At 63.1% G+C, this 461373-nt stretch carries 368 protein-coding genes and 7 pseudogenes (2 of these 375 running past the window's edge); 178 read left to right on the top strand and 197 right to left on the bottom strand.

The window, feature by feature from the left end; translation table 11 throughout:
* From HWQ56_RS10430 to HWQ56_RS10465, 8 genes are all read right to left on the bottom strand, one after another.
* Positions 1-550, bottom strand: the 5' end (the start) of a protein-coding gene (locus HWQ56_RS10430; RefSeq protein ID WP_176570393.1) for a TIGR03752 family integrating conjugative element protein. Its footprint begins 959 nt before the window's first position; 550 of the gene's 1509 nt are visible here — the first part of the coding sequence; the start codon lies at positions 548-550; the stop codon falls past the left edge of the window.
* The gene (locus HWQ56_RS10435) at positions 540-1355 is read right to left on the bottom strand and encodes a TIGR03749 family integrating conjugative element protein (protein ID WP_176570394.1); all 816 of its coding nucleotides are present in this window, start codon (positions 1353-1355) and stop codon (positions 540-542) included. Before HWQ56_RS10435 ends, HWQ56_RS10430 begins: the two co-directional genes overlap by 11 nt.
* Positions 1352-1993, bottom strand: coding sequence for a PFL_4703 family integrating conjugative element protein (locus tag HWQ56_RS10440; protein ID WP_176570395.1), 642 nt, complete (start codon positions 1991-1993; stop codon positions 1352-1354). The genes HWQ56_RS10435 and HWQ56_RS10440 overlap by 4 nt, the downstream gene beginning before the upstream one ends.
* The gene (locus tag HWQ56_RS10445; protein WP_176570396.1) at positions 1990-2391 is read right to left on the bottom strand and encodes a TIGR03750 family conjugal transfer protein; all 402 of its coding nucleotides are present in this window, start codon (positions 2389-2391) and stop codon (positions 1990-1992) included. The genes HWQ56_RS10440 and HWQ56_RS10445 overlap by 4 nt, the downstream gene beginning before the upstream one ends.
* Before the next feature lie 7 nt (positions 2392-2398).
* The gene (locus tag HWQ56_RS10450) at positions 2399-2776 is read right to left on the bottom strand and encodes a TIGR03745 family integrating conjugative element membrane protein (protein WP_176570397.1); all 378 of its coding nucleotides are present in this window, start codon (positions 2774-2776) and stop codon (positions 2399-2401) included.
* Positions 2777-2794: 18 nt separating this feature from the next.
* On the bottom strand, positions 2795-3034 hold the full coding sequence (locus HWQ56_RS10455) for a TIGR03758 family integrating conjugative element protein (RefSeq protein ID WP_176570398.1): 240 nt from the start codon (positions 3032-3034) through the stop codon (positions 2795-2797).
* Complete coding sequence (locus HWQ56_RS29405) at positions 3021-3362, bottom strand: integrative conjugative element protein, RAQPRD family (RefSeq protein ID WP_176570399.1); 342 nt, start codon at positions 3360-3362, stop codon at positions 3021-3023. The genes HWQ56_RS10455 and HWQ56_RS29405 overlap by 14 nt, the downstream gene beginning before the upstream one ends.
* Before the next feature lie 485 nt (positions 3363-3847).
* Positions 3848-5278 (bottom strand): IS1182 family transposase, encoded by a 1431-nt coding sequence (locus HWQ56_RS10465; RefSeq protein ID WP_176570400.1) that lies wholly within the window; start codon positions 5276-5278, stop codon positions 3848-3850.
* A 40-nt stretch (positions 5279-5318) separates the two neighbouring features.
* Between HWQ56_RS10465 and HWQ56_RS10470 the strand changes: the two genes are divergently transcribed.
* Complete coding sequence (locus HWQ56_RS10470) at positions 5319-5618, top strand: hypothetical protein (protein ID WP_245217829.1); 300 nt, start codon at positions 5319-5321, stop codon at positions 5616-5618.
* 187 nt (positions 5619-5805) lie between these two features.
* On the opposite strand, the gene HWQ56_RS10475 is transcribed toward HWQ56_RS10470, so the two are convergent.
* Together HWQ56_RS10475 and HWQ56_RS10480 are read right to left on the bottom strand one after the other, a co-directional pair.
* On the bottom strand, positions 5806-6066 hold the full coding sequence (locus HWQ56_RS10475) for a hypothetical protein (RefSeq protein ID WP_176570401.1): 261 nt from the start codon (positions 6064-6066) through the stop codon (positions 5806-5808).
* Positions 6063-6920 (bottom strand): SDR family oxidoreductase, encoded by an 858-nt coding sequence (locus HWQ56_RS10480; RefSeq protein WP_176570402.1) that lies wholly within the window; start codon positions 6918-6920, stop codon positions 6063-6065. The genes HWQ56_RS10475 and HWQ56_RS10480 overlap by 4 nt, the downstream gene beginning before the upstream one ends.
* A 203-nt stretch (positions 6921-7123) precedes the next feature.
* Here HWQ56_RS10480 and HWQ56_RS10485 point away from each other — a divergent pair, with 203 nt between their 5' ends.
* The 5 genes from HWQ56_RS10485 to HWQ56_RS29225 all read left to right on the top strand — a co-directional run bounded on the left by HWQ56_RS10485 (position 7124) and on the right by HWQ56_RS29225 (position 10057).
* On the top strand, positions 7124-7306 hold the full coding sequence (locus HWQ56_RS10485; protein WP_176570403.1) for a hypothetical protein: 183 nt from the start codon (positions 7124-7126) through the stop codon (positions 7304-7306).
* Between the two features lie 24 nt (positions 7307-7330).
* The gene (locus tag HWQ56_RS10490; protein ID WP_176570404.1) at positions 7331-8323 is read left to right on the top strand and encodes an SDR family oxidoreductase; all 993 of its coding nucleotides are present in this window, start codon (positions 7331-7333) and stop codon (positions 8321-8323) included.
* A gap of 70 nt (positions 8324-8393) precedes the next feature.
* The gene (locus HWQ56_RS10495) at positions 8394-9452 is read left to right on the top strand and encodes a zinc-binding metallopeptidase family protein (protein WP_245217830.1); all 1059 of its coding nucleotides are present in this window, start codon (positions 8394-8396) and stop codon (positions 9450-9452) included.
* Positions 9449-9907, top strand: a complete 459-nt coding sequence (locus tag HWQ56_RS10500; RefSeq protein WP_176570406.1) for an HhH-GDP family DNA glycosylase — start codon at positions 9449-9451, stop codon at positions 9905-9907. The genes HWQ56_RS10495 and HWQ56_RS10500 overlap by 4 nt, the downstream gene beginning before the upstream one ends.
* Before the next feature lie 15 nt (positions 9908-9922).
* Positions 9923-10057 (top strand): hypothetical protein, encoded by a 135-nt coding sequence (locus tag HWQ56_RS29225; protein WP_280634421.1) that lies wholly within the window; start codon positions 9923-9925, stop codon positions 10055-10057.
* A 352-nt stretch (positions 10058-10409) separates the two neighbouring features.
* Here HWQ56_RS29225 and HWQ56_RS10505 read toward each other — a convergent pair whose 3' ends face one another.
* Entirely contained in the window at positions 10410-10808 is a 399-nt protein-coding gene (locus HWQ56_RS10505) for a response regulator (protein ID WP_176570407.1), read from the bottom strand.
* Between the two features lie 160 nt (positions 10809-10968).
* The gene (locus tag HWQ56_RS10510; protein ID WP_176570408.1) at positions 10969-11766 is read right to left on the bottom strand and encodes an SDR family NAD(P)-dependent oxidoreductase; all 798 of its coding nucleotides are present in this window, start codon (positions 11764-11766) and stop codon (positions 10969-10971) included.
* Between the two features lie 557 nt (positions 11767-12323).
* Between HWQ56_RS10510 and HWQ56_RS10515 the strand changes: the two genes are divergently transcribed.
* Positions 12324-13463, top strand: coding sequence for a glutathione-independent formaldehyde dehydrogenase (locus HWQ56_RS10515; RefSeq protein WP_176570409.1), 1140 nt, complete (start codon positions 12324-12326; stop codon positions 13461-13463).
* Positions 13464-13590: 127 nt separating this feature from the next.
* On the opposite strand, the gene HWQ56_RS10520 is transcribed toward HWQ56_RS10515, so the two are convergent.
* The 13 genes from HWQ56_RS10520 to HWQ56_RS10580 all read right to left on the bottom strand — a co-directional run bounded on the left by HWQ56_RS10520 (position 13591) and on the right by HWQ56_RS10580 (position 24894).
* Positions 13591-14319 (bottom strand): TIGR03747 family integrating conjugative element membrane protein, encoded by a 729-nt coding sequence (locus tag HWQ56_RS10520; RefSeq protein WP_176570410.1) that lies wholly within the window; start codon positions 14317-14319, stop codon positions 13591-13593.
* A gap of 36 nt (positions 14320-14355) precedes the next feature.
* On the bottom strand, positions 14356-16482 hold the full coding sequence (gene traD / locus HWQ56_RS10525) for a type IV conjugative transfer system coupling protein TraD (protein ID WP_176570411.1): 2127 nt from the start codon (positions 16480-16482) through the stop codon (positions 14356-14358).
* 9 nt (positions 16483-16491) lie between these two features.
* Complete coding sequence (locus HWQ56_RS10530) at positions 16492-16923, bottom strand: integrating conjugative element protein (protein ID WP_342366180.1); 432 nt, start codon at positions 16921-16923, stop codon at positions 16492-16494.
* Positions 16920-17474 carry a lysozyme family protein gene (locus HWQ56_RS10535; protein WP_176570413.1) on the bottom strand — a complete coding sequence of 185 codons (555 nt, stop codon included), beginning with the start codon at positions 17472-17474 and terminating at the stop codon, positions 16920-16922. The genes HWQ56_RS10530 and HWQ56_RS10535 overlap by 4 nt, the downstream gene beginning before the upstream one ends.
* On the bottom strand, positions 17456-18172 hold the full coding sequence (locus tag HWQ56_RS10540; RefSeq protein ID WP_176570414.1) for a TIGR03759 family integrating conjugative element protein: 717 nt from the start codon (positions 18170-18172) through the stop codon (positions 17456-17458). The genes HWQ56_RS10535 and HWQ56_RS10540 overlap by 19 nt, the downstream gene beginning before the upstream one ends.
* A 10-nt stretch (positions 18173-18182) precedes the next feature.
* Complete coding sequence (locus HWQ56_RS10545; RefSeq protein ID WP_176570415.1) at positions 18183-18866, bottom strand: hypothetical protein; 684 nt, start codon at positions 18864-18866, stop codon at positions 18183-18185.
* Complete coding sequence (pilL2, locus tag HWQ56_RS10550) at positions 18863-19384, bottom strand: PFGI-1 class ICE element type IV pilus protein PilL2 (protein ID WP_176570416.1); 522 nt, start codon at positions 19382-19384, stop codon at positions 18863-18865. Before pilL2 ends, HWQ56_RS10545 begins: the two co-directional genes overlap by 4 nt.
* Positions 19385-19508: 124 nt before the next feature.
* A complete protein-coding gene (locus HWQ56_RS10555; RefSeq protein WP_176570417.1) occupies positions 19509-20225 on the bottom strand; it encodes a DUF5983 family protein in 717 nt (238 codons plus the stop codon).
* A gap of 60 nt (positions 20226-20285) precedes the next feature.
* Positions 20286-20780: a JAB domain-containing protein gene (locus HWQ56_RS10560; protein ID WP_176570418.1), complete on the bottom strand. Its 495-nt coding sequence runs from the start codon at positions 20778-20780 to the stop codon at positions 20286-20288.
* A 66-nt stretch (positions 20781-20846) separates the two neighbouring features.
* Positions 20847-21104 (bottom strand): hypothetical protein, encoded by a 258-nt coding sequence (locus HWQ56_RS10565; RefSeq protein WP_176570419.1) that lies wholly within the window; start codon positions 21102-21104, stop codon positions 20847-20849.
* 64 nt (positions 21105-21168) lie between these two features.
* Entirely contained in the window at positions 21169-21732 is a 564-nt protein-coding gene (locus tag HWQ56_RS10570) for an STY4534 family ICE replication protein (RefSeq protein ID WP_176570420.1), read from the bottom strand.
* Between the two features lie 760 nt (positions 21733-22492).
* Positions 22493-24472 carry a DNA topoisomerase III gene (locus HWQ56_RS10575; RefSeq protein WP_176570421.1) on the bottom strand — a complete coding sequence of 660 codons (1980 nt, stop codon included), beginning with the start codon at positions 24470-24472 and terminating at the stop codon, positions 22493-22495.
* Positions 24473-24552: 80 nt separating this feature from the next.
* Positions 24553-24894 carry a helix-turn-helix domain-containing protein gene (locus tag HWQ56_RS10580; protein WP_176570422.1) on the bottom strand — a complete coding sequence of 114 codons (342 nt, stop codon included), beginning with the start codon at positions 24892-24894 and terminating at the stop codon, positions 24553-24555.
* 136 nt (positions 24895-25030) lie between these two features.
* Between HWQ56_RS10580 and HWQ56_RS10585 the strand changes: the two genes are divergently transcribed.
* Entirely contained in the window at positions 25031-25258 is a 228-nt protein-coding gene (locus HWQ56_RS10585; RefSeq protein ID WP_176570423.1) for a hypothetical protein, read from the top strand.
* A 98-nt stretch (positions 25259-25356) separates the two neighbouring features.
* On the opposite strand, the gene HWQ56_RS10590 is transcribed toward HWQ56_RS10585, so the two are convergent.
* The 9 genes from HWQ56_RS10590 to HWQ56_RS10630 form a co-directional block, all read right to left on the bottom strand.
* Positions 25357-25794: a single-stranded DNA-binding protein gene (locus HWQ56_RS10590; RefSeq protein ID WP_176570424.1), complete on the bottom strand. Its 438-nt coding sequence runs from the start codon at positions 25792-25794 to the stop codon at positions 25357-25359.
* Positions 25791-26300: a DUF3158 family protein gene (locus HWQ56_RS10595; RefSeq protein ID WP_176570425.1), complete on the bottom strand. Its 510-nt coding sequence runs from the start codon at positions 26298-26300 to the stop codon at positions 25791-25793. Before HWQ56_RS10595 ends, HWQ56_RS10590 begins: the two co-directional genes overlap by 4 nt.
* Complete coding sequence (locus tag HWQ56_RS10600) at positions 26297-27058, bottom strand: PFL_4669 family integrating conjugative element protein (protein WP_176572378.1); 762 nt, start codon at positions 27056-27058, stop codon at positions 26297-26299. The genes HWQ56_RS10595 and HWQ56_RS10600 overlap by 4 nt, the downstream gene beginning before the upstream one ends.
* 461 nt (positions 27059-27519) lie before the next feature.
* Entirely contained in the window at positions 27520-28725 is a 1206-nt protein-coding gene (locus tag HWQ56_RS10605) for an STY4528 family pathogenicity island replication protein (protein WP_176570426.1), read from the bottom strand.
* Entirely contained in the window at positions 28719-29270 is a 552-nt protein-coding gene (locus HWQ56_RS10610; RefSeq protein WP_176570427.1) for a DUF2857 domain-containing protein, read from the bottom strand. The genes HWQ56_RS10605 and HWQ56_RS10610 overlap by 7 nt, the downstream gene beginning before the upstream one ends.
* Before the next feature lie 16 nt (positions 29271-29286).
* On the bottom strand, positions 29287-30828 hold the full coding sequence (locus tag HWQ56_RS10615; RefSeq protein ID WP_176570428.1) for a ParB family protein: 1542 nt from the start codon (positions 30826-30828) through the stop codon (positions 29287-29289).
* 60 nt (positions 30829-30888) lie between these two features.
* On the bottom strand, positions 30889-31743 hold the full coding sequence (locus HWQ56_RS10620) for a ParA family protein (RefSeq protein WP_176570429.1): 855 nt from the start codon (positions 31741-31743) through the stop codon (positions 30889-30891).
* Between the two features lie 4 nt (positions 31744-31747).
* Positions 31748-31963 (bottom strand): AlpA family transcriptional regulator, encoded by a 216-nt coding sequence (locus HWQ56_RS10625; protein WP_176570430.1) that lies wholly within the window; start codon positions 31961-31963, stop codon positions 31748-31750.
* Positions 31964-32082: 119 nt separating this feature from the next.
* A complete protein-coding gene (locus HWQ56_RS10630; RefSeq protein ID WP_176570431.1) occupies positions 32083-32814 on the bottom strand; it encodes a hypothetical protein in 732 nt (243 codons plus the stop codon).
* Between the two features lie 1074 nt (positions 32815-33888).
* Between HWQ56_RS10630 and HWQ56_RS10635 the strand changes: the two genes are divergently transcribed.
* From HWQ56_RS10635 to HWQ56_RS10645, 3 genes are all read left to right on the top strand, one after another.
* A complete protein-coding gene (locus tag HWQ56_RS10635; RefSeq protein ID WP_176570432.1) occupies positions 33889-34656 on the top strand; it encodes an SDR family NAD(P)-dependent oxidoreductase in 768 nt (255 codons plus the stop codon).
* Positions 34657-34684: 28 nt separating this feature from the next.
* Positions 34685-35956 carry a D-arabinono-1,4-lactone oxidase gene (locus HWQ56_RS10640; RefSeq protein WP_176570433.1) on the top strand — a complete coding sequence of 424 codons (1272 nt, stop codon included), beginning with the start codon at positions 34685-34687 and terminating at the stop codon, positions 35954-35956.
* Positions 35957-36106: 150 nt separating this feature from the next.
* Positions 36107-37147, top strand: coding sequence for a GlxA family transcriptional regulator (locus HWQ56_RS10645; protein WP_176570434.1), 1041 nt, complete (start codon positions 36107-36109; stop codon positions 37145-37147).
* 44 nt (positions 37148-37191) lie between these two features.
* Here the strand turns inward: HWQ56_RS10645 and HWQ56_RS10650 are convergent, their stop codons facing one another.
* The 6 genes from HWQ56_RS10650 to HWQ56_RS10675 form a co-directional block, all read right to left on the bottom strand.
* A complete protein-coding gene (locus tag HWQ56_RS10650; RefSeq protein WP_176570435.1) occupies positions 37192-37995 on the bottom strand; it encodes a response regulator transcription factor in 804 nt (267 codons plus the stop codon).
* Positions 37996-38177: 182 nt separating this feature from the next.
* Entirely contained in the window at positions 38178-39443 is a 1266-nt protein-coding gene (eutH, locus tag HWQ56_RS10655; protein ID WP_176572379.1) for an ethanolamine utilization protein EutH, read from the bottom strand.
* A gap of 934 nt (positions 39444-40377) precedes the next feature.
* Positions 40378-40611, bottom strand: coding sequence for a hypothetical protein (locus HWQ56_RS10660; RefSeq protein WP_176570436.1), 234 nt, complete (start codon positions 40609-40611; stop codon positions 40378-40380).
* Positions 40612-40712: 101 nt separating this feature from the next.
* Positions 40713-42017, bottom strand: coding sequence for a c-type cytochrome (locus tag HWQ56_RS10665; RefSeq protein WP_176570437.1), 1305 nt, complete (start codon positions 42015-42017; stop codon positions 40713-40715).
* Positions 42018-42029: 12 nt separating this feature from the next.
* Positions 42030-43805, bottom strand: a complete 1776-nt coding sequence (locus HWQ56_RS10670) for a GMC family oxidoreductase (protein WP_176570438.1) — start codon at positions 43803-43805, stop codon at positions 42030-42032.
* 82 nt (positions 43806-43887) lie between these two features.
* Positions 43888-44601, bottom strand: coding sequence for a gluconate 2-dehydrogenase subunit 3 family protein (locus tag HWQ56_RS10675; RefSeq protein ID WP_176570439.1), 714 nt, complete (start codon positions 44599-44601; stop codon positions 43888-43890).
* Positions 44602-44835: 234 nt separating this feature from the next.
* On the opposite strand from HWQ56_RS10675, the gene HWQ56_RS10680 reads away from it, so the two are divergent.
* The 7 genes from HWQ56_RS10680 (at position 44836) to HWQ56_RS10710 (ending at position 51363) form a co-directional block, all read left to right on the top strand.
* Complete coding sequence (locus HWQ56_RS10680) at positions 44836-45885, top strand: LacI family DNA-binding transcriptional regulator (RefSeq protein WP_176570440.1); 1050 nt, start codon at positions 44836-44838, stop codon at positions 45883-45885.
* Between the two features lie 133 nt (positions 45886-46018).
* Positions 46019-47221, top strand: coding sequence for a mandelate racemase/muconate lactonizing enzyme family protein (locus HWQ56_RS10685; protein ID WP_176570441.1), 1203 nt, complete (start codon positions 46019-46021; stop codon positions 47219-47221).
* A 27-nt stretch (positions 47222-47248) separates the two neighbouring features.
* Entirely contained in the window at positions 47249-48625 is a 1377-nt protein-coding gene (locus tag HWQ56_RS10690) for an MFS transporter (protein ID WP_176570442.1), read from the top strand.
* 34 nt (positions 48626-48659) lie between these two features.
* Complete coding sequence (locus HWQ56_RS10695) at positions 48660-49838, top strand: L-dopachrome tautomerase-related protein (RefSeq protein WP_176570443.1); 1179 nt, start codon at positions 48660-48662, stop codon at positions 49836-49838.
* Between the two features lie 108 nt (positions 49839-49946).
* On the top strand, positions 49947-50426 hold the full coding sequence (locus tag HWQ56_RS10700) for a GlcG/HbpS family heme-binding protein (RefSeq protein ID WP_176570444.1): 480 nt from the start codon (positions 49947-49949) through the stop codon (positions 50424-50426).
* Positions 50427-50488: 62 nt separating this feature from the next.
* Positions 50489-51193 carry a hypothetical protein gene (locus tag HWQ56_RS10705; protein ID WP_176570445.1) on the top strand — a complete coding sequence of 235 codons (705 nt, stop codon included), beginning with the start codon at positions 50489-50491 and terminating at the stop codon, positions 51191-51193.
* Positions 51193-51363 carry a hypothetical protein gene (locus tag HWQ56_RS10710; protein WP_176570446.1) on the top strand — a complete coding sequence of 57 codons (171 nt, stop codon included), beginning with the start codon at positions 51193-51195 and terminating at the stop codon, positions 51361-51363. Before HWQ56_RS10705 ends, HWQ56_RS10710 begins: the two co-directional genes overlap by 1 nt.
* Before the next feature lie 730 nt (positions 51364-52093).
* Here HWQ56_RS10710 and HWQ56_RS10715 read toward each other — a convergent pair.
* From HWQ56_RS10715 to HWQ56_RS10750, 9 genes are all read right to left on the bottom strand, one after another.
* Positions 52094-53506, bottom strand: coding sequence for a purine-cytosine permease family protein (locus HWQ56_RS10715; RefSeq protein WP_176570447.1), 1413 nt, complete (start codon positions 53504-53506; stop codon positions 52094-52096).
* 717 nt (positions 53507-54223) lie between these two features.
* Complete coding sequence (locus tag HWQ56_RS10720; protein WP_176570448.1) at positions 54224-55552, bottom strand: carbohydrate porin; 1329 nt, start codon at positions 55550-55552, stop codon at positions 54224-54226.
* A 57-nt stretch (positions 55553-55609) separates the two neighbouring features.
* Positions 55610-56935: a c-type cytochrome gene (locus tag HWQ56_RS10725; RefSeq protein ID WP_176570449.1), complete on the bottom strand. Its 1326-nt coding sequence runs from the start codon at positions 56933-56935 to the stop codon at positions 55610-55612.
* Positions 56932-58710, bottom strand: coding sequence for a GMC family oxidoreductase (locus tag HWQ56_RS10730; protein ID WP_176570450.1), 1779 nt, complete (start codon positions 58708-58710; stop codon positions 56932-56934). The genes HWQ56_RS10725 and HWQ56_RS10730 overlap by 4 nt, the downstream gene beginning before the upstream one ends.
* 84 nt (positions 58711-58794) lie before the next feature.
* Positions 58795-59520, bottom strand: a complete 726-nt coding sequence (locus HWQ56_RS10735) for a gluconate 2-dehydrogenase subunit 3 family protein (RefSeq protein ID WP_176570451.1) — start codon at positions 59518-59520, stop codon at positions 58795-58797.
* 230 nt (positions 59521-59750) lie between these two features.
* Positions 59751-60770, bottom strand: coding sequence for a LacI family DNA-binding transcriptional regulator (locus HWQ56_RS10740; RefSeq protein WP_176570452.1), 1020 nt, complete (start codon positions 60768-60770; stop codon positions 59751-59753).
* 1 nt (position 60771) lies between these two features.
* On the bottom strand, positions 60772-61278 hold the full coding sequence (locus HWQ56_RS29560) for an aldo/keto reductase (protein ID WP_483414419.1): 507 nt from the start codon (positions 61276-61278) through the stop codon (positions 60772-60774).
* Positions 61279-61324: 46 nt separating this feature from the next.
* Entirely contained in the window at positions 61325-62299 is a 975-nt protein-coding gene (locus HWQ56_RS10745; protein ID WP_176570453.1) for a quinone oxidoreductase family protein, read from the bottom strand.
* A gap of 38 nt (positions 62300-62337) precedes the next feature.
* Positions 62338-63459 carry an alkene reductase gene (locus tag HWQ56_RS10750; protein WP_176570454.1) on the bottom strand — a complete coding sequence of 374 codons (1122 nt, stop codon included), beginning with the start codon at positions 63457-63459 and terminating at the stop codon, positions 62338-62340.
* A gap of 298 nt (positions 63460-63757) precedes the next feature.
* Between HWQ56_RS10750 and HWQ56_RS10755 the strand changes: the two genes are divergently transcribed.
* Positions 63758-64633, top strand: coding sequence for an arginase family protein (locus tag HWQ56_RS10755; RefSeq protein WP_245217831.1), 876 nt, complete (start codon positions 63758-63760; stop codon positions 64631-64633).
* A gap of 43 nt (positions 64634-64676) precedes the next feature.
* Here the strand turns inward: HWQ56_RS10755 and HWQ56_RS10760 are convergent, their stop codons facing one another.
* The 7 genes from HWQ56_RS10760 to HWQ56_RS10790 all read right to left on the bottom strand — a co-directional run bounded on the left by HWQ56_RS10760 (position 64677) and on the right by HWQ56_RS10790 (position 71577).
* Complete coding sequence (locus HWQ56_RS10760) at positions 64677-65438, bottom strand: DUF1883 domain-containing protein (RefSeq protein ID WP_176570456.1); 762 nt, start codon at positions 65436-65438, stop codon at positions 64677-64679.
* A gap of 139 nt (positions 65439-65577) precedes the next feature.
* Positions 65578-66483, bottom strand: coding sequence for a DMT family transporter (locus HWQ56_RS10765; protein WP_176570457.1), 906 nt, complete (start codon positions 66481-66483; stop codon positions 65578-65580).
* Positions 66484-66659: 176 nt separating this feature from the next.
* The gene (locus HWQ56_RS10770; protein ID WP_209008708.1) at positions 66660-67565 is read right to left on the bottom strand and encodes a helix-turn-helix domain-containing protein; all 906 of its coding nucleotides are present in this window, start codon (positions 67563-67565) and stop codon (positions 66660-66662) included.
* Between the two features lie 140 nt (positions 67566-67705).
* Positions 67706-68089, bottom strand: coding sequence for a carbohydrate porin (locus HWQ56_RS10775; protein ID WP_176570459.1), 384 nt, complete (start codon positions 68087-68089; stop codon positions 67706-67708).
* A 317-nt stretch (positions 68090-68406) separates the two neighbouring features.
* The gene (locus HWQ56_RS10780) at positions 68407-69708 is read right to left on the bottom strand and encodes an MFS transporter (protein WP_176570460.1); all 1302 of its coding nucleotides are present in this window, start codon (positions 69706-69708) and stop codon (positions 68407-68409) included.
* A 29-nt stretch (positions 69709-69737) separates the two neighbouring features.
* Positions 69738-70391 carry a cyclase family protein gene (locus tag HWQ56_RS10785; protein WP_176570461.1) on the bottom strand — a complete coding sequence of 218 codons (654 nt, stop codon included), beginning with the start codon at positions 70389-70391 and terminating at the stop codon, positions 69738-69740.
* Positions 70392-70692: 301 nt separating this feature from the next.
* Positions 70693-71577, bottom strand: a complete 885-nt coding sequence (locus HWQ56_RS10790) for a LysR family transcriptional regulator (RefSeq protein ID WP_176570462.1) — start codon at positions 71575-71577, stop codon at positions 70693-70695.
* Positions 71578-72008: 431 nt separating this feature from the next.
* Between HWQ56_RS10790 and HWQ56_RS10795 the strand changes: the two genes are divergently transcribed.
* On the top strand, positions 72009-73115 hold the full coding sequence (locus HWQ56_RS10795; protein WP_245217877.1) for an MFS transporter: 1107 nt from the start codon (positions 72009-72011) through the stop codon (positions 73113-73115).
* A gap of 653 nt (positions 73116-73768) precedes the next feature.
* The gene (locus HWQ56_RS10800) at positions 73769-74965 is read left to right on the top strand and encodes an IS256 family transposase (RefSeq protein ID WP_176570464.1); all 1197 of its coding nucleotides are present in this window, start codon (positions 73769-73771) and stop codon (positions 74963-74965) included.
* A 437-nt stretch (positions 74966-75402) separates the two neighbouring features.
* On the opposite strand, the gene HWQ56_RS10805 is transcribed toward HWQ56_RS10800, so the two are convergent.
* Positions 75403-75627 carry a hypothetical protein gene (locus HWQ56_RS10805; RefSeq protein WP_342366181.1) on the bottom strand — a complete coding sequence of 75 codons (225 nt, stop codon included), beginning with the start codon at positions 75625-75627 and terminating at the stop codon, positions 75403-75405.
* Positions 75628-75931: 304 nt separating this feature from the next.
* On the opposite strand from HWQ56_RS10805, the gene HWQ56_RS10810 reads away from it, so the two are divergent.
* The 3 genes from HWQ56_RS10810 (at position 75932) to HWQ56_RS10820 (ending at position 80483) form a co-directional block, all read left to right on the top strand.
* Positions 75932-76366: a LexA family protein gene (locus tag HWQ56_RS10810; protein WP_176570465.1), complete on the top strand. Its 435-nt coding sequence runs from the start codon at positions 75932-75934 to the stop codon at positions 76364-76366.
* Entirely contained in the window at positions 76353-77633 is a 1281-nt protein-coding gene (umuC, locus tag HWQ56_RS10815) for a translesion error-prone DNA polymerase V subunit UmuC (protein ID WP_280634431.1), read from the top strand. Before HWQ56_RS10810 ends, umuC begins: the two co-directional genes overlap by 14 nt.
* A gap of 405 nt (positions 77634-78038) precedes the next feature.
* Entirely contained in the window at positions 78039-80483 is a 2445-nt protein-coding gene (locus tag HWQ56_RS10820) for a P-loop NTPase fold protein (protein WP_245217832.1), read from the top strand.
* Between the two features lie 745 nt (positions 80484-81228).
* On the opposite strand, the pseudogene HWQ56_RS10825 reads toward HWQ56_RS10820, so the two are convergent.
* The 3 genes and pseudogenes from HWQ56_RS10825 to HWQ56_RS10835 all read right to left on the bottom strand — a co-directional run.
* Positions 81229-81858: pseudogene (locus HWQ56_RS10825) on the bottom strand (MFS transporter); the annotation flags it as partial.
* Between the two features lie 108 nt (positions 81859-81966).
* Complete coding sequence (locus HWQ56_RS10830) at positions 81967-83178, bottom strand: MFS transporter (RefSeq protein WP_176570467.1); 1212 nt, start codon at positions 83176-83178, stop codon at positions 81967-81969.
* Positions 83179-83481: 303 nt separating this feature from the next.
* Positions 83482-83916, bottom strand: coding sequence for an NUDIX hydrolase (locus HWQ56_RS10835; protein WP_158157949.1), 435 nt, complete (start codon positions 83914-83916; stop codon positions 83482-83484).
* 99 nt (positions 83917-84015) lie between these two features.
* Here HWQ56_RS10835 and HWQ56_RS10840 point away from each other — a divergent pair, with 99 nt between their 5' ends.
* From HWQ56_RS10840 to HWQ56_RS10860, 5 genes are all read left to right on the top strand, one after another.
* On the top strand, positions 84016-84927 hold the full coding sequence (locus tag HWQ56_RS10840) for a LysR family transcriptional regulator (RefSeq protein ID WP_158157948.1): 912 nt from the start codon (positions 84016-84018) through the stop codon (positions 84925-84927).
* 109 nt (positions 84928-85036) lie between these two features.
* Positions 85037-86029 (top strand): hydroxyacid dehydrogenase, encoded by a 993-nt coding sequence (locus HWQ56_RS10845; protein WP_176570468.1) that lies wholly within the window; start codon positions 85037-85039, stop codon positions 86027-86029.
* Entirely contained in the window at positions 86026-86715 is a 690-nt protein-coding gene (locus HWQ56_RS10850; RefSeq protein ID WP_158157946.1) for an RraA family protein, read from the top strand. Before HWQ56_RS10845 ends, HWQ56_RS10850 begins: the two co-directional genes overlap by 4 nt.
* A gap of 74 nt (positions 86716-86789) precedes the next feature.
* On the top strand, positions 86790-88079 hold the full coding sequence (locus tag HWQ56_RS10855; protein WP_158157945.1) for a CitMHS family transporter: 1290 nt from the start codon (positions 86790-86792) through the stop codon (positions 88077-88079).
* Between the two features lie 3 nt (positions 88080-88082).
* Positions 88083-88775: a TerC family protein gene (locus HWQ56_RS10860; protein ID WP_158157944.1), complete on the top strand. Its 693-nt coding sequence runs from the start codon at positions 88083-88085 to the stop codon at positions 88773-88775.
* Positions 88776-88840: 65 nt separating this feature from the next.
* Here the strand turns inward: HWQ56_RS10860 and HWQ56_RS10865 are convergent, their stop codons facing one another.
* Both HWQ56_RS10865 and HWQ56_RS10870 read right to left on the bottom strand, forming a co-directional pair.
* Positions 88841-90259, bottom strand: coding sequence for a YncE family protein (locus HWQ56_RS10865; RefSeq protein ID WP_176570469.1), 1419 nt, complete (start codon positions 90257-90259; stop codon positions 88841-88843).
* Between the two features lie 115 nt (positions 90260-90374).
* Complete coding sequence (locus HWQ56_RS10870; protein ID WP_425331958.1) at positions 90375-92591, bottom strand: TonB-dependent siderophore receptor; 2217 nt, start codon at positions 92589-92591, stop codon at positions 90375-90377.
* A gap of 301 nt (positions 92592-92892) precedes the next feature.
* Between HWQ56_RS10870 and HWQ56_RS10875 the strand changes: the two genes are divergently transcribed.
* Together HWQ56_RS10875 and HWQ56_RS10880 are read left to right on the top strand one after the other, a co-directional pair.
* Positions 92893-93600, top strand: a complete 708-nt coding sequence (locus tag HWQ56_RS10875) for a response regulator transcription factor (RefSeq protein WP_176572382.1) — start codon at positions 92893-92895, stop codon at positions 93598-93600.
* Positions 93597-94940 carry a sensor histidine kinase gene (locus HWQ56_RS10880; RefSeq protein WP_176570471.1) on the top strand — a complete coding sequence of 448 codons (1344 nt, stop codon included), beginning with the start codon at positions 93597-93599 and terminating at the stop codon, positions 94938-94940. The genes HWQ56_RS10875 and HWQ56_RS10880 overlap by 4 nt, the downstream gene beginning before the upstream one ends.
* Positions 94941-95853: 913 nt before the next feature.
* Here the strand turns inward: HWQ56_RS10880 and HWQ56_RS10885 are convergent.
* From HWQ56_RS10885 to HWQ56_RS10915, 7 genes are all read right to left on the bottom strand, one after another.
* Positions 95854-97029 (bottom strand): fumarylacetoacetate hydrolase family protein, encoded by a 1176-nt coding sequence (locus HWQ56_RS10885; RefSeq protein WP_176570472.1) that lies wholly within the window; start codon positions 97027-97029, stop codon positions 95854-95856.
* 9 nt (positions 97030-97038) lie between these two features.
* Positions 97039-98823: an IlvD/Edd family dehydratase gene (locus HWQ56_RS10890; protein WP_176570473.1), complete on the bottom strand. Its 1785-nt coding sequence runs from the start codon at positions 98821-98823 to the stop codon at positions 97039-97041.
* 16 nt (positions 98824-98839) lie between these two features.
* A complete protein-coding gene (locus HWQ56_RS10895; RefSeq protein ID WP_176570474.1) occupies positions 98840-99724 on the bottom strand; it encodes an NAD(P)-dependent oxidoreductase in 885 nt (294 codons plus the stop codon).
* Positions 99721-101067, bottom strand: a complete 1347-nt coding sequence (locus HWQ56_RS10900; RefSeq protein WP_158158199.1) for an MFS transporter — start codon at positions 101065-101067, stop codon at positions 99721-99723. The genes HWQ56_RS10895 and HWQ56_RS10900 overlap by 4 nt, the downstream gene beginning before the upstream one ends.
* 54 nt (positions 101068-101121) lie before the next feature.
* Complete coding sequence (gene denD / locus HWQ56_RS10905; protein ID WP_176570475.1) at positions 101122-102096, bottom strand: D-erythronate dehydrogenase; 975 nt, start codon at positions 102094-102096, stop codon at positions 101122-101124.
* Between the two features lie 184 nt (positions 102097-102280).
* A complete protein-coding gene (locus HWQ56_RS10910) occupies positions 102281-103129 on the bottom strand; it encodes an ureidoglycolate lyase (RefSeq protein WP_176570476.1) in 849 nt (282 codons plus the stop codon).
* A 36-nt stretch (positions 103130-103165) separates the two neighbouring features.
* A complete protein-coding gene (locus HWQ56_RS10915; protein ID WP_158158202.1) occupies positions 103166-103906 on the bottom strand; it encodes an SDR family oxidoreductase in 741 nt (246 codons plus the stop codon).
* 179 nt (positions 103907-104085) lie between these two features.
* On the opposite strand from HWQ56_RS10915, the gene HWQ56_RS10920 reads away from it, so the two are divergent.
* Positions 104086-105018: a LysR family transcriptional regulator gene (locus HWQ56_RS10920; protein ID WP_176570477.1), complete on the top strand. Its 933-nt coding sequence runs from the start codon at positions 104086-104088 to the stop codon at positions 105016-105018.
* Positions 105019-105028: 10 nt separating this feature from the next.
* On the opposite strand, the gene HWQ56_RS10925 is transcribed toward HWQ56_RS10920, so the two are convergent.
* From HWQ56_RS10925 to HWQ56_RS10935, 3 genes are all read right to left on the bottom strand, one after another.
* Positions 105029-105805: a phosphate/phosphite/phosphonate ABC transporter substrate-binding protein gene (locus tag HWQ56_RS10925; RefSeq protein WP_245217834.1), complete on the bottom strand. Its 777-nt coding sequence runs from the start codon at positions 105803-105805 to the stop codon at positions 105029-105031.
* A 10-nt stretch (positions 105806-105815) separates the two neighbouring features.
* On the bottom strand, positions 105816-106754 hold the full coding sequence (locus HWQ56_RS10930; RefSeq protein ID WP_176570478.1) for a fatty acid desaturase: 939 nt from the start codon (positions 106752-106754) through the stop codon (positions 105816-105818).
* Between the two features lie 159 nt (positions 106755-106913).
* Positions 106914-107819: an EamA family transporter gene (locus tag HWQ56_RS10935; RefSeq protein WP_158158205.1), complete on the bottom strand. Its 906-nt coding sequence runs from the start codon at positions 107817-107819 to the stop codon at positions 106914-106916.
* A gap of 103 nt (positions 107820-107922) precedes the next feature.
* On the opposite strand from HWQ56_RS10935, the gene HWQ56_RS10940 reads away from it, so the two are divergent.
* The 9 genes from HWQ56_RS10940 (at position 107923) to HWQ56_RS10980 (ending at position 118254) form a co-directional block, all read left to right on the top strand.
* A complete protein-coding gene (locus HWQ56_RS10940; protein ID WP_176570479.1) occupies positions 107923-109398 on the top strand; it encodes an aminotransferase-like domain-containing protein in 1476 nt (491 codons plus the stop codon).
* Positions 109399-109454: 56 nt separating this feature from the next.
* Positions 109455-110726, top strand: coding sequence for an MFS transporter (locus tag HWQ56_RS10945; protein ID WP_158158207.1), 1272 nt, complete (start codon positions 109455-109457; stop codon positions 110724-110726).
* Between the two features lie 359 nt (positions 110727-111085).
* Complete coding sequence (locus HWQ56_RS10950) at positions 111086-111784, top strand: energy transducer TonB (protein WP_176570480.1); 699 nt, start codon at positions 111086-111088, stop codon at positions 111782-111784.
* 94 nt (positions 111785-111878) lie between these two features.
* Positions 111879-112607, top strand: a complete 729-nt coding sequence (locus tag HWQ56_RS10955) for a MotA/TolQ/ExbB proton channel family protein (RefSeq protein ID WP_176570481.1) — start codon at positions 111879-111881, stop codon at positions 112605-112607.
* Complete coding sequence (locus HWQ56_RS10960; protein ID WP_176570482.1) at positions 112607-113026, top strand: ExbD/TolR family protein; 420 nt, start codon at positions 112607-112609, stop codon at positions 113024-113026. Before HWQ56_RS10955 ends, HWQ56_RS10960 begins: the two co-directional genes overlap by 1 nt.
* Positions 113027-113094: 68 nt before the next feature.
* Positions 113095-115224: a TonB-dependent receptor gene (locus HWQ56_RS10965; protein ID WP_176570483.1), complete on the top strand. Its 2130-nt coding sequence runs from the start codon at positions 113095-113097 to the stop codon at positions 115222-115224.
* Entirely contained in the window at positions 115214-116494 is a 1281-nt protein-coding gene (locus HWQ56_RS10970) for a histidine-type phosphatase (protein WP_245217835.1), read from the top strand. Before HWQ56_RS10965 ends, HWQ56_RS10970 begins: the two co-directional genes overlap by 11 nt.
* Positions 116495-116518: 24 nt before the next feature.
* The gene (locus HWQ56_RS10975; protein WP_176570485.1) at positions 116519-117601 is read left to right on the top strand and encodes a DUF1615 domain-containing protein; all 1083 of its coding nucleotides are present in this window, start codon (positions 116519-116521) and stop codon (positions 117599-117601) included.
* Positions 117602-117711: 110 nt separating this feature from the next.
* On the top strand, positions 117712-118254 hold the full coding sequence (locus HWQ56_RS10980) for a glutathione peroxidase (RefSeq protein WP_176570486.1): 543 nt from the start codon (positions 117712-117714) through the stop codon (positions 118252-118254).
* A gap of 51 nt (positions 118255-118305) precedes the next feature.
* Here the strand turns inward: HWQ56_RS10980 and HWQ56_RS10985 are convergent, their stop codons facing one another.
* From HWQ56_RS10985 to HWQ56_RS11015, 7 genes are all read right to left on the bottom strand, one after another.
* The gene (locus HWQ56_RS10985) at positions 118306-120171 is read right to left on the bottom strand and encodes an acetyl-CoA carboxylase biotin carboxylase subunit (protein WP_176570487.1); all 1866 of its coding nucleotides are present in this window, start codon (positions 120169-120171) and stop codon (positions 118306-118308) included.
* Complete coding sequence (locus tag HWQ56_RS10990; protein WP_176570488.1) at positions 120168-120974, bottom strand: gamma-carboxygeranoyl-CoA hydratase; 807 nt, start codon at positions 120972-120974, stop codon at positions 120168-120170. The genes HWQ56_RS10985 and HWQ56_RS10990 overlap by 4 nt, the downstream gene beginning before the upstream one ends.
* A gap of 2 nt (positions 120975-120976) precedes the next feature.
* Positions 120977-122584, bottom strand: a complete 1608-nt coding sequence (locus HWQ56_RS10995) for a carboxyl transferase domain-containing protein (RefSeq protein WP_176570489.1) — start codon at positions 122582-122584, stop codon at positions 120977-120979.
* A gap of 38 nt (positions 122585-122622) precedes the next feature.
* On the bottom strand, positions 122623-123786 hold the full coding sequence (locus tag HWQ56_RS11000) for an isovaleryl-CoA dehydrogenase (protein ID WP_158158601.1): 1164 nt from the start codon (positions 123784-123786) through the stop codon (positions 122623-122625).
* A 1143-nt stretch (positions 123787-124929) separates the two neighbouring features.
* On the bottom strand, positions 124930-125829 hold the full coding sequence (locus tag HWQ56_RS11005) for a hydroxymethylglutaryl-CoA lyase (RefSeq protein WP_176570490.1): 900 nt from the start codon (positions 125827-125829) through the stop codon (positions 124930-124932).
* Between the two features lie 3 nt (positions 125830-125832).
* Positions 125833-126225, bottom strand: coding sequence for a MerR family transcriptional regulator (locus HWQ56_RS11010; RefSeq protein ID WP_158158475.1), 393 nt, complete (start codon positions 126223-126225; stop codon positions 125833-125835).
* Positions 126226-126291: 66 nt separating this feature from the next.
* Entirely contained in the window at positions 126292-127221 is a 930-nt protein-coding gene (locus HWQ56_RS11015) for a LysR family transcriptional regulator (protein WP_158158476.1), read from the bottom strand.
* 156 nt (positions 127222-127377) lie between these two features.
* On the opposite strand from HWQ56_RS11015, the gene HWQ56_RS11020 reads away from it, so the two are divergent.
* Positions 127378-128616 carry an acyl-CoA dehydrogenase gene (locus tag HWQ56_RS11020; RefSeq protein WP_176570491.1) on the top strand — a complete coding sequence of 413 codons (1239 nt, stop codon included), beginning with the start codon at positions 127378-127380 and terminating at the stop codon, positions 128614-128616.
* Between the two features lie 42 nt (positions 128617-128658).
* Here HWQ56_RS11020 and HWQ56_RS11025 read toward each other — a convergent pair whose 3' ends face one another.
* From HWQ56_RS11025 to xthA, 3 genes are all read right to left on the bottom strand, one after another.
* Positions 128659-129981, bottom strand: a complete 1323-nt coding sequence (locus HWQ56_RS11025) for a substrate-binding domain-containing protein (RefSeq protein WP_158158478.1) — start codon at positions 129979-129981, stop codon at positions 128659-128661.
* 77 nt (positions 129982-130058) lie between these two features.
* Entirely contained in the window at positions 130059-131591 is a 1533-nt protein-coding gene (locus HWQ56_RS11030; protein WP_176570492.1) for a Fic family protein, read from the bottom strand.
* 183 nt (positions 131592-131774) lie between these two features.
* Entirely contained in the window at positions 131775-132587 is an 813-nt protein-coding gene (gene xthA, locus HWQ56_RS11035; protein ID WP_176570493.1) for an exodeoxyribonuclease III, read from the bottom strand.
* A 220-nt stretch (positions 132588-132807) separates the two neighbouring features.
* Between xthA and HWQ56_RS29565 the strand changes: the two genes are divergently transcribed.
* The 6 genes and pseudogenes from HWQ56_RS29565 (at position 132808) to HWQ56_RS11060 (ending at position 144569) form a co-directional block, all read left to right on the top strand.
* Positions 132808-137133, top strand: coding sequence for an RHS repeat-associated core domain-containing protein (locus HWQ56_RS29565; protein WP_176570494.1), 4326 nt, complete (start codon positions 132808-132810; stop codon positions 137131-137133).
* The gene (locus HWQ56_RS11045) at positions 137130-137582 is read left to right on the top strand and encodes a type IV secretion protein Rhs (protein ID WP_158157881.1); all 453 of its coding nucleotides are present in this window, start codon (positions 137130-137132) and stop codon (positions 137580-137582) included. Before HWQ56_RS29565 ends, HWQ56_RS11045 begins: the two co-directional genes overlap by 4 nt.
* Before the next feature lie 483 nt (positions 137583-138065).
* Positions 138066-138224, top strand: a pseudogene (locus HWQ56_RS29570) (RHS repeat-associated core domain-containing protein); the annotation flags it as partial.
* Positions 138225-138442: 218 nt separating this feature from the next.
* Positions 138443-139093, top strand: coding sequence for a GNAT family N-acetyltransferase (locus tag HWQ56_RS11050; RefSeq protein WP_176570495.1), 651 nt, complete (start codon positions 138443-138445; stop codon positions 139091-139093).
* A 65-nt stretch (positions 139094-139158) separates the two neighbouring features.
* Positions 139159-140886: an autotransporter assembly complex protein TamA gene (locus HWQ56_RS11055; protein WP_176570496.1), complete on the top strand. Its 1728-nt coding sequence runs from the start codon at positions 139159-139161 to the stop codon at positions 140884-140886.
* A gap of 8 nt (positions 140887-140894) precedes the next feature.
* A complete protein-coding gene (locus tag HWQ56_RS11060) occupies positions 140895-144569 on the top strand; it encodes a translocation/assembly module TamB domain-containing protein (protein WP_176570497.1) in 3675 nt (1224 codons plus the stop codon).
* A gap of 42 nt (positions 144570-144611) precedes the next feature.
* On the opposite strand, the gene HWQ56_RS11065 is transcribed toward HWQ56_RS11060, so the two are convergent.
* Together HWQ56_RS11065 and HWQ56_RS11070 are read right to left on the bottom strand one after the other, a co-directional pair.
* Complete coding sequence (locus HWQ56_RS11065) at positions 144612-144998, bottom strand: Mor transcription activator family protein (protein ID WP_158157876.1); 387 nt, start codon at positions 144996-144998, stop codon at positions 144612-144614.
* 352 nt (positions 144999-145350) lie between these two features.
* A complete protein-coding gene (locus tag HWQ56_RS11070; RefSeq protein WP_176570498.1) occupies positions 145351-145521 on the bottom strand; it encodes a hypothetical protein in 171 nt (56 codons plus the stop codon).
* A gap of 153 nt (positions 145522-145674) precedes the next feature.
* Here HWQ56_RS11070 and HWQ56_RS11075 point away from each other — a divergent pair, with 153 nt between their 5' ends.
* Positions 145675-145863, top strand: a complete 189-nt coding sequence (locus HWQ56_RS11075; protein ID WP_158157875.1) for a hypothetical protein — start codon at positions 145675-145677, stop codon at positions 145861-145863.
* 33 nt (positions 145864-145896) lie between these two features.
* Here the strand turns inward: HWQ56_RS11075 and HWQ56_RS11080 are convergent, their stop codons facing one another.
* Positions 145897-146259, bottom strand: coding sequence for a fe2+ zn2+ uptake regulation protein (locus HWQ56_RS11080; RefSeq protein WP_158157874.1), 363 nt, complete (start codon positions 146257-146259; stop codon positions 145897-145899).
* 163 nt (positions 146260-146422) lie between these two features.
* Complete coding sequence (locus tag HWQ56_RS11085; protein WP_176570499.1) at positions 146423-151498, bottom strand: dermonecrotic toxin domain-containing protein; 5076 nt, start codon at positions 151496-151498, stop codon at positions 146423-146425.
* A gap of 161 nt (positions 151499-151659) precedes the next feature.
* Between HWQ56_RS11085 and HWQ56_RS11090 the strand changes: the two genes are divergently transcribed.
* Positions 151660-152688 (top strand): Ldh family oxidoreductase, encoded by a 1029-nt coding sequence (locus HWQ56_RS11090; RefSeq protein ID WP_176572384.1) that lies wholly within the window; start codon positions 151660-151662, stop codon positions 152686-152688.
* A gap of 64 nt (positions 152689-152752) precedes the next feature.
* Here HWQ56_RS11090 and HWQ56_RS11095 read toward each other — a convergent pair whose 3' ends face one another.
* On the bottom strand, positions 152753-153070 hold the full coding sequence (locus HWQ56_RS11095; RefSeq protein WP_176570500.1) for an ElaB/YgaM/YqjD family protein: 318 nt from the start codon (positions 153068-153070) through the stop codon (positions 152753-152755).
* 144 nt (positions 153071-153214) lie between these two features.
* Between HWQ56_RS11095 and HWQ56_RS11100 the strand changes: the two genes are divergently transcribed.
* Positions 153215-153469 carry a hypothetical protein gene (locus tag HWQ56_RS11100; RefSeq protein WP_158157871.1) on the top strand — a complete coding sequence of 85 codons (255 nt, stop codon included), beginning with the start codon at positions 153215-153217 and terminating at the stop codon, positions 153467-153469.
* Here the strand turns inward: HWQ56_RS11100 and HWQ56_RS11105 are convergent.
* Positions 153449-154381 carry a LysR family transcriptional regulator gene (locus HWQ56_RS11105; RefSeq protein WP_176570501.1) on the bottom strand — a complete coding sequence of 311 codons (933 nt, stop codon included), beginning with the start codon at positions 154379-154381 and terminating at the stop codon, positions 153449-153451. The two genes, HWQ56_RS11100 and HWQ56_RS11105, sit on opposite strands and share 21 nt — an antisense overlap.
* A gap of 311 nt (positions 154382-154692) precedes the next feature.
* Here HWQ56_RS11105 and pstS point away from each other — a divergent pair, with 311 nt between their 5' ends.
* The 4 genes from pstS to pstB all read left to right on the top strand — a co-directional run bounded on the left by pstS (position 154693) and on the right by pstB (position 158422).
* Positions 154693-155712, top strand: a complete 1020-nt coding sequence (pstS, locus tag HWQ56_RS11110; protein ID WP_176570502.1) for a phosphate ABC transporter substrate-binding protein PstS — start codon at positions 154693-154695, stop codon at positions 155710-155712.
* A gap of 75 nt (positions 155713-155787) precedes the next feature.
* Entirely contained in the window at positions 155788-156780 is a 993-nt protein-coding gene (pstC, locus tag HWQ56_RS11115) for a phosphate ABC transporter permease subunit PstC (RefSeq protein ID WP_158157868.1), read from the top strand.
* Positions 156777-157649, top strand: coding sequence for a phosphate ABC transporter permease PstA (gene pstA / locus HWQ56_RS11120; RefSeq protein ID WP_176570503.1), 873 nt, complete (start codon positions 156777-156779; stop codon positions 157647-157649). The genes pstC and pstA overlap by 4 nt, the downstream gene beginning before the upstream one ends.
* Entirely contained in the window at positions 157649-158422 is a 774-nt protein-coding gene (gene pstB / locus HWQ56_RS11125; RefSeq protein WP_158157866.1) for a phosphate ABC transporter ATP-binding protein PstB, read from the top strand. Before pstA ends, pstB begins: the two co-directional genes overlap by 1 nt.
* Before the next feature lie 43 nt (positions 158423-158465).
* Here pstB and HWQ56_RS11130 read toward each other — a convergent pair whose 3' ends face one another.
* The 5 genes from HWQ56_RS11130 to HWQ56_RS11150 form a co-directional block, all read right to left on the bottom strand.
* A complete protein-coding gene (locus HWQ56_RS11130; protein ID WP_176570504.1) occupies positions 158466-159050 on the bottom strand; it encodes a class I SAM-dependent methyltransferase in 585 nt (194 codons plus the stop codon).
* 77 nt (positions 159051-159127) lie between these two features.
* Positions 159128-159472, bottom strand: coding sequence for a YkgJ family cysteine cluster protein (locus HWQ56_RS11135; RefSeq protein ID WP_176570505.1), 345 nt, complete (start codon positions 159470-159472; stop codon positions 159128-159130).
* Between the two features lie 208 nt (positions 159473-159680).
* Positions 159681-160397 carry a CbtA family protein gene (locus tag HWQ56_RS11140; RefSeq protein WP_176570506.1) on the bottom strand — a complete coding sequence of 239 codons (717 nt, stop codon included), beginning with the start codon at positions 160395-160397 and terminating at the stop codon, positions 159681-159683.
* Positions 160398-160715: 318 nt separating this feature from the next.
* Positions 160716-161033: a hypothetical protein gene (locus tag HWQ56_RS11145; RefSeq protein WP_176570507.1), complete on the bottom strand. Its 318-nt coding sequence runs from the start codon at positions 161031-161033 to the stop codon at positions 160716-160718.
* Positions 161034-161121: 88 nt separating this feature from the next.
* On the bottom strand, positions 161122-162513 hold the full coding sequence (locus HWQ56_RS11150; RefSeq protein ID WP_176570508.1) for an aldehyde dehydrogenase family protein: 1392 nt from the start codon (positions 162511-162513) through the stop codon (positions 161122-161124).
* A 101-nt stretch (positions 162514-162614) separates the two neighbouring features.
* On the opposite strand from HWQ56_RS11150, the gene ptrR reads away from it, so the two are divergent.
* Positions 162615-163493: a putrescine utilization regulator PtrR gene (ptrR, locus tag HWQ56_RS11155; protein ID WP_158157862.1), complete on the top strand. Its 879-nt coding sequence runs from the start codon at positions 162615-162617 to the stop codon at positions 163491-163493.
* A gap of 120 nt (positions 163494-163613) precedes the next feature.
* On the top strand, positions 163614-164573 hold the full coding sequence (locus HWQ56_RS11160; RefSeq protein ID WP_158157861.1) for an Ig-like domain-containing protein: 960 nt from the start codon (positions 163614-163616) through the stop codon (positions 164571-164573).
* Positions 164574-164852: 279 nt separating this feature from the next.
* On the opposite strand, the gene HWQ56_RS11165 is transcribed toward HWQ56_RS11160, so the two are convergent.
* The 11 genes from HWQ56_RS11165 to HWQ56_RS11215 form a co-directional block, all read right to left on the bottom strand.
* On the bottom strand, positions 164853-165746 hold the full coding sequence (locus HWQ56_RS11165) for an ATP-binding protein (protein WP_176570509.1): 894 nt from the start codon (positions 165744-165746) through the stop codon (positions 164853-164855).
* Between the two features lie 173 nt (positions 165747-165919).
* Positions 165920-166498, bottom strand: coding sequence for a TetR/AcrR family transcriptional regulator (locus HWQ56_RS11170; protein ID WP_158157859.1), 579 nt, complete (start codon positions 166496-166498; stop codon positions 165920-165922).
* Between the two features lie 50 nt (positions 166499-166548).
* Positions 166549-167487, bottom strand: a complete 939-nt coding sequence (locus HWQ56_RS11175) for a ketopantoate reductase family protein (RefSeq protein WP_176570510.1) — start codon at positions 167485-167487, stop codon at positions 166549-166551.
* A gap of 121 nt (positions 167488-167608) precedes the next feature.
* Complete coding sequence (locus HWQ56_RS11180) at positions 167609-167833, bottom strand: DUF6555 family protein (RefSeq protein WP_158157857.1); 225 nt, start codon at positions 167831-167833, stop codon at positions 167609-167611.
* An 80-nt stretch (positions 167834-167913) separates the two neighbouring features.
* Positions 167914-168471, bottom strand: a complete 558-nt coding sequence (locus tag HWQ56_RS11185; protein WP_176570511.1) for an ATP-dependent Clp protease proteolytic subunit — start codon at positions 168469-168471, stop codon at positions 167914-167916.
* Positions 168472-168531: 60 nt separating this feature from the next.
* Positions 168532-168723: a con-10 family general stress protein gene (locus HWQ56_RS11190; RefSeq protein ID WP_158157855.1), complete on the bottom strand. Its 192-nt coding sequence runs from the start codon at positions 168721-168723 to the stop codon at positions 168532-168534.
* A 252-nt stretch (positions 168724-168975) separates the two neighbouring features.
* Entirely contained in the window at positions 168976-171117 is a 2142-nt protein-coding gene (gene egtB / locus HWQ56_RS11195; protein ID WP_176570512.1) for an ergothioneine biosynthesis protein EgtB, read from the bottom strand.
* A 57-nt stretch (positions 171118-171174) separates the two neighbouring features.
* Positions 171175-171600 (bottom strand): DUF1810 domain-containing protein, encoded by a 426-nt coding sequence (locus tag HWQ56_RS11200; protein WP_209008719.1) that lies wholly within the window; start codon positions 171598-171600, stop codon positions 171175-171177.
* A gap of 83 nt (positions 171601-171683) precedes the next feature.
* The gene (locus HWQ56_RS11205) at positions 171684-172322 is read right to left on the bottom strand and encodes a histidine kinase dimerization/phospho-acceptor domain-containing protein (protein WP_176570514.1); all 639 of its coding nucleotides are present in this window, start codon (positions 172320-172322) and stop codon (positions 171684-171686) included.
* Between the two features lie 83 nt (positions 172323-172405).
* Positions 172406-173248, bottom strand: coding sequence for an SDR family oxidoreductase (locus HWQ56_RS11210; RefSeq protein WP_176570515.1), 843 nt, complete (start codon positions 173246-173248; stop codon positions 172406-172408).
* 27 nt (positions 173249-173275) lie between these two features.
* Positions 173276-173704 carry a (R)-mandelonitrile lyase gene (locus tag HWQ56_RS11215; RefSeq protein ID WP_158153763.1) on the bottom strand — a complete coding sequence of 143 codons (429 nt, stop codon included), beginning with the start codon at positions 173702-173704 and terminating at the stop codon, positions 173276-173278.
* 264 nt (positions 173705-173968) lie between these two features.
* Between HWQ56_RS11215 and HWQ56_RS11220 the strand changes: the two genes are divergently transcribed.
* The 9 genes from HWQ56_RS11220 to HWQ56_RS11260 all read left to right on the top strand — a co-directional run bounded on the left by HWQ56_RS11220 (position 173969) and on the right by HWQ56_RS11260 (position 184390).
* The gene (locus HWQ56_RS11220; protein WP_158153764.1) at positions 173969-174886 is read left to right on the top strand and encodes a LysR family transcriptional regulator; all 918 of its coding nucleotides are present in this window, start codon (positions 173969-173971) and stop codon (positions 174884-174886) included.
* 138 nt (positions 174887-175024) lie between these two features.
* The gene (locus HWQ56_RS11225) at positions 175025-176272 is read left to right on the top strand and encodes a multidrug effflux MFS transporter (protein ID WP_176570516.1); all 1248 of its coding nucleotides are present in this window, start codon (positions 175025-175027) and stop codon (positions 176270-176272) included.
* Between the two features lie 25 nt (positions 176273-176297).
* Positions 176298-177062: an SDR family NAD(P)-dependent oxidoreductase gene (locus HWQ56_RS11230; RefSeq protein WP_176570517.1), complete on the top strand. Its 765-nt coding sequence runs from the start codon at positions 176298-176300 to the stop codon at positions 177060-177062.
* Between the two features lie 30 nt (positions 177063-177092).
* The gene (locus HWQ56_RS11235) at positions 177093-179468 is read left to right on the top strand and encodes a membrane-bound PQQ-dependent dehydrogenase, glucose/quinate/shikimate family (RefSeq protein WP_176570518.1); all 2376 of its coding nucleotides are present in this window, start codon (positions 177093-177095) and stop codon (positions 179466-179468) included.
* 142 nt (positions 179469-179610) lie between these two features.
* Positions 179611-180633, top strand: coding sequence for an alpha/beta hydrolase (locus HWQ56_RS11240; protein ID WP_176570519.1), 1023 nt, complete (start codon positions 179611-179613; stop codon positions 180631-180633).
* A 38-nt stretch (positions 180634-180671) separates the two neighbouring features.
* On the top strand, positions 180672-181385 hold the full coding sequence (locus tag HWQ56_RS11245) for a carboxymuconolactone decarboxylase family protein (protein ID WP_176570520.1): 714 nt from the start codon (positions 180672-180674) through the stop codon (positions 181383-181385).
* Positions 181386-181576: 191 nt separating this feature from the next.
* On the top strand, positions 181577-182026 hold the full coding sequence (locus tag HWQ56_RS11250) for a (R)-mandelonitrile lyase (protein WP_425331959.1): 450 nt from the start codon (positions 181577-181579) through the stop codon (positions 182024-182026).
* Positions 182023-182826: a carboxymuconolactone decarboxylase family protein gene (locus tag HWQ56_RS11255; RefSeq protein WP_176570522.1), complete on the top strand. Its 804-nt coding sequence runs from the start codon at positions 182023-182025 to the stop codon at positions 182824-182826. The genes HWQ56_RS11250 and HWQ56_RS11255 overlap by 4 nt, the downstream gene beginning before the upstream one ends.
* Before the next feature lie 289 nt (positions 182827-183115).
* On the top strand, positions 183116-184390 hold the full coding sequence (locus tag HWQ56_RS11260) for a serine/threonine transporter (RefSeq protein ID WP_158153771.1): 1275 nt from the start codon (positions 183116-183118) through the stop codon (positions 184388-184390).
* A 15-nt stretch (positions 184391-184405) separates the two neighbouring features.
* Here the strand turns inward: HWQ56_RS11260 and HWQ56_RS11265 are convergent, their stop codons facing one another.
* Positions 184406-185482, bottom strand: coding sequence for a GlxA family transcriptional regulator (locus HWQ56_RS11265; protein WP_176570523.1), 1077 nt, complete (start codon positions 185480-185482; stop codon positions 184406-184408).
* A 215-nt stretch (positions 185483-185697) separates the two neighbouring features.
* Between HWQ56_RS11265 and HWQ56_RS11270 the strand changes: the two genes are divergently transcribed.
* From HWQ56_RS11270 to HWQ56_RS11320, 11 genes are all read left to right on the top strand, one after another.
* Complete coding sequence (locus HWQ56_RS11270; protein WP_158158063.1) at positions 185698-186414, top strand: XRE family transcriptional regulator; 717 nt, start codon at positions 185698-185700, stop codon at positions 186412-186414.
* Positions 186415-186560: 146 nt separating this feature from the next.
* Complete coding sequence (locus HWQ56_RS11275; RefSeq protein ID WP_158158064.1) at positions 186561-187067, top strand: Csu type fimbrial protein; 507 nt, start codon at positions 186561-186563, stop codon at positions 187065-187067.
* Between the two features lie 142 nt (positions 187068-187209).
* On the top strand, positions 187210-187935 hold the full coding sequence (locus HWQ56_RS11280; RefSeq protein ID WP_176570524.1) for a fimbrial biogenesis chaperone: 726 nt from the start codon (positions 187210-187212) through the stop codon (positions 187933-187935).
* Positions 187932-190220 carry a fimbria/pilus outer membrane usher protein gene (locus tag HWQ56_RS11285; RefSeq protein ID WP_176570525.1) on the top strand — a complete coding sequence of 763 codons (2289 nt, stop codon included), beginning with the start codon at positions 187932-187934 and terminating at the stop codon, positions 190218-190220. Before HWQ56_RS11280 ends, HWQ56_RS11285 begins: the two co-directional genes overlap by 4 nt.
* Positions 190221-190231: 11 nt before the next feature.
* Positions 190232-190672, top strand: a complete 441-nt coding sequence (locus HWQ56_RS11290; RefSeq protein WP_176570526.1) for a spore coat protein U domain-containing protein — start codon at positions 190232-190234, stop codon at positions 190670-190672.
* 17 nt (positions 190673-190689) lie between these two features.
* Positions 190690-191193 (top strand): nucleoside 2-deoxyribosyltransferase, encoded by a 504-nt coding sequence (locus HWQ56_RS11295; protein WP_158158069.1) that lies wholly within the window; start codon positions 190690-190692, stop codon positions 191191-191193.
* Positions 191194-191206: 13 nt separating this feature from the next.
* Entirely contained in the window at positions 191207-191704 is a 498-nt protein-coding gene (locus HWQ56_RS11300; RefSeq protein WP_158158070.1) for a hypothetical protein, read from the top strand.
* 7 nt (positions 191705-191711) lie between these two features.
* On the top strand, positions 191712-192452 hold the full coding sequence (locus HWQ56_RS11305; protein WP_176570527.1) for an AraC family transcriptional regulator: 741 nt from the start codon (positions 191712-191714) through the stop codon (positions 192450-192452).
* A 182-nt stretch (positions 192453-192634) separates the two neighbouring features.
* Positions 192635-194041 (top strand): efflux transporter outer membrane subunit, encoded by a 1407-nt coding sequence (locus HWQ56_RS11310; RefSeq protein ID WP_245217836.1) that lies wholly within the window; start codon positions 192635-192637, stop codon positions 194039-194041.
* On the top strand, positions 194038-195168 hold the full coding sequence (locus tag HWQ56_RS11315) for an HlyD family secretion protein (RefSeq protein WP_158158073.1): 1131 nt from the start codon (positions 194038-194040) through the stop codon (positions 195166-195168). The genes HWQ56_RS11310 and HWQ56_RS11315 overlap by 4 nt, the downstream gene beginning before the upstream one ends.
* Complete coding sequence (locus tag HWQ56_RS11320; RefSeq protein ID WP_176570529.1) at positions 195158-196660, top strand: DHA2 family efflux MFS transporter permease subunit; 1503 nt, start codon at positions 195158-195160, stop codon at positions 196658-196660. The genes HWQ56_RS11315 and HWQ56_RS11320 overlap by 11 nt, the downstream gene beginning before the upstream one ends.
* Before the next feature lie 28 nt (positions 196661-196688).
* On the opposite strand, the gene HWQ56_RS11325 is transcribed toward HWQ56_RS11320, so the two are convergent.
* Together HWQ56_RS11325 and HWQ56_RS11330 are read right to left on the bottom strand one after the other, a co-directional pair.
* Positions 196689-197564 carry a LysR substrate-binding domain-containing protein gene (locus HWQ56_RS11325; protein ID WP_176570530.1) on the bottom strand — a complete coding sequence of 292 codons (876 nt, stop codon included), beginning with the start codon at positions 197562-197564 and terminating at the stop codon, positions 196689-196691.
* An 87-nt stretch (positions 197565-197651) separates the two neighbouring features.
* Positions 197652-199091, bottom strand: a complete 1440-nt coding sequence (locus HWQ56_RS11330) for a flavin-containing monooxygenase (protein WP_176570531.1) — start codon at positions 199089-199091, stop codon at positions 197652-197654.
* Positions 199092-199294: 203 nt separating this feature from the next.
* On the opposite strand from HWQ56_RS11330, the gene HWQ56_RS11335 reads away from it, so the two are divergent.
* Positions 199295-200920: an ArnT family glycosyltransferase gene (locus HWQ56_RS11335; protein WP_176570532.1), complete on the top strand. Its 1626-nt coding sequence runs from the start codon at positions 199295-199297 to the stop codon at positions 200918-200920.
* A 134-nt stretch (positions 200921-201054) separates the two neighbouring features.
* Here the strand turns inward: HWQ56_RS11335 and pmrG (HWQ56_RS11340) are convergent, their stop codons facing one another.
* On the bottom strand, positions 201055-201711 hold the full coding sequence (gene pmrG / locus HWQ56_RS11340; RefSeq protein WP_176570533.1) for a lipopolysaccharide core heptose(II)-phosphate phosphatase PmrG: 657 nt from the start codon (positions 201709-201711) through the stop codon (positions 201055-201057).
* Positions 201712-201965: 254 nt separating this feature from the next.
* Here pmrG (HWQ56_RS11340) and HWQ56_RS11345 point away from each other — a divergent pair, with 254 nt between their 5' ends.
* The gene (locus HWQ56_RS11345; RefSeq protein WP_158158328.1) at positions 201966-202652 is read left to right on the top strand and encodes a response regulator transcription factor; all 687 of its coding nucleotides are present in this window, start codon (positions 201966-201968) and stop codon (positions 202650-202652) included.
* A gap of 55 nt (positions 202653-202707) precedes the next feature.
* On the opposite strand, the gene HWQ56_RS11350 is transcribed toward HWQ56_RS11345, so the two are convergent.
* From HWQ56_RS11350 to arnB, 8 genes are read right to left on the bottom strand one after another with little or no spacing between them, the layout of a single operon-like run.
* Positions 202708-204072 (bottom strand): UDP-glucose dehydrogenase family protein, encoded by a 1365-nt coding sequence (locus HWQ56_RS11350; RefSeq protein ID WP_176570534.1) that lies wholly within the window; start codon positions 204070-204072, stop codon positions 202708-202710.
* 10 nt (positions 204073-204082) lie between these two features.
* A complete protein-coding gene (gene arnF / locus HWQ56_RS11355) occupies positions 204083-204484 on the bottom strand; it encodes a 4-amino-4-deoxy-L-arabinose-phosphoundecaprenol flippase subunit ArnF (protein WP_176570535.1) in 402 nt (133 codons plus the stop codon).
* Positions 204481-204825, bottom strand: coding sequence for a 4-amino-4-deoxy-L-arabinose-phosphoundecaprenol flippase subunit ArnE (gene arnE / locus HWQ56_RS11360; protein WP_176570536.1), 345 nt, complete (start codon positions 204823-204825; stop codon positions 204481-204483). The genes arnF and arnE overlap by 4 nt, the downstream gene beginning before the upstream one ends.
* Positions 204822-206471, bottom strand: coding sequence for a lipid IV(A) 4-amino-4-deoxy-L-arabinosyltransferase (gene arnT / locus HWQ56_RS11365; protein ID WP_176570537.1), 1650 nt, complete (start codon positions 206469-206471; stop codon positions 204822-204824). Before arnT ends, arnE begins: the two co-directional genes overlap by 4 nt.
* On the bottom strand, positions 206468-207352 hold the full coding sequence (gene arnD, locus HWQ56_RS11370) for a 4-deoxy-4-formamido-L-arabinose-phosphoundecaprenol deformylase (RefSeq protein ID WP_176570538.1): 885 nt from the start codon (positions 207350-207352) through the stop codon (positions 206468-206470). The genes arnT and arnD overlap by 4 nt, the downstream gene beginning before the upstream one ends.
* Positions 207352-209343 carry a bifunctional UDP-4-amino-4-deoxy-L-arabinose formyltransferase/UDP-glucuronic acid oxidase ArnA gene (arnA, locus tag HWQ56_RS11375; RefSeq protein WP_176570539.1) on the bottom strand — a complete coding sequence of 664 codons (1992 nt, stop codon included), beginning with the start codon at positions 209341-209343 and terminating at the stop codon, positions 207352-207354. The genes arnD and arnA overlap by 1 nt, the downstream gene beginning before the upstream one ends.
* The gene (gene arnC, locus HWQ56_RS11380; RefSeq protein ID WP_176570540.1) at positions 209340-210362 is read right to left on the bottom strand and encodes an undecaprenyl-phosphate 4-deoxy-4-formamido-L-arabinose transferase; all 1023 of its coding nucleotides are present in this window, start codon (positions 210360-210362) and stop codon (positions 209340-209342) included. The genes arnA and arnC overlap by 4 nt, the downstream gene beginning before the upstream one ends.
* Positions 210359-211507: a UDP-4-amino-4-deoxy-L-arabinose aminotransferase gene (gene arnB, locus HWQ56_RS11385; protein WP_176570541.1), complete on the bottom strand. Its 1149-nt coding sequence runs from the start codon at positions 211505-211507 to the stop codon at positions 210359-210361. Before arnB ends, arnC begins: the two co-directional genes overlap by 4 nt.
* Positions 211508-211959: 452 nt before the next feature.
* Between arnB and HWQ56_RS11390 the strand changes: the two genes are divergently transcribed.
* A complete protein-coding gene (locus tag HWQ56_RS11390; RefSeq protein ID WP_176570542.1) occupies positions 211960-213261 on the top strand; it encodes a sensor histidine kinase in 1302 nt (433 codons plus the stop codon).
* On the opposite strand, the gene pmrG (HWQ56_RS11395) is transcribed toward HWQ56_RS11390, so the two are convergent.
* Positions 213258-213929 carry a lipopolysaccharide core heptose(II)-phosphate phosphatase PmrG gene (pmrG, locus tag HWQ56_RS11395; protein WP_176570543.1) on the bottom strand — a complete coding sequence of 224 codons (672 nt, stop codon included), beginning with the start codon at positions 213927-213929 and terminating at the stop codon, positions 213258-213260. The genes HWQ56_RS11390 and pmrG (HWQ56_RS11395) overlap by 4 nt on opposite strands.
* A 299-nt stretch (positions 213930-214228) precedes the next feature.
* On the opposite strand from pmrG (HWQ56_RS11395), the gene HWQ56_RS11400 reads away from it, so the two are divergent.
* The 9 genes from HWQ56_RS11400 to HWQ56_RS11440 all read left to right on the top strand — a co-directional run bounded on the left by HWQ56_RS11400 (position 214229) and on the right by HWQ56_RS11440 (position 229080).
* Positions 214229-214495 (top strand): DUF1652 domain-containing protein, encoded by a 267-nt coding sequence (locus tag HWQ56_RS11400; protein ID WP_158158161.1) that lies wholly within the window; start codon positions 214229-214231, stop codon positions 214493-214495.
* 173 nt (positions 214496-214668) lie between these two features.
* A complete protein-coding gene (locus HWQ56_RS11405; RefSeq protein WP_176570544.1) occupies positions 214669-215991 on the top strand; it encodes an OprD family outer membrane porin in 1323 nt (440 codons plus the stop codon).
* Between the two features lie 136 nt (positions 215992-216127).
* Complete coding sequence (tpx, locus tag HWQ56_RS11410) at positions 216128-216628, top strand: thiol peroxidase (protein ID WP_158158163.1); 501 nt, start codon at positions 216128-216130, stop codon at positions 216626-216628.
* 219 nt (positions 216629-216847) lie between these two features.
* Positions 216848-218152, top strand: coding sequence for an MdtA/MuxA family multidrug efflux RND transporter periplasmic adaptor subunit (locus tag HWQ56_RS11415; protein WP_176570545.1), 1305 nt, complete (start codon positions 216848-216850; stop codon positions 218150-218152).
* Positions 218149-221316, top strand: a complete 3168-nt coding sequence (locus HWQ56_RS11420; protein ID WP_176570546.1) for an MdtB/MuxB family multidrug efflux RND transporter permease subunit — start codon at positions 218149-218151, stop codon at positions 221314-221316. Before HWQ56_RS11415 ends, HWQ56_RS11420 begins: the two co-directional genes overlap by 4 nt.
* Positions 221313-224420, top strand: coding sequence for an efflux RND transporter permease subunit (locus tag HWQ56_RS11425; RefSeq protein ID WP_176570547.1), 3108 nt, complete (start codon positions 221313-221315; stop codon positions 224418-224420). Before HWQ56_RS11420 ends, HWQ56_RS11425 begins: the two co-directional genes overlap by 4 nt.
* On the top strand, positions 224417-225925 hold the full coding sequence (locus tag HWQ56_RS11430; RefSeq protein WP_280634424.1) for an efflux transporter outer membrane subunit: 1509 nt from the start codon (positions 224417-224419) through the stop codon (positions 225923-225925). Before HWQ56_RS11425 ends, HWQ56_RS11430 begins: the two co-directional genes overlap by 4 nt.
* Positions 225926-226139: 214 nt before the next feature.
* Positions 226140-228230: a putative bifunctional diguanylate cyclase/phosphodiesterase gene (locus tag HWQ56_RS11435; protein WP_176570548.1), complete on the top strand. Its 2091-nt coding sequence runs from the start codon at positions 226140-226142 to the stop codon at positions 228228-228230.
* A gap of 103 nt (positions 228231-228333) precedes the next feature.
* Positions 228334-229080: an SDR family oxidoreductase gene (locus HWQ56_RS11440; protein WP_158158168.1), complete on the top strand. Its 747-nt coding sequence runs from the start codon at positions 228334-228336 to the stop codon at positions 229078-229080.
* A 106-nt stretch (positions 229081-229186) separates the two neighbouring features.
* Here HWQ56_RS11440 and HWQ56_RS11445 read toward each other — a convergent pair whose 3' ends face one another.
* A complete protein-coding gene (locus HWQ56_RS11445; protein ID WP_176570549.1) occupies positions 229187-230566 on the bottom strand; it encodes an MFS transporter in 1380 nt (459 codons plus the stop codon).
* 360 nt (positions 230567-230926) lie between these two features.
* On the opposite strand from HWQ56_RS11445, the gene HWQ56_RS11450 reads away from it, so the two are divergent.
* Complete coding sequence (locus tag HWQ56_RS11450; protein WP_425331960.1) at positions 230927-233779, top strand: bifunctional diguanylate cyclase/phosphodiesterase; 2853 nt, start codon at positions 230927-230929, stop codon at positions 233777-233779.
* Between the two features lie 88 nt (positions 233780-233867).
* Here HWQ56_RS11450 and HWQ56_RS11455 read toward each other — a convergent pair whose 3' ends face one another.
* The 6 genes from HWQ56_RS11455 to HWQ56_RS11480 all read right to left on the bottom strand — a co-directional run bounded on the left by HWQ56_RS11455 (position 233868) and on the right by HWQ56_RS11480 (position 235845).
* Complete coding sequence (locus HWQ56_RS11455) at positions 233868-234329, bottom strand: MarR family winged helix-turn-helix transcriptional regulator (protein WP_158157011.1); 462 nt, start codon at positions 234327-234329, stop codon at positions 233868-233870.
* Between the two features lie 110 nt (positions 234330-234439).
* Positions 234440-234688 (bottom strand): hypothetical protein, encoded by a 249-nt coding sequence (locus HWQ56_RS11460; protein ID WP_158157013.1) that lies wholly within the window; start codon positions 234686-234688, stop codon positions 234440-234442.
* Positions 234689-234878: 190 nt separating this feature from the next.
* Positions 234879-235136 carry a hypothetical protein gene (locus HWQ56_RS11465; protein ID WP_176570551.1) on the bottom strand — a complete coding sequence of 86 codons (258 nt, stop codon included), beginning with the start codon at positions 235134-235136 and terminating at the stop codon, positions 234879-234881.
* 35 nt (positions 235137-235171) lie between these two features.
* A complete protein-coding gene (locus HWQ56_RS11470) occupies positions 235172-235336 on the bottom strand; it encodes a hypothetical protein (protein ID WP_158157017.1) in 165 nt (54 codons plus the stop codon).
* A gap of 59 nt (positions 235337-235395) precedes the next feature.
* A complete protein-coding gene (locus tag HWQ56_RS11475) occupies positions 235396-235569 on the bottom strand; it encodes a DUF2986 domain-containing protein (protein WP_176570552.1) in 174 nt (57 codons plus the stop codon).
* A gap of 24 nt (positions 235570-235593) precedes the next feature.
* Positions 235594-235845: a hypothetical protein gene (locus HWQ56_RS11480; protein ID WP_158157021.1), complete on the bottom strand. Its 252-nt coding sequence runs from the start codon at positions 235843-235845 to the stop codon at positions 235594-235596.
* Between the two features lie 194 nt (positions 235846-236039).
* Here HWQ56_RS11480 and HWQ56_RS11485 point away from each other — a divergent pair, with 194 nt between their 5' ends.
* Positions 236040-236189, top strand: coding sequence for a hypothetical protein (locus tag HWQ56_RS11485; RefSeq protein WP_158157023.1), 150 nt, complete (start codon positions 236040-236042; stop codon positions 236187-236189).
* On the top strand, positions 236186-236935 hold the full coding sequence (locus HWQ56_RS11490; RefSeq protein ID WP_158157025.1) for a DUF72 domain-containing protein: 750 nt from the start codon (positions 236186-236188) through the stop codon (positions 236933-236935). The genes HWQ56_RS11485 and HWQ56_RS11490 overlap by 4 nt, the downstream gene beginning before the upstream one ends.
* Here the strand turns inward: HWQ56_RS11490 and HWQ56_RS11495 are convergent.
* A complete protein-coding gene (locus tag HWQ56_RS11495) occupies positions 236925-238337 on the bottom strand; it encodes an MFS transporter (protein ID WP_176570553.1) in 1413 nt (470 codons plus the stop codon). The genes HWQ56_RS11490 and HWQ56_RS11495 overlap by 11 nt on opposite strands.
* Positions 238338-238431: 94 nt before the next feature.
* Between HWQ56_RS11495 and HWQ56_RS11500 the strand changes: the two genes are divergently transcribed.
* On the top strand, positions 238432-239292 hold the full coding sequence (locus HWQ56_RS11500; protein WP_176570554.1) for a LysR family transcriptional regulator: 861 nt from the start codon (positions 238432-238434) through the stop codon (positions 239290-239292).
* Positions 239293-239616: 324 nt separating this feature from the next.
* Positions 239617-240833 (top strand): annotated as a pseudogene (locus HWQ56_RS11505) (GGDEF domain-containing protein).
* Positions 240834-240863: 30 nt separating this feature from the next.
* Here HWQ56_RS11505 and HWQ56_RS11510 read toward each other — a convergent pair.
* The 6 genes from HWQ56_RS11510 to poxB form a co-directional block, all read right to left on the bottom strand.
* Entirely contained in the window at positions 240864-241925 is a 1062-nt protein-coding gene (locus tag HWQ56_RS11510) for an MBL fold metallo-hydrolase (protein ID WP_209008709.1), read from the bottom strand.
* Between the two features lie 240 nt (positions 241926-242165).
* On the bottom strand, positions 242166-243203 hold the full coding sequence (locus HWQ56_RS11515) for an HlyD family secretion protein (RefSeq protein WP_176570556.1): 1038 nt from the start codon (positions 243201-243203) through the stop codon (positions 242166-242168).
* On the bottom strand, positions 243200-245278 hold the full coding sequence (locus HWQ56_RS11520) for a hypothetical protein (RefSeq protein WP_176570557.1): 2079 nt from the start codon (positions 245276-245278) through the stop codon (positions 243200-243202). The genes HWQ56_RS11515 and HWQ56_RS11520 overlap by 4 nt, the downstream gene beginning before the upstream one ends.
* Before the next feature lie 15 nt (positions 245279-245293).
* The gene (locus tag HWQ56_RS11525) at positions 245294-246622 is read right to left on the bottom strand and encodes a glycosyltransferase family 2 protein (protein ID WP_176570558.1); all 1329 of its coding nucleotides are present in this window, start codon (positions 246620-246622) and stop codon (positions 245294-245296) included.
* The gene (locus HWQ56_RS11530; protein WP_176570559.1) at positions 246622-247989 is read right to left on the bottom strand and encodes a TackOD1 domain-containing metal-binding protein; all 1368 of its coding nucleotides are present in this window, start codon (positions 247987-247989) and stop codon (positions 246622-246624) included. Before HWQ56_RS11530 ends, HWQ56_RS11525 begins: the two co-directional genes overlap by 1 nt.
* 179 nt (positions 247990-248168) lie before the next feature.
* A complete protein-coding gene (poxB, locus tag HWQ56_RS11535; RefSeq protein WP_176570560.1) occupies positions 248169-249887 on the bottom strand; it encodes a ubiquinone-dependent pyruvate dehydrogenase in 1719 nt (572 codons plus the stop codon).
* Positions 249888-250101: 214 nt separating this feature from the next.
* On the opposite strand from poxB, the gene HWQ56_RS11540 reads away from it, so the two are divergent.
* The 7 genes from HWQ56_RS11540 to HWQ56_RS11570 all read left to right on the top strand — a co-directional run bounded on the left by HWQ56_RS11540 (position 250102) and on the right by HWQ56_RS11570 (position 268251).
* On the top strand, positions 250102-250851 hold the full coding sequence (locus HWQ56_RS11540; RefSeq protein ID WP_158158644.1) for a 5-oxoprolinase subunit PxpA: 750 nt from the start codon (positions 250102-250104) through the stop codon (positions 250849-250851).
* The gene (locus tag HWQ56_RS11545; RefSeq protein ID WP_176570561.1) at positions 250848-251552 is read left to right on the top strand and encodes a 5-oxoprolinase subunit B family protein; all 705 of its coding nucleotides are present in this window, start codon (positions 250848-250850) and stop codon (positions 251550-251552) included. Before HWQ56_RS11540 ends, HWQ56_RS11545 begins: the two co-directional genes overlap by 4 nt.
* Positions 251549-252469 (top strand): 5-oxoprolinase subunit C family protein, encoded by a 921-nt coding sequence (locus HWQ56_RS11550; protein ID WP_176570562.1) that lies wholly within the window; start codon positions 251549-251551, stop codon positions 252467-252469. The genes HWQ56_RS11545 and HWQ56_RS11550 overlap by 4 nt, the downstream gene beginning before the upstream one ends.
* A 350-nt stretch (positions 252470-252819) precedes the next feature.
* Entirely contained in the window at positions 252820-265695 is a 12876-nt protein-coding gene (locus HWQ56_RS11555; protein WP_176570563.1) for a non-ribosomal peptide synthase/polyketide synthase, read from the top strand.
* Between the two features lie 85 nt (positions 265696-265780).
* Entirely contained in the window at positions 265781-267172 is a 1392-nt protein-coding gene (locus HWQ56_RS11560; RefSeq protein ID WP_176570564.1) for an aspartate aminotransferase family protein, read from the top strand.
* Positions 267173-267275: 103 nt separating this feature from the next.
* The gene (locus tag HWQ56_RS11565; RefSeq protein ID WP_158158254.1) at positions 267276-267506 is read left to right on the top strand and encodes an MbtH family protein; all 231 of its coding nucleotides are present in this window, start codon (positions 267276-267278) and stop codon (positions 267504-267506) included.
* Positions 267507-267516: 10 nt separating this feature from the next.
* Positions 267517-268251: a thioesterase II family protein gene (locus HWQ56_RS11570; RefSeq protein WP_176570565.1), complete on the top strand. Its 735-nt coding sequence runs from the start codon at positions 267517-267519 to the stop codon at positions 268249-268251.
* A 110-nt stretch (positions 268252-268361) separates the two neighbouring features.
* On the opposite strand, the gene HWQ56_RS11575 is transcribed toward HWQ56_RS11570, so the two are convergent.
* Positions 268362-269318: a siderophore-interacting protein gene (locus HWQ56_RS11575; RefSeq protein WP_158158256.1), complete on the bottom strand. Its 957-nt coding sequence runs from the start codon at positions 269316-269318 to the stop codon at positions 268362-268364.
* A 166-nt stretch (positions 269319-269484) separates the two neighbouring features.
* Between HWQ56_RS11575 and HWQ56_RS11580 the strand changes: the two genes are divergently transcribed.
* The 5 genes from HWQ56_RS11580 to HWQ56_RS11600 are packed head-to-tail and all read left to right on the top strand — an operon-like array spanning position 269485 to position 310745.
* Positions 269485-275910, top strand: a complete 6426-nt coding sequence (locus HWQ56_RS11580; RefSeq protein ID WP_176570566.1) for a non-ribosomal peptide synthetase — start codon at positions 269485-269487, stop codon at positions 275908-275910.
* 1 nt (position 275911) lies between these two features.
* Entirely contained in the window at positions 275912-288277 is a 12366-nt protein-coding gene (locus tag HWQ56_RS11585; RefSeq protein WP_180229345.1) for a non-ribosomal peptide synthase/polyketide synthase, read from the top strand.
* An 11-nt stretch (positions 288278-288288) separates the two neighbouring features.
* On the top strand, positions 288289-300660 hold the full coding sequence (locus HWQ56_RS11590) for a non-ribosomal peptide synthase/polyketide synthase (protein ID WP_245217839.1): 12372 nt from the start codon (positions 288289-288291) through the stop codon (positions 300658-300660).
* Positions 300657-309752: a non-ribosomal peptide synthetase gene (locus tag HWQ56_RS11595; RefSeq protein WP_176570567.1), complete on the top strand. Its 9096-nt coding sequence runs from the start codon at positions 300657-300659 to the stop codon at positions 309750-309752. Before HWQ56_RS11590 ends, HWQ56_RS11595 begins: the two co-directional genes overlap by 4 nt.
* Before the next feature lie 30 nt (positions 309753-309782).
* On the top strand, positions 309783-310745 hold the full coding sequence (locus HWQ56_RS11600; protein ID WP_233270911.1) for an alpha/beta hydrolase: 963 nt from the start codon (positions 309783-309785) through the stop codon (positions 310743-310745).
* 93 nt (positions 310746-310838) lie between these two features.
* Here the strand turns inward: HWQ56_RS11600 and HWQ56_RS11605 are convergent, their stop codons facing one another.
* The 8 genes and pseudogenes from HWQ56_RS11605 to HWQ56_RS11640 all read right to left on the bottom strand — a co-directional run bounded on the left by HWQ56_RS11605 (position 310839) and on the right by HWQ56_RS11640 (position 321593).
* Positions 310839-313259 (bottom strand): TonB-dependent siderophore receptor, encoded by a 2421-nt coding sequence (locus tag HWQ56_RS11605; RefSeq protein ID WP_158157539.1) that lies wholly within the window; start codon positions 313257-313259, stop codon positions 310839-310841.
* Between the two features lie 105 nt (positions 313260-313364).
* Positions 313365-315017: a cyclic peptide export ABC transporter gene (locus HWQ56_RS11610; RefSeq protein ID WP_158157540.1), complete on the bottom strand. Its 1653-nt coding sequence runs from the start codon at positions 315015-315017 to the stop codon at positions 313365-313367.
* A 17-nt stretch (positions 315018-315034) separates the two neighbouring features.
* Positions 315035-316359, bottom strand: a pseudogene (locus tag HWQ56_RS11615) (lysine N(6)-hydroxylase/L-ornithine N(5)-oxygenase family protein).
* Positions 316356-317249 (bottom strand): GNAT family N-acetyltransferase, encoded by an 894-nt coding sequence (locus HWQ56_RS11620; RefSeq protein ID WP_245217840.1) that lies wholly within the window; start codon positions 317247-317249, stop codon positions 316356-316358. Before HWQ56_RS11620 ends, HWQ56_RS11615 begins: the two are co-directional and overlap by 4 nt.
* Positions 317250-317345: 96 nt before the next feature.
* On the bottom strand, positions 317346-318188 hold the full coding sequence (locus tag HWQ56_RS11625; RefSeq protein ID WP_176570569.1) for a formyltransferase family protein: 843 nt from the start codon (positions 318186-318188) through the stop codon (positions 317346-317348).
* A gap of 27 nt (positions 318189-318215) precedes the next feature.
* Entirely contained in the window at positions 318216-319322 is a 1107-nt protein-coding gene (ptaA, locus tag HWQ56_RS11630; RefSeq protein ID WP_176570570.1) for a pyoverdine biosynthesis transaminase PtaA, read from the bottom strand.
* Positions 319323-319341: 19 nt separating this feature from the next.
* Entirely contained in the window at positions 319342-320220 is an 879-nt protein-coding gene (gene pvdO / locus HWQ56_RS11635; protein ID WP_176570571.1) for a dihydropyoverdine dehydrogenase, read from the bottom strand.
* Positions 320217-321593: a dipeptidase gene (locus tag HWQ56_RS11640; protein WP_176572388.1), complete on the bottom strand. Its 1377-nt coding sequence runs from the start codon at positions 321591-321593 to the stop codon at positions 320217-320219. Before HWQ56_RS11640 ends, pvdO begins: the two co-directional genes overlap by 4 nt.
* 147 nt (positions 321594-321740) lie before the next feature.
* Here HWQ56_RS11640 and pvdP point away from each other — a divergent pair, with 147 nt between their 5' ends.
* Positions 321741-323348 carry a pyoverdine maturation tyrosinase PvdP gene (gene pvdP, locus HWQ56_RS11645; RefSeq protein ID WP_176570572.1) on the top strand — a complete coding sequence of 536 codons (1608 nt, stop codon included), beginning with the start codon at positions 321741-321743 and terminating at the stop codon, positions 323346-323348.
* Positions 323349-323486: 138 nt separating this feature from the next.
* Here the strand turns inward: pvdP and HWQ56_RS11650 are convergent, their stop codons facing one another.
* From HWQ56_RS11650 to HWQ56_RS11670, 5 genes are all read right to left on the bottom strand, one after another.
* A complete protein-coding gene (locus tag HWQ56_RS11650; RefSeq protein WP_158155485.1) occupies positions 323487-324890 on the bottom strand; it encodes an efflux transporter outer membrane subunit in 1404 nt (467 codons plus the stop codon).
* Positions 324887-326851, bottom strand: coding sequence for a MacB family efflux pump subunit (locus HWQ56_RS11655; RefSeq protein WP_176570573.1), 1965 nt, complete (start codon positions 326849-326851; stop codon positions 324887-324889). Before HWQ56_RS11655 ends, HWQ56_RS11650 begins: the two co-directional genes overlap by 4 nt.
* Positions 326852-326853: 2 nt before the next feature.
* Positions 326854-328047, bottom strand: coding sequence for an efflux RND transporter periplasmic adaptor subunit (locus HWQ56_RS11660; protein WP_176570574.1), 1194 nt, complete (start codon positions 328045-328047; stop codon positions 326854-326856).
* A gap of 206 nt (positions 328048-328253) precedes the next feature.
* A complete protein-coding gene (locus HWQ56_RS11665) occupies positions 328254-329240 on the bottom strand; it encodes a FecR family protein (RefSeq protein ID WP_158155491.1) in 987 nt (328 codons plus the stop codon).
* 220 nt (positions 329241-329460) lie between these two features.
* Positions 329461-330006: an RNA polymerase factor sigma-70 gene (locus HWQ56_RS11670; RefSeq protein WP_158155493.1), complete on the bottom strand. Its 546-nt coding sequence runs from the start codon at positions 330004-330006 to the stop codon at positions 329461-329463.
* A 282-nt stretch (positions 330007-330288) separates the two neighbouring features.
* Between HWQ56_RS11670 and pvdQ the strand changes: the two genes are divergently transcribed.
* Positions 330289-332571, top strand: coding sequence for a bifunctional acylase PvdQ (gene pvdQ / locus HWQ56_RS11675; RefSeq protein ID WP_176570575.1), 2283 nt, complete (start codon positions 330289-330291; stop codon positions 332569-332571).
* Positions 332572-332625: 54 nt separating this feature from the next.
* Here pvdQ and azu read toward each other — a convergent pair whose 3' ends face one another.
* A complete protein-coding gene (gene azu, locus HWQ56_RS11680) occupies positions 332626-333075 on the bottom strand; it encodes an azurin (RefSeq protein WP_158155495.1) in 450 nt (149 codons plus the stop codon).
* Between the two features lie 230 nt (positions 333076-333305).
* Here azu and HWQ56_RS11685 point away from each other — a divergent pair, with 230 nt between their 5' ends.
* From HWQ56_RS11685 to hpxO, 3 genes are all read left to right on the top strand, one after another.
* Positions 333306-334640, top strand: coding sequence for an LLM class flavin-dependent oxidoreductase (locus tag HWQ56_RS11685; protein ID WP_199267104.1), 1335 nt, complete (start codon positions 333306-333308; stop codon positions 334638-334640).
* A 195-nt stretch (positions 334641-334835) separates the two neighbouring features.
* On the top strand, positions 334836-336176 hold the full coding sequence (locus HWQ56_RS11690; protein WP_425331940.1) for a chloride channel protein: 1341 nt from the start codon (positions 334836-334838) through the stop codon (positions 336174-336176).
* Positions 336177-336376: 200 nt separating this feature from the next.
* Entirely contained in the window at positions 336377-337567 is a 1191-nt protein-coding gene (gene hpxO / locus HWQ56_RS11695; RefSeq protein WP_176570576.1) for an FAD-dependent urate hydroxylase HpxO, read from the top strand.
* 21 nt (positions 337568-337588) lie between these two features.
* Here hpxO and HWQ56_RS11700 read toward each other — a convergent pair whose 3' ends face one another.
* Entirely contained in the window at positions 337589-338164 is a 576-nt protein-coding gene (locus HWQ56_RS11700; RefSeq protein WP_158155401.1) for a helix-turn-helix domain-containing protein, read from the bottom strand.
* 107 nt (positions 338165-338271) lie between these two features.
* On the opposite strand from HWQ56_RS11700, the gene HWQ56_RS11705 reads away from it, so the two are divergent.
* From HWQ56_RS11705 to HWQ56_RS11715, 3 genes are all read left to right on the top strand, one after another.
* Positions 338272-339177 carry a DMT family transporter gene (locus HWQ56_RS11705; RefSeq protein ID WP_176570577.1) on the top strand — a complete coding sequence of 302 codons (906 nt, stop codon included), beginning with the start codon at positions 338272-338274 and terminating at the stop codon, positions 339175-339177.
* A gap of 86 nt (positions 339178-339263) precedes the next feature.
* Positions 339264-340688: a putrescine-ornithine antiporter gene (gene potE, locus HWQ56_RS11710; RefSeq protein WP_176570578.1), complete on the top strand. Its 1425-nt coding sequence runs from the start codon at positions 339264-339266 to the stop codon at positions 340686-340688.
* Entirely contained in the window at positions 340685-342970 is a 2286-nt protein-coding gene (locus HWQ56_RS11715) for an Orn/Lys/Arg family decarboxylase (protein ID WP_176570579.1), read from the top strand. Before potE ends, HWQ56_RS11715 begins: the two co-directional genes overlap by 4 nt.
* 44 nt (positions 342971-343014) lie before the next feature.
* On the opposite strand, the gene HWQ56_RS11720 is transcribed toward HWQ56_RS11715, so the two are convergent.
* Complete coding sequence (locus HWQ56_RS11720; RefSeq protein ID WP_176570580.1) at positions 343015-343521, bottom strand: P-loop nucleotide/nucleoside kinase family protein; 507 nt, start codon at positions 343519-343521, stop codon at positions 343015-343017.
* Between the two features lie 162 nt (positions 343522-343683).
* Here HWQ56_RS11720 and HWQ56_RS11725 point away from each other — a divergent pair, with 162 nt between their 5' ends.
* Positions 343684-344343, top strand: a complete 660-nt coding sequence (locus HWQ56_RS11725; protein WP_176570581.1) for a M24 family metallopeptidase — start codon at positions 343684-343686, stop codon at positions 344341-344343.
* On the opposite strand, the gene HWQ56_RS11730 is transcribed toward HWQ56_RS11725, so the two are convergent.
* Complete coding sequence (locus HWQ56_RS11730; RefSeq protein WP_245217841.1) at positions 344340-345191, bottom strand: helix-turn-helix domain-containing protein; 852 nt, start codon at positions 345189-345191, stop codon at positions 344340-344342. The genes HWQ56_RS11725 and HWQ56_RS11730 overlap by 4 nt on opposite strands.
* Positions 345192-345428: 237 nt before the next feature.
* On the opposite strand from HWQ56_RS11730, the gene HWQ56_RS11735 reads away from it, so the two are divergent.
* The 3 genes from HWQ56_RS11735 (at position 345429) to HWQ56_RS11745 (ending at position 349194) form a co-directional block, all read left to right on the top strand.
* Complete coding sequence (locus tag HWQ56_RS11735) at positions 345429-346904, top strand: MFS transporter (protein ID WP_245217842.1); 1476 nt, start codon at positions 345429-345431, stop codon at positions 346902-346904.
* A 428-nt stretch (positions 346905-347332) separates the two neighbouring features.
* A complete protein-coding gene (locus HWQ56_RS11740) occupies positions 347333-348079 on the top strand; it encodes a fimbrial biogenesis chaperone (RefSeq protein WP_176570583.1) in 747 nt (248 codons plus the stop codon).
* A gap of 14 nt (positions 348080-348093) precedes the next feature.
* Positions 348094-349194 carry a fimbrial protein gene (locus HWQ56_RS11745; RefSeq protein ID WP_176570584.1) on the top strand — a complete coding sequence of 367 codons (1101 nt, stop codon included), beginning with the start codon at positions 348094-348096 and terminating at the stop codon, positions 349192-349194.
* Positions 349195-349209: 15 nt separating this feature from the next.
* Here the strand turns inward: HWQ56_RS11745 and HWQ56_RS11750 are convergent, their stop codons facing one another.
* The 3 genes from HWQ56_RS11750 to HWQ56_RS11760 all read right to left on the bottom strand — a co-directional run bounded on the left by HWQ56_RS11750 (position 349210) and on the right by HWQ56_RS11760 (position 352100).
* Complete coding sequence (locus HWQ56_RS11750) at positions 349210-350484, bottom strand: NADH:flavin oxidoreductase/NADH oxidase family protein (protein WP_176572390.1); 1275 nt, start codon at positions 350482-350484, stop codon at positions 349210-349212.
* Between the two features lie 124 nt (positions 350485-350608).
* Positions 350609-351079: a MerR family transcriptional regulator gene (locus HWQ56_RS11755; RefSeq protein WP_176570585.1), complete on the bottom strand. Its 471-nt coding sequence runs from the start codon at positions 351077-351079 to the stop codon at positions 350609-350611.
* Positions 351080-351545: 466 nt separating this feature from the next.
* Positions 351546-352100: a GNAT family N-acetyltransferase gene (locus tag HWQ56_RS11760; RefSeq protein WP_176570586.1), complete on the bottom strand. Its 555-nt coding sequence runs from the start codon at positions 352098-352100 to the stop codon at positions 351546-351548.
* 203 nt (positions 352101-352303) lie between these two features.
* On the opposite strand from HWQ56_RS11760, the gene HWQ56_RS11765 reads away from it, so the two are divergent.
* Complete coding sequence (locus tag HWQ56_RS11765; protein WP_176570587.1) at positions 352304-352534, top strand: DUF6429 family protein; 231 nt, start codon at positions 352304-352306, stop codon at positions 352532-352534.
* A 40-nt stretch (positions 352535-352574) separates the two neighbouring features.
* On the opposite strand, the gene yfcF is transcribed toward HWQ56_RS11765, so the two are convergent.
* Positions 352575-353201 (bottom strand): glutathione transferase, encoded by a 627-nt coding sequence (gene yfcF / locus HWQ56_RS11770; protein WP_176572391.1) that lies wholly within the window; start codon positions 353199-353201, stop codon positions 352575-352577.
* A 404-nt stretch (positions 353202-353605) separates the two neighbouring features.
* On the opposite strand from yfcF, the gene tnpA reads away from it, so the two are divergent.
* The 3 genes from tnpA to tnpC are packed head-to-tail and all read left to right on the top strand — an operon-like array spanning position 353606 to position 355831.
* A complete protein-coding gene (tnpA, locus tag HWQ56_RS11775) occupies positions 353606-353923 on the top strand; it encodes an IS66-like element accessory protein TnpA (protein WP_176570588.1) in 318 nt (105 codons plus the stop codon).
* Positions 353920-354255: an IS66 family insertion sequence element accessory protein TnpB gene (gene tnpB, locus HWQ56_RS29055; RefSeq protein ID WP_176570589.1), complete on the top strand. Its 336-nt coding sequence runs from the start codon at positions 353920-353922 to the stop codon at positions 354253-354255. The genes tnpA and tnpB overlap by 4 nt, the downstream gene beginning before the upstream one ends.
* 49 nt (positions 354256-354304) lie before the next feature.
* Positions 354305-355831, top strand: coding sequence for an IS66 family transposase (gene tnpC, locus HWQ56_RS11785; RefSeq protein ID WP_176570590.1), 1527 nt, complete (start codon positions 354305-354307; stop codon positions 355829-355831).
* A gap of 262 nt (positions 355832-356093) precedes the next feature.
* Here the strand turns inward: tnpC and HWQ56_RS11790 are convergent, their stop codons facing one another.
* Positions 356094-357290 (bottom strand): IS256 family transposase, encoded by a 1197-nt coding sequence (locus HWQ56_RS11790; protein ID WP_176570464.1) that lies wholly within the window; start codon positions 357288-357290, stop codon positions 356094-356096.
* 384 nt (positions 357291-357674) lie between these two features.
* On the opposite strand from HWQ56_RS11790, the gene HWQ56_RS11795 reads away from it, so the two are divergent.
* Positions 357675-358076, top strand: coding sequence for a hypothetical protein (locus HWQ56_RS11795; RefSeq protein ID WP_176570591.1), 402 nt, complete (start codon positions 357675-357677; stop codon positions 358074-358076).
* Positions 358077-358134: 58 nt separating this feature from the next.
* Here the strand turns inward: HWQ56_RS11795 and gstA are convergent, their stop codons facing one another.
* The 3 genes and pseudogenes from gstA to HWQ56_RS11810 form a co-directional block, all read right to left on the bottom strand.
* Positions 358135-358746, bottom strand: a complete 612-nt coding sequence (gstA, locus tag HWQ56_RS11800; RefSeq protein WP_176570592.1) for a glutathione transferase GstA — start codon at positions 358744-358746, stop codon at positions 358135-358137.
* 152 nt (positions 358747-358898) lie between these two features.
* Positions 358899-359824: pseudogene (locus HWQ56_RS11805) on the bottom strand (LysR family transcriptional regulator).
* A gap of 160 nt (positions 359825-359984) precedes the next feature.
* Positions 359985-360479 carry a GNAT family N-acetyltransferase gene (locus HWQ56_RS11810; RefSeq protein ID WP_176570593.1) on the bottom strand — a complete coding sequence of 165 codons (495 nt, stop codon included), beginning with the start codon at positions 360477-360479 and terminating at the stop codon, positions 359985-359987.
* Between the two features lie 235 nt (positions 360480-360714).
* Between HWQ56_RS11810 and HWQ56_RS11815 the strand changes: the two genes are divergently transcribed.
* Positions 360715-361275: a DUF924 family protein gene (locus HWQ56_RS11815; protein ID WP_176570594.1), complete on the top strand. Its 561-nt coding sequence runs from the start codon at positions 360715-360717 to the stop codon at positions 361273-361275.
* Between the two features lie 152 nt (positions 361276-361427).
* On the opposite strand, the gene HWQ56_RS11820 is transcribed toward HWQ56_RS11815, so the two are convergent.
* From HWQ56_RS11820 to HWQ56_RS11840, 5 genes are all read right to left on the bottom strand, one after another.
* On the bottom strand, positions 361428-361817 hold the full coding sequence (locus HWQ56_RS11820; protein WP_158155354.1) for a Rid family hydrolase: 390 nt from the start codon (positions 361815-361817) through the stop codon (positions 361428-361430).
* Between the two features lie 8 nt (positions 361818-361825).
* Positions 361826-363100 (bottom strand): MFS transporter, encoded by a 1275-nt coding sequence (locus tag HWQ56_RS11825; RefSeq protein ID WP_245217843.1) that lies wholly within the window; start codon positions 363098-363100, stop codon positions 361826-361828.
* A gap of 166 nt (positions 363101-363266) precedes the next feature.
* Entirely contained in the window at positions 363267-363980 is a 714-nt protein-coding gene (locus HWQ56_RS11830) for an SDR family NAD(P)-dependent oxidoreductase (protein WP_158155350.1), read from the bottom strand.
* A 14-nt stretch (positions 363981-363994) separates the two neighbouring features.
* Positions 363995-365284, bottom strand: coding sequence for a flavin-containing monooxygenase (locus HWQ56_RS11835; protein ID WP_176570596.1), 1290 nt, complete (start codon positions 365282-365284; stop codon positions 363995-363997).
* Positions 365285-365409: 125 nt separating this feature from the next.
* Complete coding sequence (locus tag HWQ56_RS11840; protein WP_176570597.1) at positions 365410-366336, bottom strand: LysR family transcriptional regulator; 927 nt, start codon at positions 366334-366336, stop codon at positions 365410-365412.
* Positions 366337-366474: 138 nt separating this feature from the next.
* Here HWQ56_RS11840 and HWQ56_RS11845 point away from each other — a divergent pair.
* Positions 366475-368070 (top strand): annotated as a pseudogene (locus HWQ56_RS11845) (Hsp70 family protein); the annotation flags it as partial.
* Between the two features lie 6 nt (positions 368071-368076).
* A complete protein-coding gene (locus HWQ56_RS11850; protein ID WP_176570598.1) occupies positions 368077-369474 on the top strand; it encodes a J domain-containing protein in 1398 nt (465 codons plus the stop codon).
* A 140-nt stretch (positions 369475-369614) separates the two neighbouring features.
* Here HWQ56_RS11850 and HWQ56_RS11855 read toward each other — a convergent pair whose 3' ends face one another.
* Genes HWQ56_RS11855 through HWQ56_RS11865 form a run of 3 tightly spaced genes read right to left on the bottom strand, consistent with a single transcriptional unit; the run spans position 369615 to position 372165 of the window.
* Positions 369615-370199 (bottom strand): isochorismatase family protein, encoded by a 585-nt coding sequence (locus HWQ56_RS11855; protein WP_176570599.1) that lies wholly within the window; start codon positions 370197-370199, stop codon positions 369615-369617.
* A 51-nt stretch (positions 370200-370250) separates the two neighbouring features.
* Positions 370251-371090, bottom strand: coding sequence for a pirin family protein (locus HWQ56_RS11860; RefSeq protein ID WP_176570600.1), 840 nt, complete (start codon positions 371088-371090; stop codon positions 370251-370253).
* Positions 371091-371100: 10 nt separating this feature from the next.
* The gene (locus tag HWQ56_RS11865) at positions 371101-372165 is read right to left on the bottom strand and encodes an alkene reductase (RefSeq protein WP_176570601.1); all 1065 of its coding nucleotides are present in this window, start codon (positions 372163-372165) and stop codon (positions 371101-371103) included.
* A gap of 101 nt (positions 372166-372266) precedes the next feature.
* Here HWQ56_RS11865 and HWQ56_RS11870 point away from each other — a divergent pair, with 101 nt between their 5' ends.
* The 5 genes from HWQ56_RS11870 to HWQ56_RS11890 all read left to right on the top strand — a co-directional run bounded on the left by HWQ56_RS11870 (position 372267) and on the right by HWQ56_RS11890 (position 377974).
* The gene (locus tag HWQ56_RS11870; RefSeq protein WP_158155405.1) at positions 372267-373148 is read left to right on the top strand and encodes a LysR family transcriptional regulator; all 882 of its coding nucleotides are present in this window, start codon (positions 372267-372269) and stop codon (positions 373146-373148) included.
* A 124-nt stretch (positions 373149-373272) separates the two neighbouring features.
* Positions 373273-374169 (top strand): LysR substrate-binding domain-containing protein, encoded by an 897-nt coding sequence (locus HWQ56_RS11875; RefSeq protein WP_176570602.1) that lies wholly within the window; start codon positions 373273-373275, stop codon positions 374167-374169.
* A gap of 3 nt (positions 374170-374172) precedes the next feature.
* Positions 374173-375063 (top strand): LysR substrate-binding domain-containing protein, encoded by an 891-nt coding sequence (locus HWQ56_RS11880; RefSeq protein ID WP_176570603.1) that lies wholly within the window; start codon positions 374173-374175, stop codon positions 375061-375063.
* A gap of 202 nt (positions 375064-375265) precedes the next feature.
* Entirely contained in the window at positions 375266-375892 is a 627-nt protein-coding gene (locus tag HWQ56_RS11885; protein ID WP_176570604.1) for a glutathione S-transferase family protein, read from the top strand.
* 33 nt (positions 375893-375925) lie between these two features.
* Positions 375926-377974, top strand: a complete 2049-nt coding sequence (locus HWQ56_RS11890; RefSeq protein WP_176570605.1) for a 2Fe-2S iron-sulfur cluster-binding protein — start codon at positions 375926-375928, stop codon at positions 377972-377974.
* Positions 377975-378034: 60 nt separating this feature from the next.
* Here HWQ56_RS11890 and HWQ56_RS11895 read toward each other — a convergent pair whose 3' ends face one another.
* Both HWQ56_RS11895 and HWQ56_RS11900 read right to left on the bottom strand, forming a co-directional pair.
* Positions 378035-380224, bottom strand: coding sequence for a TonB-dependent receptor (locus HWQ56_RS11895; protein WP_176570606.1), 2190 nt, complete (start codon positions 380222-380224; stop codon positions 378035-378037).
* A 233-nt stretch (positions 380225-380457) separates the two neighbouring features.
* Positions 380458-381210: an SDR family NAD(P)-dependent oxidoreductase gene (locus tag HWQ56_RS11900; protein WP_158154233.1), complete on the bottom strand. Its 753-nt coding sequence runs from the start codon at positions 381208-381210 to the stop codon at positions 380458-380460.
* A 123-nt stretch (positions 381211-381333) separates the two neighbouring features.
* Here HWQ56_RS11900 and HWQ56_RS11905 point away from each other — a divergent pair, with 123 nt between their 5' ends.
* Together HWQ56_RS11905 and HWQ56_RS11910 are read left to right on the top strand one after the other, a co-directional pair.
* The gene (locus HWQ56_RS11905; RefSeq protein WP_158154232.1) at positions 381334-382248 is read left to right on the top strand and encodes a LysR family transcriptional regulator; all 915 of its coding nucleotides are present in this window, start codon (positions 381334-381336) and stop codon (positions 382246-382248) included.
* A 137-nt stretch (positions 382249-382385) separates the two neighbouring features.
* A complete protein-coding gene (locus HWQ56_RS11910) occupies positions 382386-382652 on the top strand; it encodes a hypothetical protein (RefSeq protein ID WP_176570607.1) in 267 nt (88 codons plus the stop codon).
* 405 nt (positions 382653-383057) lie between these two features.
* On the opposite strand, the gene HWQ56_RS11915 is transcribed toward HWQ56_RS11910, so the two are convergent.
* A complete protein-coding gene (locus HWQ56_RS11915; protein ID WP_176570608.1) occupies positions 383058-383822 on the bottom strand; it encodes an alpha/beta fold hydrolase in 765 nt (254 codons plus the stop codon).
* 204 nt (positions 383823-384026) lie between these two features.
* Between HWQ56_RS11915 and HWQ56_RS11920 the strand changes: the two genes are divergently transcribed.
* A complete protein-coding gene (locus HWQ56_RS11920; protein WP_176570609.1) occupies positions 384027-385241 on the top strand; it encodes an aldose 1-epimerase family protein in 1215 nt (404 codons plus the stop codon).
* A 19-nt stretch (positions 385242-385260) separates the two neighbouring features.
* On the opposite strand, the gene HWQ56_RS11925 is transcribed toward HWQ56_RS11920, so the two are convergent.
* Positions 385261-385725: an SRPBCC family protein gene (locus HWQ56_RS11925; protein WP_158154228.1), complete on the bottom strand. Its 465-nt coding sequence runs from the start codon at positions 385723-385725 to the stop codon at positions 385261-385263.
* Between the two features lie 103 nt (positions 385726-385828).
* Complete coding sequence (locus HWQ56_RS11930; RefSeq protein ID WP_176570610.1) at positions 385829-387055, bottom strand: MFS transporter; 1227 nt, start codon at positions 387053-387055, stop codon at positions 385829-385831.
* Positions 387056-387298: 243 nt separating this feature from the next.
* Here HWQ56_RS11930 and yjdN point away from each other — a divergent pair, with 243 nt between their 5' ends.
* Complete coding sequence (gene yjdN / locus HWQ56_RS11935; protein ID WP_176570611.1) at positions 387299-387727, top strand: VOC family metalloprotein YjdN; 429 nt, start codon at positions 387299-387301, stop codon at positions 387725-387727.
* Positions 387728-387780: 53 nt separating this feature from the next.
* On the opposite strand, the gene HWQ56_RS11940 is transcribed toward yjdN, so the two are convergent.
* Positions 387781-388023 (bottom strand): hypothetical protein, encoded by a 243-nt coding sequence (locus tag HWQ56_RS11940; RefSeq protein ID WP_158154225.1) that lies wholly within the window; start codon positions 388021-388023, stop codon positions 387781-387783.
* Positions 388024-388025: 2 nt separating this feature from the next.
* Positions 388026-389609, bottom strand: coding sequence for a phytoene desaturase family protein (locus tag HWQ56_RS11945; RefSeq protein ID WP_233270839.1), 1584 nt, complete (start codon positions 389607-389609; stop codon positions 388026-388028).
* A gap of 152 nt (positions 389610-389761) precedes the next feature.
* Between HWQ56_RS11945 and HWQ56_RS11950 the strand changes: the two genes are divergently transcribed.
* Complete coding sequence (locus HWQ56_RS11950) at positions 389762-390178, top strand: winged helix-turn-helix transcriptional regulator (RefSeq protein WP_176570612.1); 417 nt, start codon at positions 389762-389764, stop codon at positions 390176-390178.
* 307 nt (positions 390179-390485) lie between these two features.
* Here the strand turns inward: HWQ56_RS11950 and msrA are convergent, their stop codons facing one another.
* Positions 390486-390992, bottom strand: a complete 507-nt coding sequence (msrA, locus tag HWQ56_RS11955; RefSeq protein WP_158154219.1) for a peptide-methionine (S)-S-oxide reductase MsrA — start codon at positions 390990-390992, stop codon at positions 390486-390488.
* A gap of 70 nt (positions 390993-391062) precedes the next feature.
* Positions 391063-391968: a LysR family transcriptional regulator gene (locus tag HWQ56_RS11960; protein WP_158154218.1), complete on the bottom strand. Its 906-nt coding sequence runs from the start codon at positions 391966-391968 to the stop codon at positions 391063-391065.
* Positions 391969-392136: 168 nt separating this feature from the next.
* Between HWQ56_RS11960 and HWQ56_RS11965 the strand changes: the two genes are divergently transcribed.
* The 13 genes from HWQ56_RS11965 to HWQ56_RS12025 all read left to right on the top strand — a co-directional run bounded on the left by HWQ56_RS11965 (position 392137) and on the right by HWQ56_RS12025 (position 405785).
* Complete coding sequence (locus HWQ56_RS11965; RefSeq protein ID WP_176570613.1) at positions 392137-392904, top strand: SDR family NAD(P)-dependent oxidoreductase; 768 nt, start codon at positions 392137-392139, stop codon at positions 392902-392904.
* Positions 392905-393193: 289 nt separating this feature from the next.
* Positions 393194-394324: an FAD-dependent oxidoreductase gene (locus HWQ56_RS11970; protein ID WP_158154877.1), complete on the top strand. Its 1131-nt coding sequence runs from the start codon at positions 393194-393196 to the stop codon at positions 394322-394324.
* A 16-nt stretch (positions 394325-394340) separates the two neighbouring features.
* Positions 394341-395357 (top strand): SMP-30/gluconolactonase/LRE family protein, encoded by a 1017-nt coding sequence (locus tag HWQ56_RS11975; RefSeq protein WP_158154876.1) that lies wholly within the window; start codon positions 394341-394343, stop codon positions 395355-395357.
* A 28-nt stretch (positions 395358-395385) separates the two neighbouring features.
* Positions 395386-396669, top strand: a complete 1284-nt coding sequence (gene hisD, locus HWQ56_RS11980; RefSeq protein WP_176570614.1) for a histidinol dehydrogenase — start codon at positions 395386-395388, stop codon at positions 396667-396669.
* Positions 396669-397415, top strand: a complete 747-nt coding sequence (locus tag HWQ56_RS11985) for an SDR family NAD(P)-dependent oxidoreductase (protein ID WP_176570615.1) — start codon at positions 396669-396671, stop codon at positions 397413-397415. Before hisD ends, HWQ56_RS11985 begins: the two co-directional genes overlap by 1 nt.
* 11 nt (positions 397416-397426) lie before the next feature.
* A complete protein-coding gene (locus HWQ56_RS11990; RefSeq protein ID WP_176570616.1) occupies positions 397427-397858 on the top strand; it encodes a VOC family protein in 432 nt (143 codons plus the stop codon).
* The gene (locus HWQ56_RS11995) at positions 397855-398838 is read left to right on the top strand and encodes a fumarylacetoacetate hydrolase family protein (RefSeq protein ID WP_158154872.1); all 984 of its coding nucleotides are present in this window, start codon (positions 397855-397857) and stop codon (positions 398836-398838) included. Before HWQ56_RS11990 ends, HWQ56_RS11995 begins: the two co-directional genes overlap by 4 nt.
* Positions 398839-398840: 2 nt before the next feature.
* Complete coding sequence (locus HWQ56_RS12000; RefSeq protein WP_176570617.1) at positions 398841-399776, top strand: NAD-dependent epimerase/dehydratase family protein; 936 nt, start codon at positions 398841-398843, stop codon at positions 399774-399776.
* A gap of 49 nt (positions 399777-399825) precedes the next feature.
* Entirely contained in the window at positions 399826-401061 is a 1236-nt protein-coding gene (locus tag HWQ56_RS12005) for an MFS transporter (RefSeq protein ID WP_158154870.1), read from the top strand.
* Between the two features lie 85 nt (positions 401062-401146).
* Positions 401147-402601: a carbohydrate porin gene (locus tag HWQ56_RS12010; protein WP_176570618.1), complete on the top strand. Its 1455-nt coding sequence runs from the start codon at positions 401147-401149 to the stop codon at positions 402599-402601.
* A 14-nt stretch (positions 402602-402615) separates the two neighbouring features.
* Positions 402616-403359 (top strand): SDR family NAD(P)-dependent oxidoreductase, encoded by a 744-nt coding sequence (locus HWQ56_RS12015; protein WP_176570619.1) that lies wholly within the window; start codon positions 402616-402618, stop codon positions 403357-403359.
* 243 nt (positions 403360-403602) lie between these two features.
* Entirely contained in the window at positions 403603-404577 is a 975-nt protein-coding gene (locus HWQ56_RS12020) for a VOC family protein (protein ID WP_158154867.1), read from the top strand.
* Positions 404578-404597: 20 nt separating this feature from the next.
* The gene (locus tag HWQ56_RS12025; protein WP_158154879.1) at positions 404598-405785 is read left to right on the top strand and encodes an alpha/beta hydrolase family protein; all 1188 of its coding nucleotides are present in this window, start codon (positions 404598-404600) and stop codon (positions 405783-405785) included.
* Positions 405786-405844: 59 nt separating this feature from the next.
* Here HWQ56_RS12025 and HWQ56_RS12030 read toward each other — a convergent pair whose 3' ends face one another.
* Positions 405845-406516: a class I SAM-dependent methyltransferase gene (locus HWQ56_RS12030; protein ID WP_176570620.1), complete on the bottom strand. Its 672-nt coding sequence runs from the start codon at positions 406514-406516 to the stop codon at positions 405845-405847.
* A gap of 22 nt (positions 406517-406538) precedes the next feature.
* A complete protein-coding gene (locus tag HWQ56_RS12035) occupies positions 406539-407375 on the bottom strand; it encodes an aldo/keto reductase (RefSeq protein ID WP_158154865.1) in 837 nt (278 codons plus the stop codon).
* 182 nt (positions 407376-407557) lie between these two features.
* Between HWQ56_RS12035 and HWQ56_RS12040 the strand changes: the two genes are divergently transcribed.
* Positions 407558-408322, top strand: coding sequence for a hypothetical protein (locus tag HWQ56_RS12040; RefSeq protein ID WP_176570621.1), 765 nt, complete (start codon positions 407558-407560; stop codon positions 408320-408322).
* 33 nt (positions 408323-408355) lie between these two features.
* Here HWQ56_RS12040 and HWQ56_RS12045 read toward each other — a convergent pair whose 3' ends face one another.
* The 7 genes from HWQ56_RS12045 to HWQ56_RS12075 form a co-directional block, all read right to left on the bottom strand.
* Positions 408356-408826 carry a winged helix-turn-helix domain-containing protein gene (locus tag HWQ56_RS12045; protein WP_158154863.1) on the bottom strand — a complete coding sequence of 157 codons (471 nt, stop codon included), beginning with the start codon at positions 408824-408826 and terminating at the stop codon, positions 408356-408358.
* A gap of 102 nt (positions 408827-408928) precedes the next feature.
* A complete protein-coding gene (locus HWQ56_RS12050) occupies positions 408929-409768 on the bottom strand; it encodes an AraC family transcriptional regulator (RefSeq protein WP_176570622.1) in 840 nt (279 codons plus the stop codon).
* Between the two features lie 128 nt (positions 409769-409896).
* Positions 409897-410154, bottom strand: coding sequence for a type B 50S ribosomal protein L31 (locus tag HWQ56_RS12055; RefSeq protein WP_158154861.1), 258 nt, complete (start codon positions 410152-410154; stop codon positions 409897-409899).
* A gap of 165 nt (positions 410155-410319) precedes the next feature.
* Positions 410320-411810 (bottom strand): aldehyde dehydrogenase, encoded by a 1491-nt coding sequence (locus tag HWQ56_RS12060; RefSeq protein ID WP_158154860.1) that lies wholly within the window; start codon positions 411808-411810, stop codon positions 410320-410322.
* Positions 411807-412712 (bottom strand): dihydrodipicolinate synthase family protein, encoded by a 906-nt coding sequence (locus HWQ56_RS12065; RefSeq protein WP_158154859.1) that lies wholly within the window; start codon positions 412710-412712, stop codon positions 411807-411809. The genes HWQ56_RS12060 and HWQ56_RS12065 overlap by 4 nt, the downstream gene beginning before the upstream one ends.
* 29 nt (positions 412713-412741) lie before the next feature.
* A complete protein-coding gene (locus tag HWQ56_RS12070) occupies positions 412742-414073 on the bottom strand; it encodes an MFS transporter (RefSeq protein ID WP_158154858.1) in 1332 nt (443 codons plus the stop codon).
* A gap of 183 nt (positions 414074-414256) precedes the next feature.
* Entirely contained in the window at positions 414257-415576 is a 1320-nt protein-coding gene (locus HWQ56_RS12075) for an NAD(P)/FAD-dependent oxidoreductase (RefSeq protein ID WP_176570623.1), read from the bottom strand.
* 523 nt (positions 415577-416099) lie between these two features.
* Here HWQ56_RS12075 and HWQ56_RS12080 point away from each other — a divergent pair.
* From HWQ56_RS12080 to HWQ56_RS12110, 7 genes are all read left to right on the top strand, one after another.
* Positions 416100-416813: a GntR family transcriptional regulator gene (locus HWQ56_RS12080; protein WP_158154856.1), complete on the top strand. Its 714-nt coding sequence runs from the start codon at positions 416100-416102 to the stop codon at positions 416811-416813.
* Positions 416814-417064: 251 nt separating this feature from the next.
* Positions 417065-417916, top strand: coding sequence for a glycine betaine ABC transporter substrate-binding protein (locus HWQ56_RS12085; protein ID WP_158154855.1), 852 nt, complete (start codon positions 417065-417067; stop codon positions 417914-417916).
* Between the two features lie 77 nt (positions 417917-417993).
* Positions 417994-419106 (top strand): quaternary amine ABC transporter ATP-binding protein, encoded by a 1113-nt coding sequence (locus HWQ56_RS12090; protein ID WP_158154854.1) that lies wholly within the window; start codon positions 417994-417996, stop codon positions 419104-419106.
* Positions 419103-419951 (top strand): ABC transporter permease, encoded by an 849-nt coding sequence (locus HWQ56_RS12095; protein WP_158154853.1) that lies wholly within the window; start codon positions 419103-419105, stop codon positions 419949-419951. Before HWQ56_RS12090 ends, HWQ56_RS12095 begins: the two co-directional genes overlap by 4 nt.
* Positions 419948-420799 (top strand): ABC transporter permease, encoded by an 852-nt coding sequence (locus tag HWQ56_RS12100; protein ID WP_176570624.1) that lies wholly within the window; start codon positions 419948-419950, stop codon positions 420797-420799. The genes HWQ56_RS12095 and HWQ56_RS12100 overlap by 4 nt, the downstream gene beginning before the upstream one ends.
* A 9-nt stretch (positions 420800-420808) precedes the next feature.
* On the top strand, positions 420809-421807 hold the full coding sequence (locus tag HWQ56_RS12105; RefSeq protein WP_158154851.1) for a 4-hydroxyproline epimerase: 999 nt from the start codon (positions 420809-420811) through the stop codon (positions 421805-421807).
* Positions 421788-422780 (top strand): GlxA family transcriptional regulator, encoded by a 993-nt coding sequence (locus HWQ56_RS12110; RefSeq protein WP_425331941.1) that lies wholly within the window; start codon positions 421788-421790, stop codon positions 422778-422780. The genes HWQ56_RS12105 and HWQ56_RS12110 overlap by 20 nt, the downstream gene beginning before the upstream one ends.
* A gap of 152 nt (positions 422781-422932) precedes the next feature.
* Here the strand turns inward: HWQ56_RS12110 and HWQ56_RS12115 are convergent, their stop codons facing one another.
* Positions 422933-423892 (bottom strand): sugar phosphate isomerase/epimerase family protein, encoded by a 960-nt coding sequence (locus HWQ56_RS12115; protein ID WP_158154849.1) that lies wholly within the window; start codon positions 423890-423892, stop codon positions 422933-422935.
* Positions 423892-424917, bottom strand: a complete 1026-nt coding sequence (locus HWQ56_RS12120) for a Gfo/Idh/MocA family oxidoreductase (protein ID WP_158154848.1) — start codon at positions 424915-424917, stop codon at positions 423892-423894. The genes HWQ56_RS12115 and HWQ56_RS12120 overlap by 1 nt, the downstream gene beginning before the upstream one ends.
* A gap of 316 nt (positions 424918-425233) precedes the next feature.
* On the opposite strand from HWQ56_RS12120, the gene HWQ56_RS12125 reads away from it, so the two are divergent.
* Positions 425234-426259: a LacI family DNA-binding transcriptional regulator gene (locus tag HWQ56_RS12125; protein WP_176570626.1), complete on the top strand. Its 1026-nt coding sequence runs from the start codon at positions 425234-425236 to the stop codon at positions 426257-426259.
* A 606-nt stretch (positions 426260-426865) separates the two neighbouring features.
* Here the strand turns inward: HWQ56_RS12125 and HWQ56_RS12130 are convergent.
* From HWQ56_RS12130 to HWQ56_RS12140, 3 genes are read right to left on the bottom strand one after another with little or no spacing between them, the layout of a single operon-like run.
* The gene (locus HWQ56_RS12130; RefSeq protein WP_176570627.1) at positions 426866-428275 is read right to left on the bottom strand and encodes an efflux transporter outer membrane subunit; all 1410 of its coding nucleotides are present in this window, start codon (positions 428273-428275) and stop codon (positions 426866-426868) included.
* A gap of 2 nt (positions 428276-428277) precedes the next feature.
* Positions 428278-429309, bottom strand: a complete 1032-nt coding sequence (locus HWQ56_RS12135; RefSeq protein WP_176570628.1) for an HlyD family secretion protein — start codon at positions 429307-429309, stop codon at positions 428278-428280.
* Complete coding sequence (locus HWQ56_RS12140) at positions 429306-430835, bottom strand: MFS transporter (RefSeq protein WP_176570629.1); 1530 nt, start codon at positions 430833-430835, stop codon at positions 429306-429308. Before HWQ56_RS12140 ends, HWQ56_RS12135 begins: the two co-directional genes overlap by 4 nt.
* An 80-nt stretch (positions 430836-430915) precedes the next feature.
* On the opposite strand from HWQ56_RS12140, the gene HWQ56_RS12145 reads away from it, so the two are divergent.
* Positions 430916-431671 carry an IclR family transcriptional regulator gene (locus tag HWQ56_RS12145; protein ID WP_176570630.1) on the top strand — a complete coding sequence of 252 codons (756 nt, stop codon included), beginning with the start codon at positions 430916-430918 and terminating at the stop codon, positions 431669-431671.
* Positions 431672-431711: 40 nt separating this feature from the next.
* Here HWQ56_RS12145 and uraH read toward each other — a convergent pair whose 3' ends face one another.
* A complete protein-coding gene (uraH, locus tag HWQ56_RS12150) occupies positions 431712-432110 on the bottom strand; it encodes a hydroxyisourate hydrolase (RefSeq protein ID WP_176572393.1) in 399 nt (132 codons plus the stop codon).
* 18 nt (positions 432111-432128) lie between these two features.
* Positions 432129-432596 carry a GlcG/HbpS family heme-binding protein gene (locus HWQ56_RS12155; protein WP_176570631.1) on the bottom strand — a complete coding sequence of 156 codons (468 nt, stop codon included), beginning with the start codon at positions 432594-432596 and terminating at the stop codon, positions 432129-432131.
* Positions 432597-432732: 136 nt separating this feature from the next.
* On the opposite strand from HWQ56_RS12155, the gene HWQ56_RS12160 reads away from it, so the two are divergent.
* The gene (locus HWQ56_RS12160) at positions 432733-433407 is read left to right on the top strand and encodes a heavy metal response regulator transcription factor (protein WP_158154841.1); all 675 of its coding nucleotides are present in this window, start codon (positions 432733-432735) and stop codon (positions 433405-433407) included.
* Positions 433400-434785: a heavy metal sensor histidine kinase gene (locus tag HWQ56_RS12165; protein WP_176570632.1), complete on the top strand. Its 1386-nt coding sequence runs from the start codon at positions 433400-433402 to the stop codon at positions 434783-434785. The genes HWQ56_RS12160 and HWQ56_RS12165 overlap by 8 nt, the downstream gene beginning before the upstream one ends.
* Before the next feature lie 54 nt (positions 434786-434839).
* Here HWQ56_RS12165 and HWQ56_RS12170 read toward each other — a convergent pair whose 3' ends face one another.
* The 3 genes from HWQ56_RS12170 to HWQ56_RS12180 all read right to left on the bottom strand — a co-directional run bounded on the left by HWQ56_RS12170 (position 434840) and on the right by HWQ56_RS12180 (position 438104).
* Positions 434840-436066, bottom strand: a complete 1227-nt coding sequence (locus HWQ56_RS12170) for an MFS transporter (RefSeq protein WP_176570633.1) — start codon at positions 436064-436066, stop codon at positions 434840-434842.
* Positions 436067-436336: 270 nt separating this feature from the next.
* On the bottom strand, positions 436337-436699 hold the full coding sequence (locus HWQ56_RS12175) for a hypothetical protein (RefSeq protein WP_176570634.1): 363 nt from the start codon (positions 436697-436699) through the stop codon (positions 436337-436339).
* A 127-nt stretch (positions 436700-436826) separates the two neighbouring features.
* A complete protein-coding gene (locus tag HWQ56_RS12180) occupies positions 436827-438104 on the bottom strand; it encodes an MFS transporter (protein WP_176570635.1) in 1278 nt (425 codons plus the stop codon).
* Between the two features lie 205 nt (positions 438105-438309).
* Between HWQ56_RS12180 and HWQ56_RS12185 the strand changes: the two genes are divergently transcribed.
* The 3 genes from HWQ56_RS12185 to HWQ56_RS12195 all read left to right on the top strand — a co-directional run bounded on the left by HWQ56_RS12185 (position 438310) and on the right by HWQ56_RS12195 (position 441044).
* Complete coding sequence (locus HWQ56_RS12185) at positions 438310-438855, top strand: cytochrome b (protein ID WP_176570636.1); 546 nt, start codon at positions 438310-438312, stop codon at positions 438853-438855.
* A gap of 67 nt (positions 438856-438922) precedes the next feature.
* Positions 438923-440020: a glycosyltransferase family 4 protein gene (locus tag HWQ56_RS12190; RefSeq protein ID WP_233270950.1), complete on the top strand. Its 1098-nt coding sequence runs from the start codon at positions 438923-438925 to the stop codon at positions 440018-440020.
* Positions 440013-441044 carry a hypothetical protein gene (locus tag HWQ56_RS12195; protein WP_176570637.1) on the top strand — a complete coding sequence of 344 codons (1032 nt, stop codon included), beginning with the start codon at positions 440013-440015 and terminating at the stop codon, positions 441042-441044. The genes HWQ56_RS12190 and HWQ56_RS12195 overlap by 8 nt, the downstream gene beginning before the upstream one ends.
* Before the next feature lie 18 nt (positions 441045-441062).
* On the opposite strand, the gene HWQ56_RS12200 is transcribed toward HWQ56_RS12195, so the two are convergent.
* On the bottom strand, positions 441063-441896 hold the full coding sequence (locus HWQ56_RS12200; protein WP_176570638.1) for a glycosyltransferase family 2 protein: 834 nt from the start codon (positions 441894-441896) through the stop codon (positions 441063-441065).
* Positions 441897-442251: 355 nt separating this feature from the next.
* Between HWQ56_RS12200 and HWQ56_RS12205 the strand changes: the two genes are divergently transcribed.
* Positions 442252-443535, top strand: coding sequence for an MFS transporter (locus HWQ56_RS12205; protein ID WP_176570639.1), 1284 nt, complete (start codon positions 442252-442254; stop codon positions 443533-443535).
* A 107-nt stretch (positions 443536-443642) separates the two neighbouring features.
* Here HWQ56_RS12205 and HWQ56_RS12210 read toward each other — a convergent pair whose 3' ends face one another.
* Together HWQ56_RS12210 and HWQ56_RS12215 are read right to left on the bottom strand one after the other, a co-directional pair.
* A complete protein-coding gene (locus HWQ56_RS12210) occupies positions 443643-444818 on the bottom strand; it encodes a PAS domain-containing sensor histidine kinase (protein ID WP_176570640.1) in 1176 nt (391 codons plus the stop codon).
* Entirely contained in the window at positions 444808-445623 is an 816-nt protein-coding gene (locus tag HWQ56_RS12215) for an alpha/beta fold hydrolase (RefSeq protein ID WP_158158275.1), read from the bottom strand. The genes HWQ56_RS12210 and HWQ56_RS12215 overlap by 11 nt, the downstream gene beginning before the upstream one ends.
* Positions 445624-446030: 407 nt before the next feature.
* Here HWQ56_RS12215 and HWQ56_RS12220 point away from each other — a divergent pair, with 407 nt between their 5' ends.
* Positions 446031-447500: a sensor domain-containing diguanylate cyclase gene (locus HWQ56_RS12220; RefSeq protein ID WP_245217880.1), complete on the top strand. Its 1470-nt coding sequence runs from the start codon at positions 446031-446033 to the stop codon at positions 447498-447500.
* Positions 447501-447782: 282 nt separating this feature from the next.
* A pseudogene (locus HWQ56_RS12225) lies at positions 447783-448148 on the top strand (APC family amino acid permease); the annotation flags it as partial.
* 253 nt (positions 448149-448401) lie between these two features.
* On the opposite strand, the gene HWQ56_RS12230 reads toward HWQ56_RS12225, so the two are convergent.
* On the bottom strand, positions 448402-448959 hold the full coding sequence (locus HWQ56_RS12230; RefSeq protein WP_176570642.1) for an XRE family transcriptional regulator: 558 nt from the start codon (positions 448957-448959) through the stop codon (positions 448402-448404).
* A gap of 333 nt (positions 448960-449292) precedes the next feature.
* Here HWQ56_RS12230 and HWQ56_RS12235 point away from each other — a divergent pair, with 333 nt between their 5' ends.
* From HWQ56_RS12235 to rarD, 11 genes are all read left to right on the top strand, one after another.
* The gene (locus tag HWQ56_RS12235) at positions 449293-449973 is read left to right on the top strand and encodes an iron-containing redox enzyme family protein (RefSeq protein ID WP_245217846.1); all 681 of its coding nucleotides are present in this window, start codon (positions 449293-449295) and stop codon (positions 449971-449973) included.
* 30 nt (positions 449974-450003) lie between these two features.
* Positions 450004-451125, top strand: a complete 1122-nt coding sequence (locus HWQ56_RS12240; protein ID WP_176570644.1) for a pyridoxal phosphate-dependent aminotransferase — start codon at positions 450004-450006, stop codon at positions 451123-451125.
* Between the two features lies 1 nt (position 451126).
* Positions 451127-452293: an NAD(P)/FAD-dependent oxidoreductase gene (locus tag HWQ56_RS12245; protein ID WP_176570645.1), complete on the top strand. Its 1167-nt coding sequence runs from the start codon at positions 451127-451129 to the stop codon at positions 452291-452293.
* On the top strand, positions 452284-453141 hold the full coding sequence (locus HWQ56_RS12250; RefSeq protein WP_176570646.1) for a TauD/TfdA dioxygenase family protein: 858 nt from the start codon (positions 452284-452286) through the stop codon (positions 453139-453141). The genes HWQ56_RS12245 and HWQ56_RS12250 overlap by 10 nt, the downstream gene beginning before the upstream one ends.
* Before the next feature lie 9 nt (positions 453142-453150).
* Positions 453151-454434 carry an ATP-grasp domain-containing protein gene (locus HWQ56_RS12255; protein WP_176570647.1) on the top strand — a complete coding sequence of 428 codons (1284 nt, stop codon included), beginning with the start codon at positions 453151-453153 and terminating at the stop codon, positions 454432-454434.
* Between the two features lie 51 nt (positions 454435-454485).
* On the top strand, positions 454486-455433 hold the full coding sequence (locus HWQ56_RS12260; RefSeq protein ID WP_176570648.1) for a DMT family transporter: 948 nt from the start codon (positions 454486-454488) through the stop codon (positions 455431-455433).
* Positions 455434-455456: 23 nt separating this feature from the next.
* The gene (gene argE, locus HWQ56_RS12265) at positions 455457-456692 is read left to right on the top strand and encodes an acetylornithine deacetylase (protein WP_176570649.1); all 1236 of its coding nucleotides are present in this window, start codon (positions 455457-455459) and stop codon (positions 456690-456692) included.
* Entirely contained in the window at positions 456689-457987 is a 1299-nt protein-coding gene (locus tag HWQ56_RS12270; RefSeq protein ID WP_176570650.1) for an MFS transporter, read from the top strand. Before argE ends, HWQ56_RS12270 begins: the two co-directional genes overlap by 4 nt.
* Before the next feature lie 554 nt (positions 457988-458541).
* Positions 458542-459516: a quinone oxidoreductase family protein gene (locus tag HWQ56_RS12275; protein ID WP_176570651.1), complete on the top strand. Its 975-nt coding sequence runs from the start codon at positions 458542-458544 to the stop codon at positions 459514-459516.
* Entirely contained in the window at positions 459513-460448 is a 936-nt protein-coding gene (locus HWQ56_RS12280) for a LysR family transcriptional regulator (protein WP_176570652.1), read from the top strand. Before HWQ56_RS12275 ends, HWQ56_RS12280 begins: the two co-directional genes overlap by 4 nt.
* Before the next feature lie 32 nt (positions 460449-460480).
* Positions 460481-461373, top strand: partial view of an EamA family transporter RarD gene (gene rarD / locus HWQ56_RS12285; protein WP_176570653.1) — the 5' portion only. 31 nt of this gene lie beyond the right edge of the window; only the first 893 of its 924 coding nucleotides appear in the window; the start codon lies at positions 460481-460483; its stop codon lies off the right edge, out of view.

Genomic DNA, 461373 nt, shown 5'->3' on the forward strand with positions numbered 1-461373 from the left:
TCCATTGCAGCGCATCCGCCGTTGGCTGCACACCCTTGATGGCCAGCTCGTCACCGGGCTCCAGGCCGAAACCCACGGGTAAGTCGGACTTGGGTCCTGACATCCCGGCAATCTGATCTTTGAGCTTCGACAGCAGCCCTTGGGTTTCCCGGTGCTGTTGTTCGGCGTTCTGCCGAGTATCATTGGCTTGCTGGCGCTGTTCGTTCACTTGCTGGGTGATGCTGCCCAGGGTGCTCTGAATGCGGCTGTCGATGCTGCCCTCGCGAGTACGCAGCCGATTGTTCTCGGTCTGCAGCGAGTCATTGCTTTTCTTCAACGTCAGCATGTCGCTGCGCATGGCTTTGACCTGGCCGACCAGGGTGGCCACGGTGTCGCGCGGGGTATCGCCGGCAATGCCCAGAGACTTGGCCTGCTCGGCAGTGAGGGTGGCGTTGTCCTGAGGTTGAGGGTGCTTTTCACCTTGCGGTGTAACCCAGGACCTGAAGATGATCAGCACCACGGCAACCAGCAGGCCGGGCACCAGCCACTTCAGCAGCACGTTAGCTTTCATGGTCGGCACCCTCCGGCTTGGGTGGGGGCAGCAGCAGTGCCTGTCTCAGGTCGCCGCCCCGTGTGACCAGGTAGGCCACCGTAGTGTCTTCAGGCGTTCCGGAGCGTCCCAGCGAGTTGTGCTGGAAGGTGGCCGTAAACAGGGTCGCCTGCAGATGACGCGGGTCTAGCAATACCTCGCCTGGCCCCTGGTTGACCAGCTTTACTGCGGTGACCCAATAGTCGCCCAGACGCCAGGCGGCGAGGGCTTTGACGGTAACGTGTTCGGTGGGCAGCAGGGTACTGAGTGCAGCGGACTTACCAACCGGCACGCGGCGGACACCAGGCAGCGGCGCGACTGTACGCAATGGCGCATAGAGGTTTTGCGCGGCATAGCGGGTGAGCACCACCGGGATTGGCGTAGCCGGTACCGCAGGCGCAGCGACTTGGGCATCCTCCGCTTCAGGCGTCTTGGCGTCCGCAACAATCTTGATCGGTTCCAGCGCGGCAGTGCCGGCCACCGCTTCAACGTCGATCAGCACCATATCGCCGGACTTCACCGACTGCAGTTGCAGGCGTGTGGGTGGAATTGTGTCGGACGCCAGCAAATACAGGGTGCTGTCCACCGATTGCACGCGCAGCTTTGCGCTGATTGAATTGGGCACGCCGACACGAACGTCCTCGTCGAGCATCAGGATGCGTTCCTGGCCAACCACCAGTGGCACGGCCAGGGGCAGACGATCCCAATGCTTGATCTCAACGGCGTTCGCGGTTGCGCACCAAGTAGCTGACCCTACGAAGGCCAGGATCAATAAGTGTCTGTTCATGACGCATCTCCCGGTAGCGACAGCTTCTGCGGCGTGCCTTCGTAGCAGTCCAGGGCCAGGCCCCACTTGTTGTGCTCGGGGTCGACATCGAAGCGCACCACGCGCAGCGGGTAACGCACGACCACGCGCTTGACCGGTTCGGCGGCGTAGTACTCATCGGCGTTGAGATCGAGCTGCACCAGCCAGCTGTGCGTATCCAGCTGCTTCACCCGCAGGCCGGGGTCATCGCTGTACCCGCGGCCGAGTACTTCATAGACGCCCCGTACGCGACCGCGCAGCTCCCCAGCGCCCTTGCGGTACTCGAAGTCACCGTCGAGGAAGGTCTTGCAGGCCGGCGTGAGGTACGGCTGGAGGGCATAGATCGCCCGGGGGTAATCGGCCTCGCCATCCGTAGGCCAGCGATTGAGCTGGCCAAAGATGTACAGGGCGAAGGAATAGATGTTTTCCGGCGGCACATCCCACCATTTGCGCGTGCTCCCCGAGCGCAGGTCTGGCGGTACATGAATGGTCAGCTGGCTAGGGGAGGTCTGCCAGCCATACCAGAGCCCCGCACAGAGCAGCGCCAGTGTCCCGACGGCCAGGCGCAGGCTGAAAATATGCGCCTGTTGCGCATCGACCTTGTTGCGGAAGCGGCTCATGGGTTGCCCTCCCGATGACGACGGGTGCGCCTGACCGTCCAGGGGCCTGAGTGCAGGATCAGGTGCTGGGCGCCGACGCCCCAGTGCAGGGCCAGATCCCATTGCAACCTGCGGTACAACCAGGTCTCGGGCCGGGCGCGTTTGGCGCGGCGCAGCAACTTGCCGCCGGCAAACAGTACCAGTGCCATGCTGGCGATCATGCAGGTGGGCAGCATGGCGATGGAGCTGGTGGCCAGCGCCAGGGGCGCACCGATAATGAGGCCAATGCTGGCGCCAATGGCGAGGGCGACCCACATCTCATCGTTGGTCAGGCCGCGCAGCACGGCAGGGTCACGATTGAGCCGTTCGGGCAGGAAGGTTAGGGTGCCGTCGGGCAGGGTCGCGATGGGATCGGGCATGGCGACCTCACAGGATGGCAGCGGCTTTGGTCAGGAACCAGATGATGACCACCACCAGCAGCGCACCGACACCGACGACCGCGCCCAGATCCTTCCAGGTCTTACGCTGGTTCTGTACGTCGGCATAGACCGTCAGTGAGTGCCAAGCCACACCGAGAAAGGCGAGGAGGGCGATCAACAGGCCCAGCAAAATGCCGCCGTCGTAGGCGTAGTTCTTAATGGTCTCGATCAGCCCAGTCCCTTCGCCGCGTGAGGGCGCCTCCATGGTTGGGAGATCGGCGAAGGCCAGGCTCGACATCAAAATCAGCAGGCTGCCCAGCAAGTCTTGCTGCAGGCGCTGGCGTAGGTGGATGAAGCGGACGGGACGAAATAGGCTAAGGGGCATGGCTAGGGTCTCCTGCGGTCAGGACAGCATGAAAAACATCAAGACGATCAGGGCAAGCGCGAGACGGGCCGTGCTCCCGCCGAGGGCACCGAAGCTGAGGTTACCGGCCGCCCAACCCCGGTAGCCCGTCCACAGCGCCCAGGCGCACCACAGCAATGCCAGCACTAAGACTGTCGAACGCCAGAGCACCGAACTGAGTTGTGGCGCAAAGCCGGCAGCCGCAGTGAATGCGTTGATCTGGGTGTCAGTCATGCTCATGGCTTGTGCCCGCCGCTGGCTCGTTGGCGCGGTAAGAACCAGATAACTGGGTGAGTTCGTTGGGTTGTGCGCGTGAGGGCGTCAGGTAGTCGTTAACGCCCTGGCGTATTCGCTGAAGGTCTTGGGCGAGTTGCCCGTAGTCGAAGCGATAGCGTGATTCACCAGCGGCAGACGCAGTAAGCTTTGATCGGTCAGCCAGTCCAGCGATGGCGTCTAGCTGGTTGACGATCAACCCCAGGTCGCGTGCCTCTACCCCCTCTTGCGCCAAGGTGGGAAGCGGGAGCAGGACAGCGAGAAAACAGAGGCTCGGTATCAAAGGAAATATCATCACAAGTAATCCAAGACATGTCTGGCATCACCGTGACTGACTTGTGAATTTTTCGCTTGAAGGATATTGATCCGAACCTGGTCGCTTTTGATGTCCCAATGCAGTGTCGAAACCGGAGAAATGCGGGCTCCGTGCAGTTAAGTCGAATCGCCAGCAGCAGGCTGGTAGGCCGCTATTACCTTAAGCGGTAGTGGCTCAGATCAATGAGGTTGTAGTGCCAACGCTCCCCTTTTCTACTGACTGTGCATAATCGCAACGGCTGCAGTTGGCCGAAATGGGCCTGTGGTGACCGGCCGGTTCCGACCCAAAGCTGTCATTCGCTGAGGTCAGCTATTGGCCCAGAGTGTGTAAAAACGCTCATGGGCCTCATCGTCCTGGAGCATCGACGTTCGTTCGCACGGTAAATGACGCGGGTCGCATCGGTAGCGACCTGGAGCACGTCAACCCTGTTTTACAGCCTCTCGGATGGGCCGGAATAGCCTTTCTTACGCCGACAGCGCTTTCATCAAACCGTTAGTGCCGATGATTTTCATGACCCTTTTCAAATTGTAGGCGAGCACATTCAAGCTCATCTCCGCGCTCACTCCGGCCAGCTTTCGAGTCAGAAAGTGCGTCGCACCCATCCATTGTTTGAGCGTCCCGAAGGGATGCTCAACCGTCCGCTTTCGGACTCGCATCATCTCCGGTGATTTGCTCAGCCGGTTCTGCATTTCCTCCAATACAGCTTCATGTTCCCAGCGTCGAATTCGTCGTTCTGTGCTCGGTGTGCACTGCGATTTCAAGGCACAGCCTTGGCATTTCGAACTCCAGTACCGGTGTAACTTCAGGCCTTTTTCAATGCTGGAAAAACGCCAAATCAATGCCTCTCCAGCGGGACAAATGTATTCATTTTTTGAAGCCTCGTAGATGAAGGCGCCATTGTTGAAACGCCCGTCAGCCTTGGCTCCAGAGGTCATCGGCTTGGGCACATAGGCGGTGATACCTGCATCGTGACAGGCCAGGATTTCTTCGCTTTTGAAGTAACCTCGGTCAGCCACTACCGACAGCATTTCTGATGCCATCGCCTCGCGGGCCTGCTTGGCCATTGAGCTGAGTTGATCGCGGTCGGAGCCGGTATTGGTGACCTCGTGCGCAACGATCAAATGGTGCTGGGTATCGACCGCTGTTTGCACGTTGTAGCCCACGATTCCAGTGCCACGCGTCATCATGGAGCGGGCGTCCGGATCGGTCAGTGAGACCTGTTTGTCCGGCGAGTCGTTGAGCCGAACTTCGATCGCCTGAAGTTCTTTCATCTGAGCCTTAAGCTTGGCGATTTTTTCTCCCAGTCGCGCAGCCTTGGGCTGCGCGGCCGCGGGTTCTTGCCGATCGGCTTGGTCGAGCGCAGTCAGATACCGGTTGATGCTCGATTCAATTTCTTCCATTCGCCGTTGCAACTTGGCGCTGGTGAAGTTGCGGTCGCGATTGTTGACGGCCTTGAACTTGCTACCGTCGATGGCAACCAGGTTTTCTTCGAACAGTCCCAGCTGCTGGCACAGCACGACGAACTGCCGGCAGACACCGCGGATGGATTTGCTGTTGTCTTTTCGGAAGTTGGCAATGGTCTTGAAATCGGGCATCAAGCGGCCGGTCAGCCACATCAGCTCAACGTTGCGCTGGGCCTCTCGCTCCAGACGCCGGCTTGACTGAATGCGGTTGAGATAGCCGTAGATGTAGATCTTCAGCATGATTGCGGGATGATAAGCAGGCCGGCCAGTATCGGCCGGTATGGCGCCTTCAAAACCCAGCTTGACCAGGTCGAGTTCGTCGACAAAGACGTCGACTACGCGCACCGGATTGGTATCGCTGACGTAGTCATCGAGGCTTTGGGGAAGTAAGGTTCCTTGACCTCTATGCTCCCCTTGAACAAAGCGCTTCACGAGACGATCCTCTTGTGGAACTCGAATATTGGATGCTGCTGTGAAGATAGTGAAATCTACCCGTTTTGACGATGTCGACCACGATTTAGGGTATGAGTATCGTGGCTACAATTACAGCGTGCAGAACGATGGGGATATGTTCCTGGTCAGAACTTACGACGACGAGCCAGGGCGTGCGACTGTCGTAAGTCCGACCACGGCGCAGGCCAACGGCAACCTTGGACAGCTCGTCACTTTCCTGCGGGCGGAGCTTGGGGTCTCTAGGATCAGGCTCTACAAGGGTGATTTGGGGAGCTACGGTGAGATCGACCTTGAAACGTTGGCATTCCTTACCATTTAAATTCGGTAGCGATAGCGCGGTTGATGTTTTTACACACTCTGGGCCGATAGCGGCCACTAGTGACGGGCGTTAGAAGGTCCAAAGATGACGTCCGCAGGCTTGGGAAAAGGGAATGTTGGCAATCCCGTGCCCAAACGGGCCCTCCGACTCTGCCAGCGTCAAATACACCGTTGCTTCAACGGTATATTCATCGTCGGCTTGCCTCTTTAACCCCATCTTGGCGCATGCCCAGATTTTTCTTGAACCCTCGTAAGTTCATTGCGCCCAGCGCCACCTCCAGCGCGATCAGCGCGTAGGCATGATCATGCCAGCCCCAAATCACCCAGAGTGCATTGCTGAGTATGAAACACCAAAAACCGATGATGCGCCGCCTGGCCTGAGTGGAGCCGGTGAACCAGGCGGCAAAAATAGTGACCGCCATCGCCGGCCATTGCACCCAATCGATCATAGGATGGGCTTGCCACCAGTAACGCCGTAGCGGGTGCCGGAGATGTAGCTACCTTCGTCCGAGGCCAGCAGCACATAAATCGGCGCGGCTTCCACGGGTTGGCCAGGGCGCCCCAACGGTGTCTGGGAACCGAACTGAGTCACCTCTTCATCAGGCATGGTGGCCACGATCAGTGGCGTCCAGATGGGGCCCGGTGCAACGCTGTTGACCCGTATGCCTCGTTCTCCAAGTAACTGCGCCAAGCCGGCGCTGAAGTTGGCGATGGCGCCTTTCGTTGTCGCATAGGCAAGCAGCGTCGGCTTGGGGGTGTCGGAATTAACCGAGCTGGTGTTGATGATTGAGGCGCCCGCCGACATGAAGGGCACGGCGGCCTGGCAGATACGAAACATGGCGGTAATGTTGATATCGAAAGTCTTTACCCATTCCTCATCCGTGATGTCCTCGAAGCGTTCGTGGGTCATCTGAAAGGCAGCGTTGTTGACCAGCACATCAATGCGCCCAAAGCGGGCCACCGTATCGTCGACCAGTTGCTGGCAAACCTGTTTCTTCGCTACATCGCCTTGCAACAGCAAGCACTGGCGGCCAGCGGCTTCCACCCAACGCGCAGTCTCTCGGGCATCTTCGTGCTCGTCCAGGTAGGCGACGGCAACGTCTGCGCCCTCACGGGCAAAAGCGATCGCCACGGCACGGCCAATGCCGCTGTCGGCGCCGGTGATGAGTGCAATCTTGCCTGCCAACTTGCCGCTGCCTTGGTAGCTTTGCTCACCGCAGTCGGGCACCGGGTCCATTCTGCGTTGCGATCCCGGCACTGCTTGAGGCTGGCTGGGGAACGGTGGTTTTGGATAGTTGCGCATGCTTTGGGTCTCCTGGAACTTGCAGCGGGTATGTGCTTGAGAACCCTGAGGCGAAGCAAAAGTTGAGTCGGATTTCGGTCTACCTCGACCAGCGGGGCGTTGGGCGCGCAGGGCTCAGGGCCAACCACGCACTGTAATTGAGCTGAACTTTCAAGCCCGTGCGGCTCTCCCTTTTGGTAACGGCTTACCAAGGAGACCCCATCATGAAAACCACTCAACTGATCGGCCTGGCCTGCTGCGTTTTCATGCTGCACGGTTGCTTCAATGAGACTGATCACCCTGCCCAGGGCGCTGACCGCAGCAAGGCTTCCGTGCAAATGCAAAAACCGGATGCGCCCACTGGCGAGGCCACCCCGGCCGGCGAACCAGACAAAGCCAACCAGTAACTTTTAAATGTCAGGAGCACTTTCATGGAAGACTTCAAACCCTCGCGCCGTTACCTGCTTCAAGGTGCTGCCATAACCGCCGCCGTCGGTTTCGCCGCACCTTCGATGGCGCAAGCGGCGACAGCGACTGCCACTGCGCCGTTGCGTAACCCGCAGAGCGGTTTCCCCAAGCCGCCGTTTACCGAACAGTCACAACCTTGGCCGGGACTGGCAGGAAGCATGAGCCCGCGCCCAGATCACGGCGAGCATAGCTATCAAGGCAGCGGCCAGCTGGTCGGTCGCAAGGCGTTGATCACCGGCGGTGATTCCGGCATTGGCCGTGCGGTGGCGATTGCCTTCGCTCGGGAAGGCGCCGATGTCGCCATTAACTACTTGCCTGCCGAAGAGACGGACGCCAGGGAAGTGGTGAGGTTGATCCAGGACGCCGGCCGCAAGGCAGTGGCGTTGCCCGGTGATCTGCGTGACCCGGAATTTTGTCGAAGCCTGGTGCAGCAGGCCCATCAGGCCTTGGGTGGGCTGGATGTTCTGATCAGCAACGCCGGCCGCCAGCACAGCTTCGATTCGATCCTGGATATCCCAGACGATCAATTCGACTGGACGGTCAAGACCAACCTCTACGCCATGTTCTGGGTCACCAAGGCCGCAGTTGCGCTGATGCCGGAGGGAGCCGCCATCGTCTACACCGCGTCGGTCAATGCCTACGACCCGTCGAAGAATCTGCTCGACTACTCCATGACCAAGGCTGGCATCGCCAACTTCAGCAAGTGCTTGGCCAAGCAATTGGCGGATCGAGGTATTCGCGTCAACGCAGTTGCGCCTGGACCGTTTTGGACCCCGTTGCAGGTCAGTGGTGGTCAAACCATGGAAAAACTGAAAGCGTTTGGCAGTGACACGCCGCTCAAACGTCCAGGCCAGCCAGCGGAAATTGCCTCGCTGTACGTGCAACTGGCGTCGGCTACGTCCACGTATGTGACCGGTCAGGTGTTCGGTGCCTCAGGGGGAGCCGGGCAGCCCTGAGTATCCAATTGCTGGTGGCGGGCTCACTTTCCGGAAGGTAAAGGCAACTCAAGGAGCCATGATGCATCCTATGCAACTACTTGAAGAACTGCTGTATGCCAGAGGCCCTGGAGGCAAAGAGGAAGAGGTGCGGGTGATTTGCGAGCGCGAACTGCGCGAGCATTGCGATGAAACCTGGATCGATGATGCAGGCAACCTGATCGGGCTGATTCGCGCGCCCAACGCTCCCACCGACCATGCCCAGACCGCGGCATCCGGCATGCTGATCATGGCGCATCTGGACGAAATCGCCATGGCAGTCCGCACCATCAACGACGATGGTTCATTGCAGGTCACCGCATTGGGCGGCGCCAACCCGGTCAACTTCGGCATGTGCCCGGTCGATATTCTGGGCGATGCTGCCGTGCTGCCTGGCGTGCTTTCGTTTGGCAGCATGCATGTGACTCGGCAATCGCCGCAGGGAGCCGACGTTCAGGATGGCAATGTGCACTGGCGGGACGTGCACGTGGTCACCCGGCAAAGCCGCAGGCAATTGGAGGAGCAAGGCATTCGAGCTGGCACCCGAGTGGTGCTCAGCCAGCACTGGCGCAAGCCGTTTTACCTTCAGGATGCTATTGGCGCGCACTTCATGGATGACCGCGCACCTGTGGTAGCAGTCCTGCAAGCGGCTGCCATGGTTGCCCTAACGCCAAGCCGCTTAGCCCAGGACACTTACTTCGCCTTCACCACCATGGAGGAGGAAACCAACGCAGGGGCACTGTTCGCAGCACACCATTTGCCATGTCGTACCGCCGTTGCGGTGGAAGTCGGCCCGATTGCAACGGAGTATGGCACCGAGCTATCGGCAAACCCCATCGTCGTCGTTGGCGACGAAAAAGGCCATTACACCCGTTCGGTCACCGATGCATTGATTGCCGCTACGCAACGGGCTGGCTACACGCCGCAACCGGCGTTGCTGGTGGATTTTGCCTCTGACGCCAGTGCGATATTGGCCGTAGGGGCCCTTGGCCGGGCGGGTTGTATCGCCATCCCCACCGAGAACACCCATGGCTTCGAGGTAGTATTGCCGGCAGGTATAGAAGCCTGTGCAAAGAGCTTGACCCGCTTTCTCATGCAAGGGCAAACATGATCGCCGTCACCGCTGCGGACTTGGGTATTGATATCAACGAGCCCGGTGGCAACGGCCTGTTTAAATGGCTGCTGGCCAGTTTTCTGATCGGCAAGCGGATTCGCACCTCTGTGGCGGTTAAGGCTTTTCATCGGCTGGTCGACCAGGAGGAGGTGGGCACGCCGGAACAATTAGCCAGGTGCAGTCATGCCCAGGTCGTCAGGTGGTTGGGCGAGGCCGGCTATGCGCGATATGACGAATCCACAGCGAGGCGTTTGCGGGTATTGGGTAAACGCGTTAGCGAGGAACTGCAACCACAACTGCGTGCGTTGTGCACTGGGGTTCATCGGGTCGCCGACTTCGAGCGCTGGCTACTAAGCTTTGAAGGAGTGGGGCCCAAAACCGTGGAGATATTCATGCGTGAAGCAGCGGGAACGCTAAACGATGCTTCGGCTGATCTCCTCATGCGGTCTTGATCAGGAGCAACAACTATGCAGCCACAAACAGAAGGTTTGGAAGAACAAGGTCCCGATCGCGTCCCTTTCGTCAACGATCCCGCCAAGAGTCGGAAAGAACGCGCTGAGCCTTCCGACGACGAGGCGGATGATGAGCCCGAGGACGAGTGAGGGGCTGGATAGGTATGCGACAACCGCCTGAATTCAAAACAAATTTAGCTCTAGAAATACCGGCTTGATAGGAAAGTCTTCGCGAGAGAACTCCCTGACCCTCTCGGAAGCAACGCCCGGTGGCGGGCAGCGAACCGCCTCTAACGCTTGCACAACAAGATCATTTCCAGGTGGGAAGTACGCGGACATGTCGTTCCGCTCAATATCAAGAAGGACAATGAACCCACGGTCGGGCGTCACCTGGCGGTCGAGTTGGTACCGAACCTCGCGAAGGTTGCGCAAAGATGCGTATACCTGAACGCCACTGCCAAGATATTTTCGGTGCCACTGATCCATAATCGTCTCTTGACACTCAACCATCCGTGACCGGTGCTGCAAACGATCCCAGTGCCTTGATCAGACTCTCGGCAGACCATGGCTTGGCCAGGCAGACGATCCCGGGTTTCACCGGGATGTCCTCCAGAGCAAAGCCACTCATCAGAACGGTGGGCGTCCCCGGCCATTTATCCGCGACCATGCCGAGAAATTCCGCGCCGTGGAGCTGCCCCGGAACATCGTGATCAGCCACCACAGCAGCGCAACCCCCCGATTGCAAAAGATAAACCAGCGCATCGTCACAGTTCTGGAAGCTATGACAAGTGTCGCCGAGATCGGCAAGAATGTCCCCCATGAGCCTTCTGAGCAATGGATCGTCCTCGACCACGACGATATCGCCCTCCAGGCGAAATGAATTCAGGCTGCTGTTCATCATGGGCCTTGATTGCCGGAGTTCAGTAGTCCTAAGGCTGCGGCCACGATCTGCCAAATAGCTGGACACCCATTGGACCGTTTCGGCAGCGCGACGTTCCCAATTCAGCGATAGCAAAATGCCGGCCCATTTGCAGTTTTTTGTCCTGCTATCAAGAAAATGGCTATTGCTGCACCGCTTGTACCGACCCGCCGTCCACGCGAACATTGCTGCCGTTTATGAAAGACCCACGGTGTGAGACCAGCAGCGCGATCACCGCCGCCACTTCCTCCGGCTGTCCTCGCCGCTGTTGCACGATGCCGGGCCGCTCTTCCTTGAGAAAGCTCTCCACCGCTTGCTCAAAAGAGACACCGAGCTGCTCGGCTCGCTTGCGCATCATGTCATTGGTCATTCCAGTTTCGATGAACGCGGGAGCCACGGTGTTGCACAACACACCATGCTCGGCTTCCTTATAGGAGAGGTTCTTTACCCACGCAGCGAGGGCAGCCTTGGCAACGTTGTACACGGCCTCATCGTAGTAGGGCTGGGCGGCATTTTCCGAGGTGATACATACAAACCGCCCCCACCCGCGTGGACGCATGCGTGGAATGGTGGCGCGTGCTACGCGCACCGAGGAGAAGAAGTCAGTTTGCCAAGCCTCTTCGTAGTCAGCATCAGAGAGTTCGAGAGGATCGCCTTTGGCACCGGTAACCCCGGCAGTGTGCACGACGATGTCGATTTTACCGAAATGTGATTCGCCATCAGCCACCACCTGGTTTACGGCTTGCTGGTTTGTGACATCTGCCGCCACCAACAGCCGTTCGCCGGGCAGGTTGGCAAACGCAGTTTGCAAGGCGCCTTCATCACGATCAGTCAGTACCAGCAGGACACCTTCTTGGCTCAACAGTCGCGCTGTTGCTTGGCCTATCCCGCCGCTGGCACCCGTTATCAGCGCGACACGCCCTGTTATTCCAAGATCCATATGAACCTCCTCATCGAAACAATTAAGCCGGTGGCATATCTCCGGCAGTGATGGTTCGACCAACGCAGAGCTACAGTGGCTCCAAAAAAATACTAGAAGGGCGCCTGACTAAAGGTCCGAGATTGTGTGCCACAAAACAGTTTGAATTCCACAAGGCACGCCCCCCTCCAAGACAATAACTACCTCGGGTATTTCAGGAGTAGCCATGAACACCCATTCAAAGGATCAAAATGGTCCAGCCCTAGACAATCCGGACTCATTGCCCCACAGCCCGCTGGCTAGTGGTACTGGCCCAGCTAAGGTCGATGAGCCTTTGCCTCCAAGTCCGCTTGCGCCCAAGTCTGGACGGTCTGACAACCCGGTCTTGCCTAGTCCACTGGCAGCCAGGTCAAAGAATGCTGACAACCCAATCCTGCCTAGCCCTTTAAGTCCCTCGACAAAAAAGACTTGAAGGCCTTTCGTCAGGCTGTTGCTCGCTCTGTTGAAACGATGTCTGCGTGGGTGGGCCTGATACTCGTAAGCGAGCAAATTGTTCGGCCACACCAACGGAGAACGACATGAAAGCCATTGTCTACAACGGGCCCCGAAATGTGAGTGTGCAGAGTGTGCCAGACGCGCGTATCGAGAAGCCCACTGACGCGCTCGTGCGGGTCACCACCACGAATATCTGCGGATCTGACCTTCACATGTATGAAGGGCGAACTTCATTCGAGACCGGTCGAGTATTCGGTCATGAGAATCTGGGAGAGGTAATCGAGGTAGGCAAGGGCGTGGATCGCGTTAAGGTCGGCGATAGGGTTTGCCTGCCGTTCAATATTGGTTGCGGCTTCTGTGAAAACTGCGAGAAAGGCCTGACCGGCTTCTGTCTCACGGCTAACCCCGGCAGTGCAGGTGCCGCATATGGCTTCGCCGAAATGGGTCCTTACCAAGGCGGCCAAGCCGAATTGCTCCGGGTTCCCTATGCCGATTTCAACTGCCTGGTGTTGCCGGAAGACGCGCAGGAGCGCGAAGACGACTACGTTATGCTCTCAGACATTTTCCCCACGGGGTGGCATGCTACCGAGCTGGCAGGGTTGTTGCCTGGAGAGAGCATTGCTATCTACGGGGCTGGTCCGGTGGGCCTAATGGCAGCTCACTCGGCGATGATTAAAGGTGCGTCACAGGTGTTCGTGGTCGACAACCACCCTGATCGGTTAAAGCTTGCTGCGCAAATGGGGGCTACGCCGATCAATTCCCTGGAAAAAGAAGCAGTCGATCAGATTCTCAACCTTACCCATGGCAAAGGTACCGACCGTGGCTGTGAGTGCGTGGGCTACCAGTGCTGTGATCGTCACGGCCATGAGGCCAACCATCTGACAATGAACAACCTGGTCGCCTCCACCAAGGCCACGGGTGGCATCGGGGTGGTAGGGGTGTTTGTACCGCAGGACCCAGGAGCCAAGAATGACCTAGCGAAGGAAGGCAAGATGGCCTTTGACTTCGGCTCATTCTGGTTTAAAGGGCAGCAAATCCGCACGGGGCAAGCCAATGTGAAGGTTTACAATCGCCGGTTGGCGGAGCTGATCCATCATGGCCGCGCGTCACCTTCGCAAATTATCTCGCACCGTCTGACGTTGGACGAGGGGCCGGCGGCTTACGGGCACTTTGATGCCCGGGACGAGGGCTGGACCAAGGTAGTGCTCAAGCCAGCCGCTTGACGTTCATGATCTGGAATGGCGGAGGTGCGCCACAGAAATGTTCCCGGGGTGGAGCAGGTTCACTTAGCGTACCTCCGCTTTACTTTTGAACTACAAACGGCTGATAGCGGACATGGAGCCACCGCAGTCAGAGGTATTTCTTGAACGTCGACCCAGTGATCGCCACCATCCAGCCCAACACCCAGGCGCAGGGCACCAACACCCACGTTGGGTTGATAGACCAGGGCAAGGACAAGTAGATGATCCAAGGCGTGACTAGCAGGGGGATGAGCAGTCGTTTGGCACGATGATAGACAAAACTGCTTTCACGGCCGGCACCGAATTTTCGCAGGTCACGTCGCATCAACCCATCTACCCCTCCAGTGACCGCCGCCAAGAGGAACAGGGGCATAGACAGCACCAGCACTGCGACGCGGACTACAAACGTGAGGACGGTGAAAAGGGCCGCTACCAGGTAGTCTTGCAACCCAACGTACATTAGAGCCGCTGCTCCTGGAATGCTGTCCTCCTGGCTTAGCTTCGTCATATGCATCTGGAGTTCGCCCCAGCCGATGCTGACGAACAACCACTCATTGATCGCTCCGAGGACTCGGCCAACGGCCTCGGCAGGTTGCGCAACGATCAAGGACTGTTTGAAGTTCGCACTCAGCCACCCCATCTCGCTCTGCCAAATGGCCTGACTGTGATGCCAGCCCTGATCGGGCCAAAACCACACCATGCCGGCAAACTCCAGCACGATGGAAAACAGCATCGAGCCCAACAACACGCCCAGCAGCCTCAGGCACAGTTCGACGGTGGCGAGGATAAGCCCGGGTTTTCGCGGTGCAGGTGCTTGGTTGACCGGCGTGGTCGCCATGGGTACCTCGGCGCACGTGGCATTTCATCCGGTGATTCAGTATTGGCGCTTGCGCGTTGGCGGTGGCGTTTCGGGGTTGAAATCAACCGTGGGTGCGCCGCCAGCGCTGGTCCACCAATTGCCCGCGTTGGCGTTGTACGACTCGCGCATGTGGTTGGCCAGCTCCTGCAGGTCCTTGGGCATGGCGTCATCATTGGAGGATTGCGGCAGCGGCATGCGTACCTTCCACAACTGGCCGCCTTCCTGGAAGGAAAACATCTGTCCCTTGGGCAGGCTGACGATATGCGCGGGCTCAATCAGCGGCACGGCAGTGCTGCTGACGCGATCCTGGGAGGAGGAGGTGAAGTCGGTATGGGCGTCCGGGTCTGCCGTGTCGGTGGCCCCGGACACCAGTGTGCGCGTCTGCACGTTGACCTTGGGCAACTGGTTGGTCAGCAGTTCGGCCGTCGCGGTCTCCCGCACCCGCAGCATCTGCAGGGTGTTGAAGTTGCCGATCACCTGGCCTGCCTTGGCGCGGTTGCCGATGCGCGCCTCGATATCACTGAGCGTCTGCGTGTAGGCGGTCACCTGGATGCCCGCGCCGCCGCCCTTGTTGATCAGCGGGATGAATTCGTCGCCCATCAACTCATTGAACTCGTCGGCATGCAGGTTGATCGGCAGCTTCTCCGCTGAGCTGTAGACCCCTGGTAGGCCATGGTCCACCCCATGTTTGTAGATATGCCCGGCCACTGATACCAGGTCGGCGAACATCGAATTGCCCACGGCCGCAGCTACCTCGGCATCGGTGAGGGCGTCGAGACCGACGTAGACGATGCCGCGTTTGCGGATCACCTGCAGCCAGTCGAAAATCGGCCGCGGGTCGTCCAGGTCGGTGTAGTTGGGGGCCAGCAACTGCGCCGTCTTGCCGCTGGTGAGCTTTTCCAGCAGCGGCAGCAGCGAGGCGACGATCTTGTCGAAGTAGGTGCGGTCGTAGCGCACCGCTGAGCGCAGGCCGTCCATTACTGGATCGAAGATGCGCTTGGCGGCCAGGTACTGCTCAATGGCGATCACGCGCTTTTCTCGGCCGATCATGTGCCGGGGGATGTTCTTCTCATTGAGCCGTCCCTCGATCTGTACGATGGCCTCCCACGCCTGGGGATCGTGATGGGCGAAAAACTGCTGCGCGTACTCGATGAACAGGGCGTCGATGTTGACCACATGGCGCTGGATCTGCAGATAGTCCGGGCGCCGGCCCAACTCGATCAGCGCGCGGGCAATGATGTTGACGAAGCGCCAGGCGAATTCGCGGAACGCTGCGGAGTTGCCTTCGCCACTCAACTGCCCGGCGATACGTGTGGCGACTTCGGAGATACGGCCGAAGCGGCCGATGGCGTTGTAGCGGGCGGAAATTTCCGGCCAGCCGAGGTGGAACACGTAGAACTCTTTTTCGCGCCCGGCCCGACGCGCTTCGACGTACATGCGCTTGAGCAGGTCGGCATCGCCCTTGGGGTCGAAGACCACCACCACTTCCGGTTTCTGCCGATGGATGTCTTGGGTGATGTACACCTCGGCCAGGCGGGTCTTGCCGACTCGCGTGGTGCCCAGCACCAGGGTATGGCCGACGCGCTCACCCAGCGGCAGGCTGGCCTCGCCTTCATGGGGCTCGACGCCGTGCAGCAGTGGGGAGCCGCCTACCGGGGGCAATGGCCGTACTGGGTTGAAGGGACTGTCCCAGGCGGTGAACTGGGCCAGGCGTGAAAGGGCAAAGGGGGCTTTCTCCAACGCCCGCTCCAGGCGTCGAGCGCACTGGTAGGCGGCGGACTGATTCACATAGCGAGCAAGGGCAGGGTCCTGGGCTTCCACCAGGCGCTGGGTGTGCAGGCGCGTCCAGAGGAAACCGCGACCCATGAACAGCCGCTTGTTGCTGACCGGGATCTGCCGGCTGGTGAGTGAGTAGCGCGGCAGGCGGCGGATGTTGCGCCGATAGCGCAGCACGACGCGGGCTTCATTCAGGCGCTTGAGGCCAAAGGCGGTGTAGGCCACTGCCATGCCGGCCCCAATCTCGGGCGAGAGTGCCACTGCCCAGGGCGAGTGCAGGCACAGCGCCGCCGCGCCCGCGCACACGCCCACGGTGTACAGCTCTACGGCAGGGCGCAGCAGGGACTCCATCGCGTGATCGGTCATGGTGTGCCCTCACTGTTCCAGCGCGGTTGGCGTAATCAGCACGGGGTAATGCTCCAGTTGCAGGCGCGCGGCGATGTCATCACCGCTGACCGGCCAGATCGGTAGCTCCGGCGCTGTTGCCTGGATGCGCTGCAGCGCGTCGCTGTCCGCGACGTCCACGGCCAGACCGCTGGCGCCAAGCGCCTGTAGGGCCTGGGCATGTTCAGACAGCCATTGCAGGGAAAGTGGGTCCTGCCCGACCAGAAACAACGGTGTCATTCCCGGCATCTCCAGCTCTCGGGGCGCAACCGGGCCTGGGCTCAACCGAGCGCTGTGGATGGGCAGGACCCAGCTTAATCGGCGTGGGTCGGGTCGCGAGGGCGTTGGCTCCAAGGTCCCGGCGGCCACGCCCTGCCACAACAAACACGAAATCATCAGGGCAAGTATCCGCAACGGTGTCATGGCTGGCTCTCCAAGGGTAGGTCAGCCGATGCATCGACCCGCTGCCAATGGCGGATGAACTGCGCGCGGTAGCGGGCGGCCGGCTCGCCTCCTGCTGGCCGGTGATAACGGCCGGCGGCTTGCGCCCAGTCGCCGGCCGCCTCGAAGTGTTCCTTGAGCAGGGCGGCAGTGACCGCGAGGTTGGTCCGCGGGTCAAGGGCTTCACAGGCGGTGGCATAGCGCTCGGGGTGGTAGCCAAGGTTGGTTTGGCCCAGGCCAACGTCGATGCGCCGAGGGTCCTGGCGGGTGAGTTCGAGCATGAGGGCGGCGCACGCCTGCTGACGATTGGCGAAGCGTTGCGGATTGCCGGCGACATTCAACGTCCAGGGCCAGGGGATGGTCTGGCCGCGCAGGCGGGTACCGCTTTCCTGCAAGGCAATGGCGAACAGCACCGAGGAGGGAATGCCGGCTTGTGCGGCAATCACCTGGTAGGCCAGCGGGGGTATTACCTGTGCGCTGGCCTGAGTAACAAAGCCCAGCGCCAGGGCGCAGATCAGTCGACGCGCTGCCATTGTCCGTCCACCTGTTGATAGCGTGCCGGCAGGGGGCGGCTGGCGCCCAAACCGAACCAGCGCCCGCGGTCATGGTTGAGGGTGATCTGCCCGCTGCTGACCTGCGCCGCGGCGATGCCTGCTTGGCGCGCCCAGTGCCGGATCACGTCATCCTTGCCCTGACTACCGACCAGGTATATATCCAGCTGCACGCCCTGTTTCACCAGTTGCAAGGCTCGGGCTTGGCAGGCTGGGCACTGCTCTTCGACGAAGAGCGCGTAGCGGGTGCTGGTTGACGTATTTTCCACGCTGCTCATGCCCTGTACGGGCTGCAGACCGGGGAGCAGCCGCGCCCACGCTGCGGTGTAGGCCTGCTGGTAAGCTAACTCGCGCTCGGCCCGCTTGGCTTCCAGACGCACCTGCAGCTCGGCATAGCGCTGCCGCTCCTGATCGGACTCCGCCTCCACACCCAGGGTGGTCAGCGGGTCCAGCTGCGGCGACCAGTAGTGCCGGGGGCCGCTTTGCAGGTGTTCAAACTTGGCCCATTCATCGTCGGTCAGCCCCCATGCCTGTGCGGCAACGGTCTGGTGCTGCTGCAGTGGCGTGATGTTGTTGTTCCGTGGGGTGGATTCGGAGACTTCCTGCTCCGCCGCGGCAACAACGGCAGCGTGCAGGCAGATGGGCAGCAGGAGCACGTTGAGAAGAGCGAAACGGCGCATGGCAGCGTCCTCAGGGCAGGGGCAAGCTGCGGTCGGCATGCCCCGCGACCTGGAACACGGCCTGGTCGCGCTGGATCTCACGCAACTGCCAGCCATCCAGGCTCTCGCCCGGCTGCAGCAATTGCACGGCGGACAGCGAGCGCGCTCCGGTCGGCAGCACTGACACGAACCGGGCGCCGCCACGCGTCTCGATGCCCAGCACCGACAGCGGCGGCTCGGCAGGGGGCGACGCTTTCACCCTGGGCTTTGGCATCGGGGCGGGCTCAGCGCGGGGCCGGGGTTGAGCTTTTGCCGCGAGTTGGGCCTGCACGTGGGCAAGCTCACCCTCGGCTTTGTCGAGTCGTTGCTGCCAAGCCGCAAATACCTCGCTGCTGGGGGCATTGGCTGTTGATCTCGACTGCTCGGCAACTGCAGCGCGGAGCCGATCAAACTGCTGTTGGGTCGCTGCCTGGCTGGCTGCGACTGCCTGCTGCTGGCTGGTCATGTCGTGCATCTGTGCCTGCAGCTTTGCCTGACCTTCGCGAAGCAGATCGAGGTCCCGCCGCAGGGCCGGAGCAGGATCGGGCTGGGCCTGTGCGGCTATCGCGACCATGGCCGCGAGTTGCTGATGATGGTTGTAGGTCACCGCTGCCAGCAAGGTCGCGGCGATGCACAGGCCGCCGATCAACAGGTCATGGAAGGTCTGTACTTTCATGGGGCGAGCCCCAGCGTACCGACCGGTGCTGCCGGCGATGGCGACCGTAGCGCATAGCAGACCGAGCGATTGAGTGGGTCGACGCTGAGCTCCCAGGCCGGTCCACCGAGGATGGTCAGCGCATCGATCAGGGCCATCGGGCCGATCTGATAGTGCACCGCCGGCAGCGGCCGGCTGAACAGCAGCGCCTGCGGCGGGACATCCGGACACAGCGAATAGCCCGAACGCTGCAGCACATGGCGCAATGCCTCGCCGACATCACTGTGCAGCGCCGGCGGGATACTGACTTCGACCATCTGCAGCAGCGGTTGGCGTTGTTCCAGCGTCGGCGTCGTGCTGACCAGGGTATAGCGACCTTGCCGCACCCAGTCAGGTGCCTGGAGTGTTTCTGGCACCCGCGGCTTGGCGGGTGTCGCTGGCTTGTTGGGGGCCGGTGTTGGGCGGGGCGGCGGCGCAGCATGGCTGCAGCCCGCCAGCAGGGCGGCAATGACCAGCGTGAGCATGAGTGGGCGATGCATGGCGATGTCTCAGGAAAGGTTGCCGCTACCATGGCGAAAAGGGCGGCTGTCGCCCCACCGATAAAGCGATTCCCGCCCACGGCTATTCGCGCCCAATAAAAAAGGCGCCCGTAGGCGCCTTGCATCAATCATCGGGAAAAACAGGTAGCTCGGGCATCCGTCGGGCGTCCGGATCAAACACCAGGAAACGCACGTCGGCTTGCCCGGCCAGCAGCAACAGTTCGGTCAGCACCGGTGGTACCTGCTCGTCACGCAGGCGCGCCAGGACCTCTGCGCGGCTGGCGACACACTCGGAGGCGTTGCCGCCATCCTGCCACGGCGTCGAATACAGCTTGCAGCCGATGGCATGGCTGTCGAACAGCTCGAAACACTCGAAGAAACCGGACGCGATGCCGCGCCAGGTGCGCTCCTCCAGCAGTTTGAACTCCGCAGGGGGCAGGTGCGCCGAGCTGATCTCCCAGCTGCGGCTGTAGTGCCCCGTGGCAAAGGTCAACTGCGTGATCACTGCTTGCGCGGCCTCTTCGCTGGGATAGTCACCCAAATGGGCAGACTGGCCAAGCTGGTCGGCGATGACCGTGTAGACCACCGCCACCACCGTGCCGTCGTCAGTGCATTGCCCGACGGCTTCCCTGACCAGGGTTTGCCCTCGGGTGATCAGCACGAAGTCATCGTTGAATATGCAAGGCTGGCGGTTGATGTCATGGTCCAGCAGATGCGCCTGCGAGTCATGCAGGGGCCGGTAGCAGGGCTCACAGTAGTCCTCGTAAATGATCTGGACGAGGCGTTCACAGCGAAAGGATTGGTAGCCGCGAACGAAGGGAGTGGGCGTAAGAAGATGCATGGCTGCTCTCCAGTGAAGGTTGAGGCCACCCCATGCAGGCGGTGGCGTCGGGATGACGGTTCAGATCCAGCCGAATTCGGCCAGGGACAACGGACGGCCTTCGCCAATGATGATGTGGTCCAGGACGCGGACCTCAACCAGGGCCAGGGCCTCGGTCAGGCGCTGGGTCAGCACGCGGTCGGCATTGCTCGGTTCCGGGCAGCCGGAAGGGTGGTTGTGGCTGAAGATCACGCTGGCGGCGTTATGCTCCAAGGCCTTGATGACCACCTGCCGCGGGTAGACGCTGGCGCCATCGATGCTGCCGAAGAACAGCTGGTCGAAGCCGAGCACGCGGTTGCGCGAGTCCAGACAGAGCAGGGCGAAGACTTCCTGCCGGTAGGGGGCCAAGCGCAGCTTGAGGTAGGCAGCGGCATCGGCAGGCTGGATCAGCAGCTCGCCACGCTGGAAATAGCGGCGGTCGAGCAACTGCAGGGCCTGCTCGATTAGCGCATCCTCGTTGACGCGCTGGATCACGGCGGGATCGACGGAGTCGACCAGGTTCAGGGTGGTGTTCATGGGACATTCCTCGTTAAGCAGGAGCGCCCCCAGGGGGAGAGCCCCCGTTGGGTAGGTATCAGCAGTTCAAAGCCGTGTGAAGCGATGCCGCGTACCGTGAAAGCAACTGCAGCAGGCCTCGCAGGGTTGGGTTGAAAAGTCCTCGATGCCGATGCCGGTCTCAGGATCGAAGTCGGCACTCAAGGGCAGTAGGGCTTGCAGGGCGACGCGCATCTGGGCGATGCGCTGGTCGACCTCAGCCTCGCTGTAATACAGCGACAGCGCGCTGAAGTCGTCATAGGCCACCGCCTGCAGGCAATCCTGGCAGAGCCAGTAGCTCTCCATGGCAACCTCCGACACCGGTGAAAAAAGGCGCTCGTGCGAGCGCCTGGTGGGTGGGTCGATCGCCTTAGGCAGACTGACGTGCCGGGGTGGAGGTGCGACGGCTGTTGGCAGCCGGGGCTTGACGGCGGCCGGTGCTGGCGCGGGAGGTGTCGGCTGGCGCTCCCTGTTCAGCATCGGCCTCATCAGCCTGCTGCTCCGGTTCGACTGGAGCAGGGGCTTCAGCACGGGGTGCTGCCTTGTAGGTCAGTTGGCCATCGACCTTGATCCACTCGATGAAGATCAGCCGACCCTTGAGGCTGGCGCCCGGCAGGCCTTTGCGTTCACCTTTTTCATAGGTGAAGGCGTCGACCCACAGATCGCCAATGCGAAAGGCCAGCAGCACCTTGCGATCGGCCTTGACGTCTTCTAGGTGCTCGCGGATCAGACGTTCCGCTTCACCGCCGGCGACCTTGCAGTCGAAGCGGGTGTATTCGACGTCATCCGAGGCACCATGCAGTGCGGCAATATCGCAGGCCATGAACGGTTGCCCGCGACGTACCGGGACTTCGCGAATACGGTTCAGGTAGCCAATGCCTTGGGTGTGCAGGTTGAAGTAGCTGGTGGGTGCAGCGTTGTTTGCAGTCGCCATGGTGAATCTCCTGTTTGCAAGAAACGCGGATATCCACCAGCCCTGGCGGGAGGTGAGTTCCGCAGGGGGAGGCAAGGGTGGTCACAGGACCGGTCGAGGAGCGCTCATCACCGAGGGATCGGTGACCGTGCGAGCTGCCGAGCGCTGATCGCACTGGGGGAGAACCACCCGCAACGGGCGTAGCCTTCAAGGTTCTGGCTACCAGGGTGCTGTCGTCGACAGCGAGGTGCAGTTCATCTATAGATCGAGGTGAGCCCCGCGTCAACAGGGGCTTGGGCAGGTGTTCGGCGCCCGGAAGCCGATGGTCTTCAGTGGAAAACAGCCGGCGAAAAAATAGCCCGACGGTCATCAGGCTAGGATGAGGAGGACCACCTTTGACCCGGTACCGTGACCGCGAAGTCCATCGCAAAACTGTCGTCGGTCATTCACCTGGTTCAACCGACCCTTGTCGTGGCCTGGATCGGAAACTGCTGGCACGCATCCGCGCACAAAAGGCGCCCAGTCTATCGCCGGCGGGCACCGGTGCTGAGCATCATCGCCGAGGCGGATGACCCCTGGGGCCTGCTGCAAGCCGCACGGGTCATCCGCCTGGAGGATCTATGACGCCGAAAAGCAATCACGGGGAAGGGGTGTGGCATGGCTCCGAACGCGACGGTTCGACCGAGCTGCCCGGAGCGTATCGGTCTTGGTTCGCCTGGTGGCGATGGGGCGCCTTCACTACAACAGCCTCGGCGAGGAGCGTCAAGGTGCCGCGCGCTGCTCAGGAGGAGCGCGGCTTGCTGGTGCGCTTGGAGGTGGCCACCGGCTTGGTGCCCTTGCAGTCCGGATAACGCGAGCACGACCAGAAGGTACCGGTGCGGCCCTTGCGCTGGCGCATGGCGCTGCGGCACACCGGACACGCGGGGCCTTTGGCGGCTGGCACGCGTAGGGTCAGCGAAGCGTGGCTGTGCACCAGTTGCGTGAGCCAGGCGGCCTGCTTGGCCAGGAAGGTCTCGACGTCCAGCTGCCCCGATTCGATGCGGTCCAGCGCCTGCTCCCAGAGAGCAGTCAACACCGGATCGGCGACCTCCGGCGGTACCGCCTCAATCAGCGTGTGCGCGGCCGCGGAGGCCGCGAGGCTGCGTTTCTTCTTCGCCAGGTAGCCGTGATCGATCAGTCCCTGGATGATCGCCGCGCGGGTGGCCTCGGTGCCGATGCCGATGCTGTCCTTGAGCTTCTGCTTCAGGCGCGGGTCGGCAACCTGGTTGGCAATGGTCTTCATCGCCTTGACCAGGGTACCTTCCGTGTAGGCTTTGGGTGGCTGGGTGCGATGCGCGTTGACCACGGCGTCGAGCACGGGCAGCGACGTACCCTCGCGCAGCGTCGGCAGTCGCTGGCTCGGTTCGCCCGGTTCGCTGCCGTCGGCCTCATCGATCACCGCCTTCCAGCCGCGCACCTGGATCTGCTTGCCGCGAGCGTGCAACTGGTCCTCGTCGCTCTGCAGCAACACCAACGTTTTCAGGTACTCATGGTCGGGCATGAACTGCGCCAAGTAACGGGCACGAATCAACCCGTAGACCGCCCGCTCGCGCTCGGACAGTTGATCCAGGTCGAGGGCCACCGCCGTGGGAATGATGCCGTGGTGGGCGGTGATCTTGCTGCTGTTCCACGCGCGTGAGCGTCGGCTCGGGTCGACCTCCTTCAGCCATTGCCCCAGCGACGGCGCGCTGGCTGTCAGGGCATGCAGGACACGCGGTACCTCATCGAGCATGCTCTCGGGCAGGAAACCACAGTCGCTGCGCGGGTAGGTCGTGGCCTTGTGGGTCTCGTACAGCGCCTGCGCCGTGTTCAAGGTGTCCTGGGCGCCGAGGCCAAGCTTGGCCGAGCAGATCTCCTGCAAGGTTCCCAGGTCGAAGGGCAGCGGCGGTCCTTCACACACTCGCTCCACGTCGACGCTCGACACCCGCGCCTGGGCGCGTTGCATCAGCCGCCGCGCCGCCCGTTGCCCGACGGCCTCATCGATGCAGCGCCCGCTGTCGTCGCAACTGCCGGCAGGCGGCTGCCAGCGTGCCAAAAACACCATGCCCTCGGCCTGCAGCTGCGCATCGACCGTCCAGAACGGGCGGGGCACGAAGCTGGCGATCACCCGATCACGTTCTACCACCAGGCGCAAGGTCGGCGTCTGCACGCGGCCCACCGGCAGCAGGCCATCGAAGCCGGCACGCCGGCCGAGCAGGGTGAACAGCCGGCTGAGGTTGATGCCCACCAGCCAATCGGCGCGGGAGCGCGCCAGCGCACAGTGATACAGCGACAGCGTCTGCTCGCCCGGGCGCAGGGCGGCCAGTGCCTTGCGGATCGACGCCTCGTCCAGAGCCGAGAGCCACAGGCGCAAAACCGGCCCCTGGTAGCGGCAGCGCTCAAGGATCTCGCGGGCGATCATCTCGCCTTCACGATCGGCGTCGGTGGCCACCACCACCTCGTTGCAGGTGCGCAGCAGTTGTTCGATGACCTTCAACTGCGCCGCGACCTTGGGCTTGGCAACTACCTGCCAACGGCTTGGAATGATCGGCAGGTCCTCCAAGGTCCAGTGCTTGTACTGCGCACCGTAGGTCTCCGGTGCTGCGGTCTCCAATAGATGGCCCACGCACCAGGTCACGGTCACTGCATTGCCCTGCAGGCAGCCATCACCGCGGCGGTTGGCCTGCAGCACGCGGGCGATATCGCGGGCCTGGGACGGTTTCTCGCAGATGTATAGGCGCATGGCTAGGCTCCCCTGATCAGATAGCGACAGGGTGCGGGGCGGGTGGGAAAGATCCAGCGGAAAGCTGAAACGGTGTGCCCTTATTTGCGCGCCAGGTGCGCGGCCAGGCGCTCGACGGAATCGAGGGCAAATTGCCGGTCCTCGGCGCTGAGCTTGTCGAGCAACGTCGCGAACGTCTGGGCCTGATCCTGCGCGCGGGGGCTGATGGCCACCAACAGCTCGGCGGCCGAGCACTGGAAGATGTCGGCGAGCTGCAGCAGCTTGGTCACCGACAGGTCGACCAGGCCGCGCTCCAGGCGCGAGACCGCTTCGGCGCCAATCTCCAGGCGCTCGCCGAGGTCTTCCTGGGTCAGTTGGCGGGCGTGGCGCAGCTGGGCCAACTGGCGACCGATGTAACGTAGGCTAGGCTGTTTGGCGGGCAACGGGACGATCTCCAATTCGACCCATATGGTTGATCATCAACTCGAGCATATGAACGCCCTGATAGGTTGACTAACAACCTGTTGGGGCGTATTTAGCTGAGAAAGTGCGGTATACCTGTCAGCACGAGGAGGCAACATGGACCGTGCCGATGACGCCGACATGACGGCGCTGGAGATCAAGGCCTACGAGCTGTTCCTGGCCACTCATGTGGAGCCGAACAACCTGCAGGCGAGGGAGGCGTTGGCCAGTTGGGTCAAGCAGAGCCCGGCGCATTGGCGGGCGTTCCGTGCTTTGGACCAGCACCTGTACGAGGCGGCCCTGCTGCTGGCACATGCCCAGCACGATCTCGCCCGCCAGCAGTAATCAAGGTGTGGAGGAGCCGCAGTGGCTACACGCCAAGCAGGTGGCCGGCCCAGCGTGGGCCTCGCGATGAGCCGGCGCGATTCCACTGACGTCCACCTTCAATCGGTTTTGCGCGCGCCTTTCTTGCCGCCAGTCTTGCGCGCCGAGCCGTCGCCCTTGGCCGGCTCGCTGGCTTTCTCGCGCATAGTCACCGACGCCAGGCGGTGTGGCAGGATGCCGATGCGCCGCGCTTCCACCTTGAACGTCACCCGCGCGTTGTCCTCGCTGTCCTCCCACTCGTCCTTGACCGTGCGGCCCTCGACCAGGATGCGCATGCCCTTCTGGAACAGCGTGCTCCAATGCTCGGCATCCCGGTGCCAGAGCTCCACCGGCGCCCAGTAGCCGCCGCGATCCTCGTAGCCGCCTTCGCGCGGCACCGGATTGTCGAAATACACGTTCAGCCGCAGCAGGCGCCGTGGCTCATCCGGGTTGGTGCTGAATTCCTGGAATTCGGGGACACTGCCGATGTTGCCTTCGCCGACAAACAGAGTGCTCATGGTTGCTGCTCCACGGTGGGGGTAGGGGAGTGATCGAAGAGGGTTTCGGCGGCCTGCAGCTTGATCGCGCTGGCCGTGGCGTGCCGGTGCAGCGAATGCAGGCTGCTCATCTGCAGGTTCAGGGTGATGCGGTTGACCTCCAGCTGCAGCAGCGCCTCGCGCACCGCTTGCGCCAGCTGTGGCTGTGCCATCGCCCGCTCCCACACCAGTGCACCCATGCGATTGAAATCACGGCTGCGCCAGCGCAGGAAGTTCGTGCCGGCCGCGCTGCGCTGGACCACCAGACGCAGGTCCAGCAGCGAGAAGGGCGGCTGCGCCACGATGGCCAGCAGCACGCTCATCAGCTCGGCCACCTGGGTTTCCAGGCGCAGCGCGGTATCGGCCAGTTGCTGCAGCTCCCCCTTACCCTTAAAAGGCTTTAAAAGGCCTTTTAGGGAGGCACCCTGTTCGAATTGCCGATAGGCATCCGTTGACAGACGCCGGGCGATCGCCTCGGCCAGGGTCATGCCGCACCGCCTTCGGGCTGAACGGCTGGTTCAGGTGCCACTTGCTCGTCTGGCGCCTCGTCATCGAGCACTGCCTCATGGATCACGGCGGGATGGCGTACCGTCGGCGGGGCGAACTGCGAACGCCGCAGGCCTTCGAGGATGTCCTGCGGCGGCAGGCCAAATTTATCCACGGCCTCGCGGGCGCGGGCATTGTTCGCCGCCATGTCATCGCGGCTGACGCCGGCCAGACGGTAGCGTTGCGCCAGGCCAAACAGGCTACGCAGCAGGTGCGCACCGCGGTCGATCCAGATTTCCATGTCGCTGCGGCCGATCAGCGCCGTGTGGTGGGCCAGCAGCACCCGCCGCACCAGCGTGTCGTAGTCGGTGAGTAGGTAGACCGCAAGAAACCCCAGCTGGCTGCCGATAAACAGCGGCAGGGTCACCGGGTGGATGTTGAGGTTGTCGCCGATGTCGACCTGGCTCGGCAGGTCGCGCTCCAGGCGCCCCACCTGTTCGGACAGGGCGAGCATTTCGGTCTTGGCCAGCAGCAGCTTTTCTTCCAGCTGCAGCATGAACCAGTCGGCGAAGGGGTCATCCTGGCTGCTGGCCTGCTTGAGCAGGTTGGTGACGCTGATGTAGCCGGCCATGCCCATGATCGCATGCACGCCCTCGCGGGCCAGGCGTCCCTGCCACAGGCGCGCGGCGTGATGGGTGTGCAGCGTAAGGGTGATGCTGCTGCGCAATGAACCCAGGTTGAGTTGGTAGTGGTCGACCATCGCCGGTTCCTCGCCGTGGAGATGGCGCTCACCTTGGGCGGTCTTGCGGCGCTCTACAGCGATCAATGCGAAGGCGATCGCTTCGGATTGCTCGGCATCGCTGGACGTCGCTGGAGTGATGCCATCAGCATCAGTTCCACCGGGAGCCATCGAGGATGCCGCTTCGTGGCAGTGGTTTAGGGTGGCACGCTACTGCCTCATGCCATGTCGGCAGGCGAGCACGGCGACTTGGTCGCGCCGATCAGTGCCCCGGCAGTTCCGAGATGGCTTCACCGTGGCAGGCGTGGTTGATCGACCCCATCGTTGGTCCAGATCGTCTTCATCGGTTTCCTTGCCATTCGAGCACCTGTGACGACGGCGGCAGGGCTAGCTTTGCTCGGCGATCAATGTGAGGACAAGCGTTCCGGATCGCCCGCTATCAGTGGACCTCGCTGGACGTGATGTCGTTGGCATCAGATCCGTCAGCTGGCGCTGACCACGCGGCATCGTTGCTTTAGCTCGGTGAGGCACGCCAGCGCCAGTGGCGAAGCCTCGCGGGGTGGCCTCGGCGTGTTCTTCGGCTCGTGCGATGTCGAGGGGCGAGGGCGAGCGGCCTCCGGTTCGCCGGTGAGCGCCCGGGCTGCCCAGAGGGTGAACTCGCCGTTGCAGGCGCGCTTGATCAGCCCCATCAGGTAGGCCGCAGGTTTTCGGACCGTGCCGCGGATGCAGCGGGCGACCGCCTCATTGATCACTGCTTGGCGTTGGTCCGGTTCCAACCGATGCAGCGCCTGCTGCGCCATCTTGCGTTCACCCAGGCTCAGTTGCAGCGTCTCCGGCCACTGCGCCGCAGCGTCCGCCAGCCCCGCGCGCGGTACTGTTTTTTTATTGCTTTGGCTTTTAAGTACTGTACAGGTCGCGTTCGGATTCCGAACATCAGCCAAAACCGGAGGCTTGCTGTCATCGGCGCTCCCTGCCGAGCTGGCTTGAGAATTCCGAACGTTGTCCGCTGCCGTCCGTTCGGAACCCTCAAGCTTGGAAGGCTGCGCGAACGGCAATGGTTGTTGCACCGCGCGCTCCGCAGCCTGATCGATGCCCATGAGGATATCGGCGGGCACCTGTGCATCATCCCGCAGCTCCTGCAGCACGTGTCGCGCCAGGTCGCGCACGCCCTTGGTGGCATGGCTGAGGTTCTGCTGGAGCAAAGCCAAGTAGCCGCTGTCGACATCGAGCGCCTGATGCGGTAACAACGGTTCGTCGTAGAGCACGTAGATGCTGCCACGCAGGCAGCCTTGCTCATCGCGTGCACGGTCGGCCAAGCTCAACCAGCGGGTGCTGCGCAGTACGTTCAACGCCCGGGCGATGGTCTCGCGTGAGGCTTGCGCGCCACAGGGGCTGGTGGCCAGGTACGGTTGCAGGTCCTGGTAGCGTGGAGCCTCGACGTGGCGCTCGGTGATCAGCCAGCGTAATACCTGCCAGGTGTTGCGCTCCAGCGGCGTCAGCCGCGTGTCGAGCAGCAATGCCTGGGGCATTGGATTGTCCTTGCCTGCGTAGACAAAACGTGGAGACGCTGCTTCGAGCGCGGCCGGGCATAGAGCCCCTTGCTTGACCAGGTACTGGTTATACCGTTTCAGGGCTGGAAGGCTCTGCCGAACGACGTCGGCCCAATCGATGTCGTAAAAACTCAGCATGGTGCACCTCCGTAGAGATCGATCTGCTGCCACACCAGGGTCAGGCTGATGTGCTGCTCCTCGGCGAGCATCATCATCGCGTCCAAGGGGTCGAAGTGCTGATCGTCGTCGCGTAGTTGGCACCAGCGTTGCCACACCGCATGCTCCTGGGCTTCGCTCAGCTGTACCGGACGTCCACGGTGAGTCTCGATCTTCAGCACGCGTCGGCGCAGCGCGGTTTCCGAATGATCCAGCCCGAAACAGCGGTACATGATGCTGGAGCTGGCACCCAGCTTGAGGGCGCGATTGATCAGCCGCTCGTTTTGCTCGTCACGCTCGGCCTGGCTGATCAGCCGGCGCAGAACGGTGATGTCGACCTTGACCTCCACCCAGGAAATATTTGAGTGCGCCAGGTGGGAGAGGGTGGTGGGCGGCAATGACTGCAGTACCTCGATATCCTCGTCGCCCAAACCGAGGGCCCTGCAACGCTGCACGCGGCCATGACGCAGCTCATGCAGCACCTGGTTGAGCATGGCATGATTCAACAGATTGAATGTCGTGCCCATGGGGCACCTCCGAGTGTTAGCGAGTGGACGATAGCGAGAGGTCGATCAACTGGCGGGACAAGCGGACAAGGCAGAAGAGTTGTAGCAACTGCTCATCGGGCAGGCGTTCGAGCTTCATCGGCAGCGGTTGGTGGTCCTCCAGCGGCTGGTCGTAGACCCCGGTCAGCAACTGGCCGAATAGCGCGGCGGGCAGTTGCTGTTGATGCTCCCAGAGCACCTCATCGTGAAGCCGCAGCAGGCTGCCCAGCAGCAGTTGAATGCCGAGGCTGCGGGGTTCGGAGGGAGGTTCGATGGCAGGTGTCAGGGAGAAACCCAGATGCGTGTTCATCGGGACGACCCCGTCGCCGAGATCGCCGTATTCGGCCAATTGCAAGGCCAACTGTGCGCAAGCCTGCCGTAGCCGGCCGGCACTGACATGCTTGAGGCTCAACAGCCACAGTTGGTCGAGTGAAGTTGGCAGGGAAATCGCCGCTGCATCTGCTGGCGAGGCGACAGCGGGTTGAACCTCCTCCTCTTCATGCTCTGCCTGGAGCGTCTTAGGCAGTGCATTGGACCGTGAGGTGTCCTCACTCATCTGCGGCACTGGATTGCGCTCGAGCATAGCGTCCTGGCTGGAGGATGACTCCAAGAACATTCCAAGGCTTGGGCCTGATTCTCCATGCTCGTCCCCATGAACCACCGGAGGAGGCACGGTCACGGCGCTAGCTACCTGGGCCAGGTCCAACGCTAGCGTGCGAGGCGACTGGCGCAGGATATCCGCCATCCGCGCCAAGAGTTCATCCTCCACCTGGGATAGATCGAAATCCGCAGCGTCACCGTCAAACTGTGCCAGGCTCTCCAACCACAGGGGCTCAAAGTCTCCGACGTCGAACGCATAGCGGTTCCAGACTGCTTCGCTCCTGCGCCGCAGACTGATGGTGCGCTCGATGAGTTGTTTGCCAAGTCCGGTGTATAACACTTGAGGCATGGCGGGCAGGAGGTGCTCCAGCGTATCGAACATGCGGCTGATATGGGGTTGCGAGATGGGGTACCCCCCCTCACCCAAGCGCTTTGCCAGCTCACGTTGGCTTAACGGGGCGCTGTCGGCTTGCAGCATGTCCCTGAGCTTGGCCACTGCCAAAGCGCGTTCGATGAAGGTCAGTTGACCATGCAGGTCGCTTTCGGCCAGGTGCCCCAGCAGCGCGTGTGTCTCGGTTGACCAAGGTCGGAATAGGCAGGCAATGCGGAAGAACTGCTGGTCGCGGGTTTCCTGCCAGAGCTCATTGAGGATAGCCAGGCGCGTATTGCCGCCGTTGCGGATAATGAAATGAGCCTCGCCGGGACGACGGGTGATGGCCGGTGGCTGGTCCAGGCCGCGCTCTCGGATCGATTCCTTGATGTCGGCGTACAGCGGATTGCGGATGAACCGCGGGTTGTGATCATAAGGGCGCAGCTGCTCAAGGGTAACGAGCATCGGCGTATCGCAGGCAGGATCTGCCGGTTGGCCCAGACTTGGCGTGTTGGGAAAGTGGGAGTGCTGCAGCTTGCGGGTGATTTCCTCGCAGGTGGGTGTCTTCATGAGGTCGGCCCGGGTTAAGCCACGCCCGGGATGGGGCACGGCGGGGTGGTTGGAGATTACTCAGGAAGCAGTCCTGCGCCTGTCCGAGCCGGGTGCAGTCTTGATTAGCTGCCGGCGCCATTGCGGAAACAGTTCCAGGGCCAGGTTGAGCATCACCAGAGCGGCTGGACATCCGCGGCCGCCCCGCACGGGGTGCGCCTCGACACGGTGTACCGGCATCCCGAGGGTGGCGGCATTCAGATAAGCGACACGGTCGGGAATCACTGTGTCGCAGAGGCTGACGTGCACATCGTCCCCGAAGGTCGTCTGTAGACTCTGCATGATCAGACGCGTGTCCCGGCGATTGAAATTGACCTGGTTGAGCAGCAGTTTCACTGGCGGCAGCGACACCCCAAGGTGCCGGTAGGGCTCCAATTCCTCGAACAGCCCCAGGGTGCCGCGGCGCAGCTCTCGCGCCGCGAGCATCTCCGGCGGTAAGGGACACAACGCGCAGCTCGAGGCGAGGATGGCCATTTCGACGACGACGCTACGCGCGCCTTGGGTGTCCACCACCAGCACGTCGTAGTCATCGGCGAAAGCTGGCAGCAGGTTGCGCAGGCGCAGGCGCCCATCGGGTGCATGTAGCAGCAGGGTATTGAGATGGCCAGCACGATCATTGGAGGCAATCAGATCAAGGCCAGGGATCGCCGTGGCGCTGACGATCTGGTCGGCCGCGGTGAGGTTCTGCGCGATCAACTCGTAGCTGCCGGCGGCGCGGGGCTGGGGCAGGGCATAGTAGCTGGACAGCGTTGGCTGGCTGTCCAGGTCCAACAGCAGAACGCGCAAACCGGCGTCGGCCAGCAAGCCACCGAGGTTGGCGGCGACGGTCGTCTTGCCGGCGCCACCCTTGGTTGAGATCAACGAGAGAACGTCCATGGCCTCAGTCCCGGATCGACAGGCGATCTTGCACCCACTGCTCGATTTCCAGCGAGTCCCAACCTACCGCGCGGGTGCCGATGCGCCGGCATTGCGGAAACATCCCAGCTTTCATCAGGTTGTAGATGTGCGAGCGCTTGAAGCCGGTTTTCTGTTCGACCTCGTCACGACGCATGATGTGACGTTCGGCGGAGGCGGTGATGGTGGCGGTAGATTGCATGATGTCACTCCTTAGCGTCGTTTGGCGCGTGGTGGGATGTGACATTCAGTCAATAACCAGAATGGGCGATTGTCATTGCCAGGCAATTGCACCAATTGCCTGGCAATCGCTGGTAAGGCTTACTCCGCTTGCTTCAGGCAGCGCCGAGCCTGCGCAAATTTCCGATCAAGGGAGCGTTTGCTCAATCCTCGAATATTGGCAAAGCGGCGCAGAATTTCAGCCACGATGGTGCTCTGGTCCTTGTAGATGGACTGCACCTGCCCCTCGGGAGATTTGCCTGCGCTGATGGCCAGCAGAGCGCCGATGATGAGGTAGTGCATGAGGCTGGAATCGTTGCTCGGCTCCTCCAACAGATCCATGCGATCTATCACCGCCTGCAGGTCGATGATCTGCGACTCCAGCTCTGCAGTTCGAATGGCGAGTGTCTGCCGAACGTTCTGCAGTTCCCGAGCAGTGGCCTCCAGCTCTGATTTTTGCGCCAAATGCGCGCCTAAGCTGACGCATTGAACATGCAACGCGTCGCACTCAAACAGAAACGCTGGGAGGTCGTCGGGATAGTCGCGCGCCACCCAGCCCCTCAGATCGGGGCGGCGAACCGTAAGGTAGGCGCGGTTGAAATCACTATCTGGGCGGAACTGGCGTCCGAGATACCATGCGGGTAATTCACCGCAGAGAATTGCGTCGTAAATCCGCTCGGTGTAGGCATGGAGCGAGGGCCACTGAGGAAATAGCCTGAGGAGCTTGTCTGGATTGTAGAAAGCCACCGCGAGAATTTCGGTGGCATGGTTAGCCAAGTTGCACCAGTGCAAGGCAACCTCTATGGGGTGGTAATCGGTTTTAAGTGAGACCATTTGAACATCCTCCCTTGATTGATCTGTCCATGTACAGGGCTTCCCTTTTGACTACAGAGGGTGAATTCCCTGCAGCCGGGGTTCGGATCTGTCAGTGGGTTACAGATATGTGCCGTCCCGGATCCTTTCGTGACTCGTACGATGTCCAGAGGTTCATGCGGGGCAAGTAACGTGTTTGTTACAATTGGCCTTGCGATGTGAGGTGGGTATACAGAACTGGCCGGCTCTATAGAGTTGTTTTTAGTTTTCATGCAATTGCAGCTTAGACATCTCCAAATGCCAAAAAATAAATATTCGGACGTGAAACTTTTTGTTACAAAGTCATTGATGCTCCCTTCTGAGCGCGCTGGGCGGGCGGGTAGATTGTGTAGTCCGCCGAGGTGGTGGCCCACCTGAGAATGGATTGTAGTTGTGGATGGCTAGTTGCCGCGGGTTGGTTTCAGTGATTGTGGAGTTCAAGGTTGCAGCCAGAGTTCTGCTTAGCTTGTAGGCTAGCGATCGATACGTGCGATTCGGATTCTCTTCCTTGAGAGTTGTGTCGTTGTTTTTGTTCTCTAGCAGTTGGTGTGTAAGGGGGTGAGTTTGTATGTGTGTTTTGATTAATGGTTGTTTTTTGTGCTGAGGTTTTTGCATTGATGCGGATGCTAATCCTCGAATTGGTATGGGGTTGTGCTGGAGCTCGTGCGACAAATTAGACAGTGGGGCAGATATGTCAGTATAAGGCCGTGCAATCATAGAATTACCAGTTTTGCATGGGTGCTTTCTGAGACTATTGGTTTGGTAGACAATTTCTATGAAGTTTTAAGGATGGTGTGCAAGACAGGGCCATGGTGCCGGGGAACAGCGCTACGGCATGCTAACTCAAATAAATTTTGGAGTCTGAGGTGGCGGTGAGTTTTCCAGGTCGGGTCGTCCCAGCCTTCAGGGCACAAGCAAGCCTAGGCAGTGGCAGTCATATACCCTTCGGCATATGGATCAACTTTCGTCCCTAGTTCATCCTGCAACGACGGGCACAGCACCGTGTCATAAAAAACCAACAGATCCGAGGGCAAACCTTGCGATCCGGAGAGCAAAATGAGCGAACGTCTTAAGGGTAAGGTCGCCCTCATCACTGGAGGCGCTGGGGGCTGCGGGTTAGCAGCATCTGAACTCTTCGCTGCCGAGGGGGCCTCGGTTGGCATCGTTGATCTTCCAAGCAGTCAGGGTGAGTCAGTCGCTGCGCGACTCCGTGACGCTGGGCACTCTGTAATTTTCGCACCTGCTGACGTTTCTAGCTCTGATCAGGTGTCACACGCGGTTCGATCTGTCGAGGAGGCGTTTGGTCCGATCACAGTTCTCATGAACCATGCTGGCATTCTTTCGGCTGCTCCTTTCTTGGAAACAACTGAAACGGAGTGGGACCGGATCATGGCTGTGAATGTGAAAAGCATGTTCCTCGTCACGAAAGCCGTGCTCCCTGGCATGCTCGCTGCTGGCGGCGGCAGCATTGTTTGCACTTCGTCCATTTCTGCAGTGGTGGGCACCCCCATGGAAGTGCTCTATTGCACCAGCAAAGGCGCCACTCACATGTTCGCGCGTGCCATCGCTGTCGAATTCCGGGATCGAGGCATTCGTTCCAATGCTATTTGTCCTGGGTTCATTGCAACTGCTCATGGACTGCGCGAAATCGACACTCTTAGCAAATACGGTGTCGATGTGACTGAAAGCGCCATTGCTGCGGCTCAAGGTAGGCTGTGCAAACCTGAGGAGGTGGCTAGCGCTGCTCTTTTCCTTGCAAGCGATGATGCAAGCTTCGTGAATGGAGCACATCTGTTTGCCGACAACGGCTACACCGCAATCTAATCAGAAGAAAAAATTGCAGGAGATTATCGTGAGCACGTCATCCAACAACATGCATATCAACGAGTTCGGCCTCGATCACGCTCACTGGCGCAACTGGGCAGGCAATCAGTCCTGTGTCCGCGCAGCTCGAGGTGCTCCGACCAATGAAGAAGAGCTCTGTTCGATGGTGAGTGATGCAACCTCAAAAGGCATGAACGTTCGTGTCGCAGGTTCAGGACATTCTTTCACTCCAGTTGCATTGACCAACGGATTGCACCTGACTTTGGGAAATATCAGGGGTGTTCGCAGCATCGACTATGAGCGTAAACGTGTGACCGCTTCAGCCGGTACCACCATGAACGAGTTCGGGCGCGCCTTGAAGGCTGCCGGGTTGTCTATGATCAACCAAGGCGATATTGACAGCCAGTCAATCGCCGGCGCACTGACAACTGGTACCCACGGCACAGGTATGCAATTAGGTAACCTGGCATCATCCATTGTCGGTATGAAGTTGATTCAACCCAACGGTAGCATGATTAAAGTCGACGAGGGCACCCCAGATCTGCTCAATGCCGGGCGTGTATCTCTAGGGGTGCTGGGCATCGTCTCCGAGATCACTCTTCAGGTTACAGATGCTTTCAATCTCCATGAGCGGATCTGGCGCGAAGATTTCGAAAGTGTGATGGAGAAACATGACGAATTGGCCAAGAAACACCGCCATTTCAGCTTCTTCTGGTGCCCATACGAGCAGAGCCGGCATTTCTACTGTTTGCCTGATACGGCCGCGACTTCGAAGTCGGGCCGCACTACTGATGTCTGTGAAGTAAAAGTGATGGATATCACCGACAGACCGCCGTTCGAGAGCCAGTTCGAGAAGGTGGCTTATAGTTCTGACGTCTACCCGATCGAGTACCTGCCCAATTTCCACGAGCTTGAATATGCCGTGCCGATTGCTTATGCCAAAGAAGCTCTCATGGCCGTGCGTAAAACCATGCTCGAAGATTTTCCGGAAGCCGTGTACCCGCTGGAGTATCGCTTCACGGCTGGTGATGGGGCTTGGATGAGCCCCTTCTTCGAGCAGGACAGTGCGACCATTTCTGTCTCCGGCGAGCCGGGCAAAGATTATTGGGGTTTTTTACGTGCAGTAGACGCGATCCTGCGTATGTACGGGGCCCGTCCTCATTGGGGAAAACTGCACTTCCTCACTGGTGAGGACGTGAAAGCGATCTACCCTCGTGCTAAGGATTTTCTGGCTCTGCGCCGCGAACTCGATCCAGAAGGTTTCTTCTTGAGCGAACACCTCGGATTGCTTTTCAAATAATGCAAAGCTACCACGTACGTCCACCAGTCAGATGATTTCACCTCCTACTCCTCAGTAAGCCTGGGGGGTAGCTTTAGGCCTGTATCAGGCCTTTTTTTCTCGGTGTATTATTATTTATTTGTAGTTCTTTTATTGTCTGGAGGGTTTGATATGATAAAAAGAAGACCGTTCAGTGGAATTCGTTCCGGTTTAAATATGCAGTTTGGCAGCGCTTTGGATGTTCAGCATGTCTCCCATGCTCGTGTTGGGTTCATTCTATTGGAAAACTTTTCACTGCTTTCATTTACACAGGCAATGGACGCTTTAGTAACAGCTAATCTCATTTGTAAAAATGCTTTTAGCACCAAGATATTTACTTTGGGTGGGGATTCTGTAATGAGTGATTTGGAATTGCCCATTCATCCCACAGAAAAGCTCAGTAGTGTCCATCTTTGTAATTTGAATCTCTTGCTAATCTGTGGGGGGTTCAGGACTCAGCTCGTCAGCAACCACCAGCTTCGTGATGTACTGGCAATGGTGTCGCAGCATGATATTGCGCTAGGTGGTTTGTGGAACGGCATGTGGTTTATTGGCGAGGCTGGGTTGCTAAATGGTTATAAGTGCGCTGTTCATCCAGAACACAAAGCAGCCCTCACAGAAACTGCCAAATATAGCCTCGTGACAAGTGAGAGTTACGTCGTGGACCGCGGCCGCCTCTCCGCTGCCAGCCCGGTAGGGGCATATTATCTTATGCTGGAGTGGATTGGGACCTTGCACGGGCGCACGCTCGTCGATCGGGTAGGCGAAATTCTCGCGTTTGAGGAATCTCGATTTCGCCGTCTCAGCCCCAGTGCGCACCAAAAAGTGAGCGAGCCATTACGAGAAATTATCAGCCTGATGGACGCTAACATTGAGGAGCCTCTGGAGCTGGATCAGATCGCCGCGTATGTGGGAATATCAAGGCGCCATATTGAACGGCTATTCAAGTGTCAGTTATGTACCAGCCCAACCCGATATTACATCGAGCTACGGATCATCGAGAGCAGACGGCTACTGCAGCATTCGGATTTGCCCATCGTAGAGGTCGCTGTAGCCTGCGGGTTTGTTTCGCCAAGTCATTTCAGCCGATGCTTCACTGCTTACTTCGGATATTCTCCCTCAAAGGAAACCCGTCATGGTCTCGTGAGGTCGGTCAAGAAAAAAGCAAGCTGAACTGCAGCCCTGAGCCTAGAGCCCAGGGCTGAGAACATACCTTGTCAGGCAGTCTTAGCCAAATAGTTTATGAACAGACGAAATAGCTCGGCGTTCGAAGAAATTTCCAAGCGCTGATAAATATTGTGCTTGTGCACTTTCACCGTACCTTCCGATATACCAAGGTTGGCCGCAATTGAAGAGCTGCTGTGTCCTTGCAAAATTAATTTGGATACATATCGTTGCGAGTCTGTCAATTGACCTTGAAGGATGTCCATGAAGGCGTCCTCTAGCACAGTGCCTGAGTTGACGGCCTCCGAGTGCACTTGTGGGAAGCTGATTTTACAATGCGCTTCGAAGGCTGACGCAATCACTGACTTGATATTGGAGAGATACTCCATTTCCTCATCGCTAAACTCTCCATTGTGCCGGTAGCGCATAACCGAATAGACCGCAGAAACTTGCGGGCGTAAAGGGATAATTATCCCTATTTCCTCCACGTTGGTGCCGTGCTCTGACGAAACGCAGGGATGCAAGTCCTTAGAAATAGAGAACCCTGACGAGAAAAAACTATCTGGGGCTAGCTCTGACATTCGCCACAGGCCCGCAGGATGATCGTTCACACATGCCACATAAAACGGATCAAGCAAATATCCACCTCTGATGTAGGCGCTCAAGGTCGATTCAGGGACCGTCCTGTTGTAGCCGTTGTGAACCAATACGGCGTTGCAGTTGAAACGAAAGATAAACCCACAACTCATGTCGAACTTCACTCTCGGCCTCAGTAGAGAGTCGATAGCGTCTCCAAAGCGAGTAGTACCCAACGAGGTTATGAGGTTTGATATTACCTCTGCGTCTGCATTTAGCATTTCCCACCACTCTTTTCTTTATCTTGGTGCACCCACCCCTGCGCCAATGGTGCCTTTGTCAGTGACCATAGCCTTCAGCATAGAGCCTGGCTGCAAGACTGTGCAGCCTAAGAACATAACGCTCTGGGTGGTGAATTGCCAGCCTCATGGGAGGCTGGGGAGCGCGGAAGCCGAGCGATGCATTATGCTTGCCGGGCGGTGCCACCGGTGACGAGCGAGGATCGCTGAGGCGGAACATGAAGGTCTTCGCCAATGCCTCCCTTGCGACCCAGTTCCAGAGCCTTAGGAACCGCAAGCCAGTACGCGAGCGCCATGCCAATCAACCCACCGCTGAGCTTCCCAATGACCAATGGCAGGATGATATTGGGCTGGAAGTTAGCGGAAAAGGCCATGTGATCACCGAAGGTAAATGCTGCGCATACAGAGAAAGCAATCACAAGCACCTTATCCTTGGGGGGCATGTCTTCAACCAGGCGAAACATGGCTAGGATATTGCAGGATGCCGCTAGTATTCCCGCCGCTCCAACTGGTGAGAGTCCAAGGCGAGATGCCGCTGCCTCAATCGGCCTCGACAGAAAACGCTTAATCAGATGGACCATCGGGAACGCCCCACACAGCATGATACCAATGTACCCTGCGATCTCTAAAGCGTGGAACTGCCCTTGGCCGTCAGCGATGAGAGGAGCAAACCCCCACGTTCCGAAAATCGTGCTGAAAAACTGAGTAAAATATTCGACTATGGAAGCCACCAAAATCAGAGTCAGAGACGCATAAAGTAGTTTTCCAGTTATCAGGAAAAGTTTGACCATTATGTTTGTGAAGAGGCGCAGTGCACACGCTAGACCAATACAAAAAATGAAAAGTGGTAGTAGGTTTCTAACTATAATGGCGAAAGTAAAATGTAAGGCTTGTGTTGAGGCGCCGGTCGTAGCGACGTCCGGGCGAACGCTGATACCTAGGGCCTCTGTCATCAATGCTATTATCATGATGCTGACTGGGATGGTGAGCAGTCCAGCCATGATGCCCAACGCCATGTATTTGTGGTCAGCCTTGCGGAGCATTGCTAGGCCTACAGGGATAATAAAAATCACCGCGGCACCAGACTGGAATCCGGTAAAAAGCCCTAATATCCAAGTTTCTGGGCTCTGAGCTAGAGAGTGGGCCAGCTGATAGCCGCCCATGTCAGAAGCAATCAAAATAGGGGCTGCAATCCCTGGGTCCGCACCTAGATGTTGGAAGAAAGGCCCGATGAGTTTATTGGTGAATTGCGATATATAAGGGATGGATGCCATGATCCCTGCGACAGGGATAAATATCGGTCCAATACTGTGAATTCCAGCGGTGAATTCTTTGCCTAGCTCTGAATTCGAGCTGCACACTGAAGCAATGGCGCCAAGCACGGCACAGACCATAATTGCGTAAATTATGTAGGTTCCAATATTTTCCACTGCAGCTGCCTCTCTTTTGTAAGTTTGTTTTTGGCAGGTTAAGTTTATTGTGTTGTGGTTATTGTTTGTGTGCGGCCGCTTACTTTTTTGGTCGGCGATAATGCCCGAGCGCAATGCCCTCCAGTATTCGTCACCCACATGGATGATCATCTCGATAAAGCATGGAGAAGGTAGACTCTACTCTATTCTCATGTCCATATGCCGATCGGTATAGATCCGCCCCCTATATCAGGGTTTCACTGGCAGCTCCACTGTGTTGCGGACGTCCGAGTCCCCCCGTTTTAGAGCGCCTGGAAGCTGTTCGATAGCTAACGATACATCGATATTTTCGAAGATGAAATCTTGTCTTGTGGGCGTCGTAGAAGCTTTGAGGCTTCGATATATCTCCGAGCCCATTGAGCTTTTTTGTGTGGGAAAGGCTCTCGGTAAGGGGCAGATCGAAATCACAGTGTCTTGAGAATGGCCGCCATCTGGACAAAATGATGTGGTGTCTACAGAGGAATGCAATTTTCTGTCGCGTTTAATCGACCCTCCTGGGCTCCGTTGAAGAACAACGGCTACCATGTTTTGTCGCTAAATAACTATGCATTTTTTACTTTATTAGCGTGGCCGCTCAAGGGCTTAGGATGCATCGTTCATCGGTCTGGTTTGTATACTTTTTCAAAGTGATCGGCAGGCTCGATTGGAAAGATTTTTCCAGAGCTTATGAAGTGTTACTTAAGTAACTCCGCTGGCTCGGAAGTTTGGTGTAGGGTTAGGGGGTGACCAGTATTGCGGGTCGGAAATTGAGGCTTGGAAGGTTTGTGTATTTGGTCATTTGGATAGTGTGTTGCGAAGCTGAGTGTTTGGTTGCGTTAATTGATTGCGAGTCTTTTGTTATAGGCTGGATGTGATAAAAATTCGGAACTATTTTGAATAAGGTTCATCAGGGGGGCTAAGGCATATTGGTTTTTAGGATGGTAGGAAGTTTTAGTGCGCCTTGACGACGATGGGAGGGCGCTGCGAGGGTGACACCCGTCTGTAGTTGATCGGCGAAGCCGCGCAATTGAAAAGCCGTACGGGTTATTTCGCCGGCCAGGCGCGGGGCGCCCAGGTGGGTTTCCTCGTCGGCCAGGGGCACCAGAGTCTGCTGATGGGTTTCCAGTGCATCGGCCAGCGCCTGCAGCAAGCCAGCGCGCACTTGCGCCGAAGTGCTGCGCCTTGGCCAAACGCCGTCAAGCGCCTGTCCCGCGCAGGTCCCAGCGGGTGGGACTGCGCAGCAGGTGACGCCTACGGTTTCTGGCTCAGCAGGGGCTGTGCGCCGATCGCCGACCTTGCCCGTGCCACATCCTGGGTAGCAATGGCAGGCGCCGCATTGCCCCAGCTATTGCGGACGTACGTCAGCACCGCAGCGATGTCGCTGTCCCCAAGCTTCCAGTCAAACGATGGCATGCTCGCGCCTGTGGGGTTACCCACGGTCTCCACGGCCCGGCCTCCCTTGAGCACCGCGCTGATCAGGTTCGATCCCGTGGGCGTGCGGATCTGCGGATTGTCGGCGAAGGCGGTGACCATACCGGCGATGCCTTCGCCCTGGACCCCGTGGCACGCCATGCAGTTGGCTTCGTACACCTGTGCGCCACGGCCCATGGGCGCAACGCCGGCCTGCAACGCTGCTGGCGCCACCGCGCCGGATCCGGGCAGGGACTTGAGGTAGAGGGCGATGGCGTCCAGGTCCTCGCCGCGCAAGTACTGGGTAGAGTGTTCTACCACCTCGCCCATGGCGCCCGAAGCTACAGCCTGGTGGTTGCTGCCCAGCTTCAAATAGTCACGCACCTGTTCCTGGCTCCAGCTGCCCAGGCCCAGGTAGGCGTTGTTGGTGATCTCCGGCGCGTGCCCGCCCAACAGTTCTGCACCTTGCAGGTAGGCGCCGGTATCGCCGCCCAGCCCATTCTTGGGGGTGTGGCAGGCGGCGCAGTGCCCAGCGCCGTCCACCAGGTAGCGGCCGCGGTTCCAGGCCGCTGGCTGGTTGGGGGCGGGCAGATAAGGGCGGTTATCGAAGAACAGCAGGTTCCAGCCCACCATGGCCAGGCGGATGTTGTACGGAAAACCCAGGGTGTTAGCCGGTGCGGTCTGCTGCACCGGGGCAAGGGAGCGAACGTAGGCCCAAAGATCATACAGGTCGGCGTCGTTCATTTTCACGTAGGCGTTGTAGGGCATGGCCGGGTAAAGCTGTTGTCCGTCCGGGCGCTTGCCGTGACGCACGGCGCGGAAGAAGTCGCGTTCGGTCCAGTTGCCGATGCCGCTGGCGCGGTCGGGGGTGATGTTGGTGGAGTGGATCACGCCGAAAGGTGTCTGCAGGCCATAGCCACCGGCATAGGCGCGGCCGCCCGGTGCGGTGTGGCAGGCAGCGCAGTCCCCCTGGATGGCCACGTAGGCGCCACGCTGGATCGCCTGGGCGTCGGCCGCCGGGGCACTGGCTGCCTGCACGCTATCATCGGCCACGTCATCGGCGTGGGTGCTTCCGTTGAGGTACAACGCACCGCCCAAGGCCGCCAGCAAGGCCACTGCCAGGCCACTCAAAAGCTGTTTTTTCATGCTCCGTGCTCCTTATGCCTGCACCAGTGGGCGGGGGTTGGCCAGGTACTGTTCCTTGATGGCCTTGGCGGTCCATAGGGCCAGGGCGCCGATGGTGACCGTGGGGTTGAAGCCACCATTGTTGGGGAACGAAGAGGCGCCCAGCACGAACACGTTGTGCACGTCCCAGCTCTGCTGGTAGCGGTTCAGCGCGCTTGTTTTCGGGTCGGTACCCATGACCACGCCGCCGATGGTGTGGGACGAGTCGTTGGCGCGGAACGGCGTGTAAGGGTCGGCGGCAAAGTTGTAGGACTCGATGCGCGTGCCGCCCACTTCCTTGGCGATGGCTTCGCACTTCTGGCGCACGAACTCGCCCGAGCGTTTGTCGTTGAGGTTGTAGTCGTAGGTCATGCGCAGCAGCGGGCGCCCGTAGTTGTCCTTGTACACCGGGTCCAGGTCGAACCAGGCGTCCTCATGGGCGTAGCTGGTGCCCTGGCCCTGGATCATGGCCCAGTTCTGGTAGCTGTGCCGGAAGGCCTTTTTCCAGCCTTTGCCCCAGGCAGGCGCGCCCTTGGGCAGCACGCCGGCCATGCCGATGGGCAGGCCGCTGTTGGACAGCGACTGGATGCCCGCACCGCCGATGAAACCCAGGCCGGTGTGGTCGAAGTTGTCGGCGTTGAAGTCATCGATCTGGATGGCCAGGCAGCCGGTGTTGATGAACGGGTTGAGGTGCTCGTTCTCGAACCACAGGTAGGCATACGAAAGTGTCTGGAAACTGTAGTTGCGGCCGATCACGCCTTGCCTGGTGCGTGGGTCGTAGGGTTGGCCGATCCCGGACAGCAGCATCAGGCGCACGTTGTCCAATTGGTACGCGGCGACGATGACGATGTCGGCCGGCTGCTCGCCCGCCACGCCATCTTTGCCGATGAAGCTCACGCCCGTGGCCGTCTTGCCGTCGGCGGCCTTGTTGATGTGCAGCACTTCGGTATCGGTCAGCACTTCGAAGGTGGGCTGGCGCATCAGCGCGGGCACCACGCAGGCGTTGGGGCTGCTCTTGGACCAGTTGCCGCAGCCGAACAGCTGGCAGTAGCCGCAGTAGGTGCAGGGGCCCATGCGCACGCCCAGGGCATTGACGTAGGCGCGCGAAATGGTGCCCGCCGGGACCGGGAAGGGGTGGTAACCCATCTCGGTGGTTTTACGGGTAAAGATGTCGTTCCAGTGGCTGGGTACCAGGGGCGGGGTGGGGAAGTCGCGGCTGCGCGAGCCTTCGAAGGGGTTGCCACCGGGGATGACCGTGCCGTTGATCACGCCGGCCTGGCCGCTGGTGCCGGCAATGCGCTCGAAGCGATCGTAGAAGGGTTCCAGCTCATCGTAGGTGATGCCCCAGTCCTGCACTTGCAGGCCGGGCACCAGCTGCTGCTTGCCGTAGCGCTCCACGGTCTTGCTGTAGGGCTGGAAGTCGAACGGGTTGAAGCGCCAGGACGCCGCCGCCCAGTGAGTGCCGGCGCCGCCGACGTTGTAGCCCAGGGTCAGGTTGCTCCACTCGCGTACCGGCAGTGCCTGTTGGTTGGCGTTGTTGCGCACGGTGTAGGTTTCCAGCCTGGGCGGCTGCAGGATTTCCTTGCGCGTGGCCCAGCGCAGTTCATCGGTGTCCACCGAAGGCGGGAAGTCGGTGGCGGTGTCGCGCCAGACGCCGCGCTCGATGGCTACCACCTTGAGGCCCGCCCGGGCCAGTTCTTCGGCAATCACGGAACCGGACCAGCCCAGGCCGATCACTACCACGTCCGCTTTGGGTCTTGCGTTTGCCATCGGTCAATCCTTTGTGCGCGCAGCCGGGCGCCGTGCCGGGCTGACAAAAAGAGGGGGGTATCAAGAGCAGGGTTGACCTGTATCAGGCGCGGTCGAGCAGGCTCACCGGCTCCAGGTTCAAGGCCATGCCTTTCTTCTGCAGGTAGGGGCGGTAGTCATAGCGGGCGCCGGGGAAGCCGATCAGCTTCCAGCCCACCATGCCACGGTTGCCGCCGTACAGCGGGTCGGCCAGATAGCCCTCGCGCACGTTCTGCAGCAACAGGGCGAAGAAGTCGGCGGGTGCGGTGTTGGCCAGGGCCAAGGCGCCGCTTTCCATGGCGTGCAGCAGTTCGTCCTGGGTGTCGCCGTCCAGGGCGCTGAAGGGTTTGCCGTAGCGTGCCTGGGTGTAGCTGCCCAGGTCCTTCAGCCCGCTGCGGTAGCGTTGCGCGGGTGTTTGTGCAAACTGCGGGCCTTGCTCGGGCGTGCCCGCCACCACGGGGCCCAGGCGGTAGACGCTGGCCGCCTGGCCGAAGTCGCCGGCCAGTTCGCGGTCGATGAACTCGACACAGCCGGCCTGGCTGGCGCCCATGCCCAGTTCATCCTCGGGAATCAGACGGTCGAAAACAGCGGCGACCTCACGGGCCTCTTCTGTCGTCAGATACAGCAGCCCGCCGCTGCGTGGGGGCCGGGGCAGGGCGTCAGGGCGGGTGCCCACGGGCATCGGGGTGTGGGCGTTGATGACACTGGCCCCCGCAGTGCTGGCCACACCCAGTGCAGTCAATTGCACAATCGAGATCAAGGCATCTCGTCGATTCATGGTGTTGCTCCTCAGGTATCACGAAAGGCAGTACGCTGCTGCCTGACCGTCCGCAAGGCTCTGGGACAGGCACGGTGGGCGAGTCTAGGGGTGCGGCATATCACCGCGCTACTCACTCTTTGACGTGTTTCCTTCAAGCCCGATTGAGGCGGGCGCTCGCCAGGAAGCAGCCATTGCCCTACAAATGATAGGATTCACGGCTTTCGCCTTTCCTGTTCCGGACACGTTCACGCCATGGTCGACCTGCCTGCTGAAACCCCCGACTTGCGTCGCGCCACGGTCACGCTCAGTGATGTCGCGCGGCTGGCGGGCGTGGCGCCCATGACCGTGTCGCGCTACCTGAACCAGCCCGCCACCGTCAGCAGCGCTACCCGCCTCAAGGTGCAGCGCGCCATCGAACAGACCGGTTATGTGCACAACCGCCTGGCAGGGTCGCTGCGTTCCAACCGCACGCGGCTGGTGGCGGTGGTGCTGCCCATGGTCACCAACCCTCTGTTCTCCGACACCTTCCAGGCCATCAACGAACGCCTGGCGCAGGCCGGCTACCAGGTGCTGCTGGGCGTGTCGGGCTATGAGCGCGAGCAGGAGCAGGAGTTGCTGGAGGTCATTCTCAGCCGCCGGCCCGACGGCATCATCCTCACCGGCACCCTGCACACCCCGGCCAGCCGCAACCGCCTGCGCGCCGCTGGCGTGCCTGTGGTGGAAACCTGGGACCTGAGCGCCGAGCCCATCGACATGCTGGTGGGCTTCTCCCACGAGCAGGCGGGGCGCGAGGTGGCGCGCCACCTGCTGGGCCTGGGCTATCGCCGGTTTGCGCTGCTGGGCGTGGACGACCCCCGTGGCCAACGGCGGGCGGCCAGCTTTGTCCAGGCCTTGGCAGAGCAGGGGATCGACGCCGTCGCCCAGCGCGTCTTTGCCGGCGCACCGTCCCTGGCCCAGGGCCGCGAAGGATTGAGTGCATGGCTCACGCCAGCGCCGGGCCCCGGCGAACAGCCATTGATGGTGGTGTGCACCTCCGACACCATCGCCCAGGGCGTGCTGACCGAGGCCGCAGCGCGAGGTATTGCCGTGCCGGAGCAGGTGGCGGTGATGGGCTTTGGTGACATGGCGTTCGCAGCACACACCTTCCCGGCCCTGTCGACGGTGCGCATCGACGGCGCGCTGATGGGGCACACGGCGGCGCAGCGCTTGCTGGACCGGCTACAGGGGCTGCCCTGCGAGGCCGTGGTCGAGGACATTGGCTTCAGCCTGGTACAGCGGCAGAGCACGGCCACCCTTCGGTGATATCGCTATCATTTTGACGTGTTTCCCTCAAATCTGCGTTTAGTGCTTGCCATGAAAACCGCCTGAGCCTACTTTTTTGCCCATGAATGGTAACGATACCATCGTGTGTTGAAGTCGCCTCAGGATAAAAACAATGTCAACCATCACCTGTATTCGCACGCTGCGCCTGCCCCAACGCCCCAAGCTGATCTGGCTGGAAATCGAGACCGACGAGGGCCTTACCGGCCTGGGGGAAACCTTTCGCGGCGCCGCCACCGTGGAGGCGGCCATCCATGAGCTGATCGCCCCCGGACTGATCGGTCGGGACTCGCGCCAGATCGAAGCGATTTCGCTGGAACTCACCACCCCTTATGTCGGCTATCACAGCGCCAGCGCCGAGATTCGGGCCGCCAGTGCCGTGGACATCGCCCTGTGGGACCTCAAGGGCCAGCGCCACGGCATCCCGATCCACGAAGCACTGGGCGGCGCCTGTCGCGACCGTATCCGGGTCTACAACACCTGCGCCGGCTACGAATTCAACACCCAACAGGGCGCTCGCCGCGAGATCACCGACGCGGACCGGGCCCAAGGCCCTTATGACGATCAACTGGCGTTCAGCCGCGACGCCGGCGCCCTGGCGATCAGCCTGGTGGAAGAGGGCTACACCGCGATGAAGATCTGGCCCTTCGATCAATTTGCCCGCCAGGCCGGCGCCAACAGCATCAGCCTGGCGGACGTGCGCAAGGGCTGCGAGGCGTTCCGCCAGATCCGCGAGGCGGTGGGTGATCGCATCGAGATCATGTGCGAGCTGCACAGCCTGTGGGACAGCGCGGCCGCCTTGCGCATCTGCCAGGCGCTGGAGGCGTTCGACGTCTATTGGGTCGAAGACCCACTGTGCAAGATGGACGACGCCCAGGCCCTGGCCGACCTGCGCCGTCGAACGCGGGTGCCGATCTGCGCCAGCGAAACCCTGGGCGGCAGCGTGGCCTACCGCGACCTGCTCAACGCGGGCAGCCTGGATTACCTGATGCTGGACCTGGTGTGGTGCGGCGGCTTCACCGAGGCGCGCAAGATCGCCGCCCTGGCCCAGGCCTACAACAAGCCGTTGGCACCCCACGATTGCACCGGGCCGGTGGCGCTGTATGCCGGTTTGCACCTGGCCCTGCATGCGCCCACGGCGGTGCTGCAGGAGGTGGTGCGGGCCTCGCTGTCGACTTGGTACGGCGAGTTGGTCACGCACCTGCCGCAGATCGTCGATGGCGTTGCCCTGGCGCCCACGCGGCCTGGCCTGGGCACGGCGCTGCGCCCTGAAACCCGGCGGCTTGCGGGGGCGATCATTCGTGAGACACGCAACTGACGTCCACCTTCCGGGAACGAGAAGACAATGAAAAAAACAGATTCTCTGCGCCGTTTCATCTCCCAGCACCGCCGCTACGAAGTCATCGCGTTGCTGTTCATCATGATGATCATCAATCAGGGTGACCGCGCCACCCTGTCGGTGGCCGGGGCCAGCGTGTCCGCCGAGCTGGGCCTGAGCCATGGCGAAATGGGCTGGCTGTTCTCGGCGTTTGCCTGGGCCTACATGCTGCTGCAACTGCCCGGTGGCCTGGCCATCGACCGCTTCGGCAGCATCAAGGTGCTGGGCGTGGCAATCATCGTCTGGTCGCTGTTCACTGCCGCCATCGGCAGCGTTGCGCTGATGCCGGTAGGGGTGGCGTTCGTCGCGGTGTTCGCCTTGCGTTTCATGGTGGGCGTGGCCGAGGCGCCGTGCTTTCCGGCCAACAGCAAGATCGTCTCGCTGTGGTTCCCTACCGCCGAGCGTGGCACGGCCACGGCCATCTTCAACGCCTCGCAGTATTTCGCCGCAGTGGTGTTCACGCCCTTGCTGGCGTGGATTTCCACGCGCTGGGGCTGGCCGTGGATTTTCTACGTGATGGGCGTGGCCGGGGTGCTGATGGGCCTGGTGTTCATCTGGCGCATCAAGACGCCGGTCGATCACCGCGCGCTGAGCCCCGAAGAGCTCGAGGTGATGCGCCAGGGCGGGGCTGGCCTGCAGGAGCAGCCAGCCAGCCAGGGCAAACAAGCGTGGCGCGCAACCTGGGCCAGTGCCAGGCAGCTGTTAGGGCAGCGCATGTTCCTGGGCATTTACCTGGCGCAGTTCTGCATCAGCACGCTGACGTTCTTCTTCCTCACCTGGTTTCCGGTGTACCTGGTGCAACAGCGCGGGCTGTCGATCCTCAACGCCGGCCTGCTGGCCGCGGTGCCGGCCATCTTCGGCTTCATTGGCGGTATCAGCGGTGGCCTGGTGTCGGACTGGATGCTGCGCAAGGGACTGTCGCTGACCCTGGCGCGCAAGTTGCCGATCTTCATCGGCATGGCGCTGTCGATGAGCATGATCCTGTGCAACTACGTGCAGACCGATGTGCTGGTGGTGCTGTGCATGGCCCTGGCGTTTTTCGGCAAGGGCATGGGCGCCCTGGGCTGGGCGATCATCGCCGACGTCTCGCCCAAGCGCAGCGCCGGCATGAACGGCGCAATCTTCAACACCTTCGGCAGCGTGGCGGGCATCGTCACGCCGGTGGTGATCGGCTACATGGTGCAGTCCATGGGCTCGTTCAACGGCGCGGTGGTGTACGTGGCGCTCAACGCGGCGGGCGCGTTCGTCAGTTACCTGTTTATCGTGGGTCCATTGCAGCGGCCCGATGAGCCAGCGCCCACCGCGCCGCCCGAGGAGGGGCTGCTGCCTGCGCCGGCCCGCTGATTTCACGTTTCATCCCACAAGGAAAATAAAAAAGATGCTGAATCGACGACATTTCTGCCGTAACGCTGTGCTGGCAGGGGGCGCCTTTGCCCTGGCTGGCAGCCCCCTGGCCCAGGCCGCCACCAAGCTGCACGCCGGCCAGCCGCTGACCGAGGTGGCCAGCCTGGACTGGCTGTGCAACGCGGTGGCACTGACCTCTGACGGGCGCCTGTTCGTGGGGTTGCCGCGCTGGCCAGGCTTCGAGCAAACCCCCTCGATTGCCGAAGTGCTTGCGGATGGCACGCTCAAGCCATTCCCGGGTGGGGACTGGAACGCCTGGGCACCGGGCAAGCCGGGGAAACAGGCGCTGGTGAAGATCAACACCATTCATATCTTCGACGACGACACCCTGTGGGCCATCGACCAGGGGGAGGATGCCGGCCCGAAGGGCATCAACCTGGCGCAGAAGATACTGCAGTTCGACACCAGGACCGGCAAGCTGCTGCGCAGCATCAGCCTGCCGGCCAGCGTGCTGCCTGCCGGTGGCAACCTCAATGACCTGCGCCTGGACGCCGGGCACGCCTACATCACCGATTCGGGCCTGGGTGCGATCATTGTCGTCAACCTGCGCACCGGTGCCTCGGCACGGCGCCTGGCGAAGCATCCTTCCACCAAGATGCTGCCCGAGCGCCGGCCCATCGGCGAGGATGGCCAGGTATTGCTGATGCCCGATGGCAGCGACCATCAGGTGCATTCCGACCCCATCGAGATCAGCCCCGACGGCAAGTGGTTGTACTACCAGGCCCTAAGCGGCCCGTTGTGGCGCGTGCCGACCGCTGGGCTGCGTGACACCCAGTTGTCGGAACAGGCGCTGGGCGAGCAGGTGGAGTTCGTCTACGACACCGGCCCGCTCACCGGCACCGGCATCGACAGCGCCGGCAACCTGTACTTCTCCGAGTACGACAAGCCGCGCATCACCGTGTTGTCGCCCGATGGCGCGCTCAGGGTGGTGGCTGAAGATCCGCGCCTGTGGAACCCCGATGCCCTGTTCATCTCGCACCGCCGCGAGCTGTACATCCCGGTACCGCAGAGTGCACGCATGGCCGCCAACCGTGGGCCGGGCGGCGTCGACGCGCTGCAACGGCCCTTCAAGATCTTCAAGGTGCAACTGCCGACGACCCTGGGCAGCCGCGAGGCCGTGCCGGCGTTGACGGGCGCTGCGCTGCCAGGCTGAACCCCGGCGTGGCTGGGCCACGCCTTTCTTCTACGAACTGCCGCCCGTGCCCCTTGGCACGAGGCGGCGTGCTGCGCCCGTTTTCCATCCAACCAGAGAACAATACCCATGAAAATCACTCTGCCTTTCGCTGCCTTGACCTTTGCCGCCCTGCTGCCAGCCCTAGCCAGCGCGCAGACCGCCGCCGTGGTCAACCAACCCAACGTGACCACTGCCGCTGCCCTGCAACTGGCCGACCGGGCCACGCACATGGCGGCTGCGCAGCACATGAACATCTGCATCGCCGTGACCGACGCCGATGGCCACCTGCTGGCCTTCACTCGCATGCAGGGCGCCTACGCCGGTTGCGTCGAGGCCTCGATCGCCAAGGCCACCTCGGCGGCACGGTTTGCGATCAACACCATCACCTTCTATGACCTGGCACGCAAAGAGAACCTGGCCATCGGCACCATCCCCGGGATCCTGCCGGCGGTGGCCGGGGTGGTGCTCAAGCATGACGGCGCCGTGGTGGGGGCCGTGGGTGTCAGCGGTGCCACCGACCTGACCGAACAGAAACTGGCCGAAGACGTGGCTGCCACGTTCAACTGATGGGATGAATGGCCGTCGGGGCAGGGCGTGAACCGGCCCCGACGGACGTGAGGTAGACCCTTATGACCTATTTGATCCAACCCACGCGCCTGCCCCCTGGCGTGGTCGTGGCGGGGCTGGCCGCGACTTGGCTGGCGGCGCTGTACGCGGGCTTCGTCCAACACAGCCTCGCGGACTTTGCGGCCTGGAGTGCCAGCGGCTGGGCGCTGCTGGCCTTGGGTTCGGCGCTGTGGCTCACGCCGCAGCAGTTTGTGCCGGGCTACCTGGTGTCGTTGTTGGCCTTCCTGATCGCCTGGCGGGTGGCGGCCATGAACGACGCCTGGCTGCTGATGGGCGTCGCCAGTGTGACGGCGGTTCTGTTGCTGCTGCAGTTCATCGACTGCGTGGCCGCGGACTGGAGGAGCCTGCGCGGCCAGTCCCAGGCGTGGCTGGGCACCCTGGCCTGGCAGGCCACGGTGGTGCGCTTGGGCTTCGGGCTGAACGAAATCGGCCACTCGACCGAGAAAATCTTTGCCGGCATGGGCTCGTTCCACACCTTGGTGCACGGCTTCCAGGGGCTGGGGTTGGGCGCGTATGCCGGGGTGTTCGTGGTGATGGGCGGTCTGATCGAGTTGGCCTCGGCGATCAGCGTCGGCCTGGGCCTGTTCGCCCGCCTGGGGCGGCAGTCAGCCTGGTGTATTTCCTGGTGGCCACTGTCGGTTTCGGCGGTGAATGGACGCGCGGCTATGCCTGGGCATCACCGGGTGGCGGCGGCTGGGAATACGTGATGATGTTGCTGGTGGTGTTCACCGGTGTGCTGATGACCGGCGCGGGGCGGTTTTCCATCGATGCCTGGCTGTTGCGCCAGAGCTGGCTGCCTGGTTGGGCGCAGGGGCTATGCACTAACGCTTACGGTAAACAAGTGGCGGACTACCTAACCACATCACGACACCGCTGAGGACGGCAATCACTCGACGCGCCCAGCCACCCCTACCCCCGGCAATTGCTGGCTGCCGCCTTTGCGTCCGGCACGCCGGCACCGGTCGCGCTGGCCGATGTTCGAAAGTCCAGACTCTGAAGCATCTGAACCCACCTACGTAAGGGAGTCTCGTGATGGCATAGTTTTAAGCAATCTCGGGTGAAGCCTTGTATGTGATCATCGAGGCCCTCATCTAAACACAAGGTAAGGGGCACCCACGGTTAACTGACTGGCTGATGGTCGACGTAGTGTAAGTACTATACACGTGGGGCGCGGGGCAGGATTTGGTCAGTGGTCAACGGTTTATAAAAGGTTTCGAGTCTGGCATAGTCGGGGCTACTTTCATCAGGCGTCTAAGCGCATAACATTTCTTATTTGTAGTTTGGATGCGCATGCGCTCCTTGAGGTGCTCAGGACTTCCTATGGATGTTGTAGGGTTTCTGCTGAGAGCACTCCCTCTCAAGAAATAATTTCGCTCTGCCGAAATGTCAATGCATGGGTTATGCGAATGGTTAGTTATAAATCAAGCTAAATTTTTATTTCTTATACAAGAAGGTTGATGTGGGGGCTATGGATGGGGTGGCGGCTTTAGGAAAGGCTGGTTTTTTATGGTTGGATTGTCAATGGTTGCTCATATGTCGAGCACCGTTTTTTTTTTGATAGGTCGCCAAGTACTTGAGGAGCCTGGCGACCGCTCATCTTCAGGCTTTTAAATTCCTGTGTTTTTAAGGTTCGCCATGCTGGTGGTGGGTAAGTGGGTTCCGTCAAAAGGTGTCAGATGCAATCTCTTGCTGCGGTTCATGAAGTAATATAGTGCGCCGGGGATTATCAGTGCGGGCAGCCAGGAAATGTCGGTGCCAATGATTTTATCAATCGGCCCCTTGTAGAAGGATAGCTCCATGAACGGAATTTGCACGATTACAGTTATTGCGTAAATAAACAACGTGTTCCAGTTTATTTTTCCGTAAATTCCTTCGCTGTCGTACATCGCGGGTACGCTATAACGACCTTTGCGAATTAGGTAGTAGTCTACTAGGTTGATTGCGCTCCAAGGTACTAGTACATAAACCTGTGCGATGAGTATGTCGCTGAAATAGGCGTTGAAATTGTATTGGGCCGCAATTGCAATTACGGTTACAATGATTGCGACGACAGCCATAATTGAGAATTTGGTCAGTAGGCTGATCCGTGATGTGCCATTGAAACCGGTAAAAATAGTTACGGTGGACATGTAGGAGCTATATAGATTCATTACGTTCCATTCTAGAACTCCGATGATAATCACATAATAGGCCAAGCTTTCATAGCCTGGGAAGAGTTTGGCGATTGCGCTGCCGGGATCGGTTGTCACATCTATTGCAGAGGCAGCCATTACAGCTCCCAAGAGCATAAGTATTGTGGAGCCTACGACAATTCCGAGATAGCTGTACCAAAAAGTAGAACGCGTAGATATAGAAGATGGCAGGTATCGGGAGTAGTCTGCCACATATGGACCGAACCCTAACGTCCAGGATGCGGCTTGCGTTACTACTAGACAGAATGTAGCAAATTTGAAGGTGCTTCCTGACAGCAGCCAAACCCCTTCAGGCAACCCATGTTTCAGAATGGCATATGCCGCCAGCGTGAAAATAATGCTCGATATGGCACTCATCCACGCGCCAATTCGATGTATCAATTCATAGCCAACGAAGCCGACTATTAGCGTTAACGCACCAAACAGGATGATCGCATTGTTGTCCGATACGGGTACCACCGCCTTGATGGAATCCCGCATCACCACACCATTAGCAGCTGTGAAAAGAATGTAGGCGATTACTACAATTGCCAATGGCACGCCGGCACCGATAACTCCGAACTGCGCACGACTTTGGATCATTTGAGGGATCCCGAGATGTGGGCCTTGAGCGGAGTGCGCTGCCATAAAAATAGATCCAATCAAATTACCTATGATTAGGCCAATGAATGTCCAGCCAAGATTTAAGCCTGCAACAATACCTAGTGCCCCGATTACCATGGTGGTTACTTGCATGTTAGCACTGCACCAGACGGTGAACAGTCTCTTGACCGAGCCATAGCGTTCATTCTCTGGAATGAACTCGACGCTTCTATTTTCGATTTCCATCTGCTTATGCACCTCGCCAAGGATATTGTGGGTTTTAGATTTTTGGCAGTGTCAAATTGATAAGGCATTGCTAGCTATAAACGGACTAGTCTTTTTCGTTCATGGGGGTGAGCCCCGAGACGTGTTTTGGCAGTGCGCTAGGCGAAGCGATCATGCCTGGCCCCTGCGTATTCATGGTTGAACACCTAGGCGCCCCATTTCGGCACCTATCAATACCACCGGTGGTCTGGTCAACCTGCCGGTCACTCATCCTATGAATTTTCGCGATTATTTTGTCGAAAACTGGTAAGCAAAAACTAAGGTAAGTCGCGGTAGACGTCTATATACCTGGGGATATAGGCCGGAGCAATCTGCTCGCCCAGGAATAGGTGGAGCGCGTCTCAATTGAGGAAGAAAGAGAGGGCAGTGGGCTATGATGGCGAGGCGTTGCAGATTTTCGGAGGAGGGCGTGGCGGTGACGTCGATCTGTTCATCCTAATCCACGGCAGGTGGCAGCCCCGCGTCGGCGACCGCCTAATGCTCTATGGAGTGACCTGGGCCTTTGTTCGGGTACCGCATGGTGAAGCACTACGGAATTGGTTCTCGTTGAGGTACGACTGTTCAAGAGCTCTGCTCGATTGCTGGACGTTAATCACCTGTAGTTACTCAGGACAATGTGGAAAGGACCAGGCGCTCAAGTGCTCCAAACTGGAACGCCTAGCCTCATTCATCCTGGCTTCAGAATTGCGATTGAACCTGCAGGCCCACCACCACGGCATTGTCCACTTCACGCACGCCATCAGGATTTTTGATGTACTGCAAGCTCGGCATCACGTTCAACCACCGGGTGGCCTGGACGCCGTAGTTCAGCTCGGCCACATATTCGGAATGCTGCTCAGGCACGTACCCGGCATCGTCGTAGCTCAGGCCGCTTTGCGCGTTGGCTGTCCTGGCGTTGCGCAGGAACAGCGAACTGGCATGCACACGGGCGACCCCCAGGCCCAGGGTGTCGGTAGGTCGGGCATCGAACGGGCCTTTGTAGACCAGCGCAAGCTTCTGGTAGCTGTCTACCGCCGTGGTGGCGCGGTCCTGGAAGGTGGCGCTGGCGTACAGGGTCAGGCCGCGGTTGGCATCGCCGTTGACCGAGGTCAGTTGTTGCTTGCCCACCAGCCACATGCCATGGCGGCTGTCGACGCTGCGGTAGTCGTTGCCCGTGAGCGCCGCCGGTTGGTTGTCGGCGTCCTTGTAGACGTGCGGCGCATTCACGTTGCTATGGTAGTAGCCCAGGCGGTATTCGCCGGGCAGTTGGTTGACGCTAGGCGTCCACACCAACTCCACCGGTACGAAAGTGCCCTGAGTGCCGGCCCCGTTCAGCTTGAAGCCGTTGTCGTTCTCAAGGGTGGAGGGATTGACGTTGAAGGCGCCGATCTGGGTATAGACCGAGTCGCTCAAACGGTAGCGCACGCGAGCCGCCCATTGGCTGATGGGGCCGTTGTAGATGCTGTTGACGTAGTTGCCCGGCTGCGAGCCGCAGAACGCCAGGTTCTGGAACAGGCAGTCTTCCACGGCAAAGTCGTCGCTGACCGCGAAGCGGCCGGCCTTGAGGTTGATACGGTCATCGAACCAGCCCTTGCTCAGCCACAGCTCGCTCAGGCGGCTGACGCTGCCGCGACCCTGGATTTCCTGGGTCGAACCCAGGCCCGTGGCCCGCGGATCACTGATTTTTTCGTTGAGGTTGTCGCCGTTGCGGTTGGTGATCGACACGCTGAAGGCGGCGTCCTCCCAGCCCAGCAGTTTCTGCAGGTCGATGTCGGCGCCCAGGTTGAACTGGTCGGCGTAGCGGGTCACGTGGTTGTGCTTCTGATAACCGCCGCGCAGGTTGGACGCTGATTCGCCGGTGTAGCCCATCTTGAGGTCGATGCCGCGCTTGAGCCAGTCAGTGCGCAGGCCGCCCCAGTCGCCGGTCATCCACGGCGAGTCGACGGCGAAGGCATCAGCGGCCTGGGCGCCGCTGGCGCACAGGGCCAGGGCGAGCAGCGCGGCGGGGCGCAAGGGGAGTGGGTGCATAGTCAGTCATTCCTTTTGGGGGCGCGGCCGGGTCAGTCCCGGCCGCTGTTGTTATTGTCAGGGTGCGGCCTGGCCCAGTTGGCCGGGCAGCTTGAGGTCCTTGCGGGTGTCGGCGACCTGCGCGGCGGTGACCGCCGGCGCGGCGTTGCCCCAGCTGTTGCGGATGTAGGTCAGCGCGGCGGCCACCTGCTCGTCCGAGAGCTTCCAGGCAAAGCTGGGCATGGCGCCGCTGGTGGGGTTGTCGAGGGTGACGGCGCTGCGGCCGCCTTCCAGCACCGTGGTCATCAGGCTCTGGGCGTTCTCGGCCTGGATGCCGGGGTTGTTGCCTAGGCCTGCGGCCAGCTGGTTGATGCCCTTGCCGTCGCTGTTGTGGCAGGCGGCGCAGTTGGCCGAGTAGACGTTGGCGCCACGTTGCATGACCGGCTCGGTGGCGGCCAGCGGCTGCGGCTTGCTGCGCTCGGAGCCCGGCAGGCTTTGCAGGTAGGCGGCGATGGCCAGCAGGTCTTCGTCGCTCATGTGCTGGGTGGAGTTGGTCACAGCTTCCGCCATGGGTCCGGAGGCCACGGCGATGTCGTTGCTGCCGGTCTTGAGGTACTGAACCACCTGCGCCGGCGTCCAGACGCCGATGCCCACGTGGCGGTTGCCGGTGATCTCCGGCGCGTGCCAGCCCTCCAGTTCACCGCCTTGCAGGAAGGCGCCGCCCTTGTCGCCGCCCAGGAAGTTCTTGGCGGTGTGGCAGGCTGCGCAGTGGCCCAGGCCCTGCACCAGGTAGGCGCCGCGATTGATCTGCGCGCTGGCATCAGCCACCGGCACGAACGGCGTCTTGTCGAAGAACAGCAGGTTCCAGCCCATCATCATCAGGCGGATGTTGAAGGGGAAGGGCAGCTGGTTGGAGACCACTTTGTTGTCCACGGCCGGCACGGTCTGCATATAGGCCCACAGGTCGTGCATGTCCTGGTCATTGACCTTCACGTAGGCGTTGTAGGGCATTGCCGGGTACAGGTTCTCGCCGTGCTTGCCCTTGCCTTCACGCACCGCGCGGGTGAACTCAGCCTCGGTCCAGCTGCCGATGCCGGTGGCCTTGTCCGACGTGATGTTGCTGGCCAGCAGTTTGCCGAACGGCGTCTGCAGGGCATAGCCGCCGGCGAACGGTTTGCCGCCGTGCGGGTCGGTGTGGCAGGCCGCGCAGTCACCGGCGATGGCCACGTAGCGGCCACGCGTCACGGCTGGGTCTTCCACGGTGAGGGGGGCCTTGACGCCTTGGGCGCTGTCGGTCTGCTGGCCCGGCGCGACCAGGGTCTGCGCCGCAAACACCAGGCCGACCACGCCGCCCAGTGCCAGGCCGCCGAGGGCCATGCTGGCCAATTTATGACGCCGACTCATGCTGGCACCTCCACCAGGGGGCCGCGTTTGGCCAGGTATTGATCGATGATGGCCTTGGCCGTCCACAGGCTCAGGGCGCCGATGGTGGACGTGGGGTTGTAGCCGGCGTTGTTGGGGAACGAGGAGGCACCCAGCACGAACACGTTATGCACGTCCCAGCTTTGCTGGTAGCGGTTGAGCACGCTGGTTTTCGGGTCCTTGCCCATCACCGCGCCGCCGATGGTGTGGTCGCTGGAGGGCAGGTAGGGGCCGTAGTTGACCGCTGCCGAGTCAAAGCCGTTGACGATCTTCGCGCCCATGGCCTTGCCGATTTCCACCGCCTTGTCTTCGGTGAACTTGGCCATGCGCCGGTCGTTTTCGTTGTAGTCGAAGGTCACCCGGATCAGCGGGTCGCCGTGGGCATCCTTGTACTCGGGGTCCAGGTCCAGGTAGCACTCGTCATGGGAGAAGCTGGTGCCCTGGTTGAAGATGAAGGTGCCGTTCTGGAAGGCGTGGGTGTAGGCCTTCTTCCAGTCACTGCCCCAGCGCGGGGTGCCCGGTGGCACGGCATCGGCATTGCCGATCGGACGTGCGCCACGCGCCACCACCAGGATGCCGGCGCCGCCAATGAAGCCCAGGCCCTTGTGGTCGAAGTTATCGCCGTTGTAGTCATCGACCTGGGCCGAGAGCGCGCCGGCACCGATGTATTGGTTCAGTTGCTCGTCTTCGAAGAACAGGTTGGCGCCCGACACGGTCTGGAAGCTGTAGGCACGGCCGACCACGCCGTCGCGAGTTTCCGGGTTGTAGGGCTTGCCGATTTTCGACAGCAGCAGCAAGCGCACGTTTTGCATCTGGAAGGCTGAGAAGATGACGATGTCGGCCGGCTGTTCCCATTCCTGCTTGTTGCGGTCCAGGTAGCTCACGCCGGTGGCGGTCTTGCCGTCTTCGGCCAGGTTGGCGCGCAGCACCGCCGACTCGGTCAGCACGGTGAAGTTGCTGCGCTGCATCAGTGCCGGGATCACGCAGGCGTTGGGGCTGGACTTGGAGAAGTTGCCGCAGCCGTAATACAGGCAGTAGCCGCAGTAGGTGCACGGCCCCATGCGCACGCCCAACGGGTTGGTGTAGGCCTGGGACGCTTGGCCGGCGGGCACCATGAACGGGTGCAGGCCCAGCTTCTTGCTGCCCTCGGTGAACAGGTCGGTCAGGCGTGTAGTGGCCAGCGGCGGCAGGGGGAATTCGCTTTTGCGGTTGCCCTCGAAGATGTTGGCGCCGTCGATTTTCTCGCCGTTGAGCACGCCGGCCTTGCCGGACACACCGGCGATTTTCTCGAAACGCTCGTAGAAGGGCTCCAGGTCGTCGTAGCTCACCCCCCAGTCCTGGACGATCAGGCCTTCGGTCAACTGCTGCTGACCGTAGCGCTTCATCGTGAAGCTGTAGGGTTCGAAATCGAACGGCAGGAAGCGCCAGGCCATGCCGGCCCAGTGGGTACCGGAACCGCCGACGTTGTAGCCCAGCTCGTTCATGCTCCAGTCGCGGGTGGGCAGGGCGGTCTGCGAGCGGTTGTTGCGGAATGTGGTGGTCTCGATGGCCGGCGGCAGCAGCATGCTGCGGCGGGTGTCCCAGCGCAGTTCGTCGGTATCGACCGAGGGCGGGAAGTCAGTGGCGGTCTCGAACCAGGGGCCACGCTCGATGGCGACCACGTTGAGCCCGGCGCGGGTCAGTTCTTCGGCTATCAGCGAGCCGCACCAACCGAGGCCGACGATCACTGCGTCGGCTTTGGGGCGTACATTGGCCATTAATTGCTACCTCATTGAAACGGCTGGATCACGGGTGTGCAGGCGAGTGTCGGCGCAGGCCGCATCGCTCACGGAATAGGGGTGTCAGAGGGTGTTGTCGATCAGGCTGGTGGGGATGATCGTAAGCTTCTGGCCTTTCTTGGCGATCACGTCGCGGAAGTCATAACGAGCACCGGGGAAACCGAGCATCTTCCAGCTGGCCATGCCCTTGTTGCCGCCGTAGATCGGGTCGGCCAGGAAACCTTCGCGCACGTTGGCCAGGATCTGCTCGAACAGCTCCTTGACCTCCAGGTCCGGGCCCAGCACCAGCTCAAGCTGACCGCTTTCCATGCGCCGCAGCAGGTCGTCCTGTTGGCCGCCGTCCAACTCGGCGAAGGCTTTGGAGAAGGATGTGCGGCACAGGGTATCCAGCGCGGCCAGGCCCTGGCGCCAGCGGTCGGCCGGGGTCAGCGGCGACTGGGTGCCTTGCTCCGGGGTGCCCTTGACGAAGCGGCCCAGGCGATAGAGGGTGGCGCCGTTGCCGTAGTCGCCGGCCAGCTGGCGATCAATGAAGGTGGCGCAACCGGCTTCCTTGCCGCCGATGCTCAATTCATCGGCAGGGATCAAGCGATCGGCCAATGCTGCCGCCGCCTCGAATTCGGCGGGGGTGAAGAACGCCAGGCCACCCTGGCGTACGGTGGGCAGCGTCGGCAGGCTGGCCGTGCCGGGCTGCCAGGGCTGGCCGCCGCTGATGACCTCGGCACGCGCCGCCGGCAAGGTGGAGGCAGCGGCCAGGGCCAGGGCCGATGAGAGAAAACTTCTGCGCTGCATGGTGGTTCCCGTGTGGTGAAAAGGACAGGGACCGGCGGGGCGTCGTCCACACGCACTCGTCCGCGCGGGCAAGGTGGGGGCCTTGTCCGATCAGTGGCTGGATGAACGCCGAAGGGGAGGAGTGCGTGCTGGAGCAGGTGGCAAAGCGCCTGTCGGTCACGGGCGCAGAGTCTAGGGTGCGACAAGTGGCCACGCCATTAAAAAATTGACGTGTTTACGTCAAAAGCCATTCAAACGGCGAGAGTTTCCTCGATCACAATACGCAGTTGAGGGGCTGTCTGCGGCGGCTCCTCTAAATCTCCGTTCGCATATAGCAGATGTTGGATAGCTGCTTTAGCTTGACCCTCAGGATCTTGATCTAATACTAGTGACAGCAGCCCTTCGCGCAGCAGGGCGGCGTGCTCTGGGGTGGCCTCATGGCCAATCCACACGGGGCGTATATCGAGCTCCAGTAAAGCGGCGCGAATCCCTGAAGAACCGCTACCACTGTCGTAGATGGCGGCGATAGTGTCGTGCAGCATGACTGCATCGCGCACGGCATGAGCTGAACGGGTGGGGTCGTCATAGCATTCAATGGGACCCACCACGTTCAGTTGAGGGGCTCGCTGATGCAGTACCTGCAGGAATCCGGCGACACGTTGTTGGTGCGCGTGGTAGAGCAATGAGTTGGTGATGAGGAGCACGCTGCCGGCATCTAGATTTGCCCAGTGGCTTAACAGGCGTGCTGCACTTCGGCCAGCAACGTTGTTGTCTATGCCAATGTATGTAGCGCCTGGCAGATCAGAGAGGCTGGTCGTTAGTAGAACCACAGGTATGCCTTGCGCTATCTGACTTTGCAACGCATGCCGAATCTGTGGCGTATCCTGCGCGACCACTAGGAGTCCTTGCCGGGTCGTATGGGGAGTATTAATCAGTTCCAGAAGCTGCTCGGGATAGCGCTCGTCCCACCTGTGCTGCTGCAGAACCAAACGTGAGCGAAGCAGTTGGGCTTCCTGATTAAAGCCAGCCGCGAGGCGGCGGAAATGGTCTGTGGCGCTGTCGACCATCAGAAGATCGAAGCGGAGCAGGCCGTGGGTGGCAGATGGCAGTAGCCGGCGGAGTCCGAGGGTTCTGGCGGCCTGCAATACTTTACGGCGCTTATTATCAGAAACGCTGCCGCGCTCGTTGAGTACCCTGTCCACCGTGCTTAAGCTCACACCTGCCAACTTGGCAACCTGTTGAAGCCCGGCCTTTCGATCAGCATTTTCCACTCTATGGCTCTCGTCCCAATACGCTAGCACGTGCCAGTTTGCGGGAATATTTACCGTGAGTTCTGGCAGACGTTCGATGCGGCCGCATCTTAACTGCGTAGTTGAGGTCACGAAAGCCCTTTAGAAGGTTTGCCCCGCCGCAGGGGTGAACCAGATACTCAGGTCGTCCGAGGGGAACATACTGATCGGGCGCTGGACGTGTGACACCGGCTTTTGTGGTGATCGACATGCGTGCAGGGTAGGGATGGAGTACCGCGTCAACGAGTTGCTCGGCGACATCTGGCCCGTAGCAGTCGGAGCAATCAACCAGGTCGACTCCGAGCTCCGGAAGACGACGCAGAAGATTCAAGACGTTGCTTCGGTTATCAAGTTCACCCCAACCATTGGCTCCCGTAATGCGTAGGGTACCAAACCCCAGGCGAGTGATCGCCTTTTCACCATTTAATTTGAAGAATTGCTCGCCTAAATGCTCCGAGAGGATCATTGGCTGTCCTTGTTCCGTCGGCATCGTTCGTGGAACGATGCGCCAGGCGCATCGCTGTTCATGGCAGGGGTTACAGTGTGAGGATGATTGCTCCTGCCGCCTGACGTGATGTAAGTCGCTCGTAACCTATGAGGTAGTCATCAAGGGTAACGCGGCTATCAATCCTAGGTTTCACAGCACCCTCTGCGGCCATACGCAGAATCTCCTTGATTGCATCATGCAGCTCTTCGTCCTTTTCTGCGTGGAGGCTGTAACCCACTACACGCTTTTCTCCGACGATGATGTCCACGACGTCCAGCAGTGGTTGCTTGCCTCCGGTGAAACCAACCGACACTAAAGTCCCGTTGGGTCGCAGGCTGCGAACCAGATCCGTGAAGCCTTCGCCGCCCACTGGATCGATGGCAAAATTTGCTCCTGCGCCGCCAGTGAGCGCGCGTACTGCAGCGGGAACATCGTTCTCAACCGACAGATTGATGGTGGCGATGGCTCCAGCTTCACTCGCGATGGATGCTCGCTGCGCTGAAGAGCTGAGACCAATGGGTCGAGCGCCCAGTGCTTTTGCTGCCTGAACAGTGGCGTAACCGACGTTTCCTGCTGCGCCGGACACTAGAACGTAGTCTCCTGGTTTCACCGTGACAGCTTTGGTCAGGGCCCGGTAGGCGGTCAGATAGTTCACGCTCAGGGCTGCACCTTCCTCATATGACAACGATTTGGGAAGTGCGAGTAATCGGTGGTTCTCAACCCAAAGCCACTCCTGAAACAAGCCATCTTGGGAGACTCCAAGCTTGTTGCCGCCGTAGACCACGACGCTGGCCCCTTTTTCAAAAACTTCGCTTTGTACAACGACTCCAGCGCCTTCATTTCCGAGAACGAGCGGCAGCGGTACGTTTGGGAACAGGCCGGTGCGGATGAAGTTAGACAGTTGATTGATGGTGGCCGTCTTAACACGAACGAGAGTGTGGCCAGGCTGCTCGGACGATTCAGGTCGGTTCAGCACCGACATTTGAGGCTGTTCGCCAGTCCCATTTAATACCAGTGCTTTCACAGGCTGTAACCTCTTGCAAAGGAGTGGCGCATGCAGACTTACTGACCTTGATAGGGTGGGTAGTCGATGTAGCCCTCTGCGCCGCCACCGTAGAAAGTGCTCTGGTCAGGGACGGCGAGCGGCCAACCTCGGGCAAGACGATCAACCAGGTCCGGGTTTGAGATATAGGCGCGGCCGAACGCCGTGATATCGGCGGTACCCTCATTCACGAGTTGTGACGCCCGTTCTAGGGTCATGCCACCTGCAAGAACGATGGGGGTTTCAGGCAGCAGCAAGCGCAGCTTCTTCAAGAGCGCATCGAACCGCTCACGAGTGCTGTCAGCCTGAGGGCCCATCAGCGCAGACCTGGGGTGATCCATGAAGTGGACGTAGGCAAGTTTTCGCTGGCCCAAGGTTTCGACGAGGGCGATGAAGGTCTGGTCGATGTCTTCATACAGGGGCATGTCGAAAACTTCGCAGTAAGGCGAGAGTCGGATGGCGACCTTGTTGCTCCCTACTGCAGCAATCGCCGCGTCGACGAGTTCGATAGCAAATCGAATTCGATTCTCTATGGTCTCACCGGAGTAGCTGTCGGTTCGGTTATTGATTTTTGGGTTGATGAACTGGTCAACCAAATAGCCGTTGGCACCATGGATTTCCACCCCATCGAATCCGGCTTCGATCGCATTTACGGCCGCGTGGGAAAAATCCCCAATGACGCGCTTGATCTCTTCATGATCCAGGGCTCGGGGAGGGCTCGCCTGGATCATGCCTGCGGTACCATCTTCCTGATAACCGAACGCCATGGCTCCAATGGCCTGCTTTGAGGATGAGCTCACGGGCTGAATACCATGAATGCTCTCGTGCGAAACCCTGCCGACATGCCATAGCTGGGCGAAAATGGTACCGCCGACGGCATGAACCGAGCTTGTGGTCGTCCGCCATCCTTCGACTTGCTCAGAAGTGAAGATGCCTGGGTTGAACAGATAGCCCTGTCCCTCCTTGGAGATAGGTGTCCCCTCACTGACGATCAAACCGGCGGTGCTGCGCTGGGTGTAGTAAAGAGCTGTGCGCTCATCCGCTATGTCTTGCTTGGTTCGGGCGCGAGTCAGGGGTGCCATGGCGATACGGTTGTTGATCAACCGCGTACCGACCTGAATGGGTGAAAATAGAGAACTCATCGAAACCTCATATCGTGTAAGCCTGCGCGTCGCGCGCAAGAGCCTGATACGACATTTTGTATTTTTCAGCCTTTGCTTCAAAAGTGCGGGTTCGCGAAAACACTTTCCATGTGGGTGGATAATGATCGTCAGCCGTCCTCGCCAAGTGAATGGCGGCCCTCGGGGGTTGGGCGGGGAAGTTGGCGTAGAGGTATCAGCAAATTGGCGTATACAGACTAATTTTCTGTGCGGGGGGAGGACAATAATAAGTCGAAAATCCATTACGGCTGGCATAGCCGAACTACCCGTGGAGAATGATGTGAGTAAGCCAAGCAATACGCTCCGGTTGGTCTTCCCGCAATGGCAAGGTGGCGGTCGCCCTCCTTATCACTTTGGCGCTCAGCTTCTTGAATGGCTGGCCCCACCCGCGTCAGGCCCTGTTGAGCACGTTCCTGTGCCTAAGCCCGCAGACGTTGCGATTGAAGTTGAAAATGGGATCGTGGCCCGAGCGCAACTGCTCAAACAGCAAGACGATGCCGCTAAATTGATCCAGAAACATTCCCCTGACAGCATTGTGGTGATCGGCGGTGATTGCCTCGTCGACCTGGCTCCATTCGCATATCTGAGCGAACGCTATGGAGATGATTTTGCAATCCTCTGGGTCGACGCACATCCGGACATCATGACCCCCAAGCAATGGTCGTATGCTCACGCGATGGTACTGGGGAACCTGATGGGGTTCGGTGACGAGGACTTCAGTAGTCGGGTCAAGCGCCCGGTCAAACCATCTCACGTGTTCTACGCGGGGCTTGAAGATCCGAGCGAGTACGAGGCTGGCTTCTTGGCCGAGCACGATCTGAAAAGTGCATCGGGCGCAGCCTTGGCTGACACGAGTCAGCCTGTGCTGGATTGGATCAAATCGATTGGCGTCAAGCACATTGCTGTGCACTTCGACCTAGACGTACTTGACCTGAATACCTTCAAGGCACAGTTGTTCGCCAATCCGAACGTCCCTGAAGGGACATACGACGGCATCGCCCGGGGCAAGATGACGCTTGCCCAGGTTACCCGCTTGCTCAAGGACGTTAACCATCACGCAGATATCGTAGGGCTTGGATTTGCCGAGCACTTGCCATGGGACGCGATCGGTCTGAAGACGATGTTTGAAGAATTGCCGTTAATCGGCGAACCCTAAAAGCCTTTGGGCCAGTTCCTGAAACTGGCCCTTCGAGCCCCCCTCACTGGTCACGCAGCAGTTCAGCAATCTCGGAAGCGATCTCCTCTACCGTGTGAGTAGCGGTGTTACGCGCGACCTTGTCGGAAAGAGAAGGGCTAAAGTCGATAACTTCCTGTTTGGTTATGTCATGCCAAATCGGAAGCAAGATTTGTTCGCCTGAGACCGTCCTGCTCACGATTCCATCAAGCTCATAGTTCGTCCAGCCTTTTGCTATGAAGGCTCGCGAAAGCACCACTAGGCCAACCCTGCTCTTGGCCAGGCCCCTGTCGATCTTCTGCCGCAAGCTGTCCCCGATCCGAAGCGTCAGCTCGTCATACCAAACGTTCAGACCTTCGTTGATGAGTGCCGAGGCCAGTGCACGAACGACGGTATCCTTATCCTCGGATGCGTGGGATATGAATACATCGAAGGAGTCGCTGCTTTGCGCGGAGGGCGGCGGCTGATCCCTGACCAAGGAGGGGATGGAGGTGAGAGGGACTTCCCTATATTCAGGAAGCGCGTCCGGCAGTTTGCGGACGCTGGCCTTTGTGCTGCCACTCAAACCTTGCATGTCCACGACGATGTACCAATGGCCAGAGCGCGGTACTCCCAGCACCGCAGGGGAGCGTTTCATGAGTCCCCCGACATAGCTGTAACGGCGCCTGTTTTGATAGTTCGAGAAATCCGAGCTGCTCAATAACATGACATTTGCTGCGCGGGTGAGCGTTACCTCGAAGCGATCCCCTTTGCTGCATGACCCCAAATCGTACTTCAGGAAAGACATTCTGATCCCTCAAATTATCTTGCTACAGTTTTGGTATTTCGGATTCAGGATGTTGCTGCCTCACAACAAAGGCGCAAAAAACAACGCTGCGCTTATAGGTTAGTACAAGCGCAGCGCGGTGTTACAACGGGAGAGCGTTCTACGCAGCGGTAGCGACGCCGGCATGACGCTTGCCGTTTGACTCGACCAGGAAGATGGACGCGACGACCATCACGAGCGCCGTGCAGCTATAAACGGATAGGGACTCTCCGAGGAAAACAGTCGAGAAGAACGTCGCTGTCAAAGGTGTTACGGCGAATGCCATTCCTGTTGCACTGGCTGGAATTCGCGTTACTCCAGCGAAGAACAACCAGCTCGCAATGGCCCAGGAGAAAAGCGCATAGACGAGAACAGTTGTGGCATTGCCGACAGTCATGATGGCTGCGAAGTCGATGGTACGGCTCTCAGCGATCGCCATAGGGAAGGTAAAGATCGTGCCGGTGGCACACACGCCGAAGGCGGTCGTGGCCGGCGGCATGGAGACGTTGAGCTTTTTCGCCGCAATGACGTAGAAGCCCGAGGAAAGACTGGAGAGAAGCAGTAGCAATACGCCGATCCCGGTGTTTGCCCCAGAGGCGTCGGAAGTGGGCATGGTGAGAAGCATGACTCCTGCGATTGCCATAGCGATGGCGGCAAGCTTGCGCAAGCTGAGCGCTTCGCCCAGGAAGACTGCCGAGAGAATGACCACGAATACGGGAGTGATGCTGGTGAAGATCGAAGCCATTACGGCGGTCGAGGAGGTCATCCCATACAGCAGAAAGATGGTGTAGAGAACAGAACCTAGCAAGGATTGGATGCAGATCGTTACCCAGTCTCTGAAAGAGAGGTTGGCCAGAACGCCTCGGTCAAATTTTAGCGAGAAGGGCAGGAGAAGCAATGCACCGATTCCCATCGTAGCGCAAGTGAAAAACCAGGTGGGAATTTGATCCATCACGTTCTTGGCGATGGGGTAGCTGACCCCAATCAACGCGTAGCAAATCAGCACGTAAACGTAGCCCTTATTCATGGAATCCTCGATATTTGTGGGAGGGCAGTTTGAAAAGGGCCGAGCGGATTAGCAGCGTGTAAAGGCTGGCCGTCTTTATTATTTTTGTAGGGACGTCGAATCTGGGGGTAAGTGTACGGCCGGGCTGCTGCTGCAGTTTGACCCGGCACGCCTGAAAATTGGATGGAGGCGCCAGATCAGGTGTGGCGAACGTCTTTGGGTGAGACCCCGTAATAGGCTTTGAATGCTCGACTCAGGTGTGATGCGCTTTTGAACCCTAGATCCAGCGCCAAATCACCGATCGGTCGTGTGGGGAAGCTTTGGATAGACTGCTTGCAGGCGATAACACGCTGCTCCCACAGCCACCTAACCGCCGTCGTATCTTCGCTGGCAAAGAGTCGGTTCAGCGTACGGCTGGAGACATGGTTCTGTTTGGCGACGTTCTCGATGCCCAGCGTTGGGTCAGCAAGATTGTCTCGGATGTATTTTTTTATGCGGTCAAGTTGACGTGATTGTCGAGCGTCAAGGTGCGCATTTTGGCTCTCATACGCAGCGTCGTAACTAGTGGCCATAATGTCAAGCAGCGAACAACCTAGTCGGTTTTCGATCCCGTGGTCAACACCTGAAGCGGCCCACGCTTCCCTCAACATGAGCTGACAGATTCGGCCCGTAGGTGTGGATCCGTCCAAGGTCAGATTGGATAACGCCATGGCGTTGGGAACGTGCTCAAGCATCAGTTTCCTCGGTACCGTGAACACGATCTGGTCGTCTCCTTGGGGGAGGTGGCAGATGTAAGGGCGAGCACTGTCGAAGAACACGATATCGCCCTGATGCTGGATAGACTCTCTGCCAGCTTGCACAACATGAGCGCGCTCACACAAGGAAAGCACGATGTAGTAATCGTCACAGCCGTCGGTGGGGGATTGGCGTTCGTAGGTAATAGGTTGTGATGTGATGTGGCTGACGGCGAACGAGCCAAATCGCTTGTACTCAAGCCGGCCATCGAAGCTGGATTGGCTTAGCGTCTTGCTTTGAGTCCTGTCATAAGTCTCACACGTCAGGGCTTGCCAGGCCTCGAAATTTGAGCACTCAACACTACGCATGTGCGATTCACTATCCACTGCTCACCTCCAAATCTGATACTTGCGCCATCAGGGCGGTTTATAATCAGGCGCTCCATACCATTGTGTTGCTGAATCTGACAGGGCTAGACCTTGATGACAAGTGCAACTGGTCTACGAGTTCACCGCTGTGTTAGGATGCGAAGTCTTCCTCGACAGTAAACCGGCCGGCCTTCACGTTGAACTTCCCGTCGTAAACCCCCTTTGCGAACCAAAGCATCGCTGATGCGCGGTACGTTTCCTCGGCCATTTACTTTCTGAAATTCAGTAAAAAACGAAGCCCGAGGGTCGTCCATTACGTCTTGGTCGAGACCTCTACCATTTCGGTCTATCAGCTGTTCCTGGGTCGTGGCGTCATTCCTGCCGAGAAATTTTTCTAGATCAAGGCTCAATCCAGCTACCCATTGATCCTTGTAGCGGCCAGTATTGTGCCCTGCATACCCGCCTGAAAGGCCGCCTGCAGATAAAACGAAATGGTTGAGTTGGATGTCGACGCCTTTATCCATAGCGAACTCCGGCTGCCATTCAAGTCCCCAGCGCCCAAGGTGAGCCCGCCTCAAATATGTCGGCGGTAAGTGAGTGGTTGCTCTGAGAAACCGCGCCCGCGAAAGCGATCAGAGTGGCGGTTTTTTATATTTTTATAGAAAGTGCGGACTGTATATCCTCGGCGAATGATAACCATCTGTTTGAAGTCTGCTTAAGCGCAGCGTCAGAAAGAAAAAATCGAAGTGGAAGTGAGGGTTATGGATTGTGTGGAGTTGGAGGTCAGCCTTCTTGGTGGAAGGCTGGCGAGCAATATTGCGAATTGGATTTGGTTGTTAGGTCAATGGGCAGCAGCCTGTGAAGCCAACTCTGCGTGCGACACGTTATGATCCTTTTTTTCCATAGGTGGTACTTTTATGAATTTCAGCAGCGACATGCTCACGATGTACAGTAAGGCATATACCCAAACCACCCCCTGCACCCCAAACAATGGTAAGAGCGCCGAAGCAATACCTGGGCCGACGAACGCAGCCAAGCCCACTGCAAGATTGTGCAGTGAAAGTGCTGCTCCTTTTTCTTCAGGCGCTAGAGCTGGGAATACAGCAGATAGAGGTACGAAACCTGTCACTGTGATTCCATGAATAAGTGCTATGCCCATGGCGATCGCGATGTTGTGACCAAAGAGGCTAGGAATGTAATAAAACAGAAGGCAGCTTGTTGCCACCCCTACGCACCCTTGCCAACGAATCAACCTCGTCCAGCCGATACGATCTGCCAGCATCCCGGTAACCGAATTCATTACCATATTGGTAATCATGAAGACACTCCAGACTCTCAGCCATTCGGAGTATGAGAACCCAAGCGTGTCTATGAACAGGAAAGGCATGACCACGGCGAAACCGAATATGGACATGGGTGCAAGCATCATGATTGCACCGGCAGCCAAAAGAGGTTTGCGCTCCCAGCCGAGGGTTACCGCGCGGGTCAACGATTTGAGTTTATTGTTCGTTGCAAAACCTAAGTGAGGCTCGGAAATGGGTTTCAAACTCAACGCCATCGATCCAATGCAAGCCCCCACGAAGACGAAGCCTAACGCAAGCCATAGCGTATTCATCTCCCCGATCGACGGTATTGTAAGGCTTGGGATGTAGCTTCCGCTAGTGCCGAGGCCAAACATGAACACCAGCCAAAACCACCCCATGGCTGCCGCCAGATTCTGGGTGGGTACGGTTCTTGTAACCCAAACCACCAGCGAGTACACGAAAAGGGGGTAGCCGATCGCTCTTATGCAGTAGTACACCACCATCAAGGAGAAAGACTTTTGAGCTAGCCCAAACTTCAAGAAAAGGGCATGGAATACTAACCAGATAGCAGTTCCGGCCAGCATGATCTTACGAGGGCCAAAGGCCTCGGAAAGCACGCCTGCCGCGCAAGCCGAGAGGCCAGCCACCAGACCATACGCGGCGAAAAGTAGCGATGCGTTGGATTGGCTGAAACCAAGTGATACGACGTAATGGGACAGAAAAGCCTGCTCAAATCCGTCGCCGGTCATGAACACCCCTATCGCTAGATAAGCCGCGATAAGATAAAGCGGCGGTAACCGCCTTCTCGTAGGAATTATCTCATTGGCATTATTGATCACTATCTATTTTCCTTTTTGCTGAAGGCTTATCATTGTTCCAGTAGTGTTGCGAAGATGCGTGTTGGAAAACTTCCGGTTTCGGCGCGAGGCGGAACTGCGGTTAGATAAGCGTCTTGATCAACCAAGGCACTTAGATTTGTCATGTTTTCAGCAATAGCAATGCCATTGCGCAGTAGGGTTGTATGGACGGGAATGGTGGAGCCATCGTTAACGTCGTCGACTAAAATGGAGTCGATGCCGACGAGAACGGCTTTTTTTTCAACGAGCCATTCAGCTACTTCAACAGAAATGTAGGGAGGATTCTGATCGTAGCCAGGCTTTCCAAAAAAATTGTCAAAGCTCGTGTGGAACAATACAGCCTTGCCGTCTACATCTAATATTTCAATATCCTCGATGGTGAACATTCTTCGATGATCAGGTTTAGTTACGAGCACGACCGGAAGATTGACCAAGCGCTCTAGTGGATACTCTGAGATTTTCTTTCCGTTGGGGTCAACGTGAAAGGGGGCGTCGATATATGTCGAGGTGATGCTAAGGAACTTAACGGAGTCGATTAGGGCGCCATTGGGGTAACGTGGGCAAAACTCTGTAATCTCTAGATCGCTGGTTCCTGGATAGGTGACCATTCCGGAGCTCAGAACGTGGTTAAGATCAACATAAGCTTTTATTTTTTGGCTGGACATTTCACTGCACCTGAATAAACGATGCTGAGATTAAGCATGAGCTTTGCCAGGTTCTAAGCGTCCTGCGATATTGGCGCGCGCGATCAAGCGTCGTCGGGTTCAGTCAAATTCAGAACGAAGATCGGGCGAATTTTCCGAATACCGGACGCTTGTGATTTGAATAGACGTGAAGGTGGGGTAGGAGGGCCGGAAGTCGATCAGCGTTACGATGCACCAATCGGGCACAAAGCCGCACTGTTGCGGTGCGTTCGGACGAGGAGGGTGGCTGACAAGCCAAGCTCTGACTTAGAGCCACCAGCAATTAAAAAGTAGAAATGAGCCAGTCAACGAATACTTTGAGGCGGGCGCTCTTATGCCTGTTGGGTGGGTAAACAGCGTGAAACGGTATCGATGGCCTTGTCCACTCATTCAGTACTTCGACCAAGGCGCCTGATTCGATATAGGGTTGGAGGCAGGGGCGCAGGTGTTGTCCAATGCCTAACCCAGCTAGCAGAAGCTGTGTGAGACCGTTGCCCTCATTTGTTGAGTAGCGTGCGGCGTCGATAGTGTATTTCTCACCTTGTTTTTCAAATACTAACGGTTCAGGCTTTCCTGTGGCAGCAAAAAAGTACCCGGCATGATCATGATGCTGTTCCACATCTTTCGGGGAGTTCGGCTTACCTTTACGGCTCAGGTAGGCTGGGGACGCGCAGGTGACAAAGGGGATCTCCGTGATTTTCCTCCCAATCAGCGTTTGATCCTGAACCTCGCCCGCGCGGATCCCGCAATCTACCCCTTCGCCCAGGATGTTAATCGTGCGGTCACTGATGCCCACTGCAATCGTAAGGTCCGGGTACTCATGCTGAAATTCAGGGAGCTTGGGTATAAGTAAGCTGACGGCGAAAGCCGCAGGAGCGTCAATTCTCAAATGCCCAGTAGGTTTGCAGCCCTTTCCGCTCATGGCGTTATCGAGTTCGTCCAATTCGCTGATGATACGCAGAGATTGGGCGTAGTACTCCATCCCCTCAGCAGTAAGCGCTACGGCACGGGTCGTCCTGTGAACCAGCTTGATGCCTAGGTATTTTTCTAGGTCATTGACCTGTTTGCTGACGGACGAACGTGGAACCCCCAGATGGCTGGCGGCTTGGCTGAACGACCCGGTCTGCGCAATGCGTAAAAAAATTCGCATGGCTAGCAGTTGATTCATCTGAAGACACCTTCGTCGCAATATCGATTAGCTAGCGGAGTCAGCTTCAATCCACCTTAGATTCGAGAGGAGCGCTGGTGATCTGCTGCGTGCAGATTATCCATCTGTGTGCACAGTGATGGCAAGATTGCTCTCTTCTGTTCGGTTATCTGGACTATTAAAGTGCGTGAAAAAAGGTAAGCGGCGATTTTTGCCTGTCGCAGCCATCTCTTTGAGCCATCTAGCGCGACCTTCTTATCAGAGCTCTTGAGCTTCAGGTCGATACGGTCGCGTCGTCCCTGAAAAGGCTCAAGAGTCCTTGAACTTGAATTTAGCGATGTGTTGGAGGAGTTATTTTGTCCCAGTCTCATCAGTGCCACGCCGTAGAGCAATCTAATCCCAAGAACTCGTGGTTGGCCGTCTTTTCGCTTGCCCTTGGGTCTTTCGCCTCAGTGACCGCTGAGTTTCTGCCGGTAGGGGTACTCCCAGATATCGCCAGAACCTATGGAATCACCGAGGGTAGTGCTGGGTTGATGATGACCCTACCAGGCGCCTTGGCTGCCCTTGCTGCACCTGGCGCGTTGATTCTCGCTGGCAAGAGTGACCGCCGCCAGACAGTACTGTGGCTTTCAGCAACTCTTCTGATTGCGTGTCTACTTTCGGCTTGGGCACCTAACTATCCTGTCATGCTTATCGGCCGAGGATTGGTGGGCGTCAGCCTGGGTGCATTCTGGGCCACGGCTCTGGCTGTGGCAGTGCGCCTTGTGTCACAGGACCGATCGCACCAGGCGACCGCATGCGTCTTCGGGGGGGTTACCGCTGCGATGATCCTCGGGGTGCCACTTGGAACTTTAGTTTCGGATCATTTTGGATGGAGAGGCGCTTTCTTGGCCGCCTCGGCGATCGCCGCAGCGGCACTCATTTTTCAAGCCATGGTGCTGCAGTCGGTACCTGTAGAAACTTCTCTGCGCTTTCAGGCGCTCAAGGAATACGTGAGCCGGGCCGAGTCTCGCAGCAGCATGGTCATGACTGCCCTTGTCTTTGCAGCGCACTTCGGAACCTACACATTTCTCGCTCCCCTCCTTGCTCAGGAAGGTGCAGGTTCATTTAATGTTTCCATTGTATTGCTGGGTTACGGGTTAGCAGGTTTTGTTTCAAATTTTGTTGCCAGCCAAATGGTGAGTAAAAGCTTGCGAGGTACTCTGTTGCTGGCCAAACTACTATTGTTGCTATCTATTGCCCTGGCTCCGGTTTTCGTCGGATTTCATATCGTTGAGGTTGGACTGATTTTGCTGTGGGGCATTGCATGGGGGGCTCTGCCATTGTGCCTAAACATATGGAATCAAACGCAGCATGTCGGAAATAGCGAAGCCTCTTCCGTGATGTTTACGTTTACTGCTCAGGTTGCTATTGCACTTGGGGCGGGGGGCAGCGGTGTAATCGTTGACGAACTGGGGGTGAGCGCCGCGTTCTGGGTTGGTGCGGCAATTGTAGTATTGAGCTTCTCGCTTCTCGCCGTCTCCCAAAGTTCTCCAAGGATACAGGCTGCATCCTCTTAAATCGAGCAGTTCAAAATTGGCTGCTTTCGACCGCGGCTTTTCGCTCACCAAAACCATAGGCCATGTGATTTCTTCAGCGGTTAGAAATTGAAGTTGCATCGGCAACCATACGACTGAGATGGCCGTTGATCGCACAGAGGGTAGGTTTTGAACCTGCGGGAGAGCAAAGTGGTACAAAATTGGTACGAGTGGGGCAGGCTTATTATTATTTTTGATTTTGAATAAATGCGTTATTTAGATATTGGTCCCATCCATCAACGGTGCAGTGCAAAAACGGTGCATTGAATAGCCCGTTTTATCGTTTTTTACGGGTGACATCTGAGTCCTGAGCCTGTAGCTAAATATGGTAATATTCTAGCATCAAGGCCCGTAGTGCAGCCACGGTACGCGATCAATGCTGGTGGCGAGAGCTCGAAAGTGAATGAGCTAAAATCGGTTTCCTCGATGTGTTCGCTGCCCCTCGGCGTTCCTTGTCGAGGGGCTAGCCGCTGCCGCAGGCTGCGCTGGCCTTCAACCACACTGGAAAGATCGTGTCCCAGGAAGTGGTGTAACTAAACCAATCGAAGGCGCCCTGCGGGCGAAAGAGGTTGGTCATCGTGGTTTTTGGCTAACGTTGAGTTTGCGAAGACCTAACACTCACCAGGGAAACCACGATGACCAAACCTACTATCGCATTGACCGAGTTGGTTGAGAAAGGGGCAGATGCTGATCTGCTCAAGCAAATGATCCAGTTCGTTGCCCAGCGCATGATGGAATTCGACGTCGAGAGCCTGTGCGGTGCCGGGTTCGATGTCAAAAGTCCTGACAGGCTAAACAGCCGCAACGGCTACCGTGATCGCCTCTGGCAAACCCGCGCCGGCGATGTTGATCTGAAGATCCCCAAGCTGCGCCAAGGCAGCTACTTTCCAGGCTTTCTGGAACCACGGCGTACTGCCGAAAAAGCCATGGCAGCGGTGATCCAGGAGGCGTACATCCAGGGCGTCTCGACGCGCTCAGTGGACGAGCTGGTCAAGGCGATGGGGATGTCCGGCATCTCAAAAAGCCAAGTGTCACGGCTGGCCGGCGAGATCGATGAGCGCGTACACGCCTTCCTTGATCGCCCGCTTGAGGGCGACTGGCCTTACCTATGGATCGACGCCACCTACGTCAAGGTCAGGGAGGCCGGCCGTATCGTGTCGGTCGCCGTCATAATCGCCGTGGCTGTGAACACCAACGGCGGCCGTGAAGTACTGGGCATGAGGGTTGGGCCTTCGGAAGCCGAGCCGTTCTGGACAGACTTCCTGCGAAGCCTGATGCGGCGTGGGCTCCGAGGCGTGAAGCTGGTCATCTCTGATGCTCACGAAGGGCTCAAGGCCGCAGTTTCCAAGGTATTCCATGCGACTTGGCAGCGCTGCCGCGTGCATTTCATGCGCAATGCCATGGCCCACGTCGGCAAGGGTCAGCGGACGATGGTGGCGGCGCTACTTCGCACGGTGTTTGCCCAGGACAGCCGTCAGGAATGCCACCAGCAATGGCGCCTGGTAGCTGACCAGTTACGTGAGAAATACCCAAAGATCGCGACGCTTATGGATGGCTGCGAGGATGAAGTGCTGGCGCACATGGCCTTCCCCAAGGCGCACCGGCAGCAGCTGCACAGTACTAATCCGTTGGAACGGTTAAATGCTGAAATCAAGCGCCGCACCGAGGTCGTGGGTATCTTCCCGAACGATCCAGCCATCACTCGCCTAGTCGGGGCGATGCTGCTGGAACAGAACGACGAGTGGTGCCTGCAAAGGCGCTACATGCAGTTGGAGGCCTTCGAGGCGGTCAGCGATAATCCACAGGCCAAGCTGTCGGCCGTGATCAACTAAACGGCAAACTCAGTGGCTCAAGCCTTGATGAGTTACACCACTTCCTGGGACACGATCCACTGGAAATCTCCAGTGTACCCAGAGGCCAGCGCAGCCTGGCGGCAGCGGCTACAGCGCGTGGCTGAGCCTTGGCCGTTCGGGTGCAGGGCAGCTCCTGGCCGAAAGCGGTCGATTACCAGATCAGCAATCCTTTCAAAGCTGGCAAGAGCCAAGGATAGCCAGCTCAACCGTTTTGCATCCATTGCACTGACCTTCAGCATCGTGGGCTGTAATCCCGTAAACGCCTCGCAAATTGAGGTGTGGGTGAGCGTTTATACGTGCTGGCTGCATGCGGTGGCGGTGGGTGAGTCGAAGAACTGCTGAAAATCATGAAGGAGTACAGGTGTGCTCCTTGCCATCAATTGGGTGAAGGGACTACGCGCGGAATCGCTCTGTTTTTAGGGCTGATTGATGTTTTCTTTGCCAAGTATTTCCAAGCAGGCCCCAATCAGAGCCGATGACTCGTCCAGGCCGTTCAGGGCGCTCCGCACATTAACCGCGGCCTCACTGCCTCCGTTGTTTTCGGCCCACAACGCTAGTTCCTCCACCGCCGCGCCGAGGGCGTGATGGGCCTGCACTTGCGCCACCATCAATTTCTGCAACATTTGAATAGCCGTCATCATCGTTTCCTCCAGGTTAGTCCTGAGGTTAGCAGCGGGATCTGCGGAGGTGTTTTTACTGTAAGGGACGGCGTGTAAGGCGATTTTCAGTGACCTACATACGGTGGCCGTTGCTTCCTCGCCTTACCCTATCCGTTAGGCTAATCGATGTCGGGCTCCGCTCGGTCAGGGTGACGCGCGGCTCTTCATTCCGGTCGCCGGCCAGCGAGAGCGCCCCCACCTGTCGAAATTGCTCGCCCCCAAGATTGACCCGGAGAACGAATTTACGTTTACTGTATGTATATACAGATTTCGCAAGGCGTTCGTTATGAGCATCACATTCCTGGGACCGTTGGGTGAGGGCGGGGCCATGCTTCCGTTGTATTCGTTCAAGGTCCCTGCCGGCTTTCCTTCACCCGCCGCCGATCATATTGAGAAGCACATCTCACTGGATGAGCTGCTGGAGATCCGCGCGCCCCATATCTACCTGGTGCGGATCTCGGGCAGCAGCATGGAGGGGGCAGGGATCTTCGACGGCGATCTGGTCGTGGTCGATCGCTCGATCACTGCCGAGCACGGCCATATCGTGATTGCCGCAGTGAATTGCGAACCGGTGTGCAAACGCCTGTGCAAGCGAGGAGACAGCATCATCCTGATGTCCGAAAATACCGGCTACCCCCCGCGCTACATCCTCGAGGGCGATGAGCTGGTTGTCTGGGGCGTCGTGACCTTTAGCGTGCGCGCCCATGATCCCAAAGCCTGATCCTGTCTTCGCCCTCATCGACTGCAACAGCTTTTACGCAAGCTGTGAGCGGGTGTTCAGACCTGACCTGCGCAGTACGCCCATCGTGGTGCTTAGCAACAACGATGGCTGCGTCATCGCCCGTAGCGCCGACGCCAAGCCGTTCGTGAAAATGGGCGAGCCGTACTTTCAGATCAAGCAAAAGCTCAAGCAGCACGGCATAGTCGCCTTCTCCTCGAACTACGCGCTGTACGGCGACATGAGTGAACGGGTCATGACGGTAATCGAGTCGCTGGTGCCCCAAGTCGAGATCTACAGCATCGACGAAGCGTTCGCCGATTTGTCTGGCGTACCCGGCGATCTCGAGCAGCTAGGCCGCCAGATTCGCGCACAGGTCTACCGGAGCACCGGCATACCCGTCGGTGTAGGGATCGCCGGTACCAAGACTTTGAGCAAGCTGGCCAATCACGCGGCAAAAAAGTGGCAGGCGCAAAGCGGTGGAGTGGTGGATTTGCGCGACCAGGTCAAACGCGACTGGGTGCTGAAGAAATGCCCGGCCTCGGATGTCTGGGGCGTCGGCCGCAGGATGACTGCCCACTTGGAGGGGCTAGGCATCAAGAGTGCCTGGGAGCTTTCCAAAGCAGATCCCTGGATATTGCGTAAGCGCTTTAGTGTCGTGATCGAGAAGACCGCACGCGAGTTGGCCGGCACACCCTGCCTTGAGTTGGACGAGCCGGATCCCCCCAAGCAGGAGATCTGTTGCAGCCGGATGTTTGGCAAGCGCCTGACGGATGTGGTGCCCATCAAGGAGGCGGTGGCGACCTATATGGCGCGCGCCACCGAAAAGTTGCGGGCGCAGCAGTCGCTGTGCAAGAAGATCCGGGTGAGCATTCGTACCGGGTTCTTCAACCCCGATGAGGCCAAGTACGCTAACGGTGTCATCGTCGAATTGCCCTATCCCACGGACGATACCCGGCTGATGACCAGGCTTGCCGTTGAGGCTGTTGATCGTATCTACCGAACTGGTTTCAAGTACAGCAAGGCCGAAGTTCTCTTGCTGAGCCTCTGCCAGAAAGGCGAGTACACCGAGGACCTGTTCTCGATTTCCCAGCCAGCAGCCACTGAGAAAGTCATGGGCCTGATGGACGCCATCAACGGTCGGTGGGGCCGGGGCACCATGCGCTTGGCGAGCGTGCCGACAAAACCTGATTGGGGTATGCGGCGGGAGATGATGAGCCAGAGCTTTACCACCCGCTTGGATCAGCTTTGGACCGTTAGCTCCAGATAATGATTGGAGATCGTTAACACTGGATCTTGTTGGAGAGAATAGATTTGGAAAATGGCTTCTCGTTCCGTATGAATGGGCAATCCCCTGGTGGTCTAGCTGAGCATTGCAAAACCTGTCACTACTAAGGTGAGGGGCGGCTTTCGACCCAAAGCAGTCATTTCTTTGTCTTGAAAACTAGAGGCGACCCAACACGTTTGCTCATTCTGACCAATAGATCGCAAGCGTCATTCCTTGACAGCTTGGGAACCACATCGACAATGCAGACATTCGCCGCCTTTACCGTAAAGCACGTGAGGGCTAGGATGGCTCGTTGTTGGTGGGATGGCGATGCTCTCGCAAGACCAGTGATAAGGCTGCTCAGCCGTTGACGGATCTGCAGTAAAGGAGAGTGGGATGGTGGACGGGATGGAAAGCATTGCCAGCGGATTGTTAACCACACATGCAAAGTTGGTATTGCACAACGCCAATGAAGCGGAAACCCGTAAAAAGCTGATCGACAGAATCGTAGAAGACGTGTTGGAGTGGGACGACACTGACATTTCTTACGAGGAGCGGGTCTCCGAAGACGGAGGTACAACGTACGCCGACTACATCATTCGAACCGCAGATGTGGCGTTGCTCATAGAAGCAAAGCGCATCGGGCGCAGCTTCGACGTGGTACCCACTCAGAAGCGAGTCAAGCTCACGGGTCGCATTATGGAAGGCGATACCGGCGCAGCAATCATCCAAGCTAGGGACTACTGTAGGAAAAAGTCGATTCCTTTCGCCGTTGTCACCAATGGTGCGCAATGGATAATTTTCCCGGCAGTCCGTACAGATGCCGTTTCTTTCTCAGATTCTTATGCAATCGTGTTCGACTCGCTAAGTCGAATCCTCGGGGAAGAACTGGAGCATTTCGTCGATCTGCTATCACGAACGGCGGTGGTTGAAGGAAATCTCGCCATCGAGCTTATAGGTCGGACTACTGACCAGTTTGAGGAACGGCGCCTCAACAAATTCTTCAAAGGCTCAACTGTAAAACGACATAACCCCATCTATCCGCTGATTGAAAACGAGGTCATTAGCGCATTCTCAGACTCAATCGTCGGTGCTGAGAGCTCACTCCTCGAAAAGTGCTATGTGAAAAATGCCGACCGGCAAAAATTTGATAGCCGCATCAAGATGCACTTGCAGCGCAGAGAGCCCCTCTTCTCGACGCAGCCCAAAAAACCGATGCGAAAGAAGGAATCCTCCTCCCTTGCAGACTCGATAAGCTCCGCCTCTGCGTCGCGGCGGCCGTTGGCGATTTTGATTTTGGGTACAGTGGGCACAGGCAAAACAACCTTTCTCCAATACACGCGCAAGGTTGCTTCCGCAGCATACTTTGAAAAAAATCAGGCGGCGTCCTACCCGCATTGGATTGATATCGATTTCCGAAATTTTTCGCGCAGCGAGAATCCGCTGGAATTCATTTACGCGCATCTGTTCAACTATCTGAGCAATGACCCATATTTCAGGGATTTTCAGCGGGCCATTAAACCTGCCTATCGCGAAGAAATTGACGCGCTTCAATCAGGGCCTATGTTTCTCATCGCTCAAAACCAGACCGAGTTCGATAAAAAAATAACGGAGCTGATTCTCAACGACTACAACGCCAAACGTCCCTACGTGGACAAGATGATTACCCATGGCTCGAAGCATGCTCCAATCTTCCTGGTGATCGACAACGTTGACCAGTTCGAAGATGACAGTACGCAGTCAAGAATTTTTTCCGATGCCATGGCCATCGCAGGACGATTGTCCCTCAACCTTATTATCTCCATGCGCGAATCTACCTACGTGGCACATAGGGGGTCTTCGACCTTTGATGCCTTTGACTTTGACCCCTTGCACATCGAGCCGCCTGAAATACCCGCAGTATTGAGCCGTCGCTTTTTTATGACCGGCCAAATGCTAGCTGGAAAAAGCGGGAGCTTTACGACCCAGGGAGGCGTAAATTTCAAAGTCGAAGACTTATCGGTATTTATTGATATCGTCAAGGCTTCGGTACTTGGAACAGAAATTGGCGAACGTATTGACGTTCTTGCCAACCACGATGTGCGTCTAGCCCTTCGGATGACCAGGGAATTCCTAGCAAAAGGATATACGGATCCAGCAAAGGCTCTTCAGAGTCATAAAAATAAAAATACCTACGTGCTCCCGAAACAGGAAGCGTTCCGCTCTATCTTACTAGGCAACCAATCTGTATACAGCGAAGAGTTCTCCGTAATTGGCAATCCCTTTGATTCACGGCTAGGGAAATCCAATGGCGGATTGCTCAGGATGTTTCTCCTCTCGGCACTGGTTAAGCAGAGCAACGCTGAAGGAGGCCACATTGACGGCCCCGAGATTCGTGACAACATTCGATCTATCGGATTCTCGGAAGACGATACTTTGAAGGTCCTGACCGACCTGACCGAGCTAAGATTCATACACACTAAGTCGCATGGCAAAGCTGATCTCAACAGCGGTTATTATGCGAGTCGGCTGGGTGGCCATGTCGTGCGAGCATTAATCGCCGACCTGACCTTCGTCGAAAATATTTTGATGGATACTTTTATTTCTGACAAAGACGTATGGGATAGGCTCCGAGATCTGACTCAAAAGATTAGGGACGAACGCGAAGTTGTTGCCCGGATGGAAATCAGGGTCGAACGTGCAAAGCTTTTTTACCACCTGATGACCGAGCAGTATTCGCCCCTGTTGGATGAAGCAAGAAAAAGGGGCTTGAATCCAGTCTGGTTGGGAAATCCTCTGGACGAGATGCGGGCAGCTTTCGACGCGGACACTTCTAAAGCGCTTCATTCAGCCCACCGGAATTATGGGAAGTAAACGTCCATGGTCAGGGCCGGGCTTGCGCATGCCGCACACTGCTCGCCCTGACCTTGGTGATGTTTCTGATTGCGACAGACCGCTTCTGGCCGATAGCAGTCCTCCGCAGATGGGCTGCTTTCGACCATACGGCTGGGATTGCCGTTGCCCGCGTAGAGGGCAGAGGGCAGAGGGCAGATTTTGAAGCTGCGAAAGCGCAAAGTGGTACAAAATTGGTAAGTATGGGAAAGGCTTGTTGGTTTTTCGAATGTAAATCAATGCGTTGTAGAGTTGCTGGTCCCATCCATCATGGGTGCAACCGAAAACCTCCTGACTACCGGATCTGCTGGGGGTGCGAGGTTTTCGCCTGGTTTCATCTGCATTTACACAAATCTCATTTCCTACCGTTTTCCATCGTTGTTGCATACTCCGAAGTGGCGTTGCCGCAAGGTAGCAACTCAAACCAATCGTGTAGCAAAACCATGGGATCTTTCCCTGTTCGCAAACGCAAGGGTGGCTCTGCGGCGTACACCGCACAGATCCGCATGATGCAAAGGGGCGAACAGTTTATCAGGAAAGTCAGACGTTCGACGGCACGACGATGGCTCCTGCTGGGCTGGAAAACGCGAGGCCAATGGACAGCGCCGGGGCAATCGGGAAGGTCGATCACAATGGCGTACCCGCAGGCGCTGGTCACGACATGAAAAGCTCTGGCCAGAGGTATGGCGATGGCGTCACGACAGCCACGCAACCTAGACCTGGCGTATTAGTCGCGCCTCAATTTCCAAGGTTTGAAACTAAGCCATAGCAACATGCCCGGTATTTGCAGCGCGATCATGCAGCCCAGCGTCCACTGATAAGCGATTGCCGAGTGTCCCGGACCAGTGCTCGGCCATGCGTTCAGGATTTCACCCATCAGCCACTGCAGCGCAAAGGCGAGGACAAACACCACCAGATTGAAGGAGGAACTGACGCGACCCGCCAACTCGGGAGGCACGGATTGAGCAACAATGGCGTAGTTCATGGTGGTAGAGGTGCCGAAGAAGCTGAAGCCCATGGCAATCAGCAGGGGGGCAACCGGCAGCCCGCTGATCATCAGGATCTGAAAACCGATGAAGATCGCCACGCCCGTCCCACAGACCATGATCGGCTGTACCCCAAACCGCCGGAGGTAGTCCGTGATCGAACCGAACGCCAGGGAGCCCGCCACCATGGCCACGGTTCCCCACAGCAGGGTGCTCGCCATGCCGGCTTCACCCACCGGCCCCACATCCTTGAGCCAGGGGCTCATCCACAAGGAAAGCACCGACATATAGATGGCATGGGCGAACACGGAGTACAAGGCCAGTCGCCAGAACACCCAGGAGGAGTAGAGCGCTCCGACGGCCGCTGACATCTCGGCCAGCGGAAATTCAGCGCAGAATGCCCCGCGGTCAACAGTAACGTGCCGTGATACAGGTAGTTGCGCGGCGACCGCTACGTCACCGTTGTTCTCATCAGCTGGTCACGCTACGACGCCCACTGCCGCACGCCGCCATATCAGGCGGGCAAGGGTGATTGACCAATTGGCCAAGGCCACGAACAAGATGGTCGACAGCAACGCCTGCATTCCATCGCTGACAATGATTTTGCCTGCGAGCAATGGAAAGCCGAAAACGCCGATGAAATAGGAAAGGCTAAAGAGCAGCAGTGATTGGGCAGTTTTTCCGGCAGGCGCTTCATTGGCCGCCAGGCCGTTGATCACTGAATAGGTCAGGCCATACCCCACGCCTAATAGGACGGCTGCCAGCAAATAGGTAGCAGGCGAATTGATCGAGTACATGGACATCAATACCGAAATGACCATCAACGCCGTCAGCACGCAGGACATCAGATAAGGGTCACGCTGGGTGATCATTCCTGCGATCAGCAACCGGCAAGAGATCGCTGCGCACATGAAACCGAGGAAGAACAGCGAGTAATCCAGGTGGTGCAGGGCGGCATAGGAGGTCTGGAAACTGGACAGGCCACCGAATATGGCGCCACCCAAACCAACCATGATAATCGCGAATACCGCTTTGGAGCGTAGTACCGAGCCTGCCGCTTGTGCGGTGATCCTGCATACCGATACAGGGCCGAGAATAGCCTGTTGGCGCTTGATTCGAGGGGCAATGAGGAAAAACAGTACGCCGCCTAGCAAACTGGCCGCGGCTGCGACCATGAATGCCGATTCAACTGCGTAGCCGGCCGCCATGGCTGCACGGCCCACGAGTGGACCCGTGCCGATCCCGCTCATCATGCTGCCCGAGAGCAGGGCGAAGTATTTCACTCGACGGGTTGGTTCGATGATCATGGCTACGATGATCGGCCCAAGGGGATAGAAAATGCCCCAGCCAAACCCCAGCACCAGGCCAAATGCCAACAATGCTGTGCCGAACGAGGTCACGCAAGCGAAGCCGGTACAGGCGACCGCCAACAGTATGGCCCCGCCCGCAATGGCCTTGGACGCGCCAATGAGATCCGTCAGGTGTCCGGAGAAAATCACCGCTACAAACGTGCTGATCATCGCGACGGAAATGACGGTTCCGGCATCCGATTCGCTGCCGCCGTGGGCTTTGAGCATCATCGCCAGCAGGAACGTCATGCCATAAGACATGGATAGCAAATAACTGGCGAGACAGAAGAGGCCGAACAACCCGGGTGGCGAGTTGCGTTCCATTGGCGAAAGTGTGGGCATGAGACGCTCTTGTGAGGGTGATCAAGAGGGGCTGGACAGTGGCAGCAACTTCAGCGGAGCTTTCCAGTGCTGCCGTTATCTGCTCAATGTCATGTGCATCGGACATCCAATTGGTAACGTCAACTTCTGAGATGTCCTTATAACGTTCAGGTATTACGTGAGCAGCAATCTACTCCACGTTTGGTAGAGCCGCAATATTGGATCCGGTTGATCCACCTTCAATGCGATTTGCTTCGCTCAGAACTGCAGGGAAGGGGCGAAGCTCGGGAAAGACGTGCGCGGCCTGCCTGATGCCCCCCCGATTTACAACGCGCCGGGCCGGCTGTTCAGGTATTCACGCAACCGCGCCTGTAGCCGCGCTACGGCATTCTCGCGTTGGAGAAACGCCTCAATGCTTTCCACCGCCCAGCGCTGCCCTTCGTCACCAAACACCACCTGCTCGAACGTTCCCGCCGGCACCTGCGCCACGAAGAACCAGGTGTCCAGCCCACCGACGCCCTGGCCGGGGTAGACACGCTCCCATTCGATCCAGGCCGGGTCCAGCACCAGGCTGAATTCCTCCAGGGTCTCGCGTGCTGCGCATTCAAGGGGCGTCTCCTGACCTTCGCGGCCGCCGCCGGGCAGGTCCCATTGGCCAGGCCAGGGAATATCGGGTGTGTCGTCGCGCTGGTAGGTCAGCATCTGGCTGCCACACAGCAGCGCGATCTTGGCGCCTGAGAATGAAAGGCAGGTCGACATGGCAGCTCCTCGTGCAAGAACATGACAGGGTAGCGGCTTTCAGCGCTTGGGGTATCCTCCCGCCTTCAACGACAAGCGCCGCAACGGAGCACCGCGCCCATGAGCATCAACCTGCAGATCCGCGACCTGGTGTACTTCATCAAGGTCGCCGAACTCGGCCACCTGGGCCGTGCTTCCGAAGCCCTGCATATTTCCCAGTCAGCCCTGTCCAAATGCATCGACCGCCTGGAAAGCGCCTACGACGCCGAGCTGTTCGAGCGCGTCGGCCGCGGCATTCGCCTGACCGATGCCGGGCAACTGTTGCGCGACCGCTCGTTGCTGATCGAACGCATGCTCGATGAAACCCACCGCCAGACCGCCTCCCTCGGCAAGGGCCTGGCCGGCACCATTCGCGTCGGCGCGGCGGCGACCATCGCCGAGTACCTGATGCCGCGGGCGTGCCGGCTGTTGCAGGAAGAAGCGCCAGCGGTGGTGCTGGACCTGCAGATCGGCATGAACGATGTGCTGCACGACGCGCTGCGCAAAGGCCTGCTGGACATTGTCATCGGGCCCCTTGGCACCCAGGACGAAGAGCTGATCGAACAGCCCATCGCGGGCGACGATGTGGTGGTGGTCGCCAGTGCGAGCCACCCGCTGGCGGGGCGCGAAGTGCCTTTGCAGGCCCTGTGCGACTACCGCTGGTTGCTGTCGGCGCCATCGGTGGCCACGCGTCAGTGGCTCGAAGGCGTGTTCAGGTCTCACAACCTGCCCGCGCCGCAGGTGGCCATTGCCACCAGTTCGATTGCCGCGGTGCCCAACCTGCTGGTGGAGACCGGTTTGCTGAGCTTTCTGTCGCGGCGCAACCTGGCCGACCCTCGCCACGGCAGTGGCCTGGTGGAAATCCCCAACCCGTTGACCACCATGGCCCGGCGTTTTGGCGTGCTGCACCGTGCCGAAGGGTACTTGTCGCCCGCCACGCGGCGGTTCATCGACATTCTGCAGAGCCAGGACCGGGATCTGAATCATTCCTGAGAGGAATGTTTTGGTGAAAAAACGCTAATAGAAATTAAGGATCACGGCGCAGATACTCCCGGCATGCCCCCTTCAGGCGGCGCACAACAATAAGCCAGAGAACTTCCCCATGCCTCATGTGATCCTTGTGACTGCGCCCCGGCTCGCGCCCGCCGGCCTGGAACTGCTACGTGCCGCAGGCTGCCAGGTGCTGTACGTCAACGCCGAGCAAGGCGCCGCCGACATCGAGCGGATCATGGCCAGCGAGCCCGTGGACGCCGTCATTTCCCGGACCCTGGACCTCACCGAAGCGGCCATCGCCGCCTGCCCAACCCTCAAGGTCATTTCCAAGCATGGCGTGGGGGTCAGCAACATTGCCGTGGCCGCCGCCACCGCGCGGGGCATCCCGGTGTACGTGACCCCAGGCGCCAATGCCCAGTCGGTCACTGAGATGACCCTGGGCCTGATGTTCGCCGCCGCCCGCAAAGTCAGCTGGATGGACCGCGAAATTCGCCACGGCCGCTGGTCCCGCGCCCAGGATGGCCTGGAGCTGAGCGGCCGCACCCTGGGCCTGGTCGGTTTTGGTCAAGTGGCCCGCCGCGTGGCCCGGGCCTGCCAGGCCATTGGCATGAGCGTGGCCGTGTATGACCCGCTGCTGCCGGCCGATGCAGGGCTTGAAGGCGCTGAACGCGTGACCGATTTGCCCGCCTTGCTGGCACGCAGCCACGTGCTCAGCCTGCACGTGCCGCTCACCGCCCAGACCCGTAACCTGATCGGTGCACCTGAGCTCGCCCTGCTGCCCGAGGGCGCGTTGCTGATCAACACCGCGCGTGGCGAAGTGGTGGACGAGGCCGCCTTGGTACAGGCGTTGTCCACTGGCCAGCTATACGCCGCGGGGCTTGACACCATGGCCGTGGAACCACTGCCGCCCACCAGCCCGTTGCTGCGCCTGGACAACGTGGTGCTCACCCCCCACGTGGGCGGCTCGACCCCGGCCGCCCTCGCGGGCATGGCCGCCGGCGCGGCGCGCAACGTGCTGGGCTTTCTCGACGGCACGCCGCCCGCGGCCAGTGCCTGCGTCAACCCACAGGTTTTCGATCACTGCTCTGGAGTACTGTCATGACCGCTCAACAATGGCCTGTCGGCTACCGTATCAACCCACGGGTGGCCAGCCTTTCCGCCGAGCTGGTGGAAGCGTTTCGCGCCATTCCCGTAGCCGTGGCCGGCGACTGCATGGGGCGCAGCATCGGCGCCCGCGGCCTGCGTGCCTACCATGGCGACCTGGCGCTGAAGCTGTGCGGCCCGGCGTTCACCGTGCGGGTGCGCCCGGGTGACAACCTGATGGTGCACAAAGCGCTGATGATGGTCCGCCCCGGCGACGTGCTGGTCATCGATGGGGGTGGCGACGTCAGCCAGGCGGTCATCGGCGGCCTGGTGCGCACCACGGCTTTGCGGGTGAAGCTGGGCGGTATCGTCATCGACGGCGCCGTGCGCGACCTTGAGGAATTGGCAGAAGGGATTGTCCCGGTATTTGCCGCCGGCCACACCCACCGTGGCCCGAGCAAGGACGGCCCGGGCGAGATCAACGTACCGATCGCCTGCGCCGGCCTGTGCGTGCTGCCGGGTGACCTGGTGCTGGGTGACGCCGACGGCGTCATCGCCATTCCCGCCCAGGATGCCGCCGCGCTGCTGCCCAAGACCCTGGCCCACCTGGACCGCGAGGCCGGTATCCGCGAGACCAACCGCGCCGGTACCGCCGACCCCGAGCGCTTCGATTCGCTGTTGCGGGCCAAGGGCCTGCCGGTGTGAGGTGATGCGTCGAACCCTGGCGCCGGGCGCCAGGGCCACTGCCTGTACAATTATAAGAAACAGGACTTTTGCTCATGCTCATGATGCTGAGTTTTATCATGCTGGCTTGCTTCATCTTTTTCCTGATGAGCAAGAAGCTCTCGGCGCTCACCGCCCTGATCCTGATCCCCACCGTATTCGCCCTGATCGGCGGCTTCTACGACGAACTGGGCACGTACATCCTCGATGGCGTCAAGGTGGTCGCACCCAATGGCGTGCTGATGATCTTCGCCATGCTGTATTTCCTCACCATGACCGAAGCCGGGATGTTCGACCCGCTGGTGACGCGTATCGTCAACGCGGTGCGTGGCGACCCGGTGAAGATTTTCGTCGGCACCGTGGCCCTGGCCTGCGTCGTCGCCCTGGACGGCGACGGCGCCACCATCTACATGATCGTGCTGTCGGCGTTTCTGCCCATCTACAAGCGCCTGGGGTTGTCGCTGCCGATGGTCTGCTGTCTGCTGCTGCAAGTGGCGGGGCTGGGCAATATGGTGCCCTGGGGTGGCCCCACTGCACGGGCCGCCACCGCCATGCATGTGGACGTGGGCGAGATGTTCGTGCCCATGCTGCCGGCGCTGGTGGCCTGCCTGGCCTGGACCTTCGTACTGGCCTGGCTGTTTGGCCGCCGCGAACGCGCGCGACTGGGCGGCGCCATCGACCTCAACGGCCATTTCGCCGACCACCAGGCCGAGCGCTGTGGCAGCGGCTGGCGTTTCTGCTTCAACTGGGTGCTGACTGCGGGGCTGATCGTGGCCCTGTGCCTGGAGGTGCTGCCGCTGAGCTACCTGTTCATGGTGGCGGCGTGCCTGGCCATGGTCGTGAACTTCCCGCGGCTCAAGGACCAGCAGGCGCAACTGGAATTGCATGCGCCGGCGATTCTGGCGGTGGCCAGCCTGATTTTCGCGGCGGGGGTATTCACCGGTGTGCTGAACGGTACGGGCATGGCCAATGCCGTCGCCCAGGGCCTGCTGCACGTGATACCCGATGGGTTCGGCCCGTACATGGCCGTGATTACCGCCCTGATCAGCATCCCGGTGACCTGGCTGGTGTCCAACGATGTGTTTTATTTCGGTATCATGCCGATTCTGGCGCAGACCGCCCATGCCCATGGCATCACGGCCATGGAAATGGCCCGAGCCTCGCTGGTCGGTCAGCCGGTACACATTCTCAGCCCGCTGGTGGCCTCGACGTATCTGGTGGTCAGCATGCTCAAGCTCGATTATGCCGAGAACCAGCGTTTCACGTTTCGCTGGTCGCTGGTCAATTGCGTGATCCTGCTGGCGGTGTCGCTGGTGACTGGTATTTTTCCCCTGTTCGTTCATTGAGGTATGCCCTTGGAGTGGCTCAGCAACCCTTTCTTCTGGACCGCCCTGGCCCAGATCATCGCCATCGACCTGTTGCTTGGCGGTGACAACGCGGTGGTCATCGCCATGGCCTGCCGGCGCCTGCCCAAGACCCTGCAAACCAAGGCCATCTACGGCGGCATGGCGGGGGCTGTCGCGGTGCGGGTGGTGATGCTGTTCTTCGCCCTGCAACTGCTGGCCGTGCCCTACCTGAAACTGGTGGGCGCGGTGTTGCTGTTGTGGGTGGGTATCAAGCTGGCGGCCAACCGCGACGATGACGCCGAGGACATCGATGGTGGCACGCGCCTGTGGACGGCCATCAAGACCATCATCGTCGCCGATGTGGTGATGTCGCTGGACAACGTGCTGGCGGTCGCAGGGGCGGGTAACGGCAACCTGTACCTGGTGGCGGCGGGCGTGCTGATCAGCATCCCGATCATTGTGCTGGGCAGCCGGTTCGTGCTGGCGGTGATGGAGCGCTTCCCGGTGGTGGTGCAGGCAGGCGCCGCGCTGATCGGCTGGATCGCCGGTTCCATGGCCAGCCAAGACCTGGCCTTGTTCCCGCCGTTGGCACCGTTACCCTGGTTGCATTGGGCGGTGAGCGGGGCAGGGGCCGTGCTGGTGGTGCTGGTAGGCAAATGGCTGGGTAGCCGCAAGGTGGTCGCGGCAGAGTCGTAGGGCGCTGCCCCCACGGGAGAGGGCGCAAACAGTGGGGAGCCGAGCACGTCGGCCCCCCCAGGGCATCAACGCACCTGCGTGATACGGGTGATGCGGTCGCCGTTCTGGTCGTCAGGTCCCTTGGATTTGTTCACCGCGTACACGGTGCCCTTGGCATCCACGGTCACGTGGTTGGGGAAGGTGCCGTCGTCCAGGTTGGCGACCAGCTTGCCGTCGGGGTCGACCACGGTCACGGTACCGGCACCCCGGTTGCTGACATACGCCAGGCGCTTGTTCGGGTCGAAGGTCACGTTCAGCGGGCCGGCGCCAGTCGGCACCAGGTGCAGGGTCTTGCCGCTGGCGACATCGACGATGGCCAGATTGTCGCTGTTCTGCGCAGCCACGAACAGGCGGTTGGTCTTGGCGTCGTAGGCTACGCCCATGGCGGTTTTCACGCCTTCGATCGGGAAGACCTTTTCCACATTGCCCGTCTTGGCGTCGATCACCGCGGCTTCGTTGGTGCTCAGGCTCACGGTGTACAGTTTGTGGGCCTTGGCATCCAGGTGCAGGCTGGCCACGGTGAAGGACGCGGCGCGCTCGCCACGCTGGGCCGACTTGATCTCGATGGTGCGTTCCACGGCCTGCTTGCCGGCGTCGAACATGACGATGGTGTTGCTGCCGGTGGCGCCGGCGAAGGCCTTGTCCAGTTCGGTGTCGACCACCACGTCGCGGGCATGGGCCACGGTGTCCGGGGCGAACTGCTTGACCAGGCTCAGGTCGGACTGGCGGTAGACGGCCACGCTGTTCTGACGGGTGTTGGTGACCCACACCGTGCCATTGCGGTCGTCCACGCCCACGCCGTACACGGCGTAGACGGCGCCGGGTTCCTTGCCTGGGGCGGCAGCCGGGGTAACCTTGGCTTCAATGGCCAAGGTCTTGGGGTTGAGCTTGAGCAATTGCGATTCGGTCACCGGTGGGCGGCCCACGGCGGAGGTGACGAAGATCGCGCCGGTCTTGTCGCTGACGGCCGACTGGTACAGGCCCGGCACCAGCTTGCTGCTGGTCAGCTTGAAGCGCTCGGTGCCCGACAGGGGGACCACGGGCGAGACCTTCAGCGGCAGCACGGCGGCGGCCGAAGGGTTGGTGACATTGACGATGATGGGCTGCTGGCCCACGGCGGCGTCGGCCGGCACCTTCAGGGCGCCCTTGAACTGGCCTTCGCTGTCGGCCACGTAGGCGTCGGCGTTGAGCACGGTGGTGCCGCGCAGCAGGGTGATGTGCTGGCCCGGCTTGAAGCCACGGCCCATCAGTTGCACGTCGCTGCCGGCGGTGACGGCACCGCCGTTGGCCGGCATGGCCATGATCTGGCCCTGGTAGTTCGGGTCCGGTGCATCGAAGGCCGATTGCGCCATGGCGGCTTGCATGCCCAGGCTCATCAGGCCAATCAGCGAGGCCAGCTTGCAGAGCTGGCTGGCAGGGGACCGCGCGCTAGTGCGTTGTTTCATCGAAGACTCCATGTTGAAGGTGGGCAAGCCCCCTGACGGTGGCAGGGGGCCTGGATCATATCAAGATGCAATGAGAATCATTCTGTTTTTTACAAATTGGTACATTTGTAAAGGCTCAGAACGAGGTCGATACACTGGCGTACACCGCCTGGCCATGCTGGTTGTAGGTCGCCGCGCCGGCGCTGTTGGAGTTGCCTTCGCGGTACAGCTTCTTGTCGAAGATGTTGTTCACGCCGGCGCCCAGGCGCACGTTCTTGGTCAACTGGTAGCCAACGTTGATGTTGACCAGGCTGTAGGCGCCCACTTCTTCGGTGTTCACCCCCGCGGCATCGACCTTGGTGGTGCCCACGGTCGGCGGCTTCTGGCGGCCGAAGCTGGTAATGCTCAACTGAGTCGAGAACTTGTCGTTGACCTGCCAGTCCAGCATCGAATTGACGGTGTACTTGGGAATCATCGACAGCACGTTACCGGTGTCCAGGTCCTTGTTTTCCTGCATGTAGGTGCCGTTGGTGGTCCAGCTCAGGTTGTCGGCCAGGGGCACGGTGAGGTTGGCTTCAAAGCCCTGGGTCACGGCTTTCTTGGCGTTTTCCCACTTGAGGATCATGTTGCCGCCCGAGGAGTAACCCTCGATGTCGGTGCCGGCCACCACCTTGTTGTGGTAGTCGTTGCGGAAGAACGTCAGGCCGGCGATCCAACCCTCGCGCTTGAACTCCAGGCCGATTTCCTTGTTGACGCTGGTCTCGGCTTTCAGGTTGTCGTTGCCCTGGATGTAGCAACTGCCGGTGCTGCCGATCGGGCAGCCGTTGCCAGAGCTGAGCAACAGGTAGTTGGGGTCCAGCTGGTACAGGTTCGGCGCCTTGAATGCGCGGGCGATACCGGCCTTCAGGGTGAACTCGTCGTTGAGCTTCTGGGTCATGTTCAGGCTGGGCGACCAGTTCACGCCGAAATCGGTGTGGTCGTCCATGCGCACGCCCGGGGTCAGGGTGGCGCCGGCCCAGGGCTCGATGTTGTCTTCGGCGAACAGCGAACCGATGTTGGCCGCCGACTTGCTGCTGCGGGTGCCGGAGGCCAGCCCGGCAATGGAATCGGCCGAGGTGGTGCCGTTGTAGTAACTGCCCGACGACAGGGCCTGGCTGGTGGAAGCCGGGTCATCCAGCTCCTGGCGGTTCCATTCGCCGCCCAGGGTCAGGGTCTGCGGCAGGCGGGTGCTCAGCGGAATGTTGAATTCGCCGTGGGCCAGGTAGTTCTGCAGGTTGCTGGTGGTGAAGTCGGTGGAGTCGATGGTGCCTTCCACGCCACCGGTCAGGCCTTCGTCCAGGCGGCGGTTACGGGTGTGCTCGTACTGCACGTAGAACTTGCTGGTGCCGAAGTCCCAGTCGCCATTATGGGTGATGGCGAAATTGTTGCGGTACATGACGTTGGTTTCACGGCCCACCCAAGGTGCGGCGCTGGCGGCCTTCTTGCTGGTCAGGCTCTGGTTGTACTGGTTGTCGCCGTCGTAGATGTTGCCCTGGCGGCTGTAGCTGGCGTCGAAGTCGATGCTCTGGCGCTCGTCCAGCTTCCAGGTCAGCCGGCCGTTGATGTCCTTGTTGCGCACACCCTCGGCACCGGAGGCGGCGGATTCGCCCGCTGCTTCGTGGCCTTCGTTGATGTCGGTGCTGTCGCGGTCGGTCTTGCTCAGGTTGCCGTATACCCGGTAAGTCAGGTTGTCGGTCAGCGGCCCGCTGAGGCCGAAGGTGGCGCGCTTGGTAGCGCCTTCGTCCTTGTCCTTGGGCATGTCGGTGTACACGCTGAAATTGCCGTGGGTTTCCTGGGTGGGCTGCTTGGTGATGATGTTCACCACGCCGCCGGCGGCGCCGTTGCCGTAGCGGGCCGCGGCCGGGCCACGGACCACTTCGATGCGCTGCACTTCATCGGCCGGTACCCAGTTGGTGTCGCCGCGGGTATCGCGGTCGCCGGTACGGCCGTAGCGCACCGAGTTGCGCGACTCCACCGGCAGGCCGTCGATCAGGATCAGGGTATTCTCGGGGCCCATGCCGCGAATGTCGATCTGCCGGTTGTTGCCGCGCACGCCGCTGGCGCTGTTGCCGGTGAGGTTGACGCCGGGCATTTTGCGGATGATGTCCGACAGGTCGTTGACCGGGGGCGCCTTCTGGATATCGTCGGCGGTGATGATCGACACGCCCGGTGCCTGTTTCAGCTCCTTTTCTGCGGTGACCATGGTGTTGTCCAGGGTGATGGCCTGGTCATCCACGGCGTTCGCCGCACCGGTGTTGCTGGCGGTGGTGTCGGCCAACAGGGCAGGGGACACAGAGGCCGCCAGGATGGCGATTGAAAGGCGACTCAGTGATGCACGAAAAACCACGACGATACTCCCGTTGAAATGTGGAACCGGCGCCGCTTCTTTCCCTGAGCGGCGTTGGGCGGTTGTCCAGACGGGGTGCGATAATAGGCAGTCGTAATTGTTAATAAATCTTATTTACAAAATTTACCTCCGCCTGGCTGGGCAGGGTTCGCCGGGCCAAAAGAACTGTAAATTTCGTAAAGCTTGGTCATTTCTCAGTTGATAATAATTACAATTTGCATCGTTATGGTCTGCCCGCCTTCCCGTTTTTTTCGAGAGTTACCCTGTGATTGCTACCCCACCTGCCACCACGACGAGGATCCTCGCCGTGGAAGACGATCGCCTGCTCGCCGCCCATTTGCACCAGCACCTGCGCAAGCGCGGTTTTGAGGTGACCCTGTGGGATGGTGCGCCAGGCACCGATGCCCCACAGCAGTGGCAGGGTTTCGACCTGATCCTGATGGACATCCTGCTGTCCGGCAGCAATGGCCTGCAGTTGCTGGGTCAGCTGCGCCAGCGCTTTACCGTGCCGGTGATTCTGATGTCGGCGCTGGGCGCCGAGCAGGACCGCATCATCGGGTTCAGCCAGGGCGCCGACGACTACTTGCCCAAGCCGTTCAGCATGGGCGAGATGGACGTGCGCATCGACGCGGTGCTGCGCCGGGTGGCCTACGAACGCTCGGCCCCGGCGAGTGCCGAGGACGGCCAACTGCGCCGGTGTGATGACGGCGTGCAGGACATGTGCCTGGGTGCGGCCCGGGCCGGGTTCACCCCCGTGGAATTCCGGTTGATGGAAACCCTGCTTTCGCACCCCGAGGAAGTGCTGAGCAAGACATTCCTCTACCAGCGCGTGCTGCACCGGCCTTATTCCCTGCAGGACCGCGTACTGGACCTGCATGTCAGCCATGTGCGGCGCAAACTGGCTGCAGTGGGTTTCGACGGCCGGGTCGAAACGGTATGGGGCAAGGGTTACGTGCTCAAGGCCGCCCAGGCATGAAAGTGCCGGGCCGCGGTTCGGTGTTGTGGAAACTGTGTGCCTTGCTGGCCACCTTGATGCTGCTGGTGATCTGGCTCAGCCGTTCCTGGGGCATGCACTTCGAGCGCGAAGGGTACCGGCTATCCGACGACGCCCAGCAAACCCTGCGTGGTTATGCCGCCGAGGCTGAAGCCGTGTGGAGTGCCGGCGGGCCGGCCGCACTGGGCCAATGGCAACAGCGCTTCAGTGCGCGCGAACCGGGCTGGGCCGTGGTATTGGGGCCAGACATGCGCCCCTTGGACGGGCACCGGCTCAACCCACGCGAGCGTCATGCCCTGGGCTTCGCCCGCGAGATCGACTGGGCCATGAGTGCCCGTGCCCGAGGGCCGCTGCTGATCAAGGTGGCGTTCCCCATCGACCCCGGTGGCGGCCAACTGGTGTTGCAGTTACCCGACCGCTTCGTGCCTGGCATGTCCGTGAGCTGGCAACTGCTTGCCCACTGGCTGGTGCCCGCGGCACTGTCCTTGCTGATCGGCGCGCTGCTGTATCGCCTGCTGATCGGCCCCCTGGCCCACCTGCATGCCCATGCCAACGCCTTGCGTGAAGGGCGGTTGGAAACGCGGCTGCCCGCGGTCATCACCCGTCGCGGTGACGAACTGGGCGACCTGGGCCGCACCTTCGACCACATGGCGGACCGTTTGCAGCAGACGGTGGCCTTGCAGCGGCGACTGCTGCGCGACATGTCCCATGAGCTGCGCACGCCCTTGAGCCGCCTGCAGGTGGCGGTGGAAAGCGACGCCGACGCCCCGGCCCTGCGCCAACGCCTGGCGCGGGAAGTCCAGTGCATGCGCCAACTGGTGGACGACACCCTGGAGCTGGTGTGGCTGGACACCGAGCGGCCGCAGTTGGCCCTGGACAGCCTGGAAGTGGGGACCCTGTGGGAAATGCTGCGCGAAGATGCCTGCTTCGAGTCCGGCTGGGCGCCCGAGCAGTTGCCCAATGAACTGGGTGGCCCGTGCTGGGTGCGCTGCCACCTCAACGGCCTGGCCCAGGCCCTGGAAAACATCCTGCGCAACGCCATCCGCCATTCCCCGGCCGCCGGCCAGGTGCGCCTGGGTGGACGGCGGGAAGCGGACCACTGGCACCTGTGGATCGACGACCAGGGCCCCGGTGTGGCCGAGCAGTCGCTGGAAGGCATCTTCGAACCCTTCACCCGCCTCAATGCCTCCCGCCCTGGGGGCGACGGCTTCGGCCTGGGCCTGACCATCGCCCGCTGCCGGGTGCAACTGCAAGGTGGTGAATTGTGGGCGCAGAACCTCAACCCGGGCTTGCGGCTGAATCTGCGGTTGCCGGTGGCTTGATGAGGCAGGCGTCGCCTGCTGCCTGGGCTGCTGGCGCCCTGAAGATCCGGCCCTGACCCGATTCCAAGCCAGACAAACAAGGCGGACCAAGTGATCTCACAGACATAACTGGCCCGAAACAGATGTGGGACCGGGCTTGCCCGGGAAGCGCCGCGCCGGCGGCGCACGGTCGCAAGGGCGCCAGAAGCCTCAAGCCATGCACCTAGCTGCCCTGACCCAATCCCAAGGCGAACCAACAAGGCGGACCAGACAATGGCACAGGCATAACTGGCCCGAAACAGATGTAGGAGCGAGGTGGGCGCCTAGCCCTTGCTCGCGAAGCGCCGCGCGGGCGGCGCGCGGTCTCAAGGGCGCTGGAAAAACCCAAGCCATGCACCTGGCCGTCCTGACCCAATCCCCAGCCAAACCAACAAGGCGGTCCAGGCAATCCCACAGACATAACTGGCCCGAAACAGATGTGGGACCGGGCTTGCCCGGGAAGCGCCGCGCGGGCGGCGCGCGGTCTCAAGGGCGCTACAACACCATCGACTAGCGCTTGGTGGCCATGATGAGATCTCCAGCGGGCCCCTGAAAGCCAGTCATGAAACCGCATCATGGCCTCCAGGTGCATGGCTTGGGTTTCTCCAGCGCCCTTTAGACCGTGCGCCGCCCGCGCGGCGCTTCCCGGGCAAGCCCGGTCCCACATCTGTTTCGGGCCAGTTATGGCTGTGCCATTGCCTGGTCCGCCTTGATTGTCCGCCTGGAGATTGGGTCAGGGCCTCCAGGCGCATGCCTTGGTTTCTCCAGCGCCCTGGAGACCGTGCGCCGCCCGCGCGGCGCTTCCCGGGCAAGGGCTCGGCGCCCCCCCCCCAGTCCCACCTCTGTTTCGGGCCAGTTATGCCTGCTCCATTGCCCGGTCCGCCTCGCCTTGCACTCAGAGATACCCCCGCTTCGCCAGGTTACGCATCAGCGCACCCACGCCAAATTGCCACGGGGGGGCCTGGTCGCTGGTGCTGACGCGGTTGTGCAGGCCGCCCAGGGCCGGGCTGTGGATGCTCACGCGGTCACCGGGCTTGTGGGTGAAGCCTTGGCCGGGCTGGTCGCGGTCGTCGGTGGGGGCGAACAGGGTGCCCAGGAACAGGACGAACCCGTCGGGGTATTGGTGGTTGGCGTTCAACGCCTGGCCGGCCAGGTCCTGCGGGTCGCGGCTGATCTGGGCCATGGCGCTGCGGCCTTGCAACACGTAGCCGTCCAAGCCTTCCACGCGCAGGCCGACTTCGCAGCCGCGCACGGTGTCCAGATCGAACGAGCCGTCGAACAGGCGAATGAAAGGTCCCAGCGCGCAGGAGGCGTTGTTGTCCTTGGCCTTGCCCAGCAGCAGGGCGCTGCGGCCTTCGAAGTCGCGCAGGTTGACGTCGTTGCCCAGGGTCGCGCCCTGGATGCGCCCACAGCTGTTGACCACCAGCACCACTTCGGGCTCGGGGTTGTTCCAGTGCGAGCCAGGGTGCACGCCCACCGCGCTGCCGCTGCCTACGGCCGACAGCACCGGCGCCTTGGTGAAAATCTCGGCGTCGGGGCCGATGCCGACCTCCAGGTATTGCGACCACATGCCCTGGTCGATCAATACCTGCTTGAGCCGCATTGCCTCGGGTGAACCGGGCTGCAGGTTACGCAGGTTATCGCCGATCACCTCGTGTACCAAGGCGCGGATGCGCTCGGCCTGGCCGGCATCACCCGCGGCCTTTTCCTCGATGACCCGTTCGATCATGCTGGCAGCGAAGGTCACCCCAGCGGCCTTGATCACCTGCAGGTCGATGGGCGCCAGCAGTGACGGCTGGCCCGCGTCCCGCTGCTCGCCACTGTTGGCCAGCAACGCCTCGATGCTCCCCAGGTCAGTGCCTGGGGCCTGGCTCAATACGCTTACCGGGTCTTCCTGCTCCAGCAGGTCGCTGACGGTGGCAAAGCGCGCGGTGATATCCAGCACGCGGCCTTCGCGAATCAGCACCACGGCCGGGCCAGCAACGGGGGCCGGCAGCCATGCGCGGCCAATCAGGGTCGCGTGCGCCCAGTCATGGGGCAGGGAATTGTCGATTGTCAGGTGCATGGCCATTCCTTGGGGTCAGTGAGAGTGGCGCGGCGCGCCGTTTTCCGGGATCACCCGCCAGTACAGGGTGGCCGGTTCCAGGCAGCCACCGGTAGACAGTTGGCCCACCAGTTGCCGGTACAGCTCCTGCCACGGCGTCTGCGAGGCCGGTATGGCGGGCAAGGCTTCCTGGCGTCGGGCCTCCAGGGTGGCATCGTCCACCAGCAGGTTGACGCTGCGGCTGTTGAGGTCCACGCGCAACCGGTCGCCCGTGCGCAGCAGCGCCAGACCACCGCCCACCGCTGCTTCCGGCGACATGTTGAGGATCGACGGGCTGGCCGAGGTGCCGCTCTGGCGGCCGTCACCCAGGCACGGCAAGGAGTCGATGCCGCGTTTGATCAGCTCGGCCGGGGGCGCCATGTTCACCACCTCGGCACTGCCGGGGTAGCCCACGGTCCCGCAGCCACGGATGACCAGGATGCAGCGCTCGTCGATGTCCAGGGTGGGATCGTTGATGCGCGCCTGGTAGTCCTCGGGGCCGTCGAACACGATGGCGCGCGCCTCGAAGCAGTTGGGCTGCTGTGGGTCACTGAGGTAGGTGCTGCGGAAGGCCTCGCCCACCACCGACATCTTCATGATGGCGCTGTCGAAGAAGTTGCCGCTGAGCACGATGAAACCGGCGCGGTGCTTGAGCGGGTCTTCGTAGCCGCGGATCACCTGGCGGTCTACGGTCTGCGCCTGGGCGACGATCTCGCCCATGCTGCGGCCGCTGACGCTAAGGCAGTCCTGGTGCAGGCGGCCGACCTTGGCCAGTTCGTGCATCACCGCGGGCACGCCGCCGGCGCGGTGGAAACTTTCCCCCAGGTACTCGCCGGTCGGCATGCAGTTGACCAGCAGTGGCACGTCTTCGCCCACCCGTTGCCAGTCGTCCAGGCTCAGGTCGATGCCGCTGTGGCGGGCGATGGCGATCAGGTGCGGTGGGCAGTTGGTGGACGCGCCGAGGGCCGAAGCTACGGCGATGGCGTTCTCGAATGCGGCATGGGTCATGATCTGCGACGGCCGTACATCTTCACGTACCAGCTCGACGATGCGCAGGCCGGTGGCGTAGGCCATTTGCCCCCGCTCGCGGTAGGGGGCGGGGATGCTGGCGCAGCCTGGCAGCGACATCCCCAGCGCTTCGGCCAGCGCGTTCATCGACAGCGCCGTGCCCATGGTGTTGCAGTGGCCGATGGAGGGCGAGGCGGCGGTGGTCATCTCCATGAAGCCTTCGTAGTCGATCTCGCCAGCGCTGAGCAGGTTGCGCGCGTGCCACAGCACGGTGCCGGAGCCGATGCGCTGGCCCTTGTGCCAACCGTCCAGCATGGGCCCGCCCGACAGCACGATCGACGGCAGGTCGGTGGTGGCCGCGGCCATCAGGCAGGCCGGGGTGGTCTTGTCGCAGCCGGTGGTCAGCACCACGCCGTCCAGTGGGTAGCCGTGCAGCACCTCCACCAGCCCCAGGTAGGCCAGGTTGCGGTCCAGGGCGGCGGTGGGCCGGCGCGATTGCTCGGCAATGGGGTGCACGGGGAACTCCATGGGAATGCCACCGGCATCGCGGATGCCGTCCTTGACCCGCTTGGCCAACTCGATGTGGTGGCGGTTGCAGGGGGTGAGGTCGCTGCCGGTCTGGGCGATGCCGATGATCGGGCGCCCGGACTGCAGCTCGGCGCGGGTCAGGCCCTGGTTCATGTAGCGCTCGGTGTACAGCGCGGTGAGGTCGGCATGGGCCGGGTCATCGAACCAGTCCTGGCTGCGCAGGCGACGGGGTGGGGTAGTGCTCATGGCAGGCTCCGGAAAGTCAAAGAGGCAAGTGATTGTGGCGGCGTAATTGGCGGATCAGCGCAGCGTGGTCCAGGTCGCCATCGCCGGCGTCCACCAAGGCTGCGAACAGGCTGTCCACCAGGGTGCCCACTGGCAGGTTGAGGCCAAGGCGCTGGGCATGGGCCAGGGCGGTGCGGGTGTCCTTGAGCTGCCACTTGCTAGGGCCGCCGGGGGTGAAGTCGGCGTCAAGCATGCGCTGGCCGTGCTGGCGCAGGATGGGCGAGTCGACGAAGCCGCCCAGCAGTGCCTCGCGCACCTTGGCCGGGTCGGCGCCGCCGCGTTCGGCCAGCAACAGGCCTTCGGCGACGGTGGCGATGGTGCTGGCGACGATGAGCTGGTTCACCAGCTTGGCCAGTTCGCCGCTGCCGGCAGGGCCCACGCGCACAGGGCGGCCCAGGGCTGACAGCACCGCGTGGCCCTGGTCGAAAGCGTCGGGGGTACCGCCCACCATGATCGCCAGGCTGGCCTCGCGGGCGCCCCGCTCACCGCCGGACACCGGCGCGTCCAGGTAACCCAGGCCACGTTCGGCGCATTGGCGGGCATGCTCGGTGGCGGTGTCCACGGGAATCGAACTCATGACGATCACCAGCGCCCCCGGGCGCAGCGCGCCGGTGGCGCCGTGATCGCCGAACAGCACCTGAGTGCAGGTGGGGCCGTCGCTGAGCATGCATACCAGTACGTCGGCGCCCTCGGCGGCGGCCTGGGCGCTGTCGCTCACCCGGGCGCCGTCGGCGGCCAGGGCGGCGGCTTTGTCTGGCGAACGGTTCCAGGCGCGCACCGGGTAACCGGCGCGCAGCAAGTTGCGCACCATGGGCGCGCCCATGATGCCGGTGCCGATGAAGGCGATCTCGGGGAGGCTCATGCCTTGTCTCCAATCAGGGGGCGACTGGCCGCCGGCACTGGTTGGCGGGGCATCAGCATCATGCCGATGCCTGCCGCGCCGACCAGCGCGGCGATCACCAGGAAGCCCGGGGTGTAGCTGCCGGTGGTGGTGTACAGCAGCCCGGTGAGGTACGGCCCGGAAAAGCCGCTGAGGTTGCCGATGGAATTGATCAGGCCGATGCCGGCCGCCGCACCGACCCCGGTCAGCACTTGCCCGGGTACGGCCCAGAACACGTTGATGGCGCTGTACACGCCGATGGCCAACAGCACGAAGCCGATGACGATGATCCACGGCTGGTTGATCAGCAGCGCCAGGGCGATGGAAATCGATGCCAGCAACGCCGCGCCCCCGGCATGCCAGTGACGTTCCTGCAGGCGGTCGGAACGGCGGCTCCAAAGGATCATCGCCACCGCGGCCAGGGCATAGGGAATGGCCGTAATGAGACCGTTCTGCATCAGCCCCAGGTCGAGCCCGAACGAGGCGCGAAACGACTGCAGCACGCTCGGCAGGAAGAAGTTCATGGCGTTGGACCCTGAGGTGATGCCGAAGTACACCAGCGCCAGCATCCACACCTGGCGATTGCCCAGGGCACGGCGAATCATCTGCCCTTTGCTGAGGCCGGCATCCACGGCCAGGGGCTTGTCGCGCTCCTCCCGGTCCAGGGTGTTGATCAGCCACGAGCGCTGTTCAGGGCTCAGCCAATGGGCGTCCGCCGGGCGGTCGGTGAGGTAGAAGAAGCACACCACCCCCAGCACCATCGCCGGTATGCCTTCGGCCAGGTACATCAGCCGCCAGCCCACCACGCCCAGGCTGTCACCCAGTTGCATCAGGCCCACCGACAGCGGCGCGCCGATCACCTGGGCGATGGGCACGCCCAGGTAAAAGGTCGCGATCATGCGGGCCCGGTAGCGGCTGGGGAACCATAGCGACAGCAGGTAGATGACGCCGGGGAAGAAGCCCGCCTCGGCGATGCCCAGTAACACCCGCAGGGTGATGAAGTGCCCGGCGGTCTGCAACAGGCCCATGGCCGAGGCGATCAGGCCCCAGGTCACCATGATGCGGGCAATCCAGACCCGGGCGCCGAAGCGGTGCATCATGATGTTGCTCGGCACTTCGAAGACGAAGTAGCCAAGGAAGAATATCCCGGCCCCCAGGCCATAAATGGCCTGGCTGATGCCGATGTCTTCGTTCATCTTCAGGGCCGCGAAGCCGACGTTGGTGCGGTCCAGGAAAGCGACCACGAACAGCAGGATGAGGAAGGGCACCAGGCGTTTGGTGACGCGGCTGATGGTCTGTTTTTCGATGTCCGATACGGGGTTCATGTCGGGTGGCCTCGCCTTGTTATTGTTGTGGGGGCGGCTCTGAACGTTGTCGCATCAATGGGCGGCGGTGTCCTCGATGTGGGCGCGGATCAGGGTGTCGAAGTCCGGGTCGGCCTTGAACCCCAGCGAGCGCGCGTAGGGCGCTTCGACCCGGCTGGGCCAGCTTTCGACGATGCGCTGGATGGTTGCGTCCGGCTCCCAGCGAATCAGCTTCACGGCGTCAGGGCCGGCCACCCGTTCCAGGGCCGCGACCATGTCAGCGACGGTGGTGGTCAGGCCGGGCAGGGGAATCACCCGCTGGTTGCCCAGGGCTTCGGGGGCCAGGGTCATGGCCAGCAGCATCGATTCGACCGCCCGGCGTGGGGAGGACAGGTACACCGGGGTGTCGGGGCGCACCGGGCACACGGCCGGCAAGCCCGCCAGCGGTTCGCGGATGATCGAGCTGAAGAAGGTCGACGCTGCCTTGTTGGGCTTGCCGGGCCGCACGGCGATGGTGGGCAGGCGCAGCACGCGGCCATCGATGAAGCCTTTGCGCGCATAGTCGGCGACCAGCAGTTCACCCACGGCCTTTTGCATGCCGTATGACGATTGCGGGGTGAGCGCGGTGTCGTCGTTGACCACGTGCGGCAGCACGCCGCCGAACACCGCGAAGCCGCTAGCGTACACCAGGCGTGGGGCGCGGCCTTGCTGGCGCAGGGTTTCAAGCAGGGTCATGAGGCCGTGCAGGTTGACCTGCATGCCCAGGTCGAAGTCCGCCTCGGCGGCGCTGCTGACCACGGCCGCCAGGTGCCACACCAGGTCGATGCCGTCGGTGATGCGTGCCAGGGTGGGAGCATCGCTGATGTCGCCCGTGACGACCTCGAGGCGGGGGTCGCTGGGTACGCCTTCGCCGTCGAAGGCGTCGAACAGCACGATGCGTTCGACGGTGCGCGGGGCCTGGCCGTCGAGGGCCAGGGTGCCGAGGTCGAGCAGGCGCTGGGCCAGTTGCTTGCCGATGAAACCGGTACCACCGGTGATCAGAATACGCATGGGGTGTTCCTTGTTGTTATGAACGTAACGGTCGTTGTTCGCTGTGCGGGGGCATCACGGCCGGCGCCGCCGCCTACGGTGGGACCGGGCGAAGCTCGGGAAGCCGGCACCGCGGGCAGGCTGATACGGCGCGGTGTTCTTTTCCCGAGCTTCGCCCGGTCCCACAGGGGGATGGCAAAGCACCTTAATCGGCCTGCACGGTCCGCTGGCGCTGCTCGCCCAGCCCGGCGATGCCCAGGCGCATCTCCTGGCCGGGCTTGAGGAACACCGGGTCGGGCTTGACGCCCAAGCCCACCCCCGGTGGCGTGCCGGTGGAAATGATGTCGCCGGGCTGCAGCGACATGCAGCGGCTGAGGTAGGCGATCAGCGCCGGGATCTGGAACACCAGGGTGCGGGTGTTGCCGTCCTGGTAGCGGTGGCCGTCCACCTCCAGCCACAAGTCCAGCTGGTGCGGGTCGGCCACCTCGTCGCGGGTCACCAGCCACGGGCCGATGGGCCCGAAGGTGTCGAAGCCCTTGCCCTTGTCCCAGGTACCGCCACGCTCCAATTGCCATTCGCGTTCGGAAATGTCATTGATCACGCAATAGCCGGCCACATGCTCCCAGGCATTGGCTTCATCGATGTAGCGTCCGCCCTTGCCGATGACCACGCCCAATTCCACTTCCCAGTCGGTTTTCTTCGACCCTCGGGGAATCTCCACGTCGTCGTTGGGCCCGCAGATGGCGCTGGTCCATTTGTTGAAGATCACCGGTTCGCTGGGCACCGCCATGTTCGATTCGGCAGCGTGGTCGGCATAGTTCAGGCCGATGCAGATGAACTTGCCCACCTGGCCCACGCAGGGGCCGATGCGCGGGGTACCCGGCACCAGGGGCAGGCTGCGTGCCTGCAATCCTGCCAGCTTGGCCAGGCTTTCCGGTTCCAGCTGGGCACCGCCGATGTCCGGGACATGGCCGCTGAGGTCGCGGATCTGCCCTTGGTCGTCCAGCAGGCCGGGTTTTTCCTGGCCCTTGGGGCCGTAGCGCAGCAATTTCATCGCAAACTTCCTGATTCGGGTCGGGTGGGAAAAAGTCTAGTTGCTCATGCCGCCGTCGATCACATGGACAGCGCCAGTGGTATAGGCGCTGGCCTCCGAGCCCAGGTACAGGGCCAACCGAGCGATCTCCTCGGGCGTGCCCAGGCGGCCCATGGGCTGGCGCGCCACGAAGGCCTGGTACACCTCGGCCTCGCTGCGACCTTCGGCGCGGGCCTGGTCGGCGATGCGCTGGCGCAGGGAGGGCGAGTCGACGGTGCCGGGGCAGATAGCGTTGCAGCGGATACCCTGGGCCACGTAGTCGGCGGCCACGGATTTGGTCAGGCCGATCACCGCCGCCTTGCTCGCCGAATAGGCGAAGCGGTTGGGCACGCCCTTCACGCTGGAGGCCACGGAGGCCATGTTGACGATGCTGCCTCTGCCCGCGGCGAGCATGCCCGGCAGCACGGCGCGGATCATGCGGTACATGGCCGTGACGTTGAGGTCGAAGGAGAACTGCCAGGCTTGCTCGTCGCACTCCAGCAAGCTGCCGCTGTGCACATAGCCCGCGCAATTGAACAGCACATCGACGGTGCCCACCTGTTCGGCCACGGCCAGGATGGCGGCGGGGTCGGTGACGTCCAGGGCCAGTGCCTGAACACCCGGCACATCGCGCAGGCCGTCGATGTTCAGGTCGGTGGCGATGACGTGGGCGCCGGCCTGCTGGAAGGCCAATACCGAGGCACGGCCAATACCCTGGGCAGCGGCCGTGATCAACACACGTTTGTCAGCGAGGCTCATGGGGGAGGTCCTTGTTGTTATGAAGCACATCCGCTTGGGCTCTGTATGGAATGCATCCCAACTCGGCCATGCTGCGTTGAAAACAGCCGCTGGAATGCCCTTGAAGAATAGACACTAGATCGTCTTGCCGATAATCGCCAATGAGTTATTCTCACCTTTCAATAACCAGGGGTTATCGCATGGCCGAGGTGTCCTACAACCAATTGTGCAACTGGCTGCGGTTCCGCCACCTTGTGTTGATCGACACCCTGGCCCGAACCCAGAACATGCACGCCACTGCCCAGCAAATGAACATCAGCCAGCCGGCGGTGAGCAAGATGCTGCGCGAGGCCGAGAAAATGCTCGGCTTCGACCTGTTCCAGCGCCTGCCGCGCAGCCTGCAGCCCACCGACCTGGGGCTGCACGTGGCGCGCTACGCGCAGATCGCCCTCAATGACGCGCGCCATTTCGTCGGCCAGGTCAACGACCTGCGCGAGGGTGGCCACGGCCTGTTGAAAATCGGCACCATCTTCGCCCCCACATCCCTGGCCTTGCCCCAGGCCATTGTCGCCGTCAAACAGCGGTGGCCGCTGCTGACCCTGGAAGTGCTGGAGGGCACCAGCGCCAACCTGTTGACCATGCTCGAACACAAGCAATTGGACCTGGTAGTCGCGCGCTTCACCCTGGACCGCCATCGGCAGCTGTTCGACTTCCAGCCCCTGGCCCCGGAACCGCTATGCCTGGTCGCCGGTAGCCAGCACCCGCTGGCGGGCAATTGCGATCTGCCGCTGGCTGAACTGGGGCAGTGGCCGTGGATCGTCTACCCCTCGGGCACCCCCATGCGTGCCCGGCTGGAGCGCGCATTTGCCGAGGCGGGCATGCAGTCGCCGGGCAATACCGTGGAAACCATTTCGATGCAGACCACCCTGCAGTTGCTGCAGACCGCGCCCATGCTGGCCATGTTGGCGGAGTCCATGGTCGAGCCGGACATCCGCGCGGGCAGGCTGACGCGGTTGAACCTGCCATTTCCGTTGGTGCTGGATGACTATGGCATCATCACGCGGCGCGGGGAGGTACCGGGGTGGTCGGCGCAGGCGTTCATCGAAGCACTGGGCGACCGGCAACGGCCGTAGGCGCTGGCTTTCAATCCAGCCGGGCGTACCCCCACTGCACCGCTTGCGTCTCGTAGCGTTGCACCACCTCATAATCGGCCAGGCGCGCTGGCAGCACCTGTACGATGCCCAAGGTGTCCGTTATCTCGGGGTCGCTGCGCAGCCCGCTGTTCAGCGCGTCGAGCAGATCGGCCACCGGCACGTCGTTGTGGGCACTGATGTACGGCAACGTCGGGCTGTTCACGGTCCGCCCCAATACCCTCACCTGCGCTACCGTTTGAGGCGCAAAGCGCTTGAGGTAGGCAAAGGTCACGCTATCGATGGCGGCCAGGTCGGCCTGGCCGGCCGCCACCCGCCGCAGGCTTTCGCGGTGGCTGCCGCTGATGCTTACCCGGGCGAAAAATCGTCCGTCGCGGGCCAGCGGTGCCACGGCATGGCGCAGCAGGTTCATGCCGCTGTTGGAGTCCTCGCCGTTGACCGCCGCATGGCTGCCGCGCAGGTCGGCAAGGTGCTGCCATGACGCCTGATGGTGGACAACCAGCAGGCTGCAATGCTCGCCACCCTGGGCATCGGGCAGGTCGAAACAGGGCCGGCCAATCACCCGAACCCTGTCCTTGAGGCGGGTGACAAGGGGGTAGCCGCAGGTCTGGCCGATCAGCAGGCGCGGGTTGAGCCATAGCTGTTCAAGGGGCTCGTCGTCCCGCTGGCGGTGGCCGATGCCCAGCACGCGCAGGGTATGGGCCAGCCAGCGCTCACTGGCCTGCAACACCTGGGTCGGCGCCACGTACATCGGCAGTTCGGCGATCATGCGCGGCTCCTCAGTGCCAGGGGTGCAGTGGGCTGTCGATGGGGCGCAGGCCATGGCGGCGAAACAGTTCACCGTAGCCGTGCACCAGGAAATGGCCACTGCGGCGCAGCCAGTCTTCTCGCCGTTGGCGGTAGACCCGCGGCAGGTAATACCAGGGTAGGCCGGGCAGGTCGTGGTGCACCAGGTGCAGGTTGAGGTTCAGGAACAGCCAGCGCCAGGGCCAGCCGGCTTCGTTGATCACCGAGCGCTGTTCCGGGGACTGGGCCGGACGGTGCTCGTAATAGGAACGCACCATCGACAGGGCCAGCGCCAGCAGGCTGGCGGTGACGTAGCCCAGTACGCCGATACCGCCCTGGCTGTGAACGAACGCCAGTAAGGCCAGCACGCACACCCCGTGGCATAGCCACATGAGCCAGGCCTGGACCACGCCTTGACGCAGGCGAGTGGCTTCGGCGACCAGCAAGCTCGCCAGCGCCAGCGCAGGGCCCACCAGCAAACGCCCGCAGAGCGTCTTGTTCAACCAGTGCAGCCTGCGCGCCAGCCCACCGCTGCTGGCCCAGGCGCTCTGGTCGACATAGCGGCTTTCAGGGTCGCGCCTGGGGCGGGTCAGCTCGGCGTCACGGTGGTGCAGCAGGTGGCCGTCGCGGTACAGGGTATAGGGGTACCATAGCGCGAACGGGGCATAGCCCAGCAGCTTGTTGACCCAGGGCAGGCGCGTAGGGTGGCCATGCAGCAATTCGTGTTGCAGCGACATCCACAGGGTGATCAGCGGAACCAGCAACACCAGGGTCACCCCGGAACCCAGCCTGGGGCCGTAGTGGATCAGGCCGAACCAGCCCGCGTAGGTGCCCAGCAGCAATAGCCAGGTGGGCCAGTCGGTGCGGGCGGTCCAGGTACGTTGCAGGGCGGTGATGCCGTGCTGGTGTGCAGCGTCGAGATAGGCAGGCATGGCAGGCCAGGTGCGTGATGGGACGACGGCACCATAGCAACATTTTTTATATCGTAAAAATCACCAGTTGCTACTTGGATAGATGAAAAACTAATAAGTCGCCGCCTCAACGCATTGCCGCCTCGGCTCCGGACGGCCGGGCCCATCGTCTAGTCGCCCTTAGCCCCGGGCGGCCAGCAGCCGGGGGAGGGCGCCGCCGAACATGTTCACCAGCAAGCCGGCGATCACCACCAGGGCGCTGGCCACCTGCGCAGCGGACAGGGTTTCGCCCAGCAGCAGGTTGGCGCTGACCAGGCCGACTACCGGCACCAGCAGCGACAGCGGCGCAATGCGCCAGGCTTCGTAGCGCTTGAGCAATTGGCCCCACACGGCGTAGCCGAACAACGTGGCCAGGAATGCCAGGTACACTAGGGAAAAGGCCGTCTGCGCCGAGAGGTTTTCCACGCTCTGCAGCATGACCTGGGGGCCATCCACCAGCCAGGAACAGGCCAGGAACGGGATCACCGGTACCAGTGCGCTCCAGACCACCAGCGACATCATCGAGGTGGGATGCTGGCGCGCGATCACCTTGTTCGTGACATTCCCCAAGCTCCAGGCGACCGCCGCGCCCAAGGTCAGCAGCAAGGGCAACAGCGGCAACGCCTGGGCCTGCGCGCTGGCATCGCCGGCCTTGGCCAGCAACCCCATGCCCACGCCGGCGATCAACATGCCCGCCACATGGTGCCAGTGGAGTTTTTCCGAGAGCAGCAGGGCCGCCAGGAGCATGGTGAAGAACGCCTGGGCCTGCAGGATCAGCGAAGCGATCCCGGCGGGCATGCCCAGCTTGATGCTGAGAAAGAGAAAGCCGAACTGCCCGAAACTGATGGTCATGCCATAGGCCAGCAGCCACTTGAGCGGAACGGCCGGGCGTTTGACGAAGAACACGGCGGGAAATGCCACCAGGGCAAAGCGCAGGCCCCCTAGCAGGAAGGGCGGCATGCCATGCAGCCCCACCTTGATCACCACGAAGTTGATGCCCCAGGCCACCACCACGGCGAGGGCGAGTATTCTGTCGGTCAAGCGCATGAAGCATTCCTTGTATCACTGATAGCGTGTTCGCTTGACTCGATTCTAGGGCCGCCGTAGCGTGCCGACGATACACAGATCCCGTGAATTAGAGGCAGTACAGATGACATCACAGGAGGCTTGGCAGGCCGCGCGCTACCGGCAACTGGCCGAGCGGATCAAGGTCTCCATCGACAGCGGCGCACTGCAGCCTGGTACTCGCCTGCCGTCGGTGCGCACGCTGGCAGCGCAGTATGGTGTCAGCCAGACCACTGCCCTGAACGCGCTGCGCACCCTGGAAAACCAGCGCTACGCCGAGGCTCGGCCCAAGTCCGGGTTTTTCGTCGCCCAGGCATCGGCGGCCCGCCATGACCAGGCCAAGGTCATCGCCCCCCTGGACGAACAGACCGAACTGCACCTGGCCCTCGTGGGCAGCGAGTGCCGCGTGCGGCTCGACCTGGCCAACGGCAGCAGCGACCTGTACCCGCTGGAAAAAATGGCCGTGTTGCTGCGCAAGGCCAGCCAGGCGAAACCGGCGGTATTGGGCACCGCCGTCAAGGGCACGGGCTATCCGCCGCTCAAAGCCGAGATTGTCCGCCGTGCGCTGCACCATGGCTGCAACCTGGACCCCGACGCCCTGCTGATCACCAACGGCTGCATCGAAGCCCTGTCACTGGCCTTGCGCGCAACCCTGAGCGCAGGTGATGCGGTGGCCGTCGAATCGCCCTGCTATTTTGTCTTGCTGCACATGCTCCAGAGCCTCGGCCTGCGCGTGGTGGAGGTGCCTGCCGGCGCCGCCGGGTACGTTGACGTAGACCGTCTGCTCGCCTTGTTCGAAAACCGGGCTGTGAACGCCTTCGTCACCTTGGCCAACATCAACAACCCATTGGGCAAAAGCATTCCCAGCCCCGCCAAGGCTGTCATCGCGGCGAGCGCCGACGCGCACGGAATCGTCATCATCGAGGACGACATCTTTGGCGATACCGCTTTCGGTGAACAGCGCCCGTTTCCGTTTCTGGCCTTCAGCCCCAACGCGCTGTTGTGCAGCGGCTTCTCCAAGACCCTGGCGCCGGGCCTGCGCATAGGCTGGGTTTACAGCCGCCAGCACAGCCGCCGGTTGATGATGCTCAAATACACCTCCAGCATGGGCACCTCGATACCCCCGCAACGGGCAATTGCCGAGATGCTTTGCAATGGTGGCTACGACGCACACCTGCGCCGATTGCGCAGCACATTGGCCACGCAGATCCGGCAGCTGCGCGAAGCGGTAGTGTACAGTTTTCCGGTTGGCACGCAGGTGTCGGAGCCCGAAGGCGGGTATGTGCTGTGGGTACAGATGCCGCCGGGTGCGCTGAATGTCAGGGAGCTGTTCATCAAGGCCCGAACACGGGGGATCGGCATCGCGCCGGGGCACATCTTCGCCACGGACGGGCGCTACGATCACTGTTTTCGCTTGAATGCAGGGTTCGGTTGGGATCAGGACGTGGCCGCCGCTATCGAGCAATTGGCGACATGGTGCGGTGAATCACTGGCCGTCGATAACCGCGCGTTATCGCCCAATCGAATGTTGTCATTGGGCAAACCCGCCACCCCTCTCTAAAGTGCAGGAGCCCCCACGCGCTCGCGTTCGGGGCCTACCGCTCACAGAGGCGTGTCATGAAAACAATAAAAAGCTTCAAGACCCTGACCATCGTTTTTCTGTTCCTGATCGGCGTGGTGAACTACCTGGATCGCAGCGCGCTGTCCATCGCCAATACCTCTATCCAGCACGACCTGGGCATCAGCCCCACGCAGATGGGCTTTCTGCTGTCGGCATTTTCCCTGGCCTATGCGTTTTCGCAGTTGCCCATGGGTGCACTGATCGACCGGCTCGGGAGCAAGGTGGCGCTGGGGGGGTCGTTGATCCTGTGGTCGCTGGCCCAGGCCGCGTTCGGTCTGTTCAGCGGGTTCGCGCATTTACTGGGCATGCGAGTGCTGCTGGGAATCGGCGAGGCGCCGGTGTTCCCATCGGCGGCGAAGGCTCTCTCGGAATGGTTCGATACCCAGGAGCGAGGCACGGCGACGGGGTGGGTGTGGTCGGCGACGTGCATTGGCCCGTGCCTGGCGCCGCCCCTGTTGACATTGTTCATGGTGCACCTTGGCTGGCGCGGCATGTTCGTGCTGACGGGCGCCATTGGCTTGGTGTTGGCAGTGTGCTGGTTCGTGTTCTACAAGAGCAAGGCGCAGTACCTGGCCGAGACCGGGCGTGCCGAGCCGCAACCGGCAGCGCGCCAGGCGGTGCCGCGGTTGCGGTGGTCGGCATTGTTGCGTGACCGCAATACCTGGGGCGCGTTTCTGGGCTTCATGGGCGTGATCTACATGATCTGGCTGCACCTGACGTGGATGCCAGGGTATTTCGAGCGCGAGCACGGCCTGGATCTGTACCGCACGGCGTGGGTGGTGTCGTTGGCGTACCTGTTTGGCGCCGCCGGCACCGTAGTGGCGGGCAAAGCCTGTGACCGGCTGGTGGCCCGCGGCATGCGGGTATTGGCCAGTCGCAAGCTGGTGATCATCACCGGGCTGCTGGGCGGCGCGTTGTTTACCCTGGTAGTGGCGTTCGTGAGCAATGTGGTGGCGTGCGTGGCGCTGCTGTGCGCAGCGCTTTTCTTCATCAATATTTCCAGTGCCACCGCCTGGATGATCGTCAACACCATCGTGCCGTCGGAACGGGTGGCTTCATTTGGCTCGATCCAGAATTTCGGCGGGTACCTGGCGGGGTCCATCGCGCCGATCCTGACGGGGTTCAGTGTGCAGCACAGCGGTTCGTTTTCATCGGCGTTCGTGATCAGTGCGGTGGTGGCGGCGTGTTCGGCGCTGGCCTATTTCGTGCTGCTGAAGGAGCCGAGTGCGCCGCGCGCCAGGGCTGAGCCTGCGCTGCAGGCCCTGTAGACCAGGCCTGCAGCGTGCACGGCAGCTCAGTGGATGCGCCCGTGGCCGGGCTGCCATCCCCAATGTGAGGGTGTTCTCAAGCGCCAGCGCCGCGCGGGCGGCGCTCGGTCTCCAGGACGCCAGAAAAACCAAGCCAGGCCCCTAACGGACTTGATGCCATTTCAAGTCAACAAACAAGGCGGTCCAGGCGCTCACACAGGCATATGTCACAAAACCCTTACCAAAATCCCTCACAAGCGTCACGGCGCTGTCATCTGCGATTCCTATAGTGCCCGCACATTCCGCAACACCTGCCCCAGGCCGGTGTCCCGAGGACCGGACCGCAGTACCTGGCATCGAGGCCAGTGAGGAGCCACACCATGCAAGCAGCCCTGACCACGGCCCAGCCGTTTACCCTCAGCCGCCAACCGTTGCCGGCACGCGCCGTGAAGGTGGCCGCGGTGGTGGCCGTGCATGTGCTGGTGATCAGTTGGTTTGCCCACCAGGCCCCCGCGCCATTGGCGGTGAGCCAACCGCGGACCATTTACGCTTCGGTGATCAACGAGCCTGCGCCTGCGCCCGCCGTCGCCCCGCAACCCCCTGCCGCGCCATTAACACCACCACCGCCGCCCACGCCGGTGGCACGGCCGGCGCCCAAGCCGGTGGCCAAAGCCCCGGCGCCGCGCCATGTGGCGGTGCCCACACCCGCTTCGACACCCGCAGCGGCTGTGGCCAGCGCCGCGCCAACCGCAGCACCGGCCGCCGCCCCTGTACCCGCGCCACCCCCGGCGCCGCCGAAAACCATCACCCATGGCGTGGAATACGTGCGTGCCCCCGAGCCCCAGTACCCGGACCGTGACCGCGAGGATGGCAACGAAGGCACGGTGATCCTGCGGGTGCTGGTGGACGAAACCGGCAAGCCGGGGCGTATCGATGTGGTGCGCTCTTCGGGCTTCGGCAGCCTCGACGAGGCGGGCAGGGCGGCGGCGCGTGCTGCCGTCTTCAAGCCCTACCGCGAAGACGGCCACGCGCTCTCGGTGTACGTGATCGTACCCCTGCGCTTTCAGCTGGACAGCTGACCTCCACACCCCTTTACCCAACCCCGGACTCCCCCTCGGCGGCCTCGCCAGGGTGGCGCTCGGGCGCGTTCTGACGATTGACGAGGACTACACCATGCAAAACACTTCCCTGGGCCTGGACATGCTGTGGGGGCAGGCCGACGCCGTGACCCGTGGCGTAGCGTTGATGCTGCTGGCCATGTCGTTGGCGTCCTGGTACGTGATCGCCGACAAACTGGTGCGCCTGGGGCTTTCCCGCCTGCGCTCGCCGCGCCTGTTGGCCGCGTTCTGGGCCGCACCCACTGTGAGTGATGGCTTGCGCCAACTGGCCACCGATCCGGCCTACGGGGCGCTGGGCCATGCCGGCGTCAGCGCCGCCAGCCAGCACCGCGAAGCCCTGGACAGCGGCATGAACCCGCCGCCGTTCAGCGAATGGCTCAGCCGTGCCCTGCGCCAGGCCACCCTGGTGGTGGGCGCGCGCCTGCAAGGCGGCATGGCGGTGTTGGCCACCGTGGGTTCCAGCGCGCCGTTCGTGGGCCTGCTGGGCACCGTGTGGGGGATCTACCACGCCTTGATGAAGATCGGCCTGACCGGTGATGCCAGTATCGACAAGGTGGCTGGCCCGGTGGGCGAAACCCTGATCATGACGGCCCTGGGCCTGGCCGTGGCCATCCCCGCGACCCTGGCGTACAACCTGCTGGTGCGCACCAACAAGCAGACCCTGGCCGAGCTGGGCAAGTTCGCCTTCGAGCTGCATGACCTGCTGGTGATCGGCGCCCGCGCTACTCCCGCGGGGCAGGCACCGCAGCGGGCCATGCCCCGTGCCCGCGCGGAGTACGTCTGATGGCCGGTGGCTTGCAGGACGAGCTGGACGACGACAGCTTCAACCCGGAGATCAACACCACGCCGCTGGTGGACGTGATGCTGGTGCTGCTGGTGATCTTCATCATCACCGTGCCGGCCATCCAGCACAGCGTCAAGATCGACCTGCCGCACGCCGCGGCGCAGCAGGACAACAAGCCGCCGGTGGCGGTGGACCTGGCTTTGGACAACAGCGGCCACCTGCACTGGGACGATCGCGACATCAGCGATGCCGAACTGCCGGCGCTGATCGCCGAGGCCGCTGCGCGCCAGCCGGTGCCGGAATTGCACCTGCGGGCCCAGCGTGACACGCCCTACGAAAAGGTCGTGCAAGTGATGGCCGCGGCGCAGTCCGGCGGCCTGGAAAAAATCGGCTTCGTTACCCAGGCCGTCACGCCCTGATTCCTGCTGCGTTCCCCCCGCCAGTGCGCTGGCGGGTGGGCTTCGTGCGCTCTTTTTATGGAGTTGTCATGCTTCGCAAACACCCGTTTCACGCGCTGTCCGTCCGTACTGGCGCAGGCCTCGCGGCCTTTGCCCTGGCCCCTTCGATCTGGGCCGCCGACACCGCACCCGTCATCGATGACAGCGTGCTGGCCACGCTGCCGCAAGTGACTGTCAAGGCGGCCAAGGCCAAGAAGCCCGAGCTGCACAAGAAGATGTCCGGCGGCGCGCTGGGCAGCAAGGCGGCCATCGACACGCCGTTCTCGATCAAGAGCGTGAGCAGTGAAGAGATTCAGCAGCGCCAAGCCGGCATCTTGTCCGAAGCGGTGAAATACAACGCCTCGGTGACCTCCATCAGCGCCAGCTACGGCACCCACCCGGCCACCTTGGCGGTGCGCGGCCTGCCCCTGGATGACCTGAACGGTTACAAGGTCGACGGCATGGCCAACATCAACCGTGGCGTGGAAATGCCCCTGGAAATGTTCGACAGCGTCGAGGTGCTCCAAGGGCTGTCGGGCTTCATGTACGGTTTCGGCAGCCCGGGCGGTATCGTCAACTACGTGAGCAAGCGCCCGACCGACAAGACCTTGTTCAGCGTCGACGCCGGCTACCAGTCCGATAACCTCTACAAGGAGCACATCGACCTGGGCGGCCGCTTGGACGACCCGCGCTTCGGCTACCGGCTGAACCTGGTGCACGAGGAGGGCGACGCCGCCAGCGGTGGCGCCGCGGTCAACCGTACGGCCGTGGGCCTGGCGCTGGACGCCAAGCTGACCGATGACCTGACCCTCAATTTCGACACCCTGTACCAGCAGCGCAAGACCTCCGGCGGCACCGACATCGTGGTCAACACCGCCTACGCACTGCCCAAGGCCATCGACGGCAGCAAGCGCCTGTACAGCAATGGCTCCTACACGGATGTGGACTACAGCCTGTCGACCCTGAGCGCCACGTATCAGTTTTCTCCCAACTGGCAAGGCCGGCTGGCGTACCGCTACAGCGACTCGGACCGCCGTTATGTGAAGGACCAGTATCAGATCAGCAGCGACAGCGGCAATTACTCAGACAAGGTCACCTCCGAGTACCACGGCTACGACTACAACCAGGCCATGGGCACCCTGGAGGGGAAATTCACCACGGGCTGGTTCAGCCATGACCTGGTGCTGGGCAGTTCCTATTCGGACCTGCAGTCGCGCAAGTCGGTCAACACCCCGAAAAGCACCGTGGGCAAGGGCAACCTCTACGACCCGACGATTTTCTCGGTGTATGACATCGACTACAGCGGCGGGACCTACGGCGACGACTCGATCAAGGAAAGCGCGGTATTTGCCAGCGACACCCTCGGCCTGGGCGAGCACTGGTCGTTGCTGGTCGGCCTGCGCAACGAAACCTTCCGGGAGGAAACCCACGACTCGGCGACCAGCGAGGCCGTGCGCTACAAGGCACGCCCGGCTACACCTACCGTGGCGCTGATGTACAAGCCCATCCAGGACGTGACCGTCTACGCCAGCTACGTCGAGTCGCTGGAAGCCGGCGGCACCGCGCCCACCACCGCGGAGAACGCCGACCAGACTCTGGCGCCGCTGCGCAGCAAGCAATATGAAATCGGCGTGAAGGCCCAGCGTCGCAACTGGAGCGCCACGGCCGCCGCCTTTCGCATCGACCGCGGCGCCGAGTACACCAACAGCGACAACGTCTACGTGCAGAGCGGCACGATCCGCTACCAGGGTATCGAGCTGGCCGGCAGTGTCGACCCCATCGACAACCTGACCCTGGAAGGCAGCATCATGTCCCTGGACTCCGAGTACCAGGATGCCGGTGACGTCGACGGCAACCGCGCCGCCGGTGCCGCCCACTACCAGGCCGGTGCCCAGGCCACCTACCGCATCGGCGCGGTGCCGGGGCTGTTCGTGCGTGCCGGCGCCCAGCGCATCGGCCCCATGGCCGTGGACTCGGGCAACGTGCATACCCTGGATGCCTACAGCCTGTTCGATGCGGGCGGCGGCTACCGCATGAGGCTGGCGGGCGGCCATGCATTGACCTTCGGCGCCAACGTCACCAACCTGGCCAACCACAAGTACTGGACCTGGTACCAGGAAAACTACCTGCAACCTGGCTCGCCACGGACCTTGAGTGTGAATGCCCGCTATGACTTCTAAGTACCCCTGGTTGCGCGGCCTGGCCGTGGCCCTGGCGCTGCTGGCCAGCCCGCTGTTGCACGCCGAAACCCTGAACACCGAGGGCCTGCGCCTGGACAAAGTGGTGCTGGTGATGCGCCATGGGATCCGCCCGGCCACTGACACCGCCGAGTTGCAAGCCTGGTCGGCCAAGACCTGGCCGCGCTTTGCCGTCGCCGATGGCCAGCTCACCCCTCACGGTTATGCTGCCACCGTGCTGCTGGGCCAGTGGCAGCGCCAGTACCTGGTGGGCCACGGGCTGCTGGCGGCCGATGGGTGCCCCGACGCTGGCCAGGCGTACCTGTGGTCCAGCCCGGTGGCGCGTACCCGGGCCACCAGCAAGGCCTTGCTCGAAGGCCTGTTCCCGGGTTGCCCAGTGCCGGTGCACCATGCCAGCGCCGGTCAGGACCGCCTGTTCCATGGCAGCGAGAACGGCTTGGCAGGGCTCGACCGCCAGCAGGCTGAGCAGGCTATTCTGGCGGCCATGGGCGGCAGCCCGCAGGCGGCCCAGGTGAAATACGGCCCCGCCTTGCTGCGTATGCAGACCCTGATCGGCGTGCCCGCCACCTGCCCCAAGGCGCCACGTTGCGCATTGAGTGACCAGCCCTGGGGCTTGAAAGAGAAGGGCACCACGGTCAAGCTCAGCGGCCCGTTGAGCGTCGGCGCGGCCATGGCCGAGACGTTCCGCATGCAGTACGCCGAAGGCATGCCGCTGGACCAGGTGGCCTTTGGTCAAGGCCGCACCGCCCATGAGGTGGCGGGTTTGATGGAACTGCGCAGTGCTAAATACGCTCTGAGTCAGCACTTGCCCTACGTGGCCCGCCGCGGCGCCTCGCAGTTGCTGAGCCAGGTGTTGCTGGCGCTGGGCGACACCGGCACGGCGGCCGCGGGTGGCCCACCCTCCGCGGCATGGCTGGCGTACGTGGGCCATGACAGCAACATCGCCCAGTTGCGGACGCTGCTAGGCTTTGACTGGAAGATCGCCGAGTACCCCGAGGACGACGCGGCGCCCGGTGGCACCCTGTTGTTCGAGCGCTGGCTGGACCCGCGCAGTGGCCAGCGCTTTGTCAGCCTGGCCTACGTGGCCCAGAGCCTGGACCAGTTGCGCCAGCTCAGCCACGACGCGCCCTACCGGGTGCAGTTCGGCGGTGTCGATGGCCAGCCACTGATGCCCCTGGCGCGTTTCGAGCAGGCCATGGGCGAGCGGGTGGATGCCAGCGCCACCGAGCCGCAGGGGTACGCTGACCACTGAACCGATGAACCTAGAGGTGCCTGATTGAGCGAGCTGAAACGCTATGGATTGTTGATCGGCCTGCTGGCATTGAGCGCCTGCAGCCACCAGCCGCTGCAACAGGCGCCGTCCCCCGAAGAGGTTCGGGCCAAGGTGGTGCACCTGCTTCCCCCTTTGGCCACGAACCGGCAGGGGTGGGCGGCGGACATTCAGGTCGCTTTCCAGGCCCAGTCGCTGGACCCCAGCACCGAGAACCTGTGTTCAGTGATCGCGGTCATCGAGCAGGAATCCAACTTCCAGGCTGACCCCCAGGTGCCGGGGCTGGGCCGCATTGCCCGCAGCGAGATCGACCGCCGCGCCGGGCGCCTGCACGTGCCGGGGTTCGTGGTGGACGCGGCCCTGGGCTTGGCATCACCGACGGGCAAGAGCTATGCCCAGCGCATTGCCAGCGTGCGTTCCGAGCGCGAACTAAGCGAAGTGTTCGACGACTTCATCAGCATGGCGCCCTTGGGCCGGCAGTTGTTCGGCACCTTCAACCCGGTGCACACCGGCGGGCCGATGCAGGTGGCCGTGGACTTTGCCGAGCGCAATGCCCGCGGGTACCCGTACCCGGTGCAGGACTCCATTCGCCATGAGGTCTTCAGCCGCCGGGGTGGGGTGTACTTCGGCACCGCGCACTTGCTTGGCTACCCGGTGCATTACCCTGAGCCGCTGTACCGCTTCGCTGACTACAACGCCGGCCATTACGCCAGCCGCAACGCCGCGTTCCAGGCGGCCCTCAATCGCTTGGTCAAGGCGCGGCTAACGCTGGACGGCGACCTGATCGACTACGGCTCGCTCACGGCGGGGCAGACCGAGCTGGCGGTACGCTCCCTGGGCACGCGGCTGGGCATGAGCGACATCGACATCCGCCGGGCGCTCGACAAGGGCGAGCAACTGGAGTTCGAGGACACCCGGGTTTACCAGCGGGTGTTCGAACTGGCCGACCAGGTAGCCGGCCAGCCCGTGCCCCGGGCGATCCTGCCGGGCATCACCCTGGAAAGCCCGAAGATCACCCGCCACCTGACCACCGCCTGGTTCGCCCGCCGCGTCGACGAACGCCGCGCGCGCTGCATGGCGCGCAACTGACCCACCGCTCACTTCCGAGCGTGCGCCCGCTGCCAGGTCCGCTGCTACGGATGTTGCACCGGGCGGCGCGGTGCTACAGTGACAGCCACTTTCCCGTCCCGGAGCCTGTCATGAGCCCTCTGTATTCCATCCCGGTCAAGACCATCGACGGCCAGCCGCAAACCCTCGAGGCCTACAAGGGCAAGGTGCTGCTGGTGGTCAACGTGGCCTCCAAATGCGGCCTGACCCCGCAATACGAAGGCCTGGAAAAACTGTACGAAAGCCACCATGCCCGGGGCCTGGAAGTGCTGGGTTTTCCGGCCAACAACTTCAAGGCGCAGGAGCCCGGCAGCGATGACGAGATCAAGGCCTTCTGCAGCCTGACCTACGACGTGAAGTTCCCGCTGTTCTCGAAGATCTCGGTGGTGGGGGATGACCAGCATCCGCTGTACGCAGCACTGACCCGGACTCTCCCCAACGCCGAGGGCGAAGGCCCCTGGCGCGAGCGCCTGACCGGCAAGGGCATCCCGGTGAACCCGGTGCCGGAGGTGCAGTGGAATTTCGAGAAGTTCCTGATCAACCGTGAAGGGCAGGTGGTGGGCCGCTTCGCACCGGACGTGGCCGCTGATGACCCGCGTCTGCTCGAGGCCATCGAGGCAGCGCTGGCGACCTGAGCACCGCCGGTCTGGGCCCGCGAGGTTGGACGCTGAATCCAGGCAAGCGTGCTACGCCTCCATCTCCACCAGCACGCTGCCCTCGCTGACCATGTCGCCCTCGGCGCAGTGCAGTGCCTTGACCACCCCGGCCTGGGGCGCGCGGATACTGTGTTCCATCTTCATGGCTTCAAGCACCACCAGCGCAGTGCCGGCGTCCACTGACTGACCGGCACTGACCAGCACCCGCACGATGCTGCCGTTCATGGGCGCGTTCAGGCCACCCTGGTGGCCGTGCCCTGCCTCCGCCTCGGCGATAGGGTCGTGCAGGTTTACCGGGTAAACATCGCCCTGCCACGGCAGGTACACGGTGTCGCCACGCCGATACGCCGTGGGGCGGGCCACAGCGCTGGCCAGGTGCACCACCTGGTGCTCGTCGCGGCAATGCACCGCCACGACGGTTTCGCTGGGCAGCCCGAGGCGCAGGCCGCTGGCGGCGGACCATGGGTCCTCACCGGCCACTGGCAGCAGCGCCGCGGCCGCGGCTTGCCAGAACGCAGGGGGTAATGGCTCGGCAACCGGTAGCAACTGCGCCTGATGCCGGGCAATGAACCCGGTGTCCAGTTCGGCGGCGGCGAAGGCCGGGTGGCCGATGATGCGTCGCAGGAACGCCAGGTTGGTGCGCACGCCGCCCACGGAGAACTCGTTGAGCATGCTCAGCAAGCGCAACCGTGCCTGCTCGCGGGTTTCGCCCCAGGCAATCAACTTGCCGAGCATGGGGTCGTAGAACGGCGAGACCGGGTCACCCTCGCTGACACCACTGTCTACCCGCCGCCCCGGGCCCGGTGCCGACTCGCGGTACAGGGCGAGGGTGCCCGTGGCAGGCAGAAATTCATTGTCCGGGTCTTCGGCATACAGACGCACTTCAATGGCATGCCCATGCAGCGGCACCTCGGCTTGGACAAGGGGCAGGGGTTCACCCTGGGCCACGCGGATCTGCCAGGCCACCAGGTCCAGCCCGGTGATCGCTTCGGTGACCGGGTGTTCGACCTGCAGCCGGGTATTCATCTCCATGAAGAAGAATTCGCCCCGGGCGTCGAGGAGAAATTCGACGGTGCCGGCGCCCACGTAGCCGATGGCGAGCGCCGCCTTCACCGCCGCCTCCCCCATGGCCTGGCGCAATTCGGCGGGCAGCCCCGGGGCCGGCGCCTCCTCGACGACCTTCTGGTGGCGGCGCTGAATGGAGCAATCGCGCTCGTTCAGGTACAGGCAGTGGCCCTGCTGGTCGGCGAATACCTGGATTTCCACATGACGCGGTTGCAGCACGTACTTTTCCACCAGCATGCGTGAATCGCCGAATGACGATTGCGCTTCCCGCTGGGCCGACGCCAAGGCATCGGCCAGCTCGCCCTCACGCTCCACCACTTTCATGCCCTTGCCGCCGCCACCTGCACTGGCCTTGAGCAGCACCGGGTAACCAATGCGCGCGGCGGCAGTACGGAACGTCTCCAGGTCCTGCGCCTGGCCGTGGTAGCCCGGCACCAGCGGCACGCCGGCGCTTTCCATCAGGGCCTTGGCTGCTGACTTGCTGCCCATGGCGTCAATGGCACTGGCAGGCGGCCCGAGGAAGATCAACCCCGCGGCCTCGATGGCCCGCGCAAACTCGGCATTCTCGGAAAGGAAACCGTAGCCGGGGTGAATGGCCTGGGCGCCGCTGTCGCGGGCCGCGGCGATGATCTTGTCGATGGCCAGGTAGCTGTCGCTGGCTTTGCTGCCGCCCAGGTCGACCCGCAGATCCGCTTCGCGGGCATGGCGTGCGTCACGGTCGATGGCGCTGTGCACGGCCACCGTGGTCAACCCCATGGCCTTGGCCGTGCGCATCACCCGGCACGCGATTTCGCCACGGTTGGCCACCAGCAGGGAAGTGATCGAGGTCATGGTTTGAGCTCCCGTGCTTGCCAGGCGGGCGTACGTTTCTCCAGGAAAGCGCGCAAGCCTTCCTGGCCTTCGCCGCTGACGCGAATGCGGGCGATGGCGTTCTCGCAATAGCGGCGCGCACCTGCAGTGGTTTCACCGTGGGCCACTTCGCGCAGCAGTTCCTTGCAGGCCCGCATGGCCGAGGGGCTGTTGAGCAGCATCGTTTGCACCCACGCCTGTACCCGTTGCTCCAGTTCCGCGCTGGCGCAAACATCGGTCAGCAGCCCCAGTTCAAGGGCCCGCTGGCCATCGAATCGCTCGGCGCTGAGGGCATAGCGGCGGGTGGCGCGTTCACCGATGGCCTTGACCACGAACGGGCTGATGACCGCTGGCACTAGGCCAATCCGGACCTCCGAAAGGCAAAACTGCGCGTCCCGCGTACCGATGGCCATGTCGCAGCAACTGACCAGGCCCAGCGCGCCGCCGTAGGCCGCGCCGTGGACCACCGCCAGGGTCGGCAGCTTGAGTTTGTGCAGCCCGTACATCAGTTCACCCAGCTCGCGGGCGTCATCCAGATTAGTGTTGAAATCCAACTCCGCTGACTGTTGCATCCAGGCCAGGTCGGCGCCAGCGCAGAAGTGTTTGCCGCGGCCGCGAATCAACAGAAAGCGCAGGCGGGTGTCACTGGCCACGGTGTCCAGGGCCAGGATCAGCTCGCGGATCATCTGGGCATTGAAGGCGTTGTGTTTCTCGGAGCGGTTCAGCCACAAGGTAGCGAAGCCGCGCGGGTCGTGTTCCAGTTCGAGGGTGCTGAAATCGTTCATGGTCACATCCGGAAAATGCCGAAACGGCTGGCTTCGATGGGGGCGTTCAGCGCAGCCGACAAGGCCAGGGCGAGCACATCGCGGGTCTGGGCCGGGTCGATGACGCCGTCGTCCCATAGCCGCGCGCTGGAGTAGAAGGGGTGGGCCTGGTGTTCGTATTGCTCAAGAATCGGCTGCTTGAGCGCCGCTTCCTGCTCGGCACTGAACGGCGTGCCGGCGCGTTCACCCTGTTCGCGCTTGACCTGCACCAGCACGCCAGCCGCCTGTTCGGCGCCCATCACGCCGATGCGCGCGTTGGGCCACATCCACAACAGGCGTGGGTCGTAGGCGCGGCCGCACATGCCGTAGTTACCGGCGCCGAAACTGCCGCCGATGATCACGGTGAATTTGGGCACCTTGGCACAGGCCACGGCAGTGACCAGCTTTGCACCGTGCTTGGCGATACCGCCGGCTTCGTACTTCTGCCCGACCATGAAGCCCGTGATGTTCTGCAGGAACAGCAGCGGGATGCCCCGCTGGCAAGCCAGTTCAATGAAGTGCGCACCTTTCTGCGCGGCTTCGGCGAAGAGGATGCCGTTGTTGCCGAGGATGGCGATGGGCATGCCGTGCAGGTGGGCGAAACCACACACCAGAGTGGTGCCGAACAGCGCCTTGAACTCATCGAACCGCGAACCATCCACCACCCGGGCGATGACTTCGCGCACATCGAAGGGTTGCTTGGCATCGGCGGGAATGACCCCGTACAGCTCCTCGGCGGGGTAAAGCGGTGCCACGGGCGCCTGGCACTGCAACTGCCCCAGCTTGCGCCAGTTGAGGTTGGCCACGCAGCGGCGGGCAATGGCCAAGGCGTGCTCGTCGTTGTCGGCGTAGTGGTCGGCCACCCCGGAGACCTTGCAGTGCACATCGGCGCCACCCAAAGCCTCTGCGGTGACCACTTCGCCCGTTGCCGCCTTCACCAGCGGCGGCCCAGCCAGAAAGATGGTGGCCTGCTCGCGGACCATGATGGTCTCATCCGACATCGCGGGCACATAGGCGCCGCCCGCGGTGCACGAGCCCATGACCACGGCGATCTGGGGGATGCCCTGGGCGCTCATGTTCGCCTGGTTGAAGAAGATGCGCCCGAAGTGCTCGCGGTCGGGGAACACCTCGTCCTGGCGCGGCAGGTTGGCGCCACCCGAATCTACCAGGTACAGGCAGGGCAGGCGGTTTTCCTGGGCGATGGACTGGGCACGCAGGTGTTTTTTCACCGTCAGCGGGTAATAGGAACCGCCTTTGACCGTGGCGTCGTTGGCGATGATCATGCATTCCACGCCTTCGACGCGGCCAATGCCGGCGATCATCCCCGCGGCGGCCACGGCCTCGTCGTACACCTGATAGGCGGCCAGTTGCCCGATCTCGAGGAAGGGCGAGCCGCTGTCCAGCAAGCGGTTGATGCGCTCGCGGGGTAACAGCTTGCCCTTGGCGACATGTCGCGCCTGGGCATTTTTGCCTCCGCCTTCATGCACCTGGGCAAGCAGGGTACGCAGGGCCTGGACCTGCTCCAGCATGGCCGCCTGGTTGCAGGCGAACTCAGGGGAACGGGTAGAAATTCCGGTATGCAGAGTAGCCATCAATCCTCCTGGGAAGCTGCGCTGCGAGCGACTGGCGCTCAGCGGGTCTCGTTGAACAGTTCGCGACCAATCAGCATGCGGCGGATCTCGCTGGTGCCTGCGCCGATCTCGTACAACTTGGCGTCACGCAGCAAGCGTCCGGCAGGGAATTCGTTGATGTAGCCGTTGCCGCCCAATATCTGGATGGCGTCCAGCGCCATCTGCGTGGCGCGCTCGGCGCTGTAGAGGATGACCCCGGCCGCGTCCTTGCGGGTGGTCTCGCCACGTTCGCAAGCCTGGGCCACGGCATACAGGTAGGCGCGGCTGGCGTTGAGCTGGGTGTACATGTCGGCCACCTTGCCCTGGATCAACTGGAACTCACCGATGCTCTGGCCGAACTGCTTGCGGTCGTGGATGTAGGGCACCACCAGGTCCATGCACGCCTGCATGATGCCGGTGGGGCCGCCGGAGAGCACCACGCGCTCGTAGTCCAGGCCGCTCATCAAGACCTTCACGCCGCCGTTGAGGGTGCCCAGCAGGTTTTCCTCTGGCACCTCCACATCGTCGAAGAACAGTTCGCAGGTGTTGGAACCGCGCATGCCCAGTTTGTCGAACTTCTGGCTGCGGCTGAAACCTTTCCAGTCGCGTTCGACGATGAAGGCACTGATGCCGTGGGCACCCTTGTCCATATCGGTCTTGGCGTAGATCACGTAGGTGTTGGCGTCAGGGCCGTTGGTGATCCAGGTCTTGGAGCCATTGAGTACGAAGCGATCACCGAGGCGGTCTGCACGCAGCTTCATGGACACCACGTCGGAACCGGCGTTGGGTTCGCTCATGGCCAGGGCACCAACGTGCTCGCCGTTGATCAGGCGAGGCAGGTACTGGCGTTTCTGGGCGTCGGTGCCGTTACGGTTGATCTGGTTCACGCACAGGTTGGAGTGGGCGCCGTAGGACAGGGCGACCGATGCCGAGGCCCGGCTTATCTCTTCCATCGCCACCACGTGGGCCAGGTAGCCCAGGCCAGCGCCGCCGTATTCTTCTGGCACGGTGATGCCCAGCAGGCCCATACCTCCGAACTGCTGCCAGAGGTCGGCGGGGAACAGGTTGTCGCGGTCTATCTGCGCGGCGCGGGGGGCGATCTGGGCAGCGGCGAAGGCCTGGACGCTGTCGCGGAGCATGTCGATGGTTTCGCCCAAGGCGAAATTGAGGCTGGGGTAGCGCATGGCTTCTGGCCTTTTTTGTAGGGTTCTTTTTGCTTACCTTTACGTAAACGTAAACCTTGGCCCTGGGAGTGTCAATGGGGGGGCGAGAAGGGAAAGGGGAAGGGGGGACGGAAAGCATGAGGGGAGCCGAAGCTCCCCTCAAGGTCTTGTTGCTTGCTCTTTTTTATTATTGAAGGGCGGCCTGTTGTTGTTTTTGGTGACCGTGACCCTTTACCGCGTTTCGTGTGACCCACATCCTGGGTCAAGAGCAAACGTATTTTTTTGAGCGCTGATTCGCCTGTCACCGGTACGTCGCTGCCTCAGGGCAGTTTTGTTGTTCTGTGTACGGTGCGGGGCAAGCCCCGGTGGCGCGTCTTCTCCAAAAAAATCTGTTAGCTACGCCTCTGCCGCGTTTGTTCTTGTTATGCCAGAGCCGTTACGTGTTGTTTTTATTGGGTACTGCCATTTTATTGTTTTTGTTGTACGAGAGATAAAGCAGATCCCGTGCCAACTTTTCGAAACCCAATGAATGCGGGGCTTTCGCCGTTTTCAGGAAATTTTCACCCGGTTTTCACAACCTTGAGTGTTTCCCTGTTACCCGTTTCGCGGGAAAAAGTGCGGGTGAGGTGACACTTTGTCGCACCCCGTCACACCTTGTCAAATCCCGGAAAGCACTGAGGGGAGCCGAAGCTCCCCTCAAGGTCTTGTTGCTTGCTCTTTTTTTGTTATTGAGGGGCGGCCTGTTGTTGTTTTTGGTGGCCGTGACCCTTTACCGCGTTTCGTGTGACCCACATCCTGGGTCAAGAGCAAACGTATTTTTTTGAGCGCTGATTCGCCTGTCACCGGTACGTCGCTGCCTCAGGGCAGTTTTGTTGTTCTGTGTACGGTGCGGGGCAAGCCCCGATGGCGCGTCCTCTCCAAAAAAATCTGTTAGCTTCGCCTCTGCCGCGTTTGTTCTTGTTATGCCAGAGCCGTTTCGTGTTGTTTTTATTGGGTACCGCTGGGTTTATTGTTTTTGTTATGCAAGGGATAAAGCAGATGCCGTGCCAACTTTTGAAATATCAATAAAATCAACAGGTTATTGATTTCAGGTTGCGGTCCGTCAAGGGGAGATCGCGCAAAGTGTTCCTCCGATACCCGCCACACTGGCGCCTGGGTAACACATCATGCGCAGGTACGTGCCAGGGCTACCCGCGAGCCGTTCGCCCGTCCCAGCCGACCACTGATCCACTGACCCACGCCCACCACGGCGTCCAGGTTCACCCCGGTGTCGATGCCCAGGCCCTGCAGCAGGTACAGCACATCTTCGCTGGCCACGTTACCGCTGGCCCCCCTGGCATAGGGGCAGCCACCCAGGCCTGCTACCGAACTGTCGAACACGCTGATGCCTTCCAACAGCGCGGCATAAAGATTGGCCAATGCCTGCCCGTAGGTATCGTGGAAGTGCCCGGCCAGCTGGTCGCGGGGTACCACGGCGGCGACGGTATCGAACAGGGTGCGCGTGGCGCCCGGCGTTCCCACGCCGATGGTGTCGCCCAGGGATATTTCGCGGCAGCCCATGGCATGCAGTTCCACGGCCACCGCGGCCACCTGGGCTGGGGCAATGGCGCCTTCGTAAGGGCAGCCAAGCACACACGAGATATAGCCGCGCACTGGCACGCCGGCGACCCGCGCGGCTGCCATCACCGGCGCGAAGCGTTCCAGGCTCTGGCCGATGGAGCAGTTGATATTGCGTTGCGAGAAGGTTTCGGACGCTGCCGCGAACACGGCGACTTCCCCGACGCCTGCGGCCAACGCGGCTTCGGCACCTTGCAGGTTGGGCGTGAGCGCGGCATAGGTAACACCGGGGTGACGATTGATACCGGCGAATACCTCGGCGGAGCCGGCCATTTGTGGCACCCATTTGGGCGAAACAAAGCTGCCGGCTTCTATATAGCTGAAGCCGCACGCGCTCAGTTCATCCACCAGCCGTACTTTGTCAACGACGCTGATGGGGCTGGCTTCATTCTGCAAGCCATCGCGGGGGCCCACTTCGACCAAGCGCACGGCGCGGGGCAGGGTCATGGCTTACTCCTGGGCGGTGGCAGGCAGGGGGGCCAGTTCGGCCAGTGCCTGGGTGCAGCGTTCTTCGGCGGTGTCGAGTTCCAATTGCATCTGCTGGATGTCCAGCAGTTGCTGCTGCAACTGGCTGCGGCGCTCGGCGATCTTGGCCAGCATGCTGGTCAATTGGCGCTGGTTGCCGCTGGGGTCGTAAAGCTCGATCAGTTCCCGACATTCCGCCAGGGAAAAACCGATGCGCTTGCCCCGTAGAATCAGCTTCAGGGTGACCTTGTCCCGGGGCGAGTAGATACGCTCCTGGCCACGGCGCTCGGGGCTGAGCATGCCCTGTTCTTCATAGAAACGGATGGCGCGGGTGGTGATGTCCAGTTCGCGGGACAGGTCGGAAATGCTGTAGGTCATGGTCGGCTCGCAAAGACGGTTGACGTTAACGTAAGCCTTGCTTGCCGTTAACGTCAAGCACGACGATCACCGTGGCCGGGTGGCGTTCTGGTCGGCCCGCGTCACCAGTTGGCCCAGTTCGATCATTTGCTCGCGCATCCAGCGGTTAGCCGGGTCCTGGTCGGTGCTTTCGTGCCAGTACAAGTGGGTTTCCACCGGGGGCACATCGTTGACCGGCAGCGGCACGTAGTTCAGGTCATTGCGACGGGCAAAGCGTTCGGGCACGGTCATGACCATATCGGTTTGCTGCAGCACCTGGGAAGCCATCAGATAGTGCTGCGAACGCAAGGCGATCTTGCGTTGCAGGCCCATCTTGCCCAGGGCCAGGTCGACATAGCCCAGCCCGTTGCGGCGGCTGGAGATGTGGATGTGGGTCAAGGCGAGGTAATCGTCCAGGGTGATTTTTTCCTTCTGCAGCGGGTGGCCCTTGCGCAGGGCGCACACGTACTGGTCCTCCATCAGTTTCACGTGGCGCACCTGCGGGTCGGTGTTCAACGGTGCATCGACGGCAAAATCCAGACGCCCGGCGGCCAGCTCCTTGGTGGTTTCGCGGCGCTTGCACAGGAAGCTTTCAATGACCACGGCCGGGGCCAGGCGGCGCAGGCGCTGGAACATGGGCGGCAGGATCACCGCTTCGGTCAGGTCAGTCATGCTGATGCGGAAGGTCTTGGTGGCTTGCAGCGGGTTGAAGATGCGGCTCTCTTGCACCGACACGCGCAACAGCGACAGAGCGTTGCGCACCGGGCCGATGATGTTCTGGGCCATGGGCGTTGGCACCATGCCCTGGGCCGTGCGCACAAAGAGCGGGTCGTTGAAGGTTTCGCGTAAGCGCGCCAAGGCGTTGGACACCGCTGGCTGGGTAATGCCCACGATTTGCCCCGCGCGGGTCAGATTGGCTTCGGTGTAGATAGCGTCGAAAACGATGAACAGATTCAGGTCGACCTTGCTCAGATTCATGGGGCAGCGCTCTTGTAGGTTTTATGCCGATGCATCCCGTGGCCTATATCGGTGATGAATGATAATAGACGCCGAGAATAGGTTAGATAAATCTTGGTGCCTGTTCTAGCATCGAATCCATGCCAACGACAACCCTTGCTCAAAGGTAGCCGCCCCATGGATTTTGCTTATTCGCCCAAGGTTCAGGAATTGCGTGAGCGCGTCACCGCGTTCATGGACGCGTACGTGTATCCCGCCGAGGCTGTGTTCGAACGCCAGGTTGCCGAAGGCGACCGCTGGCAGCCCACCGCGATCATGGAGGAACTGAAGGCCAAGGCGCGGGCCGAGGGTTTGTGGAACCTGTTCTTGCCCGAGTCCGAGCTGGGGGCCGGGCTGAGCAACCTGGAATATGCACCGCTGGCCGAGATCATGGGGCGCTCGTTGTTGGGTCCCGAGCCGTTCAACTGTTCGGCACCGGACACCGGCAACATGGAAGTACTGGTGCGCTACGGCAGTGAAGCGCACAAGCAGCGCTGGCTGGAGCCGCTGCTGCGCGGTGAGATTCGCTCGGCGTTCGCCATGACCGAGCCGGACGTGGCGTCATCGGACGCTACCAACATGGCGGCCCGTGCCGAGCGTGACGGCGACGAGTGGGTCATCAATGGCCGCAAGTGGTGGACGTCCGGCGCCTGCGATCCGCGCTGCAAGATCCTGATTTTCATGGGCTTGAGCAATCCGGACGGGCCGCGCCATCAGCAGCATTCGATGATTCTGGTGCCGGCGGACACACCGGGGGTGAAGATCGTCCGGCCGTTGCCCGTATTCGGCTACGACGACGCGCCCCACGGCCACGCGGAGGTACTCTTCGACAACGTACGGGTGCCTTATGAAAACGTGTTGCTGGGCGAAGGACGGGGATTCGAAATCGCTCAGGGGCGCCTTGGCCCGGGGCGCATTCACCACTGCATGCGTTCGATCGGCATGGCTGAGCGCGCGCTGGAGCTGATGTGCAAGCGCTCGGTGGCGCGTACCGCGTTCGGCCGGCCGTTGGCCCGCCTGGGCGGCAACATCGACAAGATCGCCGACTCGCGGATGGAAATCGACATGGCGCGGTTGCTGACCCTCAAGGCGGCCTACATGATGGACACCGCCGGCAACAAGGTGGCCAAGAGCGAGATCGCCCAGATCAAGGTCGTGGCGCCCAACGTGGCCTTGCGGGTGATTGACCGCGCCATCCAGATCCACGGCGGCGCCGGGGTCAGCGGCGACTTCCCGTTGGCCTACATGTACGCCATGCAGCGCACCTTGCGCCTGGCCGATGGCCCGGATGAAGTGCACCGCGCCGCGATCGGCAAGTACGAAATCGGCAAATACGTGCCCAGGGAATTGCTGCGCAGCAGCCGGCACGAGGCCTGAACAGCGCAGCCGCCGGGCCGCTGCGGCGCCCGGCTTTGGCGTTCAATACACCCACACCTCGACGCGGCGGTTCTTGATTCGCCCTTCATCCAGGTCATTGGTCGCCACGGGCATCTGCGCCCCCAGCCCACGGATGTCACGCAGCACCACGCCATTGCGCGCCAGTTCGCGGCGTACCGTCATGGCTCGCAAGCGCGACAGCAGCAGGGCGCGGTCACTGTCATCCTTGGTATCGCCAAACCCCACCAGCGTCACGTCCTTGAAGGTCTTGCCATGCACCCGCAGGTATTCCAGCACGCGCTGCACATCGGCCAACGCCTTGTTGTCGAGACTGGCGCTGCCTTCGGCGAAGCGGAAATTCACTGTCAGGCGCTGGGCCTCGCCGGCCAGGTGGCGGTAGTCAGCGGGCATGTTGGCGGTGCCGGGCACCTGGATCGCCTGCACGGTCTGCGCCACGAACCCGTACCGGGCGACGATGGCCTGGCCCTTGTCGCTCTGGGTAAAACGTACCAGTGCCTGCGCCCAAGGGTTGTTGCGTGCCGGTGGCAGGTAGAAGTAGAGGCGACGTGACAGCGGATAGTCCTCGGTAGCGATCAGGCTGATGGTGGGCGCCATGGCCTGCGCCGCGCCGTCCCCGATGGCCAGGGCGCGGGCCTGGCGTACATAGGGCAGGCCGATGAAGCCGATGGCCAGGGGGTCGTGGCTGACTTCGTCGGACAACTGCTCGCTGGACTCCAGGCGCCGGGCATCGGTCGCCAGGCGCTTGCCGCGGGGCGTGAGCACCAGCTCCTTGAAGGTATCCCAGGTGCCCGACTGCTCGTCCCGTGCGTACAAGTGGATAGGACCCCGGCCCATGCCAAGGGCCGACCAGTCGTTGATCTCGCCCGCGAACACCTGTGCCAGCTGCTCGGTACTCAGCTGGCGCAGTGGGTTGCCCGGGTGCACGATCACCGCCACCCCGTCGATGGCGATCACCTGCTCGGCTTCTGCGCTCTTCAGGTCACCCAGCTTGTCCAGGGCCACCAGTTCGCTGTCCTTGATGGGCCGTGAGGCGGCTATCAGGTCCGCGTCACCCTGCTCCAGCGCCGTGAAGCCGGTACTGGTGCCATGGGCATCGACCTCTATGCGTAACTGCTGGCCATCGACCGTGGTGGCGCTGACCTGTTGTTCGTTGGCGTGGGGACCGCTTTGCACATGCACCTGGCGCAGCCCCTGCTCCAGTAACAAGGCCCTGACCAGCGCAGGCCCCAGTTCCGCACCGATGGTGTTGGAGCCCTGGATGCGCAGCACCGGCACCTCGGCCTGTGCGGCCAGGGGCATGACCAGGCAGGTGAGGCACAGCAGCAGGCGGGCGAGGGTGGGCATGGCGGACTACCGGTGAGGCCGAAAGGCGGTGCCGGGAGAATAAGACAGGGGGGGTTACGGGGGTGTGACAGGCGGTATCAGTCGATAGCCTGGAAGGCGGTGCGCACCGCCGCCACCAGGCGTTCTGCCAGTTCAGGACGCTGGTCCAGCAATGGGTATTTCCTGCGCAGCTTGCCCGAAAGCACGTTACCGTTTTCGCGGACGGCATGGATGATGCGGTCCAACTCGTTGTCGGGTGCTTCCAGGAATGCCTTGATGCGGGTTCGTGCCTGTTCGTTGCTTTGCAGAAACTGTGCTTCGGCGCGCATTTCGTGGGTCAGCGTACTGTCGATGACCTGGGCCAGGTACACCGCGTGCGCGGTCAGGTCAGGGTATTTCCAGGCGGGAAGGGCATCGTCATAGGCATCAAAATGCAAATTATATTCGACGCCGTCTTCAGCAACCCGGGATTCGCCAAAGCGGTAACAGGTCGCGTAATAGTGCATCAAGGGGCGAGAAAAGCGTTCCAGTGCCTGGTCGTAAGCCGCCTTGTTGTAGGTGCTGTTAGTGATAGTGGCCGATATCGGCAGGATGATAGGCGCCGGGATCGCCCCGTCCCTGCGCAACACGTCGTTGATCAGGAAGCGCGACAGGCGCCCATTGCCGTCCGCCATGGGGTGCACGTAGACAAAACCGAAGGAGGCAACCGCCGCCCGGATGATGGGGTGTACCGACGACGTTCGCCTCAGAAAGTCTCCGAGGCCTTGTAACAGTGCGGGGGTGTGCGTCCAGTGGGGGGCGATGTAGTCAACCACCGGTGCGAACCGTGCCACATGCCCGACATACACGGGCGACTGCCTCAAGCCATAACGCAGCGCCGACTGGCCAAGAATGCTGGCTTGCAGCGATTCGAGCACGTCGGGTGCCAGGGGATCAGGGTGCTGCCCGCACTCGCTTTCCATGACGGTGGCGAACCGGCGAATCCGGTCTTCCTGGTCTTGTTCGTGTTCGATCAGGAAGCTGGCGCGGCTTTCCTTCACGGTGAGCCACACGGTACTGCGCAGCAGCAGGTCCAGGCCGAAATCGGCCTGCAGGCTGTCCAGGCGCTCACGGATATCGTAGCGCTCCGTGGCGATGATCCTGTCCACACGGCGAATCAGGGGGCAATAGTCCGGGGTGCCCGGCAGGTTGTCGCGCACCTTCCAGCGAGGGCTCTTCACCGCAGTGCCGGTGACGTACAGCGCCGGGTCCAATACGTCTATATAGTTGCCCTGGATGGCTTGGGTGATGGTCAAAGGTTGCCCCGTCAACCACTCGCACAGAAACCCCAGGCGGCGGGCATAGGTACCCGATGGCTCGGCATTGATCCAGTGTTCCAGTTGCTCACGCACAGACACTTTGGCAAATAGCCGCGCCAGGAACTCCAGGTGAATGCCCTCGTAGCGCAGGGCAAATACCAGGTGGTCGATCAGCAGGTTTTGGGGGCGGTAGCGTTCAGGGTACACTTCCGTACGCAGATCGCCGTCCTGGGTCGTCGCACGGCGCCCGTTGATCTGGCTGACCACCGCGAAGGGTTGGACCGGCGAAACGCCAGTGTGGTGGGCGATCCAGGTATAACCGATGTCGGACATGGGCAGGTCATCAGGGGCACTGAGAAAGGGGGAGTATAACCCCCCGTTTCTGCAGCAAAACCATTAAAGCTGCGGTAAAACGTTTAGAAATCCACTTTTTTGCAGCAAAACGTTTAGAAATACCGTTTTCGCCGGTGGTTTGGAGCGCTTTGAAGGTCTACCGGCAAGCCGCGTCCTGCAACCTCAGGTGAGCTTCAACCAGATCGGCGCGTGGTCCGAAGGCTTCTCCATTCCCCTCAGTTCATAATCCACCCCTGCGTCAGCCACCCGCGGCAGCAGCCCCTGGGAGGCCATGATCAGGTCGATGCGCAGGCCGCGCTTGGGCTCGTCCTCGAAGCCGCGGCTGCGGTAGTCGAACCAGCTGAAACGGTCGGCGACGTCGGGGTTCAGGTGGCGGAAGCTGTCCACCAGGCCCCAGTTCTTCAGGCGCGCCATCCATTCCCGTTCTTCGGGCAGGAAACTGCATTTGCCGGTTTTCAGCCAGCGCTTGGCATTGTCCGGGCCGATGCCAATGTCGCTGTCTTCAGGGGAAATGTTCACGTCACCCATTACCACCAGGGGTTGGTCGTTGGTGAACTGGCCTTCGAGCAGGGCTTGCAGGTCTTCGTAGAAGCGCTGCTTGGCCGGGAACTTGGTGGGGTGGTCGCGGCTTTCGCCCTGGGGGAAGTAGCCGTTCATGACGGTGATCGGCGTACCGTTGGCGTCGGCGAAGGTGCCCCAGATAAACCGGCGCTGGGCATCTTCCTCATCGGTGGCGAAGCCCTTGTGCAGGGCCAGCGGCGCCTGGCGCGAAAGCAGGGCCACACCGTAGTGGCCTTTCTGGCCGTGGAAATGCACGTGGTACCCCAATGCCTCGACTTCCGCCAGCGGGAACTGTTCATCGCTGACCTTGGTTTCCTGCAGGCCGATGACGTCGGGCTGGTGCTTCTCGATCAGCGCCGCCAGCTGATGAGGCCGGGCGCGCAGGCCGTTGATGTTGAATGAGACGATCTTCATGGAGGCGGCGGTCCTGGGCAAAAGGAGGATGCTAACGGATGGGCAGGGGGCAGGGCCAGCGGCGGGAGGCCAATGGATGGCTTGCTGGATCACGAGGTTATATTTTGTCTCAGGTCCAGGTGGCGTTGTTCCTGGGTTAATGAGTAAGCTTCGCGTTTATTTTGAATCAGGCAGGATGCCACGATGCGTTGTCATGCTTCGATGAGTCCGTTACGACTTCATGGCTGACGGATTTTGGGCCGCCCGCGAGGGCGACGCCCTGATGCACTCGTCGATGATGGCCGACATCCTCGGCGGTGTGCTGGAAGTGGCCGCCTACGCGGCCATCGGCGCCTTGGCCACCGCGGCGGTGGTAGCTGCCACCGGGATCACCGTCGCCACCGGAGGGCTGGGCGCCTGCGTATTCGGCGCGGTCATGGGGGTGGCCGTCGGCATGGGCATGAGCGCCACGGGCCTGGACCACGGGCTGACGAATGTCTGCGAGGGTATCGCCAACGCCGTATTCCCGCCGGTGGTGCAGGCCAACATCCTCACCGGTTCAGGCAACACCTTCATCAACGGCCTGCCTGCTGCGCGCGCCGCCGGCAAGCTGGGCAGCCCGGCCGAAGCTGCCGGCACCGATATCCCCCCGCCAGAGCCCGAGGAAGGCAGCTTTCTGGACATGGCCAAAGGGTTCTTCTCGCAGCTTTGGCAACCGACGGTGGCCATGGCCTCACCCCTGGCCGTCCCGTGCCAGGAGGACATCATCACCTGCATGAAGCACCCGCCCGGTGCGCCGCAGTTTCTTGCCGAGGGTTCCAGCAAGGTCAGCATCAACGGCCAGCCGGCGGTGCGCAGCGGCGACCGCAGCACCTGCGAAGCGACCGTGGTGAGCTCGGGGCTGATTTCTTCCAACGTGCGCATTGGCGGTGGCCCGGTGGTGGTGCGCGACATTCGCAGCGGCAAGACCCCGGGTGTGGGGTTGGCCATCAGCGTGCTCATGGCGCTGCGCGGCGGCAAGGGCAAGTTCTTCAGCCGCCTGCCATGCATGGCGTTGGGGTTCGTCCGTGGCTTTGTGGTCGATCAAGCCATCGGCGCCGCCGCCAACGCCGTCATCGGTTCGCCGCACCCAGTGCATGCGGCCACGGGTGCCAAGGTGCTCAATGGGGATGACGACACCGATTTTGTCTTGCCAGGGATCATGCCGCTGGAATGGCGGCGCTTCTACAGCAGTGCCGACGTGCGTCGTGATGGTCTGTTTGGCGCAGGCTGGAGCGTGGCTTTCGAGGTACAGGTCGAGGTGTTGGCGCACCCCGACGGTGGTGATCAACTGGTCTACACCGACGAGCAGGGGCGGCGCATCGAGATGGGCTCGATTCCCTTGGGCAGCGCGGTGTTCAGCGCAGGGGAAGGGCTGAGCGTACGGCGTCATGCCAATGGCCAGTTGCTGATCGAGAGCGTCGACGGGCTGTATCGGTTGTTCGACCCGGTGAATGCCAGCTCGCTGCGGTTATCGCAACTGGGCGATCGCAACGACAACCGCCTGTACTTGAGCTACGACGACCTTGGCCGGCTGGCGCGTATCCACGATGACCTTGAGGTGGTGCAGGTCGAACTGCTCTACGACGCGCAATGGCCGCGTCGTGTGGCGGCGATTGATCGGGTCTATCCAGACCAGCGCCGCGAGCGTTTGGCAGAGTACCGCTACGATCATGCTGGCGATCTGGCCCAGGTCATCGATGCTGAAAAACGCCAGGTTCGCCATTTCGCCTACGACACCGGGCGCCGCATGGTCGAGCACCAGCTGCCCGCCGGCCTGCGCAGCTTCTACGAATGGGCGCCGTTCGCCGATGACGATTGGCGGGTGGTACGCAGCTGGACCGACGATGGCGAGCAGTACCAGTTCGACTACGACCTTGACCTGGGCCTGACGCGCATCACCGACGGCTTGGGTCGCCGCAGCACGCGCCAGTGGAACGCTCAGTTCCAGATCATCCGCAGCACTGACAACCTGGGCCAGACCTGGCATTTCGACTGGAACGACGAGCGCCAGTTGCTGGGCGCCGTCGACCCCAAAGGCGGGACCTGGACCTTCGCCTACGACGACAGCGGCAACCACGTGGCGTCCACCGATGCGCTGGGCCAGACCCGGAGCACGGCATGGCTGGATATCTGGTCATTGCCCCTGGCTGAAACCGACGCGGCCGGCAACAGCTGGCGCTACCGCTATGACCCACGCGGCAACCTGATCGAGGAAATCGACCCGCTGGGCCACGTCACCCGCTACCGGCATGACCGCCGCGGGCAAGTGGTGGAGATCATCGATGCCACCGGCAAGTCGACGAAACTGCGCTGGAATGATGCCGGGCAGGTCACCCAGCACGTGGATTGCTCTGGGTACCCAACGGCGTTTTCCTACGACAAGCGCGGGCACCTTGAAGCGGTGACCGACGCCTTGGGCGAAAGCTCCCTGTACCACCATGATGCCCTGGGCCGCCTGACCCGCAGCGAACTGCCGGACGGGCGCAGCGAACAATTCCTGCGCGATGCCAGCGGGCAACTGCTGGCCTACACCGACCCTGCCGGGCACACCACCCGTTACCAGCGCGACCGCCGCGGGCAAGTGCGCCAACGCCTCGACCCCATGAACCGCCAGGTGCAGTTCAGCTACGACCCCTATGGGAGGTTGCAGGCGCTGACCAACGAAAACGGCGAGAGTTACCGGTTTACCTGGGACGCCGGTGACCGCCTGATCGAACAGCAGGACCTGGACGGCAGCGCCCGGCGCTACGGCTACGATGCGATGAACAGCGTGATTGCCGTGCAATACCGTCCGGCGCCGCACGGTACGGGCCTAGCCCTGATACAGGACGGCGCGCCGATATTGCATTGGCTGGAGCGCGACGCCATCGGCCAGTTGCGAGCCAAGCTGACCGACGATGGCCGTACTGCCTACACCTACAATCCTGTCGGCCAGCTCACCGAGATTGGTTTCACTGGCTGGGACGGCAGCGAACAGACTTTGAGCTTCGCCTACGATGCCCTTGGCCAATTACTGCAAGACACCAGTGCCGCTGGCACCTTGCAGCACCACTACGACGAACTCGGCAACCTGATCCAGACCCAATTGCCGGACGGCCGCTGGCTGAACCGTCTGTACTACGGCAGCGGCCACCTGCACCAGCTCAACCTCGACGGCCGCGTGATCAGCGACTTCGAGCGCGACCGTTTGCACCGCGAAGTACTGCGTACCCAAGGCCTGCTCAACACCCGCAGCGACTACGACCGCAGCGGCCGCCTGCGCAGCCGCATGCGCCGTTTCAGCACCCAGCCAGCCGTGCTGCCGGCACCGGGGCAAAAGCGCTTCGAGTACGACCCCAGCGACAACCTGATTGGGCGCTTCGACCAGCAACAGGATGAGCGCCGCCAGGATCTGCTGCACTACGACGCCACCGGCCGAATCATGGCCGCCCAATCCGGCGCCCGCACCGAAACCTTCGCCTACGACGCCGCCGCCAACCTGCTCGATGGCCCTGCCGCTGGCGCTGGGCTGGTGGTGCACAACAAACTACTGACCTACCAGGACAAACGCTACCGCTACGACGGTTTCGGGCGGCTGATCGAGAAGCGCAAGGGTAGCCATGTGGTGCAGCGCTTCAGCTATGACGCCGAGCACCGCATCAAGGAAATCCGCACCCAGGATGGCCATCGCGAGACCGTGCTGCACATGGCGTACGACCCGCTGGGGCGGCGGATTGGCAAGAGCGAGCATGACGGCAAAGGTTTTCCGCTGGGCGAGACGCGGTTTGATTGGGATGGGCTGCGGCTGTTGCAGGAGCATCGGCATGGCCACACCAGCCTCTATCTCTACTCCGGCGAAGGCAGTTACGACCCGCTGGCGCGCGTGGACGGCACGGGGCCTGAGGCGAGGATTCGGTATTACCACAACGACCTCAACGGGCTGCCCGAGCAGTTGACCGAAGCGGACGGTCATACCGTGTGGCGGGCGAAGTATCAGGTATGGGGCAATACGGTCGAGGAGGTGCGCGAGCCGTACTACATTGAAGAGCAGAACCTGCGGTTTCAGGGGCAGTACCTGGACCGGGAGACGGGGCTGCACTACAACACGTTTCGGTTTTATGATCCGGATGTGGGAAGGTTTGTTTCGCCGGATCCGATTGGGTTGGCGGGTGGGATCAATCTCCACCTCTATGCTCTGAATCCTTTCGGTTGGGTTGACCCATGGGGTTTAAGTTGCTCTAGCGGGAAGGACGCTTACGAGCAGGCCCGTGACAAGGCATTGAGTTGGCTTTCGAAACGTGGGTTCAAAGCTGAGAAAGTCAATGTCGGGAAATTTGGAGGTATCAAAGGTAAGCCTGTAGGCATGAGTACCCTAGATGGAAAGACAGGTTTTAGAATTGAGTACGATAAACGCAGTGGTGCTCACATAAACGTATTCAGTGGGAAAGAAAAAGGCGATCACTTTGAGTTTGATGTTCCGGAGTCGGTCGTCACTAAGCTTCAGAACTTATTTAACTTGCCCTCTAAGCCTTGGAGAGATTTATGACGTTGGATCAAGAGGTCAGGGATGCCATCGGAAAATTGAAAGGTAGCCATGAGATTATTGAGTCTTGGGAGGGGGTTGCTGCCCTGTTGTCGGAGTCATTTCCATGGGCTGGATCTAAAATCGATTGGGATCTGACCTGTTGTCATGATTGTATTGCTTTAAAAGGGGGGCGCGTCGAATGGAGTCAGGTTGCTGCGGATTTTACTTTTAAAAAAATTAATGAAGAACAAAAAACAGAGGGGCGATACATTTACTATGTGAATGACTCTGCACTTGATTTTGCGGTGAAATTTCCAGTTGCTCAGATGGTGGATTTTGTCCGATTTGTTGTTGAAGCTGTCCCCCAGCATCATTATTTTTTCGACGCCTCTGCAGCGTGGTGCTTGGTAGTGAGTTCGGAAGGCTATATTGATTTTGGGTGCTGTAAAATTCCATCGAAAGACCGGTAATTGACAAAATCGTGGTGCCCCCAGAATTGCAAAAAAAACAGGAGGGCTAGAGTTAGATGTGGTTAACGTGGTGCGAAGAGGGGAATTTTTTTTCGCAGACTGTATAGCGATTACTGGGGTGGGCGTTTTTGGCTATCATTTGATCGATAGAAAGCTTGTTCTGGATAACGGGTTGTGCGTCGATCTTAACGATACTACCGATATATTTGAATCTTTCGCATTATTAATTGGTGGCGCAGTCTATGCGGGGGGGAGGCGGCGGCACATGGTTCATGTGGTTATTTTAGCAAATGGGTGGAAGGTGCTTTGGAATGGGCGCTTATGTCGTTGGACTCAGATCCTTTTGTCAATGTTCAACAGCGAGGTAAGACGATAGCTTTTGTTTCTTCGTCGGGCTCCGTGTGGTTGGTTGCAGAAGGCGAGAGTGGCTTGGAAATAACAGTGGAAAATTAAGGGGATCGGGCTGGCTGTTCTAGCATTTAACAACTGATGCGGAGAACTGTGGGCAATACGGTCGAAGAAGTACGCGAGCCGTACTACATTGAAGAGCAGAGCCTGCGGTTTCAGGGTCAGTCCTTGGACCGGGATACGGGGCTGCACTACAACTCGGATGTGGAGCGGTTTGTTTCGCCGGATCCGATTGTGTTTTCATAGCGTCTGGAAAAGATATTTTAAGTTTTGTTCGTGCTTCGCTATTGGTGGGTGACTTGCGAAAATACAGTGCATACAGACCCCAGTATTGGCATTGAGGCTTGCACCGAGCCCCCAGACTGGGAATCAGGGAACCTTGGCCCACGCCCGCACCCCAATACAACAACGCCCCGCACTCAAGCGGCGCCCGTGCTGCAAGGAATTCAAGCATGCCTGAAATCGTCAGCGAAACCGCTCAGATCGTGTTGTTGGACAGTGGCTACGCCAGCGAAGCCCGTTCGCTGCTTTACCATGCCTACCGCCATGAACCCACCTTCGCCTACGTGTTCGATGCCCAGCGCCCGGGGTATGAGCAACGGGTGCGGGCCACGGTGCGCGAACTGGTCAAGCAGCATTTCCTCCAGGACCTGCCAGGCATTGGCCTGCTGCACCAGGACCGGCTGGTGGGCGTGGCGTTGATCGCCCCGCCGCAACGGCGCCTGGGGATCACCGAAAGCTGGGCCTGGCGCCTGCGCATGTTGCTCAGTACCGGGGTGCGCTGCACCCGTCGCTACCTCGAGTATTACCAGTCGGTGTTGGCGTGCCTGCCCAGCGACGCGGTGCACGTGCTGCCGCTGCTGGCCATCCACCCGGAGTTCCAGGGTCACCATTTTGGCGAACAGTTGCTCACTGCCGTGCATAACTGGTGCGCCGAGGACGAACATTCCCAGGGGGTGGTGCTGGACACCGGCAACCCGCGCTACCTGGCCTTCTATGAGCGCCAGGGCTATGAGGAAATTGGCGAGATCGCCGTAGGCCCGGTACGCGAACATGTGTTCTTCCATGCCAACCCGCAACATTTGGTACACATTCACGCCTAGAATCAATTTCTTGCGAGGGCTCCTTCGCTCTTAAAATAGCGCTTTACCGTGATAGCATCCGCCCCATGAAGTTTTCAGGACGATTTACCCGCGGTCTGGTGTTGCTGTTCACGAGTTTTGCCGCCCATGCGCAGAGCGAACTGGTGGTACAGGTCAAACCGGCCAATTCAGGGCTCAAGGCCAACATCGAAGGTTACATCGGCAGCCTCGGCGACCGTGACGCCGAGGCCCTCGAGCGGTTCAGCCACGGCGCCGAGGAGCAGGCGCTCAAGGCGGCCCAGGCCCTGGGCTACTACCAGGCCCACGTCGCCAGCCAGGTGAAGGACGGCAAGAACCCGCAACTGGTGCTGAGCATCGAACCGGGCGAGCCCATTCACCTGCGCAACGTGAGCATCCGCCTGGAAGGGCCTGCCAGCCAGTTCAAGCAGTTCCGCCTCCCGGACAGCCCGGACTTGCGCGCCGGCGCGGTGCTCAATCATGGCCACTACGAAGATGCCAAGCACCTGATCCAGAACCAGGCGTCGCGCTACGGCTATTTCAATGGGCGTTTTACCCGTCAGACCCTGGCCGTGGACCCCGCGGCCGGGGTGGCGGACATCGAACTGGTGTATGACAGCGGGCCGCGTTACAGCCTGGGCGCCGTGCACTTCGAGGGTGATACGCCGTTCGATGACGATCTGTTGCAGCGCATGGTGCCGTTCAAGCCCGGCACCCCTTACGACTCGCAACTGGTGGCCGAACTCAACCAGGCGCTGCAGTCCAGCGGTTATTTCGAAAGCATGCGCGTCGATGCCACGCCCACCAATGCCCAGGGGCAGGTCATTCCCGTGGATGTCCAACTCAAGACCCGCAAGCCACGGACCGTGGGCATCGGCCCCGGCTACTCCACCGACGTGGGCCCGCGGGTGAAGGCCAACTGGACGCGTCATTGGGTCAATTCCCACGGCGACAGCTATGGCGCCGAAGCCGAAGTATCGGCGCCCCGGCAGAACATCGGGCTGTGGTATGACACCCCGTTGGACCCACCCCTGACCGACAAGCTGCGTTGGGCCGCCGGTTACCAGTACGAGGAGATCGCCGACACCGATAGCCTCAGCAAGCTGCTGACGGTTGGGCCCGAGTGGCACAGCAAGTTGCCCAGTGGCTGGCAACGGGTCATTTCGCTGAAGTGGCAGCGCGAGGAATACCGCTTGGGCAACGACAGCGGGCTGAGCACCCTGTTGATGCCGGGCGTCAGCTACAGCTACCTCAAGAGTGACAACAAGGTAGACCCGCACAACGGCTACCGCCTGCAATTCGATACCCAGGTGGCCAAGGAAGGGCTGGGGTCGGACGCCAACCTGATCCATGGCAACGTGCTGCTCAAAGGCCTAACCACCCTGGGCGAGAACCATCGCCTGCTCGGCCGCGTGCAGTTTGGTGGCAGCGCCACCAACGGCTACAAATCGATTCCGCCCTCGCTGCGCTTCTTCGCCGGCGGCGACCAGAGCGTGCGCGGCTACGACTACCAGACCCTGTCCCCGGAAAATTCCGATGGCGACAAGATCGGCGGCCGCTACCTGGTGGCCGGCAGTGTCGAGTACCAATATTCCGTTGCCGAGAAATGGCGCATCGCGACGTTCGTCGACCAGGGCAACTCGTTCAATGACCTCAAGCTGCCCAGCCTGAAGACGGGTGTCGGCGTGGGCATTCGCTGGGTCTCGCCAGTGGGGCCGATCCGTGTCGACCTGGCCCATGCGCTGGAAGACCCGGGCGGTTTTCGCATTCACTTTTCCATAGGGCCTGAGCTTTGAATCGGCTGTTGAAACGCGGCCTGCTCTGGGCCGGTGGCGGTGTCGTCGCCGTCGTGGGGGTGGTGGTGCTGGGCACCACGCTGGTCCTGGAAACCAATGGCGGCAGCCGTTGGCTATTGGCCCGGGTGCCGGGCCTCACCGTGGACCATTTCGAGGGGCGGCTGGGCGGCCACTGGCGCGCCGACCAGGTGACCTGGGAGCAGGGCGGTACCCGCCTGCAGTTGCAGACTCCCTTGATGGAGTGGTCGCCCTCGTGCCTGCTGCACCTGACCCTGTGCATCGAACGCCTGGAAGTAGAGCAGATCAGCCTGACCCTGCCCCCGAGCGCCCCGGCCAGCAGCAGTGAACCCTTGCAACTGCCCGATCTGAAATTGCCCATCAGCCTCAAGCTGGGCGAGGTGTACCTGGGCAGCGTGCAGGTCGACGGCAGTGAGCAGGTGCAGAAACTCAAGTTGGCGGCCCAGTGGACCGCCGACGGCCTGCGTATCGACACGCTGCACGCCGAGCGTGGCGACCTCGGCCTGGACCTGACCGGTACCCTGGCGCCCGGCGGCCGCTGGCCGTTGAAAGCCCAGGCCCAGGTGCAACTGCCGAACATGGGTGAGCAGCCCTGGCACCTGGCTCTGGACATTGACGGCAACCTGCTTGACAGCCTCAAGCTGCAAGGCCAGAGCAGCGGCTATCTGCCTGCTACCCTGGAGGGCGAGGTGCAGCCGCTGGCGGACAACCTGCCCACGCAGTTGCATATCGTGTCCGAGGCGTTCAAGGCGGCCCCCGGGCTGCCCGACACCTTGCAACTCAACCAGGTCGACCTGCGCGCCCAGGGCGACCTCAAGGCCGGCTACCAGATTGTCGGCAAGGCACGACTGCCCGCCGAAGGGCAGCCCATGGACCTGGCGCTCACGGGCGTCGCCGATGCCAAGGGCGCCCAGGTGCAGGGCCTGCAACTGGGGGCCAGTGAGCAGCAGCGGGTCAAGCTGGCCGGCAAGGTCAGCTGGGAGGACGGGTTGAGCGCCGACGCCAAGCTTGATTGGCTGGACTTCCCCTGGCACAGCCTGTACCCGCACATCGCGGCGCCTCAGGTCATCGCGCATCGGCTCAGTACCGAGGTGTCGTACCGCAATGGCAATTACCTCGGCAATTTCAGTGGCGATTTCACCGGCCCGGCGGGAGCCTTCAGCCTGGTCACCCCATTCAGTGGCGACCTGGGTCAGGTGTTTCTTCCTCAACTGGAACTGACCGCGGGTAAGGGCAAGGCCACCGGGGGCCTCACCGTGCAGTTCGCCGATGCCGTGCGCTGGGACGCCGCGCTGGACCTGAGTAACCTGGACCCTGCCTTCTGGGTCGCCGAACTGCCGGGCAACCTCGCCGGCACGCTGCGCAGCAAGGGCGAGTGGGCCAATGGCGCACTGCGTCTGGACGCTGACCTGGATCTCAAGGGGCGCTTGCGCGGTCAGCCTGCCGTGCTACAGCTCAAGGCCCAGGGCGCCGACCAGCGCTGGACCTTGGCCAACCTCGACGTTCGCCTGGGTGACAACCACGTCAATGGCAGCGCCAGCCTGGACCAGCGGCTGGCCGGGCGCATCGACCTCGACCTGCCACGGCTGGGCCAGCTATGGCCGCAGTTGCAGGGGCAGGTCAAGGGCCGAATCGATGCCGCCGGCACCCTGCAGGCGCCCCAGGGCGATCTGGTTCTACAGGGCCAGGGCTTGGCCCTGGGCGACAACCGTTTGCAGAGCCTCAAGCTCGGTGCCACCTTGGACAAGGCACAACGTGCCGACCTGACGCTGGAAGCGGCCAACATTCGCGCCGGTGAAACAGCGTTGGGTACCCTCACCGCCAAGGGCAGCGGTGACCTGCGCAAACAACAACTGCAGCTTGACCTGAAAGGACCGCAACTGGTGCTCGCGCTGGGGCTGGACGGCGGGCTGGACAAGGGCAACTGGCGCGGCCGTCTGGCCAGCGCCGAGGTTCAGGCAGGCGGCCAGGACTGGCGCTTGCGCAGCCCGGCCCGCCTGGAACGCCTGGCCGACGGCAGCCTGAACCTGGGCGCCCATTGCTTTGCGTCCGGCCAGGCCAGCCTGTGCGGAGAAGACCAGCGGCTGATGCCTGATCCCAAGATTCGCTACCACCTCAAGCAATTCCCGTTGCAGAGCCTCGCGCAGTGGCTGCCCAAGGACTTTTCCTGGCAGGGCCTGCTCAATGCCGATCTGCAACTGGACCTGCCTGCCAGCGGCCCCAAGGGCCAGGTCGTGGTGGATGCCAGCGGCGGTACCTTGCGCCTCAAGGACAAGACCCAGTGGCTGGATTTCCCCTACCAGACCTTGCGCCTGACCAGCAGCCTGGCGCCACGGCGCATCGACACCCAGTTGCAGTTCCAGGGCGAGCACCTGGGGCAGTTGCAGGTCAATGCACGCATCGACCCGCTGGCGGCCAACAAGCCGCTCTCGGGAGACTTTCGCCTGCAGGGCCTGGACCTGGGCATCGGCAGGCCGTTCGCGCCCATGGTCGAGAAACTGGCCGGGCACCTGGACGGCAGCGGCCAGTTGAGCGGCACGCTGGTGGCGCCGAAGGTCAACGGCAACCTGACCTTGAGCAATGGCGAAGTGGCGGGGGCCAAACTGCCCATCAGCCTCGAAGCCTTGCAAGTCCAGGCCCACATCGCTGGCGAGAGCCTGGCGCTGCAGGGCAGTTGGAAAAGTGGCAAGGCGGGGCGGGGCAGCCTCGATGGGCATGCCCAGTGGGGCCAGGCCCTGGCGGCGGATATCAGCCTCAAGGGTGACCGCCTGCCAGTGACGGTCGAGCCGTATGCCGAGCTCGAAGCCGCCCCCGACCTGCATATCCAACTGGCCGACGACCGCCTGGCGGTCACTGGCAAGGTGCTGATTCCTACCGGTGCGATCACCGTCCGCGAGCTGCCGCCTTCGACGGTCAAGCTGTCCGACGACACGGTCATCGTCGGCCACCAGGCGGCGCCGACGCAGGCGCCGATGGCCATGGCCATGGACATCAACGTGGAGGTGGGCCAGGACAAGCTCAGTTTCAATGGCTTTGGCCTGACCGCCAACCTGGCCGGGCACGTGCACATCGGTGATAACCTGGACACCCGCGGCGAGCTGAACCTCAACGATGGCCGTTACCGCGCCTATGGCCAACGGCTGACCATCCGCCGCGCGCGGTTGCTGTTCGCCGGGCCCATCGACCAACCTTACCTGGACATCGAAGCCATTCGCCAGACCGATGACGTGATCGCGGGCATCCGCCTGAGCGGCAGCGCCGAGCAGCCCACCACGGAGGTGTTTTCCGAGCCCAGCATGAGCCAGGAGCAGGCCTTGTCCTACCTGGTACTGGGGCGGCCGTTGAGCACCACCGGGGAGGATAGCAACATGTTGGCCCAGGCAGCCTTGGGGTTGGGATTGGCAGGCAGTTCCGGGGTGACCGACAGCCTGGCCAAGAACCTGGGCATCAAGGACTTCCAGCTGGATACGCAGGGCAGCGGCGACGCCACCAGCGTGGTGGCCAGCGGCAACTTGTCGGAGAAGCTCAGCCTGCGCTACGGCGTAGGGGTATTCGAACCCGCCAACACCATCGCCTTGCGCTACAAGCTGAGCAAGAAGGTGTATGTGGAGGTGGCCAGTGGTGTGGCCAGCTCCCTGGACATTTTCTACAAGCGCGACTTCTGATCGCCCCGCCAGGGGCGGTCCTGGCTACGACGGCAACCTGGCTCAGGCGTCATGGGCCAGGTTTTCCTGCCGCCTGATATTGCCGATCTGGCGCAGGCTCAGGCCATACTTGTCCGCCAGCTCGCTGCGTGAGCTACCGTTTGAGCTTTCCTCGTGAATTTGCCGGTTGCGCAGTTGACGGCAGAAATGATCCGCCTTGGGAATTTCCAGTGCCAGCCCCGCGAAACGCTCGATCAAACGGGCCAGGGCTTCGGGCGGCAGGCTCTTGGCCAGCGCCGTGCGTTGCGGGTGCTTGGGAATGTATTTGGGCCTTCCGCCGTAGAGGCAGGTCAAACGGTAGGCATGTTCTACACCGACACAATCGATCAGGCGTTGCAGCGAGTGTGGCAGTTGGCTGATGTCGACTTGCTTGAGGTCGTTGATATCCACGTTGACGTCCTTGTGATGGAGATAGGTTGGCGTCGTACCTGACCATTGCCCGGTACTGAGGCAGATTCTATGTGGTATTTCCCGGCGCTACAGACGGCAACGGTGATAGGGGAAGTAGGAAAATGGGCGTTGTGTTGTAGCGCGAATCACCTGGTCAGGGCTGTAGCCCACGGCGGCCGCTACACTAGGGGTAGAACACTTGCCAAGGGTCGGGGAAGGTGCGAAGGCAAGCCTTGGCGCGGTGAATAGTTACGCCCAAAAGAAACGGGGGGAAAGGCACTCAGGGTGGGCGCGTTGCTGGTTGGCCGGATAGCGGCCAAAAAAAACGAGCCCAGGGGCTCGTTTTCTGTCATCAGCGTCCTTGCATGAAGCCGGGGCCGCCACCATGGCCGCCACCGAATCCACCGCCACCGCCACCGCCGTGGCCACCGCCGCCACCACCGCCCGGTGGCATGAACATCCAGCAACCGCTCAGCGACACGGTCATGAGAAGGGGAATCAGCAGAGTGATTCGACGCAGCATGGGTAAATCCTCATAAGTGAAGCGCTCGCCCACAAAGCAGGGCGGGCACTGTAATATGAGACCCTGAAAACCCCGGCGCATCCCCGCGATCGGGTATGTGCTTGGTGTGTCGCTGGACACAGAGCCGATACAAACGAACCAGGAAAAAGCTCCATGACCCAGAAGCAGCGCCTTATCTATTCCGTGATCATTTCCCTTGTCGTACTGGCCATCATGCTGGGCCTTTCATGGATGCAGAAAGGCGGCATGATCGGCGAGAAGCCGTTCCAGTACATCGCCATTGGCGTGGCGGTGGTCGTCGTCGTGCTGAACGGCATCATGCGCCGCAAGGTCAAGCCCTGAGCAACCCCATCGAGCACGCCTAGCCATGCCCGCTCAGGAATAGCGGTAAGGGCTCAGCATCGCCAGCGCCTGCTGGCTCAGGGCATAGGTCTTGTCGGCCTGTAGCTCGATGACCCCTTCGCTGCACAGGCGCTTGAGCACCTCGCGCACACTGAGGAACGACAAGGGAATGTCCAGCTCCTGCAAGTGGCTGTGCACCGTGCGCACGCCGACCGTGCGGCCCTGTTGTTCGGCACTGAGCAAGGTGTCGATGACCTTGAGCCGGATCAGGCTGGTGCGCAGGCCGAAGCTCTTGAGCAGCTCTTTTATCTGGGTGTTGCCGCCGCGGCCAGTAGGCGCCGACGCCGCTGAATGCGCCGCGTGTGCGGGCGATGACGGCATGGATGAGTTGTGCATGTGATCACTCCTGTTGCAGAGCAGGTCCTGGATGTTTCGTCGCTCATGCGTATAAGACGAATGGACCGCCGTAATCATGACCCCCTCTGTGTGGAAAATTTGTCATTTCAGAGGGGCGGCCGGATCAACGGTTGCGATCCGGCCGGCCAGTGCGCTGTCGTTTTCAGCCCGCAGGGGCCTCGAAGCGCTCACGGCCCAGTAGTGACACCAACAGGGCGACCGAGTCGGCATTGGCCAGGATAATAGCGGTGCGGACAGTTTCATCCAGCAAGAACAGGTCCCGCGCCGCATCCAGGGTTTTCGCGCCGCTGAGTTGCAGCACCCGCTTGAGCGCATTGCCCTCCTCGGGGCCCAGGTCTCGCTCTGCCAGCGTGACCCGGTCCATCACCCGGAACAGATCCTGGCGTGGTGTGCGGTGGGACAAGTAAGTGCGCGGCAGTATCAAGGCATTGATCACGGCCTGGTCGGCCGGGCTGCTGTTGCGGTACACGTCATCGAAGGGCCTGAAGGCCCCCAGGTAGGCGATGTCGTTGGTCTTGTTGGCGATGTGCGACAGTTCGTGGATCAGGTTGACGGCCTGATAGTGGGCGTAGAGGTTGAAGCCCTTGGCCGGGTCTACCTGCTTGAGCAGGTCGGCATCGACGCGAAAGAACACTTCGCTCAGGTAGATATCGTGGTGCGAGTCCGAGGGAAAGGTCAGGGCGACGGTTTGCGAGTACCCAGGGCCGTTGCGCCCGATCACGAAGCGGTCGGAGGTCGCCGGTGCCAACGAGGGGTCGAGCAGCTCGGTGATTATCTGCTCGAACTGCACCCGCAGCTTGTGCAACAGTTGAGTCGAGCTCGCCTTGATACCGAAGAAGCCCTTGAGCAAAGCCTCGGTCTGTACCGGCAGTGGTAGCCATTGCTGCTTGGCGTTCAGGTTTTCCAGAGCATTGGTCAGGTAGCTGCGGGCTTGCTGGTGCGCGGCTTCGATCATGTTGGCGTAAAGGGTGTCCATGGCGCGGATTTGCGTCATGCCCCGGGCCTGCACCTCGAGTACGCCCCTGAGGTCGCTCTCGATCAACTCCTCCTCGAACTCCCGGGCCGTGTTGCCGCCGCCGCGCAAGCTGTCACCGCCGATGGCGTGCCACTGGCGTTCATTGCTCCAGCGAATACGCGGGCCTTTGCGCTGACCGTCGATGATTCGCCAGGCGTCTTTGAATGGCTCGACCTCGTAGACTTTGCCTTGCAGGATAGCGAAGCAGCGCTGGTCCTTGAGAAACAGGTGCAGGGCTGGGTCCTTGGTCATGGCCCGCAACTCCAGCCCAGGCACTTCGAAGCTGCTCAGGCGTGCGCTCAACTCCGTGTTCCAGCCGTCAGTGCGCCATGAGTAGGCCGGTGTGGCGCGCCAGCGTGAGGCGGTAGGCTGGCCCTCCTCGCGGGTAGCGGCCGCATTGCGTTCGCCCAACAGCAAGAATAGCCCGGCCGTAAACCGGGCCAGGGCCTCACCCCAGCGGTGGTTGAAAGCCGCGTGCAGGGAGGAGGCCAACCAGTCCTTGGATTGCCACAGGTTGACCAGTGAACTGAGGGCCTTGGGCAGGAACAGCGCGCCCAATTCGGTGCCTAACGTAAGCAGTTGCACGAACGCTCGGCGGTCCGCCTCCGAGGTAGTGACGGTGTTTTCCAGTGCCAACCGTTGCATCAACGCCACGGTGTCGTCGAACAGGTAATGCAGCGCATTGCCTTGCTCGACCGGGGAGTCGAAGGTGACCGCCAGGGGCTTGACCGGTGGCACGTCGAAGATCGAATTGCCCAGCTCCGGAAAATGCGGGTGGCGCATGCCGCCATGGCGGTAGCGGGTGCGCACGTCAGCGGGCAGGCGCGCGATGATTTCTTCCTGCAGGGGAGCGCTGGCCAGCACCTTGGCCAGCAGGTCGGCCTGGTGCTCGAACTCTCGCAATATAGGGCCAGTACCGTTGAGTGTGTAGAGCACCAGTGGGCCTTTGCTGGGGTTGGTAGGGCCGATCAAGTGCATACCCACGGCAACATCCGGCGTGCCGCCTTCACTGGCCAGCATCTGGAGCGGCCGAATGGCGATTGCCTGGCCGTCTACGGGCAGGCGGGCCATTGCGTCAGGCATGGTTATCACCGCCTCGATGTAATCGCAGGCGCGCCGGCTCAACGTGCCTTCCAGTACCTGTTGAAACGCTATCTGGACCACCTGAGGGGAAACCAGTCGCGAAAAGCGCCGGCGCCGCTCGGTGTAGAAGGAGGAGCTTGGACTGAACTCAGTGGCCAGATAAGCCTGGTACTGGGACGCGATATCCAGTTCGCGAATCATGGCGCGGATACCCTCGGCGTGCAGCGCATCGGGTACTGCGCTGCCATCGGCCATGGTCAGGCTCACCACGGGCGTTTGCACCGCCGTCAGTTGGTCGACCGCGCACCGGGTCAGTGTCTGGTTCACCCGCGTGGTTTGCGCCGCTGTGGCATTGGTATCGCCCACCACCGGCGGCGCTGGGGTGTAGTGTGTCAGGGTGACGAGGATGTTGTCCGGGTCGGGTGTGTTGACCGGGATCAGGGTGCGCAATGTTGCCTGCAATTTGGTGCGCGTGAAGGCGTGCAGGTCTTGCAGCCCGAAGAGGTAGTCGTTGAGGGGCTGCTGAACGGCCAGGGCGCGCCGGAGCAATTCGACGTACCGCGTCATGTCGGCGCTGCTGGCCTTGCCCAGCCAATGGGGCAGGGTATTTTCCATGTGCTTGACCTGCAACGCCACGTCCAGCCCGGCCATGGTGTAGCGCAAGGCGGTGCTGTGGCTGGCGTAGTCCACCATGAGCCTGAACAGGTTGCCTGGAAAGCGACAGCGCACGGCCAGCTTGCGCGCTTCATCGGCATATAGCTGCTGGCGCGCCAGTTCGTGACTCTGGGTGGACTCCAGCCAGTGGCCCTCGATGCGCCATGGCTTGCAGGTAATCAGCAGGTTGCGGTTGCGCTTGATGTTCGCGATCAGCAACCCGCGGTCACCCGGGGGGAGTAGTTCCAGCCAGGCATCCTTGCTCTGGGGATCGTTGAAGCGTCCGACCACCCAATGCAGCAGGGCCGGCAGATTGTTGAACTGTTGCAACCCATAGAGCACCGACCACAGCAGGACTTTGCCGGTGGGGTCGTCGGCGGCATGGATGGCCACCGTATAGCTCAGTCGGGCGGCGGCGCGATCGTTCATGAACTTCAGCGTCAGGCCGTGTGCCAGGAAATGGCCAGGGCCCTTGGCCTGGCGCTGGCGTTCCAGCGGGAAATCGAGCAGTTGCTGCAAGCCTTGGACTAACGTTCCGTCCAGCAAGGGGGCCTCGCTTTCTACCTCGTATTCCAGCCGTACGGCTTGTTCGAGGATGGCCACCAGCGCCTTCTGCGGTTCCACCCAAGCGTTACGAGTGCGCCAGCCCCGTTGGGCCTCGAGCATGCGCCGGTGGTGGGCCAACAGGCGCGGCGCGTTGTCGTTAAGCAGGGTTTTCAGCAGGGGCCATGGCAAACTCGGCAGTAGCACGCCATCCTTGTCCAGCACATGGCGATCGACATCGGGGCCGCGCCCCGTGGGTTGGCTGACCCAATCGAGCAACAGCTGGCTCACCGGAATACGTTTGTTGGTGTCGCTGCCGGTCGGTGTATGTGCGGGTATGTAGGCATAGACGTTTGTGCTGTCCAAATGCGGGTCGATGACGCTCAGCGCGGGGTCGAGCAAGACATGGGCACAGTCCTCCAGACCCGGTTGCTGTCGGTAGAGGCCCTCCATGCGCTGGGTCAGCTCCTTGACCAGCTGTAGCCGCCGGGCGTCCTTGGATACGGCCGCGTTGACCATGGGTGTCATTCCAGTGGCGGTGGGACGCGTCGCCCACCGCGGGCACAGGCCGCGATTGAACAGGCGCAGGTCCAGCAACGGTCGCAGGTCCAGGGCATTGTCGATTTTGACAACGGCCGTGTCGGCCTCGCCAGTGGGCGCTTGGCGCAGTGCGTGGCCGAGGTCAGCCTGCTGTCGTGCGTGGATGGCCTTGGCACAGGCCAGGAACGGCCTGCTGCCCAATTCACCGGACACCCGCCGGGGCGCGGACAGGCTCCTCCACTTGTGATGGTCAGCTTGGGCCACGGTCGGCGGCAATGCATGGCCCTTGAGCTGCTCCCACAAGGCGTCTTCATTGAAATAGCGTTGCAGGTAACCGTTGCCGTCGTACAGGAACCGGTCGGGCCATTGTGGGTGCACGAACCACAGGCACCCCTGCAGGGCGACGGTCACGACCTTGTTTTCGACCTCTTCCACCAGCGACAACCATCGCGCCGACTCGCCTGGGGGGGCTGACCCTTGCACGGCCCTGCGTAACCATTGGAAGTGCGCCTCGGTGATGATTTCATTATGGCGTGCCTGCAACAGGCTTTGGTAGAAGCCTTCTTCCAGGACCCTGGCCACCGCCTCTTCCTGGCCCGCCCAGTGGCTATCCAGCGCCTGGGCGTAAGCGGGCGCCAAAGCGTCGCGGCTTTCCTGCATCAATTTATCCATGGCCTGGGCCGCCTCATCGCCAAGCACATTGCCCTCCAGGTCCAACCAGCGGTAATGGCAGTTGGCCGGTAGCGGCTGCGCGGCGAACTGCTGCAGGGCGACGCTGGCCAAGTCTGGCGCGCTGTGCACGCGGTCGGCCTGGCTATCATGGACTTGCACCCAATGGTGCCGAGGTGGTTGGGGGCGGTCCTTGAACAGGGCGGGCAAGCGGCTGGCGACGGTTTCGCTCAACTGCCCGGCCAGGTCGGGGGTGCGTTCCAGCCATTCGGCAGCCAGCGTGAGGGTCAGGGCGCGCTGCTGCACATATTCGGTCATGCAGCCGTCGAACAGGTCAGGCGCTTGTACCAGGGTCAGTTCATAGTCGGGCCCCTCCCTGCCGGTAATACCGCTGAGCCGGTTGAGCTCGGCATGCAACGCCACACGGTCGACGAAGCGCTGCAAGCCATCGAGGGCCGACCACAGGTAGACCTGACGCTGGTCGACGTCGGCGTGGCTGAACACCCGCGCGCCCACCAGTCGTGGGCAGAGCGCCGTGGCATTGGACAACCCCAGGCGGTCCAGGCGCAGGCCGGTGTCGGTGACGTCAAGCTGCGATAGCCAGACGTACTCATGGGCATTGATCACTTTGGCCTGCAACGCCGCGAGCACGTCGCGGTGATAACGCGACTCCAGCCCGTGGGGCAAAAAGAACGGCAGTGTTTTTCCGTGCATGATGAGACTTCCCTGTGAACGTGATGGCCTGGCATCGTAGCCAGCGCGATGACAGGAAGGCGTTAGACATGTAGTACGGGGGCGGGCTATTGACAGCCCGGGGGCGCAGAGGGGTAAATCCTTGGGAAGCCTCGTCCACCCAGGAGCACCGAATGTCCGAGATGTCCGGTAGTCACCCGCCCAGCGAACGCCTGCCGTTCGAGGCGCTGGTGCAGTTGTTGCAAACCATTTTCGTGCGCCATGACGTTAGCCAGGAGGTCGCCCAGGTGCTGGCGCATAACTGCGCGGCAGCCCAGCGTGATGGCGCCCATAGCCATGGGGTGTTTCGTATCCCTGGGTATCTGTCCTCCCTGGCCAGTGGCTGGGTGGACGGGCGTGCGGTACCGGTGGTCGAGGACGTGGCGGCCGGTTTCGTTCGCGTGGATGCCGGTGGCGGCTTCGCCCAGCCGGCGCTGGCCGCGGCGCGGCCGCTGCTGGTGGCCAAGGCGCGGGAGGCCGGCATCGCGGTGCTGGCCATCCGTAATTCCCACCACTTCGCAGCACTGTGGCCCGACGTCGAGCCGTTCGCCCAGGAGGGGTTGTTGGCCCTCAGCGTGGTCAACAGCATGACCTGCGTGGTGCCCCACGGCGGCCAGCGGCCGCTGTTCGGTACCAACCCCATCGCGTTTGCCGCGCCGTGCCAGGGGTTGGCGCCGATTGTGTTCGACATGGCCACCAGCGCACTGGCCCATGGCGATGTGCAGATCGCCGCCCGGCAGGGGCACGCAGTCCCGCCGGGCACTGGCGTTGACCGCGACGGTCAACCCACCACCGACCCCCAGGCTATCCTTGACGGCGGTGCCTTATTGCCGTTCGGCGGGCACAAGGGCTCGGCCCTGTCGATGATGGTTGAACTGTTGGCCGCCGCCCTCACGGGTGGCAACTTTTCGTTCGGCTTCGACTGGAGCGGTCACCCCGGGGCCAAGACACCGTGGACTGGGCAATTGATCATCGTGATAGACCCCGATAAAGGGGCTGGCGGTGATTTCGCTGCACGCAGCCGTGAACTGGTCGAGCGCATGCAGGCGGTGGGGGTGACGCGGTTGGCGGGGGAACGGCGCTACCGGGAACGGGCGCGGGCGCAGGTGGAGGGGGTTGAAGTGGGGCGCGAAGAACTGGCGCAGCTAGTGGCTTTGAGCTTGCCCGCGTGAAGGTTGCCCCAGGCTGCAAGCCAGGCACACGTGCCTGGGTTGCAGCCTGGAGCCGCGTCTCACGTCAGGAGCGGCGGCCCAGCAGCAGGCCGACCACCAGGCCGAACCCGGCCGAAACGGCCACGGTTTGCCACGGGTGGCCGCCAATGTAGTCCTGAGTGGCTTCCACCACCGGTTGCGCGCGTTCGCGGGCACCGGCCAAGGATTCCCGGGCCTGCTTGAGTTTCAGGCTGACCTGTTCGCGCCAGGTTTCCGCTTCGTCGCCGACCAGTTCGGCGCCGTTCTTGAGCAAGGCTTCCGACTCTTCGATCAGTGCCTGAAGCTCACTGAATGCCTGATCCTTGATCTGATCGGCGGCTTGCGAGGCTGTTTTACGGGCCATGTGCGGTGCTCCTGATAGTTGATGACAGTGAACAATGGATTGCACCCCGCGCTGAAAGTTGCAGCGGCTTGTAATCGCCAGCCTTCAGGTGAGGGGTCGCGACAGTGTAAGATGTCAGCCATTTTCACCCGGTAGGAACCCCTGATGAGCTTCAATCTGGCCAACATGTCCCTCGCTGAGCGGGCGATGATCGAGGACGAAAAGTCCCGCTTGTTCGACCTGTGGCAATCGAACCTGGGCAAGGCCAAGGCCGACGCCGCGCGGCTGATTGGCGAAAAATCCAAGCGCAAGGGCAAATGGGCCGAATGGGTGCGCGCCGAGCTGGACGGCATGTCGCCACCCGAGTACGCCAACATGGTGCGTGCCGAGGTCAACCGGCTAATGGCCGCCAGCAAGTAACGCTGCGCCCACGCAAGCACTGATGGCCTCGCGCACCCGCAGCTGCGCCGGGTCTGCCTGGGCATGGGTACGCCAGCCCAACTCCACGGGGTAGCGTGGCAAGTCCAGCGGGCAGGGCAAGGCCACCAGCCCTGTCACTTGGGCGATGCGCCGGGCCGCATGTGCTGGCGCCGTGGCGACCGCTGGCGAGCCCTTGAGCAGATAGGGCAGGGCAGCGAAATGGGTGGTAGACGCCCTGACCTGACGGCCGCGGCCCTGGGCCGCCAGGGCCTCGTCGATGATGCCGATGAAACCGCCTGACGAGATGAGCACCTGTTCGCGTTCGACGAACTCGTCGAGGCTCAGGTGCGCCTGGCCCGGCCTCAGGCTGGCAGGATCCAGCAGGCTCAGGTAGTGCCCCTCGCCCAGCACCTGACGCGTGAGCATGCGCTCATTGAACCCCCCGGCGGTCAATGCCAGGTCAATGCTGCGCTCGCCCAGGGCGTGGGCGACGACCTGAGTGTGGGTCTGGCGGAAGATCAGGCGCAGGCCCGGGGCGCGCAGTTCCAGATCGTCGATCAACGGGCGCCCGAACGCTATCTCGAAATCATCCGACAGGCCCAGACTCACGGCGCGGCCGCTGTAATCGCCGGCCGCGGGGTCGAGCAGGGCCAGGCTCTGACGGCACTTGGTGAGTGCTTCACTGATCAGCGGCTTCAGTTGGTTGGCTCGCAAGGTCGGGGTCAGGCCGCGCCCCGTTCGGGCAAATAACGGGTCGCCATACACGCCACGCAGGCGTCGCAACGCCGCGCTCACGGCTGACTGCGTCACACCCAGGCGCAATGCCGCGCGGCTGGCGCTGCCCTCGTCGTGCAGGGCTTCGAAGACTTTCAGCAGGTTCAGGTCCAGGTCAACGATATTCATGCGGTTCATGTCGGCGGCGAGTCACGGTGGTTTCACTCATGATTGGCCACGCCACGACCGTGTGCAACCGATTTTGGTTCCCGGAAGATCCGTGTCAGAAAACCATCGGTGTTCGGCTAACGTTGCCCGTCAGGCGATGAAATTAGCTGATTTTCATGCATTTTCTTCAACTCGATGACGCCCTGGCCGTACTGGCGCAATGCAATATTTCATTGAACCCACGATGAACTGTCATTAAACCGAAATATTCAAAGCATTAAATCGTCATGGCCAAACCCAGTGGGTAGGACCCACTCAAACCAATTTGCCGAGGTGTTGCCGTGACGCTGCTGAATAAAACTCGTCTGTCGCTCTTGCTGGCCTCCCTGTGCCTGACCGGCCTGGCCCACGCGACCGATGTCACCGGAGCGGGCTCCAGCTTTGTCTACCCGGTGCTTTCCAAGTGGTCCCAGGACTACAGCAAAGCGAAAGACAACCGCATCAACTACCAGTCCATCGGCTCGGGCGGCGGCATCGCTCAGATCAAGGCAGCGACCGTTGACTTCGGCGCATCGGACGCCCCGCTCAGCGCTGATGACCTCAAGGCTTCCGGCCTGGGCCAGTTCCCCAGCGTCATTGGCGGTATCGTGCCGGTCATCAACGTCGAAGGCGTTGAAGCCGGCAAGCTGAAGCTGGATGGCCAGACCCTGGCCGACATCTTCCAGGGCAAGATCACCAAGTGGAACGACAAGGCCATCGTCGCCCTCAACCCAGGCGTCAACCTGCCAGACACCGCTATCACCGTGGTTCACCGTTCCGATGGTTCGGGTACGTCCTTCAACTTCACCAACTACCTGTCCAAGGTCAGTTCGGATTGGAACGACAAGCTGAAGTTCGGCACCACCGTAGCCTGGCCGGTCGGCGTGGGCGGCAAGGGTAACGAAGGTGTGGCGGCCTACGTGAAGCAGATCAAGGGGTCGATCGGTTACGTCGAATACGCCTACGCCCTGCAGAACAAAATGAACGCTGCCCAACTGAAAAACGCCGCCGGCAAGTTCGTCGAGCCCAATGCCAAGGCCTTCCAGGCCGCCGCGGACACTGCCGACTGGGCCAGCGCCCAGGACTTCAACCTGATCATGACCAACGCACCGGGCGACAACGCGTGGCCGATCACCGCCACCACCTGGATCATCATGTACAAGCAGTCCAAGAACGCCGAGCAGAGCAAGGCCGCCTTTGACTTCTTCAAATGGTCCCTGGAAAACGGTCAGCAACAGGCCGCTGCCCTGGACTACGTAGCGCTGCCAGGTTCGCTGGTGCAGAAGATCGAAGGCTACTGGAAATCCGATTTCGCCCATTGATGTGAAGTGAACCGGCGCGCCCTCGTCGGACCCTGAACGGTTCGGCGGGGGCGTCTGCCTTGCGAGTGGATTGCCATGACAGAAAACACCCAATACATGACTTCAACTAGCACGACCACGGACGCCAGCGAAGCCCGGGCGGCCCGCGACCACCGCCACGACATGTGGTTCAGGCGCACCATGATGGGCGCTGGCATGCTGGTGCTGGTGCTGCTGCTGAGCATTGCCGGCTCCACCCTGTGGGGCGGTAGCGAAGCGTTCCGTACCTTTGGTTTCGGCTTTCTGACCAGTACCCAGTGGGACGTGGTCAATGGCCAGTTCGGCGCCGTGGTGCCCATTTTCGGCACCCTGGTGACCTCGTTTCTGGCGTTGCTGATCGCCGTCCCGGTGAGTTTCGGCATCGCCATTTTTCTTACCGAAGTCGCCCCCGTATGGCTGCGCATGCCCATCGCTTCGGCGATCGAGCTGCTGGCCGGTATCCCCTCGATCATCTACGGCATGTGGGGCCTGTTCATATTCGGCCCTTTCATGGCCGCGCACATGGCGCCGTGGATCAACGACCACCTGGGTGCACTGCCGCTGGTAGGCGCCCTGTTCCAGGGGCCACCCCTGGGTATCGGCATGCTCACCGCCGGCATCGTGCTGGCCATCATGATCACGCCCTTCATCACCTCGGTGATGCACGAGGTGTTTCGCAGCGTGCCCACCACCCTGAAGGAATCAGCGTACGCCCTGGGTAACACCACGTGGGAAGTGGTCTGGGACATCGTGCTGCCCTACACCCGCTCGGCGGTCGTAGGCGGCATTTTCCTGGGCCTGGGCCGCGCACTGGGGGAAACCATGGCGGTGACCTTCGTGCTGGGCAACGCCCACCAGTTCTCCGCTTCCTTGCTGATGCCCAGCAGCTCGATCGCTTCGGTGATTGCCAACGAGTTCAGCGAGGCCTACACCGACCTGCACCGTTCGGCGTTGATCGCCCTGGGTTTCCTGCTGTTTGTCGTCACTTTCGTGGTGCTGGCTGCTGCCCGCCTGATGCTGATGCGCTTGTCGCGTAAAGAGGGACTATGAACGACCACGAGCGTCTATACCGCGTTCGCCGCCTGAAAAACCGCATTGCCATGGTGCTCAGTTGCGGCGCCACGCTCTTCGGCCTGTTGTGGCTGGTGTGGATTCTGATCACCACCCTCATCAACGGCTTCAAGGCCTTGAACCTGGCCCTGTTCACCCAGATGACCCCGCCACCGGGCACCGAGGGCGGCCTGGCCAACGCCTTCTACGGCAGTGCGCTGATGTCGGTGCTGGCCCTGGTGATCGGCACGCCCATCGGCCTGGCCGCAGGTATCTGGCTGGCCGAGTTCGCCCGCCACTCCAAGCTGGGCAACACCGTGCGGTTCATCAACGACATCCTGTTGTCGGCGCCCTCTATCGTGCTGGGCCTGTTCATCTACACCGCGGTGATTCTGCCGATCAACCACCTGACCAATCACCAGGTCGGTTTCTCGGCGTTCGCCGGTGCCCTGGCCCTGGCGCTGCTGGTGATCCCGGTGGTGGTGCGCACTACCGATGAAATGCTGCAACTGCAACCGTCCACCATGCGCGAAGCCGCGCTGGCCCTGGGTGTGCCGCAGTGGAAGTTGACCCTGCAGATCGTGCTGCGCGCGGCCAAGGCCGGCGTGGTAACCGGTGTGCTGCTGGCCCTGGCGCGCATCACGGGCGAAACGGCGCCGCTGCTGTTCACCGCCTTCGGCAACCAGTTCTGGAGCAGCAACCTGCTCAAGCCGATCGCCAGCGTGCCGGTGGTGATCTTCCAGTACGCCATGAGCCCGTTCGACGACTGGCACGCCATCGCCTGGGCCGGTGCCCTGGTGCTGACCCTCTTCGTGCTGTGTCTGAGCCTGCTTTCCCGATTGATCCTTTTGCGCAATAGGTCTCACTGATGACAAGTCTTGCCCAGGAACGCACCAAAATCCGTGTGCGCAACCTTGAATTTTTCTACGACCAGCAGCGCTCGCTGAAATCCATCGACATGGACATTCCCGAAAAGCGTGTGACGGCCATCATCGGCCCGTCGGGCTGCGGCAAGTCGACGCTGCTGCGGGTGTTCAACCGTATCTATGCCATGTACCCCAAGCAGGAAGCCAAGGGTGAGGTGTTGCTCAACGGCGAGAATATCCTCGCCCCCGGCTACTCCATGAACCGCCTGCGCAGCCACGTGGGCATGGTGTTCCAGAAGCCGGTGCCGTTCCCGATGTCCATCTACGACAACATCGCCTATGCCGTGCGCCACCATGAGAAACTTGGCCGCCGTGAAATGGACGATCGCGTCGAACAGGCGCTGCACGGCGCGGCATTGTGGGGGGAAGTGAAAGACAAGCTCAAGCAGAGCGCCCAGAGCCTGTCGGGTGGCCAACAGCAGCGCCTGTGCATTGCCCGCACCATCGCGCTCAAGCCCCAGGTGCTGTTGCTGGATGAACCGACTTCGGCGCTGGACCCGATCTCCACCGGGCGTATCGAGCAGTTGATCACCGAGCTCAAAGAGCAGTTCACGGTAATCATCGTGACCCACAACATGCAGCAGGCCGCGCGCTGCTCGGACTACACCGCGTTCATGTTCATGGGCGAGCTGATCGAGCACGGCGACACCGATACGCTGTTCACCAACCCGGCCAAGAGCCAGACCGAGGACTACATCACCGGTCGTTTTGGCTGATACCCGCCGCGGCAGGCCCTGGCAAACCAGCGCCTGCCGCAGCTCATGCCCGCACGATCAGGCGGTGCACGCGTTTTCCCGACGAGACGCTCACGCTCTCATCATCCAGCAACACTTCCACGCTCCCCAACGCCTCGCGCACCAGCCGTTTGTCGAATGCGCTGTACAGGCGCCCGGCCGCGTCGCGGATGGAAGCGTCCGGCGTGACCCGCCAGCTGAGGTACAGGGTGCCGCCGGGGCGCAGCAGTTCGCGCAGGCGCCGGGTGGCGGCGGCGATCTGCTCGGCGGGCAAATGCATGATCACGGTTTCGCAGAGCACGTTCTGGAACGCTCCCGCTTGCAGGCCCTTGAGCTCGGGCAGGCTGAGCAGGGCGAAACGCAGTCCAGGGTGCATCGTACGGGCCTGGGTCAGCAGCCCCGCGCTGGCATCAACGCCCAGGGCATCGAACCCCTGGGCGCCGAGCCAGGCCAGGTCACGGCCGCTGCCGCAGCCCACGTCGAGGGTCGGGCCGGGGCTGAAGTGGCGCAGCAACAAGGCATGCATGTCGCTGGGCGGTGCCTGGTACTGCCATTCGCGAGCGTAGTCAGGGGCGCGCTGGTCGTAGGCTTCTAAAGTCTTGGGGTCCACGATGGGTTCCTGGGAAGGCGGTATGCCATGACGCTAGGACACTCTGCCAACCCGGCCGTTCGTTGGCAATCAGGCGCTCATCGCCCAGCCCGGTTCGAGGGGGGCAAGCCGTGCCGGGCGCGGGCCCGATCGCAGGCTTCATTGTGCTCGCCGTGTTCCCACGAGGCTTCGAAATCGCGGCAGGTGCTGGAGCGTTGCGCATACATGGTGCAGCCAACCTGGCCGCCGATTTCACCTGACAGGCTGGTGCAGCGCGCCGGTTTGCGGTCGGTGCCGATCATCGCCACCAGGCTGTGGTTGACTTGTACTGTCAATTCATCCGGCACCACGCCGCCGGCCGAGGCGCATTCGCCCCAATAGAAAGACACACGGAAAAACGCGCAGCAGGCGCCGCAACTCAGGCAAGGGTTGTTATTGGACATGATTCTGGATGCGTTCAATGCGGGCGGCGAACTCAGGACGAGAACCGCTACCGAGCGGCTATTCTATGCGCTTGCCAAGCGTTGAGAAGGGGGGTGCGTGGGCTGTCGCGAAATTTATATTGGTGGATTTGCCGGCCTGTTTGTGGTGAGGGCAACCTCAAGGGACAGGCGGGTGCGCCAGGCGAACGGCGTTAGCCTGGCTTGCCGCTCAGCGCTTGAAGCTCCCGCGCAATACCCGGGTATCCCGCTCGGTGAGCCAGCCGAATATCAGGCCCAGGGCGGTCCACATGACCAGCTGGATGCCCAGGCTGGCGAGGCGAAACTGCCACAGATTCTCAGCGCTGAAGCTGTCGGGTACTTCGACCACCGGCGGAAACACCGAGCCCCCCAGATTCACCACGAGCAGGTACAGGGCAGCGCTGATCAAGGCTGCCGTCCACGCGCCATGACGGGGCAGTAGCGAGCGCGCGAAATTGACCGCGATGACCATTGCCACCACGGACAGGGTGACCATCAACAGCAACAAGTGGGTGCGTTCACGAATGATGTCAGGGTCGCCGATAGAAGGCGGGTTGGCCGGGTATTTCAGCCCTGGCACCACCACTACGGCGACGAATGCCGCCAGGGCCAGCAAGGCCGACAGCCCACGCGGCCCCAGGCGCCCGGCACGCCCTGTGCAGTAGGCAAAGGCCAGCGCGAACAGCACGCCCATGGTGGCGCTGTACACCAGCACCCCGCTGAGCAGGCCCACGCCGCTTTGCAGCTCGCGGCCCAGCAACTCAGGAGCCGCGCCCTGGTCCAGGTGCTCCTCGAACGCGAAGGCTTGGTCGACCTGGGATTCCCCGAAGTATTTGGCGAAGCTGAACGCCAGCAAGCCGGCCAGGATACCGACGAACAGGCCGCGCAGAAGCAGGGTGCCAGTCATTTAGGCTCTCGAAACAGGTAAAGTGAATTCGAGTGTAAACCGGCCCGGGTGAGCGACGGCAGCCACGGCCGACTGTCTGAGTTTTTTTTCATCGAAGGGAGCAAGCGCATGTATAGCCACATTGAGGTCGGCGCTTGCCGAGACCCCGAAGGCAACAAGCTGTGCTTCGTGCATACGCCGCAACTGGCGCAATCTGTGTAGCAGCGGACCCGGCCGCGTCCCAGGCACCGCGTAGCCCCAGGCGCACCCCACCCAAGCTTTGCTCTCCCAGGTCTTCACCTGTGAGGGCAAAGCTCGCCCGGAAAAACCGCAGGGCGATTATTTAGGCACGTCCGAACTGTTCGACCCGCCGTCCGCGGCGCCGCCATCGTCATCGTCGTCGTCATCATCGTCGCCGATGCCTCCGCCGCTGGACTGACCGCTTTTGCCGTCGTAGCCCCCACCGTTATTGTCGACACCCCCGGCCCGGCCAGGGTCGGCACCTTGGGTACGTGGGTCGGCGCCGGGGCTGTTGGGGGCGGAAGAGTCAGTGCCAGGGTTGATGCTGATGGGGCTGTCGGATGCCGCCGTGGCGAGGGCCGACGCGCCACCCAACAGGCTGGCGACTGCCAGGGACAACAGGGTTTTCCTGAACATGGTGCTACTCCCTTGATGAGGTTTCACCAGCTTAGGCACGGGCACGCGCGCCGTCGATCCCACGGGGTGACCGACGGCGAAGTTTCATTCAGCGGCGGTCTACCCACACGGTCTGGGCGTTGCAGAACTCGCGCAGGCCGAAGTGCGACAGCTCGCGGCCGAAACCGCTTTTTTTCACCCCGCCAATGGCCACGCGAGGATCGGATGCGCAGTAGCCGTTGATGAACACACCACCGGTCTCCAGTTGCGCGGCCATGCGCCGGGCCAGGTTGACGTCGCGGGTCCACACGCTGCCGGCCAGGCCGAACTCGCTGTCATTGGCCAATTGCACCGCGTGGGCGGCGTCGCGGCAGGCGATGATCGACGCCACTGGGCCGAACAGTTCCTGCTTGAAGGAGGTCATGTCGGGCGTCACGTCACCGAGAATGGTTGGCGCATAATAGTTGCCGACCCCTTCGATCTTGTGGCCGCCCAGCAACAGGGTGGCGCCTTCGGCGAGAGTCTGCTGCACCTGGCCATCCAACTCGTCGCGCAGGTCATAGCGTGCCATGGGGCCAATGTAGTTGCCTTCCACCAGCGGGTCGCCGACCTGCATGGCCTTGACCGTGGCCACCAGTTTCTCGGTGAACGCCGGCAGGATGCTATCTTCAATGATGAAACGCTTGGCGGCGATGCACACCTGCCCCACGTTCTGGAAACGGCCAATGGCGGCGGCTTTCACAGCCTCGTCCAGGTCGGCATCGGCCAGCACGATGAACGGGTCGGAGCCGCCCAGTTCCAGCACGCATTTTTTCAGCGCCGCACCGGCCTGGGAAGCAATGGCTGCGCCCGCCCGGACGCTGCCGGTAACGGTGACGGCGGCGATGCGCGGGTCATTGATAGCGCTGGACACGCCATCGTTGCCGACATTCAGCACTTCGAACACGCCATCCGGTACGCCGCCCTGGCGCAGGGCCTCGGCCATCAGCAACGCGCTGCCCATCACGTTGGGGGCATGCTTAAGCACATAGGTGTTGCCCGCCAGCAGGATCGGCACCGCGCCACGCAGTACCTGCCACACCGGGAAGTTCCACGGCATCACCGCCAGGATCGGGCCGATGGGGCGGTATTCGATGAACGCCTTGTCACCAGGCACCTGGGTAGGCTCGGGGGCCAGCAGCTCGGGGCCTTGTTCGGCGTACCACTCGCACAGGCCAGCGCATTTTTCCACTTCGGCCCGGGCCTGCAGGATGGGCTTGCCCATTTCCAGGGCCATGCTGCGGGCCAGCGGCTCGCTCATGTCACGCAGGGCGGTCGCGAGTCTGACCAATACGGCGGCCCGGTCAGCGACCGATACCTGACGCCATTGCTGGTAGGCGGCGTGGCTGCGAGCCAGGGCCTGATCCAGTTGGTCCGCCGTTTGGAAAGGGTAGCGGGCCAGCTCTTCACCGGTGGCGGGGTTCAGCGAAACAGCGAAGTCGATAGGGGCAGGGGCATTCATCGGAAACCTCCGTGGGTAAGGAATGAACCTACCTTAAGGCCTTGTTTGATTCATTAATAATGAATAATAATCTTCAAAACACTCACGAAACGAGAAAGATAATGGACTTGACCCAGCTTGAGCTGTTTCGCGCCGTGGCCGAGGAGGGCAGCATCAGCGCCGCCGCCGCCAAGGTGCACCGGGTACCCTCCAACCTGACCACACGCATCAAGCAGCTGGAGAGTGAGTTGGGGGTGGACCTGTTCATCCGCGAGAAGCTGCGCCTGCGCTTGTCGGCCAATGGTCACAGTTTCCTGGACTACACCCGGCGCATTCTCGACCTGGTAGAGGAAGCCAAGTTGGCGGTGTCCACGGGCGAGCCTCAGGGCGTGTTCACCCTGGGGTCGCTCGAGAGCACGGCGGCGGTGCGCATTCCGCCGTTGCTGGCGGCCTACCACCAGCGTTACCCCAAGGTGGAGCTGGACCTGTCTACCGGGCCGTCGGGGGAAATGATCGACGGCGTGCTGGCCGGGCGTTACGCCGCGGCCTTCGTGGATGGGCCGCTGCACCCACTGCTGGACGGTATCCCGGTGTTCGAGGAAGAAATGCTGCTGGTGACTGCCAAGGGCCACGCCCCGGTCACCCGCGCCCGGGACGTCAGCGGCGAGACCGTTTATGCCTTCCGCGCCAACTGCTCCTACCGCCGCCATTTCGAGAACTGGTTCATCGCCGACGGTGCCACGCCTGGCCGCATCTTCGAGATGGAGAGTTATCACGGCATGCTGGCCTGCGTCAGCGCCGGCGCTGGCCTGGCGTTGGTGCCGCGCAGCATGCTCGAAAGCATGCCTGGCAGCAGTAATGTCAGCGCCTGGCCGCTGGACGAGGAATACGGCAAGCGCCAGACCTGGCTGACCTGGCGGCGCGGCACCCGTTCGCCGAACTTGCTGGGTATGCAGGAGATGCTTGAGCGTCAGGCGGCGGTGGTCGTGCGCCCTACGTAGCGCGAGGGTGCCAGTCGCACAGCAATGATGGCGTTTTAGCTCCTGTCAAAGTTGTCAGTTATGTTTTTCGCAGCGTGAGCGCTCAATTGAGTCTCTTTCATCAGAAAAAGAGGCAGAAAAATGGTCCACCCCAATCCTGCTTTAACCCCTGTGCCACGCGTGAGTACTGGCACAGCAGTCGATGGTTCGAAACTTGAATACTCCGCGCCACGCGTGCTGGAAGCCATCCAAGGTGAACTGAACCTTTCCCTGTTCGAAGGCGACGCGCATGTATTGGTTTCGCCGTGGCCGGACGCTTATGCGGGCCAACGGGTAACCTTGGTATGCCGCGGCTCACGCAACGATGGTCAAGGCGGTGAAAGCCCTCATGTACTGGTACTGCGTGATAAATCACCCATTTCCGATAACGAAGCGACTTGGGGTATCGCTAATAGCATCCCACGCAGCTATCTTGATTTTCTCAAGGACAGGAGCGAGCTTGAGATAGAAATGTCCGCTGACGGCGCGCAGGCTTTCGATACGCTGAAGCTAACCGTGGTAGCCAATGTTCCGGAGCTGGAGATAGATACAACGCCGGTCCTGTTCACAGGATCCATTTTCAGATGTTTGGAATACCCTGGCGTTATCCCGAAGCGCTTCATCACCCAGCGAGTGCCCATCAATGGTACTCCTCCCTTCAGCTACGGTTCCAGTGCGCAAGATGTGGCAACCGTCGAGGCCGATGGCAAGGTATTTCTGCATGGCCCAGGTACCGCCTATATTACCGTGAGCGATCAGCAGGGGCACAGCAAAGGGTATAGCGTGACCGTGATTTCCGGGCCCTATGTATTTTCATTGCTACCGGGAGGGACATGGCACGAAGTCGCAGATGCGGCAGAGGGTGGATTGTTTCCGCTCTGTGAGGCGGATAGCTTAAGTGCATGTTTCATTGACGTGTGGCCAGAGGATGAATATTACTTTACGCGCTATTCGGGTGGGCCGGGTGAAGTACAGATCGTCAACTTGCGTACGGGCGAACGTAAAAATGCATCAATCGACGCAGACAGGTTTCGGGGCTTAGGAGGGCCTCGGAGAATTTGAATCCGGTCACCCACGGTACCTGTCTGTAAAGAGCGGGCTGTAGAATGCTTTACCGGGCGCAGCGCTGCTCCGGCACCTAGGGCCTGTATGGAATGTATTCCAGCGAAGGCCAGGCAAGGCGAAAACAGGCGAGGAAGCGCAATTGACGTGTTGTAAATGAGCATGTCGAGCCTGTTTTCAACCCAGTATGGCCGAGTTGGGATGCATTTCGTACTGAGCCTACCCAAGGCCGAGCTGCGGTAGGTCAAGTACTGCTCAGCGCGAAAAATACGCTCAAAATTACCTGCTGGCGGCCATGCGCCCGGCATAGTCGCGGGCAAACTGCGCGGCGATTCGGCCCGAGCGCGAGCCACGCTGGGTGGCCCAGCGCAGGGCTTCTACATGGGCGTGCTCGAAGGTTTCTTCAGGCACGCCACAGTTGGCAAGCCATTCATCCACGGCGCTGAGGAATTCGTCCTGGGAAAAGGGGTAGAAGGAAATCCACAGGCCGAAACGCTCCGACAGCGAGATCTTTTCTTCCGTTTCTTCACCAGGGTTCAGGGCGCCATTTTCGCCGCGGGTCCAATTGAGATTGTCGCTGGCCCGTTCGGCCATCAGGTGGCGGCGGTTGGAGGTCGCGTAGATCAGCGTGTTGGCGGCCTGGCCAGCCACCGAGCCGTCGAGCACGGTCTTGAGGCTCTTGTAGCCGATGTCGCCTTCCTCGAACGACAGATCATCGCAGAACAGGATGAAGCGTTCCGGCCGGCCAGTGGTAAAATCGGGGATCTGCGGCAGGTCGCCGATGTGCGCCTTGTCCACTTCGATCAGGCGCAGGCCCTGGCTGTGAAAACGCTCCAGGCAAGCCTTGACCAGTGATGACTTGCCAGTGCCGCGGGCACCCGTCAGCAGTACGTTGTTGGCCGGGCGGCCTTCGACGAACTGACGGGTGTTCTGCTCGATCAGGCGCTTCTGCCGCTCGATATTCTGCAAGGCATCGAAGCTGATCAGGCTGGGGTGCCTGACGGCGGTCAGCACGGCTTGCGCTACCCCGCGCACCTGTCGGTAATGCCACTGGTACGCGATGGCCTGGGTGTCGAAGACCTGCTCCTGAGGGGGCGGAAACGCGCGCTCCAGGCTATTGGCGATACGTTCGAGCTGAGTGAGCAGGGCGGTGTTGTCGAAGGGTGTGGACATGGTTCAATCACAAGGCTGGGAAGACTGGGCAGCAGCTTAGGGGGCGGACAACTGGTTCGTCTAACGATAAACGGGCGCCTGCATGCGTAAAACGGACATTGTCGACCGCCGCGCCCCCTGATGATGCCCGGAGTGTCATTCCGGGCGGTGCGGAAGCCGCCCACGACGGAGGATCATGCCAGGCTCTCCCGCGCCGCCTGCAGAATCTCGTCCGACAGGGGGTCACCTTCGGTAGCTCGTGCAAGGGTAATGGCCCCCACCATCAGCGCGAACTCCACCAGCGCCGTGTGCCGCCGCGCTTCAGGCTGCGGCTGGTCCATGACCGCTTCGTAATCGTCGATCAGTGCGTGCACGCCCTGGGTATATACGCGCCGCAGGTGGCTGTCCTCGGCCTCGTGGCACACGTCGCCCGCCAGGCCTACGGCAGGGCAGCCCTCCCCTGGAAGATCGCGGTTGGTGTCGGCCAGGTAGTGGTCTATCAACACGCGCCGGGCGCCCTGGCGATCGCGGGTGGGCGCCGTGCGCTCGGCCCAGCGTTGCACTGACTGGTCGAAGGCTTGCTGACAGGCCTGGGCGGCCAGGGCTTCCTTGGACTCGAAATGCCCGTAGAAACCGCCGTGGGTCAGGCCCGCGGCCTTCATGACCTCAGCCACGCTCAGGCCTTTGAGGCCGCGTTCACGGAATAGCCGTGTGGCCACTTGAAGAATGATTTCACGGTTGCGTTCTGTCTGTTGGCGGGATACGCGCGGCATGATGATCTCGGTGTCGCTTGGGGCAAGGGTTTTGGGGGGTAACGCAGGGCTCAGGGCTGTTCGCGGCGGCGCCGTGCGGCATAGGCCAGCAGATGTGTGTAGGCCAGGCGCAGCACGGAGCGGTCCGGGGTTTCCACGTCTTCGGGCAGGCGCCGGTCCAGCAGGTCGCCCAAGACATGGTCGGCCTCGGTGGCGTCACCGCGCTCCACGTCGCGCAGCATCGACGCAGTCAGGGCCGAACCCGGCTGGGTCAGCACCTGCAGGAAGGCTTCACGCGCCGGCTCGCGAGGTGGGTACCCGGCGCCGCGGGCAATGGCTGAGCATTCCTCGAACAGGTCGCAGATCAAGTCCACCCCGCCTGCCGCCACCACGTCGCCAACGCTGGCGCGCATCAGGCAGGTGATGCCCCCCGCCGTGGCGATGAACGTCCATTTTTCCCACATCTCCTGGATGATGTCGGGGCTGAGCAGGGCAGTGAAGCCGGCACCGGCCAACGTCTGCGCTACCGTCTGGGCCTGAGCGCTGTCCTGCCCGGCGCGAACCCCGAAACTGAGGTCATCGCGCTCGTTGAAATGCACAATGGTGCCATCGTCCAGTTTGTCCAGCGACACGAAGCATTTGCCGCCCAGCACGTGGGCGGCGCCGAAGCGCTGGTCCAGTGCTTCCAGATGGCGCAGGCCGTTGAGCAGGGGAAGGATCAGGGTACCCGGGCCCACCGCGGTGGCCAGGTCGTCCATCACGCTGGGCAAATGCCCGGCCTTGCAACTGACCAGCACCAGGTCATAAGGCCGCTGGATACCGTCCGCCCGCACCCAGGGCACGGTGGTGAGGGTGATATCCCCCAGCGGGCTGCGCACTTGCAGCCCGCGCTCGTCCAGTTGCTGGCCGCGGGCCTGCCGGACCAGGAAGGTCACGTCGCGGCCGGCCGCCAGCAGGCGCCCGCCAAAATATCCGCCCACGGCACCGGCCCCTACGACCAGAATTCGCATGCTCTTTCACTCCTTGAAAAATGGAAGGCTGAGGTCAACTGATAACCCCACGAAATATAGGCCGATCACCGCTTCAAGAATAGAGTGTGATCGACCTTTATTTTCAGCGTGGCGTCGGTTTTCAAGCCGGCCGCCAACTGACGCCCTCGATGCCGAATTTCTCCGCCATTGGCTTGCTGGTTTTCTTCACTCGCTCTCGGCCGAATCGCCCGATTCTTCCAACGCCCGCGTCGCAACTTGCCCAATGCCAGGCTTCGCCGTTGTCCATGTTTTCGGCGCGGATGATGAACGATTTGGGTTGGCCGTGAAGGGTGTAGTCAATGACGTAAAGCTTTGCGTTGTTCATATTGCCGAATTTCCTCCCTGTGACCCTGTAAGTGATTCTGGCCCAGTGAAAAAATTCAGTCGGATTGTCTGACAGGTCAGCTACTCGCCGCTGACCGTCCAGTGAATGGCATCTTTGGGGAATACCACTTGTTCCAGACGGTGGGCGATGCCACAGGCCAGGGAGTCGTCGGCGGCAATGACTTTCTCTTCGGCCGACAGGCATTTGAAGATATCCAGCTTCTGTTCCGCGTCCTCGGTTTCCTTCTTGAAAATGGTGACATAGCGTTCGAGGTCGTTGTTCAGGCTGGACAGGTATTCGCGCAGACGCGAGTGATCCACGGAGTTCTGGCTGAAGTACCAATTCATGGGATGAATGAGAAAACGCGACTGCGGCGCGGCGATACGTTCGCTGCCGGCCAGGTAGACGATGATGCCCATGGACTCGATGTTGCCGGAGTTGATGGTGCGCACCGGAATGCCGAGGGATTTGAGAAACGTGTAAATCGTGAAGCCGAAGTTGGTACTGCCGCCCGATGACGACATGTTCAACCACAGGGAATCGGCGCCGGCCTTCAACGCTTCAAGGCAGCGGTCACGCAGGCGTTCGTGGGTGCTCTGGTCGATCTGGCAATGGAAGTGGACAATGTGTTGGCTCACCTTCATGTCCTTGTGCGAAGTGGGCAGGCCGGGGGCAACGCCCCGGCCCTGACTCAGCGATTAGCTGCGGCCGCCACCGTGGCTGCCTTGACCGCCTTTTTTACTGCTGTCGGAGGTTGCTTTGCTCCGGTCGTTTGGCATTTTGCCTGCAGTCGAGCCGGAGGAGGCCTGTCCGCCTTTCTTGCCAGCTTCGGAGGCCTTTTCACGATCATTGGAGAAGTTTCCTGGGTTCGACTTGCCTGTGTTAGCCATGATTCTCTTCCTCTGTTTTATCGGATGTGCAACGTCATTGACGTGGCATTAACTGTGAAAGGGAAATGGCGGGAAAGTTTATTGATTATAGGAGGCCGAGACGGGCGGTCTTAGTGTTTTTGGCTTGAACATTTAGCGCTAAAACAACCGTTGCCTTGCCTTCGGTGTAATCCGGACCTGGCCGGGGACGAACGCTGTGGGCATCAGGCACACCGCATGCGCCGCCGACGCGGCCAGGTCAGCTGCTACGCTTCAGCACAGGCAGAACAATGCCACCTGCGGCGCGGCGCTGAGCCATTGGTGACAGATGCGCCAGCCGCCCAAGGCCGCCATTTCAGTGAACGATTCAACCGTGAACTTGTGCGAATTCTCGGTGTGCAGGCGTTCGCCTTCGGCGAAGTGAAACGCTTGGCCGGCCACTTGTACCACCTGTTCGCGCTGGCTCACCAGGTGCATTTCCATGCGCTGCAGCTCGGCATTCCACTGTGCCAGGTGGCGGAAGCCCTCCAAGTCGAAGTCACCGTCCAGCTCGCGGTTCATGCGCTTGAGCAGGTTGAGGTTGAACGCTGCCGTCACACCGCCGGCATCGTCGTAGGCGGCCTCCAGCAACGCGGGCGCCTTGACCATGTCGACACCGACGATGAAGTAGGCGTTACGTCCCAGCAGCGTGTGCGCTGACCGCAGGAACTGCACGGCCTGGGGGCGGGTGAAGTTGCCGATGGTCGACCCGGGGAAGAAGCCCACCCGCGGCTTGCCGTGGGCCGCTTCGGGCAAGCGCAGGGCGCGGGTGAAGTCGTCCACCTGGGGCGCTATTTCAAGGCTCGGGTAATGCGCGTGCAACCGGCTGGCCGCGCTGTCCAGGGCGTCCTGGCAGATATCGATGGGCACGTAGACGCTGATTTGCGGCGCCGCATCCAGCACCAGGCGCGTCTTGTCGCTGGCACCGCTGCCAAACTCGACCAGCGCGGCGCCGTCGGGAATCACGGCGCCGATTTCGGCCGCTACGTCCGTCAGCAGCCGGGTCTCGGCGCGGGTCGGGTAGTACTCAGGTGTGGTGCAAATGGCTTCGAACAGCTGCGAGCCGGCGGCGTCGTAGAAATACTTGGGCGACAGCGATTTGTGCGGCGCGGACAGCCCCGCGACCACGTCCCTGGCGAACTCGCTGCTGTAGGCGCCGTGCTGGCAGATGTCCCGCGCCAGGCGCAGGCCGGAGAACATCCAGCGCAGGCCCGGGGTAAAGAAGTTGCGGTAGCTGGGCCGGCAATGGTCGGGCGAACTGATGCTGGCGCCGCCGCGCAGCACCATCTGGTTGACCATGAACTTGCCGTTGTACTCGCCCACCGCCGAGGGCGCCGGGTGGAAGCCGGGGTAGGGGCTGTAGGCACTCTGGGTCCACTGCCAGGCGACGTCGTCCACCTGTTCGAGCAGACCACTGGTGGCGGCCAGTTCCCACTCCGCTTCAGTGGGCAGCCGCGCCTGTGCCCAGGTGGCGAAGGCGCAGGCCTCGTAGTAGCTGACGTGGGTAACAGGCGCATCAACCTGCACCGGTACCAGGCCCGCCAGGCTCATGACCTGCCATTGTTCACCGTCCTGCTGCCAATACAATGGCGCCTGCCAACCCTGTTCGCGCACCATCGCCCAGCCATCGGACAGCCACAACCCGGCCGTGGTGTAACCGCCAGCAGCCATGAACTGCAGCCACTGGCCATTGGTTACCAGACGGTCGCTGATCTCGAATGGCGCCAGGTACACCTTGTGCCGTGGGCCTTCGTTGTCGAAGGCAAAGCCATCGCCGTCATGGCCGATGTCCACCAGGCCGCCGTTCAATGCCTTGAAACGGCCTTCGCGACCGGGCGCGTCGGCGGGCCACGCAGGGTCATAGGCGGGCTTGAGGGCCGAGAGGCTGAACAGGTGCAGAATGTCCATCAACAGCAATTCCTGGTGCTGTTGTTCATGGGCCAGCCCCAGCTCGATCAGTGCCTGGGTCGCAGGGTCGAGGTCCTGGACCAGCAGGCTACCCATGTGCAGGTCCACGTATTGCCGGTAGGCCATCACCTGTTCCAACGCCGGCCGGGTCATCAACCCGCGCTGTGGCCTGGGTTGGCGGGGCCCCACGGCCTCGTAGTAGGAGTTGAACAGGTAGGTGAAGCTCGGATCGAATGGGCGGTAGTCGGCGAGGTGGGGCACCAGCAGAAAGGTTTCGAAGAACCAGGTGATGTGGGCCAGGTGCCACTTGGTCGGGCTCGCGTCTGGCATCGACTGCACCACCATGTCCTCGGGGCTCAGCGGGCTGGCCAGGCGTTCACTGTAGCGGCGTACCTGACGGTAGCGTTGCAAGCGTTCGTCGGCGAGGGTAGGGAGGGTGTCGAGGGCATGGCGTGGCATCAGGTTCATCAGCAATGGCTCCGCGGCTGCGTCGTTAGGCGACGTGAGTTGGCGAGATGTCCGGGCTCACAGGCCCAGTACATCGAGAGTCTTGGCGTCGGGCTGGCCATCGAAAAAATCGGCCAGTACCTGGTTGAACGGGCCGGGGTCGTCGGCGGCGTTGGCGAACAGGGTCATGCACGAGCGTAGTTTGAGGTCGTCAGGTGAGCCAAAGATCTCGCCGACCGGTCGTCCCTTGAGCGCACTTACCACCGCCGTGGCTTGCAGCAACCGCGGCCCGAGCACCGGGTGTTGCAGGTACGCCACGGCTTCGCCGGCTCCGCTGATCGCATACTGGCGCGCCGTATCACTAAGCCCAAGGCCAGCGATCTGGGGAAAAACGAACCACATCCAGTGGGTGCGTTTCTGGCCTTGGTTCAGTTCATGCAGCGCCTGCTCGAACACAGGGCGTTGCGCTTCGACGAAACGCTGGAGGTTGTAGGTGTCCATGATCTTCACCGAGAGGGCGGTGTTCAGATGACCGTCCGCGGCGCGGTGAGTTCGTTTGGCGAGATGAGGGGGCGCGTGGCCGCTTGCTACAGGGGAAGGGATGAATTGCTGACGATCGGCCGCTCATGCACCAGCGCCAGGGTTGCATCCAGCAACTTGACCATCTCGTCTATATCCCGGCGCATCTCGCTGCACACCTGCGGGTTGTCGCACAGCTCCAGGCGCAGCTTGAGCCGGGACAATGGCGTGCGCAGGTCATGGGACACCGCGCCCAGCACATGACCGCGCTGGCGGAGCTGTTCGCGAATGCGCCATTGCATGCGGTTGAAGGTATGCGCCGCTTGCCGAGCTTCCAGCAGGCCATTCGCCTGCACGGTCAGCGGCGGGCTGTCGAGGTCTTCGCTCAGGCGCTCGGCCGCGGCACTGAACCGGCGGATGGGCCGGGACAAGAGTTTGGCCCCGTACCAGGCCGCGGCCACCAGCGCCGCCATCTGGCATAGCAAAGGCACCATGGGGAAGTCCAGCAACGATGCCGCGGGCGGCGGCTCACCGGTTTCCAGCAACTGCACCTGCTCGGTGTGGAAGCGTGCGTCTTCCTGAGCCTTGCCGTACGCCTGGAACCACATGAACGCCAGGCCGTGGGCAAACACGATGGCGATCACGGAAATGCCGAACAGGCGAGCAAACAGGGAGTTGGCGAAACGCGGCAGGCGAAGGCTGGGCATGCGGAGGGCTCTTGGGCCGGGTCGATCCGAGTACAGAGCATCGCCTTGCCTTGTATCCCGTTGATTTCATGACTGTATCAGCGCTATGCATGAAGGCTCGTCGACGCCGATGGGCCGCCAAACCAGTACTGCGCAGTGACACCACCGTCCATCAGGAAGTCGCTGCCGGTGATGAACGTGCCCTCGGGCCCCATCAACAGGGCGGCCAGCGCACCCACTTCATCGGGGGTGCCGCCACGCTTGGCCGCGCAGCTGTCGATCATGCGGCGATAGCCTTCCCCCCGGGGGCCGGCCAGTTCCTCCCGGGCCAGTGGCGTGAAAATGATGCCTGGGCTGATGGCATTGACCCGCGCACCGCGCTTGCCCCAGCGCACGGCCTCGGCCATCACCCGCAGCGCGTTGGCGCGCTTGGAGAGCTGATAAGCGTTGAGCGGATCGACCACCACGTCCGGTTGTAGCATGGGCAGCGCCAGCAGTTGTTCCGTCGCGGTCAGCGCCAGGCAATGGTCCTGTTCGGCGGTCAGGGCCGGCAGGCGGTGGCCGGACTGTGAGGCAATGACCACGGCCGAGCCGCCAGGCGCGATGACGTCACCGAACAGCTCCAGCACCAGCGCGGTGCCGTAGAGATCCACGCGCAGAATGGTCGCCGGTGGTGCTTGTGAGGGTGAAACCCCGGCGGCATGGATAACCCCACTGATCGGCCCAAGGGCTTGGGCGGTAGCGACCAGCGCCGCCACCGACTCACGCGACGTGACATCGACGACGGCGGTGCTGGCCTCGAACCCTGCGTCCAGCAGTACCCGGGCTGCGGCGTCAGCGTTCTGCTGCTTGAGGTCGGCCAGCAGCACTTGCTTGCCGGCGCTGACGCGGCGGGCGATGGCCTGGCCGATGGCGCCTGCGCCAATGACCACCGTGACATTTTTCATGGGCGTGGTTCCTCTGCTTTTGGCGTTTTACTCGGTGACCAGCACGCCACCGTGGTACTGCTCGTCAGTGACCGGCTCAAGCCACTCGACATTCTGGCCGTCGAGCATTTCAGTCACGGCCACGTGGGACATGGCCGTGGTGGCCGCCGCACCGTGCCAGTGGCGTTTGCCACAGGCGCAGGCCACGACGTCGCCGGCACGAATCTCGGTACGCGGCCCACCTTCACATTGGGTCCAACCCACACCGCTCAGCACGATCAGAGTCTGGCCCAGTGGGTGGGTGTGCCAGAAGGTGCGCGCCCCTGGCTCGAAGGTCACGATGGCGCCGCCGACGCGGGCAGGCGCTTCGGCCTGGAAGCGGCTATCGATGCGTACGGCACCGGTAAACCAGGTGTCTGGACCCTTGATGGAAGCCTGAGTGCCGTTGCGAACGATGGTCTGATTGGGAGTGGGCATGGGAAGGTCCTGGTCGATGAAAATGAACGCGTAGGCGCTTGGTGGCCTATCTTAGGGTGTTCGAACTCATCGATTAATATAGGTAAAGTGAATGAGCTTATGAGGGTGGCTCATTAATGATAACGGGGACCAGGGGCTATCATTGATGAGTGCTGCTCAGCGCTTCGATTAGCCCTGCTCAGCAATAGTCCAAGGCCATGCTCGGTACAATGGCAGGTGATGCTTTAGGCGATGCTTGCAGTCGCCCCTAGCCTGGAGACGTTCATGCAAATCAGCCGGGCCAATCTGGCCGACTTCGTTTATTTCCTCGCCATAGCGCGCCATCAGAGTTTCAGCCGGGCCGGGCTTGAGGTGGGCATCAGTGCCTCGGCCCTGAGCCACGCCATGAAGGGCCTGGAGGCGCGAATGGGCATCCGCTTGTTCAACCGCACCACGCGCAGCGTGACGCTAACGGCGGCTGGGGAGGAGCTGCACAGCCTGATCGGCAAGCCGTTCGATAAAATCGGCCAGGCGATGGAAGTCATCAACCGCCACCGCGATGAGCCTGGGGGACGCATCCGCTTGAATACGTTGAGCGATGCCGCCGAGCTGCTGTTGGGGCCGGTACTGCCGGTGTTCAACGACCGCTACCCGGAAGTGGAAGTCGATCTGACGGTTACCAACCGCATGGTGGATGTCATTGGCGGTGGGCATGACGCGGGCATTCGATACGGCGGCACGGTACCGGAGGACATGATCGCGCAACGGCTGTCCCCCGACATCCGTTGGGTGGTCGTCGCATCTCCTGAGTATCTGCAACGCTTCGGCATACCCGAGCATCCCAATGATCTGGCCAGGCATCGGTGCCTGTGCATTCGCCTGGGCAATGATCGGATGTACGAATGGGAGTTCGACAATGGGAGCAAACAGCTGGAAATTGCCGTCCCCGGGGCTATCACCATCGACGAGACGCGCATCGGGGTTGCCCTGGCACGCAACGGGGCCGGCCTGATGTACGTTCCTGAACCTGTTGTAGCACCTCTGGTACAAAGCGGGGCATTGGTGCGTGTGCTGGATGACTGGGCCAGTGTTGCACCGGGATTTCACCTGTACTACTCCAGCCGCCGGCAGTTGCCGGTGGGTTTGCGGTTACTGATCGATCTGGTTCGCGAACTGCAACCGATGGGTGATATCGACGGCTGAAGGGGAGGGGCAGCAGTCGCCGTGTCTCGATTACTGAGCGTTATTCATTAGGTCATCTCATTTACCCCCGGTACTCAAGTGGCTGTGCGTTGCGTAGGGTGGGCCGCATTCGCTTCCCCCTACTACTACGGAGTACGCATGAGCCCCTTGGACGTTCTTGCCAAACGGCAACACGCCACAATCGATTGCCCTTCGGCGGCGGGAGAATCTCATGGCCTGCGTATCCTGCTGATCCTCAGCACATTGCTGGCCTTTGCTTCGATTTCCACCGACCTTTACCTGCCGGCGATGCCGGTCATGGCCCAGGCGCTGCACGCGAACAGCGGCACGTTGGAATTGACGGTCAGTGGCTACCTGATTGGCTTCAGTGTGGGCCAATTGTTCTGGGGGCCGTTCAGCGATCGGTTTGGCCGCCGCTTGCCTGTGGCGCTTGGCCTTGGGCTGTTCATCATCGGTTCGGCTGGCTGTGCGCTGGCGGCCAGTGGGCACGCCATGATCGGCTGGCGCGTGGTCCAGGCGATCGGTGCCTGTGCCAACGTGGTGCTGGCACGTGCCATGGTGCGCGACCTGTACGCAGGGCGCGCAGCCGCGCAAAAGATGTCGACCTTGATGACCATCATGGCCATCGCGCCGCTGGCAGGCCCGACGCTGGGCGGCCAGATCATGCACCTGGCTTCATGGCAGGCGATTTTCTGGGTGTTGGTGCTGGTTGGCCTGCTGACCCTCGCCAGCCTGACGCTGTTGCCCGAAACCTTGCCAGCCACCCGCCGCGCACCCACCTCGCTGGGCGCCATTGTTTCTTGCTACGGCGCGCTGCTGCGCAATGCGCGGTTCCTGGGCTACGCCGCGGCTGGCGGGTTCTTCTATGCCGGCACGTTCGCCTATATCGCCGGCTCACCGTTTGCCTACATCAGCTATCACCACGTGCCGGCACAGCTGTACGGGCTGCTGTTCGCCGCCGGCATCGTCGGGGTGATGGCCACCAACCAGGCGAATGCTCGACTGCTCAACCATTACCACAGCGACACGCTGTTGATGGTCGGTGCCCTGATGGCCGGGGGCGCTGGGCTCATTCTGGCACTCAATACCTGGGCTGACTTCGGCGGCCTGCCACTGCTGGTCGTCGGCTGCTTCCTGTTCGCCTCGTCCACGGGCTTTGTGGTCGCCAACTCGGTAGCAGGTGCGTTGAGCTGTTCAGGGCAGTTCGCGGGCTCTGCCTCGGCCTTGGCCGGCGCCCTGCAGTACGGCTGCGGCATTCTCGGCTCGGCCTTGGTCGCAGCGTTCGCCGATGGCACGCCATGGCCCATGGGTTGGGTCCTGGCGGTCTGCGGCGTTGGCTGTGTGATCAGCGCGGCCTGTGTACGGCGGGCAGCCAGACAACATTGATTCATCCTGATATGAGGTTCTCATCATGACGTTTGCATTCGACAATCAAGTGGCACTGGTCACCGGCGCTGCTTCGGGTATCGGCCTGGCCGCCGCCAAGGCGTTCGCCCAGGCCGGGGCTTCCGTAGCCTTGGCTGACCTTGATGGCGACGCTGTGCGTGCCGTGGCCCAAGCGCTGAATGACGCCGGGTTCAAGGCCATCGGTATCCCGTGTGACGTATCCGACATCGCCCAGGTGGAAGCACTGGTCAAGCGTACCGTGGCTGAACTGGGTGGCCTGGACGTGGCCTTCAACAACGCCGGTATTCAGAACGTGCTGGCCGAGACGGCCGACGCCAGTGTTGAGGACTACGACCGCGTCATGTCGGTCAACCTGCGTGGCGTATGGGCGTGCATGAAGTTCCAGCTGCAGCATATGCGCCAGCAGGGCAGTGGCAGCATCGTCAACTGCTCATCCCTGGGTGGCCTGGTGGGGGGCGCCGAGCGCGCCAACTACCACGCGGCCAAGCATGGCGTGATCGGCCTGACCAAGAGCGCAGCGTTGGAATACGCCGCACGCAACATCCGTGTGAACGCGGTATGCCCAGGCCTGATCTGGACACCCATGGTCGATCAGATGGTCGCTTCCGGCCAGGGCGAGGCCATGGACGGGATGATCAAGGCTATCCCCATGGCGCGTCCCGGCCGCCCTGAAGAAATCGCCGATACCGTGCTGTGGCTCAGCAGTAGTCGGGCCAGCTATGTCACCGGCCAATCCATCTCGGTGGATGGCGGCTTCATCATGCGTTGATTCCCCCTCGTCACGATCAAGGAAGTTCTCATGCCTCAACCGAATTCTGTCAAGGTCGGCGCAGCCCTGTATGTCCTGGGTGCGCTCATCGTGCTGGTCGGGCTGTTCATGCTCGCCGGGGGTGCATGGCTGATCGCCCTCGGCGGCTCCTGGTACTTCGCCCTGGCCGGCATCGGGCTACTCATTGCCGGGGGGCTGATAGCGTGTCGGCGCCTGTCCGGGGCTGGGTTGTACGTGTTGGTATTCGGTTGTTCCGCCATCTGGGCTGCGTTTGACGCTGGCCGGGCATTCTGGCCATTGTTTTCACGGCTGTTCGCGCTGGCTGTACTGGCCGTGCCGGTGCTGCTGGCGATGCCTGCCCTGAACAGCACCCGAGGGCGAGTGCCTCGCAGTGCGGCTTTCACGCTGGCCGGACTCTGCGTGATTGCCCTGGGCGCGACCCTTTATGCAGCCCTGCAGCCGCAGCCCTTGCAGACGGCCGAAAACGCCGTCCCTGCGGTCGCGGGCAAGGCCGTGGGCGGTATACAGCCGGCGGGCGACTGGCGCTATTTTGGGCGTACACCATCGGGTACCCGCCATGCCGAACTGGACCAGATTACCCCCGCCAATGTCGCTGGCCTGAAGCTCGCCTGGACCTACCACACCGGCGAAGTTCCTTCCGGTAGCCAAGGCCACGTGGTGACGCCGCTGCACGTCAACGGTGTGCTGTATGGCTGCACCCAGTCCAGCCAGCTATTTGCCCTGGACGCCGACACCGGCAAGGAACTGTGGCGTTTCAATCCCAAGGCCCAGGCCAATAACGTCTACCCCCGCTGTCGGGGGGTGGGCTATCACGATGATACGGCCAATGTGTCTGCGCCGGCGTCGGGCGCACCACGGGCTGCCTGTACCCGCCGGATCATCGCGACCACGGTAGATGCCCATATCGTCGAAGTCGACGCCGACACCGGCAAGGCCTGCAGCGATTTCGGTGACAACGGCAGCGTCAGCCTGCGCATGGGCATGGGGTCGGATCATCAGGACCTGTATTTTCCCACCGCCGCGCCCACGGTGGTGCGTGACCTGATCGTGGTAGGGGGGCTGGTGTGGGACAACCAGACGGTGGGCGAGCCTTCTGGGGTGGTCCGCGCGTTCAACGTGCACACGGGGGCGTTGGTATGGGCGTGGGATGTGGGCGACCCCTCCATCACCCGGCTGCCGCCGGAGGGCCAGCACTACACGCCGGGCACGCCGAATGTGTGGTCCACGCCCGCCTTCGACGAGACCCTGGGGCTGATCTACCTGCCCACCGGCAATGCCACCCCGGACTTCTGGGGCGGCGAGCGCTCGGCGGCCGATGATCGCTACTCATCCTCCATCGTCGCGCTGGACATCGCCACCGGGCGTGAGCGCTGGCATTTCCAGACCACTCACCACGACCTGTGGGATTACGACGTGCCGTCGCAACCGGCGCTCTACGATGTGCCCGACGGCCATGGTGGCACGCTGCCTGCGCTGATCCAGACCACCAAGCGCGGCCAGATCTTCATGCTGGACCGGCGCACGGGCACGCCGATCGCCAAGGTCGAGGAGCGCCCAGTACCCCAAGGCGGCGTTGCCGACGAGCGCCTGTCGCCAACCCAGCCCTATTCGGTGGGCATGCCGTCGATTGGTACGGAACCTTTGACCGAGGCGCGCATGTGGGGGCTGACCCCGCTGGATCAGCTGATGTGCCGCATCGAGTTTCGCCGCGCCCGGTATGAGGGGGAGTTCACCCCACCCAGCGAGCGTTTGACGATTCAGTACCCTAGCTGGCTGGGTGGCATGAACTGGGGCTCGGTGTCCATTGCCGAGAATCTGGGCTACATGATCTTCAACGATACCCGCGTACCGATCTGGAATCGCATGGTCAGCAGGGAGGCGTATGACAAGGCTTCATTGGCAGGGGGCGGGCACGAAGGTAATGCGCCTCAGCGCGGTACGCCATGGGGCATAGAGCAGGGGCGCTTCCTCTCGCCACTGGGTGTGCCGTGCCAGCAACCGCCCTACGGCACCATCACCGCCATTGACCTGGCGACCCGCCAGGTCGCCTGGTCCATGCCCTTGGGCACCACTGAGCAGACCGGGCCATTGGGCATCGCCACGCACCTGCCCATGCCCATCGGCATGCCCACCCGTGGCGGGCCCATTACCACGTCCTCCGGCCTGATCTTCGTAGGTGCCAGTCAGGATTTCGACTTTCGTGCGTTGGATGTAAGGACGGGGCGGCAGTTGTGGAAAGCGCGTTTGCCGGTCGGCGCGGAAGCGACCCCCATGACCTATGTGTCACCGCGCAGTGGCCGTCAGTACGTCGTCATCAGTGCCGGCGGCAATTCGGCCACCACGCAAAAGGGTGATTACGTACTGGCGTTTGCGCTACCGAAGTAAGGACGAATCGTCCCGACGCCAGCGCTGCGCAGGTCTATTGATGAGCGTTGCTTATAGGTTCATCAAGTTTTCCCCGGCTAGTGAGCGGTAGTTCGTCAACGTACAGTTGAGTCATTCTCTGCACAAAGGCGAATTACCCTCCATGCCGCTCATCAGATCATCGATGCTCACCGCTGCAATCCTCGCGTCTCTGTCCCCCGTTGCCCAGGCACAAGCGCCCACCACCGTTGCCCAGGGGGTCAATGTGATCGGCGCTGAAAAAGTCGTGTTCCGCAACGGAGCCGTAAACATGGCCGGTAACCTTTACCTGCCTGATGACTACGACAGCGCCAAGCGCTACCCGGCCATCGTGGTTGCCCACCCTTGGGGCGGTGTCAAAGAGCAGACCGCAGGCCTTTACGCCCAGCAGTTAGCGCACAAGGGCTTCGTGACCCTGGCGTTCGACGCGTCCCATTACGGCGAAAGCGGCGGTGAGCCGCGGGACCTTGAGAGCCCGGCTGATCGTGTAGCCGACATCCGTAGCGCCGTGGGCTACCTGGCCAGTTTGAAACAGGTTGACCCCAATCGTATCGGCGCCGTCGGCATCTGCGCTGGCGGCGGCTACACCCTCAACGAGGCCCAGACGGATTTGCGGGTCAAGGCAGTGGCAGGGGTGGTGACCTATGACATTGGCGATGCGACGCGCACTGGCATCCAGGGCATGCCCGTGACTGCTGCTGATCGTCAGACACTGCTGAAGACCGTCGATGCCCAGTTGAACAAAGAAGCGGCAGGGGCGCCCGTCCTTGTGCAGCCGTTGCTGCCTCCCCGTGACACGCTGACAGCAGCTTCACCCAGCTTTCTGCGCGAAGCGACCGACTACTACCTGACGCCACGGGGTGCCCACCCCAACGCTCACAACCGATTCGTGGTCACCAGCCCCGGTTTGCACATGGGCTACTACCCGCTGGAACACATGGAGCTGATCGCACCGCGCCCCGTGTTGTTGATTGCCGGCGAGCGCGCCGAGACTCTCACGTTCAGCCAGGCAGCCTTCGCCAAGGCGCAGCAGCCCAAGGAGTTGTATGTCATTCCAGGGGCCTCGCATTTCGATCTTTACGACAAGACTCAGTACGTCACGCCTGCTGTTGCCAAGCTTGCGGGCTTCTTCGCCCAGGCTCTGTGACGTTTTCCTCTGTATTTCACTGACTCAAGGTACCGACCATGGATAACCCATCTTTCGTTGCCCAGCCTTCGCTGGACGATATTGAAGCCGTCGCACCCGCCCTCAAGCATTTCACCCAGACCGTCGTGCAGGGCCAGTTGTGGACCAACCCCGACCTGAACGACCGTGACCGTAGCCTGGTGACACTGGCCGCCGCCGTTGCCCGCAACCACCTGGTGCAATTGCAGCCGGCCTTGGAACAGGCGCTGACTCATGGCGTAAAGCCGGCTGAAATTTCCGAGCTGATCACCCACCTGGCGTTTTACTCGGGGTGGGGCAACGCCATGGCCGCCGTGTTGCCCGCCAAGGCAGTGTTCGAGCGCCACAGCGTGGCGGCTGCCGATTTGCCGGGCGTGGCGTGCGAGCGCCTGCCGCTGGACGAGGAGAGCGAGCGCCAGCGCGCCACCGCCGTACAGGGCAACTTTGGTCATGTGGCCCCCGGCGTGGTGAAGAACACCACGGATTGCCTGTTTCTGGACCTGTGGTTGCGTCCGGATCTGGCCCCGCGGGACCGCAGCCTGGTGACGGTGACGGCATTGGTGTGCGCCGGGCAGGTGGCCCAGGTGACCTACCACTTGAACCGGGCGATGGACAACGGCCTGACGCAGCCGCAGGCGGCGGAAATGCTCACGCAGCTGGCGTTCCATGCCGGCTGGCCGAACGTTTTCTCGGCCATGCCGGTCTTCAAGGATGTGTTCGCCAGCCGTAGCTGACTTTATTCAGTGGAAGGCAACAGAAGCCGCTGGCCGATCGCAGGTATTGATGAGCTCGGTTCATCGCTTCGTTGAACAGACGGTGGGTACTCATTGCGGGTTCCCTCGGCTAACGTCCGATCAGGCTTGTTTGGAAGGTCCCCACCAAGGAGTGATTGATGAGAGCACTGGCGATACTGGTAACCACCCTGATGTCCTGCACCGCGGTCCTGGCCGCGCAGGTGCCCGGCGAGAAGGCAATGAGCATCGTCAGAAATGGCGAGCAGCCGTCCATCATGGGCGCGCCTGGCAACTTTGTCGGCAATGCCCGTATCGATCCGCTGATCGCACCGCGCGCACCTTCCACGGTGTCGGCAGGGGCGGTCACCTTCCAGCCGGGTGCCCGTTCCGTCTGGCACACCCATCCACTGGGCCAGACCCTGGTGGTCACCGCTGGTACTGGCTGGATCCAGCAGGAAGGCGGGGAGAAACAGGTGATCAAGCCCGGTGACGTCATTTGGACGCCGCCGGGCGTCAAGCATTGGCATGGGGCCACCGCCACCACCGGAATGACCCACATCGCTATCCAGGAGTCGCGTGACGGCAAGAATGTCGAATGGCTGGAGCCGGTCACTGACGTGCAATACGAGGCTTCGCGATGACAGTGCTCAAAACGGCTGTCGCTTCGTTTTCCGTGCTATTGGCCGCCTGTGCAGGCCATGACAAGGCTGCCAGCCAGGCGCCCGCGGTGCCCAGCCTCGAGGACGTGCGTGCGGTGTCGCCGGCACTGGCCCGCAACACCGAATCGTTGCTGCTGGGGGAGGTGTGGAAGCGACCCGGCTTGTCACCCCGGGACCGTAGCCTGGTCACCGTGGCGGTCCTGATTGCTCGCAACCAGACGGTCGAAATGGCCTACCACTTCAACCTTGCGCTGGACAACGGCGTCACACCGGCTGAACTGTCAGAGACCATCAACCACCTGGCGTTCTACAGCGGATGGGGCAGTGCCACTGGCACGATCTTGATCGCCAAGGACGTCTTTGCCAGGCGCCACATTGGCGCAGAGCAACTGGCCCCGGTGTCACCGTCGCTGCTGCCCATCGACCAGGCCTCGGAGCAGGTGCGCACCGCCTATGTCGACAGGGTCGTGGGGCCGGTTTCCCCAGGGCTGGTGCACTACACCAGCGCGGCGCTGTTTCACGACCTGTGGCTGCGACCAGGCCTGGCGCCGCGTGATCGCAGCCTGATTACGGTGAGTGCGTTGATCGCCACTGGCCAGGTGGCACAGCTGGGCGCGCACTTGAACCGCGCCATGGACAACGGCCTGACCCAGGCGCAGGCCTCGGAGATGCTGACCCAATTGGCGTTTTATGCGGGGTGGCCGAATGTGTTCACGGCGGTGCCGGTGGTTAGCGATGTCTTTGCCGCTCGGCAGAAGGCTGCGTCGAACACGTTGCAATGAGGCCACGCTCGATGAAGCAAGGCTCACGACTTCATTCTGAATAGCCACCGCACGCCGTTTGAAATGGCGTTCCAGCATCAACGGTGCGATAAGTCCTGAAAACCTACGGCTGCGGCAAATCACCACACCGAAAATACCTCTCATTCACCACCGTTGCTCAGCTAACCCTTTGCTTCTCAAGCACAATCCCGGACAATCGCCCCCCCTTTTATGGCCGGGGCGCTGCCTGCTTCATGTTTCATCCCGTCTCGGCCACGTATGAATAACCGGCAAGCGGAGATTCGACCGGATGAATGAACAGGCCAATAGCCTCGACCAGACCTTTGACGCGGCGCCACAAGCGACGCTCACAGGTTGGAACCGTCACGACACTACCTGGATGCTGGGCCTGTTCGGCACAGCCATCGGCGCCGGCACGTTGTTCTTGCCCATCAACGCCGGCCTGGGCGGTTTCTGGCCCCTGCTGATCCTGGCCTTGCTGGCCTTCCCGATGACCTTCTACGCGCACCGTGGCCTGACCCGCTTCGTGCTGTCGGGCCGCGAAGGCGCGGACATCACCGAGGTGGTGGAGGAGCACTTCGGCGCCAAGGCCGGGGCGCTGATCACGTTGCTGTACTTCTTCGCCATCTTCCCCATCCTGCTGATCTACAGTGTTGCCTTGACCAACACCGTGGGCAGCTTCATCGAACACCAACTGCACCTGCAACCACCGCCCCGGGCGCTGCTGGCGCTGGTGCTGATCGTCGGCCTGCTGGGCGTGGTGCGCTGTGGTGAGCGGGTGATCGTCAAGGCCATGAGCCTGATGGTGTACCCCTTCATCGTCGCGCTGCTGCTGTTGGCACTGTTCCTGGTACCGCACTGGACCGGTGGCATCCTGACCACCGCCAGCAATGTGCCTGAGCCTTCGGCGTTCCTGCATACCCTGTGGCTGGCGATTCCGGTGATGGTGTTCTCGTTCAACCACTCGCCGATCATCTCGGCCTTCGCGGTGGACCAGAAGCGTCGCTATGGCGCCAATGCCGAGAAACGCAGCTCGCAGATCCTGGCCCGTGCCCACGGTTTGATGGTGGTGATGGTGCTGTTCTTCGTGTTCAGCTGCGTGTTGACCCTGTCGCCTGAGCAACTGGCCGAAGCCAAGGCGCAGAACCTGTCGATCCTGTCGTACCTGGCCAACCACTTCAGCAACCCGACCATCGCCTTCGCGGCGCCGCTGATTGCTTTCGTGGCCATCGCCAAATCGTTCCTGGGCCACTACATCGGTGCCAGCGAGGGCCTCAAGGGCCTGATCGTCAAGAGCGGCAAGCGCCCGGCCGCCAAGACCATGGACCGCCTGGTCGCCGCGTTCATGCTGGTGGTGTGCTGGTTGGTAGCGACCCTGAACCCGAGCATCCTGGGCATGATCGAAACCCTGGGCGGCCCGGTGATCGCCGCCATCCTGTTCCTGATGCCGATGTACGCCGTGCGCCGGGTGCCGGCCATGCGCGTCTACGCGGGCAAACTGTCCAACGTGTTCGTGGTGGTCGTCGGCCTGGTGGCCATTTCGGCGCTGGTCTATACACTCTAAGGCCGCTGCCGGCTTCTAGCTCGCAGCAGCCAGTTGCGCCAACCACCCCGGCTGGCGCAGCCCATCGAACAACCTTCCATAATCCGCGTGCAGCCGCCCTGGCAGCCGCGTGCGCCGGTAATCGCCGGGGGCCACGCCCAGGTACCGGCGAAAGGTGCGGGCCAGTTGCTGGCCGTCGCCCAGGCCGCCACGCCGGCCAATCTTGTCCACCGGCAGGTCGCTGGCCAGCAATGCCTGGCGCGCCATTTCCACCCGCAGCACCAGCAATAGCCCGTGGGGCGAGCAACCGCAGTCCTGGCGCAGCAGCCGGCGCAGGCTGCGCTCGCTGGTATGCAGGTACGCGGCGGCCTGGCCCACGGTCAGCGTCTGGTCCAGGCGTTGCAACCACCAGCGGCACAGGCGCAGCGCTGGGCCGTTGGGGCGTGGGGCGGTATGAGACAGGCCGGTGGGCGGGCAGGGCTGGCCGCGCACGGCGGCACAATGGTCGCGCAGCAACAGCAGGGCCATGTCGCTGGCGCTCATGCGTTCACTGGTGGTGTAGAACGGCCCGTCTATCCGCAGGCGGCCGCTTTCATGCACATGGGTCTCGGGAAAACGCACGGCCAACAGGGTGGTCAGCGCGCTGTGGGTCGTGACCTGGCGGCCGCGCAGCAATTGCGCCGCAGCCAGCCAGAACACGCCCGCGCCCAGTGCCACGACCCGCCGTGCCCGGGGCTGTACCTGGCGTAGCCAATGCACCAGCGGCGGGTGCTCGGCGGTGAGGGCCTGGGCCGGCCCATGCGCAATGATCAGGGTATCCACCCCCAAGGGCTGGGCCAGGTCCAGGGCGTGTGTCTGCACGCTGACCCATGGCATGCCCGGCGAGCGCAACGGCCTGCCATCGAGCGAATACACCCGTGTGCTCAACCGGGCGCCCTGGCGCAGTTGGCAACACGGCGCCTGGTCCAGTGCGTGAAGGGTTTCCAGCAGCTTGATCACATCGCCGACGTAGCATCCCGGGTAGCTGAGGATGGCGATGTCGCGCGCCGGGTGGGCGGGCGCCTGGGGAACTACGGTGCGAATGGCGCCTGATTCCAAGGGCCCTGAAAACACTACACCATGCACCTGTAAGCCCCGCCACCCACGAAAAAAAGAATCAAGCCTGCGTCCGCGGTGCCGTTAATACCCTCGGCGCCAGTGCCAGCACCATCGCACTTTGCAGCGAGAAACAGGATATTGACGCACCGTCAAAACTTAGACGTCAAAATATAGTCATTTGGCTGTACAGGGTCAAGCCCTAAAGCTAGACAGGTCGAGAGTTCAACAGCATGAAGACAGAACAAGCAGCCGCTGCCGCTGGCGCCCAGGGTGCCAACGGTTTGACAGGCACGGGCGCTGAAACCTTTGCCCTGGAAGGCTTGGGTCAGCGAATCGCCGATGTAGCGGATGGGCTAGGTGGCAAGCGCAACCTGGCGCGCCGCTCGGGTGTGCACGAAACCCAGCTGTACAAGTACATTCGGGGCGCCAGTGCCCCCAGCCTGGGCGTGTGCCTGGCGATCGCCCGTGCAGGTGGGGTGTCGCTGGACTGGCTGGTATCAGGCGAAGGTTCAGCGCAGCCATCGGCGCCCGGCATCACCTGGGTGCAGCGTTACCCCGCTGAGGTCTGCCCGATGCAATTGCCATGGCCTGGCAGTGTGGCCGCCATTGAACCTCTGCCGCTCAACCCCGTCGAACTGCAACAGCGCGGCCTGGCCGAGCACAGCCTGGTAGCCGTGCAGGTACCGCGTGGCCAGGGAGGCGCGCCGCTGGAGGAGGGCGGCACGGTGCTCATCGACCGCGCCGCGCCGGGACTGGCGGGCGATGGCCTGTACCTTGTGGAGCTGGGCGCTACCCTGCGGGTGCAGCGCCTGCAATTCCAGGTGGACGGCTCGCTGACGCTGCTGGCCATCAACCCACGGTTTCGCGACCTGCACCTGCCGGTGAAACGGCTGGGCGAATTGAGCGTGATCGGCCGGGTGCTCTGGTTCTGTAGCTGGCAGGGCTGAACTGGCCGGATATGCAACGCTTGTGGCCGGATCTGCAACGGTATGGCCGCCCTAGCGAATGCCGGCCCACGTAAGCTGTAAAAGGTCACCCGGCGGCATTCAGACCCTGGGGGCCCACACTTACCAGCGCTTTCGCAGGAACCTCTATGTCCACTCGCAACCTGTTCAAGGCCGGGGCCTTTGCCCTGATCGGCCTGGGCGTCGCTTTGTCCGGCAACGCCAATGCATCTACCGCCACCGCTAACATGAGCGTCAGCGCCACCGTCGTCGCCACTTGCTCGGTGTCGGCCGGCTCCATGGCGTTTGGCTCCTACTCGGGCGCCGCCGTCACTTCCAGCGCTGACCTGTCGGTGACCTGCACCAACGACGCGCCCTATACCATCGCCCTAGGCGCAGGCAGCGGCACCGATGCCACCACGTCGGCACGCCTGCTGACCAACGCATCGGACAGTACTTCCACCCTGAGTTACGGCCTGTACCAGGACAGCAGCTACGCCACCACCTGGGGCGATACCACCGGCACCGACACCCTGGCCGGCACCGGTACCGGGGCGGCGCAGACCGTTACCGTGTATGGCAAAGTGGCGGCCGACCAGCTGACGGCCAGCACCGGCAGTTACTCGGACACCGTGGTCGTCACCGTCAACTACTGACCCGCCGCCATCTCCCTGAGGGACCGGGCGCAGTTCGGGAAACCAGCATCGTGATCGCGCGGTGCTGGGGCCCGTGAGCTGCGCCCGCTTTCACAGGGGGGTGAAACAGCTGTTCACGCCTACCTTTCGCAGAGCCTCCTTCATGCACCTTGCCACACGCCTTTACCGCGCCTGTGCACTGGCCGGCCTGTGCGCGCTCGCGCCGCAGGCCCATGCCCAGGCACTGGAGATCATGCCTATCGCCCAGGCCCTGGAGGCTGGCCAGCGCAGCGCCAGCTTCACCCTGACCAACCGCGCTGACCACGACACCCAAGTGCAGGTACGCAGCTTTCAATGGACCCAGGCCAATAACACCGACGTGCTGGACAAGACCCAGGCCCTGCTGGTCAGCCCGCCGTTCGCCCGTATCGCACCGGGGCAGTCGCAGACCATCCGGCTGCTGCTGCGCCAGGTACCGGGCGGCACTGAGCAAGCGTACCGGGTAGTGTTCGACCAGTTGCCCGACGCTGACCCTACCAAGGTCGCGCTGGCGTTCCGCCTGACGGTGCCGGTATTCGCCAGCGACGCCCCGCGGGCCAACGCCGATGTGCAATGGCGGGCGGTGCTTGAGCATGGGCAGGGGTATGTGTTGGCCCATAATGCCGGCCAGGCCCACGCGCCGCTGGCCAACCTGACCCTGGTGGACGTTGGGGGCCACGCCCTGAAGCTCAGCCGCCCGGCGCTGCCTTACCTGCTGGTCGGCCAGGACGGCCGCTGGTTGATCCATGCCTCGGCCCAGGTGCTGCACGCGGGCGACCGCCTGCACCTGACCACCACTGGCCGCGGCACCGCGATGGACAGCTGGTTGACCCTTGAACCCAGCCCTTGAGCACGTTGGTCTACCGGTACCTGCTGTTGACACTGGTCATGGCCAGCCCCCTCACGGCAGACGCCGATCCTCTGCTGCTGGAGGTCATCGTCAATGGCCAACTGCGCGCGTCTGCCCAGGAAGTGGAAGAACAGCAGGGCCGCCTGCTGGTACCCGCCGAGCAACTGCCGGCCCTGGGCATTCGCCAGCCCGGCGACGGCAGCGGTGACGTGGACCTTGCCAGCCTGGCTGGCGGCCACTGCCGTTTCGACCGTGCCCGCCAGCGCATTTCGCTGCAATTGCCCGATGCCGACCTGATTCCCCAGCCACTGCGCCACGACCCGCCGCGCCCCAAAGGCGCTGGCCTCAAAAGCGACTGGGCCAGCGTGCTCAATTACGACACCCAATACACCCGCGCTGACGGCCAGGGCACGGCCAGTACCCTGGCCAGCCTGCGCCTGCTGGGCGGCCCCGGGGTATTCGAGACCAGCAGCCTGCAGACCCGCAGCAGCACCCTGGACAGCACCGTGCGCCTGGACACCACCTGGAGCCGCGCCGACCTTGAGCACCTGCGCAGCTGGAAAATCGGCGATTTCGTCAGTGGCGGGTTCAGCTGGACCCGCCCCGTGCGATTGGCGGGCGTGCAGGTGGCCAGCAACTTCGGCCTGCGCCCGGACCTCGTCACCTACCCGCGGCCGGGTATCAGCTCCAGCGTGGCGGTGCCGTCCTCGGTGGACATTTACGTCAACGGCCTGCACCAATTGTCCGGGCAGGTGCAGCCCGGCCCCTTCGAAGCCAGCCAGATCCCGGTGGCCAGCGGCAGTGGTGACATCGCCGTGGTGGTCAAGGATGCCAGTGGGCGGCAGACCACCCAGACCCTGCCGTTCTACACCAGTAGCCTGTTGCTGAGCCCAGGCCTGGATTCGCTGTCGCTGGAAGCCGGCAGTGTGCGCAAGCACTACGCCAGCCAGTCGGCCGATTACGCCCAGGGCGCGGTGTCGTTGAGCTGGCGCCACGGCGCCAGCGACCGCCTGACCTGGGAAACCCATGCCGAGGCCAGTGATACCTTGGCCATGGGCGGGGCGGGCGCCGACTGGTTGCTGGGCCAGGTCGGGGTGTTGAACCTGTCGTTGGCGGCCAGTCAGTATCAAGGCCAGGCGGGGCGGCAATACGGCATCGGCTTCAGCCATGCCAGCCGGGTGTTCAACGCCGGCTTCAGCCTGCTGCGCGCCGACCACGGGTTCAACGACCTGGCCTCGGCCAACGGCGACGATCGCCCGGGCAACAGCCTGCGGGCCAACCTCGGCTGGTCGCTGCCGGGGCTGGGCTCATTGGGCGTGGTGTTCACCCGCAAGCGGGTGAATCTCTACGACGACTATGCCCTGACCTCCACTAGCGTGCAGACCACCGTCCTGTCGGTGAGCTGGTCGCGGCCGCTGGCGTGGGGGGCCTACGGCTCGATCACCGCGTTGCATGACTACACCGGCACCACCGGCAACGGGCTGTTCATCGGGTTGTCGATGCCCTTCGGTGAAGGCGCCACCCTCAGTGCCAGCAGCAATCAGAGCGCTGGCGCCAGCTACCAGACCGTGCAAGCCGAACGCCCGGCCGTGGAGCGCGGCGACCTGGGTTGGCGGGTATCCCACGCGGAGGGCGATTTGAACCGCGATGACCTGGCACTGAACGACAAGACGCCTTCTGGCCTGGTAGGGGCCGAAACCGAGCGTACCGACAGCGGCACCGACTGGCGTGTCAGTGCCCAGGGGGCCGTGACATTATTGGGTGGGCACCTGTTTGCCTCCAATACCATTGATGACGCCTTTGCCCTGGTCGATACCGATGGCCTGGCCAATGTCAGGGTGCGCCAGGAGAACCGCGACCTGGGCCGCACCGACCGCAACGGGCTGCTGTTCGTCGATGAACTGCGCGCCTATCAGGACAATCACCTGTCCATCGACCCCGGCGACGTGCCCCTGGACGTGCAACTGGGCACCGACCAACTGCACCTGGTACCCGGCGATCGCAGTGCCGTGCGCGCCCACTTCGCCATCCAGCGCAGCCACAGCGCGACCTTGCACCTGGTCGACACCCGCCACCATGCCCTGCCGGTTGGGGCCACCGCGACGCTGGTGGACAGCGGCGAGCAGACCATGCTCGGTTACGACGGCGAAGCCTTTTTCCAACAGCTGGGCCCCCATGACCAGGTACGCGTGGAGGCCAAGGGCCGCCCGGCCTGTACCGTTCACTTCGACTACCACGCCGAGCCGGGGGCTATTCCCGACATCGGCCCGCTTGTCTGCCACTAGAGGGTTTTCCCATGCGCTATCTGTTGTTCTGGCTGTTGATGCCCCTGAGTCACGGCGCTCTCGCGCAGAGCTGTACCTTGGCTGCCACACCACTGATGTTCGGCACCGTGGCCGGTGTGGCGGGCCAGGTTCACAGCAGCACGGCCTCCGTCACCGTGACCTGCGAGGCCGGTGCCAGTGCCGCCACGGTCAGCTACAGCCTGTACCTGGACGATGACGGTGGCCTTAGCCATGACTTGCGCAACGGCAGCGGCACAGCTCAGTATCAACTCTATACGGCGGCCGGCCAGCAGCCGGTGCTGGGCAGCCAGGCCTTTGCCAGCGACAGCTACACCCTGGCCGCCCATGCCAGTATTTCCCGTACCTATACCTTGTATGCGCGCATGCAGCCCGGCCGCGACGGCGCGCCGGGCGTGTACCAGGCCATGAGCGCGATCCGGTTGGTGTACTGATGTTCAGGAGACAATGGATGACCCCGCACACGCGTGTGTACCTGGCCGGTTTCGATGTGTTTCGCCGTGATGCCGTAGCCCACGGCCACTACCTCAAGTCCCTGTGCGCCGAGCAGGGGCTGGAGGGGCTGTACCCTTTCGACAACGAGGTGCCGGCAGACCTGGCAGGGTTGGCTGCCGCTCGGCTGATTTGTGCGCAGAACATCGCCATGATCCGCCGCTGCGACGCGGTGCTGGCTAACCTCAATGTATTTCGCGGCCAGGAGCCGGACTCCGGCACGGCCTTTGAAGTCGGCCTGGCGGTGGCCCTGGGCAAGCCCGTATGGGCCTATTTCGAGCCCGACCACAGCCTGCGCCAACAGGTGGCCCATGACCCCCAGGGCTATGACGCCCAAGGGTTCGCGGTGGAAGATTTCAACCTGCCGCGCAATTTGATGTTGGCAGCGAGCTGGGCAGGGTACAGTGCGACGGTCGAACAGGCGGTCGGCGATCTGCGCCGACACCTGGCCTCGGCACCTTGAGGAGTAGAAGGCCATGGACCAAGTCCAGCAACTGGGCGAGATGCTCAAGCACTATGCCCAGAGTGAAGAGCACAAGAAGCAGCAGTTTGAAGCTCAGTGCAGCCATTGGAGCGTGAGCATCAACGGCCTGTTCGAGCGCATCGAGCAGTGGCTGCAACCGCTGCGTGACGCCGGGCTGGTTGAATTGGCTCGCGAGCCATACCTGGCCACCAGCGCCAGCTTCCCGGCGCCGGTATCGCCCTTCGCCAGCCACAAGCTGGTCATCACCCTGGCGTTGCGCACCGTGGAATTCGTGCCCGAGGCCATGGGCGCCAAGGGCCAGATCAGCCTGGCGGTGATGGGCCTGACCTCGGACCGCTATGGCAGCATCAGTGTCGTCTGCACGCCGCCTGCCGAGGATTGGCTGTGGCGCAAGGAGCGCGGTGTCAAGGACCCGGAAGTGCACCCACTGACGGCGGATTTCCTGGCGCTTCAGTTGCAGGCCCTGATCCCCCGTCAGCATCGGGAGTAAGCCGGGCATGCTCAACCGTTCCCCCTTGCTGGCCTGTGCCGATGACTATGCCAATGGCGAGGTCATCGCGCCCCATTGTCATGGGCAGGTCCAGTTCATCCACGCCATTTCCGGGGTCATGCGCGTCACCACCGGCCAAGGCAGCTGGGTGGTGCCGCCTGGGCACGCGCTGTGGGTGCCGCAGGCCATGGAGCACGAGATCCGCATGACCGGCAACGTGCAAATGCGCACGCTGTTCATTCACCCCTCGGCGCTGGGCTTCAGGGTCAGCGCTTGCCAGGTGGTCAAGGTGTCGGCCCTGGTCCGGGAGTTGATACTGGCCGCCATCGGGGGCCTGGGCGCGCCCCAGCGCGAGGCGCGCGACCAGCACCTGCTGGGCTTGCTGTTCGCCGAGCTGGAAGGGGCGCCGCCGTTGGCCACCCATGTACCGCTGCCCCTGCAACCACGCCTCAAGTCGTTGTGCGAGGCCTTCGTCGCCAACCCCGCGCAGGAGTCCACCCTGCAGGACTGGGCCGACCAGAGCAACATGAGCTCGCGGACCTTGGCGCGCCTGTTCCTGCGCGAACTGGGCATGACCTTCGGCGAATGGCGCACCCGCACGCGGTTGATCCTGAGCCTGCAGCGCTTGGCCTTGGGCGTGTCGATACTGGAGGTGGCGCTGGAGCATGGGTATCAGAGCCCCAGCGCGTTCAGTGCGATGTTCAAGCGTGAGTTGGGGTATGCGCCCAGCCATTATCAGGTGGGGTAGGGGGAACGGGTGAGGTCCGAGTGCGCCCTCCAATCTCCACCTTGTCCCAATCAAAACGACACTTGTCCAAATCGCGCGGGCACGTCTCACACCGGATCCAATAATCTTCAGGCCTTGTCCTCTTCAGAATAAGGTCTGCAATGCCCCCTGCCTGTTTGCGCCCCTTGCTCCCTTGGTTGCTGATGGCACTGTTGCCTGGTTGCAGCCAATGGGCCAGCCACGAACCTGCGCGTTCGTCTTTGCCCACCACCAACCCGTGGCAGACATTGCCCGCGCAGGTCAGCGGCGAGCCGCTGCCCGGCCAGTGGTGGCAGCTGTACCACGACCCGGCGCTGGACCATCTGGTACGCGAGGCGTTGGCCCACAACCGCGACCTGGCCCAGGCCGGGGCTCATGCCCAGGCCCTGCTGGCCGGCCTGCACGAGGCTGATGCCCAGCGTTGGCCGTCCACCACGGTGGACATGGGCGCCAGCTATGGCAAGACTGCGGACGACCAGACGCTGGCCAAGGCGACCGGCAGCCATGCACCGGCCCAGTGGGCATTCAACCCGGGCCTTGAGCTGGCCTACCAAATGGATGTGTGGGGCCAGGTGCAACATGCCATCGAGCGTGCCCAGGCCAACGCCCAGGCGGCGGCTGCAGCCCAGGACCAGGTGCGCGTGACCGTGGCGGCGCAGACCACCCGGGCCTACGTCGGCACCTGCGCCTTGGCTGCCCGCGCCAGGGTGCAGCGCCAATCGCTGGCGGTGCTGGCCGATAGCGTGCGGTTGCTGCAACGCCAGCGCCAGGCAGGCCTGGTCACTGACTTCGAAGTGTCCCGCATGCAGGCGTTGCAAGGGCAGGTGCAGGCCGGGTTGCCGATGCTGGAGGCACGCCGCCAGGCAGCGGTGTTCGAACTGGCGACACTGACAGGCAACCCCACGCCGACGCCCGTCGATTGCCAGCAGGTGCCCCAGCTGAGCGCCGCGCTGCCGGTAGGGGACGGCTGGCAATGGCTGGCACGGCGCCCCGACATCCGCCAGGCCCAGCGCGAGCTGCAGGCGGCCAGCTTGCAGGTGGACATCACCCAGGCCGACCTGTACCCCAAGGTCAGTTTCGGTGCCTCACTGACGTCGTCCAGCCACCCGCTGAACCAGCTAGGCGACAGCCACGCGGTGATGTTCGGTATCGGTCCGTTGATCAGTTGGCAATTTCCCAACCGTGCCGCCAATCGCGCCCGGGTCGAGCAGGCCCGGGCCCTGGAGCAAGGGCAGCTGGCGCGGTTCGATGCCCAGGTGCTCGGCGCCCTGCAACAGGTCCGCCAGGCCCTGGTGCTCTATGACGGCGAACGCCAGCGTCACGCCGCCCTGGCGCAGGCGCTGGGTAGTAGCCGACGGGCCTTTGACCTGGCCCAGCGCAACTATCGCGCTGGTGCCCTGGATTTCCTCGATGTGCTCGACAGCGAGCGTGAGCTCATCGGCCTGCAAGCCGGCCTGGCCGATGCCGACGGCCAGCTGCTGCAGCGCCAGATCGACCTGTTCGCCGCCCTCGGGGGCGGCTGGCAGCGCGACGACACTTCCCTTTCCACTGCTGACGGAACCGCCCCATGAACATTGCCGCCCACGACATCGACCACGGTCAGCACCAGGCCCAGGCCCTGCGTCTGCGCCGCAAGCGCCGGTTGCAGCTGGCAGCCGGGGTCGCCGGGTTATGCGCGGCGGTGGCCGCCGGCGGGTACTGGTGGTTGCAGGGGCGTTTCCTGGAGAGTACCGACGATGCCTATGTGCGCGCCGACTGGGTGCCCATCAGTGCACGCATCAACGGCTACGTCGCGCAGGTGCTGGTGGACGACGACCAGCCGGTGAAAGCCGGGCAGGTACTGGTGCGCATGGACGACCGCGACTACCTGGCCCACCGCGATCAGGCTCGCGCGGCCGTGGCGGAAGCCGATGCTGCCGCGTTGGCCGGCCAGGCCAGCCTGGCCGTGGCCCAGGACCGGGTTGCTGAGCAGCAGGCCGCCATCGCCCAGGCCGCCGCCCAGGCCCAGGGCAGCCGTGCCGAATTCCAGCGGGCCAGCCTCGACCGCCAGCGTTACCAGGGTCTGGTACATGACCAGGCTGCCAGCGCCCAGCGCCTGGAGAGCGCGGAGTCCAGTTTCGCCCAGGCCCGCGCGACCCTCGATGCCGCGGTAGCGCGCCAGCATCAGCAGGAGCTGGCGCTGAACGTCGCCCGCGGCCGCGAGACGCTGGCCCAGGCGGCGCTGCAACAACAGGTGGCGCGTCAGGCCCAGGCGCGGGCGCAATTGGCCTTGGCCGATCATGCACTGGAAGATACTCAGATACGCGCGCCGTTCGACGGGGTGGTCGGCCAGCGCAAGGTACGTGAACGTCAGTACCTGTCGCCTGGCCTGCCGCTGTTGGCCGTGGTGCCGGTACAACAGGCCTATGTGGTAGCCAACTTCAAGGAGACCCAATTGCAGCACATGCGAGCCGGGCAGCCGGTGGAGCTGCGCGTGGACACCTACGGCGGCCAGCGTCTGCACGGGCACGTGGCGAGTTTCTCGCCGGGCTCGGGGGCAGTGTTCGCGCTGTTGCCGTCGGATAACGCCACCGGCAACTTCACCAAGATCGTCCAGCGGTTCCCGGTCCGCATTCTACTCGACGCCCCCCAGGGCCAGGCGCCCATCCTGCCCGGCATGTCGGTGGTGGCCACGGTGGATACCCGCGATGAGCGCTGAGCAACCGGTTTCCCTGCGTGCCTGGGTAGCGGTCATCGGGGGGTTGTTCGGCTGCTTCATGGCGGGCATGAACGTGCACGTCACCAGCGCCGCCTTGCCGGAAATCGAAGGCGCGTTGGGGGCTAGCTTTCAGGAGGGGTCGTGGATCTCCACCGCTTACCTGGTGGCCGAGATCGTCATGATCCCGCTCACCGCCTGGTTGGTGGAGGTGTTCTCGCTGCGCCGGGTGATGTGGGTGGGCGCGTTCGTGTTTCTGCTGGCGTCGGTGGCCTGCTCGCTGGCGCCGAACCTGTCGGTGATGATCGCCATTCGCGTGGTACAGGGGGCAGCGGGGGCGGTGCTGATTCCGTTGTCATTCCAGCTGATCATCACGCAGTTGCCGGCCAGCAAGGTGCCCATGGGCATGGCGCTGTTCAGCCTGGCCAACAGTGTCGCCCAGGCCGCGGGCCCGTCCATTGGCGGGTGGTTGACGGACGTCTATAGCTGGCGCTGGATTTTCTACTTGCAACTGGCGCCCGGCGTGCTGCTGTTGCTGGCAATCGCCTGGGCCATCGACGCCAGCCCCATGAAGCTGGAACTGCTCAAGCGCGGCGACTGGGCCGGCATCACCGCCATGGTCATCGGCCTGGGCGGGGTGCAGATCGTGCTGGAGGAGGGCGGGCGGGAAGACTGGTTCGGTTCGCCGTTCATTGTCTGGATGAGCGTGGTGTCGGCCGTGGCGCTGGTTTATTTCATCGCCTCCCAGCTGTATGGCAGCCGTGCCTTCATCAACCTCAGGTTGCTCAAGGGCTACAATTTCGGCGTCGCCAGCGTGGCCATGTTCATTTTCGGGGGCATGACGTTCGGCCTGGTGTTCCTGGTGCCCAACTACCTGTCCCAACAGCAGGGCTACAGCGCCAGCGATGTGGGCGTGAGCCTGATCCTGTACGGGCTGGTGCAGTTGCTGCTGGCGCCCTTGATGCCCGCCTTGATGCGCGCCCTGAACCCCAAGCTGATGGTGGCCGGGGGGTTCCTGATCATGGCGCTGGGGTGTTACCTGGGCGCATTTCTGGACGCAGACAGCGCCGCCAATGTGATCGTGCCCTCCGTGGTCGTGCGGGGCATCGGCCAGCCATTGATCATGGTGGCCTTGTCGGTGCTGGCGGTGGCGGGCCTGAGCAAGGCGCAGGCCGGGTCGGCCTCGGCCCTGTTCTCGATGCTGCGCAACCTGGGCGGCGCGGTCGTCACGGCCGCGCTGGCCCAGGCGGTGGAAGTACGCGAACGCATGCACAGCGAGCGTATCGGCGAATCCCTCAGCCAGTTCATGGCCCCGGTGCAGGAACGCCTGGGCGGCATGCTCGACCCGTCGTTGCCGGAGCAGCAGCAGACCCTGGCGGTGATGATGGCCAGCGTGCGGCATCAGGCTTACCTGATGGCCTACAGCGATGCGTTTTTCGTCGCCTGCCTGGCGTTGGCGGGGTGTGCGGTGGCGGCGATGATGATGCGTCGCTGAGGGGGGGCAGGGCGCCCGGAATGCCTGCCTAACCGCCAATGCCCACCACCCAGTCGCGTGCCGCCATCACCCGCGGATCGCCATCGGCCCGGTGCACCAGCACATACTCGCGACCTTCCTCGGCGGTCACCGGGGAGATCACCTTGAGCAACCCCAGGCGCACATCCTGCTCCACCAGCGCCAAGGGGCACAGCGCCACGCCGTGCCCGGCGATGGCGGCGGTGCTCATCTCATTGAAGTCGTCGAATACCAGCCCTGGCTGCGGGGGCAGGTTCTCGAGCCCGGCGTTGGCGAACCATTGCTGCCAGCCGCTGCTGTCGAGGTGGTGCAGCAGTGGGGTGGCCAGCAGGTCTTCGGCGGTGACCAACGGTGCATTGCGTTGCAGCAGCACCGGGCTGCACACCGGTTGCGCGGCGCCGCTGAACAGCGAGCAGGCCGGCAAGTGCCCGGGATAGGGGCCGTTGCACGGGATGATGGCCAGGTCGACATGGTCGGGCAGGGTATCGCCGTCGACGGTGTCCAGCGCCAGGCGTATCGACAACTCCGGGTAGGCCGCGGTGAACTCCTCCAGCCGCGGTACCAGCCAGCGCGCCGCCACCGCGGCCGGGCAGGCCAGCGTCAGCGGCCGAGCACTGGGGCGGGCAATGAGGCGCTGGCAGGCCTGGTCCAGGCGGGTGAAGGTGTCCGTCAGCGACGTCGACAGTTCCTTGCCGGCCGCCGTCAACCGCAAACCGCGCCCGTGGCGGCTCAGCAAGGGCGTCTCGAACCAGGCTTCCAACTGGCGCACCTGCTGGGCGATGGTCGCGTGGGTCAGGCCCAGCGCGGCAGCGCCGTCGACGACGCTACCGAGGCGGGCAGCAGCTTCGAAGGCGCGCAGCGCGGGCAAGGGAGGAAGGCGTGCCATGGGAAACACTCGCGGGGGAAAGCCCGCAATATAGCGCGTGGCGCCGTTCCATTTTGTTCAAGAGTTTGTGCCTATGTTTCTGCCTCCTCAGAAAAACTCAAGCGCCGGATGCTTCACTCGCCCCAGGCGAAAGCGCAGGTAATCCAGCACATAGTTCTGGCGCAGCAGCCAGGGCGCTCGCGCGCCTTGCTTGGGCAACCCGTCAAGAGCGCGCAGCACGTAGCCGGCGTGCAGGTCCAGCAACGGTCGGCGTGCACCCGCGGGGCCATCGAGCCGGGGGCGGCATTGTCGGTGGCCATGCCGGCGCATGTGGTTGAGCAGGCGGCATACCTGGCGCGACGACAAGTCGGCCCGCAGCGTCCAGGAGGCGTTGGTGTAGCCCACGCAGAAGGCCAGGTTCGGCACCCCCTCCAGCAGCAGGCCCTCATAGGCCACCCGCTGCCCCAGGTCCACGGCCTGGCCGTCGACGCTCAGGGCCATGCCGCCACAGGCCTGTAACGTCAGGCCCGTGGCGGTGACAATGATGTCGGCGGCCAGGTGGCCGCCGGAGGTCAGGCGCAGGCCGTCGGTTTCAATGCTGGCGATCGTGTCAGTCACCACCTGGGCCTTGCCGCTGGCAATGGCCCGGAACAGGTCGCCATCGGGCACGATGCACAGGCGTTGGTCCCAAGGGGCATAGCGCGGGTTGAAGTGCGTGTCCACCGCGTAGCCGGCAGGCAGTGCGGCGGCGACCCGTTGGCGCAACAGTTTGCGCGACAGTCCCGGCAGGCGTCGGCACACCTGGAACAAGGCCAGCCCGGCCAGGGCGTTCTTCCAGCGCGCCAGGCTACCGGCCAGTTCTGGCGGCAGGCAGCGGCGCAGGGCGTTGGCCAACGGGTCGCGGGCGGGCAGGGCCAGCACGTAGCTGGGCGAGCGTTGCAGCAGCGTGACCTGCCGCGCTGTTTCGGCCAGGGCCGGTACGAGGGTGACGGCGGTGGCACCGCTACCGATCACCACCACGCGTCGATCCCGCCAGTCCAGGTCCTGGGGCCACTGCTGCGGGTGTACCCAGCGTCCTGCGAAGCACGCTTGGTCAGGAAACGCCGGGCGGTAACCCTGGGCGTAGTCGTAGTAGCCACAGCACAGGTACAGAAAGCGGCACTGGTATTGGCACGGCACTCCCTCGATATCCACCTGCAGCGTCCACAGGGCCTGGGCGCTATCCCAGGCTGCGGCCAGCACGCGCTGGTTGAAGCGGATGTGCCGTTCGATACCGCCGGCTCGCGCCGTGTCGCGCAGGTACTGGGCGATGCTCGCGCCATCGGCGATCGAGGCGCCGCCCTGCCATGGTCGGAAGGGATAGCTGAGGGTGAACATGTCGGAGTCCGAGCGGATACCGGGGTAGCGGAACAGGTCCCAGGTACCGCCCAGCTCCGCCCGGGCCTCGAGCACCGCGTAGCGCTGGTCCGGGCAATGCTGCTGAAGCCGCCAGGCGGCGCCGATACCCGACAGGCCCGCACCGATGATCAGTACGTCGAAGGTGTCCATTTCATCATCGTCCTTGTCGTGTTCTGTAATGATTAGCGCCCGGCATGAATGTGCCCCATGACATAAATTTGATAACTGCTCGCTGATACTGTGCGCGCTCCCCTTCAAAAACGGAATTGCTTCGATGGGTACCCGATTCGTCCAGTTACTGTCGTTCCTTGCTTTCGTGGGCATTGTCTTCCTGACCCTGTCGGGGATCGCCAATGCTTGAGTTGCCTGCCCATGCCTCCCGCGGTGTCGCCCGTCAGGCCTGGTGCGCGGGGCTGATCGCGCTGGTGGTGTTCATGGCCGGCGTGTGGGGCCAGGCCCCGGTCGGTTTCGATTCACGGTTTTTCCTCTTCGCCCAGGAAATGCTGCGCCACGGCCCCACGTTCTTCCCCACCACCTACGGTGAGCCGTACCCCGACTACTCGGCGACCTCGACCTTCTTCGTGTATCTGCTGTCGCTGCCCCTTGGCCAGGTGAACAGCTTCAGCGCCTGGCTGCCCAGTGCCATCGCCGCCGCGGTGACGGTGGCGCTGCTGTACCGGTTGGTGGCGCCGTATTCGCGCCAGTGGGCGCTGATCAGTATTGCCCTGCTGGCGCTCAGCGGCACCTTCGTGATGGAAACCCGGGCGGTGTCCCAGGACCTGATGCTCACTGCCGTGGCCCTGGCAGTGTTCTACCTGGGTTACGCCTGCGACCACTTCCACACGCCGCGCCGCCTGGGCGCCATCGCCGCGCTGTTGATCCTGGGGTTCGCCATCCGCGGGCCCATTGGCCTGGTGGTGCCCACCGGCATGCTCTGCGCCTATTACCTGGTCAGCGGCCAGTGGCGGCGGCTGTTCGCGGTCGGCTTCAGCGCCCTGGTGTTGTTGGGCCTGGCCATCGGCCTGCTGCTGTGGCTGGCCCGCCTCAGCGGCGGCGACGCGTTCGTCACCGATGTGGTGCACATGCAGGTCACCGGGCGCATCGATGGCAGCGAGGGGGCCAGCGGCCCGCTGTACTATTTCATCAGCTCGTTGGGCAATTACGCGCTGGCCTACCCCCTGGCACTGCTGGTGCTGGCGGGCGCCTGGTTCGCCGGGCCTGCCCGCCAGGGGCCGGGCCTGCAACTGCTCAAATGCTGTGCGGTGGCGGGCCTGATCGTGCTGCTGGGCCTGTCGGTGCCCCAAGCCAAGAAAGCCCGCTATGTGTTGCCGATGTTGCCCATGGCGGCCGTCATTGCCGGTTATCCCTTCCATCGCCTGGGTGGGCGCGTGTTCGCCTGGTTGCGCGGGGGTATGCAAGTACTCTGGCTGGTGCTGCCCGGCCTGTTGCTGGTGGGGTTGCTGGTGGCGCACCGGCGGTTCCCCGAGTGGCTGCCTCAGGTGACGGCGCCGGTGGTGGTGCTGGCGGTGTTGCAACTGCTGGCCCTGGCGTTGCTGGCGAAGCCGGGCATTCGGGCCATCGGGTTGGCGTACTGTGCCGTGCTGGCACTGTGGTCCAGCTACATGCTGGTATTCGAGCCGACTGAGCGCGCCCTCTACGACACGCGTCAGTTCAGTGCCCAGGTCGACCATGCCGTGCAACAAGCGCCGGGGGCGTTGGTGCTGCACGGCATGGGCAAGGACGCCAAGGCGATCAAGTTCATGGTCAACGTCGATCGTGACCTGCGCCCGCAGTTCACCGACAGCGTGGCGCAGCTGGCGGCGCTGCCGGTTGGCACCTGGGTGATGATGGACGCCAAGGACCGCGATGCCCTGCACGGCACCCCGCTCGGCAGCGCGGTGCCTGTGGTGCAGGGCAGGTTCGACAAGGACGACTACGTGCTGCTGCGGGTCGTGGCTGAGCGCACCGGCACTCCGTAGCGGCGGCGCTCAGGCCGTGTGGGTCTGCTCGCAAAAAATCTGACTGGGCCAGGCCCCGTTTGCCTTGTTGAGCCCATGGGGCTTCACGCTACCGTCGCACGTCTTCCTGGCTGAAGGTTCACGCCTCAATGGCTTCATCGTGCCTCATTCTTGAGCGCAGTATCCCAGCCGCCCACGGCCAATACCCCCAGCGCCCGGGCCTTGTCGTGGTGGTTGACACGAACGAAGAAGGCCGTGCCGTAGTCGCTGGCATCGGCATGCTCGTAGCCAAGCTGGGCTTGCAGTTTGCTGATGCAGTCGCTGTGGGTGATCAGGATCAGGTTGCGGTGTGCCTGCTTGTGCGCCAGGGCATCCTGCAACAGATGGGTCTTGCTGCACGCGCGCAGCCATTCCTGAGCTTGGTTGGCCTCGCCGAACATGTAGTGGCCGGTTTGCGCCGTGCGCGTGGTCGGGCTGCTGATGACGTCGGTGTTGGCCATGCCAAGGGCACGGAAACCATCGCCGATGCGGTCGGCTGCCTGGCTGCCGTCATGGGTGATGCCATCGGTAACATCCAGGCATTGATCATCCGAGCGGTCGCAGCGCTCCGCATGGCGTATCAGCACGATCACGTCACCGGCGGCCCAATGCTGGCGCACGCGGGCGTTGGCCATGTTGCCGGCTTCACCCAGGTCCAGCGGCGAGCGCGGCCACGCCACGAAGCCTGCGATCAGCGCCGGCACGATCAGCACGGCGGCACCTTTCCAGACCTTGCGCAGCAGGCGTCGGGGAGGGCGGGGTATCGGCGTCATGGAAGGCATCCGTGGAGGGGCGGGCAGCCTTGGACACTAGGGGGCAGATCGTGGCACTGGGGTGAAAACACTGTGAAAAATTCGAAAATTCATTTCGTCGAAAGCGTTTGTCATTCTGGTGCGCAACGCGCCATGTAACACGATTTTGACGATCAGAATGCTATTACGCCTCCTGGATTCAGCGGAGCGTCACCGTGCCGACGCCAACCGTCACGACGCACGCACAGCAAGTACAAGAAAGTGGTGGGGGATTTATGCAAATTCTGGTGGTTGAGGACAACCGAGACATTCTCGACAACGTGACCGAGTACCTGCAGTTGCGCGGCTGCGAGGTCACCCGGGCGGAGGACGGCCTGAGTGGCCTGCACCTGGCGGCCACGCGCTCGTTCGACATGGTGATACTCGACGTCATGCTGCCCGGCATGACCGGTACCCAGGTGTGCCAGCGCCTGCGAGAAAGCTCGCGCGCCGATACGCCGGTCATCATGCTCACCGCGCGCGACGCCTTGACCGACCGCCTGGATGGCTTCAAGGCCGGGGCCGACGACTACCTGATCAAGCCATTCGCGCTGTCCGAACTGATGGCCCGGATCGAGGCTCTGGTGTGGCGGTTCAAGCGCCAGAGCTCACGGGTGCTCAAGGTGCATGACCTGTCTTACGACCTGGACACGCTGCAGATTACCCGTGGCGACGCATCGCTTCGCTTGAACCCCACGAGCCTGAAGATGCTTGAACTGTTGATGCGCAAGAGCCCGGCGGTGGTGACCCGGCGCGAGCTGGAGGAAAACGTCTGGGGCGAATACACCCCCAACAGCGATAGCCTGCGCAGCAACCTGCATTTGTTGCGGCGCATGGTCGACAAACCCTTCGATGTGCCGTTGATTCACACCATCCACGGCATTGGCTACCAACTGGTCTACAAACCAGGTGAGTCCGGCTAGCGGGCCGCCGTGTGGTTCGTTTGCGCGTAGCGTGTCGGAGCGGATCGGCTGTTGATCATTGGGTCCACTTCCCGCTGGGGATTGGCAGGTCGCAGGACGCCCCGCGGCCAATCGGGAAGTAGGTGAAACCCTTCTGCGCCAACCGCTCCACGTCATACAGGTTGCGCCCGTCGAAAATCACCGGGTTGGCCAGGCGCTTCTGGATCAGGTCGAAGTCCGGGGCCTTGAACTGTTGCCATTCGGTGCAGATGATCAGGGCATCCGCGCCGTTCAGGGTCGACTCGGGGGTGCCCATCAGCATCAGGTTGGGCTGCTCGCCGTACAACAGTTGGGTTTGCTGCATGGCTTCAGGGTCGAAGGCGCGCACATGGGCACCGGCGGCCCACAGGGACTCCATCAGCTCGCGGCTAGGCGCGTCACGCATGTCGTCGGTGTTGGGCTTGAAGGCCAGGCCCCACAGGGCGAACGTGCGGCCCTTGAGGTCGCCCTTGAAGTAGGCCTTCACCCGTTCGAACAGCTTGTGCTTCTGCCGTTGGTTGATGGCTTCCACCGCCTGCAGCAGGTCATTGGAGCAGTGGGCCGCTTCGGCGGTGTGGATCAGTGCGCGCATGTCCTTGGGAAAGCAAGAACCGCCATAACCGCAACCGGCATAGATGAAGTCGTAGCCGATGCGCGGGTCGGCGCCCATGCCTTGGCGGATGGCTTCGATATCGGCACCCAGGTGCTCGGCCAGTTCGGCGATCTGATTGATGAAGCTGATCTTGGTGGCCAGCATGCAGTTGGCCGCGTACTTGGTCAGCTCGGCGCTGCGCAGGTCCATGAACAGGATGCGGTCGTGGTTGCGGTTGAACGGCGCGTACAGTTCGCGCATCACGTCGCGCACTTCCTGGCGCTCGCAGCCAATGACAATGCGATCCGGGCGGCGGCAGTCGCGCACGGCCGATCCTTCCTTGAGAAATTCGGGGTTGGAGACGATGTCGAACTGCAACGTGCGGCCGGCCTTGGCCAGGGCTTCGTTGATATGCTTTTGCAAGGCGTCACCCGTGCCCACCGGTACGGTGGACTTTTCCGCGACGATCAGCGGCGCTACCCGATGACGGGCAATGGCATCGCCCACCGAGAACACGAAGCGCAAGTCGGCCGAACCGTCGTCACCGGAGGGCGTGCCCACGGCGATGAACAGGACCTCGCCGTGCTCGATGGCCAGCTTTTCATCGCTGGTGAAGTGCAGGCGCCCGCTGTCCAGGTTTTCGCGCACCAGCGCAGAGAGGCCGGGCTCGAAGATGGTCACGTGGCCCTTGGACAGTTGCTCGACCTTGTGCTGATCGATGTCCATGCAGATCACGTCGTGGCCCACTTCCGCCAGTACGGTGGCTTGCACCAGACCTACGTAACCGCTACCGATAACACTGATTTTCATTGCGCAGATCCTATGACTTGTTGCCGTGTGTACGTCGCGAATTGATGGTCAACACGCCGAGGACGACCAGGGTCACCCCCAGGCTTTTCAACAGCGAGAAATGTTCATTGAAGGCCGGCAGGCTGGCGGCCAGCAGGTAGACCAGGGCGTAGCTGATGCTCAACAGTGCATAGGCGCGGCCCAGGGGTAGGTGTTGCAGCGCCCCCAGCCAGCACAGCATCGATAGCGCGTAGGCGAAGATCGCGGCCATCACCCCCCCCAGCGCCAGCCATGGCACCGGCCCGTTGGCCAGCGTCTCCAGCCATTGGGCCGGCACGGGCAGGCGCGTCATGCTCCAGCGCATGCCCAGCTGCGCGCCACTGACCAGCAGTACACTGCTGGCGGCCAGGGCAAAACCCTGCGCGCGGCTCATGCTTGCCACCCCAGCAACAGCACGCCGGCCATGACGATGCCCACCCCCAGCCAATGGCGGGCGTCCACGTGCTCCTTGAAGACGAAACGCGCTACCAGGGTCACCAGCACGAAGTTGAGGCTGAGCATGGGGTAGGCGACGCCCACCTCCAGGTGTTGCAGCACCAGCAACCACAGCAGCAGGCCAAGGCCCAGGCACAGCAGCGCCAGCCACAGCCAGGGAGTCGCCAGCTTGGCCAGGATGCCCGCCGGCGCGCCGCGCCACGACTCGACGGCCATTTTCTGCGCGATCTGGCCCAGGCACGTCAGGGTGCAGGCGGCCAGCAACAGGCAAAAGATCATGGCGGTGTCTGGCTATAGAACAGGATGGTGATGTTCCCCTGCTCGAAGCGTTGGCTATACCCCTGCAGCCGGGTCAGTTCGCTGTCGTCCTCGTGATCCTTGATGCGCAGCACCACGGCCACCGTACCCTGTCGACGCGCCTCGGCCAGCCACTGCGGGCCCTGCAGGAACAGCACCAGGCGCGCTTTGGCGTCCGGGTAGCTGAGCCCATACTTGGTTTCGCCGGCCGTGGCGAACAGGGTGATGTCGGGACGCACGGTGTGCCAGGCCAGGGCTGCGGCGGCGCCCAGGTCATTGCTCATCAAAGAGCCAGCCTGGCGCAGTTGCTCGGTATGGTCAGCGATGAAGCGATCGGGCGTCTTGTTGTTGACCACTTTGTCGGGCAAGGCATTGGGCAGCAGCGCAACGACCAGCCCCATGCCCACCGCCGGGGCGGCCCACCAGCGCAGCGGGCGCCACCAGGCGGCCAGGTTGCAGAGCATCCAGGCCAGCAGGGCGCCGGTCACCAGGCTCAGGTGCAACGGTTCATCCTGGTACACCGGCTTCTTGAATTGCAGCCAGGCCAGGGCGATCAACCCCAGCAGCCCGATCACCCCATTGAGCAGGGCATTGCTGCGCAGCGCCCGTGTCTTGCCTTGGCTGATCAGCGTGTTCAGCGTGTCGCCCAGCAGCAGGGCCAGTGGCAGCATGCAAGGCAGGATATAAGTGGGTAGCTTGCCGCGCGAGAGGCTCAGGAATGCCAGGGGTAGCAACAGCCACAGCAGCAGGAAAACCCGGCGCGGCTCGCCGTGCTGGCGCCAGGCATCGCGTGCGCTGGCCGGCAGCAGCAGCGCCCAGGGCAGCGCGGACAGCACCAGCAGCGGCAGGTAGAACCAGATGGGTTGGGCATGCTGCGCGTCTTCGGCAGCAAAGCGGCGGATGTGCTCGTGCCAGAAGAAGAACGACCAGAAGTCGGACTCTTGATGGTTGACCATCAGCGCCCACGGCGCAGCGACCAGCACGGCCACCAGCACCCCGAACAGGCCGAAGCGCAGCAGTTCGCCGAAGCGCTTCTGCCAGATCATCCAGGGCAGCGCGATCAGCACCGGAAATACCCAGGCCAGGAAACCCTTGGTCATGAACCCCATACCACAGGCGACGCCCAGCAGGCCCCAGCTCAACAGGCGCTCACGGGGCGTGCGGCTGTCGATGGCCAGCCACAGCGCCACCAGGCTCAGGTTCACCCACAGGGTGAACTGCGGGTCCAGGTTGGCGTAGCCGGCCTGCCCGGCCACCAGGCCGAAGCTCATGTACAGGACGGTGCAGATCACGCTCTTGCGCCGCTCGCCCCACAGGCGGTTGGCCACCCAGTAAGCCAGCACTGCGCTCAGGCCCAGGCTCAGGGCCGAGGCTACGCGTACACCGAACAGGTTCTGGCCGAACAGCGCCTGGCCGATGGCGATCAACCAGTAACCGGCCGCCGGCTTCTCGAAATAGCGCAGGCCCATGAAGTGCGGCGCGGCCCATTTGCCGGTCAGCAGCATCTCCTGGCTCATTTGCGCGTAGCGGGTTTCGTCGGGAATCCACAGCCCGTGGAAGGGCAGGGGCAGCAGGTAGAAAAGCCCGAATGCCAGCAGCAAGACGGGCAGGGTCCAGCGCAGGTTCATGGGCGTTGTACCCCGAGCCAGCCTTCGCGCCCTTCCAGGGCGCCACGGGTCAATTGTTCCACCGGCAGGCTGCCGGGGTCGGTGGGCAGCAGTTGCCCCAGGGGTTGGAACTGTATCTGTCGCTCGCGTGCCGTGGCCAGCAGGCGGCGGAAATCATCGGCCATCAGAATCCCTTCCACTTCGGCGTGTATGGTGTAGTTGTTCAAGCCTCCAGGCTTGAAGCGTTCCAGGATGTAGTCATTGAAACCAGCGGCACTGACCGTTGGCCCCACCACCTCGTCGAAGGTGGGCAGGTCCACGGGCACCTGCACGGTACCCGGGGTGCCATCGACCAGGCGCGGCTGGAACAGGTGGCTACCCCGGCAGTCGCTGTTGTAACGGAAGCCGAAGTCTTCCTTGGCCTGCACCACGCGCTCGTCCGCGCGCCAGCCGGCGGCGGCGGAGCAATCGATGCGCTGGCCAAGAATGTCGTTCAGGGTTTCCACGCCACGGCGGATCTGCTCATGCAACCGTGCCTCGCTCCAGCGCCCGGCGTTGGCCTGCCAGCCATGGTGGTCCCAGGCGTGCAGGCCGACTTCGTGGCCGGCGTCGCGGGCTTGGCGCATCAGGTGCCCCAGGTCACGGCCGATGGGCTTGCCTGGCCAGGCGGTGCCCGCCAGCAGGATGTCCCAGCCGTAAAGGCCGGCTGCATTGGAACGCAGCATCTTCCACAGAAATCGCGGGCGGATGAGGCGCCACAAGTGGCGCCCCATGTTGTCCGGCCCGACACTGAAGAAAAATGTCGCCTTGACCTGGGCTTCGTCGAGCAGTTCGAGCAACCGCGGCACCCCTTCACGGGTGCCTCGGTAGGTGTCGACGTCGATGCGCAGACCTGCCTGCATCAGCGCTTGCTCTCGATTTCAACCATGGCTTCGCGCAGGAAGAAGTCCAGGGTCTTGCCGATGGTTTCGCTGAGCTCGATGGTCGGGGTCCAGTCGATCAGGCGTCGGGCGTTCTCGATGCTCGGCGTGCGGTGCGTCACGTCCTGGTAGCCATTGCCATAGAACGCCTTGCTTTCGATTTCCCGGAAGCCGGCGAACGGCGGGAAGTTGCCGCGCAGCGGGTGTGCCTCGAACTGGCGCAGCAGTTCTTCGCCCAGTTGGCGGATGCTGGCTTCGTTGGTCGGGTTGCCGATGTTGATGATTTCGCCATCGCACTTGCCGTCGCGGTTTTCGATGATGCGTGCCAGGGCCTCGATACCATCGTCGACGTCCGTGAAGGTACGTTTCTGTTCACCACCGTCCACCAGGCGAATCGGGGTGCCTTCCACCAGGTGCAGGATCAACTGGGTGATGGCACGGGAGCTGCCGATGCGGGCCGAGTCCAGGCGGTCCAGGCGCGGGCCCATCCAGTTGAAGGGGCGGAACAGGGTGAACTTCAGGCCTTTGTCGCCATACGCCCAGATGACGCGGTCCAGCAATTGCTTGGAGACCGAGTAGATCCAGCGCTGCTTGTTGATCGGGCCGACCACCAGGTTGGAGGTGTTCTCGTCGAACTGGGCGTCCTGGCACATGCCATAGACTTCCGAGGTGGACGGGAAGATCACGCGCTTGTTGTATTTCACGCAGTGACGAACGATTTTCAGGTTTTCCTCGAAGTCCAGTTCGAACACGCGCAGCGGGTTGCGGGTGTATTCGATCGGGGTGGCGATGGCCACCAGCGGCAGGACCACGTCGCACTTCTTGATGTGGTATTCGATCCACTCGGAGTGGATGCTGATGTCGCCTTCCACGAAGTGGAAACGCGGGTTGCCGCGCAGGTGTTCGATGGCGTCGGAGCCGATGTCCAGGCCGTAGATTTCATAGCGGTCGTCGCGCAGCAGGCGCTCGGACAGGTGGTTGCCGATGAAACCGTTGACGCCCAGGATCAGCACGCGGGTGCGGCGCACGGGGCGGCCAGCGGCCTTGCCCACCAGTTTCGAACCTTCCACCAGGCCCAGTTCGCGGGCCAGCTGCGGGCCGCTCAGGTACAGGCCGTCGTTGTTGCGCTGGCCGGCGGTGATCTGCAGCGCGTCGGTGCCACAGGCAATGCGCAGCGGTTCGACGCTGATCACGTGGCCAGGTTCGAAGCCCTGATTGCCCGCGACCACTTCGGCGCTCCAGACGATGAGTTTGTGCTCACCCACGGCGCAGAAGGCACCCGGGAACGGCTGGGTCACGGCGCGCACCAGGTTGAACAGCTCCTCGGCTGGGCGTTTCCAGTCCAGCAGGCCATCGGCCGGGGTACGGCGGCCGAAGTACGAGGCTTGGCTTTCGTCCTGCTCGGTTTCGCTGACTTCGCCCTTGGCCAGCAACGGCAGGGTGTCGTGCAGCAGGGCCGCCGCGGCATCGCGCAGCTTGGCGTGCAGGCTCAGGCCGGTATCGGCGCGCTCGATGGCCACGCTTTGCTGGGCGACGATGGCGCCGGCGTCCGGGCGCTTGACCATGCGGTGCAGGGTGACGCCGGTCTCGGTTTCACCGTTGACCAGCACCCAGTTGGCCGGTGCGCGGCCGCGGTAGCGCGGCAGCAGCGAGCCGTGCAGGTTGTAGGCTCCGTTTTTGGCGCTGGCCAGCACGGCTTCGCTCAGCAGGTTGCGGTAGTAGAACGAGAAGATGAAGTCGGCGTCCAGCTTGGCGATACGCTCGACCCAGATGGGGTGGTTGGCATCTTCGGGGGCGTGCACCGCAATGCCCTTGCGGGCACAGAGTTGGGCCACCGAGCCGTAGAAGTTGTTTTCCTTGGGGTCGTCGGCGTGGGTGAACACGGCGGCGATGTCGTAGCCTGCCTCGAGCAGGGCGTTGATGCCGGCGCAGCCGATATCGTGGTAGGCGAAGACAACAGCTTTCTGGTTCATGAGGCAGCCTTGCTGGAAGAAATGGAAATCGATGTTTCAGGATGAGGTTCGCTGTCGGTGCCAACGGGGTCGTTGCTGCGCAGCACTTTCTCGATGAAGAAGCGCGGGCGGGCACGCACATCGCTGTACATGCGGCCCAGGTACTCACCCAGCAGGCCCATGCCAATGAACTGGCCGCCGGTGAACACGAACAGCACGGCGAACAGCACGAAAGTGCCGTGGCCGGACCATGCGGCGCCATAGATCAAGCGCAGCACGATCAGCGCCAGGGCGAACAGCACGCCAAGTGTGGCCATGCCCATGCCGACCACGCTCAGCAGGCGCAACGGCGTGGTGGTCATGCAGGTGACCAGGTCGAACATCAGGCTGATCAGGCGCATGGGGCTGTACTTCGAATCGCCGTACTCGCGCTCGGCATGCTGCACCAGCACTTCGGTGGTGTGGCGGGCGAAGCTGTTGGCCAGGATCGGAATGAAGGTGCTGCGCTCGCGGCAGGCCAGCATGGCGTCGACCACGCTGCGGCGGTAGGCGCGCAGCATGCAGCCGTAGTCGCTCATGGCCACGCCGGTGGAGCGCTGCACGGCCAGGTTGATCAGTTTCGAGGGCCAGCGGCGCAAGGCCGAGTCCTGGCGGTTGTTGCGCACGGTGCCGACCACGTCGTAGCCCAGCGCGGCCTGTTCCACCAGGCGCGGAATCTCTTCCGGGGGGTTCTGCAGGTCGGCGTCCAGGGTAATCACCAGGTCGCCGATGCATTGCTCGAAGCCTGCCATGATCGCGGCGTGCTGGCCGTAGTTGCGGTTCAGGATCACCGCCACCACGGGGCTGCCCGGGCGCTCGGCGGCGTCCTGCAGGATATCGGCCGAGGTATCGCGGCTACCGTCGTCGACCAGCACGATTTCGTATTTCTGGCTGAGCTGCGCGCAGGCCGCTTCGGTGCGGCGCAGCAGTTCCGGCAGGCTCTGTTCTTCGTTGTACACCGGTATTACGATGGACACGGTGTTGATCGGGTAAGGTCTCACGGGCGGTGTTCCAGAGTCTTTTCAATGGCGCAGGCAACACGCTCGACATCGTCGAGGGTCATGTCGGGGAACAGTGGGATGGAGCACAGGCGTGCCGAGTTCCATTCGGTGTGGGGCAACTGCACGTCCGGGAACCGCTGGCGGTACCAGGTGTGCAGGTGCGTGGCGATGAAATGGATGCCGGTGCCAACGCCCTGATCCTGCAAGCCTTTCATGAAGGTTTCGCGGGCGATGCCACAGCGCTCGGGGTCGATGCGCAGGATGAACAGGTGCCAGGCGTGTTGCTGCGGCCAGGCAGGCTGGGTCAACGGCAACACCGGCAGGTGCTTGAGGCGTTCGAGGTAAGCCTGGGCCAGTTGCTCGCGCTTGGCGTTGATGGCTTCCACGCGCTCCAGTTGCACCAGGGCGATGGCGGCATTGATGTCGGCCAGGTTGTACTTGAAGCCGGGCTCCTGAACCATGGCCTGAGGCTTGCGGCCGTGGGTCATGCGGTCGTAGGCGTCCACGCCCAGGCCGTGGAACTTGAGCATGCGCACGCGGTTGGCGAACGCTTCGTCATCGCTGACGAACATGCCGCCTTCGGCGCAGGTCATGTTCTTGATGGCGTGGAACGAAAAAATCGCGGTGCCCTGGGCGCCGACTTCATGGCCCCGGTAGCGGGTGCCCACGGCATGGGCGGCATCTTCGATCACGCGAATGCCGTGGCGGTCGGCCAGCGCATACAGCGGGTCGAGGTCAAAGGCGGCGCCGGCGTAGTGCACCGGAATGATGGCCTTGGTGCGCGGGGTGATGGCGGCTTCGATGGCGGCGACGTCGGCCATCAGGGTGTCGCGGTCCACGTCGACGAACACTGGCGTGGCCCCCAGCAGACAGATCATGTTGGCGGTGGACACCCAGGTTTGCGAAGGTGTGATCACTTCGTCACCGGGGCCGATGCCCAGCGCCAGCAGCGCGATGTGCATGGCGCCGGTGGCGGAGGACAGCGCCACGGCATGGGCGCAGCCGGTGCGACGGGCGAATGCCTGTTCGAGCTCCTGAGCCTTGGGGCCGGTGGTAATCCAACCGCTGCGCAATACCTGCTCTACTGCGGCGATCTCCTGGTCACCCATGCTGGGACGGGAAAAGGGGAGAAAACTCTGATTCATGACATCCTCGGAATCTGACAGGCTTATGCGCTTCGTGCGTCATAGGTGCCCTACGATAGTCGTAGGACCATCCGTTATAGAGAGAGATTATTACCGCCGCAAGCTGAACGAACGCTTGCTGAACGACTTATTGATCGGGCGCATGCCAAGGTGGTGCGAAAGGCCATCCAGCGCGCATTGAAAGTGAGTTCTACGCATTCGTATGTAGGAAACTTCTGATCAATAACACGGGAAATTTCCTCTGCTTGCTTTGGCCCTCTTGGGCTGGGGCAAATGTGCCCGCGCGAGCGTCAAAAAAGAGTGAGCCACTGATGAAAATGCTGTCTCGTTGCCATCGTTACACTGCTTGAACAGGTCTTTGACACCTGTGGGTGTAAAAGGGGCTGTTAGAATAGGCTTCTTCACTGGCCCGCCCTCCTGGACTGTTGCATGACGTTGAGCCGCATGACCTCATGAATTCGATTCTCGCCCGCTGGAAAGCCAAGCGCTCGCGCCAGAGCCTGGCTCAACGAATCATAGTCGTCTTTGCCGTGATGACCACACTGGTAGCCGGGGTGTTCGCCGTCGGCATCGTCGCGACCGTGCACGTGGTGGAGAAAAAACTCACCACGACCGGCCTGGGCGGCAACCTGCATCGGCTGTTGTTGATGGAGAACCGTGACGACTGGAGTCACCGCCCGGAAAAGGACGAGCTGTTTTTCGCCGACGAAGGGGACGGCGACCTGGCCATGCCGCCGGATCTGGCGCCGCTGGAGCCGGGGTTCCATGAAGTGCGGCGCCTGGAGCGCAGTTGGTACGCCATGGTGCGGGTCGTCAACGGCCGCAAGTATGTGCTGCTGCGTGACCAGCAGGGTTTCGAAGAGCGCGAACGGTTGCTGTTCGGCGTCGTGATCACCGGTTTTGTGCTCAGCCTGCTGGGTTCCATCCTGTTGGGCTGGCTGCTGTCGCGCAAGGTCATGGCGCCGGTGATCCGCCTGGCCCGCCAGGTGCGCCACCGCGATCAATTGATGGACCTGGCGCCGCCGCTGGCCCCGGATTACGCCGCCGACGAAGTGGGCACCCTGGCCAAGTCATTCGATGACACCTTGGGGCGGCTGCGCTCAGCACTGGTGCGCGAGAAGTTGTTTACCGGCGATGTCAGCCATGAATTGCGCACGCCCCTGATGGTGCTCGCCAGTTCCAGCGAATTGTTGCTGGAGAACCCGGCACTGGATGCCCGGGCTCGCGACCAGGTGTCGCGCATTGCGCGCGCCAGCAGCGCCATGCGCCAACTGGTGGACACCTTCCTGTTGCTGGCCCGTGCTGAAAATGCCGAAGGCGGGCAGGGGCAGAGCGCAGGCATGCTGCAGGTAGCCCAGGAACTGGTCGACACCTGGCGCACGCCCATCGAACACAAGGGGCTGGTGCTGATCTACCAGGCCGACGCTGCCGGCACGGGGGTTTACAACCAGACGTTCCTCGGCGCGGTGATGGGCAACCTGCTGCGCAATGCCTGGCACTACACGGACGAAGGGTTCATCCGCCTGACCCTGTTGCCCGATGGCTTTACCGTGGAGGACAGCGGTATCGGCATTCCCGAGGAAAAGCGCCTGGAGATGTTCCAGCCGTTCGTGCGCGGTGACGAGCAGCGGGGCGAGGGGCTGGGGTTGGGCCTGTCATTGGTGCAGCGCATTTGCGTGAACGAAGGCTGGACAGTGACCCTGACCAGCCGTGAACCTCACGGCTGTTGCTTCGCCGTGCACCTGGGCGGTTAACCCTTCATGCGGTGAAGCAGGCGTGGCCATTGCGAGGCGTTCAAGTACCCCAGCACCCGCGGCGTACCGCTGGCCGGGTCCACCGACACGAACAGCGCGCTGGCGTAGCCGGGGCCATCGCCGCCGCTCAGGCCAGCCTGGTCTTCCAGGGCGTCGATGCATTCGCTGTGCGTCACCAGGACCAGGTTGCGGCCGGGCTGCTTATGGGCTACCACGTCCTGAAGCATGCTCTTGCGGCAGTTGGCCAGCCAGTCCTGGGAGGTAGCGGCTTCGCCGAACATGAACATCGCGGTCTGCCGGGTGCGGGTCACGGGGCTGGTCAGTACCTGAGCCTGGGCCATGCCCATCGCTTGCAGGCCATCGCCCACTTTGCTCGCCACCTGGCTGCCCGCCAGGGTTATGCCATCGGGATCGCCCAGGCAGGCGTTGTCGGAGCGGTCGCAGCGCTCGCCGTGGCGCACCAGCACCACGATCTTGCCGGCCTTCCAGCCCTCCATCAGCCCGGCATGGCGCAGCACCTTGGCCTCACTGATATTGGCCGGGCCCTCGGGGCGCAGTGCCAAGGTGGTGGCCGATGCCAGGCTGGCGAATACCAGTAGGCCCAGGGCGACGACACGGCGACGAAGGGCCAGGCGTGGTTGGGGCAGGGCGACAGAGGTTACCGGCATCTTGAGTCCAGGGACGGGGAGAATGGTGCGGACTGTAGAGGGGGGAGGGTTAAAGGCTGGTGAACGGAATGTGAAAATTTTAATGCCTGGGGGCATGTCGCGGAAAAACCCCCTATGCGCCGGAAAGGCCTGACAGGAAATCAGCTGAATCGATTACCCCGATCCTCCCCGAAACGACCCTGTCCAAAACACCCCCGCGCTCCTGTCGCCTCCCCATTGCAACCCTAAATAACAGGGTATATATAGAGATTTGACGCGCCATTTGGCGCACCCAAACTGCCTGAACGAGGACGCCAAACATGATGACACTGGGACTCTGTTCGCTTGAACTTCGCAACATCATCGAGTGCGCGTTCCTGCCGGCTCATTGCACTTGCACCCTGGCGCCGGACCAGTCGCTGACGGTGCAGGTGACCGACCCTGTGACCGGCCAGGTGGAATTGATGGTGACCGGTATTTCGACCGATCGTCTCAACAGCAGCCGCGCCATCTCCGTGCTGATCAGTGAGTTGCGCCAAGACCTTGAGCATAACCGCACGACCTTCCCTCACGCCCTGGCTGGCTGAGGACAGCGCCGGCGCCGCTGCGCGGCGCCGGCGCCCGTCATGGCGCTGAAGATAGGGCACTTCGCCATTATCTAAAATTTGTTTCATGTCGTTTCATGGAACTTGTCTCGGAACTGTCATGTACCGGTCCCGTAATGGCGTCAGTTTTTTACTGACCTGTAACGAGACCCGTGATGATCAAGAAGATAGTCCGTCCCCTGCTGGGTGCCATGCTGGGTAGCGCCGCCCTGGCGGCGCACGCTGATTTCATCGATGACAGCCATGCCGACCTGACGCTGCTCAACCGCTACTTGAACCAGCAGGGCAGTGACGTGGTTGGCAGCAACAAGAAAGCCAACAGCGTGCGCGACTGGGGCCAAGGCTTCGAGCTCAACTTCAAGTCCGGCTTCACCGAAGGCACCGTGGGCTTCGGCCTGGACGTGCAAGCCTTCTACGGCGTCAAGCTGGACTCGCAGGAACAACAGGGCAGCATGTTCCCACTGGACGATGGCAAGAGTGCCAACCAGTTCGGCGTGCTGAGCCCGACGTTCAAGATACGTTTCCTCAAGGATGAACTGCGCGTCGGTACCCTGACCCAGAGCAACCCGATGCTGGCCAACACCGATGGCCGCCTGTACCAACAGACCAATACCGGTGCGCAACTGGTGTCCAAGGACCTGAACAACTACGTGTTTACCCTGGGTAACATCACCCAGACCAAGATTCGCAACGAAACCGGCGACCAGGACATGATCACCGGTGGCGGCGCCAAGGGCAGCAACCGCTTCAGTTACGGCGGCGCTGACTACATCGGCATCAAGAACACCACCCTCAGCGGTTGGTACTCCAACCTCGCCGACTACTACCAGCAGTTCTACCTGGGCCTCAAGCACACCGACGCACTGCCGGTGGGTAGCCTGGCCACCGATCTGCGTGCCTACCGCAGCCTGGGCACGGGCGGCAACGGTGACGGCGACAGTGATTACGCCGCCGCGGGCTACTACGGCGGTACCACCACCAAGGGCCGCATCAACCAGTCGACCTTCAGCCTGATGGAAAGCTACAGCCTGATGGGCCACACCGTCGGCCTGGGCGCGCAGAAAAACACCGGCAACAGCGACTTCCCGTACCTGGATTCGGGCCTCAACAGTGGCGACGCGCGTCAAGGGCCTGGCAGTGGCGCCGATACCCCGGCGCTTACCAACCTGCAACTGAACAAATTCCAGCACGCCGGCGAGCGCACCTTCCTGGCGCTGTACAGGTATGACTTCGGCCAGTTGGGCCTCAAGGGCCTGGGCTTCTCGGCACTGTATGCCCACGGTGACCAGATCAAGGTGGCCAGCGGTGGCGATAGCGAATGGGAACGCGACCTGGCCCTGAGCTACGTAGTACCCGAGGGTACCCTCAAGGGCCTGGGCGTGACCTGGAAAAATGCCCAGGCTAACCCGGAGATGACCGGCCAGACCCATCAGGACGAGAACCGCTTGTACGTCAGCTACGTGATGCCGCTGTGGTAACCGGTTGGCAAGGGTTCCACCGTTGAGGGGATGCTTGAGAGCGGGCACGCCGCTCCCGGCAAACATCGACATTTTATGTTCACGGGATTCGTGGTTAACTTCGTCTCTTTACCCTAACAACAGAAGGATTCCGTTCATGGCTCAAGTGACGCTCAAAGGCAACCCGGTTCAGGTCAAGGGTGAGCTGCCAAAAGTCGGTACCAAGGCGCCTGGGTTTTCCCTGGTCAGCGGTGGCCTGGCCGATGTGGCCCTGTCCAGCTTTGCGGGCAAGCGCAAAGTCCTGAACATCTTCCCAAGCGTTGACACCCCAACCTGCGCGACTTCCGTGCGCAAGTTCAACGCTCAAGCCAATGAACTGGCCAATACCGTGGTCCTGTGCATTTCTGCCGACCTGCCTTTCGCCCAGGCCCGCTTCTGCGGTGCCGAAGGCCTGGAAAACGTGCAGAACCTGTCCACCCTGCGTGGCCGCGAGTTCCTGGAGAACTACGGCGTCGCGCTGGCTGACGGCCCACTGGCTGGCCTGGCCGCCCGCGCCGTGGTGGTGCTGGACGAAAACGACAACGTGCTGCACACCGAGCTGGTCGGCGAAATCGCCGAAGAGCCCAACTACGATGCGGCCCTGGCTGTCTTGAAATAACAGGCGTGGTGGGCGTTGTCGCCCAGAGTGGGACCCGCTTAAAGAGCAAGGATGCTCACACGTCGTAACAAATGAAACGGCCTGGAGTCTTCCAGGCCGTTTGCATTTCAGACTGCCACTACGTAAATAGCCGGTAAAGCTGCTTTGCACGCGCTGCAACAATGATTATCGTTCTGCGTCCTGAACCTGAACCCCATTCGAACAAGGGTCAACTTCCCCATGCAACCCGCCGGTACCCGTAAATTTCCCCGTTGGCTGTTTGGCCTGTTGATCCTCGTGCTGTTGATCGCCGCCGGCGTGTATTGGCGTTCCCATTCCACCAGCGCCCAGCACGAAGCCGGTCCCCCCGAGAAGGGCCGCCCCCACGGCGGCCGTCCGGGTGGCAACCCCATGCGCCCGGGTTTCGGCCCCAGCAGCGGGCCCACCCCGGTGCGGGTAGCGCCAGTGACCGTGGGCGACTTCCCGGTCTATAACAAGGCCCTGGGCACCGTGACGGCCACCAACACCATCAGCGTGCGCAGCCGCGTGGCGGGCGAGTTGGTCAAGGTCGCGTTCCAGGAAGGGCAGATGGTCAAGGCCGGCGACCTGCTGGCGGTCATCGACCCGCGCCCCTACGAGATCGCGCTGCAGCAGGCCCAAGGCACCCTGGCCCAGGACCAGGCGCAGTTGAAGAACGCACAGATGGACCTGCAGCGCTACAAGGACCTGTTCGCCCAGGACAGTATCGCCAAGCAGACACTGGACACCGCCGCCGCCCAGGTCGGCCAGTACCAGGGCACGTTGCTCACCGACCAGGCCAACGTCAACAACGCCAAGCTGAACCTGGAGTTCACCCAGATCCGCGCGCCGATCAGCGGCCGTGTGGGCCTGCGCCAACTGGACGTGGGCAACCTGGTGGCTGCCAATGACACCACCGCCCTGGCCGTGATTACCCAGGTACAGCCAATCAGCGTGGTCTTCACCCTGCCCGAAACCACCCTGGACCCGGTCCTGGCACGCGTGCGCAGCGGCGCCACCCTGCCCGTGGAAGCCTGGGACCGTGGCGACCGCAACCAGCAGGCCACTGGCGTGTTGCACAGCATCGACAACCAGATCGACACCACCACCGGCACACTGAAATTCAAGGCCTACTTCGATAACAAGGACCTGGCCCTGTTTCCCAACCAGTTCGTCAACGTCCACCTGCTGTCCGACACCCTTCGCCAGGTGACCCTGGCGCCGTCGGCGGCCGTGCAGTTCGGCACCAACGGCACCTTCGTGTACGCCATGGACGGTGACGACAAGGTGCGCATCCGCACCCTGAAGATCGGCGCGTCGGACGGTAACGTGACGGTCATCGAGCAAGGCCTGGCCAAAGGCGACCGCGTGGTGCTCGAAGGCACCGACCGCCTGCGCGACGGCAGCAGCGTGGAAGTGGTCAACGACCCGGCCCAGGTGCCTGCCACCCCCGGCGAGCACCTGAAGGGCGAAGACGCCGCCGACAAGCAGGCCGGTACCGGCCACCGGAGCAAGGCAGGCGTATGAATCTGTCGCGGCTGTTCATCCTGCGTCCGGTAGCCACCACGCTGAGCATGCTGGCCATCGTCCTGGCCGGCCTGATCGCCTACTCGATGCTGCCGGTGTCGGCGCTGCCACAGGTCGACTACCCGACCATCCGGGTCATGACCCTGTACCCCGGCGCCAGCCCGCAAGTGATGACCAGCGCCGTGACCGCGCCGCTGGAGCGTCAGTTCGGGCAGATGCCCGGCCTCAGCCAGATGGCCTCCACAAGTTCGGGCGGCGCCTCGGTGCTGACATTGCGCTTCAGCCTGGACGTCAACATGGACGTGGCCGAGCAACAGGTGCAGGCAGCCATCAACGCCGCCACCAACCTGCTGCCCACCGACCTGCCAGCGCCGCCGGTGTACAACAAGGTCAACCCGGCCGACACCCCGGTGCTGACCCTCGCCGTCAGCTCGAAGACCATGCTGTTGCCAAAGCTCAACGACCTGGTCGACACGCGCATGGCGCAGAAGATCGCGCAGATCACCGGCGTGGGCATGGTCTCCATCGCCGGGGGCCAGCGCCAGGCCGTGCGCATCAAGGTCAATCCCGAGGCGCTGGCCGCCAATGGCCTGAACCTGGCCGACGTGCGCACCCTGATCGCCGCGTCCAACGTCAACCAGCCCAAGGGCAACTTCGACGGCCCGACCCGGGTGTCGATGCTCGACGCCAATGACCAGATGGTGTCTCCCGAGGAATACGCCAACCTCATCCTCAGTTATCGCAACGGCGCGCCACTGCGCCTCAAGGATGTGTCCACCATCGTCGACGGCGCCGAGAACGAGCGCCTGGCCGCCTGGGCCAACCAGAACCAGGCCGTGCTGCTGAACATCCAGCGCCAGCCGGGGGCCAACGTCATCGAGGTAGTGGACCGGATCAAGGCTGTGTTGCCGTCGATCACCGACAACCTGCCCGCGGGCCTGGACGTGACCATCCTCACCGACCGCACCCAGACCATCCGCGCCTCGGTCAAGGACGTCCAGCACGAACTGCTGTTCTCTATCGCCCTGGTGGTATTGGTCACGTTCCTGTTCCTGCGTCGCTTCAGCGCCACGGTCATCCCGTCGGTGGCCGTGCCGCTGTCGCTGGTGGGCACGTTCGGCATCATGTACCTGGCCGGGTTCTCCATCAACAACCTGACCCTGATGGCCATGACCATCGCCACCGGCTTCGTGGTGGACGACGCCATCGTCATGCTGGAGAACATTTCCCGCCACATCGAGGAAGGCGAGACGCCGCTGCAGGCGGCGCTCAAGGGCGCCCGGCAGATCGGTTTCACCCTGCTGTCGCTGACCTTCTCGCTGATCGCCGTGTTGATCCCGTTGCTCTTCATGGCCGACGTGGTAGGGCGCCTGTTCCGCGAGTTCGCCATCACCCTGGCGGTGGCGATCCTGATTTCCCTGGTGGTGTCCCTGACGCTGACGCCGATGATGTGCGCGCGCCTGCTCAAGCGCGAACCCAAGCCCGAAGAGCAGACACGCTTCTACCGCGCCAGCGGCGCCTGGATCGACTGGCTGATCGAGGCCTACGGGCGCAAACTGCAATGGGTGCTGCGCCACCAGCCGCTGACCCTGCTGGTGGCCATCGCCACCCTGGGCCTCACGGTGCTGTTGTACATGGTCGTGCCTAAGGGCTTCTTCCCGGTCCAGGACACGGGCGTCATCCAGGGCATCACCGAAGCGCCGCAGTCGATTTCCTTCAGCGCCATGAGCCAACGCCAGCAGGACATGGCCAGGGTGGTGCTGCAGAACCCGGACGTGCAGAGCCTGTCGTCCTACATCGGTGTGGACGGCGACAACGCCACGCTCAACAGCGGCCGCATGCTCATCAACCTCAAGCCCCTGGGCCAGCGCAGCCTGACGGCCAGCCAGGTGATCGAGCGCATCCAGCCAGAAGCCGACAAGCTGGTGGGCATGCGCCTGTTCCTGCAACCGGTACAGGACCTGACCATCGAAGACCGGGTCAGCCGCACCCAGTACCAGTTCAGCCTGTCGTCGCCCGACGCCGACCTGCTGGGCCAATGGAGCGCCAGGCTGGTGGATGCCCTGCGTCAGCATCCGCAACTCACCGACGTGGCCAGCGACCTGCAGGACAAAGGCCTGCAGGTGTACCTGGTGATCGACCGCGACCAGGCCAAGCGCCTGGGCGTCAACGTCGCCGACATCACCAATGCCCTGTACGACGCTTTCGGCCAGCGACAGATCTCGACCATCTACACCCAGGCCAGCCAGTACCGCGTGGTGCTGCAAGCGGCCAATGCCTCGACTGTCGGGCCCCAGGCGCTGGAACAGATCTACGTCAAGAGCACGCCCAGCGACAGCGCCATCACCCAGACCGTGTCCAGCACCCTGACCGGCACTGCGTCGGCGTTGCCGGTGACCAACAGCACCCAGGTGCGCCTGTCGAGCCTGGCGCACATCGAACAGCGCCAGGCGCAACTGGCCATCTCCCACATTGGCCAGTTCCCGGCGGTGATGGTTTCCTTCAACCTGGCACCCGGCGTGGCCCTGGGCCAGGCGGTAGCGTTGATCGAGCAGGCGCAGAAAGACATCGGCATGCCCATCGGTGTGCAAACCCAGTTCCAGGGCGCCGCGCAGGCGTTCCAGGCCTCGCTGTCGAGCACCTTGCTGCTGATCCTGGCGGCGGTGGTGACCATGTACATCGTGCTGGGCATTCTCTACGAGAGCTACATCCACCCCATCACCATCCTGTCGACCCTGCCGTCGGCGGCGGTGGGCGCCTTGCTGGCGCTGCTGCTCAGTGGCAATGACCTGGGCATGATCGCCATCATCGGCATCATCCTGCTGATTGGTATCGTCAAGAAGAACGCGATCATGATGATCGACTTCGCCCTGGACGCGGAGCGCACCCAGGGCCTGGACCCGCAGACCGCCATCTACCAGGCGGCCCTGCTGCGTTTCCGGCCTATCCTGATGACCACCATGGCGGCGTTGTTCGGCGCCGTGCCGCTGATGCTGGCCGGTGGCTCGGGCGCGGAGCTGCGCCAGCCGCTGGGCCTGGTGATGGTCGGCGGGCTGCTGGTGAGCCAGGTGCTGACGCTGTTCACCACGCCGGTGATCTACCTGTACTTCGACCGCCTGGCGCGGCGCTGGCGCAAGGCCCCGGCAGAGCAGGCACCGGCATGAACCTGTCGGGCCCGTTCATTCGCCGCTCGGTGGCGACCATGCTGCTCAGCATCGCGGTGATGCTGCTGGGCGGCGTCAGCTTCGGCTTGCTGCCGGTATCGCCGCTGCCGCAGATGGATTTCCCGGTGATCGTGGTGTCAGCCAACCTGGCCGGCGCCAGCCCGGAAGTCATGGCCTCCACCGTGGCCACGCCGCTGGAGCGCGCGTTCGGCAGCATCGCCGGGGTCAGCAACATGAACAGCCGGTCGAGCCAGGGCTCGACCCGGGTGATCCTGCAGTTCGACCAGGACCGCGACATCAATGGCGCCGCGCGTGAAGTGCAGGCGGCCATCAACGCCTCGCGGCCGCTGTTGCCCAGCGGCATGCGCAGCATGCCCACCTACAAGAAGGTCAACCCGGCCCAGGCGCCCATCATGGTGCTGTCGCTGACCTCCGATGTGCTACAGAAGGGCCAGCTCTATGACCTGGCCTCCACCATCCTGTCCCAGAGCCTGTCCCAGGTGGATGGGGTAGGGGAGGTGCAGATCGGTGGCAGTTCGTTGCCCGCCGTGCGGGTGGAAGTGGAGCCGGACCTGCTCAACCAGTACGGCGTGGCCCTGGACGAGGTGCGCACCACCATCGCCAATGCCAATGTGCGCCGGCCCAAGGGCTTCGTCGAGGACGGCGAGCGCAACTGGCAGGTGCAGGCCAACGACCAGCTGGAAAAGGCCAAGGACTATGGCCCGCTGATTATCCGCTACCAGAACGGCTCGGCCCTGCGCCTCAGTGACGTGGCGCGCCTGAGCGACGGCGTTGAAGACCGCTACAACGCCGGTTTCTTCAATGATGAGTCGGCGGTGCTGCTGGTGATCAACCGTCAGGCAGGCGCCAACATCATCAAGACCGTGGCGCAGATCAAGGCGCAACTCCCCGCCCTGGAAGCCGTGTTGCCGGCCAGTGTGCGGCTGAATATCGCCATGGACCGTTCGCCGGTGATCACCGCTACCCTGCACGAAGCCGAGAGCACGCTGCTGATCGCCGTGGCCCTGGTGATCCTGGTGGTGTACCTGTTCCTGGGCAACTTGCGCGCCTCGTTGATTCCCACCCTGGCCGTGCCGGTGTCGCTGGTCGGTACGTTCGCCATCATGTACCTGTGGGGCTTCTCGCTGAACAACCTGTCGCTGATGGCCCTGATTCTTGCCACCGGACTGGTGGTGGACGATGCTATCGTGGTGCTGGAGAACATTTCCCGGCACATCGACGCCGGCATGGCGCCGATGAAGGCCGCCTACAAGGGCGCCCAAGAGGTGGGCTTCACGTTGCTGGCCATGAACGCGTCGCTGGTGGCGGTGTTCATGGCGATCCTGTTCACCGGCGGCATCATCGAGAAACTGTTCCGCGAGTTCTCCATTACCTTGTCGGCGGCCATCGTCGTCTCGCTGCTGGTGTCCCTGACCCTAACGCCCATGCTCTGCGCCCGTTGGCTCAAGCCCCACGTGCCGGGCACCGAGAACCGCCTGCAACGCTGGAGTATCCGTGTTCACGAGCGCCTGGTGCGCGGCTATGACCGCAGCCTGGGCTGGGCCCTGGCGCACCGACGGCTGACGCTGATCAGCCTGCTGGTGACTATCGGCGTCAACATCGCCCTGTACGTGGTGGTGCCCAAGACCTTCATGCCCCAGCAGGACACCGGGCAGCTGATGGGCTTCGTGCGCGGCGATGACGGCCTGTCGTTCACCGTCATGCAGCCGAAGATGGAAGCCTTCCGGCGGGCGATCATCGCCGACCCGGCGGTGCTCAGCGTGGCCGGCTTCATTGGCGGCAACAACGGCACCAACAACGCCACCATCCTGGTGCGCCTCAAACCCATCAAGGCGCGTGACGTCAACGCCCAGCAGGTCATCGAACGCCTGCGCAAGGAGCTGCCCAAGGTGCCCGGCGCACGGTTGATGCTGATGGCCGACCAGGACCTGCAGTTCGGCGGGGCCCGCGACCAGACCACCTCCCAGTACCAGTACATCATCCAGAGCGGTGACCTGGCGGCATTGCGTAGCTGGTACCCGAAGATCACCGAGGCGTTCAAGAAACTGCCTGAACTGACCGCCATCGATGCCCGCGAAGGCCGCGGCGCGCCCCAGGTGACCCTGGTGGTGGACCGCGACCAGGCCAAGCGCCTGGGCATCGACATGAGCACCGTGACCACCGTGCTCAACAACGCCTACAGCCAGCGGCAGATTTCCACCATCTACGACAGCCTCAACCAGTATGAAGTGGTGATGGAGATCAACCCCAAGTACGCCCAGGACCCGGTCACCCTCGACCAGGTGCAGGTGATCAACTCCGCCGGCGCGCGGGTGCCGCTGTCCAGCATTGCCCATTACGAGAACAGCCTGGCCGACGACAGCGTCAGCCACGAGGGCCAGTTCGCGTCGGAAAGCATTTCCTTCGACCTGGCCGAAGGCGTGCCCCTGGACCGCGCCACCGCCGCCATCGAACGGGCCATCGCAGGCCTGGGCTTGCCGGAAGACATCATCGTCAAGGTGGCGGGTACCGGTGACGCCTTTGCGGCCGCGCAGAAGGGCCAGCCGTGGATGATCCTTGGCTCGCTGGTGCTGGTGTACCTGGTGCTGGGCATCCTGTATGAAAGCTACGTGCACCCGTTGACCATTCTCTCGACCTTGCCGTCCGCCGGTGTGGGCGCGCTGTTGAGCATCTACCTGACGGGCGGGGAATTCAGCCTGATCTCGCTGCTGGGCCTGTTCCTGCTGATTGGCGTGGTGAAGAAGAACGCCATCCTGATGATCGACCTGGCGCTGCAACTGGAGCGTGAACAGGGCATGGGCCCGCTCGACTCCATTCGCCAGGCGTGCCTGCAGCGCCTGCGGCCGATCCTGATGACTACCCTGGCAGCCATCCTGGGTGCCGTGCCCCTGCTGATGGGCGGCACCGAAGGCGCCGAGATGCGCCAGCCCCTGGGCCTTGCCATCATCGGCGGGCTGGTGTTCAGCCAGTTCCTGACCCTGTACACCACCCCGGTGGTGTACCTCTACCTCGATCGCCTGCGCCACCGGGTCAACCGCTGGCGTGGGGTACGCACCGACGCATCCCTGGAAACCCCGCTATGAACGACCGCCCGACGCCGACCGTGCTGCGCCCCATGACTTGCCAGATGGCCACCGTGCGTGGCTCGCGGCGGCTGAACCTGAGCCTCAGCGCGCTGATGTTCAGCGGCCTGCTGCTGGGCGGCTGCGCCGTGGGCCCTGACTACCAGCGCCCTGAAATCGCGCCGCCGGCGCAGTTCAAGGCGGCGCAGGGCTGGCGCCAGGCGCAGCCCAGCGACGCGTTGGCCCGCGGTGCCTGGTGGGAACTGTACGGTGACGCGCAGCTCAACGGCCTAGTGGAGCGGCTCAACCGTTCCAACCAGACCGTGGCCCAGTACGAGGCGCAATACCGTCAGGCTCAGGCCCTGGTGAAGAGTGCTCGCGGTGCGTTCTTTCCCACCGTCGACCTCAGCGCCGGCAAGACCCGCTCGGCCCAGGGCGCCGGTAGCAGCAGCTCGAGCCTGAGCAGTGCCAGCAGCGGCATCCGCAACACCTACAGCACCCAGGCCAGTGTCAGTTGGGAAGCGGACGTATGGGGCAAGCTGCGCCGCGGCCTCGAAGCCGACAAGGGCAGTGCCCAGGCCAGCCTCGCGGACCTGGCCGCCATGCGCCTGAGCCTGCAGTCCGAGCTGGTGCAGAACTACCTGCAGTTGCGGGTCATCGACCAGCAGAAGCGCCTGCTCCAGGCCACGGTGGAGGCCTACCAGCGCTCGCTGACCATGACCCAGAACCAGTACAAGGCGGGGGTGTCCGGCGCCGACGCCGTGGCCCAGGCGCAGACGCAATTGCGCACGACCCAGGCCGACCTGGTGGACCTGGCCTGGCAGCGCGCCCAATACGAGAACGCCATCGCCGTGCTGATGGGGGTGACCCCAGCCGATTTCAGCCTGGCCGAAACCGACAGCATCCCGGCTCTGCCGCAGATTCCTGTGCAAGTGCCCTCCCAGTGGCTGGAGCGGCGGCCCGACATTGCCGCGGCCGAGCGCTCGGTCATGGCCGCCAATGCCAACATCGGCGTGGCCAAGAGCGCCTACTACCCCGACCTGACCCTGAGCCTGTCCGGTGGCTACAGCAGCAGTACCTTCGCCAATTGGCTGACCCTGCCCAACCGCTTCTGGTCGGTTGGCCCGCAATTGGCTGGGACCCTGTTCGACGGTGGCCAGCGCTCGGCGGAAGTGGACCGTACCGAGGCCGTCTACGACCAGACCGTGGCCCAGTACCGGCAGACCGTGCTCAACGGTTTTCAGGAAGTGGAAAACTACATGGTCCAGCTCAAGGTGTATGAGGACGAGGCCCAGGTTCGCCAGCAGGCGCTGGAGTCAGCGCGCGAGTCATTGCGCCTGACCACCAACCAGTACAAGGCCGGGTTGATCGCCTACCTGGATGTTGTCACCGTGCAGGCGACCGCGCTGAGCAACGAACGCACGGTGTTGAATGTGTTGCAGAGCCGACTGGTGGCCAGCGTGCAGTTGATCGCGGCGCTGGGTGGCGGCTGGGGTGGGCAGATGGATTTGGTGGATACGCCTTGATGCCGTTCGTCTGAAAGGTTATGGTCACGGCCGACCCTGTACAACGCTGTACAGGGCGGAACCCTTGTAGAAGCTGGGCGCGGTAGTGGCATAGCGACATCGCGCCAAAGCCCCGCATCCAGGCGCTCCGCGCAAGCAAACAAGCGTTTAATTGCGTACAATCCTGATCATTTACGAGCAGGGAACGCACCGGATTGCAGGTCTAGAGAGTCGCATGCTGATTGGTAGTTATTCACCCACCCTGGTCGTGATCTCGTTGTGTGTGGCGATGCTGGCTTCCTACACGGCGCTGGATCTGGTCGGCCGCATCGCCACTGCCAAGGGCAGGGCGGTGCACCTCTGGATGGCCGGCGGGTCGCTGTCCATGGGCATTGGCGTGTGGTCCATGCATTTCATCGGCATGCTGGCGTTCAGCCTGCCCATCGCCCTGGGGTATGACCTCAAGCTCACCAGCCTGTCGCTGCTGATCGCCATCCTGTCCTCGGGGTTCGCCCTGTGGCTGGTCAGCCAACCGCGGCTGCCCCACCGGCAGCTGGCGTTCGGGGCACTCATCATGGGCAGCGGTATCGCCGCCATGCACTATACCGGCATGGCGGCCATGCGCATGAGCCCGGGTATCGAGTACGACACCGCGCTGTTCGCCGGGTCCATCGTCATCGCCATCGGTGCCTCGGCCGCCGCGCTCTACATTGCCTTTCGCCTGCGCCGGGCCACGCCCCATGTGCTGCTCGCCCGGGGCTGCGCTTCGGTGGTCATGGGCATCGCCATCGTCGGCATGCACTACACCGGCATGGCGGCGGCGATGTTCCCCGAGGGTAGCGTCTGCGGCGCCGCCGGTGGCGGGCTGACCGGCAAAGGCCTGGACTACATGGTCTTGATCACCAGCCTGGCGGTGCTGGGCATTACCCTGCTGACCTCGGTGCTGGACGCGCGCATGGAGGCCCGTACCGCGGACCTGGCCAACTCCCTGCGCCTGGCCAACCGCGAGCTGACCCAACTGGCCCTGCACGATAACCTCACCGGTCTGCCCAACCGCATGCTGCTGGCCGACCGCATCGCCCAGGCCATCCAGATGGTCGACGAGAACGGTGGCTGTTTTGCGCTGATGTTCATCGACCTGGACGGTTTCAAACCGGTCAATGACGCCTTCGGCCACCACATGGGTGATGAATTGCTGCGCGCGGTGGGCCTGCGCCTGCGCGGCAACCTCCATGGCCAGGACACCCTGGCGCGCATCGGCGGCGATGAATTCGTGCTGCTGGTGGCCCTGAACGAACCCAACGACGCCCCCACGGTAGCCGCGCGACAGGTCAACCTCATCGCCCAGCCGTTCCGGGTGGGCGAGCAGAACCTGCAAGTGTCGGCCAGTATCGGCATTGCCCTGTACCCGGGCAACGGCAGCGACCAGCACGCACTGCTGATGAACGCCGATGCCGCCATGTACCATGCCAAGAGCGCGGGCAAGAACGGCTACAGTTTCTTCGATGGCTCGATGAACACCAATGCACGCAAGCAGCTGCAATTGATCCAGGACTTGCGGGTGGCGGTGGAGCGCGGCGAGTTGCGCTTGCACTACCAGCCCAAGTTTGACGCTGCCAGTGGCCGCCCGGTCGGCGCCGAGGCGCTGTTGCGCTGGCAACATCCGGAGCTCGGCCTGCTCGGCCCTGACCGTTTCATCGAGCTGGCGGAAAAGACCGGCCTGATCATCGTCATCGGCGACTGGGTGCTGGACGAGGCTTGCCGGCAAATGCGCGAATGGACGCTGCAGGGCTACGGCCACTGGCGCATCGCGGTGAACCTGTCGGCCTTGCAGTTCTGCCACGGGGGGTTGGTGGCCAGCGTGGCGGCAGCGTTGCAGCGCCATGAACTGTCGGCCACCAACCTGACCCTGGAAATCACCGAGACCACCGCCATGAACGATGCCGACGCCAGCATGAGCGTGCTGCGGCGCCTGTCCGACATGGGGGTGGACCTGTCCATCGATGATTTCGGCACCGGTTATTCGAGCCTGATGTACCTCAAGCGTCTGCCGGCCAATGAATTGAAAATCGACCGGGGCTTTGTTCGCGACCTGGAGCAGGACAGCGACGACGCCGCCATCGTCTCGGCCATCGTCGCCCTGGGCCAGGCCCTGGGCTTGCGCATCGTCGCCGAAGGTGTGGAAACCGATAACCAGCAAGACTTCCTGACTCGCCTGGGCTGCGATGCCTTGCAAGGCTACCTGCTGGGCCACCCCTTGCCAGCGGAGCGCTTCATGGCGGATATTCATGCCGCTGAAACCCGGCAGCAGCGGGTCGGCGTCTAGCCTTGAGTTCATGGCGCTTGCTTCCCGCGCTTCGCCGGTCCCCGCGGGAGAAGCAAGCGACATCCTGATAACGCCGTACCCCATGAGGAGCGCACCGAAGTCCATGGATAAAGTCATCGTCATCACCGGCGGCAGCCGCGGCATCGGTGCCGCCACTGCGCGCTTGGCCGCCCGCCAGGGTTACCGTGTGTGCATCAACTACCTGTCGGACGAAGCGGCCGCCCAGGCCACGTTGGCCGAAGTGCGCGAGCTGGGGGCCCAGGCCATTGCCGTGCGGGCTGATGTCAGCGTCGAGGACGAGGTGGTGCACCTGTTCAACCGGGTCGATGCGGAACTGGGCACGGTCACCGTGCTGGTCAACAACGCCGCCACCGTGGGGCACACCTCGCGGGTGGATGAAATGTCCGAATTCCGCTTGCTCAAGCTGCTCAAGAGCAACGTGGCTGGCCCCATCTTGTGTGCCAAGCACGCCATCCTGCGCATGTCCACGCGCCACGGTGGCCAGGGCGGCAGTATCGTCAACGTGTCTTCGGTCGCCGCGCGCCTGGGCTCGCCGGGAGAGTACGTCGACTACGCCGCTTCCAAGGGCGCCCTGGACACCTTCACCCTCGGCCTGGCCAAGGAACTGGCGGGGGAGAGCGTACGCGTCAATGCCGTGCGCCCGGGGTACATCTTCACCGAGTTCCACGCCCTGAGCGGCGACCCTGACCGGGTCAGCAAGCTGGAGCCAGCCATCCCCATGGGACGCGGCGGCCAGCCTCATGAAGTGGCGGAGGCGATCTTGTGGTTGGCGTCGGAGCAGGCGAGTTATACGACCGGGAGTTTTCTGGATCTGGGAGGCGGCCGGTAGGGGTTGCCAGACGCGGCTAGGTGGCTTCACTGCAGCCTTCACGAAAAAGCCCTGGTGTCTCTCGACACCAGGGCTTTCCCTTGCAGCTTATCGTGGCAACCGAGCGTTACTTGACGCCCTGCATCCTCATCTGCAGGTAATCCTTCTTATCCACTTCCTTGGCATCGCGCTTGCCCAGGTCGGCCATTGGAATACGGTAGGTTTCCTTGGCGGCGTAGGCGGCGAGGGCGGCGATCACGGTGATGCCGAACGCCAGCGCACCCACGGTCATCGGGATGTTGTCCGAGCCGGGCGGCGCCACGGCAGCGAACAGGGCTGGCAGCAATGCGGTGATCATGGTGCCCACGTTCTGCGAGATGGCCATGGCCGACACGCGGTAGCGGGTCTGGAACAGTTCCGGGTAGAAGCTGGGGAAAATCGCGTTGTAACCCTGGTAGATCACGCCCCACATCAGCAGCGACATGGCGAAGGCCAGCGGCACGCTGTGAATGCTGATGGCATACAGGTAACCGAACGCCAGCAGACCCGAGCCCAGGGCGCCACCGATGATCATCGGCCGGCGGCCAACCTTGTCGGACCAGTTGCCCACGAAGGGAATCACCAGCACCGCGACGATGTTACCCACTACCGGGATCCACAGATACACGCTCTTGGAGAAGCCGATACCGTAGGCCGGTTGCACGGCGTAGGCCGCGCCGAAGATAGTGGCCACTACCGGGATCACGTTCATCAGGGCCATGCAGGTCACCAGGCACATGTTGCGCCAGTTGTTCTGGAAGGCTTCGACGATGGGTGCCTTGGGCAGCTCGGTGCTGGCTTCTTCCTTCACGAAGGCCGGGGTTTCATGGACTTCTTTACGGATGATGTAACCGGCGATCAGCACGACGGCGCTGAGCAGGAACGGAATGCGCCAGCCCCAGGCGTTGAACGCGTCGTCGGGCATGAAGTAGGCCAGGGGCAAGAAGATCGCCGCGGCGAAGATCTGCCCGGCCTGAACGCCCTGCAGCGTGTAGCTGGCGTAGTAGCCCCTTCTGCCGAAGGGCGCGTGCTCCATGATCATGGAACTGGCCCCGGAGATCTCCCCGGCCACTGCAAAGCCCTGGATCAGGCGCAGCACTACCAGCAGGGCCGGTGCCCACAGGCCTACCTGCGAATAGGTCGGCAACAGGCCCACGGCCATGGTCGCGAAGCCCATCAGGAACATGCACAGCAGCAGCACGTTCTTGCGGCCGCGGGTATCACCCCAGTGGCCTAGGAACGCAGCGCCTATGGGGCGAGCAATGTAACCCACGCCATAGGTGGCCAACGAGGCGACAATGGCGATCTTCGGGTCGGTAGACGGGAAAAAGATCTGCGGGAAAATCAGCGCCGCGGCTTGGGCGTAGATGAAGAAGTCATAGTATTCGAGCGCCGAGCCAATCCAGCCGCTGGCGGTCGCTTTCTTGGTCTGTTTCGAGCCGTGGGACTCGGTGGATACTTGATCCATGGGTGTCTCCGTTGTTTTTATTATCGAGCAATATCGTTATGGGTAACACTAGCAGCTGGCTGGCCCTGAAGGCGAAACTAACTGGATAGTTAACAGATATCAGTCGCCATGATCTGTGTCAATACAACGGCCTTCGGGCGGGTGCGAACCTGTGCGATTGCCGGTCATTATTATGCCACCAGGGAAATATTTGTGCAGTAAAAAGCCGCGCCAGCGCGTCTAGAACCATCGTCGCAGGCCGCAAGGCAAAAAGTGCGGGGCTGCGATGGTGGCCCGGGGCTATATCTTTGCCCGCGGCTGCCGATACAGTAGTCATGCGACCGTCCGTTTTGCTGGAGCGTCTCCTTGAATTCCCCTCTTTTGCCCGATGAGTCGTGCCTGCTGCCAGGTGCCGACGCAGTAGCTTCGATCGATGAGGTGCTGGCTGCCGCTCGCGCCTGGCCGCACAGCGGTGCGTGGGTGTGGTATCGCGATGGCGAACCGCTGCACCGGGCGGCGCAAGGTGGTGCTTTCTGCCAATGGCCGGCGAGCCTGGCGCGGCGTGACCTGATGGGATTCTGCCGCGCCGAAGGCTTGCACTGCTGGCCAACGGGGGAGGGCGAGCAGGCGCTGGGCTGGTTGCTGGCGGCGCGCAACGACGCTCACCCACCACGGTTGCGCCAGTTGGCCCGGGAATTGGGCATCCGCGTGCAGCGCGAGGCGCTGGCGCGCGCGCAGATGACCCAGCGGGTGCTGTATGAAATCACCTACCTGGCCAGTTCTACCCATGACCGCGGCGTCTTCCTGCAAGGGGTGCATCAGCAGTTGGGCACGCTCATCGATGCGGAAAACTTCTACCTGGCCCTTTATGACGCCCAGGCCCACAAGGTGTCTTACCCCTACTACGTCGACATCATCGACAACGACGCCATGGAAGCGCAAAGCCACGAATACCTGGACCCCAAGTGCCTGTCGCTGACCGGGTATGTGCTTACCACTGGCCAGCCGCTGATGGTTGACGCCAGCGCCATGCGCCGGGCCGAGCAGGAGGGCCGGTTCGCGCCAGTGGGCCACCGCCCCGAGTTCTGGATGGGCGCGCCGCTGAAGAATGCGTCGGACGAAGTGTTCGGCATGCTTGCCATGCAGGTCTACGAAGTGTCGCGCATCTACAGTGCCGAGGACCGCGAGCTGTTCCTGGTGGTGGCGCGCCATGTGGCGATGGCGCTGGACCGGATTCTGCACCGCATGGACCTGGAGGAAACCGTATCGCGACGCACCCAGGAACTCTCCGAACTCAACGACGCGCTGCGCCTGGAGGTCATCGAGCGCGAACGCGCCGAACACCTGCACAGCGCGCTGTTCCAGATCGCCGAACTGTCCAGCCAGCAGGGCGACATGGCCGAATTGTTCCAGAGCCTGCACATGATCGTCGGCGACCTGTTGTTCGCCCGCAACTTCTACATTGCGCTGTTCGAAGTGGTCACCGGCGAGGTGACCTTTCCATACTACATCGATGAACAGAGCGCCGCGGCACCCGCACCGCGACGTGGCCAGCGCGGGCTCACCGAGTACGTGATCCGCCAGCGTCGGCCGTGCCTGATCGACTATGACGATGCCAGCGCCCTGATGGCCGCCGGTGAGATCGCCAACAACCCCGGGCCGGTGCGTTCACAGTCCTGGTTGGGCATCCCCCTGTTCGAAGGCACCCAGGTGCGTGGGGTGCTGGTGGTGCAAAGCTATTCACCGGTGATCCGCTACAGCCAGCGCGACCAGGAATTGCTGACTTTCGTGTCGAGGCACATCGACACCGCGTTGTCGCGACGCAGTGCCGCCGAGGCGGTGCAGGCGGCTAACCTGATGCTCGAGGCACGCGTGCAGAGCCGCACCCGCGAGCTGGACCACGCCAATGCCAAATTGCAGCATGAAAACGCCCATGATGCGCTGACCGGGCTGCCCAACCGCAGCCAGTTGCAACAACGCCTGCAACAGGCCTGGGCGGCGTTCCGTGCTGAACAGCGCCCGCTGGTCGTGATGTTCATCGACCTGGACCGCTTCAAGATGGTCAACGACAGCCTCGGCCACCACTTTGGGGACCTGCTGCTGACCCAGGCCGCCACCCGGCTGCGCAACTGCCTGCGCGCAGATGATGTGCTGGCCCGGCTGGGCGGCGACGAGTTCGCGGTGCTGGCGCCCGAGGCCGATCTGGACGTCGCGGTCGACATGGCTGAACGCATCCTGCTGGCCTTCGACCTGCCGTTCAACATTGACGGCCATGGGGTGTTTTCGTCCTGCAGCATCGGTATTGTCAGTGCCGACGCCCAGTTCCACCACGAGCCCGCGGACCTGCTGCGCGATGCCGACACCGCCATGTACAGGGTCAAGAACGCTGGCCGCGACAGCTTTGCGGTGTTCAACCAGCAGGTGCGCCGTGAAGTCAGCGACCAGATGGAGCGTGAAGGGGCGTTGCGCAATGCGCTCAAGCGCGACGATGAATTGCTGGCCTATTTCCAGCCCATCGTCAGCGTCGAGACCGGCGCAGTGGTAGCGCTCGAAGCCTTGATCCGCTGGCGCCAGGCCGACGGGCGTATCACCGCGCCCGGTGAGTTTCTGCCTGCGCTGGAAGGTCTTCGCCTGATCGGCCGCCTGGACCTGTACATGCTCAACCGTATCGCTGAAACCCTGGCCATGCCCGAGCACGCCCACTGGCCGCCCGTCCACGTCAACTGTTCCAGCTACAGCATCACGCGCCCGGAGTTTGCCGGCGAGGTGCTGGCCCTGCTGCAGCGCCATGGCATCGAGGCCCACCGCGTGTGCCTGGAGTTGACGGAAGGCGGCCTGGTAGCCGAGCCCGCACGAGCCCGACAGACCATGCAGCAACTGGCCGAGCATGGCTTGAGCGTGATGCTGGACGATTTCGGTGCGGGTTTCTCGTCGCTCAGCTATGTGCACCAATACACCTTCAGCGGGTTGAAGATCGACAAATCCTTCATCCTCGAACTGACCGCCAGCGAGCGCAGCCGCGCCATCGTCCGCGCCATCGTGCGCATGGCCGACTCCCTGGGCCTGCCGGTGGTAGCCGAGGGCGTCGAGGACGAAGCCACCTTGCGCCTACTGCGTGAAATGGGCGCGGCCCAGGCCCAGGGCTACCACTTCGCGCGGCCCATGGCCATGGAACAACTGAACCTGCCGGCGACCCTGGCGCCTGCCGTCGCAGACGCACCCAAAGCCCCGTAGCCGCGGACCCGGCCGCGTCACTGACGCCGCGCACCATCAGGCCCACCGCAGGTACCGCAACGCGGCCAGGTCCGATGCTACCGGGTCGTCAGCCCTGATACACCTTGCGCAGCAGCGCGCGCAGTTGCTCACGCTCTTCCGTGCTCAGGTTCGCCGTGGCCTCCTGGTCGCTGCGTGCCGCCACTTCCTTCAATTCCTTGAGCAGCGCTTCGCCCGCCTTGCTCAGGAACAACCCGTAGGAACGTTTATCCGGCTTGCAACGCACGCGCAGGGCCAAGCCGCGCTCTTCCAGCTTGTTCACCATCGGCACCACCTGGGGGGGCTCGATGGCCAGGCTCTTGGCCAGTTCTGCCTGGGTGGGGCCGGGGTTCTGGGCGATGATCGCCAGGGCGGAAAACTGCGCAGGGCGCAGGTCGTAAGCGTTCAACCGCTCGACCAGGTGCTGGAATACCTGAATTTGCGCGCGCCGCAGCGCGTAACCAATGAGATCGTCTAGCACGCCGGTATCCAGCGGGTCAGAAGCAGGGGCGGGGGTGCTGGGCATGGCCATGGGCATCGGGCTTTTTGTTGGAATAATCGTTAACCAGTATAACGGTTTTCCCGGCCATGAATACCCGCTTGCACAACGCGCAATGCCACGCCACTGCCACCCTCCTTATCTCAGAACAATGCCTGCTGATGGTCGAGGTGCTGGTCCACCAACCACCTGCCATGGGCCAGTGACGCTCGCTGAGCATTCTCCAGTTCCGACAGGAATGCCGCGTTTACCGGTAACGCCAGCCGCCGGCTTTGTTTTCCGTCCGGCGTGGTAATGCGGCAACCGCCCGCCCACGGCGTCGGAATGCCTGGATGCTCTTCCACTTGCGCCGTGATGGTGTGATCGCGATGGGTGCATTGCAGCGTGCTCATGGTGTTCACCTCACTGAAAACATGACCCTTTCGGTATATCACAGCCGTCCCGAGGGAATAGGCGGGGGCGACGAAGGGTGGACACTGGATCCAGCCGTGAACGGGGAAGATGGAGGCTAGGGCGCGCTTGCAGCGCGACAAACACGAACGGCTGCCGTACGCGAAGCCGAACGTGTTTTTGCAAATGGGCTCAGTAGCGCGTGATCCAGCGCTTGAGCCGCGTCAGGCCGCCGCTTCTAGCAAGGGCAGGGCGCTCTTTTAGGGCATCCAGTGTGCTGGCGGCCATGAGGGTGTGTTCGCGCAGGGCGCTGAGGCGGGCATGCAATTGTTGCTTCAACGGGTCACGTTCGTGGGCAGGCGACAGCTGAATGAGTTGGTTGGCGAGGAAGAAATTGAGCTCCATCTGCTGGTCGAGGGCATCGTTGACTTGCTTGATTGCCTTGATCATATGCGGGTCCATGAGGGAAGTACGAGACGGTCTGCTCAGTCACGAGCTTCGGGTACCAATACGGGGGCCGCTTCCAGCCGTGCCTTGAGTTGCTCGACATAGGCGTGAGCTTCTTCCTCGTTGCGGAAGGTGACCGGGGCATCGTTCAGCCAGACCAGGCAGGTGCTGTCATTGTTGTTTTTTTCGATCTTGATCTTCATCCGTAAAGCCATCTCAAATAATTGTGAGGCGATGATATCGCATTCGGTCGCCGTGCCCATCACCCCTGCACGCCGTCAGACTCGGCAACGGGATCATGCGCCTGCTCCTCGGCGGCCAGCCTGGCACGGTCTGCCTTACTGATGTACTGAGGCTTGCTTTTGGGGGCCAGTTTGGCGCTGGCTTTCTTGGCGTGGGCTTTCAACAGCTGACTGATTTTCTTGCGACGGTTCATGGTGTTTCGCTCAATGGAGTAAGGCTACTTGCACTGTTCCAGCACGACTTTGCAGGTACGCGGCGTGCCCCCCGAGCGCTCGGCGTAGAGCGCGCAGTTGTGCAGCGACTTCTTGCGTGCCGCGCCAGGGTTCGCGCCCCAGGCCAGGCTACCTTCGCCGCGGCTCGGCAGGGCCTTGGCGTAGCACCGGGAGGCGGCCGACTGGCTGGAACAGCCAGCCACCAGCACCAGCGCCAGGGCAAGCGCGACCCCGCGGGTGAGTGGGCGAAGTGTCATTGCAATTCCCCTGTCGCGAGCGACGGCCGGCTCTGGCGAACAGCCAAAGGTGTGCCGCCCATTATGCACCAACCCGAGGGTCAGGGGGGACGGTCGCAGGCCGGCGTCGCCCCCGGCGGCTGGTTGCCTGCAACCAACTTCACGGTCCTGCGGTCAACACTCCTATCCGCTCGCTGGCGTTGCAGGTGCACACCGTGAATGACCCTACCACCGCCGCTGACCTGGACATCCACCTGGCCAGCGGCGACTGTCCAGCGTTCGAGGCGCGGCTGCGGGCGCTCGAGGGCATAGGGCCCAAGACCGTCGAGATCCTCCTGCGTGATGCCCGGGCCGTGCTGTTTTGAACGGCCGGCGCCTTTACCTGGGGTGCGCAGGTTGGACACTGGGCCGCGAATACTGGCCCGAGTTCGCCAGCGTTGGCAGCCACTTGCAGCGTTATGCCGGGCGGCTCAATGCGGTGGAGATCAACAGTGCGTTCTACCGTCCCCATCGCCCCGCCACTTATGCCCGCTGGGCGGCGAGCGTGGGGCAGGGGTTTCGCTTTGCCGTGAAGGTGCCCAAGGCCATCACTCACGAGCAACGCTTGCAGGGCAGTTCAGCCCTGCTGGAAGCCTTTCTTTCCCAGTGCTCGGCCCTTGGAGAGCGGCTGGGCTGCCTGTTGGTGCAACTGCCCCCTTCACTGGCGTTCGATCCTGGCGCGGCGCAGGCGTTTTTCCGCACGCTCAGGGCCCAGTACTCCGGCGACGTCGTCCTCGAGCCGCGCCATGAGTCGTGGGCCGAGGCCGGTGACTTGTTGGTCAGCTACCGCATCGCCCAGGCGGTGGTCGACCCTTCGCGCTTGAGCACCGACACCCGGCCAGGCGGTTGGCAGGGCGTCCGGTACTGGCGCTTGCATGGGACGCCGCGCCTGTACTACAGCGCGTACGAAGACAACTGGCTCGAACACCTGGCGCAGCAGATCGAAGCATCGCTGGCCGATGGCGTGCCCACATGGTGCATTTTCGACAACACCGCGCGCGGTGCGGCCGTGGGGAATGCATTGTTCATGGGGCGGTTGCTGGAACTTGCCGGCAGCCCTGCTACCCCGTAGAGCCGGTGGTCGCGCGGGCCAACGGTGCGCGTTCGCCACCCGTGGCGGCAGGCAAGCCCCTGAACGCCGCCACTGCCGCCAGCAGCAAGGTGGCCACTGCCACGAACAGTGCCTCTCGCAGCCCCAGCCTGAATGCCTGGGGCGCCGGGTCCCGAACCAGATACCCGAACCACGCCACGCCGATGATGCCTCCCACCTGCCGCGCGGCATTGAGCAACCCCGAGGCTATGCCTGCCAGTTCACCGGGCACCGATGCCAGGGTGGCCGTAGTGATGGTGGGAATGGTCAGGGCAATGCCGCCCCCGGCGAGCAGCATCGGTACGATCAACCAGCCGAAACCAGGCATGGCCAGCGCAGGTATCAGCAGCAGGTAACCCACCGCCGATATCAGCAGGCCGCTGGTCGCCAGGCAGCGCGGGCCAACGCGGCGTGTCAGCCGGCCGGCGAGGATGTTGATGAGCATCAGTACGGCCATCATCGGCAGGAACGCAAGGCCTGCCTGTTCGGGGGTGAATTGCTCGATGCCTTGAAAATACAAGCTGAGGGTGAACACCACACCGTAGAACACCAGGTTCGCCACCAAGCCGATAACGACCGCGCTGCGCAGTGCCGCGGCGCGAAACAGACCCAGCGGCAACATCGGGCGAGCCGCGCGTGACTGCCGCCAGATGAACAGTGCGGCCAGCAGCAGGCTGCCGATCAAGGCCTGTACGATCATCGGGCTGGACCAGCCCCACTGGCTCGCCTGGGTGAGGGCGAAGGTGAAACTGGCCATGGTCAGCGCCGCGAGACACTGCCCGGGGATATCAAGACTGCGCAAGGGTTGTACCGGCGAACGGGGTGCGTAGGAAGCGGCCAGCCACAGGCCAATCATCCCCACCGGCACATTGATGAAAAACAGGCTGCGCCAGCCAAACGCGGTAATCAGCAGGCCGCCGACCACGGGGCCTGCCGCCAGCGCAACGGCGCCGCCAGCCCCCCACCAGCCCACGGCGCGACTGCGTTCATGGTCATTGTCGAAGGCTTGTTGCAGCAGGGACAGCGAGGTCGGTACCAGCAATGCGGCACCCAGTCCCTGAACCAGCCGCCAGCCGACCAGGGCAGCCAGGCCAGGGGCCAGTGCGCAGCCCAGCGAGGCAGCCGAGAACAGGCCAAACCCCAGCATGAACAGGCGCTTGGCACCCAGCCGATCACCCAAAGTGCCGGCCGTCAGCAGCAATGACGCGAACACAAGCGCGTAGCCATTGACCACCCATTGCAGGGCCGTGATATCGGCGGACAGCTCCTCGTGCAACGCTTGCAACGCTACGTTGACCACGCTGATGTCCATCAGCACCATGAAAAAGCCCAGGCACGTGGCGACCTGGACCCAGCGAGCCGTGCGGCGGGGGATAGCGAACATGAATTGACCTCCTGGTTGAGGCCCCTAAGCTACAGCCCGACGCATTGTGCGAAAATTCCGCAATTGCGCATGGATGACTGGAGAAAACGCACCGATGTTCGATTGGGAAAACCTCCGCTTTTTCCTCGCCGTTGCCCAGGCGGGCACCCTGTCTGGCGCGGCCCGGGCCTTGAAGGTCGACCATGCCACGGTCAGCCGGCGGCTCAGTGCGCTGGAGGCGCAGTTGCAGGTACGCCTGGTCGACCGGTTGCCACGGGCTTGCCTGCTCACTGCCGTGGGTGAGCAGGTGTTCAAGCTGGCCGGTGATATGGAAGCCAGTGCCTTCGCGGTACAGCGGACCGTGCGCGCCGAGCAATCGCCCACCGCGGGCCATGTGACCATCAGCGCGCCGCCGGTGCTGGCGAGCAATTTTCTGGCGGGTAGGGTGGGCGCGTTCCGCCAACGCTATCCCCACGTGCAACTGTCCATCGCCGGCCAGACCCAGAGTGTGTCGCTGGGCCGCCGTGAAGCCGATATCGCGGTCCGGTTGTACCGGCCCACCGAGCTGGAGAGTGTCATTCGCAAGGTGGGCAACATGCCCTGTGCGTTATACGCCAGCCTCGGCTATGAATACGCCGACGTTCCAGCGCGCTGGGCGTTCATCGCCTACGAAAGCCAGTGGGCCGATCGCGAACATCAGAAATGGCTGGTCAGGGTCGCGGCGGGGCGCCCCATCGCCTGTGGTCTCAGCGATATCACCACCCAGCACGCTGCGGCGCGCGCGGGTGTGGGCGTGGCCGGCCTGCCGGTCTTCATGGGTGACAATGACCCGCAATTGCGGCGGCTGCCGTGGGAGGGCGAGGCGTTCTGCCCGGAGATCTGGCTGGTGGTGCACCAAGACCTGCGGCATTCAGCACTGTTGCGGGCGGTGATGGAGTTTTTGGTGGAAGTGTTCGCCGAGCAATTCGAGGCGTGACCGCAGAGCGCAGCACCTGGGTTTCAGGAGGCGTGCGATCACGCGGCTGAAGGTTGGCCCAAAGAGCAGGTAGTGCCGACAAGCGGCTTCATCTTTAGCAGTAGCTGGCCGATACCCTGATGTCCTGCACTAGGGTCTGTATGGCAGGCGAGGAAGCGGAGTTTACGTGTTGTAAATGAGCATTCCGAGTCTGTTTTCAACGCAGCATGGCCGAGTTGGGATGCATTTCGTACAGAGCCTTAACACCAGAACCGCCACGGACATGGGCACGAACACCTCCTGGTACTGTCTCACTCCGACCTGAACCCAATGACCCGGTGCCGCATGCCTGTTCCTGCCCCCGACAGCTCCAGCCCCGACGATCCGCACATTCTGGCGCAGGTCGAACTCACGATTGCCGCCGGTGTGCGCACGCTGCGTTTCAGCCGCGACCTGGAGCAGCGTTACCAGCGCGACACCGTCCAGCAGCGGCTGAGGTTCATCACCGCCGTGGGCATCGGGGGGCACTGGTCTACAACCTGTTCCTGCTCAGCGACTGGCTGACCTTGCGCGATAAATTCGCCTGGGTGGCAGCAGGGCGGTTGTGCCTCATCACGCCGATGTTCGTCGCTTTGCTGTACTTCGGCCAGCGCCTGACGCGGCGCTGGGCCGTGGAAACCCTGGCAGCCACGGGCACGGTCGTGTCGTCATTGATGCCCCTGGTGGTGATGATCTACAGCGACAGCCCTTACCGGCTGCACTACCAGCTGGGCATGCTGCTGATCATGGTGTACTGCACCATGATCCAGCAGTTGCCCATGCGGTACGCCTCCGTGGCGATGTTGTGCATGCTCGTGATTCAGCTGGTGACCACGTACCTGGCGGATTTCGCCGATATCCGGATCTGGCAGGCCAACGCGCTGTTGTTCGTGTCCACGGTGGCGCTGTTGCTGATGGCCTCTTATTTCCTGGAGCGCGCCAGCCGCTTGAGTTATCTGTTCGCCTTGCGCGGGCGTTTGCTGCAGGTGCAGTTGATGGCCCTGGCCAGGACGGATGCCCTGACCCAATTGTTCAACCGTCGCTACCAGGGCGAGGTCATGGGGTCTATCTGGGCGGCCGCCGCCAAGGAGCCGGCTAGCGTGGCGGTGATTCTCCTGGATATCGACCACTTCAAAGCCTACAACGACAACTACGGCCACCTTCAGGGGGACGCGTGCCTCAAGCAGGTCAGCCGCGCGGTGCAACGCACGGCCCAGGAGCATGGGGCCCTGGCGTTTCGGTTTGGGGGTGAGGAAATCCTCATCGTGCTGGTGGATGCCGATGCCGCCCGGGCCCGGGAGCTGGCCGAAGCCTTCCGCGCCGCGGTGGCAGCGCTGGCGGTGCCGCACCCTGTGCTGGGCGAAGGGGCGCGTGTGACCATCAGCCTGGGCATCGCGGCCGCGATCGCGCCGCGGGTCAGCGCCAATGCCTTGATCGCCTCGGCCGACAGCGCACTGTATGACGCCAAGCGCGCGGGCCGCGACTGCCTGCGCTGCGCACGGCCCGAGGCGGTTCACGGCTGATGAAGGCCCGGCGGGTCGGGCAGAGGTGCCCTACGGCTTCAAGCGTATCATCTGCCCATGCTGCAACACCGTGAAGGCGCCCTCCGGCAAACCCGCCGCCTGGGTCGCTTCGTGGAGTTTCTTCGGGGGTTCATCCAGCGGTTCATCGGTCAGCTCGAACGTGCCCCAGTGAATTCCCACGGCCTGTTTCGCCCCCACGTCCTTGAAGATTTTCACCGCCTGTTCAGGGTCGACGTGCTGCGGCCCCATGAACCAGCGGGGCGCGTAGGCACCCACCGGAATCAACGCGAGGTCGAAATGGCCGAAGGCTGCGCCGATGCGGCGTGAGTCGCTGGAGTATCCCGTGTCGCCGGCAAAGTAGAACGAGTAGGGGCGGGCGGCCCCCGGCACTGTCTTGACCGCCCAACCGCCCCACAGGGTTTCGTTGCGGTCGGTGTAGCTGCGTGCGGACCAATGGGTCGCGGGCACGAACCAGAAGTCCAGGCCGGCGACACGGGTGTGGTCGCTCCAGTCCAGTTCCTCGGCATTGTCGATGCCCTTGCCGGCCAACCAGGCCTTGATGCCCAGCGGTACCAGAAAGCGCGGTGGCCCACCGGGCTGCGCGTTGAGGGCCTGGACGCTGGCGGTGTCCAGGTGGTCGTAGTGGCTATGGGAAATCAGTACCACGTCGATGTGCGGCAACTCGTTCAGGGCCATGCCCGGCGGGGTGCGGCGTTTGGGACCGGCGAAGGTAAAGGGCGACGCACGCTCGGAGAACACCGGGTCGGTCAACACATTGACGCCGTTGACCTGGACCAGGGCCGTGGAATGGCCGATCCAGGTGAGGGTATTGGTGCTACGGTTGGCTTTCAGCCAGGGGATGTCCGGGTGGGCCATGGGGAAGGCATAACCGTTTGCCGGTGGGGGCGGCAAATGATGGATGAACGCGTTCCAGCGCCACTTCCAGATGGACCCGCGTTGCAGGGCACCGTCGTTGTTTTCATAGCCCTCGTCGGTTCGTGGCGCGTGGTGAATACCGCTGGCCGCCAGTTGCTCGGGGACGGAGTCAACGGCGGTTCGCTGGCGGCACTGGCGCAGGTGGCGGCGCAGCACAGGGAAAAACTCCACAGCAGGGGCAGGCCAAGTCGGGGCACGGGATCTTCCTTCCAGCAGCATGGAGAAGGCGCCTGCACGGCGCCCGTTCACAGTGTAGAGCTTTGGTACGCCCCGCCGTTCCCTAAACCGCAGGTGCTGCGCGGTGTGAGTGACGCGGCCGGGTCCGCTGCTACGCGGTCGGTGCAGCAGCGGACCTGGCCGCGTCGTCGGAGCATGCGGTGCCGGGTGCCGCCGGGGTCAGAGGGTCAGGCCGAACAGGCTGAAGTGCTGGTGGGGGAAGCGGACGCGCACCGGCAGCGAGTCTATTCGCCACTCGTTGGCCAGCGGCTCGGTGAAGCGCGCCGGCACCATCAAGCCTCGGGTAGGGCTGCTGAACGGCTTGCGCAGATCGCTGGGCAGCGGGTTCGCGCTTTCAGCCGGATTGATCACCTGGGCGCCTACCCATTGACCATTGGGCAGGCGTACGTCCAGGGCTGAACCCGGGGTGGCATGTTCCACATCCTTGGGGTCCAGGTACACCCACAATTGCGCCGGGCCATTGCGCTCCAGGCGCATCAGCAAGGTCCCAGGGCCAACGTTTTCGCCGGGGGCGGTAATCACTTCGGCCACGCGCCCGCGCTCGCTGGCCTCCACATTCATGCGTGCCAGTTGCTGGCCCAACCACTGACGCTCCCGTTGCTGCTGTTGCTCGTAGCGCTGGTTCTCGGTGTTACCGCCGTTGCTCACGCTGCGCTCGAAGGCCAGCAATTCCGCTTCGCGGCTATCAAGGGCGTTCTGGGCGTCCAGCAGTTCGCCACGGGTGGCGGCGCCTTGCTGTACCAACCGGCGGGTATCGCTTACCCGTTGCGCGGCACGGTTGACCAGGCTCTGCAGCACCGCGCGGCTGTGGGCCCCCAGGTCGGCGCTGGTGCCCACGGTGGCCGTGCTGTCGGCCTGCAGCAAGGTCAGGCGCAGGCGCCATTCGGGGTTGTCCAGGTCCACCAGCGGCGTGCCAGCCTCCACGTGGTCACCGGCCTGCACGCGCAGGGCACGTACCTCGCCCGGTTGCAATGCGCGCACATCCAGGGTGGGCAGGCGCACCAGGGCCGGGGCCTCGATGCGCAACAGGTCCAGGCCGTAGCGGCCTGCCAGCCACAAGGCCGGCAGCAGGATGAGGAACAGGATCAGGTACCAGCGCAAGCGGAACGCCAGGCGTTTGCCAGGCGCATACAGCACCTGCATGCCGTTGTCCTGGGTGGGGTGCTGCTCTTTGGGGCTGTTGAATCGAATCTTCATGGGGCTCTCGGGTAGTCGGTCCAGGATTGCCAGTCGATGCCAGTCAGCCCGGCGGGCTGCAACGCTTGCTGCCAGCGCGCGGCCTGGGCCTGCAATTGCTGGGCATTGGCGTCTGCCCAGCTGAGGTCGGCGGGTTGGTCCGGCTCAACGCTCTGGGCCAGGCGCAGGTGCAGTGCCGGCCATTGACGGGCGATGGCCAGGGCCTTGGTGGCGCTGGACTCGGGGTTGCGGGTAAAAATCATCAGGCTGACCTGGCTCACCCCCAGATGCGGCAACTCGCAGGGCACGCACGGCGTGCGCCGGGCCTCGTCGCTGAACCAGCGCGGGTGGCTGGACAGGCTCAGGGGCCAGGGGCTCGCAGCCTTGGCTTCGCGTACGGTGTCGAGCCACTGGCGCAGGCGCTGGTCCGGGACCGGCCAGCCCAACTGTTCGACTTCCAGGTCCAGGTGCAGGCCATCGAAGGGCAGGGCGCCCAGGCGCTGGATCAGGGCAAGCAATTGTGGGCGCTGGCTGGGTTTGATCCAGGTCGCGTCGCCCAGCAGCAGGTTGACCTGCAGGCCTTGGGCGTGGGCGCGGCGCAAGAGCTGGGCGAGCAATGCCTGGGTTGCGGCCATGTCGGCGACCTGGCCGCCGTCCAGGCCTACATTGACCACCTGCATACCGGCCTGTTTCAGCGCCTGCAATTGCCGGTCCTGCTGGCTGGGGTCGAGCAGCGCCTGGCTGTGCCAAAGGTAGGTGCCTTGGCGCCAATGGGCTTCCACCGGCGCTGTGGCGCTGCCCTGCCACTGCAGCGACTGCCCGCCCAGCAACGCGTCGAACGCCGGGCCCTCGTCGCCGAACAGGCGCAGGGCTGCGTCTTGCAGCCACGCCGCATGCCAGGCGGCGATTTGCGCGAAGCCGGCGTTGTAGTGGTCCACCTCGGCCTGCAGCAAGCGCAGGCTGGCCTCGCCGGCGTCCAGGCCGGTGCGCTGGCGGCGCTCGCCGATGATCTGGTCCACGGCCTGGCGGCGCTCACTGCGCCACAGGTATTCATCCACGTTGCGCCGTTGCTGCTCCAGCACCTTGCCCAGTTCGCGCAGCAAGTTGCCGCGTTCCTGCTCCTGGGCCTGCACGGCGGCCTGGTAGCGCGCTTCGCCTTCGCGGCCACGGGCCGAGCCGTAGTCCATGAGGTCCACGGGCGCCGAAAAGGTCACCCCAGCGCTCAGGCCGCTGCCGTTGTCACCGGCACCGCTGCGCTGTTCCACCGTCTGGGTCACGCTGAAATACGACTCGATGGCGCTGTACCAGGGGCGCTTGCGGTCCTGCTCGGCGGTGGCCAGGTCGGCATTGCGCCGGGCCATGCGCGGGTTGCTTTGCAGTTGGTCTTGCCAGGCCCGCAGTGGCTGTGGGTGGCTGGCCAGGGCAGTGGCCTGGGGGGTGTCAGCGGCCGTCACGTCCACGCCCAGGCTGCGCAGGCTGGTGCGCACATCGTCCAGCAAGTCGGCCTGCAGGGCGCAGCGGTGGGTCACGGCAGTCCATTCGCTGGTCATCAGGCGGGCGTCGGAAGGCAGAATCCATTGGCCCTCCAGGCGTTTGCGAACCTGTTGCGCGGCGTCCTGGGCGGCTGCCTCGACGCCCTGGCACAGTTGCTGTTCCTGGGTGGCCCGCCACCAGTCGGCGTAGGCGCTGCGCACTGCCAGGCGTTGGCGGGCGCGTTGGTAACCCTGTTCGATTTCACCCAGCTGCGCGTCATGCTCGCTGGCGCGCACGGCATCCATGCGCCGGCGCAGGCTGCCCAGCAGCGGGTAGCGCACACCGATCGCGGCGTTGCGGCCGTAGTAGTCGTCGCGAAGGTTTTCGGTGACCAGTTCATGGTAGCGGCCGACGTTGGCATTGCCGAACATCTCCCAGCCACTTTCGCTGTCACGTTGGTCGCGGGCAGCGTAGCGGGCCTGCAACTGGGCACTGGCCGACGCCGTGCCGGCGCCGTCACCGGCTTCTTGCAGGGCCTGTTCAAGGGTCAAGGGGGCTGCCGTGGCCAACAGCGGCGCGCAGAAGGCCAGGGGCAGCAGGCGAAGTGCTGTTTTAACAATCATGGTGATGAAAAAGCCTTAGAACCGGTTGGCCCGTTTGAGTACCCACCAGGGCGCCATGCTCGATTCCTCGTGCCCGCGCCGCAGGGTTTCATTGAGAATGGCGACCACGCTCCAGCAACGCAGGGCGTACATCGCCAAGGGGTAGAACGGCAATATCCAGATCAGCGCCAGGTCCTGGCGCGGCCGTTCGCTGACCATCAGCATCAGGCCCAGGTACAACAGGCCGCTCATGGCCAGGTAGAGGGCGTAGATCAGCAGCGAATAGAACACGAAGGCACTGAATGGCAGGATGAACACCGCCACCAGGCTGTAGCCCAGGATGATGAAGGGCAGCACCAGCTGGAAGAACAGCCCGCTGAGCATCAGCATGAGGAAGTTCGGCCAGCCCAGCAGCCGTGGCGTGAACGCATGGCGGTGCTTGCGCAGGTAGACGAAGAACAGGTCACCGTCCCAGCGCAGGCGCTGGTCGAGGAAGCTGCGCAGGGTCGACGGTGCGTCGGTGTGGCCGATGGCCCGTGGTTCGAAGGGTATGCGCAAGCGGTAGCGGCGGAAGTAGCTCTTGATGCGCAGGGTCAGGTCCAGGTCTTCGGCGGTATGGGTATCCCAGCCGCCGATCTGGCGCAGGAAGTCGCGGCGAAACGCGCCGAAGGCCCCGGAGACATTGTTCACCAGGTTCCACTCCGCCAGGCCGATCTTGCACATGTGGATCGACAGCAGATACTCCAGCGCCTGGATGCGCGCGATCCACGACTGGCGGGCGTTGCGCACCCGCAGGCTGCCCGCCACTGCCGGCACCTTGGGGTCGACGAAGTGGCGCACCATGCGCACCACCATGTCGTTGTCGAACGACGTATCGCCGTCGACGTTGATCAGGATCTCGCCACTGCTGAAGGCCAGGCCGGTGTTCAGCGACGACACCCGGCCACCCCGCTGCCACTTGGCGATGGGCCGCAGCACGCGGTTGGCCGGCAGGCGTTGCTCGGCCTTGAAGCGGCGCACCACCTCGGTGGTCGTGGCGTTGGCGCTGGCGCCGTCGACGATAGGGATGATCTCGATCATCCCCGGGTACGTCTGTTCGGCCAGGCTACGCAGGGTCAGCTCGACGTCCTTGCCCTCGCTGTAGCAGGTGATGATCACCGACACTCGCGGGTGCCAGTTGCGGTGCAACGGCACCGCACTGTGCTCGCGAATGAACCAGCGCAGGGTACCCAGCAGCACCAGCAGGTTGAGCGGCACTTCCAGAAGCAAAAAGTACGGGAAGACCATCAGGAATAATTGCCAGTGACCGTTGGGCCCCTCGATCTGCGCCAGCCAGGCGTTGAGGTGGTCCAGTAACACGCCCATCAGAGTGCCCCGGCCAGACGCGCCATCAGCAGTTCGGCATCTTCCTTCTCGATCAGGTCCCCCGGCGCCACGCAGCCGCTGGTGGTCAACTGGATGTCCTGCAGGTCCTGGCCCACGAACAGTTCGCTGATCTGGTTGAGGCGCTCGGTCACCGTCCGCAGGCCTGGCGCATCCGTGTACATCAGTAGCAGCCACAGGTGTTCTTCGCTGGTGCGGGTGCAACGGTCAGTCTCGCGGATCGCCACCTGAATACGCTCGATCAGGCTGTCGAGCAGCGCGTGGCCCCGTTGCGGGCCCAGGCGGCGCAGGGTGACCCCCAGGTTGCGGAAGCGCAGGCCCAGCAACGCGAAGGTCGGCGTGCCATGGCGGGCGATCAGCTCCAGTTGCCAGTCGAGCAAGGTCTTGAAGGTGCTGACCCCTACCATGGCCAGCCCGCCGAAATAGGCGTCGCTGCTGCGCTCCAGGCCCTGGCGCGCGGTCAACTGGCCGGTTTCGGACAACTGGTAATCGCGGATTTCGCGCACCTGCAATTGGTCGGGGGCGTGGTGCTGGCCGCAGTCCAGGCAGCGCGCCTCGACATCCGCGTCGACGAAGAAGGCCTGGCAGGCATTGCAGCGGTAGTTCTCCAGCGGCCGGTCGTAGTCAGTGCCGATGTGACGCAGGCGGGTCAGGCAATTGGGGCACACCAGCACACCGTCCTTGAGGTACTCGGCCTGGGCACCGATGTGGCCGCAGGTGAAGCAGTGCAGCGATGGCTGGCGCACGATGTCCAGGGCCGTGCATTCCACGCACACGTCCACGTAGTTCAGGTGGCCGCTGCCGCAACTGCGGCACAGGCGGATGCGGTCCACCAGCGCGGTGCTGTCGAGCAGATGCCGTTGCGCAAGGTTGTGTACAAGGGCATGGGCGTTGACCTGGTCATCGCCCAGCGCATCCACCAACGGGTAGCTGTAGTGCCCCGGTGACAGGGGCGCGCGCACGGCTTTAAGGGTGCCGGGCGCGCGCAACCACAGGTAGGCCAGCACCTGGGCTTCAAGGCCTTCGGGGGCGCGACCCAGGTTGAACACCGCCAGGCGTTCCTGCCACTGCTGCCACGCGGCGTGCAGTTGGCCGGGCAACGGGCCATCGGTCAGGGCCTGGGTCAGGGGGTGATCGGTGGTGCAGTAGATCAGGGTCAGGCCGTAGGCCGGGTGGCGGCGCAGTTGCTCGGCCCAGCGGGCATTCTGCTCGCCGCCTGCGGTGAGTACCACGACGTCGCAAGGCGGCTGTGCAAACAGCGCCGCGGGGTCGGTGAAGCGGGGGCTGGCGGGGGGTAAAGCGTCATGGCCGGGGCCAAGTATGGCGAGGCGCAGGGTAGAAGCGGGCATCGGTCAGTCCAGTAAAAGTCTGGAGAGTCCGACCGACCAACGGTAACGAAAGTTCTACGAAATCAAATTTTTGTACAATTTCTGTAGCAGGCGGCCGCGAGGCCGCGTCAGCCTCTATCGGAGCGCGAGCCCCTTTGCAGCGACCCTGGGGCAAGCCCAGGGCCGCAGCTGCATGGCTTTTACCGCCACCAATTGCCCTTGGCCAGGTTGACCAGTTCCTTCGCGCGGCCATCGAGCACCGCCCGCATCATGAACAGGCCAAAACCCTTGACGTTGGCCGCCGTGATTTCCGGCGGCATGATCAACTCCTGTCGCTCGCTGACCACGTCCACCAGCACCGGGCCGTCGTGGGCGAAAGCTTCGGCCAGGGCGGCTTCCAGGTCCTGGGGCTTCTCGACCCGAATGCCCTTGACCCCCATGGCTTCGGCCATGGCAGCGAAGTTGGGGTTTTCCAGGTCGCAGCCTACGTCGACGAAGCCGCTGGCCTTCATTTCCATTTCCACGAAGCCCAAGGTGCCGTTGTTCAACACGATCACCTTGACCGGCAGCCTGGCCTGCTTGAGGGTCAGGAAATCGCCCATCATCATGCTGAAGCCGCCGTCGCCCGACAGCGACACCACTTGGCGGCCAGGGCAGGCGGCCTGGGCGCCAATGGCCTGGAGCATGGCGTTGGCCATGGAGCCGTGGTTGAAGGAGCCGATCAGGCGGCGCTGGCCGTTCATCTTCAGGTAGCGCGCGGCCCAGGCCGTAGGCGTGCCTACGTCGCAGGTGAAGATGGCGTCGGCGTCGGCCATCTCGCTGACCAGGCGGCTGACGTATTGGGGGTGGATAGTCGCGCTGTTCGGGCCGCTCTCGGCCAGGTTGTCCAGGTCTTTGCGGGTTTTGGCGTAGTCGGCCAACGCCGTGTCCAGGTGTGCCGTATCCGTGCGTTCCGCCAGCCGTGGCAGCAGTTGCTGCAGCGTATGGCGCACGTCGCCGATCACCCCCAGTTTCAGCGGGCAACGGTTGCCCAACGCCTCGGGGCGCAGGTCTATCTGGGCCACGCGGCCGTGCTCGGGGAAGAACTGTCGATAGGGAAAGTTGGTGCCCAGCATCAGCAAGGTGTCGCAGGCCTTCATGGCGTTGAAGCCCGAGGCGAAGCCGATCAGCCCGGTCATGCCCACGTCGTAGGGGTTGTCGTATTCCAGGTGTTCCTTGCCGCGCAAGGCATGGACGATGGGGGCCTTGAGCCGGCGCGCCAACGCCACCACTTCCTCATGGGCGCCGGCGCAGCCCGCGCCGCACAGCAGGGTGATGCGCTTGCCGGCTTCGAGAAAGTGCGCCAGCTCGTCCAGTTGCAGCGCCTCTGGTACCACCACCGGCGGTTGCGGTGCCAGCCACTGGCTCACCGGTGCATCCAGCGATTCCAGCGCCACGTCACCGGGGATCACCACCACGGCCACGCCCCGGCGGCTGACCGCTACGCGCATGGCACGCTCCAGTACCTGGGGCAACTGTTGGGGGCGTGACACCAGTTCCACGTAGTGGCTGCAGTCCTTGAACAGGGACTCGGGGTGGGTGGCCTGGAAATAGTCGATGCCTATTTCGCTGCTGGGAATGTGTGCGGCGATCGCCAGCACGGGTACACCGCTGCGGTGGCAATCGAACAGGCCGTTGATCAAGTGCAGGTTGCCTGGCCCGCAACTGCCGGCACACACCGCCAGTTCGCCGGTCAGGTGCGCTTCGGCGCCGGCGGCGAACGCGCCGGACTCTTCGTTGCGCATGTGCACCCAGTCCAGGCCGCCGAGGCGGCGCATGGAATCGGTGAAGCCATTGAGCGAATCGCCAACCACGCCGTAGACGCGCTGGACGCCTGCCTGCTTGAGGGTGTTGACCATGAAATCGGCGGCTGTGGGCATTGCGGGGCTCCTTGAAGGGGGGGATCAAGGGTGGGAGTGCAGGGAGGGGCAGGTGTTCCGTGGAGGATGATTAAGAAATCGACAGGTTGCCAATTGTGGGCTGCACGGCGCTGGCAGCCGTGTACCGAATGCGTTCTGTACCCAGGGTATTTCCCCCACCTACCCAAAACCCAGCATAATGCCAGGTACCCCCCAAAAAACCGGGAGCCCCCTGATGAAACGCCCCCTGCTCAACTGCGACATCGGCGAAAGCTTCGGCGCCTGGACCCTGGGCCTGGACGATGAAGTGATGCCGCTGATCGACTGCGCCAACATCGCCTGCGGCTTCCACGCCGGTGACCCCGGCACCATGCGCCGCACCGTGGCGCTGGCGGTCAGGCACCAGGTGCGCATCGGCGCCCACCCCGCCTACCCGGACCTGATGGGCTTTGGCCGCCGTAGCATGGCCTGCTCGGCGCAGGAAATCGAAGACCTGGTGCTGTACCAGGTAGGCGCCCTGGACGCCATGTGTCGTGCCGAAGGCAGCCGCGTGCAGTACGTCAAACCCCACGGCGCGCTGTACAACGACATGATGGCCGACCCGGTGCGCCTGCGTGCGGTGATGAATGCCGTGCGCGCCTACGATCCGCAGTTGCCGCTGATGCTCATGGCCACCGCCGACAACCGCGCCAGCCAGGCGCTGGCCGACGAAGTGGGGCTGGCCCTGTGGTTCGAAGCCTTCGCCGACCGCGCGTACGAGCCCGATGGCCAACTGGTCAGCCGCCGCCTGCCCGGCGCGGTGCATCACGACCCACAGGCAGTGGTGGCCCAAGCGCTGGGGCTGGCCCGTGGCGAGCCGCTGGTGGCCCGCGACGGCAGCACCCTGCGTCTGCAGGTCGACACCCTGTGCGTGCATGGCGACAATCCCGGCTCGGTGGCCGCCGTCAAGCAGATTCGCGAGGCGCTGGACGGGCTGGTGGCATGACCCCAGCCATCGAAGTCGCGGCCATTGACTGCCTGACCGTGCGCCTGTTCGAGGTGATCGACGAAGCCAACGTACCGTGGTTGCTGGCCGCCGCGGACCGGCTGCGCGGCACTTTCGGTGCCGCCCTGGTGGAGTTGGTGCCGTCGTACACCACGCTGATGCTGCAGTACGACCTGATGCAACTGGACGACGCGCAAGCCCGTGCCTTGTGCCGGCAAGCCCTGGTTGACCTGGCACCTGCGCAGGCGAGCAGCGGGCGCGAACTGGCGCTGCCGGTGTGGTACCACCCAAGCGTAGGGCCTGACCTGCAAGCCCTGGCTCGCCAGCGCGGCTTCAGCGTCGACGAACTGATCGCCTTGCACAGCGGCCGCCCGTACTCGGTGTTCGCCTTGGGTTTCGCCCCGGGGTTTGCCTTCATGGGCCTGGTCGACCCGCGCCTGGCCAGCCCACGCCTGGCCACGCCACGGCAGAAAGTGGCCGCCGGCAGCGTCGGTATCGCCGAGCGTCAGACGGCCATTTACCCCGCCGTATCGCCGGGTGGCTGGAACCTGGTAGGGCGCAGCCCGGCGCGGTTGTTCGACCCGTCGCTGGAGGGCTTCAGCCTGTTGCGCCCCGGCGACCGGGTGCGCTATGTACCCGTCCAGCGCGAAGAATTCCTGCGCCTGGGTGGCGACGACACCCCCATGGAGGCCACGCCATGAGCACATTGATGGTGGAGCAGGGCGGGGCCCTGGCCACGTTGCAGGACAGCGGTCGCTTCGGCGTTCGTCATTTGGGCCTGACCCAGGGGGGCGCCCTCGATTGGCTGGCCCAGTCGTGGGCCAACTGGATGCTCGGTAACCCGCTGGGGGCTGCGGTGGTGGAAGTTACCCTGGGCGGTTTGCAATTGCACTGCCAGGGCGAAGGCTGGCTGGCCCTGGCCGGTGCCGACCTGGGGGCCACCCTGGATGGCCAGCCGGTGGACGTCTGGCGCCCTTTCAAGGTGCAGGCCGGCCAGCGCTTGTGCTTCGCCAGCCCCCGTTGCGGTGCCCGTGCTTACCTGGCTGCGCCCGGCGGCCTGTGTGCGCCATTGCTGGCGGGCAGTTGCGCCACGGTGGCCCGCGAAGGCCTGGGTGGGCTCGACGGCCAGGGCCAAGCGCTGGCCCCAGGCGATTGCTTGCGGTGGCAGGCCGAAGCCACGGTGATCCGCGCCGTGCCCATGGCGCTGATCCCGGACCTGCGTGCGCCGGCCGAACTTGAACTGATCCTGGGTGCCCAGGCAGGCGGCTTCAGTGGCCAGAGCCTGTTCAACGCGTTCGACCAGCCCTGGACCGTCGACACCCGCAGCGACCGCATGGGCCTGCGCCTGACCGGCACGCCGCTGCACTACGGGGGGCCGGGGCTGGTGTCCGAGGGCATCCCCCTGGGCGCGGTGCAAGTGCCGCCCGATGGTCAGCCCATCGTGTTGCTCAATGACCGCCAGACCATTGGTGGGTACCCCCGGCTGGGCGCCTTGAGCCCGCTGGCGGTCGCGCGGTTGGCGCAGTGCCTGCCGGGCGATGACGTGCGGTTTCGGCCTGAGGTGGCGTATGCGGCGCAGCGTCGGCACAGGGGGGCGATGGTGGGGTTGCTGGGGTAGCAGGGCAGGACAGGGATTGGGGCAGGGCACCCAGGTGCAAGGCTTGATGCTGTTGGCGGCCTCAAGATCGTGCGCCGCCCGCGCGGCGCTTCCCGAGCTGGCGCCCGGTCCCACATCTGTTTCGGGCCAGTTATGCCAGTGACATCACCGGTTTCGCCTTGTTTTTTCGCTGCAGATTTGTGTGGGTGCTATCAAGGCGGCAAAGGTGATCCTTCAGGCATAACTAGCCCGAAACAGATGTAACCCCTCCTAATTTCCCTTCGCGCTCACCCGTCTTCGTTCCTATGAAAACGACCACTCCTCCCACGAGCGGCCGTTCCCCAAGCATGGATCTGAGGACCGATACAGCGATGGCCACTATCTTCGAGCGCCCGACTTCCCTGGCTCACGCACTGGCGCGGCACGCCGCCCGGCAGCCCGAGGCGCCTGCCCTGCGCTTTCTCGACGGGCACAGCGACGAAGGTGTCCTGCTCAGCTACGGGCAGTTGGACGCCCGGGCGCGCGCCATCGCCTCGGCCCTGGCTCAGCGTGCCGGTCGCGGCGAGCGCGCGCTGTTGCTGTTGCCCAGCGGGCCGGACTACGTGGCCGGGTTCTTCGCCTGCCTGTACGCCGGAGTGATCGCGGTGCCGGCCTATCCGCCAGAGTCCATGCGCCCGCAACACTTGGAGCGCCTGGTGTCGATCATCGGCGACGCCGAGCCCACGGTGATCCTCACCACCGCCCACCTATTGCCCACGCTGCGCGATACCGCCCAGGCCAACGGCCTGGCGATGCCGGGCCTGGTAGCGGTGGACGAAATCGAAGCAACCAAGGACTGGACCGCTGAGTTGCCCCAGCCCCAAGACATCGCCTTCCTGCAATACACCTCCGGTTCCACCTCCACCCCCAAAGGCGTGCAGGTCAGCCACGGCAACCTGGAGGCCAACGCCTGGCTGATTCGCCAGGGCTACGGCATCGACGACGGCGAGGTCATCGTCAGCTGGTTGCCGCTGTACCACGACATGGGCCTGATCGGTGGCCTGCTGCAGGGCATCTACAGCGGCGTCATGGTGGTGCTGATGTCACCGCAGTACTTCCTCGAACGGCCGCTGCGCTGGCTGGACGCGATCAGCCGTTTCGGCGGCACCATCAGCGGTGGCCCGGACTTCGCCTACCGCCTGTGCCACGAACGCATCGCCGACAGCAAGCTGGCGGGGTTGGACTTGAGCCGCTGGCGCGTGGCGTTTTCCGGCGCTGAATTGATCCGCCAGGACAGCCTTGATGACTTCGCCGAACGGTTCGCCGTGTGCGGGTTCAATCGCACCGCGTACCTGGCCAGCTATGGCCTCGCCGAGGCCACGCTGTTTGTCTCCGGCAGCCGCACGGGGCAAGGCATCGACGCCCTGGACCTGGATGCCGACGCCCTGGCCGCCAACCGCGCCGTGCCCGGCGTGGGCGCCCGCTTGATGAGCTGCGGCTGGCCGCAGCCCGAGCATGAAGTGCAGATCCTCGACCCGGTGAGCCAGCAGCTGCTGGCCCCTGGCGAGGTCGGCGAAATCTGCAGCACCGGCCCCAGCGTCGCCCAGGGGTACTGGCGCAACCCCGAGGCCAGCGCCCGTGCCTTCGTGCAACGTGACGGCCAGACCTGGCTGCGTACCGGCGACCTGGGCTTCATGCATGGTGGTCAGCTGTACGTCAGCGGCCGCCTCAAGGACATGCTGATCATCCGCGGCCAGAACCTCTACCCCCAGGACATCGAGCGCACCGTCGAAACCCGGGTCGAAGCCGTGCGCAAAGGCCGGGTGGCGGTATTCGCCCTGCAGCATCAGGGCGTGGAAGCGTTCGGCGTCGCGGCCGAAGTCGGCCGTCGGGCGCAGAAGCAGCAGCCCCTGGATGAGCTGATCGAGCAGGTGCGCGCCCAGGTCGCCGACGTTCACCACGAAACCCCCGCAGTGGTGCTGTTGCTGGACCCCGGCAGCCTGCCCAAGACCTCCAGCGGCAAGTTGCAACGCTCGGCGTGCGCCGCGCAATGGCGCGATGGCAGCCTGGCCTGCGTGGCCCAGTGGCAGGCGGGTCCGGCCAAGGCCGCCAGTGCACCGCTGGCCGAGGCCTTGCCCGAACAGGTGGCCCGGCTGTGGCGTGAAGCCCTCAAGGTCGAAGCGCTGGAGCCCGGCGCCAGCTTCTTCAGCCAGGGTGGCAACTCCATCCAGGCCATCCAGATGATCGCCGAACTGCGCGACGAGCTGGGCATCGACCTGGCCTTGCGCACCCTCTACGAAGCCCCGGCGCTTGAAGACTTTATCGCCGAAGTCCAGGCCCTGGCCCGCGGTGAACCGCTTGAAGCGCCGGTTACCCGCGTGCCGGGCCAGCCCCTGCCACTGACCGCCGCCCAAAGCCGCCTGTGGTTCCTGTGGCAGTTGCAACCCAACAGCATCGCCTACAACGTGCCGGGCGGGCTGCGCCTGCGCGGCGAGCTGGACCATGCGGCGTTGAACAGTGCATTCCAGGCCCTGGTGCAACGCCACGATGGCCTGCGCAGCTACTTCTTCGAACAGGATGGCGTGGTGTGGCAGCAGGTCGCCGATGGCGCAGACTTCACCGTGCAGCACGATGACCTGCGCGATGTAGCGCCGGAAATGCGCGAGGACCTGGCCCAGGCCATCGTCGCCCAGGAAACCAACACCCCCTTCGACCTGGAGGAGGGCGCGTTGCTGCGCGTGCGCCTGGTGCAGATCGATGACCAGGACCATCTGCTGCTGGTCACCGTGCACCACATCGTCGCCGATGGCTGGTCGTTCGCGATCTTGCTCGACGAGTTCGCACGCCTGTACGCCGACCCATCGGCGAGCTTGCCAGCCTTGCCCCTCAACCACGGTGACTACCTGGCCTGGCTGCAGGCCCGCGCCACCGACCCTTCGCCAGCGCTGGCCTACTGGCAAGCGCAATTGGGCGGCGAACGTGAGGCGCTGGCGCTGCCCCTGGACCACGCCCGTGGGCTGAAAGCATCACCCGCGCGGCGCTTGAGCCTGAACCTGCCCGCCACCCTGTGCCAACAGGTGGCGGCCACCGCCAAGGCCCAGGGTGTCAGCACCTTCATGCTGATGCTGGCTGCCTATCAGGTACTGCTGCACCGTTACACTGGCCAGACCGACATTCGCGTCGGTGTGCCCAGCGCCACCCGGGAGCACCGCCACAGCCAAGGGCTGGTGGGTTTCTTCATCAACACCCAGGTGCTGCGCAATTCGGTCGATGGCCGCGCCGGGTTCGACGCGTTGCTGGCCAGCGTGCGCACCACCGTGCTGGACGCTCACGCTCACCAGGCGCCGGACTACGAACAGGTCAGCGCAGCCCTGGGTGACGCCGCCGGTTTCGAGGTGATGTTCAACCACCTGCAGCGCGACACCAGCGCCTTGCGCCGCCTGCCGGGGTTGTTCGCCGAAGAGCTGCCGTGGCACAGCCGCGAGGCCAAGTTCGACCTGCAGCTGCACAGCGAACAAGACCCCCAGGGCCGCCTGCGCGTATCATTTGACTATGCCGAAGCGCTGTTCGAAACCAGCACCATCCAGCGCTTGGGCGGGCATTTCATGACCCTGCTGGCGCAACTGTGCAGCGACCCTCGGCAGGCCGTGGGCGATATTCCCTTGCTGGACGAGCGTCAGTTGGCGCAACAGCAGACCTGGGGCACAGCGCCTCAGCCCGAAGTGGGCTGGCTGCTGTCAGAGCGCCTGGCGCGACAAGCGGCGAAAACCCCGGAGCGCACGGCGTTGGTCTGTGGGAGCGAGACCCTGACCTACGCGGCCCTGGACCATGCCGCCAATGCCCTGGCGCTGCGCCTGCGCGAGCAGGGCGTGGGCCCGGAAGTGCGGGTGGGCGTGCTCGGCGAGCGCTCCCTGGAACTCATGGTCGCCCTGGTGGCGATCGCCAAGGCCGGGGGCGTCTACGTGCCCCTGGACCCCGACTACCCCCATGAGCGCCTGGCCTTCATGCTCAAGGACAGCGCCATCGCCTTGTTGCTGGGTCCGCAGGCCCTGCTCGACCGCTTCGCCGAGGCCACGGGCTGCGCCAGCCTGGCCCTGGACGGCGTGGCCCATGGCCAAGGCAGCACCCAGGCGCCAGCGCTGGCCCTGCACCCTGACAACCTGGCCTACGTGATCTACACCTCCGGTTCCACCGGCCAGCCCAAGGCGGTGGGCGTCAGCCACGGCGCCCTGGCCGAGCGCCTGGAGTGGATGCAGCACCAGTACGCCATCAACGAACAGGACGTCCTGCTGCAAAAAGCCTCCCTGAGCTTCGACGTGTCGCTGTGGGAGTGCTTCCTGCCGCTGATCGCCGGCAGCCGCCTGGCCCTGGCCGGCGCCGGTGACCACCGCGACCCGCGTCGCCTGGTGACGCTGGTACGCGAGCAGGGGGTGACCGTGCTGCACTTCGTGCCGCCGTTGCTGCAACTGTTCATCGAAGAACCCCAGGTGGAACAGTGCATCAGCCTGCGCCACCTGTTCAGCGGCGGTGAGGCACTGCCAGCCGACCTGTGCCGCCGCGTTCACGAGCGCTTGCCCGGTGTGGCCCTGCACAACCGCTATGGCCCGACCGAAAGCGCCATCAACGTCACCCACTGGCCGTGCGCCAACGAGACCGGCGCACGGGTGCCCATCGGCCGTCCCTTGAGCAATGCCCAGGTGCAGATTCGCGACACCAGTTGGCAGGTCGCCGCCGCCGGTGCGCGGGGTGAGTTGTTGCTGGGCGGCAATGCCCTGGCCCGTGGTTACCTGGGCCAGCCAGCCCTGACCGCCGCGCGTTTCCTGCCCGCCGAGGGCGGTGGCCGCCTGTACCGCAGCGGTGACCTGGCACGCTGGCGCCACGACGGTGCGCTGGAGTACCTGGGGCGCCTGGACGAACAAGTGAAACTGCGCGGCGTGCGCATCGAAATCGAAGAAATCCGCAACGCCTTGCTGGGGCAGCCAGGGGTCCAGCAGGCTGCCGTGGTGCTGGGCGAGGGGGCCGGGGGCGGTCAGCTGCTGGCCTACCTGGTGGTGGAAGGTGAAGAGCCCCCCGCGGTGCTGGCGGCGCGCCTGCGTGGCGCCCTGCAGCAACGCCTGCCCGACGCCATGATCCCCGCGCATTTCCTGCGCCTGGCGGCCCTGCCGCTGGGGCCGACCGGCAAGCTTGACCGTCGCGCCTTGCCCGCGCCGGACGTCAGCCTGCGCGAGTACCGCGCCCCCCGCGATGCCGTCGAGCGCGAACTGGCGGCTATCTGGGCTCAGGTGCTGGAGCTGGACCGCGTGGGCCTGGACGATGATTTCTTCGAGCTGGGCGGGCATTCCCTGCTGGCCACCCGCATCGTTTCCCGTGCGCGTCAGGCCTTCGGGGTGGAATTGCCGCTGCGCAGTCTGTTCGAGTCGCGCCGCCTGGAAGACTTCGCCGCCTGGGTGGCCCGCGCCAAGGCCGACGGCCAGGTGGACGGGCAGGGCGCCATCGCCCTGGTCGACCGCCAGCAGCGCGTGGCGCTGTCCTATTCCCAGCAGCGCATGTGGTTCCTCTGGCAGTTGGACCCGCAAAGCCCGGCCTACAACGTCGGTGGCATGGCACGCTTGCGCGGTGCCCTGCACGTGGACAGCTTCGAGCGCGCCCTGCAGGCGTTGATTCACCGCCACGAAAGCCTGCGCACCACCTTCCCCTCCGAGGACGGCAAGCCATGGCAGCAGGTGTCGAGCCGCTCGGACGTGGCCATGCAGTGGCTGGACATCAGTGCCCAGGCCTCGGTCGAGCGCGAAGCGAGCATCGCCCGCCTGGCCGACGAGCAGGCCCACGCGCCCTTCGACCTGGAGCGCGGGCCATTGCTGCGGGTGTGCCTGGTCAAGAGCGGCGAGCGCGAACACCACCTGCTGCTGACCCTGCACCACATCGTCACCGAAGGCTGGGCCATGGACATTTTCGCCCGTGAACTGGGCGCCCTGTACGAGGCCTTCGTCGACGACCGTGACTCGCCCCTGGCGCCACTGCCGGTGCAATACCTGGATTACAGCGCCTGGCACCGTGGGTGGCTGGAAGGCGGCGAAATGCAGCGCCAGCTTGATTACTGGCGTGCACAACTGGGGGGTGAGCAACCGCTGCTGGCCCTGCCCAGCGACCGCCCGCGCCCGGCCGTGCAAAGCCACCACGGCGAGCTGTACCGCTTCGACCTGGATGAACACCTGGCGCAGCAAGTCACCCGCTTCAACAGCGAGCGCGGCCTGACCCTGTTCATGACCATGACCGCCGCACTGTCGGTGCTGCTGTACCGCTACAGCGGCCAGGATGACTTGCGCATCGGCGTGCCGCTGGCCAACCGCATTCGCCCGGAAAGCGAAGGGCTGATCGGCGCCTTCCTCAACACCCAGGTACTGCGCATTCGCCCCCACGGGCACATGACCGTCAGCGAGTTGCTGGCCCAGGTGCGCCAAGTGGCCATCGACGGCCAGTCCCACCAGGACGTGCCTTTCGACCACTTGGTCGAAACCCTGCAGCCCGAGCGCAGCGCCGCCTGGAACCCGCTGTTCCAGGTGATGTGCAACGTGCAGCGCTGGGAGTTCCAGCAGCAGCGCGAGCTGGCCGGCGGGGTCAAGGTGGATTACCTGGTCAACGATGCCCGCGCCACCAAATTCGACCTGAACCTGGAGGTCACTGACTTCGACGAGCAACTGCGCTGCTGCCTGACCTACAGCTCGGACCTGTTCGACGAAGCGCGCATCGCCGTCATGGCCGCGCACTGGCAGCACCTGCTGCGCGCCATGCTGGCCAACCCGCAACAGGCCTTGAGCGAATTGCCGCTGCTGGCCGACCACGAGCACCAGGCGTTGGTGGCCGCTGGCCGCGGCGACGCGCCGGTGGCGCAGGTGGACAGCGTGCAGGCGCTGTTCCAGCGCCAGGCCTTGGCCACCCCGCACGGCCTGGCAGTGACCTGCGCGGGTCGCTCGCTGACCTATGCCCAGCTCAATGCCCAGGCCAACCAGTTGGCCCATCGCCTGATCGAACTGGGCGTGGGCCCCGAGGTGCGCGTGGGCCTGGCGCTGCGCCGCTCGGTGGACCTGGTGGTGGGCCTGCTGGCCATCCTCAAGGCCGGCGGCGCCTACGTGCCGCTGGACCCCGAATACCCCAACGAGCGCCTGCGCTACATGATCGAGGACAGCGGCATCAGCGTGCTGCTGGGCCATGACGAATGGCTGCAACAGGGGGCACTGCCTACCGCTGTACAGGCCTGGAGCCTGGAACAGGACCAGGCCGCCCTGGCCGGCTACCCCGACAGCAACCCGCTTGAGCGCAGCCACGCCGGGCACCTGGCGTACATGATCTACACCTCCGGCTCCACCGGCCTGCCCAAGGGCGTGGCCGTGGACCAGGGGCCACTGGCCATGCACTGCCTGGCCGTAGGCACGCTGTTCGGCACCACACCGGCCGATTGCGAGCTGCATTTCTATTCCATCAACTTCGACGCCGCCAGCGAGCGCCTGCTGGTGCCGCTGCTGTTCGGCGCCCACGTGGTGCTGCGCGAGCAGGGCCAATGGGACGCCGAGGCCATCTGCGCACTGATCCGCACCCAAGGCATCAACGTGCTGGGCTTCACCCCCAGCTACGGCGGCCAGTTGGCCCAATGGCTGCGTAGCCGCGATGAACGCCTGCCGGTACGGCTGTGCATCACCGGTGGCGAGGCGCTGACCCCGGAACATGTCCACACCCTGCGCGAAACCTTCGCACCGCACACCCTGTTCAACGCCTACGGGCCCACCGAAACCGTGGTCATGCCGACCGCCTGCGCCGTGGACGCCACCCTGGCCGATGACGCGGCCAACGTGCCGATCGGGCGCGTGGTCGGTGCCCGCCAGTTGTACGTGCTGGATGCCGACCTGGCCCTGGTGCCGGCCGGCGCCACGGGCGAACTGTACGTGGGTGGCCAGGGCCTTGCCCGCGGCTACCATGGCCGCGCGGGGCTGAGCGCCGAACGTTTCGTCGCCGACCCCTTTGACGCCAGCGGTGGCGGCCGCCTGTACCGTACCGGTGACCTGGTGCGCCAGCGGGCCGATGGCCAGCTGGAATACCTGGGGCGGATCGACCATCAGGTCAAGGTGCGTGGCTTCCGTATCGAGCTGGGCGAAATCGAAGCGCGACTGCTGACCCACCCGCAAGTGCGCGAAGCTGTGGTCCTGGCGGTCGACGGCCCGGCCGGCAAGCAACTGGCCGGCTACCTGCTGGCTGAAGCCGACCTGAACCTGGACCAGGTGCGTGCGCACCTGCACGCCGGCCTGCCGGAACACATGGTGCCCGCGCACCTGATGGTGCTGGAACAATTCCCGCTGACCGCCAACGGCAAGCTCGACCGCCGCGCCTTGCCAGCCCCCGATGTCGAGGCCAGCCGACACAGCTACCAGCCGCCGAGCACGGCGGTGGAACGCGGCCTGGCCGAGGTCTGGCAGGGCGTGCTGGGCGTCGCCCGGGTGGGTGTCGACGACAACTTCTTCGCCCTGGGCGGCGACTCGATCCTCTCCATCCAGGTGGTCAGCCGCGCCCGTCAGGCGGGCATTCATTTCACCGCCAAGGACCTGTTCCAGCACCAGACCGTGCGCACCCTGGCCGTCGTGGCCCGGCAGAGCCAGCAGGTCAGCATCGACCAGGGCCCGGTCACGGGTGCCAGCGCCCTGACACCGATCCAGCACTGGTTCTTCGATCAGGACCTGGCCGCGCCGCAGCACTGGAACCAGTCGCTGCTGCTGGGCGCCGAGCAACCCTTGCAGGCCGATCTGCTGGAGCAGGCACTGCAAGCGCTGGTCAGCCACCATGACGCCCTGCGCCTGCGTTTCAGCGCCGACAGCGATGGCCAGTGGCAGGCCCACTACGCCGCCATCGATGCCCGCCACACGTTGCTGTGGCAGCGTGAGGCCGCCAGCGCCGAGCAGCGCCTGGCGCTGTTCGAGCAGGCCCAGCGAAGTCTCGACCTGCATCAGGGTCCGCTCCTGCGCGCCGTGCTGGTGCCGGGCGAACAGCCACGGCTGTTGCTGGCCATCCATCACCTGGTGGTGGACGGGGTGTCCTGGCGGGTGTTGCTCGAAGACCTGCAAACGGCCTATCGCCAGCTGGAGCAGGACCAGGCCGTCAGCCTGCCGGCCAAGACCAGTGCCGTGCGTGACTGGGCCCAGCGCCTGGGGGCCTACGCCGGCAGCGAATCGCTGCGTGAAGAGCTGAACAAGTGGCAGGCTCATCTGGCCAATGCGCCGGTCGACCTGCCCCGTGACTTCACCGGCAACCCCAACCTGGAGCGCGACGCCCGCAGCGTCAGCCTGACCCTGGGCGCCGAGGCCACCCGCCAGTTGCTGCAACAGGCGCCCCAGGCCTACCGCGCCCGGGTGGAAGACCTGCTGCTCACCGCCCTGGCCCAGACGCTGTGCACCTGGACCGGCCAGCCGTCGGCCCTGGTGCAATTGGAAGGTCACGGTCGTGAAGAGTTGTTCGATGAGCTGGACCTGAGTCGCAGCGTCGGCTGGTTCACCAGCGCCTACCCCCTGCACCTGACCCCGGCCGCCACCGCCGGCGACAGCCTCAAGGCCGTCAAGGAACAAGTGCGCGGCGTGCCGCACAAGGGCTTGGGTCATGGCGTGCTGCGCTACCTGGCCGACCCCGCCAGCCGCGCCGCCATGGCGGCCTTGCCCGAGGCGCGTATCACCTTCAACTACCTGGGCCAGTTCGACCAGGACTTTGCCGAGGGCGCGCTGCTGCGCCCGCTGGCCGAGCCCGTTGGCGCCCAGCACAGCGGTGAAGCCACGTTGCCGAACTGGTTGAGCGTGGACGGCCAGGTGTTCGGCGGCGAGCTGACCCTGCGCTGGACCTTCAGCGAGCGGTTGTTCCGCATCGAGACCATCGAGCAATTGGCCCAAGCCTACCAGCGCACCCTGCAGGCGCTGATCGAGCACTGTCTGCAACCCGAGGCCGGGGGCATCACGCCGTCGGACTTCCCCCTGGCACGGCTCGACCAGGCCCAACTCGATGCGCTGCCACTGGCCCTCGACACCATTGAAGACGTGTTCCCGCTGACGCCGATGCAGGAAGGCCTGTTGCTGCACACCTTGCTGGAACCCGGCACCGGGATCTATTTCATGCAGGACCGCTACAGCATCGACAGCGCCCTGGACGTGGACCGCTTCGACCGCGCCTGGCGCGCCGTGGTGGCCCGCCATGAAGCCCTGCGTGCGTCGTTCTGCTGGAGCGCCGGCGAGCAGATGCTGCAGATCATCCACCGCGGCGACGGCGACGGCGTCGAATTCCTGGACTGGAGCGCGCTGCCCGCCGACGGGCACGAAGCGCGCCTGCAAGCCTTGCTGGAGCGCGAGCGCCTGGCCGGCTTCGAGCTGCTGGAGCGGCCACCGCTGCACCTGCGCCTGATTCGCCTGGCGTCCGAGCAGCACTGGTTCATCATGAGCAACCACCACATTCTCATCGACGCCTGGTGCCGCTCGATCATGATGGGCGACTTCCTGGCCATCTACAGAGCCCTGGAGCAGGGCAGCGAAGCGCGCCTGGCAACGCCGCCGCGTTACCGCGAATTCATCGCCTGGCTGCACCACCAGGGCCTGGAGAGCTCCCAGCAGTACTGGCGCCAGACCCTGGCAGGCTTTGCACGCCCTACGTACATCCCCAGCGACCGGCCGATTCTGCACGACAACGGCGGCATGCGCGTAGGTGACCTGCACAGCCGTCTGTTGCCCGAGCAGGGTGCGCGCCTGCGTGAGCTGGCCCAGGCCCACCAACTGACCGTCAACACCTTCGCCCAGGCCGCGTGGGCCCTGGTGCTGCGCCGCTACAGCGGCGAGCGCGACGTGCTGTTCGGCGTCACCGTGGCCGGGCGCCCGGCCAGCCTGCCGCAGATGCAGCACTGCGTGGGGCTGTTCATCAACAGCATCCCATTGCGCGTCGGCATGCCGGCTCCTGGGCAAAAACTGAGCGTGCGCCAATGGCTGCAACAGCTATTTGAAAGCAACCTGGCGTTGCGTGAACACGAGCACCTGCCGCTGGTGAGCATCCAGGAGTGCAGCGAGCTGCCCAAGGGCCAGGCGCTGTTCGACAGCCTGTTCGTGTTCGAAAACGCCCCGGTGGACGCCACCGTGCTGGAAGGTGCCGAAGGCCTGAACGCCAAGTCCGGCTCGGGCCGCACCCACACCAACTACCCGCTGACCGTGGTCTGCTACCCGGGCGACGACCTGGGCCTGCACCTGTCCTACGACCAACGTTTCTTCGAAGCCGCTACCATCAAGCGCTTGCTGGGCGACTTCCAGCGCTTGTTGCTGGCCCTGGCCGATGGTTTCGACCAGGACCTGGACGCTTTGCCGCTGCTGGCCGACGACGAGCGCCAACAGGTGCTGCAGGACTGCAACCAGAGTGCCCGCGACTATCCGTTGCAACAGGGCTACGTGCCGCTGTTCGAGGCCCGGGTGGCAGCGCACCCCGAGCGCATCGCCGCCGCCTGCCTGGGCGAGCAGTGGCGCTATGGCGAACTGGAGCGCTACGCCAACCGCCTGGGCCACGCGTTGCTGGCCGCGGGCGTGCAACCGGACCAGCCGGTGGCGCTGCTGGCCGAGCGTGGCTTGCCGCTGCTGGGCATGATCGTCGGCAGCCTCAAGGCCGGCGCCGGTTACCTGCCACTGGACCCCGCCCACCCGCAGCCACGTCTGGCGGGTATCGTCGAACGCAGCCGGGCGCCAGTGCTGGTGTGTACCGCCGGATGCGAGGGGTTGGCACAGCGGGTAGTCGATGAACTGCCTGCCGGCGTGGCCCGCCCGCGCCTGGTGGTGTGGGACCAGGTACAAGCCGCGCAGGGCAGCGATAACGCGCCCGGGGTGCAAGTCAGCGGCCAGCACCTGGCCTACGTGATCTACACCTCCGGTTCCACCGGCGTGCCCAAGGGCGTGGCGGTGCATCAGGCGGGCATGCTCAACAACCAACTGAGCAAAGTGCCGTACCTGGCCCTGGACGAACACGACGTGATCGCCCAGACCGCCTCCCAGAGCTTCGACATTTCGGTGTGGCAGTTCCTCACCGCCGCGTTGTGCGGCGCGCGGGTGCAGATCGTCCCGGACGCCATCGCCCATGACCCGGCCGCGCTGCTGGGCCATGTCCGCGACACCGGCATCACCGTGCTGGAAAGCGTGCCGTCGCTGATCCAGAGCCTGCTGGCCGAGCCGGCCGACGCCCTGGACGGCCTGCGCTGGCTGCTGCCCACCGGTGAAGCCATGCCACCGGCCCTGGCGCGCCAGTGGCTGCAGACCTACCCGGCGGTACCGCTGGTGAATGCCTACGGCCCGGCCGAATGCAGCGACGACGTGGCGCTGTTCAAGGTGGACGAAGCCGCCAGCGCCGGCAGTTACCTGCCCATCGGCACGCCGACCGACAATAACCGGTTGTACCTGTTGGGCGACGACCTGGCGCCAGTGCCGCTGTTGGCCGATGCCGAGCTGTTCATTGCTGGCACGGGCGTGGGCCGTGGCTATCTGGGTGACCCTGCTCGCACCGCCGCCAGTTTCCTGCCCAACCCGTTCGGTGCGCCGGGCGAACGCCTGTACCGCAGTGGCGACCTGGCCCGCCGTAACGCCGACGGGGTGCTGGCCTACGTCGGCCGTGTCGACCACCAGGTGAAGATCCGCGGCTACCGCATCGAACTGGGGGAAATCGAAGCGCGCCTGCGCGAACTGCCGCAAGTCCGCGATGCCGCCGTAGCCGCCCAGCAGGCCGCCAGCGGCCATTATCTGGTGGGCTACGTGGTGGGCAGCGATGACTGGCAAACCATCAAGCAGCACCTGGGCCAGACCCTGCCCGAATACATGGTGCCGCGCCACTGGCAGGCCCTGGACCAGTTGCCGCTGAACGCCAACGGCAAGCTCGACCGCAAGGCGCTGCCCGCCCTGGCGTTCGGCACGGCGCTGCAGTACCAGGCGCCGTCCAGCGACCTGGAACGCACCTTGGCCGGTATCTGGGCCGAGGTACTGGGCGCCGAGCGCGTGGGCGTCACCGACAACTTCTTCGACCTGGGCGGGCATTCGCTGCTGGCCACCCAGATTGCCTCGCGCGTGCAGCAGGCGCTGCAACGCAACGTACCGCTGCGGGCGATGTTCGAGTGCAGCACGGTGCAGGCACTGGCACGGCACATCGAGGAGCTGGGCGGCAGCGCGCTGGACGAGCAGAAGGTCAGCCGTATCGATGACCTGATGGCGCGGCTGGAGGCGCTGTGACACCCGCAGACCGTTTCAACACACCGGGCGCCGATGCGCCCGGGCACTCCCTCGGCTTTTTATCTTCCCTTTCAGGAGCACAGCAATGAGCACAGTGTTGGCCGAAAAACCAGGCAGCAGCGACGTCGCCGACAAGGACTATCAGTTCGAGGACAACCCCATCCTGGCGCGCCAGAAACTGCAGGAGTCCAACGCGCGCAGCTACCCGCGGCGTATCCCCCTGGCGCTCAAGCGCGGCCGTGGCATTCACGTCGAAGACGTCGAGGGGCGTACCTTCATCGACTGCCTGGCCGGGGCCGGTACCCTGGCGCTGGGCCACAACCACCCGGTGGTGATCGACGCCATCCGCCAGGTGCTGGACGACGAATTGCCCCTGCACACCCTGGACCTGAGCACCCCGGTCAAGGACCGTTTCGTCCAGGACCTGTTCGCGGTACTGCCGCCGGCATTCGCCAAGCAGGCGAAGATCCAGTTCACTGGCCCCACCGGCACCGACGCGGTAGAAGCCGCGCTGAAGCTGGTGCGCATCGCCACCGGACGCAGCACGGTCATCGCCTTCCAGGGCGGCTACCACGGCATGAGTCAGGGCGCCTTGAGCCTGATGGGCAACCTCAAGGCCAAGACGCCCTTGGGCGCGCTGCTCAGCCAGGGCGTGCAATTCATGCCGTTCCCGTATGACTACCGCTGCCCGTTCGGCCTCGGTGGCCAGCAGGGCGTGGACGTCAACCTGCGCTACCTCGACAACCTGCTCAACGACCCGGAAAGCGGCGTGCAACCGCCCGCGGCGGTGATCGTGGAAGTGGTTCAGGGCGAGGGCGGGGTGATTCCAGCCGCTGACGCCTGGCTGCGAGGCGTGCGTGAAATCACCGCCCGCGCCGGCGTGGCGATGATCGTCGACGAAATCCAGACCGGCTTCGGCCGTACCGGCAAACTCTTTGCCTTCGAACACGCCAGCATCGTCCCTGACGTGGTGGTGCTGTCCAAAGCCATCGGCGGCAGCCTGCCGTTGTCGGTGATGGTCTACCGTGACTGGCTCGACACCTGGCAGCCGGGCGCACACGCCGGCACCTTCCGCGGCAACCAGATGGCCATGGCCGCCGGCTCCGCCGTCATCCGCTACATCGAGTCGGAAAACCTGGTGCAGCATGCTGCCGACATGGGCCAGCGCCTGCGCGAACACCTGCAGGGCCTGCAGCGCCACACCCCGCAACTGGGCGACGTGCGCGGCCGCGGGTTGATGCTGGGTGTCGAGATCGTCGACCCCAACGGCAAGCCGGACGTGCTGGGGCACCCGCCCGTGGACCCGGCGCTGGCCAGCCGCATTCAGCGTGAATGCCTCAAACGCGGGGTGATCATCGAACTGGGCGGGCGCCATGGCAGCGTGGTGCGGTTCCTGCCACCGTTGATCATCACTGCGCAGCAGATCGATGAAGTGGCGAGGATTTTTGCTCGGGCTCTGGCAGCGGCGTTGGGGTGAGCCACGACGCGAAGAACTTCACGTCGAACGGTGCAACCGCTAATTTCCATCAGCCCACAAACGTCTTGATAACACACCCACCCTCCACTCAAGGAAAAACACCATGACCTCCGTATTCGATCGCGAAGACATCCTGTTCCAGGTAGTGGTCAACCACGAAGAGCAATACTCCATCTGGCCTGACTACAAGGCCGTGCCCAACGGCTGGCGCACCGTTGGCAAGAGCGGTTTCAAGAAAGAGTGCCTGGCCTACATCGAAGAAGTGTGGACCGACATGCGCCCCCTGAGCCTGCGCAAGCACATGGAAGAGCAAGCCGCCCAAGCCACTCATTGAGGCCCTGACCATGGCGAATGTGCAACTGTTCTGCCTGCCGTACTCGGGCGCCAGCGCCATGGTCTACAGCCGCTGGCGGCGCGCGGTGCCGGCCTGGCTGAGCGTGGTGCCGGTGGAGTTGCCTGGGCGTGGCGCGCGGCTGGGCGAGGCCTTGCAGACGGATATGCACGCCCTGGCCCGGCAACTGGCCAGGGAAGTGCTACCCAGGATCACTGGGCCCTACGCAGTGTTCGGGCACAGCCTGGGGGCGTTGCTGGCCTTCGAAATGGTCCATGCCCTGCGTGAAGGTGGCGCACCGCAACCGTTGGCATTGATTGCCTCGGGCACGGCGGCGCCGACGCGGCGGGAAGATTACGAACGCGGTTTCGCCGACCCCAAGAGCGACGATGAGCTCAAAGCGCAATTGCGCGATTTGCAGGGCACGCCGCCTGAGGTCTTGGCCAATCAGGAACTCATGGAGTTGACCTTGCCTATCCTGCGGGCCGACTTCCTCATGTGTGGCCGCTATCAGTATCGGGCGCGCCCGCCCCTGACGTGCGCGTTGCATGTGCTGGGCGGCGCGGACGACCGGGCCAGCCAGGAGCAACTGGTCGCCTGGCAGCAGGAAGGCCAAGGCAGTTTTACCCTGGACATGCTGCCGGGTGGTCACTTCTTCATTCACGAGCACGAAGCCAAGGTACTGCGCCTGCTCAAGGCCAACCTCGACGAAAGCGTCCGTCACGACCGTGCGCCGCTCAGCGCCTGAGCGCAGCAGCGGACCCGGCCGCGTCGGCGGTGCATGCGGTGTGCCTGATGCTGCGCGGCGTGCATGACGCGGCCAGGTCCGCTGCCTGGCCGGTGGATTGCCATAAGGGCCTAGTCCAGCGCCCGGCCCAACCGCCAATACCCCATGAAGGTCAACGCCCGCTTGTCCAGCCCCAACTCGCCCACCCAGTGGCGACGAATTGCCATCACCGCGGCCGATTCGCCAGCGACCCAGGCATAGAACTGATTGCCCGCAGGTTTGGCCAGGTCCCAGAGAATCTGGGTGTCGATGTCCACGTCCTCAAGTGTCTGCTCACCCCCGCCCGGGCCCGCGCTGGCCGGCAGCGTGGCCAGTTGTTTCGCGGCTCGTTGCAGGCCTTCGCCATAGCTCAATCCCAAGGCGTCGCGGGGTAGCCAGGTCAGTTGGGCGCCCGGCGGCGCGCAAAGGTCCAACCGATCAGTGGCGTGGGGCACTTCGATGAAGGCCTGCACCTGCGGCGCGGGAGACGCCTGGGCCAATGCTTCGAGAATGCCGGCGATGGCCGGAAGCGCTGTTTCATCGCCAATCAGCAACACGTTGCGCAGTCCCTGAGGCGGTTTCCATTCGTAGCCGCCGGGGTCGCCCGGGGCATCGCCGGGCGCCACCATCTGCAAGCGGTCGCCTGGGTGGGCGTGGGCGGCCCAGCGTGAAGCCGGACCGTCGTCACCATGCAGCACAAACTCCACGTCCACTTCACTCATTTCGCTGCGCAGGGCGCGGAGGGTGTAGGTCCGCATCGGCGGTCGGACGGCGGGGTCGATGGCCCGCAAGGCCTGGTGCCAGTTGCCTTCAAGGGGTAGCTGCGCAGGCTGGCCGTCGGCGCCGGGAAACAGCAATTTGATTCGCTGGTCTGGCGCCAGGGTGCGCATGTGCGCCACCTGGGGGCCGGTGAACACCAGGCGCGTCAGGGAGGGCGTGACGACAACGCGCTGCTTCAGCTGCACATCGAAAATCCGATAGCTGGCGCGTTTGGCGGGCACCGCTTGTTTCGCCAGGGTGCGCAGGTTGTTGGCCAGGGTGGTAAGCATCGAGGGGCCGCCTTTCGAGTAGGGGTGTATCAACGTGTACGAAAGTGGCGGGGTGATATTTACCCAGAAGGGCGCCTGCCCACCGCCTAAATCAATTAGCGATTGTTTCGTCTTCTGGTGATGACTGGGCCCGTGGTCCCGCTTCCGATACCTAAGGACGCATCGAATGAATGCCGAAGATTCGTTGAAACTTGCTCGCCGCTTTATCGAACTGCCCACGCCTAAGCGTCGTTTATTCCTGGCGGGCCTACAGGAAGAGGGCGTCGATTTTTCCTTGTTTCCGATCCCTGCCAACGTTGCGGCGCGCGAGCGTGACGGGCTGTCCTACGCCCAGCAGCGCATGGCGTTCCTTTGGCAACTGGCCCCCCAGGGTGCGGCGTATAACCTGCCAATGGCGGTGCGGCTCAACGGGCCGCTGAACCGTCAGGCGCTGCAGCGTGCCTTCGACCAATTGGTGGTGCGCCATGAAAGCCTGCGCACGCGCCTGCAGGCGGACGGTGACTCACTGCGCCAGGAGATACAAGCGCCGGCGGCAGTGGTGATCACCCGGCACGACCTCAGCGAGTCGGCGCCGGACGAGCGCGAGGCGCGGGTCGCATCGCTGGCCGAGGCCGAGTCGCAGGCGCCCTTCGACTTGCTGCAAGGGCCTTTGTGGCGGGTGCAACTCGTGCACCTGGCGGCGGATGAGCATGTGCTGCTGCTCACCTTGCACCATATCGTCGCTGACGGCTGGTCGCTCAACGTGCTGATCAACGAGTTTGTGCACCTCTACGATGCCGCCTGCCACCAGGCAGAACCGGCGCTGCCGCCGCTGCCCATTCAGTACCGCGACTACGCCCTGTGGCAGCGCAGCTGGCTGGAGGCCGGTGAACAGACGCGCCAGCTGGCCTACTGGCAGGCCAAGCTGGGTGACGATCACAGCCCGCTGGAATTGCCCCTCGACTATGCGCGACCTTCTATGCCCAGCCATCGCGGCGCCCGCCATGAATTGCACTTGCCCCAGGCGTTGGTCGAGCGCCTGGGCGCCCTGGCCAAGGCCCAGGGTGCGACCTTGTTCATGGTGCTGCTGGCCTCGTTCAAATTGCTGCTGCAACGCTACAGTGGCCAGCGCGCCATTCGCGTGGGCGTGCCGGTTGCCAACCGTCATCGGGCGGAAGTGGAGGGCGTGATCGGCTGCTTCATCAACACCCAGGTGCTGCACACCGACATCGACCCGTTCATTGACGTGGCCGAGCTGCTGCGGCGCGTCAAGGACACCGCGCTGGGCGCCCAGGCCCATCAGGACTTGCCGTTCGAGCGCCTGGTGGAAGCGCTGGGCCTGGACCGCAGCAACGCTCACAGCCCGCTGTTCCAGGTGCTGTTCAACCACCAGGCGGCCATTGCCGACGCCGGGCAGATTCGCCTGGCCAACGGCCTGAGCCTTGAGAAAGTGCCCCTGCAAAAGCACAGTGCGCGGTTTGACCTGGCGCTCGATACCTATGAGAGCGCCGGCCGCCTGCATGCGGTGTTTACCTACGCGCAAGACCTGTTCGCCCCACAGCGAGTGGCAACGATGAGCCAGCATTGGCTGGCCCTGTTGGAGGGCCTGGCGGCGGACGCCAGCGGTGTGATCGGTGAACTGGCACTGGCGGCCGATGGCCAGCTTGCGCAGTGGCCAGCGGTTGCCGAGCCGGACCAACACCTGTGCATCCATAGCCTGATCGAAACCGCGGCCAACGCCTGGCCCGAGCGTGTCGCGGCCGTCAGCGGCGACGACTCGATCACCTATGCGGCGCTGCACTCACGTTCCGATGCGCTGGCCCAGGCACTGCTGGACATCGGCGTACGCGTGGACGAACGGGTAGGGGTGGTGGCAGATCGCTCGATCAACATGCTGGTGGGCCTGCTGGCGGTGCTCAAGGCCGGCGCCGCCTACCTGCCCCTGGAGCCGGACCAGCCGCCGGCCCGGCTGGCGTTCATGCTGGCAGACAGCGGGGTCAAGCGGGTACTGGGGCGCATCGACCAGGCGGGCCTGCCCCTGGATGTCTCCTGCGTGGACCTGGGCGGCGAGCATCGCGCCCTGCCATTGCGCCAGGTGCCAGTCAGCGCCGGCAACCTGGCCTACGTCATCTACACCTCGGGAACCACCGGCACTCCCAAGGGCGTGGCGGTCAGTCATGGCGCGCTGGTGAACTATGTGCAGGGTGTCAGCCAGCGGCTGCCCATGGACCAACTCCAGCGCATGGCCATGGTCACCACCCCGGCGGCAGACCTGGGTCATACGGTGCTGTTCGGTGCCCTGTGCAGCGGCAAGACCCTGTACCTGATGGCCAAGGATCAAGTACTCGATGCCGATGCATTTGCTGCCTACATGACCCGGCATGAAATCGACGCGCTGAAGATCGTGCCGTCGCATGTGCAGGCCATGCTGGCGGCCGGCGCCAGTGCCTTGCCGGCCCGTTGCCTGATCCTGGGTGGCGAAGCCTGCACCCAGGCGCTGTTGAGTCGTATCGCGGCGCTGGCCCCGGCGCTGTCCGTGATCAACCATTACGGCCCCACGGAAACCACCGTGGGCATCCTCACCCACGCACTGAGCCATCAGCCGCTGCTGGGACGCCCATTGGCGAACAGCCGTGCCTATGTGCTGGACGGTTGCCTGCATCCAGTACCCAGCGGCGCGCGGGGCGAGCTCTATATTGCCGGTGCGGGCCTGGCCCGGGGTTACCTGGGGCGTGCCGCGCTGACCGCCGAACGTTTCGTCCCCGACCCCAGCGGTGCGCCCGGTGCGCGCATGTACCGCAGCGGTGACTGGGTGCGGCATACCGCCGAAGGCGAACTGCAGTTCGCCGGGCGCATGGATGGCCAGGTGAAAATCCGTGGCTACCGTGTGGAACTGGCCGAGATCGACCTCTGTCTGCGCCAGCAGCCCGGCATCGATAACGTGGTGGTGCGGGTGGTGGGCAAGGAAAGCGAGGCGCAATTGGTTGCCTACCTCGTGCCCCAGGCCTGGCCGGCCGATGAAGCGGCCCGACAGGCCCTGATCGACAGCATCCGCGCCAGCCTCAAGCTGACGCTGCCAGACCCTCTCGTTCCGCACTACCTGCATCTGCTCGAGCGCCTGCCGGTCACCGCCAATGGCAAGGTCGACCTCAAGGCGCTGCCCGAGCCCGTGGCTACGGTAGCCCAGTATCGCGCACCGCACACGTCCTTGCAGGTGCAGGTCGCGGCCATTTGGGCCGATGTGTTACAGGCCGGTCAAGTGGGCCTGGACGATAACTTCTTTGCCCTGGGTGGCCACTCGTTGCTGGCCACCCAGGTGGTGTCGCGCATCCGCCAGCAGCTGGAACTGGACGTCCCTCTGCGAGCCCTGTTCGATACCCGTGACCTGGAGGCCTTTACCCAGGTGATGGCAGGTCTTGAACACACCGACGGCGGTGATATCCAGCCCGTGGATCGCGGGCAGCCGCTGGCGGTGTCTCATGCGCAGTACCGGCAATGGATGTTCTGGAAACTCAACCCGCTCAGCACCGCCTACAACACGCCATTGGCGGTGCGTCTCAAGGGTGAACTGGACCGCGGCGCACTGGCGGCAGCCTTCGACGAGCTGGTGGCGCGCCATGAGTCGCTGCGCACGGTGTTCGAGGAGCGCGACGGCGTGCCCCACCAACGCGTGCTACCCGCTCAGCCCCTGCCCATCGTCGAGCACCGCCTCGAGGCCCAGCCTGCGCAGGCACTGGCCCAACACCTGGAAGCACAGGTATCCGCCCCGTTCGACCTGGCCAACGGGCCGCTGATTCGCGTGCACATGTTTCGCCTTTCCGCCGACGAACATGTGCTGTCGATATTGCTGCACCACATCGTCTCCGACGGCTGGTCCATGAGCGTGATGGTGCGTGAGCTGGTGAGCGCCTATAACGCCGCCGCTGGCGGCCAACCGCTGCAACGCCCGGCGCTGGCCGTGCAGTACGCCGACTACGCCAGCTGGCAGCGCGAGCGCCTGGCCAGCGGCGAGCTGCAGGCCCAATTGGCCTACTGGCAGGCGACGCTGGAGGACGATTTCTCTGTATTGGAACTGCCCGCCGACCGCCTGCGTCCACCGGTGCAGAGCTACCGGGGCGGGCGCGTGGACGTGCATCTGCCCGCCGAGCTGACGGCCAGCCTGCGCCGCTTGGCTGTGCAGGGCAATGCCACGCTGTTCCACGTGTTTCTGGCTTCTTTCGCCTTGCTGCTGGCGCGCTACAGCGGCCGTGACACCTTGAACATCGGTGTGCCTGTTACCAACCGCAACCGCCTGGCGCTGGAAGGCCTGATCGGTTTCTTCGTCAACACCCTGGTTGCCCGCGTGGCCGTGGACCCGCTGCAGTCGTTCACGCAACTGCTGGCCAGCGTCAAGGAAATCACCCTGCAGGCGCAGGCCAACAAGGACATTCCGTTCGATGTGCTGGTGGAGGCACTCAAGCCTGAGCGTGGGTTGGGGCATAACCCGCTGTTCCAGGTGATGTACAACCACCTCAGCGCCGTGGGCGAGCGGGTGTCGAACGACAGCCTGCAGGGGATGAGCGTGGAAGAGGTGGACCTGCCCGAGCACACCTCGCAGTTCGACCTCACCCTCAACACCCTGGAGCGCAGCGACGGCGTGATGGCCGTGATCAATTACGCCACTGACCTGTTCGATGCGCCACGCATGCAGCGCATGAGTGAGCATTGGTTGAACCTGTTGCAGGCCATCGTCGACCACGCCGAACAGCCGGTGGCCGAGTTCCCCTTGATCAGCACCACCGAGCACCGGCAGATCGTGGTCGACTGGAACCGTACCGCGCAGCCTTACCCCGCCGAGCAGTGCGTGCATCAGCTGGTCGAAGCCCAGGCGGCCCGCACCCCGGATGCCGTGGCGCTGGTGCATGGCGAGCAAGAACTGACCTACCAGCAACTCAATGGCCGTGCCAACCAACTGGCCCGTCAGCTGCGTGAACTGGGCGTCGGCCCCGACGTGTTGGTCGGCGTGGCGCTGGAGCGTGGCCTGGACCTGGTGGTGAGCCTGCTGGCCATTCTCAAGGCTGGTGGCGCCTACGTGCCGCTGGACCCGGCGTATCCGCAAGAACGCCTGGCCTACATGCTGCAGGACAGCCAGGCACGAGTGCTGCTGTCACACGCGTCGTTGCTAGAGCACCTGCCTCAAGACACCCCGGCCCAGCTCGTGCTGCTCGATACCCTGGAGCTGCAGGACTCTGCCAGCGACAACCTCACCCCCCTCAGCGCCCCGCAGAACCTGGCCGTCAGCATCTATACCTCCGGCTCCACCGGGCTACCCAAGGGCGTGCTGATCGAGCACCGCAACATCGCTGCGCTGATCGGCTGGGCACACACGGTGTACAGCCAGGATGACCTGAAGGGCGTACTGGCCTGCACCTCGATCTGCTTCGACCTGTCGGTGTGGGAGCTGTTCGTGACCCTGTCGGCCGGCGGCTACGCGGTCATCGCGCAAAACGCCCTGGCGCTGCCACTGCTGGCAGCCAAGGACCGCGTGCACCTGATCAACACCGTGCCGTCGGCCATCAAGGCGCTGCATGACGCCGGGCAGATCCCGGCCAGCGTGCGCATCATCAACCTGGCGGGCGAACCGCTCAAGCAGGCGCTGGTGGACAACCTCTACGGCCTGGGCCATGTACAGCACGTCCATGACCTGTACGGCCCTTCGGAGGACACCACCTATTCCACCTGCACCCGCCGCGAGGCCGGTGGCCAGGCCAATATCGGCCGCCCCATCGCCAACAGCGCCGGCTACGTGCTGGACGGCACCGGCAACCCGTTGCCGGTGGGTGGGGCAGGGGAGTTCTGCCTGGCCGGTGCCGGTCTGGCGCGAGGCTACCTGGGCCGTGCGGCCTTGACTGCCGAGAAATTCCTGCCCAACCCGTTCGACACCAGCGCCCAGGGCGGTGGCCGCCTGTACCGCACCGGTGACCTGACGCGCTACCGCGCGGACGGGGTGATCGAGTACGTCGGGCGCATCGACCATCAGGTGAAGATTCGCGGCTTCCGCATCGAACTGGGGGAAATCGAGCTCACGCTGTTGGCTCACCCATCGGTGCGCGAGGCGGTAGTGGTCGACATCGAGGGCCCTGGCGGGCGGCAGTTGGTGGCCTACCTGGTGGCCGACGGCGACGTCCAGGGGCTGCGCGAACACCTCAAGACCACGTTGCCGGACTACATGGTGCCGGCGCATCTGGTGTCCCTGGACGCGCTGCCGCTGACGCCCAACGGCAAGCTGGACCGCAAGGCGCTGCCGGCACCGGATGTCAGCGCCCAGCAGCATGAATACGTGGCCCCGCAAAGCGAGCTGGAACAGCAGATCGCGGCCATCTGGGCCGATGTGCTCAAGGTCGAGAAAGTCGGCCTCACCGACAACTTCTTCGAGTTGGGTGGGCATTCATTGCTGGCTACGCAAGTGACCAGCCGCGTGCACATCGAACTTAATCTGGATATTTCACTGTCCTGCCTGTTCACCGCTGAACACCTGCAGCACTACGTGAGCCTGATTGCCGATCAGACCCCCACCCTGGCTGCTGATGTGTCCGAACTGAACGACTGGCTGGCAGAACTGGAGCGTGCTTGAAATGACTGTTACCCAAAACGACGAGATTGTCCGCCGCTTTATCCACCTGCCGTTGGAACAGCGCAAACAGTTCTTCCAGAAGATGCAAGGCAGGGGCATGAGCTTTTCCCGCATGCCGATCCCGGCCACACGCCACGAATTTGATCGGCTACCGTTGTCCTACGCGCAGCAGCGGCAATGGTTCATGTGGCAATTCAACCCTGCAAGCGCCGCCAACAACATCTCCATGGCGCTGCGCTTTAAAGGCCAATTGGACAGCGATGCTCTGCAGCGCAGTTTCCGGGCATTGATCGAACGCCACGAAGCGCTGCGCACCTACTTTGTTCAGGACGGCGAGCAAGCCGCTCAAGTGCTACATCCCGAAGGTCGCTTTGAGCTTGAGCGCGGCCAGTTGGCGAAGGGCGACGCCCCGATGGATACCCGCCTGGCTGATTTCGTGCAGGCACAGACCCAGCGAGCATTCGACCTGGAAAACGGCCCGCTGCTGCGGGCTGCGTTGCTGCAAGTGGCTGAGCAGGATCATGTGCTGACGGTGGTCATGCACCACATCGTGTCTGACGGCTGGTCGCTGCCCATCATGGTCGGGGAGCTGGTGCAACTGTATGAAGGGCTGCGCCGCGGCACTCCGGCGCAGTTGCCACACTTGCCGATCCAGTATGCCGACTATGCCATCTGGCAGCGCCAGCTGATGGAGGCGGGAGAGCAGGACCGCCAGCTGGCCTACTGGAAAACCCAGCTGGGGTACCAGCAGCCGGTGCTGGAACTGCCCACCGACCGCCCCCGCCCAGCCATGCAGGGGCATGAGGGGGCCAGCTTGGAGATCCAGCTGGACGATGACCTTGCCCGGGCATTGAAGCAGGTGGCCAAGGCACAGGGCGTGACGCTGTTCATGCTACTGCTGGCCAGTTTCCAATCGTTGTTGCACCGTTACTGCGGCCAGGACGACATTCGCGTCGGTGTGCCTATCGCCAATCGCAACCGGGTGGAAACCCAAGGGCTGGTGGGCTTCTTCGTCAATACCCTGGTTCTCAAGGCCGAGTTCGACCTGACCACTACCTTTAGCGACTTGTTGCAGCAAGTGCAGGCCACCACGCTGGCAGCCCAGGCTCACCAGGACCTGCCTTTCGAACAGCTGGTCGAGGCCCTGCACCCTGAGCGTAGCCTCAGCCATAGCCCCTTATTTCAGGTGATGTATAACCATCAGACCCACATCAAGGGGGAGCGCCATACCTTGCCCGGACTGACGGTGGAGAACCTGGCATGGGAACGGCGTACTGCCCATTTCGACCTGACCCTGGACACGTTCGAGCAAGCGCAAGGCATTGGCGCTTCGATCAGCTACGCAACGGCCTTGTTCGATGAGTCGACCATTGCCCAAATGGCACGGCACTGGCGTAACCTGCTGCAGGGCATCATCGAGCAGCCAGGGCAGCGAGTCGCCGAGCTGCCGTTGTTGGATCAGGCCGAGCGTCAGTTCCTCCTGACCCAATGGGACCAGACCCACGGCGATTACCCGGATGTACGTTTCGTCCACCAATTGTTCGCCGATCAGGCGGCCAGAACCCCTGAGGCTCGCGCCGTGGTGTTCGGTGAGCAGCAACTGACCTACGGCCAGTTGGACAGCCAAGCCAACCGCCTGGCCCAACGCCTGGTGCAGATGGGTGTAGGGCCGGAAGTGCGAGTGGTGATTGCCATGCGCCGTTCCGCCGAAATCATGGTGGCCTTCCTGGCTGTGTTGAAAGCGGGTGGCGTCTATGTGCCGCTGGACATTGCCTACCCACCGGAACGCCTGCGCTACATGATGAAGGACTGCTCGCCGGCATTGGTGCTCACCCAAGAGGATTTGCTGAGCAGCCTGCCGCTGCCCGAAGGCCTGCCAACCGTGGCGATCGGGGCCCACAACGAATGGGACCGCTATCCCGATACTGCACCCCACGTGCCACTGGCCACCGGCAATCTGGCCTATGTCATCTACACCTCGGGCTCCACCGGCATGCCCAAGGGCGTTGCCGTACCTCATGGGCCGCTGGTCTCGCACATTCTGGCGACGGGAGAACGCTACGAAATGGGCGCGGCCGATTGCGAACTGCACTTCATGTCGTTTGCCTTCGACGGTGCCCATGAAGGCTGGATGCACCCGTTGATCAACGGCGCCAGCGTGCTGGTGCGCGATGATAGCCTGTGGTTGCCTGAGCAAACCTATGAGCAGATGCATCGCCATGGGGTGACGGTTGGTGTATTTCCGCCGGTCTACCTGCAGCAGTTGGCCGAGCACGCCGAGCGCGTCGGCAACCCTCCCGCGGTACGCATCTACTGCTTCGGCGGCGATGCGGTACCCCAGGCCAGCTACGAGCTGGCCTGGCGAGCCCTGCGTCCGACCTATCTGTTCAACGGCTACGGGCCGACTGAAACGGTGGTCACCCCGCTGCTATGGAAAGCGCCCGCAGGTGAGCCGTGCGGCGCGGCCTACGCACCCATCGGTACCCTGCTGGGCCGACGCCGCGGCTATGTACTCAATGCCAGTCTGAACCTGGTACCCGTGGGCCAAGCCGGTGAGCTGTACCTGGGCGGTGACGGCGTCGCGCGGGGTTACCTGGACCGGCCGGGGCTGACAGCGGAGCGCTTCGTACCCGACCCATTCGGCCAGGCCGGCGAGCGGGTCTACCGCAGCGGTGATCTGACTCGGGCGCGGCCGGATGGCGTGGTGGATTACCTGGGGCGTATTGACTATCAGGTGAAGGTTCGCGGCTTTCGCATCGAATTGGGAGAGATCGAAGCGCGCCTGCAGGAGCACCCGGCCATCCGGGAGACAGTCGTCATCGATATCCCCGGGGCCAGCGGCAAGCAATTGGCTGCTTATCTGGTCGCCGACGAACAGCAGTCAAGCACCCCGGAACAGCAAAGCATACTGCGTGGCCAACTGCGCGAACACCTTGGCGTGGCCCTGCCAGACTACATGGTGCCGACCTACTTGCTATTTCTGCAGAAAATGCCGCTCACGCCCAACGGCAAGCTGGACCGCAAGGCGCTGCCGGCGCCGGATGTCAGCGCCCAGCAGCATGAATACGTGGCCCCGCAAAGTGAGCTGGAACGGCAGATCGCGGCCATCTGGGCCGATGTGCTCAAGGTCGAGAAAGTCGGCCTCACCGACAACTTCTTCGAACTGGGCGGCGACTCGATCATTTCGATCCAGGTGGTCAGCCGGGCGCGTCAGGTCGGCATCCGCTTCACCCCCAAGGAACTGTTCCAGCACCAGACGGTGCAGGGCCTGGCTTCGGTCGCCAAGCAAGGCGACACCGACAGCCTGAAGATCGATCAGGGGCCGGTGACGGGCGAGGCCTTGCTGCTGCCGATTCATCAGCACTTTTTCGCATCGGACATTCCCCAACGCCACCACTGGAACCAGGCCTTGCTGCTCAAGCCGGGGCAGGCGTTGAACGGGGATACCCTGGCGCAGGCGCTGCAGGCGTTGATCGTGCACCACGACGCCCTGCGCTTGAGCTTCGTCGAAAGCGCGGGCACCTGGACGGCCCATTATCGGGCCGTGGACCAGCAGCCGGTGCTGTGGCAACGCGAGGTCAAGGACGCGCACGCACTGGAGGCCCTGTGCAACGAGGCCCAGGCCAGCCTGAACCTGCAGGACGGTCCGCTGCTGCGGGCCGTGCTGGCCACCTTGGCCGACGGTAGCCAGCGCCTGCTGCTGGCCCTCCACCACCTGGTGGTGGATGGGGTGTCCTGGCGTATCCTGCTGGAAGACCTGCAAGCGGCTTACCAGCAGCTGGACGCTGGCCAGGCCCTTCAGCTGCCGGCCAAGACCAGCTCGACTCAGGCCTGGGCCGAACACCTGCAAACCTATGCCCGCAGCGAAACGCTGCAAGCGCAACGCGCCTACTGGCACGCCCAGCTGGAAGGCGTCAGCGCCGACCTGCCGTGCGACAACCCAGAAGGTTCGCTGCAGGGCATTCATGCGGGCAACGCCCAGACCCGACTGGACGCCACCCTGACGCGCCAACTGCTGCAACAAGCCCCGGCCGCGTACCGCACCCAGGTCAACGACCTGTTGCTGACGGCGCTGGCCCGGGTCATCGCCCGCTGGACCCAGCGCGATGACGTACTGGTGCAACTGGAAGGCCATGGCCGCGAAGAGCTGTTCGACACCGTCGACCTGACCCGCACCGTGGGCTGGTTCACCAGCCTGTTCCCGGTCAAGCTCAGCGCCGCCTCATCGCTGGACACCTCGATCAAGCAGATCAAGGAACAGCTGCGCGCCGTCCCTGACAAAGGCATCGGCTTCGGTGCCCTGCGTTACCTGGGTGACGCGCCGGGCCTGGCACAACTGCCGGTGCCACGCATCACCTTCAACTACCTGGGCCAATTCGACGGCAGCTTCGCCGAAGGCGACAGCGCGTTCTTGACCCCGGCCATGGAACTGGCCGGCGCCAGCCAGAGCGAAACAGCGCCGCTGGCCAACTGGCTGGCGATCAACGGCAAAGTCTATGGTGGCGAACTGAGCCTGAACTGGACCTTCAGCCGCGCGATGTTCAACGACGCGACCATCGAAGCGCTTGCCGCCGACTACGCCGAGGAACTCCAGGCGCTGGTAGCCCATTGCATCGAGCCCGGGCATGCCGGCCTGACCCCATCGGACGTGCCGCTGGCCCAGCTGAGTCAGGCGCAGCTGGACAGCCTGGCCATCCCGGCATCGCAGATCGAAGACCTGTACCCGCTGTCGCCCATGCAGCAGGGCATGCTGTTCCACGCCCTGTACGAGCAGGGTAGCGGGCACTACATCAACCAGATGCGGGTGGACGTCAAGGGCCTGGACGTGGATCGCTTCCAGGCCGCGTGGCAAGCCGCCGTGGACCGCCATGAGGTGCTGCGCGCCAACTTCGTCAACGGCTTCGAGCAGCCATTGCAGGTGATCCGCAAGCAGGTAAAGCTGCCGTTCACGCGCCTGGAATGGCAGGGCACGCCGAACATCGAGCAGGCGCTGGACACTTGGGCCGAGGCCGACTTGCACACGGGCTTTGACTTGCAGCAGGATACGTTGCTGCGCCTGGCGGTGATTCGCACTGCTGAAGACGGATACCACCTGATCTACACCAGCCACCACATCCTGATGGATGGCTGGAGCAATGCCCAGTTGCTGGCCGAGGTGCTGCAGGAGTATGCCGGGCTGTCGGGTACCCCCCAACCAGGACGCTACAGCGATTACATCGACTGGCTGCAACGCCAGGACCCCGCCCAGAGCCAGGCATTCTGGCAGCAGCAGCTGCAGCCGCTGGAAGCACCAACGCGCCTCGCGCTGTCGATACGTCAACCTGTCAATACTCCAGATGCCGGCTATGGCGATTACCGCCAGGTACTCGATCAGCAACAAACACTGGCGCTGACCGCCTTTGCGCGGCAGCACCATGTCACCGTCAACACCCTGGTGCAGGCCACCTGGCTGCTCTTGCTGCAGCGCTACACCGGGCAAGCGTGCGTGACCTTTGGCGCCACCGTGTCCGGGCGACCCGCGGACCTCAAAGGCGTGGAACAGCAACTGGGGTTGTTCATCAATACCTTGCCGGTCATTGCCAGTCCCCGCGCCGAGCAGCGGGTCAGCGAGTGGATCGAGCAGGTTCAAGCCCAGAACCTGGCCTTGCGCGAGTACGAACACAGCCCACTGTATGACATTCAACGCTGGGCCAATGGCGGTGGTGAGAGCTTGTTCGACACGCTGCTGGTGTTCGAGAACTACCCCGTCAGCGAGGCGTTGCAGCAAGGTGCGCCCGCGGGCCTGGTGTTCTCTGGCACGCAGAATCGCGAACAGACCAATTACCCCCTGACCCTGGCCATTGGCCTGGGTACACAGTTGTCAGTTCACTACAGCTATGACCGGCGGTTTTTCGACAGCCAGGCCGTGGAGCAAGTTGCCGGGCACTTCGGTCAGTTGTTGTTGGGGCTGGTCGAGGATGCGCAGCAGGCGCTGGGTGAAATGCAGTTGCTGAAGGGCGATGAACAGCAGCAGATCCTCGTCGACTGGAACCGTACCGCGCAGCCTTACCCGGCCGAGCAGTGCGTGCATCAACTGGTCGAAGCCCAGGCTGCCCGCACCCCGGATGCCGTGGCGCTGGTGCATGGCGAGCAAGAACTGACCTACCAGCAGCTCAATGGCCGTGCCAACCAACTGGCCCGTCACCTGCGCAAACTGGGCATCGGTCCCGATGTATTGGTCGGCGTGGCCCTGGCGCGTGGCCTGGACCTGGTGGTGAGCCTGCTGGCCATTCTCAAGGCCGGTGGCGCCTACGTGCCGCTGGACCCGGCGTATCCGCAAGAACGCCTGGCCTACATGCTGCAAGACAGCCAGGCACGGGTACTGCTGTCACACGCGTCGTTGCTAGAGCACCTGCCTCAAGACACCCCGGCCCACCTCGTGCTGCTCGATACCCTGGAGCTGCAGGACTCTGCCAGCGACAACCTCACCCCCCTAAGCGCCCCGCAGAACCTGGCGGTGAGCATCTACACCTCCGGCTCCACCGGGCTGCCCAAGGGCGTGCTGATCGAGCACCGCAACATCGCTGCGCTGATCGGCTGGGCACACACGGTATACAGCCAGGACGACCTGAAGGGCGTGCTGGCGTGTACCTCGATCTGCTTCGACCTGTCGGTGTGGGAGCTGTTCGTGACCCTGTCGGCCGGCGGCTACGCGGTCATCGCGCAAAACGCCCTGGCGCTGCCACTGCTGGCAGCCAAGGACCGCGTGCACCTGATCAACACCGTGCCGTCGGCCATCAAGGCCCTGCATGATGCCGGGCAGATCCCGGCCAGCGTACGCATCATCAACCTGGCGGGCGAACCGCTCAAGCAAGCGCTGGTGGACAACCTCTACGGCCTGGGCCATGTACAGCACGTCCATGACCTGTACGGCCCTTCGGAGGACACCACCTATTCCACCTGCACCCGCCGCGAGGCCGGTGGCCAGGCCAATATCGGTCGACCGATCGCCAACAGCGCCGGCTACGTACTGGACGGCACTGGCAACCCGTTGCCGGTGGGTGGGGCAGGGGAGTTCTGCCTGGCCGGTGCCGGTCTGGCGCGAGGCTACCTGGGCCGTGCGGCCTTGACTGCCGAGAAATTCCTGCCCAACCCGTTCGACACCAGCGCCCAGGGCGGTGGCCGCCTGTACCGCACCGGTGACCTGACGCGCTACCGCGCGGACGGGGTGATCGAGTACGTCGGGCGCATCGACCACCAGGTGAAGATTCGCGGCTTCCGCATCGAACTGGGGGAAATCGAGCTCACGCTGCTGGCTCATCCATCGGTGCGCGAGGCGGTAGTGGTCGACATCGAGGGCCCTGGCGGGCGGCAGTTGGTGGCCTACCTGGTGGCCGACGGCGACGTCCAGGGGCTGCGCGAACACCTCAAGACCACGTTGCCGGACTACATGGTGCCGGCGCATCTGGTGTCCCTGGACGCGCTGCCGCTGACGCCCAACGGCAAGCTGGACCGCAAGGCGCTGCCCAAACCTGATACCAGCCAGTTGCAGCAGGTATACGTGGCGCCGCAAAGCGAGCTGGAACAGCAGATCGCGGCCATCTGGGCCGATGTGCTCAAGGTCGAGAAAGTCGGCCTCACCGACAACTTCTTCGAACTGGGCGGCGACTCGATCATTTCGATCCAGGTGGTCAGCCGGGCGCGTCAGGTCGGCATCCGCTTCACCCCCAAGGAGCTGTTCCAGCACCAGACGGTGCAGGGCCTGGCCTCGGTCGCCAAGCAAGGTGACACCGACAGCCTGAAGATCGATCAGGGGCCGGTGACGGGCGAGGCCTTGCTGCTGCCGATTCATCAGCACTTTTTCGCATCGGACATTCCCCAACGCCACCACTGGAACCAGGCCTTGCTGCTCAAGCCGGGGCAGGCGTTGAACGGGGATACCCTGGCGCAGGCGCTGCAGGCGTTGATCGTGCACCACGACGCCCTGCGCTTGAGCTTCGTCGAAAGCGCGGGCACCTGGACGGCCCATTATCGGGCCGTGGACCAGCAGCCGGTGCTGTGGCAACGCGAGGTCAAGGACGCGCACGCGCTGGAGGCCCTGTGCAACGAGGCCCAGGCCAGCCTGAACCTGCAGGACGGTCCGCTGCTGCGGGCCGTGCTGGCCACCTTGGCCGACGGTAGCCAGCGCCTGCTGCTGGCCCTCCATCACCTGGTGGTGGATGGGGTGTCCTGGCGTATCCTGCTGGAAGACCTGCAAGCGGCCTACCAGCGGCTGGACGCTGGCCAGGCCCTTCAGCTGCCGGCCAAGACCAGCTCGACCCAGGCCTGGGCCGAGCACCTGCAAACCTATGCCCGCAGCGAAACGCTACAAGCGCAACGGGCCTACTGGCACGCCCAGCTGGAAGGCGCCAGCGCCGACCTGCCGTGCGACAACCCAGAAGGTTCGCTGCAGGGCATTCATGCGGGCAACGCCCAGACCCGACTGGACGCCACCCTGACGCGCCAACTGCTGCAACAAGCCCCGGCCGCGTACCGCACCCAGGTCAACGACCTGTTGCTGACGGCGCTGGCCCGGGTCATCGCCCGCTGGACCCAGCGCGATGACGTACTGGTGCAACTGGAAGGCCACGGCCGCGAAGAGCTGTTCGACACCGTCGACCTGACCCGCACCGTGGGCTGGTTCACCAGCCTGTTCCCGGTCAAGCTCAGCGCCGCCTCATCGCTGGACACCTCGATCAAGCAGATCAAGGAACAGCTGCGCGCCGTCCCTGACAAGGGCATCGGCTTCGGTGCCCTGCGTTACCTGGGTGACGAACCGGGCCTGGCACAACTGCCGGTGCCACGCATCACCTTCAACTACCTGGGCCAATTCGACGGCAGCTTCGCCGAAGGCGACAGCGCGTTCTTGACCCCGGCCATGGAACTGGCCGGCGCCAGCCAGAGCGAAACAGCGCCGCTGGCCAACTGGCTGGCGATCAACGGCAAGGTCTATGGCGGCGAACTGAGCCTGAACTGGACCTTCAGCCGCGCGATGTTCAACGACGCGACCATCGAAGCGCTTGCCGCCGACTACGCCGAGGAACTCCAGGCGCTGGTAGCCCATTGCATCGAGCCCGGGCATGCCGGCCTGACCCCATCGGACGTGCCGCTGGCCCAGCTGAGTCAGGCGCAGCTGGACAGCCTGGCCATCCCGGCATCGCAGATCGAAGACCTGTACCCGCTGTCGCCCATGCAGCAGGGCATGCTGTTCCACGCCCTGTACGAGCAGGGTAGCGGGCACTACATCAACCAGATGCGGGTGGACGTCAAGGGCCTGGACGTGGATCGCTTCCAGGCCGCGTGGCAAGCCGCCGTGGACCGCCATGAGGTGCTGCGCGCCAACTTCGTCAATGGCTTCGAGCAGCCGTTGCAGGTGATCCGCAAGCAGGTAAAGCTGCCGTTCACGCGTCTGGAATGGCAGGGTACGCCGAACATCGAGCAGGCGCTCGATACCTGGGTCGAGGCGGAGCGTGCCCAGGGTTTCAACCTGGAGCGCGATCCGCTGATCCGGATCACCGTCATCCGCACTGCAACCGATACCCACCATGTGGTCTACACCAGCCACCACATTCTCATGGACGGCTGGAGCAACTCGCGCCTGCTGGGTGGGGTATTGCAGACTTATGCAGGTGTAGCCGATACCGTGACCACGGGCAACTATCGTGACTATATCGAGTGGCTGCACCGGCAGGACCCGCTGCACAGTGAAATGTTCTGGAAGGGGCGACTGCAGTCGCTCGATGAACCGACACGCCTGGCGCAGGCCATGCAACGGACAGGCGCCTCCCGGGGTGCTGGGCATGGCGACCACCACCAAGTACTGGACCAACAGCAGGCGCAGGCACTGACATCGTTTGCCCGTCAGCACCGGGTCACGGTCAATACCCTGGTACAGGCTGCGTGGCTATTGCTGCTTCAGCGCTACACCGGACATGCTTGTGTGGCGGCGGGCGCAACGGTGTCTGGGCGTCCCGCCGACCTCAAGGGGGTCGAGCAGCAGCTGGGGCTGTTCATCAACACCCTGCCGGTCATCGCCGAGCCGCGTGGCGAACAGCGTATCAGTGAATGGATCGAGCAGGTCCAGGCACAGAACCTTGCACTGCGCGAGCACGAGCATACGCCGCTGTACGACATCCAGCGCTGGGCTGGGGGCGGGGGCGAAGGCTTGTTCGACACCTTGCTGGTGTTCGAGAACTACCCGGTCAGCGAAGCGCTGCAACAGGGCGCGCCGGCCGGTCTGGCGTTCACCGATGTGCGCAATCATGAGCAAACCAACTACCCCTTGACTGTAGTGGTGGGGCATGGCGAGACGCTGTCAGTCCACTACAGCTATGACCGTGCGCATTTCAGCGACGCCAGTGTCGAGCAGTTGGCAGGCCATTTCGCCAGTCTGCTGTCGGGCATGGTCCGACAGCCTGAGCAGCGTCTGGGCGAGTTGCCGTTGCTGCGCCCTGATGAACAGCAACAGGTCATCGTTGACTGGAACGACACCCAGGCTGAGTTCCCCACCGACCAGTGCGTGCAGGCCCTGATCGAAGCCCAGGTAGCCCGTACCCCTGAGGCCACGGCCTTGCTGTTCGGCGACCATGCCCTGACCTACCGACAGCTCAACCAGCGCGCCAACCAGCTGGCGCACCAGTTGCGCGAATTGGGCGTTGGCCCCGACGTGCTGGTGGGCATCGCCGCCGATCGCAGCCTGGAGATGGTCGTCGGCCTGCTGGGCATCATCAAGGCCGGCGGTGCCTACGTACCGCTGGACCCCGAGTACCCCACTGACCGCTTGGCCTACATGATGGCCGATAGCGGCATCTCACTGCTGGTGACCCAGGAACACCTGCTGGCCCAGTTGCCGATCCCGACTGGGGTCAAGCACCTGATCCTGGCCCCTGGTGCTGATTACAGCGACGCCAATCCGGTCCATCACACCCAGCCAGCCAACCTGGCCTACGTGATCTACACCTCGGGCTCCACCGGCAAACCCAAGGGCGCCGGTAACAGCCATCGTGCCCTGGTCAACCGCTTGTGTTGGATGCAGAAAGTCTATGGTCTGGACGGTCGCGACACGGTATTGCAGAAAACCCCGTTCAGCTTCGACGTCTCGGTATGGGAGTTCTTCTGGCCGTTGCTCAGCGGTGCGCGCCTGGCGGTGGCCCAACCGGGCGACCACCGTGACCCGGAACGCCTGGTTCAGGTGATCCGCCAGCACTCGGTCACCACGCTGCACTTCGTGCCATCGATGCTGCAAGCGTTCATGACCAGCGAACAGGTGCACACCTGCACCAGCCTCACCCGGGTGGTGTGCAGTGGCGAGGCATTGCCTGCCGACCTGGCGCAACAGACCTTGGCGCGGTTGCCGGGTGCAGGGCTGTACAACCTGTACGGCCCGACGGAGGCCGCCATCGACGTGACTCACTGGACCTGCCCGCAGGGCCTGCAAAGCAGCGTGCCGATCGGCCAACCAATCGACAACCTGAAAACCTACATTCTGGGTGCCGACCTCCACGCTGTGGCGCCGCGCACTGGCGGCGAACTGTACGTGGGCGGCGTGGGCCTGGCGCGCGGTTACCACCAGCGGCCGGCGCTGACCGCCGAACGCTTCGTGCCGGACCCGTTCGACACCGGCGCCCGAGGAGGCGGTCGTCTGTACCGCACCGGCGACCTGGCGCGCTACCGTGCCGATGGGATGATCGACTACCTGGGTCGTCTGGACCATCAAGTGAAAATCCGTGGCCTGCGCATCGAGCTGGGCGAGATCGAAGCGCGGCTGCTGGAACACAAAGCGGTACGTGAGGCGGTGGTGGTTGACATCGATGGGCCTGCCGGCAAGCAACTGGCGGCGTACCTGGTGGCTGAAGATAGCGCGCCGTTGCGTGATGAGTTGCGCCAGCATTTGAAAGAAAGTTTGCCGGACTACATGGTGCCCACGCATCTGCTGTGCCTGGACGGGCTGCCGGTGACGGCTAACGGCAAGCTGGACCGCAAGGCGCTCCCGGCGCCGGATGCCAGCCATGCCCAGCAGATCTATGTGGCACCTGGAACCGAGCTGGAGAAGCAGCTTGCGAATATCTGGGCAGATCTCTTGAACATCGACCAGGTTGGGTTGCATGACCATTTCTTCGAATTGGGCGGCCACTCCTTGCTGGCTACTCAGCTCATGGTTCGGCTGCGTGAACTGGCGGGCATTGACATGGCGCTCAGGGACCTGTTCGAACGTCCACGTTTATTGGACCTGGCCCTGCACCTGGAGCAGAAAGCCAAACAAATCGATCCGTTTGAGGCCGAACTGGCTAAATCGCTGGAGGCGCTCAAACGTCTAACAACGGAGGAAATTGATGAACTGATTTCATAGGGGATATTTCAGTGCAAGCGTTGCTCGACTCCGTAAAATCGTTGTCCACCAAAGAGCGTCAGGCTCTAGCCCAACTCCTTAAGCGCCAAGGAGTCAACTTATACGGAGTCACGCCTATCTCCCCAAGGGACCTTGGGGAGACGCTTTCACTGTCATACGCGCAACAACGTCAGTGGTTCCTGTGGCAGCTGGACCCGCAGGGTAACGCCTACAACATTCCGGTTGGCCTGAGGTTGTCGGGAGCATTGAACCTGGACGCCTTGCGCGCCAGTTTCGAACAGCTGATCGACCGTCACGAGACGCTGCGCACTACCTTTCACCTGCTGGATGGACAGGCGGTTCAGGTCGTCCACCCCACGTCTCCCTTTGACCTGCAAGTGGCCCCCCTGCCGACAGATGGCCGTGACCCGCAAACCCTGCTCAAGGTACTGGTCGAGGAGGAGATCGGGCGGCCTTTCGATCTGGAGCAGGGGCCTCTGCTGCGCGTAAAACTGTTGCGCCTGGCACCTGATGAGCATGTGCTGGTGCTGACGATGCACCATATCGTTTCAGATGGTTGGTCCATGCCCATCATGGTCGATGAACTCGTGCAATGTTATGCAGGCCTTTGTGCCGGTCGGCCGGCGCAGTTTCCTGCGTTGCCCATCCAGTATGCCGACTATGCCATCTGGCAGCGCCGGTGGATGGAGGCGGGAGAGCAGGACAGACAACTGGCCTACTGGAAGGCGCAACTGGGCAGCGACAATCCCGTTTTGGAGTTACCCACCGATCATCCCCGCCCTGCGAACCAGAGTTATGCCGGAGCCACGCTGAGCATCGAGTTGAATCGCGAACTGGTCCGGCAACTCAAACAGCTTGCCAAACAACAGGGTGTAACACTGTTCATGGTGCTGCTGGCCAGCTTCCAGGCATTGCTACACCGTTACTCCGGCCAGAATGACGTGCGTGTGGGCGTGCCCATCGCCAACCGTAACCGAGCGGAAACGGAAAGGCTTATCGGCTTTTTCGTCAACACCCAGGTGCTCAAGGCCGAGTTCGATCCGCAGACCACTTTCACGGCACTGCTGCAACAGGTGCAACACACATCGCTGGCCGCGCAAGCGCACCAGGATCTGCCGTTCGAGCAGCTTGTAGAGGCGCTCCACCCGCAGCGCAGTCTGAGCCAGAGCCCTTTGTTCCAGGTGATGTACAACCACCAGACCCAAGTGAAAGGCGAAAGCCGCAGCCTGCCCGGCTTGACCGTAGAGGGGCTTCACTGGGGCATCACCACTGCGCAGTTCGATCTCACCCTTGATACCTTCGAGTATGAGCATGATCTCGGTGCTTCGCTGCGCTATGCCACCGCGTTGTTTGAACCACGGACCATCGAGGCACTCGCCAGGCATTGGCGTCACCTGCTCGAGGCGATCGTCAAGCAGCCTGGGCAACTCATCGCAGAGCTGCCGTTGCTCGATGCTCAGGAGCGTGGGCAGGTCATAAATGACTGGAATCCTGAACCGCGGACCTTTCCGGCCGACCTGTGCCTGCACCAGCTGATCGAGGCACAGACTGCCCGGGCGCCCGATGCCGTCGCCGTTGTGTTCGAACAACAGGTCCTGACCTACCAGCAACTTAACCAGCGCGCCAACCAGCTGGCGCATAAATTGCGTGAGCAGGGCGTCGGACCGGATGTCATGGTGGGCATCGCCGTGGAGCGCAGCCTGGACATGGTGGTCGGCCTGCTGGGGATCCTCAAGGCCGGCGGCGCCTATGTACCGCTGGACCCTGAATATCCGCATGAGCGCTTGGCTTACATGATGGCCGACAGCGGCATCCAGTTGCTGCTGACCCAGGAACACGTGCTGGCGCGACTTCCCGTGCCTTCCGGCGTACAAAGCCTGCTGTTGACGGCGTTTCCTGGTTACAGCGATGCCAACCCGATCAATCTTGCGCGGCCTGAGAACCTGGCGTACGTGATCTATACATCGGGGTCCACGGGTAAGCCAAAGGGCACGTTGTTGCCCCATCACAACGTGATGCGTTTGTTCCAGGCTACACAGGGATGGTTCCAGTTCAATGAGCGGGACGTATGGAGCGTATTCCATTCCTATGCGTTCGATTTCTCGGTATGGGAGCTGTTCGGGGCGCTGCTGCACGGTGCCAAGGCCGTGATCGTGGCCAAGGATGTGGCACGTTCGCCCGAAGATTTCCATGCGTTGCTGGTGCGGGAACACGTGACCGTGCTCAATCAGACCCCCTCGGCGTTCAAGCAACTGATCCCGCTGGCCTGCGAGAGCCAGCATGGGCTAGCCTTGCGCTACGTGGTGTTTGGCGGTGAAGCGCTTGATGTAGGCAGCCTGGGTCCGTGGTTCGAGCGTTTTGGCGACCAGCAACCCCAATTGATCAACATGTATGGCATCACCGAAACCACGGTGCATGTGACGTACCGTCCGCTGAGCCGTGCCGACCTGGTGCAGGAAGGCGTCAGCCCGATCGGCGAGGTGATACCGGACTTGTCCTGGTACTTGCTGGATCACCACCTGAACGTGACTGCCCCTGGCTGCAATGGCGAACTTCACGTGGGGCAGGCAGGCCTGGCTCGCGGTTATCACGGCAGGGCGGCGTTGACGGCCGAGCGGTTCATTCCCGATCCCTTTGATACCAGCGAACAAGGCGGGGGGCGGCTCTATCGCACCGGTGACCTGGCACGCTACCGCGCGAGCGGCGTGGTCGAGTATGCAGGACGCATCGACCATCAGGTGAAGATTCGCGGTTTCCGCATCGAACTTGGAGAGATCGAGGCCAAATTGCAGGAGCATGCGGCCATTCGCGAGGCGCTGGTTCTGGACATCGACGGCCCCGGCGGCAAGCAACTGGCAGCCTATCTGCTGTTGACGCAGGGGCAGGCTGCGCAAGATCACGGCACACTGCGCGACCAATTGCGCGAGCATCTCAAGGCACTGTTGCCGGACTACATGGTGCCTGCGCATTTGATGTTCCTGGAAACGTTTCCACTGACCAGCAATGGCAAGCTGGACCGCAAGGCGCTGCCGGCGCCGGATGTCAGCGCCCAGCAGCATGAATACGTGGCCCCGCAAAGTGAGCTGGAACAGCAGATCGCGGCCATCTGGGCCGATGTGCTCAAGGTCGAGAAAGTCGGCCTCACCGACAACTTCTTCGAACTGGGCGGCGACTCGATCATCTCGATCCAGGTGGTCAGCCGGGCGCGTCAGGTCGGCATCCGCTTCACCCCCAAGGAACTGTTCCAGCACCAGACGGTGCAGGGCCTGGCTTCGGTCGCCAAGCAAGGTGACACCGACAGCCTGAAGATCGATCAGGGGCCGGTGACGGGCGAGGCCTTGCTGCTGCCGATTCATCAGCACTTTTTCGCATCGGACATTCCCCAGCGCCACCACTGGAACCAGGCCTTGCTGCTCAAGCCGGGGCAGGCGTTGAACGGGGATACCCTGGCGCAGGCGCTGCAGGCGTTGATCGTGCACCACGACGCCCTGCGCTTGAGCTTCGTCGAAAGCGCGGGCACCTGGACGGCCCATTATCGGGCCGTGGACCAGCAGCCGGTGCTGTGGCAACGCGAGGTCAAGGATGCGCACGCACTGGAGGCCCTGTGCAACGAGGCCCAGGCCAGCCTGAACCTGCAGGAAGGTCCGCTGCTGCGGGCGGTGCTGGCCACCTTGGCCGACGGTAGCCAGCGCCTGCTGCTGGCCCTCCACCACCTGGTGGTGGATGGGGTGTCCTGGCGTATCCTGCTGGAAGACCTGCAAGCGGCCTACCAGCAGCTGGACGCTGGCCAGGCCCCTCAGCTGCCGGCCAAGACCAGCTCGACCCAGGCCTGGGCCGAACACCTGCAAACCTATGCCCACAGCGAAACGCTACAAGCGCAACGGGCCTACTGGCACGCCCAGCTGGAAGGCGCCAGCGCCGACCTGCCGTGCGACAACCCAGAAGGTTCGCTGCAGGGCATTCATGCGGGCAACGCCCACACCCGACTGGACGCCACCCTGACGCGCCAACTGCTGCAACAAGCCCCGGCCGCGTACCGCACCCAGGTCAACGACCTGTTGCTGACGGCGCTGGCCCGGGTCATCGCCCGCTGGACCCAGCGCGATGACGTACTGGTGCAACTGGAAGGCCACGGCCGCGAAGAGCTGTTCGACACCGTCGACCTGACCCGCACCGTGGGCTGGTTCACCAGCCTGTTCCCGGTCAAGCTCAGCGCCGCCTCATCGCTGGATACCTCGATCAAGCAGATCAAGGAACAGCTGCGCGCCGTCCCTGACAAAGGCATCGGCTTCGGTGCCCTGCGTTACCTGGGTGACGAACCGGGCCTGGCACAACTGCCGGTGCCACGCATCACCTTCAACTACCTGGGCCAATTCGACGGCAGCTTCGCCGAAGGCGACAGCGCGTTCTTGACCCCGGCCATGGAACTGGCCGGCGCCAGCCAGAGCGAAACAGCGCCGCTGGCCAACTGGCTGGCGGTCAACGGCAAGGTCTATGGCGGCGAACTGAGCCTGAACTGGACCTTCAGCCGCGCGATGTTCAACGACGCGACCATCGAAGCGCTTGCCGCCGACTACGCCGAGGAACTCCAGGCGCTGGTAGCCCATTGCATCGAGCCCGGGCACGCCGGCCTGACCCCATCGGACGTGCCGCTGGCCCAGCTGAGTCAGGCGCAGCTGGACAGCCTGGCCATCCCGGCATCGCAGATCGAAGACCTGTACCCGCTGTCGCCCATGCAGCAGGGCATGCTGTTCCACGCCCTGTACGAGCAGGGTAGCGGGCACTACATCAACCAGATGCGGGTGGACGTCAAGGGCCTGGACGTGGATCGTTTCCAGGCCGCGTGGCAAGCCGCCGTGGACCGCCATGAGGTGCTGCGCGCCAACTTCGTCAACGGCTTCGAGCAGCCGTTGCAGGTGATCCGCAAGCAGGTAAAGCTGCCGTTCACGCGTCTGGAATGGCAGGGTACGCCGAACATCGAGCAGGCGCTCGATACCTGGGTCGAGGCGGAGCGTGCCCAGGGTTTCAACCTGGAGCGCGATCCGCTGATCCGGATCACCGTCATCCGCACTGCAACCGATACCCACCATGTGGTCTACACCAGCCACCACATTCTCATGGACGGCTGGAGCAACTCGCGTCTGCTGGGTGAAGTGCTGCAGGCCTATGGGGCGGTGCCAAATGCGGTCCAGCCTGGGCGCTATCGTGACTATATCGGCTGGTTGCATGCGCAGGACCCCGTCCACACGCAGACCTTCTGGCAACTGCAGCTCAATTCGTTTCAGGGGCCTACGCTTCTCGCGCAAGCCATGCCCAAGTACGACCTCGCTTCAGGCACTCGGCACGCCGAGCATTTGCAGGTGATTGATTCACCGCAGACAGCCCGCCTCAACAGCTTTGCCCGACAGCATCGCGTAACAGTCAACACCTTGGTGCAGGCCGCCTGGTTACTGCTGCTGCAGCGCTACACCGGGCAGGCCTGCGTGACCTTCGGCGCGACCGTCTCCGGACGCCCTGCAGACCTTAAAGGCGTCGAGCAACAGTTGGGGCTGTTCATCAACACGTTGCCGGTCATTGCCAGTCCCCGTGCCGAGCAGCGGGTCAGCGAGTGGATCGAGCAGGTTCAAGCCCAGAACCTGGCCTTGCGCGAGTACGAACACAGCTCACTGTCTGAGATCCAGCGCTGGGCTGGTGCTGCCAGCGAGGGCCTGTTCGACACGCTACTGGTGTTCGAGAATTACCCGGTCAGCGAAGCGCTGCAACAAGGTGCCCCGGCACGGCTTGAATTTTCAGGTACGCACCACCTTGAGCAGACCAACTACCCCCTGACGCTGCTGATGGGTTTGGGTGAGACGCTGTCTATCCATTACAGCTATGACCGTGACCATTTCAGCGATGCTGGTGTGGCGCAAATTGCCAGCCATTTCGCGCAGGTGCTGCAGTCCTTGGTGGGAGATTCGGAGCGTTGCATTGCCGAACTTGCGATGCTGAGCGTTGATGAGCAACAGCAGATCCTCGTCGACTGGAACCGTACCGCGCAGCCTTACCCGGCCGAGCAGTGCGTGCACCAGCTGGTCGAAGCCCAGGCGGCCCGCACCCCGGATGCCGTGGCGCTGGTGCATGGCGAGCAAGAACTGACCTACCAGCAACTCAATGGCCGTGCCAACCAACTGGCCCGTCAGCTGCGCGAACTGGGCGTCGGCCCCGATGTATTGGTCGGCGTGGCCCTGGCGCGTGGCCTGGACCTGGTGGTGAGCCTGCTGGCCATTCTCAAGGCCGGTGGCGCCTACGTGCCGCTGGACCCGGCCTATCCGCAGGAACGTCTGGCCTACATGCTGCAAGACAGCCAGGCACGGGTACTGCTGTCACAAGCGTCGTTGCTACAGCACCTGCCTCAAGACACCCCGGCCCACCTCGTGCTGCTCGATACCCTGGCACTGCAGGACTCTGCCAGCGACAACCTCACCCCCCTCAGCGCCCCGCAGAACCTGGCCGTCAGCATCTACACCTCCGGCTCCACCGGGCTGCCCAAGGGCGTGCTGATCGAGCACCGCAACATCGCTGCGCTGATCGGCTGGGCACACACGGTATACAGCCAGGACGACCTGAAGGGCGTGCTGGCGTGTACCTCGATCTGCTTCGACCTGTCGGTGTGGGAGCTGTTCGTGACCCTGTCGGCCGGCGGCTACGCGGTCATCGCGCAAAACGCCCTGGCGCTGCCACTGCTGGCAGCCAAGGACCGCGTGCACCTGATCAACACCGTGCCGTCGGCCATCAAGGCCCTGCATGATGCCGGGCAGATCCCGGCCAGCGTGCGCATCATCAACCTGGCGGGCGAACCGCTCAAGCAGGCGCTGGTGGACAACCTCTACGGCCTGGGCCATGTACAGCACGTCCATGACCTGTACGGCCCTTCGGAGGACACCACCTATTCCACCTGCACCCGCCGCGAGGCCGGTGGCCAGGCCAATATCGGCCGCCCCATCGCCAACAGCGCCGGCTACGTACTGGACGGCACTGGCAACCCGTTGCCGGTGGGTGGGGCAGGGGAGTTCTGCCTGGCCGGTGCCGGTCTGGCGCGAGGCTACCTGGGCCGTGCGGCCTTGACTGCCGAGAAATTCCTGCCCAACCCGTTCGACACCAGCGCCCAGGGCGGTGGCCGCCTGTACCGCACCGGTGACCTGACGCGCTACCGCGCGGACGGGGTGATCGAGTACGTCGGGCGCATCGACCATCAGGTGAAGATTCGCGGCTTCCGCATCGAACTGGGGGAAATCGAGCTCACGCTGTTGGCTCACCCATCGGTGCGCGAGGCGGTAGTGGTCGACATCGAGGGCCCTGGCGGGCGGCAGTTGGTGGCCTACCTGGTGGCCGACGGCGACGTCCAGGGGCTGCGCGAACACCTCAAGACCACGTTGCCGGACTACATGGTGCCGGCGCATCTGGTGTCCCTGGACGCGCTGCCGCTGACGCCCAACGGCAAGCTGGACCGCAAGGCGCTGCCGGCGCCGGATGTCAGCGCCCAGCAGCATGAATACGTGGCCCCGCAAAGTGAGCTGGAACGGCAGATCGCGGCCATCTGGGCCGATGTGCTCAAGGTCGAGAAAGTCGGCCTCACCGACAACTTCTTCGAACTGGGCGGCGACTCGATCATTTCGATTCAGGTGGTCAGCCGGGCGCGTCAGGTTGGCATCCGCTTCACCCCCAAGGAACTGTTCCAGCACCAGACGGTGCAGGGCCTGGCTTCGGTCGCCAAGCAAGGTGACACCGACAGCCTGAAGATCGATCAGGGGCCGGTGACGGGCGAGGCCTTGCTGCTGCCGATTCATCAGCACTTTTTCGCATCGGACATTCCCCAACGCCACCACTGGAACCAGGCCTTGCTGCTCAAGCCGGGGCAGGCGTTGAACGGGGATACCCTGGCGCAGGCGCTGCAGGCGTTGATCGTGCACCACGACGCCCTGCGCTTGAGCTTCGTCGAAAGCGCGGGCACCTGGACGGCCCATTATCGGGCCGTGGACCAGCAGCCGGTGCTGTGGCAACGCGAGGTCAAGGACGCGCACGCACTGGAGGCCCTGTGCAACGAGGCCCAGGCCAGCCTGAACCTGCAGGAAGGTCCGCTGCTGCGGGCGGTGCTGGCCACCTTGGCCGACGGTAGCCAGCGCCTGCTGCTGGCTCTCCATCACCTGGTGGTGGATGGGGTGTCCTGGCGTATCCTGCTGGAAGACCTGCAAGCGGCCTACCAGCAGCTGGACGCTGGCCAGGCCCTTCAGCTGCCGGCCAAGACCAGCTCGACCCAGGCCTGGGCCGAACACCTGCAAACCTATGCCCACAGCGAAACGCTACAAGCGCAACGGGCCTACTGGCACGCCCAGCTGGAAGGCGCCAGCGCCGACCTGCCGTGCGACAACCCAGAAGGTTCGCTGCAAGGGACTTACGCTTGCACGGTTCAGACGCGGCTTGATCAGCAGGCTACCCGAGCTCTGCTGCAACAGGCCCCGGCCGCGTATCGCACCCAGGTCAACGACCTGTTGCTGACGGCGCTGGCCCGGGTCATCGCCCGCTGGACCCAGCGCGATGACGTGCTGGTGCAACTGGAAGGCCATGGCCGCGAAGAGCTGTTCGACACCGTCGACCTGACCCGCACCGTGGGCTGGTTCACCAGCCTGTTCCCGGTCAAGCTCAGCGCCGCCTCGTCGCTGGACACCTCGATCAAGCAGATCAAGGAACAGCTGCGCGCCATCCCTGACAAAGGCATCGGTTTTGGTGTATTGCAGTACATGGGGCCAGAGCAGGCGGACCAGGCGCTCAAGCAACTGCCGGTGCCAAGAATCACGTTCAATTACCTCGGCCAATTCGACGCCGCTCCCCAAGCGCAGCAAGCCCAGATGGCTGCTGACCTGTTCCTGCCTGCCACTGAAAGCGTGGGGCGCAGTCAATCGGCATCGGCCCCTTTGAGCAATTGGATGTTGATCAATGGCCAAGTGTTCGAGGGTGAGCTAAGCCTGGGGTGGACCTTCAGCAGTGAGATGTTCGATTCGCAGGTCGTCCAGCATTTGGCGGATGAGTACGCTCGCGAACTCCGGGCACTGATCGATCACTGCCTCACGCCGAGTGTTTGCGGCCTGACGCCATCGGACGTACCGATGGCAGGCCTGAACCAGCAGCAGTTGGACAGCCTGCCAATTGCCGCGGGCGACATCGAGGATATCTATCCGCTGTCGCCCATGCAGCAAGGCATGCTCTTTCACTCGGTCTATGAGCAGGAGCGTGGGAACTACATCAACCAGATGCGGGTGAATGTCACCGGCCTGGACCCGCTGCGCTTCAAGCGAGCCTGGGAGCTTGCGCTCGAACGCCATGAGGTACTACGTGCCGGTTTCGTGACCCAGTTCGAGCACCCGGTGCAGATAGTGCGCAAGGGGGCACGGTTACCCTTCGTGGAGCTGGACTGGAGCGGCCATCCATCGCTTGAGCAAGCTCTGGAGGAAAAAGCGTCTGCCGACCGTGTGCACGGTTTTGACTTGCAGGACGCACCGCTGCTGCGCCTGACCCTGGTGAAAACTGCGGAAGGTCAGCATCACCTCATCTACACCAACCACCACATCCTCATGGACGGCTGGAGCAACACTCAATTGCTGGGCGAGGTACTGCACAGTTACGGGGGCGGGACGATCAATGGGCAGGTCGGCCGCTACCGTGACTATATCGAGTGGCTGCACCGCCAGGACGCGCAGCAGCGTGAGGCATTCTGGCACCAGCAACTGGCGCCCTTGAACGAGCCAACGCGACTGGCCCAGGCACTCTGGCAGGACGACACGGCGCTGGGTGAGGGGCAAGCGGAATATCGGCATGTTGTCGATGCGCAGCACACCGAGGCCCTGAGTCGTTTTGCTCGCCAGCAACGCGTCACCGTCAATACGCTGGTGCAAGCTGCATGGCTGCTTCTGCTGCAGCGCTACACCGGTCAGCAAGGGGTTGCATTTGGTGCCACGGTAGCCGGTCGCCCTGCGGAGCTTCGTGGCGTGGAACAGCAATTGGGGCTGTTCATCAATACCTTGCCCGTGGTTGGCAACCCGCGGCCAGACCAGTGGGTAGGGGAATGGCTTGAGCACCTGCAAGCGCAAAATATCAGCCTGCGTGAATTCGAGCACACGCCTTTGTATGACATTCAGCGCTGGGCAGGGGTGGCCGGTGAGGGAATGTTCGACACCCTGCTGGTATTTGAAAACTACCCGGTATCCGAAGCACTGCAGCGGGGGGCGACGTCGGGTCTTGTCTTTGCTGGCACCCAGGTTCGCGAGCAGTCGAACTATCCGCTGACGCTGATGATTGGCCTGGGTCAGGAGTTGTCGATCAATTACCTCTTTGATCGAGCGTTCTACACCGAAGAGGGCGTGCGCCGGATTGCCGAGCACTTCAATTGCCTGTTGACCGCCCTCGCGGTGAATGCGCAGACCCCTGTCGGCAGGCTGCCAATGCGCGATGCTGACGATACGCAACGGGCCATCGGCCACCGTCCAACCCAGAGCCCATACCCTCAGGATCGTTGCGTTCACCATCTGTTCGAAGCTCAGGTGCACGCGACCCCCGATGCGCCAGCGTTGCTTTTCGGTGAGCAGACGGTGAGCTATCAGCAACTCAACGCTCGAGCGAATCAACTGGCGGCAAAGTTGCGTGAGCTGGGGGTCGGCCCAGATGTACTCGTGGGGATATCCGTGGAGCGATCGGTGGAGATGGTGGTAGGCCTGCTGGCGATCCTCAAGGCAGGCGGCGCCTACGTTCCCCTGGACCCGCAATACCCCCGCGATCGCCTGGCCTACATGCTGGAAAACAGTGGCGCCAGGCTGTTACTGACGCTCAGCCACCTTCGTGCCCAGTTGCCCGCCAGTGGTATTCAAGCCTGGTGCATGGACACCGACTGGAATCAATTACAGGGTTATGGCTGCGACAACCTGGAGGTGACGATACATCCCGAACACTTGGCCTACTGTATCTATACCTCTGGCTCGACCGGCCAACCCAAAGGCGTGGAGGTGCGCCATCAGGCGTTGGTCAATTTCCTGGCCAGCATGAGCTCGCAACCCGGTATCGAGTCAACCGACAGGGTGTTGGCCCTGACGTCGCTTTCCTTCGATATTGCCGCGTTGGAACTCTATGGCCCGCTACTGGCCGGGGCGTCCGTGGTGCTCTTGGCCGATGGGCAAAACAAGGACCCCGCGGCACTGCAGTCGGTGCTCGATCAATACCGTGTCAATACGGTCCAAGCCACACCGTCTACCTGGCGAATGCTGGTGGAAAATGTGCCGAGCTCTGTGTTGGCCGGGTGCAAGGTGTTGACCGGAGGTGAGGCTTTGCCTCGTGACCTGGCCGAGCAGTTGCTGCAGCTGGGCGGGTGTGTGTGGAACCTCTATGGTCCAACTGAAACCACAGTCTGGTCGGCGGCCCATCGACTGGACCCACATCACCGTGAGCCTCTGTTGGGCACTGCCATTGCCAATACCTCGCTGCACGTCATGAGCGCTGACCTCAGCGCCACACCCGTGGGTGTAACCGGCGAATTGCTGATTGGCGGCGATGGTCTGGCTCGAGGTTATCAGCGACGTGCAGCACTGACCGCGGAGCGCTTCGTGCCCGACCCCCATGAGGGGAGTGAACAGGGTGGGGGGCGGCTTTACCGAACGGGTGACCTGGTCAATTATCGCCCGGATGGGCTGCTCCAGTATGTCGGCCGGATCGACCATCAGGTGAAGATCCGCGGGTTCCGTATCGAGTTGGGAGAAATTGAAGCCAGACTCGTTGCCGAAGCTGCCATCCGGCACGCGGTAGTGGTGGATATCGAGGCTGCCGGTGGCAAGCAACTGGCAGCCTACCTGGTGCCGGTTGCCGAACAGGTACCCGGGGCCGATCAACTCGTGGCCCTGAACAACGATCTGCGTGAGCGGCTACGAACAAGCCTGCCTGACTACATGATTCCCGCGCACTGGGTATGGCTGCCAGCGCTGCCCATGACACCCAATGGCAAGCTCGACCGCAAGGCCCTGCCTGCACCGGATGCTGCTCAGTCGCAGCAAGGCTATGTCGCCCCCCGCAGCGAACTCGAGCAGCAGATAGCTGGGATCTGGGCGCCACTCCTGAACCTCGACAGGGTGGGGCTTAACGACAACTTCTTCGAGCTGGGCGGGCACTCGTTGTTAGCCCTGTCGGTCCTGTCACGCCTGCAATTGGCCCTTGGGCTGACGGTTGAGCCGGCTGCGCTGTTCCAGTACCCGGTGCTCGCTGATTTCGCCGCCCACATCGAGACCATGGGTAGCACTGGCGACTTTGACGAAAAACTGCAGCGCCTGGATATGCTGTTTGAGGATTTTGAGGTGATTGAATGAGTACCGATGTCGCGCTGAATATCGCCAAGCGGTTCGTGACCCTGCCGCTTGCCAAGCGCAGGGTGTACCTGGAAAAAATGCACGCCGAGAATATTTCGCCGGCCAATTTGCCGATCCCGGCGGTGAAAGCGCTTTATGAGCGCATTCCCCTGTCCTATGCCCAGCAGCGCCAATGGTTTCTCTGGCAGTTGGAGCCGCAAGGCTGCGCCTACAACATGCCCACTGCGCTCAGGCTGAAAGGGTCGTTGAATGTTGATGCGCTGCGGGACAGTTTCCGGGCACTCATAGAGCGCCACCAGACATTGCGCACTACCTTCGGGCAGGCCGAAGAGCAGTGGGTGCAGATCATTCACCCCGTCGGTGAATTTGCCCTGCGCGTCGAATCCGCCCAGTGGCGCGAGGAGGACAGCATTGGGCCGCAACTCAAGCAGTGGGTGGAGGCGGAGGTACACCAACCCTTTGACCTGGAGAACGAATGGCCGCTTCGGGTAAAGCTGCTGAGCCTGGGGCCTGATGACCATGTGTTGCTATTGACACTGCACCACATCGTCACCGATGGCTGGTCCATGCAGGTCATGGTCGATGAGCTTATCCAGTTCTACGCCCATTTCCATGCAGGCGCTTCGTTGAACCTCCCGGACTTGCACGTTCAATACGCTGATTACGCCATCTGGCAGCGGCACTGGATGGAGGCCGGGGAGCAGGAGCGCCAACTCGCCTATTGGCAATCGGTGCTGGGCAGTGAGCACCCGGTGCTGGAGTTGCCAACCGATCGACCCCGCCCGGTCATGCAAAGCTTTACCGGTGCCAGCCTGGGTTTTGACCTTCCCCAGGACCTGGGCGCGGCCCTGAAACACTGCGCCCACCAGCAAGGTGTAACGTTATTCACCCTGTTGCTGGCCAGTTTCCAGACGCTGCTGCACCGCTATTCCGGGCAGGATGAGATTCGCGTTGGCGTGCCTATCGCCAACCGCAACCGCGTCGAGACCGAGCGCTTGATTGGCTTCTTTGTCAATACTCAAGTGTTGAAAGCCGAATTTGATCCCCACACCACCTTCAGCGGCTTGCTTACGCAGGTCGCGAACACGGTGCTGGCTGCGCAAGCGTACCAGGAATTGCCGTTCGAACAATTGGTGGAGGCTCTGCATCCGGAACGCAGTCTCAGCCACAGCCCTTTGTTTCAGGTCATGTACAACCACCAGACGCAGGCTCAAGCCACGCGCCGCAGCTTGCCCGGGTTATCGGTGGAAGGCATCACATGGGAGCGCCAAACGGCGCAGTTCGACCTGACCCTCAACACATTGGAGCGCACCGACGGTCTGGGCATCGAGTTCAATTACGCCACCGCGATGTTCGACAAGGCTTCCATCGAGCGCATGGCCGAGCACTGGTGTCAGTTGTTGCGAGCCATCGCCGAGCAGCCTCAGCAGCGGATCGAAGAGCTCTCGATGCTGAACGAGTCGGAGCAGCGCCTGATGATCGAGCAGTGGAACCGTACCGCTGCTCCGTACCCGAATGCACACAGCGTCCACGGCTTGATCCAGGCACAGGTGGGTAGAGCACCGGATGCCACTGCCTTGCTGTTTGGCGAGCACCGGTTGAGTTACCTTCAGTTGAACCAGCGCGCCAATCGACTCGCGCACGCCTTGCGAACTCGGGGTGTCGGGCCGGATGTGCTGGTGGGGATCGCCATGGAGCGGTCAATGGAAATGGTCGTCGGGCTGTTGGCAATTCTGAAGGCCGGTGGGGCTTATGTTCCGTTCGACCCGGAATACCCGCGCGATCGACTGGCGTACATGATGCAGGACAGTGGTATCGGCCTGTTGTTGACCCAGGCTGGCTTAGTGGACCAACTGCCGATTCCCGACCTGGTGGAGAGCCTGGTCGTAGAGGCAGATGGCCGCGGGTTGGAACCTTATAGCGATGCTGATCCCGAAGAGCTGAACGTTGGGGCGCACCTGGCGTATGTGATCTACACCTCCGGTTCAACCGGCAAGCCTAAAGGGGCCGGCAACTCGCACCAGGCGCTGGTCAATCGGCTGTGGTGGATGCAAAACGCCTACGGGCTGGACGCCAGCGACACGGTCTTGCAGAAAACCCCTTTCAGCTTCGATGTGTCGGTCTGGGAGTTCTTCTGGCCGCTATTGACAGGCGCCCGACTGGTGCTGGCCCAGCCAGGCGATCATCGTGACCCCGAACGCCTGGTTGAAATCATTTGCGCTCGCAATGTTACGACGCTGCACTTTGTGCCTTCCATGCTCCAGGCATTCATGGGCACTGAGCATGTGGAGCGATGCAGCAGCATCACGCGGCTGATCTGCAGCGGTGAAGCGTTGCCGGCGGATCTGTCCGAACAAGTTCTGAAGCGCCTGCCCGCGAGTGGTTTGTACAACCTGTATGGTCCGACGGAAGCCGCCATCGATGTGACTCACTGGACCTGTCAGCCCCATGTCAAGGGTAGCGTGCCGATCGGGGTACCCATCGATAACCTGAAGGCTCATATTCTCAGTCGCTGTCTGTTGCCGGTTCCCCAGGGGGTATCGGCCGAGTTGTACCTGGGCGGTACTGGCCTGGCGCGGGGCTATCACCGGCGGCCAGCGTTGACTGCCGAACGTTTCGTTCCGGACCCTTATGACCAGAGTGAGCAGGGTGGTGGCCGGCTGTATCGTACCGGCGATCTGGCACGGTATCGGACGGGGGGCGTGATCGACTACGCCGGACGTCTCGATCACCAGGTCAAGATCCGCGGGTTGCGAATCGAATTGGGCGAGATCGAAACCAAGTTGCTGGAATACCCCGGTATCCGAGAAACCGTGGTGATTGATATCGATGGCGTCAACGGCAAGCAATTGGCAGCTTACCTCGTGGCCGATAAACCCGATGCAATCGTGCAAGACGAACTGCGCGCGCACCTGAAGGTGTCGTTACCGGACTTCATGGTGCCCACCTACTTGATCGAGGTCGAGGCACTTGCGCTGACACCCAACGGCAAACTGGACCGAAAAGCCCTGCCCAAGCCCGATGTCACACAGCGTCAGCACGTCTATGTCGCGCCGCAGGGCGAGCTGCAAGAGCGCCTCGCGGCCATATGGGCGACCGTGTTGAAGCTCCAGCAAGTCGGCATTACCGATAATTTCTTCGAGCTGGGTGGCGACTCGATCATTTCGATTCAGGTCGTCAGTCGGGCGCGACGCGAGGGAATTCGCTTTACCCCCAAACAGCTGTTCCAGCACCAGACCGTGCAAGGGCTGGCCGCGGTCGCCGAATACGGGGCAAATGCCTCGCCGGCCAGCGATCATGGGGTATGCAGCGGGCCGGTGAAGCTGCTGCCGGCTCAGCTTGCCTGCCTTGAACGCTCGGATAACCGTGAACTCTACCAGTTGCTCACACCACGACAACCGTTGCATGCCGGGCACTTGCAACAGGCCCTTGAAGTGGTGGTACAGCACCATGATGCGTTGCGGTCAACCTTCAGGGAACCAGGCAGCGCCTGGATTCGTACCCAAGCTGAACAGCAAAGTGCCTGGGACGAAGCCCCGCTCCTCTGGCGTGCCGAACTGGAGGGGGAGCCTGAGCTGGCCGCATTGCATCAGGAACTGGTGCAAAGCCTCGATTGCCACCAGGGGCACGTCACTCGTGCCGCGCTGGCAAGCTTGGCCGATGGTACACAACGCTTGCTGTGGGTCGCTCATCCACTGGTCATTGATGCCGCATCCTGGCCTATCCTGCTTCAGGACCTGGAGAGGGTCTATACGCTGCTATGTGCTGGCCACCCGGTCCGACTGGCGACAAAGACTCATTCGGTTGCCGCGCTGGCCGAGGGTCTGCAACGAGGCGCGACGGACGAAGGTCTGCAGGCCATATTGGCATCACTATCGGCCGAATGGGCGGGGGTCACCACCGACCTGCCCGAGCTCGACGAAGGCGACTCGAGCCTGCAAACGCCGGAAGGGCGGGTGCTCGTGCAGCTGGGGCGGGAGCACACCGATGCGTTACTGAACAAGGCCCCGCTGGCCTACCGAGCTCAGGTCGAGGACCTGCTGCTGAGTGCGTTGACCCCGGTCCTTGCCCGCTGGACAGGCGGCGAACGGGTGGCGGTGCTATTGCAGGGTGATCACCGTAATGCCCGTCTGGAAGGTGTCGATCTGCATCGTACAGTGGGCGCTCTGACCTGCCAGTACCCGGCTGCGTTGAGCGGACACTCAGACCTCGGTGCCTCGATCAAGGGCATCAAGGAACAGGTGAGTGCGGCGCGTGAAAGAGGTGTAGGCCTGGCCGCGCTGCGTTATCTGGGTAGCGAGCCGGCGCGGCGTGCTCTCGAAGCGTTACCGGTACCCTCAATCTCTTTCAGTTACCAACCGCCCTTGGATTGTGCCTTGTTCGAAGCCGTCAATGCGGTGACCTTGTCCACCGCAGCGGTGTCTGTTCACGCACAGGTACAGGCGGGCCAGTTGCGGTTCGATTGGGTATTCAACCACTCGAACCTTGCCAAGGCGCGCGTTCAGCAACTGGCCGATGACACCCTGCGGGCCTTGCAGCAAGTGGTCGCACATTGCATGGCGCCAGAGGCGGGAGGTGTAACCCCATCCGATTTCCCGCTGTGTGCGTTGAGCCAGGCCCAACTGGACAGCCTCCCTGTGCCTGCCGCGCAGATCGAAGATATATACCCATTATCGCCGACGCAGAAGGGGATGCTTTTTCACTCGATCGAAGACGCCGGTGACGGGTTGTACATCAACCAGGTCAGCCTGCCGATCAAGGGGTTGAAGGTAGCGGAGTTTACCCAGGCGTGGGCGGCTGTCATCGCCCGCCACGCAATGTTGCGCACAAGTTTTCACTGGGCCGGTCTGGATGAGCCAGTACAGGTGGTACACACACAGGCGCAGATGCCCCTGCGTCAGGTTGACTTGCAGGCACAAGGGAATGCGCAGGGAGCGGTACAGGACCTTGCCCGGCAGGAGGTGCTGGCGGGTTTCGACATGGCCAAGGCTCCGCTGCACCGCATGCTATTGGTGCAGCTTGATCCTGCGACCTACCAAATGGTGTGGACCAGCCACCACTTGTTGATGGATGGCTGGAGTAAGTCCAGGCTGTTCGCCGAAATCATGCAACATTATTCCGGTCATCCTGTCACCGCTGACACAGGAAGCTACCGGGACTTCATCGCCTGGCTACAGGCACAGGACAAAACACGTCAAGAATCCTTCTGGCGCGCCAGCCTGGCCAACAGTGAGGTTACCTCGCTGAGCCAGGCGATCCATCCCCGTCACGTTTCGGTGCAAGGCGGCCACCACGCTCTGTATACGCGCCGGGACAACACCTGGACGGCGCGTCTTCAGCAGTACTGCCGCCAGTTGCGCATCACGCCCAATACCCTCGTGCAAGGCGCATGGTTGCTGTTGTTACAGCGTTATACCGGCAAACGCACGGTCACATTCGGGGCCACCGTGGCGGGCCGTCCGGAGGGGCTTGCCCACTCGGATACGATGCTTGGGCTGTTCATCAACACGCTACCCGTTTCCCAGACGCTGGATCCTCAGGCTCGGCTGCAGGACTGGCTCCGGGACCTGCAGGCCTACAACCTGGAGTTGCGCAACTGGTCTCATACCCCGCTCAACGAGGTTCAGCGCTGGTCGGCGGCGCCGGGCCAGAAGTTGTTCGATAGCATCATCGTCTTTGAAAACTACCCTATCGACGAAGGGTTACGTGAAGCGCCCGAAGCGGGTGTCCAGTTCGGTGACTCCAACGAGGTGGGGGTGACCAACTTTCCGATGGACCTTGCTGTGCATTTGAACGACACCCTGATGATCGAGTACCTCTATCTACGGGACAGCTTCAGTGAAGCTGCGGTGGACGGAATCAGGGAGACGATGGAGGCCGCGCTGGAAGCCATGCTGCGTGAGCCTGACGCATTATTGGGCAACCTTGATTACCTGCCCGCGGCACAACGCCAGGCTACCCTGCACTGGGGGGCGCAGCCTCACACGAGCTACCGCGACGAGTTGCTACCCGACTTGATTGGCGAACAGGCCGTGCTGCGACCCACGGCGACCGCAGTCGTTTGCGGGACTGAGCGGATCAGCTACGCGCAGTTGGATCTGCGCTCAACGAAGTTGGCCCATGCCCTTCGCTCACGCGGGGCTGCCCCGGAAATCATTGTTGGGGTGGCCTTGCAGCGCTCGGTCGAACTGGTGGTCACGCTTCTGGCTGTCATGAAAGCAGGAGCGGCCTATGTACCGCTGGATCTGGACTACCCACGTGAGCGTCTGGCCTGGATGATGGAAGATTCGGGCATGTCTCTGCTGGTTACCCGCCCGGGGTTTGCCGAAAATTTGCCGGCGCATGACCACTTGGGTGTGTTGACCCCAGATGCCGAACCGAGCCAGGCCGAGCCACGCCTGGCGGGCAAGCGCCTGGATGAGCGAAACCTGGCCTATCTGATTTATACCTCTGGTTCTACCGGCAAGCCCAAAGGCGTCGCGGTGACGCATGGGCCGCTGAGTCGACATTGCCAGGCAATCACGCACCTCTACGAAATGGGACCGCAAACCCGCGAGCTACACTTCATGTCTTTTGCCTTTGACGGTGCGCAGGAGCGGTGCTTGAGCGTACTGGCCAGTGGCGGCACGTTGGTTGTGCGTGAGAGGGATCTGTGGACCGCCGAGCAAACCCTGGAGGCTCTCTGGCAGCACGAAATCACCATCGCCTGCTTTCCACCGGCCTACCTCAAGCAACTGGCCGAAACAGTGCACAGCCGCGGGCTCAAGCCGCCGCCTGTGCACATTTACTGCTTCGGCGGCGATGCTGTGCCCGAGCAGAGTTTCGAGCAGGTCAAGGCTGCACTCAAACCTCGGTTTTTCACCAACGGCTATGGGCCCACTGAAACCGTGGTCACGCCGTTGCTATGGAAAGTACCGGCTCACAGTCATTGCCAGGCGGCCTATGCGCCCATCGGTCGTGCGGTGGGCCTGCGTTCCCTGGCGGTCGTGGACGATGAACTCAACCCCCTGGCCTTGGAATTCTCCGGTGAATTGATGATTGGCGGCGACGGTATAGCGCGTGGTTATCATGGGCGCCCTGCGCTGACCGCTGAGCGGTTTGTGCCTGACCCGCAGGGTCAAGGCACCCGGATGTACCGCAGTGGCGACCTGGTAAGACGCCGTCCCGATGGGGTCGTGGAATATGTCGGTCGGATGGATCATCAAGTGAAGATCCGCGGTTTCCGTATCGAACTGGGGGAAGTCGAGGCATGCCTGCGGGCACAGTCAGGCGTGCGAGATGCGGTGGTAGTGGTACGCGAGGGGCCCTTGGGCAAGCAATTGATCGGGTACGTGGTTGGGGCGCAGCAGTCGCTGGCCGAACTCAAACGCGCGCTTGCCGATGTGCTGCCCGACTACATGGTGCCTTCGCATCTGGTAGAAATGGCCGCTTTGCCACTGACACCCAATGGCAAGCTCGATCGAATTCGCCTGCCCGAACCTGAACTCGCCGACAGCCAATACGTGGCACCGCGCAACGAGCGCGAAGGGATACTGCTACAGATCTGGCAGAATGTCCTGCAGGCCGAGCAACTGGGCGTTACCGACAACTTCTTCGAGCACGGCGGCGACTCGATATTGAGCCTGCAAGTCGTTTCACAGGCTCGCAATCACCCGCAGTTGCAGATGGACCTCAAGCTGCGTGACCTGCTGCGTTACCAGACGGTTGAAGCGATTGTCGCCAACGCTGATGCGCAACTACCGGGTAGCGTGCCGGCCCGTACGCAGGCGGTCGAGGGCACGTTCAACCTGGCTCCCATCCAGGCATGGATGTTCGCGCAAAGCCTTCCCGAGCCGGCGCATTTCAACCAGGCCCTGTTGCTCACGCCGCAGGAGCCGTTGGACCTGAAGGCGGTGGAATATGCGTTGCGATGTGTCGAGCAGCATCATGACGCATTGCGCCTGCAATTTCATCAACGAGAGGGGGGCTGGGTACAGTCTTATGCAGAGACCAGGGGTGAGGAGCAAGATCGCCTGACGTCGCGCGCCGTCGGCGATGCAACGCAAATAACCGTTTTGGCCAATGAGGTGCACCGCAGTTTCGACCTGGCTGAGGCGCCCCTATGGCGGGCCGTGCATATTCAACTGCCGGACGGGCAGGAGCGGTTGTTGCTGGTGCTGCACCATTTGCTCATGGATGGTGTTTCATGGCGCATTCTGCTGGAGGATTTGCAGGCGGCGTATCAGGCTTGCCGCCAGTCCCGGGAGGCATTGTTGCCAGCCCGTACCAGCAGTTACCAGACATGGGCGCAGCGCCTGCAAACCGAGGCCGGGCGCATCGAGCAACAACAGGCACAGTGGTGGATGGAGCAGGTGAGCCACGAAGGCGCGCCACTGCCCTGCGCCAACCCACGCGGGCGCAACGAGATCAGTCAACAGATCGTTGCCCAGCGCCACCTTTCGCCAGATCAGACTGCTCTGTTGCTCAAGCACGCGCCGATGGCCAACCGCAGTCAAGTCAGCGAGGTGTTACTGACGGCGCTGGCCCGCACCCTGTGTCGGTTGAGCGCGCAAACGGCAGTAACGATCCAGCTAGAAGGGCACGGTCGTGAAGACCTGTTTGAGGGCGTGGATGTCTCGCGTACGTTGGGCTGGTTCAACAGCCTTTTCCCGGTCCGCTTGGTACCCGGCCTCGAAGGGGAGGCGGGCGCTGCGCTTCTCGCTGTTCAGCGGCAGTTGGCAGCGGTACCGGACAATGGCCTGGGCTACGGCGTATTGCGCTACATGGGCAGCCCTGAAGTCCGCAAGTGCCTGCATGAGTCGCCGCAGCCCAAGGTGACGTTCAACTATCTCGGCCTGTTCGACGCTGGGGCGCAGGACCATGCATTGTTCAGCTCAACCGCCGAAGACTCGGGGGATAGCGTTCATCCACAAGCGCGCCTGGTCAATGACCTGCAGATTGTGGCGCAGGTCCACGACGGTGTGTTGTCGGTACGTTGCATCTACAGCAAACGTCGCTATCGAGCCGAAACAGTCGACGCGATGATGACGCTCCTGGTGAGCGAATTGCACGTTCTGATCGACCATTGTGTGGCCGTCTCCCGCCTTCGCTAAGGGCGGGAGTCGCGAATTTTTTCGAGGAGCATCACGTTGAATACTTATCTGGAAGCGTTTCTGGACCTGGCGGCCATGAACCCGGACAACCGGCCTTTCCATCAATTGTCTCCTACCCAGGCGCGGGAAACGTTTGAACTGGCTTCGCAGCGTATGCGCTGGTCCGTACCCACCCACCTGGCGGTTCATGATCACCGGCTGGCCACACGCGATGGCGCGGCATTGACTGTGCGGGAATACCGGCAACCCTCGCAGGCAGGTCAAACCCTGCCCGTGATTGCTTATTTTCACGGTGGGGGCTATGTGGTGGGAAGCCTGGATTCCCATGACGGCGTCTGTCGCGAGCTGGCTGCGCGTACCGGTTGTGCCGTGCTTGGCGTCGGCTACCGGTTGGCACCGGAACATCGCTTTCCCACGGCATTCGAGGACGGCGAGGACATGCTGCTGTGGCTGTGCGAGCACGGATCCCCCCTGGGCCTCGACGCCTCGACGGTGATCATTGCAGGCGACAGTGCGGGAGCAACCCTGGCCGCGGCCTTGGCCATCAGGGCGGTGCAGCAGCCATTCTTCGGTCTTGGGCTGAAAGGCCAATTGTTGTGTTATCCGGTCACCGACGCCAGTGGCAAGCGCTCTTCCCACACGGTTTTTGGCGAAGGCTATTTACTGGAAGATGAAACGCTTGACTGGTTCTATGGCCACTATGCCCGTACCGATGCGGACCGCGAGGACTGGCGTTTTTCGCCTCTGCTTGCCGAATCACTGGAGGGTGTGGCACCTGCCATCGTATTGCTCGCCGGGCTGGACCCTCTGTTGGACGAGGGCCGTGCTTACGCGGAACGGCTGCGAAGCGCGGGGGTCGATGTGCAGTGCCTGCTGGAGCCGGGGCTTACTCATGACCTGCTTCGGCTAGTGTCTATCGTGCCCCAGGTAACGCAGGTTTACGATCAGCTCGTCGCCGGCGTAGGCCAATGGCTACCCGGCGTACCCAGGTAGTCAACGGCGAGGCAGCTCCAGGTCCAGCACTTGCTTGCCATGAAAAACGCCCCCTTCGAGCAACGTGCTCGAAGGGGGCGTTCTGGTGGTGCCTTAGTTTTCGTAGCGCAACGTAATGGCGAAGTTGCGGGGCGCACCGTAGTAGTTGCCCAGGTTGTCATCGTTGATGGTGGAATAGTATTTCTTGTCGAACACGTTGTTGAAGTTGAGTTGCACGCTGAGGTTCTGGTTGACCTTGTATTGGGTATTCAAGTCAACCAGGTTGTAAGCGCCTTGCTGGATATCGCCGAGGTAGATTTTGCTTTGGTGGTACAGGTTGCCGCCCACACGCCAGTCCTCAAGAGCCCCGGGCAATTGATAGTTGGTCGCGATCTTGAACAGCCGCTGCGGTGCGGTGTTGGTCGCATAGTCCTGGCCGTCCTTGGCGCCTGCGATATATTTGGGATGGCTATAGGTATAACCTACGACGCCGTTCCAGCCCTTGAGTATTTCGCCGCTCAGCTCGGCCTCGAAGCCATCGTTGCGGACCTTGCCGCCTTCTTCATAGCAGCTGCCGGTCCCGGTGGGGCCGCAGATCTTCGGCGCCGTGGTAACCGCTTCGGGCATGTGGCTCTGGTCCGTGCGGAAAATGGCCAGGGAGGTGTTCAGTCGCCCTTCGTAGAACTCGTTCTTCAGGCCGATTTCATAATTGCTGCCGGTGACCGGGGCGAGCAATTTATTGTTGACGTCGTAGTTGCTTTGCAGTTTGTAGATATCGGTGTAGCTGGCATACACGGACGTATTTTCATTCACGTCGTACACAATGCCGGCATACGGTATGACCTTGCCGTTCTCCTTGAACTCATCGGTTGAGGTCGGGCTTTCCGTCTTGTAGCCGACCCAGCTGAAGCGGCTGCCCAGGATCACGTGCAGGTCGTCGACCGGGTTCAGGCGGGTTGCCATGTACAGCCCTTTGTCTTCCCGCGTGTAGTCATACTCCATGCGGTCGTAGCTGTAGGTGGGGCGGGGCAGCGAAGAGGCACTGAAGTCGAGGATGTCGACCACGGAGCTATTATTGTTGTAGCGTGAATAGTTGATGAATTTATCTCGACGAGCGTTGGCCCCAAAAATGATTTCATGCTTGCGGCCAAACAGTTCGTACGAGCCATTCAGGACCGCATCGATGCTGACCTGTTCGTCGTCGTACTGGGTGTCGTTGGTATAAAGACGCATCTGGTTGGCGCCCATGTTGTAGCCATACAGCGCCAGGAAGTCGGCATTGGACCAGCTCACGTTGCCGTTGACGGTCAGACTCCAGTCGTCGTTGAACTGATGCTTGATATCGCCGAACACTGTGCGGTTGAGCTTGTTCAAATGCGCCCAGCTCGGTGCGAAAGAGGTCGAGCGGGAGAAAGGGTAAAAGCTGCCGTTGGTCTGCGTAGGCAGGCCACCCCAGTCATAACCGTTGTGGTAGTCCTTCTGCAGCACAGTGCCCAGGCTGACGGTGGTCCATTCACTGAGGTCCGCCTCGCCGATGGCATAGAACAACTGGTTGTCTTTGCCAGCACGATCGACATAGCTGTTGCCGGTGTTATACATCATCACCGTGCGCCCGCGCAGGGTGCCTTCATCGTTCAGTGGCCCGCCCACGTCGATCTGGCTATGGTAGTTGTCCCACGAACCGGCGCCCAGTTCGGCCTTGAGTTTGTACACGTCGGAGGGGCGTTTGCGGATCAGGTTGATCGCCGCCGAAGGGTTGCCGGCCCCTTGCATCAGGCCATTGGGGCCGCGGACGAATTCGACCCGGTCATAAATGGCCATGTTGTTCACCGAGGTGACGTCCATGGAGTAGCTTTCGGCGATGCTGGTGGGTACCCCATCGTACTGCAGGTCGTTGACCTGGAAGCCCCGGGAGAAATACCGCGAGCGTTCGGTACCGAAGTCCTTGACGGTGTTGATGCCCGTCGCAGCCATGGCGACATCTTCCAGGGACTGCATGTTCTGGTCATCCATCTGCTGACGGGTGACCACGCTGACGGATTGCGGTGTCTCGCGAAGCGACAGCCCGAGCTTTGTCGCCGTGTTGGTCGAGCCTGTCGTGTAGGAGCCGGTACCTTCAGTCGTGGCTCCCAACCCACTGGCCTGAACGCTCGTCGCCCCCAGCAGCATGGCGCTATCGCCCGCAGCTTGCAGGGTCAGGGTATTGCCGCTCAGCTGATACCTGAGTCCACTGTTGCGCAGCAGCATCGGCACTGATTCTTCCAGGCTATAACGGCCCACGACTGCTGATGATTGCAGGTGTTCGACGGTCCCTGCGCTATACAGCACCTGAACACCGGTCTGGGCGGCAAATACCTGCAGGGCCGACCCCAATGGCTGCGCTGGAATATTCAATGTCCATTCCTGCGCCTGGGTCTGCGCCTGTGCGGCCACGGGCAGTGCCAACGTGAACGCCAAGGTTGGCAACTGCGCTTTGAAGGCGTTGCGGATACCAATCGCCTTGGTCAAGTGATTCAAACGGTAGTGGGTGGGCATTTCAATGCTCTTTGATAAAAGTTAAGTGCTGTAGGCTGGGTGACTTTATTTTTAGGTTTGCGTTATACAGAGGGTGATCGGTGGTGAGGTATGGCCTCCTTCTTTTCAGGCCGTCAGGCAGTTTTCGACGACGACTTTGCCGGCTTCCATGCGTACCAGGTGGTCGGCTACGTCGAAGTAACGGTCGTCATGGCTGATGACGATGATGGTCTTGCCCAGGCGTTTGAGCTCCGGTAGCAACTCGGTGTAGAAAATGCGGCGGAAGGTGGGGTCCTGGTCAGCCGCCCATTCGTCGAACACCAGCACGGGCCGCTCTTCCAGCCAGGCATTGATCAGTGCCAGGCGCTTGCGCTGGCCAGTGGACAGATCAGTGGTGGTGAAACGGCCATCGCGGATGCTGACCTTGTGCGCGATCTCAAGCCGCTTGAGGTAGACCTCGGCACTCTCCGGTACCTGCTTGGCTCCCAGGAAAGGGTCATCGAACAGGTAGTAGTCGGAGAAAATCGTGGTGAATAGCTGGCGATAGTCATCCCGGTTCTGGGCGTCGATGGCGCGACCATCAATCCGGATCTCGCCATGTTGCGGAGGGTAAAGCCCCAGCAGCAGTTTGATCAGGGTGGTCTTGCCACAGCCGTTCTCGCCAACGATGAAGACAATGTCCCCTTGTTCAATGTGCAGGTTTACCGGGCCCAAGGAGAAGGGCGCGCTGCCCTCGACCGGTGCGAAGGTATAACGCACATTGTCCAGCTCCAGCGTGCGCAGGCTACCGAGCGTGTTGGCCCGGTCTTCGAGCAGCAGATGCGGCTCCGGCGAGGAAAACTGCTCCGACAGATCGGCGATACGGCGGAACGCGATCTGCGCGCGGCTTACAATGGGCAAGGTCCCTACCAGGTATTCCAGTGGGCCTTTCATGTACAGCAGCACCAGTACGAAACCACTCATTACCGCGCCGTCCTGGCTGGGCCAGAAGGATTGCAGTACCAACGCCAGGCCGATGACCACGAAAAACAGCATGGAGCCGAAGGTCTTGGCAACGACAAAGGTGTTGATGGAACGTATCTGCGTGTCGCGGATCCGGTCCGCAGTGCCTTGGATGTTGCGGCTGAACATCTGTTGGCGGCGAGCCCGGTGAATACGCAGCTCCTTGGCGCCGCCGGCGATCGCGTTGTAATGCTTTTGCAGCTCATCCTCGGCATCGCGGGCGGCCAGGAAGCCTTTCATGCCTTTGGCACGGGCGATGTACTGGGCACCGGTACCCAGCGTAATTGCCACCAGCATCAGCAGGAACATCGGCCATGACAGCACCGCCAGATAGCCCAGGCAACCGAGGGTCACCGTCAGCGCGATTGCCAGGGGGGCGAAGGCAAAGGCGAAGTCGCTGATGGTATCCACGTCTTGGGTGAGCACGGGAATGAGACGGTGGCTGCGGTAGCGCTCGATCTGCTCGATGGGTGCCGACAGGACTTTCTCGCCCAGCTCCTTGCGCAGGGCGGCAATGATGTTCTGGCCGACACGGTTGGTACCGATGTCGGAAAGGATCGAGCTGGACAGTGCCAGCAGGCACAGCCCGGCAAAGCCCCAGACCACCCCTTGGGTCAGGCCGGTTGCGTTGTGCAGGGCCTGATTGATAGTGGCCAGGAGAATGGTAATGCTCAGACCGCCGACCATGCCCAGTAGAACAGAAAACGCGACGGTGTATTTGAACGGCTTGAGCAGGATGAACAGGTCCTGCAAGGCGCCGCGGGAGGGCTGGGACATGGGGGGCTCCTGAGAGGTTAGCCGACGCTGGCGAGCGTGGCGGCGGTTTTGCGTGCATGGCTGGCAATGTTCAACGCCTGGTATAGCGCCACGCCAATCTCTTCACTGCGCATGGGCAGCACGGACAGCAAGGTATCGCTCAGGCCATGGGTGGCTTCACAGAAGCCCTGCAGGAACACCGGTGCCTTGAGCTCCGAAGAAGCGAGGGCGCGGTAGTTGCGGTCCACTTCCAGGCCATGCAGGTACGGTTGCAGGGGGCCAGCAGGGTTTGGTGGCTTTTGCGCTCGTATCCGGTGGCCAGAATGACGGCGTCGTAACGGTGGGTACGCTTGAGCCCGGTGGCCAGGTCGCGCAGGGTCAGCTCGATATGACCATCGACATCCACGGCCGCTTCCACTTGCTGGCGACACAACACGGCATGGCGGAACTGGCGGGAGATCTTCTGGCGATAAAGCACGCCGTAGATGCGCTCGATCAGCTCAGGGTCTACGACTGAATAGTTGGTGTTGTGGTATTCACTAATCAGCTTCTCACGGTCCGCCGGGACTTGCTGGAACACCAGGTCGGTGTAGTCCGGGGCAAAGATTTCGTTGACGAAGGGCGAATCGTCGGCAGGCTTGAGGGCGGAGCTTCGCAGGATCATCTCAGCCTTGACCGACGGGAAGCTGTCATTGAGGTCGATGAATGCCTCGGCGGCACTTTGTCCGGAGCCGATGATGGCCACGCGCAGGGGCTTGGCCTCGCTGCACCCCAGGTTTTTCATGCCGGTCAGGTAGCGCGAATGGTGGAACACACGGCCATCGTTCTTGAAGGGTGCGAAAATGTCGGGGATCTTTGGCGAGCCGCCGGTGCTGATGACAACCGAACGCGTGCGCCGGGTGAGTTCCTTGCCCTGGGCATTTCGGGAGATCAGCTTCAGTTGGTGGATGGCGCCGTTTTCGACCTCTGGCTCGATACGCAGCACTTCTTCACCATAATGCGCCTGCTCGGAGAATTGCTCGGCGACCCAACCCAGGTAATCGTTGTATTCCAGGCGGCAGGGGTAGAAGGTGCCCAGGTTGATGAAGTCGACCAGTCGGCCTTGTTGCTTGAGGTAGTTGACGAAACTGTAGGGGCTGGTGGGATTGCGCAACGACACCAAATCCTTGAGGAAGGAAATTTGCAGTTCGCTTTGCGACGACAACGTGTCGCCGTGCCAGCGGTAATGCTGCTGCTTGTCCAGGAACAAGGCATCTACCGCCTTGCCGCTGCTATGGGACAGCTCTTGCAAGGCGATGGCCAAGGCCAGGTTGGAGGGGCCGAAGCCCACGCCGATGACATCGTGCAGTGTCAAGTTACTCATGCTGGTGACTCCTGAGTCTGGTGGTCGCCCAAAGGCTGGTAGAGGCGGTCGGTAAAGAAGTGCTCCCGGGACAGCATCACCAACAGGGCACGCTTGTGAGGAAAGTCGAAGTGCTTGATGCGGCTGAAACCGCTGCGATCGAAATTGGCGATTTGCCGCTGGTTGTCATGCCGCGGTTCGCACACGATGTTTCGCGTGCGCGGGTCGTCCAGGAATAGGTAGTGGCACAGGGACGAGAACCAGGCGGTGTAGAATGCCTTGCCGCGAAATGCCTCTTCGCCAACGAGCAAGTGCATGCCCCGGTCGAAATCATCGGCGGGATAGAAGGGCGCGATGCGGTCCTCCTTGGCCCAGTAGGTTTCGAAATAGCCGAACGCGATACCGTCGAAGCGTCCGATCACGGGCTGTGCATGCGGGTCCGCCAAGAGCTTTTGCAGGTAGGCATGGTGTTGTTCCAGGGTGCCCTGTTCTTCCCAGAAGTGCGCCACGCGCGGGGCGTTCATCCAACGATTGAAGGCGGGAAGATCGCAATCCGGGTCGGCGATGTCGAACGTCAGGGTCTGACCGAGCCACGGTATGAAACGGCGGTAGAGCAGGGTGCTGGTCTCTGCGGGACGCAGGGGATGACGGACGGCGCCGGTAAGCACGTATTGCACCGGTGTAGCGACGTGCGAGGCCTTGGGCAGCCAGGGTCTGGGATTTTGCCAGAAAGCCTGGGCGGTACAGGTAAACTGCTGTGGGCCGGTTTGTAGCAGCAGGCCCTCTGCCAGCAACGTGGTGGTGGCGCTTGAGGGTTGGCCGCTGAACGTCACCTGTGCCAAGCCTGGCTGGCGGTTGAACGCCACCTCGCAGGCGGACAGGTAGGCATCCAGCCCCGTTGTGCTGTCCACAGGCTGGATAACCTGTGGCCTACCGTGGGCAAGAGCAGGGATTGCGCTGGTGCGATTATTCATCTCTGCCGCTCCTGGTCGATGGTCTGTTAGGCATTAGACGAAGGCGGCAAGTCTGGATTTAGCAAGCACCTCCAGGCCTTGATGCAAGGCCGGAAACAGGCTGTTGTTGAAGTTGTTCCAGCGCAGTTCCAGGATGGTGTCATCGGGTGCGATGGGGGTGTTCAGCACATCATGAATCACCTCGCCCGAGTCGATGCCGTTATCCACATAGTGGAACGAGGCGCCCGTCAGCATCAGCGGGGCGACGGCGGTTGTCTGCCGGGTGGTCCAGTCAACCACCTTCAAGCCCCGGGCGCCGTACAGGGCGTCCAGGGTGGCGTAGGCACCGCGGCGTTCGTAGGGCGACTCCAGGCGTGTGACCCCGGGGTGGATGTTGACGATCCTGCCGCGAAAATCGCTACCGGGCCGGACCAACTCATCGAGAATCACCAGTAGGCCGTCCAGCACCACCACTTCGGCTTCCAGCTCCACCAGACGGTTGCGCAGGCGTTGTTCAAAGTCGCGCTTGGCGGCGGGGCGTTGGGCCGAGTCCAACGGCAATGCGCGGTAAGTTGACGGTACCGAATGGACCAGGCTGCTCACCGGGCGCCCCTGAACCGTCAGGTCCCGAGGGTAGAACCATGGTTTGCCTGGCTGCGCGGCGAAGCCATAGTCCTTGACCTTCTCTACGTCCCGCGGCGAATCCTTGTCGTCGTCGTAGATCACCCCCTCCAGCGTATAGAGGTCGCCCAGTGGCGTTTCATTCAGTGCCTCGACCAGATAGTGCAAAGGCGACTTCATATAGCGTGTCTCATCTTTATAGTCGACGTACTGTCCTGCCAGGTCGGCGGCAGCGTTTCTAAGCGAACAGATGTAAGCGAGTTTGATTTTGGCCATGGTGTTGACTCGGTGTTGAAGGAGGTGTCAGTGCTGCATGACGGCGAAGAACGCCGATAGAAACGTCTGCATCTGTTGCGGGGTACCCACGGTCACGCGCATCCAGTCCGGCCACGCATCGAACACCCTCCCCACCTGAACCTTGCGCTTGGCCAGGGCCTCGATGACCGGTTGCGCCGGCCGCCGCAGCTCCACCATGAAACAGTTGGCCTGGGCGTCGGTGCAGCGGTAGCCGGCTGTTTGCAGGCGTTGTGTGGTCTCCAGCAGCACGCGGCGGTTGGTGCGCTTGCGATCGCTGACGAGGTCGGCTTGTTCAAGGCTGGCGATGCCGCCCAGCGACGCGGCAATGGAGATGAAGTTGTGGCCGTTGAGACGTTGCAGTTCGCCAAGCACCTTGGGCTTGGCAATCGCCAGGCCCAGGCGCGCCCCTGCCATGCCATACAGTTTGGAAAAGGTGCGCAGTACCATCACGTCATCGTGCTGAACCGCCAGGTCCAGGCATGGCTGGGCCTCTGAAAAGTGGATGTAGGCTTCATCGATGATTGCCAGGCAGCCGGCCGGTTTGTGCGTGACGAGATACTCGATCTCGGCGCGTGGGGTGAGGGTGCCGGTGGGGTTGTTCGGGTTGCACAGGTAGAACACCCCAGCCTGGGGGTCGGCGGCCAGCATGGCGCGCACATCATGCGCGTGCTGCGTGTCCAGGGGCACTTCGTGCACGGTGGTGCCGACTGCGTTGGCGCCGGCGGCCACCGAGTCATAGGTGGGGGCCCCGGTGACCACGCTGCGCCGTTCAGCGTAGCGTGCCAATCCGTACTGCAAGGGCGAGCGAGAGCCGCAGAACACCGCGACATGGTCAGCGGGCACCCGGTTTTGCCGGGCGAACAACTCGATCAGGCGCACCTGTTGTTCGTAGTAGTAACGCCCGCTTTGCCGGGCGCCCAATTCCATTGCCTTGACCGCCGACGGGGTCGGGCCATAGGGGCTTTCGTTGTAATCCAGGCGCACAATGTCATCGCCGAAGATCGGGTCCACGGCGGTCGGCGATGGCCCCTGCGCTGCCCAGGCGGGCAGGGCGGGGGCGAGGCTGGCCAGGGTGGCGGTGGTGACGAAGCTACGTCGGCTGAAATCCGGCATTGGGTTCTCCTTTGAGGGTTCAGTCCTGGTCGGCACCGTCCAGGTTGCGGGCCACGCGGAAGCCCAGCCAATCACCGCGCACTTCGGGTTTGCGTTCGTTGCGGTTGCCGGAGCGCGAGAAGATGGCCGGTTCGCTGTAATCGTTGCCGCGGATCTGCCGATGCTCGCAGGTGCCACCGGTGGTCCAGGCGCTGCCGTCGGTGGGGGCGCCGACGTAATCGGTGTGCCAGCAGTCCTCTACCCACTCGTAGACGTTGCCGTGCATGTCGTACATGCCGAAGGCGTTGGGTGGGAAGCTGCCCACCGGGGAGGTGAACGAGAAGCCGTCGGCCGGGCCGTAGACGTTGGCGTGCTTGCTGATGGAATACTCGCCTTCCTTGTCGAACGGGAAGGGGAACGAGCCCTTGGAGCCAGCCCGGGCGGCGTATTCACGTTCCGATTCGGTGAGCATGCGGTAGGGCTTGCCGGTGGTCTTGGCCAGCCAGGCAATGTAGTCGCGGGCTTCGAACCAGGTCATGCACACGGCCGGCTGGCGTGGCCCCTGGGCGTAGTGCGGCTTGCCGTTCTGGCACAGGCGGCCGGGGCGCAGGTCGCCGTCGGGCAGCACGGTGCCGGTGGCCTTGGCGTAGGCCTGCCATTGTTCGGCAGTGACGTTGAAGCGGCTGACCGCGAAGGGGTGGGCGAAAGTGACAGTGTGCAACGGGTTCTCGTCGTCCTGCTTGCCGACTTCGTCATCGGGGGTGCCCATGACGAAACTGCCGGCGGGCAGCACCACCATTTCCGGGCAGTCCTTCTTGCAGTCGGTGAAGACCTTGCCTGGCTCCACGGGGTCGGCAGCCGAGGCATGGGTCGACAGCGACAGGCAACCTAAGGCAAACAACAGGTTCAAGCGTTTCATGGGTGTCCTTGCAGTTGGGCGACAGGGGGAGCGGCCGGCTTGGCGGCCTTCTGGGCGGCGTCCCACACACGCAGGAAGTTACCGCCCCACAGCTTGGCGATGTCTTCGTCCGAGTAGCCGCGCTGTATCAGTTCGGCGGTGACGTTGCGGCTCTCGCCGACGTTCTGGTAACCGATCACGCCGCCACCGTCGTTGAAGTCCGAGCTGATGCCAACGTGGTCGATGCCGATCTTCTTCACTGCGTAGTCGATCGAGTCGACGTACTCGCCCAGGGTGGCCTCGGGCTCCTGGCGCAGGATGTCGTAGAAGGGGGTGAGGAACTCGCCGAACTTCTTCTCCGACCAGATGGAGAACACCGGGTCGGTGGTGGTGCCCATTTGCGTCTGGTTCTGCACGTCAGGCAGGCCATAGCGGGCGCGCAGGGCGTTCATTTTGCTGATGGTGTCGCGGGAGAATGGCTTGAGGTATTTGGAGTAGGCGACGATGTTGACCAGGCCACCGGTGGCCTTGATGTTGGCCAGGTCCGCGTCGCTGAGGTTGCGACGGATGTCCATCATGCCCTGCACACCGGTGTGCGAGGCGATCACCGGGGCTCGGCTCTGGTGGGTGACCTGGGTCAGGGCCTGGCTGGACATCTGCGACACGTCGATGACGATGCCCAGGTCATTGAGTTTGGCCACGGCGCGGCGGCCGATGTCCGACAGGCCCCCCAGCGGGTCGACCGAGTCGCCCAGGAACGGTAGCGGGCGGGCCGAGTCGACCCAGCTGTTGTTGCCCACGTAGCCTGGGCCGAATACCCGCACGCCGCGCGCGGCCCACAGGTCGAGCCTGTCGATGTCGTCGCCCAGCGGCGCGGCGTTGAGCATGCTGATGACGATGGCGAACTTGCCTTCGCCAGCCAGGCGGCGGAAGTCTGCAGGGGTGTAGGCGATACCGGCCTGGTTGGGGAAGTCCCGGGCGATGCCGGTGATGATCTTGTAGCGTACCTCCAGCTCATTGGCCATGGCGGCCTGGAATCCCGGGGTAGGGCGATGTGGCCAGTTGGGCCCGCTCCAGAATTCCGGCCACGACCAGATGGCGATGTTGGCCCCGCGCAGGCGTGCCTTGCCGGCCTTGACCAGGTCGAACTGGGTCGGGCCGTCGCGGTTGGCCTCACGGCCTTCGGTGCCGTAGTCGAGGGGTACGTCCAAGTGGCCGTCCAGGGCCAGGATGCGCTCCTGCAGGGCGTTGGCGCGTTGCTCGATGGCCCTGCTGTAAGGATGGGCCGGCAGGTACACCCAGTAATACCAGGCGCCGGCGCCTGCGCCAGCCAGCAGAAGAATCAGGACCACCAGCCATGGCCACTTGCGCGATAGAAGAGGGTGTTTCGTCATTGCCATTTCGACCCGCCTGCACGACGGCCCCATGCCGTTCGAACCTGTTGGGTGAAACGAGCTGACGCAGGGAGAATTTACCAAGCGCCTAAATCGCCTCGGCGACCGTTCGTTTTCGCTGCAGTAGTCACGTCATGAGTACAGTGGATGAAGGTGTCACGTCGAGGAATGCTGGCCGGCCTGGTGGCCGCTGGTGTAGTGCTGCCCGCGGGTTATTACGCCCGGCAGAAATGGGACGCGGCCCAGGAGGCCGAGCTGAGCTCCGATGAGCCGGCGGTGCCGGTCGCGGACCTGCCCAACACGTTGCTGGGCGAGCGGCTGGCGGGCATCTGGGACTGGCACCTGGTCGACGGCGAGGCAGCATTTCCCGAACTGGCGCGGCCGCTGGAACTGTTGCTGGACGTGGGGCAGGGCGCGCGGGCGGTACGAGGTTACCTGGGCACGCCGCCCTATGACGATGGCTTGCAGGTGTACGGTCCCTTGGCGGCCGAACGCTTGCCGCACCTGCGCTTCAAGCTGATCGCGACGTCTGGCCAGGGGTATGACTGCGAGGCGGTCCTCGATGAGATCTGGACCGTGTGGAGCCAGGGCGGGGGTGGGGCCACCCTCAGTGGCCTGATACGCGCGGCGGGAACCCAGGCAGGGTATTCCGGGCCCCAGGCGCGTTTCGTTGCCAGCCGTCGGCCGTTCGTGCAGGCGCGCGAGCGGCTGGCCTATGTGCCGGCGCTGCACGAGCGGTTGATCTCGCCGGGCTGGCGCTACTTTCACCAGTTATGGCACGCCAGCCGCGACCGCTGGCACCGTATCGACGAGTCGCGCCGCCAGGCGGTGCGGGCCCTGGGCTGGCAGGTCGGGCCGCTGGGCAAGGAGCGCAATGCTCGCGGCCATGACCGCCATCGCAATGGCTCAGGCGAGGATTTTCTGTTCATGCACCGGCACATGCTGCACGGCGTGAGACAGGTCCAGGACCTGCGTTCGTGGCCGTGCATGCCAGCGCCGCGGCCTTATGTGGGCGAGAACGTGCAGGCCTTCGCGGATTACATGAACAACACCAGCGGCTACAGCGTGCCGCCGTGCTGGCAGGCCGACGGCGACCCGCATTTCAACCAGTGGCTGTGCCACATCAAGAGCCGTGAGGGGTTGTACGCCAACTTCCAGCTGTGGGAGTCGCAACTGCATGACCCTGAGTATTTGAGCACCCTGTGCCTGGGCGAGCTGGGCTCGCGCATCGAACTGGGTATTCATGACTGGCTGCACATGCGCTGGGCGGCCATGGGGCGGGACCCGGACACGGGCTGGCCGATGGCCTACGCACGGCGCAACTATGATTTCGCCGAGCGCTGGTTCGGCGCTGGGAACGACTTCCTGGGTGACCCGTTTTCTTCCCACGTGAATCCGGTGTTCTGGGCGTTTCACGGCTGGATCGACGACCGTATCACTGACTGGTTCCTGGCCCATGAACAGGCACATCCGGGTGAAGTGCGGCAACTGACGGTCAAGGGTATCCCCTGGTTCGCGCCGGGGCGCTGGGTATGCGTGGCTGACCCGTGGCTTGGGCCGTCCAGCGAAGGCTGTGGTGCCTGGGGCAAGCGCAACGGCGGTGGCAGCGAGCTGGACATCGAGACGATGAAACTGGCGTTGCAAGTCATCTTCAGCCCCGAGCAGGAAGCCGACCGCCTGATGAAACGCGTCCCTCAGACGCGGCCCTGGTTCGCCCGCTACCTGGCCCCCGGCCCGCGGCGCGACGGTCTGTGACTAGCCCGCTATGCGGTGTGCTTGTTGCTGCGCGGTGTTCGTGACGCCTTTGGGGGCGCTAACGCCGCGTGGCAGCGGACCCGGCCGCGTCGGCGGTGCATGCGGTGTGGTGGAGTTGTCGCTCACTGGCCGTTGCAGCTACAGGCGCGCCGTCGCCCACCCGCCACCCAAGGCTTTGTAAAGCGCTACGCTGGCCTGCAGCCGCTCCTTGCGCAGTTGCACGCGCTCGGCCTGCGCACTGAACAAGGTGCTCTGGGCCTGCAGTACGCTGAGCAGATCTTCGGCGCCAGCACGGTAGCGGCTTTCGGCCAGGTCGAAAGCGCGCTGGGCCTGTTTCAGTTCTTCCTGTTGCCAGTGGGTCTGACGGTCCAGGCCGTCGACGCTGTTCAGGGCTTTCTCCACTTCCCCGAAACTGGTCACCAGCACGCCTCGGTAGCTTTCCAGCAGTTCTTCCTGACGGGCCAAGGCCTTGTCCCGTTCCGCACGCAGTTGGCCGTTGTTGAAAATTGGCGCGGTCAGGCCCGCGCCCAGGTTCAGTACCGGGTTGCGCAGCAGGTCCACGGCCTGCCGGTCACCGGTGGCCAGGCTGGCGGTCAGGCTCAGGCTGGGGAACAGCGCGGCGCGTGCGACCCGCACGTCCGCCTGGGCCGCCGCCAGGCGCGCTTCGGCGCCGGCAATGTCGGGGCGGCGGGCCAGCAGTTGGCTGGGAATGCCGGCATCAATGGTCGGACCTTGCAATTGCTCGAAGGGCACATCGGCCAATTGAAGGTTCTGCACAGGCTCGCCCAACAACGTCGCCAGGGTGATCTGAGCGTCGCGGGCCTGCTGCCGGTAGCGCGGTAACTGGCGTTGCTGGTTAGCTACCAGGCTCTGCTGTTGGGCCAATTCCAGGGCCGTGGCGGAACCCGCCTGGTAGCGATGGCGCACCACGTCGAGGATCTTCTGCGCATTGGCAAGGTTCAGCGCGGCAATGCGCGTCTGCTCGCGGGCCGCCAGGGCGTCCAGGTACGCGTCGGCGACCTGGCCGGAGAGGCTCAGTTCCAGGGTGTCGCGGTCCAGTTCGCTGGCCTGCAGGCTGAACCCGGCACGCTCACGGGCGGCCGCGTTGCGCCCCCAGAAATCCAGCTCGTAACTCGCGGTCAGGGCGGTGTCGAAGTAGTGGTAGGTGCGCGCATTGCTGGAGGTGTCCAGCTCACTGTAGCCCTGGCCCCTGAGCAGACGCTGGCGGTAGGCATCGGCACTGGCGTTCACCTGCGGCAGCAGGGCACCGCCCGCGATGCGGACATCCGCGCCGGCTTGCCGTACACGTGCGGTGGCAGCCTTCAGGTCATAGCTGCCGCGCCTGGCCTGCTCTACCAGTTGGCTCAGCTGCGGGCTGTTGAAGCTGGTCCACCAGGGGCCGAAATACGTAGGTTGTGGCGCTATAGGGCTCTCCCAACGCGCAGGCGGGACGATGTCACTGCGCGGCGCAGGCGCCTGGCTGCAAGCGGCCAGCAGAGCCAGTAGGGGAATCAGGGCAAACGGGACTTTGGTCATGTTCATTCACTGGTCAAAGCGGCAACCGGGTCGAGCCCGGCGGCCTTGCGGGCAGGCATGAAGCCGAAGATCACACCGGTGGCGACCGAGCAGGCGAAAGCGCCAAGCATGGCCAGAAAGGAAAAGGCGACGGCCACCTTCGCTGCATTCAGGGCCACCCCGATCAGCAACGCCAGCGCCACGCCGATCAGGCCGCCCACCAGCGACAGCACCACCGCTTCGGTCAGGAACTGGCGCAGGATGTCGCGCTGGCGGGCACCGGTGGCCACGCGAATGCCGATCTCGCGGGTGCGCTCGCGCACGGTCATCAGCATCACGTTCATCACCCCAATGCCCCCCACCAACAGGGAAATGGCGGCAATGGAACCCAGCATCAGCGACAAGCCATTGCGGGTGTGCGCCTCGGCCTGGATCAGCGCGGCGCTGTTGTCGACCTCGAAGTCCTGCACGCCATCATGCAGGGTCAGCATCAACCCGCGTATGGCCTGTTCGGCTTCATGCACCAGGGTGCTGTCCGAGGCGGCGATAACCACGTATTCCGGGTATTCGGTACCGGAGAGACGAATGCGCGCGGCCGAATAGGGAATGGCAATGCGCAGGTCGTTGCGTTGGTTGGCGCCGCTGGACCCTTTGCTGGCCAGCACGCCGATGACCTGGAAAGGCACGTTTTCCACCAGGATGTACTGGCCGATGGGGTCTTGCCCGTCGACGAAGAGTTTTTTCTTGACCTCTGAACCGATCACCGCCACGGCAGCGCCCGCCGACATATCGGCCTCATTGAAAAAGCTGCCTTCGGCAACCGGCCAGTTGAAGATCGACGGGAACACAGGGCTGTAGCCACCGATGGTCGATATCATGTCGCGGCCGCCGTACCGCACCTGGGCCTGCACGGTGGTGGCGGCCATGATCGATTTGACCTGAGGCAGTTCCGCCAAGGCCTGTACGTCACTGAGGCGAATATGCCCCGGCGGCGCCCGTGGCGTGGCCGGCGCCCCGTTCATGAACATGATGTTGGAGCCAAACGCGCCCATCTGGGCCATCACCTGGCGCTTGCTGCCTTCACCCACGGCGAGCATCACGACCACCGACGCCACGCCGATGATGATGCCCAGTAGCGTCAGGGCGGTGCGGGTGCGGTTGGTCCACATCACGCGCCAGGCCGCCACCAGCGCGTCACGGGTTTCCGCCAGCCATGGACTGCGTTGCGCGCTGGCGCGGCTCAGACGCTCGCGCAGCGCCTCGGCCTGCAAGGCGCCCGGGCGTGGTGGCGGCGGCAGGCCGTTGCCGGTGTCGCTGATGACCTCGCCATCGCGTACCTCGATGATGCGTCGGGCACGCGCGGCCACGTCACGGTCGTGGGTGATGAGGATGACCACATGGCCCTGCTGCGCCAGTTCGTCGAGCAAGGTCATCACCTCGGCGCCGCTGTGGCTGTCCAGGGCACCCGTGGGCTCGTCGGCAAGGATGATGTGGCCGCCGTTCATCAGCGCACGGGCGATGGACACCCGTTGTTGCTGGCCACCCGACAGTTGCCGCGGCCGGTTACCGGTGCGTTCGCCCAGCCCCAGGCGCTGCAGCAGGGCCTGGGCGCGGTGGGCGCGGTCGGCGGCCGGGGTGCCGGCATAAATGGCGGGCATCTCCACGTTTTCCCGGGCCGAGGCGGAAGGGATCAGGTGGTAGCCCTGGAACACGAAGCCGAACGCCTCGCGCCGCAGCCAGGCCAGCTCGTCGTCATTGAGCGTGGCGACGTCTTCGCCGGCGAAGCGGTAGTGCCCGGCGGTGGGGCGGTCCAGGCAGCCGAGGATGTTCATCATGGTCGACTTGCCGGAGCCGGAGGTCCCGACGATAGCGATGAACTCGCCGGCATGGATGGTCAGGTCGATACCGCGCAGCACATCGACGGCGGGGCTGTCGCCACCACCATAGGACTTGCGGATGCCGCACAGCTGAATCAGCGGTGTGCTCATGTTCAGCTCCCGGTGCCGGTGGGGCCGACCAGCAAGCGGTCACCTTCCTGCAGGCCATCGAGAATCTGCACCCGCAGGCGGTCGCTGAGGCCGATACGCACGCTGCGCTGCTGTACCTGGCCGTTGTCGGCCAGCACCTGGGCGGTGCGCATGCCGTGTTCATCGCTTTTGCCCTGCAGCGCGGCAATCGGGGCGGTGAGCACGTCGTGGGCGCTGCCGGCGACGAAAAATACCTGGGCGGTCATGTCCGCCATCAGCGTGTTGTCAGCGTTGTCTACATCGAGCAGCACCGTGTACAGCACCACGCGGCCGGAGCCACTGCTGGCGCCGGCACTTGCGCCACCACTGCCGGCGGCGGGGCTGCCACCCCCCTGGCTGAGTTGATCAAGGGGTTTAGGCGGGATGGGCAGTATCTGCCGCACGGTACTCGCCCACCGCCGGCCACCACCGCTGAGGGTGGTGAAATAGGCCTGCATGCCTTGCTTGACCTGACCGATATCGGCCTCCGACACCTCGGCCCACACGGTCATCGGCGATAACCGCGCGATACGCAGGATCAACGGCGTGCGTTGCTGGGCGTTGAGGGTCTGGCCTTGGCGTGCATCGACGGCCACCACGGTGCCGCTCATGGGCGCGTAGATGCGCGTATAGCCCAGCTCGGCCTGGGCACTGCGCAGGGTGGCCTGGGCCTGGAGGATCTGCGCCTGGTACATGTCGATGCGTGCCTGGGTGGTCAGCACCTTGGCCTGGGCGGTCTGCACGTCTTCGTCACGAGTGGCGCCATCGGCGGCCATGCGTTGCTGGCGGCGCAGTTGCTGTCGGGCCAGCAGGTGTTCGGCCTGCTGCTCTTTGACCTGGGCCTTGAGCGTCTCGATGGCATAGCGTTCGGCATCCAGCTGCGCTTGCTGGGTGGCAGGGTCGATTTCCACCAGCAACTGACCTTGCTTGACGGTGTCGCCGACTTCCACGTGCAGGGTGCGAATCTGCCCGGAGGCCTGGGCGCCGACGTCCACGTACTGGCGCGGTTGCAAGGTGCCCAGGGCCGTGACGCTGGACTCGATGTTGCCGCGTGCCACGCGAACGAACGGACGCTGCTCGGCCTCATTGGGCAACCATTGCCACGCCGCCACGGCGGCAACGGGAATCAGGCACAGCACAAGGGTTGCAGCACGGCGGGTGAGGCGAAGGTAGGTCATGCAGTGGTCCGGCCCAGTGAGGAAATGCCGCCGCGAAAGCGTGGCGGGCAAACTGCCGGTTAAACGAGGGTGGAGGGGGGGAATTTAGGCGCTACACGTGAACGAATGTAACCAGGCATGAGTGCCAGAGGGTTGCTTTTCGAGCTTCGCCCGGCTCCACAGGTTGGCTGCGATAGACGGCCCTGCAGGCTGCTGGGCGCGATGTGTCAAGGCGCGTAGCGCGGCTTGGCACGGATGACGGTGTCGCCATTTTCATTGTGGCTGAGGTAGACAGGCAGCACCTTGGGCAAGTCCTGCACCAGCGCGGCGATGTTGCGGGTGTTGTAGATGCCGCCGATCTGCAGCTGCCCGGTGGCGTTGTCACCCAGGTGCACGGGGGTGTCCAGGTAGCGGTTGATTCGTGGCAGGGCATCGCTGAGGCGCGCGCGGTCCAGTATCAGCTTGCCGTCGCGCCAGGCCAGGGCTTCCTCCGCCCGTGCGGGCTCGACCTGGGCGATGGTCTGGCCGGCATCGTAGCGGGCTTGCATGCCGGGGCTCAGGTAGACGAGTTCGTTCGGGTGGCGTCGATCACCCATGACCTGCACCGAGCCCTGAGTCAGTGTCACCACCACCTGGTCCTGGTAGGTCCAGACATTGAAGTGGGTGCCAGTGACCCGCACCTGGCCCTGGCCCGCCTTGACCACGAACGGATGGCTGGCGTCGTGCTGCACCTCGAAATAGGCTTCGCCCTTGCTCAGGCTGACGCTACGCCGGTCCTTGTAATTGGCGAAGGACAGCTGACTGCCGAGGTTCAACTGCACCCGCGAACCATCGGCCAGGGTAATGTCGCGCACCGCGTCTTCACTGCTGAAGCGCTGGTAGCTGTCGGGCACCAGGTTCAGGTGCCAGCCTGCCAGGCCAATCAGCGGGATGGCCAGCAGCCCCAGGGCCGCCGCCAGCAGCGGGCGCCTGGCCCGGCGGCTGCGCGGCGCAGGAACCAAGGGCGGCTGTTCGACCGGCAGGTGCTCGCTGACCGACCACACATCCAGCATGGTCTCGAAGCGGCGTCGGTGCGCCGGGTCCGCGGCCAGCCATGCTTCGAACGCTTCGCGCTCCTGGTCACTGAAATCCGCTTCGTGGATACGCATGCACCAGTGCGCCGCCTCATCGCTGAGGCTGCCTTGGGATGGGTCGGAGGCGGGAGGGGTGAGCATGGCGGGCTACCGGCTGGCTGATCGAGTCTCGTACGAAGCAGCGCCCCGTTCTATTGAGATGGCGAACAATTATACAGGGAAATATCACCCGGCGTAGTGGCCGGAGGCCACGAGGCGGAATGATGCGCGGGTGCACCATAGCGCGCCAGGCAGGTGAACAACAAGGTGGCGTTGGTCAATACGCGGGTGGCGCCCGCTGAACGGGCGCCATGAAAAAGCATCAGTGGCCCTGGCAGGCCTCGATGTAGTTGGTGCAGTGCGTCAGGGCGTCGCGGATCATGAAATTGACCAGGGTAGGCGAAACGCCGAGCTCGGCGGCGATGTCTTTTTGTGGCTTGCCGTGCACGCGGTACATCACGAACGCGTAGCGGGTGCGTTCAGGCAACTGCGCCAGGGCGCTGTCGACCTTGCCCAATGTCTGACGGTCCACATTGATCGACTCCGGGTTGGCGAACTGTGGGGCGGCGTTGAGGTTGTGCTCGTCGTTGACGAAGTAACGCTGCTCCATCGATTGCTTGCGGTAATGGTCGATGGCCAGGTTGCGCACGATACGGAAGATGTAGTTGAGGCGGGCGTTGAAGGGCAAGGTGTCGGCCTTCATGCTGGAGACCCGCAGGAACGCGTCCTGCACCACATCCTCGGCGCGGCTGTGGCAACCGGTGATGCGCGCGGCGGTCTTGAGCAGGCCACTGCGGTTGGTAATCAGGGTCTGGAGAAGAGAGGGAAATCCATTGAGTGGGAGGTCGTGGGTGCCTGATTCCTGCATGCTGCTACCTGCGAAGTCTGAGGGACAGAAGGTTGTATCCATACGTAACGGCGTGGACATTAGAGTTGTTGGTTATCGTTGTCAAATGAGAATTGGTTCTATCTGTAATCTTTTTTGTGCGCCGCAGTGGTGCTTATTTGCCACCTTTTTTACGCCAGGCACGGTTTCCAGGCGTGCCTGGGGCCCTGCGGTTTGCGCCCCGAGTAAATTGGGTCGGAAGCTGATCGTCTCTTGAGCAGTGTCATTCCGGCCCGTTGAGGGCTGTCTGTTCAAGGAGCCCCTGTGCATTCGTTTTCGATACAAAGCGCGGCCTGGGCCGCCTGCTGTCTGCTGGCGGGCACCGCCTATGCGGCCGACCCCGCGCCCGTGGCGCAACTGAGCTGGACGTCGCTGGGTGTACCGCATATTCAGGCCAGCGACGACCACGGGCTGGGCGAGGGCATCGGTTATGCCTATGCCCGCGACAATCTCTGCCTGCTGGAAGACGAAGTGCTCACGGCCAGCGGCGAGCGTGCCCGGTATCAGGGCCGGGCAGGCACGTCCTCCAGCGGCCTGGACAACCTCACCTCGGACATCTTCTTCCAATGGCTCAATGGCCCTGAGGCGGTGCAGGCGTTCTGGCGTGCGCAGCCGCCGGCCATGCAGCAGCGCATCGCCGGCTATGTGGCGGGGGTCAACCGTTACCTGGCCCAGACGCCTACCGCGCAGCAGCCTGAACAGTGCCGCAACGCAGGCTGGCTACGGCCGTTGGCCAACGATGACGTGATACGCCTGGTGCGGCGCATGCTGGTGGAAGGCGGCGTCGGGCGTTTTGCCAAGGCCCTGGTGGCCGCCGCGCCACCGGGTGCCGCCGGGCCTCAGGCCGCCAATCCCCAGGCCGCCGCTCAAGCCCTGGCGCAGTTGCAGACGTTTGCCAATACCCGCGGCAGCAATGCCATCGCGGTGGGTGGCGCGCGCAGTGACAACGGCAAAGGGTTGCTGTTGGGCAACCCGCACTTCCCGTGGACCGGTGGCTTGCGCTTTTACCAGATGCACCTGACCATCCCCGGGCAACTGGACGTGATGGGCGCGGCACTGCCGGGCTTGCCGCTGGTGAATATCGGCTTCAACCAGCACCTGGCCTGGACCCATACCGTGGACCAGTCCAGCCACTTCACCCTGCACCGGCTGACGCTGACCGACGCTGGCAAGGCCTACCTGGTGGACGGCCAGCCCCAGGCGTTGCGCAAGCAGACCTTGAGCGTGCGCGTGCGTGAAGCCGATGGACGCCTGGTGACCGTGAACCATGATGTCTACCGTTCGCGCTTCGGCCCCCTGGTGACGTTGCCCGGGCTGATGCCCTGGGACGCCAGCCATGCTTATGCCCTGCAGGACGCCAACCTGGGCAACGACCGTATCCTGGCCCAGTGGGACGCCATCAACCGCGCCAGCAGCGTCAGGCAGTTGCAGCAGGCCGTCGCTGACCATCAGGGCATTCCCTGGGTCAACACCCTGGCGGTGGACGACACCGGCCAGTCGCTGTACATGAACGCCTCGGTAGTGCCCAACATTCCCTTGGCGCAGTTGGCCCAGTGCGCCGACCCGGCCCTGGTCAAGGCGGGCCTCCCAGGCCTCGATGGCAGCCGCAGTGCGTGTGACTGGCAGAACGACGGGGGCGCCCAGCAGCCGGGCATCGTCGCCGCGCGCCACCTGCCCCAACTGCTGCGCAACGACGTGTTGCAGAATTCCAACGACAGCGCCTGGATGACCCAACCCTCGGCGCCCCTGGTGGGCTTCTCGCCGTTGATCAGCCGTAGCGACCGGCCATTGGGCCTGCGCGCGCGCTTTGCCCTCGACCAACTGCAGCGGCTGGGCGACCGGCCAGTCACCCCAGCGTTCTTGCAGGGCCTGGTCACGGGCAACCGGGTCTACCTGGCCGACCTGGTACTTGATGACGTGCTGGCTTTCTGCAAGGCCCGTGGCGATGCCACCACCGCCTCGGCCTGCGCCGGCTTGATAGCCTGGGACCGCCGGGCGCAACTGGACAGTGGCGTGGGCATGCTGTACTTCCAGTTGACCTTGGCCGGGTTGCAGACCGGGCAGGACTGGCGCGTGCCGTTCTCGCCCACTGACCCCGTCCATACCCCTGCCGGCATCGCCTGGCAGAACCCGGACGTGGCGGCTCGCCTCAAACAGGCTCTGGCCACGGCCAGCGCCCAGGTGGCCAAGGCAGGCGTGGCTGCCGAGACTCGCTGGGGGCAGTTGCAGGGCGTGCAGCGCGGGAGCCAGCGTATCGCCATCCCGGGCGGTGACGGCAAGTTGGGGGTCTATGACGCCATGACGACCCGGCGCCATGGCCTGCAGTTCGAGGTCGATGGCGGGAGCAGCTATATCCAGTTGGTCGGCTTCGGCCCCGATGGCCCGGTGGCACGAGGGTTGCTGGCGTTTTCCCAGTCCAGCAACCCGGCATCGCCGCACTTCAAGGACCAGACCCTGCTGTTCTCCGCCCAGCAGTGGCAGCCGTTGCCGTTCACCCCGGCGCAGATCGCCGCCGACGGTGAACATGAGGTGCTGCAATTGCGTTAAGCCTGCCAGCCCGGCCGGCGGTTACCCCGCAGGGTAACCGTCCCGCCGCGCGGTTCAGCCGCTGAACGTCAGCGTGCCCTTCATCATGGTGGCGTGGAAGGGGTAGGAACAGAAGAACACGTAGTCATCACCCTTCTTCAGCTTTTTGGTGTCCAGGGTCACCGTCGCTTTCTCGCCACCGCCAATCAGCTTGGTGTGCGCCAGTACCCGAGCATCACCCGGCTGGACATAGTCATTGCTTTCGCCCGCCTTGGAGCCGTCATCGGTCACGCCCTTGAGGTCATCCTTCTTGCTCAGCACCCAGTTATGCCCCATGACGTTCTTGGGGAGTGTGCCCGGGTGTTCCAGGGTGACCTGGAACTGCTTGCAGCTGGCGGGCACGGCGATGGTCTTGAGGTCGTAGGTCATCTGATCGGTGCCATGGATGGTCACCGAGCACTGGGTGTCGGCGAAGGCGAAACCGGAAAGCGTTAGTGCAGCCAAGGCTGCGGCAGTGCGAAGCATGGTCTATCTCCAGAAATGAACGGGCGGCGCCACGGGGGGGCGCCGGCCTAGAGCATGACGAAGCTCGCTGGCGAGGCTTTAGAAAGCTGAGTCGGTTTTCATTTGCGGACCCCCGAAGGGTGAAACGCATAATCAAATACCTTTATGTTACTTCCTGTTTAATATCAGCATTGTGATAATTCGCGGTGTGCGGGAATACGCCCGTCACCCGGCAAAGGAAGCAGATACCCATGATGCACCTGGCGCTCTACCTTGAAGCAGGCATCCACCAGGGAGGCTGGCGGCACCCTGACTCGGCTACCAGCGGCGGTGTCGATTGGCCCTTGTACAAGAAGATCGCCAAGCGCGCCGAAGCGGCCTGCCTGGACATGCTGTTCGTGGCCGACAAGTTGTCGATCGACGACAACTACGGCGGCCACTTCGCCGACACCGTGAAATACCGCGCGGTGGCGCGTCCCGAACCGTTGACCCTGCTGGCCGCGCTGGCGGCGGTTACCGATCGCATCGGCCTGGGCGGCACGGTGTCTTCCTCCTATTCGGCGCCGTTCACGGCGGCGCGGATGCTGGCCAACATCGACCACCTCAGCGGCGGCCGGGCGGCGTGGAACGTGGTCACCTCGGTGAGCGACGGCGAGGCGCGCAACCACGGGCGGGCCACCCATTATGCCCACGGCGAGCGTTACCAGCGTGCCGAAGAGTTCATCGATGTGGTGCGCAAACTATGGGATAGCCACGGTGATGATGCGCTGGTGCGAGATGTGGCCAGTGGCGTGCATGGCGACCCGTCGCGGTTGCAGTACGTCGACCATCGGGGCGCCCACTTCGACGTGCGCGGGCCGCTGAATATCGCGCGCCCGCCCCAGGGCCACCCGGTGCTGATCCAGGCCGGGGTGTCGGAGACCTTCATCGACCTGGCGGCGCGACACGCCGAGGTGGTGTTCGTGGTGCAGGCCACGCTGCCCCGCGCGCGGGATTTCTACCGCCTGATCAAAGAGCGCGCCAAGGCGTTCGGCCGTGACCCGGCCTCGATCAAGGTGCTGCCAGGCATCGTGCCGATCGTCGGCGTGGATGGCCGGGAAGCACGTGAAAAGGACGCGTTGCTCAAGTCGCTGATCCGTCCCGAGGCTGGCCTGAGTTTCATGTCCGCGAGCATGAACCACGACTTGTCCCAGTACCCGCTCAACGCGCCACTGCCGGATATCACTGAGCGCATCACTGGCAGCAAGGGTCGTTTCCAGTACGTCATTCAGGAAGCCGTGGCCCGGGGCATGACCGTGGCCGAAGTGGGCAAGTGGTACGCCGAAAGCCTGTCATTCTTCTCTCCCGTAGGCAGCCCCCAGGAAGTCGCCGAGCAACTGATCGACTGGTACCAGGCCGAAGCCTGCGATGGTTTCGTGGTGCTGCCGGCGTACCTGGAAGAGGGGGATGACCTGTTCCTCGGCCAGGTGGTGCCGTTGCTGCAACAGGCCGGGGTATTCCGCCAGTCCTACCCGGGCAGGACCCTGCGCGACACCCTGGGGCTGACGACACCGGGTAGTGGCCCTGGCAAAGTGGCGCGCAGGTAGCGGGCCAGGCAGGACCGCGCGCAAGCTCGGCAAGCAGGCGACGCGGTCGAAGTGACGCGGGTGGTAGCGCGCCACGTCGGCCATGGCTCGGCGGTTGCCCTCTGGAATGCGCGGTGCAGGCAACCTTGATATTACGGGTAGGCAACGGTGCTGTATCAGCCATACTAGGCGCTTTCCTTTCAGCCAGGCGCATCGATGTCCAGCTTGCCCGAACCCGTCCCGTCTTCGTTGTCACCCATGCGCCGCGGCCGCAGGCTATTGCGTTCACGCTGGCGAGGCGGGCGCCAGCAGTTGGCGTTCTGGGTCGGAGCGCTGTTGGTAGGGCTGGTGGCGCTGGCCTTCGCCTGGCTGGCTGACCAGTCGTTCGCGCTGTTTCAACAGCTGCTCGGCAGCGCCGCCTGGCTGCCGCTGCTGATAACGCCCCTGGGGTTCGCCACGCTGGCCTGGGCGACACAGCGCTGGTTCGCGGGCGCCAAGGGCAGCGGTATTCCCCAGGTGATCGCGGCGCTGGAAACGCCATCAAGGGGGTTGCGCGCGCAGGTGCTGGCGCTGCCATTGGCGGCGGCGCGCCTGTGTCTCACCTTGGGCGCCTTGCTGGTGGGCGGCTCGGTAGGGCGTGAAGGGCCCACGGTGCACGTGGGGGCGGCCGTGTTGCATGCCTTCGGTACGCGCCTTGGCCTGCATGGCCGTCGCGCGGTGGCGGGGCTGATTCTGGCGGGGGGCGCGGCGGGCATCGCCGCGGCGTTCAACACGCCGCTAGCCGGCGTGGTGTTCGCCATCGAGGAATTGAGCCGCACGTTCGAGCAGCGCTTCAGTGGCCTGGTACTCACGGCCGTGCTGATTGGCGGTGCGGTAACCCTGGGGCTGATGGGCCACTATTCCTACTTCGGTGAGGTGGGTGGGCACTTGCCGGTGGGGTGGGGGTGGGGGGAGGTACCGGCGTGTGCGCTGCTGGGCGGTGTGCTGGGGGGCGTGTACGTGAAGCTGGTACTGCCTTCACGGCGTGGCTGGATCGGCCGCCTGTGCGCCCTGCGTGACCGCACTCCCGTGCGCTTCGCCGGTGCCTGCGGGCTGGTGCTGGCGCTGCTGGGACTGCCGTCCGGCAACCATGTGTTCGGTACCGGTTACCAGGAGACTCATGCGTTGCTGGAGGGCCAACCGGTAACCGACGGCGCCTTCCTGTTGTGGAAGTTTCTGGCCAATGTGGTGTCTTACCTGGCGGGTATTCCCGGGGGGCTGTTTTCGCCCTCGCTGAGCATCGGCGCCGCGTTCGCACCGCTGCTCGCCTGGTTGCCGGGCTTCAACCTGCAGACCTGTGCGCTGTTGGGGATGGGGGCCTATCTGGCGGGCGTGACCCGTTCACCCCTGACCGCTTCGGTGATCGTGCTGGAACTGTCACATAGCCCAGACCTTGCCATCCCCATGCTCGCGGCCAGTTTGATGGCGGCGGCGATTTCCGGCTGGATTGCGCCTGTGTCGCTGTACCACGCGCTGGCCCACCAGTTCCTCGACAGGCTCGCCCCGGCCAAGGCGTGACGACCCGCATTGGGGCGGGCGGGGTGTCGCTGCGCCGCAATGTTGCATTCTTGCGCTGGGCAATGGTTCGTTTTCTCCTCGCCCGGCTCTCGGTAAACCGCACCTGCCGGGCCCTGGCACGGGTTTCATGAAGCAAAGGGCAGGGCTGGCAAGCATTCTGCAATAGCTGACCAGTTGATCAGTTTTTAGAGTGCCTCGCCATGTCATTGCCTACTTCGTTTTCCCGTTCCCTGGATATTGTCATCATCGGTGCCGGCATTGGTGGTTTGTCCGCCGGCATCGCCTTGCAGCAAGGCGGCCATCGCGTACGCTTGTTTGACCGGGTAGCGGAATTGACCCCCGCAGGTGCTGCCATTTCGATCTGGCCCAACGGCGTCAACGTTCTTGAGAAACTCGGCCTGGGGGCGGCGATCAAGGCCGCCAGCGGCCAGATGACGTCCATGAGCTACAGCACCGCCGCGGGCGAACTCTTGACCCGTTTCAGTCTGCAGCCGCTGTACGACGCGGTCGACCAGCGTGCCTGCCCCATTGCCCGCACCGCCCTGCAGGCGATTCTGCTGCAGGCTTGTGGCCCTGAAAATGTCACCTTGGGCGTAACCTGCGAAGCCGTCGAAGCCTTGGCCGATGGGGTGCAGTTGCTGTTCTCGGATGGCCAGCGTATCGAGGCCGACCTGGTGGTGGCGGCTGACGGCACCCATTCGCAGTTGCGCAACCAGGTGGCGGGTGCGCCGGTGGCGCGGGAGTACTGCGGGTATGTCAATTGGAATGGCCGAATCAACGCTGCCGAAGACCTGGCGGCGGTCGAGGAGTGGACGCAGTTCGTGGGCGAGCACAAGCGCGTGTCGTTGATGCCCATGGGCAACGGGCAGTTGTATTTCTTCTTCGACGTGCCGCTGCCGGCCGGCACAGCGAACGTGCGGGATAGCTACCGTGATGAACTACGGGCCCATTTCCGCGGGTGGGCGCCGGCCGTGCAGCGGTTGATCGAGCGGCTCGACACCCGGATCGTCAGCCGCGTGGAAATCCACGACATGGCCCCCATTTCCAGCTTCGTCAACGGCCGCGTGGTGTTGCTGGGCGACGCCGCGCACCCCATGGCGCCGGACCTGGGGCAGGGTGGGTGCCAGGCCCTGGAAGATGCCTGGGCACTGGCGCGCTGCCTGGAGCGCGACGCCCCCGACCTGGCTGCCGCCCTGGCACGTTACGACGCGGCACGGGTCGAGCGTACGGCGCAGATCATGCAGCGTGCCCGCGCCCGAGCAGGGGTCACCCATGGGCATGACCCGCGCCAGACCGAAAACTGGTATCAGGAACTGGCCGAGGAAACCGGCGAGCGGGTGATTGCCGGGTTGGTCAAGACCGCGGTGGGGGGTGGTGAGTTGCTCGTGTAGTCAAGCTGCAACCGGCGTACATCAAGGTTGCTCGATCATCATCACCGCCATGGTGTCGGGCTCCAGTGCCTCGAACACGTGCGCCTCCTGGGCTGAGTAGCTCATGTAATCCCCCGCATTCAGCACTACCGGTGCCTGCGCCGGGCCGACCCTGGCCCGGCCGCTGCACAGCAGCACATGTTCGAGGGTGCCCGCCGGATGCGGCGGCGACAGTTTAGCCTGGCCGGGTTGCACCTTCAGGCGATACAGGTCGCGGCGCACGCCTGGCGGGCAGTCGGCCAGCAGCGTGGCGGCATAATGGCCGTTTTCGGCGCACGCCGTCTGCCCTTCGTTCGCGCGGATCACGCGCACTTGCTGCTGGGGCTGCTCGAAGAAACGCGTTACTGGCAGCCCCATGGCGACGGCCAGTGCCCACAGGGTTTCGATGCTCGGGTTGCCCAGCCCGGTCTCCAGTTGCGACAAGGTCGACTTGGCAATGCTCGCGCGCCTGGCCAGTTCGGTGACCGAGAGGTTGGCCAGCAGCCGCTCGCGCTTGATGGCCCTGGCGAGCAGGTCAATGGGGCGTGAAGGAGTGGCACTGTTCGTTATATCAGTCATTTGTTCGCCAAATAAGTCTAAAAGGATTGACGCCAGTGCGCTGAGTGATTCAGCATAACGGCCGATTGTTCATTATATCGGCCTGTCGTAGGCATAAGAAAGTGCGCATGCTCAACCCACACGGTCGCGGGGTGCTTGAGATGGCCACCGCCATGGTGATATCCGGCACAGTGGGCTGGTTTGTGTTGATGTCGGGGCAGTCAGCCACGGCCGTGGTGTTCTGGCGCTGCGTGTTCGGCGCCCTGGCCATGCTGGTGGCAGGCTGGCTGTCAGGCGTGTTCAAGCGGGGACGGGCTACCGGCCGGCAGTGGGTGTTGATGGGCCTGGGAGGGGTGGCCCTGGTGCTCAATTGGGTGCTGCTGTTCAGCGCCTACCACCACGCTACCCTGGCGGTTGCCACCGTGGTGTACCACACCCAACCGTTCATGCTGATGGCCTTGAGCGTGGTGCTGTTAGGGGAGCGCTTCTCTGTCGGCAAGAGCCTGTGGTTGCTACTCGCGTTCGCAGGCCTGGTGTTGATCGTGGTGGGGCAGGCGAGCGGCGCGGCGGCAGCCCCCGACTACCGGTACGGCGTCGCGCTGGCACTGGGGTCAGCGTTTTTCTACGCCCTGGCGGCGCTGATCGCCAAGCAACTGAGGCCCCTACCTGCCCACCTCATCGTGCTGGCCCAGATGGTGGTAGGGATGGTGATCCTGGCGCCGTTCACGGATTTCTCCGCCACCGCGCGGGCCCCAGGGCCGTGGGCCTGCCTGGTGATCATCGGTATGGTGCATACCGGGCTGATGTCCACGCTCTTGTACAGCGCTCTCCAGCGGATTCCGACTGCGATGGCGGGGGCGCTGTCGTTTATTTACCCGGTGGTCGCCATCCTGGTGGACTGGCTGGCGTTCTCGCACCCGTTGAGCTTGCCGCAATTGGTAGGGGCGGCCGTGATCCTGCTGGCGGCGGCGGGCATGAACGTTGATTGGGGTCAAGGACGCCGCGGTGCGAGCGCCCATAATGTTGTCAAATGAGGGGGGCTAATAATTCTCATTTTTTCTTGCTGTATTGCCGCCGTCTGCTAAGACTTTTTAGTCGATGTTTCCATGAGGTCAACGGAATGCCAGCCATAAAGAAAATGAGCGTCGTGCAGCTGACCATGCTGACCGCCGTGAATATGCTCGGTTCAGGCATCGTTTTATTACCCACGAAGTTAGCGGAAGTGGGTGGCATCTCGATTTTGTCCTGGTTGGTTACTGCCACGGGGTCGCTGGCCCTGGCCTACGCCTTCGCGCGCTGCGGCATGCTCAGCCGAAAGACCGGCGGCATGGGCGGTTACGCCGAATATACATTCGGCAAGGCGGGCAACTACATCACCAACTACACGTATGGCCTTTCGCTACTTATCGCCAATGTGGCCATTAGCATTACAGCGGTGGGTTATATCCAAACCCTGTTTGATATCAAGTTGGATTCCCTGCAAGTAGGCCTGGCAACTATCGCGTTGCTGTGGATTACCACGTTCGCTAACTTCGGGGGCGCAAGCATTACCGGCAAGATAGGCGCGGTCACGGTCTGGGGCGTGATTGCCCCGGTGGTGCTGGTATCAACCATCGGTTGGTTCTGGTTCGACAGCAGCACCTACGCCGCTGGCTGGAACCCCCACGACCGCAGTTGGTTCGACGCGGCTGGCGCTTCGGTAGCCATTACCTTGTGGGCATTCCTGGGCCTGGAATCGGCTTGCGCCAACGGCGACGCGGTGGAAAACCCCGAGAAGAACGTGCCCATCGCGGTATTGGGCGGCACCCTGGGCGCCGCGGTGATCTACATCGTGTCCACCAACGTCATCGCCGGCATCGTCGACAACGCTGCGTTGGTGTCGTCCACCGCGCCGTTCGGCCTGGTCTTCGCCAAGATGTTCAACCCGGCCATTGGCAACCTGGTGATGGGCCTGATGGTGCTGGCCTGCATCGGCTCGCTGCTGGGCTGGCAGTTCACGGTGGCCCAGGTGTTCAAGAGTTCGGCGGACACCGGCTATTTCCTGCCGATCTTCGCCAAGGCCAACAAGCATGGCGTGCCGATCATCAGCATGCTGATCCTGCTGGCGATCCAGACGGCCCTGGGCCTGTTGACCATCAGCCCGGACCTGTCCAAGCAGTTCGACACATTGGTGAACCTGGCGGTGGTGACCAATCTGGTGCCGTACATCCTCTCCATGGCCACGCTGATGACGCTGCAGAGCATCTCCAACGTGCCACCGGGCAAGGCCATGATCACCAATATCGTCGCGGGCATCGCCACGGCCTACAGCTACCTGGCGCTCTACAGCTCCGGGGCCCAGGCGCTGATGCTCGGCGGGGTGGCGACCATTGTCGGCTACACCCTGTTCGGCTTCGTCAACACCCGGCTGATCCGCCTGGAGGCGCTGAACAACAGCGTGCCGACCCAGACCGTGGCGGCCCAGCACATCGTCGGCCAGCTCATACCGGTCAATGACCTGAGCGCTGGCGCCACGCACAACCGCACACTGGAGGTGACCCCATGACCGAATACCGACACCTGCTGGGCATGCTGGCTTTGCTGGTCAGCCCGCCACCGGACAAGCGCAGTGTTTTTGGCCGTGCCCTGAACCAACTGATCAGCGACGTGGAAGAGCGCTCCATCAGCGTGCTGGTGTCCGAGACGCTCAGCGACGCTACGTCCATTCTCAGCACCGACCCGGCCATCCAGTGCGTGCTGCTGAGCTGGGAAATGGACACCAGCGAAGGCCACCAGGCCTGTATCGACCTGCTCACCGCGCTGCGCGAGCGCAATACGCGGGTGCCGGTGTTCCTGATCAGCGACCGCAGCACGGCATCCAGTGTGCCGCTGATCGTCATGCAGCATGCCGACGACTTCATCTGGCTGCCCGAGGACACCAGCCGCTTTCTCAGCGGGCGCATCCTGGCGGCCATCGAGCGTTATCGCCAGGCGGTGCTGCCGCCCATGTTCGGCGCCTTGCTCAAGTTTGCGCGCAGCTACGAGTATTCCTGGCACACGCCAGGCCACGCCGGTGGCACGGCATTCCTGAAAAGCACCGCGGGCCGGGCGTTCTACGAATTCTTCGGGGAAAACCTGCTGCGCTCGGACCTGTCCATCTCGGTGGGCGAGCTGGGGTCGCTGCTCGACCACAGTGGCCCCATCGGGCAGGGCGAACGGTATGCCGCCAAGGTGTTCGGCGCCCATCGTACCTACTACGTTACCAACGGCTCGTCGATGTCCAACCGGGTCATCCTGATGGCCAGCGTCACCCGTGACCAGATCGCCCTGTGCGACCGCAACTGCCACAAGTCCGCCGAACACGCCATGACCCTGTCCGGCGCCATTCCCACCTACCTGGTGCCGACCCGCAACCGCTACGGCATCATCGGTCCGATCTTGCCGCAGACCTTGAGTGCCGACGGGGTCAAGCGGGCCATTGCCGAAAACCCGTTGGTGCACAGCGGCATCGACCCCACGCCGGTACACGCCATCGTCACCAACTCTACCTACGATGGCCTGACCTACAACGTCACCCGGGTCGAAGACCTGCTGGGCCAAAGCGTCGACCGCCTGCACTTCGACGAAGCCTGGTACGGCTATGCCCGGTTCAACCCGTTGTACCGCGACCGTTTCGCCATGCACGGCAGCCCGGCCGACCATGACGCCTCGCGGCCGACGGTGTTCGCCACCCAGTCCACCCACAAACTGCTGGCAGCGCTGTCCCAGGCCTCGATGATCCATGTGCGTGATGGCCGCAACCCCATTCCCCATGGGCGTTTCAACGAGTCGTTCATGATGCACGCGTCGACCTCGCCCAACTACGCCATCATGGCCTCGTGCGACGTCAGTTCGGCGATGATGGAGCAGCCCACCGGGCAGATCCTCACCACGGAGTCCATCGAAGAAGCCATTGCGTTCCGCCAGGTCATCTCGCGCATGCACAGCGAGATGCTTGCCAGTGACGATTGGTTCTTCTCGTGCTGGCAGCCCCCGTCGGTCAAGGTCGGCGCGCTGGACGTGCCGTTCCACGAGGTGGACCCCGGCCTGCTCAAGACCGAGCCAAGCTGCTGGGTACTGCACCCCAATGCCGTGTGGCACGGTTTCGGCGACATTGAAGACGGCTACTGCATGCTGGACCCCATCAAGGTCTCGGTGCTGAGCCCGGGCATGGGCGACGATGGCAACCTGCTGGAGCACGGCATCCCCGCGTGCGTGCTGTCGGCGTATCTGGGGCGCCAAGGCATCGTGGTGGAGAAGACCACCGACTTCACCATCCTCTTCCTGTTTTCCATCGGCATCACCAAGGGCAAGTGGGGCACGCTGGTCAACGCCTTGCTGGACTTCAAGCGCGACTACGACAGCAACCTGGAATTGGAGCTGTGCCTGCCCGACCTGCTGGCCGCCAACCAGCAGCGCTATGCCGGCATGGGCCTCAAAGACCTGGCGGACGAGATCTTCGCCGCCATGAAACAGCACAAGACCACGGCGGCCATGGCGCAGGCTTTCGGCACCCTGCCCGAGGCGGTGTTCAGCCCGGTGCAGGCCTATGAAAAACTGGTGAAGAACGAAGTGGAGCTGATCACCCTGGAACAGGCCGCCGGGCGCATCGCGGCCACCGGGATCGTGCCGTACCCGCCAGGCATTCCCTTGCTGATGCCGGGTGAAAAGGCCGGGGCGATCGAGGGGCCGTTGTTGGCGTATCTTCGGGCCCTCGAAGCCTTTGACCGCTCCTTCCCAGGCTTCACCCACGACACCCATGGCATCGAGAATGTGGATGGGGTGTACCACCTGCTGGTACTGAAATAGCCGCCCCGGCGTCAGGGCGATGGCGGCGACACCCCGGGGTTGGGTCAATCCGCGCCGCGGAGTTGCCGGGTGATCATCGTCACGGCCTGCTCGGGGGTCAACTGCGCGGTGTCCAGGCAAAACGTCGCTTCGTCCCAGGCTTCATACTCATGGGCCAGCACCGACTGCCAGGTGGGCGGCGTAAGGCCGGGAATATCCCCCACCCTCGTTTCCACCCGGCGCTGATGTTCACGCCGGTTGGAGCACACCACCTGAATATTCAGCAAGTCCACGCCGGCCTGCGCGGCGACCTGGCGCCAGGCCTCTCGGCTTTCCAGGACAGGATTCACCCCATCCACCACAACCTGTCTGCCTAGCTGCAGATTGCTCAGCGCCAGCGCGTTGGCGACCTGGTAGCCGCTGCGCCCCACGCCCTGTGCGAGCACACCGGCGCTGCGAATCGCCTGCTCGATGGTGTCTATGCGCAGGTATACCGCGCCCGTGGCGGCGGCGAAGGATGTGGCAAGGGTGGTTTTTCCGGTGCCGGGCAGGCCGCTGAAGACGATTAGCATGGACGTCCTTGTTCCGTGGAAAGAGCAATGTTCCCGCTGCGGCAGTGCGAGCGGCGTAGGTGACGCGGCCAGGCCTTTCACGCTGCCGATAGCGGCTTCGCCTCTTTACGCTATATAGTTTGGCTTATAGCGATTTCGCTGAGGGAGACAGGAGAGAGTACCGTGAGCGCACAACCGAAGGAGGCCGTGGGGCCCGACTATAGCATCGACGCCATGCGCCACGCCCAGGCCATGACCTGGCGGGCCATCGAACAGCTGTCCCAGCGCATTGAGCCGGGCATGCTGGAGTCCCATACTTGCGCATTGGGCAAGCAGGTACTCAAGGACCTGGAGATGCAGCGGATCTGGCACCCGCTATTGGTGCGCTTCGGCGCCAACACCCTGAAGACCTTCAAGCAGCGCTCCGATGGTGACCCGGTGTTGGGTGAAAACGACATCTTCTTCATCGACATGGGCGCCGTGTGGCAAGGCCATGAGGGCGACGCCGGGGAAACCTTCGTCACCGGCGACGACCCGGCCATGGCTGCGTGTGCCCAGGCCGCCAAGACGCTGTTCCAGCGCGTAGAGGCGCAATGGCGCAGCCAGCGCATGGCCGGGCCTGATTTGTACCGGTATGCCCAGGAACACGCGCAAGCCATGGGCTGGACATTGAACCTGGACATCAAGGGCCACCGCGTCAGCGATTTTCCCCATGCGATTCACCGTGGCGGCGACCTGGGAGATTTCGAGCATTGCCCGAACGAAGGGCTGTGGATCCTGGAAATCCAGATCGCCCACCCGACGCTGCCCTACGGTGCATTCTATGAAGACCTGCTCGCCTAGGCGGCGCCCGTCAGCGCTTCCCGGCGTCCGAATTGCTTGCGGTAATCGCTGGGGCTGCTGTCCAGGTTGTTGCGGAAGTGATGGCGCAACGTAGCGGCGGTACCGAAACCGCATTGTTCGGCGATCAGCGACACGGATAGCGCGCTGGTCTCCAGCAGTGCCTTGGCGCGCTCCAGCCTGACCCCCAGCAGCCAATGGGCTGGCGTGGTGCCAGTGGCATCGTGGAAGCGGCGCAGGAAGGTACGACGGCTCATGTGGGTGGCGCGTGCCATCTGGTTGATATCGAGGCCATGGGTCGGGCTCGCCCGCAGCCTATCCAGCAGCGGCGCCAGGCTGTTGCCAGGCCGGGCGGTGACGGGCTGTTCCAGGTATTGCGCCTGACACCCCAGGCGGTGGGGCGGCGTCACCATCCGGCGCGCGGCGCGGTTGGCGGCCTCAGGGCCGAAGTCTCGACGGATCAGGTGCAGGCAGGCATCAAGGCCGGAAGCACACCCGGCCGACGTCAGGATATCGCCTTCGTCCACGTACAGCACCGACGCTTCGACCCGCACGCCCGGGTATGCCTTCGCCAGCGCCTCGTGATGGTGCCAGTGGGTGGTCGCGCGCTTGCCCGCCAGCAGGCCGGTTGCCGCCAGCACGAAAGTGCCGGCGCACAGGGTGAAAATGCGACAGCCCCGCTGGTTCGCCGCGCTCAGGGCGTCGAGCAGGGCGGTGGACACATCGCCGGCCAGGTCGCGCCAGCCAGGAATGACGATGGTGCCGGCTTGCTCCAGCAACTCAAGGCCGCCCTGCACGCCGATCTGCACCCCGCCAAACGCCCGCAGTGGGCCCGGCTCGGCTGCCGCCACGCGCAGGTAGCGGTTTTTTCAGCAATGGGTCATCGCGACCGAAGGCTTCGATGGTGGTGCCGAATTCGAAGGTGCACAGCTGGTCGTAGGCCAGCACCACGAGGTTTCGATTGAAGGGCAGGGGGGCAGCAAGGTCTTTTGGCATGAAATTGACGATACCTGGCCTGTGTGCCGATTTCCACAGATCCGTGCACGCCTGATCATCGCCGCACTTATTGAACCATGGAAAGGTGCCACATGAAAGATTCCACCAAGGCGCTGGCGGCGGTGTGCCTGGCAGCGATGATGTTCGGCCTGGAAATCTCCAGTATCCCGGTGATATTGCCCACCCTTGAAACGGACCTGCACAGCGTGTTCAGTGACCTGCAATGGGTCATGAACGCCTACACGCTGGCGTGCACCAGCGTGTTGATGGCCGTGGGTACGCTGGTGGACCGCTATGGGCGCAAGATGCTGTTCATCTTCAGCGTCGCGGTGTTCGGCCTGGCGTCATTGGGGTGTGGCATGGCGAACAGCAGCGCGTGGCTGATCTTCGCGCGTGCGGTGCAGGGTGCCAGCGGCGGGGCCATGCTGGTCTGCCAGATCTCCATCCTGTCCCGGCAGTTCACCCAGGCACGTGAGCGCGGCAGAGCGTTCGCATTGTGGGGCGTTGTGTTTGGTGCCGGCCTGGGCCTGGGGCCGATCATGGGCACGGGCCTCCTCGCGCTGGCCGGTTGGCCATGGGTTTTCCTGATCCATGTGCCTATCGCCGCGCTGGCCTGCGCCCTGGCCGCGGGCGGGGTGCACGCTTCGAGCGAGGTGCAGGCTGGCAAGCTGGGCAGCCTGGGAATCCTGCTGCTGGCCTCGGCGGTGTTCGGTTTTAGCTACGTGATCATCCAAGGCCCGCAACCCGACATGTCGAGCCTGCAAGCAGGCGGCATCCTGGCGTTGAGCCTGGTCGCGTTCGTGGCCTTCGTGGTATCGCAGAAGCGCAGCCATCAGCCGATGATGGATTTTTCGGTGTTCCGTATACGAGGTTTCACGGGCGCACTGCTGGGGTCGGCCGGCATGAATTTCAGCTTTTGGCCGTTGATGATCTACCTGCCTCTCTATGTGCAGGCGGGGATGGGGTTGGACAAAGGCAAGGCGGGGGCGTTGTTGCTGGCGTATACCCTGCCGACACTGTTCGTGCCGCCGCTGGCCGAGCGCCTGGCGCTGAAACTGCACCCAGGGGTGATGATTCCCGCCGGGTTGCTGGTGATAGGAACAGGCCTGCTAGTGATGTGTGTTGCCATCGGCTACCCCGGGATGTTGCTGCCGGGCATGGTGGCTGGCTGCATGCTGGCGGGCACCGGGCTGGGCCTTACCAATACACCGGTGACCAATACCAGTACCGGTTCCGTACCCCCGGCCCGGGCGGGCATGGCGTCGGGCATGGACATGAGCGCGCGAATGACCTCGCTGGCCATCAACATTGCGGTCATGGGGTGGATACTGGTGCAGGGGATCAGCGCCGCACTGTCCGGGCTGCGCGAGGGTGTCGCGTTGCAGGCTGCGGCACAGGCAGTGGCGGCCGGCAAGCAGGTAGTGCCGGTGGGCGCCTTCCATGCGGCGCTCGACCTTGGGTTCAGTTGGGTCCTGATGTATGGCGTGGCCAGTGTCTGCGTGGCGGCGGTGGCGAGTTTCTGGGTGTTCAGGCCGTGGGGCGAGAGGGCGGTTGTCGGAACGGCGTGAGGGGGCGCTCACGTTCTTCCGGATTGCAGGTCGGCTGTGGGCGCGGGCAGCGCGCAATTGCGCATGGCCTGTAGCAGCGGACCAGGCCGCGTCGGGGTGAATGCGGTTTGCCTGATACCGCGCGGTGTTCGTGACGCGGCCAGGTCCGCTGCTACAGATCGTCTCTCGGCCTGGTGAAGACGGGCAACGTGCTTCGCGTACCGCCGTCCATTTTTCAGATTTATCTCAAAGACAGTCATCGCCACGCCCCGGCACAATCGTCCGGATAACCCACGCCGTTGGAGCGTATCTGCAACGCACAGGCCAGTTCGTATTGGCGCTGCGCACGGCGCGGTTAAAGCGGCTGGGTGAACAGCCCGGTCAATGATCAACTTGGCGATGACTGAGACCTGCCCATGCGCCCTGTCGCGTGGAGGGTGCAAACGACTATGACTATTCGAACGTGTATTTTGCTTTTCGGTTGCCTGGCGGGTTGTTTGCTCGGCGTGGACGCGCGGGCAAACATTGTCCTGGGAGGAACCCGCATCATCTATCCGCAAGGGGAGCGGGAGGTCACCATCGCTCTCTCCAATAAAGGATCGGCACCGGCGCTGGTGCAGTCCTGGATGGATGACGGGGCTGCGCATTCAACGCCGGAAAACAGTTCGGCACCCTTTCTGATAATGCCCCCTATCACGCGAATCGAAGCGCAGGCCTCGCAGACATTGCGCATTTTGTTCAACGGCACCCCATTGCCGACGACGCGCGAGTCGCTGTTCTGGCTCAATGTATTGGAAATTCCCCCCGTGTCTGCTGAAGCCAGGGAAAAGAACAATCTGTTACTTGCCATTCAGAGCAGGATAAAAGTGTTCTATCGGCCTGCTTCTGTGAGCGGCTCATTGCATGAAGCCGCCGAATCGCTCAAGTGGGCGTGGGTCAAGGACGGTGCCCAATGGCAGCTGCGGTGCACCAATACATCGCCGTTTTATGTTTCGTTCGCGCAATTGAGCACCTTGAAGGCGGGCCAGACCCTGGTCAACGGGGATGGCACCCAGATGGTTGAACCTGGGGGTGAAATCATATTCAAGCTGACCCCCGCGGCGCATTCGATTGCCGGCCTCAAGGAAGGTCAGGTGCGCTTTGAGTACATCAACGACTACGGTGCCCTGAAACAAGTTGACGCTCTCGTCCAATGAACGCGTGGACCACCATGATAAAACGTTCCATACCGGCTGTTCACCGGGCAGCTCAGGTTGTCGCCATCCGCGCTGCCTGGGAGCAGTGGCTGGGGAGCCTGCGCACGCTCACCTGCCTCGTGCTCCTGCTCCTGTTTTCAACTTCCGCGTCCGCGGTATGCGGGATGATGCCCAACTACAGCGAGGGCGCGACCATCAATATCGACATGGGCCGTATAACCGTACCCGCCAACGCCACGATCGGGCAGGCATTCTACAAAAAGGAATTCCCCATCACTGGCAACTTTTTCGCCATCGTGGCCTGTGCGCCGGGTGACGCTACCCAGTGGCGAGTCACCATGGGGGCTGCCACCACCCTTGCAAATGTCTACACCACCAATATCGCGGGCATTGGCATGAGGACCAGTTGGGTACCCGGCGCATCCGCTGCACCGTTATATGCCGGGGACAGCACCGTCTGGAGACTCGGCATGCCTAACGTCAGCGGCAATTCAAATTCACTGGCGGTCAATGTGGGGGGTACCGTGGTAGTGGAACTGGTCAAGCTCACCAGCCAGGACAAGGTCGGGTCGGGCACGCTGGCGGGTGGCACCTACACACAAAACGTGGCGCAAAGTACTTACCCCTTCAATACCGGTGTATTTCTGTCGACACGCATTGCCGGTGGCGGCAGCGAGATTGTCCCGGAAACCGGGACCTGTTCGGTCAGCGATCTGACCGTGACCATGGCTCCGGCGTCGCTCGGTCAGTTTCACGGTGTCGGCAGTTCCAGCGGCGACACGGCGTTCCCGATCGTCTTTACCTGCTCAGGTGCCAATGGCGCGGTTGTCATGACGATCAATGGCGATAAGGTGATGTCGGACGGTAGTCTGGGGCTGGTCAAACCGCAAAGTGGCGCGAATAACGCCTCCTGTATCGCGCTGCAGATCATTGACGGCGACACCGGCAACCCGGTTGTCCTGGGTGCGAAAAGCCAAGTAGGGTCAGTGCTGAATAACGCTACCACGTTCAACCTTCCTTACCACGTTCGCTATTACCAGAGTGAGGGTGGCGCCAATTGCGTAGCCCCTGGCCTGGTCAAGGGCACTGCGACGGTCACGGTCAGTTATCAATAGTTCGCTTTTGACATCTCAGCTCAGCACGGTCATGAGCGGCGTCTTTTTCAAACCGTGGTGATGCGGATACTCTGCTGCCCATCGCCGATACTGGCGGGTGCGCAAGGCCATGGACAGCTGTTGCAGGATCAGCGCGCGCAACGGTGAAACGTTCGGGTCGGGCTTTCTGGCCCGACTGAGTTTGCGCAGTTGAGCCTTGACCACTGCCATGTTTGCCAAAGAGGCGAGGGCTTTGTTTTTCCAGGTAATAGGCGGCACCTGCGGGGCATTGTCCTGGCCTTGCAGCCAGTCACGGGGCAAGTACGGGTCGATGGCCAATGCCGTTCCAATGCCCACCATGTCCACGCCACTTTGCACGACGCTTTCGGCTACGCGGCGGCGACGTACGCCGCCGGTGACCATCACCGGCAGGGTGGCGACGGTCTGGATGTCACGCGCGAACTCGACGAAATAGGCTTCGCGCGCCAGCGTGCGGCCATCGCGTGCCTCACCCTGCATGGCGGGTGCTTCGTAACTGCCGCCCGATAGTTCGACCAGATCAACGCCGAGGCCGTCCAATAGCGCGACTACTTTTTTCGCATCGTCGGCGGTGAAGCCTCCGCGCTGAAAATCGGCGGAGTTGAGTTTCACGGCGACGGCAAAGCCTGGAGAAACCACCGCCCTGACGGCCTTGACGATCTCGAGCAGCAACCGGGCACGGTTCGCCAGGGAACCGCCCCACTCATCCGTTCTCTGGTTGGTCAGCGGCGAAAGGAACTGACTCAACAGATAACCGTGTGCGGCATGAATCTCGACACCGGTGAACCCGGCGGCTTCGCCGAGGCGTGCCGTGTTGGCAAAGCGTTGGATGACCTCTTCAATGACGGCAGGGGGCATCGCGTGGGGTGTGGCGAAACGCTTGGACAAGGTTCCCAGATCCAGCGGTACGGCCGACGGTGCCCAGGTTTTTTGCCCAAGGTTGGCCTGCATCTGCCGACCCGGGTGGTTGATCTGCAACCAGAACTGCGCTCCGCCGGAGCGACCAATACGTGCCCAGCGCTTGAACTTGGCCAATTGCTGATCGTCCTGCAGCACCACCCCACCAGGCCCGGTCATGGCACGGCCGTCGACCATCACGTTGCCGGTGATGATCAGGCCGGCACCACCGTCGGCCCACGCTTGGTAGAGACGCATCAGTGCTTCGGAGGGCGCCTGGTCGGCATCCGCCATGTTCTCTTCCATGGCGGCTTTGGCGATGCGGTTCTTGATGGTCGAACCGTTGGGCAGCATCAAAGGGGCGAACACAGACATGGAGCAGTCCTCAACTGGAGATGAGGCTACCTTAAGATTGAAGTCAGCTTTAAGGTCAACACCTTTTGCGCGGCAGATGCCTTCCGCCGGTCTGGTCGGCCCGCGCTGAAACCTGTCTCGTCGGTCAGGCTCGGGGACGGGCGCTCTTCTTTGCAGGCGCTGCCGGCGGTCTAGCTGATAGATGAATAACACTGTCTTCGCGCAGACGGTTGATCACTCGTTGTGCGTTGTCCTCACATGCCATGCCGTCAGGCTTGCCCTCGATGCCGTCGATGACCAGCAGAAGCTGCGCTTTGTTCTGCGCCAGCCGCCGCTGGAGAACGTCGATCTCCTCGACCTTTTGCTTGAGTCCGTTGAGCAGCTCTTCGTGCTGCCATCCGCCGGCCCTCATGGGCATCAATTGCCGGATTTCCTCCAATGAGAAACCGGCCGCCTGAGCGCCGACGATGAGTTGCAGAACCCACTCGGTATTGGGGGCGTAGTCCCTGTAGCCATTGGCTTTGCGCTCGACCGATGTGATCAGCCCGCTTGCTTCGTAAAAGCGGATACGCGAAGGCGCCAACCCGCTTATTTTCGCCAGTTCACCTATACGCATATGTCACCCTGAAAAGCTGTTGACCTTGAAGTTGACTTTAACCCTATCGGCCTTGTGCAGCCAGGTTATGGCAGCTGCGTGTGGGAGGCCTTCGGGCCTGCCGGTCGTGACCGGTTCGCTAACCCACGCGCAGCTACCACCCACCATCTTTCGCTCCGTGGCAGCGCTTCCGAACAGGAGCCCTTGCGATGGACGCCTACACCGCTACGCTGTTCTTCCGCCACAACCGTCCGCTGCGTGCCTTGATGATCGAGGCCAGTGCTGGTTTTGCCTTCATGACCTGGCACGCCTGTTGGCCATTCCCTATCCCGAGCGCCTGGTGCGCCGACTGGATGCTGACCAGCACCGCGAGCAACGGGTGGACTGGCGCGATGAGCCGTGGATCAGGCTGCGGGACATGCCGCGGGAGCAGGCGCCGGGCAGGGGGAGGTGGTGGGCTTTATGGCGGTGATGCGTGGAGATCAGCTCAAGCGTCAACTTGTGCGGCAAGCCACTCGCTTCGCGTCATCTCCCATACCTCGACCTGCATGGGCCTCGAGACGAAATGCCCGTCCCGTACTCCGATCATGCGCATGCCTTCATGCTGGGAGACCTTGCGCGAAGCATGGTTGGCGACTGCCTTGGGAACCTGCATCACGGGGCGCGCCAGGGTGTCGAACCAATAGGCATTGATCACCTTGCAGGCTTCGCGCATGTAGCCATTCCCCTGAAACTGCGGGGCGAGCCAGAAACCTCTGTTGTTGCCCGGCTGGTCATACAGGCTGATGCTGCCGATGCAGCGTTCAGGGTGGGCGCGTGTACGAATCATCCAATGCCATTCCCGCCCTGCGGCCATGGCGGGGAGTGCTACGTCGCGAACGTAAACCAGCGCACCTTCCTGCGGATAGGGCCACGGCACCCGGCGGTCCAGGTATCGGACCACCTCCCACTGGGGAAATAGCTGCTGTATGGCCGCTGCATCCGTCAGCTGAAGGGGGGTGAGCAGCAGGCGGTCGGTGTGCAGTGTCGGGGGGCAATCCATGGCATGAAATCCCTGTGCCGGGTGTGGGCAGGTATGATCGGTACTTTCTCAAACCAGTGGCCAGGGTATCAAGTGATGGTTTCGGCCAATTATCACTGTTTCGCCAAGGGTTGGCGTCGAAGAAAACGGGCTAGGGTATATACGAGCGCCGTGGCAATGTGTCAGGTCGGCAGGCCGGTTGCGCACAAAGAGGAACAACCTTTATGAAGTACGACGATACGTTGATTGAAGAAGCGGTCCTTGCCCTCTTGGCGGCTTTCAGCACGGACGAGGGAAACGCCTGGAAGGGGTTCGACTTTGGGGTCATGAACCGATTGCACGAGCAAGGTTTCATCCAGAACCCGGTGGGCAAGCAGAAGTCGATCTGGTTGACGGCGGAGGGCCAGGCGCGCGGCCGTCAGCTCGCCGGCCGGTTATTCAGGGCGCCTACTTGATGCGGTCAACGCCGGGGTTGAGTGGGGCCAGTGCCTGGATTCAAAGCGGCGGACGGGAAAGTGTGACCCACGCCTGCACGCTGGGACGCTGCCACTGCCGTCGCGCGTATTCCACCAGGCCCGCGGGCACAGCATCGCCATTGAATATCAACCGGTTGAGCATCAGCGCCAGATCAACATCGGCTATCGACCACCGGCCAAACAGATATTCCGCGTTGCCCTCTAGTAATGCCCGTGCGGCCCTGAACAATTTATCGGCGCACGCACGGGCGGACGACGACAAGGGGCTGGATTGCACGCCGTAGAACACCCCGAGCGTGGAGCGCTCCTGGCGAATGGGTAACAGGTCGCTGCGAATCCATGCTTGGACCTGCCGCGCTTTTGCCAGCAGCCGGAGATCTGTTGGATAGAGGGGTGCCTGAGGATAAGCGCTCTCGAGATACTCCGTGATCGCTGACGATTCGGACAAGGCAAAGTCGCCGTGCACCAAGGCCGGGACCCTTTGGGTTTGCGAGAGCAGTGTGTAGGCGTCTGCCTGATTTTCGAGCGCCTGTAGGTCGACGGTGGTCATCATGAAGTCGATACCTTTCTCCTTCAGTGCAACAAAGGCCGACATGGCGTAGGGGCTGGTGAATTGCGAATCTACGTATAAATGCATGCGGTCCATGAACTGATCTCCTGAGGCAGAAGACAGTACGCTATGGGATTGGAGAGCGAGAGTGAAATGGATGATTTTCATGGGGGTATTCCTGGGCGGAATACGCGTGGTCGCGAGCGCGTGTTGATCCCAGACGCGCTTGTACGCTGCTATCAGCCCTACTGGTTAGGAGAAGGTTTTTGGCCGAGAACAGTCGTTGGTCTGAGGTAGCGTCCGATGACTTGTCAGCGCTATACGGCGAGTTAATCGGATGATCCCAGCATTCTGGGGTGCTATAGCGCCGAACGCCAAGTCGCATGAACGGCGTGTCGTTGGTAAGCGGCCAGCAAACACACCTTCAAAAAGCCAGAATTAAGGGCAATGGTGTCCGCCTATTTTAAGCGGACGCGATCACCCTTATCGCTAGGATTTCCATGCGCCAACGAAGCTCTTACCCCAAACCCTTTAAAGCCCAGGTCGTTCAGGAATGTCTGCAACCCGGCGCCTCAGTTTCCAGCGTCGCCATCAGCCACGGCATCAATGCCAACGTAATCCGCAAGTGGTTGCCGATTTACGGCGATAAACCCGTCGCGGCACTTCCCGCGTTTGTGCCGCTGCAACCGATGCCTAAACGGCACGCTGATGAAGCGGTAGTTATCGCATTGCCGCTGGGCGAAAAATCCATCACGGTCAAATGGCCCATCTCCGACCCGGACGGCTGCGCACGCTTCATTCGCAGCCTCTCGCAATGATACGCATCGACGCCATCTGGCTCGCGACCGCGCCCATGGACATGCGCGCTGGTACCGAGACTGCGCTGGCCCGCGTGGTGGCGGTGTTCGGTGCGGCAAAGCCGCACAGCGCTTATCTGTTTGCCAACCGCCGCGCCAACCGGATGAAGGTGCTGGTGCATGATGGCGTGGGCATCTGGCTTGCCGCACGCCGGTTGAACCAAGGCAAGTTTCACTGGCCTGGCACTCATCGCGGCCTGGAAGTCGAACTCGACGCTGAACAACTGCACGCGCTGGTGCTCGGTTTGGCATGGCAGCGTGTAGGTGTGAACGGCGTGATTACGGTGGTTTAGTCCTGCCTTTGAGCTGTGTCGGATGAGTTGCGTTGGTAAAATCCACGGCATGACTTCCTTGCCCAATCTCGACCAAATGACACCCGACCAACTGCGCGCATTCGCTGCGCAGTTGCTGTCGAAGGTCGACACTATGGGTCGAAAGATCCATCGTGACGAGACGATCATCGAACAGCTCTCTCACGAAATTGCCATCCTCAAACGCCACAAGTTCGCCAAACGCAGCGAGCAGATCAGCCCAGCTCAAGGCAGTTTGCTGGATGACCTGCTCAACACCGATCTTGGGGCCATCGAGGCAGAACTGGACGCGCTTCGTCCTGCCCCGACGCCAGACGAAACCCGCCCAAAGCCCAAGCGCGCGCCGCTGCCGCCGCAGTTCCCACGTACCGTCATTCGTCACGAGCCAGAGAACACCCAGTGCGCTTGCGGCTGCCAGCTTCAGCGCATCGGCGAAGACGTCAGCGAAAAGCTGGATTACACACCGGGCGTGTTCACCGTTGAGCAGCATGTACGTGGCAAGTGGGCCTGCCGCCAGTGCGAAACGCTGATCCAGGCGCCGGTGCCCGCCCAAGTCATCGACAAGGGCATCCCTACTGCCGGTCTGCTGGCCCATGTGATGGTGGCCAAGTTCTCCGACCATTTACCGCTGTACCGGCAGGAAAAGATCTTTGGCCGTGCAGGCCTGGCGATCCCGCGCTCAACACTGGCTCAGTGGGTGGGCCAAACTGGCGTGCAACTCCAGCCACTGGTGGATGCACTGCGGGAAGTCGTACTCGACCAGCGAGTCTTGCATGCCGATGAAACGCCGGTGCAGATGCTGGCCCCCGGCGAGAAGAAAACGCACCGAGCATATGTCTGGGCTTATTGCACCACGCCGTTCTCGGTACTGAAGGCGGTGGTCTACGACTTCAGCCCCAGCCGCGCTGGCGAACATGCACGTAACTTCCTTGGCACGTGGAACGGCAAGCTGGTCTGCGATGACTTCGCGGGCTACAAGGCCAGCTTCGAGCTGGGCATCACCGAAATCGGCTGCATGGCCCACGCTCGCCGCAAGTTCTTTGACCTGCATGTGGCAAACAAAAGCCAGTTGGCCGAACAGGCACTGCACTCAATCGGCGGCCTGTACGAGATCGAGCGGCAAGCCAAAGAAATGAACGATGAAGACCGCCGGCGATTACGTCAGGAAATAGCGGTTCCCGTCGCAGCAAAGTTGCATGAATGGATGCTGGCTCAACGCGAGCTTGTGCCAGAAGGCTCGGCGATGGCCAAGGCCTTGGACTACAGCCTGAAACGCTGGGTAGCGCTGACGCGCTACCTGGGTGATGGTGCCGTGCCCATCGACAACAACCCTGTCGAGAACACGATCAGGCCTTGGGCGCTTGGGCGCTCCAATTGGTTGTTCGCCGGGTCCCTGCGCAGCGGCAAACGAGCGGCCGCGATCATGAGTTTGATCCAGTCGGCACGCATGAATGGGCATGATCCGTATGCTTATCTCAAAGATGTGCTGACGCGGTTGCCGACGCAGAAAGCCAGTGAGATTGAGCATCTGCTGCCGCATCAATGGATGCCGGACTGACTTACTCAGCCTGAGTTTGGCAGCCTGCCCCATCCATTTCTGGCGGGGCTTCTGGTCAATGCTTCTGTTCTAAGCGCGCATCGCCCTATGGCCCGCCAAAGGCAGTCATCAAGGGGCGCATCATGCTAACGAGATTTGTAGGGGTCATTGATTGATAATCTGGAGATTTGAGCGCTGTGTCAATAACCGAAAATGCAAACTGGCGGATCGTGTCCCAGGAAGTGGTGTAACTCATCAAGGCTTGAGCCACTGAGTTTGCCGTTTAGTTGATCACGGCCGACAGCTTGGCCTGTGGATTATCGCTGACCGCCTCGAAGGCCTCCAACTGCATGTAGCGCCTTTGCAGGCACCACTCGTCGTTCTGTTCCAGCAGCATCGCCCCGACTAGGCGAGTGATGGCTGGATCGTTCGGGAAGATACCCACGACCTCGGTGCGGCGCTTGATTTCAGCATTTAACCGTTCCAACGGATTAGTACTGTGCAGCTGCTGCCGGTGCGCCTTGGGGAAGGCCATGTGCGCCAGCACTTCATCCTCGCAGCCATCCATAAGCGTCGCGATCTTTGGGTATTTCTCACGTAACTGGTCAGCTACCAGGCGCCATTGCTGGTGGCATTCCTGACGGCTGTCCTGGGCAAACACCGTGCGAAGTAGCGCCGCCACCATCGTCCGCTGACCCTTGCCGACGTGGGCCATGGCATTGCGCATGAAATGCACGCGGCAGCGCTGCCAAGTCGCATGGAATACCTTGGAAACTGCGGCCTTGAGCCCTTCGTGAGCATCAGAGATGACCAGCTTCACGCCTCGGAGCCCACGCCGCATCAGGCTTCGCAGGAAGTCTGTCCAGAACGGCTCGGCTTCCGAAGGCCCAACCCTCATGCCCAGTACTTCACGGCCGCCGTTGGTGTTCACAGCCACGGCGATTATGACGGCGACCGACACGATACGGCCGGCCTCCCTGACCTTGACGTAGGTGGCGTCGATCCATAGGTAAGGCCAGTCGCCCTCAAGCGGGCGATCAAGGAAGGCGTGTACGCGCTCATCGATCTCGCCGGCCAGCCGTGACACTTGGCTTTTTGAGATGCCGGACATCCCCATCGCCTTGACCAGCTCGTCCACTGAGCGCGTCGAGACGCCCTGGATGTACGCCTCCTGGATCACCGCTGCCATGGCTTTTTCGGCAGTACGCCGTGGTTCCAGAAAGCCTGGAAAGTAGCTGCCTTGGCGCAGCTTGGGGATCTTCAGATCAACATCGCCGGCGCGGGTTTGCCAGAGGCGATCACGGTAGCCGTTGCGGCTGTTTAGCCTGTCAGGACTTTTGACATCGAACCCGGCACCGCACAGGCTCTCGACGTCGAATTCCATCATGCGCTGGGCAACGAACTGGATCATTTGCTTGAGCAGATCAGCATCTGCCCCTTTCTCAACCAACTCGGTCAATGCGATAGTAGGTTTGGTCATCGTGGTTTCCCTGGTGAGTGTTAGGTCTTCGCAAACTCAACGTTAGCCAAAAACCACGATGACCAACCTCTTTCGCCCGCAGGGCGCCTTCGATTGGTTTAGTTACACCACTTCCTGGGACACGATCAACTGGCGAGTCGCTCTTTCGTGATCTGATCGTATTTAGACCATTTGCTTTGTCCAGACGACTTCACCAGACGCTTACTGTCGTTGAAATTTTTTAAGCCCCTTGCAGGCGCCTGTTGATGCGCGTATTAAGCATGATGCTTGTGACTCATTCGAAGCGTAGGGGAAGGCTGGGTGTATTTTTGTTATTCCAGATTGTTGAGGGTTTTATCGCCTCAAATTCTAAGCGTATGGGGATTCTTGTTTCTCGCGGCGTTAGTGGCTTCATTTGCAGGCGTTGAAGCGGGCGATGCTCCCTTGGAGAGAGCAGAGGGACGCGCTGTCAGTTTTATTTTTGCTCGTGGTGGGGATTTCAGGCTATTGCTTCAGTCGAGAGGTGGCTACAAAGAGCTTAAATTTTCCCAGTATCGCAGTGAGCTCGTGGGAGGGGTTGATGCTCACAAAAATAAGGATGTGGTCGTGGAATATTATGGTGAGTACATCGCAAATTGTTGGGAAGGACAGATCCAGTTTTGCTTTGCAAAGTGTGGAGACGATGCTCGATGCAAAACTGAGCGATACAATCATGAAGCTCAAGCTCTAAGGTGGTTTTGTGTATTTAATATCATTGCTTTCTGTTTTATTTTTATCTGGTCGGCCTTTTTTATGGAAGATTCTTAATGGCTCTATCGGACCGTGCGGAGTCAGAGCAGAACAGATCAATGGCTCATGAGCCTTATCAGATAGGCTGTGTTGCTTCTTCTGCGGCAATGGCCGCCCGCACGCTGGGGCGAGCATCGACCCGCCCCATGAACGATGCCAATTGTGGCCAGCCCTTGATATCGATACCGAAGAAAGGGAGCCACTTGAGTACGGCGAACAGGTAGGCGTCGGCCAGGCCGAAGTCACCCAGCAGGTATTCTTTGTTCACCAACCCTTTGTTCAGATAGTCCAGGCGCTTGAACAATTTCTGCCGGAAAATTTCCTGGGTTGGCTCAGACAGATCGGTATTGAACAACGGGGCACTGCCACTATGGATTTCCGCCGAGATGAAGTTCAGGAGTTCCTGCAGACGGGTGCGCTCCCAGGTCCCATTAGCCGGTGCCAGGGAGTTTCCCGGAACCTGATCGGCCAGATACTGGACAATTGCCGGTCCTTCGGTGAGCACCTGACCGTTGTCCAGCACCAAAGCGGCAACGTAGCCCTTGGGGTTTATGTCGCGCAAGTCCTGTCCGTCGGCCGTCGCCTTGGTCTTGTTGTTGACTCGGATAAGTTCGAACGGCAGGCCGAGTTCGCGCAATACGATATGCGGCGAGAGCGAGCACGTCATGGGGGCGAAATAAAGTTTCATGGTGGCTCCTGATAGCGGGCAACGATCACTCGAAGCTGTTGCCGTTTCCTGTCTGAGACGGCTGTGAAATGTGTTCTCGATAGGGTGCTGCGTTGTCACCGACTGGTAAAGTTACAATTTCTGCCGTGCATCATTAGGTGAGCTTATGGTGTTCATTCGACCGTTGCCGAAGTACGGCGAACCGTCATCGGAATGTCGCTGTGCATCACTGACTTGCGAATATCATTCAGAAAGGCCTGCGCAGCGGGTGTGCGTTCCCCGGCGGGGGAGCACACCAGGCCGAACTCGCGGTAAATCGGTGTGCTCAGTTCGAAGACCCACATGCCTCGGCGGTCAGCGGGTAGTGCCGAGGCGGGCACGATTGAAATTCCCATGCCTTCACGGATCAACGCGAATGCCGTGGCCCAGTCGCGCACTGTAATCCTGACGTCGGTGAGCCTGAGTCCTTCACGTTCAACCAGCGACTGGCCATGGAGGTGGCAGCCCCCTGTAGCCAGGATGAACGGTTCCTCCACCAGATCCTTGAGGGCGATGGTGCTGGACGAGGACTTTCGGGCCAGCTCATGCTGCGCCGGCACGGCGACTACCCAGCAGTCCCGTCCAAGTAGTAGTGCGCCGCGGGACGCAGCGGGATTCATCACTACCCCCAGGTCGACACTGCTGTTGGCCAACCACCGCTCGACTTCTTCATCGGTTCCCTCAAGCGAGACAATTTCTATACCCGGGTGCAACCGGCTGAAACCTTGCAATAGCGGCGGCAGTAGGTTGGCGAACACCGAAGGAAAGCTGGCGAGTTTGATTCGCCCAGATGGCAACCCCGAGACACATCCACCAGGTTTTGGATTGATTCCAATTCGCCCAGCATGCGGCGTGCGCGCTCGATAATCTGCTGGCCGATGGCCGTTACGGTGGTCTGGCGGCGGTCACGCACGAACACTTTTACACCCAGGGCCTCCTCCATCTGCGTAAGCGCCTGGCTAGCCCCCGACTGGGTGATGCCATAGCGCTCGGCAGCGCGGGAGACATTTCCGGCGTCAGCCACGGCGACCAGTAGGCGCCAGTGCATCAAGTTCATCATCCCGGCTGTTCCCCTCATGTTCGACTTGTAGAGACCTGGATTTTACGCGGCGCTTTTTCCCCGCCAGGTCTACAGTTAAGGCGTAGTGTCTAGATAGCGGGGCCGGAGCCGCGCCCGGCTCGTGCGAACGTGTTCACACAGCCTCATCCCCAAGCGCTGATTACCCAATGATGGCCTTGGCCATTTCCGACGTCGCCACCCAGCCTGTCTGCTCATAGACAGGCCTCCCGGCCTCGGTGGCATGTAGCACGGCGAAGCTGATTCCCCGTCTGGCAAACTCGGCCTCAGCGATGTGCATCAAGGCCGAAGCCAAGCCTCGGCGGCGGTATGCCGGTTCCACAAAAACATTGAGCACGTAACCCCGCTGATCCATGGTGGGGTGCGATGGATGCGGCGGCCAGTCGATGCTCATGAGGCCAATGGCGGCAACTGGCTGATCCCCATCGCAGAGTGCAAATCCGTAGTACCGACCGTCGTCCAGTCGCGCCTTCAGCCACGGGCGGAAGTGTTCCGTCATGACGCCCAGCGTGTCAGGATCGCCGCCCGCTTCAAGAAACATCGTTTGACGGTGCAAGCCGATCATAGCCGCGTCATCGGGTCCAAGCGGTCGGCATTGCAGCCCGGAAAGTTCGATACGTCCTTGTGGTTCGTTCATCACTGTCTCGTCGATGGGGGGCGAAGAGGAACAGGCTATGGCATTGGCTCGCGCTGTGGCAATCCTTCGGATTGGCAGACGGATATGATCGAAACAGTGGGCGTGGCGGTCTGATTCGAATACAGCGCCCCATCGAGCTTGTCCGCGATAGACTTGAGGGCGGGTAGCACTGAGCGATCGAGCCACCGCGTCCCGAAGGCAACTACCCGACATCATCCTCCGGAGGTTAAAGACGTTGACTACTTATGACACCCATCAGCCTCAGACCCCGCAGGGCGTGATTGCTTTCTGGAAACAGGCAGGCCCTCGCAAGTGGTTCAAGAAGGACAGTGCCTTCGACCAGGCGTTTCGACAGGCTTTTTTCGAATTGCACTTCAACGCCGCCGCACGTGAACTGGAACACTGGATGGAGACAGCCGAAGGCGCGCTGGCATTGCTGATTTTGCTCGATCAATTTCCACGGAATGCGTTTCGCGGGACCGCGCACATGTTTGCGACGGACCCGCTGGCCTGCTTCTATGCACGGCGGATGGTCGAGTGCGCGATGGACAAGCAGATCGATACACCGCTACGGATGTTTTGCTATTTGCCGTTTGAGCATTCCGAGAACCCGCAGGACCAGGCGCTGTCGGTGCAGCTCAATCGTGAACTTGACCCCAAGGAGTTCAAATGGGCTCAGGAACATGCGCAAATCATCGCAAGGTTTGGCCGTTTTCCCCATCGCAATGCGTTGCTCGGCAGGGTAACGACGGATGAAGAAAATGCGTTTCTGCAGGGCGGGGGATTTTCTGGTTAGTGGCCGCAAAGGGGCAGGGCTGCCAGGGAGGGTCAGGAGGTGACGGTAATTTTCACATCGTGGGTTTTTACTTATGCTTCGTATCCCCCCCATAGGTGGCCGCCATGAAAAGCCGCGACAGGGGTCGCGGCCTCTGTGGTGCAATGCCGTGGTCAGTCGGCGACGATGGCGTACGTCTCGATTTCGACTTTCTGCCATGGGCGCAGCATGGAATCGACCTGGATCAGGCTGCTGGCTGGGCGGATCCCGTCAAATACTTCGCTGTGGGCCTTGGCCACCTGGGCGGCATCGTTGATGTCACGCAGGTAGACTACGGTGCGCACCACGTCTTCCACGCTCATGCCGGCCTCGGCCAGCACGTTGCGCACGGTGGCCAGGATAGCCTGGGCCTGTTCGCCGGCATTGCTGTGTTCATGGTCGGGCGAGGCACAGGTACCGGAAATGTGCAGGTGGTTGCCGACGCGCACGGCGCGCGAGTAGCCGAACACCGATTCGTACTGGCCGCCCGAGGAGATGGTTTGACGCGAGATTGGATTAGTCATCGTGAGTCTCATTGTGGGAGAGGTTTGCCGGTGGAGTCCTGCACGAACAGGATGGAAATCAGACCGACCACAGCGCCAACGATCAGGTACCAGGCAGGTATCATCTGATTGCCCGTTGCGTTGATCAGCCAGGTGTTGATCAGTGGCGCGGTGCCGCCAAACAGCGAAACGGCGATGTTGTAGCTGATGGCCAGGGCGCTGAAGCGCACCCGGGAGCCGAATAGCGACGTCAGTGTGGCCGGCATGGCGCCTTCGAAAAACAGTTGCGCCAGGGTCAAGGTCAGCACGGCGGCCAGCAGCAAAGGCAGCGACTGGCTATGGAGCAGCATGAAGCAGGGGATGGTCAGCACGATCAGCAGGGCGCAGCCGGTGATAATCATGACCTTGCGGCCGATGCGGTCTGCCAGCAGACCGGATACCGGAATCAGCACCAGCATGAACAGCGTGGCGGTCATGCCCAGGCTGAGGCTGAAGCTGTTGCTGTAGCCCAGTACGTTTTCCAGGTAGCCGGGGATGTACCCCAGAATGATGTAGTAAGTCACGTTGAACACCGTGACCAGGCCCATGCACTTGAGCAGTTGCGGCCACTCGTTCAACAGCAGGGCGAACAGGCCGGTCTTGGCACCGGGGCTGGCTTTCTGCGCGGCTTCGTTTTCCTGCATTTGCTGGAAAACCGGCGTTTCTTCCAGGCTGAGGCGCAGGTACAGGGCGATCATGCCTAACAGGCCGCCGACGGCGAAGGGCACGCGCCATCCCCAGTCAGCCATGGTGGCTTCGCCCAATACCAGGGTGAACAGGGTGACCACCGCGCCACCGAGCAGGAACCCGGAGATGTTGCCGAACTCCAGCCAACTGGTTAAGAAACTGCGGCGTTTGTCCGGAGCGTGCTCGGCGATGAACGTACAGGACCCACCGTACTCGCCGCCCGTCGACAGGCCTTGCAGCAAGCGCATCAGGATCAGCACTATCGGGGCGCACACGCCGATGCTGGCGTAACTGGGTATCAGCGCAATGGCGAAGGTGGCCACCGCCATCAACGAGATGCTCAGTGACAGCGCCATGCGTCGCCCGTACTTGTCGCCGATGGGGCCGAACACAAGACTGCCCAGGGGGCGAATCAGGAAACCGGCGGCGAAGGTTGCATAGATCGCCAGCAGTTGCGTGGTGGGGTTGCCGTTGTGGAAAAAGGTCTTGCCGATGATGCCGGCCAGTGACGAGTACAGCGCGAAGTCGAACCATTCGACCATGTTGCCCAGGGTCACGCCGACCACAGCTCTGGTCATCGCTTTGCGCGAGGTCGATTCCTGAGCGCGCGGGGTGGACATGTCGTGCGAGGTTGAGGAAACGTAGAGTTCGCCCATGATCTTGCCCTCTGGAATAATTGTAATGAGGCAGCAGTCAGGAGGAAGGGCAGGCCCACGTCTTGGTGCGTGGGGCCTGCGATTGGGTTTAACGCATGAATACTCCGCCAGCGATGCACAGCGACTCGCCGGTGACATAAGACGGCTTGGCGCTGAGCTGCCAGACCCAGTCGGCGACTTCGTCAACGCGGGCGGCGCGCTTGAGTGGAATCGACGCAATGGCCGCTTCGATACGGCCACCGGCACGGGTGCCTTCGGTGTCGACCCAGCCCGGCGCCAGGGCATTGACCACGATGTTGTGGTCGGCCAGTTCAATTGCCAGCGAGCGGGTCATGGATACCACGGCGGCTTTCGAGGCGCTGTACAACAGTTGGTTCTTCGACACCGTGAAGGCATCGACTGAGGCGAAGAACACGATGGCGCCGCCACCGGCCGCTTTCAGGTGGCGCGTGCCGATCCGGGCGATGTTCAGCGAGCCCAGTACATTGATGTCGAAGATCTTGCGGTACAGGGCGTCGCTGTAGCTTTCCAGCGACGAGGTTGGAAAAATCCCGGCCGCATTGATGACGGCTTTCAATGGCGCCCTGCCGTCCAGGGCGGCGTCGATGGCGCTGGTGAGCTCTGCTTCGCGGGTGATGTCACCCACGACCGGTGAGAACTGAGCGCTGGGTGCCTGGGTGCTGGGGGCGACATCGACGGCCACCACGTGCCAGCCTTCGGCCTGGAAACGTTGAGCGACAGCCCGGCCCATGCCGGAGGACGTGCCGGTGATGATGACGCTGGCGGTAGGAGCGATAGTCATGATGAGTAATCCGGTCAGGCCAGTTGGGCGATAGGGGCAGCGGGTTGCAGGGACAGTTCCATGACATCCAGTTGATTCTGGGTGTCTTTGTAGTTCGCCAGCCACTCGCGCTTGATGATGTCGATACGCGCGTCCGCCGGTTGCAACTTAGCGAACTTGGCGGCCAGGCCTTTCATGCCGGCGGCGCGCAGTTTCAGGAAGCGCATCACCAGCTTGGTCTGGTCGCAGTACACCGGCCATTGCGGGCCACGGGGGGCGCCCAGGCCGATATAGAACAGCCCTTCAACGTTGGTCGGCAGGGTCATGGCGGCGGTGCGCAGTGGGGCGCCGTCGCGCCATTGCAGCAAGTTCTCGTCCATGAACGGCAGGCGCGTATTGAAACCGGTCGCCCAGACGATGGTGTCGTAGTCTTCCTGGGTGCCGTCGCTGAAGGTGACGGTCTTGCCTTCGATATGCTCGATGCCCGGGGCCACCTTGATGCGGCCGTGCTGAATCCAGTACAGCAGCAGGGTGTTGACCACCGGCGGCTGTTTATCCAGGTCATAGCTTTCTGGGGCGGGCAGGCCAGGGTAGTGGGTGTGCGAGCCAACGGTGGCCATGATCAGCATGTTCATGACCATGTTCTGCTGTTCGGGCGGCAGTTGGCCAAGGAACGGCAGCTCGCCACGGGGCACGCCGAAGATGGTCTTGGGCTGGAACAGCTGGCCGCGGCGGATCACGATGGTAGTGTCCAGCCGCGCTTGGGCGGCATCCACGGCCAGGTCGCAACCGGAGTTGCCGAAGCCCACCACCAGGACCTTGCCTTCAACCTGTTTGACGTTGCGGTATTCACCCGAGTGAATGGACACGCCGGTGAAGCCTTTGCCCACCTCGGGGATCTTGCAGTCCCACAGGTGGCCGTTGGCAACCAGCACCCCGGCGTAGCGCTTGCTGGTGCCGTCGGCCAGGGTCACCTGCCAGCCGGCTTCGCCGTTATCGCCCAAGGGCACCATGGTGCGCACTTCGGTGTTGAAAGTGATCCTTTCGCGCAGGCCGAAGGTGTCGGTGTAGGCGTTCATGTACGCCTTGACCTGATCGCGGCTGGGGTAAACCGGGTAGTCTGCGGGCATCGGAAAACCGTCGAAGCACGAGCTGCTTTTCGGAGTGATCAGGTGCAGTGCGTCGTAGTCGGTATTCCAGTGACCGCCGATGTTCGCCGATTTCTCGTAACAGTCCACCTGGAAGCCGGCGTCGGTCATGGTCTTCAGCGCTGCCAAGCCTGCGGCCCCCGCGCCAATGATGCAGTACTGCAATTGAGTGGACATGGTTGACTCCCCATTCATCGAACGTTGCAAGCGCCGGTTGGCGGCGTCCTTGGGGTCAGTATCCAACTGCGCTGCATATGAATGAACGGGCAAACCAATGTGCTTCGTATAGGCCTAGCCTATACCTAGTGGGACTCAAGGTGCGCATACAGCGCCTGGATGCGGCTAAGGTGGCTGCGCATCAGATTCATCAGCACCCGCGTGGGTGGTGAGATGGGCGTGTCATGACGGTGAATGAAACCGAACACCTCAAAGATGGGCGGGTTGATCGGCACCCAGCCCAGGCGGTCATTGAAGCCCAGCTGATGCAGGATCGGCCGGGTCGCGATGACATCCCCTAGCCCCCGTGCCGCGAGTTCGAAGCCGGTGACCTGGTGCTCCACCTCTATGACGGGGTCCAGCACCGCGCCGCCCTTGGCGGCCATCTGCGCGAGCAGGCGGCGGATAGGGTCGGCGGTTTTCCAGCGTGCTTCGGTCAGGATCAGGGGCGCGGTGGCCAGGTCGCTGATGGTTTTCGGGCCTAGCAGATGATCGGGGTTGGCGCTGATATAGCCTACTTGCGCCGACCAGACCGGTTCGCTCACCGCCAGGTTCTGCTGCTTGATAGGCAGCATTACCAAGCCTGCCTCGATTTCGCCGTTGCTGACCAGCTCGGCGATCTCGGACGAGTTGTAGCCCACGATCTTGATGCGCATGTCGGGGTGCTGAGTGCGGAATTGCTCGATCAGGTCGGTCAGGAAGTAGTGGTGGGCGGTGCCGAACGTACCGAAACTGGCCACCCCGCCACTAAGCTCGCGCACTGCTTGCACGGCCTCGTAGCCTTGGCGGGCGGCGGTTACCATGCCCTGCGCGAATGGCTGCAGGCGCCGCCCTGCCTCGGTGAGCACCAGGCGCCGATTGGTGCGGATGAACACGTGCGTGCCCAGGTGTTCCTCCAGGCGCAGGATCTGCTCGGACAGTGAGGGTTGGGCGATGTGCAGGCTTTCGGCGGCCTTGGAAAAGGTCCCGTGCTCGATGGCCGCCAGAAAGTAGGTCAATTGCTGCAATGTCATGGGTAGGGTCAACCGTTCTCTGCTCGCAAGGGGGGCTCAGCGCTGCCGTGCATCATGACCTAAATTGGCGGGGAGGGGCGATATCGCACTCCGCCCTGCAGCGTGATAGTCGGCCCGCGGCTACGAGCGCTTTCTTTTCTCACTCCCAGCGTCGTCGGCCTCGATGACCAAGGCCAGTTGGTCGTCGGCACTATCGCTCGCGAGCGGCTGCACACCCACCCGCACCTCACCGCATCGCTGTTCAAGCGCTACATGGGCAGTGCTCGGGAAACCCAGCTGGGTACACGAGGGTACCGGGCGGAAGAGCTCTCGGCGATGCTGCTGCGCAGCCTCAAGGAGGACGCCGAGCGCGCCCTGGGCGAGCCGGTCCACGAAGCGGTGATCAGCGTACCGGCCTACTTCAGCGATGCCCAGCGCAAGGCCACGCGCACCGCCGGCGAACTGGCGGGGCTGAAGGTCGAAAAGCTGGTCAACGAACCTACCGCAGCCGCCCTGGCCTACGGCCTGCAACAGCGTAGCGAAGCGAACTTCCTGGTGTTCGACCTGGGCGGTGGGACCTTCGACGTGTCCATCCTGGAGCTGTTCGAAGGCGTCATGGAAATACGCGCCAGCGCCGGGGACAACTTCCTGGGCGGTGAAGACTTCGATGACTTGCTGGTGGCGTATTTCATTTCCCGGATTGGCAACGCCGACCTGCCGGACACGACCCAGCCCGCCATCGTCCAGCGCTTGCGGCGTGAAGCGCAGCGCGTGCGCCATGTTCTGGGGCAGGCACCGGTCGCCCGCTTCAGCCTGAGGGAGCAGGATCGCGAGTGGGGCCTGGAACTGAGCCAGGGTGAAATGGCGGAGATCGTGAAGCCTTTGCTGGAGCGCCTGCGTGCTCCGATCGAGCGAGCCATGCGCGATGCCCGGATCAAGGTCGGCGACCTGGACGAAATCCTTCTGGTGGGCGGCACCACACGTATGCCGCTGGTGCGCAAGCTGGTGGCCTCGCTGTTCGGCCGCATTCCATCGATGCAGCTCGATCCGGACCAGGTGGTGGCCCAGGGGGCTGCCATCCAGGCGGCGTTGCAGGCCCGCCATGCTTCACTCAAGGAAGTGGTACTGACCGACGTCTGCCCTTACACCTTGGGCATGGAGATCTCGGTAAAGCGGGGCGCCACTTTTCAGAACGGCTGCTACCTGCCGATCATCGAGCGCAACACGGTGGTTCCGGTGAGCCGAGTGCAAACTGTTTATACATTGCATGACGGCCAGAAAGTGCTCAACCTGAATATCTTCCAGGGCGAAAGCCGGCTGGTGCGTAACAACATTTTCCTCGGCGATCTGGAGATCACGGTACCGCCGCGCAAGGCGGGTGAGGTCAGCCTCGAGGTGCGCTTCACGTACGACAACAATGGTTTGCTCGAAGCTCAGGTGCACGTGCCGATCACCGGCGAAACCCATCAACTGCTGATCGAGAACAACCCGGGCGTACTGGCACCTGAAGAAATTGCCCAACGCCTGGCAGCACTGCAAGCCTTGAAAGTCCACCCCCGCGATCAGCAGGTCAACACGCTGCTGATAGCCCGGCTGGACCGGCTGTACCAGGAAAGCCTCGGCGAAAGCCGTACGCTCATCGCAGGGATGGCGAACCATTTCCAGCAGATACTCGATACCCAGGACGAACCTCTGATCCGCAAGACCCGCAGTGAGATCAGCCAGCGTCTTGCGCACTTCGATATCGAGGGTTGAGGGATCATGAGCCACTGGCAACTGCTCGAACTGACCCCGGGCGCTGATGAGCGCAGCATCAAGCGTGCCTATGCACGCTTGTTGAAAGTTCACCGCCCGGACGAAGACCCGGCAGCCTTCCAGCGCTTGCGAGAGGCCTATGAGGCCTCGCTAGCCGATGCCCGATGGCGAGCGCAGGATGATGAAGAAGAAGTCGCACTCGCGGTGGTCGAAGACCAGCCCGCTATCGAGACCGCCACACAGGTCGCGCCAATGGCGCGGGAGGAGCACGCGGCGCTGACACCCGCCGCCTGGGAGGAAATTCCACTCGCTGCCAGCCCCCCGGAACCCTCGTTGGCGGTGATGCAGCAATGGTTGGCCCAGGGCAAGGAGGCCGAGGTGCTCGACGCTCTGCGCCAATGGCTCGCCAGCGACTGGCTGCTGCGCTTCGAGCGGCGCCAGGAGTTCGAGCAGCACGTGCTGCAGTGGTTGGAATCGGCGCCGCAATGGTCACTGGCTTTTTTCGAGCGCGCCTGCCAAGTCATGGGCTGGAGCGAAGCCCAGGATGATTTGCCTTGCGAATACCGGCGCTGGGAGGGCTTGATCCAACGCTGCGAGCGGCAGGCGCTTCAGGAGCGTGTGAGTGCCGACCTGGCCGGCTACGACGATGACAAACGGCTAGGGCAGGTCGCGGCATTGCTGTTCAAGCCGCTCACTGACCGCCGCCGTCGTGAAATCGCCGACGGTTTTTCAGGCCATGATTGGCAGCGTTTTTCCGAATTGGCTGAATCCATCGAACACCAGAACCGCGATTTGCCCAAGCGCCTTGGGCTGCAGCCGCTGGACAACTGGCGGGACTGGTTGCCGGCCAGCAGTTTCAAGGGCCTGTACGGGTTCCTGTGGTTCGCGTTGGCGCTGCTGGTCGGGTATTCGCTGCTGGACCACCCGCAACGAGTCGATGGGCTGGCTGCCGCGCTGGCCGTCCTGATTTTCATTCCGGGTGCAATGTATCTGGGCAATACCGTCTACCGCTTCTGGTCGATGGTGGCGGTGTCGGCCGTGTCGTTGGATATCCGGCTGAGCCAGCTGCTGGTCCCGCCCCGTTGGTATCGGCGAGGTGCTGGACTCCTGCTGCTGCGGCAAATCGTGCCGGCCATTGTGCCTGCCATTTATGCCGCCGTATGGTCGCGCAGTGTGCCGGGTTTGCGCTGGCTCAGCCCGCTGCTGGTGTACCTGGGCACGTTGTATTTCACCCACGTGGCGCTGAGCGGCGGCAAGCCCTCGATCTGGAACCGGGCTGCACGGGCTACCAAGGGTCAGATGGCGCGCTTGCCTTGGCGCGGCCTGTGGCAGGGGGCTCTGATCTGCCTGGCGGGTTTGGCGATGGGGTTCTACCTGTATGTGCATTCCAGGCTCAAGGGTTAGTCCGGCGAGTGAGCAGTCGATGACGGTGACCTGTTCGTCTCAAGCCATCGTTTCACGGCAAAATGGCGACTCATTCGGCGCCTCTATTGCTAAGGGACCGGAGGCGCGGTATCTCTGCGCCTCGGGTCGTGAGCAGGGAATCAGTCGCCAAACGCTTCCATCAGCACCTGAACCAATTGACCGCCTTCTGGGGTCGCCCAACTGCCGGCCAACTCGGCGATCAACTGGTTGGTGGTGGTCAGCGTCACACCGGCTTTATCCATACGGCGCAGGGCGATGTCATCAGCCATTGCCGTAGGCGAAGCACCACCATCAGCTACGACCTGAACCTCGAAACCATCGCGTACCAGCGACAGCGCCGGGTATACCGTACAGACGTCGTTGGTCACGCCAGCGATGATGAGTTTTTTGCGACCTGTGGCTTCCACGGCGGCGGCAAAGTTTTCGTCGTCCATCGCATTGACGATGCCCAGACGCTTGATACGACCGGCGAATTCGGTCGGCAGGATCTCTTCCAGCTCGCTCAGCAGAGGTCCCTGTGCATACTCCTCCATGCTAGACGTCAGCACGACCGGCAGCTTGAGAATGCGTGCCGCTTTGGCGAGCATCAGCGCGTTGCGCTTGAGTTCTTCGAACGGCATGGACTTCGCCCAACCCATGGTGCCGACCTGGTGGTCGATCAGCAGGAGTGCAGCATTGTCGGCAGAAAATTTTTCGTACGTCATGGTCTTTCTCCTAGCGATTGTATGGGGTAGATCACCCCGGTTGGGGTTGCTTCAAGGGGCAGCTTGCAGATTTCCAAATGCACCGCGCTGATAACCGCTGACTGCCTTGGTCAATGCCTCTGCGGAAGCGAGCGCCAGTGACCCCTGCCAAAACACGGGTTGGTGCAAAGGAACGCCTGAAAACATGACGGCTTTGGCGTGGCCTTGGTTTGCCGTCAGGGTCACGATTCGATTCGCAGTTTGGGGCAGGGCTACAGCCGCTTCTGGCGTGGCCAGACCGAAGGGTTGGCCATCGACCAAAACCTCGCCATCAATGGGCATCACAAAGGCGACATGGCCATCGGGAACAGGGATCGCGACTTCACCGCCATCCTCCAGTGAGATGTCCAGAAGGCGTACTTCCGTCGGCATCACCAGTGGCGATACAGCACCCTCGAAACTTCCGAAGGGCACGCGGATCTTTGCTCCTGGTTTGTGAATGGAAGGCACATCCTGAGCTTCAAGACTCAACGCAAAGGGGGCCGCGTCCTGCTTTCGCTCCGGTAAATTGATGAATATCTGAAGCATGTGAACAGTCTTACCGGATTCTGCTGGAACCTCCTCATGCACGATGCCTTGGCCTGCTGCCGTCCAGTGCAGCCCACCCGGTTGGATAAGAGTGCGGTTACCCAAAGAGTCCCGGTTATCGATTCCTGTTTCCGAGTCCAGAAAAAGGTACGAGACCGCTGAAAAACCCGCATGGGGATGGGGTGGGAACGTCGGCCCGCTGATCCAGGCGTGATCAACACCCAAAAATGGATCGATGGGTCTCGCGTAATGGTCACCACGCAGGCTGAACGCCCTGAATTGGCTACCGTGGTTCATGCGCTGCAAACGTGCACTGGATGACATGACGGTCTCCTTATGCCCGTTCGGGCATGGCTGGATAGTCGATGTAGCCTTCAGCGCCAGGAGCGTAGAAAAGGTCTTTGTTCGGTACGTTCAACTCAGCACCGGCCAGGAAGCGTCGCGGCAAATCAGGGTTGGCCAGGAATGCGCCACCGAACACAGCCGCGTCAGCCTTGCCTTCTTCGATCAGGGACTGGGCGCTTTCTTTGGTCTGGCCACTGCCGATCAGGTAGCTGCCGTCGAACAGGGGACGCAGGGCTGCGTGGTAGTCGAACTGGGCACCAAACAGCGCCACGTGCAGGTAGGCGAGGTTCAGACCACGCAGTTGCGTGACCAGATAGGTGTAGGTTTCCTGCGGGTTGGCATCGACGATGTCGTTGAAGTTCATCTCCGGTGAGATCTTGATACCTACGCGGTTGCCACCGACTTCACTGACCATGGCAGCGAGTACCTCCAGGACGAAGCGTGTGCGGTTTTCGACCGAGCCACCGTATTGGTCATCGCGCTGGTTGCTCCCAGTGGACAGGAATTGCTCCGGCAGGTAACCGGAAGCTGCATGCAGCTCGACACCGTCGAAACCGGCTTCAATTGCCAGGTGGGCCGCGTTGCGGTATCCAGCGACAACATCGGCAATTTCCGAAACGGTCAGTGCGTGCGGGGTGACGAAATCTTGCAGGCCAGTTGCAGTATAGGTCTGCCCCGCTGCCCTGATCGCCGAAGGAGCTTGGGGCTGTGCGCCGTTCGGCAGGAGCGATGGATGGGACACACGTCCGCAGTGCATCAATTGCATGAAGATGCGACCGCCGCGCGCATGAACGGCGCTCGTGACTTTCTTCCAGGCGGCCACTTGGTCAGCGGTTTCGATACCAGGGGTGCGTACGTAGCCTTTGCCCATGGCAACCGGGAACACACCTTCGCTGATGATCAGGCCTGCGGAAGCACGCTGGGAGTAGTAAGTGGTGACGAGATCGGATGGTACGCCCGCGTCGTCAGAGCGCGAGCGAGTCATCGGCGCCATGACCATACGGTTGGAGAGGGTGTAACGACCTACTTTGACTTCGGAAAAAAGAGAATTCATTGCGGTGGTCCTCAGGGGTGATGGGGTCCATGATTAATCAATCCGTTTCCGGGATAAATCCGGTAAAATTGAAATCACTGATCCACTGATGGAGCAATGGAGTGGAGTATCTGAATGACATGGCGTTGTTCGTCGAAGTTGTGAAGGTCCGCAGTTTTCGAAAGGCTGCCGAGGGGCTGGATATGCCGAATTCAACACTATCGAGGCGAATCAGCGGCCTGGAAAAGGCCATTGGCCTACGACTGCTGCATCGCACAACCCGCAAAATTGAACTGACCGAGGCGGGGCAGTTGTATTACGAGCGCTGCAAGCGGATCGTCGACGAGGCGAGACTTGCTCATGAGCAATTGGGAGAGATGCTCGCGCGTCCGAGCGGGCTTTTGCGCGCTTCGCTTCCAGTGGATTTTGCCAATGTCTACCTGGCCCCGCTGATTGCCGAGTTCGCTCGGCAGTACCCGGGTATCAGCTTTGATTTCGACCTCACGCCCCGGCAGGTGGATCTGATCAGCGAACCCGTCGACGTGGTGATCCGCATGGGCGAGCCTCCAAGCTCTAATCTGATTGCGCGAAAGCTGGCCAGCCTGCAACGCTTCCTGTACGCCTCACCGCGGTACCTGGAGGTGTCAGGAGAGCCACGATCACCTGTGGATTTGGCTCACCACGACTGCTTACGGTTGCGCGGCCCAGGTTCCGATCGCTGGACGCTGTCGGGCAAGGGTGAAACAGAGCAGGTCGATATCGGTGGGCGTTTCGAACTCAACAGTGTTGGGATGTTGAGACGTTTGGCGTCGTTGGACCTGGGGATTACTTTGCTCCCGGAGGGAATCGCCGCTCAGGATGTGGCGCAGGGAAAACTGCGACGAATTCTGCCTGACTGGCAGGGCTCACCTGTCTCGGTGTATGCCCTTACTGAAACACGATTGCTTCCTGCCAAGACCCAGCGGTTCATCGAATTCGTGCGCGATAAACTAGCCGCCCAATAGCAGCCCTCGGATGCTTTTGGAGCAGCAGGAGTGCGCTCACCGATCAGCGCGCCCCGCCCGCAGCAGCTACAGTGGTGCCCATTGACGTCGTTTGAGGTTGGCGGCCGTGGACAGGTTTCTGGAGATGAAAGTGCTGTTGGCGGTCGTGGACGCCGAGAGCTTTGCCGCGGGTGCCCGGGTGGTGGGGATGTCGCCGCCCAGTGTGACCCGCGTGATCGCGGGGCTGGAGGCGCGGTTGGGCACGCTGTTGCTGGCACGCAGTACCCGCAGCCTGCGGCTGACCGAGGCGGGACGGCGCTATGCGCAGGACTGCCGGCGCATCTTGCTGGAGCTGGAAGAGGCCGAGGAACTGGCCGCCGGTGGTACCTTGCGGGCCCGCGGCAACCTGACGGTCACGGCGCCGGTGATGTTCGGGGAGTCGTTTCTGATGCCGCTGATCACCGAGTACCTGGACCGCCACCCGCAGGTCACGGTGAACGCGGTGCTGGTGGATCGCCTGGTCAACCTGGTGGAGGAGGGCGTGGATGTGGCCGTACGCATCGGCACGTTGCCCGACAGCAGTCTGCAGGCGGTGCAAGTGGGCAGTATCCGCCCGGTGGTGTGCGCCGCCCCGGGCTTTCTGGCCCGCGTCGGCCGGCTGACGCAGCCGGAGGAGGTGCTGGCGCTGCCGGTGGTGATGTCCTCGGCCAGCGACTTGCTCACCGCGTGGCATTTCCAGCGGCAGGGGCAGGCCGTGGTCCTGCACCCGCAGCCGCGCCTGCTGGTGAGCTCCAACCAGGCGGCCATCAATGCGGCGCGGCTGGGCTGGGGGTTGACGCGGGTACTGTCCTACCAGGCAGCGCAGTGGGTGCAGAAGGGCGAGCTTGAGGTGGTGCTCCAGGCATTCCAGACCCCGGCGCTTCCCGTGAACATCCTGTACCAGGCCGACCGGCAGGTGCTGGCCAAGGTGCGAACCTTCGTTGACCATTGCGCCAGCCGCCTGCTTGCCGACAGCGCGCTGCACGCCGCGGCGCAGGGCTGACGAATGGGGCGTTATCGCGAGATGCACACTTTCGTCACCGTGGCCCAGGCCGGCAGCCTGGCGGCAGCGGCCCGTCAGTTGCAGCAGTCGCCGGCCACGGTCATGCGCACGATCGCTGCGCTGGAAGCGCGCCTGCGCAGCAGGCTGCTGATACGCGGGCCGCGCGGCGCGCGCTTGAGCGAGGCAGGCGAGAGCTTCGCGCAACGCTGCGAGCACATCTTGGCGCAGACCCATGTGGCCGAGTGTGCCGCTGCCGGCCTGCACGCCAGCCCCGAAGGGCCATTGACGATCGCCTTGCCGCTGCTGATCGATGCTCAGGTGTTCACCCCCATCGCGGTTGCCTACCTCGATGCGTTTCCCCGGGTGCGCTTGTCGATCAAGGCCTGCGAAGGCGTGCCCAGGTTGCTCAAGGAAGGCATCGATGTGGCTCTCGTGGTCGGTGCGTTACCCGATTCGTCCGAGTTTGCCTTGGCGTTGGGCAAGGCCCGGCCGGTCCTGTGCGCTGCGCCGGCCTATCTGGCGAAGTGGGGACGGCCTGTCACCCTGGACGAACTCAACGCCCATCGGGCGGTAGTCGTCTCGTCGCCCAGCCAGGACCCACCCTGGCGCAACAGCGCCAACCGTCTGCTGAAACCGGCCAGGGTGCTGACGTGCACCACCCAGCGCGGCGCCATCCAAGCGGCGATGCTCGGGCTGGGGCTGATTCGCTGCATGAGCCACGAGGTACATGGGGAACTGGCCAGTGGCGCGCTTGAACCGATACTGCCTGGCTGGGCCGGGGAGGACGTGCCGGTGCATTTGATCTACCGCCATGGCCGTCGCGCCGAAGCGCGAGTGCGCTCCTTCATCGACTTCGTCACGCCCTTGTTACGTCGTCATCCTGCCTTTCACTAGGCGCTGTATGAAATGCATCCCAACTCGGCCATGCTGCGTTGAAAACAGGCTCGCCTTCGCTGGAATACATTTCATACAGACCCTCGGTCGGTTTGTTCCGGAAAACGGAATTATGGATTGCCCAGGGTGGTGATTCTGCTGGGCAGTCCGTGAGCGCAACATGGCTGCACTGCGTTATCACTCGCCCTTGCGGAGCCAACCCATGCCACATGCCATCAAGCTGTACCATCATCCCCTGTCCGGCCACTCCCACCGCGTCCAGTTGCTGCTGTCATTGCTCGGGTTGCCCACGGAGCTGATCAAGATCGACCTGGCCAAAGGCGAGCACAAGACACCTGCGTTCCTGGCCCTCAACGCCTTCGGCCAGGTGCCGGTACTCGATGACCAGGGCACCGTGCTCAGCGACTCCAACGCCATGCTGGTGTACTTGGCCAAGACCTACGGCACGGCCAGCTGGAAACCCCAGGACCCGCTGGCCGAAGCGCGGGTACAGCGCTGGTTGTCAGTGGCTGCCGGCCAACTGGCCTACGGGCCGGCCGCGGCACGTCTGGTCACGGTGTTCGGTGCGGCGTTCAATGCCGATGAGGTGATTACCCGGGCCCATGCATTGCTCAAGGTGATGGACCGTGAACTGGCGGGCAGCGCGTACCTGGCCGGGCCCGAACCGACCATCGCGGATGTGGCCAACTACAGTTATATCGCCCACGCGCCGGAAGGGAATGTGTCGCTGCATGACTACCCCCACGTTCGCGCCTGGCTGCAGCGTATCGAGGCGCTGCCCGGCTTCGTGCCCATGGTCCGCACCGCCGTGGGCCTGCAAGCCCACTAAGCGCCGCGGCACATTGATCGAGGAGCCTGCGCCATGGACCACCTGTCAAAATCGCCCTGGCATGCCGGGGAGAAAATGCTTCAGCAACGGTTCCTCGCCTCAGAGCGCATGGACGAAATCGGGCCGCGGGTGATCCGTGACTACATGCCTGACCAGCACCGCGAGTTCTACCACCAATTGCCGTTCATGCTGGTGGGGGCGGTGGACGCCAATGATCGTCCCTGGGCCACGGTGCTGGAAGGGCCGGAGGGCTTCGTCACGTCACCTGACGCTCAGCACCTGCGCCTGGCCGTTGTCCCCGATCCACAAGACCCGGCTACAGGCGGATTGCACCCAGGAGCGGCCATAGGCCTGCTCGGTATCGAGCTGCACACCCGGCGGCGCAATCGCATCAATGGTGTCATCGGCCAAGCCACTGCGGCGGGTCTGGAGGTAGCGGTCGAGCAGTCCTACGGCAACTGCCCCAAATACATTCAGGAACGCGCATACACGCGCCTGCCAGCACCGGACCACGACAATCCCCCACGGCAGGACTTTACTGCACTGGATGACCACGCGCGGGCCGTGATCGCTGCCGCCGACACCTTTTTCATCGCCAGCTACGTGGATGATGACGCCCAGCATCGCTCGGTGGATGTGTCCCATCGCGGCGGCCGTGCGGGGTTTATCGACGTGCAGGGCAACCGCCTGACTATCCCTGACTACGCCGGCAACCTGTTCTTCAACACGTTGGGCAACCTGCACGCTAACCCGGTGGCCGGGTTGCTGTTCATCGACTTCACCCGTGGCGATTTGTTGCAACTGACCGGGCGCACCGAGTTGCTGCTCGACAGCCCCCTGATCAAGACATTCGAAGGCGCCGAGCGGCTCTGGACGTTCGAGGTGCTGCAGGGGGTGCTGCGGCCAGGGGCGTTGAAACTGCGCTGGCGGTTTCAGGATTACGCGCCCACCAGCCTGGCCACCGGCACTTGGGCCGAAGCCAGCGAGCGCCTGCGCCAGGTCGAACAGCGCCGGCAGTGGCAGCAATGGCGGGTTACCCGGGTGCAGCAGGAAACCAGCGACATACGCTCGTTCTATCTGCAAGCGCCGGACGCCGCCGCGGTAGCGTTCGTCCCGGGCCAGCACCTGCCCATGCGCCTTGGCGCTGCGGGCGCGCCAGCCTGGGTCAGAACCTACAGCCTCTCCAGTGCCCCGGCCGATGGTCAGCTGCGTATCAGCGTCAAGCGCCAAGGGCCGGCGTCACACTATCTGCACGATCGGGTGCAGGCGGGCGATCTGCTCGATGTGCGCCTGCCGGTAGGGGGCTTCACGCTGCTGGAGGGTACGCAACGTCCCGTTGTCTTACTGGGCGCTGGGGTGGGTATCACGCCGATGATGTCCATGGTTCGCCACCTGGTGGCCCAGAGCCGGGGGCAAGGCACTGAGCGTGCCGTTCACCTGTTCCAAAGCGCGCGCACCCTGGCGGAATTGCCCTTCCAGGCGGAACTCGCCCAGTTGCAGCAAACACTCGGGGCGCAGTTGCACATCTACCGTGCCCTGAGCAGCCCCGGGACGGACGCCGTGATGGTGCGTGACTACCAGATCGCCGGGCGGTTGACCTTTACCGAGGTCAAGGCGCGGTTGCCGCTGGATGATTACGACTTTTACCTGTGTGGCCCGGCGGGGTTTCTCCAGGACCTCTACGATGGCCTGCGAGGTATCAACGTGCCCGACGCGCGTATCCATGCCGAAGCCTTCGGCCCCTCAGCCTTGCGACGTACGCAAAGCGTTGAGCCGCCTGCGGTAGCGCAACCACCCGCGGCCAGCGTGCCAACCGCGGTTTACTTCAATGCCTCGGCCACCGAGGCGCGCTGGACCCCCGGCGATGGCAGCTTGCTGGAACTGGCCGAACGCCGTGGCCTGAGCCCTGAGTTCAGTTGCCGGGGTGGCTCGTGCGGGACGTGCAGCACGCGCCTGATCAGCGGGAGCGTGCATTACCCGACCCCGCCGGCGCAGCTGCCGCCGGCGGGCAATGTGCTGATTTGCTGCGCGGTGCCGGGGCAGGGCGAGGAGGGAGGGCGGGGCCTGGTGCTGGATCTCTAGCACTGGCCCTGGACGCATCGGGGCATGATGCGGTGCATCCATTCATACGTGGCGCCCGGATCAGAAATCGACGCTGGTCGAGAATTTCACCAGCCGCGGATCCCCCTGGGTCAGGTAGCCGCCATTGGCCGACGCCCAGTAGTTCTTGTCGGTGAGGTTCTCGACGTTGAGGCGCAGGGTCACGTCTTTCTGCGCCACCTTCAGCTGGTAGCGGGCGCCGGCATCGAAACGGTTCCAGGTCGGCAGGCTCAGGGTGTTGGCGGCGTCGGCATACTGGCCGCCGGTGCGCAGCATGCGCGCGTTCAGCGCCAGGCCTGGCACCCCTGGAACATCCCAATCCGCGCTGGCATTGAGGGTGAAGGTCGGTACGCCGATGGCATGGTTACCGTCGTTGGCGCCGTTGAGGGTGCCGCTGACGTGCGAACTCATGCGCGTACCCCCGGCCATCAGGCGCAAGCCGTCGATCGGTTCACCGAACACGCTCAGTTCGACCCCTTTGTTGACCTGGTCACCTTCACGCACATAGTAATTGCCTTGGACATAGCCGTCCGTTGGCTTCTCGATCCGGAATACCGCCAGGCTCGCCCCCACCCTGCCAACGTCCAGCTTCACGCCGGCTTCGCTCTGCTTGGTGCGCCCCGGTGGGAACATCTCACCCGCATTGAGGATGCCAGTGCCAGAGGCGGTCGGGCCCTGGGCCAGGCCTTCAATGTGGTTGGCGTACAGCGATACGAAGCTGGTGGGCTTGTAGACGATGCCGTAGACCGGTGTGGTGATGGCCTCGTCGTAACGCGCGTTGCGGCTGCCATCGTAGGCCGCGCTGGTGCCGCCCTTGTAGGCGTAGCCCTGCACAAGCATTTCCTGGCGGCGCAGGCCGGCGGTCACCAGCAGGCTGTCGTCAAAGAACCCGAGCGTGTCGGACAAGGCAACGCTGCGGGTGCGGGTCTTGCCGGTGACGCCCGGATCGCTGAGGTCGCCGCCGACGAAGTAGCTGGTGGTTGGCTTGGCCAGGTCCCCGGGGTTGTAGAGGTTGGTCGCACCGCTGGCCGTGCCGTAACGGTAGAAGTCGAACGCGCTGCGTTGCTGCGCCCACAGCTCGGTGGCCCCTACGCTCACCTGATGGCTGACGGGGCCGGTGGCGAAGTGCCCGTTCAACCCCGCCATGAGCGTGGTGTTGTCTTCGTCGTGGGGGATCTGCGAGCCGCTGATGGTCGCCGCACCGGTGCTGGCGTCGGTCAGGGTCGGGGTGGCGTAGAAGCCATTCTCGCGCGTGTGCTTGGCACCGGCGGCCAGGTACGCGGTCCAGCTGTCGTTCAGATCCCAGTCACCGCGCACCATGCCGAAGGTGTCTTCAGTGTCTTCCCACGACCAGTCCTGCCCGTAGTTCTTGCTGGCGTCGGGGGCCGACGGAATACCGGCCAACCCGGTGCCCAGCTTGACGCTGTTGCGCAGGTGGGTCAGGTGCTGCTTCTGGTAGCCCACGTCCGCGGACAGGCGGAAGTCATCGCCGCGGTAATCCAGGCCCAGGGTGACCAGCTTGCTGCGCTGGTCCTGATCGTCGATGGCCGTTTCGCCTTCGCGCTGCATCAGGTTCAGGCGCGCGCCGAAGCGATTGTCCTCACCAAACCGCTGGCCAAGGTCCAGGTGTTCGCCGATCCGGCCATCGCTGCTGATGTCCTGGGTGTACCGGCGAATGGGTGTATCGGTGGCGCGCTTGGGCTGCAGGTTGACGCTGCCGCCCAGGCCGGAACCGGTGGGGCTGACGCCGTTGATGAACGCGTTGGGGCCCTTGAACACTTCCACCCGGTCCAGCGCTTCGGTGCCGATGATTTGCCGCGGCAGCACCCCGTACAGGCCGTTGTAGGAGATATCGTCACTGTTGAGCGGCAAACCGCGGATCACGAACACCTGTGCCTGGTTACCGCTGCCGTAGGACTGGCGCACCGACGGGTCGTTGGCCAACACATCGCCAATGTCCTCGGCCTGCTGGTCCTCGATCAATTGGGCGGTGTAGCTGGTCAGGGTGAATGGCACATCCATGAAGTCCTGGTTGCCCAACACCCCCATCTGCCCGCCACGCGCCACCTGGCCGCCGGCATACGCATCGGGGCGGGTGTCGGGACGGCTCTTGATGGTATCGGAGTCGATGGCAGTGGCATCAAGCTCGATGGGTTCGGCGGCACTGGCCATTACACTGGTGCAACAGCACAGGGCCAGCAGGGTAGGGCGAGACGGGAATGGGCGCGGCATGGGGGGTTCCTGGACGGTATTGATTTCCAAAATGCCGGTCCGTGGCAATTGCGACTGATTCGCGATTGCCGATACTACCAGTAGTTATTGCGATTCGTTATCAAATATTCGATTGGGTGTCGGGTTCGATACGCGCTTGATCGTGCACTCAGGGCTACGGCACGCGGTCGGCGGAGATCTGAAGCTAGGAGCTGGCACGCCAGCCCCTGCAGCAGTCGGCGCGGCAGTCGGCTTCAAATCTGCTGTTGACCGCCGTCGACGAACAGTTCGATGCCATTGACGAAGCTGGCGTCGTCCGATGCCAGGAACAGCGCGGCGCTGGCGATTTCCTCGGCTTCGCCGACGCGGCCCATGGGGATGAGCGAGGCCAAGTAATCCAGCAACCCCTGCTGTTGCGCGGCATCCGGGCCGGCCAGGTCGACCAGGCCAGGGGTGCGGGTGGCGCCGGGGCTGATGGTGTTGATGCGGACCTGGCGGTCCTTCAGGTCCAGGATCCAGTTGCGGGCAAACGAGCGCACGGCGGCTTTGGATGCGGCGTACACGCTGAACGCGGCAGTACCCGCGCTGCCGGCGGTAGACCCGGTGAGAATGACCGAGGCCTTGCGGGCCAACAGCGGCAATGCCTTCTGTACGGTGAACAGCACACCCTTGACATTGCGGTCGAAGGTGTCGTCGAAGTGCTGCTCGGTGATTTCGCCGAAGGGCACCATCGAGCCGCCGCCTGCGTTGGCGAACAGCACGTCGATGTGGCCGTGGGCCGCGCCGATTTGCTCGTATAGCGCGTCCAGCTGGTCGAGGCGGGTGGAGTCGACCCGCACGCCGGTGGCATTGCCCACGGCGGCCACGGCTGCGTCGAGCTCCGCCTGGCGGCGGCCGGTGATGTAGACGTGGGCGCCTTCTTCGGCGAAGCGCTTGGCGGTGGCCAGGCCGATGCCAGTGGTGCCGCCGGTGACCAGGGCGATTTTACCTTCGAGTTTGTTAGCCATGATGATGCTCCCAGTAGTGGTTGAGGTGCTGCGTTCAGGTTGAGTTGCGGTGTGGGAGAAGCATATCGACGGGGCGGTCTTTTCAAAATAGAATTGTCTGCAATCCATCGTTGCAGAAATGAAATGAGCAGACTTCCGGATTTCGAAGGGCTGGCGATGTTCGCCAAGGTGGCGGAGGAGGGCTCGTTCGCGGCCGCCGCGCGGGTGATGGGGGTGTCTGTGCCCACGGTGTCACGGGCAGTGGCACGGTTGGAGGAGCGCCTGGGCGGGCGGCTGTTCAACCGCACCTCCCGGCAACTGGCGCTGACCGAGTTCGGCGCGAGCATGGCCACCAGGGCAGGCGAGGTGTATCGCCAGGCAGAAGAAGTAGAGAGCGAGGCCCAGGCGTTATCGGTACAGCCGCGCGGCCAGGTGCGTCTGGCGGTACCGATGTCTTTTGGGCTGCGTTGGGTGGCACCGCTCATGCCGCAATTGCTGCGCCAGTACCCGGAGTTGTCGATAGACCTGCACCTGTCCGATGCCTCGGTCGACCTGGTGGCGGAAGGTTTCGACGCCGCCTTGCGGATCGCGGTTCTGCCTGATTCGTCGCTGGTCGCGCGCAGGCTCTGCGCGGTCACCCAATACCTGGTGGCATCGCCTGGCTACCTGCGCGAGCACGGCAATCCCAGCCACCCTCGTGACCTGGCGGCCCGCAAGTGCCTGAGTTATGCGTACCGCTCACGCAGCCAGGTATGGCGCTTTACCCATGGCGACGGCACCGAAGAGGACGTCGTGCCCAATGGCCCGCTGCGCGTGACCAACGCCGACGCATTGTTGCCGGCCTTGCTGGAGGGGCTGGCCATTGCCGAGCTGCCCGAGTTCATGGCCAGCGAGTACCTGGCGGACGGCCGTCTGGTCCACGTGCTGCCTGCCTGGCACATGATGCAGGGCGGCTTGTATTTCGTCACCCCGTCGGCGCGCGCGCGGCCTGTGAAGATCAAGGCGCTGTCCGAGTTTTTTGCCAAGCACCTGTCAGAACCTCAATGGCAGTGGCCATGAAGCGCCATCGGCTTCAATGCGCGGTGGCAATGCTGGTTCGCTCAAGGTGCGCCGCCTGTCTGCCGGGCGGCACCGAAGGGCAACTCATGGTTTCTCAAGTAGCGCGCAGATCAACTGCATGACAAAAGGAGAGCATCATGGCAATCAGTAACCAGCGCCCGGACGATTCAGGCATGGGCCCGGCGTCGAGAGCGCCCGACACCGAAGATGGCTTGTACCCCGACACCGACGGTGATCTGGATCACCGGGCCGATGGCGACTCCGATCCGTTGCCCACTAGCAACGAGCCCAAGGTGCCCGGTGCCAAGGACCGCGGCGTTGGATCAGCTCAGGGCTCCCCGGACTCGGTCGAGCAAGAGGCCGGGTTGGATGATGGCCTAAGGCCTACCGGGGGAAATGCTTAAGGGCTTCAGGCATGGCATGGGGTAGCGGCAGCCGACAGGGCGCCACCCGTCGGCCCCGTGGCACTTGCGGCTCAAGCGAGCCCTCCCATGTACAGGCGCGCAAATCCTGCGCCTCAGACGGGAGAATCGTGATGGTAGAAGACAACAACGGCCCGGAAGCGCCCTACCCAGGCCCCTCCGAAAATTCCGCGGACACGGGCGAAGGCCATGACGTGAAACCTGAGCAAACCAGTTCCGAGCCCAAGCAAGGCACCCAGGAGCGGCCCGTGGACTGGAATCCGCCACCCGGCAATCCGGGGTCGGATCAGGATGCCCAGACGGACAGGGAGCCGGGTAGTGCGAAGACTGATAGTTTGATCGATTCGGAGTAGCGTTCAGTTCCAGGGCCCGGTGTGGACGGGCCCTTCATTTCCGTTCAAGAAACTCGCGTATCGCATACGCGGTTTGCGGGGCGCTCGTCACCACGAAAAAATGCCCTTCCCCGCGCAGGATGCGCAATTGGGCGTGTCGCAGGGCGTGGCGCAAGATGTCCGCGTTATACAAACGCACCAAGGTGTCTCGGTCCCCGGCGAGGATCAGCGTGCGCTGGCGCAGCCGCCGCAGCCGCGGCAGGCTGGTCCAGCCCACCAGGGCAGCGACCTGGCGGTAATAACTGCGCGGGTTAGCGGTGAGCATGCCGTTCCCGACCCCGAAGTGCATCAACGTCTGCAACGAATGAGGCGAACGCTGGTGCTTGTCCCGTGTGGCGCCCTTGCCCCTCCCGAGAAAAGCCAGGACATCAGCGGGCTTGACCAGCAACGCCGGGCCCGCGGAAGTGGCCGCCAGAATCATCCGGCGCACCCTGGCCGGGTGGCGCAGGGCGAACTCCTGCGCCAACGCGCCACCCCAACTCACGCCAAACACATCCACCTGGTCCATTCCCAACTGCGTGAGCATCTCGGCCAGCAGGTCGGCATGGCCCGGCAGGCGCATGGGCCAGCGGGGCGCTTGCGATGCACCGACCCCGGGAACGTCCAGAGTTATGGTCGTGTAGCCCGCCAGTTCATCGCGCAAGGGGTCGAAGGTGCGAATCAGGCCCCCCAGGCCGTTGAGCAATAACAGTGGTGAGCCTTGGCCGCGAATCGAAACGTTCAACCGCAGGCCGGTGACGGTGAGTGTGTGCGTTGCCATGGTGAAGTTACCCCCGGTTGGCCCTGACTGACCTTAGCCCAGGGTGTGTGGACTGGATAGTATTCGGCTCACTCGGACGGGAGCGGGGCGCAGCTTAATGGACCCCGGACTGGTGATATTGGCGGCCAGTACTCGCTTGCAATGTTGGCTGAAACGTTTCTTCTAGGCTATAAGATGGGCATAACTCCAAGAAAGGATGCTGTCATGACCCCGCTCAAATTTGCCGTCACCCTTGGCGCCCTGTCCGTTGCCTCCCAGGCCATGGCGTGGGATTACGTATTGCTCGACAGCGACAAAGCCGCTCAAAACTGGCAAATCACCAGTCAGCAACTGGGCGTGAACACCGACAAACCGTTCAGCGTTACCCTGCGCACCCTGCACGGGGGGCGGCAGGAGGGTGTCAGCATCGTCGACATCGATAACGGCACGATGAAGCTCACGGTAGTGCCGACGCGCGGTATGAACGTTTTGCAGGCATCGGTCGGGAATGTGCGCATGGGCTGGGAGTCGCCGGTGAAGGAGGTGGTCAACCCATCGTTCATCGAGCTCAATGGCCGTGGCGGCTTGGGCTGGCTGGAAGGCTTCAATGAGCTGGTCGCCCGCTGCGGCTACGAGTGGGTCGGCCACCCCGGCATGGACAACGGCGAACTGCTGACGCTGCACGGGCGGGCCGCGAACATTCCTGCGAGCAGGGTCACCCTGCACATCGACGAAAAACCACCCTACGCCATCACCTTGCGTGGCGAACTGAAAGAGCAGGCATTCAAGAAGGTCGACTTCTCCGTCGCCACCCAACTAGTCACCGAGCCTGGCAGCGTCGCGTTCGCCCTCACCGACACCCTGACCAACAATGGCGACTACCCGAAGGAATACCAGGCGCTGTATCACAGTAACTTCAGTACCCCGTTCCTGGAGCAGGGTGCACGTTTCGCCGCGCCGGTAAAACAGGTGTCGCCGTTCAACGACAAGGCCAAGGGCGACTTGCCCGACTGGCAGACCTACCGCGCGCCCACCCAAGATTACGACGAAACGGTCTATAACCTGGTGCCCTATGCCGACCCTCAAGGCGACACCCTGGCCGTGTTGCACAACAAGGCGGGCACGCTGGGGGTGTCGGTCGGTTTCAATACGCGGACGCTGCCCGTGTTTTCCTTGTGGAAAAATACGGACACCCAGGGCCAGGGCTATGTCACCGGGCTGGAGCCCGGAACCAGTTTTTCCTACAACCGGCGCTACCAGCGGCCTCTGAACCTGGTGCCGACCATCGGGCCCAAGGAGCACAGGCAGTTCCACATCAGCTATAGCTTGCTGGCAGACAAGCTGGCGGTGGACAAGGCCCTGCAGCGCGTGGTCGACATCCAGGGTGGGCGCGAAACCGAGGTGCGGCCGACGCCGTTGGTCGATCTGAACCAGGGTTGATAACGGCCAGCAGCGGGCGTCACTGGCGCTCGTCGCGCGCCTTCATGGCTGCCCCCAGGCTTTCAGCCATGCCGCTCAAGCCATCCAGGATGAATTCACCGATCAGCGCTTCATAGTGCCTGGCGACATCCTCGTCGGCAGCATGGAAGGAGGCCCCCCACTGCAACGTGGTCTGCTCGCCATTGGCGGCGGGTTTGACAGAGAGGCTGGCGGCGTAATCGTCGAGGGGGATTTCAGTTCCCGTCAAACCATAGGTCATGGTCATCTGGTCATTGTCGATCGAGAGCAGGCGTTCGTGAATCAGATCGCCGCTCGCCAGGCGCAGGGTGCGGATGGAGCCGCCATCGTCCGACGCGTCGCCGTCTTCGATGACGCAGGAGGTGATCTGCGGGTGCCAGGTGTCGGCCAGGCCGAATTGACGCAACAGGTGCCAGACCGACACGGGGGCGGCGTCGAGCAAGACGGTATGAGTGATCGCGGACATGGTGGTGGTTCCTGGCTGGCTTCACTCTTTCGAGGGAAAGCCAGCCACGGAAGTTCGGTTGGATACCGGCCGATCGTTGCTCGGGCGCCTGGCGCGACGCGAATCAGCAGGGTTGCGGGGCCAGGCTATTGCTGACGCTGCGCCCCAGTACCAGGACCGTGGCAAAGCCACAGCCCACCAGGGCGGTCGCCAGGCTCAGCAGTACCGAGCTGCCCAGCTGGTCGACGATCTGCCCGCCGAAGAACGAGCCCAACGCAATGATCACCTGGAACAAGGCCACGAACAGCGGCATGCCGCGTTCCACATCCTTGGGCGCCACGACGAACATCCAGATGCTGGCGCAGGCCGGGAACGCCCCGAAGGCGAAGCCCCAGAGGGCGATCAGCAGCGCGGCGCCGGTCATGCCGGTGGCGAAATAGGGGAACAGGGCAGTGCTGGTCCCGATCATCACCGCCACCAGCAGCAAGGTGTGGCGCACGCTGCGGTTGGCGGCGAAGCCGGCGAAAATGTTGCCCAATACCCCGGCCATGCCGTAGAGCAACAGCAGCGAGCCAATGGCTGGCCCGTCGAAGCCGGCGCGTTGTTTGAAGAACGGGGCGACATAGGTGTACGCGGCAAAGTGCGCCAGGCCGATGAGCAGTACCGCGATCAAGCCAACCCGGGCTTGCGGGTTGATGAACAGGGCCGGCAGGTCACTGACGCGGATGGCTTTGTCCGGGTTCAGGCGCGGCAGCAGGAAGAGTTGCGCCAGCAGCACCGGCACGCCCACCAGCGCGGTGACCAGGAAGGTCATGCGCCAGCCCATCAGGCCGCTGAGCCAGGTGCCAACTGGCACGCCCAGCACGGTCGCCAGGGTCACGCCCACCATGATGATCGACGTGGCCTGGGCCACGCCGACCCCCTTGGGCGCCAGGCGGCCGCTGAGGGCAATGGCCGTGGCCCAGAAACCACCGATGCTGATGCCCAGCAGCACGCGGCCGAACAACAGCAGGTTGAAGCCGCTGGCGTAGGCGACCACTGCGTTGGCGATGATCATGATCAGCGTCAGGCCGATCAGCAGGTAGCGGCGGTCCATGGCGCCAATACCCACCGACAGCAGGGGTGCGGCCAGCGCGGCCATGATGCCGGGCAGGGTCACCATCAGGCCAGCGTGGCCGGCGCTGATGCCCAGGTCGCTGGCCACATCGTTGAGCACTCCCACCGGGAGGAATTCGCTGGTGACCAGGGCGAAGGCGCCCACGGCGACGGACAGAATCGCCAGCCATTGCTGTTTGACGCTCTGTTGACTGTGTTCGGGGAGGCCCTGAGCGGGCGGAGTGGCGGTTGGCATGGTGCGGGGTTCCAGGAAGGGCAAAGTCGCCTGCAGGCGAAGGAGCGGGGGAAATCAGCGGCGATTATAGGGGGCAGGCCGGGCAACCCGACAGGCGGCGCGTTCGATAGTCATCATCAACACCATCGATGCGGCTGTCATCGCCCACGGGGCACAGGGGCTGAAAGACATGATTGTCCCGTAAGGCCTAGACTGTAAGGCGGGCTGGCGCATCTCGCGCCGCCATTGCCTGGGAGCCACGTGATGAACGTCCAACCCTACCTCTTCCTGGCCGGTACGTGCCAGCAAGCCATGGATTTCTACTGCGCCGTGCTGGGCGCCACGGTGCAGTTCAAGATGACCTACGCCGAAGCGCCCGAGCCCTCGTCCGGCAGCGAATGCCCGGCCGCGCCGCCAGACGCCATCATGCACGCGAACCTGCTGATTGGCGGCACGCAATTGATGATGAGCGACGACCCCAGCGCTGATCAGAAACCCCATGCCGGCTACGCCTTGTCGATCGCCACCGACGACCTTGCCAAGGGCAAGGCCTGGTTCGATGGCCTGAGCGAGGGCGGCACGGTGCGCATGCCCTGGGGCGAAACCTTCTGGGCGCAGGGGTTCGGTATGCTCACCGACCGCTTCGGTGTGCCATGGATGGTGAATGTGGAGAAAAAATCCGCTTCGGCGTAATCAGCGGCATCGCCCGCAGCCTCTACGGTCACCGCGTGCGACCCGACGTGGCCTCACGGCCGCTGCGGGGCGCCGCCTCGGGGCTTTTTCACTGTCGGCCTGAACAACAGGCTCAACAAAAACATCACCGTCCTGAAATCCAGCAATTTCAACGCTGCCCGCGCTTCCTCGGGGCGCACCTTGGCGATCATCGGCATGGCGCCGAAAATCTTGCCCTTCAACACCAGTTCGTTGCCGTTGCGCTCGATGGTGCTCACCGCCATCAGCTCACTGTTATCGCTACCAAAAATCTTCATCGTCAGCTCCTCGTCACTCGCTCGAAATCCATGCCCAGGTCATCGAACATCTTGATGGCCGTGCCACGCCCTGCGCCGAACACACCGCCGCCGGGGTGCATGAACGGCCCCACCAGGTACAGGTTGTCCAGCCCCGGTACGCTCAGGCGGCCCAGGTCGGGCGTGGGGCGGTGGGCGAAGTTCTGGTAGAAGTAGGGCGCCACGCCGTGCACGTCGCCCTTGACCATGGAATTGGGCGAGCTGCGCTCCAGGTCCAGCGGCGAGCAAAGGGTACGGGCAATGATGTTGTCGGGGGTCAGGTTCTTCACGAACTTGCGGTAGGCCGCAAGGCTCAGGTCGCCGAACGCTTCCTTGTACTCGTCCCAGCGCGCCGCGCCGCCTTCGGCCAGGTTGTAGGGGGCGAAGGTCATGCCATGGAACATGCCCTTGCCAGCGGGCACGCGGGTGGGGTCGTTGATGCTTTCGTCACCGCCGGCCACGAGCCTGCGTCTGGAAACCCGGCCACGGCGCAGCTCGTCGAAGTCATCAAGCATGTCAGCCAGGCGGTCGCTGCTCATCATGGTCAGCATGGTCGCGCGGCCGACGTCCGGGCCGGCGTGGAATTCGGCCTTGTGGTGCAGGTCGTAGTGGCTGACAAACAGGCTGAACGGCGCCAGGCTGGCGCGTTCGGCGCGTTGCACCACGCCGGCGTCCAGGCCCTCGACGAAGCGGCTGATGACGTGGGGGTGCAGGGCGCCAATCACCGCGTCGCGGGCCAGGATGCGCTCGCCATCGCTCAGTTCCACGCCGGCGGCGCGGCCGTCGCTGACGATCACCTTGCGCACCTCGCTGTTGACCCGAATTTCGCCGCCGTAGTGCTCGATGCAGCGCGCCAGCGCCTCCGACAGCTTGCCGCTGCCGCCCACCGGCTGCGACACGCCGTGGCTGTGCATGATGCCAACGAAGGCGTATACGCCCATGCCGGTGCCCAGCTCGTCGGGCATCTGCAGGTTCTCGGCGATCACCCGCAGCAGGTGGATCTTGACCTTATCGTGCTCGAACAGGTGGTCGATGATGTCCAGGGTGCTGCGCTGCATGGCGTCGAACAGCTCGCGGCCTTCCAGGCTCTGGTCGAGCATGGCCACCATGGCACCCATCGGCAGCGGCGGCGAGTAGAAGCCCGAGAGGAACATGGGCAGCAGGCCCATGGCTTTCAGCGCCAGGCGCCGGTAGGTCTCGGCGTCGCGCGGCGACACGCTGGCAATCGACTCGCAGGCCTTGTCCAGGTCGCGGTAGGTGATCAGCGCGCTGCCGTCTTCGAAGACTGTGGCGTGGGGAATGTCGGAGTAGTTGTATTTCAGGCCGAAGTGCTTGAACAGGCCCAGCTCGTCCTGGGTGATCATGGGGTTGCCCTGGATCATGATGTGCACGCTCGAGTGCTCGTCATGCCAGAAACCGGGCGTGTTAAGCTGGCGCGTCGACACGCCACCGCCCACGTAGTCCTTGCGCTCCAGCACCAGGACCTTCTTGCCGGCCTTGGCCAGGTAGGCCGCGGCCACCAGCCCGTTGTGCCCGCCGCCGATGGCGACGACATCGTAGTGATTCATGTGGACCTTCCGCGTCATTGTTGTTCTTGTCAGTCAGCTCATTGGCTGTGGGGCGATGATGGGGCAGGCGTGCAGCGCGCGGAAGATCGCACTTTTATGTGGGTCGGTTACCCGAATGTACGTACCCCCCGGCCAATGACAAGGAATACCCCGTGAACGACGACGCCCAACGCCAGGCCCTGGACCAATTGCGCGCCCGCGTGCAGCACAACGGCAACGACCCCCAGGGCCCCATCCGCGAGACCCTGGCGCGCCTGGGCGACCGTTGGAGCCCGCTGCTGTTGCTGGTACTGCGCCATGGTATGCTGCGGTTTACCGAATTGCAGCGCGAGGTGAATGCCATGGCCGACAGCGAACTGTCCCAGCGCATCCTCACCCTGAAACTGCGCGCGCTGGAGCGCGACGGCATGCTGCAGCGCACCGTGATTCCGACCATTCCGCCGCAGGTGGAATACCGGTTGACACCGTTGGGGATGGAGCTGGTGGCACGGCTTGAGGGGTTGGTGGGGTGGTTGGAGCAACAGGCGCCGACTATCGACGCGGCACGTGCGGCGTACGATCAGGCCTGACGCGCGGTAGGTATGGAGCGCACATGCAGGGATCAACGAGATGACTGTAATAGCAACACGACGGATGCCCAGACCAACACCGCGCCCAGCGATCCAAGGGGCAGTTGGTTCGAGGAAGATGGCGCAACGGATGATTTTCTGGCTGGACGCGATCAGCCTGTCACACAGTGGCGAGAGGCTTCTGAGGCCTTTCTCGCCGCAAGGCGAGCATCGCCAAGGTGGCCCCATTGCGGCCAAGGCCGGCTCTTACCGCGGTTGGGGTAGGCCCCGCCCTTGGCCGCGGTACAGGCGACGCGGGCCCTGGCCATTACCCGCGCCTGGGCAACTTCCAGCTAGGCCGAATGAAGTGGCAGGTATACCCATTCGGAATCCGCTCCAGGTAATCCTGGTGCTCCGGTTCCGCCTCCCAGAACGGCCCCGCCGGCTCGATCTCGGTCACCACGCGCCCCGGCCACAACCCTGAAGCGTTCACATCGGCCTCGGTGTCCTCGGCAATGTCACGCTGCTGCTCATCGAGGTAATAGATCGCCGAACGGTAGCTGCGCCCGCGGTCATTGCCCTGACGGTTGGGGGTGGTGGGGTCGTGGATCTGGAAGAAGAATTCGAGAATCTGCCGGTAGCTGATGCGCGCCGGGTCGAAGACGATCTCGATGGCTTCGGCGTGGTCGCCGTGGTTGCGGTACGTGGCATTGGGCACGTCGCCGCCGGTGTAGCCGACGCGGGTGGCGAGCACGCCAGGGTAGCGGCGCAGCAGGTCCTGCATGCCCCAGAAGCAGCCGCCGGCGAGAATCGCGGTTTCGGTTTGGGTGGTCATGGTGCGGTCCTTTCCCTGTTCAGGTGTTGGGCTATTGTAATGCGGGCGATCGCCGCGTTTGCAAGGGGTGCTACGCCAGGCTCGCCGCCGTCTCGATAACCAGATTGCGCAACCATGCCAAGCCCGGGTCATGCTGCTGGTATTTGTTCCACTGCAAACTGATGGTCATCTGCGGCGCCGCCCACGGCGTGGGCAAAATGCGCAGCGGCAGGTACTGCGCCCAGCGCTGGGCCAGGCGCTTGTGCATGGTGGCGATGCGTGGGGTACCGATCAGGTACGGTGGCACGCTGTTGAAGGTGTTGGTGGTGACCTCCACCTTGCGCTCGAAACCGAAGCTGCGCAGGAACCAGTCGTCCACCGTGGGCGCGCGGTGTTCGGTGCCGAAGCGCACCAGCACGTGGCCGTTGTGCTTGTAGTCGTCGAAGGTCAGCGCCCGCGGGCCATGGTCGCGGCATACCACGCACACGAACTCGTCGCTGAACAGCGCCGTCGATGGGTGTTGGTCGAGGATGTGAGTGTCTGGCAGCAGCAGGAAATCCACATGTCCACGTTCAATCTCAAGCGAGGCGTCATCGGTGGGTGAAAAAAGTTCGATGGCGCACTGCGGCGCAATGGCATTCAGGCGCCGGCTGACCTCGGGCATCAGCACCATGCCCACGTAGTCGGAGGCCATCAGGGTGAACGTGCGGCTGGCGAGGTGGGGCTGGAACTGGCTGCGGTTTTCCAGGGTGGAGCGCATCTGGATCAGCAGGTCGCGCACCGGCTGCGCCAGGGTTTCGCCCATGGGCGTGCGCACCATCTTGCGGCCTATCTGCACCAGCAGGTCGTCGTCGAAATAGCTGCGCAGGCGGGCCAGGGCGGCGCTGGTGGCAGGCTGGCTGAGGTGCAGGCGCTCGCCGGCACGGGTGATGTTCTGCTCGGCAAGCAGCACGTCCAGCACCACCAGCAGGTTCAAGTCCAAACCATGGAAACGCATGGTCGTTGCTCCGTTTTTCTTATGATTGTGGGCACAGGCATTTGTTGCCGTTATACCTTCGCCGGGGTTATTCGTCGAGGCCATGGCAGGCATGCCCAAGCCGAATTTCCGCAGGCGCGAAGGGCTTCTTATAGTGATTGGCCTCACTGGCAATCATAAGGAAGCCGCATGCGCCTCTTGGGAAAAACCGCCATTGTCACCGGAATCGGTAGCGGCATTGGCCAGTGCTGCGCGCTGATGTTCGCCCGCCAGGGCGCGCGCGTCGTGGGCGCCGAACTGGACCCGGCCGCCGCCCGCCACACCGTGGCCCTGGCCGCAGCCGAGGGGCTGCACATCGACAGCCTCGCCCCCTGCGACCTCACCGACCCGGCCCAGGCCGCCGCCTTGGTGGAGTTCGCCTGCGGGCTGCACGCAGGCTTCGACATTGTGGTGAACGCTGCGGCCTTCGGCGCCTTCGCCTGGATCGAAGACATGGACTACCAGCAGCACTGGCGCAAGACCCTCACCGGCGAGCTGGACCTGGTGTTCCTGCTGTGCCAGGCCGCCTGGCCGGTGCTGAAGGCCCGCGGCGGCGGTTCGATCATCAACTTCGCCTCGGCCAACGCCTGGATGAGCCTCAAGGGCTCGCCCGCCCTGGCTCATTGCGCGGGGAAGGGCGGGGTGCTGGCCATGACCCGGCAACTGGCGATGGAGGGTGGGCCCCATGGGATTCGCGCCAACAGCATTTCGCCGGGGTTGATCGAAACCAGCGCGACGCGCGCGCATTTGGCGGCGGACCCCGGCTTTCGCCAGGCGGCGCTCGATCATCAGTTGCTGGCGCAGCGTATCGGCCGGCCGGAAGACGTAGGCTGGGCCGCGGTGTATCTGGCCAGCGATGAGACCGCCTGGGTGACGGCGACGGATCTGCGCATAGACGCCGGCGCAACCGCGTGCTGAAGCCCGCGTCACAGTAGCCGCGAAGCCTGCGGGGGCGGGATGCTGCCGGCGGCGGCAGCAGGCATCCATGTGACAAATGCCTCACATCCAAACAAACAATTTCCGGCATACCCGGCCGCTGTTTAAGGTAATCCAACGCTATACACAATAAGAACAAGCCGGAGATTCCCCATGCCGCTCCCCCCGTACACCCCCCATACCTGAACCCCATTTCGCTGACTGCACAGGCATGCGCCGGGCCTCCCCGTGCGTGGCCGCCCAGAAGAATCGTGGCAAAGAGGAACGCTTGATGAGCGACATCGCAAAAGTGCTGATCGTAGGCGCAGGCATTGGTGGGCTGAGCGCCGCCATTGCCCTGCGCAACGCCGGGGTGGAGGTCGATATCGTCGAGATCAGCCCCCAGGCCAAGGTCTACCACGTGGGCATCGTGGTGCAGGCCAACTGTATTCGCGCCATGGCCCAGTTGGGCATCGCCGACGCCGCCGTGGCCGCCGGTTTCCCCTACAAGGGCCTGCGCATCTGCAACCAGCAGGGCCAGGTAAAAGCCGAGCTTAGCGGCGCGCAATTGGCCGGCAAGCAGTACCCGGCCAACCTCGGCCTGACCCGCCCGGCGTTGCACCAGGTGCTGCTGGACGCGGTGGCAGAAAGCGGCGCGAACCTGCGCCTGGGCCTGACCTTCAGCGACATCGAGCAAAGCGCCAACAAGGTGGCCGTGCGCTTCACCGACGGCACCAGCGGCGAGTACGACCTGCTGGTGGGCGCCGACGGCGTGTATTCGAAAGTGCGCACCACGGTGTTCGGCGAGCAGTACAAACCGCGCTTCACCGGCCAGGGCGTGTGGCGCTACAACCTGCCACGGCCCAAGGACTTGTTGTGGTCGCACATGTTCGAAGGCAAGCCGGGCGGCAAGGCCGGCTACACGCCGCTGACCGAAGACAGCCTGTACGTGCTGTCGGTGTTCGAGGAACCGGGCAACCCGTTCTTCGCCCCTGACACCCTGGCCGCCGAGTTCCGCAAGCGCTTGGAAGGCTACGGCGGCCTGGTGCCCGAGCTGCGCGAGCAGATCACCGATAACAGCCAGGTGGTGTACCGCCCGCTGGAGGCGCTGCTGATGCCCGCGCCCTGGTACCGCGGCCGGGTGCTGCTGATCGGCGACGCGGCCCACGCCACCACCCCGCACATGGGCCAGGGCGCCGCCCAGGCCGTGGAAGACGCGGTGGTGCTGGGCGAGCTGTGCGGCACGGCCGATCTGAGTCTTGAGCAGGTGTTGGACAGCTTCATGGAACGCCGCTTCGAACGCTGCAAGTTCATCAACGAAGGCTCGGTGCAGATCGGCGAATGGGAGCAACGGCCTAGCGCCGACGCCGACTTCACCGGCCTGATGGCGCAAATGATCAACGTCGTCGCCCAACCTATCTGACCAAGGATTGCCCAGCATGAAACCCAACCCGCTCAAAGGCTGGCAGGTCGACCGCGACGCCATCGGCTTCATCGGCCACGACCTGCAACGCCCCGAATGCATCATCGCCCAGCCCGACGGCAGCCTGTGGGCCGCCGACGCCCGTGGCGGGGTGATGCACATCGCCGTCAACGGCCAGCAGACCCTGCTGGCGCCCAAGCAGCCCGCGCCGCAGCAGGCCTCGTTCGAGTCGCGCTACGTGCAGTCCCAGGGTGCCTCGCTGCCCAACGGCCTGGCGCTGACCGCCCAGGGCGACTTCATCATCTGCAACTGGGGCCTGGACCGCATCGAGCAGCTCGACCGCCAGGGCAACATCAAGGTGTTGTTCGACCAGATGGACGGCAAGCCCCTGGGCAAGACCAACTTCCCGCTGCGCGATAGCAAGGGCCGTATCTGGTTCACCGTGACCACCACGATGCAGCCCTGGACCGACTCGATCAATTCCGGCGTGCTGGACGGCTACATCGGCGTGATCGACGACAACGGCATCCGCATCGTCGCCGAGGGTTTTGGCGGCACCAACGAGATCCGCTTCGACGACAACGAAGAGTGGCTGTACGTGGTGGAAAGCAACGTGCGGCGCATCTCGCGGCTGCGCCTGAACGCCGATGGCTCGCTCAGCGACCGCGAGGTGTTCGGCCCGGCCGAGCTGGAAGGCTTCCCCGACGGCTTTGCCTTCGACAGCTACGGCAACCTGTGGGTGACCCTGGTGATGACCGACAAGCTCATCGCCCTGACCCCCGACGGCGAGGTGCTGATCCTGCTGGACGACAGCAACCCGGCCGCCACCGCCGAGCTCAACCGCCACTACCACGCCAAGACCCTGACCCCGCAGATCATGCAGGCGGCCCACGGCACCCTGGCGCCGTGGCTGGCTAGCCTGACCTTCGGCGGGCCGGATCTGAAGACCGTGTACCTAGGCAGCCTGCAGGGCACGCGCATCCCGTTTTTCCAAGCCCCGGTGGCCGGCCAGGCGTTGATCCACTGGTGCTGAATTCGATTAGAACAACAAGGAACCGACCATGATTCGTTATCTCAAGCAAGGCAAGCCGGCCCAGCAGAAGGCCGAATTCAACGCCCAGGTGCGCGACACCGTGGAGCAGATCATCCACGCCATCGAGCAGCGCGGCGAAGCGGCGGTGCGTGAGTATTCCGAGAAGTTCGACCACTGGAACCCCGCCAGCCTGCGTTTGAGCACCGAGGAAATCCAAGGCTGTATCGACAGCCTGTCGCCCCAGGCCATCGAAGACATCAAGTTTGCCCAGGCGCAGATCCGCCGCTTCGCGCAGATCCAGCTGCTGTCGATGCGCGACGTCGAAGTGGAGACCCTGCCTGGCGTGGTGCTGGGCCACAAGAACATCCCGGTGAACTCGGTGGGTTGCTACATTCCCGGTGGCAAATACCCGCTGCTGGCCTCGGCGCACATGAGCGTGCTGACCGCCAAGGTGGCCGGGGTGAAGCGCGTGATTGCCTGCGCGCCGCCGTTCGATGGCAAGCCGTCGCCGGAGATCATCGCCGCCATGGCCCTGGCCGGCGCCGATGAGATCTACGTGATGGGCGGGGTACAGGGCGTGGCCGCCATGGCCCTGGGCACTGAACACATTGCCCCGGTGGACATGATCGTCGGCCCCGGCAACGCCTACGTGGCCGAAGCCAAGCGCCAGCTGTACGGCCGCGTGGGCATCGACCTGTTCGCCGGCCCCACCGAAACCATGGTGATCTGCGATGACACGGTGGACGCCGAACTGGTGGCCGTCGACCTGCTGGGCCAGGCCGAGCACGGGCCGACGTCGCCGGCGTTCTGCGTCACCACGAGCACGCGCATCGCCGAGGAACTGCCGGCCGCCATCCAGAACGTGCTGGCGCGCCTCGACACCGCGCCAATTGCCAGCGTGGCCTGGCGCGACTATGGCGAAATCATCCTCTGTGACACCGACGAGGAAATGCTCGCCGAATCCGAGCGCATCTGCTCCGAGCACGTGCAGGTGATGACCCGCGACCCGGACTGGTTCCTGGCGCGCATGACCAACTACGGCGGGCTGTTCCTGGGCCACCGTACCAACGTCTCCTACGGCGACAAGGTGATCGGCACCAACCACACCCTGCCGACCATGGGCGCCGGCCGCTACACCGGCGGGCTGTGGGTGGGCAAGTTCATCAAGACCCACACCTACCAGCGCGTGCTCACCGATGAGGCCAGCGTGGCCATCGGCGAGGTGTGCTCGCGGCTGTGCGCCCTGGAGCATTTCTCCGGGCACAAGGAACAGGCCGACATTCGTGTGCGTCGCCTGAAGCAGGCCCTGTGATGCAGGCCCTGGAAGGCAAGGTGGCGGTGGTCACCGGCGCCACCGGCGGGTTGGGCGGGGCGATCTGCGCCGCCCTGGCCCAGGCCGGCGCGCGGGTGGTGGCCGGCTACAACCGCAGCGCCGAGGCGGCGCAGGCGCTGGTCGCGGCGCTGCCCGGCGACGATCACCTGGCGGTGGCCGCGCCGGTCACCGACAGCCCTGCGTTACACGCCCTGGCAGCCACGGTGCAAGCGCACTACGGCCGCTGCGACCTGCTGGTCAACTGCGCCGGCACCACGCGCTTCGTCGCCCATGCCGACCTCGACGGCCTGGATGACGCGCTGATCGACAGCATCCTGGCCACCAACGTGCGCGGCCCCATTGCCTGCGTACGCGCCCTGGCGCCGCTGCTCAAGGCCAGCGGTGATGGCCTGGTGGTGAACATCAGCTCCATCGCCGCGCGCACGGCCATGGGCAGCAACATCGCCTACTGTGCGTCGAAGGCGGCGATCGACAACCTTACCCAGTCCCTGGCCCGCGCCCTAGCGCCCCAGGTGCGGGTGGTGTCGGTGGCGCCGGGGCTGGCCGACACCGAGTTCGTCCAGGGCCTGGCGCAGGACTGGCGTGACGAGCAAGCCGCGCGCACGCCCCTGGGGCGCCTGGCGCTGCCGGCCGAAGTGGCGCGCGCGGTGCTGGCCCTGGCCACGCAACTGACCTTCACCACTGGCGCCGTCATCCCTGTGGATGGCGGGCGGCCGCTGAACTGAGGAGGGCGCCCATGTTCGTGATCAAACCCCATCACGGCGGCATCAGCGTGCCCAGCCTGGATGAGTCGATTGACTGGTACCGGCACATGCTCGGCTTCGAGCTGGAAAGCCTCGCCTTCATCGAGCAGATTCCGGCGCACATCGCGTTCATCCGCAGCGGCGACTACCGCCTGGAGCTGTTCCAGCTGGCGCAGGCCAAGCCCTTGCCGGCCGAACGCCGCGAGCCGCACCTGGACCTGCAGACCCACGGCCACAAGCACCTGTGCTTCGCCGTGCAGGACGCCCCGGCCGCCTTCGCCGCGCTGCGCGCCAAGGGCGCCGACATCGTCTTCGAGAACGTCATCGACGGCACGCCCATGGGCTTCCTGCGTGACAACAGCGGCAACCTGCTGGAACTCATCCAATACCCGGCCCTGTGGGCCGACCAAGGAGCACCCCTATGAAACTGGCCACCCTCAAGGACGGCAGCCGCGACGGCCGCCTGGTCGTGGTATCCCGTGACCTGCGCCGCGCCGTGCTGGCGTCGGGCATTGCCGCCACGCTGCAGGCCGCCATCGAAGACTGGGCGCGCTGCGAGCCACTGCTGCAGCAACTATCGGCGGCGCTGAACGGCGGCCGCGCCACCCAGGCGTTCGATTTCGAGCCGCGCGAGGCCATGGCGCCGCTGCCACGGGCCTACCAATGGGCCGACGCCTCGTCGTTCCTCAACCACGGCATGCTGATGGAGCGTGCGTACAATCTGGACATCAAGAAAGACCCCGGCGTGCCTATTATCTACCAGGGCGCCGGCGATGATTTCCTCGGCGCCTGCGACGACTACCCGGTACCCGGTGAAGAGCATCAGATCGATTTCGAAGGGGAGGTCGCCGTGGTACTCGATGACGTGCCCATGGGCATCCAGCCTGCCCAGGCGGCTGGGCATATCAAGCTGTTGATGCTGCTCAACGACGTGAGCCTGCGCGCGCACCTGTTCAAGGAAGTGAGCATCGGCTTCGGCCCGCTGCGGGCCAAGCCCAGCACTGTGTTTGCGCCGGTGGCGGTCACCCCCGATGAACTCGGCCCGGCGTGGAGTGAAGGGCGGGTGAAGCTGCCCATGCACGTGCAGTGCAACGGCGCGCGCTTTGGCGAGCCCAACGGCGCCGAGATGGACTTCAGCTTCCCCGAGCTGGTGATGCACCTGGCCCGCACCCGCAAGCTGGGCGCCGGCACGGTGCTGGGCTCGGGCACTTTCTCCAACCGCGACTACAACGTCACCGGCTCCGCGTGCCTGGCCGAGCGCCGGGCGGTGGAGACCATCGAACAGGGCGAGGCGAAGACGCCGTTCCTGAAGTTCGGCGACCGCCTGCGCTTCGAGATCTTCGGCCTGGACGGCGCCAGCGTGTTCGGCGCCATTGACCACCGCTTCGTACCGGCGCAGGTGTAACCATGCACATACTCATCACCGGCGCCAACGGCTTCGTTGGCGCCACCCTGGTGCAACGGCTGCTCAGCGATCCGGCGGCGTTGCCGGGCTGGACCCAACTGACCCTGCTGGACCTGACGTTCGATAAACCCGTCCACGACCCGCGCGTGCGCTCGCTGGCGGGCAGCATTGACGACAGCCGCCTGTTGGCCGACGCCTTGGAAACCCCGGTGGACGTGGCGTTTCACCTGGCCAGCGTGCCCGGTGGCCTGGCCGAGCGTGATTACGCGCTAGGCCGCCGCGTGAACCTGGATGCCACCCTGGCCATGCTGGAAGGGTTGAAAGCCCAAGCCACGCCTGCGCGGGTGGTGTTCGCCAGCACCATCGCCGTCTACGGCTCGCCGTTGCTTGAGACGGTGGACGACCACACGCCGCTGCGCCCGCAGCTGAGCTACGCCACCCAGAAACTGATGGGTGAACTGCTGATCGACGATTTCAGCCGCCGTGGCTGGATCGACGGTATCAGCCTGCGCCTGCCCGGCATCGTCGCGCGGCCGCCAGCGCCCTCGGGGCTGCTGTCGGCGTTCATGAGCGAGGTGTTCTGGAAACTCAAGGCTGGCCAGCCGTTCGTGTGCCCGGTGTCGCCGGGTGCGCAGGCCTGGTGGATGTCGGCGGCGCGCTGCGTCGACAACCTGCTGCACGCGGCCCGCGTGCCCGCCCAGGCGTTGCAGGCGCGGCGGGTGTTTGCCTTGCCGGTGCTGCATTTGAGCCTGTTGCAGTTGATTGATGGGTTGTGCCAGCGTTTCGGCGAGGACCGCCGGGCGTTGGTCAGTTATGAACCCAACGAAGCCCTGGAAGCGAACTTCGGCCGCTACCCGCCGTTGCACGCCGAAGCGGCCGAGGCGTTGGGGCTGCGCCATGACGGCACGTTGGAACAATTGATCGCAAATACCGTGTAGCAGCGGCCGTTTGACGTTTCACCACCAATAATAACAATCCGGAGAGGCCATGAACGCTCCCAGCCGTGTCACCCAGTCCAAGGCGACGTTCGCCACGTACCTGCTGTTGCTGATCAACTGCCTGTCGCCCATGGCAGCCATCGTCGTGGCGCCCAGCCTGCCGCAGATGCAGGCGCATTTCGCCGGGGTGCCCAACGTCGAATTCCTCATTCCGGTGGCGCTGACCATCCCGGGGCTGCTGGTGGCGCTGCTCAGCCCGGTGGTCGGCATCCTCGCCGACCGCTACGGGCGCAAGCGCCTGCTGGTGGCGTCCATCGTCGGCTATGGCATCTTCGGCTTGCTGCCGATGTTCCTCGACTCGCTGTACGCCATCATCGTCAGCCGCGTGGCCCTGGGATGCGTCGAATCGGTGGTGGTGACGGTCAGCACCATGCTCATCGGCGACTACTACAGCGGCGCGCAGCGGCAGAAGTACCTGGCCCTGCAGACCACCTTCGCCTCGTCCTCGGCCATCCTGTTCTTCATGGTCGGCGGCGCCCTGGGCGAGATCGGCTGGCGCGCACCCTATGTGGTGTACGCCGTGCCGCTGCTGCTGGCGCTGGTGAGCAAGGCGCTGCTGTGGGAACCCAAGGCCGCGGCCATGGCCGACGCCGAAGAGCGCGGGCCGCTGGTGAGCTTCCGGCCACTGGTGCTGCTGGGCATCTGCGTGGTCACCTTCATTGGCGCGGTGATGTTCATGATTCTGCAGATCCAGATGGCCTACCTGCTGGGCGACATCGGCGAGCACTCGCCGCAGACCGCGGGCCTTGTGGCCTCGGCCTGCAGCGTGATGATCGTGCTTGGCACCCTCAGCGTGCACATGCTCGCCCGGCTGGGGCTGCGCATCCCGCACTGCCTGGCGCTGGCGTTTGGCCTGATTGCCGCCAGCTTCATCGCCATCCCGGCCATGCACACCTGGCAAGGCATCATGGCCGTGGCCCTGGTCAACGGCCTGGGCTGCGGCCTGATGCTGCCCACCCTGGCCATCTGGAACATGCGCGAACTGCCCTGGCAGCGCCGCGGCCTGGGCACCGGCATGTGGTACGGCAGCTACTGCCTGGGCATGTTCTTCAGCCCCTTGCTGGTGGTGGCAGTCAGCAAGAGCAGCGGCAGCCTGGCCACCACCGTCAGCTGGGCCGGTGGCCTGTGCGTGCTGGTGGTGCTGGCGGCGCTGGGCGCCAGCCTGGTGAAGCGCCGGGCGCAACGCGATCTGCAACTGGCCGCGGTCAACCTCGAAGACGCCTGACCCGCTGAACCCTTGATAAACCCCTGGCGCGCATGCGCGCCGGGGCGGGCAGCCTCATCCTGAAAACAACAAAAAGAGACCGAACATGAGCAATCGAGTGGCGTTTGGCTGTGCCCTGATCATCACCCTGGCAGGCCCGGTAATGGCCGATGAGCCTGCACCTGTACAAGGCCCGGTGGCCGATACCATGGCCACTGAATACCCCAACCAGAAGATCGGCCCGCGGGTGCTCAACGTCGAGAACAACGTGCCGGCGTCCAGCGGCAAGCTGCTGGAGGAGCAGGGCAAGTGGCTGAACGACCACGGCATCAGCCCGCACCTGTCGATGACCGAAATCTACCTGCGCAACCCCAGCGCGGGGCTGAGCACCGGCAATCACGAGGCGCTGACCCTCTTCGCCATCGGCAGCGACTTCAACCTCGACAAGCTGGTGGGCATTCCTGGCGGCACGCTTCACTTCGAGCAGCTGTATGTGCCGTGGACCAGCAACCTGGCCTACGGCACCCAGGTCGGCGACGTCATAGCCGGCAAGCCGGGGCCGTACATTCCGCGGGTCAGCCATTTAACCCTATTCACCTACGAGCAAAAGCTGCTCGATGACAAGCTGGCCATCGAGGTGGGCAAGAGCAATGCTGGCAACTACTTCGCCCTGCCGCTGTGCAACGTGCCGCTGGGCTGCGTCAACGCCATCCTGCAGGACACCGCCGGCATCAACCCGCCGCCCTACGCCAACTGGGGCGCACGCATCGGCTACGACCTGACCCCGGCCCTGCGCGCGCAGGTGGGCGCCTGGCGCAGCAACAACGCCTACCCGTTCACCAACGGCTGGGAGCGCAGCAGCGGCGACAGCGGCGGCACCCTGAGCACGGTGTACCTGGCCAACCTGGCCTACCGCACCGACTACCACATGGAAGCCTACCCGCAGACCTACGAGATCCTCGGCTTCCACAACAACGGCGAGCAGACCGACCCGTACTACACCGTCAACGGCACCTCCAAGGTGCAGGACAGCACCGCGGCGGCGCGCACCAGCAAGGGCGTCAGCGGCTTCTACCTGGGTGCGAAGAAGACCTTCTGGCGCCAGGACGGCGGCAAGGGTAACGACGTCAATCCGACCGCGCTGACCGCCTTCGCCAGCTTGACCCACACCGTCGGCCAGGACACCGCCAACGGCGTCGGCACCCAGGGCAACGCCGGGCTGATCCTGTCGGCACCGTTCCGCAGCCGGCCGTTCGACAGCTACTCGGTGAACGTCAACTGGGCGCAATTGACCACCCGCGAACAGCGCTTCCTCGAGGAAGCCCACGAAGCCGTCGGCGCCGGCAGTTACAGCCCCGGCCGCAACGAATACGGGGTGTCGCTGGACGCCAACTTCGTGCTCACCGACAGCATCGTGGTCAGCCCATTCGTGCTGCGCACCTGGGGTGCCAGCACGTGGCTCAACCCCTACAGCACCGTCAGCCCGCGTGACGGCTACGCCGCCGGGCTGCTGTTCCACATCCAATTCGACGAACTGCTGGGCCTCAACGCCCATCACTGACCAGGAGCTTTGCCATGACTGAACACCTGCAATCACGCGTGGCGCTGATCACCGGCGCCGCCGGCGGCCTGGGCCACGCCTTTGCCCTGCGCCTGGCCGCCGCCGGCCTGCACATTGCCGTGGTCGATTGCGTCGACACCGGCCCCACGGTGCGCACCATCCAGGCCCAGGGCGGCACCGCCCAGGGCTTTCACTGCGACCTGCGCCAACCCGAGCAGATCGCCTACCTGGGCCGCCAGGTGCTGGAGCATTTCGGCCGCTGCGACGTGCTGGTCAACAACGCCGCGTGGATCCCGCTCAAGTCCCTGGACGAGACCAGCCTGCTGGACTGGAGCGACTGCCAGGCGGTAACCCTGGACGCGCCGTTCCTGCTCAGCCAGCTGTTCGCCCCGGGCATGCGCGAGCGCGGCTGGGGGCGCATCGTCAACTTGGCGTCGAGCAACACCGGCCGGCCGCAGAAGGGCTTTCTGGCCTACATCGCGGCGAAGATGGGTGTCATCGGCCTGACCCGCGCGCTGGCGGTGGAACTGGGCGAGCACGGTGTCACCGTCAACGCCATCTCCCCGGGCCTGATCCGCCACCCCGGCAGCGCCGCGGCGTTGCCGGCGCAGCTGTTCGAGCAAGTACGCGCCAGCCAGATGATCAAGCGCAACGGCGTGCCGGAGGATTTGTGCGGGGTGCTGGCGTTCATCGCCTCGGATGAGTCCAGCTACATGACCGGCCAGGTCTTCAACCTCGACGGCGGCTTCGTCCTATGAATTGACACCTGTGGGAGCTGGCTTTCCAGCGAGCTTTTAGGGCCTCAACAGCTCGCTGGCAAGCCAGCTCCCACAGATATTCAGTCTGCAGGGGTATCAGGGTTAATGCATCCACGCCATGGATGCATCCCATGCCTACAAACGATTGGTTTCCGCACGCCGGGCTTCGTACGCTGGCCGGGCAAGCGCATTCTACAAGGACAATAACAATGCACCGCAACTCACGATTCCAGGAGGCCTGACATGGCGATCATCGGCATCGACACCCTGTTGTACGGCGTCGAGGACCTGGCCCGGGCCTCGCAGTTTTTCGACGATTTCGGCCTGGTGCGCCTGAGCGCCAGCGACGACGAAACCGTCTACCGGCTTGACGAAGGCTCGACCGTCATCGTCCGCGCTTTGGAGCACTCGTCCATCCCTGCCTCGCGCTACGAGGGCTTCGGCGTCAAGGAAACCATCTGGGGCGTGGATAACGCCGAGAGCCTGCGCCGCCTGGTGGACGACCTGGCCCGCGACCGCGAAGTGCGCCTGGGCGACGACGGCGCCTGGCACTTCCTCAGCGACTGCGGCCAGGCCCTGGGCCTGCGGGTGTTCATACGCAAGAAGGTGACGTATGCCCCGGACCCGATCAACGCCGCCGGCAACGTCAACCGCCTCAACCAGCACCGCAAGTGGCGCACCCGCGCGCGGCCCAAGACCATCAACCACGTGGTGTTCGCCGTGGACGACTACTGGGCCAGCTTCGCCTTCTTCCGCGACCGCCTGAATTTCCGCCTGTCCGACCACCAGAAAGGCGTGGGCACCTACCTGCGCGCCGACGGCGCTAACGAACACCACAATACCTTTCTGCTCAACAACAAGGCGCCAGGCGCCGGTGGCGTGCCGCGTTTTCATCACACCTGCTTCGGCGTGGAAGACTTCGACGAGGTGATGGTGGGCTCCAACTACATGACCCGGCGTGGCTGGCAGCATGGCTTCCTCGGCACCGGCCGGCACCGCATCGCCTCGGCGATTTTCTGCTACTTCAACTCGCCCACCGGCGGCGAGGCCGAGTACGGCGCCGACACCGACTACCTGGACGACAACTGGGTGCCCCGCGAGTGGGAATTCCGCTTCGGCACAGCGCAGTGGATGGGCAACCCGCCCGCGTTCATGCAGGACGACATCCCGTGGGACGTGAGCTTCTACCAGGGCAGCGAACCGGCCATGCGCCGCTGATCACCATAAGGAAAACCATGATGTTCCAGTATTTCGAGACCAACTACGTGTGGAGCCTGGCGGTGGCGGCGGCCATCGAGATGGGCGGCAAGATCGGCGAAATCGAGGCCATGTGCCGGCCGCTGGTGGAGGTGGCGCGCCAAGGCGACGACGCTGGCACCCAGGCGTTCCTCAAGGCCTGGGAGGCGGGTGGCGACAACCTCGTGGCCCTGGCCGAGGAAGACAAGGCCGCCGGCCGGCTGTTCAGCGCGGGCGACAAGCTCAACCGCGCCGCCGTGTACTTCATCACCGCCGAGCGCATGCAGGCCCACGGTTATGCGCCGCGCAAGGCGTTGTACGCCAAGTTCCTGCAAACCTTCGCCGAGGGGGCGCGGCTGGCGGGCGAGCCGTTGCAGCGGGTGGAAATCCCTTACCACGGTACGCACCTGGCCGGTATCTATACCCCGGCTGAAGGCGTGCAGGGGCCGGCGCCGTGCCTGGTGATCATCAATGGCCTGGACAGCACCAAGGAGATGGTCTACCGCGCAGGGCTGTTCCCGCAACTGCTGGCCAAGCGCGGCATCGCCAGTGTGTTTCTCGACCAGCCGGGCACAGGCGAGGCGCTGCGCCTGCACGGCATGACCGCCGTCGCCAACACCGAGGTGTGGGCGAGCAAGGTCGTGGACTATCTGCAAACGCGCGCCGATATCGACCCCCAGCGTATCGGCCTGCTGGGCGTATCCCTGGGCGGCTATTACTGCCCGCGCGCGGTGGCCTTCGAACCGCGCTTCGCCTTGGGTGTGGTATGGGGCGCCAACCACAACTGGGGCGAAATGCAAAAACGCCGCCTGGCCCGCGAAGGCGAGCGCCCCGTGCCGCATTACTGGGAGCATGTGCGCTGGGTGTGGGGCGCGGCCGACATGGACGCATTCATGGCCATTGCCGAACAGGTGCACCTCGATGGCGTGATGGAGCGCATCAAGGTGCCGTTCCTGGTGACCCACGGCGAGGCCGACCGGCAGATTCCACTGGCGTATGCGCATCAGTCCTTCGATCAGCTGAGCGCCAGCCCGGACCGTGAGTTGAAGATTTTCACCCCGCGCGAGGGTGGCATTCACCACAGTAGCCTGGACAACACCGCCAATGCGGGTGCCTGGATTGCCGATTGGGTGGCACAGAGGCTGGGCGGCCGGGTAGGCGGTACCTGCGGTGTACCGGCTGCTGCGTAGCGTTCATGGCGCGCTCAGGTGCGCGGCACGCCGTGTAACCGTGTTCGCCACGCTGTGCCTCAATCCCGCTTCGCCCCAACCAACAATAGCGCCTGCGGCACGGCGCTCTGCGGATGCTGAGGTTCCTGCACCTCCGCCAGCGCAAAGCCGGCCATCTCCAACGCACGGACCCAGCTGGACAAGGTACGGAAGTACCAGGGCATGGGTTGCCACTGGCCTGGGAACCCGGCAAAGGTTTCCTCGCGCCAGCCGTCCTGATAATCACCCGCCGATACCGCCCACGGGTGCAGCGTCTGAATCACCAGGGCACCGCCGGGGATAAGCCGAGCGTGCATGGCTGCCAGCAGGGGAATGATGTCCTGGTGCAACAGCGCGAAGTTGGCGCACACCAGGTCATACCCGTTGCCGATGTCGACGTGCCCCTGCACCAGCGCCTCATAGCTAGCCACCTGCACCGCAGGGGAGCCTGCCGCGCGAGCGGCTTGCACCAGCGTGACGTCGCCGTCCACGCCTACCGCCTCGATGCCGCGCTGCGCCAGTGCCCGCAGCAACCAGCCCTCGCCGCAGCCCAGGTCAAGCACGCGGGCGGGTTGGCGGCCCAGCACGGCCAGGATCACGGCTTGGTCGGTCACCTGCCGGCGGCTTTCAATACTGCCGCTGCGCAGGGCGTCTATCCAGGCATGGGCGTTGTGGTGCCAACTTTGCAGCAGGCGCGATTCGGGCGAGAGCATAGGCGTGTCCAGGGTAGTGGTTTCAGATCCCCATTTCGATGGTTTCCGGGTCGGGTCCCAGCCGCCCGGTCTGCTTGAGCTGGGCGATTGCCTCCAGCTCCTGAGGGGTGAGCTCGAAATCGAACACATCGATGTTCGCGGCAATGCGCTGGGCATTGGACGAGCGTGGAATCACCACATGACCATTGTGCAGGTGCCAGCGCAGGATCACATGGGCAGGGGTTTTCCCGTGGCGCTGGGCAATGTCCGCGAACAGCGGCAGTTTCAACAGCTCACCGCCCTGGCCCAGCGGGCTCCAGGCCTCGGTGACGATGCCCTTTTCACGGCACCATTGGCTGAGCGCATGCTGATTGAAGTCGGGGTGGATTTCGATCTGGTTGACCGAGGGCACCACCCCGGTGTCATCGATGATGTGCTCCAGGTGTTCGACATTGAAGTTGGACACACCGATGGAGCGCACCCGGCCTTCCTGCTGCAACCGCACAAAGGCTTTCCAGGTGTCGCGGTACGCACCCTTTTTCGGGATGGCCCAGTGAATCAGGTACAGGTCCAGGGTCTCCAGGCCCAGGCGCTCCAGGCTGGCATCGAAGGCGCGCAAGGTGTTGTCGAAGCCCTGGTCGGCGTTCCACAATTTCGTGGTAATGAAAATCTGCTCGCGAGCCAGGTCGCTTTCGGCGACCGCGCGGCCGACGCCGGCCTCGTTGCCGTAGATCATCGCCGTATCGATGTGCCGGTAACCGGCCGCCAGCGCGGCCTTGGACGATGCATACGCTTGTGCGTCATCGAGTTGCCAGACGCCCAGGCCCAGTTGCGGGATCTGTACGCCGTCGTTGAGGGTAATCAGTGGGGCGGATGGCATGATGGTCTCCTGAGCGGTCTTGAATGAAGGTATGTAGGTTCGAGCGAGCGGTAGCCGATAAAGTTGCGGTGAATGTGCCGTGAGTGTCCGCCTGGCCATCGCGCTGATAAAAAACGCCTGCGCCGGGCTCGCTTCCATTAGCATGAAGGCCGCCAGAATAACGGACCCGCACGAACCTCTTGATGACTGTCTTCTACCTTAAATTATTCTTCACCCCCGCACTCATGCTCGCCATCTCCCTGGCCGGCCAGCGCTGGGGCGCGCGCCTTGCCGGGCTGCTCTCCGGACTGCCGGTGACTTCCGCGCTGGTGATGCTGTTTCTCAGCCTCGAGCAAGGCACCGACTTCGCGTTGGGCGCCGTACCGGGCGCGCTGGCGGGGGTCGCCGCGGTTCAGGCGGCGTACTTGTTCTACTTCATCACGGCGCGACGTGCCGGCGTGCCGGCCGGTTGCAGCGCCGCACTGCTGGTGTATGGGCTCATGGCGTGGCTGATGAGCCAGGAAGGGCACCTGGCCGTCTGCGTGCTGGTCGCCTTGTCGCTGATCACTGCAGTCATCGTCTTGACCTCCCGACAACCTCAGGCGCCCGCTGCGCGCCTGGTGAGGGTGCCGCGCTGGGTCATCCCGATGCGCATGCTCAGCGCCACCCTGTTGCTGCTGGCCATCACCGCCAGCGCCCGATGGTTGGGGCCGGTGGCCAGCGGTATGCTTGCGCCGATCCCGGTCATCGCCTGGCCGCTGACGGTCTTTGCCCATGTGCAGGGTGGGCCCCAGGAAATGGCCAAGATCGTCAGGGGCAACGCGTTGGGGGGCGTGGGCGTGCTGGGCTTCTACCTGGCGCTGGCGTTCACCCTGGCCCGGTGGGGCGCCGGGCTGTCCATCGCCGCGGCGGTAGGGCTCGCCGTCGCGGCGACGTTCATGTTGGCGCGGGTGCTGGACAGGCGCTGACCGCCAGGCTGGCACCACGCCAGCGCCGGTCGATCACGGCACCACCAGGTGCTCGGGCAGGTCGATCTGGAACCGGACGTTATGGGACTCGAACTCCGCCACCTTGCTCAACAGCGCGTCGATGAAGCATTTCATCGCGTGCTTGCCTTGAACGCGGCTCACCAGCCCGAGTGATTCGACATAGGTCAGTTCGAGCACGCCGGGGGGTGTATCGAGCGTCTCGAGGTTGAGCCGGTAGCCCTTGTTGGGCACGGTCTCCAGTACCTTGCGATCGAGCCCCAGGTATTTGCGCAGGGTGTGCACCTGCACCGCGAGGTTGTTTTCCTCGACGATGACGTCGGGCCACGCGGCGTCCAGCAGCGCCTGTTTGCTCACCACACGGTTGGCGCTGACCAGCAGCGCCTCCAGCACGTCGAAGGCCCGCGCCCCCAAGGGCACGGCTGTGCCATGGACGACCACCTCGCGGCGTGCGAGCGAGACAGTGGCACTCCCTATACGAATCATGGCCGGCTTTCCGTCAGTTGCTGTGCGAGGGCCATTGTCGCCGGGAATGGCCGAGGTCCATCGCTTGATTGGGCCATCGAAGCGCCCGATCGGGCCTTGTCCTCATCGCCGCAGGCGGAGTTGACTGGGGCTTACGCCCAAGTGGCGCTGGAACAAGCGGGCCAGGTAGGAGGGCGACTCCAGCCCCACCGCCAGGCTGACCTCCAGGACGGACAGCGAGGTGCCGGCAAGCAGCCGCGCGGCAGTGTCGACCCGGGTGCGATTGATGAAGTCCAGCAAGGGCTGGCCGGTATGGGCCTTGAACAGCCGCGACAGGTGGCGCCGAGACAAGTGAAACTGGTGGCCGACCGCATCCAGGCTCAGGTCGGTGTCGAGGTTTTCCCGCACATAACGCTGGATGTCACGTACCAGCGCGGCTGGCGCGTGGCGCGGGTTCGGTGGCGGTTGGGTGGGATCAGCGGCGGCCATCAGCCGCGCGCACTCGTTGAGCAGCAGGTGATTGAGGTGCGGCAGCTGGCGTTGGAAGGCCTGGGGTTCGGTGCTGCGCTGCAGTTCGTCGTGCAAGCGCAGGATGCTGCCAAGGCCTTCGCTGGCTTGCCAGGTGCCGGAGCGGGCCAGTTGCTTGCCGATCGCGCAGGTGCCACAGGCCTTGGTGTGATGGCTGACGTAGGCGGGGTCTATGTACAGCGTCAAATGGCGTTCCCGGCCGGGTGCTGCCTGGGTCGCATGCGCGAATTCGGCGGGTACGAAACTGAAGGCGTGGTTGGAAACGTGAGTGACCTGAGTGCTTTCAGTGGACAGGAACAGACTCCCTTCGCGCGGCAACAGCAGCATCGCACCGTCGTGGGCATGCCAGTCCATGGCATAGCCCTGGGTGTCGCTGGTCTCCAGGTAAAAGACCTCGGGTGATGTGCCGGTAAGCTTGGGCGACAGGTAAGCCATGCAGAGTCCGTGGGGCGATGTGCCGATGCCCCGCAACGCTAGCTGAAAATGACCTGTGCCACCAGTGGCAGTATGGTTGGCCGCACCGGGGGAGCGGGCGCCGGCTCGGGAAGCAGGCGCTGCGGGGCTTACTTGGCCAAGGTCGAGTGTGCGAAGCGCTTGTTGAACCCGGCGATACGGCCTTCGGTTTTCGCCTGGCGTTCCTTGCCGGTGTACACCGGATGCGAGGCGCTGGAAATATCCAGGGTCACATAGGGGTAAGTGACGCCATCGGTGTGGGTGAAGGTTTTGTCGGTGTCGGCGGTGGAGCCGATCAGCCAGAAGCTGTCGGCGCCCACATCGTGAAACAGCACGGGGCGGTAGTGAGGGTGGATATCGGGTTTCATGATCGTCTCCAGAACGTTATAACGTAACTATATTGATCTGAATCGAGCTGACATGCAACTGTTTCGCGCACCGAAGCCGTCGGCGCACCCGTCTGGCGACGGCGGTGGGCATTGCGCAGCGGTAGCGCCCGCAATGCCGTCACCAGCCGTGCGCGGTGGTCAGCGTTACGAAACGTCTATCCAGATGGTCTTGATCTCTGTGTACTGGTCGTGGGCCCACACGGACTTGTCCCGACCGCCGAAGCCCGACTCCTTGTAGCCACCAAAAGGGGTCGAGGCATCGCCTTCGCCGAAGCAATTCACCGTGACGATGCCGGCGCGAATGTCACGAGAAAGCCTGATGGCGTTGCGCAGGTTGTCGGTGTACACCGATGCCGCCAGGCCATATACCGTGTCATTGGCCAGGGCAATGGCTTGCTCCACGGTATTGAAAGTGGTGACCGACAGCACCGGCCCGAAGATCTCTTCCTGGAACAGCGCACTGTCAGCGCCCACGCCATCGACGACGGTGGGCTCGACGAAAATGCCTTGCTGGGTGTCGCCTCCGAATCGAACGTTCAACCGCTCGGCGTTGGCCCGCTCCAGATAGGCATTCACCTTGGCGAAGTGGGCCTTGCTGATCATCGAGCCAATGCGCACCTCGGGATCCAACGGGTCGCCCATTTTCCATTCACGCAGGTGCACGCCGATGCGTTCCAGCAGGGCGTCCTTGATGTCGGCGGCGACGATCAGTCGTGAAGACGCCGAGCAGTTTTCACCCATGTTCCAGAACGCGCCGTTGACCACGTGGCTGGCCACCAGGTCGAGGTCTTCCACGTCGCTCAACACCACGGCCGGGTTCTTGCCACCGCATTCGAGCACGATGCGCTTAAGGTTGGATTCGGCGGCATAGTGCAGGAACCTGCGCCCGGTGGCGGTAGAGCCGGTGAAGCTGACCATGGCCACGTCCATGTGCCGACCCAGGGGCTCGCCCACTTCCTGGCCGCCACCGGATAGCACGTTGAACACCCCGGCTGGCACACCCGCCTGGTGCGCCAGCTCGGCCACGCGCAGGGCGGTCAAGGTGGTCTCCATGGCTGGCTTGACCACGATGGAGCAACCGGCCGCCAGCGAGGGCCCGATTTTCCACGCCAGCATCAATAGCGGGAAGTTCCATGGCAGCACCAGCCCCACCACGCCAATGGCTTCACGTACTACCACGGTCAACGCATCATGGCCCACTGGGGCAGTGCTGTCGTAAATCTTGTCGATCAGTTCAGCGTGCCAGCGGATCATGTGAATGGTTTCGGGTACGTCGATCAACTCGCACTCGCGCACCGGCTTGCCGCTGTCCAGGCTTTCCATCACCGCCAGTTCCCGGGCATTTTTCTCCAGCAGGTCGGCGAAACGCTGCAGTATCTTCTTGCGCGCGGCGGGCGCCAGCTTGCTCCAGCGGCCGTCCTCGAACGCGGCCTTGGCCACTGCCACGGTGTAGTCTACATCTCGGGCGTCGCACGCTACCACGTGGGTCAGCAACTGGTCGGTGGCTGGGTTCACGGTGGCGAAGGTTTTGCCCGAGCGGGAGGCATAGGGCGCGCCATCGACAAAGGCCTGGGTCGGAAGCACGAGGGTGGCGGCCAGGGCCTGGTAGTCGCTTTTGCTCAACAAATCAGTCATTTCACACCTCCGGTCACTTGGGCGACTTCACGCTTGAGGTCGGTGATCACGTTTTTCAGGGTTTGTTTCTCTTCGCCAGTCATGCTCTGCAACGGCGCGCGCACGCCACCGGTCGTGTGCCCATTGAGCTCACAGCCGTACTTGATCGACTGCACGAACTTGCCGCTTTCCAGGAAGTCCATCAGCGGCATGAACGCCGACATGATCTTGCGGCCTTTGTCGAAGTCTTTCTCCAGCACGCAGGCCTCGTATAGCGCCACATGCTCGCGGGGAATGAAGTTGGAACCGGCGCACACCCAGCTGCGCGCGCCCCAGGCGAAGAATTCCAGTGCCTGGTCATCCCAGCCGCACGACAGGGCAATGTCGGGGTAGTTGCGCGCCAGGAAGTGCAGTTGCGCCATGTCCCCGGAGCTTTCCTTGATGGCCACGACGTTCTTGCTCGCGGCAATCGCGGCGAAGTAGGCGGCGTCCATGCTCACGCCCATGCGTGCGGGGTAGTTGTAGAGCATGATCGGCAGGTTGGCGGCGCGGTCCACGGCATGCAGGTGCGCGGCATTTTCCAGTGCCGTGGGCAGGGCATAGGGCGGCGAGCCCACCAGAATGGCGTCCGCCTTGATCTCACGGGCCGCCTGGGCAAACGCTACCGAGTCTTCGGTGCGGATGGCTCCCGTGCCGATCACCAGGGGCAGGCGGTTGCCGATCACGGCCTTGGCACGGCTACCCAGTTCAAAGCGCTCCTGTGCCGTCTGGGCGTAGTATTCACCCGTGGAGCCGCCGATAATGATGCCGTGCACCTTGGATTCGATCAGGTATTCAAGGGTATCGGTGAAGGCGGCGTGGTCGATCTCGCCTGTGGCGTTCAGCGGGGTAATGGCCGGGGTAAAGATGCCGTCGAAGTTCATGGGTTCTCTCCGTAAGGGGGGGCAGCAGGTCAATGGCTGAGCGCGGCGGCGTCGCGCAGGCTCAGGGATCTGGTTTCGGGCGCCATGGCCCAGGCGGCGGCAAGGCCAACCAGGGTCACGGCGGCGGCGACGTACATGGTGTGGCCGATGCCGACGCTCTGTAGGGAAAAAGGCACCAGGTAGGTGCCTACCGCGGCGCCGATGCGCGACAGCGACGTGCCGATACCCACGGCGACGGCGCGGATCTCGGTGGGGAACAACTCGTTGGGGTACACCAGTTGCAACACCTGGGCACCGCCAATGAACAACGCATAGGCACCGAACAGCGCCAGTACCAGCATCTCGTTGCCGTCAGGGAACAGCCCCAGCAACAGCAGGGCCAGCCCCGACCACAGGAAGCTGTGAATGAGCATGCTGCGCCGGCCCATGACGTTGATCAGTTTGCTGGCGAAGATGCAGCCGATAACGAATAGCAGGGTGATGGCGATGGAGCCGAACGCGGCCCAGTCGCCCTTGAGGTTGAGCGCCTGCAGCACCTTGGGGGCGAAGGCATACACCGCGAACACGGGAATGATCGAACAGGACCAGAACAGCGTCACGAATACCAGGCGCTTGCCATACCCGTTGAGCAGCAACCCCCAGAGCGAGCCGCTGCGGGTATCGGGCTGTTCAGGCAGGTTGGCCAGCGAGAAACCTGGGCCGTATACGCCTTTGATCACTTCGTCGGCTTCGGCGGTGCGCCCTTTGCTCAATAGCCAGCGTGGCGATTCAGGGGTACCCAGGCGCACCAGCAACAACACCAGGCCGATGGCTGCAGCGCTGGCGAGCACGTAGCGCCACGCCTGTTCGCCGCCCTGGCTCATGAGCAGGTTGCCGACGATGTAGGCGAACGCCGCGCCGGCAAACCACATGATGGTCAGCGCCGCCAGGCGTGGGCCGCGGTATCTGCGCGGTAGAAACTCCACCAGCAGTGCCGTGGCCACGGGGTACTCGATACCCACCGCCAGGCCGAGGATAAACCGGCACACAAACAACGCCGGCGCGGAAGCCACCCACAGTTGTGCCAATGAACAGACAATAAATAGCACGGGACCAATGAAATAAACGCACTTGCGACCTAACGAGTCAGTGAGAACGCCACCCAGGAAACCGCCGAAGAACACACCGATCAATGCAGAGGCGGCAATCATGCCTTGCCAGAATTCGCTCAATTGCAACGCCGCGGACATTTGCAGCATGGCAATGCCGATAATGCTCAGTACATAACCGTCGACAAAAGAGCCGCCGCCGGAGCACAGGGTAAGTTTGCGGTGAAATCCATTGAGCGGGACATCTTCAATGCAACGGGTGGAACCTTTCATTGTTATCTCCTTGTCGCGGGCGGCCGCAATGACGATTCATTCAAGTCGCGCGCGCTTTTTGCAGGAGCTGGCGTGCCAGCGAGTATTGGCAGTCGTCGAAAGTCTCGCTGGCGAGCCAGCTCCCACACGGGGCGTTGTTATTTTTGTGAGTGCTAGAGTTACAAAGTCAGGTGAAAATAGCGGTTAACTTTCCTGGCCCGCGCGGTATTGGCCCCAGGCCAGGTTCAAGTTGACCCCTGCGGACAACAGCGGCTGGGGCGGGTTGCTGTTGGGGCCAGGTGCCGCCAGCAGGAAGTCGATCAGGTCGCTGCGCTGCCCAGCCAGCCAGTCGGCCAGCAGCGTGCCGGTGACCGTGCCGCGGGTCACGCCCAGGCCGTTGCAGCACAATGCGCCATAGACATTGCGCGCCAGTTCGCCGAAATGCGCCATGTGGTTGCGCGACATGGCCAGCGAACCGCCCCAGGTGTAGTCGAAGCCTACGTCCGGCAGCATGGGGAAGCGCTTCTGGAACGAGGCGTGGTGGCGTTTGACGAAGCGCTGCAGGTACTTCTGCTGGCTGGCGCCGTCAGGGTTGAAACTGAAGCTGTTACGCATCAGCAGGCGGTTGTCCACGGTGCGGCGCAGCGTGCTGCCGAACGGGTCGGCAGGAATCACGCCCCAATATGGCTTGCCGCCCAGGCGCGCCTGTTCCTCTTCGGTCAGTGGACGGGTCAGGCTGGCGTAGGTGAACACCGGCAGCATGCGCCCTTTGAGGAAGCCGAAACTCATGGCGAAGGCATTGTTGGTGAGCACCAGTTTCTCAGCCGTGATCGTCCCCCCGGCATGCACCAGGCGGGCGGTGTCGCCGTACTCCACTTGGGTAATGACGGTGTTTTCATACAGGGTGACGTTGCTTGGCAGGCTATCGGCGAGCCCGCGTACCAGGGCGGCGGGTTGGATCAGCGCTGTACCCGGCGTGAACAGCGCCTGGCGGTAGAACGGGGTCCCGATATGACCGGGCAGTGCTTCCTGGCTGATGAGTTCGTAGGGTTGCTCCAGCTTGTCCAGGCCACGCCGATAGGCGTCCAGCACGGCGATGCCACGGTCCTCGACGGCGGCCTGGTATTTGCCGCATTCGCGCAGTTGGCAATCAATGTTGTGCTGCTTGATCAATTGCTTGAGGAGGGTTTGACCGGTCAGGTTGAGCTTGAGGCTCATCGTGGCCACGGCGATGTCGCCAATGTAGTCGTCGGCGCCGATGTCGTGGGGCAAGTCGATAGCGAAGCCGGCATTGCGCCCCGAGCTGCCAAAGCCCACTTCCTGGGCGTCGACCAGCACGATTTCGTCATCGGGGAAGTGCAGCGCCAGTTGGCGTGCCGTCGCCAGCCCGGTGAACCCTGCTCCGACCACCACCCAGCGGGCCGTGCGGGTGCCACGGTGGGCAGGTCGCGCCTGTCGGGGTGGTGCCAGGTGGAACCAGCCACAGGTGGAATCATCTGCCGGGGTATGGGTGACCTTTGCCATGTCAGCGACCTGAAGGTGATGTGTCGATTCGGGGTGGGTCATTCATCGCGCGGTCACGAGAAACGGCTATGAATACTCAATGTATACATCGTGTCGACACACTATAGGGCAGCTTTATTCGGGGTGTCTAGGGGTGGACATTCGGCTCGCTAGCGGGCTTCGAATGGCCGCATCAAGCATCGTTCGGGTGGCTGCAAATACCTCGAAAGCCTTATGCTACGGGCCTTTGCAGCATTTGGACTACGCCGCTGGGAATGCACGCCAGCGTGTGGCAGGTCGCGCAGGCTCAGCACTCCACCGTTCCCATTGCGACGTCCTACGTATCCACCAGCGACCTGCGCCGAAAAGCGCTTTTTTGGTAACTTGCTGATAACCAAGCGTTTTCAAAAAAATAAAATGAATTTTTCAGGTATTCACGGTGTATACATCGAGAATACAACCCGTTGACCGATCCCCGTCCCCGTGCGAGTCTGGCGCTCATAAGCCGGCCGCTGTCGACGGTAAACACCCTTGGAGGTCGTTTGTGAAAAGCGGCAAGAACAGTCTGTATGACGACTTGAAACGCCAGATTCTGACAATGGAATTGAGCCCCGATGAGGTGCTGGACGAAGTCGGCCTGAGCGAGCGCTATGGCCTTTCCCGCACGCCTGTCAGGGAGGTGTTTCGCCGACTGGCTGGCGAAGGTTATCTGGACATCCAGGAAAACCGCGGCGCTCGCGTAATCGCCATGAATTACCAGACGTTACGCAATTTCTTTCTGGTGGCGCCGATGATCTACGCGGCCATCGGCCGCTTGGCGGTGCACAATTTCCGGCCGCGGCAGCTGGACGACTTGAAGCAGACCCAGTATCGGTTCCGCCAGGCCACCTTGGCCAAAGATCCGCTGGGCATGGTGCTGGAGAACAATCGCTTTCACGAAATCATGGGCGAGATGGCCGGCAATCCTTACCTGGAACCCAGTCTGGGCCGCCTCTTGATTGACCATGCACGTATTGGCCATACGTTCTACCGGCCTCGCGACCCCGATATGGAGCGGCGCCTGGATACATCGGTAGAGCACCACGACGCGTTTATCGAAGCCATTGGCAAACATGACGAAAGCGCAGTGGTTGATCTGGTATTTGAACACTGGGAGTTATCCCGGGAAAACATGGAAATATTCATCGCGCCGCAAGGGCTCGAAGTCGATGGACTTGGCGATATCTCCAGAGGGGCACAGCCTGGCAAGTGGTCTTGATGAAGTAACGTGGCGGCTGGGCATGCCGTTGATCGGTATGGCCCAGGCGGGTACAGGCGGGCAGTGAACAGGCGTGTCGAACAACGTTGTTAATGTTCGGCATGCCGGCAGGCAACAACAGACAGTGTGAATGAGCCGACCGTTGGAATAAGTTTCCGGCGCGAACTCGTGCGGCTTCAGGTTGTGTGCCGGGCCGCAACATGCAAAAGAAACGTAAACCCTGTTTTTTATTGCGGATGACGAGGTCAAACATGAGAAAGATATGGAAGACGCTGTGCGCGGCTGCACTGGCGACAATGGTCATGGCACCGGTACACGCCGAGGAGAAAACCATTACCATCGGTACGATGGCCTGGGAAGACCTGCTACCTATCACGGGCATCACCCGCAAGGTACTGGAGGACTCCGGCTACACCGTCAAGGTCGTGGAATTCTCCGAATGGGGGATTGCCTACGCGGCCCTGGGCAAGGGCGACATTCAAGTGTTGGCTTCGCAGACCGACTATGCCGCCAACGATTACTGGAACAAGAACAAGACGCGCCTGGACAAACTCTCACCGGTATCCCACGGCCTGTATCAGGGCATTGCCGTTCCAAAATACGTACCCATCGACTCTATCGACCAACTCAATGACAACGTCGACAAACTGGGCGGCAAGATCATTGGTATCGAACCCGGCTCGGGCCTGATGAGCGACGCTACCAAGGCGGTGAACACCTATGGCTTGAAGTTGCAACTGGTGGAAGGCAGTACGGCGGCCATGACGGCGGCACTGAAGTCGGCGGTCGACCGCAAGGAGCCCGTCGCCGTCACGGTCTGGGAACCGTCTTGGATGGCGCAGAAATTCGACCTCAAGTTTCTCAAAGACCCCAAGGGCGTATTCCCTCCGCCGCAAGGCTACTACTGGATTGGTCACAAGGGCTTTGCCGCTCAATACCCTCACGCCCGTGAAGTCATGGCCAGCGTGTTCATCCCGGTGGCCGACATCACCGCCATCAACAGCGAAGTCAACGAGGGCAAGACCATGGACCAGGCTGTGCAGGGCTGGGTCGCCAGCCATGCTGAGCTGCTCAAACGCTGGGAAAGCGTAAAAGAACAATAACGACAGGATTTGCTCTGCCACTGCCGAACTTGGATTAATAGAGAAGCCAGCGAAAACTGGTTCGACGGGTTCCGAAAATGACAATGTCCAACGCAAGTGCAAACGACGTGCTGATTGATTGCCAATCGGTGTGGAAGATCTTTGGCCACGATGCCCCCGCGGCGATGAAAGCGGTGGTGGAGCAGGGCCTGAGCAAAACCCGGATCCTGCAAGACTACAGCTGCGTGGTCGGCGTGTCCGACGTCAGCCTGCAGGTTCGCCGCGGCGAGATCTTCTGCATCATGGGCCTGTCCGGCAGTGGTAAATCGACGCTCATCCGCTTATTGAACAAACTGATTATCCCCAGTGCAGGCACGGTGACGGTCAAGGGCCAGGACCTGTCCACTCTCAACCCCACCCAGTTACGCCAGGTGCGCGCCCGGCACATCGGCATGGTGTTCCAGAGCGTGGCACTGCTGCCCAACCGTACAGTGCTGGAGAACACCGCATTTGGCCTGGAAGTGCAGGGCGTGGGCAAGGCCGAGCGCTACCAGGTGGCCGAGCGCGCGCTGGCCAAGGTCGGGCTCAGCGACTGGGCCCATCGCTACCCCTCGCAATTGTCGGGCGGCATGCAGCAGCGCGTCGGGCTGGCCCGGGCGATCACCGCCGACCCTGAGATCATCCTGATGGATGAACCCTTCAGCGCCCTCGACCCGCTGATTCGCCGCCAATTGCAGGACGAGTTCCGGCAACTGACCAAAGAGCTGGGCAAGTCCGCTGTCTTCATCACCCACGACCTGGACGAGGCGATCCGTATCGGTGACCGCATTGCGATCATGAAGGACGGCGTGATCATCCAGGTGGGCACCGCCGAGGATATCGTTCTCAGCCCGGCGGATGACTATGTGGCCGAATTCGTCGCAGGCATTTCCCGGCTTCACCTGGTGAAAGCACACTCGGTGATGACGCCGCTGGCGGCCTACCAGGCTGCGCACCCCAACGTCGACATCGGCCGCTTGACCCGCACCACCCCGCATGCCGATATCGACCAGCTGATTCAGCTGACCATGGCCTCGGACCGCGATGCTTTGGCGGTAGTCGCGGACGGGCAGGTAGTGGGCATCATCACCCCGCGTGATCTGCTGCGCGGCGTGCAGGGTATGCCCAGCGAATTCACCGAGGCGGCCATCGCCGTGGAGACGCTGACATGAACCTGCCAGATTTCGCCCGCCCATTCGATGACACCGTTGACGCGGGCCTGCAATGGTTGTCGGATCACGGGCAGGGCCTTTTCGACTTCGCCAACGCTGCGCTCAAGGGGCTGTACGACGCGGTGGTGGGGGTCATCGCCTTGCCGCCGTTCTATGCGGTGGCCTTGCTGGTTGCCTTGTTGGGGTGGCACGCGGTAGGCCGGCGCTTCGCCGTGCTCACCTTCGTCGCGCTGGTGTGCTGTGAGCTGATCGGCCTGTGGCCGGCTACCGTCAGTACGCTGGCGCTGGTGTTGACGGCGACGGTGCTGGCCCTGCTGGTGGGAATCCCTCTAGGCGTGGCGGCCGGGCTGGCGCCGCGTTTGGACCGCGTGGTGGACCCGTGCCTGGACCTGGTGCAGACCATGCCGCCCTACATCTACTTGCTCCCGGCCATTGCGCTGCTGGGCTACGGGCCAGCCACCGCACTGCTGGCCACCTTCATCGTCGCGGTGCCGCCGGTGTTGCGCCTGACGTCGCTGGGCATCCGCATGACGCCGCGCGAATTCCTCGAACTGGGCGATGCCAGCGGCGTGACGCCCGCGCAGATGTTCTTCAAGATCCGCTTGCCGTTCGCCATGCCCAGCATCATGGCCGGCATCAACCAGAGCCTGATGATGGCTTTCGGCATGGTCGTGATCGCGGGCATCGTCGGTTCCGGGGGGTTGGGCGAAGCCATCTACGGTGCGGTCCGCACCCTGGATATCGCCACGTCGATCAACGCAGCCATTGCCATCGTCATTCTCACCTTGATCCTTGACCGTCTGGCGCAGAGTGCCGTGCGCCATCATGCGGGAGAAACCCGATGAATACCCTGGACCTGCATTTTTCTCCGGGCCGATACCTGGCGCCCGTGGTCGATTGGCTGAACCAGCATCTGCACCCGGTGTTCGTGGCCATCAGCCAGATGATCGAAGCCGTACTGGGCGCGGTGCAGGCAGTTCTGCTGGCGCCGCCACCCTTGATGCTGATCGCCATAGTGGTGGCCCTGGCGTATGTCCTGGCCCACTGGCGGATAGCGATCTTCGCGGCTGTGATGCTGTTGTTCTGCCTGTTCTCGGGGTTATGGCTGGCCTCGATGCAGACCATCGCGCTGGTCTCGGTGGCGGTGCTGATATCGGTGGCCGTGGCCTTTCCTTTGGGAGTATTGGCGGCGCGCGTAAAGCGCGTCGACGCATGGGTGAGTCCTCTGCTCAATGTCATGCAGACGGTGCCGCCCTGGGTGTATCTGATCCCGGCGGTGATGCTGTTCAGCCTTGGCCGGGTGCCGGCGATCATCGCCACCGTCGTGTACGGCATTCCGCCGATGCTGCGCCTGACCACCCTGGCGTTCAAGCAGCTACCCAAGGACCTGTTGGAGCTGGGCCAGGCGTCGGGCGCCTCGCCGCGTGACATTCTGTTCAAGATCGAATTGCCCACTGCTGCGCCGACACTGCTGGTAGGCCTGAACCAGTGCATCCTGCTATCGCTGGCCATGGTCGTGCTCGCCGGCCTGGTCGGGGCGGGCGGCCTTGGGGCCGAGGTCACCCGGGGCTTGACCCGCATGGAAATGGGCCTGGGCCTGCGCGCGGGTTTGGCGATTGTCGCGGTAGCGCTGCTGTTGGACCGGTTGTCGCGCGGCGCCCTGCAACGTCATTCACCCCGACAGCTCGCCTGAGGAGGCCCTATGCGGCACAGTTTTTTCTGCATCGATGCCCACACTTGCGGTAACCCGGTGCGGGTGGTGGCAGGCGGTGGCCCAATGCTGCCGCTGTTACCCATGGCCGAGCGCCGCGAGCTATTCGTTCGGGACCACGATTGGGTGCGTACGGCGCTGATGTTCGAGCCACGGGGGCATGAGGTGATGTCCGGCGCCATCCTCTATCCCAGCGCCCGGGAGGACTGTGATTTCGCCGCGCTGTTCATCGAGGTCAGTGGTTGCCTGCCCATGTGCGGTGCAGGCACCATCGGCCTGGCCACCGTGGTAGTGGAGGAGGGCCTTGTGACCCCACGCACGCCGGGGCTGCTGGCCATCGAGACCCCGGCCGGGCGGGTGGAGGTGGAATACGTGCTGCAAGGGCATAGCGTAACCGGCGTGCGCTTGCTCAACGTGCCCAGCTACCTGCACGCCGCAGACGTCACTGTTCAGGTGCCTGGCCTGGGACCTGTGGTGGTGGACATTGCTTATGGCGGTAACTTCTATGCGGTGGTGGAGCCCCAGGCCCACTGGACCGGGCTCGATGGCATGGTCGTCGCGGACATCGTCGGCCTCAGCCGTCGGCTACGCAGCGCCCTGGCCGAGGTGTGCAGACCCGAGCACCCCGAGGATAGCCGCATTGCCGGGGTGCACCATGTGATCTGGTGCGACCGATCCCTGCACGACGGCGCCGATGGGCGCAGCGCAGTGTTCTACGGCGACAAGGCCATCGACCGTTCCCCTGGTGGGACCGGCACCTCGGCACGCATGGCACAGCTGGTGGGCAAGGGGCGCTTGAAGTGCGGTGATCTTTATCGCCATGAAAGCCTGATCGGTACTTGTTTCGAAGGCCGGGTGGAGGGGTTGCTCAAGGTGGGGGACTTCGATGGCATCCGCCCCAGCATTGGCGGCTGGGCCAGGATCATTGGTCACAACACCCTTTTTGTCGATGACAGCGACCCTCTGGCCCATGGCTTCCTGCTGCTCTGAAGCCCCTGTTTTTCCCACCACGAGGCATCCCTTGAGTGCACCCCCTGCTCGTGTCGGCTTTGTGCTGCTGGCGCATTTTTCCCTGCCGGCCTTTACCCAGGCGCTGGACACCCTGGTGACCGCCAACCTGCTGCGCCCAGGGCTGTTCCTGACCACCACGCTGGGCCTTGCGCCCGGTGAGGTGGTCAGCGACCTGGGCCTGGTCATTCGTCCGGACGCACTACTGGATACGGCCGCGCTGGACGGGCTCAGCCTGCTGGTGATCTGCGGCGGCCATCGGACCGAACTGAAGGCGAACGCGGCCCTGGTCGATGTCATCACTGCGGCTGCCCACCGCGAGATCACCCTGGCGGGTCTATGGAACGGCGCCTGGTTCCTGGGGCGTGCGGGGGTGTTGAATGGCTATCGGTGCGTGATTCACCCGGAGCACCGGCCGGCCCTGGCGGAAATCGCCAAGGGCACGCTTGTTACCAGTGAGGCTTTCGTGCTGGACCGCGAGCGTTTGACCGCGTCCAGCCCCGGCGGGGCGTTCCAGATGATGCTGGAGTGGATCAAGGCGCTGCACGACAAGGCGCTGATCGAAGGTATTGAAGACATCCTGGCCTTTGGGGAGTCGCGCTATCGTCGCCTGAACCCGTCGAAAAACATCTCGGTGAGCCCGGCGCTGCGCGAAGTCATCGACCTGATGAGCGCCAACCTGGAAGAGCCATTGGCGTTCGCCCAGCTGGCGGCCTACGCCAAACGCTCGCGTCGGCACATCGAGCGCCTGTTCAAGGAACAATTGGGCACTACGGCGCAACGTTACTACATGGAACTGCGCATCATCGAGGCGCGACGCCTGCTGCAGCACACCGAGTTGTCGATGGTCGAAGTACTGGTGGCGTGCGGGTTCGTCTCGCCCAGCCATTTCAGCCGGTGTTACAGCGCCTACTTCGGCTACCGGCCGTCCAGGGAAACGCGATTCGTGAAGTAGCGGGTTCACGAACGCCCAGGCGGTAGCCGTCCGTCATCTAACGGCATCGGGCGCCAGCCTACGCCAAGGGGGCTGATCAGGGTGTACAAGGCCGGGGGCGTCTGACCCCCCGACCCTGCCGATGGTGTACGGGGACGGTGACCCCATGCGGCTCAGATGGCTTGCGGCGCGTAGTCGCTTGCAGCCACCGGCATCACGCCCTTGAGCAGGGCAATGGATTTCTCCAGGCCTTCCAGGCTGTTGAGGACCACATCCTCGTGCTCGACCGACAGCCAGCCATCGTAGCCTGCCATCTTCAAGCGGTAGCAGAACTGCCGCCACCAGGCTTCGCCGTGGCCGAAGCCCAAAGTGATGTAGGACCAGCTGCGGGCGGCAACGTCCATCAGCGAGCCATTTTCCAGCAATGAATCCACCGCTTGCACGGGGGCATTCAGCAGGGTGTCCTTGGCGTGTACATGGTAGATGGCCTCGCCCAGCGCCTCGGCGGCCACCAGTGGGTCGGCGCCCATCCAGAACAGGTGTGACGGGTCGAGGTTGGCCCCGATCACCGGGCCAATGGCCTCGCGCAGCTTGAGCAGCGAGCGCACGTTGTACACGCACTGGCTGCCGTGCAGTTCCAGCGCGATACGTTCCACCCCGTGTTCGCGGGCCAGGTCGGCGATCTCGGCCCAGAACGGCAGCAGGCGCTCTTGCCACTGGTAGCGCAGGATGGCCTGGGTTTCCGGCGGCCAGGACGCCACCACCCAGTTGGGCATGCGGTCACCGGCCTGGCCTTCCGGCAGCCCGGACATGGCGCACACCGTCTTGACGCCCAGCTCCCCGGCGATGCGAATGGTGTCTTTCAAGCACTGCCCCTGGGCCGGCTGCGTCGGGTGCAGCGGGTTGCCGTTGGCGTTCAAAGCGATGATTTCCAGGCCGTGGGCTTCAAAAGCCCGCTTGAACTCACGCCGGCTCGCGGCACTCTCGAGCATCTGGCCCAGGTTGAAATGGGGCGCGGTCGACCAGCCGCCGGTGTTCACTTCGATACCGGACACGCCCAGGCGCTGCGCGTGCTGCAACACTTCATGAAAGGGCAGTGCGCCCAGGCTATCGGTGACAAATCCCAGTTTCATCACAAGGCTCCTTGGCGTGGCAGATAAAGGCGTGGCGTGTCCAGGCGGTCGAGCGTGACCCGTCGGCGTTCGTGGAGCGCCAGGATACCGGCCTCGGCAACCAGGGCGGCACGGTAGCCATCCCAGGCAGTGGCGGCGTCGGCGGGGAATACGCCGGTATCGACGAACGCCACGAATGCCTGGTCTTGCAAGCGGTAGGCGTCGGCAAAACGCGGGCGCCAGTCGGCGGCGTAGCGGGTAGCGGCCTGCCGCCCGACGTTGAGCCGGGTATGCACGGGGCTGGCCAGTTGCACCGAGCCGAGTTCGCCCACCAGTTCCCCGCGCACGTCGTAGCCGTAGTGAGCGTTGTTGTTGACCTCGATATTGACCAGTTGGCCGTCGTGGGTTTCCAGCACCATGAACACCGGTGCACCCACGCCGGCGGTGGACAGGCGCCCCGGCTGGAACACCGAGATAGCGCTGTATTCGGTGTCCAGCACATGGCGCACCACATCGAACTCGTGGGGGGCGGAATTACTGATGGCCATCTGGCCGGTGAAGTTAGCCGGCGCTTCGACGTTGCGGTGGAAGTTGTGCATCATCACCGCGCGGCCAATGACGCCCTCTTTCAGCGCACTTTTCATTTCCCGGTACGCCGGGTCGAACCGGCGCATGAAGCCCAACTGCACGAAGGGGCGGCCTTGGGCGAGTTCCTTGTCGATGACGGCCAGGCACTCGTCTGGCCGCTGGGACAATGGCTTTTCACACAACGCCGGCTTGCCTGCGTCGATGGCGGCCAGGCTGAGCGTGGCGTGGGTGTCGTCGGGGCTGGCGATGATGACCGCGTCCACATCGGCCCGTGACAGGGTAGCGATCGGGTCGCTGGCCACGTCGCGCGCGCCGTAGCGCTCGGCAATCTCCCGCGCCCGGGCCGGAGCGGCGTCGCAGACGACTTGCAGCACCGCACCGGGCAATTGCTCGGCCACGATGCGGGCGTGGTCGGCACCCATGATGCCGGCGCCGATGACGGCGATGCGTATGCTCATGGCTGGCTACCTGTGTGTCGATAGGGGCGTGGCAACGCGCCGTTGCACGCGTCTGTGAGGGAGCAAGGGAGTAGGGCAGGCGGGCGCGGCGGGGTGCCTGCGACCGCGACGAGGCTCGGGGAAGCGTTCATCATGGAGGGGCCTGACGAAGTGTTGTGGTTGTTGTAGGGCTGATTATCAGCAGCCCGATGGCAACCTTCAACGACCACCAAGGACCGTTTCTGATGTGATTCAAATCAAATGGCAAACCTGCTTGCAGGCCATGTCATTTGCCCATAAGGTCCTGTTGATGGGAAGCCCATCAAATGGAACGCATATGGCCGAACAACCCTTGGGGCACGTGTGGAAAGGTCCCACCGTCAACGAGATCGCCAGCCTGGCGAGGGTAGGGCCTGCCACCGTCGACCGCGTGCTCAACAACCGGCCGGGCGTGCGCGACGGGACGCGCCTGAAGGTGTTGGCGGCGCTGGAGAAACTGCGGCGTGAGCTGGCCGATGGCAAAGCGGCGGTGCGCATCCGCTTGTTCTGCGATTCGGGGGAAACCTTCAACGCGACCCTGGCGGCTGCCGAGGCCCAGGTGAACAGCACCACCCCTGGGGTCGTGGTGCAGGGCCACTACGTGGCGACCAACCAGGTAGACCCTGGCGCGTTCGCCGACCAGGTGCAGGCGCAGGGGGCGCTGGCCGATGGGGTGATCGTGGTCTCGCGCGAACACCCCGCCATCAACCGCGCCGTGCGCAAACTCTGCAGCCTGGGCATTCCCGTGGTCTGCCTGACCACCGACCTGCCCAACTCGGGGCGCAGCGCCTACGTGGGCAATGACCAATACGCCGCCGGTAGCGTTGCTGGCCTGCTGATCGGCAATGCCTTGCCCAAGGTGGCGGCCAAGATACTGCTGGTCACCAGCGTGCCGTTTCGCTGCCAGCAAGAGCGCGAGATGGGGTTCCGGCGGGTGCTGCGCGGAGAGTTCGCGCACCTCAAGATCGACGAGCGGGTGATTTCCGATGATCAGCCACACACCACCGCCGCGCAGTTGTCCCGCTACCTCGATAAGCATGGCACCCCGGCCGCCATCTACAACGTGGCGGGTGCCAACCGCGGCGTGGCTCAGGCCTTGGACAGCCTCACCGTGCCTCAGCGGCCGTTGTTCGTGGGGCACGAGCTGACCGTGCATACGCGGGCGCTGCTGGAGGCGGGGCTGATGAGCTACGTGATTGCCCATGATTTCGTCGGCGAACTGGCGGCTGCGGTGCGCTGGGTGAAAGGGGCCATCGACGGCGCCGTGGCGCCCCCGGGGCCGACGCAAATTCTGATTCATACCAAGTTCAATTGCGGCGCGTGAGAAAAGTGTGGCACTGGCGGCTTGCGATTGGATGGAACGCTCATTCCAACAGGTGGTGTCCGCCTTCGGTGCGGTATCAGGTATGTCGCCTGTGCTGCCGACGCGGCCAGGTCCGCTGCTACGCGCAGCGCCCGTGAAGCACCCCGTAGCAGCGGACCCGGCCGCGTCACAAACGCCGCGCGGTATCAGGTGTGTCGCCTGTGCTGCCGACGCGGCCAGGTCCGCTGCTACGCGCAGCGCCCGTGAAGCACTCCGTAGCAGCGGACCCGGCCGCGTCATGAACGCCGCGCGGTATCAGGTATATCGCCTGTGCTGCCGACGCGGCCAGGTCCGCTGCTACGCGCAGCGCCCGTGAAGCACTCCGTAGCAGCGGACCCGGCCGCGTCATGAACGCCGCGCGGTATCAGGTATATCGCCTGTGCTGCCGACGCGGCCAGGTCCGCTGCTACGCGCAGCGCCCGTGAAGCACTCCGTAGCAGCGGACCCGGCCGCGTCATGGACGCCGCGCGGGATCAGGTATATCGCCTGTGCTGCCGACGCGGCCAGGTCCGCTGCTACGTGGCAGCGGCTCGGCGTCGAAACACGGCTGCGTGGCCGAGGGGCGGCTCAGGCTTTTGGCCAGCCGCCGCCCAGGGCGCGGTACAGGCGCACCCGGTCGAGGGCGGCCTGGGTGGCGCTGTCCACCAGGTCGCTCTGGGTCTTGAGCAGCGCGCGCTGCACGCCCAGCACGTTGATGAAGTCCACGGCACCCTGGGTGTAACGGTCCCGCGCGGTGCTCAGGGCGATGGTGTTCTGGTGAACGGCTTCGGCCAGCGCGGTGTAGTGCTGTTTTTCCGCCGAGTAGTCGGTCATCGCATCGTCGACTTCATGCCAGGCCCCCAGCACCACGCGCTGGTAGTCGATGGCCGCCTGTTGTTCCTGACGCTCGCGCAGGGCCAGCGTGCCGGTCAAACGGCCACCCTGGAAAATCGGCAGGTACAGGCTCGGGCCGTAGGACCAGGTGCGTGAATTCCAGTCGCCGAAGTTGGCGCCGTCCAGCGCCTGTGAGCCCAGGCTGGCGCCCAGGCTGATGCGCGGGTAGAAATCGGCCTTGGCCACCCCGATAGCCGCGGTGGCACGGTGCAACGCCGCTTCGCTGGCCTGAATGTCGGGGCGCCGCTGCGCCAGTTCGGAGGGCAGGCCCACCGGGACATCGGGGGCGGGGTCCGGAATCGCTTTCGCCTCGATCAACTGCGCGCGCAAGGCGCGTGGCGCCTGGCCCAGCAAGAAACTCAAGGCGTTGATCAACCGGTCCTGCTGAGCGCTGAGCACGGGCAACACGGCTTCAATGGTCGATACCTGGGCCGCGGAGTTGGCGGTGTCGAGGTTGGTGGTCACGCCGTTTTCGAAGCGTGTCTGGGTCAGGCGGTTACTCTGCCGGGCTATTTCCAGGTTCTGCCGGGCCACCGCCAATTTCGCCTGCACGCCGCGCAACTGGATGTAATCGCTGGCGGTTTCGGCGGCGATGCTCAGGAGCACGCCATTGCGCTGGGCCTCGGTCAGTTGCACCTCGGCATCGGCGGCCTCGACGCTGCGACGCACATGGCCCCACAGGTCGACTTCCCAACTGGCGTCGATGGCGCTGCTCCACAACTCGAAGGGCGCCTCGCCGTTCTGGTTGGATTCGTCCAGTACCCCGACCGAGCTGTTGCGGGCGCGCTTGTAGGCGCCCGTGGCGCTGACCCCAGGCAATTGCTGGCTACCGGTCACCTGCCGCAACAGGCGACTTTGTTCCAGCCGGTTGCTGGCCGTGCGCACGTCGAGGTTATCGCGGGTGGCTTGCTCCACCAGTGCCGTCAATTGCGGGTCGCCCAGTTGCTGCCACCACTGGCGGTCGGCAGGGCCGTCCAGGGTCGAGCCGCCTTGCACGCTGTCCTGCCAGGTGGCCGGCAATGCCGCGTGCGGGGCCTTGAAGTCCGGCCCCACCGAGCAGGCGCCCAGGCTGGCCAGGGCGAGGAAGACGAGGGTGCGCTTCATCATCAACGCCCCTTCGCCGTATCGACGCTGGCCACCACCGACATGCCAATGCGCAGGCGGTCCAGGTCAGGCTGGTTCTGTTCGAAGACGATTTTCACCGGAATGCGCTGCACCACCTTGGTGAAGTTGCCGGTAGCGTTGTCCGGGGCGATCTGCGAGAACGACACGCCGGTCGCCGGGGCGACGCTGTCGATGTGGCCCTTGAAGCTGTGGTCGGGGACACTGTCGACGTGCAACTCGACCGCCTGGTGCGCGCTCATGCGCGCCAGCTGGGTTTCGCGAAAATTGGCCACCACGAAGGCTTCATTCAGCGGTACCACGGCCATCAGTGGTTGCCCTTGGGCAACGTAGGCGCCCACCCGCACGGAGCGCTGCCCGACCATGCCGTCCTGGGGGGCGGTGATGCGCGTGTAGGACAGGTTCAGGTCAGCCTGTTGCAGCGCGGCCTGGTCCTTGGCCAGGTCCGCCTTGGCCACTTCCAGCTGGGCCTTGAGTACCTCCAGGGTCTTGCTGGCGGCCACGCGCGAGGCTTCGTCACGGTCACGCGATGCCTGCCAGCCCTGCAGGTCGGCGTCGGCCTTCTGGCGCTCCTGCTGGGTGCCGGCGCCCGCATTGGACAGGTTCAGGTAGCGCTGGGCATTGGCCTGGGCGAACTTCAACGAGGCGGCGGTGGCGCGTGTGGTGGCCGCCGCCTGCTCGATCACCGCGGCCTGGCGTTCAATGCCGGCCTGCAGGTTCTGCAGTTGGGCCTTGGCCGCCTGCACATTGGCCGCGGCCTGCGCCTGGGCCACCAGGAAATCACGGTCGTCGAGCTGGGCCAGCAGGTCGCCGGCCTTGACCGGCTGGTTGTCCTGCACCGTGACTTGGGTGACCTGGCCCGCGACGCGGGGCGCGATCAATACCGAGTCTGCCCTGACGTAGGCGTCGTCGGTGTTCTGTATGTCACTGCTACTGAGCACCCGGTAGCCGGTGTAGACGACGCACAGGGCGACGGCGGTGCAGATCAGGCTGAGGGCGGTTCTGTGTTGTTTCATGGCGATACCGGGGGTTGCGGTGGATAGGCGCGCTTGGGCAGGGTCAGCAGCACGACAAGCAGAATGGCGACGACGGCCAGCAGTGCCAGGAAGGCATCGCTGAAACTCAGCACATACGCTTGTTCGCGTACCCGCTGGGCCACCGAGGCCAGGGCGTGATCGGGAAACAGTGGGGTCAGCGCCTGGTAGCGGCTACCCAGGCCGTCGAGCAAGGTGTTGGAATGCAGGTGTTCGCGCTGGGTGACGAAGTTTTCCAGGGCCGACGCGCCCACCACCGAGAACAGGCCGCGCAGGGTATTGACCATGGACGACGCGAACGGCCCTTCCATGGGTGCGATGACGCCGGTGGCGTTCATCAGCAGCGGGACCACGATCATCGGCTGGGCGAACGCGTGCATGATCTGCAGCAGATAGAAGTCATCACGAACCCATTCGGTGGTCAGCATCGAGCCACCGACGCAGGCGGCGGCCATCAACAGCAGGCCGCTGCCCATCACGTAGCGCGAGTCCACCCAGTTGCGGTTGATCACCAGCGCCACCAGCGGCGCCAGCAGCAGTTGCGGAAGGGCAATCAGCAGCGCCGTGGGCATGGTCTGCAGGTACCGGTAGCCCTTGATCTCGGTCAGGTACAGCGACGGAATGGCGCCGCCGGCCAGGGACAGCAACAGAAACAGGCACAGGGTGGTGATGCCGAAGGCGAAGTTGCGTCGCTCCAGCAATTGCAGCTTGAACAGCGGCAGCGGGTGGAACCATTCGTTGAGCAGGAACAGCGGCAGGCATACGGCCGCGCCCAGCAACACCAGGGAAATCAACGGTGAATCGAGCCAATCGAGCCGTTCGCCCTGGGTCAGGGCCACCACCAGCATGGAGAAGCCACAAACACCCAGCAGCGCACCGCGCCAGTCCGCCTGCTTGAAACGCTCCAGGCGCAGCGGGTCCTGGGGTAAACCGTAGGCGATCAGGCCGGCGCCGATCAGGCAACTGGGCACGATCTGCCAGAACACCATCCGCCAGTCACCGCCCTCGGTCCACAGGGCGGCCAGTGGGGTGGCGAGGTTGGGGCCGAAGGTTGCGGTCAGGGCGTAGGCAGACAACCCGTATAGCTTGATGTGCCAGGGCAGAAAACGCAGCGCGGCGGTCATCAGCAAGGGCGGCAACGCTCCCCCGGCCAGGCCCTGCAGCACCCGTAGCGTCACCAGGCTTTCGAAGTTGGGGGCGAAGGGGATCATGATCCCGAACGCCGTGAACGCGCAGGTGACCACCACGGCGTAGCGGCGAATGGAAAAGGTCATGGCCAGCCAGGGCGACAGCAGCATGGCGCTGACTTCCGCCGCGGCATAGGCTGAGCTGATCCAGGTACCTTCGTCATGGCCCAGGCCATAGATACCGAGAATATCGACCAGCACGGTGTCGGTGACGCGGTCGTTGATGCCTGACGTCAGGGCGGCGAGCAAAACGCCGACCAAGCCCAAGGCAAGTCGCCAGCCGAACGGGGCTGGCGCTGGAGGGGGAGTAGGGGCTGACAAGGGTGTTCCTGCTATGGCATGAGGCGTTGCAACCTAATAAGTGATACACTGTACTGACTGATGATACATAAGGCAAGTCAATGACCCACTCTGAATGTGATCGTGGTGGCGTGCAGGTGATCGCGCGGGCGGCGGCGATTCTACGCAGCCTGGAGAACGAACCTTCGGGCCTGAGCCTGGGGGCCATCGCCAAGAAAAGCGGGCTGCCGCGCTCCACCGTGCAACGCCTGGTGGACGCGCTGGCGCATGAGCAGTTGCTGGAAGTGCATGGGCGCGGTGGCGTGTGCCTGGGGCCGGCGCTCATGCGCCTGGCGTCCCACAGCCATGTGGACATCACCCAGAAAGCCAGGCCCTACCTGGAGGAGTTGTCACGGGTGACCGGGGAGACGGCGGTATTGATGGGAGCCAGCGGCTCGGAACTGATGATTCTGCATTCGGTGGTGTCGCCGCATGCCCTGCGCGTGGCGCCGGTGGCCGGCAACTTCCTGAATATCCACGCCACCGCCGGCGGCAAGGTGCTGCTGGCGGCGATGCACGACAGTGTGGTGACCCGCTTGCTGGGCACCGAATTGTCGCCGCTGACGCCAAAGACCCCGACCCTGGCGCAGTTGCTCACGCAACTTGAAGAAATTCGCCAAGGTGAGTTTGCCGCCGATTTCGATGAACACACCCTGGGCGTGGGTGCCATCGCCATCGGCCTGCAGACACCCCAGGGCCACTACGCCATTGATGTAGTGGGGCCGGTGTGGCGCATGGAGCCGGTCACCGAGGCGATCAAGGCTGCGTTGCGCACCTGCCGTGATGAGCTGCTCGATGCCATGCGCAGCATCGCTTGAGGCCTTAGCGCAAGGCTGCGGCCCGGGCGGCGCGCAGGGCTCACGAACCCCGGTAGGTGCTGAAGCCGTAAGGGCTGAGCAGCAGCGGGATATGGTAGTGCTGGTCGGTATTGCGCACCTTGAAGATCACCGGTATCTCGGGAAAAAAGGTCTCATGCCCGACGCGCTGGTAGTAGTCGCCGGTCTTGAACACCACGCGGTACTCACCTTGCTCGAACGTACGCCCGGCCGGGAACAGTTCGCCGATGCGGCCCTGCTCATTGGTGGTGCCGTGGGCCAGCATCTGCCAGTTCGGGCCCACATGCTGCTCCAGGGTCACCTCCACGCCGGAGGAGGGCACGCCGGTTTCCAGGTTCAGCACGTGAACGCTCAAGGGGTTGGCCGCCATGGCCATGCCCGACAGGGCGCCAAGGCCCACGGCCAGAATCAGTTGCTTCATGTGCATGGATTTACTCCTTCAAGGGTGAATGGTCAGGCCCAGGGCGGTGGCCGCGGCGGTTGCGCATTGCTCGTCCTGCTGGGCGCCGCCGGCACCCGCCACGCCCACGGCGCCGACCAGCTGTGTACCTTCGAACAGCGGCACGCCGCCGCCCAGCAACAACAGTTCGGCCAGGGTGTTGAGGTTGCTGGCCTCGGGGTTGGTGCGCGCCCGCTCGGCGAACAGCCGGGTCGGCGTGCGGGTGGACAGCGCCGTGTAGGCCTTGCGCCGCGCGGCGTCGGCGTTGTGGGGACCCACGCCGTCGGCGCGCTGGGCGAGGATGGGGTTGCCACCGCGGTCCAGCACGCTGACGGCGGCCTGGCAGGGTGCGGCGTCCACCAGGCGGCGAGCGCTGGCCAGGTCCAGTTCGGGGTGCTGCGGCAAGGCGGCGTGGGCCTGCGTGGCGGCGAGCAGCGCGGCGCACACCAGTAAGGGTTTGAGCGACATCTGACGGCTCCTGTGGGCAAGAGCCGTCACCTTAACCAGCGGGCGCCCACAGAAAACCGTCAGGCCCATTACAATTTTGTAATGGGCAAGCGCCTCGTACAGGCCTAGCCTATGCGCAGCCCAAACGAGGTACGTGATGCATTTGCTGGTAGTGGAAGACGAAGCCAAGACGGCGCAATTCCTGGCCAAGGGCCTGGTTGAATCGGGGTTCAGCGTGGACGTGGCGCTCAATGGCCTGGATGGGCGGCATTACATCGAGGAGCAGGCCTACGACCTGATTATCCTCGACGTGATGTTGCCCGGCCTCAATGGCTGGCAGTTGCTCAAGTTGATTCGCCAGCGAGGGGACACGCCGGTGTTGTTCCTCACCGCCAAGGACGCCCTGGAAGACCGGGTGCGTGGCCTGGACCTGGGCGCCGATGATTATCTGGTCAAGCCGTTCGCGTTCGTGGAGTTGCTGGCCCGGGTGCGTACCCTGCTGCGCCGCGGGCCCGCGCGGGAGATTGAGGTGTACCGCATCGCCGACCTGGAGCTGGATGTGCTGCGCCGTCGGGTCAGCCGCGGCGGCCAGCGCATTGCCCTGACCAACAAGGAGTTCGCCCTGCTGCACCTGTTGGCCAGCCGCCGTGGTGAAGTGTTGTCGCGGACCCTGATCGCCTCGCAGGTGTGGAACCTGAATTTCGACAGCGACACCAACATGGTCGAAGTCGCCGTGCGCCGCTTGCGCGCGAAGGTCGATGACCCCTACCTGCCCAAGCTCATCCATACCGTGCGGGGCGTGGGCTATCAGTTGGATGCGCCCGATGAATGAGCCGGCCCGTGGGCCGTCGCTGGCGTGGCGGCTGGCAACTGCGTTCGCCCTGGTCTGTGCGCTGGTGCTTGGGGTGGCAGGCGTGTTCCTGTACCGCAGCCTCGAAGCGGAACTGGTCTACCGCGATGACCAGGCGCTGCTGGGACGCCTGGAGCAGGTGCGGGCCCTGATCCAGGACAGCGACAGCCTCGACGCCTTGCAGCAGCGGCCACGGCTTTACCAGAACATGCTGGCCAACCAGGAAAGCCTGCTGCTGGTCAACCGCGCCGACGGCACGCCTGTGATCACCATCAACCCCTGGCAGCAGGCCTTGCCACCCCTGACGCCCATCGTTGACCCGCGCAGCCCCCTGGCCAGCGACATTCAGCGCTGGCCCGGCCTGGTGCTCCTGGCGGGCAGCACCCAAGGCCCGCGGGGTGAGTCGCTGACGGTGGTGGTGGGCAAGCGCCTGGCTGAACGCGAGGCCATGTTGGCCAGCTACCGGTTGCGGGTCTACCTGGCCGTGGGGTTTGGCGGGCTGCTGGCCTTTGCCCTGGGCCTGGTGCTGTTGCGACGGGCATTGCGGCCTCTGGGACACCTGGCGGCAACGGTCGCGGGCATCGAATTGCGTAGCCTCGACCGTCGTCTGAACCTGCGGGGCATCCCGCGCGAACTGCACGAACCGGTGCAGGCCCTCAATGGCATGCTGGCGCGTCTGGACGACAGCTTCCAGCGGTTGTCGCAGTTTTCCGCCGACCTGGCCCACGAAATTCGCACCCCCTTGCACAACCTGTTGGGCAGCAACGGCCTGGCCTTGAGCCAGCCGCGCAGCAGCGCCGACTACCAGGAAGTACTGGCTTCCAACCTCGAAGAATTCGAGCGGCTGAACCGCATGGTCGAAAACCTGTTGTTCCTCGCCCGCGCCGACCATGGCGAACGCCTGCTGAACGGCCAGCCCATCGAACTGCACCCTTTGGGTGAGGACTTGTGTGCTTATTTCGAAGCGCTGGCCGAGGACCGGGGGCTGCGACTGGACAACCGCCTGCAGGGTACCTTGCAGGCCGACCTGCAACTGCTGCAACGGGCTTTGGCCAACCTGCTGGCCAATGCCGTGCGCCACGCCACGCCGGGCAGCACCGTCATACTGGGTGGGGCGCAGGGCCGGCTGTTCGTCAGCAACCAGGGCGAGCGCATTGGTGCTGCTCATGTCGACAAATTGTTCGACCGGTTCTATCGCGTGGACCCCTCACGCGCGGCGCCGGGCGACTCCGGTGGCCTGGGCCTGGCGATCGTGCGTTCGATCATGGACCTGCATGGGGGAACTGTTGAGGTCAGCAGTGACGAGCAAGCGACAGTGTTCAGTCTGGTCTTTCCTCCGATTGGTCACCCGTCTTTGTAGCGGGCGCGGTGTGCCTGATATTGCGCGGCGTGGGTGACGCGGCCGGGTCCGCTGCTACGGCGGGATTGGGGTGCTTTTCTGGGTGGCCAGGCCCAATAGCAGGGTCAGGCCGATCGCGGCGGCCAGCAGTGCCGTGACACCCGGCCAGGCCGACTGCGCCCAGGCGATTCCGCCGACCCAGCCCAGCACGGCGCCGCCGGCGTAGAACGCCATGAAATACAAGGTCGATGCCTGGGATTTACCCGTGCGCGCATGGCGCGATACCGCGCCGTTGGCCACCGAGTGGGTGGCGAAGTAGCCGACCGTGAACAGCACCAGGCCCACCAGAACCAGCAGCAAGTAAGGCGCCAGCATCAGCATCGCCCCCGCCGCGCACAACCCCAGCGACCCTATGGTCACCGGTTTCGAACCGTGCCGGTCGGCCAGTTTTCCGGCCAGTGTCGAGGCGTAGATGCCGGCCAGGTAAGTCAGGAACAGCGAGCCGGCCAGCGAAGGGCTCAGGTTGAAGGGGGCCTGCGTCAGGCGAAAGCCCAGGAAGTTGTAGACCATCACCAGGCTGCCCATCATGAAGAAACCGGTGACGTAGGCGCGCTGCAGCGCGCGGTTTCCCAGGTGCAGTCGATACGTGGCCAGTAAGGGTTTCAAGCCCGTGCGCTGCGCGACGAAATGCCGTGAGCGCGGTAACAGGTAGGTGAACAACAGGGCCGAGGCCACACCCACCGCGCCCGTGGCGACCAGGCTGGTGCGCCAGCCCCAGGCGTCGGCCACGAAACCGGCCAGTACCCGGCCGAACATGCCACCGATGGCGGCGCCGCTGACATAAACGCCGGCCGCATAGCCGGAGTCGGACAGGGCGATCTCTTCGGCGATATAAGCCATCGCGATGGCCGGCACCCCGCTGAAGGCCGCGCCTTGCAGCGCGCGGTAAAGCAGAAAGGTCGTCCAGCTATCGGCAGTGGCCGACAGCACGCAGACCACCCCGGAGGTCAGCAAGGAGGCTACCAGCACCTTCTTGCGGCCCAGGCGTTCGGAGACCAGGCTGGCCAGCGGCATCAAGAGCCCCAGGATGCCGATGTTCACCGACAGGGACAGGCTGGCCTGGGCAGGTGTGATGGAAAACGCCTGGGTGAACAGCGGCATCAGCGGTTGCACGCAATTCATCAGGGCGAAGGTCGACACGCCCGCCAACGTCATGCAGATGGCGATGGCACGGAATGCGGCGCTGCCGCGGGTCACTTTATCGAGGGGGGCGGTTGGAGCAGGGGAAGGCTTGGCATTCATCCAGGTATAGTCCGACAGGGTGCGTGGTGCTGGCGGGCAGGTACGCGCGGTACCTGGCCAGGCGCAACCATACCATGGGCACTGGGCAGGTCGGGCAAGGGGCGCGTGGGATGGATCGGTACTGTGGAGAATGCTCGGCCTATCGTCAGGCCGCTGGCCGGGCTTTACGTCGAACGGGAACAATAGCAGGGTCGTCAAGGCCCGCCGGCACAGGGGCCGATGCCAGCGAGCTTTCGGACTGCGCTCGCTGGCGTCGGCTTGGGCGCCAGCTCAGGAACCACTGCCAGATTTACCGCTGGAGTTCGGCTCGGCGGGATGGCTGGTGCTGTCACTGGATCCGGCGCCGGAAGGGGTTTTGTTGCCTGGGCTGGAGTTGCCACCGCTGCCCGCCTCGCCGCCCGAACCGGGCAGGGCGGTGCCATTGGTGTTGGCGCCATTGGAACCCGTCGGCGACGATGAGGTGCCGGGGGCCCCTGTGGAGTCGCCCATGCCGCCACCCCCGGTGGAACTGCCCCCGGCGCTGCCACTGGCCCCACCGCCCGCGCCACTGGCGCCGGTCGCTGCCATCAGGGGCATGGAAAGGGCGCAACTCAGTCCTGCTATTACCAACGCATAGCTCAGTTTCTTGTTCATGTTGAAAGCCTCGTCGTGGTTGATCACTGCCGTTTGCTTCAGTGCCTCTTGAGCTGTGACCCTTCCCGGGCAGAGGGAATTTTAAAAAGATGCACCCAGGGCGATGAACGGCGCTCGGGTGCCTCCGTCAGGCCGCCTTGGAAGCTGCCTCCACGTCGCCTGCGGCTTCGTCCATGGCGGCTTGCAGGTCTTGGGTCACCCGCAATTCCACACCGGTGGGGGACATTTGCGCCGCTGCTGCGAAGGGCGCGGCGGCGTGCGGCGCGCTGCGTTGGGTGCGGCACCAGCCGAAGTAGGCGAGCATCACCAGGTTGAGCAGCGCAAACGCCCAGAACAGTCCGTTTTCACCGACCTTGGCCATCAGTTGGCCGACGGCCAGGGGGCTGAGCGCCGAGCCCAGGGAGTTGATCAGCAGCAGGCCCTGAATCATCGGCACCACCGCGCCGGCCGGCGCCCGGTCGGCGGAATGGCTGACGGCCACCGGGTAAATGGCGAAGATGGCGCCGCCCAGCAGAAACAGCGCAGCGCCCAGCCCCAGGCTTGACGGCGGCAGCGCCATGATCACCAGTGACAAGACCAGGCAGGCGGTGCACAGCACGATCAACACCGATTGCCGGTCCTGACGGTCAGACCACCGCCCCACGGGGTATTGCAGCACCATCGCGCCCAGGATCACCCACGCCATCATCTGCCCTACCTGGCCCAGGCCCATGCCCAGGTGCTTGAGGTACAGCGGCAGCAAGGTGTAGACCGCGGCGATGGCGACGCCGGATCCGAAGCAGCCCATCACCCCGGTGGGTGTGACGCGCAACAGCTGGCGCGGGGACAAGGCATCCACCCTTTCTACCAGGGGAGTGACGCGTGGGATCATCACCACGGGCATCACCGACAGCGATGCCAGTGTGCCGATGATCAGGAACGGCGCACTGTCGCCGAGCCCCGACACCAGGCCGATGGCCGCCTGGCCGAACATGCCCGAGCCATACAGGGCGATCATGTAAACGGCCAGCACCCGGCCCCGGGACTTGGGGTCCGAGGCCAGCAGCAACCAGCTCTCGATCACCAGGTACACGCCCACGCACGCCCAGCCATTGATCAGGCGCAGCACGAACCAGGCACTGATGTCGCTGCCCAGGCCTTGCAGCAGCACAGTGGCGGCGATCATCGAGGCAAAGCAACTGTAGGCGCGGATGTGCCCCACGCGCAGGATCAGCCGGTCGTTGAAGAACGACCCCAGCGCCAGGCCAATGAAGTAGGCCGATGACACCCACCCGATCTGCAGGGCGGAGGCGCCAGCGGCATCCAGGCGCAAGGTGGTGATGGACGACAGCAGGCCATTGCCGAGGCTGACGATAAAAAGCCCGAGCAAAGGCGCCAGCGCCATGGCCAGGAGTTGTGGAGACATTGGAACCTCAAGTGGTTGCGTTGACGCGTCGGGGCATGACGGGCCGCGGGTGCTTGCGGCGCTCGGGAAAGGCTCTGGTACGCGGCCGCCGGTGCAGCGGGGCGCGCAATTCTATGCGTTTTTTGGTGTTTGGCTAGTGCCGTCCGGCGCGTCGCGATGTCTCAGGCCCCATGAGCTAATCTTCAGGCGTGGCAGGCGACGACAGGTGGTTCACGATCTCATGGCGCGGTACACCGGCATTGCTCAAGCGTTGCACTGGCTGACGGTCGCGGCCTTGTGCCTGCTATTGCCTTTTGTCTGGGTGGCGGAGAATTTTCCGCCAGGCCCGATCAGGGTCTTCTGGTACATGGCCCATGAGTCCATGGGCATCAGCGTGTTCCTCATGGTGCTGATGCGCCTCACCTGGCGCTGGGGCCACCCCGCGCCCGCCTACCCGGTGGGCACCCATCGGGTCACCGTGGTGCTGGCAGGGCTGACCCACGGCTTGCTGTACCTGGTGTTGCTGGTGATGCCCGTCACCGGCTACCTGATGGCCGGCAACGGCCAGGACGTGCCGTTCTTCCGGTTGGTCGACCTGCCGGGGTTTGCCCATGACGAAGCGCTCGGCAAGGCTGCCGATACGGTGCATGTAGCGTGTCAGTTCGCGGTCTATGGGCTGATCGTGCTGCACGTGGCCGCTACGGTCTGGCACGTGGCGGTACGCCGTAACGGGATGCTGGAGCGGATGCTGCCGCCCCAGCGGCTGCCCTGAGCGGACATCTGCACGGAACCAATGCCCTTGGCTGGCGCCTGAATGAATAACCAGAAGGAGGCAAGGCATGTGGCGCGGCTACCAGCCAGACGATTCCAGCACACCGATCGCCCAGGGCCATGCGCCGCTGCGCATCGGGGTGCTCACCCATATTCGCTTTCCCGTGTGCCAACCGTTCGCCGGCGGGCTGGAGGCGTTCACCCACGACGTGACGCTGGGGCTGCGGGCCCGGGGCCATGCCGTCACCCTGTTTGCCAAGGGCGGCAGCGCGGTCGAGTTGCAGGCCGTGGCCGTGCCGGACGAGGACGCCTGTCGGCATCCGAGCCTCAGCAGTGCGTACGTCGCTGAGCACCACGCCTACCTGAAGCTCATGCAGCAGATCGATGATTACGGCTTCGACGTGATTTTCAACAACAGTCTGCATTACGTGCCGGTGACCATGGCGTCGCTGATTCGCACGCCGATGCTCACCGTGCTGCATACGCCGCCGTTCTTCGAGATGACCAATGCTCTGCGCGGCGACCGCCAGACCGGCCGTTTCAGCACGCCGTCGGCTGCCAACGCCCGGCAGTGGCGCGAGGTGGTACCGCACTGCACCGTGATTCCCAACGGCATCGACCTGCGCGGCTGGCAGCCCACGGGGGCCGTGGGCGAACATGCGCTGTGGTTTGGCCGGCTGGTGTCGGACAAGGGCGCGCACCTGGCCATCGACGCCGCCCGCCAGGCGGGCATCCCCCTGCGCCTCGCCGGGCAGGCAGTGGATGACGCTTATTTCAAGGCGCAGATCCAGCCACGGCTGGGGCCCGGTGTCCATTACCTGGGCCATTTGCAGCGCCCTGAGCTGGCCGCCGAACTGGCCAGCGCCGCCGTGGCCCTGGTGACGCCTTGCTGGGATGAGCCCTTCGGCCTGGTGGTGGCCGAGGCGCTGGCCTGCGGCACCCCGGTGGCCGCGTTCGACCGCGGCGCCATGGCAGACCTGATCAGCGAGGAGGTGGGCTGCCTGGTGCCCCCCAATGACGTGGCGGCGCTGGCGCGGGCCATGATCGTGGCCCGCGGAAAATCGCGCCAGGCCTGCCGGGCGCGGGCCGAAACCCTGTGGGACCACGACCTGATGCTGGACCGCTACGAAACCTTGTTGGCCGACGTGGCTGCGCGACATGCCTGAGCCACAGGTGGGGTACTACGTCCATCATCACGGCGCAGGCCATGGGGTACGGGCCGCGCATATCGCCCAGGCGTTGCGCGTGCCCGTCACCCTGATTGGCTCGCGGTTGCCCGACGACTTGCCGGTAGGCGTACGCAGCATGCCGTTGCCAGGCGACACCGCGCCGGGCATGCGGGTCGAGCGCCTTGACGCGCTGCACTACGCGCCGTTGGCCGTGGATGGCTTGCGCGAGCGCATGGCGCTGCTGGCGCGGTGGTTTGTCACCCACTGGCCGTGCGTGCTGGTGGTGGATGTCTCGGTGGAAGTGGCCTTGTTCGCGCGGCTGTGCGGGGTGCCCGTGGTGTACGTGCGCCAGCACGGCCTGCGTGATGATCCTGCCCACCGCCTGGCCTATGAAAGTGCCAGTGCCCTGCTGGCGCCTTACCCGCAGGTCATGGAAGCCGGCGACACGCCGCAGTGGCTGCGCGACAAGACCGGCTACAGCGGTTGGCTCTCGCGGTTCGCTGGCACGCCTCGCACCGCGCCGCGCAAGGCCCAGGTGCTGATCATCACCGGGCAGGGCGGCACCGGCCTGTCCGTGGGCCTGATCGAAGCCATGGCCCGCCGGTGCCCCGGGTGGCAGTTTCGTGTGGCCGGCAGCCTGCCGGCTGGTGACCCCGGTCCGAACCTGCAGTGGCTGGGACACCTTAAAGACCCGCGCGTGGAAATGCACCAGGCTGAAGTCGTGGTCGGCAGCGCCAGTGACAGCCTGGTGGGCGAGGCGGCTTCACTGGGTTGCCGCTTCATTGCGGTGGCCGAAGACCGGCCCTTCGACGAACAGCGGCTGCAGGCACGGCGTCTGAATGAACTGGGCGTCGCCATAGGACTGGAGCAGGGGTGGCCCGCAGCGCCCCAGTGGCCGGCGTTGTTCGAGGCGGCGCGGACACTCGACCCCAGCCGCTGGCAGGGCTGGGCGGACGCCAACGCAGCCTCCCGCGCGGCGCGGCTCATCGAAAGCACCCTGGCCGCATTCAGCACCCCGTAACGCCGCCGGCACGTCCGGTCAACTGCCTGAAGAAAGTGCCCGGGCCACGTCTTCGGGTGAGGGTGCCTGGATGATCTCAAGGTGTTCGTCCGTCCAGCGCACCAGGCCCAGTTCGCTGAACGCGCGCAGCCAGCCCTCCATGGGCCAGACGCCCCAGCGCCGGTAAAAGTGGCGGGCATTGGTGACGATGTCGGCGAAATGGTTCAGCGGTGGTTCGTAACTGGGGTGGTACTGATGGAAGGCCACCGCCGCATGATCCAGCAGGGGCACGCCCGCCCGCCGCGCGCGAAACGCGAAATCGGTGTCTTCACCGCCATAGCCGCGGTATTCCTCATCGAAGCCACCGATGCGCGCGAACACCTGGCCGGTGCAGGCGAAGTTCAGCGACCAGAACAGGTGATAGGGCAGGGCGTTGCCAGGCCCGGTACGAAACCGCGCCACGGGATGCTCGGCGCCCCGTGCAGATAGCTCGGCCTCGGTCCAGCCGGAACGGTTAGCGCCTTCGGGCAGGTATCGCACCTGGCCCATGTGCAGGGCATCGGGCTGCGCCAGCAGGCTATCGCGGTACTGCGCCAGCAGGTCATGGGCGGGAATGCAGTCGACGTCGAGAAACACCCACGGCGCCTCGGGATCGATCGAGGCCACGCAGTTGCGGGCCCTGGCCAAGGGCAAGCCTGCCGGTTCATCCAGGCGCAGGGTCGTGATCGGAAAGTGCGGGCTGCTGAACGCACCGGGCGCCTCGTTCATGTGCACGATCCACAGCCCCCGGGGCAGAACGCTGGAGGCCTCAAGGCCTTGAATCAGGTTGGCCAGGTGGGGGCGGCGGCCGTGTACCAGGGTCAGGACGTTCATGCGTGGGCAAACCTGCTGACAGAGCGGGGAATGAGCGCCTGGACACGGCGCGGGCAGTGGCCGCCTGACGCGGCGACCACAGGCACATTGACCGGGCGCGGGCCGCAGCGGTTTCATTTATTTGCCCAGTGGGCTGTTCACTGGCCAAGGGCGCGCTTGGGCGCGCCTTGCTCCGCTGCTACCGTTCGCCACGTTGCGACCGCCGGCCCCGGCCGGGTTGCCCGTGCTGATCGACACGCGCAGGCCGCACGCCTGACATAAAAAGAACCGCGCGCTGCATCAGCGATTGGCACCTGCGCGGGGGCCGGCGTCGCAGTAGCATCGGGGCAACTACAAAAAAACACAGGATCTCCCCATGCGACTAGGTTGGTATTCAGCGCTTACTCCGAAGGAAAAGCGCACCTACTGGGCCTGCTTCGGCGGCTTCACCCTCGACTCCATGGACTCCACCATCTACGCGCTGATGATGCCCGTGCTGATGACCGTGCTGGCCCTGAGCAAATCGGATGCCGGCATGCTCGGTTCAGTATCGTTGATCGGCAGTGCCATTGGCGGCTGGGGCGCGGGGCTGCTGGCCGACCGCTACGGCCGCGTCCGGGTGATGCAGGGAACGGTGCTCTGGGTGGCGCTGTTCACCTGCCTGGCGGGCCTGTGCAGCAGCTTCTGGGAGTTTCTGCCGGTGCGTTTCCTGCAGGGCATCGGCTACGGCGGCGAGGCGGTGGTCGGTGCGGTGTTGATCAGCGAGGCCATTGCCCCGGCCCTGCGTGGCCGGGTGGCTGCCTCGGTGCAGAGCGGGTACGCAGTGGGGTACGCCATCTCGCTGACCATGATGCCGGTGGTATTCGCCTGGTTACCCGAGGCCATCGCCTGGCGGGCGTTCTTCGCCATCGGCCTGCTACCGGCGGCGCTCATCTGGTTCATCCGCCGCCTGGTGCCAGAGTCGGAAGCCTTCACCCGCGCCGCCGGTACACGCCAGCGCGTCGACCTGCGCGAGATTTTCGGCGGTGAACATCGCCGGGTCACCCTCATCAGCACGGTGTTGGCCAGCGGCATTTTTGGCGGCGCCTACATCATGATCACCTGGCTACCCACGTACATGCGCATGGTGCTCAACCTTCCCGTGGCTTCTACCTCCGGTTACCTGGCGGTGAACATCATCGGCTCGCTGCTGGGCCCGTTCATCTATGGCCGCATCAGCGACGGCATCAGCCGCGGCAAAGCGTTCATGTTGTTCCTGGTGTGCCAGGCCTGTGTGGTGGCGGTGTATACGTTCGCGCCCATCAACATGGCCGTGACCCTGGGGCTGGGCTTGTTGCTGGGCGCCTTCCAGGGCGGGCTGGCGTCCGGGCTGCCAGTGGCGTTCGCCGAGTTGTACCCCACGCGTATCCGCGCTAATGGCGCAGGCTTTTGCACCAGCTTCGGCCGCGGGTTCGGTTCGATCATGCCGGCGGCGGTGGGGTTCGCCTCCACCGAACTCGGCCTGCCGACCGCCATGGGGGCGTTCGCCATTACCTCTTATCTGATCGCCTTCATCGCCGCCCTGTGCCTGCCCAATGCCACTGGCGCCGACATGACCGAGGAGCAGCCACGCAGGGTGCAGGACGGCGGCGATATGCCCGTCGTGCACCCGCAGCGCTGAAGAACGCAGTGGCGGCCGCTTACCGCGTCGTCACTGCCTGACCAGGTCACTGGGTTTCCAGCTCTGGTCAAAGAAAGCCTGCTTCGATACAACAAAAAGTCGGCGCTCTAGGACGCCGCGCACGGCACCGTCACGGTAAAAGTGGTGCCATCAGCGTCGCTGGAGCTCACGGCTACCTCGCCGCCGTGGGCGATGGCGATTTCGCGCACGATGAACAGCCCCAGGCCGACGCTGCGCACATCGTCGCCCTTGAGGCTGCCACGGGTCATGGGTTCGAACAGGCTGGCGAGCACCGATGGAGGAATACCGAGCCCGGCATTGTGCACGGCGATGGTGGCCGCCGCGGCGTCGATCCGCGAGCTGACGCTGATGGGCTCCCGCAGGTCTCCATAGGCCACGCTGTTGGCCACCAGGTTGCCGATGACCTGCTGAATACGGTCGGCGTCCAGCGGCGCCGTGCCAGTGCCGTGGGCTAGATGGGTGATGGTGGCCTGGGGAAAGGCGACCCGCAGCTCGCTGAGGCTGCGGCTGACCACGTCATGCAACGGCTGCGGTTGTGGATGAATCGCAATGCCGTGGCCAACCCTGGCCAGGGCCAGGTCCAGCAGGTCGGCGATGATCCGCTGGGCACGGTCCGAAGACTGGCTGATGTGGGCCAGCAACTGGGTTTCCCGCGGGCTGCGCTCGGCCTGGGCGAGAAAGTCGGCCGCCATCCTGATGGCCGTGAGCGGGTTTTTCAGGTCGTGGCTGGCGATGGCCACCATCTGTTCGGCAAACAGGGCACGGCGTTGGGATTTCTCGTAGGCGATGCTGAGTTCGCCCTTGATCTGCTGCAACGCGGATTCGGCAAGCGTTTTCTCCGACAGCAGTTCTTCGGCGCGCTTGCGAGCAGTGAGCAACTCGCGTTCGTAGCGGTCGCGGTCGGTGGTGCCGAACAAGGCCATTTCGTAGAACGCACCGCTGGCGTGTTCGCGCCGCATGCCGTTGAGGAGCATCGTCACGGTGTGCCCATCGCGGTGCACCAGGTCCAGCTTCACCTCGGCCACGGAGCCCTGCATCTGCATCAGGGGCGCCCAGTGGGTCTGATGGAAGATACGCCCGCCCATGGTCAGCAGGGTCTGGAAGCGCACGCCCAACAACGCGTGCTGGCTGCGCCCGATCCAGGTGCAGAAGATCTGATTGGCGCGCAGGATGGTGCCGTCCTGCGTGGTCACGATCAGCCCGCACGGCGCGCCTTCGAACAGGGCGTCGGCGTCGGGCAGAGGCGGGTGGTCAGTCGACATGTTCGCCTGCCCAGGGCAATAGGAAACGGTCCATGGCCTCGGAACAGGCGCTGGGGGCGCTCATGTGCGGACAGTGGCCGACGTTCGGCACCAGGCACAGGGTGCTGGCTGGCAACAGCGCGTGCAGGTACTCGCCAACGGCGACGGGAGCGATCAGGTCATCGGTCGATTGCAGGATCAACGTGGGCGTGGTCAGGCCGACCAGATCCTGGCGGTTGTCGGAGAGAAAGGTCACCCGGGCAAACTGCTTGGCAATGTCCGGTTCCGTGCGGCAGAAACTGTTGGTGAGTGCTTCGCCAAGGGCCGGCTGCCCAGGCGCCCCCATGATCACCGGGGCCATGGTGCTGGACCAGCCCAGGTAGTTGCTGTCCAGGGTGTCGAGCAGGGAATGTATGTCTTCGAGCGTGAACCCGCCCACGTAGTCGCCGTTGTCGATATAGCAGGGCGAGGGGCCGACCATGACATGCGCCGCGATCTGGCCGGGAACCAGGCGATCGGCCAGCGCGCCGATCATGGCGCTGACCGAATGGCCGACCACGATCACGGGCCCCACACCATACTGGGTGATGATCTCGGCCAGGTCATGGGCGTAACCACTGAGCGCGCTGTACTTTTCCCGGCAATAGGCACTGAGGTCCGACCGGCCGGCGCCGACCAGGTCGTACAGCACCACCCGGAAGCGGTCGGTGAAGTGCCGGTACAGGTAGTGCCACATGGTCTGGTCGCACCCAAAACCGTGGGAAAACACCAGCGTCGCGGGGCCATCGCCGATGACCGTAACGTTGTTGCGCTGCGCAAGCTCCACGCGGTTTCTCCCGTTGGCCAGAGCCCACCGGGCTTTGAAGACGCGATGATGCCTTTCACCGAGGTCCCATGGCAAGGCGGCAGTCACCCCTTCGACATTCGTGCCTCGACCGAACTTTGCGCGCCGGGCCTGCTCTACCGTGGCCAGGGTGGGCTCATGCGACACGCTTGCCAGGCTTGATTGGCGGCGTCAATGGTCACCCTGGGGAAGGTTGACCCTGCTGCTGCGAACCGCGCAGTCTCGAAGAACAGCGCGACAGGGTTGCGCTAATGTCATGCTTTTTGATGTCGTGGATGGCTATGTCTGCGAGTAAACCAGCACCCCCTTCACCGCACGCCGTGCACGCCGATGGCCTGCCCCGGCGCGGCCGAAGCAATTCGACCGTGTTTCGGCTGACGCTGGGGTTCATGCTGGTGGTGGTCCTGACCTTTATGGGGGTGGAAGGCTGGCGGGCTTGGCGGGACTATCGGCAGGCCTACGCGATGGCGCAGGATTCGGTTCGCAACCTGGCGCAGGCTACCGCGCAGCATGCCGAGGACGCGGTGCGCCAAGTCGACGTGGTAACGGCAGGCCTGCGCGAGCGGGTGGAAGGCGATGGATTGCAGCACATCGACACCGCGCGCATCCACGCGGTGCTGGCAGAACAGACCCAGCTCATGCCGCAGTTGCAGGGCCTGTTCATCTATGCGCCCAACGGCGATTGGGTGGTCACCAACCAGTATGTGACGCCCGAAACGGCCAATAACGCCGACCGCGATTACTTCATCTACCACCGCACCCATGCAGGCAGGGGTATCCGCATCGGCAATGTGGTCAAAAGCCGCTCTTCGCGGGAGCTGGTCATTCCGATTTCGCGGCGGCTGGACAACCCGGATGGCTCATTCGGTGGCGTGTTGTTGGGCACATTGAAAGTCAGTTATTTCCTGGACTACTACGGTGACTTCCAGATCGATGACAAGGGCGCATTGGTGCTGGCAATGCGCAGCGGCGAGGTGTTGGTCAGGCGCCCGTTCGTTGCGCCCGGTGCGGGGCAGAGCCTCGCCGACAGCGAAATTTTCAAACGCTACCTTCCGGTGTCCAGCGAAGGGGTGGCAGAGGTCAAGGCCGTCATCGACAACACCCAGCGCTTGTATGGCTACCGTGCGTTGACCTCCTACCCATTGGTGGTCGAGGCTGGATTGTCGCGTGAGTCGTTTGTCGGTCCGTGGCGCCATGACCTGTTCAAGACCGGCATGGTGTTGTTGCTGTTGGTGGTGGGCTTGAGCGGGTTCGGGGTGCTGGTGCTGGGCCAATTACGCGCGCGCATGCTGCTGGAGAAAGAGATCGGCATCGCCCACCAGGCGCTGCGGGACATGGCATTGACCGACAGCCTGACCGGGCTGGGCAACCGGGGCAAACTGGACCTGGCACTGGCGCGGGAGATCGAGCGCGCGCGGCGGCAGGACGCCCCCCTGGCGTTGATCATGCTGGACGTCGACTATTTCAAGCGCTTCAACGACCGTTACGGGCACCCCGCGGGCGACGACTGCCTGCAGCAGGTCGCGCAAGCCATCCAAGGCGCGCTCAGACGTTCGACCGATTGCGCCGCACGCTATGGTGGCGAGGAGTTCGCGGTGCTATTGCCGGATACTCATCTGGAAGGCGCCGGGAAGGTTGCCGACGACATACTGCGGGCGATACGCGCGCTCGATATCGAGCATGCCGACCATCCCGAGCACCGGGTGACAGCGAGCGCGGGCGTGTCGTCGAGCATGCCTGCCAGGGAGCTGACCAGCCCGTTGGGCATGATCAAGGCGGCGGACGCTTGCCTGTACGTCGCCAAGCATCGCGGCAGAAACCGTTGGTACGCAGGGGCAGGATGCGCAGATAGCGAGTGAGCTGCGTTGGGAAGGTTTTTTTCCTCGAGGGGTCACACGGCGATAGTTCGGGGACAGCAGGGGGGCTGTCAGGCAAGGCCGTTGAGGCGCCTGCCCGCGTAGGTGTGTCTATGGGCCGGGACGGCTCACTGGCAGGCTGCTACAAGTGCGGCGGCAGCCATGGGCAAGATTGGCCGCTGACAGGGGGCAAAGTGGGGCAACACGGTGATAGGGGCATCAGGGAGGATCCAAGGCGCCTCGCCCGTCACCTTTTTGTTCAACCTGAAGCTGGGGCATTGATCGATGTCGATAAATAACAGACTCACCGAGCACCTGAACCGTGGCACGGTGGGGTTCCCCACCGCGCTGGCCAGCCCCGTGATTCTCACCGCCACCATGGGTTTCGGTATTGGCGGCAGCGCCTTTGCCGTGGCCATGCTGATCGCCGTGGTGCTGATGCTGGCCCAGGCTACCACCTTTGCGGAAGCGGCCAGCATCTTGCCCACCACCGGTTCGGTGTATGACTACATCAATTGCGGGCAGGGACGCTTTTTCGCGATCACCGGCACCTTGTCGGCCTACCTGATCGTGTATGTGTTCGCCGGGACCGCCGAAACGATCATGTCCGGAGTGATGGCCCTGGTGAACTTTGAACACCCCAACACGCTGGCCGCGTCGCCGGCGGCCGGGCACCTGGCGGCGGACCTGGTCAGCGGGCAGTTACCAATCATTGACCCGACGCCTTATCGATTCGAGCGGTTTACGTGAGGGCTCACGTGCGTGGCGAAGTCTGCCCGAATGCTTCGGCCCGTGGTCCTGTTTGCAGTGGTTACGAACGGGCGATAGTGGACGCACTGAAGGGCGCTATCGAACGTGCTATCAATGGCCGAGGGCCAGCCACCTCCGCCTGCGCGTGTGACCCTTACTTGCGAATCAGCGCGACCACGTATTCACAGGTGTCGCGTGTGGAGTTCTCAAAGGTACACGCTTGCTCCGGCAGCCCCAGTTGCAGGCAGTCGCCTTGCTCCAGGGTGTAGACAGTGGTGCCCTTGGTGAACACCAGTGTGCCTCGTGTTACCCATACCTGCTGGTGAAGAAAGGCATAGGCGGTCGCCGGGTATTGGATGCGTACCCCTGGCGGCAATTGCACGTTCACCAGTTCCAGTGGCCAGCCCTCACGCGGGGAAACCTGCTGGCGTGCATACCCGGTCTCGGGGTCCACCCAACGAGGTTGCTCCGCTGCTCTGGACACCAGCCCCGAGCGGCCTTCGGCACGGTGCAGCAAGGTCGATAGGGGCAGGCCGAAGGCGCCCGACAAGCGCCCCAGAATGGTCGAGGTGGGGCTGACCTGGGCATTCTCGATCTTGCTGATCATAGCCTTGGAGACGCCGGACAGTTGCGCGAGCTCGCCGATGGACCAGCTGCGCGCGGCCCGCTCGGTCTTGATGGTCAAGGCGATGTCGATGGGTGCGTTGTTCACTATAGGGAATTCCCAGGAAGAGAGAGTTTACATGTAGCTTAATAACAAGAAATGCGTCAAGCCGGGGCAAGCCATTATTTTTTGCTCTTTTTTAGTGCCTTATTAATTAATAAAATATACAAGCCCATGATTTTAAAGCGGTTGGCTATCTGTCTAGGATAATGTTTCAAGATAAATCTATCGCAAGTCGTTTTTCTGATTGAAACAATCAATTGGTGTGTCAGTCTTCCGCGTTTACTATCTGAAACGAGCGCGGAAGTTCATCCGTCTGTTCAAATTACTTTACCGTATCCGGGGGTCTCTATGCTGGCTCAACGAATGGAGCAAGACTGTTTGACGGGTGAAGACATCATCCGCTCGATGAAAGGAATGATCGCGGCATCGGGCATCAATACCAATGCCTTTTATAAAACGTTTCGCCAGGCGCCTTTACCAGCCGCAACATTGAAGAAAGTATTTCAGCAGTACTTTTATTATATCCGAACCTTCCCGCAGATTCTGGCCGGCACTTCCCACCGTACCGAAAGCGAAGTCATTCGCATGAAACTGGCGCGCACGGTGGTCTCGGAGCTGGGCGATGGCGTGGGGGAGGCGCACTTCATCATGTTCGAGCGCGTGCTGGCCGGTGTCGGTATTCAATTGGACGACTGGAAGAAAGTCGAATATATCCCCGAGGCCAGCGCGTTAGTGGCGGGGTTGCGGCGGATCTTTCTGGAAGGCACTACGGAACAGGCCATTGGCGCCCATTACATTATTGAAGAGTTCGGCTTTCCCATGATTGCCAACTTGTATGAAGGCTTTCGTCTTTATGATGGCTGGCAACACGAAGACTTCACTTACTTCTATTTGCACATGCTGGTGGAAACCGATCACGTGGAATGGATCAGTGACGCCGTGATGGAGGCCGCCCGCGAAGCGCGCAACGGCAACGACATCCTGGAGGGCGCCGCGGATGTCCTGAACCTGCTGACCCGCTTCTGGGACGGCTTGAACCGGGTGGCTACGCACGCCTGACACGCTAGTGTCACAGGAGGTCGGGAAGTCATGGATGATCTGACATTGAGTGCGCGGGTGGCACCCTTCAGGGATGCCAGCGCGTTCGCGGCATCGGTGGGTGCGTTGAACCTGGCGCAAGGGCTTCCCGAGCCCCTGTTTGACGAGGTCATGAACACGGCGTTGGCTCGGCAGGTGACTGCGGGCTGGCAGTACGCCGACCCGCGCGGCGAGATGATTCTGCGTGAAAGCATCGCCGCCCATTCCGGCCCCGGAATTGCCGCCGACAGTGAAGTGCTGGTGACCAGCGGTTGTACCGAGTCGCTTTACCTGGCGCTGTACGCGGCGGCCACTGAATTCGGCAACAAGGTCGCTTTTTTCGAACCCTTCTACCCTTATTACCCTGGCCTGGCCGCCTTGCTGGGCATCGAGCCAATCCCCGTGCCGTTTTCACCTGGCCTCCAGGGCCCGGACTGGGATGCACTGGAGCAACAGGTGCGCGCCGGTGTACGGATACTGTTGATCAATACACCACACAACCCCACGGGCTGGTGCATGACGGGTGAAGATTGGCAGCGCCTGGTAGCGTTGGCCACCACCCATGCGTTCGTGGTGATCGTCGACGAGGCTTATGGGCAGTTCGAATACGCCACCCATGGCCCGGCCCGCTACCCGCGCGGGCAATTGCCCATCATGGTGGCGGGCAGTGCCTCGAAGCTCTTGTCCATGACCGGGGTGCGGATCGGGTGGTTGTGTGCCCCGGCCTCCTTGATCGAGCGCGCCCACGCGCATCACCTGTACCTCAGTTATTGCCAGCCCAAGCCCCTGCAGGCGGCTGTCGCCGTACTGCTTGATGAGCTGGCGGGCGGGCAGTTGGACGGGGTGAGGGCCCACTATAAAAACAAGCGTGACTGCCTGGCGAGTGCCTTGGCCAACGCCGGCTTCGAGTTCACGGTGCCGGCGGGCGGCCATTACCTCATGGCGGACTACTCGCGCCTGGATCCGTCACGGTCGCCAGTTGCCTTCAGCCAGCATCTGGCCAGGTGCTGCGGCGTCATGCCATTGCCCGCCACGCCTTTTTACCTGGATCACTGCCCACGCTCTGTAAGGTTTTCGTTCTCGGTCGCCAAACCCATCGTGGATCAAGCCTGTGCTCGCCTGGAGGAACTGTGAAATGGAGCAGCCTATATTCGACGTTATCGTGGTAGGCGGTGGGCCCGCTGGGCTCAGTGAGTGTATCAGGCTGCTGGACAGCGGCCTGAACGTGGCGGTTGTCAGTGATGTGTTCGGTGGTTGCATGGGCATGATGGGCGACCACCCGCTGCAGTCGTATTGCAATGAACTTGAAATAGAAGGCGCGCCCATTGCCTTGCGACAGTTCATGGAAAAGCCGTGCATCAGCCCAACGGGGGCCGAATACGCCTCATATATCCGGGACAACTTCGCCGCCTTGCCGCTGACCCGCGTTCAGCAGCGGGTGATCACCGTCACCCAGGCCCAGGGGGTGTTCGAGGTCAGCGTGGAGGCTGACAGCGCCTGCATGCCGTTGCGCGGTAAACAGCTCATCCTGGCCACCGGCATTCGCCCCAAGGCGCCGCCTTTCGACGCCCCCGCAGCCCGCTGGTTGAACTGCTTCGAGCTCTACCAATTGGTAGCCCAGGGCCAGGCAAGGCAGTTTCACGACCAGGACGTGGTTATTTTCGGCAGCGGCAACAGCGCGTTTCAGCTCGCCCTGTTACTGGCGCCCTTTGCCCGCAACATCTGCATTTTGGTCAAAGCCTATCTGGGATTGTACCCCCAGGAAACCGATGATCGCTTTGCCCTGCGGTCATTGAGCCAACGCACCCTGGAAATGATTGCCAAGACCTCGTCGACGGCCGTTCGAGGGCCGCTCAACTCGGCTGGCCTGGGGCGGGCCAACATTTGGCTGCATGCCTATTCGGCGATCCGGCAGAGCGGCGACCAGGTCGTTCTGCAACTGCCCGCGTCGCTCAACAGCCACCCGTTGCTGCGCGCGTCGTGCCGCAATGCGCTGGAAGCGGGCCGGCTGGTCACCAGTTCAACGGGCGACGACTACGAACTGCACCTGGATGCGTCCGCGCCGCACCAGTGCCTGGTGTCGGCCATTGGCGTCACCGCCCAGCTCCCGGCCACCCAGTGGTCCGGGCTGGTCAACCAGCAGACCGGTTTTACCCGCCACCACCAGGGCCGCAGCCCCATTGCCGGCTTGTACTTTGCCGGCGCGGCCTCGGGCTACGCGTCCATCAATACCATGGTGCCGGCGGCGGCCGGGGTCAGCGCCGCGGCGCCAGAGCCGCAAGGACAACTGTCATGGGCGTAAACAGCTTGCAACCGTTGCGGTTGACCCTGGCTGAGGCGCTTGCGCAGCCCGTGGTGGCGCTCAAGCAGGCCATTTCCCAGGCCAAGGTGCTGGTCATCAGCAACCAGAATCTTGGCGTGGCGCCCTACGTACAATTGATGCGCTCGCTGGGCACCCCAGTCCACCATGTGCTGGCCAAGTATTGCCTGGCCGATTACCGCGAAGTACTGACGGTGACCAACCTTCATCAGGGCGGCCAAGCGTTGGGGGTGCATGAGGGGGGAGGGTACTGGCACACGGACATGTCCTATAAAACCGCCAACACCGTCTTCACCTCGTTATTGGCTGTGCAGGTCCCCCAGGCGCACGGCGAGACCGAGTTCATCGATTGCGTCGCGGCTTTGAACCAGGTGCGCCAGTGGCAGCTGAGCCCCAGCTGCCCCGCCTGCCTTCAAGGGCTTGAGCTGGATCATCTGCGGGTTCGGCACCGTTTCGGCAACCGTGACGTGCTGCGCAACGCCCATGCCGCGGTGCAAACCCTGGATGGCAAGGAAGCGGGCACCCTGGAACAGGCCGTGCTCCACCCTCTGGTGCTCCAGCATCCGCTGGCACGCTCGACCTCACTTTACGCCCCGGCCGCCACCGCCATGCAGATCGAAGGGCTGTCACCGACGCTGTCGCATTGCATCCTCGACTGCGTGCTGGACTTCGTGGTCCAGCACGCCCCCCGCTATCAGCATGCTTACTGCCCGGGCGACATCGTGATCTGGGACAACCTGTCCACGCTGCACAAGGGCCCTTCGATTGCAAAGAGCGACGGGGGCGCCAATGCGCGCCTCCTGTACCGCATGAACGTTGACTTCACCTGAGGTTCTACCATGATCAAGACAATTGTGTTCCTGACCCCCCACTACCTGAACTTCGCATCCGAGATAGCGTTGCAAACCCTGGGCCGTGACTATCGAACCGTATTGATCGCCTACCACGCCGATGTGCTGCCTGCGGTACTGGAGCGCAATGTCGCCAAGGTCGCGCGAGTGGACGCCGACCCGCACCGCAACATTCGTCCGTTGCTGGACGAAGCCCAGTGCCACGCCATCGTCAGCGACGAATTGCGCGCGGTCGGAGGGGACACGTCGGCGGTGCGCATCTTCTGTCAGGAAGAGTGCCACGTTCAATTGGCGGCTCAGTTGCGCGGAGTGTTCGGGCTGGAGGGCGACACCCAGGCCATCGTCGCCAACTTCCGTGACAAGGTCCTGATGAAGCATGCGGTCAGCCGGCACGGCATACGTGTGCCGGGCTTCGTCCCGCTCGACCAGTCACGGCTGGCCAAGGAACCGCAAGCGTATTACCGCGAGCTGGCCGAGCGCCTGGGGCTGCCCCTGGTGCTCAAGCCGGTCAACGCCGCAGGCAGCTTCGAAGTCTCGATCATTGGCAACGAGGCCGAATTCACCAGGGCACGTGAACAGGTGATGGCGTCACCTTTCCATTTCGATTACGAGGTGGACGAGTTCATCGACGGCGCCATGTTCCAGTGCGACTCATTCGTGGTGGACGGTGAAATCCGCTACTGCGGAGTACTGGAGCTGGGCTGCACCAACTTCGATTTTGTCCAGGGCAAACCGTTGAGCGTCATTCCGGTGGCCGACCCCGTGCTCAAGGCCACATTGGAAGCATTCAACCGCGACGTGATCGCCGCGCTGAACTTTCGCAACGGCTCCACTCACCACGAAGTGTTCGTGGACCGCCGGCGAGGCTACCCGGTGTTTCTGGAAATAGCCGCACGGGTGCCGGGAGGCATTGGCGTGCCTTACCATGAGAAAAACAGCGACATCAACCTGATCGATGCCAACCTCTACCTGGTGGCAGGGGCCGCGGCACTCGAACAGATCAGGCCCCGTGAGAAGAACAATGTGGTATCGGCACTGCTGCCCTTGCGCAAAGGCCGTATCAGCCAGCTCAACGAGCCCCCCATCGCCAGCGCCTACAGCATCGACTGGAAGGTGGCCCCGGGCATGGTGGTGGACTCGCGGTCACTGGCTGACACGGCCGGTATCCTGACCTTCTGCAACGATGACCCGACCGTGCTGCGTGCCGACTTCGACGCCTTGCAGCACTACGTGCCCACCCAAGTGGAGACCCTCGAACCGCTCAGCGCTTGAGGCCTGGCCGCCATGGGGGCGGGCAGGGGCGATGTGTTCCAAGGAGCAGTCATGAAGACAGGCATCATCGGCAGCATCAGCATGGCGGTTTATTGCATCTCGACTGCGCTGTCGGCGGTCTGGGTGATGGTGTCGTTCACCCGCATCAGTGGCGCAGCGTTGACCTTCATTACCTTCCTGATGGCGTGGGGCGTTTTTTTCCTGGTGCATGCCGTGCGAAGCCGCGACCCGTTGCGCTTGCTCAGGGAGCAGTGGCGTGGGGTGATGGTACTGAATGTCCTGACGCTGTTCAGCTGGTGGCTGATGTTCATGGCCTTGCAACGCATCGAGGCGTCGGTGGAGTCTGCCATTTACCAAGGCTGGATGCCGCTGGTGGTGGTGGTGTGCGAACGGTTGGCGAGGCGCACCTCGGTCAGCCGCTATCGTTGGCTGGGTGCCCTGATGATTCTGGTGTCGTTGCTGGCTCTGGTGGTGATGCGCCTGGCCCTGGGGGCCACGGCCCAGGTCAGCCAGGCGCATCTTTACGAAGGCATCGCGCTGGCCACTGTCGCCGGGATCACGGGCGGTATCTATGTGTTCTGTTCCGGCCAGTTGAACCGTGCCGGGCGCTACAGCGCCATGGACATCCTGAGTGTACGGTTCTTCCTGCTGTTAATCGTCACCGGCTGGGTGGGCAGGGACAACCTGCAGCAACTGTTTACGCTCGACACAACGATGCTGCTCCAGCTGGTAGAACTTGCCTTTGTCAGCGTGCTGGTGCCGGTATTCAGCCTGCAGTTTGCGATCCAGCAATTAGGGGGCGGCCGTGTGTCGATTCTTACCCCCTGTGTGCCTGTCATCGCCCTGGCGGCTGAATTCCTCCTGGCCACCTGGCACAGCCCGTGGGTGCCGTTGCTCGTCACGGTGGTGTGCCTGGCGGTGTTGCTGTCCAACCTGTGGTTTTCGCGCAGCGCGCGTCTGGTTTCACCCGGCGCCTTGCCGGTGGCCCTTTCCAAATAGCCCACTGATTGCCGGAGCATCCCATGACATCTTCTTTGGCCTTGGCCCGAGGGGCGGTGACTGCCTGCCCGACTGACAGCAGCGTGCTGATGCGCGCCCTGGATATTGCCCGTGTCCTGATCGGTTTTCCGTCCGTGAGCGACCGCAGCAACCTGGACTTGATCGAGTGGGTTCGGCATTACCTGGAGGGGTGGGGTGTGACTGCCCAGGTGCTGCCTGCCGCGTGTGGCCACAAGGCCAACCTGTTTGCCAGCCTTGGGGCGGTACGCCCTGGCGGCATCATTCTTTCTGGGCACACCGACGTCGTCCCTGTGGAGGGCCAGGCCTGGGCCCAGGACCCTTTCACGGCCCGGCTGGACGGCGCGCGGCTGTATGGTCGTGGTAGCTGCGACATGAAAGGCTTCATCGCGGTGGTTCTGGCCATGGTTCCGGAGCTGATGGCCTCACCCCGGCAGAGTTTCCACCTGGCTCTGTCCTATGATGAGGAGGTGGGCGCCCACGGTGCGCAGGCCTTGGTCCCGTTCATCACCCAGGCAGGGCTGGCGCCGGCCGGGTGCATTGTCGGTGAGCCCACCTCGATGGGGTTGGTGATCGGCCACAAGGGGCGTCACGAGATCAACTGCTGCGTGCGTGGCAAGGCGGCTCATTCGTCGGTGCCCAGTGAAGGCGTCAACGCCATTGACGTTGCCGCGCGGGTTCAGGTGCAACTTCAGCACATGGCCCGGCGGTTAGCCCAGGGGCCTCTGGATCGAGGCTTCGACGTTCCCTACACAACGGTTCAGGTGTGTAAGGTGAAGGGCGGGGTGGCGGGCAACGTCATTCCCGGCGAGTGCAGCTTTGACTTCGAGATCCGCTACCTGCCAGGCTGCGATGCCGAGCAATTGCTGGCACAGGTCAAGGCGTATGCCGGCCAGGCGTTGGGGGGAGGAGCGCCGGAGCATGCGGCGGGCGCCGCGATCGAGTTTTCTCACACGTTGCACACGCCAGGACTGGACGAGCAGGCCAACCAGTCTTTCGCCCAGTGGCTGCGACAGGCGTGTGCCGTGAACGCGGGGGCGCAGCGGGTCGCCTACAGCACCGAGGCCGGGTTGTTTCAGGCTGCCGGGATTCCCACGGTGGTGTGCGGCCCGGGTAGCATCCGGCAGGCGCATCAGGCCGACGAATACGTGGACGTGGCGCAACTGCAGGCGTGCACCCAGTTCCTGCGCCGCCTGGTGGGCTACGAGACGCCGCCCTCGGCATGCCGGGGTGACCAATGAGTGCCCCGGCGCGCCGCGAACGGGCCAAGCTGTTGGTGGCCGTCAGCGTTGGTGCTGCCTTGGAGTGGTTCGACTTCACTTTATTCGCCATCTTTGCCCTGCAGATCGCGGCCGCCTTCTTTCCCGCCAGCGACCCGTTGATGTCGTTGGTGGCCTCTTACCTGACCCTGGGCGTGGGCTTCATCGCGCGGCCGCTGGGGGCCTTGCTGATGGGCCGCTATGCCGACCGTCACGGGCGCAAGGCCGCGCTGACGCTATCGATCATGCTGATGGGGGCCGGCACCCTGATCATCGCCGTGTGCCCCACCTACTCAGTGATCGGTTGGTTGGCCCCCTTGAGCGTCATTGTCGCCCGGGTACTGCAAGGCATCGCCGCGGGTGGCGAAATCGGCGGGGCGTTGGCGTACCTGGTGGAGACGGCGCCCGCGCACCGGCGTGGAGTGTTCGCCTCCAGCCAGCAGGTGGCGCAAGCCGCCTCATTCCTGTTGTGCGGGCTGAGTGCCAGCCTGTTGTCGCGTGTTCTGAGCCCCGCCCAACTGGATGATTGGGGCTGGCGGCTACCCTACTTGTTCGGCCTGCTGGTGGTGGTGGCGGGGCTGAAGATTCGTCGCGGCCTGGAGGAAAGCGAGCCCCTGCGCCGTTACCTTGAGGTCCAGGCAACCGCGGGCGGCCGTATCCGTCTGCGCCAGCATCTCCCCGCACTGATCGCCGGTGTGTTGATGGTTGCCCTGTGGACCGTGGCCACGCAGTTGATCAACTTCATGCCTACGTATGCCTCGATGGTGCTCGGCCTGCCCCGGGACGAGGCTTACCTGGGGCTGGTGCTGGTGGGGTTGATTACCTTGCTGTGCCCCTTGGCGGCCGGGTTGTCGGACCGGGTTGGCCGCCATGCGGTGATGTTGGCCGGCGCCCTGGGCATTGCCTTGTGCGCCTGCCCGGCGTTCATCTGGCTGAACCGCGGACCCAGCGTTCACGCCCTGGTCAGCGTGCAATGCGGCCTGGCGGTGCTGATGGTGCTGTATACCGGGCCTGCGGCGGCAGCGCTGGCAGAGCTGTTTCCGGTTCATGTCCGGGCGCTGGGGGTGTCCCTGGCCTACGCCCTGGCGGTGACGCTGTTCGGCAGTTCCACGCCCACGTTGATCACCCTGGTCTACCGCCAGACCGGCAACACCCTGGCAGCTGCCCTGTGGCTGTGTGCGACGGCGTGTCTGAGCGCAGTGCCGCTCGCCTGGAGGTGCCTGTGCCACGCGCGCGCTGGCGCAACGATGAGGGGAATAACGGAGGATGCCGTGTGATCGGAGCAGTTACGAGTGGCCGATAGTGGACGCACTCGGGGGCGGCGTTGAACGTGTTATCACTCGCCAAAGCGTGCCGCTTACGCTTTGGGCTTGTCCCAGTCGCAACGCGTCGCAGCAATCAGCGCATTCCATTCCGCACCACCAGATCGCGACCTCGCCGTCGATCTCTTCTGACCCAAAGCAGACTCTGAGCGGGTTCTTGGTTACAACCTGAAGTCAGGAACGCCGCTTGCTGATCGGCGCCCACCATGACGCTCGTGCGCTGGGCGCGATGGAATCCGTCTCTTTCATCCCCCCATCAAGCCTCGGGCGATGAATCGGAGTGGGGCCTATATGGACACCACTCGCGGCTACCCACGTCGCGAGCCGGCGAGATCGAGCAACTGAAGCTACATCTCGATGGATCAATGCTAAGCAGTGCAACAAGTATTCAATGGTCCTGCAGGTCATTGCTGCATTTGGTGCAGTTATACGATGCAATTAGTCTATCTTGTATGCCTAGGAATGAGTTTCCATACTGATCGTGATTCCTGACCAACTGGAGCAAAGCCGTGGCTCAAGCAATTCGTTTTGATCACCCTGGGGAACCGTCCGTTCTCTCCCTTGGACCAGTGACCGTGCTGGCTCCGGGAGCCAATGAGGCTCTCATTAAACATGAGGCCGTTGGAGTCAATTACCTCGATGTGACTCAACGCAGCGGTGCTGTGAAGGTGCCGCTTCCTTCTGGCTTAGGCCTTGAAGGAGCAGGCACTGTTGTGTCGGTAGGTTCGGGTGTTACGAATGTTCGGCCAGGTGACCGGGTGGCCTATGCGACTGGCCCGCTAGGCGGCTATGCAACGGAACGGCTTTATCCAGCTGAACGACTGGTCAAGGTTCCCGACAGGGTAACATTTGCGGAGGCCGCCGCTGTGTTGTTCAAGGGGATTACGGCTCAGTACCTGCTCAAATCAACATATCCTGTGGGCCCAAGCACGACAGTGCTGCTGTATGGAGTAGCTGGAGGCCTTGGCCAGATCATGGGGCAATGGGCCAAGCATCTAGGGGCTTTCGTCATTGGTGTCGTCTCCAAGCCAGAAAGCATTGAGCGTGCACGATCTGTGGGATGTGATGAGGTGCTGGTGTTCGATCCGCAGACGCTTGCGTCAGATGTCGCAAAAATTACCCAAGGACGCAAGGTCGACGTCGTTTACGATCCTATTGGCAGAATCTCTTTCGAGGCTTCTCTGGACAGTCTCAGGCCTCGCGGGTTGATGGTGTCGTTTGGGGCATCATCGGGTGCGCCATCTGCAGTGGAACTTTCGACCCTCAACACCAAAGGGTCTCTGTTTCTAACGCGTCCCTCTATTGTTGCGCACACCGCTTCCACAGCTGAATACCAAGAGCGCGCCGCTGATGTATTTGCAGCGGTCGAGGCAGGTATCATCACACCCCGCATCTGGAACACCTATTCACTTGCCGACGCTGTCGCGGCACACGAGGCGCTTGAAACGGGAAAATCAGCAGGGGCGATTGTGCTAACGCCATGAGCTTTGACGTCCTTGATAGTCAGCATAGCGATGAGATAGCAGCCTTTCTTGCGGTGGCTGGCCAAGGCTCTTTCGTGGCCGCTGGGAAATTGCTACAACGTCATCCGACGGTAATCTCCAAGCGCCTGGCCGCGATGGAAAAGCGGCTGGGTGTTCGCCTCATGGAACGTTCTACTCGCCAAGTCCGCATTACAGAAGTGGGTGCAAAGCTTGAGCAGCGGTTGAGGTCTGCGCTTGGACTGATTGCTGACGCTGAGCAGGAAGCCACTTCTGGTGCGACGGAAGTCCGTGGGTTATTGCGATTGACGTTACCGGCCGCTATGGGCAGGTTGTGGCTGGGTCCAATGCTGCCAGATTTCCTACGCTCACATCCCGGCGTCTCAATCGTCGCGGATTACAGTGAGCACGTGGTCGATATCATTGAGCAAGGTTACGACATCGCCGTACGGATAGGCGAGCTTGAGGACAGCAGACTGATCGCGACTAAGCTTTGTGATCACCATCGTATCTTGTGCGCTTCCCCTGTCTATCTCGACACGTTCGGTTTACCTCACGCACCGCGAGACCTCGCCAGTCATAACTGCCTTCGCTTCAGCGGCCTTGCCTCCTTTCCTGAATGGAGATTGCACCAAGCAGACCGTCAGGAAACTGTGATGACCCGGGGGTCGTTGACCTCGAACGACAGTGAGACTCTCTTGGCGGCCGCTTTAGCAGGGCATGGAATTCTAGGCGCTGGCGAGTGGCTGATGAGCCGTCAAATTGCCTCTGGGGATCTTGTTCGCGTGCTGCCCGAATGGCGGCTCGATCCTGTGGGTGGGGTTTACCTGGTGAGGCCGTCGTCGAAATTTCCTTCCGCCACGGTGCTCGCGTTCAAAGGCTGGATTGAATCCAAATTCTCAAGCGCGCCGCCCTGGGTAATGACCCCTCGGTAATCACGCTTCAGCCAAATTCAAGAGGAGGCACCTTGTTAAAAGGCGTTAGTTTATCTGTTGCGGCATCTGCAATTTTTGCAGGTCTGTATTTCTACGCGACGTTGCTCCACCCACTCGATGGCCAGGCAATATTTGGATGGCGGATGCTGTTAATGCTTCCTGCCATCACGTTATTTTTGATCCTCTCCAAGGACTGGGGCAACGTAGTTGAACTATGCAAGCGCATTCGAACCGACCCGGCATTATTTCCCCTGCTGTGCATAAGCAGTGCGCTATTGGGAACCCAGCAGTGGCTGTTTATGTGGGCACCTCTCAATGGCCATGGCCTGGATGTATCATTAGGTTATTTTCTGCTGCCGCTTGTGATGTTGTTCGTTGGGCGTATTGCCTATGGCGAGCATCTCACCAGCCTGCAGAAATTTGCGGCTCTCTGCGCCGCGGTCGGCGTAGCGAATGAGATCTATCAAGTCGGTGGTATCTCATGGCCCACGCTAGTGGTCGCGATCGGATTTCCTCTCTATTTCCTTCTGCGACGGCGTCTGCGGTCCGCTCATACCGGAGGGCTCTGGTTCGATATTCTCCTGACTTTTCCTGTTGCCGCCTATTTCGCCTTTGAGCACGGCGCAGGCATCAGTGCCGTCGTTGAAGAACCCCGTCTGTATCTGCTGATGCCTCTCCTGGCGATCATCAGCGCCGCCGGATTCATTTGTTACACCGTGGCTAGTAAGCTCTTACCGTTCAGCCTGTTTGGGCTTTTGGGGTACGTGGAACCGGTGTTGATGGTAGGCGTGGCGCTTATGCTAGGTGAGCAAATCCAAACGGAGGAGTGGATGACGTTTTTGCCGATATGGCTCGCGGTCGGTGTGTTGGTATGCGAGGGGCTACGTCATTTAACGAGTATATCCATTCGCCAAAAATTACATCG

This window comes from Pseudomonas eucalypticola (genome assembly GCF_013374995.1).
Classification (GTDB): Bacteria; Pseudomonadota; Gammaproteobacteria; order Pseudomonadales; family Pseudomonadaceae; genus Aquipseudomonas; species Aquipseudomonas eucalypticola.

Bases quoted from the DNA above. Each gene is read 5' to 3' on its own strand.
- HWQ56_RS10880 (WP_176570471.1), top strand. From the start codon at position 93,597: ATGAAAGTGCCGGGCCGCGGTTCGGTGTTGTGGAAACTGTGTGCCTTG.
- HWQ56_RS11235 (WP_176570518.1), top strand. From the start codon at position 177,093: ATGCCTCAACCGAATTCTGTCAAGGTCGGCGCAGCCCTGTATGTCCTG.
- HWQ56_RS11640 (WP_176572388.1), bottom strand. From the start codon at position 321,593: ATGACGAAACACCCTCTTCTATCGCGCAAGTGGCCATGGCTGGTGGTC.
- pvdP (WP_176570572.1), top strand. From the start codon at position 321,741: ATGAAGGTGTCACGTCGAGGAATGCTGGCCGGCCTGGTGGCCGCTGGT.
- HWQ56_RS12000 (WP_176570617.1), top strand. From the start codon at position 398,841: ATGCACATACTCATCACCGGCGCCAACGGCTTCGTTGGCGCCACCCTG.
- HWQ56_RS12220 (WP_245217880.1), top strand. From the start codon at position 446,031: ATGCTGGTGGTGGTCCTGACCTTTATGGGGGTGGAAGGCTGGCGGGCT.
- HWQ56_RS10645 (WP_176570434.1), top strand. From the start codon at position 36,107: ATGATAAAAAGAAGACCGTTCAGTGGAATTCGTTCCGGTTTAAATATG.
- HWQ56_RS12125 (WP_176570626.1), top strand. From the start codon at position 425,234: ATGGCCGAACAACCCTTGGGGCACGTGTGGAAAGGTCCCACCGTCAAC.
- HWQ56_RS10900 (WP_158158199.1), bottom strand. From the start codon at position 101,067: ATGAACCCCGTATCGGACATCGAAAAACAGACCATCAGCCGCGTCACC.
- HWQ56_RS10545 (WP_176570415.1), bottom strand. From the start codon at position 18,866: ATGAAAGTACAGACCTTCCATGACCTGTTGATCGGCGGCCTGTGCATC.
- HWQ56_RS10590 (WP_176570424.1), bottom strand. From the start codon at position 25,794: ATGAGCACTCTGTTTGTCGGCGAAGGCAACATCGGCAGTGTCCCCGAA.
- HWQ56_RS10940 (WP_176570479.1), top strand. From the start codon at position 107,923: ATGACATCACAGGAGGCTTGGCAGGCCGCGCGCTACCGGCAACTGGCC.
- HWQ56_RS10810 (WP_176570465.1), top strand. From the start codon at position 75,932: ATGAGCATCACATTCCTGGGACCGTTGGGTGAGGGCGGGGCCATGCTT.
- HWQ56_RS11610 (WP_158157540.1), bottom strand. From the start codon at position 315,017: ATGTCCCAGCCCTCCCGCGGCGCCTTGCAGGACCTGTTCATCCTGCTC.
- HWQ56_RS10535 (WP_176570413.1), bottom strand. From the start codon at position 17,474: ATGGCAGCGCGTCGACTGATCTGCGCCCTGGCGCTGGGCTTTGTTACT.
- HWQ56_RS11575 (WP_158158256.1), bottom strand. From the start codon at position 269,318: ATGCTTACCACCCTGGCCAACAACCTGCGCACCCTGGCGAAACAAGCG.
- HWQ56_RS12060 (WP_158154860.1), bottom strand. From the start codon at position 411,810: ATGACTGATTTGTTGAGCAAAAGCGACTACCAGGCCCTGGCCGCCACC.
- HWQ56_RS10865 (WP_176570469.1), bottom strand. From the start codon at position 90,259: ATGAAACAACGCACTAGCGCGCGGTCCCCTGCCAGCCAGCTCTGCAAG.
- HWQ56_RS10960 (WP_176570482.1), top strand. From the start codon at position 112,607: ATGGCCGGTGGCTTGCAGGACGAGCTGGACGACGACAGCTTCAACCCG.
- HWQ56_RS11685 (WP_199267104.1), top strand. From the start codon at position 333,306: ATGATGCACCTGGCGCTCTACCTTGAAGCAGGCATCCACCAGGGAGGC.
- HWQ56_RS11150 (WP_176570508.1), bottom strand. From the start codon at position 162,513: ATGAATGCCCCTGCCCCTATCGACTTCGCTGTTTCGCTGAACCCCGCC.
- HWQ56_RS11210 (WP_176570515.1), bottom strand. From the start codon at position 173,248: ATGAAAAATGTCACGGTGGTCATTGGCGCAGGCGCCATCGGCCAGGCC.
- HWQ56_RS11755 (WP_176570585.1), bottom strand. From the start codon at position 351,079: ATGCGTATAGGTGAACTGGCGAAAATAAGCGGGTTGGCGCCTTCGCGT.
- HWQ56_RS11165 (WP_176570509.1), bottom strand. From the start codon at position 165,746: ATGTCCACACCCTTCGACAACACCGCCCTGCTCACTCAGCTCGAACGT.
- HWQ56_RS10625 (WP_176570430.1), bottom strand. From the start codon at position 31,963: ATGCAATCTACCGCCACCATCACCGCCTCCGCCGAACGTCACATCATG.
- HWQ56_RS10615 (WP_176570428.1), bottom strand. From the start codon at position 30,828: ATGAAGACACCCACCTGCGAGGAAATCACCCGCAAGCTGCAGCACTCC.
- HWQ56_RS11445 (WP_176570549.1), bottom strand. From the start codon at position 230,566: ATGGATCAAGTATCCACCGAGTCCCACGGCTCGAAACAGACCAAGAAA.
- HWQ56_RS10665 (WP_176570437.1), bottom strand. From the start codon at position 42,017: ATGAAAAAACAGCTTTTGAGTGGCCTGGCAGTGGCCTTGCTGGCGGCC.
- HWQ56_RS12045 (WP_158154863.1), bottom strand. From the start codon at position 408,826: ATGATTCGTATAGGGAGTGCCACTGTCTCGCTCGCACGCCGCGAGGTG.
- HWQ56_RS11245 (WP_176570520.1), top strand. From the start codon at position 180,672: ATGGATAACCCATCTTTCGTTGCCCAGCCTTCGCTGGACGATATTGAA.
- HWQ56_RS12025 (WP_158154879.1), top strand. From the start codon at position 404,598: ATGTTCCAGTATTTCGAGACCAACTACGTGTGGAGCCTGGCGGTGGCG.
- HWQ56_RS11660 (WP_176570574.1), bottom strand. From the start codon at position 328,047: ATGACCTACCTTCGCCTCACCCGCCGTGCTGCAACCCTTGTGCTGTGC.
- HWQ56_RS11070 (WP_176570498.1), bottom strand. From the start codon at position 145,521: ATGCTGCGTCGAATCACTCTGCTGATTCCCCTTCTCATGACCGTGTCG.
- HWQ56_RS11300 (WP_158158070.1), top strand. From the start codon at position 191,207: ATGGACCAAGTCCAGCAACTGGGCGAGATGCTCAAGCACTATGCCCAG.
- HWQ56_RS11010 (WP_158158475.1), bottom strand. From the start codon at position 126,225: ATGACCTACAGCATTTCCGACCTGTCCCGCGAACTGGACATCACCACC.
- HWQ56_RS11325 (WP_176570530.1), bottom strand. From the start codon at position 197,564: ATGGCACGCCTTCCTCCCTTGCCCGCGCTGCGCGCCTTCGAAGCTGCT.
- HWQ56_RS12050 (WP_176570622.1), bottom strand. From the start codon at position 409,768: ATGGCTTACCTGTCGCCCAAGCTTACCGGCACATCACCCGAGGTCTTT.
- HWQ56_RS11290 (WP_176570526.1), top strand. From the start codon at position 190,232: ATGCGCTATCTGTTGTTCTGGCTGTTGATGCCCCTGAGTCACGGCGCT.
- HWQ56_RS10775 (WP_176570459.1), bottom strand. From the start codon at position 68,089: ATGGATAAAGGCGTCGACATCCAACTCAACCATTTCGTTTTATCTGCA.
- HWQ56_RS11890 (WP_176570605.1), top strand. From the start codon at position 375,926: ATGGACCACCTGTCAAAATCGCCCTGGCATGCCGGGGAGAAAATGCTT.
- HWQ56_RS11425 (WP_176570547.1), top strand. From the start codon at position 221,313: ATGAACCTGTCGGGCCCGTTCATTCGCCGCTCGGTGGCGACCATGCTG.
- HWQ56_RS10670 (WP_176570438.1), bottom strand. From the start codon at position 43,805: ATGGCAAACGCAAGACCCAAAGCGGACGTGGTAGTGATCGGCCTGGGC.
- HWQ56_RS11250 (WP_425331959.1), top strand. From the start codon at position 181,577: ATGTCCTGCACCGCGGTCCTGGCCGCGCAGGTGCCCGGCGAGAAGGCA.
- HWQ56_RS11995 (WP_158154872.1), top strand. From the start codon at position 397,855: ATGAAACTGGCCACCCTCAAGGACGGCAGCCGCGACGGCCGCCTGGTC.
- HWQ56_RS10805 (WP_342366181.1), bottom strand. From the start codon at position 75,627: ATGATGACGGCTATTCAAATGTTGCAGAAATTGATGGTGGCGCAAGTG.
- HWQ56_RS12195 (WP_176570637.1), top strand. From the start codon at position 440,013: ATGCCTGAGCCACAGGTGGGGTACTACGTCCATCATCACGGCGCAGGC.
- HWQ56_RS10985 (WP_176570487.1), bottom strand. From the start codon at position 120,171: ATGACCTCGATCACTTCCCTGCTGGTGGCCAACCGTGGCGAAATCGCG.
- HWQ56_RS29560 (WP_483414419.1), bottom strand. From the start codon at position 61,278: ATGCCGACGGAACAAGGACAGCCAATGATCCTCTCGGAGCATTTAGGC.
- HWQ56_RS12190 (WP_233270950.1), top strand. From the start codon at position 438,923: ATGTGGCGCGGCTACCAGCCAGACGATTCCAGCACACCGATCGCCCAG.
- hpxO (WP_176570576.1), top strand. From the start codon at position 336,377: ATGTCATTGCCTACTTCGTTTTCCCGTTCCCTGGATATTGTCATCATC.
- denD (WP_176570475.1), bottom strand. From the start codon at position 102,096: ATGCGTATTCTGATCACCGGTGGTACCGGTTTCATCGGCAAGCAACTG.
- HWQ56_RS12115 (WP_158154849.1), bottom strand. From the start codon at position 423,892: ATGAAACTGGGATTTGTCACCGATAGCCTGGGCGCACTGCCCTTTCAT.
- HWQ56_RS11655 (WP_176570573.1), bottom strand. From the start codon at position 326,851: ATGAGCACACCGCTGATTCAGCTGTGCGGCATCCGCAAGTCCTATGGT.
- HWQ56_RS10920 (WP_176570477.1), top strand. From the start codon at position 104,086: ATGGCCGAGGTGTCCTACAACCAATTGTGCAACTGGCTGCGGTTCCGC.
- HWQ56_RS11850 (WP_176570598.1), top strand. From the start codon at position 368,077: ATGAGCCACTGGCAACTGCTCGAACTGACCCCGGGCGCTGATGAGCGC.
- HWQ56_RS11240 (WP_176570519.1), top strand. From the start codon at position 179,611: ATGCCGCTCATCAGATCATCGATGCTCACCGCTGCAATCCTCGCGTCT.
- HWQ56_RS11470 (WP_158157017.1), bottom strand. From the start codon at position 235,336: ATGAAGATCAAGATCGAAAAAAACAACAATGACAGCACCTGCCTGGTC.
- tnpB (WP_176570589.1), top strand. From the start codon at position 353,920: ATGATACGCATCGACGCCATCTGGCTCGCGACCGCGCCCATGGACATG.
- HWQ56_RS12280 (WP_176570652.1), top strand. From the start codon at position 459,513: ATGAGCTTTGACGTCCTTGATAGTCAGCATAGCGATGAGATAGCAGCC.
- pmrG (WP_176570543.1), bottom strand. From the start codon at position 213,929: ATGCCGGTAACCTCTGTCGCCCTGCCCCAACCACGCCTGGCCCTTCGT.
- HWQ56_RS10485 (WP_176570403.1), top strand. From the start codon at position 7,124: ATGAAAACCACTCAACTGATCGGCCTGGCCTGCTGCGTTTTCATGCTG.
- HWQ56_RS11415 (WP_176570545.1), top strand. From the start codon at position 216,848: ATGCAACCCGCCGGTACCCGTAAATTTCCCCGTTGGCTGTTTGGCCTG.
- HWQ56_RS11540 (WP_158158644.1), top strand. From the start codon at position 250,102: ATGAAACGCCCCCTGCTCAACTGCGACATCGGCGAAAGCTTCGGCGCC.
- traD (WP_176570411.1), bottom strand. From the start codon at position 16,482: ATGACCGATCACGCGATGGAGTCCCTGCTGCGCCCTGCCGTAGAGCTG.
- arnT (WP_176570537.1), bottom strand. From the start codon at position 206,471: ATGAACCTGCGCTGGACCCTGCCCGTCTTGCTGCTGGCATTCGGGCTT.
- HWQ56_RS11900 (WP_158154233.1), bottom strand. From the start codon at position 381,210: ATGGCTAACAAACTCGAAGGTAAAATCGCCCTGGTCACCGGCGGCACC.
- HWQ56_RS11225 (WP_176570516.1), top strand. From the start codon at position 175,025: ATGAGCCCCTTGGACGTTCTTGCCAAACGGCAACACGCCACAATCGAT.
- HWQ56_RS12010 (WP_176570618.1), top strand. From the start codon at position 401,147: ATGAGCAATCGAGTGGCGTTTGGCTGTGCCCTGATCATCACCCTGGCA.
- tnpC (WP_176570590.1), top strand. From the start codon at position 354,305: ATGACTTCCTTGCCCAATCTCGACCAAATGACACCCGACCAACTGCGC.
- HWQ56_RS10515 (WP_176570409.1), top strand. From the start codon at position 12,324: ATGAAAGCCATTGTCTACAACGGGCCCCGAAATGTGAGTGTGCAGAGT.
- HWQ56_RS11275 (WP_158158064.1), top strand. From the start codon at position 186,561: ATGTCCACTCGCAACCTGTTCAAGGCCGGGGCCTTTGCCCTGATCGGC.
- HWQ56_RS12160 (WP_158154841.1), top strand. From the start codon at position 432,733: ATGCATTTGCTGGTAGTGGAAGACGAAGCCAAGACGGCGCAATTCCTG.
- HWQ56_RS11720 (WP_176570580.1), bottom strand. From the start codon at position 343,521: ATGCTAATCGTCTTCAGCGGCCTGCCCGGCACCGGAAAAACCACCCTT.
- HWQ56_RS11570 (WP_176570565.1), top strand. From the start codon at position 267,517: ATGGCGAATGTGCAACTGTTCTGCCTGCCGTACTCGGGCGCCAGCGCC.
- HWQ56_RS10620 (WP_176570429.1), bottom strand. From the start codon at position 31,743: ATGGACGTTCTCTCGTTGATCTCAACCAAGGGTGGCGCCGGCAAGACG.
- HWQ56_RS10885 (WP_176570472.1), bottom strand. From the start codon at position 97,029: ATGGCCATGCACCTGACAATCGACAATTCCCTGCCCCATGACTGGGCG.
- HWQ56_RS10890 (WP_176570473.1), bottom strand. From the start codon at position 98,823: ATGAGCACTACCCCACCCCGTCGCCTGCGCAGCCAGGACTGGTTCGAT.
- potE (WP_176570578.1), top strand. From the start codon at position 339,264: ATGCCAGCCATAAAGAAAATGAGCGTCGTGCAGCTGACCATGCTGACC.
- HWQ56_RS12035 (WP_158154865.1), bottom strand. From the start codon at position 407,375: ATGCCATCCGCCCCACTGATTACCCTCAACGACGGCGTACAGATCCCG.
- HWQ56_RS11350 (WP_176570534.1), bottom strand. From the start codon at position 204,072: ATGAAAATCAGTGTTATCGGTAGCGGTTACGTAGGTCTGGTGCAAGCC.
- HWQ56_RS11530 (WP_176570559.1), bottom strand. From the start codon at position 247,989: ATGCCCGCTTCTACCCTGCGCCTCGCCATACTTGGCCCCGGCCATGAC.
- HWQ56_RS10790 (WP_176570462.1), bottom strand. From the start codon at position 71,577: ATGAATCAACTGCTAGCCATGCGAATTTTTTTACGCATTGCGCAGACC.
- HWQ56_RS11835 (WP_176570596.1), bottom strand. From the start codon at position 365,284: ATGTCCACTCAATTGCAGTACTGCATCATTGGCGCGGGGGCCGCAGGC.
- HWQ56_RS11430 (WP_280634424.1), top strand. From the start codon at position 224,417: ATGAACGACCGCCCGACGCCGACCGTGCTGCGCCCCATGACTTGCCAG.
- HWQ56_RS10475 (WP_176570401.1), bottom strand. From the start codon at position 6,066: ATGATCGATTGGGTGCAATGGCCGGCGATGGCGGTCACTATTTTTGCC.
- HWQ56_RS11390 (WP_176570542.1), top strand. From the start codon at position 211,960: ATGAATTCGATTCTCGCCCGCTGGAAAGCCAAGCGCTCGCGCCAGAGC.
- arnE (WP_176570536.1), bottom strand. From the start codon at position 204,825: ATGATCTTTTGCCTGTTGCTGGCCGCCTGCACCCTGACGTGCCTGGGC.
- HWQ56_RS11985 (WP_176570615.1), top strand. From the start codon at position 396,669: ATGCAGGCCCTGGAAGGCAAGGTGGCGGTGGTCACCGGCGCCACCGGC.
- HWQ56_RS11705 (WP_176570577.1), top strand. From the start codon at position 338,272: ATGCTCAACCCACACGGTCGCGGGGTGCTTGAGATGGCCACCGCCATG.
- xthA (WP_176570493.1), bottom strand. From the start codon at position 132,587: ATGAAGATCGTCTCATTCAACATCAACGGCCTGCGCGCCCGGCCTCAT.
- HWQ56_RS11700 (WP_158155401.1), bottom strand. From the start codon at position 338,164: ATGACTGATATAACGAACAGTGCCACTCCTTCACGCCCCATTGACCTG.
- HWQ56_RS11220 (WP_158153764.1), top strand. From the start codon at position 173,969: ATGCAAATCAGCCGGGCCAATCTGGCCGACTTCGTTTATTTCCTCGCC.
- HWQ56_RS11715 (WP_176570579.1), top strand. From the start codon at position 340,685: ATGACCGAATACCGACACCTGCTGGGCATGCTGGCTTTGCTGGTCAGC.
- HWQ56_RS10820 (WP_245217832.1), top strand. From the start codon at position 78,039: ATGGAAAGCATTGCCAGCGGATTGTTAACCACACATGCAAAGTTGGTA.
- HWQ56_RS10760 (WP_176570456.1), bottom strand. From the start codon at position 65,438: ATGTCTTTCCTGAAGTACGATTTGGGGTCATGCAGCAAAGGGGATCGC.
- HWQ56_RS11970 (WP_158154877.1), top strand. From the start codon at position 393,194: ATGAGCGACATCGCAAAAGTGCTGATCGTAGGCGCAGGCATTGGTGGG.
- HWQ56_RS11090 (WP_176572384.1), top strand. From the start codon at position 151,660: ATGTCCGGTAGTCACCCGCCCAGCGAACGCCTGCCGTTCGAGGCGCTG.
- pstB (WP_158157866.1), top strand. From the start codon at position 157,649: ATGACAAGTCTTGCCCAGGAACGCACCAAAATCCGTGTGCGCAACCTT.
- HWQ56_RS10455 (WP_176570398.1), bottom strand. From the start codon at position 3,034: ATGAGCATGACTGACACCCAGATCAACGCATTCACTGCGGCTGCCGGC.
- HWQ56_RS10445 (WP_176570396.1), bottom strand. From the start codon at position 2,391: ATGCCCGATCCCATCGCGACCCTGCCCGACGGCACCCTAACCTTCCTG.
- HWQ56_RS11345 (WP_158158328.1), top strand. From the start codon at position 201,966: ATGCAAATTCTGGTGGTTGAGGACAACCGAGACATTCTCGACAACGTG.
- HWQ56_RS11435 (WP_176570548.1), top strand. From the start codon at position 226,140: ATGCTGATTGGTAGTTATTCACCCACCCTGGTCGTGATCTCGTTGTGT.
- HWQ56_RS10770 (WP_209008708.1), bottom strand. From the start codon at position 67,565: ATGCGTAGTGTTGAGTGCTCAAATTTCGAGGCCTGGCAAGCCCTGACG.
- HWQ56_RS11075 (WP_158157875.1), top strand. From the start codon at position 145,675: ATGACCCAGAAGCAGCGCCTTATCTATTCCGTGATCATTTCCCTTGTC.
- HWQ56_RS11335 (WP_176570532.1), top strand. From the start codon at position 199,295: ATGCTTGAGTTGCCTGCCCATGCCTCCCGCGGTGTCGCCCGTCAGGCC.
- HWQ56_RS11160 (WP_158157861.1), top strand. From the start codon at position 163,614: ATGGTCCACCCCAATCCTGCTTTAACCCCTGTGCCACGCGTGAGTACT.
- HWQ56_RS11170 (WP_158157859.1), bottom strand. From the start codon at position 166,498: ATGCCGCGCGTATCCCGCCAACAGACAGAACGCAACCGTGAAATCATT.
- HWQ56_RS11100 (WP_158157871.1), top strand. From the start codon at position 153,215: ATGAGCTTCAATCTGGCCAACATGTCCCTCGCTGAGCGGGCGATGATC.
- HWQ56_RS12085 (WP_158154855.1), top strand. From the start codon at position 417,065: ATGAGAAAGATATGGAAGACGCTGTGCGCGGCTGCACTGGCGACAATG.
- HWQ56_RS11580 (WP_176570566.1), top strand. From the start codon at position 269,485: ATGAATGCCGAAGATTCGTTGAAACTTGCTCGCCGCTTTATCGAACTG.
- HWQ56_RS12260 (WP_176570648.1), top strand. From the start codon at position 454,486: ATGAAGACAGGCATCATCGGCAGCATCAGCATGGCGGTTTATTGCATC.
- arnA (WP_176570539.1), bottom strand. From the start codon at position 209,343: ATGAACCAGAAAGCTGTTGTCTTCGCCTACCACGATATCGGCTGCGCC.
- HWQ56_RS10925 (WP_245217834.1), bottom strand. From the start codon at position 105,805: ATGATCGCCGAACTGCCGATGTACGTGGCGCCGACCCAGGTGTTGCAG.
- HWQ56_RS11990 (WP_176570616.1), top strand. From the start codon at position 397,427: ATGTTCGTGATCAAACCCCATCACGGCGGCATCAGCGTGCCCAGCCTG.
- HWQ56_RS10585 (WP_176570423.1), top strand. From the start codon at position 25,031: ATGGACCGTGCCGATGACGCCGACATGACGGCGCTGGAGATCAAGGCC.
- HWQ56_RS11965 (WP_176570613.1), top strand. From the start codon at position 392,137: ATGCGCCTCTTGGGAAAAACCGCCATTGTCACCGGAATCGGTAGCGGC.
- HWQ56_RS11180 (WP_158157857.1), bottom strand. From the start codon at position 167,833: ATGAACAACGCAAAGCTTTACGTCATTGACTACACCCTTCACGGCCAA.
- HWQ56_RS11475 (WP_176570552.1), bottom strand. From the start codon at position 235,569: ATGAACCGTCGCAAGAAAATCAGTCAGCTGTTGAAAGCCCACGCCAAG.
- HWQ56_RS12105 (WP_158154851.1), top strand. From the start codon at position 420,809: ATGCGGCACAGTTTTTTCTGCATCGATGCCCACACTTGCGGTAACCCG.
- HWQ56_RS10765 (WP_176570457.1), bottom strand. From the start codon at position 66,483: ATGAATAAGGGCTACGTTTACGTGCTGATTTGCTACGCGTTGATTGGG.
- HWQ56_RS11920 (WP_176570609.1), top strand. From the start codon at position 384,027: ATGACCCCGCTCAAATTTGCCGTCACCCTTGGCGCCCTGTCCGTTGCC.
- HWQ56_RS11765 (WP_176570587.1), top strand. From the start codon at position 352,304: ATGAAGTACGACGATACGTTGATTGAAGAAGCGGTCCTTGCCCTCTTG.
- HWQ56_RS12055 (WP_158154861.1), bottom strand. From the start codon at position 410,154: ATGAAACCCGATATCCACCCTCACTACCGCCCCGTGCTGTTTCACGAT.
- HWQ56_RS11650 (WP_158155485.1), bottom strand. From the start codon at position 324,890: ATGAACATGACCAAAGTCCCGTTTGCCCTGATTCCCCTACTGGCTCTG.
- HWQ56_RS10715 (WP_176570447.1), bottom strand. From the start codon at position 53,506: ATGGAAATCGAAAATAGAAGCGTCGAGTTCATTCCAGAGAATGAACGC.
- HWQ56_RS11000 (WP_158158601.1), bottom strand. From the start codon at position 123,786: ATGCGCTACCCCAGCCTCAATTTCGCCTTGGGCGAAACCATCGACATG.
- HWQ56_RS11625 (WP_176570569.1), bottom strand. From the start codon at position 318,188: ATGGCCAAAATCAAACTCGCTTACATCTGTTCGCTTAGAAACGCTGCC.
- HWQ56_RS10650 (WP_176570435.1), bottom strand. From the start codon at position 37,995: ATGCTAAATGCAGACGCAGAGGTAATATCAAACCTCATAACCTCGTTG.
- hisD (WP_176570614.1), top strand. From the start codon at position 395,386: ATGATTCGTTATCTCAAGCAAGGCAAGCCGGCCCAGCAGAAGGCCGAA.
- HWQ56_RS11455 (WP_158157011.1), bottom strand. From the start codon at position 234,329: ATGGCCATGCCCAGCACCCCCGCCCCTGCTTCTGACCCGCTGGATACC.
- HWQ56_RS10690 (WP_176570442.1), top strand. From the start codon at position 47,249: ATGAAAAAAACAGATTCTCTGCGCCGTTTCATCTCCCAGCACCGCCGC.
- HWQ56_RS12270 (WP_176570650.1), top strand. From the start codon at position 456,689: ATGAGTGCCCCGGCGCGCCGCGAACGGGCCAAGCTGTTGGTGGCCGTC.
- HWQ56_RS10595 (WP_176570425.1), bottom strand. From the start codon at position 26,300: ATGACCCTGGCCGAGGCGATCGCCCGGCGTCTGTCAACGGATGCCTAT.
- HWQ56_RS11860 (WP_176570600.1), bottom strand. From the start codon at position 371,090: ATGTCATCCAGTGCACGTTTGCAGCGCATGAACCACGGTAGCCAATTC.
- HWQ56_RS12180 (WP_176570635.1), bottom strand. From the start codon at position 438,104: ATGTCTCCACAACTCCTGGCCATGGCGCTGGCGCCTTTGCTCGGGCTT.
- HWQ56_RS11030 (WP_176570492.1), bottom strand. From the start codon at position 131,591: ATGTCCGACATCGGTTATACCTGGATCGCCCACCACACTGGCGTTTCG.
- HWQ56_RS11665 (WP_158155491.1), bottom strand. From the start codon at position 329,240: ATGCTCACCCCTCCCGCCTCCGACCCATCCCAAGGCAGCCTCAGCGAT.
- HWQ56_RS11550 (WP_176570562.1), top strand. From the start codon at position 251,549: ATGAGCACATTGATGGTGGAGCAGGGCGGGGCCCTGGCCACGTTGCAG.
- HWQ56_RS11930 (WP_176570610.1), bottom strand. From the start codon at position 387,055: ATGCCAACCGCCACTCCGCCCGCTCAGGGCCTCCCCGAACACAGTCAA.
- HWQ56_RS11005 (WP_176570490.1), bottom strand. From the start codon at position 125,829: ATGACCCTGCCCCGCGCCGTGCGCTTGGTCGAAGTGGGCCCCCGCGAT.
- HWQ56_RS11140 (WP_176570506.1), bottom strand. From the start codon at position 160,397: ATGACTGGCACCCTGCTTCTGCGCGGCCTGTTCGTCGGTATCCTGGCC.
- arnF (WP_176570535.1), bottom strand. From the start codon at position 204,484: ATGAGCCGCGCGCAGGGTTTTGCCCTGGCCGCCAGCAGTGTACTGCTG.
- HWQ56_RS11085 (WP_176570499.1), bottom strand. From the start codon at position 151,498: ATGCACGGAAAAACACTGCCGTTCTTTTTGCCCCACGGGCTGGAGTCG.
- HWQ56_RS29565 (WP_176570494.1), top strand. From the start codon at position 132,808: ATGGCTGACGGATTTTGGGCCGCCCGCGAGGGCGACGCCCTGATGCAC.
- pvdO (WP_176570571.1), bottom strand. From the start codon at position 320,220: ATGAAACGCTTGAACCTGTTGTTTGCCTTAGGTTGCCTGTCGCTGTCG.
- HWQ56_RS11095 (WP_176570500.1), bottom strand. From the start codon at position 153,070: ATGGCCCGTAAAACAGCCTCGCAAGCCGCCGATCAGATCAAGGATCAG.
- HWQ56_RS10990 (WP_176570488.1), bottom strand. From the start codon at position 120,974: ATGAACGATTTCAGCACCCTCGAACTGGAACACGACCCGCGCGGCTTC.
- HWQ56_RS12130 (WP_176570627.1), bottom strand. From the start codon at position 428,275: ATGAAGCGCACCCTCGTCTTCCTCGCCCTGGCCAGCCTGGGCGCCTGC.
- HWQ56_RS12020 (WP_158154867.1), top strand. From the start codon at position 403,603: ATGGCGATCATCGGCATCGACACCCTGTTGTACGGCGTCGAGGACCTG.
- HWQ56_RS10965 (WP_176570483.1), top strand. From the start codon at position 113,095: ATGCTTCGCAAACACCCGTTTCACGCGCTGTCCGTCCGTACTGGCGCA.
- HWQ56_RS11840 (WP_176570597.1), bottom strand. From the start codon at position 366,336: ATGACATTGCAGCAATTGACCTACTTTCTGGCGGCCATCGAGCACGGG.
- poxB (WP_176570560.1), bottom strand. From the start codon at position 249,887: ATGCCCACAGCCGCCGATTTCATGGTCAACACCCTCAAGCAGGCAGGC.
- HWQ56_RS11915 (WP_176570608.1), bottom strand. From the start codon at position 383,822: ATGGCAACGCACACACTCACCGTCACCGGCCTGCGGTTGAACGTTTCG.
- HWQ56_RS11565 (WP_158158254.1), top strand. From the start codon at position 267,276: ATGACCTCCGTATTCGATCGCGAAGACATCCTGTTCCAGGTAGTGGTC.
- HWQ56_RS11545 (WP_176570561.1), top strand. From the start codon at position 250,848: ATGACCCCAGCCATCGAAGTCGCGGCCATTGACTGCCTGACCGTGCGC.
- argE (WP_176570649.1), top strand. From the start codon at position 455,457: ATGACATCTTCTTTGGCCTTGGCCCGAGGGGCGGTGACTGCCTGCCCG.
- HWQ56_RS11895 (WP_176570606.1), bottom strand. From the start codon at position 380,224: ATGCCGCGCCCATTCCCGTCTCGCCCTACCCTGCTGGCCCTGTGCTGT.
- HWQ56_RS10675 (WP_176570439.1), bottom strand. From the start codon at position 44,601: ATGAATCGACGAGATGCCTTGATCTCGATTGTGCAATTGACTGCACTG.
- HWQ56_RS11320 (WP_176570529.1), top strand. From the start codon at position 195,158: ATGAGCGCTGAGCAACCGGTTTCCCTGCGTGCCTGGGTAGCGGTCATC.
- HWQ56_RS11175 (WP_176570510.1), bottom strand. From the start codon at position 167,487: ATGCGAATTCTGGTCGTAGGGGCCGGTGCCGTGGGCGGATATTTTGGC.
- msrA (WP_158154219.1), bottom strand. From the start codon at position 390,992: ATGACCACCCAAACCGAAACCGCGATTCTCGCCGGCGGCTGCTTCTGG.
- HWQ56_RS11810 (WP_176570593.1), bottom strand. From the start codon at position 360,479: ATGAACGAACCACAAGGACGTATCGAACTTTCCGGGCTGCAATGCCGA.
- HWQ56_RS10955 (WP_176570481.1), top strand. From the start codon at position 111,879: ATGCAAAACACTTCCCTGGGCCTGGACATGCTGTGGGGGCAGGCCGAC.
- HWQ56_RS11735 (WP_245217842.1), top strand. From the start codon at position 345,429: ATGAAAGATTCCACCAAGGCGCTGGCGGCGGTGTGCCTGGCAGCGATG.
- HWQ56_RS12175 (WP_176570634.1), bottom strand. From the start codon at position 436,699: ATGAACAAGAAACTGAGCTATGCGTTGGTAATAGCAGGACTGAGTTGC.
- tpx (WP_158158163.1), top strand. From the start codon at position 216,128: ATGGCTCAAGTGACGCTCAAAGGCAACCCGGTTCAGGTCAAGGGTGAG.
- HWQ56_RS10855 (WP_158157945.1), top strand. From the start codon at position 86,790: ATGCTCATGATGCTGAGTTTTATCATGCTGGCTTGCTTCATCTTTTTC.
- HWQ56_RS12240 (WP_176570644.1), top strand. From the start codon at position 450,004: ATGGATGATCTGACATTGAGTGCGCGGGTGGCACCCTTCAGGGATGCC.
- HWQ56_RS11055 (WP_176570496.1), top strand. From the start codon at position 139,159: ATGAAGTTTTCAGGACGATTTACCCGCGGTCTGGTGTTGCTGTTCACG.
- HWQ56_RS12165 (WP_176570632.1), top strand. From the start codon at position 433,400: ATGAATGAGCCGGCCCGTGGGCCGTCGCTGGCGTGGCGGCTGGCAACT.
- HWQ56_RS11560 (WP_176570564.1), top strand. From the start codon at position 265,781: ATGAGCACAGTGTTGGCCGAAAAACCAGGCAGCAGCGACGTCGCCGAC.
- gstA (WP_176570592.1), bottom strand. From the start codon at position 358,746: ATGAAACTTTATTTCGCCCCCATGACGTGCTCGCTCTCGCCGCATATC.
- pmrG (WP_176570533.1), bottom strand. From the start codon at position 201,711: ATGACGCCGATACCCCGCCCTCCCCGACGCCTGCTGCGCAAGGTCTGG.
- HWQ56_RS11740 (WP_176570583.1), top strand. From the start codon at position 347,333: ATGACTATTCGAACGTGTATTTTGCTTTTCGGTTGCCTGGCGGGTTGT.
- HWQ56_RS11760 (WP_176570586.1), bottom strand. From the start codon at position 352,100: ATGGATTGCCCCCCGACACTGCACACCGACCGCCTGCTGCTCACCCCC.
- HWQ56_RS11305 (WP_176570527.1), top strand. From the start codon at position 191,712: ATGCTCAACCGTTCCCCCTTGCTGGCCTGTGCCGATGACTATGCCAAT.
- pstA (WP_176570503.1), top strand. From the start codon at position 156,777: ATGAACGACCACGAGCGTCTATACCGCGTTCGCCGCCTGAAAAACCGC.
- HWQ56_RS11270 (WP_158158063.1), top strand. From the start codon at position 185,698: ATGAAGACAGAACAAGCAGCCGCTGCCGCTGGCGCCCAGGGTGCCAAC.
- HWQ56_RS10750 (WP_176570454.1), bottom strand. From the start codon at position 63,459: ATGAGTTCTCTATTTTCACCCATTCAGGTCGGTACGCGGTTGATCAAC.
- HWQ56_RS10860 (WP_158157944.1), top strand. From the start codon at position 88,083: ATGCCCTTGGAGTGGCTCAGCAACCCTTTCTTCTGGACCGCCCTGGCC.
- yjdN (WP_176570611.1), top strand. From the start codon at position 387,299: ATGAACGTCCAACCCTACCTCTTCCTGGCCGGTACGTGCCAGCAAGCC.
- HWQ56_RS11790 (WP_176570464.1), bottom strand. From the start codon at position 357,290: ATGACCAAACCTACTATCGCATTGACCGAGTTGGTTGAGAAAGGGGCA.
- HWQ56_RS10685 (WP_176570441.1), top strand. From the start codon at position 46,019: ATGTCAACCATCACCTGTATTCGCACGCTGCGCCTGCCCCAACGCCCC.
- HWQ56_RS10540 (WP_176570414.1), bottom strand. From the start codon at position 18,172: ATGCGCCGTTTCGCTCTTCTCAACGTGCTCCTGCTGCCCATCTGCCTG.
- HWQ56_RS10800 (WP_176570464.1), top strand. From the start codon at position 73,769: ATGACCAAACCTACTATCGCATTGACCGAGTTGGTTGAGAAAGGGGCA.
- HWQ56_RS11690 (WP_425331940.1), top strand. From the start codon at position 334,836: ATGTCCAGCTTGCCCGAACCCGTCCCGTCTTCGTTGTCACCCATGCGC.
- HWQ56_RS12155 (WP_176570631.1), bottom strand. From the start codon at position 432,596: ATGTCGCTCAAACCCTTACTGGTGTGCGCCGCGCTGCTCGCCGCCACG.
- HWQ56_RS10695 (WP_176570443.1), top strand. From the start codon at position 48,660: ATGCTGAATCGACGACATTTCTGCCGTAACGCTGTGCTGGCAGGGGGC.
- HWQ56_RS11500 (WP_176570554.1), top strand. From the start codon at position 238,432: ATGTTCGATTGGGAAAACCTCCGCTTTTTCCTCGCCGTTGCCCAGGCG.
- HWQ56_RS11330 (WP_176570531.1), bottom strand. From the start codon at position 199,091: ATGGACACCTTCGACGTACTGATCATCGGTGCGGGCCTGTCGGGTATC.
- HWQ56_RS10730 (WP_176570450.1), bottom strand. From the start codon at position 58,710: ATGGCCAATGTACGCCCCAAAGCCGACGCAGTGATCGTCGGCCTCGGT.
- HWQ56_RS11230 (WP_176570517.1), top strand. From the start codon at position 176,298: ATGACGTTTGCATTCGACAATCAAGTGGCACTGGTCACCGGCGCTGCT.
- HWQ56_RS12250 (WP_176570646.1), top strand. From the start codon at position 452,284: ATGGGCGTAAACAGCTTGCAACCGTTGCGGTTGACCCTGGCTGAGGCG.
- HWQ56_RS11825 (WP_245217843.1), bottom strand. From the start codon at position 363,100: ATGACCAGAGCTGTGGTCGGCGTGACCCTGGGCAACATGGTCGAATGG.
- HWQ56_RS11255 (WP_176570522.1), top strand. From the start codon at position 182,023: ATGACAGTGCTCAAAACGGCTGTCGCTTCGTTTTCCGTGCTATTGGCC.
- pstC (WP_158157868.1), top strand. From the start codon at position 155,788: ATGACAGAAAACACCCAATACATGACTTCAACTAGCACGACCACGGAC.
- HWQ56_RS11205 (WP_176570514.1), bottom strand. From the start codon at position 172,322: ATGCCCAGCCTTCGCCTGCCGCGTTTCGCCAACTCCCTGTTTGCTCGC.
- HWQ56_RS10930 (WP_176570478.1), bottom strand. From the start codon at position 106,754: ATGCCTGCCTATCTCGACGCTGCACACCAGCACGGCATCACCGCCCTG.
- HWQ56_RS11310 (WP_245217836.1), top strand. From the start codon at position 192,635: ATGGCACTGTTGCCTGGTTGCAGCCAATGGGCCAGCCACGAACCTGCG.
- HWQ56_RS10635 (WP_176570432.1), top strand. From the start codon at position 33,889: ATGAGCGAACGTCTTAAGGGTAAGGTCGCCCTCATCACTGGAGGCGCT.
- HWQ56_RS10680 (WP_176570440.1), top strand. From the start codon at position 44,836: ATGGTCGACCTGCCTGCTGAAACCCCCGACTTGCGTCGCGCCACGGTC.
- HWQ56_RS10555 (WP_176570417.1), bottom strand. From the start codon at position 20,225: ATGCATCTTCTTACGCCCACTCCCTTCGTTCGCGGCTACCAATCCTTT.
- HWQ56_RS10835 (WP_158157949.1), bottom strand. From the start codon at position 83,916: ATGTCGACCTGCCTTTCATTCTCAGGCGCCAAGATCGCGCTGCTGTGT.
- HWQ56_RS11910 (WP_176570607.1), top strand. From the start codon at position 382,386: ATGGCAATCAGTAACCAGCGCCCGGACGATTCAGGCATGGGCCCGGCG.
- pilL2 (WP_176570416.1), bottom strand. From the start codon at position 19,384: ATGCATCGCCCACTCATGCTCACGCTGGTCATTGCCGCCCTGCTGGCG.
- HWQ56_RS10520 (WP_176570410.1), bottom strand. From the start codon at position 14,319: ATGGCGACCACGCCGGTCAACCAAGCACCTGCACCGCGAAAACCCGGG.
- HWQ56_RS10480 (WP_176570402.1), bottom strand. From the start codon at position 6,920: ATGCGCAACTATCCAAAACCACCGTTCCCCAGCCAGCCTCAAGCAGTG.
- HWQ56_RS10490 (WP_176570404.1), top strand. From the start codon at position 7,331: ATGGAAGACTTCAAACCCTCGCGCCGTTACCTGCTTCAAGGTGCTGCC.
- ptrR (WP_158157862.1), top strand. From the start codon at position 162,615: ATGGACTTGACCCAGCTTGAGCTGTTTCGCGCCGTGGCCGAGGAGGGC.
- HWQ56_RS11025 (WP_158158478.1), bottom strand. From the start codon at position 129,981: ATGCCCACCCTCGCCCGCCTGCTGCTGTGCCTCACCTGCCTGGTCATG.
- HWQ56_RS12090 (WP_158154854.1), top strand. From the start codon at position 417,994: ATGACAATGTCCAACGCAAGTGCAAACGACGTGCTGATTGATTGCCAA.
- HWQ56_RS10575 (WP_176570421.1), bottom strand. From the start codon at position 24,472: ATGCGCCTATACATCTGCGAGAAACCGTCCCAGGCCCGCGATATCGCC.
- HWQ56_RS11050 (WP_176570495.1), top strand. From the start codon at position 138,443: ATGCCTGAAATCGTCAGCGAAACCGCTCAGATCGTGTTGTTGGACAGT.
- HWQ56_RS10710 (WP_176570446.1), top strand. From the start codon at position 51,193: ATGATGTTGCTGGTGGTGTTCACCGGTGTGCTGATGACCGGCGCGGGG.
- HWQ56_RS10915 (WP_158158202.1), bottom strand. From the start codon at position 103,906: ATGAGCCTCGCTGACAAACGTGTGTTGATCACGGCCGCTGCCCAGGGT.
- azu (WP_158155495.1), bottom strand. From the start codon at position 333,075: ATGCTTCGCACTGCCGCAGCCTTGGCTGCACTAACGCTTTCCGGTTTC.
- HWQ56_RS12245 (WP_176570645.1), top strand. From the start codon at position 451,127: ATGGAGCAGCCTATATTCGACGTTATCGTGGTAGGCGGTGGGCCCGCT.
- HWQ56_RS11045 (WP_158157881.1), top strand. From the start codon at position 137,130: ATGACGTTGGATCAAGAGGTCAGGGATGCCATCGGAAAATTGAAAGGT.
- HWQ56_RS11515 (WP_176570556.1), bottom strand. From the start codon at position 243,203: ATGAAGATTCGATTCAACAGCCCCAAAGAGCAGCACCCCACCCAGGAC.
- egtB (WP_176570512.1), bottom strand. From the start codon at position 171,117: ATGAACCTGATGCCACGCCATGCCCTCGACACCCTCCCTACCCTCGCC.
- HWQ56_RS11080 (WP_158157874.1), bottom strand. From the start codon at position 146,259: ATGCACAACTCATCCATGCCGTCATCGCCCGCACACGCGGCGCATTCA.
- HWQ56_RS29405 (WP_176570399.1), bottom strand. From the start codon at position 3,362: ATGATATTTCCTTTGATACCGAGCCTCTGTTTTCTCGCTGTCCTGCTC.
- HWQ56_RS12120 (WP_158154848.1), bottom strand. From the start codon at position 424,917: ATGAGCATACGCATCGCCGTCATCGGCGCCGGCATCATGGGTGCCGAC.
- HWQ56_RS12040 (WP_176570621.1), top strand. From the start codon at position 407,558: ATGACTGTCTTCTACCTTAAATTATTCTTCACCCCCGCACTCATGCTC.
- HWQ56_RS12005 (WP_158154870.1), top strand. From the start codon at position 399,826: ATGAACGCTCCCAGCCGTGTCACCCAGTCCAAGGCGACGTTCGCCACG.
- HWQ56_RS11585 (WP_180229345.1), top strand. From the start codon at position 275,912: ATGACTGTTACCCAAAACGACGAGATTGTCCGCCGCTTTATCCACCTG.
- HWQ56_RS11865 (WP_176570601.1), bottom strand. From the start codon at position 372,165: ATGAATTCTCTTTTTTCCGAAGTCAAAGTAGGTCGTTACACCCTCTCC.
- HWQ56_RS12135 (WP_176570628.1), bottom strand. From the start codon at position 429,309: ATGAAACAACACAGAACCGCCCTCAGCCTGATCTGCACCGCCGTCGCC.
- HWQ56_RS11975 (WP_158154876.1), top strand. From the start codon at position 394,341: ATGAAACCCAACCCGCTCAAAGGCTGGCAGGTCGACCGCGACGCCATC.
- HWQ56_RS11520 (WP_176570557.1), bottom strand. From the start codon at position 245,278: ATGATTGTTAAAACAGCACTTCGCCTGCTGCCCCTGGCCTTCTGCGCG.
- HWQ56_RS11105 (WP_176570501.1), bottom strand. From the start codon at position 154,381: ATGAACCGCATGAATATCGTTGACCTGGACCTGAACCTGCTGAAAGTC.
- ptaA (WP_176570570.1), bottom strand. From the start codon at position 319,322: ATGCCGGATTTCAGCCGACGTAGCTTCGTCACCACCGCCACCCTGGCC.
- HWQ56_RS11280 (WP_176570524.1), top strand. From the start codon at position 187,210: ATGCACCTTGCCACACGCCTTTACCGCGCCTGTGCACTGGCCGGCCTG.
- HWQ56_RS10560 (WP_176570418.1), bottom strand. From the start codon at position 20,780: ATGAACACCACCCTGAACCTGGTCGACTCCGTCGATCCCGCCGTGATC.
- HWQ56_RS11260 (WP_158153771.1), top strand. From the start codon at position 183,116: ATGAATGAACAGGCCAATAGCCTCGACCAGACCTTTGACGCGGCGCCA.
- HWQ56_RS10630 (WP_176570431.1), bottom strand. From the start codon at position 32,814: ATGGTCTCACTTAAAACCGATTACCACCCCATAGAGGTTGCCTTGCAC.
- HWQ56_RS10565 (WP_176570419.1), bottom strand. From the start codon at position 21,104: ATGGAGAGCTACTGGCTCTGCCAGGATTGCCTGCAGGCGGTGGCCTAT.
- tnpA (WP_176570588.1), top strand. From the start codon at position 353,606: ATGCGCCAACGAAGCTCTTACCCCAAACCCTTTAAAGCCCAGGTCGTT.
- HWQ56_RS11215 (WP_158153763.1), bottom strand. From the start codon at position 173,704: ATGCCCACTCCCAATCAGACCATCGTTCGCAACGGCACTCAGGCTTCC.
- HWQ56_RS10700 (WP_176570444.1), top strand. From the start codon at position 49,947: ATGAAAATCACTCTGCCTTTCGCTGCCTTGACCTTTGCCGCCCTGCTG.
- HWQ56_RS11480 (WP_158157021.1), bottom strand. From the start codon at position 235,845: ATGACACTTCGCCCACTCACCCGCGGGGTCGCGCTTGCCCTGGCGCTG.
- HWQ56_RS12075 (WP_176570623.1), bottom strand. From the start codon at position 415,576: ATGGCAAAGGTCACCCATACCCCGGCAGATGATTCCACCTGTGGCTGG.
- HWQ56_RS11875 (WP_176570602.1), top strand. From the start codon at position 373,273: ATGAAAGTGCTGTTGGCGGTCGTGGACGCCGAGAGCTTTGCCGCGGGT.
- HWQ56_RS11405 (WP_176570544.1), top strand. From the start codon at position 214,669: ATGATCAAGAAGATAGTCCGTCCCCTGCTGGGTGCCATGCTGGGTAGC.
- HWQ56_RS11135 (WP_176570505.1), bottom strand. From the start codon at position 159,472: ATGTCCAATAACAACCCTTGCCTGAGTTGCGGCGCCTGCTGCGCGTTT.
- HWQ56_RS11420 (WP_176570546.1), top strand. From the start codon at position 218,149: ATGAATCTGTCGCGGCTGTTCATCCTGCGTCCGGTAGCCACCACGCTG.
- HWQ56_RS10935 (WP_158158205.1), bottom strand. From the start codon at position 107,819: ATGCGCTTGACCGACAGAATACTCGCCCTCGCCGTGGTGGTGGCCTGG.
- HWQ56_RS10570 (WP_176570420.1), bottom strand. From the start codon at position 21,732: ATGGCGACTGCAAACAACGCTGCACCCACCAGCTACTTCAACCTGCAC.
- HWQ56_RS11605 (WP_158157539.1), bottom strand. From the start codon at position 313,259: ATGCCCACCCACTACCGTTTGAATCACTTGACCAAGGCGATTGGTATC.
- HWQ56_RS11960 (WP_158154218.1), bottom strand. From the start codon at position 391,968: ATGCGTTTCCATGGTTTGGACTTGAACCTGCTGGTGGTGCTGGACGTG.
- HWQ56_RS11555 (WP_176570563.1), top strand. From the start codon at position 252,820: ATGGCCACTATCTTCGAGCGCCCGACTTCCCTGGCTCACGCACTGGCG.
- HWQ56_RS11855 (WP_176570599.1), bottom strand. From the start codon at position 370,199: ATGACGTACGAAAAATTTTCTGCCGACAATGCTGCACTCCTGCTGATC.
- HWQ56_RS10785 (WP_176570461.1), bottom strand. From the start codon at position 70,391: ATGTCCAGCCAAAAAATAAAAGCTTATGTTGATCTTAACCACGTTCTG.
- HWQ56_RS10950 (WP_176570480.1), top strand. From the start codon at position 111,086: ATGCAAGCAGCCCTGACCACGGCCCAGCCGTTTACCCTCAGCCGCCAA.
- HWQ56_RS11670 (WP_158155493.1), bottom strand. From the start codon at position 330,006: ATGCAGGAATCAGGCACCCACGACCTCCCACTCAATGGATTTCCCTCT.
- HWQ56_RS11830 (WP_158155350.1), bottom strand. From the start codon at position 363,980: ATGACTATCGCTCCTACCGCCAGCGTCATCATCACCGGCACGTCCTCC.
- HWQ56_RS11460 (WP_158157013.1), bottom strand. From the start codon at position 234,688: ATGAGCACGCTGCAATGCACCCATCGCGATCACACCATCACGGCGCAA.
- HWQ56_RS10495 (WP_245217830.1), top strand. From the start codon at position 8,394: ATGCAACTACTTGAAGAACTGCTGTATGCCAGAGGCCCTGGAGGCAAA.
- HWQ56_RS11750 (WP_176572390.1), bottom strand. From the start codon at position 350,484: ATGTCTGTGTTCGCCCCTTTGATGCTGCCCAACGGTTCGACCATCAAG.
- HWQ56_RS11400 (WP_158158161.1), top strand. From the start codon at position 214,229: ATGATGACACTGGGACTCTGTTCGCTTGAACTTCGCAACATCATCGAG.
- HWQ56_RS11925 (WP_158154228.1), bottom strand. From the start codon at position 385,725: ATGTCCGCGATCACTCATACCGTCTTGCTCGACGCCGCCCCCGTGTCG.
- HWQ56_RS11595 (WP_176570567.1), top strand. From the start codon at position 300,657: ATGAGTACCGATGTCGCGCTGAATATCGCCAAGCGGTTCGTGACCCTG.
- HWQ56_RS10830 (WP_176570467.1), bottom strand. From the start codon at position 83,178: ATGCCCACACTTTCGCCAATGGAACGCAACTCGCCACCCGGGTTGTTC.
- HWQ56_RS11940 (WP_158154225.1), bottom strand. From the start codon at position 388,023: ATGAAGATTTTTGGTAGCGATAACAGTGAGCTGATGGCGGTGAGCACC.
- HWQ56_RS11945 (WP_233270839.1), bottom strand. From the start codon at position 389,609: ATGAATCACTACGATGTCGTCGCCATCGGCGGCGGGCACAACGGGCTG.
- HWQ56_RS10995 (WP_176570489.1), bottom strand. From the start codon at position 122,584: ATGGCTACTCTGCATACCGGAATTTCTACCCGTTCCCCTGAGTTCGCC.
- HWQ56_RS11880 (WP_176570603.1), top strand. From the start codon at position 374,173: ATGGGGCGTTATCGCGAGATGCACACTTTCGTCACCGTGGCCCAGGCC.
- HWQ56_RS10705 (WP_176570445.1), top strand. From the start codon at position 50,489: ATGACCTATTTGATCCAACCCACGCGCCTGCCCCCTGGCGTGGTCGTG.
- HWQ56_RS10605 (WP_176570426.1), bottom strand. From the start codon at position 28,725: ATGCTGAGTTTTTACGACATCGATTGGGCCGACGTCGTTCGGCAGAGC.
- HWQ56_RS10505 (WP_176570407.1), bottom strand. From the start codon at position 10,808: ATGATGAACAGCAGCCTGAATTCATTTCGCCTGGAGGGCGATATCGTC.
- HWQ56_RS12070 (WP_158154858.1), bottom strand. From the start codon at position 414,073: ATGAAAGGTTCCACCCGTTGCATTGAAGATGTCCCGCTCAATGGATTT.
- HWQ56_RS12100 (WP_176570624.1), top strand. From the start codon at position 419,948: ATGAATACCCTGGACCTGCATTTTTCTCCGGGCCGATACCTGGCGCCC.
- HWQ56_RS11820 (WP_158155354.1), bottom strand. From the start codon at position 361,817: ATGACTAATCCAATCTCGCGTCAAACCATCTCCTCGGGCGGCCAGTAC.
- HWQ56_RS12015 (WP_176570619.1), top strand. From the start codon at position 402,616: ATGACTGAACACCTGCAATCACGCGTGGCGCTGATCACCGGCGCCGCC.
- HWQ56_RS10450 (WP_176570397.1), bottom strand. From the start codon at position 2,776: ATGCCCCTTAGCCTATTTCGTCCCGTCCGCTTCATCCACCTACGCCAG.
- HWQ56_RS11190 (WP_158157855.1), bottom strand. From the start codon at position 168,723: ATGGCTAACACAGGCAAGTCGAACCCAGGAAACTTCTCCAATGATCGT.
- HWQ56_RS10720 (WP_176570448.1), bottom strand. From the start codon at position 55,552: ATGCACCCACTCCCCTTGCGCCCCGCCGCGCTGCTCGCCCTGGCCCTG.
- HWQ56_RS11440 (WP_158158168.1), top strand. From the start codon at position 228,334: ATGGATAAAGTCATCGTCATCACCGGCGGCAGCCGCGGCATCGGTGCC.
- HWQ56_RS11295 (WP_158158069.1), top strand. From the start codon at position 190,690: ATGACCCCGCACACGCGTGTGTACCTGGCCGGTTTCGATGTGTTTCGC.
- HWQ56_RS10895 (WP_176570474.1), bottom strand. From the start codon at position 99,724: ATGAGCCTCCCCGAGATCGCCTTCATCGGCACCGGCATCATGGGCGCG.
- HWQ56_RS12110 (WP_425331941.1), top strand. From the start codon at position 421,788: ATGGCTTCCTGCTGCTCTGAAGCCCCTGTTTTTCCCACCACGAGGCAT.
- HWQ56_RS10945 (WP_158158207.1), top strand. From the start codon at position 109,455: ATGAAAACAATAAAAAGCTTCAAGACCCTGACCATCGTTTTTCTGTTC.
- HWQ56_RS10725 (WP_176570449.1), bottom strand. From the start codon at position 56,935: ATGAGTCGGCGTCATAAATTGGCCAGCATGGCCCTCGGCGGCCTGGCA.
- HWQ56_RS10845 (WP_176570468.1), top strand. From the start codon at position 85,037: ATGCCTCATGTGATCCTTGTGACTGCGCCCCGGCTCGCGCCCGCCGGC.
- arnD (WP_176570538.1), bottom strand. From the start codon at position 207,352: ATGCAGGCAGGTCTGCGCATCGACGTCGACACCTACCGAGGCACCCGT.
- HWQ56_RS11525 (WP_176570558.1), bottom strand. From the start codon at position 246,622: ATGGGCGTGTTACTGGACCACCTCAACGCCTGGCTGGCGCAGATCGAG.
- HWQ56_RS12210 (WP_176570640.1), bottom strand. From the start codon at position 444,818: ATGTCGACTGACCACCCGCCTCTGCCCGACGCCGACGCCCTGTTCGAA.
- HWQ56_RS12255 (WP_176570647.1), top strand. From the start codon at position 453,151: ATGATCAAGACAATTGTGTTCCTGACCCCCCACTACCTGAACTTCGCA.
- HWQ56_RS10500 (WP_176570406.1), top strand. From the start codon at position 9,449: ATGATCGCCGTCACCGCTGCGGACTTGGGTATTGATATCAACGAGCCC.
- uraH (WP_176572393.1), bottom strand. From the start codon at position 432,110: ATGAAGCAACTGATTCTGGCCGTGGGCCTTGGCGCCCTGTCGGGCATG.
- HWQ56_RS11465 (WP_176570551.1), bottom strand. From the start codon at position 235,136: ATGATCAAGGCAATCAAGCAAGTCAACGATGCCCTCGACCAGCAGATG.
- HWQ56_RS11020 (WP_176570491.1), top strand. From the start codon at position 127,378: ATGGATTTTGCTTATTCGCCCAAGGTTCAGGAATTGCGTGAGCGCGTC.
- HWQ56_RS12065 (WP_158154859.1), bottom strand. From the start codon at position 412,712: ATGAACTTCGACGGCATCTTTACCCCGGCCATTACCCCGCTGAACGCC.
- HWQ56_RS11885 (WP_176570604.1), top strand. From the start codon at position 375,266: ATGCCACATGCCATCAAGCTGTACCATCATCCCCTGTCCGGCCACTCC.
- HWQ56_RS10510 (WP_176570408.1), bottom strand. From the start codon at position 11,766: ATGGATCTTGGAATAACAGGGCGTGTCGCGCTGATAACGGGTGCCAGC.
- HWQ56_RS10530 (WP_342366180.1), bottom strand. From the start codon at position 16,923: ATGACACCGTTGCGGATACTTGCCCTGATGATTTCGTGTTTGTTGTGG.
- HWQ56_RS11495 (WP_176570553.1), bottom strand. From the start codon at position 238,337: ATGTTCGCTATCCCCCGCCGCACGGCTCGCTGGGTCCAGGTCGCCACG.
- HWQ56_RS10735 (WP_176570451.1), bottom strand. From the start codon at position 59,520: ATGCAGCGCAGAAGTTTTCTCTCATCGGCCCTGGCCCTGGCCGCTGCC.
- HWQ56_RS10610 (WP_176570427.1), bottom strand. From the start codon at position 29,270: ATGGGCACGACATTCAATCTGTTGAATCATGCCATGCTCAACCAGGTG.
- HWQ56_RS10435 (WP_176570394.1), bottom strand. From the start codon at position 1,355: ATGAACAGACACTTATTGATCCTGGCCTTCGTAGGGTCAGCTACTTGG.
- HWQ56_RS10970 (WP_245217835.1), top strand. From the start codon at position 115,214: ATGACTTCTAAGTACCCCTGGTTGCGCGGCCTGGCCGTGGCCCTGGCG.
- HWQ56_RS12200 (WP_176570638.1), bottom strand. From the start codon at position 441,896: ATGAACGTCCTGACCCTGGTACACGGCCGCCGCCCCCACCTGGCCAAC.
- HWQ56_RS12030 (WP_176570620.1), bottom strand. From the start codon at position 406,516: ATGCTCTCGCCCGAATCGCGCCTGCTGCAAAGTTGGCACCACAACGCC.
- HWQ56_RS10440 (WP_176570395.1), bottom strand. From the start codon at position 1,993: ATGAGCCGCTTCCGCAACAAGGTCGATGCGCAACAGGCGCATATTTTC.
- yfcF (WP_176572391.1), bottom strand. From the start codon at position 353,201: ATGGACCGCATGCATTTATACGTAGATTCGCAATTCACCAGCCCCTAC.
- HWQ56_RS11145 (WP_176570507.1), bottom strand. From the start codon at position 161,033: ATGTTCAGGAAAACCCTGTTGTCCCTGGCAGTCGCCAGCCTGTTGGGT.
- HWQ56_RS12170 (WP_176570633.1), bottom strand. From the start codon at position 436,066: ATGAATGCCAAGCCTTCCCCTGCTCCAACCGCCCCCCTCGATAAAGTG.
- HWQ56_RS12205 (WP_176570639.1), top strand. From the start codon at position 442,252: ATGCGACTAGGTTGGTATTCAGCGCTTACTCCGAAGGAAAAGCGCACC.
- HWQ56_RS10980 (WP_176570486.1), top strand. From the start codon at position 117,712: ATGAGCCCTCTGTATTCCATCCCGGTCAAGACCATCGACGGCCAGCCG.
- HWQ56_RS12145 (WP_176570630.1), top strand. From the start codon at position 430,916: ATGACCCACTCTGAATGTGATCGTGGTGGCGTGCAGGTGATCGCGCGG.
- HWQ56_RS11015 (WP_158158476.1), bottom strand. From the start codon at position 127,221: ATGAATCTGAGCAAGGTCGACCTGAATCTGTTCATCGTTTTCGACGCT.
- arnB (WP_176570541.1), bottom strand. From the start codon at position 211,507: ATGAATCAGAGTTTTCTCCCCTTTTCCCGTCCCAGCATGGGTGACCAG.
- HWQ56_RS11745 (WP_176570584.1), top strand. From the start codon at position 348,094: ATGATAAAACGTTCCATACCGGCTGTTCACCGGGCAGCTCAGGTTGTC.
- HWQ56_RS10840 (WP_158157948.1), top strand. From the start codon at position 84,016: ATGAGCATCAACCTGCAGATCCGCGACCTGGTGTACTTCATCAAGGTC.
- HWQ56_RS12095 (WP_158154853.1), top strand. From the start codon at position 419,103: ATGAACCTGCCAGATTTCGCCCGCCCATTCGATGACACCGTTGACGCG.
- HWQ56_RS10850 (WP_158157946.1), top strand. From the start codon at position 86,026: ATGACCGCTCAACAATGGCCTGTCGGCTACCGTATCAACCCACGGGTG.
- HWQ56_RS11905 (WP_158154232.1), top strand. From the start codon at position 381,334: ATGAGCAGACTTCCGGATTTCGAAGGGCTGGCGATGTTCGCCAAGGTG.
- HWQ56_RS29225 (WP_280634421.1), top strand. From the start codon at position 9,923: ATGCAGCCACAAACAGAAGGTTTGGAAGAACAAGGTCCCGATCGCGTC.
- HWQ56_RS10600 (WP_176572378.1), bottom strand. From the start codon at position 27,058: ATGGTCGACCACTACCAACTCAACCTGGGTTCATTGCGCAGCAGCATC.
- HWQ56_RS10910 (WP_176570476.1), bottom strand. From the start codon at position 103,129: ATGAAATTGCTGCGCTACGGCCCCAAGGGCCAGGAAAAACCCGGCCTG.
- HWQ56_RS11315 (WP_158158073.1), top strand. From the start codon at position 194,038: ATGAACATTGCCGCCCACGACATCGACCACGGTCAGCACCAGGCCCAG.